Origin of the sequence: Pseudomonas fungipugnans, from assembly GCF_029955235.1 — a bacterium.
Classification (GTDB): Bacteria; Pseudomonadota; Gammaproteobacteria; order Pseudomonadales; family Pseudomonadaceae; genus Aquipseudomonas; species Aquipseudomonas fungipugnans.
In genome coordinates, this window is record NZ_JARBWL010000002.1 from 2620959 (window position 1) to 3082331 (window position 461373).

The window sequence follows — 461373 nt, forward strand, 5'->3', positions numbered from 1 at the left end:
AATGTGATCCCGGATCAGGCCACAGCCAGGGCCGATGTGCGGGCGGCGGTGCCGGAGGAGTTTGACCGGATCGAGAAAGACCTGGCGCGGGTGTCGCAAGACAAATTGATTGCCGACACCGAAGTGACCACCAGCCTCCAGCGCGGCTTGCCACCGATGCCGCAGACGGCGGAGTCGGACCGTTTGATGGCCATGGCTCAGGGGATTTACGGCGAGATTGGCCGCAAGCTGACTGAAGAAGGCAGCGGCGGGGCCGCGGATGCCAGCCTGTCGGCGGGGGTGGGGACACCGACCCTGGACGGGTTCGGGATTGTCGGTGGCAATATTCATACGCCAGAGGAATACGCCGAGGTCGCGAGCGTGACGCCGCGGATTTATCTGCTGTCGCGGATGATCATGGAATTGGCCAAACGCTGACACTGCTACAGATGATCGTCCCGCGCAGGCGCGTGGGAACGATCAATCATCTGACCCAGGGGAGCGAAGACTTCAAGTCAGTCGTGCGCAACGGTCACTCTTTGACGCTCATGAATTCCTTCGCCCAACGAATGTATTCCTCAGGCTGCGTATAAGTGTGCGTCAGCTCGGTGGCATTCAAATCCGAGGCCTGGGTGAAGATCTGGCGTTGTTCGCGCAGGCTGTCGTAGGTGGCCTTGATTGCCGCAAAGTAGGCGCCGTGACCATCGATGGTGACGCGCACGCCCAGTTCCGCCAGACGCTTGTCGTCGCGCAACGCCGGGTTGCCGTAGGTGACCAGCATCAGCGGCACGCTCAGGTGCTCGGCAATTTGCTCCAGTTGATCGAAGTCTTGCACGCCGACCATGCAGATCCCGTCTGCCCCGGCGGCTTGATAGTGCTTGGTGCGGCTGATGATTTCCTGGATTGGCAGGATGCCGGCATTGGTGCGGGCGATGATCGCCATGTCCTTGTCGACCCGGGCTTCCAGCGCCGCGCGGATCTTGCCGACGCCTTCGGCGACGGTGATCAGGTCAGTGGATTTGCGGCCGAACTGGGCCGGCAGCAGGGTGTCTTCGATGGTCAGCGCGGCGACGCCGGCGCGTTCGAGTTCGACGATGGTGCGCATCACGTTGAGTGCGTTGCCGTAGCCGTGGTCGGCATCGGCGATAACCGGCAACTGGGCGACACGGCCGATGCGGGTGGCTTGCTCGGCGAACTCGCTGAGGGTGATCAAGGCAAAGTCCGGGGCGCCCAGCACCTGCAAGGACGCCACCGAGCCACCGAGGATGCCCACTTCAAAACCCAGGTCAGCGGCGATACGCGCCGACATCGGGTCGAACACCGAGGCGGTGTGATAGCAGGTCCGGGAAGCCAGCAGCTGGCGAAAGTTACGGCGCAAATCTTGATGGGAAAGCCTGGACATATGAGTTCCACCACTGCAATGGGAATGGAAGGGCTTGAGCAAAAGTGTCAACGCCGAAGGAATAAAAGGCTATCACGGGGAAGGCTTATAGAGGGTGACGATTTTGTGAGGTGGCGGTTGCCGTGGCTCAGGCGCCTGTGGGAAGCGGATTGTCCATGGTTGAGCCGGCTTGAGTGGCGAGGGAGCTTGCTCCCGTTCGTGTGCGCAGCAGACGCTACTGGGTGTACGCGTTGTCCCTGGAGAAAACAGGGTGGCTGGTTTTGGGGCTGCTTTGCAACCCAGCGGGAGCAAGCTCCCTCGTCACAGGCTTGCTGGAGGGCTCAGGGCAAGATCAGGCAGCAACCGCCTGTTGCTGCTGATTCAGCATCGGCACCGCCCGTACCGAGTTGCCCGGCTGCAATTGCAGGCGTTTGGCGGTCATGCGGTCGACGATCAGACTGTTGCCCACCAGACGGCCCCTGGCGGTGGTGATACGGCAGTTTTCCAGGCGGCGGTTGTGGATCAGCCATATGGGCGCCTGATCGTCCGGCGTGCCGATGGCCAGCATCAGCGGCTGGCTGTCACGCACGGTACGGATTCTCGAGACCTGAGCCTCGATCACCGGTCCGCCGTCAAAGATATCGATATAGCCCTTGTGGGCAAAGCCTTCGGCGTTGAGGATTTTCAGCGCCGGCTCAGTGTTTGGGTGAGCCTTGCCGATGACGGCCTGTGCCTGTTCGGTGAGCAGGCAGGTGTACAGGGGTTGACGGGGCATCAGTTCGGCGATGAAGGATTTGTTGCCCAGGCCCGACAAGTGATCGGCGTGGCTGAAGTCCATCTGGAAAAAATGTCGGCCCAGACTGTCCCAGAACGGTGAACAGCCTTGCTCATCGGCGCTGCCGCGCAATTCGGCGATGAGTTTTTCGCCGAACAGGTGCGGGAACTCGGCGACAAACAACAGCCGCCCTAACGACAGCAGGCGACCGTTGTTGCCCTGGCGCTGATCGTGGCGCAGAAACAGCGAGCAGAGCTCGGATTGCCCGGTCATTTCGTTGTTCAGGAACAACGTCTGGATCTGTTTCTGGATCCCCAGGTCCGGCGACGAGCTGACAGTCAGCCCCACGCGATAGTTGTACCAGGGCTCGCGCACGCCGACGGCTCCCGTCAGGGCGCTGACGCCGACCACCCGCTGATCGTCGTCCTCCAGCACGAACAGATAGTCGGCGTCGGCTCGCTCGACCTGTTCGGCAAACGTGCGCTGTGCCCAGCGCACGCGGTGGCCCAGGCGCTCCTCGTTGGCCGGCAGCGAGGTAAACCCGGGGCCGGCCTGTTGCACCAGTGCCAGCAAGGCGGGCAGGTCGGTGACTTGAACCGGACGAACAATCATCATGCAACTCCTTTTGCGCGCCTGCTCGGGCGCTGTCGTTGGGCGTGGCTCACAGGGCGATCAGCCGCACGGGGCTGCCATCGGTCACATTCAGGGCCGCGCACATCCCTGCGCTCAGGCCCACCGGTTGCCCGGCGCTGTAATCCAGATCGGCGACGACGGCCCGGAAATCCGTGAGCGAATCATTGCTCACCAGGTAACTACCGCGGGCGTCGAGGGACGTGGTCTGTTTTACCGTACCTGTGTGGCTATGGGCGATGGAGCGAATCTGGGCGGTGCGGGCATACAAGGTCGGACCGCCGTCGAACAGGTCGATGTAACTGTTGGTTTCAAAACCTTCGCGCTCAAGGATGTCGAACGCTTCCTGCCCGTCGGGGTGGACCCGGCCGATGCACGCTTGTGCCGCCGGTGGCAGCATTGGCACGTAGATCGGGTATTGCGGCATCAGTTCGGCGAGAAAGCTGCGGCTTTCCAGCCCGCAGAGGCGTTCGGCCTCGGCGTAGGGCAGGTCGAAAAAGTGTTTGCCCAGCGCGTCCCAGAAAGGCGACTCACCCTGTTCGTCGCTGTAACCGACTATCTCGGTGATCACCGCTTCGGCAAAGCGTTCGCTGTGGGCGGCGATGAACAACAGCCGTGCCCGCGACAGCAGTTCGGCAAACGGCGTGCGCACCAGCGCGGCATCGATGTGAAAACCCCGCAACAGTGTGTGACCATTGAGGTCGTGGCACAACGACAGGGCCGGTACGCCATGCTCGATGTTCAGCTCCCGCGAGGCGCTGGTGAAGTGGCGGTTGCGCAGGCTGTAGAACGGCTCGCTGAAACCGGCGGTGGCGAGTACCTCCGAGCAGCCGGCCAGGCGCCCGGCGTCACAATCCTCCAGCACGAAAAAATAGTTTTCCGGGCCGTTGCCTTGCACGTCCTTGTCGAACGAGGCGCGGGAATCGAGGATTCTCTCGCGCAGGTGTTCGGTGTCGTCCGGCAGCGACGTGACGCCTATCAGGCTGTCGTGCGCCAGTTGCTGCAACTGGGGCAGGTCGGTTATCTCGACTGGGCGTAAGACCAGCATGGATGTACTCCTGTATCAAAGGGTTCGGCGTGATTGCCGTCGAACCTGACTATCACTGTCGGTTTCCACGCGCGAAAGCAGCGCCCGCCTGTTCTTTTGTCAGACGCCGCTCTTTTTCTTGTCAGCCGTTGCTCGGGTCGGGTAAAGCAGTGCTGGCACCCAGTTTGTTGAGGAAAAACAGGTAGATCAGGCCAAGGGCGATCCAGATCAGCCCCAGTTTTTGTGCAGCCACGCCCATGTTGTACATGATGGCTGCAACAATGATGAAGCCGATCACCGGGCAGATCAGGTGACGAATCACCTGGCCGGATTTCTGCCGGCGCCAGTAGTAATTGATGACGGTCAGGTGCAGCAGCATGAAGCCGCTCAAGGCGCCGAAGTTGACCAGCGAGGTCAGGGTGTCTACCGAATTGATGAACAGGTAGCAGATCACCAGCGACAGGACGGCCACCAGATAGATGCTCAGGTAGGGCGTGTTGTGTTTCGGGTGGACCCTGGCCAGCACTTTCGGCAGCTTGCCGTCACGGGCCATGCCGAACAGCAGACGCGAGACCGCCGCTTGCGAAGTGATTGCCACTGCGACACCCCAGGCCAACGCCGTGGCGACAGCGGTGAGGGTGGCGAGCCAGCTGCCAGCGGCGATTTCGGCGATTTCATAGAAGGCGGTGTCGGCAGATTTGAAGCCCATGCCGGCGGCCAGGTCGGTGGCGATCCAGGTCTGCACCACGAAAATAACGCCCATGACCACCAGGGTGATCAGTGCGGCCTTGCCAACGCTGCGGCCCGGATCGCCCTTGATCTCTTCGGCGAGGGTGGAAATCGCGTCGAAACCCAGGAACGACAGCACCGCAATCGACACCGCTTGCATGAGCAGGGCGAAGTTGAACGTAGCCGGGTTGTACAGCGGCGTCAGGGTCAGCTCGCCGTTACCGCCGCCACTGTGCAGGGCATTCCAGGCGTAGAACAGGAAGATCCCCAACACCACCAGTTGCGCCAACAGGAAAATGATATTCATGCGCGCGGTGAAGGTGATGCCGCGCAGGTTCACAAAGGTTGCACTGACCAGAAACGCCAGAATGAAACCGACTTTCGGGATATCCGGGTACAGGTGGTTGAGCGCCATGGCCGCATACACGTACAGCAGCGGCGGAATCAATAGGTAATCGAGCAACATCAACCAGCCGGCGATGAAGCCGACATGTGGGTTAAGGCCGCGTTGTGCGTAGGAATAAACCGAACCCGCGATAGGAAAAGCTCGTGCCATGCTGCCGTAGCTCAATGCCGTGAAGAGCATCGCCACCATGCCGATGATGTACGCCAGCGGCACGAGCCCTGGTGCCTCGGCGTTCACGTAGCCATAAACGCCGAAGGGCGCGATGGGGATCATGAAGATCATCCCGTACACCACCAGGTCCGTCAGGGACAGGCTACGTTTTAGCTCTTGCTTGTAGCCGAATTCTTCTATTTCCATGAAGCCGTTCTCCTTGTCAGCCAATCGGGCAGTTTTCTGGTTTTTATACCGCTACAACAGACAGCGTTTCCTGTAACTACGTGTTCCTACAGCAACGGGGCGAGGTAGCCTGCCCAGCGAGCGACGGCCTCGGGCGTACGCAGCAGATCGTTGCGTACCTCGATCAACACCGCCTCCAGGCCACGGGCATCACCGTGCACCGGCACGGTCATGTCGCCCAAGGGGTCGATCTTGTACGGCTGATTGCCGGCCACTTTCAGTGGGTGCCGCCCGAGTCCGTCGAGCAGACGTTGCGCGTAATCGTTCGCTTGGCCATACAGCACGCCGACATCCAGCAGCCGAGGCTGGCCGTAGTAAATCGGGGTGAAACTGTGAATGCCCACCACCCGCACTGGCCGCCCTTGGGCGATACGTTGGTCGATGAGCGTTTGCAGCCGGGTATGAAACGGCTTGAACAGGCACTGGCGACGGTACTCGCGTGTGGTCTCGTCCAGGTCACGGTTGCCCGGCACCTGGTAAATCTCGCTCTGCCCCGGAATGCTGTCCGGGGCATGGCGTGGGCGGTTGAGGTCGACCAGCAGTCGCGAATAATTGGCGGCCAACAGGGTGACGCCCAGGGTGTCGGACAAACGCTGGGCCAGCGCCAGGGCGCCAATGTCCCAGGCAATGTGTTCGCGAGCGGCTTCGGCGCTCAGGCCGAGGTCGTTCAGTTGCGCCGGGATAAAACGACTGGCGTGTTCGCACACCAGAATCAACGGGTGTTCGGAGTCTTCCCGGCTCAGGGTGTACGGCGGGCGAGTGTAGAGGCCCTGTTCAACGGTTTCAGTACAGGCGCGCATAGTGCTCACAGAGATGGGCGGGCGAGAGCTGTTCCGTCAGCGTCAGTTCCTCGGTCTTGAGGGCGAAATAAGTGTCCAGCAGCGCAGTCGGCAAGGCTTCGACCAGCGCTTCGTTCTGGCGCAGACATTCCAGTGCCTGCGTCAGTGAAGCGGGCAGGGCGACGATGCCGCGTGCCTGGCGTTGTTCTTCATTCAATGAGTCGGGGACTTCGTCGGTGATTGCGTTCAGCGCCAGACGCTGCTCGATGCCCAGGCGGCCCGCAATCAGTACGGCGGCCATTGCCAGGTGCGGCGAGGCGGTGGCGTCCATCGCGCGAAATTCCAGGTTGTATTGCTCCGCCACCGACTTGCCGCCCACGCTCACGGTCGGGCAGATGCGCAACGCCGCTTCGCGGTTGCGCTGGCCGAGGCAGGCATAGGAGGCGCTCCAGTGATGGGGCTGCAAACGCTCGTAGGACACTGGCGTCGGCGCGGTCAGGGCGCAGAGCGCGGGCAGATAATGCAGCACGCCGGCCGCCCAATGCTGACCGACGGTGGACAAGCCATTGGTGGTGCCGGCGTCGTAGAACATCGGTTGGCCTGCCATGTTTTGCAGGCTCACATGCAGATGCACACCGTTGCACACCGCGTGTTCAGCGGTCTTGGGCGCGAAGCTCAGGCCCAGCCCCATTTGCCGGGCGATCTCGCGGGTAATCTCGCGCACGTTCACCGCGCGGTCAGCCGCCGCCACACCGAGCGCCGGGCGGCAGGTGATTTCGTATTGGTGCTTGCCGTATTCGGGCAGAAACATTTCCGGCTCGACGCCACCAGCCCGCAGGGCGCTCAGTAGCCAGCCACCAAACTCGGCGCCCTGGCGCTGGGCTTCAAGGGAGAACGCCAAGTGTTCGGCGTCACCGCAGGCCAGGTTGAACTCATGTTCGAACGCCGCGTTGACCTGTAATCCCAGCTCGGTCTGATAGCGCTCCACTTCGTTGCGCAGCAGCGTGCGCGGGCAGGCGCCCCACGGTCGGCCATCGGTTTCGCAAATGTCGGCGTGAATGAAATCCAGGGCCGGTGCGCTGGCGTGCGGGCCGTTGCCGACCGTCACCCGGCTGCTCATGTCCGGAATCAGCCGCAGGTCGCCATAGGCGCCCCACGGGTTGCGGCTGGCGATGATGTCCTGTGGGGTGAGGGCGCTGTTGGCCGGCACCCAGCCACAGCCAGCAGTCTGGTAGTGCGCCAGTTCATCGGTGGGAAACGAGCGGCCACGCGTCACGCCAATCAGGTCGGTGGTGACCAGGGTGGTCATGGCCACGGGCAACAGGCGCTCGCTCATGGCTGCATCTCCTGCAATCGGTTGATCACCGTCTGGGTGTCGGTGATCCAGCAATAGCCCTTGATCGCGTTCAGGCAGGCCTGGTGCCGTTCCGGGGTGTAGGTGGCGCAGGCGTCTTCCACCAGCGTCACCAGATAACCACGGTCGGCGGCGTCGCGCACGGCCATGTCCACGCACTGGTCGGTGACGATGCCGGCGATGATCAGGTGACGGGTTTCGAGGTTGCGCAGCACGTAGTCGATGCTGGTGGAGTTGAAGACCCCGGAAGAGGTCTTGGGCAGCACGATTTCGTTTTCCGTCGGGGTCAGGTCGTCGATGATCCGTGCCTGGCGGCTACCCGGCGGCAGGTGCATGTCGGACAGCTTGTGGTCCAGCGAGCGGTCGCGACCATCGGCGGTGAGGCTTTGAATCAGTGTGTGCAAGACGTTTTGCCGGGCGCTGCGAAAGGCGCTGAGCAGTCGTCGCTGATTGGGCACTACCTGCATGTGAGTGCGGTTCAGGAAATACTCGGCGTCCGGCCCGTTGAGGTGCGGATCGAACTGTGGTTCGAGCCAGGCGCGCTGCATGTCGACCAGCAACAGGGCGGTGTGGTCCGTGACAAACGGCAGATCCCGGGGCGAACGATGGGGGAGCGTGAACATCCTTATTTTTCCTCCAGCAGGTGTGTGTCGAAGTCGCTGCGCAGGGCATCGATGCCTTCCAGGCGATCGGCCAGACCGGGACTGCGCAGGGTCAGGCAGGCGATCAGCGCTTCAATCTGGGCCAGCGCCGGGACCATGGTGTCGAAGGCCGACACGGATTCCACCGGCGCACTGATGATCAGATCGGCCATTTCCCTCAGCGGCGATGCGTAGATATCAGTGAAGAGCACCACCCGGGCATAGCGGTCTTTCGCGGCCTGGGCGACTCGCAACGCCTGGGACTGATAGCGGCGATAGTCGAACACCAGCACCACGTCCTGACGTTGTACGTCGAACAGGCGGTCCGGCAACTGGGCGTTGTCTTCCAGGACAAAACAGCCCGATCGCAGCAGGCGTAAATGATTGAGCAGATAATTGGCGAGGAAACAGCTGAAACGGCCGCCGAAGCAATGCACTTGATGGCGGGGGTCGAGCAACCACTCGACGAGGATGCGCACGTCTTCGGGTTGGGTCAGGGCCTGGGTGTCCAGCAGCGTGCGATGGCTGTTCGCCAGGTAGTGGCTCCAGGGATCGTCTTTTTGCAGGTGGGCGCGAGGCTGCAACAGGGTGCTGGGGGAGCGTAGACGGTGGTCCATGTCGCTGAGCAGCTTGTCCTGGAATTCGGCATAACCGCCAAAACCGAGTTTTTTCACCAGCCGGACAATGGTCGGATCGCTGACACCCGCATGTTCGGCCAGGCGTGACATCGGACCCAACCCGTTACGCGGATATTGGTCGAGCAAGGCACGAATGACTTTGCGTTCCGACGGCGTGAGGTCCAGGCCGGGATCGGTGATCAGGTCTCTTAAAGGGGGCATCCGGGCTCCTGCTGGATGGGTGTGTCGGTTTCATTTCACAATTCGCCAAAACAGTATTTATGTAACTCACACTACATGTCTAGTGAATTTTTTTGGGCCCCAAAATGGGGCGTAAGCCCCGAGGCGCTTGGCCTACACCGATGTTGATGGCTGTTGTAGGCAATTGCCCATAGCTGTGTCGGATATTGCCGTTTTATTTGTCGGCATGGTTACCGGGTGCCGTCCTGTCCATCAAAACGAAACGCCCCGGAGCCCGCCAGTTACGGCACAATTGGCCGATTATGTGCAGCTTGCTGCCGTTTTTCAGTGCCCATGAGTGAGTGAACATCCGTGAAGGCGACCCGATTGACCCTGATGTGCCACGGGCGAACCGTCGCACAAAAACTGGCGTGTTTTCCGACTGACGAGTCATTGGAAATGGATTGGCAGTCAGCCAAGGGATCGCTCAGCCGCTCATTCAAGGAGTCACCGCGCCTGCTTTGTGGGCCGGAAGCCCGAACCCGACAGACCGCCGAGCTGTTTGGCAGTGATATAGAGGTGGTCGAGGCATTGCGCGATTGCGACTTTGGTCGTTGGAAGGGCGTGCGGATCGGCGATCTGCAAAAAAAACCATCCCGAGGCCCTGGCGGCCTGGCTTGAAGACCCCCTGGCCGCCCCACACGGCGGCGAGTCGGTGAGGCAGCTTGGCGAGCGAGTAGCCGCCTGGCTGAAGACGTTGGAGGCGACGTCGGGCCATGTGGTCGCGATCACCCACCCCTTTGTTGTGCGAGCAGCGTTGACCCAGGTGCTGCAGGGCGCGGCGTTCAACCTGATCGATGTCGAACCCTTGTCCGCTGTCGAACTGCGCTATTTTGGACGTTGGCGGTTGCGTTTGACGGCCTTGGACGCTGAAGGAGTTTTTTGATGAAAACACTGCTGGTCATCGGCATCGGTGCCGGTAATCCGGACTACATCACGATGCAGGCGGTGAAGGCGCTGAACCGCGCTGACGTGTTTTTCCTCATGGACAAAGGCCAGAGCAAGGACAAGCTGATCGAGCTGCGGCGCGAGATCTGCGAGCGCTACATTACCGATCACGCCTACCGCTTCGTCGAGGCCCACAGCCCTGAGCGCGAGCGTGGCGACGTGGACTATGCCACCAGCGTCGAAGATCTCAACCTGGCCAAGCAGCAGGCCTTCGAACGCCTGATCAACGAGGAAATGACTGACGGCCAGTGCGGCGGTTTCCTGGTGTGGGGCGACCCGGCGTTGTACGACAGCACGATTCGTATCTTGCGGGCGATTCTGGCGTCAGGCCGTTGCGCGTTCGAATTCGAGGTAATTCCCGGCATTACCAGCGTCCAGGCGTTGGCAGCGCAGCACAAAGTGGCGCTGAACCAGATTGGCCGCTCGGTGGAAATCACCACCGGCCGGCGCCTGGCGGCGGGGCAGGTGAGCGATGCCGACAGTGTGGTGGTGATGCTCGATGCGCAAGATGCCTACCAGCAGGTGGCGGATAAGCAGACGCAGATTTACTGGGGCGCTTATCTGGGCACCCCCGACGAGATTCTGATCAGCGGCAAGCTTGAAGACGTGGCGGATGAGATTGAACGGGTGCGCCAGGCGGCGCGAGTGGCGAATGGGTGGATCATGGATACTTATCTGCTGCGTAGGCCTTGAAGTTGTGTTGTCAGGGCCGGCCCCTTCGCGAGCAGGCTCGCGCCCACATTGGATTTGTGAACGACACAGCCCCCCTGTGGGAGCGAGCCTGCTCGCGAAGAGGCCCTCAAACACACCTCAAAAATCAGCTTTGATCCCACCCCCAAACCGCTCCCGATACACCGACGGCGGCACTCCGACCATCCCACGAAACGCCACGCGGAAACTTTCCACCGACCTATAACCGCAGCGTTCGGCTATCTGCTCGGTATTGTGGCGGGTGCTCTCCAGCAGTTCCCGCGCCCGGGCCAGCCGTTGATGTTGCAGCCAGGTCTTGGGCGATTGCCCGCAGGCTTCGGTGAAACGGCGCAAAAACGTGCGTTCGCTCATCGCCGCTTCACTGGCCAGGTCACGCACCTCCAGCGGCTGGTGCAAGCGCTCCCGCGCCCATTGCATGACACGCGACAGATCGCTGCGCGGCGTCGGGCTGACGGGCGCGGGAATGAACTGTGCCTGGCCGCCGCTGCGCTGCGGTGCCATGACCAATCGCTGTGCCACCGAGTTAGCCACCTGAGTACCGAAATCCCGTGCCACCAGATGCAGGCAGGCATCGATGCCAGCAGCGCTGCCAGCCGAGGTGATCAACTGGCCCGCATCGACATAGAGCACGTCCGGGTCCACCGCGATGTTCGAGAAGCGCTCGGCCAGTTCAGTGCTGTAGCGCCAATGGGTGGTGGCGCGGTGGCCGTCCAGCAAGCCGCTGGCCGCCAGCACAAAGACCCCGGAACAGATCGACAGCAACCGTGCGCCTCGGGCGTGGGCCTGGCGCAGGGCGTGGAGTAACGCTTCAGGCACCGGTGCGCTGCGATCACGCCAGCCGGGGACGATGATGGTCCGGGCGCTGTCGAGCAGTTCCATGCCACCGTCGGCCAGCACCTGAATGCCACCCATGGCGCGCATCGGGCCCTGATCCACAGCGACAATCCGGTGCTCGTACCAGGGGAAGTCGAATTCCGGCCGTGCCAGGCCGAAAATCTCCACGGCGATGCCGAACTCGAACGTGCAAAGACCGTCGTAGGCCAGAATCGCGACCAGGCCAGGGGTAGGCTGCATTTGGCGGAAAACTCCCGATGAGTGTCTTGTGCGCCACTGTAGCGGCAAGTGATGGCTCGATAAAGTCTGTTCATACCCACCGACACTCTGGAGCAAGGCCCATGACCAGCCTGGTTTGCGAAATTCCTGCCGCCCCGTCCGCGATTGCCCTGGTGCACTTCAGCAATCGGCTGACATTCGAAACCGACTGTTCCGACGTCCACGGCAGTTATGAGGCCGGTGAAGTGGATTTTGTGTTGCTGGACGTGCGTGGCCCATTGGCCTTTGAGCGCGGCCATGTGCCCGGAGCACTCAATATGCCGGGGCGTTTGATCACGGCAGAGACGTTGGCGGCCTACCCGAAAACCACCTTGTTCGTGGTCTATTGCGCCGGGCCGCACTGCAATGGCGCGAACAAGGCGGCGGTGAAACTGGCGGTGCTGGGTTACCCGGTCAAGGAGATGATCGGCGGGGTGACCGGTTGGCTGGATGAGGGATTCGAGTTAAGTGTTGCAGTGGCCCGGACGGCCAATACCGCCATCGGTTGCGAATGCTGAAATCACCAAAAAAATCGCAGGCTGCCACCAGCCCCCTGTAGGAGCTGGCGCCGCCTGCGATCTTTTGATCCTGCTCTAGACCTGCGCCCACCACCCATCCAGCGTCCCCCGCAACCACTCGAACACCGCAGCATGACCGGCACCGTCGTCCTGATCCCTTGGCAGCGGCGACTCCTCGGCAAAATGCTGGTTAAGCGTCACCACCGATTGCGCATTCCACTCAGGATGAAACTGCAAGCCGATCCGCGCCCCCCCGACCCGATACATCTGTTGCTCACAGCCGTCACTGCTGGCCAATAACACCGCACCGGGCGGCAGGTCGATGGCGTCCTCATGCCACTCCAGCACTTTCAGAACTTGCCCATCAGTGAACGTCACCGTGGTCCAGCCGGTTTCAGGCACGGCCATGCGCCGCACATTCCCGCCCAGGCTCAATGCCAGAAGTTGTGCCCCCAGACAAATGGCAAATACTGCCGCACCCTGATTCAGACTGGCCGCCAGCCACTGGCGCTCCGCCTCCAGCCAGGCCGGCCCGGCGTTGGACTCATACGGCCCGCCCAGCATGATCACCGGCTCACCACTTGCCGCAGGCAAATGGCCGAGGTCGGCGCGATGGACGTTCAGCACAACGCCTCGGGAAGCGGCCCATTCGGCAATCGCGCCAGGCCCTTCGGCGGGGTGATGCTGGATCAGATTCAATGTGGGCATCAGAAGTCTCTTGCAGTTTTTGCCTGAAAAAAGGACTTGTCCTACAGCCTTTGCACCACCTTGGCGCACGCTTCAAGGGGGGCGAAACGGTTCGCTACTTTTTTATAAGTATTTGTCGCTTATACACAATTTGCCCGTTTGAAGCCGCTCTAGACTGCCGGCCACTTCGGTTTTCCCAAGCCAAAAGCTGCCGACCGAACGCTGACAATCGAAAGCTGCCAATAAAAGCCTCCGCACACAGGAGTAATAAATGAAGAAGCTAGTGATGTTTGGTGCCCTGGCACTGTCGATGTTGTCCCTGACCGCCGTGGCCGATGACGCCAAGCCGATCCGCATCGGTATCGAAGCCGGTTACCCGCCATTCTCGATGAAAACCCCCGACGGCAAACTCACCGGTTTCGACGTGGACATCGGCGACGCGCTGTGCGAGCAGATGAAAGTCAAGTGCACCTGGGTTGAACAAGAGTTCGACGGCCTGATTCCGGCGCTGAAAGTGAAGAAGATCGACGCCATCCTGTCGTCCATGACCATCACCGATGATCGCAAGAAAAACGTCGATTTCACCATCAAGTACTACCACACCCCGGCGCGCTTCGTGATGAAGGAAGGCTCCGACGTCAAAGACCCGCTGACCGACCTCAAGGGCAAGAAAGTCGGCGTGCTGCGTGCCAGTACCCACGACCGCTTCGCCACCGAAGTGCTGGTGCCGGCCGGTATCCAGCTGGTGCGTTACGGCTCCCAGCAGGAAGCCAACCTGGACATGGTCTCGGGCCGCATTGACGCGCTGCTGGCCGACTCGGTCAACCTGGACGACGGTTTCCTGAAAACCGACGCCGGTAAAGGCTTTGCTTTCGTAGGCCCTGAGTACAACGATCCGAAGTACTTCGGTGGCGGCGCCGGCATTGCCGTACGCAAGGGCGATACCGCCCTGGCCGACAAATTCAACACCGCGATCACCGAAATTCGCGCCAACGGCAAGTACAAGCAAGTGCAAGACAAGTACTTCAAGTTTGACGTATACGGCGAGTAATCCGCCGGCCAAAAAAAGTGGCTACCGTTGACGCGGTGGCCACTTTTTTTATGCTCTCATTCCACCCAGACGAAAAACCCACAGGTGATTTTGCCGTTCTGTCATGCAGGAGTTCCCCCATGCAACGCATTGACTACCCACTGCCCTGGAGCCACCTGGGCACCGAGCGCACCCTCAGTGTGTTTCGTTTTGGCGCCGGTGCGCGCAAGGTCTATATCCAGGCCAGCCTGCACGCTGATGAATTGCCGGGCATGCGCACGGCCTGGGAACTGAAGAAACGCCTGGCCGAACTCGAAGCCCAAGGCCAGTTGCAAGGCGTCATCGAGCTGGTGCCGGTGGCCAACCCGATTGGTCTGGACCAACATCTGCAAAGCGCCCACATGGGCCGTTTCGAGCTGGGCAGCGGCAAGAACTTCAACCGCTCGTTTGTCGAACTCAGCACCCCGGTGGCGCAGCTGATCGGTGCGCAGTTGGGAGCTGACGCCGAGGCCAACATTGCCTTGATCCGCAAAACCATGGGCCAGGTCCTTGACGCTCTGCCGGCCCCGGCTTCGCAACTGCAAGCCATGCACCGCCTGTTGCTGCGTCACGCCTGCGACGCTGACATTACCCTGGACTTGCACTGCGACTTCGACGCAGCGATTCACCTCTACGCCTTGCCGCAACACTGGCCCCGGTGGCAGTCGCTGGCTGCGCGTTTGAAGGCCGGTGTGGCCTTGCTGTGCGAAGATTCTGGCGGCAGTTCGTTTGACGAATCCTGCTCGTCGCCGTGGTTGCGTCTGGCTAGCGCGTTTCCCGAGGCCACCATCCCGCCGGCGAACCTGGCGACCACCCTGGAGCTGGGCAGCATGGGCGATACCCGTGTCGAGCAGGCTCAGGCCAATTGCGAAGCGATTCTGGGTTTCCTCGCTGAACAGGGTTTTATCAGCGGCACCTGGCCGGCCGCGCCGAGCGAGTGCTGTGAAGGCATGCCGTTCGAGGGCACGGAGTATCTGTTCGCGCCACACCATGGGGTGGTCAGTTTCCTGCGCGATTCCGGTGAGTGGGTAGAGAAGGGTGATGCGCTGTTTGAAGTGGTCGATCCGTTGAGCGACCGCATCAGCACCGTCTGCGCCGGCACCAGCGGTGTGCTGTTTGCGATTGATCGCGGCCGTTATACCGAGCCGGGGATATGGCAGGCGAAAGTGGCAGGACGTGATCCGATTCGGGTTGGGAAGCTGGTTAACGACTGATCGGAGATTTTGATGAGGCATCCGGCCTCTTCGCGAGCCTGCTTGCGAAGAGGGCATCAGCCACGGCAAAAATGCCGAGAAGTGCCTCACGATGTTAGGGTAACCCTCAATCCTGCCCCCAGTGAAGGAAGGCTTATGCTCAAGTATCTCGCCCTGTTCATGCTGCTGGCGTCTACCGCCGCCCACGCACAAACCTCGTTGCAAACCGACTTGCCGCTCAAGTACCTGGAACAGGCCAGCCCTGACACCAACGATCAGCCGCTGGTGATTTTCCTCCACGGCTACGGCAGCAACGAGCAGGATCTGTTTGGTATCAAGGACGAGTTGCCGGCCAATTACACCTACCTGTCGGTGCAGGCGCCGGTGACGCTGGAACCGGGCAGTTATCAGTGGTTTCGCAAGAAGGGTGAAGGCCCTTACAACGGTGAGACCGATGACCTGAAGTCCAGCGGCAAGCTGCTGTTGACGTTCATTGCCCAGGCGGCGAAGAAGTACCACACCGAGGCGAACAAGGTGTACCTGGTGGGTTTCAGCCAGGGCGCGATCATGTCCTATGAAGTGGGATTGCGTCATCCCGAGGCAGTGTGCGGGATTGCGGCGCTGAGCGGGCGGATTCTGCCGGTGCTCAAGTCCGAATTGAAGCCCGATGAAAAACGCCAGTCACTGGCAATCTTCATCGGTCACGGCACCGTCGACAAGCGCTTGCCACTCAAAGACGGCACCGATGCCGACAGCCTTCTGCAAAGCCTGTCACTCAAGCCCCAGTTCCACGCCTATGAAGGGCTGGGCCACAGCATCAGTGCCGATGAGATTCAGGATCTCAACGCCTGGTTGCAGCGCCTCAATCCCTGACGCTTATTTACCGGCCACGATCTGTTTGACCAGCGCGTCGTGGCCGGTCTTGTTGTCTGGGCGGGAGATCACTTGCACCACGGCCATGTGATCGCCGGAACCGGCCATCAGCGTGGTGTTGAGGGTCTGGCCGCCGCCCTGGGTGGCGGTACTGTCGACCTGGCGCAGGCCCAGGCCAGTGCCTTTCTGGGTCAGGCTTTTCTCACTCAGTTTATTGAAGTCCGGCAGCGCTTTGCGCTGTGCCGCATCGAAATCGCTGACCGTACCGTCGAGAAACGCTGCATCGTTGTCCTTGACGGTGGCGCCGTCGGGCAGGCGGTTTTCAGCGGTGATCAACACCGTTTTGGTGGTTTCGTTGGTGTACATGGTACCGACAGCGCCGGTCGGGCCGGGCGGCAGCGGGTTGGCGACGAAGCCCTTGGGCAGGGTGAAGCTGAACTTGCCGCCGAGCATCGACACCTTCTGTGCCGGCGCGTCGGTGGCCTTGGCCGCCTGGGCATTCAATACGCTCAGGCCGGCTACCGCCGCCAGCAGCAGGACAGCGGCTTTCTTACTCAACAATGACATGGGACTCTCCGGTGATGATCGCGCTATGGCCGCGATCATCCCACGACGGTCGGGGCGCCAGCCAGTCAAGAATAGGGTTGCCGAGGGAATGTAAGCCGGACACAAAATCTTTTGCTCCGGCTTGAGCGCGCAGCACTCACAGGGTTGGCAGTGACGGTGAACATCGCGAGGTGGCTTCGCAACCCGGCGCGAGCCAGCTCCCTTGCTACGGGTTGTGCTGCCATTAATCCTTGATGGTTGCGCCAGAGGGTGGCTGTATCTGAGTTGCCGCTGTCGCCAGCAGCTTTCGGGTCACCCCCAGCATCCCCACCGACACCGCAACGCTCCAGGCAAACGCGCTCATCCCCAACGTTGGCAACGTCAGCGTCAGCACCAGGCAAAACGCTGCAAACGCGTACATGCCCGTGGCGGTGGCCCGCAACAAGGCGGCCGTAAAGGCCGGGCCACGGGTTTGCTGGGAGAACACCGCCATCACGCTGCCCAATACCGGGAACACCGCCAGCAAGCCGCTCCAGCGTTCGCCCACGGTGCTGGCGAGCAAGGTCACGGTTAACGTCAAGAGAGCGCCGGCCAGCATGCGCAGGATCAGTCTGTCGGATTTCGGCACCGGGCCCGCGACAATCGGTTTCACCGCCGGAAACAGATAAGGCGCAGCGAGCAGGGCACTGGCGGCGGCGATCAGCGACACGGTCAGTGACGGCGGAATCAGCGACAGCACAAAGGCGATGCTGGCCCACACCAGCATCGACACCGCCAGCGCACAAGGCCATGCGGTCCTTTGTGCCATTTGGGCGTAGCTCACACAGAAGGCAATCATCGCGAACATGGCCGACAGCGCGGCGGTCGCCGCCTGTGCGGCAAACACCTGACCTTGTTCCAGCGCCAGGAAAAACAGAATCGGCCCCACCACCACCGGCAATCCCGACAGCCACCCGGCGACGCTCGGCCCCCAGCGCTTGCCTGCCAGGGAAATCAGCAACAGAAAACCGGGAATCACCAGCAGTTTGAGCACCAGCACGTATGCATCTCCGATCTGCAGAAGGCGACAAATTAGCACCGTGGATTGTGGATTGCTTCATGGATCTCTGAATGTTGTATACAAAATATCTGATTCTGCTGTTTGTTGTACAAAAAGCCGGTTTGCGTATAAGCCTGTAGAAAGCCCTCGGTGAAACATCTTCATGAACAGCCCTCGCTCACGACTGCGTCACGGTCTATGGCTGCTGGCATGGCTTGCGGCACAAGCCCTGGCCAGCTGGCAAGACGCCTTGCCCAATGCGCAAATCATCGGCGCCGGGGAGTTTCGCGTCTTCGGTTTTGATGTTTACAACGCCAGGCTCTGGAGTACGACGCGGCCGCTGTCGGTGGATCAGCCGTTTGCTCTGGAGCTGATCTACAAGCGCGAGATTTCCCGCGATGATCTGGTGAAAGCCAGCGTCGATGAAATCAGGCGATTGTCCGGTGCTTCGGTGAGCGCCGAGCAATTGGCCGGGTGGCGAGTACAGATGCAGCAGTCGTTCGTCGATGTGCAGGACGGCACGCGGATTACCGGTGTCTACCTGCCGGGACAGGGCGCACGGTTTTTTGTCGGCCAGCAGTTGCAACACGAAGTGAAAGACCCGCAGTTCGCCCGGGCGTTTTTCGATATCTGGCTGGATCCACGTACCCGAAACCCCGAGTTGCGCGAACAATTGCTGGGCACGACCCGATGACAGCCCAAACACGCCCTGTGCAGGAGCAGCCTCCGGCAGCTTCTACACAGGGCGGCGTATAGCCCGCAGGCCAGTGAAGCGTTTAAGCTGCCCCTTCCAACTTGTTACCGGATGTTTGCGTGAAATTCAGTTTTTTGCCGAAAGTCGCCACCGCACCGTTTTGTCCGCCCGAGGTGGCCGGCAGCGTGGTCGTCGACCCAACTGCCTCGTTCTTCAAGCGGATGCTGCGTTTCGCCGGCCCTGGCCTGCTGGTTTCCATCGGTTACATGGACCCCGGCAACTGGGCCACCGCCATCGAAGCCGGTTCGAAATTCGGTTACAGCCTGCTGTTCGTGGTGTTGCTGGCGAGTCTGGCGGGGATGGTGGTGCAGTGCCTGTGTTCGCGGCTGGGCATCGCCACCGGGCGGGACCTGGCGCAACTGTCCCGCGAGCGCTACAGCACTCGCGCCGCCCGAACCCAATGGGTGCTGGCAGAGATTTCGATCATTGCCACCGACCTTGCCGAAGTCCTCGGTTGCGCGCTGGCATTCCACCTGCTGCTGGGGTGTTCGCTGACGTTCGGCATCGCCCTGACGGCGTTTGACACGTTGCTGGTGCTGGCCTTGCAGAACCGTGGTTTTCGCCGACTCGAAGCGATCATGCTGGCCCTGGTCGCGACCATCGGCGTGTGTTTCTTCATCGAGCTGGTGCTGATCAAACCGTACTGGCCAGACGTCGCCCGAGGCTTCGTGCCGTCGCTGTCGGCGATCAGCGATACCGCGCCGCTGTACATCGCCATCGGTATTGTCGGGGCCACGGTGATGCCGCATAACCTGTACCTGCATACCTCGATCGTGCAGACCCGGATGATCGGCCAGGACCTGGCCGGCAAGCAGGATGCGGTGAAACTGGCGCGCATCGACACCATCGGTTCACTGGCGCTGGCGTTGCTGGTCAATGCGGCGATTCTGATTCTGGCGGCGGCCGCATTCCACACTACCGGTCACAGCGATGTGGTGGACATTCAGGACGCCTATCACCTGCTCGACCCGCTGGTGGGCGGCGCCCTGGCCAGCGTGTTGTTTGGCGTGGCGTTGCTGGCCTCGGGACAGAGCTCGACCTTCACCGGCACCATCGCTGGCCAGGTGATCATGGAGGGCTATCTGAACTTGCGCATTCCTTGCTGGCAACGGCGGTTGATCACCCGTGGGCTGGCGTTGATCCCGGCGTTCATCGGCGTGTGGCTGATGGGTGATAACGCGATTGGCAAGTTGTTGGTGCTGAGTCAGGTGGTGTTGAGTCTGCAACTGCCGTTTGCGTTGTATCCGCTGATTCGGATGACCAGCGATAAGACGCTGATGGGACCGTTTGCCAATCGGCTGCCGACGCGGGTGTTGGCGTGGGGGTTGTTTGCGGTGATCAGTGGGGCGAATGCGTGGTTGATAGCGCAGTGGGTGGTTTGATCCGAGAGGTGTGTTGTTCGGGCCGGCGCCTTCGCGGGCAAGCCCGCTCCCACAGTTGATCTTCAGTGAATGCACCATCTGTGCATTACTCCAATCCCCGGTGGGTGGGGTGTGTGGCTGGGCCGGCGCCTTCGCGGGCAAGCCCGCTCCCACAGTTGATCTTCAGTGAATGCAACATCTGTGCATTGGCCCAATCCCCGGTGGGGGTGGTGTGTGGCTGGGCCGGCGCCTTCGCGGGCAAGCCCGCTCCCACAGTTGATCTTCAGTGAATGCAACATCTGTGCATTGGCCCAATCCCCGGTGGGGGGTGGTGTGTGGCTGGGCCGGCCCCTTCGCGGGCAAGCCCGCTCCCACAGTTGATCTTCAGTGAATGCGCCATCTGTGCATTACTCCAATCCCCGGTGGGTGGGGTGTGTGGCTGGTCCGGCGCCTTCGCGGGCAAGCCCGCTCCCACAGTTGATCTTCAGTGAATGCACCATCTGTGCATTACTCCAATCCCCGGTGGGTGGGGTGTGTGGCTGGGCCGGCGCCTTCGCGGGCAAGCCCGCTCCCACAGTTGATCTTCAGTGAATGCACCATCTGTGCATTGGCCCAATCCCCGGTGGGGGGTGGTGTGTGGCTGGGCCGGCGCCTTCGCGGGCAAGCCCGCTCCCACAGTTGATCTTCAGTGAATGCACCATCTGTGCATTGGCCCAATCCCCGGTGGGGGTGGTGTGTGGCTGGGCCGGCGCCTTCGCGGGCAAGCCCACACACAGTTGATCTTCAGTGAATGCACCATCTGTGCATTACTCCAATCCCCGGTGGGAGCGGGCTTGCCCGCGAAGGGGCCGGTCCGGCCACCACACATTTCAGGGCATAAAAAACCCGGTGCAAGGTTAATCGCACCGGGTGTATTACCAGTCCGCGCCCGGATTTTCGTGGATCCGTGTGCGTGCTGTTAAACGCTTAAGCTCGTTCGATGGCCAATGCCACGCCCTGGCCACCGCCAATGCACAAGGTCGCCAGACCTTTCTTGGCATCGCGCTTGATCATTTCGTGCAGCAAGGTCACCAGCACCCGGCAACCTGACGCACCGATCGGGTGGCCCAGGGCAATTGCGCCGCCATTGACGTTGACCTTTTCCAGGTCCCATTCCAGGTCTTTGGCCACCGCCAGCGATTGCGCGGCGAAGGCTTCGTTGGCTTCGATCAGGTCCAGTTGCTCGATGGACCAGCCGGCCTTGTCCAGGCAGCGGCGGGTGGCCGACACCGGGCCGATGCCCATGATCGCCGGGTCCACGCCCGCGTTGGCATAAGCAGCGATTCTCGCCAGTACCGGCAGGCCCAGGGCCTTGGCTTTCTCGGCGCTCATCAGAATCACTGCCGCCGCGCCGTCGTTCAGCGACGAAGCGTTGCCGGCAGTGACGCTGCCGTCTTTCTTGAAGGCAGCGCGCAGTTTGCCCAGGGAAGCCGCCGTGGTGTCGCCGCGAGGCTGTTCATCGGTGGCGAAGGACAGCGGATCGCCCTTGCGCTGCGGGATCAGGATCGGCGTGATTTCATCGACAAAACGCCCGGCCTCGATGGCCGCCGAGGCTTTCTGTTGCGAGGCGGCGGCGAAGGCGTCCTGCTGTTCGCGGGTCAGGTTGTATTTTTCGGCCAGGTTCTCGGCGGTGATGCCCATGTGGTAGTCGTTGAACGCATCCCACAGGCCGTCGCTGATCATGGTGTCGACGATTTGCGCGTGCCCCATGCGCAAGCCGGTGCGGGCGCCGGGCATCACGTAATTGGACAGGCTCATGTTTTCCTGGCCCCCGGCAATGATCACCTCGGCGTCGCCGCAGCGAATCGCCTGGGTTGCCAGGTGCAGCGCCTTGAGGCCCGAGCCGCAGACCTTGTTCAAGGTCATGGCCGGCACGGTGAACGGCAGGCCGGCCTTGACTGCCGACTGCCGCGCCGGGTTCTGCCCGGCACCGGCGGTGAGCACCTGGCCCATGATCACTTCATCGACCTGGGCCGGGTCCAGCCCGGTTTGCGCCAGCAACTGGCGGATCACCGCTGCACCGAGGTCAACGGCAGAAACGTTCGCCAGCGAACCCTGGAAACTGCCAATGGCGGTACGGGTGGCGGCAACAATAACGACGTCTTGCATGGACTGATTCCTCACTGCGCATCGAACTGCATTTGCGGTACGTGGTCCGGCACGATCAGCTTGCCGGCGGTCTTGGCGACGATCTCTTCAACGCTGACACCCGGTGCCCGCTCCTTGAGAATGAACGCGCCATTTTCGATTTCCAGGTAGGCGAGGTCGGTCAGCACGCGCTTGATGCATCCGGCGCCGGTCAGCGGCAGGCTGCAACGCGACAGCAGTTTCGACTCGCCGTCCTTGGAGGCGTGGGTCATGGTGACGATGATGTTTTCCGCACCGGCCACCAGGTCCATCGCGCCACCCATGCCCTTGACCAGTTTGCCGGGGATCATCCAGGAGGCGATGTTGCCTTCGACGTCCACTTCAAACGCGCCGAGCACGGTCAGGTCGATATGGCCGCCGCGAATCATTGCAAAGGATTCGGCGGAGGAGAAGATCGAGGCGCCGATGCGCGCGGTCACGGTTTGCTTGCCGGCGTTGATCATGTCGGCGTCGACTTCGGCGTCGGTCGGGAACGCGCCCATGCCGAGCAAGCCGTTTTCCGATTGCAGCATGACTTCCATGCCTTCGGGTATGTAGTTGGCGACCAGGGTCGGGATGCCGATGCCGAGGTTCACGTAGAAGCCGTCCTGCATTTCGCGGGCGACGCGCTGAGCCATTTGTTCGCGGGAAAGTGCCATTGTTGTTATTCCTTCATTCGGTCCGGGGGCAGGGGATCACTTACGCACGGTGCGCTGTTCGATGCGCTTCTCGAACGTGCCGCAAATGACCCGGTCGACGTAGATGCCAGGGGTGTGGATCTGCGCCGGGTCCAGTTCGCCGGGTTCGACGATTTCTTCGACTTCGACCACGGTGATCTTGCCGGCGGTGGCGGCCAGCGGGTTGAAGTTCTGGGCGGTGTTGCGATAGATGACGTTGCCGAAGTGGTCGGCTTTCCAGCCTTTGACGATGGCGAAGTCACCGGTGATGGACTCTTCCATCAGGTACTTGCGGCCATGGAATTCACGCACTTCCTTGCCGTCGGCGACCGGGGTGCCGACGCCGGTCGCGGTGAAGAAAGCGGGGATGCCGGCACCGCCAGCGCGCATTTTTTCCGCGAGGGTACCTTGGGGAGTCAGGTCGACTTCGATTTCGCCGCTGAGCAGTTGCTTCTCGAACAGGGCGTTTTCGCCGACGTACGAGGCGACCACTTTGCGGATCTGCCGGTCTTCGAGCAACACGCCCAAGCCGAAGCCATCAACGCCGCAGTTGTTGGAGACCACGGTAAGTTCGCGGGTGCCTTTGCGCTTGATCTCCGCGATCAGGTTTTCCGGAATCCCGCACAGGCCGAAGCCACCGGAGATCACGGTCATGCCGTCTTCAAGGCCTGCCAGGGCTTCCTCGTAGGAACTCACGCGCTTGTCGAAACCTGCCATATGCACCTCTTTTATTCTTTGTGGGCGGCTGGCTAGCCGAATGGAGAGAAGTGTCTCGCTGAAGGATTGATTTGTTAAGTTGTTTTTTAGGTAAGATTGATTGATAAAACTCACCAATAGCCACCGAATATCCACCCATGTAGGAGCACAGCAAGCATGACCGTCAAGCAGATCCGTGCCTTTCTGGCCGTGGCCCAGAGTCTGAGCTTTGCCGTCGCCTGCGAGCGCTTGCACCTGTCGCAATCGGCGCTGAGCCTGACCATCAAGGCCCTCGAAGAAGGCTTGGGTGGGCGTTTGTTCAGTCGCAACACACGAAACGTGGCGCTTACCCCGGAAGGTGAATCGCTGCTGCCCCTGGCTCGGCGGCTGATTGCCGACTGGGACAACGCCGAGGATGAACTGCGCCAGCGCTTCACCCTGCAACGCGGGCGTGTGACGCTGGCGGCGATGCCATCGTTTGCCGGCAATTTGTTGCCGCCGATCCTCAAGACGTTTCGCGCGCGTTATCCCAAGGTCAATGTCACGGTGAACGACGTGATCAATGAACAGGTGCTGGAAATGGTGCGCGACCGGCAGGTGGAGCTGGGTGTATCGTTCGAGCCGTCCCACAGTTCGTCATTGGCCTTCACACCGTTGTACATCGACCGCTTTGTTGCGGTGGTGCCGCAGGATTCGCCATTGGCCAGGCTTGACGATATCGACTGGCAAACCCTGTTGCAGCAGCCGTTTATCACCTTGCAACGACCGTCCACGGTGCGGGTGATGCTTGAAGAACACTTGCAGTCGCGCGGTATGAAACTGCCGGTGGAGTTTGAAAGCCATCAGTTGGCGACAGTCGGGCGAATGGTTGCCAGTGGCCTGGGGGTGAGCGCTGTACCGGCCCTGTGCGCCGGGCAGATGCGCGAACTGGGCGCGCATTGCATCACCCTGCGTGACCCGGTGGTGGAGCGGGCGATTGGCGTGCTGACCAAACCGGGGCATGAGTTGTCGGCGGCGGCGCAGGCGTTGTTCGATATTCTCAAGGAAGAAAACCTTGGAGCGCGCATGACTGGGTCATGATCACCGTAACCTGTGGGAGCGAGCTTGCTCGCGATGGCGGTGTGTCAGTCAAAGACAATGTTGAATGTACTGCCCCCATCGCGAGCAAGCCCGCTCCCACAGGATTTGGTTCGTCAGATGGCCAGTTGTTGGGCCAACAGTGGCAGCAACAACTCGCAAGAACCCTCAATCTTCATCTCCAGCAGCTCATCCGCCCGCGTCTGGCCCAGATTGATCGCGATCACCGGTTTGCCCTGATCCTGCATCGCCTTGCACAACCGAAATGCCGAATACGCCATCAACGAAGACCCGACCACCAGCAGCCCGGCTGAATTCCCAACCAGCTCCATGGCTTTGGCAGCAGTAGGCTGCGCCACGTTCTCGCCAAAAAACACCACGTCCGGCTTCATCCGCTCACCCGCGCAATGCGGGCAATGCGGCACCTGAAATCGCGCCTCGAACGCCGGGTCGAGCAGAGTATCGCCATCCGGTGCCTGCACCGCATCGACGCCGGCGAGGTAGGGATTCTGTGCCTCCATCAACTGCTGCATCGCATCGCGCTCGCTGCGCTGGCAACAATCAAGGCACAGCACCCGGTGCAGGCTGCCATGCAGTTCGATCACATCCTGACTGCCTGCCTGATCATGCAGTGTGTCGACATTCTGGGTCATCAAACCGCTGATCTTCTGCGCGCCTTGCAGACTGGCCAACGCCTCATGCGCCACATTCGGCCGCGCCTGGCGCACCCGTGGCCAGCCGAGCATCGCCCGAGCCCAGTAACGGCGCCGGGCCTCGTGGGAGGCAAGGAACTCCTGATACATCATCGGTTGCCGACCCCGGCGCACACCTGCTTTATCGCGGTAATCCGGGATGCCTGACGGGGTGCTGATACCGGCGCCGGTCAGGACTGCGAACGGTTGTTCGGCCATCAATAGCTGGAGGTGGTCGAGTTGTTCGAGGAGAAGGCGATCAAGCATGCATCACGCTCCGCTGTGCCATGAATAAATGCTGGTCGGTCAAATGCGATCCCAGCGGGATCGAGCTTTCAGCCAAGAATATCTCGCCTGACACGCAGTCATCGCGAGCAGGCTCGCTCCCACAGGGAATGGAGAGCGACTGGATTATCTCGACGAACCCTCAAACCATTCCAGCCCAGTCCTCCAGATGCAGATCCCCAGAAAGTAGGCCGACATCAGCAACCACAACCCCATCACCAGCGGATTGATCACTGGGTGGTTGATCACCAGTGACAGGCTGCACAGCAGCCAGATGGCGGTGACGGCGATGTTGATCGGCATGAAGCGGCGGACGCGGAACGGGTGGAGGAATTTCATGCGGGTCACGGTCAGCAGCGCCAGGCCGATGACGGTGAGCAGGGTGATCCACGGCGAGGGCGCGATGATGTACAGGCATAACGCGACGACGTTCCAGGCAGCGGGGAAGCCCTGGAAGTAGTTGTCTTTGCTTTTCATGTTGACGTTGCAGAAGCAGAACAGCGACGACACCAGAATCAGCGACACGGTCAGCAGCAGGGTGTAGTCCGGCAGCGGGATATAGCGGTAGATGAACAGCGCGGGGATGAACACGTAGGTCAGGTAGTCGATGACCAGGTCGAGGATCGAGCCGTCGAAGCTCGGCAGCACCGATTGCACATTGACCTTGCGCGCCAGCGCGCCGTCGAGGCCATCGACGATCAGCGCCACGCCCAGCCACAACAGGCAATGAGTGGGCTGGTTTTCCAGCAGGGCCAGGGTGGCGAGGAAGGCGGTGACGACGCCGGTGGCGGTAAAACCATGGGCGCCCCAGGCTTTGAGTCTGGCAATGTGTAAGGTCGAAATCACGGGGGCGTTCTCCAGAAGATGAAGCAAGCCAGTCATCAGCCTTTCAAAGGCTGTCGGCAAACCGGGTCGGGGTGCAGGTATCGACCGGGAATCGGCAACTAAGGTTCACCATGCATGTGTATTGGTTCGGCAGCCCGTTACAACGCCTTGCTCATGAACACCCGGCTGGAGCCCTCAGGGATGCAGGGGATTTCGCCGAATCGCTGCCAGCCGTTTTTTTCATAGAACCCCGGGGCCTGAAAACTCAAGGTGTAAAGCACCGCCGACGTGCAACCCCGGCGACGGCCTTCGTCCTCATACGCTTTCAAAAGCCTGGAACCCAGCCCCGACCCGCGCAGGGAGTCGGGCAAATAAAACAGCTCCAGAAACAATAGCCCAAGAAAATTGCGTCCGGTAATGCCGCCGAGCACTTGTCCACTGGCAGGGTCCTGAACGGTCACCGCCAGGGCTTGGCGATCGTTGATCCCCGTGACCTGATCATTGAAGGCGCTGAGCCCGGCGCTGATGACCTGGCTGACTGAAGGTTCGATGACGTCGCTGATGACAATCTGTAGCGGGTCCATGGGTTCATTGATCCTGATTAGCGAGGGAAGAACACTCGCAGCCGATGGTCATCCGGGTCAAGGGCGACGAAGGTGCGACCGAAATCCAGCTCCGTTGGCGTTTGCACGAAGCTCAGGCCCAGGCTGGACCATTTGCGGTACAGCGCGTCCACTTCTTCGCCAGAGTCCACCGCAAACGCCAGTTCCATGCCGCCGCCGGTAACACTCACGGCAGGCTTGGCGGAGTGCCGTGACCAGAGCCCCAATTTGTAGCCGTCTTCGAGGACAAACAGGGCGAAAGTCGGCGATTGTTCGAGCGGGGCAAGGTCCAACAGGAATTCATAAAACCGGGCGCTGAGAGCCGGGTCTTCGACGAAAAGCAAAATGTAGCGAGGTGTGATCATGGGGCTGCTCCGCAAATGATCCAGGCAGCATAAAAGAAGGCGCTGTCAGTTTCTGTCAGCAGCGAGCCCCTATGCCCCAACCGCAGCAGCCGGACGGTGCTGGCGCAATGGCCGGTGAGAACTATTGTTGCCTGACGCAATGTCACGCCTGATAACGAGGACGACGTCATGAATACCAGCGATTTGCTCGAACAACTGCTGCGGGGCGGCCAGGGATCGACGGCACAACAGGGCGGCGCATCGGCGCCGGGTGGTCTTGGTGGATTGCTTGGCGGCCTGTTGGGTGGTGGCAGTGGCGCCGCCGCCAGTGCGGGCGGCGGCGGGCTGGGAGGGTTGCTCGGCGGTTTGCTGGGCGGCGGTTCAGCCTTGGGCGGCGCCCCTCAGACCCGTTCTACCGGTGGCACCAACTATGCGGCGCTGGCGTCTCTCGGGATGATGGCATTGCAGGCGTACCAGACCTGGCAGCGCAACCAGGCTCAAGCCCCGCAAGAAGCCCCGCGAACGGCAAACCTGTTGGCCGGCCCGGAAATCGAGGAACACAGCCGCGCCGTGTTATGCGCATTGATCGCCGCCGCCAAGGCCGACGGTCATATCGATGATAAAGAGCAGCAGATGATCAGCGCCGAGATCGGTCGCTACACCGACGATCCACAATTGCAACAGTGGATCAACGACGAAGTCGCCCGCCCGCTGGATGCCACTGAGGTAGCGAAGTTGGCCACCGACCCGGCGATCGCGGCGCAAATGTATCTGGCCAGTGTGATGGTGGTGGACGATCAGCAGGATGCCGAACGCAATTACCTGGATGAACTGGCGGCGGCGTTGAAGATTGATCCTGAGTTGCAGGTGCATCTGGAGCAGCAGGTGAAGGGTGGGGCGGCTTAGTTCACTCAAGGGTGGTGGCTGTATTGACAGACAGATTGCCTTCGCGAGCAGGCTCGCTCCCACAGTAGATCAGTGGTGGTTACTAAATCCGAGATAGACACCAATCACTGTGGGAGCGGGCTTGCCCGCGAAGAGGCCAGCACATCCAGCCTCCCTCTGCCAGGCAAACCCCCGTCCCCGGCAAACGCTCACATCCACAACTCAGGCATCCCTCAACAAATCATTGGCATTAAGCAGCGCATAAGCAATCTCCGGCCGCTTCTCCAGCCCCCGACGAATCGCTGCAGGAATCGACGCCCGAGTCTTGCGACACAACCCCGGCCGTTCTTCAATAGTGATGGCAATACCGCGCATGGTCCGCACTTCATTGAAGCTTGGGACCAGCTCCACCCGAATGCCCAACTGCTCATGCATGCGCTGCTGGAGGCGCTCAAGATCAGCCAGGCTTTGCAGGTTTTCCAGGCGATCCAGCAGGCGCTTTTCTTCCTGACGCGTAAGCAAAAGGATGCGCACATCCGCACCGGGTGTTTCCAGCAGCGGGTCGCGCCCGCAATTGCAGGCGCCGGGCGGGCAGGGTGAGCGCAGTGAGGCAATGGTCGTCATGGACCCCATCATAGTGGTCCCTGAGCGGATTTGCCCATAGCGTTCGAGCGCCAACCCGAGGCAGGCTTGAAACCGCGCCTGCCTCGGTCAACCTGCCACTTTAATGGCTGGCAGGCCCCTCGTACTGTACAAGGATGGCGTTGGCCAGGTCGGCATCGCTGGCGTTGAGCCCGGGATTGTCCTGGCGGATCTGTTGCAGTACCGCCTCCATGTACACGCCACGAATCGCGCCATCGCTGGCGACAAACGCGGACACATCGTCCCTGGCCGGAATCACCATTTTGTGATCCTTGAAGGTCGAATACAGGGATGCGGAAACACCCGCAGAGGTCGCGACGTGCTCACCACTGACGGCAAGGGCCGACCCGGCGGGCAGACACAGAAGCAAAGAAGAAATGACTAACATGCGGCGCATGACGGCGTCCTCCAACAGCGTAAAGCAAAAAGGAAGTACCTCTAAGTGTAGGAGGTGCGCAGATGCGCGGGAGTTCCGTTGTTTCGCAATTTGCTTTCAGACGTCTTTTCTGACTGTCCGAATTCCGACCTTGTGGCACGCAATCCCGCCACGTTGCGGATGACCAGGTCCAGGCTCAAACGTTATTTCCCTTGGCAATTTGGCAAGCATGTTCAATGCCCGGCAAATCCTTGAACCTGTCACGCCGGGCCGATGGATCAACGAACCTGCCGGGCGCTGGCAGTCGTAGCCTGGCGGTATTCAACGTCAGAGCGCCACTTGTCGGACGCTGTGAACGGCGGCTCATCTGAGCGCTTCCAAGCCAGATAACCTGCCGGAGCCCGACCATGAGTGACGATCAAAAGCAGCAAGCGTTGGCGGCCTGGTACAAGCTGCTGCGCGAGCCCGAAATCCGTATGGACAGCGAGGAACAGTACGATGAGCTGCTCAAAGCCGCCGATGAGATGGAGCGTGCCGGGTTGATCAACGGTGTTGAATGGCGCGGGCTGGTGCGCGAGGCGGGCGCTGCTTTTGCCAAGGCGATTGAAGGCACCGGCGGTGGAACCTAGGTGATGGGCCCGCTGTACATCGGCTGCGCCGGGTGGAGCCTGCCCCGTGAACACTGGCCGCTGTTTCCCGAGCACGGCACGCATTTGCAGCGCTATGCGACGCAGCTGTCGGCGGTTGAAATCAACAGCTCGTTCTACCGTCCCCATAAGCCGCAAACCTATGCACGCTGGGCGCAGTCGGTGCCGATGGGGTTTCGATTCTCGGTCAAGGCCCCCAGGCTGCTGACGCATGTTCAGCGGTTGAAGGATTGTGAGCGGTTGCTCGACGAGTTCCTCGGTCAATGCACGGCGCTGGGCGACACGCTGGGCTGCCTGTTGGTACAACTACCGCCCTCGCTGGTTTACGACGCGCTGATCGCCAGGGCTTTTTTCATCGGGTTGCGCGAGCGTTATGCCGGCGCTGTAGTGCTCGAACCCCGGCATGAAAGCTGGGGGGCGGCAGAGGCGTTGTTGGTCGAGCAGAAAATCGGGCGTGTGGCAGCTGACCCGTCGCCTATGACCGATGGCCAGGTGCCGCGTGGCTGGGCGGGTATACGCTATTGGCGATTGCACGGTTCACCGCGGATTTATCACAGTGATTATGATGCGCTGCGACTACAGGCCTTGGCCGGGCAGATACTCGGCGCGGTGCAGGCAGGCGCTGAGGCGTGGTGCATTTTTGACAACACCGCCAGCGGGTTTGCGCTGGGCAATGCGTTACAGCTGAGCGGGCTGTTGGGTCAGGAGATCCAGCGTTCGGGCTCACGCCCTGGCGAGCAGGTTCACTCTTTCAGTTAGCCCGAAAACACAAACCCCGGCACAGGGCCGGGGTTTGTGATGTTCCCTTACAACCTTAAACCAGCGCAGCAATCGCCGCGTTGAAGGTGTTGCTCGGGCGCATGGCCTTGCTGATCAGCTCGGCATTGGCGTGGTAGTAACCGCCGATGTCCACTGGCTTGCCTTGAACGGCGTTGAGTTCGGCGACGATGGTCGCTTCGTTCTCGGCCAGGGTCTTGGCCAGCTGGCCGAACTGCGCCTGCAATGCAGCGTCTTCGGTCTGGGCGGCCAGGGCCTGAGCCCAGTACAGCGCCAGGTAGAAGTGGCTGCCGCGGTTGTCGATGTTGCCGACTTTGCGCGATGGCGACTTGTTGTTGTCCAGGAACTGGCCGGTGGCCTGATCCAGGGTCTTGGCCAGCACCAGGGCTTTAGGGTTGTTGTACGTCACACCCAGGTGCTCAAGGGAAGCGGCCAGGGCCAGGAACTCGCCCAGCGAATCCCAGCGCAGGAAGTTTTCTTCCAGCAGCTGTTGGACGTGCTTGGGTGCCGAACCGCCTGCGCCGGTTTCGAACAGGCCGCCGCCGTTCATCAGTGGCACGATCGACAGCATCTTGGCGCTGGTGCCCAGTTCCATGATCGGGAACAGGTCGGTCAGGTAGTCGCGCAGTACGTTGCCGGTCACCGAGATGGTGTCCAGGCCTTCACGAGTGCGGCCCAGGGTGAACGCCATGGCGTCAACCGGGGACATGATGCGAATGTCCAGGCCGGACGTGTCGTGATCCTTCAGGTAAGCCTGAACTTTCTCGATCACCACGCCGTCATGGGCGCGCATCGGGTCCAGCCAGAAAATCGCTGGAGTCGCGCTGGCACGAGCGCGGTTGACGGCCAGTTTGACCCAGTCCTGGATCGGCGCGTCTTTGGTCTGGCACATGCGGAAGATGTCGCCGGCTTCAACCGACTGTTCCAGCAGCAGGGCGCCTTTGCTGTCGGTGACGCGAACGACACCGTTGGCCTTGATCTGGAACGTCTTGTCGTGCGAGCCGTACTCTTCGGCTTTTTTCGCCATCAGGCCAACGTTTGGCACGCTGCCCATGGTGGTCGGATCGAAAGCGCCGTTTACCTTGCAGTCTTCGATCACCGCCTGGTAGATGGTGGCGTAGCAGCGATCCGGGATCACCGCCTTGGTGTCGTGCAACTGACCGTCAGTGCCCCACATTTTGCCGGAGTCACGGATCATCGCCGGCATCGAGGCGTCGACGATCACGTCGCTCGGTACGTGCAGGTTGGTGATGCCTTTGTCGGAGTTGACCATCGCCAACGACGGACGAACGGCGTAGACCGCCTGGATGTCCGCTTCGATCTGGGCTTGCTGTTCGGCAGGCAAAGCCTTGATGCGAGCGTACAGGTCGCCGATGCCGTTGTTCAGGTTGAAGCCGATCTGCGCCAGCACGTCAGCGTGCTTGGCCAGTGCATCTTTATAGAACTCGGCAACAATCTGGCCGAACATGATCGGGTCGGAGACCTTCATCATGGTGGCTTTGAGGTGAACCGACAGCAGCACGCCCTTGGCCTTGGCGTCTTCGATCTCGGCAGCGATGAAGCTGCGCAGGGCGTTTTTGCTCAGTACGGCGCAATCGAGGATCTCACCGGCTTGCACGGTGGTCTTTTCTTTCAGGACGGTGGTGGTGCCGTCTTGAGCGATCAGTTCGATTTTGACAGCGTCAGCGGCGTCGATCAGGGCTGCTTTTTCGCTGCCGTAGAAATCGCCGGTGCTCATGTGTGCGACGTGGGACTTGGAGTCTGCAGCCCAGGCGCCCATTTTGTGCGGGTGCTTGCGCGCATAGTTCTTGACCGACAACGGTGCGCGACGATCGGAGTTGCCTTCGCGCAGAACCGGGTTCACGGCGCTGCCCTTGATTTTGTCGTAACGCGACTTGGCTTCTTTATCCGCTTCGGTGGTCACGGTTTCCGGGTAGTCCGGCAGCGCGAAGCCCTGGGCTTGCAGCTCTTTGATCGCAGCCTGCAGTTGTGGAACCGAAGCGCTGATGTTCGGCAGCTTGATGATGTTGGCTTCAGGCGTAACGGCCAGGTCGCCCAGTTCGGCGAGGTGGTCGGCTACGGCTTTGTCACCCAATTGCTCGGGGAAGCTGGCCAGAATGCGCCCTGCAAGAGAGATATCGCGGGTTTCCACGGCGATATCAGCGGAGGCGGTGAAGGCCTCTACGATAGGCAACAGTGAATAGGTGGCGAGGGCTGGGGCTTCGTCGGTGAAGGTATAGATGATCTTCGAGCGGGTGGGCATATTCGGATTAACTCTCTCTTCTTTGCTAAAGCGTGCGCAGAAACTCGAGGGGCGCCGGGTAAGCGCGTTCGTTCAAAGTCGTCCATGAACCGAATGTCGAGGTTTCTTCGCGGTGATGTTGGGTGCATCAGTAGAGCGTCAAGCGGTCGGGCTGCGATAACAGTCTGACCTGTCGGCTGGAAAGTCTCGTAATAGAGAGGTCGGCCTGTGTGACCCTGTGGTCAGCGGCGGCATTATACATAGGTAGCTGGCAATCTGCCGATGGTTCATATGCAACGATTCTCGTCCATTGGTCTAAAGGTCGCAGGGCCGTACCGGGCGTAGAGTCATTCGCCGTGCTTGAGTTTGGCGCTTTTCCCTTTGCTTTCAGGCTTGTAGAACACGAACTGCGCGGCTTTGCGGCAGATGGGCGGAACAGAGGGTTTGCGCGCCGATTTAACTGGGGTACGCTCGAACGAGGCCAGATGTTTAATCAAACAATGGAGTTCAGCATGGGATACAAGAAGATTCAGGTTCCAGCCGTCGGCGACAAAATCACCGTCAACGCGGACCATTCTCTCAATGTTCCTAACAACCCGATCATCCCCTTCATTGAAGGTGACGGCATCGGTGTTGATATCAGCCCGGTCATGATCAAGGTTGTCGATGCTGCTGTGAAGAAGGCTTACGGCGGCGAGCGCAAAATTTCCTGGATGGAAGTCTACGCCGGGGAGAAAGCGACTCAGGTTTACGATCAGGACACCTGGCTACCCCAGGAAACCCTGGACGCAGTCAAGGATTACGTGGTTTCCATCAAGGGCCCCCTGACCACCCCGGTCGGCGGCGGCATCCGTTCGCTGAACGTGGCCCTGCGTCAGCAACTCGACCTTTATGTGTGCCTGCGCCCGGTGCGCTGGTTCGAAGGCGTGCCCAGCCCGGTGAAAAAACCAGGCGACGTCGACATGACGATTTTCCGTGAGAACTCGGAAGACATCTACGCCGGTATCGAGTGGAAAGCCGGCTCGCCGGAAGCGACCAAGGTCATCAAGTTCCTTAAAGATGAAATGGGCGTCACCAAGATCCGTTTCGACGAAAACTGCGGTATCGGCATCAAGCCGGTGTCCTTGCAAGGTACCAAGCGCCTGGCGCGCAAGGCCCTGCAATATGTGGTCGACAACGATCGCGACTCGCTGACCATCGTGCACAAAGGCAACATCATGAAGTTCACCGAAGGTGCCTTCAAGGAATGGGCCTACGAAGTGGCGGCTGAAGAGTTCGGTGCGACCCTGCTCGACGGCGGTCCGTGGATGCAGTTCAAGAACCCGAAAACCGGCAAGAACGTCATCGTCAAGGATGCCATCGCCGACGCCATGCTCCAGCAGATCCTGCTGCGCCCGGCCGAATACGATGTGATCGCGACCCTGAACCTGAACGGCGACTACCTCTCCGACGCCCTGGCGGCGGAAGTGGGCGGTATTGGTATCGCGCCGGGGGCGAACCTGTCCGACACCATCGCGATGTTCGAGGCAACCCACGGTACCGCGCCCAAGTACGCCGGCAAGGACCAGGTCAATCCGGGTTCGCTGATCCTGTCCGCCGAGATGATGTTGCGTCACATGGGCTGGACCGAAGCGGCTGACCTGATCATCAAGGGCACCAACGGTGCGATTTCGGCCAAGACCGTGACCTATGACTTCGAGCGTCTGATGGACGGCGCGAAGCTGGTATCGTCTTCCGGCTTTGGTGATGCGCTGATTTCGCACATGTAAGCGAACTCAGGAAAGATAAAAACCGCCGACTCATCGAGTTCGGCGGTTTTTTTATGACTGGATGATAAGTGGTGTCAGCTCGATACCGTCTCTTGATGCGGCGTTGTGACGGTAGGGGTGGCACGGGCCAGCGCATCCTTGATTTCGACTGCGTGCAGCCCCTTGGGGCCCTGGATAATGTCGAAGCTCACGGCTTGCCCTGCCTTCAGGGTTTTATAGCCTTCCATTGTGATCGCCGAGTAGTGGGCAAACAGATCTTCCGTCTTGCCTTCCTCATTGATGAAGCCATACCCCTTGGCATTGTTGAACCACTTGACCTTGCCGACTGCCATGTTCATATCCCTCTGCAACAGACTCCATCACTGGAGTATCATCCAGTTCATCCGCAGTCAGTCCTGATAAATAAGATTGACTCCGCGGACCTTTTTTACCCACTGTGGGCTCTATTGGTTGTAACACCGATTTTCCGATAGTCAAGGTGACTGGGCAGTCGGAGTTGAAATCGTTGAGAGCCGCCCCCACCACTGTATTTGCACAACTGACGAACCTTTCTTTCCATGCATGCAATCAGCCAGATTCGACTAACATTCAATCAGGATCGCCCGACTCTCCAAAACGATCATCCGGAGGAACACGACGACGATTCCGCAGGCATTGCTGTTCAGGAGGCGAAGCCTGCTCTACAGGCGCCGCCGATGTACAAGGTGGTTTTGTTCAATGATGACTACACACCGATGGATTTCGTCGTCGAAGTGCTCGAGGTGTTTTTTAACCTGAATCGCGAGCTGGCGACCAAGGTCATGCTGGCCGTCCACACAGAAGGACGGGCAGTATGTGGAGTGTTTACCCGCGACATCGCCGAGACCAAGGCCATGCAGGTCAACCAATACGCCAGGGAAAGCCAGCATCCGCTACTCTGTGAAATCGAGAAGGACGGTTAATCGCCGACCACTTGGGTATGAGGTGAAGCTATGTTAAACCGCGAGCTCGAAGTCACCCTCAATCTTGCCTTCAAGGAGGCCCGTTCGAAGCGTCATGAATTCATGACCGTCGAGCACCTCCTGCTGGCCCTATTGGACAATGAGGCTGCCGCCACCGTTTTGCGTGCCTGCGGCGCAAACCTCGACAAACTCAAGCATGACCTGCAGGAGTTCATCGACTCCACCACGCCGTTGATCCCCGTGCATGACGAGGATCGCGAGACCCAACCCACCCTGGGCTTCCAGCGTGTCCTGCAACGTGCTGTGTTTCATGTACAGAGCTCGGGCAAGCGCGAAGTGACCGGCGCCAACGTGCTGGTTGCCATTTTCAGTGAGCAAGAGAGTCAGGCGGTATTCCTGCTGAAACAGCAGAGCGTTGCGCGCATTGATGTCGTCAACTACATCGCTCATGGCATTTCCAAAGTGCCGGGGCATGGCGATCACTCTGAAGGTGAGCAAGATATGCAGGACGACGAGGGCGGTGAGTCTTCTTCTTCAAGCAATCCTCTGGATGCCTATGCCAGCAACCTCAACGAGCTTGCACGCCAGGGTCGTATCGATCCGCTGGTTGGCCGTGAGCTGGAAGTTGAGCGTGTTGCGCAGATTCTGGCGCGTCGTCGCAAGAACAACCCGCTGCTGGTCGGCGAGGCAGGCGTGGGTAAAACCGCGATTGCCGAAGGCCTGGCCAAGCGCATCGTTGATAACCAGGTGCCAGACCTGCTGGCCAACAGCGTCGTCTACTCACTTGACCTGGGTGCTCTGCTGGCCGGGACCAAGTACCGTGGCGACTTCGAGAAGCGCTTCAAGGCGTTGCTCGGCGAGCTGAAAAAACGTCCGCAGGCGATCCTGTTCATCGACGAAATCCACACCATTATCGGTGCGGGCGCTGCGTCCGGTGGCGTCATGGATGCCTCGAACCTGCTCAAGCCACTGTTGTCGTCCGGCGACATTCGCTGCATCGGCTCGACCACGTTCCAGGAATTTCGCGGAATCTTCGAGAAGGACCGTGCCTTGGCCCGGCGCTTCCAGAAGGTCGATGTCTCGGAACCGTCGGTGGAAGACACCATTGGTATCCTGCGCGGGCTCAAAGGTCGTTTCGAAGCGCATCACGGCATCGAGTACAGCGATGAAGCCTTGCGTGCTGCTGCCGAGCTGGCGTCGCGCTATATCAATGACCGGCATATGCCGGACAAGGCCATCGACGTCATTGACGAAGCGGGCGCCTATCAGCGGCTGCAACCGGTCGAGAAACGTGTGAAGCGCATCGAAGTGCCGCAGGTCGAGGATATCGTGGCGAAAATCGCCCGGATTCCGCCTAAGCACGTCACCAGCTCCGACAAAGAGCTGCTGCGTAACCTTGAGCGCGACCTCAAGCTGACGGTGTTTGGTCAGGATGCCGCCATCGACTCGTTGTCGACGGCGATCAAACTGTCCCGTGCCGGCCTCAAGTCGCCTGACAAGCCTGTCGGTTCGTTCCTGTTCGCAGGGCCGACCGGTGTCGGTAAAACCGAAGCGGCGCGTCAGTTGGCCAAGGCGTTGGGGATCGAGCTGGTTCGCTTCGACATGTCCGAGTACATGGAGCGTCACACCGTATCGCGTCTGATCGGTGCACCTCCAGGTTATGTCGGGTTCGATCAGGGCGGTCTGCTGACCGAAGCCATCACCAAGCAGCCTCACTGCGTGCTGTTGCTCGATGAGATCGAGAAGGCGCATCCGGAAGTCTTCAACCTGCTGTTGCAGGTCATGGACCACGGTACGCTGACCGATAACAACGGGCGCAAGGCGGACTTCCGAAACGTGATCGTCATCATGACGACCAACGCCGGTGCCGAAACCGCAGCCCGTGCTTCGATCGGTTTCACCCATCAGGACCACTCGTCCGATGCGATGGAAGTGATCAAGAAGAGCTTCACGCCGGAGTTCCGCAACCGTCTGGACACCATTATCCAGTTTGGTCGCCTCAGCCATGAGGTCATCAAGAGCGTGGTGGACAAGTTCCTTACCGAGCTTCAGGCGCAGCTGGAAGACAAGCGCGTGCAGCTGGAAGTGACGGACGCTGCTCGCAGCTGGCTGGCAGCGGGTGGTTACGACGCGGCGATGGGTGCTCGACCAATGGCGCGCCTGATCCAGGACAAGATCAAGCGTCCACTGGCCGAAGAGATACTCTTTGGCGAACTGGCCGACCATGGCGGTGTGGTTCACATCGACCTCAAGGACGGCGAGCTGACCTTCGAGTTCGAAACCACGGCCGAAATGGCCTGACGTTAACCGTAACAAAGCAAAAAGGCGCCGAAAGGCGCCTTTTTGCTGTCCGGGAAGCACCGGAATCAAATGTGGGAGCTGGCTTGCCTGCTATGCCGTCGGCATGGTCAGTATTGAGGCTGCCTGATGTACCACCATCGCAGGCGAGCCAGCTCCCGCATTGCTCGGGGGTGCTGCCTGAATCGCAGACAAACAAAAACGCCCGGCATAGCCGGGCGTTCTGTATTGACTTGATTAGCGAGCGCGGTAAGTGATGCGCCCTTTGCTCAAGTCATAGGGCGTCAGCTCGACGCGCACTTTGTCACCGGTAAGAATACGAATGTAGTTCTTGCGCATCTTGCCGGAAATATGCGCGGTTACGACGTGCCCATTTTCCAACTCCACACGAAACATGGTGTTGGGCAGGGTGTCGACGACAGTGCCTTCCATTTCGAAGCTGTCTTCTTTCGACATGCAGTAAAGCCCTCGGTATCCAATGAATGGCCCGGTGCAACTGCGCCAGGCAAAAGCGGCGTGCATTGTGCCCGAAAAATGGGGTTTAAGCCAAGTGGTTTAAGGCTTGCACTAGTTCAGGACGACCCAGCGCTGATTAATCAGCAGTTCGATGGGGCGATATTGCGTCTTGTAGTTCATCTTTTTGCAGTTCTTGATCCAGTAGCCGAGGTAGACGGCCTCCAGTCCCAGGCGCCGGGCTTCGCCAATCTGCCAGAGAATAGCGTACCGGCCCAGGCTGCGACGCTCCTCGGCGGGCTCGTAGAAGGTGTAGACGGCCGACAGGCCGTTGGGCAGCAGGTCGGTCACTGCCACCGCCAACAACCGTCCGTCGAGACGAAATTCGTAGAAGCGCGAAAAGGGCAGGTCGCGGACCAGAAAGGTCGAAAACTGATCGCGGCTCGGCGGGTACATATCGCCATCGGCGTGGCGCTGTTCGATGTAGCGTTGATAGAGATCGAAATACTCTTCACTGAATTGCGGCTTGGCGGGCCGTACCTGCAAATCGGTGTTGCGCTTGAAAATACGTTTCTGCTGACGGTTCGCAAGAAACTGCGCCACAGGAATGCGCGCCGGGACGCACGCGTTGCAATTCTGGCAATGGGGCCGGTAAAGATGATCGCCGCTGCGACGAAAACCCATTTCCGACAGGTCTGCGTAGACGTGCACATCCATGGGCTGGCTGGGGTCGAGGAACAGCGTTGTCGCCTGCTCCTCGGGCAGATAGCTGCAAGAGTGGGGCTGAGTGGCATAGAACTTCAAACGCGCCAACTCGGTCATGATCAACCCTCGGGATAAGCTTTTGATAAGTGTAAGCCACGCGCACGAAAGTCGCTCAGCAAACCCATGTCGCGCGGTTGGGTTGGTCCAGATGTCCGGCCAGGTAGCCGGCAAACTCGCGACGGGGGATTGCCCGGGCGCCCAGGCTGTGCAGATGGTCGGTGGGCATCTGGCAGTCGATCAGCACAAAACCGGCGTCCTTGAGGTGTCGCACCAAGGTCGCGAAGCCGTATTTTGAGGCATTGTCGGCGCGACTGAACATGGATTCGCCGAAAAACAGCTGACCCATCGCCAGCCCATACAAACCACCGACCAGCTCACCCTGATCCCAGACTTCCACCGAATGGGCGTAGCCGCGCTTGTGCAGCTCCAGATAGGCGTCTTGCATCGCTTCGGTGATCCAGGTGCCGTCGGCGTAATCCCGTGGCGCGGCGCAGGCGCGGATGACGGCGGAAAAATCCTGATCGAAGGTCACCTGGTAGCGTTGCTGGCGCAGCAACTTGTTGAGGCTGCGAGACACGTGCAGTTCGTCGGGAAACAACACGGTGCGCGGGTCCGGCGACCACCACAGAATCGGCTGGCCTTCGGAGAACCACGGAAAACAGCCATGGCGATAAGCCTGAATCAGCCGGTCCGCAGACAGATCGCCGCCGGCCGCCAGCAGCCCGTTGGGGTCGCGCATGGCTTTTTCCAGCGGCGGAAATATCAGGGTATTGCGTTGTAACCAGGTCAGCATGGCAGTCGGGCTTGTAGAAGGGGAGGGCGGTGGCGGGCAGGTTCGCCCATCGTGAGGACAATCGTCAAACCGGTGCTGCTGCAACTTGGCGATGTAAATGTGGTCGTAAACGAACGCCGTGGCAAAGACCTCGCTTCGCTCATAAAAACACCTCATAAGCCTTTGTCACAAAAGAGAATGCATGCTCAAATTGAACGGCGACACAGGTGCCGTTGGCTATGCTACACCTTGGGCCCGCAAGCATGGCATCAGGCGAACAAATCCGTACAATGCCTGAGCGTTACATAATATTCAGTGCGTGCCGGTTTATAACTGTGTTTATAAAAGCAGGGGCGCAATGTTAAAAGTAGTCCCGGTTACACCTGTTCACTTTTTTACCTGCCTGGATCGGGCAGTTTTTATAGTCATTCAACAGATGGACGCGCCCAGGGCGCAGGAAAAGTAGCGTTTTGAAGAAATCCACCGCAGCACCTAAAACAGTCGTTCCGCTTTGGCGCCAGCACTTGCACTACCGACTCAAGGAAGGTGCATTGATCGCTATTGGCGCCTTGTGCCTGTTCCTGATGATGGCCTTGTTGACCTATGGCAAGGACGATCCGGGCTGGAGCCACAACAGCAAGATCGACGATGTACAAAACTTCGGCGGACCGGCCGGCTCCTACAGCGCCGATATCCTGTTCATGGTGCTGGGTTACTTCGCCTACATCTTTCCGTTGCTGCTGGCGATCAAGGCCTACCAGATCTTCCGCCAGCGCCACGAGCCGTGGCAGTGGAGCGGCTGGCTGTTTTCCTGGCGCCTGATCGGCCTGGTGTTCCTGGTGCTGTCGGGCGCTGCGTTGGCGCATATCCATTTCCACGCGGCTACCGGTCTGCCGGCTGGCGCCGGTGGTGCGCTGGGTGAAAGCCTGGGCGACCTGGCCCGCAACGCCCTGAACATTCAGGGCAGCACGCTGTTGTTCATCGCGCTGTTCCTGTTCGGCCTGACGGTGTTCACCGACCTGTCGTGGTTCAAGGTGATGGACGTCACCGGCAAGATCACCCTCGACCTGTTCGAACTGTTCCAGGGCGCGGCCAATCGCTGGTGGGCGGCCCGTACCGAACGCAAGCAACTGGTTGCGCAACTGCGTGAAGTCGACGACCGCGTCCACGACGTGGTCGCGCCGACCGTCACCGACAAGCGCGAGCAGGCCAAGGTCAAGGAGCGCCTGATCGAGCGCGAGCAGGCGCTGACCAAGCACATGTCCGAGCGCGAGAAGCAGGTGCCGCCGGTGATTGCCCCGGCGCCACCCAAGCCGGCCGCCCCGAGCAAGCGCGTGGAAAAAGAGAAACAGGCGCCGTTGTTCGTCGACAGCGCCGTGGAAGGCACCTTGCCGCCGATCTCGATTCTCGACCCGGCCGAAAAGAAACAACTCAACTATTCCCCGGAGTCGCTGGCAGCCGTCGGCCACTTGCTGGAAATCAAACTCAAGGAATTCGGCGTCGAAGTCTCGGTGGATTCGATTCACCCAGGCCCGGTCATTACCCGTTACGAAATCCAGCCGGCTGCTGGCGTCAAAGTCAGCCGCATCTCCAACCTGGCAAAAGACTTGGCGCGTTCCCTGGCCGTGACCAGCGTGCGCGTGGTCGAAGTGATTCCGGGCAAGACCACGGTCGGTATCGAAATCCCGAACGAAGACCGGCAGATTGTGCGTTTCTCCGAAGTGCTGTCGACCCCTGAGTACGACAACTTCAAATCGCCGGTCACTCTGGCCCTGGGGCATGACATCGGCGGCAAGCCGGTCATCACCGACCTCGCCAAGATGCCGCACCTGCTGGTGGCCGGTACGACCGGTTCCGGTAAGTCGGTGGGCGTGAACGCAATGATCCTGTCGATCCTGTTCAAGTCCGGCCCGGAAGACGCCAAGCTGATCATGATCGACCCGAAAATGCTTGAGCTGTCGATCTACGAAGGCATTCCGCACCTGCTGTGCCCGGTCGTCACCGACATGAAGGACGCGGCCAACGCCCTGCGCTGGAGCGTGGCGGAGATGGAGCGTCGCTACAAACTGATGGCGAAGATGGGCGTGCGTAACCTGTCCGGCTTCAATGCCAAGGTCAAGGAAGCCCAGGACGCCGGCGAGCCGTTGAGCGATCCGCTGTACAAGCGCGAAAGCATTCACGACGAAGCGCCATTGCTGACCAAGCTGCCGACCATCGTGGTGGTGGTGGACGAGTTTGCCGACATGATGATGATCGTCGGCAAGAAGGTTGAAGAGCTGATCGCCCGTATCGCCCAGAAAGCCCGTGCGGCCGGTATTCACTTGATCCTCGCGACCCAGCGGCCCTCGGTGGACGTGATCACCGGTCTGATCAAGGCCAACATTCCGACCCGTATGGCGTTCCAGGTGTCGAGCAAGATCGACTCGCGGACCATTATCGACCAAGGCGGCGCCGAACAATTGCTGGGTCACGGTGACATGCTCTACATGCCGCCGGGCACCAGTCTGCCAATTCGTGTGCACGGCGCGTTTGTTTCCGATGACGAGGTTCACCGGGTGGTCGAAGCCTGGAAACTGCGCGGCGCGCCGGAGTACAACGACGAGATTCTGGCCGGTGTCGAAGAGGCCGGCAGTGGCTTCGAAAATGGCGGTGGTGGCGGTGACGACGATGCTGAAACCGATGCGCTCTACGACGAAGCCGTGCAGTTCGTGCTGGAAAGCCGTCGCGCTTCCATCTCGGCGGTGCAGCGCAAGCTGAAGATCGGCTACAACCGCGCGGCGCGCATGATCGAAGCCATGGAAATGGCCGGGGTCGTGACGTCCATGAACACCAACGGTTCGCGAGAAGTCCTGGCCCCTGGCCCGGTGCGCGACTGATTTGATTTGAAGGGCGGTGCATGCCGCCCGTTTCCCCACGAATGTTAAAGAGGACTCCCATGCGTCTTATCCGCATGCTGTTGCTGCCGGTACTGGCTTTGACCACGCTCTCGGCCCACGCCGACGACAAGGACGTGGCGCGTCTGACTCAATTGCTGGAAAAATCCCAGACCCTGACCGCGCGTTTCTCGCAGTTGACCCTCGACGGCGGCGGCACCCAGTTGCAGGAAACTGCCGGTGAGATGTCGTTGCAGCGTCCGGGCCTGTTCTACTGGCACACCAATGCGCCGGCCGAGCAGACCATGGTCTCCGACGGCAAGAAAGTCACCTTGTGGGACCCGGACCTGGAACAGGTCACCATCAAGAACCTTGACCTGCGCCTGACCCAGACCCCGGCGCTGCTGCTGTCCGGTGACGTGTCCAAGATCAGCCAGAGCTTCGACATCAGCTCCAAGGAAGCCGGCGGCGTGATCGACTTCACCTTGAAGCCGAAAACCAAGGACACCCTGTTCGACAGCCTGCGCCTGTCGTTCCGCAACGGCCTGGTCAATGACATGCAGCTGATCGACAGCGTCGGTCAGCGCACCAACATCCTGTTCACCGGCGTGAAGGCCAACGAGCCGATCCCGGCGTCGAAGTTCAAGTTCGACATCCCGAAGGGTGCCGACGTGATCCAGGAATAACAACGCTGGAATAAGAGGCAATGCCTGCCAGTCAATCGAATAACTGATGAATCACTTGTGGCGAGGGAGCTTGCTCCCACTGGGCTGCGCAGCAGACCCTTTTTTGTGAGCGCTGCGCACTCAAGCGCGAGCAAGCTCGCTCGCCACAGGTTCAGTGTCACGCTTGACTGACTGGCATCTGGAATAAGAGGTTTTAGAAAAGTAGTGATGGACCTGTTTCGCAGCGCCCCGATAGCTCAACCCCTGGCCGCCCGTTTGCGCGCAGCCAATCTGGACGAGTACGTCGGTCAGGAACACCTGCTCGCTCGCGGCAAGCCATTGCGCGAAGCGCTGGAGCAGGGCGCCCTGCATTCGATGATTTTCTGGGGCCCGCCGGGTGTGGGTAAAACCACCCTGGCTCGACTGCTGGCCGAAGTCTCGGATGCGCACTTCGAAACGGTGTCGGCGGTGTTGGCCGGGGTCAAGGAAATCCGTCAGGCGGTAGAAATCGCCAAGCAGCAGGCCGGCCAGTACGGCAAGCGCACCATCCTGTTTGTCGATGAAGTGCACCGCTTCAACAAGTCCCAGCAGGATGCGTTCCTGCCTTACGTTGAAGACGGCACGCTGATCTTCATCGGCGCGACCACCGAAAACCCGTCTTTCGAACTCAACAACGCATTGCTCTCCCGGGCCCGCGTCTACGTGCTCAAAAGCCTCGACGAAGCGGCCCTGCGCAAGCTGGTACATCGCGCCCTGACCGAAGAGCGGGGCTTGGGTAAACGGCAGTTGACCCTCAGCGACGAGGGATTCCAGATGCTGCTGTCCGCCGCCGATGGCGATGGCCGGCGTTTGCTCAATCTGCTGGAAAACGCCTCGGACCTGGCCGAAGACAACAGCGAGATCGGCGTCGATCTGCTGCAAAGGCTGCTCGGCGACACCCGTCGGCGCTTCGACAAGGGCGGCGAGGCGTTCTACGACCAGATTTCCGCGCTGCACAAATCGGTTCGCGGCTCCAACCCGGACGGCGCGCTCTACTGGTTTGCACGGATGATCGACGGCGGCTGTGATCCGCTGTACCTGGCCCGGCGCGTGGTGCGCATGGCCAGCGAAGACATCGGCAACGCCGACCCGCGCGCCCTGAGCCTGTGCCTGGCGGCGTGGGAAGTGCAGGAGCGCCTAGGCAGTCCCGAAGGCGAACTGGCGGTGGCCCAGGCCATTACTTATCTGGCTTGTGCGCCGAAAAGCAATGCGGTGTACATGGGCTTCAAAGCGGCCATGCGCAGCGCCACCGAACACGGCTCGCTCGAAGTGCCGCTGCACCTGCGTAATGCGCCGACCAAATTGATGAAGCAACTGGGTTACGGCGATGAATACCGCTACGCCCACGACGAACCGGACGCCTACGCCGCAGGCGAAGATTATTTCCCTGAAGAACTCGCACCGCAGCCGTTCTACCAGCCGGTGCCTCGTGGCCTGGAGTTGAAGATCGGCGAGAAGCTCAACCACCTCGCACAACTTGACCGACTCAGCCCCCGGCAGCGGAGAAAATAGTGATTCGAACGATTCTTGCGGTGTCCGTAGCCGGTATCGCTGGTACATTACTGCGTTTCGCCACCAGCACGTGGGTCAGCGCCAACTGGCCGCGGCATTTCTACGTGGCGACACTGGCGGTCAATCTGGTGGGTTGCCTGATCATCGGTTTGCTGTACGGGCTGTTTCTGACGCGCCCGGAAGTACCCATCGAAATTCGCGCCGGCCTGATCGTCGGTTTTGTAGGCGGTCTGACGACCTTTTCATCCTTTTCACTGGATACGCTGCGTTTGCTGGAAAGCGGGCAGGCGCCAATAGCCTTCGGTTATCTGGCCATCAGCGTATTCGGCGGGCTGCTCGCCACTTGGGCTGGCCTGTCCCTGACCAAACTTTGATAAACGAGAGACCGACATGCTCGATTCCAAACTGTTACGTAGCAACCTTCAGGACGTAGCGGACCGCCTGGCATCCCGTGGCTTTGCCCTGGATGTTGCGCGCATCGAAGCGCTGGAAGAACAGCGCAAGACCGTCCAGACCCGCACCGAAGCACTGCAGGCTGAACGCAATGCGCGCTCCAAATCCATCGGCCAGGCCAAGCAGCGCGGTGAAGACATCGCGCCGCTGATGGCCGATGTCGAGCGCATGGCGGGCGAATTGAGTGCCGGTAAAGTCGAGCTGGACGCGATCCAGACCGAGCTGGATTCGATCCTGTTGGGCATCCCCAACCTGCCGCACGAATCCGTGCCGGTCGGCGCCGATGAAGACGGCAATGTCGAAGTGCGCCGCTGGGGCACCCCGACCGCTTTCGATTTCCCGGTTCAGGACCACGTGGCCCTGGGCGAAAAATTCGGCTGGTTGGATTTTGAAACCGCCGCCAAGCTGTCCGGCGCCCGTTTTGCCTTGCTGCGCGGCCCGATTGCCCGTCTGCATCGCGCCCTGGCGCAGTTCATGATCAACCTGCACACCAGCGAACACGGCTACGAAGAGGCCTACACCCCTTACCTGGTTCAGGCGCCTGCTCTGCAAGGTACCGGCCAGTTGCCGAAATTCGAAGAAGACCTGTTCAAGATCACCCGCGAAGGCGAAGCCGATCTGTACCTGATTCCGACGGCTGAAGTGTCGTTGACCAACATCGTGGCCGGCGAGATAGTCGATGCCAAGTTGCTGCCGATCAAGTTCGTCGCTCACACGCCTTGCTTCCGCAGTGAAGCCGGCGCGTCGGGTCGCGACACGCGCGGCATGATCCGCCAGCACCAGTTCGACAAGGTCGAAATGGTCCAGATCGTTGAGCCGTCGACCTCGATGGAAGCGCTGGAAGGCCTGACCGCCAACGCCGAGAAAGTCCTGCAACTGCTGGAACTGCCTTACCGCACCCTGGCGCTGTGCACCGGCGACATGGGCTTCAGCGCGGTCAAGACCTACGACCTGGAAGTGTGGATTCCGAGCCAGGACAAGTACCGCGAAATTTCGTCGTGCTCCAACTGCGGCGACTTCCAGGCTCGCCGCATGCAGGCGCGTTTCCGTAACCCGGAAACCGGCAAGCCTGAGCTGGTACACACCCTGAACGGTTCCGGCCTGGCGGTCGGTCGTACGCTGGTGGCGGTGCTGGAAAACTACCAGCAGGCCGACGGTTCGATCCGTGTGCCAGCCGTGCTGAAGCCGTACATGGGTGGCCTTGAGGTCATCGGCTAAATGAACTATCTGCCGCTGTTTCATAACCTGCGCGGCAGTCGTGTGTTGGTCGTCGGCGGCGGGGAGATTGCCTTGCGCAAGTCCCGCCTGCTGGCGGATGCCGGTGCGCTGCTGCGGGTGGTTGCGCCTGAAATCGAACCGCAACTGCGCGAGCTGGTCACCGGCAGCGGTGGTGAATGCCTGTTGCGCGGCTACGTCGAAGCGGATCTGGACGGTTGCGGGCTGATCATTGCCGCCACCGACGACGAACCGCTGAACGCGCAAGTTTCCGCCGACGCTCATCGGCGTTGCGTGCCGGTCAACGTGGTGGATGCGCCTGCGTTGTGCAGCGTGATCTTCCCGGCGATCGTCGATCGTTCTCCCTTGATTATTGCAGTGTCCAGCGGCGGCGATGCGCCGGTGCTGGCGCGCTTGATCCGCGCCAAGCTGGAAACCTGGATTCCCTCCACTTACGGGCAACTGGCTGGTCTGGCGGCGCGTTTTCGCAGTCAGGTCAAAAGTCTGTTCCCGGACGTGCAGCAGCGTCGGGCGTTCTGGGAAGAGGTGTTCCAGGGCCCGATTGCCGACCGGCAACTGGCCGGGCAGGGCGCCGAAGCCGAGCGTCTGCTCCAGGCGAAAATCGACGGTGAAGCGCCGGTTGCAACGGGCGAGGTTTATCTGGTGGGTGCAGGGCCGGGTGATCCCGACTTGCTGACCTTCCGTGCCTTGCGCCTGATGCAGCAAGCCGACGTGGTGCTGTATGACCGCTTGGTGGCGCCGGCGATTCTGGAACTGTGCCGTCGCGATGCCGAGCGCATCTATGTCGGCAAGCGCCGCGCCGATCACGCTGTGCCGCAAGATCAGATCAACCAGCAACTGGTCGATCTGGCCAAGGCCGGCAAGCGAGTGGTGCGTCTGAAGGGCGGCGATCCGTTTATCTTCGGTCGTGGCGGGGAAGAGATCGAGGAACTGGCGGCCCATGGCATACCGTTCCAGGTGGTGCCGGGTATCACAGCGGCCAGCGGTTGCGCGGCGTACGCGGGGATACCGCTGACGCACCGCGATTATGCGCAGTCGGTGCGGTTCGTCACCGGGCATCTCAAGGACGGCTCCACTGATTTGCCTTGGTCTGACCTTGTTGCACCGGCACAGACGCTGGTCTTCTACATGGGCCTGGTGGGTTTGCCGATCATCTGCGAACAATTGATCAAGCACGGCCGTGGCGCCGACACCCCGGCAGCGTTGATTCAGCAGGGCACTACGGTCAATCAGCGGGTGTTTACCGGCACCTTGGCCGATCTTCCACGGCTGGTGGCGGAGCATGAAGTGCATGCGCCGACCCTGGTCATCGTCGGGGAAGTGGTGCAACTGCGCGAGAAGCTGGCGTGGTTTGAAGGGGCTCAGGCGCAGGTCTAGAGACCGCGTCGTCGCCTTCGCGAGCAGGCTCGCTCCCACAGGGGATTTGTGAACGGCACAAATCAAATGTGGGCGCGAGCCTGCTCGCGAAGGGGCCCTCAAGACTTACATAAACCTCAAGCCCTGCGCCAAACCCCTTTCCCGCTCAGCCGCTCCCGATCATGCGGTGCCGTAAAATCCTGCGCCGGCCCTTTCGGCACAATCCCGGTCGGGTTGATGGTCTTGTGACTGCCGTAATAGTGATTCTTGATGTGCTGAAAATTAACCGTCTCGGCAATCCCCGGCCACTGGTAAATCTCGCGCAACCAGTTCGACAGGTTCGGATAATCGGCAATCCGCCGCAAATTGCATTTGAAGTGCCCGTGGTACACCGCATCAAAACGAATCATCGTGGTGAACAGCCGGATATCGGCCTCGGTCAGGTATTCGCCGGCCAGGTAACGCTTTTCGCCGAGCAGTGCTTCCAGCCGGTCCAGCTCGGTAAACAACTGATCAAACGCTTCTTCATACGCTTGCTGCGACGTGGCAAAGCCTGCGCGGTAAACGCCATTGTTCACGGCCGGGTAGATCCGCTCGTTCAGCGCATCGATTTCACCGCGCAACGGCTCCGGGTAAAAGTCCAGATCATTGCCGGTCAACTCATCGAACGCACTGTTGAACATGCGGATGATCTCCGCCGATTCATTGTTGACGATGCGATTCTGCTGTTTATCCCACAGCACCGGCACGGTGACGCGGCCCGTGTAGTTGGCGGTGTCGGCGGTGTAGCGCTGGTGCATGAAATCGAAGTGGTCGAGCTTGTCGCCGGTCGAGCCGTGGCTCTGGTCGAAGGTCCAGCCGTTTTCCAGCATCAGCCAACCGACGACCGAAACGTCGATCAGGCTTTCAAGGCCTTTGAGTTTGCGCAGGATCAGCGTGCGGTGTGCCCATGGGCAGGCGAGGGCGACGTAGAGGTGATAGCGCCCGGCTTCGGCCGCAAAGCCACCGACACCGGTCGGGCCGGGTTGGCCGTCAACAGTCAGCCAGTTGCGCCGTTGCGCCTGTTCGCGCTCGAATTCGCCACCCTTGCCGCTCTCATACCACTGGTCATGCCAGTGTCCTTGCACTAACAAACCCATGTTCAAGACTCCTCAACCAATAAGCGTTGGAGAGGAGTCTATTCGGATAGGTTCGAACAAATAGCGCAAAGGATTGGGGCTAATGATCGGTTAAATCGATCTGTCCCGAGCGTCCCAATACTGGTGGGCGGTTTCGAAGGCTTGTTCGCGGTTCTGACCGAGGCCACGCAAGGCCAGGGCCATGGTCGAAATCAACGCCATTTGCGGATAACTGTCGACCACGTCGCCGCGCCAGACGGCTTTCAGATGCTCAGGATCCAGCGACGCCGGTTTGACGTGGCGCTGGGCCGACAACTGCGGCCATTCCTCGTCCCAGCGCTCGCCGCCGGTGGTGCCGTACAGGTGACTGTCGGCGTCCGGATTGATCTCGATTTCGCCGCCGTCGCCCTTGACCACAATCGCGGTGTCGCCGAGCAAACCGCTGGCATCGCGATGTACCGCCTGATAGCCAGGATGGAAAATACTTTGCAGGCCGCAGCGAGCGCCCAGTGGATTGAGAATCCGCGTCAGCGAATGAATCGGCGAGCGCAGGCCCAAGGTGTTGCGCAGGTCGATCATGCGTTGCAGCTGCGGCGCCCAATCCACCAGCGGCATAAATGCCAGGCCGCCGTTATCCAACGCCGCGCCGACTTGCTGCCAGTTGCGGCACAGCGGGATTTTCAACGCTTCCAGTAACTGCTCGCTGTACAGCCGCCCGGCCGTATGCGCGCCGGCGCCGTGCATGAAAATGCGCACGCCGTTTTGCGCCAGGCACTTGGCGGCCAGCAGATACCACGGCAGATGGCGTTTCTTGCCAGCGTAGGTGGGCCAGTCCAGGTCGATCTTCAGCGCGGGCGCTTTCAGGCGCTCGCGCAGCGCTTCGGTGAATCCGGCCATTTCCTCGGCGCTTTCTTCCTTGTGCCGCAGCAGCATCAGGAACGCGCCGAGCTGGGTGTCCTCAACCTTGTTGTCGAGCACCATGCCCATCGCTTCACGGGCTTCCTCGCGCGTCAGGTCGCGGGCGCCGCGTTTGCCCTTGCCGAGAATGCGCACGAACTGGGCGAACGGATGTTCGGCAGGTGTTTCCAGGGTCAGGGCCGGGTAGTCGGTCATAAGCAATTCGTCGGTTTGGGCAGGCCCGCCAGCTTGGCGGCGAGTTTGGCAGGGGTGCCTTTGAACAGTCGGTTCAGGTGCAGGCTGTTGCCCTTGTCCGGGCCGAGCTTCAATGCGGTGTATTTGATCAGCGGGCGAGTGGCCGGTGACAGCTGGTATTGGGCGTAGAAGCTGCGCAGCAGTTCGAGGATTTCCCAGTGCTCGGGGCTCAACTCGATCGCTTCGGCGGCGGCCAATGCGGTGGCGACCTCGGCCGACCAGTCGCTCAGGTCAACCAGGAACCCGTCCTTGTCCAGTTCGATGGCGCGGGCGCCGACGGTCAGTGCGTTCATAGCCAACTGTTGACCTTGTCGTGGTTGATCGAGAGTTCGACGAAGGCCGGATAGTCGATGGTTTTGGCCCAGTCCGGGACAATGATCGCTCGGGCGCGGGCGTCTTCGTCCAGCACGAACAGGTTCAGGCGGCGAGCGTCCAGCGCATTGAACGGCGCGCTGCCTGGCTGCAACGCATACACCGCGTCGCCGCTGAGCAGCAACGCATCGTCAGTGCCGATCAGGCGCAGGCAACTGGTCAGGCGATCGTCGCCGAACGGTGAATGAGACAACACATGCAAAGTCGACATCAGAGCGTGATCACCTGGTCGTAGCGGTCAATAAGGGCGGTGATTTCAGTGGCCGTCAGCGCCCGGGCTTCTTCGAGCGCCAAACCGCTCGGGTCCAGGCCACGTTGGGCGGCGCTGTCAGCGCAGACAAACAGTTCTTCGACACCGAACATCGGCAGCGCTTGCAGGTTGGCGCTCAGGTCTTTCTGCTGCAAGGCCCTGGCATCCTGCTTCGCGGCCAACTGAAATACACCGTCATCGAGAAACAGCAGGCCAATCGGCAAATCGAAGGCGCCGCCGGCCAGCACGATGTCCAGCGCTTCCCGGGCACCCGGCCCGGACCATGGGGATTGGCGAGTGATGATCAACAGGGACTTGGCCATCTCAAGCGCCTCCGAAGCAGATCAGACGGTCGGCGTCCTGCACCGCGTCATGCAACTGACCGAGACCGGATAATTCCCAAGGCGCGCTGACCGCAACGGCTTGGCGCTGATAGCGCCCGGCTTCTTCCTCGTTCAACACCCCGCGACGCAGGGCGGCGGCGATGCACACCACGCCGTCCAGCTGATGCTCGCTGACGAAGGCGCGCCATTGCTTGGGCAGGTCCAGCTCATCCTGCGGCGTAACCACGCTGTCGGATGCGTTGTAGACGCCGTCCTGATAGAAAAACAGCCGGACAATCTCATGCCCGCCCGCCAATGCCGCTTGGGCAAACAGCAAGGCACGGCGCGAGGAGGGCGCATGGGCGGCGGAAAACAGCGCGATGGCGAACTTCATGGTGCACTCGATCAGCAAAACTGCGGCCATGATAAAGCTTTATCGGCGGGCGGCGAAGGGCGTTTGACGGGAACCGCGTCGCGGCCTTCGCGAGCAAGCTCGCTCCCACAGGGGGGCGTTGCATTGGGTCGAATGTGTCAGCGCGGCATGTACCCCAACTGCCAGCGCCTGGGGATCAGCAATGACGCCAACCCCAGCGCGCCGGCCAGCAAACCACTGGCATACAAGGCGCTGAGCCCCAGATGGTGCTCCAGCACGGCGCCGATGACCGCGCCGGCAAACATCCCGGTCCACGGGATCAACTGCACGCGCCAGCCATTGCGCCGTTCACCGAGCATCCAGCGTCCCAGCCCACGCCCAAAACGCGACAGCGCGCCGGTGACGTAGGTCAGGCCGACCGGCAGGCCGTTCACTTCTTCCACCGCTGCATTGAGCATGCCCATGCCAATGATCGCCGCCAGCAGGGCCGGCAACTGTTGCTCATAAGGCCAGGCGGCGGCGCCGCACAGCAGGGTGGCGATGCACATCAGCAAGGGCAGCGCCCGGCGCCCGCCCATGCGGCTGACGACGATGCCCAAGGCATTGCCGACGATGAACGTGGCCACGAGGATCAACAGGCGCACGGTCAGGCCGAGATCACCGTCACTGATGGCGACGGCGAGACGCGTGGTGTTGCCGCTCATGAACGAGACAAAGTCGCCGCTCGCCATGAAGCCAATGGCGTCGGTCATGCCGGCCAGCACCGACAGGCTGGCCACCAGGCTCAGGCCGATGCGCCCGCGCCATTTCTGGACATGCAGATGGCCCGGCGTTGCCCGGGTGCTTGAAGGTGAAGGCAACATCAGCGGCGGCTTCCTTGGGCGATGACGATTACTGGCTCAACCCATATAACTCGCAATACTCCAGCCAGTCCATGCCGGCCATTTGCGCCACTTCCCTGTGCACTTCCAGACGCTGGTTCTGATAGTCCTCAGCCGTGGCGGCGGTCAGTTGCAGCGTCAGCTCCCAGGCAAACAACCCCAGGCGTTCGGCCTCGGCTTCGAAGGCTTCGTGCAAGCGCTCTTCGCGAAACTGGGCGGGCGTCTCGCCCTTGGCCTGGGCCAGCAGCGGGTTGAGGTTGTCGAGTTCATGGCGCAATTCGGGCCGCTGATCGAGAAACAGCTTCAACGCCTGTTCGTGTTGCTGGTCGTTTGTTGCCATGGTCGCTCCTTGAAGATCAGGTTACGAAGATTGCTTCTTGCTGGCCTTGGCCGCAGCCGCCAGGCATTCGAGGGCGAACTGTTCGGGGTAGGTCATCTGGATCGGGGTGGTTTCGCCTTTGACGGTTCTTTCGCCTTCGAGGATGTAGCGAATCCGCTTGTCGGTGACGCCAATTCGCTTGGCAATCCAGGACGGCGTCTGACCAATCTGGCTGATCAACTTGTCGGCGTATTCGGCGGTCGGTTTGTAAAATTCGGCGTTGGGGGTCATGGGCGTTCCAGAAATAGGGGCGATGCGACGTTTATGGCGCGACAGGGTGCGCGAATCGTTGCCCGGTGTCGCGCTATAAATGAAGTAAAGCAGAACGATTGGCGGCGCCACGGTGATACAGTCCGCTTTTTCCTGATGAGCGAACGCAATGCGAATTCTGATGGTGACGCTGGCCGCGACCTTGCTGGCCGGCTGTGCAGGTTCGGCGATGAACGACGCCCGCACCCAAACCCCGTACAAGACCCTGACCTCGGACAAACCGGAAAAAGTCGTTGCCCAGTGCGTGCAATTCGCCTGGCAGGATGAAGCGGTGTTTGGCGTGGACGCCGGGGCTTATCTGCAACCGGGCAAGAAGGGCGGTTCGACGGTTTACACGCGTTCGGCGGAATCGTTTGTGGACGTGACCAGCAATGCTGGCGGTACAGCACTGAGCTACTACGCCAAGCACGATGACTTCGTGGCCAAGCGCCGGTTGGCGGCGTTGGCAACCTGTCTCTAAGGCAATGCCAAATTCCCCTTGTGGGAGCGGGCTGGCTCCCACCGTTGATCGGGGCGAACACAATGTTCGCCTGACAACGAAACCCCGTGGGAGCGAGCCTGCTCGCGAAGGCAATCTGTCAGTCGACATTGAGGTTGAACGTACAATCCCTTTCGTCGGAACGTCGCCCGGAGCAAGCCCGCGCCCACAAGGGGGATTTGTGTTTAAAGGGTTTGGATCAGGCGTTTCTGGAAGAAATAACGTTTATGCCCGGGGGGATAATCGGCGATTTGCCCGAACTCGCTGAACCCCAGCTTCTTGTAGAACGCCGGTGCCTGAAAGCTGAAGGTGTCGAGCCAGATGCCCACACATTCCTTCTCGTTGGCCAGTTCTTCGGCCATGTTCATCAGTGTCGAGCCTAGCCCCAGGCCACGGCCCTGTTCCGGCACCGACAGTAACTCGATGAACAACCAACGGTAAAACACCCGCCCATACAGCCCGCCGAGGATCGCACCCGCCTCGTCGCGCACCAGCAGCGCCACTTTCTCGGCCTCTGAATCGCCGGCCTGGGCCGCGTTGTAGGCAATCAACGGCGTCAGAATGGCCAGGCGTTCTTCATCCGTGGGGGTTGGTGAGCGCTCGATACGCAGTGTCATTGGCGACATCCTTATGGCTTCAAACCCCCGAGATTATCCCGCTCCTTGCCATTGTTCCAGCCGCAAACAACGTTGGAACCGTCGTTGATAGCCGGAGGTCTAGCCCATAGAGCGTCTTTTCAGAACGCAGCCATGAGGACCGTCCATGAACATTTTCGAAGCCCTGCGCGAAAGCCACGAACGTCAGCGCGGTTATGCCGATGCGTTGATCCGTACCAGCGGCGACACGCCGGAGCGGGTCGAGGCCTATCAGCGGCTCAAATCCGAACTCCAGGCCCATGAAACCGCCGAGGAGCGGCATTTCTACATTCCGCTGATGGAATTCGACAACGGCGTCGACCTGAGTCGCCATGCCATCTCTGAACACCATGAAATGGACGAGATGATGGAGGAACTGGACGAGACCGACATGTCCAGCCCGACTTGGCTGGTGACGGCGAAAAAGCTGGCGGAAAAGGTCCATCACCATCTCAAGGAAGAAGAGCAGAAGTTCTTCCAGATGGCCGGCAAATTGCTCGACGAAAAACAGAAGGAACAGCTCGCTGGCCAGTACGAGAAGGAATACAAGGCACAACTTTCCTGAGGTCGGCAATGCCGTCGATTGTTACCTTGGCGTGTAGGACTTTTACTACAGCCAAGGTAGGAATCGGCTCAAACAACTGTTTATCCATCCAGTGTTTATTGGCGAAACGTAACGCAGCCGCGTTGACGAGGGAAAATAGTGCCGTGGACAAAAAAACCAGCTCCGTTAGGTTGGAGGCCTCTCCTCAAGGCAGGAGAGTTCTTAAATCAATGGAGTGAAGAAAATGAACAAACCAGAAACTCAGGCACAACTTCGACACGGTCGTGTCACGTCCCCTTCCAGCCGTGGCGCAGTCGCCGTGGATCTTGGCCTGCTGGCTACCTGGCAGGTCAATGAAATGGAAGGCGGCAAGAACTTCCCGGCACTGATTGCCGGTCCGTTCCCGGCTCCGTATCAAACCGACAGTGACAGTGTCACGCCACCGGCCGACGGCTTCATCCTCAGCGGCGGCAAGACCGATGCGCGTGACTGCATCAACTTCACCAACGAGGAAATGGCCAAGAAACTCAACCGTGCCTTCACCTGGCCGCTGCTTAACGTCGACCCTGGCCAGACCTTCAAGGTCACCTGGGAATACACCGCGCCGCACACCACCCGAGGCTACCGCTGGTTGATCACCAAGGACGGCTGGGACCCGAAACAGCGCATCACCCGCGCACAACTGGAAGCCAAACCGTTTGCCGAGGACTTCTACACCCAGGTGCCGTACTACAGCCATGCAGGCGAGCTGAAGGCCAAGGTCAATCACGAAGTGAAACTGCCGGCCAATAAAAAAGGCCAGCACGTGATCGTACTGATGTGGATCGTCGCCAACACCGGCAACGCCTTCTATCAAGCCTTCGACGTGGACTTCAAATAAGCCTGCGCCGTTAACCCACACGTTCTGAAGGATTAGAACATGTCAAAGATTGACTTCACCTTACTGAAATCGCCGCTGAGCGATGCCGCTTCGCTGATGCCCAGCATTGCCGGCAAAAAGATCCTCATGGGCTTCTGGCACAACTGGCCGGCCGGCCCGAGCGACGGCTACCAGCGTGGCCAGTTCGCCAACATGAACCTGGCGGATGTGCCAAGGGATTACAACGTGGTGGCCGTGGCCTTCATGAAAGGCAACGGCATCCCGACCTTCAAGCCGTATAACCTGTCCGACGCCGAGTTCCGGCGCCAGGTGGGCGTGCTGAACAGCCAGGGCAGGGCGGTGCTGATTTCCCTGGGCGGCGCCGATGCGCACATCGAGCTGCACAAAGGCAACGAACAGCCACTGGCCAACGAGATCATTCGCCTGGTGGAAACCTATGGCTTTGATGGCCTGGACATTGATCTTGAACAGAGCGCGATTGATTTCGCCGACAACAAGACCGTCCTGCCCGCCGCGCTGAAACTGGTCAAGGACCATTACGCCGGTGAAGGTAAACACTTCATCATCAGCATGGCGCCAGAGTTTCCGTACCTGACCACCGCAGGCAAATACGTCGGTTACATCCAGGCCCTTGAAGGCTATTACGACTTCATCGCCCCGCAGTATTACAACCAGGGCGGCGACGGGATCTGGGTGCAGGAGGTCAACAACGGCAATGGTGCCTGGATTGCCCAGAACAACGACGCGATGAAAGAAGACTTCCTGTATTACCTGACCGAAAGTCTGGTGAGCGGTACGCGCGGGTTTACCAAAATCCCGGCGGACAAGTTCGTCATTGGCCTGCCTGCCAACGTCGACGCTGCCGCTACCGGTTACGTGATCAACCCGATTGCGGTGACCAATGCCTTCAAGCGTTTGTACGACAAAGGATTGTCGATCAAAGGCCTGATGACCTGGTCGGTGAATTGGGATAACGGGGTCAACAAGAACCACGTGCCCTACAATTGGGAATTCAGCCGTCGTTATGGGCCGATGATCAACGGCACCAAACTTTCTGCCCACGGGCAGGATGAGACGGATGTCGAAGTCGCCAGTCAGCAGTAAACCAGAGCAACAATGAAAAGCCCGGCAGACGTGCCGGGCTTTTTCATTTCTGCAAACACGGTAAAACCCTGTGGGAGCGAGCCTGCTCGCGAAGGCGATGCATCAGTCAGCATCACATTGACTGATATTCCCTCTTCGCGAGCAGGCTCGCTTCCACAGGCGGGTTGTGATCGCCTACTATCAGCCTCTTTTTGCGAAGTGAAGGAATGGATTCTCATGCTCAAAACAGTCGAGCGGGTCAAGATCGTCGCAACCAAAGTGCTATCGGAAAACTGGTACGTACTGAAGAAATACACCTTCGACTACCTGCGCAATAACGGCGAATGGCAGCGGCAGGACCGCGAAGTCTATGACCGGGGCAACGGCGCGGCGATTCTGTTGTTCAATCGTGAAAAACGCACCGTGGTGCTGACCCGCCAGTTCCGTTTACCGGTGTTTATCAATGGCCATGACGGCCTGTTGATTGAGGTGGCGGCCGGCTTGCTCGAAGGCGCTGACCCCGAAGAGCGCATCCGCGCCGAGGCTGAAGAGGAAACCGGCTACCGCGTGCACCATGTGCAGAAAATCTTCGAGTCCTACATGAGCCCCGGTTCGGTCACCGAGAAGCTGCACTTCTTCATTGCCGAATACGATGCGACGTCAAAAGTCAGCGACGGCGGCGGCCTGGAGGAAGAGACCGAAGAACTGGAAGTGCTGGAGTGGAAATTCGACGCTGCGCTTGAAGCGTTTTATCGAGGCGAGATCTGCGACGCGAAGACCATCATGCTGTTGCAGTATGCGGCAATGAAAAACCTCTTTACCCCTGTTTGAATGTTGCCTTGGTAGCGAGGGAGCTTGCTCCCGCTGGGCTGCGAAGCGGCCCCGGAACGCTTGTCTGACCAGAGCTGTTTGCCAGTGTTGCGCACTGGAGCGCGAGCAAGCTCCCTCGCCACAAAAGCGCGTGTTCAATCAAAACAAATCCCCCGTCCTGCCGACCCCGGCCCAACCGGCCCCCTCCAGCGTCAACAACAACTCCTTCGCCTCAAGCCCTCCGGCAAACCCGGTCAACTTCCCCGATGCGCCAATCACCCGGTGACACGGCGCAACAATCGAAATCGGGTTCTTGCCATTTGCCGCGCCCACCGCCCGCACCGCGCTCGGGTTGCCGATCTGTTGGGCTATCTGGCTGTAGCTGCGGGTCTCGCCAAACGGGATGGTCAGCAGCGCTTGCCAGACTTTTTTCTGAAAGTCCGTCCCGGCAAAATCCAGCTCCAGATCGAAGTGCTGACGCGTGCCGGCAAAATATTCCTGCAGCTGTTGCGCGGTGCGAATCAGGATCGGATTGTCGGGTGCTTCACTCATCGGACCGAGGCGTACCCGGTTCGGTTTGTCGTTTTCCCAGAGGATGGCTGCCAGTCGTGCGCCGTTCGCGACCAGCTTCAACTCGCCGACCGGCGAGGCCATGGTGATGCAGGTGTAGCGCATGCCGACAGGCTCCAAAAAGAGGGAGGAAGAGGCCCAGCATACTGCTTGAGCGGGGAGGCGCAATACGCAATCCCGACCATACTGGCTACTGTTCTTGAAGCGCTTTCCTGATTAATAACAAGAAGAGACCGACTCATGAAGTTCGAACCTTTTGCCAAATCGCTGATAGCGACCTCGCTGGCGCTCAGCTGTCTGATGGCCCATGCGGCCTCCGTGGCCCCGGTGGCGGCCGAAAACGGCATGGTGGTCACCGCCCAGCATCTGGCCAGCCATGTCGGCGTCGATGTACTCAAAAGTGGCGGTAATGCCGTGGATGCGGCAGTCGCCGTCGGTTATGCGCTGGCGGTGGTGTACCCCGCAGCGGGCAACCTGGGCGGCGGTGGCTTCATGACCATTCAACTCGCGGACGGGCGCAAGACCTTCCTCGACTTCCGCGAAAAAGCCCCGCTGGCGGCCACCGCCGACATGTACCTCGACAAGCAGGGCAACGTCATTCCCGACCTGAGCACCCGTGGCCACCTGGCGGTCGGCGTGCCGGGCACTGTCTCCGGCATGGAACTGGCGCTGACGAAATATGGCACCAAGCCCCGGGCCGAAGTGATCGCCCCGGCGATCAAGTTCGCCGAAGAAGGCTTTGTGCTGGAGCAGGGCGATATCGATCTGTTGCACACCGCCACTGACGTGTTCAAGAAGGACGCGCGCGATTCCGGTTCGATCTTCCTCAGCAACGGCGAGCCGATGCAGGTCGGGCAGACGCTGGTGCAAAAAGACCTGGGCAAGACCCTGCGGGAAATTTCCGCGAAGGGCGCCGATGGCTTCTATAAGGGCTGGGTGGCCGATGCCATCGTCACCTCCAGCCAGGCCAACAAGGGCATCATCACCCAGGCCGACCTCGACAAATACAAGACCCGCGAACTGGCTCCGGTGGAGTGCGATTACCGTGGCTACCATGTGGTTTCGGCGCCGCCGCCAAGCTCCGGCGGGGTGGTGATCTGCGAGATCATGAACATCCTCGACGGCTACCCGATGAAGGACCTGGGCTACCATTCGGCCCAGGGCATGCATTATCAGATCGAAGCGATGCGCCACGCCTACGTAGACCGCAACAGCTATCTGGGTGACCCGGATTTCGTCAAGAACCCGATCAGCCACCTGCTGGACAAAAACTACGCCACCAAACTGCGCGCCGCCATCGACCCGCAGAAGGCCGGTGTGTCGCGTGAGATCAAACCCGGCGTAGCGCCTCACGAAGGCAGCAACACCACGCATTACTCCATCGTCGACAAATGGGGCAACGCGGTGTCGGTGACCTACACCCTCAACGACTGGTTCGGCGCCGGGGTCATGGCCAGCAAGACCGGGGTCATTCTCAACGACGAAATGGACGACTTCACCTCCAAGATCGGCGTGCCGAACATGTACGGCCTGGTGCAGGGCGAAGCCAACGCCATTGCCCCCGGCAAGGCGCCGCTGTCGTCCATGAGCCCGACCATCGTCACCAAGGATGGCAAAGTGGTGATGGTGGTCGGCACCCCAGGCGGCAGCCGGATCATCACCGCCACCTTGCTGACAATCTTGAATGTGATCGACTACGGCATGAACATCCAGGAAGCGGTCGATGCACCGCGTTTCCACCAGCAATGGCTGCCGGAAGAAACCAACCTGGAGAACTTCGCCGTCAGCCCGGACACGAAGAAGATCCTCGAAAGCTGGGGCCATAAATTCACTGGCCCGCAGGACGCCAACCACATTGCGGCGATTCTGGTGGGTGCGCCGTCGCTGGAGGGCAAACCGGTGGGCAACAACCGCTTCTATGGGGCGAATGACCCACGCCGCAATACCGGGTTATCGCTGGGCTACTGACGGGTAATCGGAAAGTTAAATGCCCCCCTGTGGGAGCGAGCCTGCTCGCGAATGCAATCTGTCAGTCAACATCAGTGCTGACTGAGACACCGCGTTTTCGAGCAGGCTCACTCCCAAGGGTCGGGTGTTGATGGGTCATCGTCTTTCACGTCGCAAACAATAAAGTCCTGCCCGCGCTCACTCCCTGTGACGCCACGCCACCCAGTACCAACCGCGTAATCGTCGCCGCCGCCTGCTGATAATCCTCGTCCTGCGGCGTTTGCCGCCCGGTGATGTGCGCCATCTGCCAGCCGAGCGTGGTGTAGGTGCGTGTCGCCGACCAGATGAACAACATCAGATGCTCCGGGTCGACCGGTGCCAGCAGGCCGCGATTGATCCAGCTGCGCAGGCATTCGACATTTCGCTGGGCCTCGGCGTACAGCAGGTCGCGGCATTCGGCGGGCAATTGCCGGCCGCCCAGCAGCAGTTCACCGCTGAACACCTTGGCGATATGCGGGTGTTCGCGCGCGATGCGGATTCGCGCGGCAATGTAGGCCTGCAAGCCCTGCGTGGGGTCGTCGCTTTCGCGCAGCACTGCCGATGCCTCCAGCAAGGGTTCGACAAACCCCAGCAGTACGCGGGCGTAGAGGTTTTCCTTGGTCTGGAAGTAGTAATAGAGGTTGGCTTTGGGCACGCCGGCACGAGCGGCGATGTCACGGGTCTGGGTGGCGTCGAAGCCCCGGGCGGCAAACTCGGCGCTGGCCGCTTGCAGAATGAGCTGTTGATTGTGCTGGCGAATGCGGGTCATGGGGGTGTCTTGGGAAATACGAGCTCGCAATATACAAAACTACATAGCGGTAGGGCCAGAACTGTGGAAAGCAATCAGATAAGGGGAGAAGTGATCAATAACCTGTGGCGAGGACGCTTGCTCCCGCTGGGCCGCGCAGCGGCCCCGTGCTTTGCCCGACAAAAGGGGACTGCTGCGCACTCCAGCGGCAGCGAGCTCCCTCGCCACAGGGTCGATGCGCTCAACCAACTGGCCGCGGCGCTCTCAATTCCGTAACATCCGCCCCCCTAATTTTCGCCCGTCACCTCAGGTACCCCATGAAAGCCAACCGTCTGCGCGCCGATGTCCTGGCCGGGCTCACCACGTCGTTCGCCCTGTTGCCCGAATGCATTGCTTTCGCGCTGGTGGCGCACCTCAATCCGCTGATGGGGCTCTACGGCGCGTTCATCATTTGCACCTTGACCGCGCTGTTCGGCGGGCGGCCGGGCATGGTCTCCGGCGCCGCCGGGTCGATGGCGGTGGTGATTGTCGCGCTGGTGGTACAGCACGGCGTGCAATACCTGCTGGCGACGGTGCTGCTGGGCGGGCTGATCATGATGGCGTTCGGGCTGTTGCGCCTGGGCAAGCTGGTGCGCATGGTGCCGTACCCGGTGATGCTCGGTTTCGTGAACGGCCTGGCAATCATCATTGCCCTGGCGCAACTGGAGCATTTCAAAAGCGGCGACACCTGGCTCAGCGGTACGCCGCTGTACCTGATGACAGGCCTGGTGGTGTTGACCATGGCCATCGTCTACCTGCTGCCACGCCTGACCCGCGCTGTGCCCCCGGCGCTGGTGGCGATTCTCGGTGTCGGCCTGGCGGTGTACCTGCTCGGCTTGCCGACCCGCACCCTCGGGGACATGGCGCACATCGCCGGTGGCCTGCCCAATCTTGCCCTGCCGAACATCCCCTGGAACCTGGAAACCCTGCGCATCATCGCCCCCTACGCGATCCTGATGGCGCTGGTCGGCCTGCTGGAAACCCTGCTGACCCTGAACCTCACCGACGAAATCACCGAGACCCGTGGCGACCCGGATCGTGAATGCGTGGCCCTCGGCGCGGCGAACATGGTGTCGGGCGCATTTGGCGGCATGGGCGGCTGCGCGATGATCGGCCAGACGGTGATCAACCTCAGTTCCGGCGGCCGCGGACGAGTGTCCGGCGTCGTAGCCGGGTTGCTGATCTTGCTGTTCATACTGTTTCTGTCACCGCTGATCGAGCGCATTCCGCTGGCGGCGCTGGTGGGCGTGATGTTCGTTGTGTCCCAGCAAACGTTCGCCTGGGCCTCGCTGCGGGTGCTGAACAAGGTGCCGCTAAACGACGTGCTGGTGATCATCGCCGTGACCACCATCACCGTGTTCACCGACCTGGCCACCGCCGTGCTCTGCGGCATCATCATTGCCGCGCTCAATTTCGCCTGGCAGCAGGCCCGCGAGCTGTACGCCGACACTCACCTGGAACCGGACGGCAGCAAGCTCTATCGCCTGCACGGCATACTGTTCTTCGCCTCGACCACGCCGTTTCTCAATCAGTTCGACCCGGCCAACGACCCGGCGCAGGTGACTCTGGATTGCCGTCATTTGAGCTTTGTCGATTACTCGGCGATCGCCGCCTTGAAGACCTTGCGCGAACGCTATGAAAAAGCGGGCAAGCATCTGCGGGTGTTTCACTTGTCGCAGCGCTGCAAGCAACTGCTCAAGCGAGAGGGCGGCGATTACTGCTGATGAGGCCGGGCTTTTGGCTGGCGTATCGGCAATGGCATTGCTGAGCCCAACACACCAGCGCCTTAAGCGCTGGTTCCCGGCAACCGCCTGTCATCGACGGGCCTCATCCTGGAGAGATCGCCATTGCTGCCAGGCCTGGGGCACCTGTCGTTCACATCTTGTGGTCGGCCATGTTCAATGCCCGCACCTGGGCCTGGACCTCGATCGACTCTTTTTCGCCTTTGGCATTTTCTACCGTGAGCGTCAGCGGCACTGTGGTGCCTTCTTTGACCTGCGCGCTCAGGTCGATCAGCATCACATGATAGCCGTGAGGATCGAGGGTGACGGCCTTGCCGGCAGGCAGGGCAACGGAGTCGACCGGCTGCATGCTCATCACGTCGTTTTTCATGGACGATTGGTGAATCTGCACGGTTTTAGCCACCGGTGACTGAACACTGAGCAGCTTGCTGTCGCTGCTGGCGGTGAGGGTCATGAACGCCCCGGTCGCTTGTTGACCGGCGACGGTGGCGCGTACCCAGGCGTCGTCCACCTGCGTCTGGGCCGACACCTGGTACGCCAGGCCCAGCAGCGAGAGCCCGAGAAAGGCTTGTTTGATGCGTCGGGCGACGCCGGTTTGATTGAGTGTTGAGTTCATTAGCAGACCTCCATGACAGTGAGCAGATCTTCCGTACACTCTTGTGCCGAAAGCGATTGAGACAATCCAAGACGCAGCGTTCCCCTGGAATCAAACACATAGCTGGTCGCCGTGTGGGACAGGGTGTAGGTCGAGCCGCTGGGTATTTTTTCGTAGAACACATCGAACTCTTTAGCCGTGGCGGCTGTTTGTTCCAGTGTTCCGTACAGGGCGACAAAAGACGGGTCGAAGGTTTTGACGTAGGCGTCCAGCACCTGCGGCGTATCGCGCTCGGGGTCCAGGGTGATGAAAATGACCTGGAGACGGTCGCCGTCGCGCCCCATCAGCTTCTTGATTTTTACGGCGCGGGCCAGCGTCGTGGGGCAGATCGCCGGGCACTGGGTGAAACCGAAGAACACCATCGGCATCAACCCGCGATAGCTCGACAGCATTCTGACCTCGCCATCCGTGTCCATGAGCTTGAACGTGCGGCCCATGATCTTGTCGCTCAGATCCTTGCCGTATTTGTAAGACAGTTCGCCTCGGCTATCGCAACCGCTCAGGATGCCCAGACCGAACAGTCCCATACCTGCAATCACCTGGCGGCGGTTCAACAAAACGCTCATTCATTACTGCCCTTTGGGGAGCCTGCCAGTCGCAGGAAACGAAAGGCAGATCAGTCGTAAAGCGGCGCATGGTATCAAAATGCTGCCGATCGTTTGCGGCCAATGAGTGAACGGGCAGGGAGAGGGGACGCAACGCGCTCGGAATTTTCGCTGTTTTCGGCCCGATAGCCCCGATTGAGATAGCGCTTTCGGCGATGACACTCGTTACACTTTGAAACATGTTCACTCCCTGAAGATTGAAATCCATGTCTGAAGAGTTCGAAGTTCCCAGCCCCCACGAACAACATGTCGAACACGCCACGCACCACGCCCATGGCCAAGGCGATCGCTTCGCCAGCAAAATCGCCGTCATGACGGCGATCATGGCGACCCTCGGCGCGTTGCTCAGCTATCAGGCGGGCTCCACCGAGAGCGAGGCGGCGATGGACAAGAACAACGCCGCCATCCAGAAAACCGAAGCCTCGAACCAGTGGAATTATTACCAGGCCAAATCCAGCCGGCAGAACCTGTCGGAACTGGCCGCGCACATTCCCGGCCTTGATGCGGGGCATTACCTTGCAGAAGCCGAGCGCTACAAAAATCAGAAGGAAGTGGTGCGCGTGAAGGCCGAAGAGTTGGAAGCCAAGGCGCGGGAATGGGACGAGCAGTCGGAGCGGGTGTTGCATCAGCATCATCGCTGGGCGCAGGCAATGACGGCGATTCAGATTGCGATTTCACTGGCGGCGATCACCTTGTTGACGCGCCGGGAGTGGCTGAAGAAGCTGGCTTATACGGCAGCGGGGGGCAGCGTGGTATTGGGGACGTTGGCGTGGTTGCACATCTGACAACACTGCTCTAGTGGCGAGCGCACTCCTGTGGCGAGCGAGCTTGCTCGCGCTGGGTGGCGAAGCCGCCCCAAACCAGTGATTGCGGTTTATCAGATAAATTGCATTGGTCCTTTTTGGGAGTGCTTCGCCCTCCAGCGCGAGCAAGCTCGCTCGCCACAAAAGCGGTGCAGTTGCAGAGATACCCAATCCCCGTCCCCAGATGCCGGGGTTGGGACGGAGTGGCTGAAGAAGCTGGCTTATACGGCAGCGGGGGGCAGCGTGGTATTGGGGACGTTGGCGTGGTTGCACATCTGACAACACTGCTCTAGAGGCGAGCGCACTCCCGTGGCGAGCGAGCTACCGTCGAGAGTGCACTCCCGTGGCGAGCGAGCTTGCTCGCGCTGGGTGGCGAAGCCGCCCCAAATCGGTGATTGCGGTTTATCAGATAAATTGCATTAATCCTTTTTGGGAGTGCTTCGCCCTCCAGCGCGAGCAAGCTCGCTCGCCACACAAGCGGTGCAGTTGCAGAGATACCCAATCCCCGTCTCCGTCACCAGATGCCGGGGTTGGGGCGGAGTGGCTGAAGAAGCTGGCTTATACGGCAGCGGGGGGCAGCGTGGTATTAGGGACGTTGGCGTGGTTGCACATCTGACCACACTGCTCTAGGGGCGAGCGGACTCCCGTGGCGAGCAAGCTACAGTCGAGAGTGCACTCCCGTGGCGAGCAAGCTACAGTCGAGAGCGGACTCCTGTGGCGAGCGAGCTTGCTCGCGCTGGGTGGCGAAGCCGCCCCAAACCGGTGATTGCGGTTTATCAGATAAATTGCATTGGTCCTTTTTGGGAGTGCTTCGCCCTCCAGCGCGAGCAAGCTCGCTCGCCACACAAGCGGCGCAGCTGCAGAGATACCCAATCCCCGTCCCCGTCCCCAGATGCCGGGGGTTGGGACGGAGTGGCTGAAGAAGCTGGCTTATACGGCAGCGGGGGGGCAGCGTGGTATTGGGGACGTTGGCGTGGTTGCACATCTGACAACACTGCTCTAGTGGCGAGCGGACTCCCGTGGCGAGCAAGCTACCGTCGAGAGCGCACTCCCGTGGCGAGCGAGCTTGCTCGCGCTGGGTGGCGAAGCCGCCCCAAACCGGTGATTGCGGTTTATCAGATAAATTGCATTGGTCCTTTTTGGGAGTGCTTCGCCCTCCAGCGCGAGCAAGCTCGCTCGCCACAAAAGCGGTGCAGTTGCAGAGATACCCAATCCCCGTCCCCAGATGCCGGGGTTGGGGCGGAGTGGCTGAAGAAGCTGGCTTATACGGCAGCGGGGGGCAGCGTGGTATTGGGGACGTTGGCGTGGTTGCACATCTGACCACACTGCTCTAGGGGCGAGCGGACTCCCGTGGCGAGCGAGCTACAGTCGAGAGTGCACTCCTGTGGCGAGCGAGCTTGCTCGCGCTGGGTGGCGAAGCCGCCCCAAACCGGTGATTGCGGTTTATCAGATAAATTGCATTGGTCCTATTTGGGAGTGCTTCGCCCTCCAGCGCGAGCAAGCTCGCTCGCCACAAAAGCGGCGCAGTTGCAGAGATACCCAATCCCCGTCCCCAGATGCCGGGGTTGGGGCGGAGTGGCTGAAGAAGCTGGCTTATACGGCAGCGGGGGGCAGCGTGGTATTGGGGACGTTGGTGTGGTTGCACATCTGACCACACTGCTCTAGTGGCGAGCGGACTCCCGTGGCGAGCAAGCTACAGTCGAGAGCGGACTCCCGTGGCGAGCGAGCTTGCTCGCGCTGGGTGGCGAAGCCGCCCCAAACCGGTGATTGCGGTTTATCAGATAAATTGCATTGGTCCTTTTTGGGAGTGCTTCGCCCTCCAGCGCGAGCAAGCTCGCTCGCCACAAAAGCGGCGCAGTTGCAGAGACTCATGGAATAAACCGATACCCAATCCCCGTCTCCGTCACCAGATGCCGGGGTTGGGACGGGTCGGCCTCGACTTTTTTACGCAGCCCCCCCATGAACACGCGCAAGTAAGGCGTGTCGGTGGTGTGCGACGGTCCCCAGACCGCTTTGAGCAATTGCAGGTGCGTCAGCACCCGGTTCGGGTGCGAGCACAAGTGCACCAGCAAGCGGTATTCCAGTGGCGTCAGGTGCAAGGGCGCACCCGCGCGCTCCGCTACTCGTCGTTCGATATCGATGCGTACGTCACCAAAGCTCAACACCGCATTGTTGTCGGCGTCTTTGGTTTGCCGGCGTAGCAGGGCGCGGACCCGTGCCAGCAGTTCTCCAGTGCCGAACGGTTTCACCAGATAGTCATCGGCGCCGGTGTCCAGCGCCAGGATCTTGTCCGATTCCGCACCCCGGGCCGACAGCACGATAATCGGCACAGACGACCAGCTGCGCACATCGCGGATCAGGTCGATGCCGTCACCGTCGGGTAGTCCCAGATCCAGCACGATCAGGTCCGGACGGCGCGTGCCGGAGTCGATCAGGCCACGGTTGAACGTCTCGGCCTCGTGCACCTCGAGGCCTTCGGCTTGCAGGGCCATGCGCACGAAACGACGGATTTCTTTTTCATCTTCAATGATCAGCACGCGGGCCGCAGATTCGCTCATGGCGCGTCCTCCTCAGGCTGTTGCGTAAAGGGTTCCAGCGGCGGTTCTTCGCGGGGCAGACGCAAGGTGAAGCAGGCGCCGCCGTTCGGGTCGGTGCTGCCGACGATGGTGCCGCCGTGGGCCAGGGCAATTGCCCGACAGATCGCCAGACCCAGGCCGACGCCGGGAATCGCACTTTCTTTCTTGCCGCGCATGAATTTGCTGAAGATCGCTTCTTCCTGACCGGGCGGCAAGCCGGGGCCGTTATCGGCGACCCACAGTTCCAGGGTCTCTGGCGTGACCCTGGCGCCCAGGCGAATCGCCGTGTCTGGCGGGGTGTACTTGATCGCGTTTTCCAGCAGGTTGATCAGGATGCGTTCGATCAGCACCGCATCGATGCGCACCGGCGGCACATCGTTATCCAGTACGACGTCGACATGCCGTGCCCCAAGAATTGGCTGCACGGCGCGCAAGGCGCTGCCCACCACGTCTTCTACCGGTTGCCACTGGCAGTTCAGCACCACTTTGCCGGACTCCAGGCGCGCCATGTCCAGCAGGTTGTTGACCAGCGTGTTCATGCGCATCGCCGATTCACCCACCGCCGTGGCGATCTCGGCGGCGTCGCCGGTCAGCGGCGGCTGGGTCAGTTGCAGCGCTTCAGCAAGCCCGACCATCACCGACAGCGGCGTGCGCAGGTCATGAGAAATCGCCGACAGCAACGAGTTGCGCAGGCGTTCGGACTCCATTTGCAAGGTGGTGTCCTGCGCGACGTTGATGTAGTGGATCCGCTCCAGCGAAATGGCCAGCAGGGACGCGCAAGTGTCGAGCAGGCGCCGCTGCTCCGGCACCACTAGCCGGGTGGTATCGCGAGGCTGCACCGCCAGCACCCCGCGTACCCGCATCGGCGCCGACAGGGGCAGGTACAGCGTGGAACTGGAGGGCAGCGTATCGGTGCCGTATCCGGCCGGTTCGGTCTTGTCGTAGGACCACTGGGCAATGGCCGTATCGACGTGCGGGGCGTCGCCGGTGACCATCGGTGCCAGCAGTTTGTTGTGATCATCGGCCACCAGCAGCGCCGAGCGCGCACCAAATTCGGCGGACAGAAAGCGCGAGGCAATCTCGGCGATCTGTTCGGTCAGCAAGGCAGCGGACAACAGCCGCGACATCTCGTACAACGCGCGCATGCGGTCTTCACGCCGCTGCGCCACGCGGGCCTGATACGTCAGGCCGGCGGTCATCTGCCCGATCACCAGTGCGACCACCAGCATCACAATGAACGTCACCAGGTACTGGGCATCGGCGAAGGCGAAGGAAAAGCGCGGCGAGACGAAAAAGAAGTCGAACGCCGCCACCGACACAAATGCAGCCAGCACGGCCGGACCGCGCCCGAAACGCACGGCCACGGCCACCACCGCCAGCAGGAACAGCATGACGATGTTGGCTTGTTCAAGCAGGCCGGCCAGGGGCAGGGCGATCAGCGTGGTGGCGGCACACAGCGCGACGCTCCACAGATAGGCTGACCACGGGATCGGGCTTTCGTCGTGGCTGGACGCGGGCTCGGTGGCAGGACGGCCGGCCGGCAGCGACACCTGAATCACATCCAGATCGGCGCCCAGCACGCCGATGCGGTCGGCCAGGCGCTGGCGCCAGAACCGCCGCCGCGGTTGTTCGTCACGGCCCAGCACCACCTTGGATAAATTGTGCTGGCGGGCGTATTTGACCAGCGCATCGGCAACGTTCTGACCGGACAGGGTCGAGATCTGCGCGCCCATGTCCTGCGCCAGTTTCAGCGTTGCCAGCACCCGACGGCGCTTGGCCTCGGGCAAACGCTGCAACGCCGGGGTTTCGACAAATACCGCGTGCCACGGCACGTTGAGCTGAGCCGCCAGGCGGGCAGTGGAGCGCACGGTTTTTTGTGCCTGCTCATCGGGACCGATGCAGGCCAGCAGCGAATCGCGGGTACTCCATACCGGTTTTACCGCGCTGCTTTGACGGTACTGCAACATGTCGCTGTCGACCCGGTCGGCGGTGCGTCGCAGGGCCAGTTCGCGCAGGGCGATCAGGTTGCCCTTGCGAAAGAAATTCTGCACCGCCCGTTCGGCCTGTTGCGCCAGATAGACCTTGCCCTCCTTGAGCCGCTGCAACAGATCATCGGGGGGCAAGTCGACGATGACCACCTCGTCGGCGGTGTCGAACACATGGTCGGGTACGGTTTCCCAGACGCGGATGCCGGTGATGCCGCCGACAATGTCGTTGAGGCTTTCCAGGTGCTGTACGTTCATCGTTGACCAGACGTCGATGCCGGCGCTGAGCAATTCCTCCACGTCCTGCCAGCGTTTGGGGTGACGGCAGCCCACGGCGTTGGAGTGCGCCAGTTCGTCGATCAGGATCAGCCCCGGATGACGGGCGAGGGCGGCATCGAGGTCGAACTCGGTGAAGGTGCGCTGCTTGTCGACAACCTGTTTGAGGGGCAGAGATTCAAGGCCGGCAATCAGCGCCTGGGTTTCGGCACGGCCATGGGTTTCGATCACGCCGGTCAGCACGTCGATGTTTTGCAGTTTCGCGGCATGGGCGGCGGCCAGCATCGCGTACGTCTTGCCGACACCGGCGCTGGCGCCGAAGAAAATCTTCAGCCGACCGCGTTTGGCTTGCGCTTCCTGTTCTTGAATCCGGGCCAGTAGCTGGTCCGGGTCAGGACGTTGTTCGGCCATCGGGTCCACCTTGTTTCAGTACTGTCCACCCCTGGACAAAAAACTGTGGCGAGGGCGCTTGCTCCCTCGCCACAGATCAATCGCTCACCACAGTTTCAGTGTGGCCCATCCCCTCAATGTGCAGCATCAAGTGCCAGGTTCAGCGCCAGCACATTCACCCTCGGTTCACCGACAAACCCCAGCAGTGTGCCTTGCGACTGTGCATCTATCAGTTGCCGAACCTGCTCCACCGGCAAACCCCGTACTCGCGCCACGCGCCCGGCCTGGTACAACGCCGCCGCGATGCTGATGTGCGGATCAAGGCCACTGGCGGAACTGTAGACCAGGTCGGCGGGCACCGTGGCGCTGTTGCCGGGATCGGCGGCGTGCAGGGCCTCGACCCGGTCCTTGATGGCCTGCGCCAGCGCCGGGTTCATCGGGCCCAGGTTCGAGCCGCCCGACGCCAGCGGGTTGTAAGGCATGGGGCTGGTGGCGGAAGGGCGACTCCAGAAATACTTCGGTTCGCTGAAGCCCTGGCCGATCAACAACGAGCCGACCGCTTTGCCGTCGCGCTCGATCAGGCTGCCCGCCGCCTGCGACGGGAACACCAGCCGGGCGATGCCGGTGGTGATCAGCGGATAGGCCAGCCCGGTGATCAGTGAAAGGGCAATCAACAGGGTCAACGCCGGACGCAATAAAGAGATCATGACAGTGCTCCCTTAAACCAGACCGACGACGGTCAATGCCATGTCGATCAACTTGATGCCAATGAATGGAACGATCACCCCGCCCAACCCGTAGATCAGCAGGTTGCGCCGCAACAGCAGTGCCGCGCCGACCGGGCGATATTTCACGCCCCTGAGGGCCAGTGGAATCAGGAAAATGATAATCAGCGCATTGAAAATCACCGCCGACAGCACCGCCGAATTCGGGCTGGTCAGGCCCATGATGTTCAGCGCCGCAAGCGACGGATACGTGGTGACAAACGCCGCCGGCACGATGGCGAAATACTTGGCGATGTCGTTGGCAATCGAGAACGTGGTCAGCGAACCGCGGGTCATCAGCATCTGTTTGCCGGTTTCCACCACCTCGATCAGCTTGGTCGGGTTGCTGTCCAGGTCGACCATGTTGCCGGCTTCCTTGGCCGCTTGTGTCCCGGAGTTCATGGCCACCGCGACATCCGCCTGCGCCAGTGCCGGAGCATCGTTGGTGCCGTCGCCGGTCATTGCCACCAGGCGGCCTTGTGCCTGGTAGCTGCGGATCAGTTCGAGTTTCTGCTCCGGTGTGGCTTCGGCCAGAAAGTCATCGACACCGGCCTCGGCAGCGATGGCCGCCGCCGTGACGCGGTTGTCACCGGTCACCATGACGGTCTTGATGCCCATGCGCCGCAGTTCGACAAAACGCTCCTTGATCCCGCCCTTGACGATGTCTTTGAGTTCGATCACCCCCAGTACTTTGGTGCCATCGGCCACCACCAGCGGTGTGCTGCCCCGGCGTGCGACTTCTTCGACGAGGGTTTGCACCGCCTCGGGAAAGTGTCCGCCCAGACTTTGCACATGGCGCACGATCGCCTCGCCTGCGCCTTTGCGCAGCTGGCGAGTGCCCATGTCGACGCCACTCATGCGGGTCAGTGCGGAGAAGTGCACGAAGTGTGCATCGAGCGCGGCGATGTCGCGTTCGCGCAGGTTGAAGCGTTGTTTGGCCAGCACCACGATGCTGCGGCCTTCCGGCGTTTCGTCGGCCAGGGAGGCGAGTTGTGCCACGTCCACCAGCTCCGCTTCCTTGACCCCCGGCGCCGGCAGGAAAGCCGAGGCGTGGCGGTTGCCGAGGGTGATGGTGCCGGTCTTGTCCAGCAGCAACACATCGACATCGCCCGCCGCTTCCACGGCGCGGCCCGAGGTGGCGATGACATTGGCTTCCATCATGCGGCTCATGCCCGCTACACCGACGGCCGAGAGCAGGCCGGCAATGGTGGTGGGAATCAGGCACACCAGCAGTGAGATCAGCACGGTGATCGACACCGGCGTGCCGGCGCCGGCCACGGAAACGCCGAACAGCGAGAAGGGCAGCAGCGTCACGGTCACGCCGAGAAACACCACGGTCAGCGCCACCAGCAGGATCGACAGGGCGATCTCGTTCGGGGTTTTCTGCCGCTTGGCGTTCTCGACCATGGCGATCATGCGATCGACAAAGGTTTCGCCGGGGTTGGTGGTCACGCGGATGACGATCCAGTCCGACAGCACCCGAGTGCCACCGGTGACCGCCGAGAAGTCGCCGCCGGATTCGCGAATCACTGGCGCCGATTCGCCGGTAATTGCCGACTCGTCCACCGAGGCGGCGCCTTCGACGACTTCGCCGTCGGCGGGGATCACCGAGTCGGCGAGATCGCCGGCTTCAACCACCACGTAATCGCCTTTGCACAGGCCGCTCGATTGCGCCAGTTGCCACTGCGCACCGTAGTGCGGTTCGAGCAGTTTTTTCGCCCAGGTTTCTTTCTTCAGATTGCGCAGCGAGGCGGCCTGAGCCTTGCTGCGGCCTTCGGCCAGGGCCTCGGCGAAGTTGGCGAACAGCACGGTGAACCACAGCCACAAGGCAATCGCGAGGATGAAAGCCTGGCTGGCTTCGCCCTTGCCACTGAGTGCCTGGACCCAGAGGCCGGTGGTGATGATCGCGCCGATGTAGACGACGAACATCACCGGGTTGCGCCACTGGATACGTGGGTCGAGTTTGCGCACGGAGTCGGCCATGGCCGGTGTTATCAGTGCCGGGTCGAGCAAGGAGAACGCTTTACGAGTCATGTTCGTGGCCTCACTTGATCATATTGAGGTGTTCGACGACCGGCCCGAGGGCCAACGCCGGCACATAGTTGAGCAATCCCACCAGCAACACCGTGCCGATCAGCAGCACCACGAACAGCATGCCGTGGGTCGGCATGGTGCCGCCGGTGACCGCCAGGCGTTTCTTCGCCGCCAGGCTGCCGGCGATGGCCAGCACCGGGACGATGACGCCAAACCGGCCGAACCAGCAGGCAATCGCCAGCAACGTGTTGTAGAACGGCGTGTTGGCCGACAGCCCGGCGAAGGCGCTGCCGTTGTTGTTGGCCGCCGAGGTGAAGGCATAGAGAATTTCCGAGAAACCGTGAGCGCCAGGGTTGGCAATACCCAGCTTGCCGGCCTCGACCATGACCGCGATGGCGGTGCCGAACAGCACCAGCAACGGGGTCATCAGGATGGCGATAGCGACCATTTTCATCTCGAAGGCTTCGATCTTCTTGCCCAGGTATTCCGGCGTGCGGCCGATCATCAGCCCGGCGATGAACACCGCGAGCAGGGCAAAGACGAGCATGCCGTACAGCCCGGAGCCGGTGCCGCCGAACACCACTTCACCCAGCTGCATCAGGATCAGCGGCACCGCGCCACCCAGTGGGGTGAACGAGTCGTGCATCGCGTTGACCGCGCCGCAGGACGCCGCCGTGGTCACCGCTGCGAACAGGCTGGAGGCGCTGATGCCGAAGCGCAGTTCCTTGCCCTCCATGTTGCCCGCCGCCGTATCGATGCCCATGGCGGAAAACTGCGGGTTACCGAGTTGTTCGTAGTGGGTGACCGCGATCACCGCGATGACGAAGATGATCGTCATCGTTGCCAGCAGCGCCCAGCCCTGGCGGATGTCGCCGACGACGTGGCCGAAGACGAAGCACAGCGCGGTCGGGATCAGGAAAATCGCGATCAGCTGCATGAAGTTGGTGAACGCGGTCGGGTTCTCATAAGGGTGCGCCGAGTTGGCATTGAAGAAGCCGCCACCGTTGGTGCCGAGCATCTTGATCGCCTCTTGCGAGGCCACAGGGCCCATGGCGAGGGTCTGTTTGTCGGTGGTGGCGGCGACCGTGACCGGGTTGCCCTGGGCATCCAGGGTCGGCAGGCCGGCGGCATTGAGCACCGGTGCCTGGTAGTGCATGACTTCCAGGGTCGAGACGTCTTTATAGGGCTCCAGATTCTGGATCGCGCCCTGGCTGACAAAGCCCAGTGCAAAGATCAGCGACAGCGGCAGCAACACCCAGAGGGTGATGCGGGTCAGGTCGACCCAGGCGTTGCCGATGCTGTTGGCGCTGTGCCGGGCGAATCCGCGAATCAATGCCACCGCGACCACGATGCCGGTGGCAGCGGACAGGAAGTTCTGCACCGTCAGGGCGAGCATCTGCGTCAGGTAACTCATGGTCGATTCACCGCTGTAGCCTTGCCAGTCGGTGTTGGTGACGAAGCTGACGGCGGTGTTGAACGATGAGTCGGCAGTCACGGCGCCGAAGCCCTGCGGGTTGAACGGCAGTACACCCTGCAAGCGTTGCAGGGCGTAGACCGCGAGCATCCCGAGCGCGTTGAACAGGATCAGGGCCAGGGCATATTGCAGCCAGCCCATCGCCTGTTCCGGCTTGACCCCGGCCAGGCGATACAACGGCGATTCGATGCGCGCACCCAAGGCAAAACGGCCCTCCATCACGCGAGTCAGCCACCGTCCCAGCGGCCAGGCCAGCAAGCCGAGAACCAGCAGGAAAGTGCCAAGAAGCACCCAGGCTTGAGTGGTCATAGGAAGTCCTCCGGAAACAGCAGCGCGGCAACCAGATACACCAGCAAGCCGGCGGCGATAATGCCGCCGAACAGATAGAAGCCTGTCATGACCGTCTCCTGTTGAGCGCCGCGCAGCCGTGTGCCAGGCCGATCAGGCTGAGAAAGAACAGTGCACCGAGTACCAGAAATGTGATGTCCATGGCGTTTCCTCCCGTCAATGAGCAAAGCCTAGAGGGACGCCTGGTAAGTTGTTGACAGGATTGGGGGCCGGATCATAAAGATCGTATAAAGGCCCCCGGATTCAGCGGGCGGGCAGCTTCCAGCGGGTGCGCAACTGCTCGTATTGTGCGGCCGGCATTTGCACCAGCAGCGGCGACTGGCGCGGGTCCAGCCATCGCAACAGCCGGGCGATGCTGGCCGGCTCCATGGCGGTACAGCCCAATGTCGGCGAGACAGGACTGCGCCAGATGTGGAAGAAGATGCACGAGCCGGCACCGGCGGTGGCGGGGGTATTGTGGTCGATGAAAATGCCGCTTTTGTACATGTCGTCCTTGCGGCGCATCTGTTCGGAGCTGTTCCAGTCCTTGCTGATGGCCGCGCCGTCGACCAGCTGGTTGTAGTGAGCGGAGGCGCCGTCATCGACGCATTCGCTGCTGGCGGTCAGCGCCAGGTAGGGCAGGCGGGTGTCGGCGCTGGTGGCGTAACCAAAGGCCGTGCCCAGTTTGAAGATGCCGGCGGGGGCCTTGCCGTCGCCTTCGCGTTTGACCGGGCCTTCGACGGGTTCGACCGGGTCAAGGCCCTTGCCCCAGGCCAGGCCGCTTTTGCCGACCACCACGGCAAAGGGTTCGCCGAACTTTTGAAATGAATCACCGTGGCGTTCATAGCGCTGGGCGCTGCCGTGGATGTCGCTCCAGTTTTCTGTGGTGACGACGATGAGCTGGTTGCTGCTGGCGGGGATTTGCGCCAGGGCGGTCAGTGGGAAAAGCAGCGCCAGCAGGGTGAGCAGTTTTTTCATGAGTGAATCGGTCCTTGACAGGATGTTCATCCAGCCTGGGTTTTTTTGTTCAACACAGCCTCCTGCGGGAGCGAGCTTGCTCGCGATGGCGGCGTGTCAGGCAACATCAATGCTGGCTGTCATGGCCTCATCGCGAGCAAGCTCGCTCCCACAGGGGATCTTGGTCAGCCGGGCATTACGGTGCTGTGATGGGAAAATCCATCACTGCCTTCTGTGCACCATCCCCGGCATAAGTGAAATGCCACCACTCCTTTGAATACCCGACAAACCCCTCTTTCTTCAACGCCTCGGTCAACCGCTCGCGGTTCTGCTGAGCGGTGGCAGTGATCGCCTGGCTATCGGTATGCGCACGCTCATCAAAGCAATCAAACCCGGTGCCCATGTCCACCGCGCCATCGTGCCAGCGCTGCCCATACGGTGCCGCGCAATCGGCCTGGCTGGCGGCTGGGCTCCAGGTATCGGCAGGCAGGCCCTGGGGGCCGATCAGGGTCAGGTCCACGGTGTTGCCCCTTGAGTGATTCGACACTTTGGCCACATACCCCAAATGCCAGAAATCCTGTTTGTCTACCCGTGGATAGAACTCGGCCTTACGCGGGTCTCCCGGCTGCGTGGCAAAGCGCCCCATGTCGGCGACGGCGCGGGCAGGGCGGTAGCAATCGAACACCTTCAACCCATAGCCCTGCGCTTTCAACGACGCTTGCACCCGAGCCAGCGCCTGGGCGGCGTCCAGCGACAACAGGCACTGCGGCGCTTCATAGCCGTCCAGCGGGTGGCCGGTGAAGTTGTGTGCGGTGGCGTAGCGGATGTCCTGTTCGATGGTCGGGTCAACCGTGCGCAGATAAACCATGTTCGCCGGCCGTGGCTCGGCCTGGCTCAGGCTCGGTACGATGAGGCTCATGCACAGCAGGGTGGCGGTGGATAAAGGGCGCATGGGTCCTTCCAGAAAATGTGCGAATGAACCGACACAATATCAAGCCGTGCCGACAATATCTGCCGTGTCTTCTGGCAACAGCTAAGCTTGGTCGGATTGTATGGACGCTGGCTCTTGGCCGGCTGTCGGACGATGCAAGTCAACCAGCATGGAGCAGGGCGATGGTGATCAAGCATCTTGGCGCGACCAGTGGGGATGCGGCGCTCAAGCCGTTGGCGCGGGAAGACGTGGAGCAAATACTGACGCGGTTGTTGGCCAGTCCGTTGTTCGCCAAGTCCCGGCGGATGGGCAGTCTGTTGCGTTTTATGGCTGAGCACGACCTGCAATTTTCCGATATTCCCCTCACCGAGTACGCCATTGGCATTGCCGTGTTTGGCCGAGACCCGCTGATCTACAACACGGGGGACGATCCGGTGGTGCGCGTGCAGGTGGGACGTCTGAGACGCAAACTCCTCAGCCATTACGCCACGGTGGGCCAGCAGGATCCGGTGCAATTGAGTGTGCCTGCCGGCAGTTACCGGTTGGCTTATGAGCTGGACAAACCCAAGGCGCTCGCCACGCGTCATTCTGTTTTGCATATTCAGCCGTTTACCTGCATCACCCGCGACGGTGACGACTTCACACTGGGTTTGTGCGAAGAGTTGAGTTGTCGGCTGTTTGATTCGTTCGAGCGCAGCGACAGCTGTACCCGTCATGTTCAGATGAATGTGCCAGGCAAAAGCATCAATGCGCAAACACGCGGCGGCTATTCGCTGGAAGGCAGTGTGCGGGTGGAGGCAACCCGGGTGCGGGCTTCGGTGCGCCTGGTCGATGTCGCTCGTGGGCGGATTCGCTGGTCAGGGCAGTTTGATCGCCATCGACCCTACGGTATCGCCACCCAGCAGGATCTGGCCGAGTCGATCTGTCGGTCGTTGACGGGGTATTTCACGCGTGATGGCAGTGAGGAGCGGTAAACAGACGGGGCAACCGTGAGGCTGCCCCGGACGTGACAGTTAAATGGTTTTCCAGATACCACCAATGTAGAGGCGGCTTGCATCGTTACTGTTGGTCAGATCGATTTCGACGGCGTTGGAGCGCGAGGTGCTGAACATGGTGCTGGTCTGCACATTCTGCTCGAACCAGACGAGGATCTTCTCGACGGGCGTCAGCGTGGTCTGGCCGAGGACCACTTGATTGATGGCCACATAGATCGAGGTGCTGGACTGGACACCGTCGATACCGGTGGACAGCTGGTTGATGCCGGGATGGATCGGCCCGTAGTTGTTGATCAGGGTGATGGCGGTATCAGGGCCACCGGATACAGCTGGGCCCATCAGGCCAGCGTTGTTGAGGGTCGATTGTTGCCCCAGGCTGATGTCGACCGTGTTGGTGGAGGCTTTGACGGTCACGTCGGCCTTGAACGTGTTGGTACCGAATATCTGGTACTGGGGCGTCCAGCTGAAGTCGTTGAAGCTCAGATACTTGTCATAGGATTGCCAGACCACGTTATAGGCTTCGTTACCGACCTTTTTGGCAAAGCACAAGCGGTAGCCTGAGTTCTTGAGCTGGGTCAGGTCAGCGGCGTCGATCTGGATCGAGACGGTTTTCTGCGTGGCCGCCAGAGTGGCCGCCAGCACCTTGTTGTAGTCGGAAGGTTTGAGTGCCGTGGTGGCGTTCAGGATTGACTTGACCGCAGCCTGCACGTCGCTTTGCAGTTGTTGGCTGTTTTTTTTGACTACGTTTGACTGACTCATGGTATCCCTCTGTCTTGAGTTGTGTAGCAGGCAATCAATGGGCAGCGGGTATCGAATCGGACCAGCGATCGGGCGGCACCCGTAACGTTCTTCCATGCCTGCGCTTGAGCTCAAACGCAGGCGGGTGGCGCCGATGATGTGTCACAACCCTGTAAGCACATTGACGGGTCCAAGGTAGCCGTGGGGGGCCGCGCGGCGAAGTGTCTTGGCGTTACATTTGTGTGCCTTGAAGGGGCGATCAGGTAACAGCCGGGTATCAGCAGCGAAGACACGTCATTGAGGTGCGGCGCTGCACAATTCCCCGGTGGCGCGGATCAGCGCCAGGTCATGCAGACGGTCCCGGGCCAGGCCGGCGCGGGCCTGGGCCAGCCAGCTGCGGCAGTTGGGGTCATGGCGGAAGGGGGCGAAGTCAGCGTACTGCAGCAACAGCCGGTCTTGCAGTTCATCCAGGTGTGGCCGGATCTGTTTGGCGAGGTCCGGGCGTGCGGTGTCCGGCGCCTTGCCGACGGCTTGCCAGTGCGCCAGCAGGCCGTATTGCACCAGTTTGTTGGCTTCCATTTGTGCGGCGAGCAGTTGGGCGACGTCGTCTGGATTGAGCTTGCGCGCCTCGGCCAGTTTTCGGGCATTGGCGATGACTTGTGCTTCACGCGGGCTGTCCTGCACCGGTTTGCCGCTGTCCCATTTGGTCAGCGCCACCAGATCGCCGATGTTCAGGCGTTCATTCAAAGTTTCCAGCAGTGGCCGGACTGTGTCGGCACCCGAGACGGTCGTGGCGGCCTGTGCGTGACAGAGAAACAAGCCGAGGGCGATGCCGCTCAGCCGTTGAGTTAAACGTGGGGCGTTGAACATGATCAGCGTTCTTTTGTGAGGGTTGTTGCGGTCGAGTAAAGCATTGTTTATCCAGCACAGACAAAAGCTTGCGTCAGGTCATTCGACTTGAATCAACGTTTGTTCAACAATGTTGCTTCAACGCCTGACCCGGAACAGAACATGAAAAACACCGCACTGACCCTCGCGCTCCTGCTCACCACCGGCCTGTTCGGCCTCCAGGCCCAGGCAGACGGCGATGCGCAGGCCGGCGAGAAACTGTTCAAGCGTCTGTGCGGCGGCTGCCATCAGGTCGGGAGCGATGCGCGGGGCGGTTTTGGCCCGCAGCTCAACGGTGTGATCGGGCGCAAGGCCGGGACGACCACGGGTTATCAGTACTCCGATGCGATGAAGACGTCCGGCGTGGTCTGGAGTCGGGAAACGCTGGCCAAATACGTGGCTGATCCCAAGTCGGTGGTGGCGGGTACGCGGATGATTTTCTGGGGCATCAGTGATCAGGAGAAGATCGAGAATTTGCTGGCGTATCTTCAGACATTCCCCGCACAACCCTGAACAGGCCCGCTCCCACAGGGGTGTGATCATGAGAGATTCTCGTGATCATCAATATTAAAATGAGTTTGTTTCACTAATCCATGCTGCCGACAATGACTCCCATCAACCACATCGGAGTTTATTGCCATGGCTTTGGCCCATTCCCCAGGATTTCCGCGCATTGGCCGCGATCGCGAACTGAAGAAAGCTCAAGAGGCCTTCTGGAAGGGCGAACTGAACGAAGCAGGCCTGCGCGCCGTCGGCCGCGAGCTGCGCAAGACCCACTGGGACTTGCAGAAAAAGGCCGGTATCGAACTGCTGCCGGTGGGCGATTTCGCCTGGTACGACCAGGTCCTGACTCACTCGCTGATGTTCGGTGTGATCCCTGAGCGTTTCCGTCCGCAAGACGGCCAGGCGAGCCTGCAAACCCTGTTCGGCATGGCCCGCGGCGTCAGCGACAACTGTTGCGGTGGTGCCCACGCCCAGGAAATGACCAAGTGGTTCGACACCAACTATCACTACCTCGTCCCTGAATTCAGCGCCGATCAGCAATTCCAGCTCGGCTGGGATCAGTTGTTCGAAGAAGTCCAAGAGGCCCGCGAACTGGGCCACACCGTCAAGCCTGTGGTCATCGGGCCGCTGACTTATCTGTGGCTGGGCAAGGCCAAGGGCGCCGAGTTCGACAAGCTCGACCTGCTGGACCGGCTGCTGCCCTTGTACGGCCAGATCTTCCAGCGTCTGGCCGCGCAAGGCGTGGAGTGGGTGCAGATCGACGAGCCGATCCTGGTGCTCGACCTGCCACAGGACTGGAAAAACGCCTTCGAGCGTGCCTACAACCAGATTCAGCGCGAGCCACTGAAAAAGCTGGTTGCCACCTACTTTGGCGGTCTGGAAGAAAACCTCGGTCTGGCCGCCAACCTGCCAGTGGACGGGCTGCACATCGATCTGGTCCGTGCTCCCGACCAGTACCCGACCATTCTTGATCGCCTGCCGGCTTACAAAGTGCTGTCGCTGGGTGTGGTCAACGGCCGCAACGTCTGGCGCTGCGATCTGGAAAAAGCCCTGGAAACCTTGCAACACGCTCATGAGCGTCTGGGCGATCGGCTGTGGGTCGCGCCATCCTGTTCGCTGCTGCACAGCCCGGTCGACCTGAACCGTGAAGACAAGCTCGATCCCGAGCTGAAAAGCTGGCTGGCCTTTGCCGTGCAGAAGTGCGAAGAAGTGGCCGTGCTGGCTCAAGCCATCAACCAGCCTGAAGCCCCGGCGGTACTCCAGGCGCTGGCGCAAAGCCGTTCCGTTCAGGCCAGTCGTGCCGCTTCGCCACGCATCCACAAGCCCGCCGTCCAGGCTCGTGTTGCCGCCATCAGCGCCAGAGACAGCCAGCGTCAGTCGCTGTTTGCCCAGCGCATCGCCAAGCAACGGGCATGCCTGGGCTTGCCGTTGTTCCCGACCACCACCATTGGGTCGTTCCCGCAAACCTCGTCCATTCGCCTGGCGCGTCAATCGTTCAAGCAAGGCAAGCTGACCGAGGCCGACTACACCGACGCCATGCACAGCGAAATCCGCCATGCCGTGCAAGTGCAGGAGCGCCTGGGCCTGGACGTGCTGGTGCACGGTGAAGCCGAACGTAACGACATGGTCGAGTACTTCGCCGAGCAACTGGACGGCTACATGTTCACCCGTTTTGGCTGGGTCCAGAGCTACGGTTCGCGCTGCGTGAAACCGGCGGTGATTTTCGGCGACCTGAGCCGTCCGAAAGCCATGACCGTGGAATGGATCCGCTACGCCCAGGGCCTGACTGACAAGGTCATGAAAGGCATGCTGACCGGCCCGGTGACCATGTTGATGTGGTCGTTCCCGCGTGAAGACGTGTCACGCAAAGTCCAGGCCCAACAGCTGGCCCTGGCCCTGCGCGATGAAGTGGTCGACCTGGAAACTGCCGGCATCAAGATCGTACAGATTGACGAAGCGGCGTTCCGTGAAGGACTGCCTCTGCGCCGGGCACAATGGCAGGCGTACCTGGACTGGGCCGTGGAAGCGTTCCGTCTGACCGCCAGCGGTGTGCGCGACGAAACGCAGATCCATACCCATATGTGCTACAGCGAATTCAATGACGTCATCACATCCATCGCGGCCATGGACGCCGATGTCATTACCATCGAAACCTCGCGCTCGGACATGGAACTGCTCGACGCCTTTGAAGCGTTTGAATACCCGAACGACATCGGCCCGGGTGTCTATGACATCCACTCGCCACGGGTGCCGGACGCCTCGCAAATGGCCAACCTGTTGCGCAAGGCAGCCAAGCGTATTCCCGCCGAGCGCCTGTGGGTCAATCCGGACTGCGGCCTGAAAACCCGTGGCTGGCCGGAAACCGAAGCGGCGCTGGTGCACATGGTCAGCGCTGCCCGTCACCTGCGTAAAGAACTGGCCTGATTCGCGGCCTGCCGGACCGAACCGGAGCACTTCACGGTGCTCCGGTTTTTTTATGCACAGTGAGGCGCAATCCCTGTGGGAGCGAGCCTCTGCCAGCACCACAGTTTGCGTGGCAGCACCACAAATCCCACTGGCTTTGGCCGCCTGAACGCGTACACTTCGCGAAGTTGTATCATTTTGTAACTTCAAAATTCTACAACCCTTCAGAAACAGGCAGCCGGTGTAAATCCGGCGCGGTCGCGCCACTGTATTCGGTTTCTTGCCGTCAGCCAGACCCTGTTTCCCCATCCTGCAAATCCGTACCGGGACGCGTCATCCCTGGAGGTTCACATGGCCTATAACGCCGCAACGCAAACCGATGTTTCCCTGCCCACCATTCCCCTCGGTGAAATCCTGCCGTGGGCGATCTTTGTCGGCCTGTTGCTGATGCTGGCGATTTATTTCGTTGGCGCGGAGCAGGGCGCTACTGCGCTGATCAAGGGCATGTATGTCCATGAATTCGTGCACGACGGACGCCACTTGCTTGGCTTCCCTTGCCACTGACTTCAAGGAACATGACATGACAGGCCAATTACTGGTTCGCGGCATGCTGGTGGGTTTACTCGCCGGGATTCTTGCCTTCGGCTTCGCCAAGGTGTTTGGTGAACCACAAATCGACAGGGCAATCGCCTTCGAAGAACACATGGCGCAGATGCACGGTGATGCGCCGGAAGAAGAACTGGTGAGCCGAGAAGTGCAGAGCACCTTCGGGCTGTTCACTGGGGTGGTGGTGTACAGCGTGTCCCTGGGCGGCATTTTTGCCCTGGTGTTCGCCTACTCCCTGGGCCGCGTTGGCAAGGTTGGCCCACGCGGGCTGGCGGCGTTGCTGGCGTTGGCGGCGTTCGTCACGCTGATCCTGGTGCCTGGCCTGAAATACCCGGCCAATCCGCCCTCGATTGGCGACCCGCAAACCATCTCCCAGCGCACCAGACTGTTCTTCCTGATGCTGCTGGTGTCGGTGATTGCCGCGGTGCTGGCAATCAATGCCACGCGCAAGCTGATCCCGAAACTGGGCGTGTGGAGCGGTTCTCTGTTGGCGGTGGCGCTGTACGTCGTGGTCATGGCCGTGGCGGGCGCGTTGTTCCCGACCATCAATGAAGTGCCGACCGATTTCTCGGCGGTGTTGCTGTGGAAATTCCGCGTGGCCTCGCTGGGCATCCAGCTGGTGCTGTGGACCACGGTCGGCCTGACGTTCGGCTGGCTGGCCGAGCGCAAGCTGAACCTGCCCGGGTACTCCACCCACGCCTGAGTCACCTACAAAACCAAATGTGGGGGCGGGCTTGCTCGCGAAGGCGTCGTATCAGTCGATATCAATACTGACTGACACTGCGCCTTCGTGAGCAAGCCCGCTCCCACATGGGTGATACCAATCGGCCACCTCATCCGTTAGAGTGTGCGCCGCCCGAGAAACGGATCCCGGGCTTTCTCATGGAGTTTTAAATTGAAGTACCTCAGCAAAGTAGTCGCCGTCGCCACCCTCGGTCTGGTTCTGGCAGGTTGCACCGGCACCCCGATGAAGACCCAGCAGTACGACGCCAGCCAGTACACCGTTCTGGGCCACAGTGAAGCGACCGCCACCGGCCTGCTGGTGCTCGGCGTGATCCCGATCAAACAGAACAGCCGTTTCGTGCGTGCACAGGAAGCCGCGATCAAGGCCAAGGGCGGCGACGCGATGATCAACACCCAAGTGCAGGAAAACTGGTTCTGGGCCTGGGTCCTGACCGGCTACACCACCAAGGTTTCCGGTGACGTGGTCAAGCTGAAAAACGTTCAGTAAGCCCTACGCACTGTCCCGTGTGAACGGGATTTCTGTGGTGAGGGACCTTGGTCCCGCTGGGCTGCGTAGCGGCCCCAGAATGCTGGCAACGACTGCCATTTTTGTGAGTGTTGCGCACTCAAGCGCGAGCAAGCTCGCTCGCCACAGATGCCATTTTCCACCGTGGTTTTCGGGTGCAACGCCCGATTTGCTGAACGCAAGCTGTCACCCTTCGATGTTTCATTATGTTTCAGACAGCGTCCAGGCATAGGATGATGCCTTCGGTCGTGCGTCCCAAGGGAACTGAAAATAATGAAAACGAGCCTCGTTGTTAAAGTCGTGTTGATCGCCGCTACTCTGTTACTCGGCGCCTGTTCGGGCACAGGCTCAAGCCTGTCCAGCAGCAGCTGTTTCTCCGACGGTTGCCAGCAGTTCGACGGCCGTAGCGCCAACAAGGTGAATTTCGGCGGCAGTGCGATCGGTAGCAACTTCAACCAATACAGTTCGGGCTTGCTGCACGACGACTGATTCAAGTACCAGGTGTCGTTTCTGCAGTGGCCGGGATCGACCCTGCATCAGCACCCAACTCGCTATCTCTCCCTTTTTTACAAAAGGCAGGGCCTGCTGCGCGGTCCAGCGCGAGCCAGCTCCCCGCCGCAGGTCCAGTGTCGGGCTTGGCTGATGGGCATCAGGTGATTGGCGCGTTTGCGCCTCGAGCAAACTTGGATAAGCTTGGCGACATCTTTTCAGCCAAGAATCCGAGCACATGATCCAAGTCACCGAAGTGTCCATCGCCGAACTGCGTGCCGCGCTCGAATCCGGCCAGACCACGGCGGTCGAGCTGGTCCAGGCCTATCTCGCCCGGATCGCCGCCTACGACGGCGCCGACACGCCCACCGCCCTCAACGCGGTGGTGGTGCGTAACCCCGAGGCGCTCAACGAAGCGCAGGCATCCGATGAGCGTCGCGCCAAGGGTCAATTGCTGGGTCCGCTCGATGGCATTCCTTATACGGCCAAGGACAGTTATCTGGTCAAGGGGCTCACCGCTGCGTCGGGCAGCCCGGCCTTTGCCAACCTGATTGCCCATCGCGATGCGTTCACCATCGAACGGCTGCGCGCCGCCGGGGCGATCTGCCTGGGCAAGACCAACATGCCACCGATGGCCAATGGCGGCATGCAGCGCGGGGTCTATGGGCGTGCCGAGAGCCCGTACAACGCCGACTATCTCACCGCGCCTTTCGCTTCCGGCTCATCGAACGGCGCCGGCACCGCAACCGCTGCGAGCTTCGCGGCGTTCGGCCTGGCTGAAGAAACCTGGTCGAGCGGGCGCGGGCCGGCATCCAACAATGGCTTGTGTGCCTACACGCCGTCGCGTGGGGTGATTTCGGTGCGCGGCAACTGGCCGTTGACGCCGACCATGGACGTGGTGGTGCCCTATGCCAGAACCATGGCCGACCTGCTCGAAGTGCTCGATGTGGTGGTCGCCGACGACCCCGACACACGCGGCGACCTGTGGCGGATGCAGCCCTGGGTGCCGATTCCGAGCGCCGCGTCGGTGCGTCCCGACGCTTATCCGCAGCTTGCCGCGAAGGGCGATGCATTGGCGGGCAAGCGTTTCGGCGTTCCGCGCATGTTCATCAATGCCGACCCGGACGCGGGCACCAGCGAAAAACCGGGCATCGGTGGGCCGACTGGCCAGCGCATCAACACTCGCGCCTCGGTGATCGAGCTGTGGGACGCGGCGCGCAAGGCACTCGAGGCTGCGGGTGCCGACGTGATTGAAGTCGATTTCCCGCTGGTGTCCAACTGCGAAGGCGATCGCCCCGGCGCGCCGACGGTGTTCACCCGCGGCCTGGTGTCGAAAGCGTTCATGCATGACGAGTTGTGGGAGCTGTCGGCCTGGGCATTCGATGATTTCCTGCGGGCCAACGGCGATCCGGCGCTGAACCGCTTGGCGGACGTGAACGGCTCGTTGATTTTTCCTCACGACCCCGGCACGTTGCCCAATCGCGAAGACGATCTGGCAGCGGGCATGGACGAATATGTGCGGATGGCCGAGCGCGGCATCACGCCGTGGGACCAGATCGCGACCGTGCCTGATGGCTTGCGCGGTCTTGAGCAGACGCGCCGGATCGATCTTGAACTCTGGATGGACCGGTTGGGGCTGGACGCGGTGCTGTTTCCGACGGTGGCGGATGTGGGACCGGCGAATGCCGATGTTGATCTGGCGTCGGCGGACATTGCCTGGAGCAACGGCGTGTGGGTAGCCAACGGCAATCTGGCGATCCGGCATTTGGGTGTGCCGACGGTCACGGTGCCGATGGGAGTGATGTCGGACATTGGCATGCCGGTGGGGCTGACGTTCGCCGGGCGGGCCTATGATGATTCGAATCTGCTGCGATTTGCGTCGGCGTTTGAGTCGACCGGGAGCAAACGGATGATCCCGCCGCGTACGCCAGCGTTGCCAATCGGCAAAGAATAGAAGGGAAGCACAAAACCTGTGGGAGCGAGCAAGCTCGCTCCCACAATGGTTATTCGTATGAGCTGAAGCTCAATGCCATGTCGAACAGCGTTGCCTCACAGGTGTTCCCTGAAGAACGGAACCAGTTTGGCCAGCGCCTGGCCCACTGGCTCTGGCTTGTCATACAGGTCGTAGTGCGACCAGCCCGCAACGACCACGATTTCCTTTTTCTGCGAGGCTGCGCGACCGAAAACTTCGTGGCCGTCCCGGTAAGCGCCGAACGCCCCGACCCGATCGCCCACGATCACCATCAGCGGTTGCGTCAGCAAAATCTCGGCGTAGTGGAAGGCGTCCCAGCTGGCGGCGTTGCTCTGGTGAGACAGCAGCGAGCGATTGACGCCATGGGGCTGCTGGCCGCGTGAGGTTCGGTAGTATTCGGTCGCTTCGTACAGATCAGTCTCGGTCAGGCCGAGTTTTTCCGCCTCGGCAGGCGAGGAGGGCAGTACGTCGTCCACGCGCAACTCGGCGCCACGGACTTCGGCAGTTCGTTGCTTGGCCATGGCTTCCAGCAGGGCGAGGGGGTTGTATCCGCTAAAACCTTCGCGCATCAGCCGGCCATAGTTCACGCCGGTCACGCTGCCCACTGCCTTGATTCGGCGTTCGGTCATGGCCGCATTGATCGCGTAACCGCCGCCGCCACAGATGCCGAGTACACCGATACGCTCTTCGTCGACATAGGGCAGGCTCACCAGATAGTCGGCGACCACGCGAAAGTCTTCGACGCGATGGCTTGGGTCCTCGATGTAGCGTGGCTCACCGCCGCTCGCACCCTGGAAGCTCGCGTCGAAGGCGATAACCACAAAGCCTTCTTTGGCCAGGGCCGCACCGTAGACATTGCCGGAGGTCTGTTCCTTGCAACTGCCGATCGGGTGCGCGCTGATGATCGCGGGGTATTTTTTCCCGGCGTTGAAATCAGTTGGAAAATAAATATCGGCGGCGATATTCCAGTACAGGTTCTTGATGCTGACGGTTTCCATCGTATTCACCTCGTTTGATTGGGTCGATCAAGTCGTTCGCCGTTGCGCTGTGCTGCCACGCAATCGGGCTGACGAGATGAAGATTGAACCTGTTGCGGGGGGGCAAAAAGAGAGCGCTTATCCTGGGAAAAAGTTTCCCGGGATAAGCTGCAGCGGCCGGTCTCGACCCGGGAAATACAAGCCGTCATGTCCTCGGCGCGCTGCTGCCTTCGAGCGCGCGGGTGATGACCGCTCAACGGCTATTAATGAAAGCACAAGACTTCCGGCTGAAAGACCGGATAATAGCGGCCAAATTTTTAGCTTGTCATTTTGGTAATCCCGCATGGAAATCAAGGTCAATTTTCTCGACAACCTTCGGCTCGAAGCCAAGTTCGATGACTTCACGGTGGTGGCTGATCAACCCATCCGCTACAAGGGCGATGGTTCGGCCCCGGGTCCATTCGATTACTTTCTGGCTTCGTCGGCCCTGTGCGCGGCTTACTTTGTGAAGTTGTATTGCAGCACTCGCAATATCCCCACCGACAACATCCGCCTGTCGCAGAACAACATTGTCGACCCGGAAAACCGCTACAACCAGATTTTCAAGATTCAGGTCGAATTGCCGGCCGATATTTCCGACAAGGACCGCCAGGGCATCTTGCGCTCCATTGACCGTTGCACGGTCAAGAAGGTGGTGCAGGCCGGGCCTGAGTTCGTGATCGAGGAAGTGGAAAATCTGGATGCCGATGCCCAGGCATTGCTGATGCCTGTTTCTCATTCAGAAGGGGGCACCTACATTGCCGGCAAGGATCTGCCGCTGGAGCAGACCATCGCCAACATGTCGGCGATTCTGGCGGACCTGGGCATGAAGATTGAAATCGCTTCGTGGCGCAATATCGTTCCCCACGTGTGGTCGTTGCATACCCGTGACGCGCACTCGCCGATGTGTTTCACCAATGGCAAGGGCGCGACCAAGGAAGGCGCATTGGCGTCGGCGTTGGGCGAGTTTATCGAGCGGCTCAACTGCAACTTTTTCTACAACGATCAGTTCTGGGGCGAAGACATCGCCAACGCGGCGTTCGTGCATTACCCGAACGAACGCTGGTTCAAGCCTGGCCCCGAAGATGCGCTGCCGGCTGAAATCCTCGACGCGTACTGCCTGAAGATCTACAACCGCGATGGCGAGCTGCGGGGCTCGCACCTGACCGACACCAACTCCGGCAACGTACAGCGCGGCATCTGCTCGCTGCCGTACGTGCGTCAGTCGGACGGCGAGGTGGTGTATTTCCCGTCCAACCTGATCGAGAACCTGTTCCTCAGCAACGGCATGAGTGCCGGTAACACGCTGGCCGAGGCGCAGGTGCAATGCCTGTCGGAAATCTTCGAGCGCGCGGTAAAGCGCGAAATCATCGAAGGTGAAATGGCGCTGCCGGATGTGCCGCAGGACGTGCTGGCGAAATACCCCGCCATTCTGGCGGGTATTCAGGGGCTGGAAGAGCAGGGCTTTCCGGTGCTGGTGAAGGATGCTTCGCTGGGCGGCGAGTTCCCGGTGATGTGCGTGACCTTGATGAATCCGCGTACTGGCGGTGTGTTTGCCTCGTTCGGCGCGCACCCAAGCCTGGAGGTGGCGCTGGAGCGCAGCCTCACTGAATTGCTCCAGGGCCGCAGTTTCGAAGGCCTCAACGACTTGCCGCAGCCGACCTTTCAAGGTCACGCTGTGACTGAGCCGAACAACTTTGTTGAACACTTCATCGATTCCAGCGGTGTGGTGTCATGGCGCTTCTTCAGTGCACAGTCCGATTTCGAATTTGTCGAATGGGATTTCTCCGGCCAGGGTGAAAACTCCAATGCCGAGGAAGCCGCGACCTTGTTCGGCATTCTCGAAGACATGGGCAAAGAAGCGTACATGGCGGTGTATGACGACCTGGGCGCAACGGCCTGTCGCATTCTGGTGCCGGATTACTCGGAAATTTATCCGGTGGAGGACCTGATCTGGGATAACACCAACAAGGCGCTGTTGTTCCGTGCCGATATCCTCAACCTGCACAGCCTGAGCAAAGTCGGCCTGAGAACGCTGGCCCAGCGTCTGGAAGACAGTGATCTGGATGATTACACCGACATCACCACGTTGATCGGCATCGAGTTTGACGACAATACCGCCTGGGGTCAGCTGACGATCCTGGAGTTGAAGCTGCTGATCTATCTCGCCCTGAAGAAGTTTGACCAGGCCAAGGATCTGGTGGAAGCGTTCCTGCAATACAACGACAACACGGTCGAGCGCGGCTTGTTTTACCAGGCCGTGAACGTGGTGTTGGAGATGCAGCTGGACGAGGATCTGGAACTGGGCGACTACGAGGTGAATTTCCGCCGGATGTTTGGCAACGAGCGGATGGACGCAGCGATTGGCTCGGTGGACGGTAGCGTGCGTTTCTACGGCTTGACGCCTACCAGCATGAAGCTGGAAGGGCTCGACCGGCACCAGCGCTTGATCGACAGCTACAAAAAACTGCACACCGCGCGGGCCACTGCGGCGGCGGGTCGGCTGCCATAGAATCGGTCGCCGGGCCTCGTGTGCTCATGAGGCCCGGCTCCCGCTTTTTAGCGTTTGATCAGGGAAATCTTCGTGCCTTCGATGCTGACGCCAGCCATCAAGCCCTGCTGGTCGAAGATGAACGCATAGGCGTCGTCTTTCAGTGTCGAGCTGGACAGGTTCTTCGCAGCCCCTTCATCCACCACGACCACGGTCGGGCCTACGCCGATCTCCCAGCCTTTGGTTTTACTGACGTAGTTCACCGCTTTGTCGGTCATCAGGAACACCACATAGCCGTACGACTGGGCGCCTGCCTGCAACCCCCACGAACCCGTGACGGAGTTGTAATAGTTCTGTACTTGCTTGCCCTTCATTAACACGCCTTCACCATAGCCACCGCCGAACACCAGACCCGCCTTGATGATTTTCGGGAAGACCAGGATGGCTTTGGCTTTATGCGCGATGGTTTCGGAGAATGGGTTGGCCTTGTACAGACTTTGCAAGGCTTGCCGGGAATCGGCATTGAGATCCTCGGCGGTGGCCGCGCCTGCCGTGTTCAGAAGGCTCGTCGATGCCAATGATGCTGCCGCGAGGAAGATCGAGAGAAAGAACCGCATTGATTGAGTCATTTCCGTACTCCGATACGGGAGCGTGGGATGAGAGCAGCAGTCAACACCTGCGCTTATCCGATGCACCCTAAGTGTGTGAATCGCCAGCATCGCTCTTGAGTAAAACAGGCCACAGGCCACTGATCCGTCGTGATGCCATCACTGGTTGTGACCACTGTTTAACAGCCGGGTTCGTCGTCGGCGGCGGATTTTGGCCGTTTTCTCACGACGGTTTGGCAAACCCGTGCAGCAGGTGCTGTTTGCGCGTCATGAAGTAGATCGCGACGCCCGCGGCGGCGATGCCCGAGGCCGCGCCGACACCGAGTGCCCAGCGCGGGCCCAGGTGGTCGGCCACGTAACCCACGATCGGCGCACCAATCGGGGTGCAGCCGAGCGCAATGCCTACACGCAATGCCATCACTCGTCCGCGCATGACGGGCTCGGTCGTGAGCTGCATCAAGCTGTTGCTGGTGTTGCTGAAGGTGATGGCGCCCACGCCGATGATCACCAGTGCGGCGGCGAACAACCAGTAGTTCGGGGCGAAGGCGGCCAGCGTACAACCGAGCCCGAACACGGCGGCGCCGATCAGCAGCGACTGGAACCGTGGTCGCTCACGGCCGGCGGCAAGCAAGGCCCCTGCGAGGGTGCCGATGGCCAGGGTTGACGACAGCAGGCCGTAACCACGGGCGTCGGTGTGGAACACGCTGGCGGCCATGGTCGAGATGAAGATCGGGAAATTCATGCCGAAGGTGCCGATCAGGAACAGCATGACCAGGATTGCCATGAGGTCCGGTCGGGCCCAGACATAACGCAAACCCTCGGTGAGACTGCCCTTGGTGCGCAATGCGCGTGCCTTGGTGTGCAGCGTGGAAACACGCAGCAGAAACAGCGAGGCCAGCACTGCGAAAAAACTCGCACCGTTGAGCAGGAACGCCCAGCCGGTGCCCACCGAAGCAATGGTCAGGCCGGCCACCGCCGGGCCGATCATTCGCGCCGCGTTGAACGAGGTCGAGTTGAGCGCGACGGCGTTTGACAGATCCTTCTCGCCAACCAGGTCCGCGACGAATATCTGCCGCACCGGCGCGTCGAAGGACGACGCGCAGCCGGACAGAAAGGCAAACACATAGACCTGCCAGAGCTGGACGATGCCGGTGACCGTCAGCAGCCCCAGCGCCAACGCCAGCAGGCCCATCACGCCTTGGGTCGCCATCAGCATCTTGCGCTTGTTGTAGTGGTCGGCGGCGAAGCCGGTCCACGGCAGCAGCAGAAGCTGCGGCCCGAACTGCAACGCCATGACCGTGCCGACAGCGGCGGCATTGTGTGGCGTGAGTTGGGTCAGCACCAACCAGTCCTGGGCCGTGCGTTGCATCCACGTCCCGATATTGGAGACCAGTGCGCCAGCTGCCCAGATGCGATAGTTGGGGCTCTTCAGCGAGCGAAAGATGCCCCTCGCCACGCCACTCACGACGGCTCCGACGTATTGCCACCGTGGAAGCGGCCGAAATGTCGCGCCACATACAGGCTCAGTGCCAGGGCCCCGAGCCCGAAGGCGAGGGCATCACTCGTGCTTTTGAGGTCAAAGTCACCGACCCGACAGACCAGCCCATAGCCGATGAGCAGATTGAAAAACCCCCAAAGCACGTTCACGGTCGAGGAGGACAGCCCTTGCCCGGGCGGATTGGCGAACGGGGTCTGGAACGCTTCGCCACGTACGCCGCTGACGATGTGCGGCAGGGCGTTGGTGAGAAAGGCGCCGCCGAAGAAATAAGCCAGCAGATCCAGCCATTGCATGTTCAGGCGCCCCTTGTGTCGAGCCGGTTGATGATGTCTTGCGCGGTGCCCGTTTCGCCCAGCCTCGGGAAGACATGATTGACGCTGTAGGCATGCGCCTCGGGATTTGCATCCGTCATGGCATCGACAGACAGGGTGACGTTGAAGCCGTGCTCGTACGCCTGGCGGGCCGTCGATTCGACGCCGGTGCCGGTGGCGACGCCCGTGACGACCACCTGAGTAACGCCCAGTGCCTTCAGCCGCTGCTCAAGATCGGTGTTGGCGAACGCGCCCCAGCTGCGCTTCGTCACCAGGAGGTCGCCGGGTTGCTGATCGACTTCGGGGATCAGCTCAGCCCAGTCTTCAGGCAACGCTTCGCTGCGGCGCGGTCGCTCGGTGCGGCCGGGAGCAAAGCCTGTGACGTTGACCAGCACCACGGGCAAACCGCGTTGGCGGAACGCGTCGAGCAGCGCCCGCGAGCGTTCCACAATCGCCTCGATGGGATGGATGAAGGGGTAGCCGACGATGCCTTTTTGCAGGTCCACGACGATGAGGGCGGTGTTCGGGTCAAGCGCGGTAATGGCCATGTTACTTCCTCGAACGAGCCGGCAATGGCTCAGAAATCGGCAAGGCGTTGCAGCAGTTTCACCGCTGCGGCGAGTTCGCTTTGTTCCTGGGGGGACAGTTGCACTTGCAGGGCACGTAACAGCCAGTCGTCTTTGGCGGCGCGGCTTTCCTTGAGTTTCTTTCGAAAAGCAGCGGTCAGGTCGATCAGGGTTTGTCGACCGTCAGTGGGATGGGGTTTGCCGCTGACGGCTTTCATCGCCTCCAGCCCGGCCACGGTGATGCGCATGGACTGCGGGCGCACGCTTTCTGCTCGGGCAAGGGCGGACACGGTTGCCGGCCCGTCACGGTCAAGGCGCAGCAGCACCGACTTCTGGGCGGACGTGAGGTCATTCGGATGGGTTTGCTCGCGCAACCGCCGGATCAGTTTGCCCAGGGAAATGCGCAGTTCAGCGGCCAAGGGGGCCGCTGATTGAGGGTCGGATTGGGGAGATAAGTCAGTCATGGGCTGACCCTAACATAAGAACAGTTAAACTGTACAGTTTTGCTGTATTGAATGCTTTTGACCTCGGCACCGCACCCGGATCAGAAAAGGTTTTTCGCCATCTCCGAAGTCGCCTTCCACCCCAGCTGTTGATACACAGGCTTGCCAACCTCGGTGGCGTGCAGCACGGCAAAACTCACGCCGCGTCGGGCAAATTCGGCTTCGGCGAGTTGCATCAGGCTCGACGCCAGACCCCGGCGGCGGTAGGCGGGGTCGACGAAAACGTTGAGCACGTAGCCGCGTTGATCGAGGGTTGGATGGGCAGGGTGTGGCGGCCATTCAATGCTCATCAGGCCTATCGCGGCGGCAGGTCGGTCGGCGTCCATCAGCGCGAAACCGTAATAGCGGCCATCTTCCAGCCGCTGCTGCAGCCAGGGCCGGAAATGCTCGGTCATCACCCGCAGCGTCGCCGGGTCGCCACCGGCTTCAAGGAACATCGTTTCTCGTTGTTCGCAGATCATTTCAAGATCGCCTGGCGCAAGGTGGCGGGGCGTCAATCCGGAAAAATCGAGGTTGCCGGGTATCTCGTTCATGGCCTGTACCTGGGCGGAGCGAACGATAGTAGGGCAGTCAACGGCAGGTGCGTCAGGCACAGATTGATGGAGAAAACGCCATACAGCCTGACGGTGAGACGAGTAAACTGGCCGGCCCTGATTCCAGTCAGTGAAATCCCTTGGGGGAGCCGAGCTCAACTGGCTGGTATTCGCCCCTACCCACTCAACCAAGAGACCCTCATGGCAAACCACGACATCACCTTCACCCCCGATCCTGATGCGGACTCCATCTCTTCTGACGTCGCCGGTTTCGGCGGTCTGCTGGTGTCCACGCAGATCCCGACCCGTGCCGACGGCAGCCTGGAACTGGGCGACATCACCCTGCAAAGCGAATGCACCTTGCAGGCGCTGAAGGCGGCGCTGGAACGCGCCGGCAGTTCCATGGACCGCGTCTTGCACCTGACCATCTACCTCACCGACATGGCCGACCGCGCCGCCTTCAACGAGGTTTATAAACACTTCTTCGCCAAACCGTGGCCAGTGCGCGCCGCTGTTGGCGTGGCCGCCCTGGCGGTTGAAGGCATGCGTGTTGAAGTGACGGCGATGGCAGCCAAAGGCTGATAACGTTTACGGCTGGCGATCGGCAAGGTCTTCCAGCAGATCGGCTGACGGCACGAAAAACAGGCCCCCGGTGACCGCCGTGCTGAAATCCAGCAGGTGGTCATAGTTGCCCGCGGGCCTGCCGTCGAACATGTTCTCGAGCATCTGCTCCAGCGGCTGCGGCGAACGCGCATAGCCGATGAAGAACGTGCCGAACTCCTTCGCGCCTGGCCGACCGAACGGCATGTTGTCGCGCAGGATTTTCACTTCCTTGCCGTCCTGGGTGATGGTCGTCAGGGCGCTGTGGGAATTGGTCGGCTTGACCTCGTCACCCAGTTCGATATCGGATAATTTCTTGCGCCCGATCACCCGTTCCTGTGCCTCGACGGACAATGCGTTCCAGGCGTCCATTTTGTGCAGGTACTTTTGCACCAGCACGTAGCTGCCGCCGCTGAATGACGGGTCTTCATCACCGATGATGGTGAAGTCGACCGCATGGCGCCCGACCGGGTTTTCGGTGCCGTCGACAAAACCGATGATGCTGCGCATGTCGAAATAGCGAAAGCCCTGGACCTCATCGACAACCGCCACTGCATCGCCCAGCGCCGACAGTAATTGCGTCGCCAGTTCGAAACACAGGTCCATCTGGTCGGCACGAATGTGCAGCAAAATGTCCCCCGGCGTCGCAACGGCTCGACGACCCGCTGGACCGAACTCGCGAAACGGGTGCAGCGATGCCGGGCGCGGGCTGCCGAACAACGTGTCCCAGGCGCTGGAGCCAAAGCCACAGACACACGACAAATTGCCCAAGGGCACGCGCTTGCCGACTGATCGCACCAGGGCGGCGACGTCTGCGCACCAGCCCCGCACGGTGTTGGCGGCATCATCGCCGGGGGCCAGGGTGGCGACGATGAAAATCGCGCTGCTGGTGATCGGCTGGCAGACGGATTGCGGATCGAATACCGGGTTGGTCATGGGCGTTGTCATTGATCATCATTCCACAAGGGCAGAGCGGGGTTGCAAGACAGTAGCAGACAACGGCTGGGCGACTGAAGCCAGTCACCCCAGCTGCTTGAGCCGGACATGCGCCACCAGATAATCCAGAAACACCCGGACCCGCAACGGCATCGGCGCGCCCTGGCCGAGAAACACCGCAGCTTTCTGGCCACCAACCGCGAACTGTCCAGCGGTCCGTGACGGATCGCCACGTCCGTGCGTTCCTGCACCAGATTGACCACCTGATCGGTCAGCGCAATGTCGATTTCGATACCGCTGTAGCGGGCCAGAAATTCCGGGATCAGCGGCAACAGCTGCCGCTGACGCTGGCCCGGCACATGCCCGATAAAGCCGCGCTATGGCGTGAAATCGCCGAACGGCATCAACTGGTTCAGCCGGATCTGGCCAAACTGGTGGGTTGGGGCTTTGGCGACTTCATCTTCCATACCGAGTCGGACGTCATCTCGGACCTGAACAAAATCTACCGCTACGGCTTTACCGAGCGAGTCGGTTCGAAAGCGTCACTGTTTGCGGCACTCGACAGCCTCAAACAGCAACGGGTGATCCCTTGGGTCGCCGTCAGTCAGCGCCGCTCTGACGGCGCTTGCCCGCCAACTATCATCAAAGCCACTTTCATGAAGACGGCGGGCACTGCCATGAAGACTGAAGCAAAGGACGACCAGCAGAGCGCCTCTGCCACGGCGCTCATCGACGCAAAAATCACCGAACTGAACGACTGGCGCGGCGAGACCCTGGCCCGGGTCCGCGCACTGGTCAGAAAGGCGGACCCCGAGGTGATCGAGGAGGTGAAGTGGCGGGGCGTGCCGGTGTGGTCGCACGGCGGCATCATCTGTACCGGCGAAACTTACAAGCAGGTGGTGAAGATGACCTTCGCCAAGGGCGCTGCGCTGGACGACCCGACGGGTTTGTTCAACTCCAGCCTGGAAGGCAATACCCGGCGCGCCATTGATATTCATGAAGGCGAGGACATTGACGAGCAGGCGTTGCTGGCGCTGGTTCGCGCCGCCATCGCGCTCAACACGTCGCGGCGGCGCGGCTGAGTGCTCGCTGCTGGCTATTGGCGGACTTGACGTTTCACGGGGTTAAATGGGACAAGGTGTTCGGCCCGGATGGAAACATTGGGTAACAAATAGGACAAAGGACGACCTGCCGAACATGAAAACCCTACTGTGTCTGCTGATCGCCATCGGTGTCGGCTCTGCGCTGCAATATGTCGGCGTGCCCCATGGCCTGTTGCTGGGCTCGATACTCAGCACTGCGTTGATCGTCAGCAACCTGCCTGTGGCGCCCTCGGTGCGTTATGGGCTTGGCTACGTGCAAATCGTCCTGGGCATCGCCACCGGTCTGATGTTCGAGGCGTGGGACAGCCGTACCGTCGCCGCGCTGTTGCCCAGTCTGGGGTTTTTGCTGGTCTGCCTGACCGCGCAGATGGCCATGGCCGGTTTCTGGCTGTTCCGGGTCTCGGGCTGGAATGGCAAGGATGCGCTGCTGGCCGTCTACCCCGGTGCACTGGCAGCGGTATTCGATTTGCTGGAATCGGAGCAGGCGTCCAGCAAGGTGATTGTCGTGCACCTGGTGCGCTTGCTGTCGATCACCTTGCTGGTCAGCTTTTGCATTGCCGGGCCGGCCGATGTGGCGCTGGTCGAGAGCAGCCCGCTGGCGCTCGACATCGGGCTGACGGTGTTGGCGTTGATGGTCTTTTGCATTGTCGTCGGCCGCTTGCTGTTGCGGGTCGGCGTGCCGGCACCGTTCATGTTGACCGCCATCGTGGCCACGGGCATCTGCGTCAAGTCGGGTTATCTCCACGGTTTTCACATGCCGCCATGGAGCGTCGATTTTGCCTCGGTCATTCTCGGCGTGCTGATCGGCTCGAAATTCAAGGACATTTCCCTGGCCGAGCTGTGGCGCCATGGGCGAGCAGGGGTGATGGCCGTCGGCGTGATGTTGCTGATTGCCGCCGCGTTTGCCGCCGTCGCCAGCCGGGTGCTGGGCAGCGATGCCCTGACGTTGTGGATGGCGTACATGCCCGGCGCCATCGAGACCATTGCCATTGTTGCCTTCGGCGGCGGGCTGAACGTGGTGTTTATCCTGTCTCATCACCTGGTGCGGATGGTGGTGTTGCACTTTGCCCCGGCCTTTCTGGTTCAGGCGCGACGCTGGCGGGAAAGTGCCTGAGTTCATCGCCTCCTTCAATAACGCCTGGTAGTCGCTCGCACCATGACTCATCTGAACAGCGAAATCCCCTTTCAAGACGCGCCGCCCGCCGAAGCGTCTGTGCGCCGCCGCTCGCTGATAGCGGCCTGCAGTGCCCACGCCGTGCACGACGGTTTGACCGACTTGATCTACGTGTTGCTGCCGATCTGGCAGCTGCAGTTCGGCCTGAGCTACGCACAGATCGGGCTGCTGCGCGGCGCCTATTCCGGGACGATGGCCAGCTTCCAGCTGCTGGCCAGTCGCGCCGCCAAACGCTGGGGGCGCACGCGCATGCTGATCGGCGGCACGCTGCTGACGGGGGTGGCGTATCTGCTGGCGGGCCAGGCTGGCGGGTTAGTCATGCTGTTGCTGGCGCTGATGCTCGGTGGGTTGGGCGCCAGTACCCAGCATCCGCTGGCATCGTCGATGGTCAGCGATACGTTTGAGGCGGGCGGCGGGGCCAAGGAGGCGTTGTCGCAATACAACTTTGCCGGCGACATCGGCAAGACGCTTGTCCCGGCCATGGTCGGCTTGTTGCTGACCGTCGTCAGCTGGCGCGCCAGTGTGTCGCTGATGGGCTTGCTCGGTTTGGCAGCGGCGGGGTTGCTGTGGTGGCTGATGCCGGCGCGCAATGGGTCGGCGGTTCATCTGAAAAAGTCCGCCAACGTGAGCGCACATGATTCTGTTGGTGGCCTGCGTGCGTTGCTGCTGACCGGGGTGCTGGACAGCGCAGTGCGCATGGGCTTTCTCACGTTCCTGCCGTTTTTGTTGACCAACAAAGGCGCGGGCACGGCGGGTATCGGCCTGGCGTTGGCGCTGCTGTTTGTCGGCGGCGCATTCGGCAAGTTGCTGTGCGGCTATCTGGGCGCGCGCATCGGCATGATGAAGACGGTGTGGCTGACCGAGTCGATGACGGCGCTGCTGATCGTGTCGGCGGTGTACCTGCCGCTGACCGGGGTGATGGTGATGTTGCCGCTGTTGGGGCTGGCGTTGAATGGCACCTCGTCGGTGCTGTATGGCGTGGTGCCGGATTTATCCAGTGCTGAAAAACGCGAGCATGCTTTTGCACTGTTCTATACGGGCACGATCGGCGGTGGCGCGCTGGCGCCGGTGGTGTTTGGACGGCTGGGGGATGCGACCGGGATTGCGCTGGCGGTGATGACGCTGGCGGCGATTTTATTGCTGACGTTGCCGTTGTCGTGGTGGGTGCAGCGGGCGCTGGATCGTCCGGCCCATCTTGCTGGGTAAACACCAAACCTGTGGGAGCGAGCCTGCTCGCGAAGACGGTGTGTCAGCCGACATCGATGGTGTCTGATACTCCGCTTTCGCGAGCAAGCTCACTCCCACAGGGTTCTTCGGTGTATGCAAATGCTGTGTATGGCGCTGAACCATTGTGGGAGCGAGCTTGCTCGCGAAGACGGTGTGTCAGTCAACATTGATGGTGTCTGACACTCTGCTATCGCGAGCAGGCTCACTCCCACAGGTTTTTTTGGTGTATGCAAATGTTGTGTATGGCGCTGAACCATTGTGGGAGCGAGCTTGCTCGCGAAGACGGTGTGTCAGCCGACATTGATGGTGTCTGACACTCCGCTATCGCGAGCAAGCTCACTCCCACAGGGTTCTTCGGTGTATGCAAAGGTTGTGTATGGCGCTGAATCATTGTGGGAGCGAGCTTGCTCGCGAAGACGGTGTGTCAGCCGACATTGGTGGTGTCTGACACTCCGCTATCGCGAGCAAGCTCGCTCCCACAGGTTTTTTTGGTGTATGCAGATGCTGTGTATGGCGCTGAATCATTGTGGGAGCGAGCTTGCTCGCGAAGACGGAGTGTCAGCCGACATTGGTGGCGTCTGACACTCCGCTATCGCGAGCAGGCTCACTCCCACAGGGTTTATGGTGGGTTCACGTTACGCGTTCAGCATCAAATCTTCGCCAACGCCTGCGCCAGATCTGCGCGCAGATCCTCCACGTCCTCAACCCCCACCGACAACCGCACCAGTGCATCACCGATGCCCAGTTGTGCACGGGTGTCTGCCGGGATGGTGGCGTGGGTCATGATTGCCGGGTGCTCGATCAGGCTTTCCACGCCGCCCAGACTCTCGGCCAGGGCAAAGATCTGCACGTTTTCGAGGAAGCGCCGGGCGCCGGCCAGGTCGCTGTTTAGGTCCAGCGAAATCATCCCGCCGAAACCGCGCATCTGCCGTTTTGCCAGCTCATGCTGCGGGTGCGATTGCAGGCCCGGGTAGTAGACGCGTGCCACTTGCGGCTGCTGTTCCAGCCACTGCGCCAATTCCAGCGCGTTGCTGCAATGACGTTCCATGCGCAGCGCCAGGGTCTTCACGCCACGCAAGGTCAGGAAGGCGTCGAACGGCCCGGAAATCGCGCCGACGGCGTTTTGCAGGAAGCCCAGGCGTTCGGCCAGATCGGCGTTTTGCCCGACCACTGCGATACCGCCGATCACGTCAGAGTGACCGTTCAGGTACTTGGTGGTCGAGTGCAACACGATGTCGAAACCGAGCTCCAGCGGACGCTGGATCCACGGGCTGGCGAAGGTGTTGTCGGCCACGCAGATGATCCCGCGATCACGGCAGATACGGGCGATGGCGGCGAGGTCGGACAGGCTCAGCAGGGGATTGGTCGGTGTTTCGACCATGACCATGCGCGTGTCGTCCTGCAACGCGGCTTCGAACGCGTTCAGGTCCGTCAGGTCGACGAAGCTGAAACGGTGCCCGGCGCTGCGTCGGCGTACTTTGTCGAACAGGCGGAACGAGCCGCCATACAAATCGTTGCCGGAAACGATATGCGAGCCGGCATCGAGCAGTTCGAGCACGGTGGAGATCGTCGCCAGACCCGAGGCGAACGCAAACGCCTGGGTGCCGCCTTCAAGGTCGGCCACGCAGCGCTCCAGGGCGAAACGCGTCGGGTTATGCGAGCGTCCGTAGTCGAAGCCTTTATGCACGCCGGGGCTCTGCTGCAAATAGGTGGAGTTGGCGTAGATGGGTGGCATCAGCGCACCGGTCGTCGGGTCTGGCACCTGGCCTGCGTGGATCACCCGTGTGGCAAAGGCTTGTGGGGCGCCGGTTTTATTGTGCTGACTCATCCAAGGGATCTCCGTAAGTGATTGAGCAGGTCGAAGCGGGTAATCAAACCGTGGAAGCCTGAGGCGTCGGCGATGAACGCCACCAGTCCTCGGTCGAGTTCCGCTTGCAGTGTCGCCAGGCTGGCGCTCGGCGGCAGGGTTTGCAACTTGTCGGTCATGACGCTGGCCACGTTCGAGCGAAAATGCGAAGCGTCTTTATGCACGCCCAGCAGGATATCGGATTCGTCGATAACCCCGACCAGTGTCTGCCCGTCTACCAGCACTGGCAATTGTGATACGTCCGCCAGGCGCATGCGCTGGAAGGCGGTGAGCAGGGTATCCTCGGGGCCGACGCTGATCACCCGGCCGTCCTCGAAGCGGCGCGAGATCAGGTCGCGCAGGTCGCCGTAGCGCTTGTATTGCAGCAGGCCCTGATCGTTCATCCACTGGTCGTTATAGACCTTGGACAGGTAGCGGGTGCCGGTGTCGCAGACGAAGGTGACCACGCGTTTGGGCTCGGTCTGTTCGCGGCAATAACGCAGCGCCGCCGCCAGCAGGGTGCCGGTGGACGAGCCGCCGAGAATGCCTTCGGCGCGCAGCAGTTGGCGGGCGTGATCGAAGCTTTCTTGATCGCTGATCGAATAGGCGTGGCGCACGCTGGACAGGTCGGCAATGGAAGGAATGAAGTCCTCGCCGATGCCTTCCACTGCCCAGGAACCGGCGCTGCCGACGGTGCCGCTGCGGCTGTACTCGGCCATCACCGAACCGATCGGGTCGGCCAGCACCATTTCCAGTTCCGGCTGCACGCGTTTGAAAAAGCGGGTCAGGCCGGTGAGGGTGCCGGCCGAACCGACGCCGACGACAATGGCGTCCAGATCGTGATGGGTCTGGGCCCAGATTTCAGGCGCGGTGCTGGTTTCGTGGGCTAGCGGGTTGGCCGGGTTGTTGAACTGATCGGCGAAGAACGCGCCGGGAATTTCTGCGGCCAGGCGTGCGGCCACGTCCTGATAATAATCGGGATGGCCCTTGCCGACGTCGGAGCGGGTGATGTGCACCTCGGCGCCCATGGCCTTGAGGTGCAGGACTTTTTCGGTGGACATCTTGTCCGGTACGACCAGCACCACCCGATAGCCCTTGGCCCGGCCAACCAGCGCCAGACCCAGACCGGTGTTGCCGGCAGTGGCTTCAACAATGGTGCCACCGGGTTGCAGGCGGCCATCGCGTTCGGCGGCGTCGATCATCGCCAGACCGATGCGGTCCTTGATCGAGCCGCCGGGGTTCTGTGATTCGAGCTTGAGAAACAGCGTGCAGGGGCCGGTATCAAAGCGGCTGACGCGCACCAGTGGCGTATTGCCGATCAGTTCGAGCACCGCCGGGCGGGTAGCGTTATTCATGTCGTGTCCTTACTATGAAAAATCGTCGCTTCGACCATAGGCCTTGATTGCGTTGGCTGCAACTTGTGGAACCAGACGGTCAAGGATTGAACATCATAGAACCCTGTGGGAGCGAGCTTGTAGTGTTTGGTCCGCTGGGCTAGCGAAAAAACTCCCCCGGCGTATCACCAAACTGCTGCCGAAACGCTGCGATGAACGCCGACGTCGAATCATAACCACACGCCAGCGCCACATCGGTCACGCGCTCGCCCTGTTCCAGCGGCGTCAGCGCCCCCAGCAACCGCGAGCGTTGCCGCCACGCACGAAAAGTCAGGCCGGTGTCACGCAGGAACAAGCGGCTGAGGGTCTTCTCCGTCACGCCGAATTTGTCACTCCAGTGACCCAGTGTGGTCTGCTGTTCCGGGTGCTGTTGCAGGCTCTGATAAATCTGCAGCAACCGGCTGTCCTGAGGCAGCGGCAGCATCAGGTCAATCGGTGGCGCGTCGGCCAGTTGATCCAGCAGCACCTGGACCAGCCGCCCATGGGCGCTGTCGACGTCATACTCCACCGGAATTTCACTGAACGTGCGAATCAGTTCGCGCAGCAGGTCGCTGACACCCAGCACATGACAACGCGGCGCCGCCCAGGCCGTGACGCTGACATCCAGATACAGGCTGCGCATTTCGGTGCGCGGCGAGCTGAACACCTCGTGGGGCATGCCGGCCGGTATCCACACCGCCCGTTCCGGTGGCGCGACGAAGCGACCGACGGCGGTCTGCACTTCGAGCACGCCCTGGATGGCGTAGGACAGCTGTACCCACGGGTGGCTGTGGCGGCGGGTCAGGGCGCGGTTGGGCAATGATTCGGTGCGGCCGTACACCGGTCTTGGCAGGCTGGGCAGCCCGGGAATGCTGCGTCTGAAACCTTTCTCATGTCCTTTAGGCGGCATCGGCTGGCTCATTGGCGTTAGTCGGTAATCAGCCGTCACGTTAGAGTCTGCATAACGTTCTTGGCAACCCCCGGTGATCCCGATGACCCGCCCTCGCTTTTTGCCCGACAACTTCACCCTGACCCTGGTCTGTGTGGTGACGCTCGCCAGCCTGCTGCCCGCCACCGGCCAGGTCGCGGCGGGCTTCGGCTGGCTGACCAACATCGCCATCGCACTGTTGTTTTTCCTGCATGGCGCCAAGCTGTCGCGTGACTCGATCATTGCCGGAGCCGGCCACTGGCGTCTGCACCTGTTGGTGTTCGGCCTGACCTTCGTGCTGTTTCCGCTGATCGGCCTGGCGCTCAAGCCAGTGCTGTCGCCGCTGATCGGCAACGATCTGTACATGGGCATGCTCTATCTCTGCGCGCTGCCCGCGACGGTGCAATCGGCGATTGCCTTCACCTCGCTGGCGCGGGGCAACGTGCCGGCGGCGATTTGCAGCGCGGCGGCGTCCAGCCTGTTCGGCATCTTCCTCACGCCATTGCTGGTGGCGTTGCTGTTGAATGTGCACGGCGACGGCGGCTCGACCGTCGATGCCATCGTCAAGATCAGCATCCAGCTGTTGCTGCCGTTCATCCTCGGGCAGATCGCCAGTCGCTGGATCGGCGGCTGGGTAGGGCGCAACAAGACCTGGCTGAAATTCGTCGATCAAGGCTCGATTCTGCTGGTGGTCTACGGCGCATTCAGCGAAGCGGTGAATGAAGGTCTTTGGCATCAGATTCCGCTGTGGGAGCTGGGCGGTCTGGTGGTGGTCTGCTGCATCTTTCTGGCGCTGGTGTTGGTCGCATCCACGGTGCTGGGCAAAGCCTTTGGTTTCAGTCAGGAAGACCGGATCACCATCCTGTTCTGCGGCTCGAAGAAAAGCCTGGCCACCGGCGTGCCGATGGCCCAGGTGTTGTTTGCCGGCAGCACCATTGGCGTGTTGATCCTGCCGTTGATGCTGTTCCATCAGATTCAGTTGATGGTGTGTGCGGTGCTGGCGCAGAAGTATGCGCAGCGCAAGGAGTCGGTGCCGGAGTTGATGGGGCAGGTTGATCCTTGATTGCAGGATTTCAGCGGCTGACCCGGTGGGCCTGTGGTTCAGGCCCACCGGGTTGGTAGCGCTAGCGCAACGGGTAGATGGACCCGCCGCGTTTTTTCTTCTTGCGTTTAAACAGATTCAAGATTTTTCGAATGATGCTCATGGTGCTGCTCCCGATTGAGGCCGAGTTCGGCGATGATGAGTTGGGCAAGCTGTTCGTTGCCCAGGTCGTTGAAGTGGACGCGGTCGACAAACAGCGTTTCGTTGAATACCGGCGATTTCTTCAGCAGCACGTTCATGTCCAGGCAGGGAATACCCTGCGCCTTGGCCTGAATATGCTTGAAAAACGGTGCATGGACTTCCTGGCCCAGCACGCCGCTGAACAGCCGGTAGAAGTTGTTGGGGCAACTGTCGATGGCATGAAACACCGCCTCCTCGGCAGGCGTCAGTTGTTCACGGCACCAGTGCGAGAGCGGCTGCAGAACAAAGCTCAAGGTCGCGCCACTGCCCGACAACAGCAGTTGCCACTGCTTCAACGCGCCGGTAATGGATTCGGCGGCGCGTTCGAGTCGTTCATCGAGGGAGATTCCATCATCGGTGATCACCTCATCGGCGGGGTTCTGATAGAACAGCGCGTTCTTGCATCGTTGCAGCCAGGAGTCGCCGCCCTTCGATCCGAATGAGTTTTTCTTGCGCTGCATGTCCTCGTTGAACTTGTTCATGTAGTGCTGGAATTCAAAGGAGTAGTAGTAACGCCCGTGTTCGCTGGCGAACTCGTCCGGAATGCCTTCCAGTGCCAGGGTATTGATGCCGCTGAACACCACCACGTGACCGATATCCCCCAGGCGCCGTTGGTGCATCAGGAACATCAACAGCTCCTGGGTGGAGTTGTAGCCGCGACCGGAAAAATTCAGCCACACCTCGCCAGTCAACTCGCTGAGCCGGGAGGCGACGGTGAATTCATCCCGGGTGGCACCCACTCCGAGGGCGGTAGAGCCGCCTACGAGCAAATTGACCTTGCCGCCGTTCGGGCGCTCGGCGACCGAATAGCGCTTGCCGTGAAGCTCGCTGTAGCGAAAGCCGAAGGCGTCAGTGTTGATCGTTGGCGAGCGGAAATTCTTTTCATGGAAGTACATGGTGTAGGGCACCCAGCGCGCCCCAATGTGCATGAAACTGTCGTAATCACGAATTTGCGGGGTCCACTTATAGACCTCCTGTACCGCCTGGTGATGGTCCAGAACGGGTTTATCAGTCGAGTGCATAGTGTTTTCTCCAGTCAGTATCTTCGTGCCATTGAGGCTGCTCGGGCTTGGTCAGCAAGAACTGGCCAATGATCAGGCAATCCATTTCCGTGCGCATGAAGCAGCGGTACGCGTCTTCCGGGCTCTCGACGATGGGTTCGCCACGTACGTTGAACGACGTATTGATGAGCACCGGGCAACCCGTGCGCTGGGCGAATTCGCCGATCAACTGGCGAAACAGCGGGTTGTGGCGACCATCCACGGTTTGCACCCTGGCGGAGCAGTCCACATGGGTCACGGCGGGAATTTGCGAACGTTTGAGCTTGAGTTTTTCGATGCCGACAAAACCGTGTTCATCAGGTGCCGGCTCGCGTTTGTCCGCCTGCACCGGCGCCACGATCAACATGTAGGGAGACGGTTGCTCCAGATCGAACCACTTGTGCGCCTCTTCCAGCAAAACCACTGGAGCGAAGGGCCGAAACGATTCACGGTTCTTGATCTTGAGGTTCATCACACTTTGCATTGATTCGGATTGCGCATTCCCCAGGATCGAGCGCGCACCCAACGAGCGTGGGCCGAACTCCATGCGCCCCTGGAACCAGCCGACCACTTTGTTCTCGGTCAATTGAGTGGCAGTCGCCTGAATCAACGCCGGTAACTCGAGCTTTTGATAGTGGGCACCCAGACGCAGCAAATCCTGTTCGATTTGAGCGGTGCTGTATTCGTTGCCCAGGTAAGCGCCCTGCATGGCGTCCTGAATTCCGTCCGGCTCGCGCGGCGCGTCGGTGTTGTCGTAGTGGCACTGCAAGGCGGCGCCTAGAGAACCGCCGCAATCCCCGGAAGCCGGCTGGATAAACAGGCTTTTGAAAATCCCCGAACGCGCCAGCTTGCCGTTGGCGACACAATTGAGGGCCACACCGCCGGCCAAACACAGATGCTCCGCCTGAGTCATCTCCTTGACCTTGCGGGCCAGCCCGTCCATGACGCGCTCGGTCACCACCTGAATGGAGGCGGCCAGGTTCATTTCCCGCTGGGTGATAAGACTCTCGGGTTCGCGAGCCGGACCGCCGAACAAGGTCTCGAATGCCTCGCTGATCATGCGTTCACCCACTTCATAATCGAAGTACTGGCGATTCAGGGTAAAACTTCCGTCTTCCTTGATATCGATGAGGTGTTCAACGATGGTCTCGACAAACTCAGGCTCGCCATAAGGCGCCAGGCCCATGAGTTTGTATTCACCGGAATCGACCTTGAACCCGCAGTAATAGGTGAACGCCGAATACAGCAGACCCAGTGAATGGGGAAACCGAATCTCGAACAAAGGTTTGAGACGGTTACCAACACCATGCCAGGCGGTGGTGGTCGACCATTCGCCTACGCCGTCGACGCACAGCACGGCGGCATTCTGGAACGGCGATGGATAAAAAGCCGACGCTGCATGGCTCTTGTGGTGTTGGCAGACGTAGAGCGGCGGCAGGGTGACGCCCGGGTATATCGCCTCCAGCTCTCGGGCGATGATGCTCTTTACATCCTTGCGCGCCGCGAACTTTGTGTATTGCTGGGCAAACGCCAGGGCACCCCGCGGAAAGTTGTTCTTGTAGGTTTTGCAAATTCGTTCGAACTTGATTTCCGGGTCTTCGTAGTAGGCCAGCCAGGTGATGTCCGCCAGGCTGATTCCCGCTTGATCGAGGCAGGCGCGTAACGCCTTGGCGGGAAAACCCTTGTCCTGTTTGATGCGCGAGAAACGTTCTTCCTGCAGGGCACAGACGATATTTCCGTCCTTGATCAATGTCACTGCACTGTCATGGTAGAACGCCGAGATTCCAAGGATGTAGCTCATGCCAGCCCCCGGATGAAAGCGAATACGGCGATGGCCGCAAACAGGACAGGGGGCACATAGTCGAACCAGGTAGAGCGTTGAATGGCGTCTCTCAACGAATGAGCGGTGAGGCCCACGGTCATGTTCACCAGAATCCCGCTGATGTTGAAAATCAGCCCGTAAATCAGGAAATACAGCCAGGCCGGGCTCGCGTCTGAGGGGACGAACTGCGGCAACAGACTAATGAAGAACAGACCAATCTTGGGGTTCGATAAATTGATCAACATGCCTTTGCTGAATGCGTATCTGGCGGGTTCAGGCGAACGGTCACTGGTAGCGGATCCATCGCCGCCCTTTCGGCGAGGCCAGGAAAGATAAGCCAGGTACACCAGATAAAATGCACCGGCCACCTGCACGGTGCGATACAGCAGTGGCACCTCCTTGAAAATCAGCATCAGGCCAAATGCAGCCAACAGCACGTAGAAGAACACCCCGAACTCAACCCCCGCTGCCGCCTTCAGACCAGTACGCACGCCATGGCGTAGCGACTGATTCATGACGTAAAGCATGGCCGGCCCCGGGGAGAGGTTGATGACCAGCACCGCCAATAGAAAAGATAGAAATCCGTAGCTCATGATGCGTCCTGTCGTTGAATGATTGTATTGAGGGTCCGTCGGGTAAATGCGCGCAGGGCACTCAGGAAGGGCTCTGCGGGTGGACTCAGCGCTCGGTAGCCGACCCAGACCCGCTGCCAGTGGCGAGCAAGTTCGGTGGTTCCGCCGTTTTGCGCGATATCGTCCAGATGTTGCTTGATTGCTTCGATAGCCCAGGCCGTATGGCCGCTGACGACGTTGTCGATGGTGTTGTGCAGATCTGTGAACAGCGAGTTGAAGCCGTAATGGCGCAATACGTCCGCAGAGCGGCGGTACTCGCCCCCCACACCCGACAGCTCCATGGCGAGATTCAGGCCCAGGATCTCCGGCTGAAAGCTTTGCGGGAATAGAGAAACAGCCAGCCAGAACACCGGCACTTGCAGCGAGTCGTTATCGAACAGGGCAGAGGCGGCAAAGGGTTGCTCGGTAAAATCACCGACCGTGACGCCCATGCTGGCCAGCAGATCCTGATAGATATTGCCGTGATGCAACGCGGTGTCGCCCTGCCCGAGCTCATCGATGAGGGTGCGGTACAGCAATGCGCCGATGGGGCGGGTGACGCTGGCCGGCGCGACCACGCTTCTCAGCCAGGCGCCGTCGATCAGGGTCAGGGGCGCCAGCCGGGTGGCATCGGCAATGATGTCTTCGCGCGTTTCTTCCGGGGCCTCGGTTAACGGCCGATAGCTCTCAACCTGGCGCGCATGTTGGGTTGCCAGCCACTGATCAAGTTTTTGATGGCTGTAGGGGCTGAACGGCAACCCGTCTTGCTGCACTGCCCGCTGGTGCAGGGTCAGCCAGCGTTCGGCGAAGTGCCTGGCTACCGGCAAGGCGTCCGGTGCCTGGTCAATATGCAGAAACAGCGGATAGAGCTGTTGCAGCGACAGACCTGAATACGTGTTCAATGCCTGCTGCCTGGCCTTGCTCAGGGCTTTTTCGCACAGCGCGACGCAGGGCGATGGTTGATTGACCGGCATCCGCGGCGCAGCGGGCTTGTTGTCTTGGCCATCCAGCTCGGCGATCCAGGTCCTGACTACCTGGATGTCCGGCTCCGAGAATATGCCGAACATCTTGCCTTTGGGCTCGCTGATGAGCCTCATGAACGCGCTCTTGCCCGGCTGGCCAGCCCTGACGTAGCGCGAGTCAGCCAGCGCGCTGACTGTTGCCTGCGGGCAAAAAGTTTCAGGTTTGAGCCAGTGATCGATGGGTTGCTCTGCCAACTGCCCACGCTTGTGATAACCGCAGCCATGAGGGCCCAGTTTGTTGATCAGTGCTTGCATGGCGGCCAGGTTGCCAAAGCGCGTTTCATCCATGAGCTCGACGCGCAGCCGCTCTTCAGCGGCCTTGATCAGTTCCAGTGCGCAAGCGTGGCCTGCTGCAATGGACGCCCCGGCTTCGGGGTCAGTCTGAAGAAGGTAATGTTCGATAGCCGCCAGCGCCAGCGGTCGGTACTGCTCTGTACCGGGCTGTCCAAAAAGCGGACCGTCGGCCTCGTGCAGGCTGTTGAGTTGATCGATGTAACCGCACATGGCCAGGTTGATGCCCAGCGTCTCGCCGTACAAGGCTGACGGAAAGCAGGCAATACCCAGCAAAAACACCGGCAACTCGAAAGCCTCGTCCTGAATGCCAGGGTCGTGGCTGAAGTGGCTGGTAAAGACATCGCTGGTATGGACCCCGGCCCGCTGGGCCATTTGATCGAACAGACAGCTTTGACTACGCGCCGGATAACCGTGTCCGACCATTTTCGCGTGAGTCTGTAGCAGCAGCCCACCTACACGGCGCCAGGCGTACGCGATGGAGGTCACGCCCGTGAGCCAGCCCCCGAGCATCTTGAACAGCGGGGCATGTTGGTAATAGAAGTGTTGCCGCTGTGGCGCACCCTTCAGCAGGCCGACCAGGTCCAGACGGATTCGCGACCCAAGGGCTTCGATAGCCTGGTTGCCCGTTGTCAGCAGTGCGCCAACATCGTGCGTGTCCGTTGCATTTTTAAACGGGGCCAGGCGTTGGTTGATGTGCTTCCACACACCTTCCAGCAGGTCATGGCTCTCTTCCGGATTGATCAGTTTGAAGAACCAGTCGCGAGCGCTGAGTTGCAGCTTCGCAAGCTCCGCGGGAGCGATTGCGAGAAAACGTGGTTCGTCACTGTCAGACAGACTTGCGATGGGTTCGCCCATTATCGTTTCTCCCTGTTGCATGGTGTGGCCATTCCTGGTGCCACAGCGGCCGTGTCAGATCACGGCTTTGAAGCGTTCACGCACATTGCAGTGTTCAAGCAATACTCGCCTTGGCGGCCGTCGGGTTGAGGTTCATATGAAACGGGCATTGCGCATGACTCAGCGAACCGGGTTCTTCGAGTTGGTATTGCTTGATCTCCAGATTGCCGTGTTCACCGAAAGCGCCCAGCGTGCCGGATACCCGGCCTGCGTTATAAGCCTCTGACCGGGACCGGATACGCGCGCGAATACGTTGGCCTTTTTGAGAGCCGCCGCTGGCCACGTAATCAAAGTTCTCACGCGGGTTGATCACGAATACGATATGCGTTCCCAGGTTCCGGCTTTTCATCAGTTGATGTCCCGGGAAACTCATATTGATAAACAGTGGCATCCCCATGAAGGAGAATGACCAATACTCGTTATAGATATCGAGCGGAATTGATTCGGGCCAGGGGGCAGGGTCTTTATCGTGGAGTTGCTGTAAAAGACGCCAGGCATAGCGTTGCTCTTCGGCAAGTGAAGAGAAATTATTTCTTTCGAAAAGAATAATTAAAGGTTTTCTGATCCTGAGTTTCATGGACCATGATGTTGTCTGCTCTATATAATTGCCGAGGCCGGCTATAAAGTCCGTGACAGGCGCCTGTTCGCTGATGAACAGGAATTCAAAGCTGCCGGAGCGCACTGATCTTGTTCCAAAAAAACACGGAAAACATTCTTGCCTTACGGCGGCTTCAAATGCTTCAAGCGCTGCAGTTGCCCACAACTTTTTTAATTGATGGAAATCACAATGCTCTTTGAAGGCGACTTTGCCGAAACATCTTCCATGAATAGGCAGCATTGAATCTCCGTGCAACGCTTCAAAAAAGTCATATGCTTATAACTTTTTTATTCGGGCGTATTCTGAGAGCGGGGGCCGGCGTTGTAAAGCGCGTTAAGTTATGGCCTACTATTAGTTGTACTCATGGTAGAGGCATTTATGACTGAAAGGATTCCTGGGCTTTACTCACTGCGGGCCTTTGAAGTGGCTGCGCGTTTTTGCTCGTTCAGCAAGGCCGCCAACGAGCTATCGGTCACCCAAAGCGCGGTTAGCCACCATGTCAAGTCGCTCGAGGAGCTCTTTGGCTGCAGCCTGTTTGAGCGACGGGGGCCCAAGCTCAATCTCACCGATCAGGGGCGCCTGTTGTCGAGGGAGTTGAAAACCGGCTTCAAGATCATTGAAAGCGCGTGCGAGCTATTGAAGGTCGACCGCAATCGTATTCGCCTGAAGGCACCTTCAACGTTAACGATCCGTTGGTTGCTGAAAGCACTTGATAACTTCAAGAAAGCCAATACTCATTGTTCTGTTCAGGTATCAAGCGTCTGGATGGATATTGATGAGGTCGATTTCTATTCTGAACCTTATGATTGTGCCATTCTCCTGGGAACTGGCAACTTCGGTCCGGACATGGTGAGTTTCAAACTATTTGATGAGTGGTTGATTCCGGTCTGTAGTCCCGACTATATGAAGTGCAATAATCCGACGTTGGCATTTCTCAACGACTGCGAACTGTTGCATCCTTCCACGGATCGCCGAGACTGGCGGCGCTGGTTGAGGAAGGTGAATGGCCTGGACAATACCAGTCTTGAGGGCGGCCAATTATTTGATACGCTGGATCAAGGTATTGCGGCGGCATTGCAAGGGCTGGGTGTTTCCGTGGCGGATCTGGTGCTTGTCAGCCAAGAGGTCGAACACGGTCGGTTGCAACTTCCGTTCAATAGCGCGGTGGCCACAGGCGATGGTTATTATATGACGTGGTTGAAAGGCAATCCCAAAGCGAAACAGATGAATCAGTTGCGAGAATATCTGCTGACGCAGATTCCCTCGTTATCAATTCATGACGTTGATTATCTGGAATAGCGAGAAGTGGCTGAAAGCAGCCGGACATGAGGCTGGCTTTTGGCTCGACGCCGCTGGCGCTGCGTCCTGGATTTGCGAACCTCGGTCATCATCGGATAGTATATGATCCATATACATTCCATATCGGATCATGCCCATGGGTATCGTGAAAATTTCAGAACACATGCACGAGAATCTGCGCATCGCCAGCGATGCGTTGAGCCGTTCGATCAACGCCCAGGCCGAGCACTGGATGCGCATCGGTATGTTGGCGGAGTTGCATCCCGGCCTGAACCACAACGACATCAGCCGCTTGCTGATTCGCGCCGAACTGGCCGGTGGCCTGGATTTGAAACAGCTGTCTGAACTGGCGGATCTTTCCCAGGGCTTCAAGCCTCATGCAGTCGCGGGAGCCAAATCATGAAAGCGAACACCCCGATCAATACGCCGGCGCAAATAGCGCAATCTAGCGTTGCTGGCAAACTGGCTGCCGAGGTGCTGGCGATGATTACGCCGCACGTCAAGGCGGGGGTCACCACCGACGACCTCGACAAGCTCTGCCACGACTACATCGTCAATGTGCAGAAGGCCATTCCCGGTAACGTCGGTTATCACGGCTTCCCGAAAACCGTGTGTGCTTCGGTCAACGAAGTGGTCTGCCACGGCATCCCGTCTGGCCGGGTGCTTGAGGATGGCGACATCGTGAATATCGACATCGCCGTCGTCAAAGACGGCTGGTTTGGCGACACCAGCCGCATGTACTTTGTCGGCGAGCCGAGCGCGGAGGCGCGGCGGCTGGTCAAGACCACTTACGAGGCCATGTGCGCCGGCATCCGTACGGTGCGTCCCGGCGCCACGTTGGGCGACATTGGTCATGCGATTCAGACCGTTGCCGAACGCGACGGCTTCAGCGTGGTTCGCGAGTACTGCGGGCACGGCATCGGCAAGGTGTATCACGATGAGCCGCAGGTCCTGCACTACGGTTATCCGGGCCAGGGCCTGAAGTTGAAAACCGGCATGATCTTCACCATCGAGCCCATGCTGAACGCGGGCAAACGCCATGTGAAAACCCTGGCCGATGACTGGACAGTGGTCACCAAGGATCAATCACTCTCGGCTCAGTGGGAGCACATGGTGGCGGTCACCGACGATGGTTTCCAGGTGTTGAGCCCTTGGCCCGACACGTCTGAAGAGTTTCCAGCCATCGTTTGAACGCCTTACAGCCCTTTCAACGCCAACCCCGCCAGCACCAGTAGCAGCACCGCGCAAACGGCATGACTGACGCGGTGCCAAGCCGGTGAGCTGGCGCGTTTGAGCCAGTCACCAGTGCCGCCGTGATAAAGCAGCACAGCACGCAAGCGCTCATCACGCCGACAAAGAACACGCCGGTTTGCTGGGCGCTGGGGGTGGCGCCGACGATGCCCGACAAGGCGCTGCCCAAGGCGCCCCAGAACACGATGTTTTTCGGATTGGTCAGCGAGATGGCGGCGCCTGAGATCAGCGCATTGCGCGAGTCGCTGCTGTGCAGTGCCTCTGCTTGCGGCAACGTCCAGGCATCCTTGAAACTCTGCACGCTGAGCCAGACCAGGTACAGCGCGCACACCAGCGTCAGCGGCCCCTGGACCGATTCGTGGGCCAGCAGCAACGACAAACTGGTCAGCCCGATGACGGCCCACACCGCATCACCCAGCAGTGATCCCACCTGAACGAGGAGGGCGGGCTTGAACCCATGGGTGAGTCCGCGTCGCAGTGTTTCCGCTAGCACAGGGCCTGGCGAAAAACAGAATACAAAACCGAAGAGAAATGCCGAGAAAAAAACCGCGTACATGCTGCGTCCCCTGAACCAATAGTGACGCCAGTTTGCCTGGTCAACCGGTTGAGAAACTTGTATCAGATTGCAGGTTTCAGGATTTTGCAAGGCGCTGGAACGTGCCAGGCGTGACACCGTACGCCGCGCGAAAATGCCGATTGAGATGACTTTGATCGACAAAGCCGACGGCATGCGCCACCTCGGTTGCACACAGGCCCATGCGCAATAATCCTTGAGCGCGGCGGGTGCGAAGTTGCATGCTCCATTGCCGTGGGCTGAGCCCGGTGTCTTTTTGAAAGGCGCGCAGCAGGTGGAATTTTGACAGCTGCAACTCGCCGGCCAGTTCATCCAGGCTGACGGTCTGGTCCAGCCTTTGCGCGAGCAGTTCCTTGATGCGCCCGGTCAAACCCGAGCCGAGGGATGGGCTGCTGCTCAGTCGAGCACCACTCAACGCGACGATGTCGCCCAGCGCCAGGGTCAGTGCTTCTTCGGCGCGCTGTTGAATCAACACATCGTCGACCGCGGCGTGCTGGATGGCCCACGCCAGTTTTTGTGCAAGCTCAGGCTGATGACAGACGGCTCGATCAAACTGTGAGCTCCGAACCCTCCGCTTGCGTCATGGCCAACTCAATGGCGCCACCCACTCATGCATCGACTGATGACTTTTCACAATTTTTCAGAATGGCCCTACAGACACGCAAAACCAGCATGGAGTAGCGTCCTGCCGTATTCAAATGGACAAGTACGGACACACAATGAGTGACGGTTATTTCATTGGTCAAGGTGACAAAACCACCTGCGGCGGCATGGTTCTGGATGGTGATCCAAGAGTCGACATATTAGGCCTCCTTCATGCGTGTGAAGGTGATCGAGTCTCTTGTGGGGTAGACGGGAAAACCTATCAAATCTACGGCGGCATTTCGCATATGGAGAGCCATGGTCGGCTTATGGCGGGCACGCTGGACAGCTTTAGCGGTTGCCCTTGTAGAGCCCAACTGATCCCCTCGGTTTTTACAGCCAGCTATCAAAACCAAAACGAGGCACGCCCTGTACCACAAGCAGCAAGGGCATCGGCTCAACCGGCAAGCTATTCTGATAGATCAACGACGACAAGCTCCCAACAGACTACTCCAAAGCCAGCGGCGAACTATGCTGCTTCTCCAAGCATACCTAAAGCGAATTCCACCACGTGCAATCATCCCGACCAGATGGAAGCACTGGCCACATATATCGCTGGTGAGATGAACACCAACATCCATGATCCTGCTGTGTTGAAGATGAAGGAACTGATCAACTACGACACAAACAAGGCAGCAGCGGAGTTTTTGAAACTGCCATGGTACGCTCGACTGGCTGGACCACCGGATTTCAACACCATTGCATGGACGAATAAGCTTGAGGCAATGGTGATCTGGACCCAGAAAGTGGGTCAGGATATGGAGTGGGATCACAAGCCAAAACTTCGTAAGCTGTTCCCCGGTGTAAGGCACAAACAGGGGCAATACGATTACTACTACGACATCTGGTCGAACATCCACTACGGATACGTGGGAATCATAGGCGGGTTATCAGAGAGCGTTCTTCTGGACGGCGCCGGGGCGGAACAAATCGTCTCCGATTCTGGGAGGAAGGCCGAGGAGATGTGGAAGAAGCCCAAGGAGGAGTGGGAACTTCCCGGCCCACATCTGACTACGAGTTTATCTGACGGACTACGAGCATTTGACGATGCTCCAGATAGGGTTTCGGTCAGTATCGGTGTGAAGCTTGCCAATCATCATCCCCATGGTGGAATAACGGCGAAGATGGTGATGGATGAAGTGCTTGCCGTTGCACCGGAAAATTGGGGAGATGGAATACGTGTCCACGAATGTAATTAAAACCCGACTAAGACACTTGCCATGGCTATGGATTCCGCTTCTGCCACTGTTGGCGTTTGTCCTCTGGCGTAGTGCGCTACCAACTGCGACTGTTCACTACCCCAAAGATGGACGGGAAAAACTATGGTATGTCTGGAACGTCAACGATCAGATATACAGGGGACAATTTTCTCCCGGTGGCAGTGTTAGCGACAACGGACTCCTATCCCCCGATGGCGAGTTCTTCATGGAATTCTCATGGCATAGCGAGAAAGGCCGATGGCACTGCATCAGCATCACCCCGAAGTGGCCCAACACCGATATCTACCTCGACGCAGACGGCAACATCGATATGCGAAAAGGGAGCGGCACTGATGTAGATCGACTGAAAGAATGTCAGTGGGATTTAGCCAAGCCTTGAAAGTGGCCCGCCCACACCGAATGGCTGTCATCCTGCACGGCGGTAAACGGAGGTGTGAGCGAGCCATGGGATTCTACCGTAATCGTTCCAGCCAGTTCCTGGCCCCCGCCAAAATTTCTCAGTTCAGGGCAGTTGAGCTTGGTCCCACTGATGTTCTCGGCATACACACCAACGATGTTCAAACCCTTCTCGACAGCGAACAACTCCAGAGCCACTTTTGCACGGTTGGCGTCTTGATCTTTGGTCGTTTGCTTCAAAGCCGGGGACTGGAGCGACATGGTGGAGGCTTCAATCGATCAGGATCGGGACGCCGATACACGTTTGGTGGAGTCTGGAAAGTGTCGAACGATTTCAAGTCCTACCAAGGTGAGCGTCATCGAACCCAGCATCAATGACAAGTCTTCAATGATCCAGCTTCCAAGCGGAAAGACTGCCCACACACCTGCCCGGGGTTATAGAGGGTGAGGGCGCCGGGGGCCGCAGAGAAATTTCGCCCATCCAGCCAGATGTGTTCTTCGCCCACCAGATTGGCGCCGATGACGAACTCGTCGTGGCTGTGTTTGGCAAAACAATGGCCAGTGCCATCAACCGCGGTCACTTCCACTTGGCCCAGCCAGCATTGTTGTAGGGAGATCATGGGTGATGGTCGAGGGTCTGGTGGGGCGGCAACGGCTGGCCGCCAACGGGGAGAAAACTAGCAAATAGGCGCGCTGGTCGTCTATCCAGGCATGGCACTGCGCCAGCCAGTCGTCGATAACTGGTTGTTTTAAGAATAATTTTTTTGTTTTTGATCTTCCCCGATGAAATGAAAGCTGATAAATTTCCACACATTGTTACAGGGGCGTCGCCAAGCGGTAAGGCAGCAGGTTTTGATCCTGCCATGCGTTGGTTCAAATCCAGCCGCCCCTGCCATTCTTTCCATACATCCAGGCTCAGTTCAGGATGTGCATCTCACGGGAGCGCCCACTGCGCCCCGGTCCTCAGTTCCCGTCTGCAACCTTTCTTTCTATCTCCGCTTCTTTTCGCTCAAGCTCCTCGATGTCCTGTTCTTTGACGCGCGTTGAAGAGGGGGTAATGACTTCGTCGACCCCTTTGGTGTCACTGTCGCTGTCCTCAAGATCCCGTTCGACCACATTGACCGGATGGCCCGACGCATCGGTGGGTGGGGCGTTTGATTCACGGTTAACACTGTCATCGTTGTTCATGTCACTTACCTCTGTTGGCCTGTACGTTGGATACAGCGGCAAGGAGGGAGTTCGAGATATTTTTGGGTCGGCCCCTTTATTCACCTCGGGGCACAGGCGTCAGCACGGCGCCGTCCGCAAAATAGGCCTTCAGATTATCAATCACCAGACCCACCGTAGCGGCAACGGCTTCCGGTGATCGCCCGCCGATATGGGGCGTCAGGATCAGGTTGGTCAGATTGATCAACGCCTTTGGCACCTCAGGTTCGCCCTCAAGCACATCCAGCGCCGCCCCGGCGATGTAGTGATTGTTCAGCGCCTCGATCAGCGCTGCTGTGTCCACCACGCTGCCTCGGGCGATATTCACCAGATAGCCGTCTGGGCCCAGCGCCCTCAGTACATTGGTATCGACCAGATGAAACGTGCCGGCTCCGCCCGGAGTGGCCACGATCAAGAAGTCGGCCCACGCGGCTAATGCTGTCGGCGTATCAAAATAGGTGAATGAAGAGTTCTCTCGTGAATGACGGCTGTGATAACCCACCGTCATCTCGAATCCGCCAACGGCCCTTCGGGCAATCTGTTGTCCGATATTGCCCAGCCCCAGGATCCCCAGTTTCTTTTTCGACAGCGTTGGACGTGGTTGCCTGGACTGAGCCCATTGACCGCGGCGCGCGGCTGCATCCACTTGGGGTATCGCCCTGACAATCGACATCAACAGGGCAATCGCATGATCGGCTACCGAGCTGTCGTTGGTGCCCGGGCCATGTGTCACCACAATGCCTCGCGCATGCGCCGCGCCAAGATCGATTTTTTCGTAGCCGGCGCCGAGGGCGCAAATGAGCTTCAACTCGGGCAGCGCCGCGATCTGCGCCGCCGAGAGCCCGGTCGAGCCGTTTGTCAGCACCACCTCAAGATGAGCGCCGAGGCTTTTTATCGCAGCGGTCCGGTCTTGGGCTGACAATGCGACCTGCGCCTTGAAGCCCGCGGCTTCAATTCGGGAAAGGCTTTCGGGGGACACCTCGATGAGGATCAGAATATCTCGAACCATCGCCAGCTACTCCTGAAGTGGGCCGCGCCCGGAGGTGACAAGCCTGAATGCCTGTCTGTGGAGGGCAGCTAACAGCATAATCGCGTAGCGGAAATCGACCACTAACCATTCAGCTCTGCCACGTTGCATGGGGGGCTTATATCCCGTGCACGTCTGACGCCAATTCCATAGGTCGGCTTTCTGCCGGCCAACGCGCTTCCAGGCATTCGTTCAGATAATTCATGAACGCCCTGACCTTGGTCGTCATCGCATCGCGTTCCTGAATACAGACATAGATATCGAGTGGTTCCGCATAGGCATAGGCGGCGCCGTCGCGCGGTTCAAACAGCGGGACGAGTTGGCCGCTTTCGATGTAGGGCGCCACCACGAATTGCGCCACGCGGATAATTCCGGCGCCGTGGCTCGCCATTTGGGCGAGTGCGTCAATATCGTCGCTGATGGTGGTCGCATTGATCGGCGCGTCGTAACGCTGTCCGTCCCGAATAAAACCCCAGCGTAGAAACCGCCCATCCAGCGGGTAACGGAAGGCCAGGCAGGCATGCTGCTGGAGCTCTTCAGGCGAACGTGGCCAGCCTGCGCGCTGCAGATAGGCGGGTGAGGCGCAGATGACAAAAGGCACTGACGCAATCTTGCGCGCGACGATGCCGTCTTCCAGCTGGGGTTTGGTCCGCAGGCTCAGATCGATGCCGTCTTGAATGTGATTGATTTTGCGATCGGTGGTCGAGAGTTCCAGAATCAATTGCGGGTGTCGCGCCGCGAAATCTGCAATCAACGGCGCCAGCACATGGCGGCCAAAAGCAGAGGTAGAGGCGATGCACAGGCGTCCCTGAAGCGGGGTCTGGTCGGTGCTGATCGCACTCTGTGCCGATTCGAGATCCTGAGCGATGCGTTGCACTTTTTCGTAGTAGACCGCACCGCTTTCGGTCAACGCCATGCTGCGCGTGGTGCGCTGCAAAAGGCGTGTGCCCAGGTGGGCTTCCAGGCGATTGACCGCTTGGCTGACGGCTGCCGCACTGACGCCCAGGGTTTTGGCTGCGCCGACGATGGAGCCCGCTTCAACCACTTTTATAAAGCTGGCAATCGCGCCTAACAGGTTCATTTTCAGGTCCGCTGAAGAGATCTATTCATAAGTTTTTATTTATAAAGCACTCACCGATAGCCGTCTAGTTACTGATTTTTGATGTTGTTATGGTGCTCGTCACCCATCAAACGACGATAAAAAAGGTCTGAAATGAATCAAAAGGCATCCTCCAGAACACTGTTCTTCCATCAGCGCAAGCTATCTGCCCGCGCAACGCCTTATGTTTTCGCGCTGTACATGGCGAGCATCATGGCGTTCTTGATGTCTTTCGTGATCACGGCGGCAAACTCCGGCATTAATGCGAATTACCTAAGCAATTCGCTGCACGCCTACACGCTGGCGATGCCGGTGGCGTTCCTTTGCATACTGGTGGTTCGTCCCATCGTGCTCAAGCTGGTGTCTTTGACTGTGCACCCACATCATTGAAAAGGGGCCTCATGGTTAAGCTGAATGCTACGATTGTGGCGTCCTCACTTTTCAGCCAGGCACAATCCGCCCATGAAGCCCAGTTTCGAGCAGGTTCCACCTTCGACGAACGCTTCGTGGACACTGCTGAACAGACGGTTGGCGGATGCGATTCCCTTTGAATGGCATCACCATCCGGAATACGAACTGACCCTGACGTTGAACAGTCGCGGGCACCGCTACATCAGCAACGATGTCGTGCCATACGATGACGGCGACCTGGTGCTGGTGGGCCCGAACGTTCCCCACAGCTGGTCTTCCGTTGAACGTATTGACCCTGCCAAACCGCACATTGCCCTGGTCATCTGGTTCTCCGAGGCCTGGGCGGATTCGCTGGTCCGGCTGTTCCCCGAAATGGGGCCGATTGCTCCGCTGCTGGCTGCCGCGCAACACGCGCTGAGTTTCAGCGATGCGGTGTCGCAGGCGCTGCGCCCGATGATCGAATCAATGGTGGAGCAGGACGCGGCACAACGCCTGATCTCGCTGCTGGCGGTGCTCAACACGTTATCGCGGGACACCACTGCGCAGCGCATTGCCGTGCAAAAAGCCACTCATGCAGCGCCACAGATCATGGATGACGTGCGTCTGCGTCGGGTTCTGGATCACATGCACGGGCACTACGCAGGTCCTTTGAGCATTCCCGAGTTGGCGCAGATGGCCTGCGTCAGCGTTTCGGCATTCCATCGAATGTTTCGCCGGCACACCCGGTGCACGGCGCTGGACTACATCGTCCGTCTGCGCGTCGGCCACGCCTGCGCGCTGTTGATGCAAGGCAACCTGGCCGTTGCCGTTATCGCCGGGCAAGTGGGCTACTCGTCCCAGGCGCTGTTCAATCGCCAGTTCAAGGCGCAGAAGGGCATGACGCCGTCGCAGTTTCGTCGCCAGCATGGGCATCGTTTCCAGTCAGCCTGATGCTGTCTTGTCTGCCGGAACTATCGCCATAATCGTACTACTGAACGCGCCAAATGAGGCTGCCGCCCTGGCAGCCTCAAGTGTTTTCATACCTGCATGAACAACAAGAATCAGCAGGTCAACCGATGAGCAAATATCAAACCTTTGAAAGCGCCGTACTGCCGGAAAACCATCAAGACAGCATCGTCAAAATGAAGAAGGCGCTGCGTGCGCAGATCGGTGATGTGGCGTCACTGTTCGCCGAGGTCAGCGACTTCATCGCCACTGAAATCGAGTCGATCAAAGTGCAGCAAGCCCTGACCGGCTCGGGTTGGCCAGTACTCGAATACGACGTCATCGCCAACGGGCAGGTGACTGAAGCGCAGCGGGTTGCCATCAAGCGGCGAGGGTGTCTGGTGATCAAAAACCATTTCCCGAGGGATCAGGTACTGGCGTGGGACAAAGGCCTTCTGGACTATCTGGACAACAACGATTTCGATGCGGTTTATCGTGGTCCAGCGGATCAGTTTTTCGGCAATCTTGAGGCTTCGCGCCCGGAAATTTTCCCCATCTATTGGTCGCCATCCCAAATGCAATTGCGTCAGCACGAACGTATGGGCACCGCCCAATCGTTCCTGAACCGGTTGTGGAAAAACCGTTCCCACGGGCAGGAGTGGTTCAACCCCGACGTGAACGCGCTGTACCCGGACCGTGTTCGCCGTCGTCCTCCCGGAACGACCTCCAGAGGGCTTGGCGCGCATACCGATTCCGGCGCATTGGAGCGCTGGCTTCATCCTGCGTACTTGAAGGTTTTCGACAAGATCTACAACAACGATTTCAAATCCTATGATCCCTGGGATGCGGCCTTTCGCACCGAGGTCGACGAATACGCCTACAAGGACACGGTGAAATGTTCGGCCTTCAGGACTTTTCAGGGCTGGACGGCGCTGTCCGACATGCTGGCCGACCAAGGCGTGCTGCACACGTTGCCGATCCCCAAGGCCATGGCCTACCTGCTGCTGCGACCGCTGCTGGACGATGTGCCCGAAGATGAGTTGTGCGGCGTTGCGCCGGGCAAGGTGCTGCCCGTGTCTGAAAAGTGGCACCCACTGCTGCTTCAGGGCATGACGCCGATTCCGGAGGTACAGGCAGGTGATTCGGTGTGGTGGCACTGCGACGTGGTCCACAGCGTGGCACCGGTGGAAAATCAGCAGGGCTGGGGCAACGTCATGTACGTACCGGCGGCGCCCATGTGCGCGAAAAACCGGCGTTATGCCGGGGACGTACTGAGGGCGTTCGAGCAGGGTGTTTCGCCGGATGATTTCCCTCGTGAAGATTATGAACAGTGCTGGACGGGGCGATTTACGGCGCCGCAATTGAATGCGCTCGGTCGTCGTGGGTTGGGGCTGGAGTAAAGGCGGATTGCTCAAAGTCCGTAGGCCAAAGGGAGCGCAAGCACGTCGTCCATGACTTCCCCGCCATACAAACGTAATCTCGTCAGTTCGCATGCCAAAACAAGAAAAAGTCAGGAGTCATTGATGCAACCGATCCGTCTCGGTCTGGTGGGCTACGGCAAGATCGCCCAGGATCAACACGTCCCCGCTATCAACGCCAACCCCGCGTTCCGGTTGGTGTCTGTCGCAACCCAAGGGCAGCCCTGCGCCGGGGTGGAGAATTTCCGGTCCCTGGGCGAGCTGCTCGAAAATGGCCCGCAGGTCGATGCCATTGCGTTCTGCACCCCGCCCCAAGGACGATTCGCCCTGGTGCAACTAGCGCTTGCCGCCGGCAAACACGTACTGGTCGAAAAACCGCCGTGCGCCACGTTGGGCGAAGCGATGGCGTTGGTGGATCAGGCGGGGGAGCAAGGCGTCAGCGGTTTGTTCGCCTGGCATTCACGCTACGCGCCGGGCATCGAAGCGGCCCGTGCCTGGCTGGCCACGCGCACCCCGCAAAGCGTACAGATCGACTGGAAGGAGGACGTGCGCAAGTGGCACCCCGGCCAGGCCTGGATTTGGCAACCCGGAGGCCTGGGCGTGTTCGACCCCGGCATCAATGCCTTGTCGATTGCCACCCATCTGCTGGCGTTGCCGCTGTTTGTCGAATCTGCCGAATTGCGAGTCCCCAGTAACTGCCAGTCGCCGATTGCCGCTTCCATCAAGATGTCTGACGCGCGCGAGCTGGATGTGCGCGCGGAGTTCGATTTCGACCACGGTCATGACGAACTCTGGAGCATCGAGATTCGCTGCACCGAAGGCACCCTGCGCCTGGACAGCGGTGGCGCACTGTTGAGTATCGACGGCGTGCGCCAAGCCGTCTCGGAGGAGGGCGAGTACGCGGCGCTGTATCGACATTTTCAACAACTGATTGCCGACAAGACCCGCGACCTGGACCTCCAGCCGCTGCGACTGGTTGCCGACAGTTTTTTTGTCGGCAGCCGGACGTCGGTTGAACCGTTCTACGAGTAACCGCGATCAGCCAAGGCGGGCGGTAAAATCCGCAGGATTGAACCGCTCGCTGGTGTCCATCCGAATGCTTCGCAGGCTCACCGTTTCCAGGTGTGAGGCGTATAGAGATTCCGAAAAATAACTGATCAGGATGGAACGGCGGCGCGTGCCAATCGAGTTCAGGCTGCCTGCGTGCACCAGGTCGACATCAAACACCAGGATGTCACCCGCGCAGCCTGTAAGCTGCACCGACCGCGACTCGTCATTGCAGTCCAATGGCGGCGCTCCCGGCTCAGGGCGATGGCTGCCGGGGACGATTCGGGTCGCGCCATTGTCGGGGCCATAATCGTCGAAAAAAGCGATGGCGTTGACGATGTCGCCCGGCCGCTGTGCCGACAAGTCGCGGTGCAGCGGTTGATGACCGCCACCGGCAAGGGGCTCACGACCTTCCACCTGCGAGAGAAAGAACCGTTCTGCGATCAACTCGCCCACCACTGCCAGCAACTGTGGCAGACGACACACCGCCTGAACCGTCGAATCAGCATCCAGCAGCGAATGCCGCCAATCCATGCCACGCGGCACGGGCCATTGGTCCGACGGCTTCACCCCGGCATCGAACACGGCACGCAGGTCACTCAGCCACTGGGCCGGGATCGCCCGACGGAGCAGCGCATAGCCATCTTGATGGAGTTGTTGGCGTTCAGTCATGGTTGGCTCAATTCCCTTTGGTACTCAGCCAATGTAGACGAAAAAGCCTCTCTCCTCCCTGCAATGGGGCGGAGTCCGCAAGGCACCTGGGTAGCTTTTCAGGGCAAATCTGTACATTGAATCCTTTTGCGTTCAACCAATAATCGGGCACTCCAAACCTCTGGGTATTGAGTGCTGGATGGAAGAGCGTTCGACGATTTCGCCCATCCGTACCTTGAGGTGACCACCCCCAGGAAGACACCTATGAGCATCCATACCCGTACCAAACGATTGACCGTTCCGCAGTTGGTCGCAATGAAAGGCCAACAGAAAATCGTATCCCTGACGGCGTACTCCAGTTCAATAGCCAAGCTGATCGACCCCTTCGTCGATTTCATTCTGGTCGGTGACTCTACGGCCATGGTTGGTTATGGTCGGGCCTCGACACTGAGCATGCAGCTCGAAGAAATCATCGGCCACACCCGGGCCGTGGTCGACAGCTCGCGGCTGTCCTGCGTCATCGCCGACATGCCTTTCGGCAGTTATCAGGAGTCCAGTGAACAGGCCTTTCGCAATTGCGCCCAGGTCTTGGCGCGCACCGGTTGCGATGCGGTCAAGCTGGAAGCCAATAAGGCGCTGGCAGGTACTGTCGAATTTCTGGTGGCGCGCGGTATTCCGGTCATGGCTCACGTCGGGCTGATGCCGCAGTTCGTCAATGTCATGGGCGGGTTCAAGGCTCAGGGCCTGACCACCGAAACGGCTGCGCTGATTGCCGGGGACGCCCGGGCCAACCTCGAAGCAGGCGCCTTTAGCCTGTTACTCGAAGGTGTGGCCGAAGGCGTCGCCCGGCAGATCACCCTGGACGCCAAAATGCCCACCATCGGCATTGGCGCCTCACCGGCCTGCGACGGCCAGGTGCTGGTCACCGAAGACGTGCTGGGTCTGAGCGATGGGCAGATGCCGCGCTTCGTCCAACAATACGCCGAGGTCGGCGCGGTGATTCGCGACGCCTGCGAGCGTTTTGCCGAAGACGTGCGTCATGGCCGTTTCCCGGAAGCGCGGCACTGCTACGGTCTCTAGTTATGGCGAGCGCTCTTCGCCAATCGCCTGGGCCAGCGACTTCAGGGCCTGGGCAATATCCTTGCTCCAGTCGAGGGTGTAGCTCAGGCGCACGTGCTGACTCCACGCTCCTTGCAGGCTGAAGATTTCCCCAGGAGCGATGACGATGCGCCGGGCCAGCAAGCGTTCGAACACCCGGCGCATGTCTATCGGGCGCGTGGTCTTGAGCCAGAAGGCCGCGCCGCCTTGCGGGACCACCACCTGCCATTGGCCGTTGCCGTGTGCCTCCAGCAAGGCCTTCATGCGCTGCATTCGGTCCAGCAACAGGGCACGCAACGTGGTCAGATGCTGGTCGATGCGCCGGGAGTTGAAGAGTTTGGCGATGGCTTTTTGCCGGATCGGCGAAAGGCGAAACGCCCGTTCCAGGAACAGCCGATGCAACTGCGGCCCATGCTGGCGGCACAGTAGATAACCGTAGGGCGCTTCCGGGCCGATGATCTTGTCGAAGGTCGAGAACACCAGCAGTTTTTCCGGATCGGCAAAGTCGCGATAGCGGGTGGGCTTTACCGGAAAAGACAACTCGCCATAAGTGTCGTTTTCCAACAGCCAGATATCCCGCTCCGCCAGCCAGCGACAGATCTGCTGTTTATCCTGCGCCGGCATCAGCTGGCCCTGGGGTATGTTCACGGTCGACGACAACACCGCCAGCCGGATCGGTTCACGACTGAGCAGTCCACTGAGCGCGGGCAGGTTGAAGCGTCCGTCCTCGCCGAGAGGCACTTCGATCACGCGGATCTGCGCCGCCTGCAACTGACGCAGGATCGCCCATGAGCACGGCGATTCCACTAGCGCCACAGTGCCCCGCAGACTCAGGGCGTTGAGCGACAACTCCAGCACACTGTGCAGGTCCGAGCCGATATAGACGTGCTCGGCCTGCCAGTGGCGGTCAGTGGCATGGGTGTAGCGATCAGCCAACGCTGCGCGCAACTCGGGCTCGCCGAACGGCTGATAGAGCGGCGCGGGGGCACGCGGGTATTGGCGGGCCAGTTCGCGCTCGAGCATCAACAGCGGGTTTTCCAGCGACAACAACATCGCCGGTGCATCGCTGCTCAGGGCCAGCATCCCCGGCTGGCGTGCGTTGAAGAACACGGCGTCCAGCAGGTTGGACGAACGTTCACTCAAAGGAGGGGCGGGTATCGCCCTGGTGTAATAACCGAACCTGGGTCTGGCATGGATCCGCCCCTCGTCCTCGAGCAGCGCATAGGCGTACTTGGTCGTCGACACCGACACGCCGAGGCGCAGGGCCAGTTGCCGCAAGGACGGCAGTTTCTGCTCACGTCCCGAATGGGCGGCGGTTTCGATCAGCTCGACGAGATAGCGGTACACCGCCTGATAGGCGAAGCAAGCGTCTTTGTTGGTATCCATACGCACTGGCTGTCATTCCTGTGTGTCCGCCTCACGGCAACGTCGCCGGATGTTCAGGTGCGGCGATTAATCCTGGCCTCATGCCAATCACATCAAGCCTCTCACATCAGCAGCCGCAAGGTATCAAACAGTGCACGGTCTTCCTTTTTCGCCGAACGCGCATGGCGCCGAATCACCTGCAACAGGCACTCGGTGAAGCACACCGCGGGATTGCTCAGGGCTCCATTGCGGCGTGTGACGATGCTCAGCTGTCGCGGTTCGAACTGTTCAGCCAGCTTCAGGGAAACCAGTCGGCCGAGGAAAGGCGGGGCAATGCTGACGATGGACGGGCCCCAGGTGCACATGTCCGCGCGCTCGACCATCATCTGCAAAATCGCCAGTGAGTGGGCACGCACGATGCGGTTTTCGTCGATCTGCGCGCCGTGCTGCCAGAACAACTCCTGCATCAGCCCGTCGTGCCCGTCCGGTGCATAGTTCAACGTCCAGTTCTGCTCCAGCAGTTCATGGATTGATCGCGCATCCTGTCGGGCGTGGCCCTGGCGGACCAGCACCGAGGTCTGGTAATCGAGCAGGGTTTCGCAGGCAAATTCCTGGGTTGATTGCGCCGGGTGCAACTGGCCGATGGCAAAGTCCATGCTGCCGTCGCGCAACAGCGGCTGGGCCACGGCCATCAGGCTTTCGAACAACTCCAGGCGGATTTGCGGCATGCGCTCGCGAAAGGCCAGCACGACTTCGGGCAGGAAGGTCAGGGCGATCCACGGTGTGACCCCGACACAGAGCCGGCCCTGGGCTTTGCCACGCATGTGATCGAGTTCAGTCTGTGCGTGCTCCAGTTGCTTGATCACCAGCCGGGCGTGGGTCAGCAGCACTTTGCCGTACTCGGTGAAGCTCAGGCCGTTGGGGGTTCGGGTGAACAGCGGCAGCTGTTGGCTGGTTTCCAGTTCGCGCAGGGCCTTGGTCACGGCGGCCTGGGAAATCTCCAGCGAACGTGCGGCGGCCCGGATGCTACCGGTTTCGGCGCTGGCAATCAGCGCTTGTAATTGATGCAGTTTCATCTGCTCACCCTGGTGACAACTGATGGTTGTCATCATAACCAAACTGCGTCTCCCCAGCCCAGAGGCCATTGCCTAAGATCCACCCCATCAACGGCTCAACGCTTGTCGAAGGGGAACCACAATGAATGCCGGCCATGTCCTGCCTGGTATTGCCGCGATCCAGGATGAAATGATCGCAGTGCGTCACAGCATTCACGCGCACCCTGAATTGGGTTTTGCAGAGTTCGTCACCAGCGAGCGGGTTGCGCAATGTTTGACCCGGTGGGGTTATGAGGTCAGCACCGGCGTCGGCAAGACCGGCGTCGTCGGTACGCTGAAAAATGGCGAGGGCCGCTCCATCGGCTTACGCGCCGACATGGACGCACTGCCGATACAGGAAACCAGCGGTTTGCCTTATGCCAGCCAGATCGACGGGGTGATGCATGCCTGCGGTCACGACGGGCATACGGCAACGCTGTTGACGGCAGCCAGGCATCTGGCGCACACCCGGGCGTTCAACGGCACGCTGCAACTGATCTTCCAGCCGGCCGAAGAAGGGCTGGGCGGCGCGAGGAAAATGTTGGAGGACGGCCTGCTTGAGCGCTTTCCGTGTGATGCGATTTTCGCCATGCACAACGTGCCGGGCTACCCGGTCGGGCACCTGGGTTTCTACAGCGGGCCGTTCATGGCCTCTGCCGACACGGTGACGATCAACATCATTGGCAACGGTGGCCATGGCGCGGTGCCGCACAAAGCGGTCGACCCGGTGGTGGTGTGCTCCTCGATCGTGATCGCACTGCAAAGCATCGTCTCGCGCAACGTCAATCCGCAGGACGTGGCCATTATCACGGTGGGCTCCATCCATGCCGGAAGCGCCTCGAATGTGATTCCGTCCAGCGCACAGATGAGCCTGAGCGTGCGCGCCCTGACCCCCGAGATTCGCCAGTTGCTCGAAGTCAGAATTACCGAGCTGGTAACCGCTCAGGCGGCGAGTTTTGGCGCCAGGGCCGAGATCGATTATCAGCATTGCCACCCGGTATTGATCAACCACCCCGAGTCCACCGCGTTTGCCCGAAAGGTTGCCCTGGACTGGCTGGGTGAAGCACAGCTGATCGACGACCTGCGGCCCTTTACCGCGAGTGAAGACTTTGCCTTCATCCTGGAAAAATGCCCCGGCAGTTACCTGGTGATCGGCAATGGCGACGGCGAGAGCGGTTGCCTGCTGCACAACCCCGGCTATGACTTCAATGATGCCTGCCTGCCCATCGGGGCGAGTTACTGGGTCAAGTTGGTCGAGCATTTCCTGAGTTAAGGCGCCGTTTTTTTTCGAGCGTCAGTCTGTACACCTATCGTCTGCGGTCTGGAGAGGAAAATAACAATGAACAAGATGATTGCGGCTGTTTCACTGCTTTGCCTGACGGCATCCAGCCTGGCTGGGGCGGCGGACTGGTCTGGCAAAGAGTTGAGGCTGGGCGTCGATCCCACGTACCCGCCGCTGGAATACAAGAATCAGGACGGCACGCTGACCGGTTTTGGGGTCGACATCGCCGAAGCGCTCTGCGCCGAACTGAAAGCGCGTTGCGTCTGGGTTGAAAGCAGCTGGGACGGGATGATCCCGGCGTTGTTGGCGCGCAAGTTCGACGCGGTGGCGTCATCGATGACCGTGACGCCCAAGCGTCAGGAGCAGATTGCCTTCACTGACAAAGTCTCCAATGCGCCGGCGCGGCTGGTGGTCAAGCGTGGATCGGGCCTGTTGCCGACCCTCGAATCGCTCAAGGGCAAACGCATTGGCGTGGAACAGGGCTCGACCCAGGAAGCGTATGCCAAGGCGGTCTGGGGCTCGAAAGGCGTGGACGTCTTGTCGTATCAGAATCAGGACCAGGTGTACGCGGACCTGGTGGTGGGGCGACTCGATGCCTCGCTGCAGGGCGCGATTCAAGCCAGCTACGGCTTCCTGGGCACGGCAGCGGGCAAGGACTTCGAGTTTGCCGGCGCGACCCTGGATGACCCGGTCTTTTTCGGCGTCGGCGATGGCATTGGCCTGCGCAAGAGCGATGTCGCGTTGCGCGAAGACCTGAACAAGGCGCTGGCGACCATCCTCGCCAATGGCACGTATGCGCGGATCAACAAAAAGTACTTCGATTTCGACGTCTACGGCGCGAAATAACCCCCTCGCAACCTTCAGCAGGGCAGTCGACCGACCGCCCTGTTTCAGCATCCCATCACCTCAACCTACAAGAACAAGGAGAGTGAAATGCTTCTGGAAGGCTTTGGCCCGCAAATCCTGCTGGGCACCCTGGCCACCCTCAAACTGGCGTTATGGTCATTGTTGATCGCCGTGCTGGCAGGACTGCTCGGCGCCAGTTCCAAGTTGTCCTCCAACCGTTTATTGCGGGCGCTGGCCACCGGATACACCACGCTGATCCGCAGCATGCCGGACCTGGTGATCATGTTGCTGTTGTTCTTCAGCCTGCAGATGCTGCTCAACCGGATCACCGATTGGCTCGGCGTCAGGCAGGTCGACATCGACCCGTTGCTGGCCGGTGTCTTGACCCTGGCCTTCATTTACGGCGCCTACTTTACCGAGACGTTTCGCGGTGCCTTCCAGGCCGTTCCGGCGGGTCAGCTCGAAGCGGCGCGGGCGTATGGCATGAGCCGCAGCAAAGTCTTTCGCAAGGTTCTGTTCCCGCAAATGCTGCGTCATGCCTTGCCGGGTATCGGCAATAACTGGCAAGTGTTGATCAAGTCCACGGCGCTGGTGTCGATCATCGGCCTGACCGATGTGGTCAAGGCCACGCAGGACGCGGGCAAGGGTTCAATGCAGTTCTTTTATTTCACGCTGGTGGGCGGCCTCATTTATCTGGCCATCACCACGCTGTCCAACGGGGTGTTGCTGTGGCTTGAGCGCCGTTACTCGGTGGGCGTCAGGAAGGCCGAGCTATGACCGGTATTCTCGAAGACTACTGGCAGGCTTACCTGTGGCGTGACGGGCTACATTTTTCCGGCTTGGCGGTGACCCTGTGGCTGCTGATTCTGGCGGTGGTGATCGGCTTCTTGCTCGCGGTGCCGCTGTCGATTGCCCGCGTCAGCCGCAATCCGCTGCTGCGTCTGCCGGTCTGGGGCTACACCTATGTGTTTCGCGGCACCCCGTTGTACATCCAACTGCTGTTTTTCTACACCGGGGTGTACAGCCTGCACGTGGTTCAGTCCCAGGATTTTCTCAACGCGTTTTTCCGTGACGGCTTCAACTGCACGGTACTGGCGTTCGGGCTCAATACCTGTGCCTACATGACCGAGATCTTTGCCGGCTCGATCCGCGCGACGCCCTACGGCGAAATCGAGGCCGCTCGCGCTTACGGGATGAGTCCGTTCACCCTCTATCGCCGGATCATCCTGCCGTCGGCGTTGCGCCGGGCCCTGCCGTTTTTCAGCAATGAAGTGATTCTGATGCTGCATTCCACCTCGGTGGCCTTTACCGCCACGGTGCCCGACCTGCTGAAAATCGCCCGGGACGTCAATTCGGCCACCTACGCCTCGTTCAGCGCCTTTGGCATTGCCGGGGTGTTGTATGCCGCCAGCGCGTTTTTCCTGATCTGGCTGTTCCGGCGCGGCGAGCTGCATTGGCTGGCCTACCTCAACCCCCGGACGCACTGAACCCCATGGGACTTGCCCGAATGTATAAATTGATCGTTGAAGATGTGCATAAAAACTACGGCAGCCATGAAGTCTTGAAGGGTGTTTCGCTCAGGGCCAAAGCGGGCGATGTGATCAGCATCATCGGCTCCTCGGGTTCCGGGAAAAGCACCTTCTTGCGCTGCATCAACCATCTGGAACAACCGTCGGCGGGGCGGATCGTCGTCAATTCCCAAGAGCTGCTGACCCGCAAGAATTCACGGGGCGAGTTGTGCGCCGTCGATCCCCGGCAGCTTCAAACGGTGCGCAGCCAACTGTCGATGGTGTTCCAGCATTTCAACTTGTGGAGCCACATGACGGTGCTGGAAAACCTTGTCGAGTGCCCGATGAGCGTGCTGGGCATTGGCCGACGGGAGGCGCTGGAACGGGCGCGGCATTACCTCGCCAAGGTCGGCCTGCCGTCGAAGGTCGAGGGCCAGTATCCGGTCCAGCTGTCCGGCGGCCAGCAGCAGCGAGTCGCCATTGCTCGTGCGCTGGCCATGGAGCCCCAGGTGATGCTGTTCGATGAGCCCACCTCCGCCCTGGACCCGGAACTGGTGGGCGAGGTGCTCAAGGTCATGCAGCAACTGGCAGAGGAAGGCCGGACGATGGTGGTGGTCACCCATGAAATGGCCTTCGCCAGGCAGGTGTCCAGCCACGTCATGTTTTTGCATCAGGGACGGGTGGAAGAGCAGGGCGCGCCGAGCGCGATCCTGGCGCAGCCCCGAAGCGAGCGGTTGCAGCAGTTCCTGGCCGGGAGCCTCAAGTAATCACATCCGATGCGCGGCGCCGGCCGGTTTTGCTGGCGCGACGCCCAGCCACCGGGCTCATCCCCAGCAACGGCAACCCCAGCAGGGTCAATCCGACGCCGACTGTCGCACTGACGGTCAGCGGGTCGTCGAACTGCAGCCAGGCCCAGATCATCGTTACCGGTGGCGTCAGGAAAAGCGCAGCGCTGATGCGTTGAATGCTGAAGCGTTGCAGGCACAGCCAATAAAATCCATAGCCGCCGAAGGTCGAGAAGACCACCAGCCACAGAACGCCCGTTGCAAATCCTGTGCGGGTCGGTGGCTGTATTTCCCCTTCGCACCAGGCCAGCAGCGCAAACACCGGGACCACGGCACACACCTGAATGAACAGTGCGGTCGAGGCCGGCATCGACTTTCCGGGCGCCGCTTTCTGGTACAGCGTGGCCGCCGCCAGCGAGAGCACCGCCAACACCGGCAAGCTGTAGACCCAGAGGCTGGCCGCCCCCCAATCGACGCTGGCGCCGCTGGCCACCAGCATGCCGGTCAGGCACAGCGCCAGCCCCAACCATTGCCAGCCGCGTGTGCGCTGACCGGGCACGCTAGCAGCCAGCAGCACGATCGTCAGCGGCAGCAGATTGGCGATGACCGAAGCCGTGCCCGGCGCGACGCCCAGCTGAATGGAGGCGGCAATCGGCCCGATGTAACCGCCAATCGCGAACAACCCCAGCAGCCCTTGATGCACGACATCGCGCCTGCGCACTTCACGCAAACCCGCCCAGGCGAAGGGCAACAACACCGCCGCCGCCAGGATGAAGCGCCATAAAGAGGCCAGGTAGACGCTGCCCTGATCGGCCACATAGCGATAGCCGATGAAGCCGGAACTCCAGCTGACGACCATCGCCAGCAGCAATGCGCCGCTGGTCAACAGTGATAAGCGAGTCTGTTTGACGTTCATCGAATGGCACCTGACGCGGGATGAGTTCGATGGTATGAATGAAGTGCTGATGCAATCAAACGATACGATCAGCACCATTGATGCAGGATTTATCAATCATGGCCGAGACGCTGGATATCGAACTGCTGCGAACGTTTCACGCGATTGTGCGCTTTGGGCAATTCCTCGCGGCTGCGAGCTTTTTGAACAAAAGCCCGTCGGCGGTCAGTCTGCATGTTCGCCGCCTGGAAGCCGTGGCGGGTGGGCGCTTGCTGGAGCGCGACAATCAGACCGTCAGCCTGACGCCACTGGGCCGCCGCTTTGCGCTGCAAAGTGCCGAACTGCTGCGCCTCCACGACCGACTGCTGGACAGCTTCACCACGCCGGTGGCCAGTGGCCGAATCAGACTAGGCATTTCCGAGGAGTATGCGGGCGGGGTACTGGGTTGTACGCTGCCGCACCTGGCGGCGGATTTTCCTCACATCGAGCTGGAAGTTGAAACCGGTGCCAGCGGCCGCTTGAACAACCGCCTGCAGCGCGGGCAACTGGACATGGCGCTGATCGTGGCGCCGGTTGATGCAGCTTCGCCGATGCGCTGCCTCAAGACCTTCGGCCTCACCCAACCGGTGTGGGTCGCCGCCCACGACTACCGGCCAGACCTCGACAAACCGGTGCCCCTTGCCTTGCACGGCAAGGATTGTCCGTACCGCAGCGTGGCGGTGGACGCGCTGAGCCAGCAAGGCCGGCGCTGGCGGGCGGTGATCATGAGCGCCGGGGTCACCGCACTGGAAACCGCCATCGAAGCCGGGCTGGCCATCGGCATCGTCGACCGTGCCCAGGTGCGCCAAGGCATGCGCGTACTGAACGCTGCCGACGGCTTCCCGGAACTGCCGGTGCATGAATTAAGACTGATGCTGGCGCCAGGGGAGCTGAGTGCGGCGGGGGAGGTGTTGGCGGGATTGATCAGCCATGGGTTCGAGCGTTAAGGCATCCAGGCACTTGCCGGTCTCGCTGCGCAACAAGACAAAGATGATTTATCAGGGCCGATGCGATTCGCCGGGCACTATGGCCGGCCTCGCGGGTCTTTGGCTTATGAAACAACAGGAAAAATCCAAGGGAGACGCCTGTGAGCATCAGAGACAACCCGCAGGACTATCAGGACCTGAAGCGGGCCGTGGGTTTACTGGAATCACCCTCGCTGACGGCAAGGCTGTCCGGCCTGATTGGCTCACCCATCGAAAGCGCGGTAAAGGCATTGCCGGGTGTGGTGTCGAAGCGGATCAACGGCGCCGTGGCGGCGGCGCTGCATTCGTCCGCTGACGCGGCGCTCTGGAGCCTGGAGAACAACCCGAAAAAACCAGCTTCGACCCGGCTGCACAAGATCTACGCCGCCACCTCGGGCGCCATCGGCGGGGCCTTCGGCATTGCGGCGCTGTTTATCGAACTGCCGATCTCCACCACTATCATGATGCGCTCGGTCGCCGACGTGGCCCGCAGCGAAGGCTTTGACCTGGGTGACTTTGCCACCAAGCAGGCGTGCATCGAGGTGTTCGCCATGGGCGGCAACAGCCAGGCCGACGATGCGACCGAGACGGGCTACTACATGACCCGCAGTTTCACCACTCAGGCGATGCAACAGCTGTCCAAGGAACTGACGGGCATAGCCGCCAAGCAGGGCTCCAAGGCCATCAGCAGCCTTTCCCCGGGGCAGGCCGGGAAATGGCTGGCGATACTGATCGATAAAGTCGCGACACGATTTGGCTTTACCATCTCCAGCAAATTCGCGGCACAGGCCGTTCCCGTGATGGGCGCCTTTACCGGCGCGACGATCAACGCACTGTTTACCCATTTCTATCAGGACATGGCCCGAGGGCACTTCATCGTTAAAAGGCTTGAGGACAAATATGGCTTCGAGCAGATCAAGAGTGAGTACACGGCTATCAAGGACGCGCATGGGGTGAGTTGAGCCCCCTGTTCCGCGACCGTCTTGCACACCCTCCGGGTTGCTCCCTCGACACGCTTGTGAGACGTTGAGGTATTGCTTGTTTTTCAGGAAGATCATGGACATTCGACCGACGGAAACAAAAGACTGGATGCTTTTGAAGCAAATCCGACTCGCCGCACTTTTGGACACACCCACGGCGTTTGGTGTGAGTTACCAAACAGCCGCCCAGTACACCGACGAACAGTGGAAAGAGCGAGCCTCATCAACCGGAACAGAATTCTGGCTGGCCTTCGACGCAGACACACCGGTCGCCATGATCGGTGCCGCCGTCAGCAGCGCGAATCGCTATAACTTGATCGGCATGTGGGTTGAACCTGCCGCACGGGGCTCCGGCGCGGCAGCCCGGCTGGTGGAGGCAGTAAAAGCTCGCGCGGTGGGTAAAGGCGTTGATCGCGTTTTTCTCGACGTTTCTCCGGAGAATGCGAGAGCTTCGAACTTTTATCTGAAGCAGGGGTTTGTGTTCCTGGATGAATGGGAAGCGTTGGAAAGTCATCCGTATATTGAGGTTCAGACGATGCTTTGGGTTGCAGGTTGATTTGCTGGGCGCACTGCCAGCCGGATATTCGCGATGGGTCGATAACGGCCTTTTGTGAGAGGCAGCAATCCGCCAGAAGCGGACAGTTACGTAGGGCGTAGCAGGCCTTAGTTGTGGTTTGGAGGATTTACAAAGCTGGGGTAGATTCATCCATGGGTATTCATCGATATCGGCGATGAGGTGAATTCAAGTCTAATCCGATATTTCATATTTTGTGTGTGAGCGCATTACAGATAATTAACCGTGAAAGTGGCTGAGGCATTAGCAGTGCCTGCTTCTAATTTGTCCGCCAGACGGTAATAAGCAGCAGATAACGGTATCTTGAAGTTCGTCCCGTTGGCATTGAACCCGTTTAAAGAGTAGGTTGTTCCTAAGTCGATAGGTTGTCCAGCATCATTCATCAATTTCAAGCCGATTCCCTTTGCTGTTGAGGTGGTGTTTAGGGCCATAACTCCATTCTTCTGATCTATGACTTGAGAAGTAGCTCTGAGCGAATAGGTAACCTTTTGAATGCCTGTCTGACATTCATTGAGCTCGATGTTGAACTTGATTGTACGGGGCGCATCACCAACTTTACTGAAATCCTGTAATTGGTAGTCTTCCCCCATTTGAACTGTCACATCGGGGGTTTGGCAGGAAGCGGAATTTAAAATAATTGGATTTGTTAGATTGATACTTACAAGGTCTAGATCTCCAAACATATGTGTTCCCAAGTGACCAGCAGGAACGATGTTTTTCATCGGCTGTTCAGTTGATTTGATTATTTCGATAGTGTAGCTCCTGGCGGGGTCACGATAGGAAGTTCCTGGTAGAGTGCCGTTCGCAAAAAGGTAACCGAAGTATTGGTAATTTATTTTGAGAGATAGTCCTGTTTTCCCTAACGGGAAAACATTTCCAGTGGTAACGCTACCTAGTGCAGGGTTCAAAGCGAAAATAAAGGGTGTGTTTGTACCGCATGTGAACCCCTTCGCAGGCGCTGTGATTGATTCTTGGTACACGATCGTTCCGATAGGAGCATCCCTAGGTACCGTCAAGTTAATTGGCGCACTCCCAAAATTTGCAGTGAATTTACTCCCGCTACTGAAAACACATTTTGCAGCTAATGTGCCTGGTGAATAAACGAATGCTATTGCGGCCGCTATAGCAAACAGTGAGCGCCGTTGTTTTGAATTTTCTGAATCGTTGATGTCGATCATAGTAGTTTTACAAAAAAATTGGGGGGCGATGATGACGTAAAAGTTCGCTGCAAAACATAAGACGTTTCTTAAATTGTGTACTGCTGGGGTTCTATTCATCTTGTGTTCGATTGGCAGAACGCTGGGAGGGTGCCAAAAGGCTCAGTGACTTCTCGAGCGACTTTGTAAAACACGGTTCACCACTGATATCGATTCAGCGAGCAGCCGGCGCGAGGAGAGGGGCCTGCGCACGGGAGATGTCGCGATTGAAGCAATACCGGCTAGATTCTAGAACAGCTTGAATGTCTGTCTTTGGCCGAAAGCTGCCAATTGCATAGGGCAGCAATTATTTCACTGCAGTCTCTCAAGCATCGCACCATCTTTGCGGATAAGCGGTCCTTGAGCTGGTTGCGTATGTTCTGAAAGGGCGTGATGACGGCAATGCTGTCGAGCGCACGCCATCGGCATCTAGCAAGGCCAACAGACGCTAGAGGGCCTTCCCTTCACTCTCTCCCCAGTTGCCAGAGTGAGTGTGTAATTCTCTTTCAGATCGCTGTCTTCGTCGCGGCTTGCGCTCAGAAATGGCCACTGGCAAACCTGTCCATGTATTTTTAATGATCTTTCCAGTACCCGCTCCACCCCCTAAGGACAGGCAGGTACTGGACAAGTAAATGACCAACCCAACTACGCCAACTGCACCCGCCCTCGACGGCCCAAGCCTGCCTGCAAGGCAAACGCTGCAATCACCGTAGACGGCGCGGACAGGCTGCCAAGGCCGCCGCCGGAAAACATCAGCGCCAACCCCAGCGCGGTGGCGCCGAACCAGGCGGTCAAGCCTACGGAATTGAACGCTGGCGCCTGATCGATGAGCGCCACCTCGCTGCGCCCATAGATGATCTGGGCCAACGCCACGCCGACCCAGGCCACCACGAAAATCCCTTGATAGGCCAACGCCTTGAGGATGTAGCTGAACACGTCCGCGAGCATCAGGCTGTAGACGATCACCCCGACCGCCAATGCCCACATCACGTACGAACCACGGAGGCCAAATCGGCCAAAGAACGCCTGCATGTTCAGCGTGGCCAGGTAGTAGTTGGCGGTGTTGATCCGGGTTTGCGTGGCCCAGACAAACAGCAATCCCCACAAGCCCATCAACTGCAAGATCGCCATCACCACCGAGACTTCGTTCAGCGCGCCTTGGTGGGGAATGCTGCTGACCAGGTAGATGCCGGCCGCACCGTTGAGCAAAAAGGTGACTGCGTAGAACGGCATGCCGAAGTTTCAGCGACCGTGGTACTCGGCGTCTTCAGGTTTGCCGAAGCGCGCATAGTCGAAGGTGAACAGCATCAATACCCAGACGCCCATGTAGGCGACGAAGCAGTCCCAGCAGCCGAACGCGCTGGGTGTTGCCGGGCCGAAATCCAGCCATTGCGGCTGATAGCCATAACGACTGATCGACAGGCCCACGGCTACCAGCAAACCGACCAGGTACACCGGCAGCAACACGCCGTTGAGCTTGTCCAGCCAGTGCTGAACGCTGCCCAGAATCATCGGCACGCTGTAGAGCACCACCGCCAATGCGGCCAGCGGATAGAGCAGTTCCGGGTACAGGTGATGGAGCGCCACGGCGATCACCGAACCTTCGAACACGGCGTAATAGATCGCCGTGGAAAAGAAGATCAACGTCGCCAGACAGGCCCCGGTGCTGCCAAACAGCAGCCGTGAAAACAGCGCCACCGACAAGCCGCTGCGGATTGCGAAGCGGCTGAGCACGCTGTTGACCAGCCCATAACTGATCACTGACAGCACCATGCCGATCAGGGCATTGCGCGCGCCATAGGACAACGCCAGTGAAGCGCCGACCACGATATAAAACATCGCACTGCACACCGCCCACCAGGCCATGGTCAGGGACAATCGGCCCATGCGCGCTTCGGTTGGAACGGGGTGATGAGCCGGGTCTTGCCCGGTTTGACTCGATTGCGATAAAGCAGCCATATGCGTGAACTCCAGAACCAGTCAAAGGTTGAAGCGCGGGCAGCCGTCACCGCACCGAAGTGCGGCGTTGGCTTGCCGTTTGGCATGGCCCGCGCTAGACGGCGGGCAGAATCAGGAAGGGAACAGCTTGCTCAGGCAGCTGAGCTTTTTCTTGTAGGAACGTCGCGCTTGCAGCGCCTCTTCGAGGGTCACCGCGACAAAGCGGGCCTTCTGGTTGGGTTGCATCTGGCCGATCAAATCGAGGTCGGCGCTGATCACCGTGCCGATCATCGCGTAGCCGCCACCGGACACTGCGTCGCGGTGCAGCACGATGGGTTCGAGCCCGGCCGGCACCTGGATCGAGCCAATCGGATAGCAACTGTCGACGATATTCGACGGATCGGAACCGGCGCCGAACGGTTGCTCGCGGGGCTGGAAGCTCAGTGCGCTGCCGCCCTTGAAGCGATAGCCAATGCGGTCGGCCTCAGAACCGACGGTCCACGGCTCGGCGAAAAAGCTCTTCGCCGCCGATTCGGTCAAGCGGTGGTAGTACAAGCCGGGCACGACCCGCAGGCTGATTTCGCCACCCAGGGATTGCCGCAGCGCCATGGGCAAACTGGCCCCGGCGCGGCTCTTGCCGCTGGCGATGCCGACCGGCAGTTGATCACCGGCCACCAGCCTGCGCCCCTGAAAACCACCAAGCGCGCCCAACGCGTATGTCGAGCGACTGCCGAGTACCACCGGCACATCAATGCCACCGGCCACCGCGACATAGGCGCGAGCACCGGCCTTGGGAAAGTCAAACCGCAGCACTTGCCCGGCTTTCACCGTGAACGCCGTGTCGTGGTGCATTTCCACGCCATCGACCCGTGGCGTCATGTGCGCGCCGCAGACCGCCACCAGTGCGTCCTGCTGAAACTCCAGCTCCGGCCCGAGCAACGTGCATTCCAGCGCCGCCGAACCCGCGGGGTTGCCGACCAGTTGATTGGCGGCACTCAAGGCGTATTGATCGAGCGCGCCGGAAGGGGGAATGCCCAAGTGGTAATAACCTTCGCGGCCCAGGTCCTGTACCGAAGTGGCGAGACCGGGTTTGAGGACCTTGATCATGCCAGCACCTCCTGCAACGACTTGGGATAGCCAACGGGGTCGGCCAGAAACGCGTCCAGCGAGAACTCCACCGGGCGAATCCGCAGATCAAAGCGCCCGGACTTCACTTCGGCCACCGCATGGTCGTAGGCGTCGCGGTCCATCGGTTTGAATTGCACGATGTCGCCCGGACGGAAAAACACCATGTGCTCCTTGAGGTACGCAAGGCTCTGTTGCGGGTCGTAGATCGGCGCTGGCGTGACGCCAAACATCTGATAACCACCGGCACCGCGCACCGAGTAAATGCAGCCAAAGCAACCGCCGTGACCCAGCGTCAATTTCGGCGTGTCGGTGCGCGGTCGCAGGTACTTGGGCACCTGCAACTGACGCTCGCGCTCGACCATCTGGAACATGAACGGCAGCCCCGCAACGAAGCCGACCATCGAGACAAACCACGGCGCGCCGCTGTGGGCAGCGATGAACGCCTCGACGTCGGCCAGACCGTTGATGCGTGCGGCGTATTCCAGGTCCGTGGCGCTCGGGTCTTGATGCCGATCGCGAAAGCGCATCAGGGTTTCGTGGGTCCAGGGGTCGTTGTAGAGCACCGGAATCTCGATGATCCGCGTCTGCAACGTGCGTTCGGCGACAGCCCCGGCCTCGGCGATTTTTACCGCTTCGAGCAAGGTATGAGGGGCGATGCGATCCGGGTCGAAACGGATCTGGAACGAGGCGTTGGCCAGGCAAATATCGAGCACGCCATCCAGCGCCAGTCGTTCCACCGCACGGGTGACGGCCAGGCCCTTGAAGAACGCGTCCAGGGACATGCTGTCGCTGACTTCGGCAAACAAATGCTCGTCGGCGCCAAAGCTGTAGCGGATCGCAGTGCTCATGCTTCACCTCCGCTACGGCGCTCGGCCAGCCAGGTTTCCAGGGTGCCGGTGTGGAAGTCGGCGCTGTGCAGCCACGGTTGTTCGAGCAATTCGCCGTGCAAGGGCAGGGTGCTGGCCATGCCGGTGAGCGTGGTGTGCGCGACGGCGACCCGTGCACGGGCCAAGGCCTCGGCGCGATTGGCTCCGTGAACAATCAGCTTGGCCAGCAGCGAATCATAGTACGGCGGCACGCGGTAGCCCTGATACAGGTGCGTATCGACGCGGATGCCCTCGCCGTGAGGCCAGATCAGTTCCTCGACCAGGCCTGGGCTGGGGAAGAAATCCCGCGCCGGGTCTTCGGCGTTAAGGCGCATCTGCAGGGCGGCACCGTTGAGTTGAATGTCACTTTGCCTGAAGCCAAGCGGCTCGCCGCCCGCGATGCGCAACATGGCCTGGACCAGGTCGATGCCGGTGATCAATTCACTGACCGGGTGTTCCACCTGAATCCGCGTGTTCATCTCGATAAAGAAGAATTCGCCGGTCGTGTCGTCATACAGGTATTCCAGGGTGCCGGCGCCCTTGTAGCCCAGGGATTCGGTCAGCCGCACGGCGCTGGCGCAAAGAGTTTCGCGTTGCTGTTGGCTGAGGACGGGTGACGGCGCTTCTTCGAAGATTTTCTGCCGGCGACGTTGCAACGAACACTCGCGCTCAAACAAATGCACTGCGCGCTGACCGTCCCCCAATACCTGCACTTCAATGTGCCGGGCCTTGCTGATAAACCGCTCCAGGTACACCGCGCCATTACCAAACGCCGCCTGGGCTTCGCGCTGGGAGCGGGGAAACTCTTCACTCAATTGCCGGGCGTTTTCCGCCAGCCGAATACCGCGCCCGCCACCGCCGGCAGAGGCTTTGATCAACAATGGGTAGCCAACGGATTCGGCGGCCTTGAGCGCCGACTCGACGTCGAACAATTCCCTCGGTGAGCCCGGCACCACCGGCACACCCGCCGCTTGTGCAGTGCGCCGCGCCTCGGCTTTATCGCCCATGCGCCGGATCGTCTGCGCGCTTGGGCCAACAAAAATCGCGCCGGCAGCAACAACCGCTTCGGCAAAATCGGCGTTTTCCGAGAGAAAGCCATAACCGGGGTGGACCGCGTTGGCACCGGTGGCCTTCAAGGCGCCAAGCAAGGCCTCGACGTTCAGGTAACTTTTATCGGCGCGGGCCGGGCCGAGGAGATGCACCTCATCGGCCATGCGCGCCGCCTGGGAATCGACGTCCGCCTCACTGCACGCGGCAATGGTGGGAATCCCCAGCGCTTTGGCGGCGTGGATAATCCGCACGGCGATCTCGCCCCGGTTGGCGATGAGTAATTTATCAATGGCTTGCGTCATGATCGCGCCCTCACTCGTCGTCGAGTGTTGCGACGACTTGACCCGGCTCCACCGGATCACCGTCTTCTACCAGAAAAGCACTGAGGCGACCGGCCGTCCCGGCGGTCAGTTCGGAAAACTGCTTCATGACCTCGATCAGGCCAATCACCGTGTAGGCGTTGACGTGCGCGCCGACCTCGACGAAGTTCGCCGAGTCCGGGGTGGCTTTGCGGTAGAAGGTCCCCGGCAACGGGGTGATGACAGTGTGTTCGGCCATGTCTGTTCCTCTTGGAATAGTTGTAGAAAGGCAGGCAAAAAGTGAATCGGTGGGCAAACCCGGGCGTCTGTGTGCCCGGTGTTTTCGTGTGGCCTCAGCGCGGTGCGCGCACCGTGATACCGGCGCCATCAAGCGCCTGACGCGTGGCGTGGACCAAGGCCAGGGCGCCCGGTGTGTCGCTGTGCAAACAGATGGAATCGAATTCAATCGCCAGGTCTTCGCCCTCGACGGTGCGCACCACGCCTTGCTGACAGGCGCGCAGCACTCGCGCGGCGACTCGGGCCGGGTCGTAGGCACGCACGTTGCGGGTGAAGACGATGGAGCCGGTGAGGTCATATTCGCGGTCGGCATAGAACTCGCGGATCACCGGTTGGCCGAGTTCCGTGGCGACACGCCAGATCACCGAATCGGGCATGCAATACAGCAGCAACTCCGGTTCCAGACGCTGCAGGTTTTCCACCAGCAAACGGGCGGCTTCCTCGTCTCGGGCCAGGTGCATGTAGAGCGCGCCATGGGGTTTGATGTGTTGCAGGGCCACGCCTTGAACCCGGGCGAGTTCACGCAGGGCGCCCAACTGATAGAGCATGTCGTCGACCAGTTCCTGGGCCGGCGCGTTGATGTGCCGGCGGCCGAAACCGACCAGGTCGCGAAACCCCGGATGTGCGCCGATGGCCACGCCCAGGCGTTTGGCCTGCTCGACGGTGCGGCGCATGGTGCCGGGGTCGCCGGCATGAAAACCGGTGGCGATGTTGGCCGAACTGATGAAGCCCATCAGCTCATTGTCGACCCCGTCGCCGATGGTCCATGGGCCAAAACCTTCGCCCATGTCCGAGTTGAAATCTACTGCCTGCATAACGCTTGCTCCCGACGCTTGTGACTTCATGCAGGCCACGTTAGATTTCTGCCAACCCCTTGGGAAGATCTATTAACAGATAGAGTATCTTCTGAAAAACAGATACCTCGTCGACCGGAGTGCCCATGTCCCTGACCCTGCGCCAAGTCCGTTATTTCGTCGCCACCGCCGAGATCGGGCAAATATCCCAGGCGGCGATTCACTTGAATATTTCCCAGTCGGCGGTGACCACAGCGATCAAGGAACTGGAAAGCATCCTCGGCACGCTGTTGTTCCAGCGCTCGGCGCAGGGCATGAGCCTGACCGACGCCGGGCGGCATTTTCTGAATCGGGCCTATGTGATTTTGCGCAGCGTCGATGACGCATTGAACAGCCCGTTGCCGGACATCCGCGCCAGTGGCGTGTTGCGGTTGGCGGCGAGCTACACGGTGATCGGTTACTTCCTGCCGCACCATTTGCAGCGCCTGGAACACTGGCATCCGGACGTGGCCATCGAGGTCCACGAACAGGAGCGGCAAGCCATCGAACAAGGCCTGCTGGAAGGTCGTTTTGACATGGCCGTGGTGCTCACCGCGAACCTCACGCACCCGGACATCGTTTCGGAGATTCTCTTCAACTCCGAACGCCGGTTATGGCTGCCCAGCCACCATCCATTGTGCGAACGCTCGGCGGTCAGCCTCGCCGACGTTGCGAAAGAACCCTACATCCTGCTGACCGTCGACGAAGCCGAACAAAGCGCCATGCGTTACTGGGAACGTGCTCACCAACAACCCAACGTGCGAGTGCGCACCAGTTCCGTGGAAGCGGTGCGCAGCATGGTCGCCAACGGCAGTGGCGTGGCGATTCTCTCGGACCTGGTGCACCGTCCCTGGTCACTGGAAGGCAAGCGTATCGAGACCGTGACGATCACCGATAAAGTGACGCCAATGAGCGTCGGCCTGGCCTGGCATCGCGAACGGGAATTCAGCCCGGCGATGCAGGCCTTTCGAAATTATTTCCACGATGCATTTTTGGCGCCGCAACAACATTCTGCACGGCGTTGAAAGCAGCCAATGCGGTGTGAAAACCGGGCCGCCGGAACGTAAACGTTGTGCCACTGGGGCGGATCGCGAAAGCGTGCGCCCCGGGTCTGCGCGTTATTGCGCCGCCTTGAGCGTGTTGACCTGGACCATGAGCATGGACGTATCAGCGATTTCCACGAACAGGTCATAAGCCTCCAGGTAGAGGTAGACGTTGCTGGTATTCATCCCGTTGTTTGCTGAGCAAGTTACAGAGCGCGCCGTCCCTTGCAGCGAGGCGACTTTTTGTGTGGCCGCAAAGGATTCACCCACCGAGCACGCAAATTTTTGCACGAACGGTTTGCCAGTGCTGTCGGTAAAATTTTTGCTGTAGGCGATAGCACTGCCAGGCTTGAGGGCTTGCCAATCGCCATCCAGATTGATGCTGGTGAGAACACTTTGCTTGTCGGTTTTGCCAGCGAGCGGATTGCTGCTCGTCGCGGCCAGTTCGATCAGCCCGCGCCAACGGATGGTCACACGCTCGCTGCCCAAGGCACCGGTGGCCTGCTGACGCCAGAGGCCGGGGGCCGGGCCCGGTTGCAGATACAGGTCCATGGGGCTGTTGCGAATCACGGCCAGCGGCACCATTGGCGAGGAGGCGTTGTACGTGAACTGCAAATGGCTCAGCGTGTGGGTCGATTGTCCCTGAGGCAGTGCGTTTACCTGTGCGAGCAAGGGTGCCGGAATCTCTGGCGTCGGCATGTTCGGCGGCAATTTTTCCCGCAGGACGGGCGCGGCGAGTTGCGCCAGGTTGGCAGGGGAGGCGCACACAGCCGTCGTCAGCCGGGCGCGTTGTTCGGTGTCCAATGCACTGTCAAGCGGCTGAGTGGGCGGCGGCAGCAGGGTCTGGCCGTTTAAACGATAAGCCAGGCGGATGCTGGTCTGGTGGGTAGCGCAGTCGAACTCGACACGCTCCAACTGACGGTCGTAGGGCGTCCCTGCGGTTTCGTCCAGGCGGGTGCGGCCGTAGTCGATGCCCACCCATATCGCACGCCGAGCGTTCGCCGTGCCCAGGGTGCCCGGATCGAGTAATAAAGTGTCCTCACTGTCGCCCGCAAGCTGCTTCCAACTGCTGTCCCGGACCGCTTGGCACAACTGCTGGGCCGTGTTCCGCGCTGGGTCTGCGGGCAGGGCATAAGGGCTGGTCCAGTCCTTGGCGCGACGATATTCCATGGCCAATTTCATCGAATTGCAACCAGCGAATAGACGAGCCAGGGTGGCTGGCGCGGCGCCTTCTGCCGGTAGATTCACCGTCACCACGGCCGTCTGGCCGAGCTTGATCGTGGTATCCAACGGTAACGGCTGGGCTTGTAGTCGGGCCGTCATGGCCTGATTCTGTACCTGGCGCTCGGCGGCGACGCGCTTATGGTATTCGGCCATTCCGTTACCTTGCAGGGCACAACCCGTCAGGCTCACAGCGAGGACGGCGCCCGCCAGGCGAAAAAGTAGACTCACAGCAAACAGCTCCTTGGCGCACCCGTAATTCATCGCGAACAGCGGGCGCGTAATTTGTTGGGTTATCGACGTTTTGACGTTAATGCGGGGTGACCGAGAGCGTGTTCCGTTGTGCTCGGACGCCAGGGAAAATCGAGGGAACTGCGTGGGGGAGTGCAGGAGGGGAATGCATGGACAGTCCTTCGTCGATTTGAGTATCAAGCCCGTTTGAATCGGCTTGATGGCTGAAATCTTTAGGGGAGGGCGTGTCAGTAGTGGGGGAGGAGGGCTAGCCTTACTTCCACCTCAAGTCCTGAGCGTCGGTTTTGATGGCTGGTTTTGTGTCATGGCTGGAGGGTATTCCAATGGTCGCTGTCGGCCGGAAGTGGCCGTTCACGAAGCGACCGCTTTCGACCCACAGCAGCCTGTCAGTTGTGTAAGGATTCAGAGAGGATTTTATTGAGAGTGCTTTTTAAAAAATGATTTTAATTAAACTAATAATTCATCCTGTCGACATAGTTTTTTATGTCATGAACGCGACATTTAACTATTTCATTTCTTGAGCTGGTGAAATTATGGTTTCTGAAAAATGTATACTAATAATTCAAGTTTTCGCTTCGTTTTTCATGGGGCTTGACTATTTCTTAACAGAAACACAAAGAGATAGATTTAATCGGTTTTTAAAATCTCACCTCCATCCTTTGCTAGACAGTGAGGAGCTATATTTAGCGGCTAAACTTGAGCAAGCAAAAAGGAGCTGGGCTAGTATTATCTTGGTTTTATTGCTCTTCTTTGGGAGTCTTCTGGTAATACGCTATATTACCCCTGCTATGGAACAGTGGGTAAATCTATGGTTTTTATTGGCAGTAATTACCCTGGTATTCCTAACGTTGTTAGCAAATTCAATAAAAATATTTGACGTTGCTTTTAAGGAAGGGGTGCCTATCGTTTTTTCACTTTTAAAGTCATTGGTTGCACGGTTTCTAATTAACTGTCCTAAAGGTACTGGTTTTGGAGTTGGATTCGTGCTCTTGGTAATCTCATTTATTTGCCGTGGAACCAATATATCTTGGTAACTCAACACCTACTTTACTGTGACGTGTCAATGTGCAGGCACTATAGCCGACTCATCTATACGCAATAGTGATCGGTCAGAAACAGCCTTTGGCGTGAAGCAAAACAACCCTGTTCCCTTTTCCCTAAAGGGCAGTCACCAGGGTTCTCCCTGACCGACCAGTTGCGCCGCTCAGACCAGCCTGGCGCCGCCGTCGATATTCAATGTGGCGCCGTTCATGAACCCGTTGCTCATCAGGAAAACAATCGCAGCGCCTGCCTCTGTTGGGGTGCCTAGACGGTGCAGCGGCAGCGACTGTTCCAGTGCCGCCACGAACGCATCACGCCCATCGCCCAGCGCTTTAGTGAAAATCGGGGTATCGATCGGACCGGGTGACAGTGTGTTGACCCGAATCGGCGCCAATTCCAGGACCAGGCCTCGCGCCAGCGCTTCCATGGCAGCTGACGCCGCAGCCAACACCGCGGAGCCATGGGCGTTGGGGCGGTCGGACAACATCCCGGAGATAAAAGTGATGGAGCCGTCTTTCGCCAGGCGTTCGCCAAGGGCGCGTATGGCATGCACCGAAGCCCACATACGCTCCTCAAATGCCTGGCGCAGGTAGGCGATCTCGGCCTCCAGGACTTTGCCTGCCACGTACGTGCCGGCAAGGAGCACCAAGTGGTCCACTGTCGGGATGTCCGCCAAGGCGGCGTAGATGGCCTGGCTATCGGTGACATCGGCTGCGCGCCAGGCGTCCAGGCCGTTGTTGCGGGCGGCCTGCTCGGCACGAGTGGCATCGGAACCAATGACGGTCACGTGTGCGCCGCCGGCCTTGGCTTGAATGGCTGCGGCCAGGCCGATGCCGGACGTTCCGCCGAAAATCACCACGGTACGGCCATGCAAATTCGCGGACAAAGCTTGATTGAGAGCAGGTGTAGCGGTCATGGTCCATCTCCTTGAACGCCAGGATGGCGTCGATGGGAGAAAGGCTAAAGCCTTGGGTCGAGATTGATAATCAGGGCATAAGTCGCTTTACTAATGCCATGAAGGAACAAATAGGGTTGGACCGCCTTACCGGTCTCATTGCCTTTGCCCGCGCCGCTTCCCTGGGCAGCTATACCGCCGCGGCCCGCGACTTGTCGGTCTCACCGTCAGCCATCAGCAAAAGCGTGCAACGCCTTGAACAGCACTTCGAACTGAAGCTGTTTAGCCGGACCACCCGCTCGCTCACCCTGACCCCTGAAGGGCGGGATTTGTACGAGCGGGCATTGCGCATTTTGCGCGAGGTGGAAGAGATCGATCAGGCCGCCGTTGCCTCTCGGGCCGAGCCTTCGGGCATATTGAAGATCACCGCGCCGCCGCCTATCGGCCTGAACATCCTGGCGCCAGCCATTCCCGCATTTCGCGAGCGTTACCCCAAACTCACCATCGACCTGCGCCTGGGCGACCAGTATTCGGACATCATCGAGCAAGGCATCGACGTAGCGGTACGCGTAGGCAACCTGGCGGACTCGCGGCTGATCTCGAAAACCCTGGGGCCTCATCGGCTAGCCGCTTTTGCGTCACCGGCCTACCTGGCCAGACATGGCACGCCGCTGGAACTCAGCGACCTGGCGCACCACGACTGCGTGAACTTTCGTTATCAGCGCTCCGGCCAGGCATTGCGCTGGCCGTTCAATGCGGACGGGAAAGTGGTCGAGTGGGCGCCGGATTCGGCCATCGTCATAGATTCGAGCGATGCCGTTGCAGCCGTGGTTGCAGCGGGTGGCGGAATCAGTATGTCGCCTACTTATGTAGCGGCTCCCTACGTGGCGCGTGGGGAATTGAAGCCTCTGTTTCCCGAGTTCGCGGTGAGCAGGGCCTCCATCACCGCGCTATGGCCGGAAAGTCGACGAGGCAGCCCCAACGTCAAAGCGTTTGTGGGGTTGCTCGGGGAGCTTTTCTCGAGCCCCACAGTGTGGGATGAGATCGTTCGAAAGGGTTGAGTGTTTGCTGACTGGCCGGTAGACATGGACGTGGCGGCTACTTTTTGGCTGAAAGCAGCCGTTCACGTCCGTCTAAAGCGGCCAAAAGCGACCTTCGTCCAGAGAAATTAATGTACTTAGGTAAGAGGCAAATCATAGCCCTCATCCACGTCAAGTCGGATGTAATAAGGGCGTAGGTAGTAGCTGTAGAGTGAGATTCGTGGCAGGTGTCGCAGTGCGTCGCCCGATCAGTAAAAAAGACCGGGCGTCTTTCAGGGAAACTCGATCGCCACTTCGCTGTGGCGGGCTATGTTACCGATGTTGTGGGCTTGTTCATTTCGGATTCGCAAGCATGTGTTCTTTGGTGTCTTGGTCGATGATATTGCGAAGTGCCTCAAATAGAGGGGCGGCATCTGTGTATTTTTTGCCATAGGCAAGATTGAATTCGTAATCGAAGTCCGGTGGGTTCTTGCCTTGGTTGTGCTGAAGCATTGTTTCCAGCTTATCTAACGCCTTGACGGCTACTGCCTCTGGCGACAAAGCATTTTCGTAGTCATCCCAAAGTGCCAATATCTCGGTTTTCAACGGTTCATCCAGGGCTTTGGTCAAGAGCACGAGATCGCTTCTCTCTCGCTCGCTCTTGTTAGGAAACAAATCTTTATTGACGGCGGGAATGTCTCCGCTGATGGCTTCTCCCAAGTCGTGGATGACACACATCTTGAGCATTTTCAGCCTATCGAGACCCGTCAGATAGTCCCCGAAGACAATCGCCATCAGGCAAAGGCGCCAACTATGCTCTGCCGTGCTTTCGGTGCGTCCGGAAGATGTGTGCGCGCTTCTAAGTACATCCTTGAGCTTTTCCGCCTCGCGTAGAAATTCGAGACGCCCTTTGATTTTTTCGATGTCCATAAACCCCTCTGACTCAGTCGGCGCCCAGTATGCCGCTCACCTTGTTGAAGTCAGACTAGATCTCAAAATGTTCAGCGTCCACGCATAAAATATGCGCGCCGACGCAAGTGCGGTCAGTCAGAGCGTCTCTACCAGGCGTGCTGCAGTTCCGTCCGAGAGGGGGATACGTGTCCACCGACACAGGCTCTGGCTGATCGGAACGAGGAGAGAGTCATTGTTACCAGTTCTAAATTCCAGCGCGGGCGGTGCGAAAACTTCCCGCCATCCCGATTCATTCAGCGCGAACTCCTTGCCAATGATCTCTGGCGTTGCGAATCTCCATAGCGAACGCCCCAACAGCTCACTGATCGGACTTGCGAACTGAGCCGCGCGTGAGGGGGAGCTGGCTAATAAACGGTGTGTCAGATCGCAAATGAGATGAACAGGGCGCGAGCTTTCCCTGACCAGTCGAGCCAACGCTTGATCGGCGGCGGCATCGAGGCGAGCGTTCAGCAATTTCTCAAGCTTTTTGTATGCGAGGGTATCCAACTCCAGCAAGCCACTTTCCCAGCGTGAGATAGTCGATTGAGTGACGCTAAACAACTCCGCTGCATGGGATTGTTTGACCCGGTGTAGCTGACGCCATCGCCTGAGCATAACACCGGGCAATTCAGGGTTTAGCAACATTTCAGACATTTCGTATTACGGGAAAGTGGAAGGGCATAGCAAGTCTGAACTACGCGAGACCTGCCTGCAAATTAGCTAGATAGCTTCAGCTGGATCGACGTGTCAGCAGTGCAATGATTTTGCGGGAGCTGCTTGTAAATTCCATTTGAATGACTGCTCCTGGCCGGAAGCGGCCTTTTGTGGGCGACCGCTTTCGGCCAGAAGCAGTCAGTAGGATATGTCCACGAGACCATAGGCGATTCAGTGATTTCCAACTTGGTGTGACCGAGAGGGATTTGTACTGCTCTGGTGTTTTTCGTTCTCCGATAGATCAATGAAGCCTTGGTCCGACGCATCGTATGAACTCCAATGCCTTAGCAATTACTTAGACATTCAGGTGAAGAAGGCTTAGTGGCTTTGCTCTCAAGCTTTGAGTGCTCAAAATCGTCGCAATTCGCTCCTGATGCGTATCCGGAAAGTAGATTTTACCAGACGATCTTGTGATCGCGGTGTACAGCAATGCCAGCTTTTTTGAAAGCTCGGTTTTACTTCGCAGGTCAGCAAAATAGTACAGGTCCTCAGAAACTGCCATTCTCGAAAACTCGTAGTTTTTCACTGTAAATACTGTGGCCAACAACGGACGTGACGGTTTTCCATCAGCGAGCTCAGCCAATTTTGCGCATTGGTAAAGCCCGGAAACACCAAATTTGGTACCCACAACTTCAAGCCATTGCTCAACCCTGAGAAAGGCGTCGTTCCACCTCATTTCCGCATGCAATTGTTCCCAGCTTCGGAAACGAGCAATCGCCCCGTGGCTCGGACGCTTGTCATGCATATAAAAATCAAGACACCCCTCTAGGAATGGTTCGAACTGATTGGTCCAGTCAATGACCGCAGCACCTTGGCTCAAATCGCGATTGCGAATTAACCAGTCGAAAATACCCCATTCATCTGCCACCAGAATTACTGAGGGTTCAGGAGGGAATGAGTCCGCTCGGTATTCAGCCACAACCGTGTCTTTCGCCTTATCAGCTACAAACGGTAACGCGCTTACGTCTGGGAACTCAGCTAAAAGTGGGTTGATGTAATCGACCAATGCTGGGCCTGCTCGTAACGAAATAGCCATTTCGCGATGGCGAATCCTCGCGGTATGGGGCATGTATCGTCCTTGCAGATTTTGGAACTGGTCCCCCAAAGTAATTACAGTTTGAGGTGACCTGTCGAGGATATCGACCATTGGCCCGCTCAAGTCATGGCCTTCGTCGACGATTACCGTATCAATAGATTCAGGTAAATGAAGCCTCGACAACGCCAGTTGTTTCACGCGGTGGTAGCCACGGACCGGAAGGGGATCCGCCTCTTCCTCAAAGCTTGTCATCTTGAACCAAAGCTTTCCGGCCGCGGCCGCTACTATTTCTTGTTCCGAAGTCGAGAGCCAGCGGACCTGGTCGGAAGGTATATGACTGATGGTGATCCGGGCATCGTTTGAAAAGCAAAATTTGGCGATTACCGACCAGCAAAGAGCCGCCACACGGGCAGCATTACGATTACCGATGGGATTGATCCCTGCCTTTTCTGCGATCGCTGAATACGAGAGTGGCAATCTCGAAATCGCGTCCAACCTTGTCTCAAGAGCCCTGTTCCCACCCGCCAGAAGTCTCGTAGCCATCCACCTGAATGTTACCGCCCAAACCTGATCCTCGGAAAATCGAGCCCGTATGGGTTTGAGCTTCGGTTCCACATCGGCGAGAAACAGGATTCTACGCTCTGGCATAAGAGCCAATATCTCATTCAGCACAAAGGATTTCCCAGTGCCCGCGTGAGCTTGGGCATCGATGGAATCCTCCATGTTTGCCCTAATGTTCTGAACCAACCGAAGCTGGTGATCGCTTAGCTTTACTACCAAACCACTGAGGCGAACATGCTCATGTTTGATGGCACTTAATGAAGCCGTGTGCTGCTTCGCATAATCGAAATTCCAGGTGCCCTCGGGATGAATGTACTGACGGCGAGCAACCGATTCTTTGTCCATCAGACCAATCTCGACTGCTGATGCTTGGAGAAGTCCCGCTTCAAAATCAACTTGGCTGTAGGCCCCGGCCAAAGCCGATCTCAGCTTATCGGAGTGATGAGTCAGCAGATTTGCAAACACCCGCTCCATCTCCAAAGGCGAGCGCACGGGCAGCTTGGGCAGTTGGAGCACGTAGAGAATCGCCGCTACCTCATAGCGAGACAGACGAACCACATCTGGAGCAGTCCCGATTGAAAGCGCAGCGCTGAGGTTTTCACTGAGAGGCAGGTACCAGCGAGGTTTCTTCATGAAAATCATATATCCCTAAAATTTAGCGCCGAACTTACCAGAGCTTTAGGCTACCCAAGACGCGTGCGATATAGCAATAATCAACTCGAACAAATGCTTTCGGAGCTGGATGAACGCTCATGGTCCGCTCAAGCGTACCTATTATCTCCGGGTCACCTGACTGTTTCGATGCGATTGCTCCAGAAGAGTCGCTGCAAAGTATTGCGGAAAATTCTACGGCGTTCGTATCGCTGATAGGGCCGCATGGCTGAGCATGGGCGGCCCAAACTGGAGCCTCCCTTTCACGCCCGATTACTGCCTTCCCTGAAGGGCTGCAACCGGCCAATAGTAGCCGGTCACAACCGACGGAGAACAGCCAAAAGCGCATACTCATGACCGTCCGCCATTCTCTCTAAGCAGACGCGTAAGTGAACGGCTCCAGCAAAATTTGAGGTTCGACCCACAACCTTAAACCGTAGGGAATTACCGAATACCCGTCGTATCGCCCAGTGAAAGTATTCGAAGCTGCAAACTCCAAGAATTTACCGCGCTTGTCATCAACAACGCGGATACCGGGACATCCAAGCATTGTGTATTTGATAATGGGGTTTGGTAGTGAAGCCTCACTCACCTGAATTTCCACATCAGAATCATATTGCCAAATTGTCAATTTCAGTCTGACAGTACCTTGCTCGATAACGTAACAGTGTGATGTTTCGAACTCATCCAGGGAGGGGAAGACGCCGAGTACGGCGATTAAATCAAAAGGATCCCACGTTAAAAGGGGCATAAAGCATCCTTTGCTGACATCACGGTGAATTTGATCCCATTCTAATCATCAGCCAATCTGTAACGCAGTTTTTCTCCAAGACTTCTTGGCCATAGGCAGGGCGATTTTTCGCAATCCATCACCAAACGAACATTCACGATCTGGAGGACTCTACGGTTTTTTCCCTCCGTCAGCTTTGGGTCGCAAGCAGTCCTCAGTGAGCGGCTGCTATTGGCCGTTTTTTGCCTGTCGCGAAGGACGGCAACCGACCCAAAGCTACCAATCATTTGTATCTACAGAGTCCGCCGCAATTCACTGTCAATGAAGCGCCTCCTCGTCCAAGCAGTGGCTGAGGCACTCGATGAAAGCCTGGTGCTTGCGTGTAGGCGCTGTGGACTGGATAGATTACATGGACTTTCGATCCGAATTGGTCCGGCTCCGGGATTAGGTCGGGTAGCACCTGCACCAGTTCACCTCGCCTGAAGTAGGGAGCTACGCTCCACTGCGGACAGAACTGCAGACCCTTGCCGGCCAAAAGCGCGAAGAGCAGGACGTGGTAATTGACGCTCGCCAACCGAGGTGTTGCCTGCGATATGCGCTGGCGCTCTGCCTGACATCCGGTAAGGGTATAGTTCAACTTGACGCCGCCCAAGGGAAGATAAGCCCGGGCCCATAAAACCTCCATAATGATTGGACACTACATGCTGACCGCTTTTTTGCAGTATCCCGTTTCATTTGGCGACCCAGCAGCAAATTTCAATAAAATTCGCGATGCCGTTGACTTGGCACAATTTGATCTCTTGGTAATGCCCGAACTTTGCACCATCGGTTATTTTCACGACTCGCGTGAGGCATTGTTTCTTCATGCTGAATCGGCGCTCGATGGGCCAACGGCGCAGTTCTTACTGCAACTGTCGGCAGACAAGAATGCAACGCTAATTGCGGGCATCGCCGAGCGTGACGGCGATCAAATCTACAACACGGCGATTGTCGTATCGCGAGGGCGCTGGCTGGGAAAACAACGCAAGTGTCACCTGTCACGTATAGAAAAGCTCCTCTTCACCCCTGGCGATTCATTAGCGTGTTTCGATGACGGAATCTGTCGTTTTGGCGTTCTTACCTGTTTCGACCTCTGGATGCCTGAAGCCGCGCGGTTGCTGGTGCGCCAAGGTGCGCAGTTACTGTGTTGTCCAGCCAACTATGGTGGGCCTTGGACAACCCAGCTTGCGCGCATTCGCGCAATGGAAAACGCCACTCCGCTTATCTGTGCCAATCGTACCGGAGTGGAAATGTATGCAGGCGCGGAGGCGACATTCAGAGGTGAAAGCCAAATTGTCGGGCCTATGGGAGAAGTTTGGACATCCGCCACAGAAGAGACCTCGCTTGGCTTGTCGATAATCGACCCAGCAGCGCACGTTCTCAAGGCGAATCCTATGTGCGATGACTTGATGGAAGAGGCAAGTCGCTATGCTTTATCAGGCCCACACCTAAAATGAACAAGCCACGTCTGGCGGCAAAGCCAGCAACCTGAAAAAGGCGACTTAAACAGCGGATCGGAAGAGGCCGTTGAAGCGGATGAGGGTATGAAGCTGCACCTGAGCGCGAGACAAGGCGACCCATCGACCCAACAGTACAGTCGTCGGAGTCGTAAGTCAGTTGCGGTGTTGAAAGCCGTTCGTGAACGGCCCCGGATGGGTGCGACGCACTTCCTGACGCGGAAACTGGCCGGGGTGAGTGCGGAGATGAGCTTGAATGTGCTCGCCTACAACTTGAAACGGGTTATGACATCATCGGTGTCAACGGTTTGATGAAGGCGCTGACGGCCTGAAAAGGCTGATTTTGGCCCATCCAAGAGGCTGTAGAAACAGCATTGACGTGCTCCAGAACGCTACCGATGCAATCCATGGCATCGACCGTGCGATAGCCCCGTCAACGAACGTCGATGCTTGAGGAATCCCAAGCCCATGAGCGTTTTTACACACTCTGGGCCGTAAGCAGACATTTTCATCAAAGGCCGATTTTGTCGGTTTTCGTTGATTCAACCCGGCCGCATGAGAAAGAAAATCTCCGTCGTTTTATTCAGGCTCACAACTTTTATATGAGCGCGCTTTAGAACTTTACGATTCCCTCGATTTCTATCAGTTCAATGCTACATCAACGTACTAGGTGCTCCGTCGCCGGCAGTGATTGCATATAAGGTTTGAGTATAAGCATAAAATTTTTTGCTCCTTGAGGGTTTTTACCATTCTGTGGAATAGTTCGCTGCGCCTCACCACGAAAACTGGAAGGCTCGATAACACGTTCACGGCGTTTCGATATGAACATAACGGATGAGTAGTTTCTAAAAAAACCAACTGGTTCGTGAGCGCTTTAGACCCCATCAAAGGATAAGTTTTTCCCGAACAGCGTGGTTCCTGCCCGTTGCCAAGTCGTGAGCATATCAGGATATAAAACACCAACGATATTTTGGAGAGACAGAATGGAATCTCAACGATGCGAAGTGGTAATTAGTGGCGAGCGCGAAATTGTTAAACCCGTAGTTGCATTAACTAACTGCGAGGTTGTCTTTTCAAGCAGGGATGAGCTAGATAGGTGTATTGTTGCAGTCAAGGAATCTGACGAAAGGCTGGCCGCTCGCCCGCTGGAGTCGGTTTTCTATGATTGGCAAATGATGACGGTTGTAAGAGGCCTGACCATGTTTTTTGGAGTCAGATGGTACGATCGAGAATATTTTGAGAAAAATCGCGACATCTATAAAAACAAAATGCATGGACACCTATTTTCAAAGTTTGGCGTTAATGCGGACAGCTTTAATGTCAATCACTTCATAGCGGGATAGTTGAGGGCATGAGGTCTGTAACGGAAAATAGCCGTTGCCGATCTCATCCGGCAAAAGGATATATGGCTTGAGTATTTTTCAAAAGCATCTTTGCCTTGAAGTCTTGATATGGATATATCTCGGCTGCTGGAATGCGACTGTGCCCCTTATTATAGTGCAGCGAGGAAGCCTGCTTGAACTAGCGACCTACGAAACAGGGCTCGCACTCGCCGCCGTCATCTCCATGCTATTTTTAGCTCCGCGCGTCGAAGCCATGCGGCGCGGCACCGCGCTTAAAGCAGGTTGCATTATAATTTTATTGACGGGCATCCTTCGTTACGTTTCTGTTTCTGTTTCATATTCGATCGACGCTCTAATTATAATTGACGTCCTTGCAGTATCGGCCTTTGGTGTTATCCACTCTCTTTTCGGTGTATATCCGGCTGAAACAGTAGAGAAACATCGCATAGAACATGCATTTCGCATCCGTCGCATAATCATAACCATAAGTCGCGTAATGGGCCCCTTGCTGGCTGGGGCTGTTATTGGCGTGTTTTCGCCGCAAGCTGCCCTTCTTTTTGCTGCAATGGTGAGTATGGCGGCGCTGGTTTTCGCATTCGCATTACCGCTTGGCGTGAAACCGAATAAGACACAAGTGAAATCACCTGTTGAACGCGTTCAGGATATGTTTTTGGGGATCAAACTAAAACTCATTCTTCCACCAGAGCGGTTCCTGACCGTGTCTGGATTTTTACTCTGCCTAGCTATGACCGCTACGGTGCCTATGCTGGTTCCGAACCAGGTTCATGCACATAATCTTGCTGATAGCAGCGTAGGTCTGTTCAACGCTATATTTGCGGGAGGAGCTGTCGCGGGGTTGTTTTTTCTCAGTCCTTATGTTGCTAAAAGAGAAAACCAGCGCAATAAATACCTTGCACTCTGGGCGCTACTAACTGCTTCCCTCAGTGCTTCAGCTCTCTCGGTAGACATTTGGCAACTGGCTTCGTGCCTCTTTGTTGCAGGGGCTAGCAGCGCCTCTCTTTCGCTTGTCGGGATAGATAGAAGGACTGTTTCAGTGCCTTCTGGAGTTCGGATTCGATTAATGGCCGCTACTCTCGTTGTCAGTCAGCTTGCAAACTCGGCTTCCTACATGCTGATGGGGGCTACGATAACGCAGTTTGGCATTGGAGGTTTGCTATGGGTATATTTGGCGATTTTCATAATTGTCTTGTTATATTCAGCACTTTCAACGTCTGTGTGGGACTTTTTAGAAGATGCAGCAGATGCGGAGCAATACTATAAAGAGAACTATCCAAAGTTAGAGTCTGTTATACGTGCCTGAAAAACACTCGCAAGTAAAGTCAGCGCTTGTTGTTAGTTCGTATAACTTGCACTGCGCGTGGGGCCATGCAGCCGATTTCGGTAGTAACACGGTTAATCACCAACGGCCCCTTCTGGCCGAAAGCCACCAATCATAAAAGGCACCAGCCCCCCACGCAGCCATCCACTTTCCCTGCAAAGCCCCAATACCAACCGACCCCAACGCGCAGACGCTTTACCCAACCGCCCTCACCAAGCATCATGTTCGGCCCGCACGCATGCCAACGGTGCCGGGCATTCGTGGTGAAAAGGAACTGCAGTTGAACGAACAGACATTGTCCATGCGCCTGGAGTGTGTGGCCGCGCATATGCCAGCGGGTGCTCGCCTGGCTGATATCGGCTCGGATCACGGCTACCTGCCGGTGGCGTTGATGCGCCGTGGTGCTATCGCGGCGGCGGTGGCGGGCGAGGTGGCGTTGACGCCGTTCCACTCGGCTGTTCGCACGGTGCGCGAGAACGGTCTGGAGCAACGGATCACTGTGCGCCTGGCCAATGGCCTGGCGGCGATCGAGCCGGGAGACGGGATCACGGTGATCAGCATCTGCGGCATGGGCGGCGAGACGATCCGCGACATCCTCGACAGTGGCAAGGCGCACTTGAGCGGCCAGGAACGGTTGATCCTGCAGCCCAACGGCGGCGAGCAACCACTGCGCCAATGGCTGATGGAAAATGGCTACTGCATCCTCTGCGAGGAATTGCTGCGGGAAAACCGTTTCTACTACGAAATCATCGTCGCCGAACGCGCCGGGCCGGTGATGTACACCGCCGAAGAGTTGTACTTCGGCCCGCTGCAGATGCGGACACGCAGCCCGGCATTCCTCGACAAGTGGCAGCGCATTCTGCGTGAGAAGCACAAGACCCTGGCCAACTTCGCCCGGGCGCGGCAGGCCGTGCCGGAGGAGAAGCTGCAAGAGATCGCGTGTCAGGCCCGGTGGATCAGCGAACTGCTGGCTTGAACGGTGTACGAAAAGCCGCCGGGCAACGAGCCCCCCGGAGCGCACATCAACCAGAGCCCTTGAGGCATCAGCGATAAATGCGGTCTGCCAATCCCCGGGCCTGCTGATTCGCAGCCTCTCGCGCACGGGTATCGACGTCTTCCTCCAGGATGGTTTTCTCCACGATCACCGAATGCACATCCGTCACGCCGACAAACCCCAGCCAGGCTTCAACATAGGGTTTCTGAAAGTCGAAGCGCGCTGCCGGCGTGACTGACTGCGCCGAATAATCCAGGCCACGGGCGTAGATCACCACCGCAGTTTTGTTGAACAACATGCCTTGCAGGCCGTGTTCCGGGTCGAAGCTGAACAGGATGTCTTTCTGCGACACCAGGTCGATGAAGTGCTTGAGTTTGTACGGGATGCTGAAATTCCACAGCGGCACGGACATCACCAGCACATCCGCGCGGTGCAGGTGAGCTGCCAGATCTTTCAACGTGTTCCAGGCGTCCTGCTGGGCGGGGGTCAAGGGCGTGCCATTGAGCCCCGCGTATTTGGCTTCCATTGCCAGGTCATCGAATTCCGGCAACGCCATGTTCCATAAATCGAGCGTGATGATTTCGGTGTCCGGGGTGTTTTCCTGATAACGCGCAATAAAGCTGCGGGCGACTTCAAGGGAGGCCGAACGCTGTTTGCGTGGCGAACATTCAATATGCACAAGAGTAGTCATGGCGCGCCTTGAGTGGTTGAGGGACGGGGCAGGTGAGGGCATTGCAACATAGTTATAATTGAAATATAAATCGTAAATTAATACGCCATTGATCACGAAAATAACTATGTTCGATTCCCTGTTGCTGAAAACATTTGTCACGGTCGTCGATGAAGAAGGCTTCAGCCGGGCAGCCCAGAAGCTGCACCTCACGCAGTCGGCGGTCAGTGGCCATGTGCGGCGTCTGGAAGAACAGATTGGTAAACCGCTGTTGACGCGCACCACCCGTTCCCAGCAACTGACCCTCGACGGCGCACGCCTGGTTTCTTATGCGCGCACGATCCTTGGGTTGAACCGTGATGCCTGGGCAGAGCTGACGCGCACGCCGTTTCACGGACGGCTGCGGATCGGGGTTTCCGAGGATTTTGTCGAGCCGCGGCTGCTGCGCACTTTTCAGGATTTCGCGGCGCAGTACCCGGGCATGGAGATCGATGTGCAGGTGGGCATACCCGGCACGTTGCTGAACCTGATGAAGCAAGGCCATCTGGAACTGGTCATCGGTTCTGTGTGCGAAACCGGCGAAGCGGGGTTGCTGCTGTGGCAAGAACCGCTGGTGTGGGCCTGGTCGGCGCAAGCCGTCGCCCGATTACCGACGCCGTTGCCGCTGGCCCTGTTTCCCGAGCCGTGCCCCTATCGCGAGGTCGCGCTGACGAAGCTGGCTCAGGCCGGGATCGCCCAGCGCACGGCAATGTCATGCAGCAGCACGGCCGGGTTGCGGGCGGCGGCGCTGGCAGGCTTTGCGCTAGCGCCGATGCCATTCAGTCAGCTGGGGCAGGGGCTGGTGGTGCTTGGGGCAGAACAAGGGCTGCCGGATTTGCCGGATGCGCAATGTCGCTTGTTCACCTCGCCTGAAGCGGACCCGGCGATGGCGGCGGCGGTCACTCAACTGATCGTGGAATATTGCTCCACGCGCAGGGTTTGATCGTCATCAACCGGGCTTTCACCGCTGCTTCGGCGCGGTGGAACGCCTGACCGGCGCCTTGGCGCTCAAGCTGCGTCGAGCCGCATGCACGGCGCGCTCGGACAACGCTTCCATGCGCGGCGATTGCAAAGCCCAGGCGTGCCAATAGAGTGCTACATCGGTAAATTCGCCGGGAGCCACATCCACCAGATCCCGGCTTTTCAGCAGATCGCTCACTTGCATGTGCGGCACCATGCCGTAGCCGAGGCCGCGGCGAATGGCTTTCAGGCGTGCCTCCGGAAGTGACAGGTAGTGAATCGGATAGGCGTCCGCGTGCAGGCCAAAGCGCGACTGCATGAAATCAGACTGCAAGGTGTCCTTGCGCGAATAGGCAAACACAGGCGCCTTGCGCGCAGCGTCTCGCGTCAGCCCCTTTGGAAACCAGCGCGCCTGAAAGGCCGGCGATGCCACCAATTGGTAGCGAACCGAGCCCAATGGTTCTGCAAAGCAACCCCGCATCGGCTGTGATCGCGTGCCGATGCAACCGATGACCTGCCCACTTTCCAGCAACGTATAGGTGTGATCCTGATCGTCGACCATAAGGTCGAGCAGGATATTTTCGCTGACGAACATCTCGGCCAGTGCAGGAAAAAACCAAGTGGCCAGGGTGTCACCATTGACCGCAATGACCACGCGCAGGTGAGCCTTTTCGTCGGCGGACAGTTCGTTGAGGAGTTCTTCCTCGAGCACGGTTGCGCGGCGAAGGTAGAGCATCAATTTTCTGCCCGCCTGGGTCGGCTCGCAGGGTCGCCCGCGCACCACCATCGAGTTGCCCAGACGCGCTTCCAGAGCGTGAATCCGTTGCGAGACCGCAGACGGCGTAATGCTCAGGCGCTCCGCGGCCTTTTCAAAACTGCCGCTTTCGACAATAGCCAGGAACGCCTGCATCTGCTTTGCGTCGAGTTGCATGGTTGCGGTCCTCATTAAGTATTTCTAATCAAGACTGAAACATACTTCGTTTTTCTTCACTTGAAAACGGATCTGCCTAATCATTCCCCCACGGCGATACCCAGCGGCTTTGACCGACGCGACGCGCTGCCCAAGGCGTCATCCGGATTCACCGGGTGACGGAGTCAACCGTGTTATTTGCCATGCAGGGGAGAGTGTTATGAGCGATATCCAGGGTTTGTCCCTGATGGCCATCGGCCCGGGCCTGGCTGCCCGGACGACTGGCGCGGGTGACTTGTCATGAAGCTCAACATGCTGGTTGCCGTCAGTGCGTTCGCATTGATCGGCGATTACGCCTGGCAGTCTCACGCAGTGAGACTTGGCCCCTACGAAGCCCAGGCCTCGGCGAATACATTGCTTGCACAAGATCATCACACCCGTGCCCGTCAATTGGCCCTGGACAACGCCAACAGGAAATGCGCATCGCTCGGTAAGCAGATCGGCGTCTTCGATGTGCAATCGCACTGGCCGTTTCCGACCAACGAGGTGGCCAACGTGACGTTCGTTTGCAAGTGATCTCGTCCACATCCTCCATTCAAATCACGCGGTGAACGTTATGAAATTCATTCTTGTCATGTTGCTCGCCATCACCCTGTGCGCCTGTGCGACACCGGTTCGTAACTGGTCCAGGCCCGGCACGAACGCATCTGATCTGGCGCAAGATAAAGCGCTATGCCAGTACCAGGCCAAAGCAGCGACCGCGAGCTATCACTCCACGCCCGAGGCCCACGATAAGACCCACGGCATGGGCAGTGCAGTCGGCGACGGCATCGTTATCGCGCAAAAGCAGATTGACCTGACGAATGACTGCATGCGCGTCAAAGGCTATGTCGGTCAATGAGCCATTGAACAATTTTTGTATAGACATAAAGTGCGCCCTGTAGACGTTAAATTGCTCCGGGATATTCAGTCATACCAACCAACGTGAATATTTTGATGAGTCGTGAGAGACGATTCTTCGAATGACTCAATCATTCAGTCTGTTGTTTTGCATTAAAAGGCATCATTAAATATTTAACTAGAGTCGCGCGCGTGGTTTGGATCAGACTTATTGTCAACGTCTGATCTTCATACATTAGGTGCTATTTTAGGCATGCACATACGAAGATGTTTTTTGTAACTTAATGTTATGAGGGTTTTAAGATGAACGATGACAAAGTTTTGGTCTTGCGCACCTGTGCCAATAATATGTCCGATCACTGTGGCCAGATATGGCCTGTTTCCGGTGTTGTCGAATGTAAATATTGGGAACCCACCCGAAAGCTCGAGAATGGGCTGGCCGGGCTGCTATGGGGCAAAGGGGCGAGCACGCATTTGAATATGCAGGCTGACGCCCGGTGGGTTATTTGTGAAGTTGCGGTGAGCGATATCATCTTTCTGGATGCGCAGGGCGGGGTCAAGTTTCCGCGTGCTGAAGTTGTTCACGTCGGCACAAGAAACAGCGCGGCGGGCTATATTTCGGCGAATATTGCCAGTTATGCGTCTTCCACAGTTGCGTTGAATGAAACATTTGTTTTTCCTGAAGTTCGCACAGAAACGAAGGGGGATTTCCCCGCTTCGCCCGCGACCGCTGATAGCACTTTTGATATTGATCGACACGCAACTATTCAAGGCCCACAAACGCTGGAGACAGCGGTGTATGGCAGTACGCTCACGGGTGCAAATCAGAGTCAGCTCATCGCCGGCTATGGCAGTACCGAAACCGCTGGCGATCGCAGCACGCTGATTGCGGGATACGGCAGCACCGGAACGTCAGGCTCTGATAGTTCGATCATTGCCGGCTATGGCAGCACGCAAACCGCCGGCGAAGAAAGCTCGCTGACGGCGGGTTATGGCAGTACGCAAACGGCGCAGGAAGGCAGCGATCTCACCGCCGGCTATGGCAGCACGGGCACCGCTGGATCCGACAGCTCGCTGATCGCCGGCTATGGCAGCACCCAAACCGCCGGCGAAGAAAGCTCGCTGACGGCGGGTTATGGCAGTACGCAAACGGCGCAGGAGGGCAGTGATCTCACTGCGGGCTACGGCAGCACGGGCACCGCTGGATCCGACAGCTCGCTGATCGCCGGCTACGGCAGCACCCAAACCGCCGGCGAAGAAAGCTCGCTGACGGCGGGTTATGGCAGTACGCAAACGGCGCAGGAGGGCAGTGACCTCACTGCCGGCTACGGCAGCACCGGCACCGCTGGATCCGACAGCTCGCTGATCGCCGGCTATGGCAGCACCCAAACCGCCGGCGAAGAAAGCTCGCTGACGGCGGGTTATGGCAGTACGCAAACGGCGCAGGAAGGCAGTGACCTCACTGCCGGCTACGGCAGCACGGGCACCGCTGGATCCGACAGCTCACTGATCGCCGGCTATGGCAGCACGCAAACCGCCGGCGAAGAAAGCTCGCTGACAGCGGGTTATGGCAGTACGCAAACGGCACAGGAAGGCAGTGACCTCACTGCCGGCTACGGCAGCACCGGCACCGCTGGATCCGACAGCTCACTGATCGCCGGTTATGGCAGCACCCAGACCGCCGGAGGAGAAAGCTCGCTGACGGCGGGTTATGGCAGCACGCAAACGGCGCAGGAGGGCAGTGATCTCACCGCCGGCTATGGCAGCACGGGCACCGCTGGACCGGAAAGCTCGCTGACCTCCGGTTACGGCAGTACGCAAACCGCCGGGCACGAAAGCGCGTTGATTGCAGGCTACGGCAGCACCCAGACCGCCGGCTATCAAAGCATTCTGACCTCGGGTTATGGCAGTTCCCAAACCGCTCAGGAAAGCAGCACGCTCATTGCCGGTTACGGCAGTACCGGAACGAGTGGCTACGACAGCTCGCTGATCGCAGGGTACGGCAGCACCCAGACCGCCGGTCATGGCAGCATCCTGACAGCGGGGTATGGCAGCACCCAGACTGCCCAGGAAGGCAGCTCACTCACCGCCGGTTATGGCAGTACCGGGACTGCCGGCCCTGACAGTTCGCTCATCGCCGGCTACGGCAGCACGCAAACTGCCGGTCACGAAAGCACCCTGACAGCTGGTTATGGCAGCACCCAAACCGCTCAGGAGGACAGCTCACTCACGGCGGGCTATGGCAGCACCTCGACAGCGGGCTACGACAGTTCGTTGATTGCCGGTTACGGCAGTACGCAAACCGCCGGCTACCGAAGTGCCCTCACCGCAGGCTATGGCAGCACCCAGACCGCTCAGGAAAGCAGTTCGCTCACTGCCGGCTATGGCAGCACCTCAACCGCCGGCCACAGCAGTTCGTTGATCGCGGGCTACGGCAGTACGCAGACAACGGGTTATGAAAGCACTCTGACCGCCGGCTATGGCAGTACGCAAACCGCCCAGGACAACAGCTCCCTGACCACCGGCTACGGCAGCACGTCCACGGCTGGCTTCCAAAGCTCGCTGATCGCAGGCTACGGCAGTACTCAAACCACGGGTTATGAAAGCACCCTGACCGCTGGCTACGGCAGTACGCAAACCGCTCAGGACAACAGCTCGCTGACCACGGGTTACGGCAGTACGTCCACGGCAGGCTTCCAAAGCACATTGATTGCCGGTTATGGCAGTACCCAGACAGCGGGTCACGAAAGTACGCTGACGGCGGGCTATGGCAGCACCCAAACGGCGCAGGAAATCAGCTCGCTCACGACCGGCTACGGCAGCACATCAACCGCCGGCTTTGAAAGCTCACTGATTGCCGGATACGGAAGCACTCAAACGGCAGGCTACAAAAGCACCCTGACCGCAGGCTACGGCAGCACCCAGACTGCCCAGGAAGAAAGCTCACTCACCACCGGTTATGGCAGTACCTCAACCGCTGGCTACAGCAGTACCTTGATCGCCGGATACGGCAGTACTCAAACCGCTGGCTACAAAAGCAGCCTGACCACCGGTTATGGCAGCACGTCGACCGCCGGCTACGAAAGCTCACTGGTCGCAGGTTATGGAAGTACGCAGACCGCTGGCTACGAAAGCACGCTCACGGCGGGCTATGGCAGTACGCTGACCGCTCAAGACAGCAGCACGCTCACCGCGGGCTACGGCAGTACTGAAACGGCTGGCTTTGCCAGCTCATTGATCGCCGGTTACGGCAGCACCCAGACCGCCGGCTACGAGAGTACGTTGACGGCCGGCTATGGCAGTACGCAGACGGCCGAGCGCGACAGCACGCTCACCGCCGGTTACGGCAGCACCGGAACGGCAGGGCAGGACAGCTCGCTGATTGCCGGTTATGGCAGCACCTTGACCAGTGGCATTCGCAGCTTCCTGACGGCGGGTTACGGCAGCACCCTGATCAGCGGACTTCGCAGCGTGCTGACGGCAGGCTATGGCAGCAGCCTGACGTCCGGCATGCACAGCAGCCTGACCGCCGGATACGGCAGCAATCAGATTGCGAGTCATCGAAGTTCACTGATTGCGGGCCATGACAGCACCCAGATTGCCGGGCATAAAAGCATGTTGATCGCCGGCAAGGGCAGCTCGCAAACCGCCGGTTACCGCAGCACGCTGATATCCGGCGCCGACAGCATCCAGATGGCCGGCGAACGCAGCAAGCTGATTGCCGGTAAAGACAGCACCCAGACAGCGGGCGACCGAAGCAAACTATTGGCTGGCAGCAACAGCTACCTCACCGCAGGCGATCGCAGCAAACTGACTGCCGGCAACGATTGTGTGCTCATGGCCGGCGACCGAAGCACGCTCACTGCCGGCAAGAACAGCGTGCTGACAGCGGGTGCCCGCAGCAGGCTCATCGGCAGCCTTGGCTCAACGCTGACGGGCGGCGAGAACTCGACGCTGATTTTCAGGTGCTGGGACGGCAAGCGCTACACCAACGTGGTCGCCAGGACCGGCAAAAACGGCGTAGAGGCGGATACGCCGTATCAGGTCGATGAAGATCAAAATATCGTGAATAAATCCGAGGAATAACCGCGATATTGCGTACCGTCTGGCATTCGCCCGGCCAGATTCTGGTCGCGCTGTCAGGGATGGGCTGGACGGTATTTTCAACGCCAGGCAAATAAAGAAATACACACTCCAAAGCAAACTATAGTTCTGTCTCCTTCTCCATGGACAGGACAAAAACATGACCCTCATCAGTGATCAGCAATCCCCCGTTCAAGCTCTGATTCCGTTTACAGGCTTCTACATGCTGGACGTGAAGATCGGCTCTTTCATCATGGTTGACACGGAGCAACTTACCGTTCTCGGTTCAGGCGGCAAGCCGGTGAGCACCTACTCTGCCACGGTCACACTGTGTGCCGATGGGGTAACGTCGAAGCAGTTTTCCCTGGGGAGCCATTGCACCTTCAACGACAATAATCTCGTCATTACCAACACGGTCATAGGCGGCACAACCGCGAACCTGCGCTTTAGCAACGCATCGGGTAACAGTTCGGTATCAGGTACGTTCAACGATAAGCACGTGGCAGGTTCGTCGCCATTTGCACCCATCAACCTGTCGCTGTGGAGCGGCACGTATTACACCCAGGGTCCGGTGGACAACAAGGTGTACCCGTACGCACCGACGTTGAAGATCGATCCAGATGGCACCGTGTTTTTCGCGGCGGATGGCGCAGCCCTGAAGCCGGTTCAGCAGTATTCGTATGACTACGCAATGTTCGTTATCGGCCTGGTGCTCGGCCCCGATCCGACCAAGGCCACCCTGTTCGAAATGGGGACCGCCTCGGGCTGGGGACGCGTCGCGGGCAATGCTGAACACGGCCAGATGTTGGTCAGCATCCAGCTTCAGCAGCCAGTGCCCAATCTCTGATTTTCGGCGGTGATACAGAGTCTGCAGGCGGTCACGTTGGTCTAGCCATCGGACCGCTTTCTCCCCGCCGACTCAGGCGGACATTGCAAAGTACCCACCCGGCAGACAGACTTGCGGACAAACCAAGGAGTATGTCGGTGTCGAACATCAAAGCGGATTTTACCGAGCGTCTGTTCATCGAGGCAGGCCTCTGTAAAGGCATGCGCGTCCTTGACGTTGGTTGCGGCACGGGAGACGTGACGTTCCTGCTGGCCGCTCTGGTTGGAAACACGGGAGCTGTCGTGGGCGCCGATCGTGATGCCAATGCGCTTGCCATCGCACGCCAGCGGATCAACCCTGAAGACCAGGCCGCGCCGGATTTCATCGAAAGCGACCTGCTTGATATTTCCGAGTCGCTGGGCGAATTTGACGCGATCGTTGGCCGTCGAGTGCTGATGTATCAGGCCGATACCGTGGCGACTGTACGCGCACTGACACAGCGTTTGCGCCCCGGCGGCCTCTTTGTATTCCAGGAGCATGACACCACCATGGTCCCCGCCAGCCGTGGTGCATTTCCCCTGCACACGCAGGCTCAGGGTTGGATAAAACGCATGATTGAACATGAAGGGGCAGACCTGCATATCGGTTTCAACCTTTATCGAATCTTCACGCAAGCCGGCTTGAGCGTCGAAAATGTCCGGGCAGAATGTCTGGTGCAAACGCCCGACAGCCCAAGCAGCCTGGGCTATATCGTGCGAGCCTGCTTGCCGCGAATCCTCGCCCATGGCGTCGCAACGGCAGGTGAAATCGAGATTGAAACCCTGCAGCAACGGTTGGACGAAGAGCGTACGCACACGCAGAACATCTTTATTGGCGACATGATTTTTGGTGCTTGGGCGCGCAAGCCGAAGTAAAAAACCTTGTCACGCCGCTCAGCACTAATCCGACTTTGGCTGGTCAATAAGCCCCGCACGATCTCCAGCGTTCGTGCTGCTCGGACCCGATCGGGTCCGCATCGGTATTTTTGATCAAGGACAGTGAAAGCATGCTCGCCGCACATTAATCAGCAACCGCCGCCATCTGGTTCCGTGAATCGGCACTCGCCGTACGTTTATCCCCCCTCCAATTCGAAGATTTAACGCATGCACCTACGCAAAATTGCAGTTGGGCTGTCAGCCCTTGTTTTGCTCTCGACCGGGGCACAAGCCCGCAGTCTGCTGGATCTCCTCAAGCCGCCCACTCAGCATCAGGAACAAACCTCCCGCTCGGGCTCGATCAGCCAGAGCGCGGCCCTGGACCTTTATTCAAACCAACAGAAACAGGCCTCGTTTGACGGCTGCGCAGAGCTGTTCCCCGCCGCGAAACCGATCAACGTGGCCACCGTGCCGGCAACCATGAACCCGATGGCCCTGTGTTCCGATAACTTCGCGGTGCTGTACTCGCAAACCAGCAAGACGCCGCTGATCGTGGTCGAACGCCTTAACGCCTCCCAGCTGCAGGACGCCAAAGGGGAGGAGCGCACCAACCAGTTCTACCCCGACCCACGCATTCCCAAGAGTGGGCGGGCAGAGTTGAGCGACTACCGTGGCCAACATCCAGCGGTCGACCGTGGGCATCAATCCCCGGCAGCCGATGCGCCGAACCCCAATGCCATGGCGCAATCCTTTGCGCTGTCGAACATGGTGCCGCAAGACCCGACCAACAACCGCAAGATCTGGAGCAAGGTCGAGTCTGATGTCAGGAAATTTGCCAAGCGCGCCGATGGCAATGTGTTTGTCTTTACCGGCCCGCTGTTTGACTCGGGCCACAGCACCATTGGCGAGAACAAGGTCTGGGTGCCGACCCGCCTGTTCAAGCTGGTTTACGACGCATCGTCCAAGCGGGCCTGGGCCTACGTACTGCCCAATGCTGAAACCCGTATCGAGAAACCGATGGACTATGACGCTTTCGTCAAAAGCACCGGCCTGAAGCTGCTGGGCAATCTGCCCATCTCCGGTTCGGTAGGGCGTACTTGATCGCCTGACGAGTCGCACCCCAACGGTTGGAGGCAAGCGATGGGGTGCTTCATTCATGGATCAAGCGAGCATTCAGATCGACCGCTGATTCACCCGTTCAGTCAGTTCCTGCGCCGATTCCTTGCGCTCTGAATAACGGTCAACCAGTTCCGGGTGACCGCGTAGCAACAGGGTGAATTTCACCAGTTCCTCCATCACATCCACCACCCGGTCATACAGCGCCGACGGCTTCATGCGGTTCTCTTGGTCAAACTCCAGATAGGCCTTCGGCACCGACGATTGATTGGGGATGGTGAACATGCGCATCCAGCGTCCCAGCACACGAAGCTGATTCACCGCGTTGAACGACTGCGAGCCGCCGCTGACTTGCATGACCGCAAGGGTTTTGCCCTGAGTCGGGCGCACGGCACCCAGCGCCAGCGGCACCCAGTCAATCTGGGCCTTGAACACCGCCGACATGGCACCGTGGCGCTCGGGCGAGCACCAGACCTGGCCTTCGGACCATTGCATCAGTTCCAGCAATTCCTGAACTTTCGGGTGATCGTTGGGGGCGTCATCCGGCAGTGGAAGACCTGAAGGATTGAAGATCCGCGTCTCGGCACCGAAGTGCTGCAGCAGTCGTGCGGCTTCTTCGACCAGCAGCCGACTGAACGAACGTTCGCGCGTCGATCCGTACAGCAGCAGGATTCGCGGCGGGTGCTGGCCGTCGCGATCACTGGCATTGGGTTGAATCAGTGAGACGTCGAGATTGGGCATCGAGTCGGTCATGGGGGCTCCGGTTACAGGTCGCTGATGCGGTCGAGTTCGCGCTTGAGTGCGGCGCGATCAAGTTGCGCGAAGGGCAGGGCGAAGAACGCCCGGCAGCGGGTTTCGATGCGCGCCAGGGTGGCGTGGAAGGCGGCGCCAACCACGGCTTCGTCGCCCTTCACATCCGAGGGGTCTTCCAGCCCCCAATGGGCCTTCAACGCGGGCCCGAAGTAGACGGGGCAGGCTTCACCGGCGGCCTTGTCGCAGACGGTGATGACAATGTCCGGTGGATTGCTTTCGAAGGTGTCATTGCCTTTGCTGCTCAGACCGTCCGTGGCAATGGCGGCCTCGTGCAACGTGGTCAGGGTGCGCGGCAGAACCTGTCCTTTGGGAAAACTGCCGGCACTGACGGCCTCGAAACCCTGCGGTGCAAGATGATTGAACATGGCTTCGGACAGAATGCTGCGACAGCTATTGGCAGTGCACATGAACAAAACGCGCATGGTGGCTCCTGGTATCGGACGAACAATGAGCAATCTCGACAGGCAACGATCAGCAGCAGGCAGTCGCGTTGACAGGGCGGTCGCCCATCGCTGTAAGCCGGGCGCTGTTGTGCTCAAGCCAGTCGGCGTTGGCGGTCAGCGTGGTCTTAAGAACGGTGCGTACCCACGTCGGCAAGTCAGGATTGAGCCGGTAGTACACCCATTGCCCCTGGCGGCGATCCAGAAGCAGCCCGCAAGTACGAAGCTGGGCGAGATGGCGGGAGATTTTTGGCTGACTGTCGTCCAGCGCGCAGACCAGTTCGCACACGCACAACTCACCCTCACGCGTGATGAGCAGGGTGGCCCGTGCGCGGGTTTCATCGGACAGGCATTTGAATACTTCGGCAGGATTCAGCATGGGCGCGGCTCAATACATATGGTTTTCCGAATATACGGTTTCCCATATGTATTGCGCAAGCTCGAATCAGAGCCACTTGACCGGCTCAAGCCTTGAGAAAGACCGGCAGGTCTGTCACGGGAGGGGCAATGTCGAGGTGATACAGCATGTCGGCGATGTGGCCCCGGTGATAAGTGGTGTGATTGACCACATGCAGCAGAATGTTTTCGCGGGACATGGCGCCAGCGCCACCGCCGATGAACTGAAACTCGATCACCTCAGCCAGCTGATCCTCGCTCAGCGAATCGGCGTAGTCGACGTACCAGGTGTCGATTTCCCGTTGCGCGGCGACCAGCTCCTGGATCGACGGATGATCGGCTGGATTGCGCGTGGCCAGGCCATGCGGTTTGCCAAGCAAGTGACACTGCCACACGAAGTCCATGGAGTAGGAGTGATTTTGCGTGCGGATGAGGCTACCGAAAAAAATCGGACGGGGCGCAATCAGTTGGGATTCAGGCAGCTTTTCCAGCACCGATAAAAAAGTGTCGTCTGCCCAGGCCTTGTAGCGTGTAAGCGTTTGTACCGAGTTCACAATGTCGTCCTTTTGATATCGAACCAAGGGGTATCCGCAACGTCACGTCGATCAATTCCTTGAGTGCGTGGGGGCGTTCACAGCGCATTCGATCGACGCGAAGGCTCAGCGCGGTGCAGGTACACGGCAAATGTATCCCATGGCAACTCAATCGACAGCTGCTTCATGATCTGGCCCACCTCACCACGGTGATAACCGGCGTGCGTGACGACGTGGGTCAGCATTTCTTCACGGGACATGCAGCCATGGTCCCCATCGGTAAAAACGAAGGCCACGGATTCGCACAGTTGTTGCGGCGTCACGCTCTCCACGTATTCGATATACCACCGGTCAGTGGCCGCTACGGTGACACTCAGCTCCGCCAGCGACGGGGTTTGTGTCGGGTTGTCCACGGCAAATCCGTGCGCCTTGCCAGTCAGGTGCGCCACAAATATCCGACTGACCAGGTGGGCGTGATTGACCAGTCGTAATGCGCTGTGGAGTTCGTCCTTGTGGCGCACTGGATCAAAGCCTTCCATCTTCTTCAACAGTTCGCGATTGGCCCAGGCGTGATAGCCAAACAGTGTGCCGAGCAAGGGTGAAGCGCTCATGATCAGTTCCTTCTGCCATTGGGGAATGTGAGTAAGATATTTATATATTGATTTGCAGGAGCGACCTACGCCACTCGACGGGGAACGTTGAAATCCCGGGAGCTGAGAGACGAACTTGTGCACCTGGTCTGTGCGTATCTGGAGCCAAACGGTTAGAACGTAAAAAGCCCGGCTGATAAGGTTAATGCCGGTCAGTTATGGCGTTGAACACTGCAAACCTTGTGGGAGCGAGCTTGCTCGCGATAGCGGTCCGTCATTGAACATTGATGTCGGCTGACCCACCGCCATCGCGAGCAAGCTCGCTCCCACAGGTTTTGTGTCTTAGCTGATCGGCACCAGGCTGGTAAGGCCGGGCTTCGGGGGTATGTGTTGGGTATGGAGCGGTGCCTCAGGAAATACGCCGCCCGCAGGCCCGGTCCCAACAGAGCGGCGATTGATTGTTCAGTTGGAAATAACCGTCCGGTTCCTCCCACTCGACTTGGCGATATACAGCGCCTTGTCTGCAACATCGATCAGGTTCTCGGGCGTCTCAGTCTTCGATCCCGACAACGAGCTGATGCCAACACTGATCGTCACTACCCCCATAGGCGACTCACTGTGCGGTATCGCACTTTTCTCCAGTTCGGTGCGAATTCTTTCGGCTATCAGAAAAGCCCCAACGTAATCTGTGTCTGGAAGGATAATGGCAAACTCTTCGCCTCCATACCTTGCAGCAAGATCCCCGGTGCGGGTGACATTGTTTCTGATAATGGCGCTTACAGATTTCAGGCATTCATCGCCTTGTACATGACCGTAGTGATCGTTGTACTTCTTGAACAAATCCACATCAATCATGATCAGCGCAACATTGTCTGATCTGCGTTTTATTCTGCTGGTTTCAGTCTCAAGGAAAAAATCAAATTGACGGCGATTTGAAAGCCCCGTCAGTCCATCTTCGAGCGCAAGCAGGCCGAGCGCCTTGTTCGCTTCAATGTAGGTTTTCTGAGCAAGTTGCAGTTCTTTTTGAACTTGTATTTGCTGGCTCATCAGCGTGATGAGTCGATAACCGAGGAAGCTCAGAACCATTAACAGGACCGATGAGATGACCAGGCTGGCGAGGGACTCACTGCGCCAGTCCGCCAGTACCTCGTCTTTTTCAAACGCGGCGATGACCACCAGCGGATAGCCATCGATACGGTGAAAGCTGGTGACCCGCTCTACACTGTCGATAAACGATTTTATGATGGCTGTTCCCGAATTTACCCCGGGCGTTAACAGGGCAAACGCTTGCCCGCTGGATATGTCAGTGCCGACGTCGGATTCGTTGAAGGGTTTGCGTACTACAATCCGCCCTGATGACGATGCAAGGGTGATAGCGCCGTTTTCACCAATGTCTATATCATCGTAAAGCCCGAGGAAATATTTCAGGTAAATGGTGGCAATCGTTACCCCGGCAAAACTGCCATCTGGATGATTGATGCGCCTTGACACTGTAATGATCCAGTCGTTTGTCGAGCGACTGTGTATCGCCGGGCCAATAAAGGAAGCCGCATCGGTGTGATCACGGTGATAAATGAAATAGTCGCGGTCCGAATTGTTTGCGCCTGCCGGAATGGGGCCATTCGAATTAAGCAGCCAGCGCCCGTTTTCATCATAAATAAAGAAACCATGTATTTGCGGCAGGTGTTTTTGCTGGACTTTCAGCATCTCGCCTAGATTCTTTATGTTCTCCGGATCAGGTCCTTCAGCCTCAAGCCGTTGTTTAACCCCCAGGATCACCGTGTCCGCTTGAGTGAGCGTGGCCGAGATACTGGAAGACAAGGTCTTGGAGAGGTTCGACATCTCCGTTTCCTTGTCGTGCAAGTGGTACTCCAGAGAGTTGAACACCCCCCAGATACTGATCGCGATCAACGAAACACACACTGCCGCGACAAACAGAACGACATGACCGACCTTGAGCTTGGCATCCACCCACTCAACGTCAAAAATTGAGGCCATTTTTGTAAGCATAAAACCCGTCCATGTGGCTCGCATAATGGCATTAAGCGTATGCCATATTTTCCAATGAGGATTTTTTTCTGAGAGGGGCAGGAGGGCTGATGAAACGATCGCCTGATTTGTGGATGAGTCCGGGCCGTCGCTGTTGGCCTCCAATGGCTTTGCGGCAAACGTAACGGGCCTTCACGGCGCCCGTTTTCATTGACTCCGTGAGCGTGCGAATGCGGTATTCAGCGAGGGTGCTCACGCCATCGATCAGCCCTCAGAGGAGATGATTGCGCCTTCAGCGGATTCAGCCGCCAGCTTCAATCGGTCAGCTTTACTAATGTATTTAGACTTGCTTGGCGGTGCCAGTTTGGCACTGGCCTTTTTCGCGTGAGCCTTTAATAGCTGCTTTATTTTTTTACGACGATTCATTTTTTCTACTCGGTTTGCAATTTCTTGAATGATACCAGCCAAAATTGGGCCGGCGCGCACGAACGCAGGTGCTGCGCGGCCGAATGTCTGTTCACGGGGACTGGGCCGATAGCGGCCAGGATCAATCTTGCCCGCTTCGCCAATCACCACCTCCCGATCCCACTTCCCCTGGCGTAGAATCCCCAAACCCCGCCCCACCCCGAGACGCACGCTCAATGCAAACCGCGACCAGCCCGAACCCCCTCTGGAAAACCTACCTCCTGTTCCTCGCGCCCATGGTCCTGTCGAACTTCCTGCAGTCCATGTCCGGCACGGTCAACAGTATCTACATCGGCCAGATGCTCGGCACTCAGGCGCTGGCGGCCGTGTCCGGGATGTTCCCCATCGTTTTCTTCTTCATCGCCCTGGTCATCGGCCTCGGTGCCGGCGCTGGCGTGTTGATCGGGCAAGCCTGGGGCGCTCGCGAGCCGCATATGGTCAAGGCCATTGCCGCGACCACGTTGCTGCTGGGGGCAATGATCGGGTTGGTGGCGGCGGTGTTGGGCAGTGTGTTTGCGCGGCCGGCGTTGCAGGGGTTGGGGACGCCGGCGGATGTGCTGGATGACGCGGTGGCGTATGCCCATGTGATGATGTGGATCATGCCGTCGTTGCTGGTGTATGTGCTGTTCACCCAGTTGTTGCGTGGGGTGAGTGATACGGTTTCGCCGTTGATTGCCTTGCTGGTCTCGACCGCCGTGGGTCTGGCGCTGACGCCGGCATTGATTCGCGGCTGGCTGGGGTTGCCGCCGATGGGGATTCAGAGTGCGGCGTATGCCGGGTTGGCGGGCAACCTGACGGCGATGGGTTGGCTGGCGTGGCGGTTGATTCGCAAGGGGCATCCGTTGGCGCCAGATCGCGAGATGTTTGCGGCGATGCGTCTGGACAGGGACATTCTCGGCAAGGTGTTGCGCATCGGCTTGCCGACCGGGTTGCAGATGGTGGTGTTGTCGGCCTCGGAGCTGGTGATTCTGGCGCTGGTGAATCAGCACGGTTCCCAGGCGACGGCGGCCTATGGCGCAGTGACGCAGATCGTCAATTATGTGCAGTTTCCGGCGTTGTCGATTGCGATCACCGCGTCGATTCTTGGCGCGCAGGCGATCGGGGCCGGGCGGCTGGAGCGCATGGCGCCGATTCTGCGTACCGGGCTGTTGATCAACGTGTGCCTGACCGGTGGGTTGGTGCTGTTGGGTTATCTGTTGTCGCACTGGTTGCTGGGGTTGTTCCTGACCGATCCTTCGACGCGGGCCATGGCTGAGCATCTGTTGCATATCATGCTCTGGAGTCTGTTGGTGTTCGGCTTCCAGGCGATCATCGGCGGCATCATGCGTGCCAGCGGCACGGTGCTGGTGCCGATGGCGGTATCGATCTTCTGTGTGCTGTGCGTGCAGTTGCCGGTGGCGTACTGGCTGGACGGGCAGTTCGGTTTGCAGGGTGTGTGGATGGCGTTTCCGGTGGCCTATCTGGGGATGCTGGTGTTGCAGACGCTGTATTACAAGCTGGTGTGGCAGCATCAGAAGATCGAACGATTGGTGTAGGCGAGGGTGGATGGATGGCCGATCCCCGTCATCCACCGCTCCCACAGGGGGGGGTGTTTGGGTTCAGGGCGTGGCAATCGCGCCGACATAGGGGTAGGGCAGGTCCAACTCAATCACCGGTGCCGCCATCGTCGGCGCCAAGGCCCATTCAACCAGTCGGTGTCCGTGGCATTTCAGCCGCGCTTCCTGCTTACACCAGGCCAGGGCAAACGCCCATGGCCGCTGGTACTCAGGCGTCGCCAGCAACCGCGCAGTGACCTCGGGTCCCAGATAATCCCGGGCCACCGGCTGCCAGTCCGTCCCGGCCTGCATCCGCATCAGATCAACCCCGACCGGCCCGTGCAAATTGATCGCCGCCAGGGAAAATCCGAGCTCATGGCTGATCGACAACCCCGGCTGCGACAATCCTCGAATCAGCAACAGAGGCGCCTGTCCGGGCTGGCTGACAACGCTGATTGCCTCCACCGACAGCCCAAGTTCATCCGCCAAGACTGCCCGCACGCGGTCACGAATCCGCAACCGGGCCTCCTCGCGGCGCGTCCCCGGTGGATGCTCGGTGCTGACCAGCCACACGCCATCGGACAGCCGCTTCAGCATCTCGTGTTTCACGCCCGCCCCGGTGCCGCCGGGCAACCTGCCCAGCGGCTGGCCGGCGGAATGTGTTCGCCTTTCATCACCAGCGTCAGCGGCCCGAGGTGCGCGTCGTTGCCGACTACGGCGCTGTACAGCACCGAGCTGCGTGGCCCCATGTACACCCGTTCGCCGATCATGACCTGGTCGATTTTCATCACCCGGTCTTCGAACAGGTGGGTTTGCGGGCAGGCGCCGGCGTTCAGCTCGCTGTCGGCGCCGATGGTCACGCAGTCGAATTCGGTGATGTCGGTGGTGTCCATGTACACGCCTCGACCGATCTTGCAGCCCAGCAGATTGAACGCCAGTGGCAGCCACGGTGTGCCTCGCAGGTAGCGCAGGAAGTTCGGCGCGGCCATGCCTTCATAGAGGCTGGTAATGCCTTCGGACAGCCAGACAAAGGGCGTCCACATCGGGTCGGCGCGTTTGTGATAGCGGCCCATGACCAGCCACTTCAACGCCACCACGAACAGGAAATTGCCCAGGCTGTAGGCGAGGCCGATCAGCGCCAGATAACCGAGTACCGCGCCCCAGCGATCTTCAGTGGCCATCGGCATCAGGTCGAGCATCACCGTGTAACCCACGGCAATCACCGTCGCATGCGGGGTGACGATGCGCACGCCTTCGATCAGGCCTCGGGCCAGACGGCGCAGCGGAGAAGGGCGGAAGGTCAGGGATTCGGGGTAGCCGCTGACTTGCTCGCGGGCCGGCAGGTTGATCGGTGGCGAGCCAAGCCAGGTGTCGCCGTCGGCCATTTCGCTGTTGAGCGGAACGCTGGAGTGGACGCCGATCAGGACGTTTTCCGGCAGCACGGTGCCGTCCGGAATGTAGCTGCCGTTGCCGACAAAACTGCGGTGCGACACCACGGTCGGTTGCAGGCTCATCCAGCCGCCATCGATGCGTTCGTCGCCCAGCATGACGGCGTCGGCGATAAAGGTTTCATCGCCCAGGGTCAGCATGTCCGGAATCACCCCTTGGGCGGTGGAGATCTCCGCATCTCGCCCGACCCTGGCGCCCAGCAGGCGATACCAGAACGGTGCATAGACCGTGGCATAAATGCCGGACAGCACGTTCAGGCTGGCTTCCTGGATGTGGCTGACCAGCCATTTGGCGCAATAGGTGTTGCTGTGCACCGGGTAATGCCCGGGTTTGAGCCGTGGCAGGGCGATCCAGCGCAGGGCGGCGCAGGCCAGTGCAGTGACGACGATCAGCACGGCGCTGGCCGGGAACGCGAGGACAAAATAACGCGCCAGTTGCAGCGCCACGCTATCGCCTTGCAGCCCCGACAGGATCTGCTGGCTGTCGAACCAGTCGAGCAGGAAAAAGGTCGGGAACACCGGGATGAAAAACAGCGTGGCGATCAGCAGGATGCCGAACACGAAGTACAGTTTTTCCGCGAGCAAACGGCGTGCGCTGACCACCGGGCGGGCCGGCTGGTTCTGGATGTCGAAGGTACCGGTGTCGCGGGCCGGCGAGCCTTGCCAGATGTGTCCGGCCGGCACGCTGTGACCGTCGGCCAACGCTGACTGGCCTTCCAGATGAGCGAAGTGGCCGACGCTGGTATTGCCTTCCATGATCACGTAGGAGCCGACGCAGGCGTTGCCTTGCAGGGTGATTTGCCCCAGGTGCAACTGGCCGCGTTCGACGCGGGCGTTTTCGAAGCTGACACCGTTGCCGACGCTGACTCCGTGGCCGATCTCCAGCAGGTCGGGTGCACGCACCACGGCGGCGCCGATGATCACCTCCTGGCCGATTTTAGCCCCGAGCGCACGCAACCAGAGCGGGTACAGCGACGAGCCGCTCAACAGGTAGACCGGCGCCGATTCGACCATGCGATCAGCCGCCCACCAACGGAAGTAGGTCAGGCCCCACAGTGGGTAGACGCCGGGTTTCAGGCGTCCGGCGATCAGCCATTTGCCCGCCAGCGCGATGGCGAACTGCAGCACTGTGGCCAGCAGGAATACCGCGATGGAGGCGACGGTCGCCACTGGGACCGAGTCGCCGGGTGCGCCGGTGAGGTAGTGATAGGTGAAGAATGGCGCCAGCCATTGGGTCATGCGCAGGCCGACCATCACCGGCAAGGCAACAGCCTGTGCCAGACCGCAGCGCCAGCGACGCCAGGCCGATGGCGGGGTCCATTGCACCGGGGCCTCAGCCGCTTCTGGCGTTTGTGCAAGCACGACGGCGATGGCGCCAATGCGCCGTTGTTGATAGATGTCACGCACAGTGATGTGGGTGAACCGCGGGTCGGCGCGCAACGCCGACGCCAGGCGCGCGGCGAAGAACGAGTGGCCGCCCAGGTCGGTAAAGAAATCGGCGTCGCGGCGAATCGGCTGTCCCGGGAACAGACTCGCCAACGCGGCGAATAACACCGTTTCGGCGGCATTTTGCGCGGCATCGGATTCCGAGCTTGCGCCATGGGTATCGACGCTCAATGGCCTGGCCTTGAGGGCTTTGCGATCGATTTTGCCGGAGGTCAGGCGTGGCATGCTTTCGAGCCATTCAAAACGCCCCGGCACCATGTAGGACGGCAGTTGCGTTTGCAGGGCCTTGCGCAGCCCTGCGGTGAGGTTCGCAGGCGGTGCGTCGTCGCACACCAGATAGGCGATCAACTGGTCGATGCCATCTTCATTGCGCAACAGCACGGCCACGGTGCCGACGCCCGGTTGTTGCGCGAGCAGGGCTTCGATTTCCCCCAGCTCGACACGGAAGCCGCGAATTTTCACCTGATCGTCGGCACGGCCCAGGCACTGCACCTGACCGTCAACGTCAATGCGCGCCAGGTCACCGGTGCGGTACAGGCGAGCATCGTGCAAACCAGTGGCCCAAGGGTTGCCCAGGAATTTTTCCGCTGTCAGGTCCGGGCGCCCCAGATAACCGTCAGCCAAACCGGGGCCGATGATGCACAGCTCACCGGTTTCGCCCCGGGGCAACAGGGTCGGCGCCCGACCGTTGCCGACCTCGGCTTCATTGGCAATCACCAGCAAGCCGTAGTTGGGCAGCGGCGTACCGATGGTGACCGGCCGCCCCGGCGACAATCGCGCCAGACTCGCCGAGACGGTGGCTTCGGTGGGGCCATAGGTGTTGAAGATTTGTCGGCCGGGTTTGCTCCAGCGCTCGACCAGTGATTCGGGGCACATCTCGCCGCCGAGGTTGATCAGGCGCAGCCCCGGCACGTCTTCGCTGAACAGCGCCAGCAGGGTCGGCACGGCGTGCAGCACGCTGATGCGCTGTTGGTTGAGCAGGCGCGGCAAGACTTCCGGGTCGCCACTGGCTTCCTTGGGGCCGATCCACAGCGTGGCGCCCACCAGGTAAGCGATCCAGATTTCCTCGAACGACATGTCGAAGGCCACGGAAAAACCCTGGTAGATCCGGTCGCTGGCGCGGATGCCGAGGATCGCGTTTTCGCTGCGCAAAAAGTGGCAGATGCTGCGCTGCGAAATCAGGATGCCCTTGGGTTTGCCGGTCGAGCCGGAGGTGTAGATCACGTAGGCCGCGTGGTCGGGCAGGGCGCCGCAACGGCGCACCAGCGGCGCGTCGGTCGGCGCCAGCAGCGCTTCGGCGGTCCACAGTGTCAGGCCTGTTTCGCCAAGGGCCGGCGCCAGTGCATCACAGCTCACGATGCCCACGGCGCTGGCGTCTTCCATGCAAATCTGCAGGCGCTCCACGGGCGTGTCCTGATCCAGCGGCAACCACGCCGCGCCGGCCTTGGCGATACCGGCTTGCATCACCAGCAAGTCGAGCCCCCGTGGCAACCACAGGCCGACAATCTGCCCCGGCTGCACCCCGGCCTGAATCAGCTTCGAGGCCACCTCGCCGGCTTGCCGGTCGAGTTCGCCATAGCTGAGCTGGCGCTCGCCGCAGATCAGCGCGATCTGCTCCGGATGGCGACGGGCACTGGCTTCGAGCAAGTCGGCGAGTACTTCCTCGCGCAGCAGTTCAGGTTGAATCGGACCGTACAGCACGTCCGACAACTGTTCGGTCTGACTAGGCTCCAGCAGGGTCACGTTATTCATGGGGGCAGGATTCGCTGTGTTTAAAAAGGGGGAGTGCAGTGCCTGGTCAATCAAGGCGTGAACCCTGTGGGGGCGGGCTTGCTCGCGATAGCGGTGGGTCAGTCAACGTCGATGTTGAAGGTGCTGGCCTCATCGCGAGCAAGCTCGCTTCCACGGGGTTTTGCGGTGTTTTGGCCTTAACTGATCGGAACTTTGTGTCTCTAATATTTCAATCTGTTTCTATTTCGATACATTCGCCACGGTCCGACGCCGTAAATGCCAAGGCACAAGATCGCGCACAGCTCGCTCAAGGCGAGTGTGTGAGGAAATATGTCAGAGGTGAGCTGTACGGCAGTTGAACGACCGGACAAAGCAGGTAGGAGGTCGACGAACAACCCTGTGGGAGCGAGCTTGCTCCGGGCGGCGTTCCGACGAAAGCGCAGTGTCAGCCAGCCTGGATATCGACTGACACGGCCTCTTCGCGAGCAGGCTTGCTCCCACAGGGAATTGCAGTGTTTGCAGGTTAGTGGTTCGCGCCAGGTCGCCCACTCTGCTCGGCAAACCACTGCATCACCGGCTCACACGCCGGATGAAACGCCGCCCCCGGTTGCAGGAAAACCGCATACACCCCCCCGGTGTTCAGCGGCCGCCCCAACGGCGCAACGAGCACCCCGCGTTCAATGGATTCTTCGGCCAGCACCCTGTCCGTCATGGCCACACCCAGGCCGCGAGCCGCCGCGTCCAGCGCCAGCTCGTCGAGGTTGAAGGGGATGTGCCGGTACTCGCTCAGCGCTTTGCCGCCATTGGCCGCCAGCCATCGACGCCAGCCTTGCTGGTCCGCCGAGCCATGCAACAGCGCAAAGTGTTGCAGGTCATCGACCGAATCCAGCGTGCCCAACCCCGGCGCGCAGACCGCCACCAGCGCTTCCTCGAACAAGGTCAGGCTCGCCGGATCGCTGGACGGCTCGGGCAGATAAATGATGTACGCATCGCTGTCGCTGGCCGGTTCGACGATTTCGGTGGCGACCGTCTCGATGGACAGGGAAATCTGCGGATGCCGGCGATAGAAGTCGCTCAGCCTGGGCAGCAACCAGCGCACCGCCAGCGACACATGCATGCGGATGCGAAACGGGCGATTTTGAGGCGACAGTCGCTCTTCCAGGGTTTTCAGCTGTTCGAGGATGCTGCGGGCGCTGGCCAACACCTGCTCGCCTTCCGGGGTCAGGTGCACGCTGCGGCTGCTGCGCACAAACAGCGGCACACCGAAATGACTTTCCAGCTGCTGAACCTGTCGACTCACCGCGCTTTGGGTCAGGCACAGCCGTTGCGCCGCCTGGGTGAAGCTGCCCGACTCGGCGACTTCCATCAGTGCCTGCATGGCTTGCAGCGAAGGAACGTGACGAATCTTGTCCATGCGTTTTCCGAATGGCTCGATGAATTTATAACGTTGGTTATATCACCACAGACCCAATAAATTCTAGCGACAGCAAGCCGCCAACAAAGAACCTGCATGCGAAAAGCGCATGTCATTGGGCCGGGCGGAACAGTCGATGAGGTAAGCATGGAAAATGTATGTGGCTGGATTGCGCAAACGGCACAGTCGCCGGCGCGAGATCGCCTGCGCGGCACTCAGCAGGCGGACTGGCTGATCATCGGCGCCGGTATAACCGGCTTATCTGCCGCCCACTCGCTCGCCGCGATGCACCCGCAATCGCGCATCGTGGTCGTTGATCGGCAACGGGCGGCGCAGGGCGCTTCGGCGCGCAATTCCGGTTTTGTGGTGGCCCATGAAAACCCGGTCGGTGACGAGTTGATCGATCGTTCGGGGTTTGCCGACTATCAGGTCGACACGTCGATTTCCCGTGCCGCGAGTGAAGAAGTGCGCACGCTGATTGCCCGTCACCGCATTGACTGCGACTTTCGCGACAGCGGCTACTTTTTCGCCGTCAACGATCCCGACAAGCTCGACCATGTCGAAGCCAAGCTGCAAACACTCAACGCCGTCGGCGCTTCGGCGCAGTTTCTGGAAGGTGAACAACTGAGCCGGAAACTCGGCACCCGTCATTACCAGGCCGGCATCTGGTGCGGCAACGGCAATGGCCTGCTGCAACCGGCCAAGTACGTCAAAGGCCTGCTGGAGGCGCTGCCGGCCAACGTCAAGCTGTATGAAAACACCGACATCACCGGTCTGGAGCGCACGAGCAAAGGGCGCCTGCGTGCCAATGGCTTCGGCGGCAGCATCGAGGCCAAACGCGTGCTGGTGTGCCTCAACGCGTTCGTTGCCCGCAGCGGCATCCCGGACAGCGGCACATTCGCGATGGAACTCAGCGCCAGCCTCACCCGGCCTTTGACCGACGCCGAGTTTCGCGCCATCGGCAGCGTCGAGCCGTGGGGCGTGTTGTCCACCCGGCCGCTTGGCGCCACGGTGCGATTGACCCCGGACCGTCGGGTGATGATTCGCAACACCGCCGAATACCGCACCAAAGACTTGTCCCTCGGCGATCTGGCCGTGCGCCGACAACACCATGCGCTGGGCTTGCAGCGGCGCTTTCCCGGCTTGACCGAAGCCGACATCCGCTACACCTGGACCGGCCACCTGAGCGCCTCGCGCAGCGGGCAACCGTATTTTTCCCAGGTTGAACAGGGTCTGTTTGCCGTGGCCGGGTGCAACGGTTCGGGCGTGGCGCGGGGCAGCCTCTGGGGCCGCTTGCTCGCCGAGCTGGCCTCGGGTTCGAGCTCGCCATTACTCGATGCGGTCATGGAACGGGCCCAACCCGGTTGGCTGCCGCCCCGGCCGTTCTTCGACATCGGCGCACGGATTCGCATGCAACTGGAGGCGGTCAGGGCCAGGACAGAAATCTAGAACAGCAACAACCGACAACCGCACGACAATAACAACAGCGCTTCATTAAGAAGGTGATGAACATGCACGCCAGACAGCACTTGCTCGTGGCCGTACTCACAGCGTTTTCGGCGGCGACTTACGCGGATGAAGTCGTCAACATTTCCAACTGGAACGGCTACATCGCCGATGACACCCTGCCTGCGTTCACCAAGGAAACCGGGATCAAGGCCACTTACGACATTCACGACAGCAACGAAGTGCTCGAATCGAAACTGATGACGGGCAACACCGGTTATGACGTGGTCAGTCCGTCCAACCATTTCCTGTCGCGGCTGATCAAGGCCGGCGCGATCCAGAAACTCGACAAGAGCCAACTGCCGAACTGGAAGAACCTCGACCCGGCGCTGATGAAAAAGCTCGAGGTCAACGACCCGGGCAACCAGTATGGCTATCCCTACATGTGGGGCACGGTGGGCATCGGCTATAACGTCGAGAAGATCAAGGCGATCTTCGGCAACGTCGATGTCACCCATTCCTGGAGCCTGTTTTTCGATGAGAACAACATCAAGAAGTTGAGCCAGTGCGGCGTGGCGATCATCGACAATCCGACCCAGATCCTGCCGATCACCCTCAACTATCTGGGCTTGCCACACCACAGCCACGAGCCGGCGGACTATCAGAAAGCCGAGCAGGCGCTGATGAAAATCCGCCCGTACATTCAGTATTTCCATGCCTCCAAGTACGTCAGCGACCTGGCCAACGGCAATATCTGCGCGGTGATCGGTTTCAACGGCGACGTGGTGCAGGCCGCGACCAGCGCCAAGGAAGCGAAAAACGGCATCCAGATCGGCTACTCGATTCCCGACGAAGGTTCGACCCTGTGGCTGGACATGGTGGTCATGCCCAAGAGCGCACCGCACGAGAAGAACGGCTACACCTACATGAATTACCTGCTACGGCCCGAGGTGATTGCCAATATCACCAACAGCATCCACTACGCCAACCCCAACCTGGCGGCGGACGCACTGGTGGTGCCCGAGGTGAAGCAGGACCTGGCGATCTATCCGCCGAAAAGCGTGATGGACAAGCTGTTCACAGTCGAGGACCTGCCGGCCAACATCGCCCGGTTGACGACACGGTTGTGGACGAAGCTGAAGACCAATACGTAGTTCCCGCGATCCCTGGTATGACGCAAAACCCCTGTGGGAGCGAGCTTGCTCGCGATGGCGGGATTACATTCAGCATCATTGTTGATTGATCCACCGCTATCGCGAGCAAGCTCGCTCCCACAGGGGGGCATGTGTCTGCCTTTGAATCATCGGCATTGGCATAAGCAGCAATTCTTTGCTTTATTCCCTACAGTGATTGCTGGTGGAGCTCCTACAACGCGCCATCCGCCATCAGGTCTGGCTGCTCACGTCCCCGGAGTCCCCCCATGAAGCGTCGCCTGCCGTATTTCGCTCCATGGATGGCCGCTTTCATCTTCTGCACCGCCCCCTGCGCCCACGCCGTCGACTACACCCGCGTAAACCCCGCCGCCAGCCAGATCAGTTTCACCTTCAACCAGATGGGCTCGCGCACCTACGGCACGTTCGGTTCATTTCGCGGCACGCTCGATTTCGACACCGACAAACCCGCCGCCGCCCACGCCAGTTTGAGTATCGACATGGCCAGCATCGACGCCGGCAGCAGCGATGCCGACACCGAACTGCAAAAAGCCGCCTGGTTCGACCCGGTCACGTATCCGGTCGGCACGTTCGTGTCCACCCGCGTTCAGGATCTGGGCCACAACAGCTACCTGTTTACCGGCAATCTCACCCTCAAGACCATCACCCGCGAAGTGCAGGTGCAAGTACTGCTGAAACCGGAAAACGGCATTGGCGTGTTCGACGGGCAGTTCGTGCTCAACCGCGACGCCTTCGGTATCGGTGCGGGGGAGTGGGCGGACACGGTGGTCTCCAAAGACATCAACATCCGTTTTCGGATCGTGGCGCCGGAGCATTAGGTTTTGCGGGTTAGCACGCTACAATGCGCCAGCCCGCCAAAACAGCATCAACGCCCAACCCCGGAGTCCGTCCCGCAATGCCCCAGATTCACCACTTCAACAGCCCGTGTCCCGAATCGGTCAACAGCCAGATCCTGCAATTGGTGGTCGACAACCTGACCGACATCAGCGCCGTGGGATTGCCGCCGAGCAACCTGCTGTACAACGTCTATCAGTACGCCATCGGCTATGAAGTTCACCTGTATCTGGAGGCGTTGAACGCCAGCACAGGCGTTGCCGTGGAGTTGATCGTGGCGATGGACGATGACGACCCGCAGAAGGTCATCGGCTTCCTGCTGTACCTGCCGGTCAAGGGCGATGCCCAGGCGTGCGGCGTGGCCTATATGGCGGTGGAGGCCGGTCATCGACGTCAGGGCGTGGCGCGCTTGATGGTGCAGCAAATGCTGGCGCGCTATCCCCATGCCGAGCTGACGTGCGCGGTGGCCAAGGTGGCGTATTTCGAAGCAATGGACTTTCAAGTGGTGGGCGCACGCGCGACCCAGGTGCTGATGAGCACCCGCGACCATCGCAGCGGCGGCTTGATGGGGTTGCTGGATACGGCGCCCATCTACAGCTCGCTGGAAGTGCGGCAGATTCACACTTACCTCCTGCAAAAACACGGCAAACGAGCGATGATCGATGCTGAAAAACAGCGGGATCGGCATCTGGATCAGCTGACGCGCAAGGCCGGGGAGTTTGTGCGGGGGCGTTTGAGTCTGGACTGAGCACTATTCGGTGATTCCCACAGGGGTTTTTAGTGTCTGTGAGATTTTTGTTAGTGTCATTGCACCCACAAAACTGTGATCCGCCGCGCTCCCGTGGCGTCTAGCGTGAGTGTCCCCGCAATCCCATGGGGCGAGACTTCGGAACCCGGCATGCAAGCGCTGTTGAACGAGATCCTTGACGCAGTCCGGCCGTTGATCGGCCAGGGCAAGGTGGCTGACTACATTCCGGCCCTGGGCACGGTGCCGGCCAATCAATTGGGCATTGCCGTGTATGGCAACGACGGCGAACTGTATTGCGCCGGCGATGCGCACACGCTGTTCTCGGTGCAGAGTATTTCCAAGGTGTTCAGCCTGGTGCAGGCCATCGAACATTCCGGCGAAGCGATCTGGGAACGCCTGGGTCACGAGCCGTCCGGCCAGCCGTTCAACTCCCTGGTGCAGCTGGAATTCGAGCGCGGTCGTCCGCGCAATCCCTTCATCAATGCCGGCGCGCTGGTGATCTGCGACATCAACCAGTCGCGCTTTGCCGCACCGGCCTTGTCGATGCGCGATTTCGTGCGGCGCCTGTCGGGCAATCCGCAGGTGATGGTGGACGGCAAGGTCGCCGACTCCGAATACCAGCACCGTGCGCGCAACGCCGCCATGGCCTACCTGATGCAATCCTTCGGCAATTTTCACAACGACGTGGAAGCGGTTCTGCGCAGCTATTTCAGCCACTGCGCGTTACGCATGAGTTGCGTGGACCTGGCTCGGGCCTTCTGTTTCCTGGCCAACGATGGTTTCTGCAAGCACAGCGGCGAACAGATCCTGACCGCGCGTCAGACCCAGCAAGTCAATTCGATCATGGCCACCAGCGGTCTCTATGACGAGGCGGGCAACTTTGCCTACCGCGTCGGCCTGCCCGGCAAGAGCGGCGTGGGCGGCGGGATTGTCGCGGTGGTGCCGGGGCAGTTCACGGTGTGCGTCTGGTCGCCGGAACTGAACGCAGCCGGTAACTCGCTGGCGGGCATGGCGGCGCTGGAGTTGCTCAGTCAGCGGATCGGCTGGTCGGTCTTCTAAAGCCACTGTGGGAGCGGGGTGCCTGTACTTGATGTGTCCGGCAGTCATTACGCCAAGACGCCGCATGACGCTTCGGGAAATTTGCTATACATTTTCCGGCCGCCCTCTGCATGGTGAATCCGTTTCATGTCTCTTGCGCTCGAACGTCTTGTCGCTGGCACGCCAATCCCTTTCGCCGGTAATCGTGTCTCTGTGGTCAGCCCCGAATTGGCGGCACGTTTTGCGCCCGGCGACCATTTGCTGGTGGAACAGGTCAGTGGCGAGTTGCTGCTGATCCCGGTGGCTGACCAGCAAGCGGCAGCCGTGGCGATCGAGCGCGCACAAGCGGCTTTCAAGGCGATGTCGGCGGTGTCGGACGAGGCGATCAGTGCATTCTTCGACCTGTTTGCCGGGCGCCTGGAAACTCCGGATTGCTGGGCCTTGATCGAGGCCGCCAACCTGGCTGACATCGAACGGGCCAAGGCTCGCGGACGCTCCACCACCCGCCTGCTGGCCGACGAGCATATGCGCCGCGACATGATTGCCGGCCTGCGCGCCTGGCGCGACGCTGCGGCCACGCGCGGCAAAGTCATCAGTTGCGTCGAACATGACGGCTGGAAAGTCGAGCAAGTGGTGTCGCCGCTGGGCATCGTCGCCTTCGTCTTTGAAGGTCGGCCGAATGTGTTCGCCGACGCGGCCGGTGTCTTGCGCACTGGTAACACCGCTGTGCTGCGTATTGGCAGCGATGCGTTGGGCACCGCCCAAGCCATCGTCACGCATGCGTTGAATCCAGCGCTGGCCGCGGCCGGGTTGCCGGCGGGATCGGTTTCCCTCGTTGAAAGTGTCAATCACGCCGCCGGTTGGGCGATGTTTGCCGACCGCCGTCTGTCGTTGGCGGTGGCCCGTGGTTCGGGGCGAGCGGTCAGCCAGTTGGGTAGCATCGCGCAACAGGCCGGCACCGCCGTCAGCCTGCATGGCACCGGCGGTGCCTGGCTGATTGCCGATACCGGTGCGGATGCCCAGCGCTTTGCGGCGGTGGTGCGCAACTCGCTGGACCGCAAAGTTTGCAACACCTTGAACGTCTGCCTGATCCAGCGCGAACGTGCCGCTGAACTGGTGCCGCTGTTTCTGGATGCGCTGCAACAGGCCGGCAAGGCGCGGGGTCAGGGCTGCAAATTGCACATCGTCGAAGGCAGTGAATCGTATCTGCCAAACGATTGGCAGGGCGCCAGCGTCGAGGTTTATCGTGCTGAAGGCTATGTCACCGAAGTTCAGGCCGAGCCGCTGCCGGAAGACCAGTTGGGCCGTGAGTGGGAGTGGGAAGAAACCCCGGAAGTCAGCCTGAAGATCGTTGACGACCTGGACCAGGCGATTGCCTTGTTCAACCAGTACAGCCCGCAATTTACCGTGTCCTTGATCAGCGAAGAGGCCGAGGTTCAGGAGCGTTTCTACAACGCGGTCAACGCGCCGTTCGTGGGCAACGGGATTACCCGTTGGGTCGACGGCCAGTACGCGCTGAACAAGCCGGAGCTGGGGCTTTCGAACTGGGAGAGTGGCCGCCTGTTTGCCCGCAGCGCGATTCTGTCGGGGGATGGGGTGTTTACCGTTCGTAGCCGGATGACCCAGATTGATCTCGGCATAAAACGCTGATTTTTCATCCGCTGGAGCCCCCTGTGGGAGCGAGCTTGCTCGCGATGACGGTTGCACATTCAACACTTATGTTGCCTGTCAGACCGCTATCGCGAGCAAGCTCGCTCCCACAGGAATGTGTGCAATCACATTCCATATTTCTGCTCATGAATCAGGCCGCAGCATCCACCGCACGCCCCTGAACTGCACACGTCTCTGGGTGTTCGATCAAGGACACAAAACTACGGCTATCGGCATCCAGCGCATCGATCGAGCCGGTCTCGATGTCGTACACCCAGCCATGCAGGTTCAACAGGCCTTTTTCCTGGGCCAGGCGCACGCTTGGGTGGGTCTGGATATTGGCCAGTTGCGCGATCACGTTCTCGCGCACCATCGAACTGACCTTGGCCGCTTCATTGGCGTGCTGACGCGATTCGTTGATGACTTTGGCCGATTCGGCATGCTGCAACCAGCCGCTGACGGCGGGCAGGTGATCCATGCATTTGCACTTGGCAACAGCAGTCATGGCGCCGCAGTCCGAGTGCCCGCAAATCACGATGTCGGTGACGCCCAGTACCGCGACCGCATATTCCACCGTGGCCGACACACCGCCGGGATGCGGGCTGTAGGAGGGCACGATATTGCCCGCGTTGCGGATCACGAACAGTTCACCGGGCTCTTGCTGGGTCAACAGTTCCGGCACGACGCGGCTGTCGGAGCAGGTGATGAACAGCGTGCCGGGGTGCTGGGTGGTGGCCAGGTGTTTGAACAGGTCGGTGCGTTGTGGAAATGCTTCGTTCTGGAACTTCAAAAAACCGTCGATGAGCGCTTTCATGGTTGCTTCCTCATAAGTGATAAACAGTCGCGGCTCAGTTCGAGCAGCCGTTGCCGAACTCGCTGTATTGCAGAATGTGCGTGACGCCTTTGGAGTCCAGGTAAGTCATTTCCACCGGAGTCGGCCCGCACACGTCAGCGGCCGGTGTGATGTTCACGACGTGGGCTATGTCCAGTTCCATGCCGTAGCGGTAGGCGACGGCGTCGTCTGCGGCTTGAGCCTGGGTCGACAGGCCGGCGATCAGTGCCAGGGCCAATAGAATTTTGTTCATGGGGCATCCTCCAGATGAAAGTGGTGAATGAAAGAGGTTGGGTGGTTGGCCCGCACTGTGCGTGCGGGCCGGTACTGATTTAGAAAGGACGCAGTGGCAGGAACTTGCCGTCCAGGGTGATCACGGCGCGAGAGCCGCCTTCCGGATCTTCGACTTTCTTGATGTCCAGCTTGAAGTTGATCGCGCTGATGATGCCGTCGCCGAATTGCTCGTGAACCAGGGCTTTGAGGGTGGTGCCGTAGATCTGGATCATTTCGTAGAAGCGGTAGATGGTCGGGTCGGTCGGTACACCCGAGAGGCTGCCGCGCAGCGGGATGATTTGCAGTTGAGCGACGCTTGCGGCATCCAGCTCCAGTTTGTCGCCGACCACTTGGGCGGCGTCTGCCGGCAGCGGGTGCTGGCCGAGCAGGGCGGCGGTGACGTAGGCCAGGCTCAGGCCGGTGCCTTCGGTCAGGTCCTGCCACGACAGGTTTTTACGGGCCTTGGCATCAAGGATCGAGGTGGTCAGGGCCAGACTGGTGTCGTTGTAAGCGTGGGACTGTTGCATGGTGTGACTCCTTTCGGGTTTGGCTGTGGGTTGTTGCTGTGTGTGGAGCAATCTTCGGCCAATTTATCCATAGCGTCCAAGACTCATATACAATGCGGAGCATAAGTACAGCCTATAGATGGTGATCCCATGCTGCTCCGACATTTGCGCTACTTGCTGGCGGTCGCCGATCACGGCGGCTTCACCCGCGCCGCCGAGGCGTTGCACGTTTCCCAGCCGACCCTGTCCCAGCAGATCCGGCAACTGGAAGAAGCCCTGGGCGTGAACCTGTTCGACCGCACCTCGCGTACGGTCAAGCCCACGGACGCGGGCGAGGCTTATATCGAGTGCGCCCGGCGGGTACTGGTGGAGTTGGAGGCGGGCAAACGCGCCTTGCACGACGTGAAGGACTTGTCTCGCGGCAGCTTGCGCCTGGCCATGACGCCGACATTCATGGCGTATCTGGTGGGGCCGTTGGTACGCGACTACACGGCGCGGTTCCCCGGTATTCACCTGGAGATTTTCGAGTTGTCGATGGACGACATCGAGGCCGGGCTGGCGGATGACTCACTGGATATCGCGATTGCCTTTACGCCGGTACGCAACCCGGAGATCGAATGCATTCCAGCGTTTGTCGAGACATTGGGGCTGATGGTCGGACGCGATCATCCGCTATACCACAGCTCGCAAGTGCTGACGTCGGCAGAAGTGGCGCAGCTGGACTTCGCGTTGCTCAAGCCGGGGTTTATTACCCGGTCTTCTATTGATGAGTACTTTCGACAGCAAGGCATCACGCCCAAGGTCGCGATCGAGGTGAACTCGGTGAGCACCTTGCTGGAGGTGATTCGCCATGCGCCGATGGCGACGATCCTGCCCGAAGCGATTGCTACCGAAGATCGGGCACTGCGCAAGGTAGTCGTGCAGGGCGAGATCCCCCAGCGCGGTGCGGCGTTGTTGCGCAGGAAAAACAATTATCACAGTGCGGCGGCGCTGGCGTTTGTGGGGTTGGTGATGAGCGCTAAGCTGCCCTGAACATCATTGAGCCCTGCAAGCGAATTTTGTGGCGAGCGAGCCTGCTCGCGCTTGAGTGCGCAGCACTCACAAAAGGGCGCCGCTACGCAGCCCAGCGGGAGCAAGCTCCCTCGCCACAAAAGTCCTGTCCTGCAGGGATAAAGGGTGAATGGCGGGCATAAAAAAGGGCCTGCTCCCTGATAGGAGCAGGCCCTTTTTTGTGGATGTTTGTTAAACCAGCAACTCAGTAGAACCGATCAATCACCCGAACTTCATTCTGGTTCTGCAACGACGCCCACGCCTGTTTCAGCGTTTGCAGCACATTGGCGATGAAGTCCTTGTCGGCGGCGGCTTTCTTGCCGACATAACCCTGGCCGCGACGGTACATCTTCAGGCGGGCCAGCAGGTTCTGGTTGTTCTGGTCGAACTCGGCTTCGTGGGCATTGGGCGACAGGCAGTCGATATGCACCTGGCCCGATTTGCTGATCCACAGAATATGGCTGTCGAGGCTGTCTTTCTGTGCCGCGAACAGTTGAGCCAGTTCGTCGATAGTCGGTTGATTGTTCAGATTCATGGTAAGCCCCTTGACCATTTGGTGATCTTTCAAAGTTGATTCGCTAATACAGGTAGCCCATCGGTTAGTTGATCCCTGGCACCGAAACCAGGACGTCAGCGGTCAGCCGTCAATTGGACGGGGTCTCGCGTCTGCTGCATGTAGTCGTGTTGAATAACTGCTACGCAATAGCGTCACAACGAAGAGAAGCGGCGAAAACCTGGAGGCCACTGCCGACGTTTTCAGGGTCGGCCACAAGCATCATGAGATCGTTTCGCCAGCGCTTCTCGTCTTTGTACTGGACGTTCGGGCCAGGTCAGCTTCTTCAATCTGCCTTGTGGGCAGCGTGTATCCGGGAAAAACAGCTCGGCGGTCAGACGAGCTTGCTCAAACATGTTGCCGGTACTCCCGATCGGGGAGACGTCTGCATCATGCAAGGGCAAATCGGCGGCGTCAACGATTATGTAGTGATTATTTTTAGTCACTACATATTGTCGGACAAAGTGGTTTTGGTATTAGGAACGGGAGGGAAATCCCGTAGGCGCTGGCGCAGGCTGCGCTCTTTCAAAGCGGTAGAACGTGCACGGATAGCCGTCCACGTCCAGCTGGTGCGTGGTGAACAGCCCTTCGGTCAACACCGGGACAACACGGGCCCAGAACAGGCGTGCAGGCTGATTCGCATCGATATGGAAAATTTGCCATTGGCCGGGGATTCGGCTCAAGAGGGTGGACACGACAAACTTTGCGACGCCTTGGCCACGAAAGCGCCGACTGACAAAAAAGTAGCCGATGTTGTGTTCTGCGCCCGGGATATGGGTTTCATCATCCACGGTCACGAAGCCAGCCAGCTCGCCATCCACCTTGATCAGAAACGGGCGGGTGGCGGGCTGGCGCCAATAGTCCAGTTTGGGCTGGATGTTGAAAAAGCCATGCTCGCCCAGCTTCAGCGGCAGCCATTCGCTGAAGTCGTACAGGTAGAATTGCATCAGGTTTTCAATGCACTCCAGCTCGTCGCGTTGCGCGGCGTGCAGCTCGATTGAAGGCATCGCGAACTCCTGATGTTTCGGGCCGTCCCTGACCCGATGTATTGACTCAGTGCGGGGCGAAGTCGTATTTGCCGCCTTTTTTCAGGGCCGCGATGTAAGCGGGGCGTGCCTGAAACCGCTGGACCCAGGCGCCGATATGCGGATAGTCCACCAGCTTGCCCTGGGCCCTGGCAATCTCGCCGATAAAACTCATCTGGATATCCGCGCCACTGAGTTCATCGCCCAACAAGTAATCGGACTGACTCAGCGCGGTGTCGATGTAGCCCAGGTAGTTGGCCACTTCCGAGTTGATGCGTGGGTGCAGCGGCGCACCGGCTTCTCCCAGGCGACCGACATACAGGTTCAGCATCAACGGCAGCATCGCCGAGCCTTCGGCGAAGTGCAGCCATTGCACGTATTGATCGTAGGCTTCGGTGGCCGGATCCGGTTGCAGGCGGCCCTGGCCATAACGGCGGATCAGATAGTCGATGATGGCGCCCGACTCGATCAGTTTTTGCGAGCCGTCTTCGATAACCGGCGATTTACCCAAGGCGTTGATCGCCTTGAGTTCAGGCGGAGCCAGGTTGGTTTTCGGGTCGCGCTGATAGAGCTTCAGTTCGTAGGGGATGGCCAGCTCCTCCAGCAACCACAGGATGCGCTGGGAGCGGGAGTTGTTCAGGTGGTGGACGATGATCATGATCGATGCCTTTTTCAGAAGGTGGACGGTCGCTTGAGCAACACTAGACTATCGCTGACCGCTCGAAGTGCCGTCATGTTTTGGCCGCCGTTTTGGCGCCACGTCTGGGAGCCGTCGATGGCTTGCGTGGGCTGCTCTTGCGTTTGTTCTTCCACGGCGCGGCGCCTTTACCTGCGGGGCTGGCCGGGCCGCTGATGGTCAGGTTGAGGCCGGAGCAGCGAGCGACTTGCTTGCTCATCCAGGCGGCCTGTTTGGTGACAAATTCTTCCAGGCTCATTTCACCACTTTGCACCATGTCCAGCGCCTGTTCCCAGATCGCCGTGGTGCCCGGATCGGCGATGGCCCGAGGCACCGCGTCGATCAGGCTGAACGCCGCTGGCGTCGCCGCCAGGGCCTTGCCGTTTTTCACCAGATAACCCCGATCGAGCAAGCCCTGGATGATCGAGGCGCGGGTCGCTTCGGTGCCGATGCCGGTGGTGTCCTTGAGTTTCTGCTTGAGCAGCGGATCTTCCACCAGTTTGGCGACATTCTTCATCGCCTTGATCAGATCGCCCTCGGTGAATGGCTTGGGCGGTTGGGTCCAGAGGTCCTTGAGCCGCACGTCGTCGACTGCGCAGTCTCGTCCTTCGGCCAGCGCCGGCAAGGTTTGCGGCGCCGGGGCCTCGCGACCCTTGGCGGGGGCGAGGGCTTCGGGCAGGGCGCGTTTCCAGCCGGGTTCGACAATCTGCTTGCCCACCGCGCGCAAGGCTTCGCCGGCACAGTCGAAATCAGCCTGGGTGCGGTCGTATTCGTGGTTGGGCAGGAACTGCGCCAGATAACGGGCGCGAATCAGGGTGTAGACCGCGCGCTGCTTGCCCGCAAGGCGCTCAAGGTTTTTCGCCGCCGCCGTCGGGATGATGCCGTGGTGCGCGCTGACCTTGGCGTCGTTCCATGCCCGGGACTTGCGCTGTGGCTGCAGATAATCGTGCAGGGCGTTCAGGCCCGGATCGGCCTGACGCAGCGCCGCGAGAATGCTTGGGGCTTCGCTGTGCTGGCTGACAGGCAGGTAGCCGCAGTCGCTGCGCGGGTAGGTGATGACTTTGTGGGTCTCGTAGAGCGCCTGGGCGATGTCGAGGGTTTCCTGGGCGCCGAGGCCGAGTTTCTTCGAGCAGACTTCCTGCAAGGTGCCCAGGTCGAACGGCAGCGGGGCGATTTCGCGCATGCGCTCGGTGCGCAGCCTGATCACCCGAGCGCTGGACGCAGCCCCCATCGCGTCAGCCGCGTGTTGCGCCAGCGCCTGATTCAGGCAGCGGTCCTGATCGTCGCAGGCGTCGGCCGTCGCACGCCACTGGGCCATGAACGCGGTGCCATCGTGGAGCAGTTGCACATCGATGGCCCAATAAGCCACCGGCACGAAGTCGGCGATGCTGCGATCGCGGTCCACCACCAGCCGCAAGGTCGGCGTTTGCACCCGTCCCACCGGCAGCACGCCTTGATAACCGGATTGACGCCCCAGTAGCGTGAACAAACGGCTCATGTTCATGCCGATCAACCAGTCGGCCCGGGAACGGCCCAGCGCCGAATGATAAAGGCTGAAGGTTTCGGCCCCCGGCTTGAGGGCCGCCAGCGCCTTGCGAATGGAGGCATCGTCCAGTGCCGACAGCCACAGCCGGCGAATCGGCCCGCGATAGCGGCAATGCTCCACCAGCTCCCGGGCAATCATCTCGCCTTCACGGTCTGCGTCGGTGGCGATGATCAGTTCGCTGGCTTCGCCCAGCAGGCGTTTGACTGCCTTGTACTGGCTGGCCGTACGCGGTTTGACGGTCATTTTCCATTTGTCGGGAATGATTGGCAGGTCTGCCAGTACCCAGCGCTTGTAGCGCGCGTCATAGGCGTCAGGCGGCGCGGTTTCCAGCAGATGGCCGATGCACCAGGTCACCGTGACGTTCGTTCCCAGCCAGCAGCCGTCGCCCCGACGCTTGGCGCCAAGGACGGCCGCAATATCTTTGGCCTGGGAAGGTTTTTCACAGAGGTACAGCTGCATGAGCACCATCGTTCAAGTCGGTTTGAAGAAGGTGAACAGCATGCGCAGGGATTGCGACGGGAGCAACCTTTATCTGTATGGATATACAGATAAAGGATTGCCGGTGATGACGTCGACTCAGGTCGATGCTTCTGAACCGGCGACGGCTTTCCAGCCGGCCAGCGCTGCCTTGGCGATGCCCGCTCCGAGTCCGCTGGCGCCGGTCACGGCTGGAGGCCAGATTCGGTGTGCGGCTGTTTCACCGCAGTACCCGCAGCATTACGTTGACGGCGCAAGGCACCCAATGTGTCGAGCGCTGTCGCCGGGTACTGACGGAACTGGAGGTGGCTGGCGAAGAACTGTCGCAAAATGTGTCTCTGCCACAAGGGCCGTTGCGCATCAGTTTGCCGATGATTGCCAGGCTCTTTGTGGCGATCTTTGGCGAGTTTCAGTCGCGCTATCAGGACATCCAGCTGGACCTTGAATTTACCGACCGCCTGACCGATGTCATCACCGAGGGTTTTGATGCGGTCATTCGCAGTGGCGCGCCCAAGGACTCGGGGCTGTCGGCGCGGTCGCTGGGCACTTACCGGATGCTCACGGTTGCCTCGCCCGCGTATCTGGCGCGCCGTGGCGTCCCGCAATGCCCCGAAGATTTGCACCAGCAGGCGTGCATTCATTTCCGCTTCCCACAGTCCGGCAAGTTGCAGACGTGGTTGTTCAAACGCGACGATCAGCCCATGGGACTGGAATTGCCGCGGGCGATGATCTGCAACTCGGTGGAAGGGCGCATGGACCTTGCGGTGCAAGGCCTGGGGATCACTTACGCTGCCGATTTCGTCGTTCGTGAGGCGCTGGCCGATGGCCGTCTGGTGGAAGTGCTGGAGGCGTTCACCTGGGAGCGGGGGCAGTTCAACCTGCTCTGGCCTTCAGGTCGGCAGGTGCCGCCGAAACGGCGGGTGTTTATCGAGTTCTTTGTGACGCATATGCCGTTGACGCGATGACCTGCACGGGGGATCGCAGTCAGGTCTATCGAGAAAATCAATAGCACCACGTTTCCAGTTATGTCAGGTTCACCACGCCTTTTAAAAAGGCGAGTGACAGGACGATCTCGCCAAGGGATCGCCGCGGTCTGTCGTAAACCGACTACTTTGGAACAAGGACGTGAGCATGTCTCAAGCACTCTCCCAGACCAGTGACGCCTACACGAAAGTCGACACCTTCAGCCATTTGTACGACCGTGGCGGCAGCGCGCTGGTGAATGGCAAGCCATCGTTTACCGCCGATCAGGCGGCGGACCAGATCCTGCGCAAAGGCATGTCATGGCATGACAAGAATGGCGACAGCAAGATCGATCTCACTTACACCTTCCTGACCTCGAAGCCGTCGAACTACGACGCCAAGCTCGGCACCTTCAGCGAGTTCAGCGCCCAGCAGAAAGCCCAGGCGGTGCTGGCGATGCAGTCGTGGTCGGACGTGGCCAAGGTCACCTTCAGCGAAGGCAGCGGCGGCGACGGTCACATGACCTTCGGCAACTACAGCAACAACACCGGCGGTGCGGCGTTCGCCTATCTGCCACAAGGCAGCCAGTATGATGGCCAGTCCTGGTACATGATCAACGACCAATACCAGGTCAACAAAACCCCGGACATCAACAACTACGGTCGCCAGACCCTGACCCACGAAATCGGTCACACCCTGGGCCTGTCCCATCCGGGCGTGTACAACGCCGGCAATGGCAACCCGACCTACAACGACGTTACTTACGCCCAGGACACTCGTGGCTACAGCCTCATGAGCTACTGGAGCGAGAGCAATACCCAGCAGAACTTCAGCAAGGACGGCAGCGGCGCCTATGCCTCGGCACCGTTGCTGGATGACATCGCCGCCGTGCAGAAACTCTACGGTGCCAACCTTGAAACCCGTGCCAGCGACACCGTGTACGGCTTCAACTCCAACGCCGAACGCGACTTCTACAGCGCCACCTCCGCCGCGTCGAAAGTGGTGTTTTCGGTGTGGGACGGCGGCGGTAACGACACCCTGGATTTCTCCGGCTTCAACCAGAACCAGAAGATCAACCTCAACGAAGGTTCGTTCTCCGATGTCGGTGGCCTGGTCGGCAACGTGTCCATCGCCCACGGTGTGACCCTGGAAAACGCCATTGGCGGTTCGGGCAATGATTTGCTGATTGGCAACGCAGTCGCCAATGACCTGCAAGGCGGTGCCGGCAACGACATCATCTACGGTGCCGGCGGCGGTGATTCATTGTGGGGCGGTGCCGGAGCGGACACCTTTGTCTACGGCGCAGCCAGCGATTCGACCATGACCGCACCTGACTGGATCATGGATTTCACCACCGGCCAGGACAAGATCGACCTGTCGGGTATCGCTGGTTTTGCCACGGGCGCGGCCACGCTGAACTTCGTCAGCGGCTTCACCGGCCATGCCGGCGACGCGATCCTGACTTACTTTGCAGAAACCGATCAGACCAGCCTGATGGTCGACCTGACCGGTCACGGCGCGGTGGATTTTGCCGTCGGCATGGTGGGCCAGGCAGTGGCGAGCGATATCGTCGCGTGATGTGATTTGAGGTAAAGACCAAGAGATCGCGGCCAGCGACAGTTCCAGGCGGGTCGTATAACCGTAGGCGCTGCCGCCCGGCTGCGATCTTTTGTTTTTTAGAGGCGGGGCATCGCTTCCGTTCGGCTGCAAAGCCGACGCCCACACGAAACATGAGTTATACCTCAAAGTCTGCGGTCTCAGGTTTTGCGGCCGCTGTGCAGTGCATCGCGGGCAAGCCTTATGAGGAGAGCGCATTCCATGAACATCCCCGAACCCGGCCACCCCATCACCATCGCCCAGGAACCCGACTGTCTGCTGGTGAAGTTCCACGGCATTCAGGTGGCGGCGTCCTCACGCGCGCTGGTGCTGCTGGAAGCCAATTACCCGCCGGTGTATTACGTGCCGCGCGAGGACATCGACGAGCAGTACTACGCCCGCACCGATCACACCAGTTATTGCCCCTACAAGGGCGATGCGAGCTACTTCAGCTTGCAGATTCCGGGGCACGAAGGGGCCAATGCGGTATGGAGTTATGAGGAACCCAAGACGTCAGTGGAGCAAATACGCGGGCATGTGGCGTTTTATCCGAATCAGGTGACCTTTGAGGTCATCAAGGACGTTTGACCGAACTGTGGCGAGGGAGCTTGCCCCGGCGGGGCTGCGAAGCGGCCCTGGAAACGGGATTGCTGCTCAATCCCGCGGGAGCAAGCTCCCTCGCCACAAGTGGATATACCGTCAGTTTTTATCCAGGTCCACGTTCCGCGTCTCACGCAAACAGATCATCCCCACCACCAGGCTCACCCCGGTAATCACCACCGGATACCACAGCCCGTAGAAAATATCCCCGGTGTACACCACCAGCGCAAACGACACCGTCGGCAGGAACCCGCCGAACCAGCCGTTGCCGATGTGATAGGGCAGGGACATCGAGGTGTAGCGGATGCGTGTCGGGAACAGTTCGACCATCAGTGCCGCCAGCGGGCCGTAGCACATGGCTGAGATGATGATCAGCGCGACAATCAGCGCCACGATCATCGGCTTGTTGATCTGTTGCACATCCGCTTGCGACGGGTACCCGCCCAGCGTCACCGCGCCGCGCAGGGCCGATTCGTCATAGCCATCGATCTTCACGTCGCCGACACTCACCTGCACACCGCTGCCAGCCGGGGCTGCCGTACTGCTGTAGGGCAGGCCCTGCTTGACCAGGAACGTCTTGACCTTGTCACACGGGCTGTCGAAGCGTGCCTTGCCCACCGGGTCGAACTGGAAGGTGCAGGTGGCCGGGTCGGCCAACACGGTGATCGGCGCCTGACGGCTGGCCTGGTCGATGGCCGGGTTGGCGTAATGGGCCAGGGATTTGAAGATCGGGAAGTACAGGGCCGTGGCCAGCAGCAGGCCGATCATCAGTACCGGTTTGCGTCCGACCTTGTCCGACAGCCAGCCGAAGAAGATGAAGAATGGTGCGCCGATGATCACGCTGACAATCAGCAGGCTGTTGGCCAGCGCCGGGTCCATTTTCAGGAACTGGGTCAGGAAGAACAGCACGTAAAACTGCGCGGCATAGAAGGTCACTGCTTGTCCGGCGTTGATGCTGAACAGGGCGATCAGCACCACTTTGAGGTTTTCCCACTTACCGAAGGAGTCGCGGATCGGTTGCTTGCAGAGCTTGCCTTCCTCTTTCATTTTCACGAACGCGGGAGACTCGTGCAGGCTCAGGCGAATCCAGGTCGAGATGCCCAGCAACACGATGGAAAACAGGAACGGAATGCGCCAGCCCCAGACTTCGAACTGGTCACCGGTAAAATAGCGGCAGCCGAGCACCACCAGCAGCGACAGCAGCAGGCCGAGGGTCGCGGTGGATTGAATCCAGCTGGTGTGGAAGCCACGTTTGCCGATCGGTGCGTGTTCGGCCACGTAAGTCGCCGCGCCGCCGTATTCACCGCCCAACGCCAGGCCTTGCAGCATGCGCAACAGCACGAGAATGATCGGGGCGGCGATGCCGATGCTGGCGTAGGTCGGCAGCAAACCGACACAGAACGTCGCCAGGCCCATGAGAATGATGGTCGCCAGAAAGGTGTATTTGCGCCCGATCATGTCCCCCAACCGACCGAACACCAGCGCCCCGAACGGGCGCACGATAAACCCGGCGGCAAACGCCATGAGCGCGAAGATGAACGCCGTGGTGTCATTGACCCCGGCGAAGAACTGCTTGCTGATGACCGCCGCGAGGGCGCCGTAGAGAAAAAAGTCATACCACTCGAACACCGTCCCCAGGGACGAGGCGAAGATGACTTTTTGCGTGTCATGACGGATGCCGGCGCTGCGCGTCGTTTCCAGGGGCTGAACATGTTCCGACATAGCGATATCCCTTACAGTGATTGTTTTTGTTGTTCCACTGTCGGTGCCGGCCTGTCAGCTCAAGCGCTATCCTGTGGATCGAGCCTGCTCGCGAAAGTGGCGGCACATTCAACATCAATGCGCCTGATACACCGCTTTCGCGAGCAGGCTCGCCCCCACAGGGATTGCGTTGAACCGACGGGCCAGCGCCGCTGTTCCTTTGCTCAAGAGACGACGGTCAGTGCTTCTTCTTTCGCTGCAAAACGCCTCGTGGGTGCATCCAGGATCAACTGCGCCGCCTTCTCCGCAATCATCAGCGTAGGCGAACAGGTATTGCCCGAGGTAATACGCGGCATGATCGACGCATCAGCAACGCGCAAGCCGGGAACGCCATGCACCTTGAGCTGCGCATCGACCACCGCATCCGCATCGTTGCCCATCCGGCAGGTGCCCACCGGGTGGAAAATCGTCGTGCCGATGCGCGCGGCGGCTTCGTGCAATTGTTCTTCGCTTTGCAGGCTGTCGCCGGGCAGGTACTCCACCGGTTTGAACGCTTGCAGGGCCGGTGCGGCGACGATGCGCCGGGTCAGGCGAATGGCGTCTGCCGCGACGCGCAGGTCTTGCGGGTGGCTCAGATAGTTGGGCTGGATCAGCGGCGAGTCCTGTGGATCGGCGCTGCGAATGTCGATGCGGCCACGGCTTTGCGGACGCAGGTCGCAGACCGAGGCGGTGAAGGCGGGGAACGCGTGCAGCGGCTCGCCGAAACGCTCCAGCGACAGCGGCTGTACGTGGTATTCCAGATTGGCCGACGTCTGCTCCGGCCCCGAACGGGCAAAGGCGCCCAGCTGACTCGGCGCCATCGACAGCGGGCCGCTGCGGTCATACAGGTAACGCAGGCCCATGCCCATCTTGCCCCATAGACTGCCGGCGATCTGGTTCAGGGTGCGGGCGTTTTCCAGCGTGTAGATCAGCCGCAGTTGCAGGTGATCCTGCAAATTGCCGCCCACGCCGGGCAGTTCATGAGCGACGCCGATGCCAAGTTTTTCCAGCAGCGGGCGTGGGCCGATGCCGGAGCGTTGCAGGATGCCCGGCGAGCCGACGGAGCCGGCGCAGAGGACGATCTCCTTACGCGCCTTGAACGTCCTGACCTGGCCCTTCAAACGGGCATGCACGGCGCAGGCGCGGCCGTTTTCCAGCAGCACGCGGTCCACTTCAACGTCGGTCAATACGGTGAGATTGGCGCGCTGGCGGATCGGTTTGAGAAAGGCTTTGGCCGCATTCCAGCGCACCCCGGCCTTCTGGTTGACCTGGAAATAACCGCAGCCTTCGTTGTCGCCCTGATTGAAGTCGTCGATGCTGGCAATGCCGCTTTGTTCGGCGGCGTCGCGGAAGGCGTCGAGAATTGGCCACGACAGGCGCTGGCGTTCGATCCGCCATTCCCCGGAAGCGCCATGAAATTCGGAGTCGCCGGCAAAGTGGTTTTCGCTTTTTCGGAACAGCGGCAGCACGTCGTTCCAGGCCCAGCCGGGATTGCCCTCGGCCGCCCAGCCGTCGTAATCGCTGGCCTGACCGCGCATGTAGATCATGCCGTTGATCGAGGAACAGCCGCCCAGCACCTTGCCACGCGGGTAACTCAGGGCGCGGCCTTGCAGACCCGCTTGCGCTTCGGTCTTGAAGCACCAGTCGGTGCGCGGGTTGCCGATGCAGAACAGGTAGCCGACGGGGATGTGAATCCACGGGTAATTGTCGCGGCCACCGGCTTCGAGCAGCAGCACCCGGTGTTGCGGGTTGGCCGACAACCGATTGGCCAGCAAACATCCGGCCGGCCCGGCGCCGACCACGATGTAGTCGAACTCATCAAGGGCAGTGTCCATCCCTTACCTCATCATCTTGTTGTTCTTGTTGTCGGTCATCCTAGTTGTTAGCTTTCGTATAAAGAATGTTAGTTTTTGCGCAGCCGCTGTGCGTTTTTAAACAGCTTAGTCAACAAGGACGCGACATGTTCGACTGGAATGACCTGCGGTTTTTTCTCGAGTTGCAGCGCAGTGGCCGTCTGCTCACCGCCGCCCGCCGTTTGAACACCACTCACGCGACTGTCGCACGGCATATCGAGGCGATTGAAAAGAGCCTGGGCACCGCGTTGTTCGTCCAGCATGCCCAAGGCTACGAGCTGACGCCGGCCGGCGAAGCGTTGCTTAAACACGCCGAAGCCATGGAAAACGTCGCGCTGCTGGCCCAGGAGGAAATCACCCAGTCCACTGCGCCGCTGGGCAAAATCCGCGTCGGTGTGACCGAGGGCCTGGGCATCATGTTTCTCGCCAGTCGCATGAACGGCCTGTTCGAACGCTATCCGGGGCTGGAGGTGGAACTGGTCGCGGTGCCGCGCTTTGTCAGCATCCTCAACCGCGAGGCCGAGATCAGCATCCATCTGGAACGCCCGGCTGCCGACATGCTGGTCACCCGCAAACTCACCGACTATCGCCTGGCGCTGTACGCCAGCCAGGCCTACCTGGACCGCGCGCCACCGCTCGACAGCCGCGAAGACCTCGCTCGCCATGCCTGGATCGGTTACGTCGACGACTTGCTGTTCAGCCAGGAACTGATGTTCCTCAACAGCTTCTGCCGCAATCCGCGCGTGGTGTTTCACAGCACCAGCGTGATCGCCCAGCAACAGGCGGCGCGTTCGGGGCTGGGGATCGCGGTGTTGCCGTGCTACATGGCCGATGCGGACAAGGACCTGGTGCCATTGCTGCCGGATGAGAGCATTCAGCGCAGCTACTGGATCAGTACCCGGCGTGAGCTGCACAAGTCGGTACGGCTGCGGGTGTTGTGGGATTACGTGGTGGGGTTGTGTGAGGCGGAGCAGGGGTTGCTGCTAGGCCCTCATCCGTTGTAATAGAAAATCACCTGTGGCGAGGGGGCTTGCCCCTCGCCCCAGGGTTCTGCGATCAGACTTGATTTTCAGCGAGTATTTCGAATGAGCTACTGGCCAACCGTTCGCCATTGACCATGATGTGCACCGCATGCGCGCCCGCGTAATGCCGGCGTGTGGTCAGCTCCTTGATCTGCTGGCCTCGGCTGACAAATTCACTGGCGTGCCCCGGCAACGTCAACGCCTTGAGCTTGAACACCTTCGCCGACGTCCCGCCATTGGCCTTCACATAATCAATTGCATAATCGATCACTAGCCGCTGACTCGCCGCCACCGTGGATTTCACCGTGAACGACAGCGTGATCTTCTCCCCAAGCCGAATCACCGCCGGTTCCACCTTCACCCCGACAATCTCGACCTCGGCCTTGCCGCTGGCGCCGATGATCGCCAGCGCCCGCTGATTCCCCTGTTTGATCAAGCTGCGCAGCGCATGTTTGGCGATCCACGCCGTGTGTTTGTTGTCCAGTGACCAACCCTCGATCAGATCCAACACCCACTCGGGATGGTCCTTGGTGATGTCGTTGAGGTGGTTGGCCACGGACTTGCGCACATAAAGGCTTTCGTCGGCCTTGAGGTTGTCGAGGATCGCAGCCGCCAGTGTTGGATCCGCCTGAATCGCTTCCAGGCGAAACGACCACGGCAAACGCGGACGGCTGCCTTCGCTGGCCAGGCGGCGGACGTGCTCGTTGTCGTCCAGCGACCATTTACGCATCAGCTTCAATGAGCGCTGAAGATCGCTGCGCAGGAAATGCCGGATCGCAAACTCTGACGAGCCGAACGCGGTGAAATACTTGAGCGCGTCCATGGAACGCTCGAAGTCATGCGCGCCATACAGCGCCACGTACTGCGGCAGCGAAATGCTGACAAACGCGCTGTTCAGACGTGGGGCGAGGGCGCGCAGCACCTCAAGGGATTCTTCGTAGCCGAGCGGCAACACCGCCTGCAGGCTCTCGCTGACCCTGGCCATGCGCTGCATGATCGACAGGTCGGCGAGGCCGTTATTGGCCAGCTTCAGGAACGCCTTGGCATCGAACGCCGGGTAAACCGCCGTCATCTCGGTCGCAATGTGCTTGAGGCGTTCGGCGTTGAAGATCTCCTTCAACGCCGGGGCAGGAGTGTCAGCGGCGGTCATGGGGCGGGTCCGTGGGTGAGGGCGCTCAGGTTATCGGGGTAGCGATGAACGCCTCAAGCTTTTCCGCCTGTTCGGTGAACTCAGCGATTCGTGGGCAGCGTTTGGCATCGACTTGATCCGGCACCACCAGATTGGTGAAGCTCCAGGCCACCGCCACGGTAATGCCGTCCTGCGCTATCGAAGCGCCGCCCACGAGCGGCTGCTGTTCCAGCGCCTGTTCCAACGCCGAATACGCCGCCGCCAGTTGCCCCTCGACCCGCTCGATCCACGGCTGATATTGAATCTCCGCCGGCCGCAGGTTGCGCTCGTAGTAAAGCTGTACCGATTTTTCGCAGGCTGCCAAGGCCAGGCCGATCACCCGCAATGCACGCGCACGCTGCTTGAGGTCGTCGGGCATCAGGCTTTTGGCGGGGCCGGCCAGCGCTTCGAGGTAGTCGATGATCAGCGTTGAATCCATCAACACTTCACCGTCATCCAGCACCAGCGTCGGCGCCTTGACCACCGGGTTGATCTGCTGGAATTGCTCGAAGTGGCGAAACACCGAAACCGCGTCGTGTTGCAGGTCGATGCCCAGCTGTCTGGCGGAAATCGCCACACGCCGCACGTAAGGGGAGTCCAGCATGCCGATCAGTTTCATGACGCGTTCCTTCAAGTCGAATCGGGGAAGGGCATAACCTATCCGAGCCTGAAGAAATTGTCAGTCGTCGAAACCGACCTGTTCATGAATTTCATCCACTTTCAATTCCAGCCGATAGGCCACGGCAATGAACAGCGCCTGACACAAACACAACGTCGCACTCAACGAGCGAAACGCAAACGAGCTGCCTTCATTGACCAGCAACACCGTGCTGGCGCGCTTGGCCAGCGGCGAGAGGTTGCTGTCGGTGATGATCAGCGTCTTGGCCTGGTGGTGCTGGGCGATGCGCAGGCAGTGCTGGGTTTCCTTGCCATAGGGCGTGAAGCTGATGGCGATCACCAGGTCGTTGGCGCGCACGCTGCGCATCTGCTCGCGATAGCTACCACCCAGGCCAGAGACCAGGTGAATGCGTTTGTTGGTGTGTTGCAGGTTGTAAACCAGATAGTCCGCCACCGCGAACGAGCGGCGCACACCGACCACGTAGATGTTGTCGGCGTTGACCACCAGGTCCACGGCCTTGTCGAAAGCCGCATCGTCCAGTTCCAGCCCCAATCGTTCAATGCCCGACAGCGTGGCGTTGATGCATTCACGCGCCAGATCGCCGCCACTGGCCTTCTGCGACTTGTTGGCGATCATGCTGCGGATGCGTTGCTGGTAGTTCTGCACCGGCGTGGTCTTGTGCGTGTACGCCTCGCGAAACAGCGCCTGCATTTCGCTGAAACCGCTGAAACCGAAACGCTGGGAGAAACGCACGATGGCCGACGGATGCACTTCGCACTCGCGGGCGATGTCGCTGATGCGGTCGACCATGATCCGGTCGCTCTGCTGGCTCATGTAGCTGGCGATGCGTTTGAGCTGGCGCGGCAGGCTTTCGTATTCGTCGGTGATCAGCTGCAGTAAACGCTCGGCATTGATCGGTGGGCTCGGCAGGTCGCTCTCGGGCGTGCTCTCGGTCGTGGCCGGCTGATCGGTGCGGGACATAGAAAATCCTTCTGGCTTGTTCTTATAGGGACGACGGATGGGGCCGTCCCCTGACAATAAGTGGGCTGTGCGCAGTCTACAGGGTAGGCCGGAATAAAATCTTGAGCTTGCGCCCGGCATGGGCGTTGCTGAAACGATGCACTGCTTCTGGAGCGCTTGCACTGAAGTTTATTGGAAAAAATATTCCACGTAAAAAATTTATAGAATAAATATTGATTGTTCGGTCCTGCTCGTTTTAGTCTGCATTCACCAACAGTGTTCGGCGCCGTCATGGCCCCGGATGCAGGCTGATAAAAATAACAGGAGCCAGCATGGGCCAGACTCGTTTTGCCAGTGGGCGTCAATTGGATCTGATTTGCCTGGGGCGCCTTGGCGTCGATCTCTATGCGCAGCAAGTCGGGGCGCGATTGGAGGATGTGTCCAGTTTCGCCAAATACCTCGGTGGCTCGTCCGCCAACATCGCCTTTGGCACTGCGCGGCTGGGTCTGAAGTCGGCGATGCTGAGCCGGGTAGGCGATGACCACATGGGCCGTTTCCTGCTTGAGTCCCTGGCCCGTGAGGGCTGCGACGTCAGCGGCATCAAGGTCGATCCGGAGCGCCTGACCGCCATGGTCCTGCTGGGCCTCAAGGACCGCGAGACGTTCCCGCTGGTGTTCTACCGTGAAAATTGCGCCGACATGGCGCTGCGGGCCGAAGACATCAGCGAAGCCTTTATTGCCTCCAGCAAGGCACTGCTGATTACCGGCACCCATTTCTCCACCGACGGCGTGTACAAGGCGAGCATCCAGGCGCTGGACTACGCCGAAAAACACAACGTCAAACGCATTCTCGACATCGACTATCGCCCGGTACTGTGGGGGCTGGCGGGCAAGGCGGACGGCGAAACCCGTTTTGTCGCCGACCAGAACGTCAGCCAGCATGTGCAGAAAATCCTCCCGCGTTTTGACCTGATCGTCGGCACCGAAGAAGAGTTTCTGATTGCCGGCGGCGCCGAAGATCTGCTGACCGCACTGCGCAATGTGCGGCGCCTGAGCGCGGCGACGTTGGTGGTCAAGCTCGGCCCGCAAGGCTGCACGGTGATTCACGGGGTGATCCCGGTGCGTCTTGAAGACGGCGCGATCTACCCCGGCGTGCAAGTCGAGGTACTCAACGTGCTGGGCGCCGGCGATGCCTTCATGTCGGGCTTCCTCGCCGGGTGGCTGGAGGACGCCAGCGACGAACGCTGCTGCCAATTGGCCAATGCTTGCGGCGGCCTGGTGGTATCGCGCCATGCCTGTGCCCCGGCGATGCCGACCCGCGCCGAACTCGATTACCTGTTCAACAGCCCGGTGCCGATCACCCGTCCGGATCAGGACGCGACCCTGCAACGCCTGCATCAGGTCAGCGTGCCGCGCAAACAGTGGCGGCAGCTGTTCATCTTTGCCTTCGACCATCGCGGGCAATTGGTGGAACTGGCACAAAAGGGCGGTCGCGACCTGAGCGCCATCGGCGAACTCAAGCAACTGTTTATCAAGGCCGTGGAACGGGTCGAGGCCGATTTGCGCGAGCAGGGCGTCGACGCCGATGTCGGCCTGCTGGCCGATCAGCGCTTCGGCCAGGACTCGCTGAACGCCGCCACCGGTCGTGGCTGGTGGGTCGCGCGGCCGGTGGAAGTGCAAGGTTCGCGGCCCTTGGCGTTCGAACACGGGCGCTCCATCGGCAGCAACCTGATTGCCTGGCCGCAGGAGCAGATCATCAAGTGCCTGGTGCAATTTCACCCGGATGACGAGCCGATGCTGCGTCTGGAGCAGGAAGCCCAGATCAAGGGTTTGTATCAGGCTTCGCAAGTCAGCGGCCATGAACTGCTGCTGGAAATCATTCCACCCAAGGATCATCCCTCGACGCACCCGGACGTGCTCTATCGCGCACTGAAACGCCTCTACAACCTCGGTATTTACCCGGCGTGGTGGAAGATCGAAGCGCAGAGTAGCGAGGAATGGAAACGCCTGGATGAGCTGATTCAGGAACGCGATCCGTACTGCCGGGGCGTGGTGCTGCTGGGCCTGAATGCCCCGGCGGCAGCGTTGGCCGAGGGCTTTCAGCAAGCCAGTCAGAGCCGCACTTGCCGTGGTTTTGCCGTGGGCCGGACGATTTTCCAGGAACCGAGCCGGGCGTGGATGGCCGGGGAAATTGATGACAAGGCGTTGATTGCTCAGGTGCAGGGCACGTTTGTCGAGTTGATTGATGCCTGGCGCAGTGCTCGCGCCTGACAGCTATTGGTAGTTGCAATGGGATCAAGTGTGGGAGCTGGCTTGCCTGCGATGCAGGCAACTCGGTTTTTTCAGTTAGCCCGCGGTGATGCCATCGCAGGCAAGCCAGCTCCCACAGGAAAACCGACCACAGCGGTCTCAGGTTTATTTGAAAACAATAAAAGGTGCAGCCATGCCCGCTATCCGAATTGGCATCAACCCGATCTCCTGGAGCAACGACGACCTGCCGTCCCTTGGTGGCGAGACGCCGCTGAGTACCGCTTTGAGCGAAGGCAAGGACATCGGCTACGAAGGCTTCGAACTCAACGGAAAATTCCCCAAGGACGCCAAAGGCGTCGGTGATGTGCTGCGCCCCTATGACCTGGCGCTGGTCTCCGGCTGGTATTCCAGCCGTCTGGCCCGCCGCTCGGTCGCCGAGGAAATCGACGCCATCGGCAGCCATGTCGAACTGTTGGCGAAAAACGGCGCCACGGTGCTGGTGTACGGCGAAGTCGCCGATTCGATCCAGGGCCAGCGCATTCCATTGGTCGAACGTCCGCGATTCCACACTGAACAGGCCTGGCAGGCATACGCCGACAAACTCACCGAGCTTGCGCGCTTCACCCTGTCCCAGGGCGTACGACTGGCCTATCACCACCACATGGGCGCCTACGTCGAATCGCCCGCCGACATCGACAAGCTGATGGCGCTGACCGGCAGCGAAGTCGGCCTGCTGTTCGATTCGGGCCATTGCTACATGGGTGGCGGCGAACCGTTGCAGGTGCTGCGCAAACACATCGACCGCATCTGCCACGTGCACTTCAAGGACGTGCGCAAACCGGTGGTGCAACTGGCGCGCAACAACCTGTGGAGCTTCCCGGACTGCATCATCAACGGCACCTTCACCGTGCCCGGCGATGGCGACATCGATTTCGCCGCGCTGCTCGACGTCTTGCTGGCCAACGATTATCACGGCTGGCTGGTGGTCGAGGCCGAGCAGGATCCGGCGGTGGCGCCGAGCTATGTCTATGCGAAAAAGGGCTACGACACCCTGCGCGCCTTGCTCGACGAGAGGACCGCCCGATGAGCCTGCTAGTCAAAAGCCACGCCCGTGGCCGGACCATGGTCGAACTGGCCGAAGGTGAACTGCAATACGTCGGTTTTGCCGCTTACCGCTTGAGCCTCGGCGAAGTGCTGCCGGTCAGCGCCGGCGACAAGGAATTGTGCCTGGTGCTGCTCAGCGGCCGCATCAGCCTCAAGGGCGAAGCGCCGGGGCAGGGCGCGTTCGACTGGGACAACCTGGGTGACCGGCAGTCGGTGTTCGAAGACAAATCACCCTTCGCCGTCTACCTGCCACCCGGCAGCCAGGCGCAGGTCGTGGCCTTGAGCGATGTGCAGATTGCCGTCTGCGCCGCCCCCGGCGCGACCGCCGCCAACCTCGGCCCGCGCCTGATCAGGCCCGAAACCATGAAGCGCAGCGTACGCGGCAAGGGCGCCAACACCCGTTACGTCTGCGACATTCTGCCGGACACCGAACCCGCTCATTCGCTGCTGGTGGTGGAAGTGCGCACGCCGTCCGGGCACTCGTCGAGTTACCCGCCACACAAGCACGACACCGACGACCTGCCGCATCAGAGCTTTCTCGAAGAAACCTATTACCACCAGATCAATCCGCCCCAGGGCTTCATTTTCCAGCGGGTCTACACCGACGACCGCAGCATCGATCAGGCCATGGCCGTGGAAAACAGCGACCTGGTGGTGGTACCCAAGGGCTATCACCCGGTCAGCGTGCCGTACGGCTACGAGTCGTATTACCTGAACGTGATGGCCGGGCCCAAGCGCGTCTGGCAGTTCCACAACGATCCGCAGCACAGTTGGCTGCTCGATCTCTGAATTCGACCCTATGCATGGAGAACAAGAACAATGAGCGACGCCCCGATCATCGGCCATTACCTCGACGGCCGCGTGCGTGACACTGGCAGCGAACGGTTCAGCAATGTCTTCAACCCGGCCACCGGCAGCGTGCAGGCGCGGGTCGGGCTGGCCAGCCAGGCGACAGTGGACGAGGCGGTGGCCTCGGCGTTGAAGGCGTTCCCGGCCTGGTCCGAGCAATCGTCGCTGCGCCGCTCGCGGGTGATGTTCAAGTTCAAGGAATTGCTCGACCAGCATCACAACGAGCTGGCCGAGATCATCAGCCGTGAACACGGCAAGGTGTTCTCTGACGCCAAGGGCGAAGTCACCCGCGGCATCGAGATCGTCGAGTACGCCTGTGGCGCGCCCAACCTGCTGAAAACCGAATTCAGCGACAACATCGGCGGCGGCATCGACAACTGGAACCTGCGTCAGCCGCTGGGCGTCTGCGCCGGGGTCACGCCGTTCAACTTCCCGGTGATGGTGCCGCTGTGGATGATCCCGCTGGCGCTGGTCACCGGTAACTGCTTCATCCTCAAACCGTCCGAGCGTGATCCGTCGGCCAGTTTGCTCATGGCCCGTCTGCTGAGCGAAGCCGGGTTGCCAGACGGGGTGTTCAACGTGGTGCAGGGCGACAAGGCGGCAGTGGACGCATTGCTGCAGCACCCGGACATCGAAGCGATTTCCTTCGTGGGCTCGACGCCGATTGCCGAGTACATCCACCAGCAGGCTACTGCTCGCGGCAAGCGCGTGCAGGCGCTGGGCGGGGCGAAGAACCACATGATCGTCATGCCCGACGCAGACCTGGATCAAGCGGCCGACGCGCTGATCGGTGCGGCCTACGGCTCGGCCGGCGAGCGCTGCATGGCGATCTCGATTGCCGTGGCAGTGGGTGATGTGGGCGACAAGCTGATTGCCAAACTGCTGCCGCGTATCGATCAGCTCAAGGTTGGCAATGGCATGCAGAGCGACAGTGACATGGGCCCGCTGGTGACCGCCGAGCACAAGGCCAAGGTGCAAGGCTTTATCGATCAGGGCGTGGCGCAAGGTGCGCAGCTGATTGTCGATGGCCGTCATTTCACCGTGCCGGGCGCCGAGCAGGGCTTCTTTGTCGGCGCCACGCTGTTCGACAACGTCACTGCCGAGATGAGCATCTATCAGCAAGAGATTTTCGGCCCGGTGCTGGGCATCGTTCGCGTCGCCGATTTCGCCAGCGCCGTGGCGTTGATCAATGCCCACGAATTCGGCAACGGCGTGTCGTGTTTTACCAGCGACGGCGGCATTGCCCGTGCGTTTGCCCGCAGCATCAAGGTCGGCATGGTCGGCATTAACGTGCCGATCCCGGTGCCCATGGCCTGGCACTCGTTTGGCGGCTGGAAGCGCTCGTTGTTCGGCGACCACCACGCCTACGGTGAAGAAGGCATTCGCTTCTACAGCCGCTACAAAAGCGTGATGCAACGCTGGCCCGACAGCATTGCCAAGGGCCCTGAATTCAGCATGCCGACGGCCAAATAACTCACCTGTACGGAGAACAAAAACAATGAGCAAGCCCCTGCGTTTCGCCCTGAACCGTATGGTCGCCCCCCGTTTGTCGCTGCCAGCGTTCATCGACCTGGCCGTGGCGCTCAAGGCCGACGCCATCGAGATCCGCAATGACCTCAAAGGCGTCGAGATCGAAGACGGCACCGCGCCGCAGCGCGTGCGCGAATTGTGCGCGGCCAAAGGCATCGCCGTGCTGTCGATCAACGCCCTGTACCCCTTTGATGTGTGGAATGACGAGCGCCGGGCGCAAGCGCTGAAACTGGCGGCCTATGCCCGTGATTGCGGCGCGCAGGGGTTGGTGATGTGCCCGTTGAACGAACGCGGCGACCCGCGCAACGAAGCCGAACGTGCGTCGGGTTTGCGCACGGCATTGACTGAACTGGCGCCGATCCTGCGCGATCACGGCATCCTCGGTTTCATTGAGCCGCTGGGGTTTGAAGAGTGCTCGTTGCGCCGCAAACGTCCGGCGGTGGACGCGATCAAGGCGATTGGCGGGCTGGATGTATTCCGTCTGGTTCACGACACGTTTCACCATCACCTGGCCAGTGAGCATGAGTTCTTCCCCGAGCTGACCGGGCTGGTGCACATCTCCGGCGTCGAAGATGCCGAGGCGCCGCTGGCGAGCATCCGCGATGGCCACCGGGTGCTGGTGGGCGAGGGCGACATTCTTGGCAATGCGGCGCAGATCGAGACGTTGCTCAGCACCGGTTACAGCGGCTACCTGTCGTTCGAACCGTTTGCCGACAGCGTGCATGGGTTGGCGGACATCGAACAGGCGATCGGGGCGAGTATGGATCACCTGAAGAACGCTTTGGCCTGACACCGTTATCGAATTGATGGAGATCAACTGTGGGAGCGGGCTTGCCCGCGATGACGACGGCACATTCAATATCAATGTGTCAGGAGGATCGCAATCGCGGGCAAGCCCGCTCCCACGGTGATTGATGTTCACAGCCAACACCTGATTTGGCTTCAAAGGAAGGTGCAAGCATGACCACAACAAGACTGACCATGGCCCAGGCCCTGGTGAAATTCCTCGATAACCAGTACATCGAGGTCGATGGGGTTCAAAGCAAATTCGTCGCCGGGCTCTTCACTATTTTTGGCCACGGCAACGTGCTGGGTCTGGGCCAGGCGCTGGAACAGGACAGCGGCGACCTGATCGTCCACCAGGGCCGCAACGAGCAAGGCATGGCGCACGCGGCCATCGGTTTTGCCAAGCAACACCTGCGGCGCAAGATCTACGCCTGCTCTTCCTCGGTCGGACCCGGCGCGGCGAACATGCTCACGGCTGCCGCCACTGCCACGGCCAACCGCATTCCGCTGTTGCTGTTGCCTGGCGACGTCTACGCCTGCCGCCAACCCGACCCGGTATTGCAACAGATCGAACAGTTCCACGACCTGAGCATCAGCACCAACGATGCCTTCAAGGCCGTGAGCAAATACTGGGACCGCATCAACCGTCCCGAGCAGTTGATGACCGCCGCGATCCACGCCATGCGCGTGCTGACCGACCCCGCCGAGACCGGCGCCGTGACCCTGGCCTTGCCGCAAGACGTGCAGGCCGAGGCCTATGACTACCCCGATTATTTCCTGCAAAAACGCGTGCACCGCATCGAGCGGCGGCCGGCCACTGACGCCATGCTCGGCGATGCGCTGGCGCTGTTCAAAGGCAAGCGCAAGCCGCTGATCATTTGTGGTGGCGGGGTCAAATACTCTGGCGCCAACGCAGCGTTGCAGGCATTTGCCGAGCGCTTCGACATTCCTTTCGCCGAAACCCAGGCCGGCAAGAGCGCGGTGGTGTCCAGCCATCCGCTGAACGTCGGCGGCATTGGCGAAACCGGTTGTCTGGCGGCCAATCTGCTGGCCAGAGACGCGGACCTGATCATTGGAATCGGCACCCGCTACAGCGATTTCACTACGGCTTCGAAGTCCTTGTTCCAGCACCCCGAGGTGCAGTTTCTCAACCTGAATATCAGCCCCTGCGATGCCCTGAAACTCGACGGCGTGCAATTGCTGGCCGACGCGAAAACCGGTTTGCAGGCGCTCGCCGAAGCACTGGGCGATTACCGCGCCGCGTGGGGCGATCAACCCCGCCTGGCCAGGGCGCAGTTGGATGCCGAAGTCGACCGCATCTATCAGGCCGAATACCAGAGCGAGGACTTCGTTCCGGAAATCAACGACCACATGGACCCGGCCGTCCTGCGTGAATTCATCGAGCTGACCGGTTCCTGCCTGACCCAGAGCCGCGTGCTCGGCGTGCTCAATGAGACCCTGGCCGATGATGCGGTGATCGTTGCCGCCGCCGGCAGCCTGCCGGGTGATTTGCAACGCAGCTGGCGCAGCAAGGGCGTGAACACCTATCACGTCGAATACGGCTATTCGTGCATGGGCTACGAGGTGAATGCCGCACTCGGCGTGAAACTCGCCGAGCCTGAGCGCGAGGTCTATGCGCTGGTCGGCGATGGCTCGTACATGATGCTGCACTCGGAGCTGGCGACCTCGATTCAGGAGCGGCGCAAGATCAACGTGGTGCTGCTGGACAACATGACCTTCGGTTGCATCAACAACCTGCAAATGGAACACGGCATGGACAGCTTCGGCACCGAGTTCCGTTTCCGTAATCCGGAAACCGGCAAGCTCGATGGCGGTTTTGTGCCGGTGGACTTCGCGATGAGCGCGGCGGCCTATGGTTGCAAGACCTACAAAGTGAACACCGTTGAAGAGTTGCAGGCGGCGTTGGCCGATGCGCGCTTGCAGACGGTGTCGACGCTGATCGACATCAAGGTGCTGCCGAAAACCATGATTCACAAATACCTGTCGTGGTGGCGGGTCGGCGTGGCGCAAGTCTCCACCAGCGCCCGAACCGATGCGGTGGCCAAGACCCTGAACGAACGACTGGCCAAGGCCCGTCAGTACTGATTGCCCTGAAAACCAACAATCAATCTGGAGTCTCTCTTTATGTCATTGAAGCTAGGCGTCATCGGCACTGGGGCCATCGGCCAGGACCACATTCGTCGCTGCAGCCAGACCTTGCTCAACAGCCAGGTGGTGGCGGTCACCGACATCAATTTGCAGCAGGCCGCGAAAGTGGTTGCTGACCTGAAGCTGACCGCCGAGGTCTATCCGGACGGCCACGCGCTGATCAAGGCGGCGGATGTCGAGGCGATTCTGGTAACGTCCTGGGGCCCGAGCCATGAAGAGTTCGTGCTGGCCGCGATTGCCGCCGGCAAGCCGGTGTTCTGCGAAAAACCGCTGGCGGTCACTGCCGAAGGTTGCCGCCGGATCGTCGAGGCTGAAGTGGCCCATGGCAAGCGTCTGGTGCAGGTCGGTTTCATGCGCCCGTACGACCAAGGCTATCGCGCATTGAAAGCGGTGATCGACAGCGGCCAGATCGGCGAACCGCTGATGCTGCATTGCGCCCACCGTAACCCGACCGTGGGCGAAAACTACAAGACCGACATGGCCATCACCGACACCCTGATCCACGAACTGGATGTGCTGCGCTGGCTGCTGGCCGATGACTACGTCTCGGTGCAAGTGGTGTTCCCGCGCAAGTCCGGCAAGGCGCTGGCGCACCTGAAAGACCCGCAGATCGTGTTGCTGGAAACCGCCAAGGGCACACGCATCGACGTCGAGGTGTTCGTCAACTGCCAGTACGGCTATGACATCCAGTGCGAAGTGGTAGGGGAGACCGGCATCGCCAAACTTCCGGAACCGCAGCAAGTGCAAATGCGCAGCGGCGCCAAGCTGTCAAATGCGATCCTGATGGACTGGAAGGACCGGTTCATTGCCGCTTATGACGTCGAGTTGCAGGCGTTCATTGATGGCGTACGCGCAGGGCAGGTGGGTGGGCCGTCGGCGTGGGACGGGTTTGCGGCGGCGGTGGCGGCGGATGCGTGCATCGAGGCGCAGAACAACGGGCAGATCGTCAAAATCGCGTTGCCTGACCGCCCACACTTCTACGGCTAACGATGATTCCCTGTGGGAGCGAGCCCGCTCCCACAGTGGACGTGCGAAGGCTGAGAAATTGGTGAAGGAGTATCGAAAATGCGCATCGCACTAGACCCCTACATGTACCGCACCCTGTCGCTTGGCAAGATGGTCGACAAGGTGGCCGAGCTGGGCTACGAACACATCGAACTGTCCCCCCGCGAAGATTTCCTGCCGTTCTACAAGGCGCCGCGAGTCGACAAGGCGCGGATCAGGGAGTTTCGCAAAGCCCTGAGCGACACCGGGGTCAAGCTCTCCTCTTTATTACCCATGTACCACTGGGCCGCCGCCGACGAGAGCCTGCGGGTAGCGGCCGTGCGCAACTGGAAGCGAGCCATCCAGATTGCCGTGGAGATGGATTGCGAACTGGTGAACACCGAGTTCACCGGTCAGTCGGACAACCCGCTGGTCTGTGAGAACCAGTTCATGCGCTCCATGGACGAGCTGATGCCCGAGTTCGAGCGCGAGGGCATCAAGCTCGACATCCAGGCCCATCCTTATGATTTCTGCGAGCGCAACAACGAGTCGGTGGACATCATTCGCGGTCTGGATCGCGAATGGATCAACTATCTTTATGCCGCGCCGCACACGTTTTTCTATGACGACGGCGTGGGTGATATCGCCTCGATGCTCAAGTACGCCGGCTCGAAACTGACGCACCTGATCATCGCCGACACCTATAACCACAAGGCGTCCTCGGGGTTGCGCTACATCATCAACCCACCGGGTGTGGTCGCCACCGTGCATCAGCACCTGGACATCGGTCAGGGTGAGGTGGATTGGACGGCGTTTTTCGGCACGTTGCGCGAGATCGGGTTCGACGGCATCGCCACGGTGTCGGTGTTCGCGTGGGAAGACCGGCCGGACGCGTCCAACCGGATGATGCTTGAGCGAGTGACCCGCGAACTCTGCGGTTGAATCCTTGCACATGACCTGTGGGAGCGAGCCCGCTGCCACAGGGATCGCGTTCCATAAGGAGAATTTCATGCGTATCGGACTTGTCGGTTACGGCCATGGCGGCCGGTTTTTTCATGCACCGCTGCTCAGCAGTTTGCCCGGCGCAACTTTTGTCGGCGTGGTCACCCGTGACCCCGAGCGGCGCAAACTGCTGGCCGCCGAACACCCCGGCGTGCCGGCTTTCGACAGCATCGGCCAGCTGACGGAAGCGGGTGTCGATGTGCTGGTGATCTCCACGCCGCTCAAGGGCCGTCCGGCGCTGGTACTCGACGGCATCGAGCACGGGGTGGCGGTGGTCAGCGACAAGCCGTTCGCCGCCGATGAGCAACAGGCACAGACCCTGATCACCATGGCCGAACGCCAGGGCGTGCGGTTGAGCGTCTATCAGAACCGGCGCTGGGATTCGGATTTTCTCACGGTGCGCAAACTCATCGACTCCGGCGCACTGGGGCAGGTGACCCGCTTCGAATCCCGAGTTGAACGCTACTCGCCAAAGTCAGTGAACAACGGCAGTGGTGGCGGCTTTCTACGCGATTTGGGCAGTCATCTGGTGGACCAGGCGCTTCTATTATTCGGCCCGGTGACGCACGTCTATGCCGAGCTTGAGTACCAGGAAAAAGGCCAGGTCTTCGACAACGGCTTCTTCGTGTCCCTGACCCATGCCAACGGCGTGATTTCGCATTTGGGCGGCAGTTGCCTGCAAAGCGCCCCGGGTCCGCGGTTTCGGGTGACCGGTACCCAGGGCTGCTACAGCGTTGATGGCCTGGACGGTCAGGAGGCGCAGGCACTGGCCGGACTCTCGCCGAAAACCGAAGGCGAACGCTGGGGCGTGGAAGAGCATCGGCGCTGGGGCTGGTTCGAGCAGGGCGAGGTGCGCGAGCGAGTGCCCGCCGAGCGTGGGTGCTGGAATCAGTTCTATTCGCAGCTGCAAACCGCGTTACAGAGCGGTGGCCCACTGCCGGTGGAGGCCCGTGATGCACTGGCAACCACCCGTGTGCTGGACGCTGCGCGTCGCAGTTCGGAATGCCATCAGGTGGTGGAACTGGCACTGTTCGCGAGTCATGGAACAAAATCATAATAAAATTCTAAAATGAGTTGATATAGAAATTATTTTCCAATAAAGTCATTTTCAGGTTGCCGACTATCAAACGTCCGCTCTTGCTCAAGCCCGTCTTGAACACGCGCAGGACGAACCAAAAACAAGAAACAAAGTCAGGTGTCGTCGATGAAAACCATTCACTCAGCTCTGCCTGTTCCACGTCTTGTGCACCGCTTCATTCGCGATCTGCCTCGCGCCTCATTCCTTTTGCTTACCCGCTTGCTCTGTGTTGAACGCAACGGTGCCCTGGTCTGCTGTATTCCCGGTGCGCCGATTGTGCGCTTGCCTGTTCACTGAAATCGTCCCGCCTTATCCATAAAACCAACAAGAATGTGGAGAAAGACTTTTCATGAAGACCAAGATCCGTTTTGCCTCACTTGCCTTGTCCCTGATGTTCGCCAGCGGCGCGGCACTCGCCGACATGAAGATCGGCGTCAGCATGTCGCAGTTCGACGACACCTGGCTGACCTACCTGCGTGAATCCATGGACCAGAAAGCCAAGTCCTATCCCGATGGCGTCAAGCTGCAGTTCGAAGACGCCCGCAGCGATGTGGTCAAGCAGCTGAGCCAGGTTGAGAATTTCATCAGCCAGAAGGTCGATGCCATCGTGGTCAATCCGGTGGACACGGCCGCTACCCAGAAAATCACTCAGGCGGCGGTCAAGGCCGGCATTCCGCTGGTCTACGTCAACCGCCGTCCCGATGACCTGAACCTGCCCAAGGGTGTGGTCACCGTGGCCTCCAATGACGAGGAGGCCGGCAAAATGCAGATGCAGTACCTGGCCGACAAGATGGGCGGCAAGGGCGATATCGTGATTCTGCTCGGCGACCTGGCCAACAACTCCACCACCAACCGCACCAAGGGCGTCAAAGAGGTGCTGAGCCAGTACCCGAACATCAAGATCGAGCAAGAGCAGACCGGCATCTGGTTGCGGGATAAAGGCATGACGCTGGTCAACGACTGGCTGACCCAGGGTCGCAAGTTCGATGCGGTCGTGGCCAACAATGACGAAATGGCGATTGGTGCCGCGATGGCCCTGCAACAGGCCGGTGTGGACAAGGGCAGTGTGTTGATCGCCGGTGTCGACGGCACGCCTGACGGCTTGAACGCGATCAAGAAAGGCAACATGACGGTCTCGGTGTTCCAGGACGCCAAGGGCCAGGCTGATGGCTCTATCGACACGGCGGTGAAAATGGCGAAGAACCAACCGGTGGAACAGAACGTCTGGGTGCCGTACCGCCTGATCACGCCGCAAAACGTCGACACGTTCAAATAGCCCGTCCGTTCAATAACAACAATAAGCACGCAAGGTTGCACCTGCGACCTTGCTGATGGAGTACCTGATCATGTTCGCTTCAGCGACTGCTTCTAGCACCCCGTTGGTGGGTATCCAGCCAACCGCTACACCTGGCGATGAGCCGTACTTGCTGGAGATCGTCAACGTCAGCAAGGGCTTTCCCGGTGTGGTGGCCTTGTCCGATGTACAGCTGCGCGTGCGCCCCGGTTCCGTACTGGCCCTGATGGGCGAGAACGGCGCGGGCAAATCCACCCTGATGAAAATCATCGCCGGCATCTACCAGCCGGACGCCGGCGAACTGCGCCTGCGAGGCAAGAAAGTCACCTTCGACACGCCGCTGGCGGCCTTGCAGGCCGGTATCGCGATGATTCACCAGGAACTCAACCTGATGCCGCACATGAGCATCGCCGAGAACATCTGGATCGGCCGCGAACAGCTCAACGGCCTGCACATGATCGACCACCGGCAAATGCACCGCTGCACCGCCCAACTGCTGGAGCGTCTGCGGATCAACCTTGATCCGGAGGAGCTGGTGGGCAACCTGAGCATCGCCGAACGGCAGATGGTCGAGATCGCCAAGGCGGTGTCCTACGACTCCGACATCCTGATCATGGACGAACCGACCTCAGCGATTACCGACAAAGAAGTCGCCCACCTGTTTTCGATCATTGCCGACCTCAAGAGTCAGGGCAAAGGCATCATCTACATCACCCACAAAATGAACGAAGTGTTTGCCATCGCCGATGAAGTGGCGGTGTTCCGCGACGGCGCCTACATCGGCTTGCAACGGGCCGACAGCATGGACGGCGACAGTCTGATTTCGATGATGGTGGGGCGTGAACTGAGCCAGTTGTTCCCGGTGCGCGAAAAGCCGATCGGTGATTTGTTGCTGTCGGTGCGCGACCTGAAACTGGACGGTATTTTCAAAGGCGTGTCGTTCGACCTGCATGCCGGTGAGATTCTCGGGATTGCCGGGCTGATGGGCTCGGGGCGGACCAACGTCGCCGAAGCGATTTTCGGCATCACCCCCAGCGACGGCGGCGAGATTCGTCTCGACGGCCAGGTGGTGCGCATCAGCGATCCGCACATGGCCATTGAAAAGGGCTTCGCCCTGCTGACCGAGGATCGCAAGCTCAGCGGCCTGTTCCCGTGCCTGTCGGTGCTGGAGAACATGGAGATGGCCGTGCTGCCGCATTACGCCGGTCACGGTTTCATCCAGCAGAAAGCCCTGCGGGTGCTGTGTGAAGACATGTGCAAGAAGCTGCGGGTGAAAACCCCGTCGCTGGAGCAGTGCATCGACACCCTGTCCGGCGGCAATCAACAGAAAGCCCTGCTGGCGCGCTGGCTGATGACCAATCCGCGCATCCTGATCCTCGACGAACCGACCCGTGGCATCGACGTCGGCGCCAAGGCCGAGATCTACCGGCTCATTTCCTACCTGGCCAGCGAAGGCATGGCGGTGATCATGATTTCCTCGGAACTGCCGGAAGTGCTGGGCATGAGCGACCGGGTGATGGTCATGCACGAGGGCGACCTGATGGGCACCCTCGACCGCAGTGAAGCGACCCAGGAACGGGTGATGCAACTGGCCTCGGGCATGTCCGCGGTTCACTAATTGATGTCGGCGGTGGCTGCGGCCCTCGCCAGTGACGCAACAGAAGGGTGAGTGGTTATGAACGCGATACTGGAAAACAAGCCGGCAACGGCACCGGTCAAGCATCGTCGGCGCTTTCCGACCGAGTTGAGTATTTTCCTGGTGCTGATCGGCATCGGTCTGGTCTTTGAAGTGTTTGGCTGGATCGTCCGCGACCAGAGCTTCCTGATGAACTCCCAGCGTCTGGTGCTGATGATTTTGCAGGTGTCGATCATCGGCCTGCTGGCCATCGGCGTGACCCAGGTGATCATCACCACCGGCATCGACCTGTCGTCCGGTTCGGTGCTGGCGTTGTCGGCGATGATTGCCGCCAGCCTGGCGCAGACCTCGGACTTCGCTCGGGCGGTGTTTCCGTCGCTGACCGATTTGCCGGTGTGGATTCCGGTGATTGCCGGGCTTGGGATCGGGCTGCTGGCGGGGGCGATCAACGGCAGCATTATCGCGGTCACCGGCATCCCGCCGTTCATTGCCACCCTCGGCATGATGGTCTCGGCCCGTGGCCTGGCGCGCTATTACACCGAAGGCCAGCCAGTGAGCATGCTTTCCGATTCCTACACCGCCATCGGCCATGGCGCGATGCCGGTGGTGATTTTCCTGGTGGTGGCGGTGATTTTCCACATCGCCCTGCGCTACACCAAATACGGCAAGTACACCTATGCCATTGGCGGCAACATGCAGGCGGCGCGTACTTCGGGGATCAACGTCAAACGCCATCTGGTGATCGTCTACAGCATCGCCGGGTTGCTCGCAGGGCTGGCTGGGGTGGTGGCTTCGGCCCGTGCCGCGACCGGGCAGGCGGGGATGGGCATGTCCTATGAGCTGGACGCGATTGCCGCAGCGGTCATCGGCGGCACCAGCCTGGCAGGCGGAGTGGGGCGGATTACCGGAACAGTGATTGGCGCACTGATTCTCGGGGTGATGGCCAGCGGTTTCACCTTTGTCGGGGTCGATGCCTACATTCAGGACATCATCAAAGGGCTGATCATTGTAGTGGCGGTGGTCATCGACCAGTACCGCAACAAGCGCAAACTCAAGCGCTGAACCCGCTCGAAACCGTCGAATGCGCCACGCCTGATCTGCGTGGCGCAGCCGTTTGTCTTCTATATAAAGCCGCTGGATGGAATTCTTTGCTATAAACGCACTCCGATGACCGCCCCAAAGGCTGCCATGAAGCACTTTGCAGGCGTTGTCGGACAAATTCGCTGTCTTTTCAGTTGCTGAGGCCTCAAGTCGGCCTTAGACTGCCGCCCCTCGTAAATTGAGTGCCGGGTGGCGCTTGGAATAAATGGCGCCTTGCGACGGACGACCGAGGTCCGCCGGAACGCTCCCTAATTCGCCTTAATGCACGTTTTTTTATAGAGATATCAATGACAAAGGACAAGTTGCTGGCCATGCCGGCGGATGACTACATGAATGCCGAGCAACATGCTTTTTTCTCCGAGCTGTTGCAGAACATGAAAGTCGAAACCCACGAGCGCATCGAGCAGAACCGCATCGCCATCGAAAGCCTGGACACCCCGGCCGATCCGGCGGACGCGGCTTCTGTTGAAGAAGAGCGCACCTGGCTGGTCAACGCGATCGATCGCGACCAGCGCATGCTGCCTCAGCTGGAACAGGCTCTGGAACGCATCAAGGAAGACAGCTTTGGCTGGTGCGACGACAGTGGCGAGGCCATTGGCCTCAAGCGCCTGCTGATCAGCCCGACCACCAAGTACTGCATCGAAGCTCAAGAGCGTCACGAGCAGATCGACAAGCACCAGCGTCAGGCCTGATTCCGCGAGGCGCCCCACTGGATGTGGGTGCCTTGAAAAGATCGCAGCCTGCGCCAGCTCCTACACCGATCCCGTAGGAGCTGGCGCAGGCTGCGATCTTTGTTTTCTGCCGTCCGCGATTCCCCGGCACTTCCATTGACCTGCTTCATTGACCTGCTTCAACGTTCACGACCAACGGACCATGGATAATGGCGTTGTAGTGGCGTTTAATGCAGCCACAACAATGAGAAGTTGCATGGGATGACGAAGATGACAAGAGACGGATCTCTGGTCGGGCCAGTGCCTGCACCAGTGCTTATGCCGAAGAACATGTGGCTGACGCCGACCCTGCAAAGCATCGCCCTGATGCTCCTGCTCTGCGCCATGGCCGTGTGGGGCTGGTCGCTTTACCTTGGCCTGCCGCTGGCGGTACTGATTGTCTGGCTGCCGCGCCTGCGCTCCAGAGCACTTCCCGACACAACACCTGAGATTAACGGCAACGCCATTGCCGAGCTGACCCGCGATCTTTCCTACACCACCAGTCATAACGCACTGTCCGCCGCAGGCGTGGCGTTTGCCGTCAAGCAACTGGCCGAGAAGCTGCAATCGCAACTCGATGCTGCCAATCGCATTGTCAGTAATGCCGAAGTGATGATCACCACCGAGCGCGTCACGTCGAACCTCAGTCGCGAGGCCCTGAGTGCTGCCAGCGAAGCGCATCAAAGCAGCGCGGCGGGGCGTACCGAACTGGTCGAATCCATTACACGCATGCACCAGCTCAGCCAGCGCGCCAGTGCCAGTCGCCAATTGATCGAAGCCCTGAGCCTGCGCAGTGATGATATCCAGCGCGTGACGCTGGTGATCCAGTCCATCGCCAGCCAGACCAATCTGCTCGCGCTCAACGCCGCCATCGAAGCGGCCAGGGCAGGGGAATATGGGCGCGGTTTCGCGGTGGTGGCGGATGAAGTGCGGGGTCTGGCGGCCCGCACGGCGTCGGCCACCGGTGAGGTCGGCGAGATGGTCACCGATATCCAGCAACATACGGCGCAAGTGGTCGAGCAGATCCGCCAACTGTCCAGTGACCTGGACATCGGTGTGCGGCAGGTGGAACACACCGGCCAGCATCTGGACAACATCGCCCGGTTGGCGGCGGGCGTGGAAAACCAGGTCGGCGAAATCGCCCGGGGCGCGGACACCAATCGCGAGCAACTTGACGGCCTGTTCCACGCCATCGAACAGATGCGCAGCGATCTGGCGATCAGCGATCAACAGACCCAGCGCCTGGCCCAGACCGCCGTGCAGATGGAAGGCCAGGCCGAAACCATCAGCGAACGTCTGGCGCAAGTTGGCCTGGATGAGTATCACCAGCGGATTTACGACCTGGCCCGCGAAGGCGCGAGTCAGATAACGGCGCGCTTTGAAGCGGATATCGATCAGGGCCGAGTCAGCCTCGACGATCTGTTTGACCGTCATTACCAGGCGATACCCAATACCAGCCCGGCCAAATTCCAGACCCGCTTCGACCGCTACACCGATCAGGTCCTGCCGGCGATTCAGGAACCATTGCTGCAGCGTCATGAGGGGCTGGTATTCGCCATCGCCTGCACCCAGCAGGGTTATGTGCCAACGCATAACAACGCATTCAGCCAGCCGCTGACCGGCGATGTGCAGGTCGATACCGTGCACAGCCGCACCAAGCGCAAATTCGCCGACCGCACCGGCATCCGCTGTGGCAGCCACCAGCAACCGGTACTGTTGCAAACCTACACCCGCGATACCGGCGAATTGATGCACGACTTGTCGGTGCCGATCATGCTCAAGGGCCGGCATTGGGGTGGTTTACGCCTGGGTTACAAGCCGCAGGGGCCGCGTTGAGCCTCTGATTGTTACGTGTTGTGCAACAAAGCTGTGCACAGCGCTCGCTGTTTCCTCTCGAATCAACTCATTACTATGCCTAGATAGTTAGGCAGCTAATGAAGTTGGAGAGGTGAGCATGCAAGGCAAAGTCGATGTTGCGGTGATGATTGGCAGCGGCGTGCCCGCCAGTTTGCGGGTGATGGGGCGCAGTGTCTGCTGGGTAGTGCTGCTCAATGGCGAACGCCGGGGGACGGCGTTCGCCAGTCGTGATGAAGCCGAAGAATGCAGGGCTGCCTGGCTGGCGCAACTGAGTGTGCAAGAAACAGCGCAACCTTTGTGGGAGCGAGCTTGCTGGCGATAGCGCTCGGTCTGACAAGCGTTGATGTGAATGTCATGGCGCCTTCGCCAGCAGGCTCGCTCCCACAGTGGTCAATGAGCCTGGTGCATGCGCAGGTTCAACTCATCGACCACTCGCGCCCAGTCGGCATCTTCGCGCAGTTGTTCTTTCAGGAACGCAGACTGTTGCGGGGTCCAGAAATCGGCGTCGATCAGTTTCTTGTCGTCAGCCAGCGGGGAATGGCTGGCGATGAAATCGTCGATGGCTTTGTCGCTGGAGTCCAGGCCGAGCTGGTCGAACAGGCCTTTCAAATCGTGGGTGGGCGAATCCATCTTCATCTCCTTGCTGGTTGAGTCGCGGCAACTGCGCACGCGTCAGTGCAGTGTCATTGCATCTGAGAGGGCCGCGCGCCAAGAGTTCGATATGGGTTGGAGTGCGTTGCGGAATCGCGATAAATGATGGCAAAGGGCTATTGCCTATCGGCGCTCTGCGGATTACGATGCCGCCGCGTTTCTGGCGTCATCAAGCCGCCGCTCAAAGAGTCACTACACGGATGTCATCGATGTTCACTGCGCAGGTGCCCGGCCTGATGCTGATCCTCCCGTCCCTTGTGCGATTTCTTCGAGCCGACGCTCCCCCGATCCCGCATCAAAAGGATGTAAGCAGTGAAGCGTCTTGTTTATCTGGCTGTCATCGCCCTCGGCCTGTCGCTGACCGGTTGTGTATCGTTTACGCCGATCGGCCCCATCGGCGACCCTCTGAGTAGCGCTCCCACTACACTCCAGCGCAGTGCCGAGATCAGTGACGTGGTGATTTCCGCGCCGAATCTGGACAGCAATGTGCGCAGCAATGGCAGCAAGCAGTTGACCGAACAGATCAGCCGCTATGTCGATAAAAGCGACTATTTCAAGCGCACCGTGGTGTTCCCGGCGAAGGCCGGCGATGACGACGTGGTGCTCAAGTTCAACCTGACCTCGCTGGCCGGCAAACGCACCATGCACCCGGCTTACCTGCCAGGCGCCTTGCTGACGCTGACCATTTGGATCTGGGTTGACGGACCGATCTACATCGACAAGTACGATCTGGCCGGTGAGCTGATCATCGAAGACCGCCAGGGCAAACAACTGGCCCGTTCGGTCGAACAGGTCAAGCTCGACAAGAATGTCGGCATGTGGAACTCCGATTACCTCAACACCCGTCTTGGCTCGACCCAATTGCGCGACCTGGTTGCGCAACTGCTGGCCAGCGCCACCCCACAATTGCGTACTCCGTCAAAGGAACTGGCTGCTCATGAATAAATACCTTGTTGTGTTGCTGATGCTGTTCAGCAGCACCCTGACCGGCTGCATTTCCTACTCCCGGCACGATTTGCCACCGGTGGATCAGTGGCCACCGGCCCAGGCCCGTCAGGACAAGCCCAGCGCCTATCTGCACGTGAGCACCCTGTATCAGTTCAACGGTGAGTTGTCGGGCGGGCCTGGCAATACCGATGCGATACAAAAAAGCATGCTGGAAACGTTCAAGGAGTCCGGGCAGTTCAAAAATGTGACCACCGACAAGGTGGACTCCAGCCTTTACGTCACCAGCACCCTGACCAACAACGAACAGGGCAGCGTGGTCAGTGCGTGGCTGACCGGCTTTACCTTGTTTGTGATTCCGACCACGTTCAGCAACACTTTCACCCTGGAAACCGTGTTCAAGGACCATGATGGCAATGTGTTGGGCAAGATCGTCAAGAAAGAGAACACCCGCACCTGGATGCAGATCCTGCTGGTGGTTGGCGCGCCGTTCAGTGAGCGCGGCGACGGGCTGCTCAAGCACCTGACCCAGAGCACGCTGGATGAAGCGGTGAAGCGTAAGTTGATCTGACAGAATTTACCGTGCCATTGACGCGGTCCTTGTAGGCGCAGGTGCAGATTCGGTGACAGGTTCTGGCCGGATATTGCATCACGCCGACGTATCAACCATCCCCATCACACTGTTCTCGGCCAGAAACAGCGCGCTGCTGGCCATCGTCAATGCACTGCTGGCGGCCAGCACTTGCGCCCTGGCCGAGGCGATGGCGATGGCGCGCCCGGCTTCAGAGCGGGCGCGAGCATTCTTGACCTGCCCCAGGCGGGCATTGGCTCGCCGCAACTTCTGCTGAAGTTGCTGGATCTGCTGTTTCAATTGTTTGATGCGTTTCGCGCGGCTTTTCGCGACGCTGTCGGGTGGCTGCGCGCTCGCCAATCCGAAACCGGTATTCAGAGTGGTCGAGTCGTCATCGGTTGGTTGCGGGCTGTAACGTACGCTTTGCGGAGCCGGTGCCAGGGAGGCAGGTGGGTTCAAGTCGATCATCATGATGCTCTTAAACGGATTCTCACCTTTGTATCGGTCGCACTGGCTGTTCCTTGAAGGGGGCGAGTTTTGCTCAGGCTTTCAAGGCCCCGTCGTCCACGGCCAGCTTCAGGGCTTTGGCGGCTTCCTGGGCGGCGACTGTTGCCACGTCCGCGGTTTTGAACCAGCGGTCCTTTTCCACCTGGTGATAGGTTACGGTGGTCAGGGGCGGCTTGGCGCGCATCACGATGACAGCCTGGAATTCGCCTTCGACTTCTCTGGCTTCGCCGCGGATAAAAAATTCGCCAATATCAAATTCCGTCACGTAGCAGCCTTCCCTTGGTAATGGTTGGTTGTGGTGAAACCCGTCCCCCAGGGGACGGGTTTCATGGGGGCGGGCAGTATGGCAGTAGTTGCAGGCCGGCGGCTGAGATAAGTCGTCGGTGTGACGAAACGCACCTGTGGACGCGTGAGGTACAACGTGTCAGGCGCGTACCTCCAGTGAGCGAGCCAGCGCGCAGGCTTCGTTGTGGCTGCTGCGGAAACCTCTTACACGACCAGTAGACGTTTCCTTGACATGAAAGAAGGCAATGCCCGCCAGCACGACCCGGTAACGCGGCACGCAGAGTGCCTCACGGCTCATCACGTGGCGTTGAAACAGCGGCAAGGGGCGGTGGGCGCAAGGGTTGGGGTGGGACGCAAAGTGGGTCAGTGTGCACATAAGAAGTCCTTTTCATGGGTTTACCGACGTGCGTACGTCGTTTTGAGTAGTCTCTATGAGCATCGCTGCTCTAGAATCACCAACACGGGTTGGCGATTGCTCCCATCTAAAGCAATTTTTTGCGGGCAATATGTCGGAAAAGTGCTTTTCTTACGGCGGTTTTTCCCTAAAGTTAGTAGTCCGTCTTTTCTGGCCACCAGAAGGGCGTTTTCCTTCAACGTCTGACGACGTTCAGGAGGGACGGCGCGAGTGACAATCCAGTAATCTCACTCACCTCGCGCTTTGCTCAGTTCAGGTTTTCGACCCGGCTTATTCGGCAACGCCTTCGCCATGGCCGTTTTTTTGCTGTGCGTTTTTAGTGCGTGCAGCGTCATTTTCAGATGTGGGGATGTTTCCTTGGCAGTCAGTAATCTTGATATGCATGCGTTGTTTGTATTGGGTGATTTGCGTGCAAAGTTGGTTAAACAGTTTCAATCCCGTTTTGTCTATGTCACTGAACAGAACGCGGAAGGCATCTACATTGCCGAAATCGATACCGAAACGGCGTTGGTGGTGGATGACAAACCCGGCCTGAAACTCAAGGTCGGCGATCATTTCAGCGCCTCCGTACTGCCTAGCCGCGAAGGCGGCAAACTGGACATCAAGTTTCGTGACATCAAACTGACGGTTTATGGCCTGGGTGATTACGCCTTTGTCACAACCGCCGACGGTCACGCGATTGTGTTCAAGGAAGGCCATAGCGTGGTGACGGTGTTCGCTGCCCACCAGCAGTTGCAGGAAGGCCTGACCAAGACCCTCAAAGCCGTGACCGCCAAGGCGGCCAAGTGGCGCAAGGGCGAACTGGTGACGTTCAAGGCCAGCGAGTAATGACCCTGAGCCGCGCCGACTTTCATGAACAGCACCTTGCCAGCGCCCAAGCCGAGGCCCGGCGGTTGTTTGCGCAAAAGGCTGTTTTGCAGGGCGCCTGGCTGACCTGGGTGGCTTCGCAGCTCTACACGTTACAACCGGCGGAATACGCCAGCATGGTGCGAAGGGCGTTGCAGTGCTTGCAGCAACTTCCTGAAAAGTAATCCCTGCCCCTCGAAACTCCTCGAAAACAGGAACCTCTACTACAGTCAGTTGACTGAGTATTCAGAGGCTTGCGGTCTGTTCTGTCAGGCCATCCTGCTATTGCTGTGAACAGCACGAGGTGCAAAGGCATGAAAGGATTTCGACGGTTGCTGGCCGCTACCCTGGCCACGTTCGGTGTGTTGGCAACACCGGTGGCGGTTTTTGCGGCCCAGGTGCCAGCCCAGGCGCCGATACATTTCGCCGACCTGAACTGGGAAAGCGGCAGTCTGATCACCGATATCCTGCGGATCATCGTCGAGAAGGGGTACGGGTTGCCGACCGACACCTTGCCCGGCACCACCATCACCCTGGAGACCGCGCTGGCCAACAATGACATTCAGGTTATTGGCGAGGAATGGGCAGGGCGCAGTCCGGTATGGGTCAAGGCGGAAGCCGAAGGCAAGGTCGTCAGTCTGGGCGATACAGTCAAAGGTGCCACCGAGGGCTGGTGGGTGCCCGAATACGTGATCAAGGGCGATCCGGCCAAGGGCATCAAGCCACTGGCGCCGGACCTGCACAGTGTCAGCGACCTGCCGCGTTACAAGGACGTGTTCAGTGATCCGGAAAGCCCGGGCAAGGGGCGTTTCCTCAACAGCCCCATAGGCTGGACGTCTGAAGTGGTCAACAAGCAGAAACTGACGGCCTATGGCTTGAACGACAGTTTTGTGAATTTTCGCAGCGGCTCGGGTGCGGCGCTGGATGCGGAGATCAGTTCATCGATCCGTCGCGGCAAGCCGATCCTGTTCTATTACTGGTCACCCACACCATTGCTCGGTCGCTTCAAGCTGGTTCAACTGCAAGAGCCGCCATTTGATGCCGAGGCCTGGAAAACCCTGACCGATGCCGACAACCCCAATCCGAAACCGACCCGCTCGCTGGCGTCCAAGCTGTCGATTGGCGTGTCTGCGCCGTTTCAGAAGCAGTATCCGCAAATCGCCGATTTCTTCAGCAAGGTTGAGTTGCCGATCGGGCCGCTGAACAAGGCCCTGGCTGACATGAGCGAAAAACACACGGCACCACGCGAGGCCGCCGAGGCCTTCATGAAAGCGCATCCGGATGTGTGGCAGGCGTGGGTGGCGAAGGACGTGGCGGATAAGGTGTCTGCCAGTCTTCGGTAAACGTGGGGAGCCTGGTATTCCCTGTGGCGAGCAAGCTTGCTCGGCACAGGGCAGGTGTCAGCCAGTCGATGTTTTAAAACTTCGTCTGCACCGCCAGCTCAAACGTACGCGGCGTACCCAGGTAGTAAGCCGGCGATACATGGGCAAACTCGGCATACACCTCGTTGGTCAGGTTGCGCACCCGGCCAGTGACCGTGGTGTGCTGATCCACCTTATAGCTGAGAAACGAACCGAAGAGGGTGTATGACGGCACGGTCATGGTGTTGGCGCTGTCGGCATACACCGACGCCACGTAGCGCGCATCAACCCCGCCTTGCCACTGCGGTGCGAAATCATAGGTGAGCCACAGATTACCGACCCGGTCCGGCACGTTGGTGGGCGTGTTGCCCTTGCGCGATACCACTGCGCCTGCGGCATTTTTCTCGGTGAAATCGTCGTACTGCGCATCGACCCAGGCAACGTTGCCTTCGGCCAACAGTTTCTCGGTGATGCGCAACGACGTCGCCAGTTCGATGCCTTTTGACGTTTGCTGACCCACGGGAATGCTTTGGGTGGGGTCCAGTGGATCGGTCACCGCAAAATCCTTGCGCTCGATCCGGTACGCCGCCACCGTCGCTGAACCACGGCCATCAAGGTAGTTGAACTTGCTGCCGACCTCCCATTGCTTGCCGGTGGACACGTCGAAGTCTTGAGTACCGTTGGGCTGTTCGGCGGCCGTGCTGTACTGCACGTAGACGTTGGCATCAGGAATGATCTGGTAGGTCAGGCCCACCCGGCCGGTCACTGGCTCCCAGCTGCGTTTGAGGTGGCGCGGATTATCCGCGGTGATGGTGCGATGGTTGGTCACGTCCAGGTCGATGTCGTCATAGCGCAAGCCAGTGAGCAGCGCCAGTTTGTCGGTCAGGGCCAGACGGTTTTCTGCGAACAGTGCCTTGGTGGTCACTGAGTTGGTCTTGTCGCTGATGTAGCCTGGTTTTGTGCCGGGGATGTCGTAGAAGTCGCCCGGCTGATAGTGGTTCGGGTCGACGCTGCTGGTGCCTTTGACGTTCAGCGGTGAGTTGGTGGTCTGGTTGACCTTGTACTCGAAACCGCCCGACCAGGTGGTGTCGAGACCGAACAGGGTGTTGTCGTGACGCAGTTCGAACTGGTTGCCGTCCTGCTCGCCCTGGTGCCGTACCTGATACGCGGTGGAGCGGTTCACTGCGCTGTTGTCGGCGTTGTACTGATAGGTTTCGAGGTTGCGGTAATCGCGCTGACTGTCGAGGTGATACAGCGTATTGCGCAACGTGGTGCTGTCGTTGATTCGGTAATCGATGATCGAGCGCAGCCAGATCGTGCGCTGCTCATAGCGCCCGTCGGCGACGTTGTAATTGTTGAAGCGATTGTGCCGGTCGATCTTCAGTTCACCGGCCTTGGGGTTGAGCACGGGCGTGCCCCAGTACGGACTGTCCTCGTGTTCATCCTGATATTCGAGGGCCAGGGTGTGGGAAAGATTGGGCGTCAAATCGCTGAGCAATGAGAACGCCACGCTCCAGGCATCGCGTTCCTGGCGGTCAATGTAGCCGTTGCTGGTGTTGTGGCTCACGTCCAGTCGCGCATAGTGCTGCACATCGGCGCCGGCTTCGCTCAGGGCGTGGTTGAGGCCGAACGCGGTTTCGGTGGTGTCGTAGCTGCCATAGCTGACGCGACCCTCGGCAGCCTGCTCTTCGCGGGTGGCCAGTTTTGTTACGTAGTTCAATGAGCCGCCCACCGAGCCTGCACCGTTGATCAGCGATGACGGGCCGCCCACCAGTTCCACCCGGTCATAAATCCACGCATCTACCGGCCTCGCGAGGCCGCCGGAGACATTGATACCGTTAAACATCTGGGTGATCTGGCTGCTGGTGAAGCCGCGATAGGAGATGAATCCACCGAAGCCCGGTGGGGCGCTGGCATTCACCCCTGGCAAGGTATTGGCGGCATCCTGGAAGTTTTGCGCACCATGACGTTCGATATCGCTGCGGTTGGCCACGGCCACCGAGGCTGGCGTTTCCCGCATGCTCAAGCCCAGGCGCGAGGCCATGCCGCTGGATTGGTCCAGGCTCAGGCCGGGCTCGCTGACAGATTCGCCGTCGATGGTGATTGGCGCGAGCTCGACGCCGGATTGCGCCCAGGCGTTAAAAGACAGGCAGCCGCAAAGGCTCGCCAGCAAAGGAATACGTTTCATCGTTGTTGAATCCTGAATACTTGACTAGGAAACAGCGCACAGGCGAACGCCGCGCGTTGGCGCAGTGAGCTGGTCGATAGCGGCACAAATTCAGGCGAACGGCGGGGCGCGAGGGTTGGCGGTCGGCCAGGTATAACGGGCAGGGAGGTCGATATCGGCAACGACGGCCACGGGCGGGCTGTGTTGCTCGGGAAGAATGACCAGGGTCAGGCTGGAATTGAACGCCGGCCCCATGCCGCCTGTGGAGCACAGCGGGCAGCCGAAGGCCTTGGACAGGGTCGGCAGCTTTTCTTCGGAGGTGTTGGCGGCGGCGGGCGCCTGGGTGGTCGGGTCTAGCGTACAGAACTGGCCGCCGATACCGTTAAGTTGCTGGCCGACCATTTGCCCGTGACCGATGCTGCAGGCGAACACATTGAACAGGACGCAGCAGTAGAGCATCCAGGCAATGAGCGTGCGATCGGTTCGGGCGAATTTCATGGAGCGGCACTTTATCACCGTCGATACAATTTGCCCTTACAAAATTGTTCAAGGAAGTTCATCCTGCCGCAACATTTCACACTGGATGCTTGACGATGAATGTACTGGTCGCGCAATGGATTGCTGCAATCTTCCTGTTGATTAGCCTGGTGCACCTGTACTGGGCGGCGGGAGGCAAGTGGGGCAGCGAAGCGGCGGTGCCGCGGGTGCCCGCAGAAGAGGGTGGGGAATCCAGGCCGGCGTTCAAGCCGTCGGGGTTTGCCACGCTGCTGGTGGCGGTGGGGTTGTTGCTGATAGCGATGCTGGTGTGCCTGCGTGTCGGGCTGTATCTGCCGACGGTGCAGCACTGGTCACTGCAATGGGTCATCAGCGCCATCGCGATGCTGATGTTCGCCCGCGCCATCGGTGATTCGAATCTGGTGGGGTTTTTCAAGCAGGTCAAGAATTCGCGGTTTGCCCGGCTCGACACTTGGGCTTATTCGCCGTTGTGTGTGGTGTTGGGAGCGGGGCTGTTGGCAGTGGCCTGGATCTGAGGTGACTTGGCTATCGCCTTCGCGAGCAGGCTCGCTCCCACAGAAGTCGTGAGATCAATGAAGATCCAATGTGGGAGCGAGCCTGCTCGCGAAGAGGCCGGTACATTCAACATAAATGCTTGAAGTCAGCTTCCGTTCTCAGTCCGCCGGCTACTCACCTCAGCCGGCACATCATCCCCGGCCATGCGCTTGCGAAACAGTGCCGCCCGCGCCAGCAGCAACGTGGTTACCGGTACCGTGATCGCCAGCAGAATCGGAATCAGCCAGGCATGCAGCACCGGCGCGGATTTAAGCGCCGAAAAGTAAATGATCGACGCCAATGCCACACACCACGCACCCAGCGTTGAAGCCAATGCTGGCGGGTGCATGCGCTGAAAATAATCCTTCATCCGCAGCAACCCGACCGCGCCGATCAATGCAAACAGGCTGCTGAGCACCAGCAGGATCGCCACTGGTATTTCAACCCACAAAGACAGTCCGCCATTCATTCGATCACCTCGCCACGCAGCAGGAATTTGGCCAGGGCAAACGACCCGACGAAGCCGAACAACGCAATCAGCAGCGCCGCCTCGAAATAGGTGTCACTGGCATAACGGATGCCCAGTGTCAGCATCATCAGCATGGCGATGATGTACAAGTAATCCAGCGCCAGAACCCGGTCCTGTGCCGATGGCCCCCGGAACAGGCGAACCAGGGTCAGTACCATCGCCAATGAAAAGATGAAAAGGCTCAACAGGATCGCGTTCGACAGCAAGTCGCTCATTCGAAGATCTCCATCAGGGGACGCTCGTAGGTCGTCTTGAAGTGCTGGATAAACGTCAACTCGTCATCCAGATCGAAAACGTGCAGCAGCAGGATGCTGCGATCCAGCGCCAGTTCCGACCAGACGGTGCCGGGTACCACCGTGCAAATCATCGACAGCGCAGCCAGACCGTTGGCGTCGCGCAAGTCCAGCGGCACCTTGACGAAGTGCGAGCGAGGCGCCCGGCGCCCGGCATTGAGTACGCCCCAGGCCACGCTCAGGTTGGACACCACAACGTCGCGCCCGACCAGAAAGAACAACCGCAGAATCGTCCCCGGTCGGCGAATACGGATCGGCAGCGGTCGCAGCTTGCGCATCATCAGCGGTGCGCAGAAACCCAGCGCGGCGCCCAGCAGCAGGTTGCCGGGGCTGATCGACAGGTTCAGCACCAGCCACAGCAGCCACAACGCCAGCGACAACCAAGGTGCCGGAAACAGTCGCTTCATGGTTGCACCTCCAGCATCGCCGCACGGGCCTCGGGGCTCGGTACGGCGCGGGTGCCGAGTACCGCCATTACATAGCGTTCAGGGTTGTTCAGGGACTCGGCGGCAGCCTGGGTATAGCGTAACAGCGGCTCGGCCTTGAAGGTCAGCAGGATACTCAGGGCCAGCAGTGCGAAAATCGGCACACATTCCAGACGCCGCAGTGCAGGTGATGGCCGTTCCTGCGGGGTCCAGAAGCGCTGGATGCCCATGCGCGAGAAGGCAATCAACGACGCCAGCCCCGACAGGATCAGCAACGCCAGCAGCGCCCACGCCGCATTCGAGACGGGAATGTCGCCGCTGTTGCCCAGCCCCAGCGGGTTGAGCAAGGCGTGAAGCAAGCCGAGTTTGCCAATGAACCCCGACAGCGGCGGCATGCCGATGATCAACAACGCGCAGGCAATGAAACTCAAGCCGAGGAACGCCATGGTCCAGGGAATCACCTGACCGACCACGGCTTTCTGCTCGTCATCGAGGTTGATGCCCTTGGGCGGTTGCAGCGACTCCATCGGGCGTGGCATCAATTCTTCATCGTACAGCGGCATTTCGTTGGCCGAGCGCGAGCGCTCGATCAGTTCGGCCAGCAGGAACAGTGCGCTCAGGGCCAGGGTCGAGCTGACTAGATAGAACAGCGCCGCGCCGATCAGGTTCGGCTGGGCGAAACCGATGGCTGACAGCAGAATCCCCGCCGACACCAGGATGCTCAGGCTGGCCATGCGCTCCAGGCGTTGTGCGGCCAGGATCGCCACGGCTGCGCAGATGATGGTCGCCATGCCGCCGTAGATCAGCCAGTCACCCCCAAAGTAAGCCGACGCTCCGGCCTGGCCCGAGAACAGCAGTGTCCACAGGCGCAGCAAGGTGTAGATGCCAACCTTGGTCATGATCGCGAACATTGCCGCCACCGGCGCGCTGGCCGAAGAGTAGGCCGGCACCAACCAGAAGTTCAGCGGCCACATCCCGGCCTTGGCCAGGAACGCCACCGCCAGAATCGCCGCGCCGGCGTGCAACAAACCTCGGTCGGCCTCCGGCACCAGCGGGATCTTCAGCGCCAGGTCCGCCATGTTCAGCGTGCCCGTCACGCCATAGATCAGCGCCGCGCCGATCAGAAACAGCGACGAGGCCAGCAGGTTGATCGAGATGTAATGCAGCCCCGATGACACCCGCGCCCGCCCCGAACCGTGGAGCATCAAGCCATAGGAAGCGGCCAGCAACACTTCAAAGAACACGAACAGGTTGAACAGGTCGGCGGTCAGGAAGGCGCCGTACAGGCCCATCAGCTGAATCTGGAACAACGCGTGGAAGCTCGAACCGGCGCCGTCCCAGCGGGCCATGGCGAACAGCAGGGCGCTGACGCCAATGATCCCGGTCAGCACCAGCATCAGCGCCGACAGGCGATCGACCACCAGCACAATGCCGAATGGCACTTGCCAGTTGCCCGGCAGGTACACGCCGATGGAGCCGGGAACGCCGGTGGATTGCGTCCATTGCAACAACAGCACGGAAATGCCCAGCCCCAGCAGGCTGGAGAACAGGTTGATGCGGGCTTTCAGCGGGCGGTGTTTTTCGCCCAGCATCAACATGATCGCGGCGGTCAGCAGCGGCAGCAGGATCGGGGCGGCAATCAGGTGAGTCATGGCCATCATTCTTTAGGCTCCCGGCCGTCCACATGGTCAGTGCCGGTCAGGCCCCGGGACGCCAGCAGCACCACCAGAAACAGCGCGGTCATGGCAAAGCTGATCACGATGGCTGTCAGCACCAGTGCTTGCGGCAGTGGATCGGTGTAGTGCAGCAAATCCTGGGGCACGCTGTCCTTGATGATCGGTTCCTTGCCGATGAACAGGCTGCCCATGCTGAAGATGAACAGATTGACGCCGTAGGACAGCAGGCACAGGCCCATGACCACCTGGAACGTCCGTGGCCGCAGCACCAGCCACACGCCGGATGCGGCGAGGACGCCGATGGCGATTGCGATGACTTCTTCCATCAGACGGCTCCCTTGGCGGCAACGGATTTGGGCAGGGCCGCAGTTTTGTGACCACGAACCGATTGGTGGGCGAGGGCGGTGAGGATCAACAGCGTCGAACCGACCACCACAGCGTACACGCCGATGTCGAAGAACAGCGCGCTGGCAATGTGTATGTCGCCCAGTACCGGCATTGCAAAGTGCCAGGTATGGGTGGTCAGGAACGGATAACCGACCGCCATGGCGCCGAGCCCGGTGACGGTGGCAAACAGCAGGCCGGTACCCATCCAGCGCAGTGGCCGCAGGCTCATTTGCGCCTCGACCCACTGGGTGCCGGCGACCATGTATTGCAGGATGAACGCCACCGACATCACCAGCCCGGCGACGAAACCGCCACCCGGTTGGTTATGGCCGCGCATGAACAGGTAGAACGACACCACCAGCGCAATCGGCAGCAGCAAGCGCACCAGCACTGCCGGCACCATCATGAAGCCCAGCGCGGTGTCGCTGGCGTGACGCGGGTTGACCAGGTCGGTCACCACGTCCGGCGCGAGCAAGCGCTGCTGGGCTGGCAATTGCAGGCTTTCTTTCGGTGGGCGGAAGCGGCGCAACAGGGCGAATACGGTCAGGGCCACGGCCACCAGAACGGTGATTTCACCGAGGGTGTCGAAGCCACGAAAGTCCACCAGCATCACGTTGACCACGTTGCTGCCGCCGCCTTCGGGCAGGGCACGACTGAGGTAGAACGAGGAAATGTCGTTCGGCGTCTGACGCGTCAGCATCGCGTAGGACAGCAGCGCCATGCCGCCACCTACCGCACTCGACAGCAGCAAGTCGCGAAGACGACGAACCCGAGCCTTGCGTCGGCTGCTGGGCAGTGGCGAGACTTCTTCGATCCGCCGTGGCAACCAGCGCAGGCCCAGCAGGATCAGCACGGTGGTCACCACTTCGACCACCAACTGCGTCAATGCCAGGTCCGGCGCCGAGAACCAGACGAAGGTCACGCAGGTCATCAGGCCACAAACGCTGACCATGGTCAGGGCCGCGAGCCGGTGATACTTGGCCTGCCACGCCGCGCCGAGGGCACAGGCAATCGCCAGCAGCCACAGGGTGACGAATACGATGGAGCCCGGAATTTTCGGTCGGTCGCCCCAGCTCAGGCTGCTGTGCAGCATCGGGATCAAGCCGGCCAGAACGGCGGCAAGCACCATCAGGAACAATTGGGTTTGCAGGCGCCTGGTGCTGATTCGTCGCTCCAGACGTCGTGCCAGACGCATCATGATCACCAGGCTGCGCTCGAACAGGCGTTTGCCGTTGAACAGGCCAATGATCGGCGGGTACTTGAAGCGCCCGCGCTTGAGCTGCTTGCGCAACAGCAGGTAGAGCACAATGCCGCCGGACATGGCGATCAGGCTCATGATCATCGGCGCGTTCAGGCCGTGCCAGATTGCCAGGCTGTACTCGGGCAACGTGCCGCCCACCACCGGCAGGGCCGCCGCCGCGAGCAGCGGACCGACCACCTGGGCGGGGAAGATCCCGACAATCAGGCAGGTGAACACCAGCAACTCCACCGGTGCGCGCATCCAGCGTGGTGGTTCGTGCGGGGTGTGGGGAAGGTCGGTGGCGGTCGGGCCAAAAAACACATCAACCGTAAATCGCAGGGAGTAGGCCACGCTGAAGGTGCCAGCGATGGTGGCGATGATTGGCAGGCTCATCTCGACCCAGGCCGTGGCATTGATGAACACGGTTTCGGCGAAGAACATCTCTTTCGACAGGAAGCCGTTGAGCAACGGCACGCCCGCCATCGAGGCGCTGGCAACCATGGCCAGCGTCGCGGTGAATGGAATCAGCCGGATCAGGCCGCTGAGCTTGCGGATGTCCCGGGTGCCGCTTTCGTGGTCGATGATCCCGGCGGCCATGAACAGCGAGGCCTTGAAGGTGGCGTGGTTGAGAATGTGGAACACCGCGGCCACCGCGGCCAGGGGGCTGTTCAGGCCCAGCAGCAGTGTGATCAGGCCCAGGTGGCTGATGGTCGAATAGGCCAGCAGGCCCTTGAGGTCGTTCTGGAACATCGCGCAATACGCGCCGAGCAACAGCGTGCAAGCGCCGGCGCCGCTGACGATATAGAACCATTCTTCACTGCCGGACAGCGACGGCCATAGCCGCGCCAGCAGAAAGACCCCGGCCTTGACCATGGTCGCCGAGTGCAGATAAGCCGAAACCGGGGTCGGCGCCGCCATCGCGTGCGGCAGCCAGAAGTGAAAGGGGAACTGTGCGCTTTTGCTCAAGGCGCCGATCAGGATCACGGGTAACAGGATGGGGTAGAGGGCATGTGCACGAATCAGATCGCCGGCGGCCAGGACCTTGTCCAGGTCATAGCTGCCGACGACATGGCCGAGCAGCATGACCCCCGCCAGCAGGCACAGTCCGCCGGCCCCCGTGACCATCAGCGCCATATAGGCGCCCCGGCGTGCATCGGAGCGGTGGTGCCAGTAGCCGATCAACAGGAAGGAAAAGAGGCTGGTCAGCTCCCAGAAGAACACGATCTGGATCAGGTTGCCGGAAATCACCAGCCCGAGCATGGCGCCCATGAACGCCAGGAAAAATGCGAAGAAACGTGGCACCGGGTCATCCGGTGACATGTAGTAACGGGCGTACAGCGACACCAGCGTGCCGATACCCAGCACCAGCATCGAGAACAGCCAGGCGAAACCGTCCATGCGCAGGACAAAGTTCAGGCCCAGGCTGGGCAGCCAGAAAAATTCTTCGCGGATCACGCCGCCATGGGCGATTTGCGGGTACAGGAGGGCGACCTGGACAGTGCCGATCAAGGCGACCAGACCCGCCAGCAGCGATTCGGTGTTACGCGCGTTGTGAGGCAGCAAAGCCGCCAGACAGCTGCCGATAAAAGGCAGAAGCAGTAGAACTATCAGGGACATAGGCTTCTAATCTGCGGAAGTTTGTGATGCATCATACGTGCCGGAATCAGGATCACCAAACGGCAACCTGTGGCAGGATCCTACAAGGTAAGCAGGATTTGTTTGTTTATCATTGTTTCAGCGCGAATGATTTCAGCAGGGTCGGCCCCTTCGCGAGCAGGCTCGCTCCCACAAGGGATCATCGTGGTACACAACATTCGCGTACTCAGCCAATCCCCTGTGGGTGCGAGCCTGCTCGCTAATACGATTGTCCAGGCGCCGCAAAACTCGGGTTTCACTGCTGGATTTCGCGCTCCAGTTCTTCTTCAGTTGTCACCACTTTCCCCTTGGTCTTCAACTCACTGACAATCACCGCCGCCACAATCAACCCGGCCCCGAGCAATGCAATCGCTGGCAGCCGTTCCCCGGCCAGCCGCCCGGCGATCCCGGCCCAGACCGGTTCACCGGCATAAATCAACGTGGCCCGGGTCGGTGAAACACTTTTCTGCGCCCAGTTCATCGCCACCTGAATCGCTGCACTCGCTGCGCCCAGCCCCAAAGCGCTGCACAACAGCAACCATGAAAAGTCTGGAATCACTTCCTGTGTCGGCACCACCAGCAGGAACGACAACACGGAAGTGACGGCCAGTTGCACCACCGTCACCCGGCGCACATCGACCTGACCGGCATAGGTGCTGATCAAAATGATTTCCGCCGCAATCGCGATGGCGCTGATCAACGTGGCGATTTCTCCCGGACTGAAATCCAGCGAAGCCCCGGCAGGCCCGGACAGCAACATCAGTCCGGTAAACGCCAGCATGATGCCGATGCTCGGCATCAACCCCGGCCGGCGCCCTAATACCAGCCATTGCAGCAACGGCACAAAGGGCACGTACAGTGCGGTGATGAACGCCGACTGGCTGCTGGGAATGCTCTGCAAGCCCACGGTCTGCAAGCCGTAACCGAGCATGATTGCCACGCCGATGAAAGACCCGGCCTTGAGTTCGAACAGGGTCAGCTCCCGCAGATGCCGCCAGGAGAATAGCGCGACGATGCTGGCGGCAGCGGCAAAGCGCAGGCCGACGAAAAACATCGGGCCGCTGACGGTCATTGCATGCTGAACCAGCAGGAACGTCCCGCCCCAGACCATGGTGATAACCACCAGCACGCACTCGGCCTTGCTGAATCGCGAAAAACGGGAGGGGGAGTTCACCGACGTCATGACCTTGCGCACTACTTGAGGGGGCCGCACAATGCGCCCAATGTTGCGCAGTATACTGCCCAATCCCACCAAGTGAGCAATATAGTGCACAAAGATTCCAACCCGCGGGCTTCGGTTCTCCAGCACGTCAGCCAGAACGTTCGGCGCTTGCGCCATGCGGCGGACATGAGCCAGGCCGCCCTGGCGGAAAAGTCCGGGGTCAGCCGCCGCATGCTGGTGGCCATCGAGGCCGGCGAAAAGAACGTCAGCCTGACCACCCTCGACCGCGTCGCCGAAGCGCTGGATGTGGCGTTCAGTGACTTGATCCAGGCCCCGGACGCGCGTGATCCGAGCCGCATCAACGAATTGGCGTGGGCCGGGACGATCCCCGGCAGTAAAGCCGTGCTGCTCTCCAAAGCCACCGCCACCCGGGAAGTGGAGCAGTGGGAGTGGTGCCTGCAACCGGGGGAGATTTACCCCTCGCAAGCGGATGCCGACGGCTGGAGTGAGCAGTTGTATGTGTTCGAAGGCTGCCTGACGCTGATGCTGGGCGACACACCGCAGCTGATCGCTGCCGGCGAGTTCTTCATGTTCGCCAGCAACCAGCCCCACACTTATCGCAACGATGGGCCGGTGGCGACGCGGTTCGTGCGTAACGTGGTGATCTAACTGTTTGCCGGCCAACAGCAGATCGACATTTTGCTGCAATCAAGTGATCAGTAATTCTTTAAATATCTTTCAACTTGTTGAAATTAAAGAGATTTAATTTTAGGCACGACTCCTGCAAAAGTTCTGGGCATTCACCCGGAACCACGGAGTCGGCCCATGACAACCTCACCTGTTACCGCCCATGTAATCCGCTCGGACGCGGAAGCCATCGCCGTGGCACACAGACTCGCCGCGCGCTTTGCCGTCGAGGCCAGTGCCCGTGATCGCGAGCGGCGCTTGCCGGTCGTTGAGCTTGACGAGTTCTCCGCCAGCGGCCTGTGGGGCATCACCATACCCAAGGAATACGGCGGCGCCGGCGTGTCTTATGTGACGGTCGCCGAAGTGATCAAGATCATTTCCGCCGCCGATTCGTCCCTCGGCCAGATCCCGCAAAACCACCTCGGCGTGCTCGACATCCTGCTGCAAACCGCCACTGAAGCGCAGAAGCGCTACTACTTCGGCAAAGTCCTGCAAGGCCATCGTTTCGGCAACGCCTTCTCCGAATCGAAAAGCAAAAACGCCGGCGCCTTCGAAACCCGTATCCGCTTCGACAAAGACAGCGCGCAAATCGACGGCGAGAAGTTCTACTGCACCGGGGCGCTGTTCGCGCACATCGTGCCGGCGGTGGCGGTTGATGAAGACAACAAGGCCTTCATCGCTTTCATCGAACGCGACAATCCCGGCCTGACGGTGATCGACAGTTGGGACGGCTTCGGCCAGCGCACCACGGCCAGCGGCGGCGTGACACTCAAGGCCGTCAAGGTGCCGCTCAGCGCAGTGATCCCGGCGCATAGAGCGTTCGACGTACCCACCGCCGACGGCCCGATCTCGCAAATCATCCAGGCCGCCGTGGACACCGGCATCGCCCTCGGCGCCCTCGAAGAAACCAAGCGCTATGCCCGAGAGGCTCGACCGTGGATCGACAGCGGCCAGGATCACGGCTGGCAAGATCCGTTCAGCATTGCCGCGATTGGCGACCTTGAATGGCGCGTCCACGGCACCGAAGCGATCCTGAGGAAGGCCGGCCAGGCCATCGATGCCGCATTGCTCAATCCCGGCGAAGACACCGTGGCCCGCGCATCGGTGGTGGTCGCCCAGGCCAAGGTGCTGTCTGCCGAAATCGCCTTGCTCGCCAGCAGCAAACTGTTCGAACTGGCCGGCACGCGCTCGGTGCTCGGCAAATACAACCTCGACCGCCACTGGCGCAACGCTCGCACCCACACCCTGCACGACCCGGCGCGCTGGAAATATCACCTGATCGGCAACTACCTGCTCAACGGCGTCAAGCCCGCGCGCCACGCCTGGAACTGAGGAGCCCACCATGAACGCATTGACCCAACCGCCTGGCCAGCCATTGACCCAGGCGCAGCTCGACCTGCACAACGCCCGCAGCCTGTTCGACACGACCTTGCGTTTCGTTCGTCAGGCCAAGACTGCGAATGATCCCTTTGTCATCAGCCGTTTCGGCGACCTGCACATTCGCATCGAAGTTGCCGCCGCGTTGCTAGAACGCGCCGACGATTTTTTGAACAGCAGTGAAGACGCCACCGAGATCAGCATCGCAGTCGCCGAATCGCAGCTGGCCAGCGCCGATGCGTTGAACGCCGTGAGCAACGCTGAATTCGAACTCTCCGGCCAGCGCACCGTGTTGCCCGGCTCACTCCACGCCCCATTGCGCTGGAAACTCCATCTGATTGGCAATTTTCGCCTCAACGGCATTCACCCGTCAGCTATAGAGAGTGCCGTTTGATGGCCCGTGAAATTCGTCTCAACGCTTTTGACATGAACTGCGTCGGGCACCAGTCGCCGGGGCTCTGGGCCCATCCGCGTGATCGCTCGTGGCAATACAAGGACCTGGAATACTGGACCGATCTGGCGAAAATTCTTGAGCGCGGCAAGTTCGACGGTCTGTTCATTGCCGACGTGCTGGGCATCTACGACGTCTACAACGGCAATGGTGACGCGGCGATTCGTCAGGCGGCGCAGGTGCCGGTCAACGACCCGCTGCAACTGATCCCGCCGATGGCGCTGGTCACCGAGCACCTGGGTTTCGGCCTGACTGCGTCGCTGTCGTTCGAGCATCCGTATCCGTTCGCCCGTCGCCTGTCGACCCTCGATCACCTGACCAGGGGCCGCGCCGGCTGGAACATCGTCACTTCGTATCTGGAGAGCGGCGCGAAGAACCTCGGGCAGAAAAACCAGACGGAACACGACGCCCGTTATGACTTCGCCGAAGAGTATCTGGAGGTCTGCTACAAGCTCTGGGAAGGCAGCTGGGAAGAGGGCGCGGTCCTGCGCGATCGCGAGCGGCGAATCTTCAGCGACCCGAGCAAGATCCATGAGATTCGACACGTCGGAAAACATTTCCAGGTGCCGGGCATTCATCTCTGCGAACCGTCGCCGCAACGCACGCCCGTGCTGTATCAGGCCGGGGCATCGAGTCGCGGCAAGCAGTTCGCCGCCGAGCATGCCGAGTGCGTGTTCGTCGCTGCGCCCTCCAAAGTGCTGCTGAAGAAGACCGTGGCCGACATCCGCCGTCGTGCCGCCGAGGCCGGGCGCGATCCGTCGAAGATACTTGTCTTCAACCTGCAAACGGTGATCCTCGGCGAGACCGACGCCAAGGCCAAAGCCAAGTTCGAGGAATACAAGACCTGGGTCAGCTACGAAGGCGCGATGGCGCTGATCTCGGGCTGGACCGGTATCGACTTCAGCCAGTTCAAGCCTGATGAGCCGCTCAAGCATGTGCACACCAACGCCATTCAATCAGCGGTGGAAGCGTTCTCCACGGCTGACCCGAACAAGGTCTGGACGCCCAACGAACTGGCGGACTGGGTGGGGATTGGCGGCTTCGGCCCGTTGTTTGTCGGCAGTCCGGAAACGGTTGCGGATTTGTTGCAGGAGTGGGTCGAGGACACCGATGTTGACGGTTTCAACCTGGCCTATGCGCTGACCCATGAAACCTTTATCGACGCCGTGGAGCTGCTGGTGCCGGAGTTGCAGAAGCGCGGGGCGTACAAGACCGAATATGCGCCGGGGACCTTGCGCGAGAAGCTGTTTGGCGCGGGGGCACGGTTGCCGGACATTCATCCGGGGGCGGGGTATCGGGATCTGGCGGGGTTGCGGCAGCAGGAGAGGAAAGTGGTGTCTGCGTAGGCTGCTCGCGAAGAGGCCGGCACATTCAGCATCGATGTCGCCTGACAGACCGAATCGCGAGCAAGCTCGCTCCCACAGTTGATTGGGGCGTACACACATTTTGGTCTGACAACCATCCCCATGTGGGAACGGGCTTGCCCGCGAAGAGGCCGGCACATTCAGCATCGATGTCGCCTGTTACACCGCTTTCGCGAGCAAGCCCGCTCCCACAGTTGATTTGTGTCGAACACAAATCTGCGACCCGACAGCCATCCCCATGTGGCAGCGAGGCGAACAGTAGTCAACGGTATTAACCCTTCAGCCCGGCGGACCACCGCATGCTTTTGCCCATGACACCGAGGTAAAGCCCATGAGTGTGCACGAACTCAAACGTTCGCCAGTCGCGGACTCCAGCGAGTGGCAGGTCACCGCGGCCAGGGCGCTGGAGCAATTACGGCACTGGGCGCAGGTCAGCCCGTTGCAGGCGGCGCTGCGGCACAAGCGGCATGGCCAGTGGTTTGTCTGGCGTTGGATCGATGTGCTACGCGATGTCGAGCGTCTGGCTGACGGTCTGCGCCAACAGGGATTTACCGGGGATTCGCGGCTGGCCCTGAGCGGTGCCTTCGAACCGAACCTGTTGCTGCTGGCACTCGCGGCCCAGCAGATTGGCGGCACGTTGCTGACACTGCCAGACAACCTCGCGCCCGAAGCGCTGCACCAAGCCTTGTGGCGCAGCCGTCCAACTCACGCCTTCGTAGCCGGAAGGCAGACCCGGCAATTGTGGATCAATCAGCACCAGTCGCTGCTCGATTTCAGCGCCTTGCTCGGCCCCTCCGAATCCCCGGAACGCCTCAAACGCTGGAGCCAAAGCGCGCAACTGTGGTGCGAAGAAAGCACCCAATGGCAACATGGCCTGACGGTGTTACTGGAGCAGTGGCTGAACAGCGGCCACGCGCTGGCGTTCCCGGAAAGCCCCGGCAGTGCCAGTCGTGATCGCCGGGAAGTGGCGCCGTCCGGGCTATTGCTTTCCGCTGAGCGTCTGAAGCTGCTGGACGATGAAATCGAAAGCCGTCTCGCGCCATCAGGCACCTGGCGCCGACGGCTCTGCGACTGGGCCATCGCCCACCCGCAAAAGGGCCTGCAACGGCTGATCAAGCACCGCGTTCGCCGACTGCTGGGTTTTCACAACCTGCATTTCATCTGGCAAGCCACTCGCGCCGTCGATGCTCAACCCACGCCGACCTGGCTGACCGAATTCAAACGGGACATGGCATGAGCTCGACCGATTCCATCCTGCAAGTCAGTGGCATTTCCCTGTCGTTCAAAGGCGTCAAGGCGATCAACGAACTGTCGTTCGACGTTCGCCGGGGCGAGATCTGCGCGCTGATCGGGCCTAACGGTGTGGGCAATAGCGCCACGCTCAAGGCGATTTCCGGGTTGGTACGGGCCGGGCGGGCGCAGGTCAGTCGCGGCGTGATCGAGTTTCTGGGGCACGATACGGCGTGCGGGTGCGTCAGGGCATGGTCCATGTGCTGGAAGGGAGACATGTGTTCGCGCAATTGACGGTCGAGGACAACCTGCGCAGCGGCGGGTTTGTCCGGGGCTTGAGTCGTCAGGAGCTAGCATGGGACCTCGAGCAGGTCTACGCTTGGCTTGCGCGCCTGAAAACCAAACGCAAGACTCAGGCCGGGCTGACGTCGGGGGGCGAGCAGCAGATGGTCGCCATTGGCCGGGCGCTGATGACCCGGCCGACCCTGGTCTTGCTCGATGAGCCTTCGATGGGATTGGCGCCGATCATCGCGCAGGAGATTTTCGAAATCATTGCGCAACTCAATCGCGAAGAGCAGGTGAGTTTTCTGATTGCCGAGCAAAACATCAACGTAGCGCTGAAGTACGCCTCAACCGCCTATGTGCTCGACACCGGCCGTGTGGTGTTGTCCGGTAGCGCCGACGAGTTGCTGGCGCGGGGCGATCGTCATGATTTCTACCTGGGTAAAACTGATCAATGAGAACGGCATGAGCGAAACCTCAAGCGGACAGGCGACCGACGCCATCCGTCACGCAGATATTCTGATCGTCGGCGGCGGCCTCAGCGGCACGATGCTGGCGGCGCAGTTGTTACGCCTGCCAGGCAAACGCTCGATGCTGGTGATCGAGCCGCGCGCCGAACTGGGTCGTGGCGAAGCGTACAGCGCGGTGGAACTGGGCCATACGCTGAACGGCAATGCGGCGCGGATGAGCGTCGACCCGGACAACGCTGATGATCTGACCCAATGGCTCACCGACCACATCACGGCAGGCGGCTGGCCGGAATCGGATCAGCAGCATGTGCCAGTCAGTCAGCTGTTCCCGCCGCGTGGGCTGTTCGGCGTGTACGTGCAGCAACGTTTGGCCGAAGCGCAGGTGGCTGGCACCTTGCAAGGTTCGACGGTTGAACACGTTCGGGCCGAAGTGGTTGATCTGCAAACCCGAGACGATTCGGTGTTGCTGACGCTGAGCGACGGCCAGCGTTTGCAGGGGGCGTACGCGGTACTGGCCACGGGGCTGTTCCCGGCTGCGCGAACGCCGCAAACCGAGTCCAGCGGCTTGAACGCCGCAGCCCTCGACCCGTGGGATGTCGCTGCCATGCGCCAGCTCGACCCGCAATCGACGGTACTGATCATCGGCTCGGGGTTGACCATGGTCGATGCCGTAGTGTCGCTGGAACAGGCTGGGCATCGTGGGCCGATCGAAGTGTTTTCCCGTCACGGACTTTTGCCGCAGCGGCGTCGACAGCCGCCCGCCTGGGCGGACTTTCTCGATGCCGATCACAGCCTGCGCACACCGCGCCAGTTGGTCCGCGAGTTGCGCCGGCATTGCCGGGACGCCATCGCCCAGGGCGTCGATTGGCAGGCACCGCTGGACACCGTACGCGCGCATGTCGGCCGGTTGTGGAGCCAGGCAACCGATGCGCAGCGCCGCCAGTTCGTGCGCCACGTCCGACCTTGGTGGGAAAGTCATCACCACCGCTCGCCGCCGCTCAGTGCCGAGCTGATAGAGCTGTTGCACGGGGAGGGGCGATTGCGGATTCAGGCGGCCTCGTTCAAAGGGCTGGAGCCTGCTTCGAACGGCGCCGTACGCATTCGCATCCGTCGTCGTGGCGAGGTTGAAACGGTGGTGGTCAGCGGTGCGGCATTGATCAACTCCAGCGGCATCGAATACGACTGGCGCCGGGTCGCCCGGCCACTGCCGCAACAGCTGCTGGCCCGCGGCCTGATCAAACCGGGGCCGCTGGCGCTGGGCATTGCGGCGCAGGCGGATGGTGCCGTCTTGGCGGCGGATGGCCAGGCGGCTCAGCGCCTGTTCGCCATGGGCCCGCCGTTGCGCGGGATATGGTGGGAGAGTACGGCGGTGACTGAGGTTTGTAGTCAGGCGAAGGCGTTGGCGGCGAGGTTGGTGAGCTAGACGGGCTTGCGGTGATTCATGAAAATCATGCGTAATCCCTGTGGGAGCGGGCTTGCTCGCGAAGACGTCGTGTCAGGTGACATCTATGTTGACTGATCCACCGCTTTCGCGAGCAAGCCGGTTCCCACCCGGAAGGTGTTTCTCTCGAAATATCCTCAATTCGGCTTGCTATCCGCCAACCAGCGCTCCCGAATCTTCTCTAGCCGCCCGTCCTTGCTCATCTCCTCCAGCGCCTGCTGCCAACGTGCTACCTGGGCGACATCGGTGCGGGGTGAAAAGGCAATGTAGGTACCCTGTTTCATCAACGGCATCTGATAATGCAATTGGCTGGGCGACAGGCCTTCTTCCCGTGCCAGGGCGGCGTAGGACAAGGTGTCGGACACCACGAAGTCGGCGCGGCCCAGGCTTAACAGGCGCATCATTTGCTCCGGGGTTTCGACGCCGTACAGATTGTTGAAACCCTGCTTTTGCAGGTAGTCATAAGCCAGCCACTTGCGCGGTACCACGATGCGGCCCTGGCTTTCAGCCTGCTGCAAGTTGCTCACTGGCGGCTGTTTGTTGTCGGCGGCATACAGCGCGGTTTCCACTTCCAGCAGCGGGCCGACCCACTGATAGCGCTCATCGCGCTCGCGGTTGCGCAGTACGGTAAATACGGCGGTATCGGCTTCGGTGCTGGCCATGTGCAAGGCGCGCAGCAGGGGGACCTGTTGCAGTTGCACCGTGTCGCCGGTCTGTTGCGCCAACGCTCGCACCACGTCCACGCCAAATCCCACCAGCTCATTGCCTTGCTGAAAATGCAGGGGCGGATGATTGTCGGTGAGCATGCGCAGCTCACTGGCGAACGAATTGAAAGCCAGTAATGACAGCAGGCAAGCGGCGATGCGCTTCATGGATCGTCCTTGAACAATTGAGGCGCAGAGCTTAGTACGAGTGTGCTGCAAATGTCGTGGGAAATGTCGCGGCTTTTTCCGTCAGATTTCAGGACGCCCGGTCATGGTGGTGACGGCCATCAGCAACAAGCCATCGACCATGCGCTGCAGCTCTTCAAGGTTGTCGGTGGCGGCTTTGATTCCGCCGGAGGCCAGGCGCAGGATTCGCGCGATGTTCGCGGCTGGCAGCAACGATTGCTCGCTCACATGCGGTTGCAGTACTGCGATCAGTTGCTGCTCCAGCGCCTGATACAAATCGGCCAGCGCTTGCGGTGCGAATTCGGCGCAGTTAGCCAGCAGTTCGGTGGCGTTTTTTGAGTCGATGACCGTAGCCACCGGTTCGATCAGCCAGATGTCGAACACGCAACTCAACTGCGCCTGCAAGCCGCTGACATGGTGCAGTCGGGCGCTGGTTTCAGACAGGTTGCGTTCCTTTTGGCGACGCACCAGTTCGGCGAGGATCGCTTCCTTGTTGGCGAACGAGGCGTACAGCGACGGGCGCGACATCTGCGCCGCTTCGCTGATATCGCTCATGCTGACCTTGCGGTAACCGTGGCGCAGGAACAGCTCGAAGGCGGCTGCGACGATGCGGTCTTCCTTGGTGTCCATGATGGGCAGCATTCCTGATTGATATTTTACAGTTGACGATAAGTGTAAAGGTGTTAATGTCTTTACAGAATTACCAAATTGTAAAGCCGCAGATGAGGGTCAGGCAATGAGCAATATTCCAGCGGGTAACGGCGCACGCATCATCAAGGCTTACGCAGCACTGCAAAAGGGCGGCCCGATGGTGCCGTGGAGCTTCGAGCGGCGGGCGCCGCGACCCAAGGATGTGGCGGTGAAGATCCTGTTTTGCGGGGTTTGCCATTCCGATGTTCACTACATGAAGGCGTGGGGGCAGCAATACCCGCTGGTGCCGGGTCATGAGATCGTCGGTGAAGTGATCGAGACCGGTGCCGAGGTGAGCCGCTTCAAGGTCGGCGATAAGGTGATGATCGGCACCATTGTCGATTCGTGTCGGCATTGCGAACCGTGCCTGTCCGAGAACGAAATCTACTGCCGCGAATTTCCGACCGTGACCTTCGATGGTACTGACCGCGTGGACGGATCGAGGACTCGCGGCGGCTACTGCGAGCTGTACGTGGCAGACGAGCACTTCGTTCATCTGTTGCCCGAAGGGCTCGATCCTGCAGCGGCCGCACCGTTGTTGTGTGCCGGTGTCACCACTTATGCGCCGTTGCGTCACTGGAACATCGGTCCCGGAAAAACCGTAGGCATTGTCGGGATTGGCGGCCTTGGGCATCTGGCGGTCAAATTCGCACGGGCCATGGGCGCGCATGTGGTGGCGTTCACCACGTCACCGAAAAAGGCCGAGCAAGCCTTGAACCTCGGTGCCCATGAAGGGGTGCTGTCCACTGACGCCGAGCTGATGGCGGCGCAGGCTTATCGCTTTGATTTCATCCTCGACACCGTGTCTGTTCGTTATCCGATGGACCCGTTCCTGATCGCGCTCAAGCTCGACGCGACCCTGTGCTCCCTGGGCATTCCCGATCAGTTCGATTTCAGCCCGATGCTGCTGGCGATGGGTCGGCGCAGCATCGCCAGTTCCGGCGCCGCCGGTACACTGGATACCCGCGAGATGCTGGCGTTTTGTGCCGAGCACAACATCGTCGCCGACGTGGAAGTGATCGCCATGAGCCAGATCAACGAGGCGTTCGAGCGGGTGGAGAAGGGCGATGTGCATTACCGGTTTGTGGTGGATCTGCAAAAAGGGCTGTAGGCGAGTCGTTCTCTGAACCTCCTTCTATATTTCAATCAAGACGAGTCAGGAATCGAAACCCATGAGAGCACTGATCTTCGGCGCCACCGGCATGGTTGGCCAGGGCGTGTTGCGCGAGAGTCTGCTCGCGGCGGACGTCGAGCAGGTGACCGTTGTCGGCCGAACGCCAGTCGAGGCCACCGATCGCAAGCTGCAATCGCTGGTGGTGCCCGACTTGGCCCGACTGGGCGGGCTCGAAGCGCAGTTGCAGGGCTTCGACGCCTGCTTTTTCTGCCTGGGCGTTTCATCGTCCGGCCTGGATGAGGCGCACTATTCGCGGCTCACCTATGACCTGACCCTGGCGGTGGCCGAAGTGCTGGCGCGACTCAATCCGCAGATGACCTTCGTGTATGTCTCGGGCGCCGGAACCGACAGCACTGAAAAGGGCAAAAGCATGTGGGCGCGGGTCAAGGGGCGTACCGAGAATGCGCTGCTGCGATTACCGTTCAAGGCGGTCTACCTGTTTCGGCCGGGGGTGATCCAGCCGTTGAATGGGGCACGGTCGAAGACCACGGCGTATCGCTGGACGTATTGGGTGATGGGGCCGTTGTTGCCGGTTCTGCGCAAGTTGTTTCCGAAGTACGTGCTGAGTACCGTTTCGGTTGGGCAGGCGATGTTGAATGTCGTCCGCCATGGCGCCGCGAGTACCGTGCTGGAGACGCCTGATATTCAGGCGGCGGCGCTCAGGGGACAGTGAACCCATAGGGGGAGTTGTGGTGTTTTTGGGGGGGAAATCAGGCTTTGGTCAGCATTTCGATCAGGCGCTCTGGCCACACCGTTTCGCCGGTGTCCTGCAACTCGGCCACTGACCACCACTTGTGTTGCGTCATCACTCGGGCTTCCTCCGCTGTCCAGCCATCGCGCGATAGCGATTCAGTGTCGGTGCGAACCACGAAATAGCGCTCCACCGACAATACCGATTCACCGCTGGGCAGCATCATCTGAAAACTGCGCTCTGCCACGTGTTCGCCGACCTGCTCGACGTACAGGCCGGTTTCTTCAAGCAGTTCGCGAATCGCCGCAGCTTGGAAACTTTCACCGTCTTCCAGACCACCGCCAGGCGTTGCCCAATAGTCGCGACCGTCCAGGGCATCGCCCTTGTGCTGGAAGCGAAACAGCAGCACCTCGTTGGCGGGGTTGATGACGAGGAGCCTTGCTGCGTTGCGTTGGCGCATGACGGTTTTTCCATCCATAGAAGATACCAGACGGGCATTTGTGGCAAGGGACAGCCCCTCGCCACAGGGTTGAGCAGCCCGCTGCTATGCGACCACCTGATAACACGGCACATACGCTGCGCCACCCGGCAGTTTCATCCGGTGCTGGGCAACGAAGGCCTTGAGCAGTTGATCCAGCGGCTGCATCACCGCCGCATCGCCACGGATCTGGTACGGCCCGTGTTCTTCGATCAGGCGAATGCCCTTGTCCTTGACGTTGCCGGCGACGATGCCGGAGAACGCCCGGCGCAGGTTGGCGGCCAGTTCGTGGGGCGGCAGCTCACGGCTCAGCTTGAGGCCGGCCATGTTCTCGTGGGTGGGGTCGAACGGGCGCTGGAAGCCTTCGTCGATCTTCAGCAGCCAGTTGAAGTGGAAGGCGTCGTTGCGTTCGCGGCGGAACTGTTTGACCTCTTTGAGGCCCTCGGTCATCTGCCGCGCCACTTCGGCCGGGTCGTCGATGATAATGCTGTAGTGCTTTTTCGCCCCGTCACCCAATGTGGCCCCGACGAAGGCGTCCAGTTGCTCAAGGTACGGTGCGGCATGCTTGGGCCCGGTGAGAATGACCGGGAAGGGCAGGCCTTCGTTGTCCGGGTGCATCAGAATGCCCAGCAGGTAGAGGAATTCTTCGGCGGTGCCGGCACCACCCGGGAAAATGATGATGCCGTGGCCGACGCGAACGAAGGCTTCGAGGCGTTTTTCGATGTCCGGCAGGATCACCAGTTCGTTGACGATCGGGTTCGGCGCTTCAGCGGCGATGATGCCCGGCTCGGTCAGGCCCAGGTAGCGGCCGCCATGGATGCGTTGCTTGGCGTGGGCGATGGTGGCGCCTTTCATCGGGCCTTTCATCACGCCAGGGCCGCAACCGGTGCAGATGTCGAGGCTGCGCAGTCCGAGTTCGTGGCCGACTTTCTTGGTGTATTTGTATTCTTCGGTGTTGATCGAGTGGCCGCCCCAGCACACGACGATCTTCGGCTCGACACCGGGGCGCAGGGTGCGGGCGTTGCGCAGCAGGTGGAAAACGTAGTCGCTGATGCCTTGCGAGTTACTGAGGTCGATGCGCTGGCTGTCGAGTTCGTTTTCGGTGTAGACGATGTCGCGCAAGGCGCTGAAAAGCATTTCCCGGGTGCTGGCGATCATTTCGCCATCGACGAAGGCGTCGGCAGGGGCATTGAGCAATTCCAGGCGTACGCCACGGTCCTGCTGGTGAATACGGATTTCGAAGTCCTTGTAGGCTTCGAGGATGGTCTTGGCGTTATCAACGTGGGCGCCGGTGTTGAGAATGGCCAGGGCGCATTGGCGAAAGAGGGTATAGGTGCTGCCGGAACCGGCTTCGCTCAGTTGCTGGACTTCGCGTTGGGAGAGGGTTTCAAGGCTGCCTTTTGGACTGACCGAGGCGTTGATTACTTGTCGTTGGGTCATGCAATGATCCTTAAAACGATGTCGTTGACCCGATAAGGATGAACGGCATCCGAAGAGTGTGAATCCATGGATGAAGATGGCACGATCTGCGCGGTACTGCCATGGTCCTCGTTTGACGATGAAAAGATGAAAAGGAGCCCCAGCATAGCTAAATCCCTCGCAGAGGCGATAATGCCCCGCACTCTTTTTGCACACTGATCCTTTACCCGATGCAAGGAACCCCGTCGCGATGTTCGAAATCCAGCCGATGAATGTGCAAACCTATCGACGCCAGACCCGGCGCAGCACGGTGATCATCGCCCTGATGTTCCTGGCGCTGGCCATGGTGCTGTCCACGGCGGCGGTGGCGTTGTTCGGTGAACCGGGCGGCGACAACCTGCGTTTCAATATCGGCGGTGTGTTTGCCGCGTTGTTGCTGATGGCAGCGTTGATGCGTGGCAAGTTCTGGACCCAGGAATGGATGGCGCCGGCGGTCTATGGCTGGCAGCTCAAGCGCAGCCTGATGAGCGTCACCAATGTCATGCATCAGGTGACAGCGGCAGTGGAGGCGGGTGATCCGACGGCGATGAAGGTGCTGCGTTTTTATCATCTGGGCCTGGACCAGATGCATCAACTGGATGGCAATTCGAGTGATCACAGTCAGTTGATTCGTGAGGCCGATCAGCATAAGGCGCGGATGGAGGCGTTGGGTATCGAGACCGAGCAGACGCGTCTGGATCCTGCGTGGTTGGCGGCCCTCAAATCAACCCGTTAATACTCGTCAGTTAAATGCAGAACCTGTGGGAGCGAGCCTGCTCGCGAAAGTAGCGTGTCAGTCAACATTAATGTGGGGACTGATGGCCTCTTCGCGAGCAGGCTCGCTCCCACAGGTTAAGTGCACAAATGACGCAGCCGGATCAGTCGCCCATAAACCAGCACGTTGACCGCCAGTACCACGCTGCCCAGCACCCATTGAATCTCCGGCGTCAGCCCGGCCGGGTAAATCACCGGCCACACATAATGCTCGATGAACCCGCCGCCATAGCCAATCTGTCCGGCCGCTTCGCGCATCAGGTTCTCCCAATAGGTGAGCGGGCATGTCAGGTGAAAGACCTCGACGATGACGCCCCATGCAGCAGCGGGCAGGTGCAGCCAGGCCAGCGAGGGCCATCTGAGCACCAACAGGCCGCCAAACAGCACAAATAGAATGAACAACAGGTGAAACAGCACCAGCCCGTCGGCGGCGATTCGGTAAAGCATGTCGGCTCCCTGACGCTGTCAAGGTGGCGAGGGCGCGTGCTCCATCGCCACAGGTGTGTATCAATCGCGCAAATCAGCAAACTCGGCGCGCATTCGGCCATTGTGTTTGGCCTGGTACAACAATCTATCGACCTGTTCGACAAACGCCAGAGCGTTGACGTCTTGGCGAGCGATTGTAGTGCCGACACCCAGGCTCAAGCTGACCAGCGCTGACACCGCCGAAAATGCATGGGGAATATGCTGCTGGCGAATCAGATGCAGGCATTTGCGCGCCACCAGCCTGGCCGATTCGGCATCGGTTTCGGGTAGCAGCCAGACGAACTCTTCGCCGCCGATGCGGGCGATGAAATCCCGGGGCCGATTGGCTGCCAGCGACAGAGTCTGTGCCACTTGACGCAGGCATTCGTCGCCCTTGATGTGGCCGTAGTGATCGTTGTACTGCTTGAAGTAATCGATATCCAGCACCAGTAATGACAGCGGTAAGCCGCTGCGCTGGGCCTGGCCCCATTCACGTTCCAACACCGTGTCGAACATGCGGCGGTTGGCGATGCCGGTGAGGCCGTCCTGGAACGAATATTCTTCGAGCTGCTTTTGCAGGCGGGTCAGGTGTTCTTCGGTTTTCTTGCGTTCGCTGATGTCGAACATGAAGCCCACCAGCGCCTCCACTTCACCGTCCTTGCGCACGACGTGCACCACATCGCGAATCCACACATAGTCACCGTTGTGCGTCAGTGCCCGGTAGTCGGCTTCGTGGTCTACGCCGGCCCTGGATTGCGACACGCAAAACTCCACCACGTAGTCGCGATCATCCGGGTGCATGCGCTCGACCCAGTCATTGACCGAACCCCAACTGTCCTGTTTCCAGCCCAACAGACTTTCGATCTGCGGGCCGATGTAACTGAATGTCATGGTTTTCCAGTCGATCCGCCAAGGAATCGCCTGGGTCGATTCGAGCAAGGTTTTATAGACATCGCTGTCAGTATCGACGGAGCTCATGGGGCTGGGACCTCAAGGAGTGGAATGCCGCGCTAGCATGTTGCCAGCCTCTCGCCGAATCAAGCGTCTGGCAGATGAATGGCAAAACAGCCGGACTGTGGTCTGCAAGTGCGCAAGATTGTTCAAGCCAGGCGTCGTCGAGACTGGCACAGTCGGTGGTCTTTATCTGGTTGTAGAGCGTTATGTCCAACTCACTCATGCCACGCAGCGCGTTTCTTCGCGGTGCGGTCGCAATCATGCCGCTGTCCCTGGCCACCGCACCCTGGGGACTTTTGGCCGGTTCCATGGCCATCGAGGCCAATCTGACGCCTCTGCAAGGCCAGGGCTTGTCGAGCATCGTGTTTGCCGGCGCGGCGCAACTGGTGGCGATCGGCATGCTCAAGGGCGGGGCCGGGATCTTCTCGATCTTGTTGACCACGCTGCTGCTGACGTCTCAGCATCTGCTGTACGGGATGAGCATGCGCTCGGTGATATCACCGTTGCCGGGTCGCTGGCGCGTGGGCCTGGGTTTTCTGCTCACCGACGAATTGTTTGCCCTGACCAGTCAGCATGACAAGCAACAGTTCAATCGCTGGTACGCCCTGGGTGTGGGCCTGACGTTCTACATCGCCTGGAACCTGTTCACGCTGGCCGGCATCGTGTTGGGCAGCAGCATTCCGGGTCTGGAACATCTGGGACTGGATTTCTCCATCGCCGCAACGTTCATAGCCTTGATCACGCCGGTGGTGCGCAGCGTTCCGACGGTGGTGTGTGTGGCGGTTTCACTATTCTGCTCGGTGCTGTTCAGTTATTGGCAGTGGGGCTCGGCGCTGGTGCTGTCGGGCTTGGCAGGCATGACTGCCGGGTTTGTCTGCAACAAGTTTTATCGGGGGCGCACATGATGGTTTGGGCAGTGATTATCGGCATGGGGGTGTTGGTGTTTCTGAATCGTTACGTGTTTCTCGAACCTCGATTGCCGGTGCGGTTAAGCAGTAATGCCCGGCAGTTTCTCGGCTTTGCGGTGCCGGGCATGCTGACGGCGATCTGTGGGCCGATTGTGTTCATGCCCGACAAACAACTGAACCTGCAGTGGGACAATCCCTATCTGCTCAGCTCGCTGGTGGCGGTGGGGCTGGTGCTGTACACCCGCAATACGTTGCTCAGCATGTTGTTGAGCATGGCGTTCTTCTTTTTGCTGCGCTGGTGGCTCTGAGTTCGATTGAAGAAACTGTTCTACGCTTGATGCAGAGAACGAATCGCTTCAGGAGGAGAGACAGGCATGAGTACTGAACAAGAACACCCTGAGCCGGATGATGAGCTGGATGAACCGACCGAAGACGAAATCGAGCGCCAGAAGCGTTCGACACCGGACTGGAAGCACCCCGATGATGGCAAGACCTTGTCGGAGCGTGACCAAGAGTGGCCGCTTAAGCCGTGAATAATGTGGGGCGGGAGGGCGGGAAACAAAAGAGGCTCAAATGAGCCTCTTGAGCTGAGCATGTGTTTTGTGTGAGTCGTTCAGATCTTAGGCCGAATCGCCCACGAGTGTCGTATCAAACGTCTTCCAGCTGCGGGAAATCAGGATGGGAAGCCCGATATCCCAGGGTTTTGTCGATCCAGGCGTTCAACTCGTTGACCATGATCGGCGGTTTGCCTGGATAGCCTTCGAGGGCTGAACGCAGGACATCGCTGATGTCGGGGATTGAGCGCAAGTTTCGAGTCTTGACGTATTGTCGGATAAAACAGTCGAGTTGGTAGTGTTCTGTCTTCGATAGATAGACGCACTCCAGGCCGCTGACTTGATTCATGGAAAAATCGTCGCGCAACTTAGTTCTCTGCAAGGCTTGTGAAAGTTGTAGGGATTTCCTTGTTTTGCTGACTCTTCGGTCAACTGCCTCAGGCGTGAGGAAATGCGGCGCGCATGCTAGCTGGAGTGTTACAAAATGTATGTATGATGATTGAAATGTCAGACAGGCGGTTGATACAACACATACGTTGCGACTACAAGTGTTTCTGAATTGATACAGTTGCTGCGAAGTTCAACTTGCCAAATTGTATAGACACGTTATGCCTGAATGCCACTAATACGACGTCGTATAAATCAATGCATCTCAATCAATCAATGAGTCGGCGTGATTGAGTGCGCTGCCACCTAACACTGTGTACCCTTATAAAATCCCGCAGAGCAGCAGTCGGGTGGAATGGAGGAACAACGGGCGAGGGTTTTGCCATTAAACAGGATGACCACAACGGTCTGGCCCAAGGCAAACATGAAGCAGTTGTTCAAAGTACTCCTTACGCTGATTGTCGCCGTCGGACTGGTCGGCTGTATCGCCGCTCCCATCGAGCTGACGGCGCAGACCCGGCAGCGGTTACAGGCGCAAGCACCGGTTCGATTTCTCCTGACGTTTGACGATGGCCCCAGCGCTTCGAGTTTTTACAATCCGTCGCTGACCGTACTCGACAGCCTGGCCCGCAACCCGATACAGCCGGGCATCAAGGCGGTGTTCTTTGTGCAGACGGGCGCCCCACGAGCCGGTGACAGCGATATTGGTCGCCAGGTCATGCATCGCGAACAGGCTGAAGGCCATATCCTCGGTTTTCACACGGCCACCCACTGGCACACCAATCACCGCTCGCTAAGCCCGCAAGATCTGGAAGCTTCGCTGAGCAAGGGCAGCGCCGATATCGCCGCGATTACCGGAGCGCCGCCAGTGCTGGTGCGCCCGCCGTTCTGGAATTACGACAAGCGCACGTTCGCGGTCTATCAACGCCACGGCATGCACGTGTTGTTGACCGACCTGAGCGCCAATGACGGCAAGATATGGGGCTTCAACGCCAGCCCCAGGCGCCGGGCGAACCTGTTGCGGGAAGTCTCTGAAGTGCGCGAACGTATCGCCCGAGGTGAACTGCCAACCGTGGACGGGGTGATTCCGGTGGTGGTGACGTTTCACGATCTCAATCGCTACACGGCCCGGCACACACGCGAATACCTGCAAATCCTGCTCGACAGCGCCAGCGCCACGGGCGTGAGAATGGCGCCCAAACCTTTTTACGACAATCACGCCGAGTTGCTGACGGCGGCGATGGCGCGCACGGTCAGTGTCAGTTCCGAGCCGGTTCAGCTTCCAGGCATTTGGAACTGGTTTTGGGACGGTGACTCCCATTGAACCGATTCAGTGATTAAACAACTGTTGAAAGTGAGAGGCATGTAACATTTTAGACATAGTCAGGATGGGCAAAACGGCAAAGCTCAATCTATTCTCAGCAGGTCAATATTCTAAAACCGCCCCGCCGAGGCGCTTGCCATGGTTTCAGTTTCAGAACTCTGCTGCATTGTGGAATCCGGTTTTTTTCCGCTTTCCTGCGATTGCACGGTGAACGAAGACGGCTCATTGCGGATCAAGGTCTATGATTCTGCCAGTGGGCGTATTGAACTGTTAATCAACGGTGTCTCGCCGGAGCAACTCACCAGCGTTCGCGATATCTCAAATCTTATCGGCGAACTGCGTACCGAAATGCGCGCCGGGCGCCGGGCATTTGCCAGCGGCCTATAAACGTCGCTGGAAGGCTTTGACGATCCGCAGCGTCGCATCACTGGTTTTCAGGTTGTGGATGGCGTCCAGCGGATGCCACATGCAATCGACAATCTCGTTTTGCGGCCGGACCTCATCCAGGTTCACCACCGAGGCTTCATAGACATGATGTCGGGTGCTGCCGGACAGCAACTCCATCAGGTACAACACCTCGTCGGCCGCCAACCCGGTTTCTTCCTCAAGCTCGCGTATCGCCGCGCCGGCGTGGGTTTCGCCAGCTTCGACCTTGCCGCCGGGCAACGTCCAGCGACACCTGGGCTTGCGTACCAGGAGTACATGGCGGTCTTGCTCGCAAATTACAGTGGCGCGTATTTTCATGTGTTACCCATATCGCTGACTGTCACAAATGTGTAATTCAACTGCAATATCTGGACCGGCGCATACACGGGTTGACTGGCTCGTTTGAGTCCCTGCATGGGTCAAAAGTGCCGCCGATGGTGCCGCGCTGTTGCGACGTCTGGTCGGCACAGCGACAAAAGTCCGGTGTAAGGTAGGCAGGTGAGTCCTTGATCAGCTCTGCCGAAATGGAGGTGACTATGAGCATTGCGATGCTGACCAAAATGCATATGAACGGTTATGACGTCTTCAGTGTGAACCATGGCCCCTGGCGGGTGTGCACCAAAGGTGATCGGCTTGCGGCCTTCGCCAGCCGGGAAGAGGCGCTGGCATACGCGGCGTCGCTGCCCGCATGTCGAGCTCGGACACGCCAGCCGTCCCCCAACCAATAATTCACAAATATCGCTTTTCCAGCCTCGGATTGCCGGGGCTTTTTTGTAAGGTGAAATTGACACGTTTCCACTGGTCGGGAAGTCTGGGCGAATGTCCGGAGTTGATGTCGTATTGAAGGCGTAAGTTTTTCATCCGGGTGAGGCCATTGCACATGACTACGACCGATGACTTCAGGGTTCATGCCCATGAACTGATACGGGATCTGGACGCCGCCACCACGCAGATGATGTCGCTTGTTTCGGCTCATCAACTGAGCGGGCCGGAGTGGGAGCGCACGACTCGGTGGCAGCACGAGGCCTATGAGCGATGGATGAACTACCTCAATGAGCGCTCGTATGGCGACCCCGGTAATAACGATCAATCCCGATGAGTTGTGTTCTACAGATGGATGTCTGTGCAACGACGCGTTACATTCGCTTTTTTTCAGGATAGGGACGCATCATGCGGATGTTGATCGGGGGGATGGCATTGGCCGTTTTGGCAGGTTGTTCGTTGCCTGCCTCGCTGGTGCCGGGTGAACCCAATGTCAGTAAATACAGCAGCAAGTTACCGAAAGACTACGCGTCTTGCGTATTACCCGCCTGGCAGCAAGAAATCCCCAAAACCACGCAGACTGCGATTTCCAATGGTTACCGGATCAATGCACCGAGCATCATCACCGCCGACGAAATTCTGGACGTGGTGAAATGGAAGGATGGCAGCCGGATTTCGTTGTATCAGGGACCGCCTTGGGCGAAGTCAGGGGCATTGAGAAAGGCCGTCAAGGATTGCTTGTAGCAAGCGCTTGATAGGCGTGTGGATCCACAAGCCCTCATAAAAAGTGTTGTTATATAAGGGCTTAGGTGATTATTTAACTGATTGGTGAGCGGAAATATCTTGTTGCAAGTTATCGTCTTGGGGTAAGATCGCCCCGCGTTCACCACCACGGTTTATGCATTTTTAAATCCCAGGCGTCCATCAGCTGCCTGGGATTTTTTTTGCCTGAAATTCGGTGCCTGTGACAGGGTGCTACTGGGGCTTGGCTGCAGAGCGTCGTTCCGGGCCAGCCGGGTTACCGGTATTGACCAGTCTTCTTTCTACCAGAACGTTCTCCAGCGCCTGACGCGCTGCCGGTTCCAGTTGATGCTCGCGTGCTTTGAGTTCCAGCAGGATGGGGCTCGACCAGTTGCGATAGGTTTTCTCGGCGATACGTACGGGGGTCATCGATCTCTCCTTGATTAGGCGCCCGCCAGCAAACAGGGCGCGGCCCGATGAGGTAGAAACACTAGACGAGGAATCGGGTTGGTGCCAGCTTTCGGACGCTCACTTCAACATTCTGAAAGCTACTTTGCTTTCCATTCTCCGCCTCCCGTCACGCAATCAATCCTGGATTGGTTCAGGTTCTGCGCATCGTAATAATAAGTGATGCTGCGGGCATTATCGGGAATAGTGAGCGACTTGCTGCTCTTGTCCTTGCTCATGGCCTGAGGGTTGGCCAGCGATTCCGCGGTCAAGGTGCCAATACAGGTTGCCTGATAATGATTGGCACAGTGTTCGACTTTATTTTTGGTACTGGTCAGCATTTCCTTGCTCTGGTTGCTGCATGACCAATTGATAGCGTCGACCGGCATGCCGCTGTATTCATAGCAGGTATGAGATTCGATGACCGGGACGGATGCGCTTTGAGATCGGGTCTGCACATCACAGCCTTGAGCCATCGCCAGAGTGGGGCTCAAGGTTGCGATCAGAAGCAGCAGTCTACTGTTCATCAGAGAATCCTCTGGTATGGCACATACCCCGTCAAAAGACAGGGTCTATTCACAGGAGAGGGCAGGCGCCGGAAAAAATTCAGACTTTCGATGGTTGTTCACCTGCCTGAGCAAGCGTTGGGACGACTTCGCAGGGCCAGCGATTAAACGTGAGTCACCGACAACAGACTGATCACGCAGATAGAACCGTCGCTGGGTGAAGTGGTGTCCGTGTAGTCGATCTGGTTGTAGATACCGCCATGGAAATCGAAGGTCTGCGTACTCCAGGTGCTGCCAAGTTGCAACGACGGGGAAGAAGCCGACTTGCCATTGCAACTGGCGCTCACAACGACCACACCCGCAGACGTGCTATGAATATTTATCTGATATTTGGCACCCAGCGGTACATTGCCGAGTAGAAGCACAGGCGTAGGATCTGCACCGTTGTACTCCTTGCGAAAGGCGTAAGTGAGCGCGCCCTTTTCCCAAAATACCTTCATGGCAGGGTTGGTATCGTCCTGCACGTGCATCTGTGAAATCACCACTCGCTGCGCCGAGTTGACCTTCAACAGTGTCATCTCTTGCTTGTTCCAGTGGTTGGCGGCGCTGGTCAGTGGCCAGTAAATCGACTCTTTCCATTCACAGCGCGTTCGATGCGTGCTCTTGCTTGAAGCGCCTTTGGTCGGGGCTGTGAGCTGAATGGAGCCGTCGGCCAGTCGACTGATGACGGTGGGGCATTGCGCCAGTGCTTCAGTACCGTTCAGCTCCAGGGCTACCGGGTTTGTTGCTGAAGTGGGCAGTGGGGTGGCTATGTCGAATGTGCTGATATCTACGGTCATGCTTGGCATCCTTGTCGTAAAAGTTGTTGCTCCAGGATTGGGCAGTTTTCGTCAGGCTGACGTGGTGCTGTTTGTGCGTTTGTGCATGTCTAGTTCTCCAGAGCATAGCGGCGACAATGGTTCAGGTAGCCCTCTTCATGTTTTCCAACCAATTGAACGACGCTGGTCCAAAGCCAGGAGGGCGCGTCCAGCTGTTTTGAACGGCTCACTTGCAAATCGGCTATCCATTTTTTTCGGCTCGCACGATCCATCTGCCGGGCATGGGCAATGCCGACGACCCGCGCCAGATAACCCGCCGCGTGAACGGCATCGATTTCGCTGAGTTCATCCAGCTCCAGCTTCATGTCCTGAGGCAGTAACTCACGAATGAAAAAGCCGTGATCGAGCATGCGCGTCGCTATCATTCGCTCACCCAGCGCGGGTGACAGTTGAAGAGCGCCTTCCAGTACACGTTTCCCGTTATCACGCGGCATGCGCGCACGAGCGGATCGAGGCGCCGCCGCACCGGCAGCCTCTTTGATATCGATCAGGCAATATTCCTGGTCTGCTTTGTCACCCACCCCCAGCAGCACTGCATAACGCAGCAGCCCGAGCGAACTGCAACCCTTGACCCAGTAAGCCGAGTCCAGAAGCTCGACCTCGGCATCGTTCGACCGGCCCTTGAGTGATGTAACCAGTTGGTGAATTTCCGGGGATGCGCACAAGGTTTTAATCGCGGCGTTTTCTTTTCGCGACAACGGCCAGAAATGTTTCCCGAGCGGAATCGTGGGGCGAGCGTTTTCGATACGTTCGCGCGCCAGATTTTTCCAGGTCCGTTGCACGGCACTGCGCATGCTTGCTTTTACCTGGGCAGGGCGCGGCGGTGCTTCATCTGGCTTGTCTTCGAACGCTTGCTCATAACCACGCATCATTTCCTCAAGCATGCGGGCAGTGGTTACACCGGGCAAATCCGAACCCCTGGCAGCCGTCGCCAGGGACAGGGCCAGCCGCACCAGATCGTGCGCCGGATTACCAATGACCGCCTGATCCAGGTCGCGAATATGTATGTCGATGTGGCCCTTGGTGTTCGCGGTAGGCCCCAGATTGCCGGCATGACAGTCACCGCATATCCAGATGGAGGGGCCTTGAGGCAGCCGACGCCCCGGCTGACTGTGCAACCACTCGTAAAACTGCACCGTGCTGCCTCGAACATAAGCGTGGGCCGAGCGAGCCATTTTCACATTACGCAGGTGGGTCAAATGCGGGAGACGTGCCGAGGGATGGGGAGGTGTCATCGTAAAAGCTCTGGATGGGGCAACGGTTGACGCTTGGCCGGGGTGAATGTTTCAAAATGATTCGGTGTTTTCGTAGCGTACTCTGCCCTCGCACAAGCGATGACGGTCTGGTCAGCGATCGAAAGTTGCAATGCCTTGATGCAATAGCAGTCGGAGTTGTAGGCGTCGGCTCGGTTGGCGAGCTTTTTCACGTCTGGCAGGCAACAAAAAGCCCGGGCTTTGCCGGGCCTCTTTGGACGTTCGCTCAACGCGAATAAAGCTTCCTCACGTGCTCCGTGCGTTTGAGAGTGGCTCTACTCTTTCGCCTTTGAACCCAGCTCCAGAAGGCGTGTACAGGGTGAAGAAAAGCCGCGAGCACGCTAAGCAGCATGATGATGAAGAGTGAAATCAGCGGGATGCTTTCGTGCGAGAACATGGTGGATTACTCCTGTAGTCACTATGTCGGAACCTTGAGGGTAGTCAGCCAAGCCCATGTTTGCATGAACTTTTTTTAAAAGTATGTTCATTTGTTAAAGCTTGAAAATGACAGTTTTAGCTGTTATTCGCGCGCCCGTTTTTCAAACGCTTGCGACGTAAAACCGGAGATGATTGGGCAAATTGACTCGCTCCGCCGACAAGCCATTTGTAACCGTGCGGGCAAGGCACCTTCCTTTCATTGATGCAATCCTCCCTAACCTGGCGCACGAAGAGGATGGGAAGCCCGGTCGTTCAACATGGCTTGAGTCACCACAAACACGTTCCTGTCAGGAGCCTGCTGGCACTCATCCCCCATCGGCCATGACCTGAGCATCCTGGACGTCGCCCTTGATGTTGGAGGGTGGACGGGCCGGTGGACTTTGAGCTAACGCGGCGCGGGTAATTGTGCAATAACCTGGGCAAGCCAATCTCTGGATGCATTACCCGAAGTTCTTCTATGCCATCCCACAACCACATTGAAATTTAGGGAGGACATGTCTATATCGATCACTTGGAAACCCCCGGCGGCGGCAATGGCCGAGGGCACGAAGGCCACCGTGTCATTGACGTGCATAAACGCTTGCAGAGACGTGTAGCAGGGCAAAGTGGCAATCACGGTGCGGCTGACCCCCCGGGCGCTAAGAAAATCATCCACTCGGCTCCCCAGATTGCCTACGCCGCTGGCGAAATCCACATGAGGATGGGAAGACACGTCGCCCAGCGCCTGTATCTGCCCAGGCAGTGGCGAACCTTGCCGAGCGACGCAGCAGTAGTGGTCGCGTCTCAGTGTATTGCGTACCAGTCCCGGATCGACGTAGTCAGAAAAACCAATCACCAGGTCAGCCTCTCCTTGCGCCAGCGTCTTGGCATGCTGAGCGGGATTGAAGTCAATGACTTCAAGTTTCACCCCGGGCGCGCGTTCGCGCATGAGCAACGAAAGCGACGGGATGATAGACAGTTGCGCATATTCATTTGCGATGACCCTGAACACGTACTTACTGGTTGCCGGATCGAATGGGAATGAATTGAAGATGCCATCGACCTCTTCAACTATTTTCTCGAATTTAGCCGCCAGGTCGTACGCATAGTCGGTCGGCTGTAGGCCTGCACTCTGGCGCAGGAACAGCTCATTGGGAAACACTTCACGCATGCGCTTGAGGTAGTTGCTAACCGCCTGTTGTGATATTTCAAGCCGCTCGGCAACGCGAGAAACGTTTTTTTCGCGCACGAGATGCAGCAAAACCCGCATGTGCCTGATATCGATTTTCTCAATCATTTGAGTTGTATCTCATACAAGCCAGTCGTGATTTTCATTGTATCACTGGGCGCCTAGAGTACCGCCTCCCCAAGATTTAACGAGGCATTGCTATGAAAACCGTAATTTTGATTGGCGCCCAAGGGCACATGGGCCAAGCCGCTATGACCGGCCTCAAGAACCATAATGTCATCACCGCCAGCCGCTCCGGCACAGGCTGCGACCACACGGTCGATATCACCAGCAAGGCGTCGATCAAGGCGCTGTTCGTAAAGGTCGGGCCATTCGATGCCGTCGTTAATACAGTTGGCTACTGCGAATACGCCAATTTCAGCGAAATGACCGATGAGCAGTGGGATACGACTATCCAAAGCAAGATGGTCGGCCAGATCAATCTGGTAAATGTGGGCCTGAACTACATCAACGATGGCGGTTCGTTTACGCTTATTTCGGGAATTCTGAATGTCAAACCCATTCCCATGGCAATCGCGGACGCCACCACCAGCGGCGCCATCGACACCTTCGTGCAGTGCGTAGCGCACGAGCTTCCACGCCAGGTTCGCATCAACGTGGTCAACCCTACCGTTCTGGAGGAGGCATGGGACGTATATGGGGAAATGATGCCGGGCTTCCAGCCTGTCCCTGGCGCGCTGGTAGGCAAAGCCTTCGAGCGCTCGGTTGATGGCTTCATTACCGGAAAGGTTATATTCGTCGACGCCTGACGAAGAGTTCTTTCTCTACTGAAAACAGTCTGTGACAGGTTAAGAGGGCACCGACTTGAACATTAATCAGGTCGGATGAGCCCCCAGCGCTATCTCGATTCGCAGCTTGTTAATAGAGCTGGCTGGTGGCGCAGGCCCAGACAACGGCCCAGGCAGCCACCAGGCGGGCTAATGACGTGTCCGACGCATACCGTTAACGAAAAATCCGTTGGAACCGATAATCGCCTTCTACCACTGAAAGATTTTGATTCAGTGGAGATTAAGCGATGCAAGCAATTTCTAGACTTACCTGCGGGTGCATACCGAGCCAATATCAGGACAGCAACAACGTTTCCTCGGGTGTCGTTTCGGCCAGTAAATTGAAATCCAACATGGTCAAACGATTCAATCAGCTTGAAGAAACGGGCCAACAACCGCACATCTGCTACCAGATAGCGGTCCATGCAGGCAGGGCCGGGAATGCAATCAGTCAGCAAGCTGAGGAGCGACTGGCCCCCGAGTTGAATTATTCGCAGGGTTACAAGGACCTGATGGGCATTACCCCAACCAGTGGCCGCTCTGATTTTGATTCAAGGCAAATTCCAGAGTCCGGTATCTTGAATTTTCAGAGCCGGGAGACCGGGCGAATGGTTCATACAGCCTACCTGCACAAGGAGGGCAATAGTTTGCATTTGGTACACGCCAATGGGCTGGCACTGGATGTAGAGTTTCCGAAAAATCCGGAACTTCAGGGTGGTGCGGGTTTTCACGACATCAGCACCGGCAGCGATATGAATCTCCAGAGATACCTGAACAAAAACGGGCTGCAGTTTCACTACACGAAAGCCTCGGATTTGAATACCAACGCCGCTCGTTGAATTCAGCGTCGTCCGGCTTGGCCATCGGTGGTGTGGTCTTGGACCAAGTCGGGCTGCGCGCGAATGGCTGGCCGAAGGTCCGCTCGAATAGTCAGAACCCGTCCAATACCGCTTATCTCTAAAAAAGACGGGGTGAGGGTTTCGGTAGGGGCGACGCACTGGACGACGACAATGACTGGCCCCCCCCCCAAACTGATGCATACGCTGATTGGCATTTTCGAAAGGCGGGCATCTGCTTTTGGCTCAAAGGCCGGTAGCGAATGACGCTACCGGTCAAGATCATTCACCCCATTCCATAGAATCTACGGCCACTCAAGGCCGCCTCTACGCTCATCAAATGCCGCGGGGTCAGGCCCGAGTATTGTTCTGTACTGCCTGGGCTTCTTTTTCCTTCCTGTGATTCTTCATGTCTTGAATGGCACCCCAGGCGATGACGACAACTCCAAAAACGGCCAATAGAATCAACTGAGTAACAGGCATGACTGACTCCCTATTAAAAGACCTATTGGACCTGCCAGGGCTGCTCATGCCAAATTGAGGCTGTAACACGATATGTCTGAGACCTGCGGAGATGGCTCCCAGCAGACCCATAGTGGTTCTGATATTTCAGGCCGGAAAGCTCCAGAATCGCAGCCGTCACGGCGAGCCGGGTTTCGTATCTTGGAGAGCAGGGAAGAGCGGGGGGGAATACTGAAGTTTAACGGTGTAACCGGCTTGCGATAAGATTCTTGAAAGGTCGCCCTTCGCCGTCGGATGCAACCGTTAGCAAGAGCCACAGGCCTCTTGCCTTGCCTTACAGTGCCGCCGTTTGTACGGCAATGCTCATAACACCCCCGACAGCCGGAGTTACCACCAGATATTCAATCGTAATATTCGTGGCGTCCACCATAGAACAGCGCATGAAGCCAAGAACCAATGTTTTTATCGTCAATCCTGTCAGGGAGGGTTTGATATCCTGGCGCCTAGGCGTGTAAAGCAGGCCGTGGGGAATGACCATCGTCTTGATCCCGACAGTGTCCAGGTCGCCGGCGATGGATGACTGTTCTTTAGAAATACTGGTTGACTGGTTGCCACCACTCAAGCCGGTCCCTTCGATATTGAAGCGGTCCGAATTAACTATTGGCGAACTACCTGTCGTATAGGCACCGGAGGATGGGGATATGTCCAGGCTGATCCGGTTTCTACCTCCGTGCGAGTCAACGGGCGTGGTGTATTCAAAACCTGCCACCACGGTGTTCGCAATCCAGCCGCGGACTCTATTACGGCTTGAAGTAACTTTTAGGCCTGTCCTGGTCCCACGAATAAATAGATCAGCAATTGCGGTGCCCACGCCACTGATAAATACGCCATTGGAAAATGCAGCGGCGGCAGAGTTATCGTAAATCTGCATGACACCAATGCTGTTAAAGTCCCCTGCGATCCTGGCAATCCACGCGTCTGGTGTGGCTGTAGACGATGCCGCCCGAGCGAGTCCTCGCCATACGCCAATCATGTTGCGAGAACCCGAAATCGTGACCATATCGCCACCTTGGCCACCGAAGTACTGGTTCAAATTTGAAATCAAACACGATCCTGCATTAATTTCCAATGAGCCGCCATCCACGGTGATCTGGCCGAACGACCCATTGGTGCCGATATAGATGTTCTTGCGCTTGCGACCGCTTGCACTGGTCCAGCTCATGTCGCCCTGGAAACAGTGTAAAACTGTGCAGTAAGTGGGTGCCCCGTTGTACGTCCCGTCGAGAGCCTCACTGAAGTAGTTCCAGCCTTCATTTCGCATGCCCGTGATGTTGTCCATATGGACATTGTGCGGCCCACGGTTTATCCAGCCGTCGCCGTTGTTGTCTCGGACAATTAAATCGCGAACAAAGCCTTCCTCTTGATCGGCAACCGAAGCATTGCTGGATACATTCGTTGCGTACTCAGTGTATAGGCCGCCGCTGGCGCCCCACCCGATAACAACGTGGTCTATTATCGTGTAGGCGCCATAGAAGCAGCATGCCCGGCCGATACGGTTATGTTCTCTGTTGCCATGGACCTGCACATTTCTTAGCCCGAACCAGGAGGGCACTCGATTATCGGTTGCGACTGGCAAACCCGTGCCGGTCAACACCGGAAAATTTTCTGAGGTTACAAAGTCTACGTTTGATCCTGCCTGTTGCAGCAGGATAGATACCAAGGGGCTTTCGCCCTGAATAATAACCCCTCTTGGAATTACCATCGTGCTGGCTACGTATGTTCGAGCCCCAAGAAGTACCGTTCCGCCAAGAGAGCCGAGAGCAGCCACTGCTTTTGCCAAGCCATCGGTGTTGTCTACCAGTCCTGGCAGGCAGTAGTCATCAGCGTGGACGCTGCGACGCGGTGCCGAATCCAGCGTAGAAAGTACTGTGCTTTCGCTCCGAGGTGCGAAAGGAATTTGGGAGGCACTTTGGTTTGGATCAATCAGGACTTTCTCATGTGGTGTGGTTTCAGCTCGTTGAGTGGAATTGTCGGTCATATTTACCTCAAGTTATGTTGACCCCATATGCACGGGTTTTTTATCAGGGCTTCATTCGCCTGAATGAAATCACGTTGGAGCAGACGCTTTTCAGGAGACTGCTTTGCGGTAGTTGTTGAGTGATCCGCCGTTGAGGGCTCTACGGCTATTTGGCCATGGTCAGTCTCTGCAATGCCGCTGGCCGGCAACGCCAGCCAGGTTTGTCGTTTGCGTTGTTGGGGGCGGCGCTTCATCGGAACGCCGGCTCCATCTTCGGGTAATCGATGTCGTAATCTTCAATCAGGCGGTAAAGCAGCGTCGAGCTGATGCGCAGGTCTTCACAGCACCGCGTGCGGTTGACGCCTTTCGCGATGCAGTCCTTCACCTGGCTGACCAGCATTGCATCAGCCTCTGGCGCAGTTTTGTCCGGCGCGCAGTACTTCTTCGGAGGGGCTGTAAAATCGATTGCGTAGCGTTTGGCGAGCCCCCGAAGCACGCCGAGTGTTATGCCTTCCTTCTCGCAGATATCGCTGCGATTCAGGGTTTTAGCCAGCTCACGAATTCTCGCGATTTGCTGTGACGTTTCTGACCTCGCCGCCGAGCCTTGGAAGTTTGGCGTCTGCTGGCGCTGGGAGATGGATTTAAGCGGGGCGCCTGATTCAGGTTTGTCGATCATGCCGCCCATTGCCAGGTACTGCGCGACCTGGGTGGCAAGTTCGTTGGCAAATGTCTGGCGTTGATCGATCTGGTTGAGGTGGTTGCTGATCATGCGGACTCCTTCGCTCTGCTCAGTCCGGGTTGCTGGTTGTCATTCCAAAGCCCGCTCATTGAACGGGCTTAGGTGATGCGATGCGCCGTGACCCGCTACTGGCGTCGGTCACTGGCCTATCTCAAATTGTGCTTCCAGCCACGGGCCTTTCGGCGTGTTCTCCCGCTGGATAACTGCTTTCGACGTTTTACGCTGCACGCCCGGGTCAGTTGCCAACCCTCTGAACCGTTGAGGCCGGTTCATCGCTGCCTTGAATCCGGGCCGGTGGTGATCCGGCAAGGTGAAACAGGTATTGCTAAAGAGCGGCGCGGCTTGGGCTGCTGGGCCAGTGTTGCGTTGGCTTGTGGTAAATTTACCATCTGAAGGTCGCCTGTCAATGCATATTGGTAAATATTCAGGTAAGCAAATTACCGGTTTAGGTAATGCTTGAGACAAGTGGTTTTTCTTCGGGCACAAAAAAGCCCGCACTTGGCGGGCCATTTCTCAATCGCAGTATTTTCGCCAGCCAATCCTGACGGTCCCGTCGCTCAGGCGCTCAATACTCACGCCGCTCGTTTCTTCAATATCTCGAATGACCTGATGCCATGCTTCGGGGTTCTCGTCTTTGCGCCTGGATACGACAAGGGCCATTTTATTTTTGACGCCAGGCGCTGCAATCAGCTCTTTGATTCGCCGACCCACGAGCTCATAGGAGTTCTTTGGCTGCGATGCGGATGTAGGGTGAAACATAGGGCGCTCCTTGCGCATGCTGTATGCATGTACAGTAGTGCCCCTGACATATTTTGACAAGGGGGTAGGGGCAATATGCCATCTATGCTCGTTGAGCGCCCTCTGGCGCATACCGCTAGCCGCGCGTCTCGATAATCAGCGGGGACGTGGTGACACCGGCGAGCTTGACCAGCGCCCCATATCCCGCGCGTCCATCTCTGCCTGAGTGCAGCCCATGCGCTTGGCTCTTTCCAGGGTCGCCCAGACTTCTCCTCCCGAATCTTCTGGTCTGCCCTGCAGTGTGAGAACGTACTTTTGGCCTCCGATGACGTCGCTCGTTCCCGCGCATTCCCAAACACGCTGGCTTTCAGATGTCGGCATGGGGGCATCCAGGCTGGCCTGAGCAAACTCGGATAGCCGGGGAGGCGTGCTGGCACAACCTGACAGGGCAAACGCTAATAGGATTGGGGTGTATCGCATTTAAATTCCCTGTATCGGTCCCGAAAGAAGAAAGCCCAACGTCAACGTAACCAGCCTACAGCTCAATTGCCGGCTGGCTCGTAGATCGCTCAGTGGAGTGTTGCAGCTCTGCGACTTTCGCCAATTCTGATCCGGTCCAGCGCCCGGTTTAATGCATCCAAGGCATCGAGGAGGGCTTTGGCCTCGGATTCCCGGCCATCCCCCCAAAGGCGCTCTGCCATTTTGTTCAGGGCTTGGATAGAGCGCTCAATGTCAGCAGTGGACTTGCCCCTTCAAAACCGGACACCAACTCCCCGTTAAATTGATGCCACTGCCAAGCGCCTGAACTCCCTCGGTGAACGGTAGTTCAAGGCGCTGTGCGGATGCTGCTCGTTGTAATGTTCGAAGGCAATTACCAAGTTACGCAGCGCCGTTTCTCGATCCGGCTTGGGCATGTGCGCCACGTAATCACGCTTGATCGTCTTCACGAAGCTCTCTGCCATGCCATTACTCTGTGGGCTACGCACCGGTGTGGTCACCGGCTGCAAGCCGATCTGTCGAGCAAACAGGCGCGTCTGTTCGGCGGTGTAGGCCGAACCGTTATCGCTGAGCCACTGCACCGGCGTTGCAGGCAGCTGATCACCGAAGCGCTTCTCCACGCTTTCCAGCATCAAGTCGCGGATGTCATCGCCGCTGTACCCGGTTGGGCTGGCGACCCAGCCGATGGCTTCGCGATCACAGCAGTCCAGGGCGAAGGTCACGCTCAGTTTAGCGCCGTCCTCGCAACGGAATTCAAAGCCGTCCGAGCACCAACGCGTATCGCTGGTTTGCACCGCAATACGGCCTTCGTGCCGACGCGGCACGCCGGGTTGTTTGATCCGGCGTTCAAGCAGCAGGTTGTGATCACGCATCACCCGGTAAACCCGCTTCACGTTGATCGCGGGTAGCAACTGGGTTTCACGGACGCGACGCAGCAATCCCCAGACTCGACGGTAGCCATAGCTGGGCAGTTCGCTGACCTGTTGCTGGATTTCGGCCACCAACTCAGCGTCGTTCACAGGCCTGCTTCGCCGTGTCTTGGGCGATACCGATTGCTTGATTCGAACCGTTAATTGCGAGCGCGCCACACCGAGACATTCGCTGACCAGCTTCACTGGTCGTCCCCCGGCAACAAGGGTGAGTGCGCAATCCATTTTCGCGACCGGGCGATCTCCACGGCTTCTTTGAGGATTTCCGCTTCCATCGTTTTTTTGCCCAGCATCCGTTGCAGCTCACGGATCTGCTTGAGCGCATCGCTCAGCTCGGAGGCCGGCACCACGGCTTCGCCCGCGCTGACCGCCGACAGGCTGCCGTCCTGATACAGCTTGCGCCACAGGAATAACTGGTTGGCATTGATGCCGTTGCGCCGAGCGACGACCGACACACTTTGCCCTGGCTCAAGGCTCTCGCGAACCATGGCCAGCTTTTGCTCTGGGCTCCAGCGGCGCCGCCGCTCCTGGCCCAAAAACTCCCCATTCTTATCGTTGCTGTTAGTCATAAACATAACCGTTTGCCTATCCCTTATCGTAAGGGGGAAACGGTGTCCTGTCTTTCATGGGGCTCGTTCAAGCAGCAGTCACTGCTGCCTTACTTTCCGGCTGTTTCTTCGGCATTGGGTAACCCTTCTGCAGGGCATTGCTTGACTCGTGTTTTAGCGGGCAAACATTCCCCACCAGAACACATGCCCCAGGATCGAGATCTGTTGGTCCTGGATATCGGCAAAGGTGTAGTCCTCGTCCGGGTGCTCATCCCGGTTGAAGCTTCGCAGGCGAATACCGGACGGGAGGCGATAGAGTTGCTTCACACGGAGCTGACCGTGGTGAGCGATGGCATACATGTCGCCGTCGACGATGTCGCTCAAGGAGTTCTTGCCGACGTTGATGCCTACGGTCGCGCCATCGCGCAGCACCGGCAACATGCTGTTCCCACTGACGAGCACGCACTTTGCATTGACGAACTGCACATTGTTGCGTCGCAGGTCTGTTTTGAAGAAGCGCAGCTTGGCGCCTTCGTTTTCTTCGATTGCGAACCGTCCAGAGCCGGCGGCGAGCTCCACTTCGCGCAGGAACGGGACGTAAACCTCGTCATCGTCGAGAGGGGTGTCTTCGTCCCAGGGCTGAATGTCCGACATTGCGACGCTTGGTTGAATCCGTGGCGTTGCGGCCCCGGAGATCGCTGCTGACTTCAGATCGCCTTCGCTGAGTGGCCGGTCCAGTGAACCAGGTTCAAGTCCGCACCTCTTTTCGAAGTCGCGGGCCATCTTCTCCCCAATGTTGCGAAGGTGTTCGGCCTTATCGGTGAACAGCCGTGAGATGTAGGACGGCTGCTTGTCCACCCGCGCGGCGAAGTCAGCGTCTTTGCCGCCGAAATCACGATCAATGATTTGGCGGACCCGGGCTCTGCGTATGTCTTTGATTTCCATCGCCCAATTAAAACCTTTATTTCCCTTTGGGGAAATTACCTTTACTCGGTAAACCTTTGTGGTAAATTTGCGCATAAATTAACCATTAGGTAAATAAATATGGGGTGCCCACGTACACAAAGCAGCTTGCGCGGCCTTGAATCTGTTGAGTGGCTGCAAGGCCCTCACGAAGCCAAGCGTTACACCGCCCAGGATATGAAGCAAAAGAAGGCCTGTTATCGGGCAACGATCAGATATTTGAAGGGAGCAGCATGAAGATAAATTCCGCACGCCAAGCGTGGCACGACTGTAATTACAACCCGGCGCCGGGCCAGACTTCTGATGTAGCCGAGCTGGGGGTGGTGGTGCAGAAGACTGAGCGCGGCCCAACTGCCAACCTGGCGATCCATGGGGCACTGGCCGGTCATATTCAGTCAGCAATAGCGCGACTTCACTCGCAACTACGCGCCTTCGGCAATGCAATGTATGCAGCCGAGCCGACTGATGATGATCGCGAGGAAGCTGAAGAGGCTGTGTTCAATCTGGCTTGCTCATGGGTAGAGCGTATGACTGCCAGTAAGCGACACAGGGCCAGCTACGTCGCCAAGGGTGTATTTCGCCGCTACCGTTACATGCACCAGGGCGGACAGTCAGCCAGCGTTGATCCGCTGATCAAGCCCGAAGTTTTCCGGGCCTGGCTGGACGGTGAGTACAACATCAAGCTTGCGTCCGTGGCTTGGGGAAGGGATTGGGAGCCCTTTGTCCAGCTCTGCTTCAATGCATGCCACGACATTGATGCCCGCGCGTTGAGCCCAATTGGCAATGTGATTTACAAGATGAAAGAAGCTGCTTGACTTCCCGCACGGCTGAGGGCATTATTTCCCCATAGTTAGTATTTTGCCTACGGCAACTTACTAAAAAAAAGCCGGCCATCATGCCGGTTTTTTTATGCCCGCCGTTTGTCCAGTGTTCGGCACTCGACATAGGTTGCCGCCTCTGACGCTTAAGCCCGGAGTCACGCACGTTACGGACGACGCTGACGATAATCCCGAGCGGGAGCAAGTTCCGCTGCCTGCGGACGACGAAGGGCCCCTGGAGGAAGATATGTCGGATGTGGATGCCGCCGATTCAGTGGCGAGTGAGCATCCCGACAGTTGATAGCTACTTCAAAACGAACCCGGCCAGTGTGTCGGGTTTTTTATTGCCCGCGATAGGGCGCGACTTTGCAAAAGGAAGTTGCAGGTGTTGAAAGAATGCAGATGCGGTAAGTGCAATCGACTGCTTGCCCGGGTGGGTGAGTTTACCGAGCTCCAGATCAAATGTTCCCGATGCGGGACGTTGAATCATGTGAAGGCCACGAGCCTCGAGCCATCGCCTTTGAGCGACATGAAAGCTGAGTCCTGCGCGAACAATCATTCGATTTGACTGGTGAGAAATATGGACGCAGTACCGTTCGGCAAACACTACTACTTCACGAATGTCGGCACGGCTTACGAACAGGTTGTGAGTTCGCCTGCCAATACGGCCGGCGTGGTGATCAGAACCGCGTGTGCGGTTCGATCAAGGGTCTACACCGGTACCGTTAAACCGACGACGGCTGGCGAAATTCGCTTGCCACTTGTCCTTGCTGGCAACGAAAGCTTTACCAGCAATAGCTTTCCGATTTTACCTGCGCCAGGTAATGGTCTGTGGGCTTACACCGTTAATGGTCAAGTCCGCTTTTCGTACGACATCCTCTCGTAACCGTATAGGTGCGAGCCTTTGATATGGCCTCAGCATTCGCTGGGGCCTGTTTGTTTCAGTCATGCCCACGGAGCCGAGCATGGATATATTTCACCGCCTGTTCGACAGGATCGACTGGGTCATCGCGGGCCTCATTGGGGCTATCGTCGCCAGCTGGTGGCACAAGGATGACCTGACCGACTGGCGAGCTTGGACAATTTTTCTTCTGACTGGCGTTGCCTGCGCCTTGTACCTGACTGGAATGGTCAGTAACTACCTGGGCGTGACAGAGCCGAACATCGTCGCCGGTGTCGGCTTTTTGCTGGGCACCTTCGGAGGTTCACTCCTGGCAGCGATCAACCGCGCCATCAAGGCTGCTGACCTCTGGGCTCTCATTCGCCAGCGGTTCGGGGGAGGCAATCCGCCATGAACTACGAACTGATCAATTCCATCGCCTGCGGCCTGATATCGCTCTGGGCCACCTGGTGCGTTCTGAGCGGGAAGGTGAGGGACGGCATCCTCGGCAAACTGATGTATTCGACGATTGCCATCAGCGGGTTTGTGGTCATGGCCCGAAGCCAAAACATCTTCTTCGGCCCGACCACTGCAGGGCTCACGCTGCATGTGTCACTGGCACTCACCGGCGTGCGCCACATCTTCATGGTCGCGTTCTGGAAACCGGTGAAGGCATGGCTCTGCCGGACGCTGAACTGCGAGCACTGCCTGTCGTGTGACAAGCCCGGTCCGGGCGAGAACGATCGCCGCAAAGAGTAATCCGCGACACGTTTCGCGAATCATCAAAACATGTCGCGATATCGCAGAAGAGTTGGCCCGCACGCCGAGGGCATAGTCACCGGCCTATTTCGCTGGGGTAAGCAGCAGAAACTGGTTGATGTGATTCTGTGGGGTGGAGAGTAGATGTGTCGTGGATGAGTGCGCTACGGAGTGAGCATTGAGCGCAGCCTGGAGCCTGTCTTCGTAAAGTGCCAGCTGCGAGTAGTCCAGTTGATGAGTGATATCAAAACCCGTCGCGGACCTTGCAATCAGCGCTTCAAGAGCATTGGTCACAACATCCGCCGTGACTTGTAAAACGCTCAGGCCGAAGCCGCCGTCTGCAATGATGAGATTGGGTAAGTCGAGCATGCAGCATTCCAGTATCAGCCTTTTATCTAGTCTGATGTCAAATGGCCATCTCTGCAATGGCCATTTATCAAGCTGTCTATGAAACCAAGCAACTGAGCTGGAGTTTTTTCTTCTTTTCCTGGAGGAAGAACAAGGCCTATTGGCTTGCCCCGACAGGTGTGCTCATCCCGCAGCGCGTGACCCCGGCAGCGGGCAGGTTCGAACGTCCGCTGAAAGCAAAAAGCTTCGACAAGTTCGGGACTTTTTTTGGAAATGCAAACGACTTCTCGCCCGCATGGGTGAGTTTACCGAGCTCCAGATCAAATGTTCCCGGTGCGGGACGTTGAATCATGAGAAGGCCGCGATCCTCGAGCAATCGCCTGTGAGCGACATGAAACGCGGAACTTTCCGCACCCAGTGTTCAACTTAATAGGTGAATAACATGTCTTTTTCTTTGATCCCTTTTACAGCGAATGGCGGAACTGTTTTACCTCCGCGCAATGTCATGAGCGTTGGTCAGTTTCTGCAATCGCCCAATCAGCGATTCAGGCTGATTTTCCAGGAGGACAATAGTTGTGTCTTGTACGATGGCGGCTCGCCTGTTTGGGTCGCAGATGCAAGCAGCGCTTACGCAGGACAGATCTTCTACAAATGGAAGGCTGTCGATCAACCGTCGGTGTCGATGAACTATCAGTTCGTTGTTCAAGATTTTAAAAATCAGCGCATTTGGCAAACGCAAAATACGGATGTGCTGGGGGGTGACAAGTACCAGGCCAACGCCGCGGTACGCACACATCTGCAACTGCAAGATGATGGCAACCTGGTTGTCATCCAGGCGAATCCGATTTTCACCAGTAACGCGGCCATCCTAAGCGCTCCGGAACAGGCGGCGATCCTCATTCCCGCAGGCACCGACCTGGTAGTGGATAAACGCTATGTGGTCGGTGGCACAACAATGGTTTTCCAGTCGGATGGCAATTTCGTTGTGTCAAATGGCCCGCTGGGTGTGCTTTGGGCTACCTGGACCCAGAACAAAGGTGCAACACGCGCCGTCATGCAGGGTGATGGCAACTTCGTTATTTACGATGCCAGCATGAAGCCACTTTGGAACTCAGGTACTGCTGGTCACCCAGAGGCGTACCTGCGCCTCCAGGCAAATGGTAGTTTCTCTGTAATCTCTGACAGGGTTTGTTGGGCTCGATTTGGTTTCACGCCAACGATTCGTGGACGCAAAATCTATTACCCCGACAACTCGAGCCCGGAGCATAACGGTACTGCGCCATATCCAACCTATGGCCATATCGGTTGGGAATTCTGATTGCTACCTTCGCAACAGTAGCGTGGGCTCTTTGTCTTCGTGAAGAGCCTTTATCTGTATAGAGCCAAGGAGCTCCAACTTATCGCCTTTGAGCGACATGGAACCGGCAATTACTGCTTGTTCAAATCCATTTCGTTTAAGGGAAATAAAGCGTGAAGCTAATCACCAAACCAATCAACAGTGCAGATGAAAATATCTGTGGAGCGACCTTTTCCTATTCCGGTGTTCCGACGGGGGTAGAGGTCGCAATCGGAAGTCAGAATCTTACTTTCAGTGCCTTTCAGGACAGGAACTACGCCAGCAATATAAGTGGTGTATTTGCCTTGGGTAACAAAGTAGGCAATACCACGGTTCAGCTTGATGCTCGGACGGCCATCAACTTTTCGGTCTATGAGGTATCAGGCTCAAAGGGGCTGGAAAGCGATAACACAACCGTCTCTGTTGTTCTGCTCCAAGACGCGACACCTCTCTTCACCAAGTCGTATAGCCTGAGAGAGCAGGACTCATCAGGCGCCTATGTCGATACTCAGGAGACGGGTACGTACTCTGGCGGTGGGTTCTTTATCACGATGCCGACACGGCGCCAGGGTTCATACGTAGCCACGTTCAAGAGCCCGGCGACTCACAACCTTGAATGCCGAATCGAAATTGCAGTGCCGGCTTCAGGGGCGGGCTCTATCGTGGCAATGCTAAAAGTGGATTTTCCGCTGGAAGACAAGTCGGCAGGATTCACCACCGCTGAGCTTGAAAGCCTGTTACCTGCGCTGAAAAATCATGAAGGTGATAAAGACTTCATGTATGTGGACTCGGAAGGAAACGTCACCACTGGCGTGGGGTTTTTACTGCGTAACGAAGATGCCGCCGCCGAATACCCTTTCGTGGATTTAGACGACAATCCGGCTACCGAAGAGCAGAAGCGTGCCGAATGGCGCCTGATTGCCTCGAAATACGACAAGAACATCAAACACACAGCCGACTGGTACGAAGATTTCACCGAGCTCTATCTTCAGGGCGACTTCATCGACACCAAGCTCAAGGCGCTGGTTGTGGGTGACTTCGCCGGACTGAGCCGAAACTTTCCTGGCTTTGGCGGCTTCCCATCAGCAGCTCGGGTTGCTATCCACGACATGTATTACAACCTGGGCGCAAGCAAACTTCAGCAGAAGTTTCCTTCGCTGATGGCGGCGATCGCTCGGCGCGATTGGTCTGCTGCAGCTGTAGAGTCACATCGAACCAAGATCGGTGAAGATCGCAACGACTATGTTCGCGATCTCTTTTTGATCGCGGCAAGTATTCAATGAGCTGTTCAGGTTCTGATTAATTCATCAAAGAAGGTCTCTACTTTGTCGCCGCGTTAATGCTGTTCCGGGCGAAGGGCGAGGTTGCTCGGATCTTGAGAGTGAATTGAACCCGCGACACGTTTCTCGCATCAGCAAATCGTGTCGCGACATTGGAGAGCGACATGAGTTTCGTTCTACCGATGAGCCCGGATATCAACAAGGCCGACGTCACCGGCCTGGCCTTTGGAACCACCTATTCCCGACGACAAAGCGTCACCCATGGCGCGTGAAGAGATCTGACTCGATCACTACCCGATTTCCTGAAGTATCGGATTGGGCTATGTCATCTGCGTGATTTTTATCCGACGCATTTGATGTTTTTTTATCAGGAGGCTTGCTGGCATTTCTACAAGCGAAAAACTCGCGTAGGACATTGCCAGAATCAAAGTGCAAACGCCGACTATAAGGACAAAGTCGTTTACTTGATATCGTGCAGAGACCTGAAGTGCCAGGCAAAGAACAAGCACATGGCACAGGTAAGTTGAGTAGGACCAGTCGCCGAGGCGGGCAAAGAAATTGTGTTTAGGGAAGAAACGTTCCTGTGAAACGGCAGCGCATAAGATAATCGCGCAAGGGATTCCGCTTTTATAGGGGCTATGGGACACGGGTCCGGCGTAGACGACTGCGAGCAAAGCGGTCGCTGTCGCTAGAGCTGCGAGCGCGGGTGAGATTCTCGATAGCCACTCTCGCTGATAAGCAATTTGCAGTGCAACGCCAAGTAAAAACTCCCACACTATAGCGTTTCTGTAGAAGGAGAATGAACCACCAAATTTGCTTGAAATAAACTGGAGTAGTGCTATGCCAGCGAATAGGCTAGCTACTCTGTATTTGGCTGGCAGGAATAGCGAAACAAAAAATACGGCGTAGAAAGATGCTTCGTAATTCAGTGTCCATCCGACTGTCATCAACGGATAAAAACCGATACCAGATGGGTTTTGCGCCGGAATAAAAAACAGTCTCTTAAAAAAGAAGAGTGGTTCAAATGCTGTCAGCGGTATTGAGCCTGGAGCATAGAGCAGCACTGTCGCAGTGATCGATGTGAACAGCCAATAGGCCGGAACAATTCGCGCTAAACGATTTTGAATAAATGCTCCGGGAGTGCTCGGCTTTTTTGATGTCGAGGCGTATATAACGAATCCGCTTATGATGAAAAATAAATCGACACCGATTGCTCCATAGGCGTGGAGAGTTTCGGCGATGACACCTGAAACATTGTTGCTATAAAAAAGTTGGATGTAGTGGTGGCCTACTACTAACCATGCAGCCAGTGCTCTGAGAATTTGAACTGAGTTAAGCATCGCGGATGAATTCGAAAAAGAACGGAGTCTACATTTGTTTCGTTGGAACCACCACGATGACGAATACCCGCCATCGATCGGGATTTTTTTGCCTGGAGACATGTATGCCCGTTACGTACCAGCAGTCCTTGCAGATCCTCCCGAACGCCGGCGCCAAAGCCGGCGTTTTTGTACCTGTATTGAACACGGCGATGCAGCGTTACCAAATCGTCGGTATCCAGCGGATTGCCGCCTTCATTGCGCAGGTCGGCCATAAGTCTGGCCATCTGCGATATGGCCGTGAAATCTAGTGGCCGACCGCGCAGCAGCCGGGTACGAAGGGCGCAAGGACTTGGGCAACACCCTGGCCGATGCCGGGCGCTTCGACAAGATCACTGCGCGGATCAATGGCGGCAGAACGGCGCTTACGAGTCAAACGGTCCAAAAAACGCCTCGACTCATGGGGCGTTGATCGAGAAGCCATCAAAGAAATTACCCGCTAACCACTTAAAAAACATATAGCCGCGCCAAGTGCGGAGCTTTTTCCACAGAAAAGGAGTCATGTAAATGACAGTCAATACGACAAATAGTGTTCCCGAGTTTGATATCGCCGGGGTCAACACCCTTGCCGATCTGCGTGCTGTTGACTCGGCCAGGAACAAGAAGGCTGCAACGCTTGGATATGCCGCTCGAGGGGATGGGGGGCATGGTGAGTACGCCGTAGACGAAGCAGACACGACGAGCGCCGAGTCTATTCCGATGATCATCGTCGCGAACGATGGCGCCCGCTGGAAGCTGATCCACGACGGCAACGTCAGTGCAGCGCAGTGTGGATTCAAGCGAGATGGCACCGTAAATACCCAAGACACCTTGAATTCGGCAATCGTCGCAGTGACTGCCGCGGGGGCAAGAATCTCGTGGGGCTACGGTACCTACGTGTGCGAACACATCCAGCTCATTCCAAACATGTCCTGGAGGGGTAAGGGGCAGTTTTTCACTATTCTCAAGGCAAAAAACGGCCTAAACCTGGATTTCATTTCCTCGAACTTCACGATCAATACGAACAACGTTTCGATTGTCGGTATGCAGTTCGACGGCAACCGCGCCAATAACACCAGCGGGCACACGTTTGCACTCAAGGGGGCCAAGCAGAATCTCCGGCAAATCACCCTAACGCAGTCCGCGTACCACGGCCTGATCACTGACTTCGACATCGTCGACGGTGAGCGTCCGCTTGGCTTTGAAAGTACGTACGAAGACATCCTGATCGATACCACTGGCCGCCACGGCTGGAAGTATGACGGCCCGACAGACTCCTCAATGACCAACATCACGTTACTGGACTGCGGCGTATCTGCAGATAACTCCTGGTTCGGATTAGTTGCGAGCAGGAACTTCAGAGCGAATAACCTGCATCCCTGGAACCGTTCATCAACCAGCAACACCCCAGCTGCTTCTGTTTATATTTTGGCAAGCGCACCAGGGTGCACGGCCGTCAACTCGCACTTTGAGGGCGGCCACTGCCCGCTCAAGATACTCAGCAACCAAAACGCTTTCACCGACTGCGACTATTACGCACCCCGTGGTGCGTACTGCCTCGAAAACTACGGTACGGCGAACAAGATCAGTGGCGTGCTTGGCGCGACAGCCGCTTCAATCAACCCGAACTACAGAGGGATACTGATGGGAGGGACGGGCAATATGGTCGACTTGACGGATGGAGGGTGTGTGAATGGCGCTATTGACTTCACGACCAGCCAGGGTGGCAACCTTGTCCGAGTCTCCGGCTACAGGAGTTCTGGAGTTCCGTTTGTCGGGACTCCTCATCCAACAGATGACGTGCTTCTGGTTATTCGTGGGGCAGGTGGAGGGGAAATCTCCCAGGCATACTCGGCCCAGTTCTCCGTGTTCCCTACGACGGTCTCTGCTCAAGACGGTACCTTCACCAATGCAACGGTAACCCTGCGATTGCGCAAAGTTGGAACAATTGTGTTCGTCCAGTTGATGGTGACCATCGGGGCGAGCGGCGCTGGCACAGCAACCGGAAACATAAGCGTTGTATTGCCGTATCCCTGCGCTGCGTTCCCTTACCAATTGTCTGGCAGCGACAGCGTCTCCGGCCAGTCGATTCAGGGACGAATTATTGCCGGTGGCTCAAGCGTTCGAATTTTCAAGAACGACAACAGCAGTGCCATTGCAAACGCTACGACGCTTTCCCTGAACGGGTGGTACGAGGCTGCCTGACTCTGCAGCGCAGCGAGTTGTCAGTTCGGCGCCAACAGGTGCAGGCCGGGACACTGCGGGAGCGAGAGTCGGCTTTGGCACAGGCAAAAGCAAAAGCAAAAGCAAAAGCAAAAGCAAAAGCAAAAGCAAAAGCAAAAGCAAAAGCAAAAGCAAAAGCCAAGGAGCACTCCCGGCCAGACTACTCAGCAGCCAATCAACGGCTGCAGATGCCTTGCAGGGCTCCAGGTGTGGTAGCTGAAGAGAGTCGATAGTCTTGAGGTGAAGGTGCGGCGATGCTGGCTGAGCGCCCAGCAGCGGATGCGGTTTGAGCGGGAGCTGGCTGCCACTGTTGTGCCTGTCGTTGAGTGGAGATGCCAATTTTTGGAGGGTGCATTTCAATTCGAAAAAATTAGCATGACCTCAATTCATGTGATCGCTGCGTGCAGGGCAGGTTTGTGCGCGAGAAGTCTCGGCATTTGGTGACTTTTTCAATAACTTAGCTGTCATCAGTTCGCCTGAAAGCACGTCTTGTCGTGGCGGATTTTTATATGGTCGAGAATTTTTGCAAGTTTTTGAATGTGAGCTAAATTAAATACGGATATCACTTGATCTTACGTACGGTCACGGGTAGTGACAGAGTTTGGTGTGATGTCTGATACGGATTTAATTTATTGACTATATGCACGGAGGCAAAATGTTAAAGTACTTTTCACCTACCTCTACCTCGATTGAATCTGTCGTACCATCTGTAAATTTCAATGGGCTTTGGCGTAATGAGCTAAGTTCTGAGATGGAACTGACAGTAGACAAGGCAACCGGAAATGTTGCCGGGGTATATCGGACAGGAGTCGGCACCCCACAACCCACCGAAGATTTCGAGTTAGTCGGCTTTGCTGCTGGGGATTTGCTGTCATTTACAGTCAACTTTGGGAAGTACGGATCGCTTACAAGTTGGTCAGGGCAAAGCACTGCCGTCGGAGGTGTTACCGTTATAAAAACTATGTGGTTGATGGCCGAGAACGTCCCAGACGCTGACGAGCCAAGCAAATTGTGGAGTGCGATGCTAACGGGTGCCGACAACTTTCGGCGTTAAGGAATCGCTGATTTACTCGGTTTCTCGAACTCAAGGCATCCTGCGACTTTGATTTACCAAGGGGGGCAAAGCTGGATTCGAATGAATCAGCCCCCCAGCAGGTATCACTTGCGATATTCAAAACCAGCCGAGGCGTTCGCCAGCGCCGTCTTTGCGTGCCCGGGTCAAGCCATTTCCGGGCCAGTCCGGGCGAAAGCGTCACCGGCCGCCGGTCATGGATGTTCACCATGCCGCTGGCGCTGCCAGTGAGGTCGGCGTTCAGGTCATTCCTTCCTGATGGAAGAGGGTCCGCTGCGTCGTTGGCGCGTGGCGAAACGATCGCCGCCCCCTCTGCAGAGCTTCTTAATGTGCGGCAGACAACAAAAAAACCGGGCTTTCCCGGGCCTCTTTGGACATTCACTCAGCGCGAATAAGGCTTTTTCACTTGCTCCGTGCGTTCGAGAAATGCTCACATTTTCATCTGTGGTTTTCTCAGGCTAGAAATGTAATGTAGCCATTAAGTCATGTGCATGTGAAAAAGATGTCGACGAAAAAGCTTTTATAAATAAGCGATACTTTCAAATCTTTCAAATCTTTCAAATCTTTCAAATCTTTCACATCTTTTTCACCGGGTGGCTACCTGTCCAATGTTAGTTTGGGGTCGTGGAATGGGGTGATTGTTCACATTCATAGTGTCTTTGATGCCTCGGAATATACTTGTAACAGAATGGTTGCGTGCTGCAAGCCAGGCTTGATTATGTTTGGTTTAAATAAACTCTCAGGGGTTTTGCGTTGTACGGCGCGAGAATATCGTCTTGGGTGTGAGAAATACGTTTCCGTATTCAAAGGCTTTTTTCTGGCGGTCAGATAAAAACTCCGTCGATGGAACGAAGGGTCAATGCGTTCTATTGTCGAGGTTTGATTGTGAGCTCTTCTTTTTTTTCTGCGACTAACTTTAGTATTGTCCTTGTTAACTATAAGTCCCTCCAGCTGACCCAGACCTGCCTGAATTTGTTGCACGAAGGATTACAGGGGAGTGACGTTCCAGTTTATGTGGTGGACAACGATTCAAATGATGCGAGCAGCGAATACCTGCGCACCTTGAACTGGATCAGCTTGATCGAGCGAAAATCATGGGGGCCAGAAGCAGGGAGCGTGGCGCATGGTCGAGCGTTGGATATGGCGTTAGCCAAGATTGAAACCGAATATGTATTTCTACTGCATACCGATACATTTATTTATGATCAGGCTGTTTTTGCCATGATGATTGACTCTTGCGCCAGCGCACACGAAGTTGCGGCGGTTGGATGCATTGAACAGTTGAATCGAGGCAGGGCCAGGTCTGCCTGGCGCCTGGCTTCGCGATTTATCAAGCACTACACTCGGCGAGGCTTACGGGTGTTAGGGGTGCAAGCAAAAGCCCCTAAACCCTACAGAGAGACGTATTTAAAGAGCTTTTGCGCTCTGTGGAACGTACGATTAATTAAAAAACACGGGCTTCAATTTTTAATGGATGAACGAAATCCTGGTTATGAACTGCAAGACAAAATGGCTGCTTTGGGTTACGCGATAAATTTTATCTCTCCTCGTAAGATGTTTAGTTATCTTGATCACCTTCAAAGCGGAACGGTCGCTGCCATGGGTGGTTATGCGGCCACTCATCGAAGGGCCAAGATATACAATAGAGTGGTTGGAAGCTCCACGGGTGGAAACGGTGGAAAAAATTGATTGCGGCATCGTGAATTCATCACTGGAACCTCCCAGGCTGTACTGTTACCGCTCGTTGATCTTGCCGTGGCGGTTGAGTATTGCCGGTTTTGGAAGCGTGCGCATACAGCCGAGAATCCACACGTTGGACGTGTTCGGTTTTTGAAGAAGGTTGCAGTGGCGTCCACAGAAGGCGCGCCAGCTCACTAATTAATGGAGTGGATACGCAGGGTGCGATTGCTCGCGATTTCCGGAAGTATACGTGCGGCCTCTTCAAGCTCCGGGCTATTACGTGCAGCTGAGCTGCTCAGTCCTGAAGGCGTATCGATCAAGCACTATCTGGACATAGGTCAATTGCTCACTTCGCTCCAGACCTGACTGATGATCCGCCTCAGATCGTCGCACAGTTACGCGCTTTGGCAGGTGAGGCAGACGGCATCCTTATTTCACGAGCCAGGTGATGGCGAGTACCGGGATCATGGCGTCACCTCTTCCAGATCAAGGTCCTTGGCGGTGATCATGAACGTCTCGACGTTTTTGACGCGGTAGAACGTGCGGGTGCAGTTCTTGCGGGCCAGGCATCGAGAATTTCTTCAAGCTCGTGCTTGGCCTCGGAGCTGACGGTTGGAAAGTCATCGGCCCACTCGCCGAGATCGCTCGATGCCGCGTCGTCTGCCATGGCATCAATTACTGCGTCCGAATCGACGAACTCTGCAGGATCTGCGTAGCGGATTTCGCCACGCAGGCATTCATCCTCCGGCGCTAGCTCATCGTTGTGCGTGATGAACGAGCGCCAGTCGGCGGTCCAGTCCTCGGCGTTGGTGGAGTATGCCTATTCGATATTGGTCGGAGTTACTGGCAAAACAGTTTCTTCAGGTATGACTTCGTCCTTGCCGCTATAACGGCTGACTTAAAAGGGGCTATTAAGTATCGATGCGCGAGTAATGCGCGCGGTGATTGGCTGTGTTTATATACAGCTTTGTTGCTCGCAAGAGGTTCGCATCAATGTTCCACCACCTTTCAATTGGCGTGAAAGACCTGGACAAGTCCGGGCGCTTTTACGATGCAGCCATGGGGGCGCTTGGGCTTCGTAGGGTCTTCGAGGATGAGACCGCTATTGGGTATGGTGTCGAGGACGGGAAAGATAAGCTTTGCTTAAAGCTGCGCCCGGATGCGGTAGCTCCAGGTCCCGGTTTCCATTTGGCGTTCTCTGCTCAATCAAGAGGCGCCGTCGACTCGTTCCATCTAAGGGCTCTAAGCGCTGGCGGTACTGATAACGGAGCACCGGGGTTGCGCTCGCATTATGGTCCCCATTATTACGCTGCATTCTTGATCGATCCCGACGGTTATCGGGTTGAGGCTGTAATTAATAGAGCCGATACCGAAGCGTAATACAGCCTGGCGCTACGCTTCCTACTAGTCTTGGCGCGGGCCGCTGTAGCGGCTGACTTTGAAGGGGAGGGTGTTACAGTTCTTTGGCAGCTTCTGCTTCTTTCAACGCTTGCGTGCTCAGGCCGAACATGAGCGTCTGTGCAGCGTCCGCCTGCTGCCTTGGTCTCGCCTGAGGTTTTGACGATACCTGTGGCGAGGAAGCGTGCTCCCTTGCCACAGGCCTCACAACGGGTCTCGCATTCCCTCTCGAACGGGAACGCACGAGCGAGAAACTGGAGAAGAACAACCTGTTGTGATAACCACCAATGAGTGGAGTACTACCCGACGATGAACTCGATCATGGCGCTTGGATCAGAAGTCACACCGTTCACGACTTCCGTCGCCTTGACATGCTTGTCACCGGCCTCCCAAGCACGGTCGTAAGTCCAGCGAGTACCGTCTACCTTGGCCTTGCCTAAAAGACTACTGTCATGATTCAGCACATTAACGGCAGTCGTTCCCGACGCGCAGGTGCCCTCGATCTTCACGTTACCTACGGGGTGACGGCTTCCGTCTTTTGGTGAAGTAATGGTTGGTGCGGTGCGTGGCGCAGAGACGTAGAAAAGACGTTGTGCTGTGGGGTCGGACGCCACACCGTTTACAATCTGCCGGGCCTTGACATGCTTTGTGCCTGCATCCCAGTTGCGACTGTAGGACCAGATTTGACCCTTTACCTTGGCATCGCCCAACTTGCTGTTGTCATGGTTTAGTATCTCAACAGCCGCGCCATGGGAACAGCTCCCCTCAATCAACACACGACCCAGAGTATGTGTGCTGCCTTCTTTCGGATCCACAATCGTTGGCAGGGGAGGCTTGGTCTCAGCGGTATTTTTTGAACTTACTCGGGATTTCGTTTGGTCCGTCATGATTAATTCTCCTGAGCGCGGCACGATTGCCTGCGTCTTCAAGGTCTAGCACACCGAAAAAAAACTGCCTGTAAGAACTGACAGCTACGACGAACGGTATTTGTTATCAGAGCCACTTTTTGGGCTCCGCTCCAGCAACACCAGGCAAAATGCTTTGTGCTCCCAGCTTATAAATCGTGTCGAAATCCGATAACCGGTCCCACGCGATCCTGCAGTTGCCAGCATTGAGTCTAAGCTATCGGAGGAGTAAAAAAGCCTCACTGAGATTGTGAGCCTTACACAATCAGAGATGAGTCACGACATCGGTATATGGAGATCCGGTTCAATGACAACACTTATCCAAAGCACGGATGCAGCTTCCTTGGCAACTGCCAAAAGTCTCAATAACGACAATGACAACGTTCGCTTTCCTTGGACCCATTTGAGTCCGGCGGTCCTGCACGCCGAACCTTATGCCGGGTTTGTCTACGTCATCAGCGCAAGCACGCGTATCCTAATCGGCGATGAGAGCCTGAGACCTCTGGCTATTCGGTTGGCATTCGGCTTCACCGGTGCCGCAGGACTCGCAAAGCCGCCCGCCATTTTGCTCGTGTCAGGTGGTCACCCCCCGCGGGGTAGCGGCGATGTAGAGCTGATACTGTCCGCCCCGGATACCGCTGAGGTTTCGATCCCCGCCAAGGGTGAGCGCGAGACCTACCGAATAGATATCAGCAGTGCCATCCGCGTTACCGCGAAAACCCTTGAGGCCATGGCCCGGGCACTGACGACCTTGCATAAAGCGGCATTGGTTTCTACCTCGCTTGATCCAGGGGTTGTGATCGATGCGCCCGTCTATTCCGAACGCTCGCTGATGATCGATGTGGGGCGTAAGTATTACAGCCCTGAGTGGATGAAAAACCTGCTGCGTGAAATGGCCTGGAACCAGCTCAACACCCTGCATTTGCACCTCACCGACAATGAGGGGGTACGGGTTATCTTCCCCTCTGCTCCGGAAACTGCGAGCGACGATGCCTGGAGCGCAGCGCAACTCAAGGACATCCTCGACACCGCCGCGTCCTATCACATTGAGGTCATCCCGGAAATTGAAACACCTGGGCATATGAAATGGATCCTGAGCAAAAGGCCGGAGTTTCAACTTAAGCTCGCTGATAGCAATGGCACGGTGGTGGAGAAAGCACTCGACTTCAGCAAGTCTGCCGCTCGCGACTTTCTCAAGACGCTCTTCAGCGACCTCTGCGATATGTTCCCAGACAGCCACCATATCCACTTGGCGGCTGATGAGTATTTTCTTACTCCAATCACCCAGAGCAACACGCCACAACTGGCCCAGTACGTGCGCGAAGGCTCCGCAAAGCCCAACGCCACTTCCGAGGATGCCGTGAGGTACTTTATCAATGACCTGGCGAGGCTCGTTCAGGAGAGAGGCAAGATTGCGCGGGTCTGGAACGATGGTGCGGTTAACCGAAATGCAGTCATTAATCTGGACAAAAAAACAGAAATAGAGTGCTGGAGTATCTGGGGGAGCAAACGCAATGAGATGAATGTGCAAGAGTTGGTCGACGCTGGCTACACCGTGAAAAATGCTAACGGTGACTTTTACTTCGTCATTGATAGGGGGTGGGATCACCTGTTCCATCCCAAACACTCGCCTCGCGGTATCTACGATGTCTGGCGAGCCAACCATTTTATGGACAAAGCAGGAGATGCTGTGACGGATATTCCTGCGCACAGCCCCTATATGGTGGGGGCTGGCCTGCAGGTCTGGGCCGACCAACCGCACTACCGCACGCCTGAAGAGGTCTGGTCACAGCTGATTGTGTGGATGTTGCCATTGGGGCAACGCACCTGGGATTCGCCGAACGCAGAGCCCGATTATAAATCCCTCTCACTGATCGCCCGTGCTGTAGCCCATCCACCGCCTGTACCGTGGAAGGAATGAGGCGCCTATACGGCATGAGCACGCTCGATTGCTATGGCCGAAAGCGGTCATTCGGGAGCTACGCTCGAAACACTGAAGGTACCGATAGAGCCCTGATTAGTCAGGGCTAAAGCGAGTACAGGACCTGCCTTGTCTCGGATCGTTGGGGGGCGCGATTGGGAGCCGTTTGTTCAACGTTGCTTCAATGCTTGCCACGATATTGACGCCAAGGCGCTGAGCCCAATTGGCGGGGCGATTTACAAGATGAAAGCGGCCGCGTGACTTCCCGCGCGGCTGAGGGCATGATTTGCTCATGGTTAGTATTTTGCCTACGGCAACGTTCACTGATTATTCATCAAAACCCGGCCACAGCGTCGGGTTTTTTATTGCCCACGGAAAGGGCGATTCTGCAAAAGGAATTTGCAGATATTGAAAGAATTCAGATGCGGTAACTGCAAAAGATTTCTCGCCCGTACGGGTGGGCACACAGAGCTCCAGATCAAATGTTCCCCATGTGGGGCGTTGAATCATGAGAAGGCCATGAGCCTCGAGCAATCGCCTTTGAGCGACATGAAAGCGGAATTTTCCGTTATAAATCATTCGACTTAAAGGTGAAATACATGGCTCTCAAATTTCAGATTTTCCCGTTTACCCAAAATGGTAGCTCTGTCCTGCCTCCTCGTAACTTCATGCTCGCGGGTCAGTACCTCGAGTCTCCAAATAAGCAGTACAAGCTGGTTTTTGAAGCTGATGCCAACCTTGTGCTCTACAACAATGGAGTGAGGGAGTGGGTTTCGGATAACTCTGTACCTTATACGTACGTGGATTCCAATCCGAATAAGAACCTGGTCAGCTGTTTCTACATGCACAGTTCCGGGATCCTCATGGATCATGTGCATAACAGAATGTGGATCGCTACTACCAGCTGGATTCCGGTACCGGACCAGGCGGGGGCGCCGCTGCGTGCGTTCCTGCAGCTGCAAGACGATGGCAATATCGTCATCGTAGATGGCGTGCCTACCTGGGCTCGATTTGGTTTCACGCCAACGGCTGCTCCTCGGCCGCGCGTGATTTACCCGGATCATGGCACCGGTCCTCTGCCTACATTCAAGGAATGGACGTGGAATAACGTCTTCTAAGGCTGTAGGAGGCCCTGTGAATATACGGAGCTTCCTTGTTGTTCTTCACCTGTACAGGGCCCCGTCATAGTGCGGGGCTTTTTTATGTCCGCCGTTCGTCAAACACTTGGCACTTGTTATGTGATGCCCGTCTCTCATGTTTAAGCCCGGATATTCCGCGCCTCTGACTGGAGAGCCAGCATGAAAATCGACGAGAACGCTCCTGGCAACATATCTCAGCAGGAGGTAACGCGCGGCACGGACAATGAAACAGGCCACGATCCTCGGCGGGATGAGGCGGATGTTCCGCTGCCGCCTGATGACGAAGCGCCTCTGGAAGAGGACATGTCGGATGTAGACGCTGCCGATTCAGTGGCGAGCGAGCATCCCGACAACTGACAATCACGTCAAATCAAACCCGACCACCGTGTCGGGTTTTTTATTGCCCGCAGAAGGGCGCGGCTTTGCAAAAAGGAATTTGCAGATGTTGAAAGAATGCAGATGTGGGCATGGCAAACGACTTCTCGCCCGCGTGGGTGAGTTCACAGAGCTCCAGATCAAATGTTCCCGATGCGGGACGTTGAATCATGAGAAGGCCATGAGCCTCGAGCGATCGCCTTTGAGCGACATGAAAGCGGAATCCTCCGCGATAAAACATTCGACTCAATAGGTATACTTGTGGATCTTCCAGCAATTAATGTTACAGCTCCTGAGCCATTTTATCCGGGACTTAATCAAAGCGGCGGCGGCACGATGCAAAGCCCAGCTATAGTATTTAACCAAATGCAGCTAATTAGGAATAACTACTACGTTAAAGGAATGTGGCGGCAGGTTGTAGTTAAGCTCTGCTCAGAAGCAGAGTTTTACATGAATAAAAGTGGTGGGAAATTCGCGGCATGGATGGTCGGAGACGCATTCCAGCGTGATTTTAAGATTTTGCCTTTTGCTGACAATTATATGTGCGTTACGGGAGTATCTCCTGAGGCGGCGCTATGGTATGCGTATCAGAACCCTCTTCTTGTCACCCAAGCAAATGCTGTACAGCAATCCAAGCAACTGTCCGCTACAGATTTGGGGCCCGTATCTGCTTTGGGCCATTTCATCAATGGTAATGGTAGTAGTGTTGAGATGGATATTACGAAGCTGGGGTTGACGCCCTCGGTTACGAAAATCCCACTCTTGGAACAGCATCTCGCCTCTATGCCAGTCGGTACGTCCAGCGTTTTTATTGACAAAGTACCTTATGACACTTTTGCGGACTCGTTTAACACTGGCGTAGTTCTTGGGCATATTACTTTGAAAATTGAAGGTACTGCTACGAAGTCTGAGGCCGGAGCGGTCACATTCAACGGAGTGGCGCGCGCCTATAATGACAAATATGACGCTAACCAAGGCTCATTCAGAAACGCTCTTCCCGAGGCAGCCACGACCATCCTGCGAAAAATTCAAGAGGTGACGAACGCCAAGGAGTATGAAATTGAAATCAAAGGCTCTCTGCCGATCAATATTCAGCGGTAGTTGAGCGATAGATCGGGACAGTCTGTCACTGGCTTCCCTCTAGATATCGTCGTGCCGGTCGCAATCCGGCATGACTGATGTTGTCTGTGGATTTTTTGTGTTTTTTTTGTGTTTTTTTTTGATTTTGGAATGGATGGTTTGACGGAGGTGTTGTAGCGACTCTACTATCGTTGATCTCTTTTGGCTTGAATGATGTGGTAGTTATCTATATGCATACCTGGAAGCGGTTTCTAATACTCTTTGTGGTCTCCTTGTTAGCGTTGGTGTTATTTGTATGCTCGATTGCGGGGACGCCTGAAAATCCTAATGATTTAAGCGATACAAGCGGCGTGCCCGCAGCCTATATGTTTGCGACCTTTATTATGGCTTTTGGCGTTTTTTCTTGGGGTGTTTCATTGGTTGGATTATTGGTTCGTAGGCTCGTGAGCGATGAGCGCGCCAATTTCAAAAAATTTATTATCTTTATCTCAAGCCTTCCTTTATTCCTAACGTCGGCATTCGGGGCTTTCTCGGTTGCAGTATTTTCATACGACTCGATCATTGGCCTCTTGGGTGGTATTTTGTTTTTTTCAGTTATGGCCTGTCTCTGCCTGACGTCGCTGCCAGTTTCGAAGATTAAACGGGCGCAGGTATAGCAGCCACACCTCTGATTGTCGTTTCGATGTTGCACTGAGTGCGATATGGCGGTTAGCACGCAGCATTGGAAATGAATATTTTATTCAGAGTGTCGGAATTTAATGAGACCACATCGATTCCAAAGGGCTAAAGATGTTTTTGGCAGACAGAGTGGAAAGACACGTACACCAATTCAGAGCCCCAGCATTCGCTGGGGCTTTTTCGTTTTCAGCCCCGCCACCCGTCAATTGAGCGATCAATGCCGCTGACCTCTGGGCTCTCATTCGCCAGCGGTTTGGGGGAGGCGATCCACCATGAACTACGAACTGATAAATTCCGGCGCAGTTGGCCTGATCTCGCTATGGGCCACCTGGTGCGTACTGAGCGGGAAGGTGAGAGACGGCATACTCGGCAAGCTGATTGACTCGATCATCGCCATCAGCGGGTTTGTGGTCATGGCCCGAAGCCAGAACATCTTCTTCGGCCCGACTACTGCGGGTATGACGCTGCATGTTTCCTTGGCGCTGACCGGCGCCCGCCACAATTTCAGATATCGCGATTTCGTGGCGTGAAGTGAGGCGTGAGCAGTTCTGTCTTTCACGCCATGGCACCTCAACGCCCTGATCAGAGCTTTCGCGAGACTATTCAGATCATTATGCGAGCCACACCCTCCATCTTTATTTAGTTGGCGAATTACCGCGCCTAGAGGGGGGGGAGGGGAGCAGATCTGAGTTCAGCGTCGAGATTCCTCCGGGAAAGGGGATCATCGTGACAGCGGAAATGTTGTGACACACATAGGGAAATAGAGCGGTCGGCAGGACGCCGGAGGAGGGGCAAAAACAAAAAGTTTTGTTACGGTTGCCAAATAGTTTTGTAACGTAGCAAAAAAAGGGTCGAATTCTCAAACCCCAGAAACGAAAAAGCCCTGAATAATCAGGGCTCTATCGGTACAAATATGGCGGAGGCGATGGGATTCGAACTCATGGACCTGTTACAGTCGACGGTTTTCAAGACCGTTGCCTTAAACCACTCGGCCACACCTCCGTTTGTGTTGCGGGCGCCATAATACCTGAATGAAACACACTGTCAAACTCTCTGCATGGCTTGTTACAGAGCGTCTGTTATGATCTTTGCGACTGAACGTTTCAAACCAACAGGAGTGTCGCCATGCGCGAACAGGATTACGCAGTTAATAACAGCGTGCAGGCTGAGCAGCTAGAGGTTAGCCGCGTCCTGCGCAACACTTACGGCTTGCTCGCACTCACGCTCGCATTCAGCGGTGTGATGGCGTTTGTCGCTCAGCAGATGCGTGTCGGCTACCCGAACGTTTTCGTGGTGCTGATCGGCTTCTACGGCCTTTTCTTCCTTACCAACAAACTCCGTGATTCGGCCTGGGGCCTGGTGTCGGCCTTTGCGTTGACCGGTTTCATGGGCTTTTTGCTCGGCCCGATCCTCAACCGTTACCTGGGCATGCAGGGCGGTGCTGAAGTCGTCAGCTCGGCGTTCGCGATGACTGCACTGGTATTCGGTGGTCTGTCGGCTTACGTGCTGATCACCCGCAAGGACATGAGCTTCCTCGGTGGTTTCATCACCGCCGGTTTCTTCGTGCTGCTGGGTGCAACGCTGGCCAGCATCTTCTTCAAGATCAGCGGCCTGCAACTGGCGATCAGCGCAGGTTTCGTGCTGTTCTCCTCGGTCTGCATCTTGTTCCAGACCAGCGCCATCATTCAGGGCGGCGAGCGTAACTACATCATGGCGACCATCAGCCTGTATGTATCGATCTACAACCTGTTCATCAGCTTGTTGCAGATCTTCGGCATCATGAGTCGCGATGATTGATCGCAGGCCTTGAGTAAAAAACCCGCTTCGGCGGGTTTTTTTTTGCCTGAAAATTGGCATCACTCGGTCACGATAATGCTGCCATCCACCTGCTGACGGTAGATGGTATAGGGCAATAACAAGGTATCCAGTGCGCCGGAAATGACCGCGTCGATCAACACGATGGGGTTGGCATTGCTCATCGTCTGTTCATCGATTCCCGGCCCCGGCGCCGCATGCAGCGTGCAGAAGTCATAGGTCACGCCGCTGTAGATGCGCGGCACCGAGCCGCAATAACTGTTCTGCTTCTTGACGCTGTTCGCGGCTGCCTCGTCACTGCGCACAACTGTCTGGATGGTGCCACAACCCGCCAGCGTCAACGCTGCCAACACCATTGCCTGAACTCTCATTCTGCCAATCCCTAGCCGCAAAAAAACTCAATCTACGCTGATCTGGTGTGAACAGTACTCAGGCCATCGGCGGCAGCCGGCGCTTGACCGGGGTCTTCTTGACGATGGCGGTATTGGTTTCGGCATGGGTGTTGAGGCGGTCGAGCAGGGTGTCCAGTTGTTCCATTGAGCGCACATGCAGGCGTGCAATGAAGCAATCGTCGCCGGTGACTTTGTCGCACTCGGTAAATTCGGGAATCGCCTGGATCTGCCGCTCCACCTCCTGCAACTGTCCCGGCAGCGGGCGGATACGCACGATGGCCTGGAGTTGGTAGCCAAAGTGTTTCGGGTCGATTTCAACGGTGTAGCCCTTGAGCACACCACGCTCTTCAAGGCGACGCAGGCGCTCGGCGACGCTGGGCGCCGACAACCCGCTGATCTGCGCCAGGGCTTTGAGCGAGCGGCGCGAATCGTCCATCAACGCGCTGATCAGCATTTGGTCGATGTCGTCGGTCATGGCGCAGCCCCTGTAAGGCGAAGTGATGAGAGCGCCTTGATAAAAAAGGCAGATGCCGAGTTTAGCCTGCTTTTTGCGCTGGAGAAGCCCCCAGGCGGATTGGCATACTTTGTCCCTCTCAACAGGAGTCTGATGATGGACAAAACACTTCGTCGCGGGTCATTCGAAATGACCGCCGCCATGCTGATTTCCGGAACCATCGGCTGGTTCGTGCTGATCTGCGGCCAACCGGTGCTGGACGTGGTGTTCTGGCGCTGCGTGTTCGGCGCCGGCACGCTGCTGCTGATTTGCGCGGCGTTCGGCTTCCTGCGTCCCGGCATTCTGACCCGCACCACGTTCCTGCTGGCGGTCGTCAGCGGCATGGCGATTGTCGGCAACTGGGTGTTGTTGTTTGGCTCGTATTCGCGGGCGTCGATTGCCATCGGCACGGCGGTCTATAACGTGCAGCCGTTCATGCTGGTGGGGCTCGCCGCGCTGTTTCTTGGCGAGAAAATCACCCTGCAAAAACTGTTCTGGCTGGGCATTTCGTTCCTCGGCATGCTGGCAATTGTCAGTGCCCACGGCGGGCCAGGCGAGGGCGGTAGCGACTACCTGACGGGCATTGGCCTGGCGTTGGGGGCGGCGTTTCTGTATGCGATTGCGGCGTTGATCATCAAGCGTCTGACCGGCACGCCACCGCACTTGATCGCCTTGATCCAGGTCTGCACCGGGGTGCTGCTGCTCGCGCCTTTTGCGCACTTTTCGGCATTGCCGCAAGCGCCGGGCGAGTGGGCCAGCCTGCTGACCCTGGGCATCGTGCACACCGGTCTGATGTACGTGCTGCTGTACGGCGCCATCCAGAAATTGCCGACGGCTATCACCGGTGCACTGTCGTTCATTTACCCGATTGCGGCGATCTTCGTTGACTGGTTTGCCTTCGGCCATCGCCTCGTGCCCCTGCAATGGCTGGGCGTGGCGGCGATTTTGCTGGCCGCCGCCGGCATGCAACAGGGCTGGGGCCTGAAACTGCGCCGGGTGGCGGCGCAGTAAATCGTCAGATGTTCCAGCGCGGCGCGGTCTTGGCCAACCGCTGACGCATCTCGCCAATGTTGGCGGCCAGTTGCCGGGTCAACAACCGGTAACCGTCCAATGGGCTGTAGACCGGTGCATCGAGGCTGGCATCCAGCAGCTCCACTGGCCGGTTGAGCCGCTGCGTCGCGCCGGATTTCAAGGCGCGGGCCATGCCGACCAGTTGCACCCGAATCTGCCGATGTTCGGCTTTCAGCGCCGATTGCAAATGCGCCATGGCTTGCGGGTCATTGGCGTCCGGCCGGGTGTTGCCAAGGATCTCCAGGGTGCTGATGCACATCCGCAGGTTGCGTTGAATGGCATCCAGCTCGGTCATGGAAATTTTCACTTCCTTGGACACCGACGGCATCAGCGAGCGCAACTGCACCAACACCGCGTTCACCCGCCCCATGAGTTTCAGGTGCTCGTCAGCCGTGACCGGCTGGCCGCTGATGATGCGCCCGTAAAGGGTCGCGCAATCGCGCAAGGCATCGGCCAGGTTGTAGCGCCAGGAATAAACCGCGTACAGCGGCAGGGCGAAGGAAAACGCCAGCGCCAGGGCAATGCCGATCAGGATGTCCACCCCGCGCCACAAACCGTCCGTGACCGGGTTGTCGCCATGACCGGCGACAATAAACACCGTGATCGCCGACAGCAGCGCGGTGTAGCCGCCCTTGCCGATGGCGTGATACGAGAAGAACCCGCACACCACCGACATTGCAAAATAGGTCAGCCATGGCATGCCGAGCCAGGCCTGTTGTGCCACCAGCAGCAAACCGACACCGGCACCAATCAAGGTGCCGGTGGCGCGTTCGGCGGCTTTCTTGCCAATGTTGCCGTGATGCTGCAAACCGCCGATCACCACCAGCATGGTCACCGACGCCCACTCACCGTGGGGCAGGTTGATGCCGGTGGTCAGCAGGATGGTCGCCAGCAATCCCAGGGACACCCGCACCGCATGGATGACCCTGGCATGACGGTAGCGCCGATACGGGTCCAGCAACGGACGCAGCAGGCGTCGCGCCCAGTTTGGCAGTTGTAACGCGCTCAGATTCGCTCTCCTCAGAAAATGTAATCAGTGGTCAGGAAGCTCGAATCCCGGCCGCGAATGATTTCACTGATCAGCGCCTTGTTGCTGTCCTGGAACTTGGTCGCCACCAGCGTGCGGATCGAAAACACCCGCAGTGCATCATGCACCGACAGCGTGCCTTCGGCGGAGTTCTTGCGCCCGTTGAACGGGTACGTGTCCGGGCCGCGCTGGCACTGGGCGTTGAGGTTGATGCGCCCGACCTGATTGGCAAAGGTGTCGACCAGGCGGCCCACGGCCACCGGATTGGTGCCGAAAATACTCAGCTGCTGGCCGAAGTCCGACTCCAGCACGTAGTCGATCACGGTATCGAGATGGCGATACGGCACGATCGGCACCACAGGGCCGAACTGTTCCTCCTGGTAGACACGCATCTGCGGGGTGACCGGGTACAGCACCGCCGGGTAGAAGAACGACGCACGCGCCTCGCCGCCATGGGGGTTGACCACCTTCGCGCCTTTGCCGACCGCGTCCGCCACCAGCGAATGCAGGTAATCGACCTTGCTCGCTTCCGGCAGCGGCGTCAGCGCCACGCCGCTGTCCCACGGCATGCCGGGCTTGAGCGTTGCCAGCTTGGCGTTGAATTTCTCGATGAACGAATCGACCACGTCTTCATGCACGAAGAGGATTTTCAGTGCCGTACAACGCTGGCCATTGAACGACAGCGAGCCGGTGACCGCCTCGCTGACAGCGTTGTCCAGGTCCACTTCCGGCAGCACGATACCGGGGTTCTTCGCGTCCAGGCCCAGCGCGGCGCGCAAACGGTGTGGTTTCGGGTGCAGCTTTTTCAGGTCGCTGGCGGCCTTGTTGGTGCCGATGAAGGCGAAGATATCGATCTTGCCGCTGGCCATCAGCGCGCTGACCGTCTCGCGGCCACTGCCGTAGATCACGTTGATCACGCCGACAGGGAAGCTGTCGCGGAACGCTTCCAGCAGCGGGCGAATCAGCAGTACGCCGAGCTTGGCCGGTTTGAACACCACGGTGTTGCCCATGATCAGCGCCGGGATCAGCGTGGTGAACGTCTCGTTCAGCGGGTAGTTGTAAGGCCCCATGCACAAGGCGACGCCCAGTGGCACGCGGCGAATCTGGCCGAGCGTGTCCTGTTCCAGTTCGAAACGGCTGGAGCGGCGGTCGAGCTCCTTGAGCGCGTTGATGGTGTCGACGATGTAGTCGCAGGTGCGGTCGAACTCTTTTTCCGAGTCCTTGAGGTTCTTGCCGATTTCCCACATCAACAACTTGACCACGGCGTCGCGCTGCTGACGCATGCGCCCCAGAAAGGCCTCGACATGCTGGATGCGCTCGGCCACGCGCATGGTCGGCCACAGGCCCTGGCCACGGTCATAGGCACGCACGGCGGCGTCGAGGGCGGTCAGCGCGGTGTCGGCGTCCAGCAGCGGCGTGCTGCCCAGGATCACCTGTTCATCGCCATGCTCACCCTTCAGATACACCGGGCTGCGCACGGTGGCGAGCGGGCCGGACCAGGTACGCAGTTCGCCATCCACCAGGTACTCGCGCTGCTCGGTCTGGCCGTCGAGGCGGTATTTCTCGGGGATGTCGGCTGCAGAAGGGAACAGGTTGCCAAGGATGTGTGCTGTGGTCATGTCGCTACCCCGTCTGGATTGGTGGCTGATACCGGACAAGCCGGATCAAACTGGCTGAATCGTTTTATCAGACATCGTCATGGCTTGTCATGACCCATCTCAGTGAGGGTTTACGATAGTCGCTGTTCTTCCATCCGACACAACCCCCCTGGTGGGATTGGTGTGTTGATTGAAAGGACACATCACTGGCCCCAGATGCCCCCCTTGCTGTCCCGCATTGCCCTCAACTGCGCCATGCGCCTGCCTTAGTGTTGATCACTCCTGCCAACAACAAGAAGCACCGCCATGCGCTCAAGTCGCTTCATGCAAATGCTGCTGGCCGTCACGATGCTGCTCAGCGCCTGTGGTGAATCACACAGGCCGCCCGCCACCCGTAGCGAGGCCGCCACTGCCATGCCTGCCGACGCCGAGCTGGCGCAGATCTACGACAGCAGTTGCAAGCTCTGTCACGCCAACCCGGCCGCCGGCGCACCGCTGACCGGCGACCAGGGCGCCTGGGCGCCGCGCGTGCAGCAAGGCGCCGACACCCTGCTGGACCACGCCATCAACGGCTACAACGGCATGCCGCCGATGGGCTTGTGTGTGCAGTGCTCGCAAGAGCAGTTCCTGGCGCTGATTGCCTTCATGTCCGCTCAGTCGATCCCACAATAAAAACAAGGTGCACTTCATGACGATGGAGCTATCGCGACGCCAGTTGCTGCAACGGGCGAGTGTCATCGGCGCGCTGACCGCCCTCGGCTCAAACTCCGCGCTGGCTGAACTGCTGCGTGCCCCGCGCTTGATTCCGTGGCGCAACTGGTCGGGCGGCCAGAATTGCCTGCCGGCGGCGCGGCTGGCGCCGAAAAACCTTGATGAACTGATGCAGGTGGTGCGCCAGGCCCCCGGCAAAATCCGTGCGGTGGGCTCGGGGCATTCCTTCAGCGCACTGGTGCCGACCGATGGCACGCTGTTGTCCTTGAGTTTTTTCAGCGGGCTGCTGGATCACGACGCACAAACCCTGCAAGCGGAATTCGGCGCCGGCACGCCGATGTCCCGCATGGGCACGCCGCTCAAGGACATCGGCCAGGCCCTGCACAACATGGCCGACATCGATTACCAGACCCTCGCCGGGGCGATTTCCACCTCGACCCACGGCACCGGCAAGACCTTCCAGTCCTATTCGGCCCACGTCTGCGGCTTGCAACTGGTGACCGCCAGCGGCGAGGTGCTGGACTGCGACAGCACGCGTCACCCTGAGGTGTTCAGTGCCGCGCGGGTGTCCCTCGGCGCCTTGGGTGTCGCCAGCACCGTGCGCCTGCAAAATCGCCCGGCCTATCGATTGCGCGAACGCCAGTGGATCGCCCGGACCGAAGAGCTGCTGGAAGACATCGACAAGAACACCCGGGAAAACCAGCACTGGGAAATGCTCGTGGTCACTCATTCCGACTATGCCTTGTCGATTGCCCTGAATGAAACCAGCGACCCGGCCACGCCACCGATCCCGGCGGATGAGGAGGGCGGCAACGAGTTCGTGACCCTGATCGAGAAGATCGACAAATACGCCAGCGACTTCCCCGACCTGCGCCGCACGATGCTCAACAACCTGCGTCACCTGGCGAGTTTCGACGACCGGGTGGGCGACTCGTTCGACATCTACGCCAACGTGCGCACCGTGCGTTTCAACGAGATGGAGTACTCGGTGCCGGCCGAACACGGCCCGGCGTGCCTGCGCGAAATTCTCAAGCTGATCCAGGACAAGGACCTGCGCACCTGGTTTCCCATCGAGTACCGCTACGTCAAGGCCGACGACATTCCCCTGAGCATGTTCGAAGGCCGCGACAGCTGCTCGATTTCCGTGCATCAGCATTACCAGATGGACCACCACAACTTTTTCGCGGCGGTCGAGCCGATTTTCTGGAAGTACAACGGCCGCCCGCACTGGGGCAAGTTGCACACCCTCAACGCCCGGACCTTGCAGCCGCTGTACCCGCGCTGGCAGGAATTCATCGAGGTGCGGCAGGCCCTCGACCCCAGCGGCAAATTCCTCAATGCGCACCTGTCGTCGATTCTGGGGGTGAGTGGATGAGCGTCAATCGTCGAAACTTTCTGGTCGGCACCGCGGGTGTCGCGGCCTTGCTGGTGGGCGCTGGCGCCTGGTTGCGACCGGATGACCGGGGCGGGCCATACAGCGAATATTTCCGCGCCCTGAACCGCGAACTCAAGGACCACGGGCCAATGCGGCCGGTGATGCTGATCGACCTGGATCGCCTCGATCACAACATCGATGTGGTCGTGCAGTCGGTCAATCGTGCCGGCAAGCACCTGCGGCTGGTGGAGAAATCCCTGCCGTCGCCGGGGCTGCTGAACTACATCGCCCAGCGCGCCGGGACACAGCGCCTGATGTCGTTTCATCAACCGTTTCTCAATCATGACGCCGTGCAGTTTCCAGGCGTCGATATCCTGCTCGGCAAGCCGCTGCCGGTGCGGTCGGCGCAGCTGTTCTATGAGAATCACAAAGGCCCGTTCGACCCGGCGAAGCAGCTGCAGTGGCTGCTCGATACGCCGCAGCGCCTGCAACAGTATCTGGCGCTGGCCCAAGGCCTGGGCACGCGTTTGCAGGTCAATATCGAGCTGGACGTTGGCCTGCATCGCGGCGGCGTCAGCGAGCTGGCCGTGCTGGGGCAGATGCTCAGCCTGATCAGCGCAAACCCGCAACATCTGGCCTTCGCCGGGTTCATGGGCTACGACCCGTTCGTGGGCATGGGCGTGCCGGAAATACTCGGCTCGCCCGAGGCGCTGTTCGCCAAGGTGATGCTGATTTACCAGCGCTGCGTCGACTTCACCCGCCAGCAGTTTCCGGGGCTTTGGCACGATGGGCTGACACTCAATACCGCTGGCAGCCCCAGCTATCGTCTGCATGAAAATGAACGCTTGAGCACTGAGGTTTCGGTAGGTACGGCGATGCTCAAACCGACCCACTATGACTTGCCGTCCCTGACCGAGCACGTGCCTGCCGCGTACATCGCCACGCCGGTGTTGAAAAGCACCGGGGCGGTGAACATCCCGGCGCTGGACGGCAAGTCGGCGCTGTTTTCCTGGTGGGACACCAATCAGCGGCAGACCTTTTTCATCTATGGCGGCTACTGGATGGCCGAATTCGAATCGCCCCGGGGTTTGCAAAGTAACGGTGTGTATGGCCGCAGCTCCAATCAGGAGATGGTCAACGGCTCCGGGGCGGTGGGGTTGCAGGTGGAAGACCAGGTGTTCTTGCGCCCGACCCAGACGGAATCGGTGTTGCTGCAGTTTGGAGATCTGCTGGCGGTGCGGGGCGGGAAGATTGTCGAGCGTTGGGCGGTGTATAGCTGATTCCGACCCACAACAATGAACCCCTGTGGGAGCGAGGTCGGGCTCAAATTCCGTATCCACCTCAAGCCTCCTGTGGGAGCGAGCCTGCTCGCGAAGACGGTGTGTCAGGCAACATCCATGTTGAATGTGATGCCGCTATCGCGAGCAAGCTCGCTCCCACGGGGGGTGTGTTGTGACCAGGATCCATGTCCATCCCGTCAGTCCAACGGCCCCAACACCTGTCGATATTTCTCCACCCCCTGCGGCGTCTGCCGGGTCAGGCTGATCTCGATGCCTGCCGGGTTCTCCTTGCGATTGCCACTCAACTTGCGCCAGCCTTTATCCGGCTCCCATACCCGCAAGCTGGCGTCGCTGACCTCGCTCAATACCACAACCCCGGCCGTGGGCGCCGGCAGCGGATAACGACTGCGCGCCGGGGCAACCGCCCGGTACAACGAATCACCCTTGAGCCACCAACGCACCCGCTGCAACTCGCCATTGCCGTCAGCCGCGACCCGAATCAGCTCCAGGCGAAAACCCTTGCCTTCAGTACTGCGCACAGTCAACGACGGCAACGCCTCGGTCGGCTCGTCCTCGGTGCCGGGCTTCACCGGTTCCGCCAGCTCGACGCTGGCGCGCAACGCCACGTCCCGCTCCAGTTGATTGAGCGCCCGCAGCAGTGCTTCGGTCTGTTCGGTACTGGCTTGCAGGTGCTTATCGGCCCGGGTGACGCTGTTCAGACCGCGCCAGGCGATCAGGCTGACCACCGCCATCAGCATGATCGCCACCATCACTTCGATCAGAGTAAATCCCTGCTGGCGGCTCATTGCACGCTGACCTGGCCAGCGGCGCTGCGTTGCACGCTGATGCTGTTGAGGCCGTCCGACAATTTCAACAAGAGCGGCGGGTTGATCCATTCTGCGTTCAGCACGACTTTCTGTCTGGGCTGCACACGCACTTCGATGCCCGGTGTTTCCCACCGCCGGGGGCGCAGTTGCGGGTCGTTGCTGAAATGCTCGAAACCCTGACCGCTGTCACTGCGGCGGCTGAAGCGAAAACCCTTGGCGTCCGCCAGCCAGGTGATGGGCCGGCCATCGGCGCGGGCTTCGGCCTGGGCCACCTGCAGCAATTGGGCGACGCGGTCGGCGTCCTTGCGCAGCAGGTGCAGCGGGTCCGGCTTGATGCTCAGGCTGATCGCCGCACTGGCAATGCCGATGATCACCAGCACCACCATCAACTCGATCAGCGTGAAACCCTGTTGTCTGAAGCCATTCATCCGCTGCGCGCTCCTTTGCGTCGATTTTCATCCTGCACGGCGAAGATGATGACTGTGTGAAATAAAAACGTGAACTTTGCGCTGTACGCTCGGGGCAGGGACTAAAAAGGAGATTCAGCCCATGTCATTCACTGATCGGTTTGCCGCGCCACAACGGGTTCAGGCCTGCGCCTTGCTGGCGGCGCTGGCCGGCATCGTCATCTGGTCATCGTTGCTGCTGACCTCCGCTGAATCGCGCACCCCGGAGGTGGCGCCGCCCCTGAGCGCGGTGCGCAGCGATAATCCGGCGTTGCAATGGTTTTCCAATCAAACAGCACCCGTCGAGATCAAGGTCAGCGGCGTGGTGGCCGGCGGTCGCGGCGCGGTGGCGATCCTCAGCATTAATGGCGGTACGCCGCAGAGTTTTCTGCTCGGGGAGAACGTCAGTCACGGCGTGAAGTTGTTGGCGATCGAGGGCGATGCGGTGGTAATAGGGCAGGGCGGGGAGCGGACTCGTTTAGCCATCAGCAAACTGCCGGACTCGCCATTTCTGCCCGTATTGACACCACAATAAATCAGTAGACCACCACAACTCCTGTGGGAGCGAGCTTGCTCGCGATGGCGGTGGCTCAGTCAACATTGATGTTGAAAGGGATGACCTCATCGCGAGCAAGCTCGCTCCCACAGGGATTGCATCTTCGAAATTGTTATTTCATGGCCGCCCGGTTCAACAACGTCTCAACCCGCGCCAACGCCGGCGCTTCATGACTGCGGTCAAACACCTGCACCCCCACTGTCAACAACGGCCCGTTCCCGGCGCCGGCAATCACCTGTTCACAGCGCAACAACAACCGGCCCTGATCACATTCGACCGCCTTCATTCCCGACGGCAATCGCCCCTCAAGCCGCAGTTCCGCCAACCGGCTTTGCGCCGCCAGCAACGCGATCGAACGGTCGCGCAGCAGGCCGTTGCTCTGGGTCATCAACCCGGCCACGCGCACGGCAGCGGACATCGCCACGGCGATGATCGCCAGCGCCACCAACACTTCGATCAGGGTAAAACCGGCTTCTCGGGAACGGCGTGGCATCAGGCGCTCAGGCAGTCTGGACAGCGTCTGACCGTAACGTCCGGTGGTGACAGGCCGGCGACAAAAGCTCCCGAGGATTTTCAACATCACTGACATATCTTCTTGCAACACTGCGCGTCGAATCGAATCTAGCCAGGGAATGTCGAGATGGATATCGCACACTTCAAACCGCTCAACCACACGCCTCGCGCGCCACGCGGCCAGCAGGGCTTCACCCTGATCGAGATCATGGTCGTGGTGGTGATCCTCGGGATTCTGGCGGCGATGGTGGTGCCCAAGGTGCTGGACCGGCCGGATCAGGCCCGCGCCACTGCCGCCAAACAGGACATTGCCGGGTTGATGCAGGCCTTGAAGCTGTATCGCCTGGACCACGGCACGTACCCCAACATGACCCAGGGCCTGAAAGTACTGGTGGAACGCCCGGCGGATGCGAAGAACAGCAACTGGCGCTCTTATCTGGACCGCTTGCCCAACGATCCCTGGGGCCGTCCCTACAACTACCTGAACCCGGGTGCCAACGGTGAGGTGGATATTTTCTCCCTCGGTGCCGACGGCCAGCCTGACGGCGATGGCGTGAATGCCGATATTGGCTCCTGGCAGTTGTAAGCGCGGCCATGAAAGCCTGTTCGCACAAAGCGAAGGAACGCGGCATGGCGATCATCAGCGCCTTGCTGATTGCAGCGGTGGTGGCGGTGATTGCCGGTGGCATGCTGACCCGCCAGACCGTGTTCACCCGTGGCCTGGAAGCCGAGCAACAGCGGGTGCAGGGGGCCTGGGCGCTGCACGGCGGCCTGGAAATCAGCCGCCAGTTATTGTGGGACGCACGCCAGCGCGACCCGTTGACCCGTCTCGATCAACCATGGGCGCAGCCACTTGCCGGCATTGCAGTCAGTGGGTTTTCGGGACGGCTGGAAGACGAGCAGGGCAAGTTCAACCTGCGCAACCTGATCGCCAACGAAAGCATTGATGAGGAGCAGTTGCGCACGTTTCAGCGTCTGTGCGAGCTGATCGGCGTCAACAGCACCCTGAGCCAGCGCATCAGTGCGCGGGTGATCGCCTCCTACCCACGGGTGTTGGCGCACAAGGTTGCGAGCAAAACCAGCTTTGACAGTGGACGCGTCACGTCGCCCGATGCCGCCCGCAAACCACAACTGCCGACCCAGCCGATGCTGCGCAACCTTGATGATCTGCGCAGCGTCGAGGGCGTCAACGCGGCGTTGCTGGCGAAAATCGCGCCGTACATGACCATCATTCCGGCCAACACCTGGCTCAACGGCAATACCGCGACTGCCGCCGTACTGGCAGCCTATGTGCCGGGCTTGTCGCTGGAGCGTGCCCAGGCCTTGATTGCCGAGCGCGATGGTGGCCAGTGGTTCATCAATCGCGGGGATTTCGTCAACCGCCTGCGCATGCCGCAGTTGGAACTGACGACGATCAAGGTCGGCATCACCAGTGACTGGTTTCGCCTGCGCGGCCAGGCGCGCAACGATCAACGTCGGGTCAGCCTCGATGCCTTGTTGCACCGCAGTCAGGACCAATTGCCTCAGGTGATCTGGTCGCGGGTGGGCGTATGAGTCAAGTGCGCGTAGCGTTGCCTCCGTTGGCCGATCTGACCCTCGACACGCCCGTGACCGTGGCCTGGCTGGATCGGCAGGGCAAGGTGATCGGCGAAGAACAGAGCACGTTGTTGCAGTTGGGGCAGGGCGGCAAAAACGCGGCCGTGTGCTTTTTTCTGCACCCCCGGGACAGCCTGCTGGCAAGTCTGGAATTGCCCCTGCTGCCAGCGGCCAAAACAGCGGCGGCCGTGCAGTGCGCGGCGCAGGCACTGATTCTGGGCCGCAGCGATGACATGCACATCGCCCACAGCCCACGGGACGAACAGGGTCGTGTGCACATCGCCTGGCTGTCCCGCGAGTGGCTGAGCGAGTTCGGCAGACTGTTGCACCTGGCTCGGCTGACCCAGCGTGGCCTTTATCCGGCCGCTTATGGCTTGCCTGTCGGTGACGCGCCGGTGGCCTGCATGCAGGACGGCCATTTGCTGGTGCGCTACAGCCTGCAACACGCGGTGGTCCATCCGTATTTCGACGACGCCGTTGGCGATTTATTGCGGGAGGCCGGCCCCGGTGTGCAATGGGTCGGTGATTTAGCGCCGGACACGCCGCTCAACCGCTTGCCCGTTGAACAACGCTGGAGCGGCGCGTTGCCCGGTTGGGGGTTGCACGGTGGCGTCCAGCAAAACCCCTCCCAGACCGGCTGGGGCCGCGCCGCTGCCTGTTGCACGCTGGCCGTGGCGGTCTGGACCCTGGGCCTGAATCTTTACGCCAGCCGTGAAGCCGCCCAAGGGCAGCAGCTCAAGGCGCAGATGGTGCAGAGAGTGAAGCAGGCGTTCCCGCAACTGCCGGTGATCCTCAACCCACTGCAACAGGCTCGCCAGCAACTGGCCGCCCGCGAAACAGGCACCGCCGAAGACCCTGATCAAGCATTCACTCGCCTGATGCAGCAGGCGGGCAACGGCATACCGTTCATGGCCGGCAGTGTGCAGAGTCTGGTTTTCGATAACGGTGAGTTGCAGCTGAACCTGTTGAGCGATGCGCGCCGCAATGGCAGCGACAAACAATGGCAGGGCGCCTTGACCCAGGCGGGCATCGCCATCAGCGCCACCGATGACGGCTGGTTGTTGCGAACGGCCACCGAGTCTGCGGTCAACGAAACCGAAAACAGCAGTGGAGGCGAGGATGAATAAGCGTCTTCTGACGGCTTACCGCGTCCGCTGGCAAGGGTTCAACGCGCACGGGCAGCAGCTCTGGCAAGGCCTGGCCCTGCGCGAAAAACGCATGGTCGCAGCCACCGCACTGGGCCTTGGCGGATTGTTGATGTGGATGCTGTTGATCCAGCCACCACTGAAAAAAATCGATGCCTGGCAGGCCGAAATGCCGAAATTGCGCACCCAGCTCGAGACGCTCGAAGGCGTGTTGCGCGAGGTATCGCCGCCGTTTGCCGGGCAAGATCTCGCCCAGGCATTGCAGCAGACCCTCGATGCCGGCGGCCTGGCAGGGCATTACCGATTACAGGCGCCACAGGCCACCCCCGGCGCCTGGCAGTTGAGTTTTGAAGAGGCGCCAGCCGATGCCGTGATTGGCTGGTTGCTGGGCAATCCACGGCAATTTTCCCTGCGCGTCACCGAGGCTCGCCTGCAACGCGCAGGCGAGGCCAAGGCAGATGACGGCGCCGGAACGTTGTCAGGAACCGTTCGCATGGATCAGGCGCAGGGCGCTAAGGAAGCTTCATGAAGTGGTCAGGTTCCCGTTACGCACGTAACGCCGCACCGTTTTTGCTGCTGGCATTGGGCGCGTGCAGCAACACCGTTTCAAACCCGCCGCCATTGCTGGTGGACAGTGAGCTGGGTCGCCCGTTGGCCGACACCCAGCGCAACGGCGATGCACTGCTTGATCGGCAGCGGGCCCAGGTGCCAACGCCGCCCCGGCCGCAGCATAAAGTCACCAGCAGTGCCCGTAGCGCTCGCGCAGAACAGGGCAGTGCAGTGGCGAGCAATCCGCTGGGCAATCAACCGGTGACGCTGAACTTCGTCGACGCCGATATTCAGGCTGTGGTGCGCGCATTGTCCCGTTCCACCGGGCAGCAGTTTCTGGTCGACCCCCGGGTCAAGGGCAACCTGACGCTGGTCTCCGAAGGGCAAGTGCCGGCGCATCAGGCCTACGACATGCTGCTGGCGGCGTTACGCATGCAGGGCTTCAGCGTGGTCGACGTCGGCGGCGTGGCGCAGGTGGTGCCGGAGGCCGACGCCAAGCTGCTCGGCGGGCCGATCTACAGCGCCGACAAACCGGCGGGCAACGGCATGCTCACCCGCACGTTTAGACTGCAATACGAAAACGCGGTGAACCTGATCCCGGTACTGCGCCCGATCGTCTCGCCGAACAACCCGATCAACGCCTATCCCGGCAACAACACCATCGTCGTCACCGACTACGCCGAAAACCTGTCACGGGTGGCCAGGCTCATCGCCGGCATCGACACCCCGAGCGCCATCGACACCGACGTGGTGCAGATCCAGAACGGCATCGCCGTGGACATTGCCGGCATGGTCTCGGACTTGCTGGAGGCACCGGGCAACGACCCGACCCAGAAAATCGCGGTGATCGGCGACCCGCGCTCCAACTCGATCATCATCCGCGCCGGCAGCCCCGAGCGTACCGAGCTGGCGCGCAACCTGATCTACAAACTCGACAATGCGCAAAGCAATCCCAGCAACCTGCACGTGGTGTATTTGCGCAACGCCCAGGCCGGCAAACTGGCCCAGGCGCTGCGCGGTTTGCTCACCGGCGAAAGCGACAGCGGCAGCACCGACAAGGCTCGCTCGGTACTCAGCGCCATGGGCAGTAACAGCAATGGCGGGCAGAGTGCCCAAAGCGGCAGCTCGACCACCAGTGGCACGCAAACGTCCACCCCAGGCGGCGGGCAGGGCACGAGCCCTTCGGCCAGTCAGACGGGCGCTCAGCAGACTGACCAGAGCGTCGCCTTCAGCGCCGGTGGCGTGACCATCCAGGCCGACGCCACCACCAACACCTTGCTGATTTCCGCGCCGGACCCGCTGTACCGCAACCTGCGCGAAGTCATCGACATGCTCGACCAGCGCCGTGCGCAAGTGGTGATCGAAAGCCTGATCGTTGAAGTCAGTGAAGACGATGCCAATGAATTCGGTGTGCAATGGCAGACCGGCAACCTGGCCGGCAACGGCGTGATCGGCGGGGCGAATCTGGGTGGCAGCGGCTTCAAGGCGGGCGGCAAGACCAGCGTCGATGTCTTGCCCGGCGGTTTGAGCGTGGGTTTTCTCAACGGCACCGTGGACATTCCCGGCATCGGTAAAGTCATGGACCTGAAAGTGCTGGCCCATGCGCTCAAGAGCAAGGGCGGCACCAACGTCTTGTCGACGCCGAACCTGCTGACGCTGGACAACGAAGCGGCGAGCATTTTCGTCGGCCAGACCATCCCGTTTGTCAGCGGCAGTTATGTGACGGGCGGTGGCGGCACCAGCAACAACCCATTCCAGACCGTGACCCGTGAAGAGGTGGGATTGAAGCTCAACGTACGGCCACAGATTTCCGAGGGTGGCACGGTCAAGCTCGACATCTATCAGGAAGTCAGCAGCATCGATGAGCGCGCGTCCAACAGCGTGACCTCGGCGGGGATCGTCACCAACAAGCGTGCCATTGACACCAGCATTCTGCTCGACGACGGGCAGATCATGGTCCTCGGCGGGCTGTTGCAGGACGGCTATAGCCAGAGCAATGACGCGGTGCCGTGGCTGTCGAACATTCCCGGTGTCGGTGCGCTGTTTCGCAACGAGCGGCGGGCGGTCACCAAGACCAACCTGATGGTGTTCCTGCGTCCCTACATCATTCGAGACAGCGGCGCCGGACGCGCCATCACCCTTAACCGCTACGACTTCATGCGCCGCGCCCAGGGCGGGCTGCAACCGGAACACAGCTGGGCCATGCCGGACATGCAGGCACCGCAATTGCCGACGGCGGCGCAGGGGGTGCCGGTGTCGAATGTGCAGCCTCGGGCGACGATCCGGGCGGTGCCGATTGAAGGGAGTACACGCCAGTGATCACCTCACCATTGCCCTGTGGGAGCGAGCTTGCTCGCGATGGCATTGTGTCAGTCACCACCGTGCTGAATGGGCTACCGCCATCGCGAGCAAGCTCGCTCCCACAGGGGGTCTTTGGTGTATTGCAGATGAGGGGATTGCCATGAGCACCTTGCCCTACGCCTGGGCCAAGGCCCAACGCATCCTGCTGCGCAGTACCGACGACGGCGCGGTGCTGACGGTCTGCCCCTCAACCCCCGGCTGGTCGATCAGCGAAGCCCGCCGTCAGTTCGGCCCGGCACGCCTGGAACGGGTGCGCGATGAAGAACTCGACGGCCTGCTCGCCAGCGCCTACGCCGACACCGGCAGCGCGGCAGCAGTGGTCGGCGCGGCGGAAAACGAGGTCGACCTGGACCGGCTGATGCAGGACATCCCGCCAGTCACCGACCTGCTGGACACCCAGGACGGCGCCCCGGTCATCCGCATGATCAACGCCTTGCTCACCCAGGCAGCACGGGACGAGGCCAGCGACATTCACATAGAGCCCTATGAAAGCCACTCGGTGGTGCGCTACCGCGTCGACGGCACGCTGCGTGATGTGGTGTCGCCACGCAAGGCGCTGCACGGTGCATTGGTGTCGCGGATCAAGATCATGGCGCAGCTCGACATCGCCGAAAAACGTCTGCCTCAGGATGGGCGTATTGCCTTGCGCGTCGCGGGTCGGCCCATCGACATTCGGGTATCGACCGTGCCCACCGGCCATGGCGAACGGGTGGTCATGCGTCTGCTGGACAAACAGGCCGGGCGCCTGCAACTGGAAACCCTGGGCATGGACCCCCACGTACTGGCCAAACTCGACCAACTGATCCGCCAGCCCCATGGCATCGTCCTGGTCACCGGCCCCACCGGCAGCGGCAAGACCACCAGCCTCTACGCCGCGCTGGCGCGCCTGGACGCCAGCACCAGCAACATCCTCACCGTCGAAGACCCGGTGGAATACGATTTGCCAGGCATCAGCCAGATTCAGGTCAACGCCAAGATCGACATGACCTTTGCCCTGGCGCTTCGAGCGATTCTGCGTCAGGACCCGGACATCATCATGATCGGCGAAATCCGCGACCTGGAAACCGCGCAGATCGCCGTGCAGGCCTCGCTGACCGGGCACCTGGTACTGGCGACGCTGCACACCAATGATGCGGTGTCGGCGGTCAACCGCTTGATCGACATGGGCGTCGAACCGTTTCTGCTGGCGTCGTCGATGCTCGGTGTCTTGGCGCAAAGGTTGGTCCGAAGGCTCTGTAACCACTGCAAAGCGCAAGACCCAACGCTCCCCGGTACCTGGCGACCTGTCGGTTGCGCCGCCTGCAACCACACCGGCTACAGCGGCCGCACCGGCATTCATGAATTATTCTGCATCGACGACGACATTCGCACGTTGATCCACCAGGGCGCAGGCGAGCAAGCCTTGAGAGCCGCCGCTCGCAAGGCCGGGATGTTCAGTTTGCGTGAGGATGGCGAACGCTGGGTGCGCAGCGGCGCTACTGCGCCGGAAGAAATTCACCGCGTGACACGGGACGCCTGATGAATCGCTACCGTTTTGAAGCCGCCGATGCCCACGGCAAGATCGAGGCTGGGCACCTGGAGGCCGACAGCCAGAGCGCCGCGTTTGGCGTATTGCGCAGTCGTGGCCTGACCGCATTGCTGGTGCAGATAGAAAGCACTACGCCGTCCGGCAGCCGTGGTGGCTTGTTCAGCGCCAAACTCTCGGACAACGACCTGGCCTGGGCCACCCGGCAACTGGCGAGCCTGCTCGGCGCCAGTTTGCCGCTGGAAGCGGCGCTGAGCGCCACGGTGGAACAAGCCGAAAAAAAGCACATCGCCCAGACCCTGAGCGCGGTACGCGCCGATGTCCGCAGCGGCATGCGCCTGGCCGAAGCGCTGGCGGCGCGGCCACGGGATTTCCCCGACATTTATCGGGCGTTGATCGCGGCGGGCGAGGAGTCCGGCGACCTGGCGCAAGTCATGGAGCGGCTGGCCGACTACATCGAGGAACGCAACAATCTGCGCGGCAAGATTCTCACCGCGTTTATCTATCCCGGCGTGGTCGGGCTGGTGTCGATCGGCATCGTGATTTTCCTGCTCAGCTACGTGGTGCCACAGGTGGTCAGCGCGTTTTCCCAGGCGCGCCAGGATTTGCCGGGACTGACCCTGGCGATGCTCAATGCCAGTGATTTCATCCGTGGCTGGGGCTGGTTGTGTTTCAGCATCATGGCTGCCGGTTTCTGGGGCTGGCGGCTGTACCTGCGCAACCCGGTGGCGCGCTTGAGCTGGCACAGCCGCATCCTGCGCCTGCCCATGATCGGGCGCTTTGTGCTGGGGCTGAACACCGCACGTTTCGCCTCGACCCTGGCGATTCTTGGCGGTGCCGGGGTGCCGCTGTTGCGCGCGCTGGAGGCGGCGCGCCAGACCCTGTCCAACGACCGCTTGAGCCTGAGCGTCAGCGACGCCACGGCCAAGGTCCGTGAAGGCGTCAACCTCGCCGCCGCGCTGCGGGTGGAGAAAGTCTTCCCGCCGGTACTGATCCACCTGATCGCCAGTGGCGAGAAAACCGGATCGTTGCCGCCGATGCTTGATCGCGCCGCGCAGACGCTGTCTCGCGATATCGAACGTCGTGCGATGGGCATGACCGCGTTGCTGGAGCCGCTGATGATCGTGGTCATGGGCGGCGTGGTGCTGGTGATTGTCATGGCGGTGTTGTTGCCGATTATCGAGATCAATCAGTTGGTGAAATGAAGCTTGAAAGCATCGCGAGCAGGCTCTCTCCCACAGTTGATCGAGGTCGTGCACCCATTTCTGGCCTGACAACAAAACCCTGTGGGAGTGGGCTTTCTCGCGAAGACGGCCGCACAAACACCACTCATCTCAACTATTTTTCTCCCCCGTCTCAACCACCACCCGAGCGATCCTCGGGTTCTCCTTTCTGTCATCTGCAACGGCAAACCAACCCCTCCAGCCAAGCTTCATGAAAACCCGCAAAAGCCCCGCAGCAGAAGCCCGAAAAGCCCGCGCAAACACCCGAGAAATTTTCGTAGGAACCGTCTCTCGCTCCCGAGGTTTTTTCCTTTATCTGTCACCGGAAGCTGCGAACTTCTCAGTGCGACTTCACCCCCGGCCCCGGTTCGCAACGGTCAGTGGTGAGTCCTTGACCGAACCCAAATCCTGACGTTGATACAAGGAGATTCTTCATGTTCAAGCGCACTCTGATCGCAGCCTCACTGACTGTCGCCGCCCTGGCCTCTGCCCAGGCCATGGCCGTAACCGGTGGTGGCGCTTCACTGCCTGCCGCTCTGTACAAAGGCTCTGCCAACAGCATTCTGCCGGCCAACTTCAGCTACGCCGTGACCGGTAGCGGCATCGGCAAAAGCGCGTTCCTGACCAACACCGCTTCGCAGTTCGGCACCACCGGCACCGTGCACTTCGCGGGTAGCGACTCAATCCTCAGTGCCACCGAAATCAGCACCTACAACGCCAACTTCGGTGCATCGTTCGGTCCCCTGATCCAGCTGCCATCGGTGGCTACTTCGGTGGCCATCCCGTACAAGAAAGCCGGCAACACCACCCTGAACCTGACCAGTGCGCAACTGTGTGACGCCTTCTCGGGCACCGCCACCACCTGGGGCGCGCTGCTGGGCACCGCCGATGCCACACCGATCCGCATCGTCTATCGCAACGTTTCCAGCGGCACCTCGGAAATTCTCAGCCGCCACCTGAACTCGATCTGCCCGACCAAATTCGCAGTCAACTCCACCTTCACCAACGCACGTCTGCCCGCCGGTTCGACCCTGCCTTCGAACTGGGTTGGCGTTGCCGAAACGGCTGACGTGGCGCCGACCGTGAACCTGGTTGACGGCTCCATCGGTTACGTCGGTCCAGACGGTGTGAATGCCACCAGCAACGCGGTGGTTGCTCGCGTCAACGGCGTTCAACCAACCCCGGCCAACGTGACCGCGGCCTTGTCGTCGGCACCGCTGCCAACCGTGCCTTCCAACCCGACTCAGTGGGTTCCGGTCGTTGCCAACCCGGCGAGCGGCTACCCGATTGCGGCCTACACCAACTTCATCTTCGGTCAGTGCTACAAGGATGCAGCCGTGGCCAATGATGTTCGTGCGTTCCTGACCACTCACTACAGCGTTCCTGGCAACACCGTTGCCACCGTGGCCCACGGTTTCAGCGTGGTTCCAACCAACTGGAAAAACGCGGTCACCGCCAACTTCATCACCAACACCACCGGCAACAACCTGAACATCAACAACGCCAGCGTCTGCAACGCTATCGGTCGTCCGTTGTAAGACTGCCGATTCAAACTGCGATACGGATGGCAGCCCCTTTTGGGGGGCTGCCATTTTTTTTGTGGTGCGCCAGTACAACCCGTTTGGTTGTGGTGGCGGGGGGCGGCCTATGAAGTTTTTCCGTTATCCCGAGTCGGATGTGATCAGGCGGCGGTTGCGGGCAAGGGAATGATGTTGTCTGGGCGCACGCTTTCGCGGGCAAGCCCGCTCCCGCAGGGTTTGATGGCGTCCCCAATTTTTGCAGTCTGTTCGATCCAATGGGGGAGCGGGCTTGCCCGCGAAGGCGTCCGTTCAATCACCGCTGCCCTCAAGATTAAAAGATCGCAACCTTCGGCAGCATCGTGCGATGGGACGTCCAGCTACTCCCCAATCATGAAGTTTGTGTGACATCCGTTCGGTCGCGCCGCTCGCCAACTGCCTATGACGTAACAGCAGGTGTTGCAGACCTGCGGCCTGTTGCGCCTATCGAAAAGGACCTAGTAGTGATGCTCGTTCGCCAAGCCCGACGCCATACCCAAGCCCCTTGTGTGCCGCGTGCCGCCGCTCGTTCGGCGGATCAATCGCTGTGGTTGCTCAAACCCTTGGCGCAGGCGGTGGCGCTGTGTCTGGTGGCGGGCAGTGCACAGGCACAGACGGCGTTCAGTTCGGGCTGGTTTGCCGCCAAGGGCGCAGCGCAGCAAGCGGCGGCGGCGCGTCCTGGCGCGGCGGGTGGTTTGCCGGGGATGACGCCGCCCCTGGCGCAGCAGCAAAAGGCCAGTCAGCAATTGCAGCGTTCGTTGCAGACCCTGAACAACACCGTGGCCGCGATTGCCGCACAGCAAGCGGCGCAGGCTGCCGGGCGGGCGGCGGCATTGAACACCGTGCAGTTTGTGCCGGACGGTCTGGGCGAGGGCGGCCTGAAGGTCGATACCGGCCTGACCCAGGGCTGGCAGAACGCCAAGGGGCCGCAACAGACCCAGGCCGAAGGCAAGACCACGGTCAGGATCGAGCAGACCGCCGACAAGGCGATCCTCAACTGGGAAACCTTTAACGTCGGGCGCAGTACCCGCGTGGAATTCGCCCAGCAATCGAACTGGGCGGTGCTCAACCGGGTCAACGATCCGGGCGCGCGGCCAAGCCAGATCCAGGGCCAGCTCCACGGCGACGGCACGGTGATGCTGATCAACCGCAACGGCATCGTGTTCAGCGGCACCAGTCAGGTCAATGTGCGTAACCTGGTGGCCGCGGCGGCAAACATCACCGACATCCAGTTCCGGGATCGCGGGCTGTATTTCGACAGCAGCGCCAGCCAGCCGACCTTCACCGAGGCTGCTGGCAAAGTGCTGGTGGAACGCGGTGCGCAAATTGAAACCCGTAAACCGGCAGTCTCCACCGATGCCGGCGGCTATGCCTTGCTGCTGGGCAGCGAAGTGGAAAATGCCGGGGCCATCAGCACTGCCAAGGGCCAGACCGTGCTTGGCGCGGGCGACAGTTTCTACATTCGCAAAGGCTCGGGCACCGAGGGCAACGGCTTTTCCACCACCTTCGGCAGCGAAGTCACGCCGGGCTTCAAGGCCGGCAGTGGCGCGGGCAAGGTCAGCAACAGCGGCTTGATCCAGGCCGCCACCGGCGACATCACCCTGACCGGCCACGAGGTTGTGCAAAACGGTGTGCTGCTGGCCAGTACTTCGGTGGCCACGCGTGGCACGGTGCATTTGCTCAACCCGACCAGCGACAACACCGGCAGCGTCACGCTTGCGCAGGGCAGCGTCACAGCGGTCATGCTCGACAACAGCGAGCTCACGGCCCTGGACAGTCAGCACAATGCCGCGCTGATCGGTGTAACGGCGAACAACCGCATTCGCAGCGATCAGTCGCGCATCGATGTCGCCAGTGGCGGCACCGTGGAGTTCCAGAACGGCTCGATCACCCTCGCCACCGGCGGGCAAGTCGCGGTGGCAGCAGGGCGGCGCAGCCTGGTGCGTGATGGCGCGCTGATTGACGTGTCAGGCGCCATCGGCGTCAAGGTGGCGATGGAATCCAACAGCATCAAGATCAACGTACAGGGCAACGAACAGCGTGATGCGTCGATCAACCGCGAGGGCGGCGCGCTCAACAGCCATGACGTGTGGGTCGATGTGCGCGAGCTGGTTTTCGTCCCCGCCGGCACCAATGGCTATGCCAATGATCGCTGGTACACCGCGGGTGGTTTGCTGGAAGTGGGCGGCTACCTCGGCACTCAGGGCCACCGTATCGGCGAGTGGATGGCCCAGGGTGGCACGGTGAGTTTCAGCGGTCACGATGTGGTCAGCGAAAAGGGCTCGTTGATCAACCTGTCCGGCGGCACCCTCGATGTGCAGAGCGGCACCGTGCGCCAGAGCTGGTTGCGCGGGGCGGACGGGCGCCTGTACGAAGTGTCAAAGGCGCCGGGAGACATGCTCTACAGCGGTTTCTACAGAGGCTATGAAGACAGCAGCAAGCGCTGGGGGCAGACCCGCTATTTCGATAACCCGTTGATCGGGCCGACCAGCCGCCAGGAGTCAGGCTACACCGTGGGCCGTGATGCCGGGCAACTGGTGATTGCCACCGGCAACGCGCTGCTCGACGGCCAACTGCTCGGCGAAGTGTTCCAGGGTGAACGGCAGAACCAGGCGCCGCGTGCCGGGCTCGACGGCTATGCGCAGGCGCAAACCGCTTTGGCGCGCCGGGCGCAGTTGATTGTCGGCCGCTACGACCCGGCGTATGTCGCCGCCAGTGGCGGCCTGTTGTACGGCCTGAATCCGTTGCTCGATCACGTGCAGATTGGCGGCGAGCGTCCGGTCGAGCGCGCCGATCAAGGCCTGAGCGTCGCGGTGTCCGATTCGCGCCAAGGCAAGCTGTTCCTCGATACCGAGCAGCTCAACGGCTTTCGTCTCGGTGCGCTGAAGGTCGCGGCCAAAGACCGGATTGAAGTCAATCAGGTGCTGACCGTCGACACCGGCGGCGACATCACCCTGTACGGCCCGGATGTGCAGGTCAACGCCAACCTGATCGCCCGTGGCGGCAGCCTGCAGTTGGGCAACGTGCTCAACCAACTGAGTTTCGACAAACGTGACGACACGCAGATCAAGGCGCCACCCGGCAATGCAACTCAGGTGAACGTGGCGCAAGGCGTGCAACTGGACAGCCGTGGCCTGTGGAGCAACCTGCGCACCAACCCCGATGACGGTGCGGGCCTGGCTTATGTGAACGGTGGTCGGGTGTCGATCCGCAGCAGCGGCGACATTCTCCTTGCCAGCGGCAGCGCAGTGGACGTGTCGTCTGGCGGCGCGCTGCTGGCCAATGGCAAGACCCAAGGCGGCAAGGGGGGCGATGTGACACTGGAATCCAGCGCGCTGAGTGCGCCGGGTCAGTCGCACATGATGCTCGACGGCGAGGTCCGTGGTTACGGCGTGACCGGCGGCGGCAGCCTGGTGATTCAGGCCAACAACGTGTTGATCGGTCAGGCCGCTGACACCGTCGCCGACCACACCCTGCAACTGGCGCCGAGCCTGTTCGGCAAGGGCTTCTCGGCCTACAACGTCATTGGTCTGAACGGGCTGGACGTGGCGCCGGACACGGTGGTCGATGTGACGATGCCGGTTTACCGTTTCGGCGACGCGGCCGCCAGCCAGCCCAGTGGCGTGGCGCCGAACACTGCGCTGCAGCTGTGGACGCCGATACTGTTCCAGCAAGACCCGCTCAAGGGCCTGCTGACCCAACGCGGTGGCGCCAGCCTGTCGCTGCAAGGCGGCGCCACGCTGGTCGGTCTGATCGACCCGGCCGGCAGCCCGCTGACCCTCGGACAGGGCTCGCGCATCAGCGTCGATCCCGGCCAGCGCATCAACCTGCGCGGCGCCGGGCAAATCACTGTCGACGGTGAACTCAATGCCTGGGGCGGCACGATTGATATCCGTCAGCAACAGTTTGGCTCGATCGACGTCGCCACCTCGCCGCAACAGGCGGATCCGACGGCCCATGAGCGCTCGATCTGGATCGGTGAACACGCGGTGCTGGATGTCGGCGCACGCGCCAACACCGCCGTGGATGCGCTGGGCCGGGTGTACGGCAAGGTGGGCAAGGGCGGCAGCATCATCATTGGCGGCGAGATCGACGCGAAGAAAGCCACGGCCACCTCCGCCGATGCCTATGTGATCGTGCGTGACGGCGCGCGGCTGGAAGCGTCCGGAGCCGAGGCGCTGCTGGACATTGCCGGTCAAGGACCGACCCGCGTCGCCACCGACGGCGGGCGCATCGCCTTGAGTTCCTACAATGGCCTGTTCATCGATGGCGTCTTGCACGCGTCGGCGGGCGGTGTCGGTGCCGCAGGGGGGCGCCTGGACATTGCCCTGGACACGCCCACCTACCCAAGTGAGCGCGCTGGCAGCGATGTGCGGGTGCCGAGGGAAATGATCATTGGCCAGGGATCGGAGGAGTCCCCGTTACCGACGGACTTGCAGCCGGGGCAGGCCGCGCCGCTGTTGCGTTATGGCCGTGCCCGTCTGAGTGCCGACCGGTTGATGTCGGGTGGCTTCGACAATCTGAGCCTGCTGAGCAACGGCTTGCTGTCGTTCGACGGTGATGTCGATTTGCGCATGAACCAGAGCCTGAGCCTGTTCGCCGGCGCGCTGTCGTTGGCCGATGCGTCCAAAGGCACGGCCCGCATCAGTCTGGCGGCACCTTACATGCGCCTGTCCGGGATCGGCCTCTACAACGGCATGGTCAACAACATCCGCCCACGGGTACTGAACAACCCGACACCGAATCTGTCGGCTGCGCAGTTCAGTGCCACGGCCAACGTGCTGGACCTGGGCAACAGCCTGTCGTTCGGCACTCAGGGTACGATTGCGCAACTCAATGCGCCGGCGCTGGAGGTCAGTCGTCGCGGCTTCGATCAGGTGTCGCTCGACAGCAGGGGTGATCTGCGCTTTCTCGTACCCACCAGCGGCAACGTCAAATCCGAACTGTGGACGCCGGGAGACTTGAACCTCGGCGCCGCCCAGATTTACCCCGCCAGCGGTGTGCAGGCCGAGGTGCGGGTCGGCTATCAGGGCGCCCAGCCGGGGCCTGAACATACGTTGCGTATCAGCAGCCATGGACCGGCACCCAGGGCGTTGCCGTACTCGGTATTCGGCAGCCTGTCGCTGGCCGCCAGCCGGATCGAGCAGGGCGGTGTCATCCGGGCACCGCTGGGGCTGATTACCCTTGGAGACAACCTCATCACCAAAACCGCAGAACTGCATGTGCTGCCGGGCAGCGTGACATCGGTCAGCGGCGCCGGGTTGGTCATGCCCTATGGCGGCACCACTGACGGGATCGACTATCGCTATAACGGCAGCTCCGTGGTGTTGCAGGGCATCAGCGGCGACAGCGCCGGCGTGACGATGACCTCGCAGTACATCGATGTGCAGAACGGTGCGTTGATCGATCTGTCCGGTGGCGGTGATTTGCGCGGTGCCGGTTTCATCTCCGGGCGCGGCGGTTCCACCGATGCGCGCTTCAATCCGCTGGTGCGCAATGCCAGCGATGGCACCTTCAGCCTGCCGGGTCTGGCGAGTAATCCGGTGTATGCCATCGTGCCGGGCAATCAAAGCAGCTACGCACCCATGCTCGCCGAAGCCGGCGCGGTCGATCCGCGTATCGGTCAGCAGATCACGATTGGCGCCGGCGTGCCGGGGCTGGCGGCGGGCACTTACACCTTGCTGCCCTCGACCTTTGCCCTGTTGCCCGGTGCGTTCCGGGTCGAGGTCAACGGTCAGGCTGCGCCAGCGGCCATGAGCGGTGCGCTGGCGATGCGTAACGGCTCATGGAGCAGTTCCGGTCAGCTGTCGATTGCCAATACCGGCGTACGTGACAGTCTGGCCAGTCAACTCGTCTTGACGTCCGCCGACGTCCTGCGCCGCTATTCCCAGTACAACGAAACCAGCTTCAGCCAGTTCGTGCAGAGCGATGCGGCGCGTCGCGGCTTGCCACGGGCGTTGGCGCCGATGGACGCCAAGAGCCTTAATCTGTTTCTCACCGACGGTGGTCGCCACGACATCGCCCTGGACTTCAACGGCCAGGCGTTGTTCGGCGCTGCCACGGGCGGTGTGGCCGGGACCGCGGTGGTGCGAGGCAGTGTCGGGGCGGACGTTGAAATTCTCGGCGCAGGGCATTCGCGAACCGAAGGCTTCAAGGGGCCTGCACTGTATGCCGACAGCCTCAACAATCTGGGCGCCGGACGCCTGGCCATTGGCGCGACCCCGAGTGTGATATACGGGACAGCGGGCAATATCGTCGACTTCAAGGGCAACACGTCCAGCATCACCCTGCGTGAAGGCGCGATGCTCGCCGCGCCCGAAGTCCTGCTGCGTACCGACTCGGCGGCTGGCGCTATCACGATTGAAGCCGGCGCCGGCATCAACACCCTGGGTCGCGGCGATGTGCCTTACGACTCCACGGCCGGCTTCGTCTACCAGCCAGGGGCGGCCAGTTTGCTGGTGGTGTCCAATGGCTGGAGCAATGTCCTGGCGCCTGCGCCGGGCAACGGCTTGCAGGGCGCTGGCAGCATCCGCATCGGCAGTTGCTCAACTGCCGAGTGCAGCAACTCGGCGCTGCTCTATTCCAGTGGCAGCATCACTGCCGCCACCGACAACCAGTTCGAGCTGGGCGAATCCGTGGGGTTCGGCACGCGTCATCTGGCCCTGGCAGTGGGCTCGGTGAACGCCGGCAGTGGCGAGGCCCTTGCCGCCGCGGGTAATCGTGTACCGGCCGGTTTGACGCTCAACCAAAACGTGCTTGATCGCCTGTTGCAGGGTGACACTCGGTTCGGCGCCCCGGCGCTGGAAACCCTTGCCCTGACGACCCGCGACTCGTTCAACTTCTTGGGCAGCGTCATTCTTGACACCCTCGATCCGCAAACCGGGCGCAGCAAATTGCAGAACCTGGTGCTCGCCACTCCGGCCATTTACGGTCTGGGCGATGCCAACGATGTGGCGACTATTCGCACCGGCAATCTGATCTGGAATGGCGCCACTCAGGATCCGGGAGCTGTCATCTCCGGTGGCGCCGGCACGGGCCACGGCACGCTGGAGATTCAGGCGCAACGCATCGAATTGGGCTATGGCCCGAATCCGCAACCCAGTGGCCTGGACCAGAACAACCGGCTGGCGCTGGGCTTTGCCAACGTCAACCTGACGGCCGGCGAACGCATCACCGCCAACCACAAGGGCAGTCTGTCGGTATACGAACGGCAGGGCGCTTACGACCCGCTCAACGGCTATGCCTACAGTGGCGGCAATCTGAACCTGCGCACGCCGTTGCTCAGCGGTGAAGCGGCGTCGGTCAACCGGCTCAAGGCGGGCAACGACCTGACGCTGAGTTCACTCAATGGCGCCGCTGTACCCGCCGTGGCCGATGCCTTGGGCGCGGAACTGACCCTCGAAGCGCGCAACGTGTTGCTCGACAGCCGCATTGCACTGGGCAGCGGCAAACTGGTGGTCAAGTCCGAGGGCGACCTGACCCTGGCCAAAGGCGCCTGGCTGGACATGGCAGGGCGGACATTGCCGTTCAACGATGTGCAGAAATACAGCTGGGGCGGCGACGTGACGCTCTACAGCCACAACGGCAATATCCGTCAGGCTGTCGGCTCGCGGATCGATCTGTCAGCAAGGAACAATCAGGCCGGCAACCTCAGCGCCGTGGCGTTGGCGGCGGACGCGGGTGGGGTCGACTTGCAGGGCGAAATACTCGGTGCCAGCAGCGGCGACTACGATGCCGGCGGTACGTGGGTGCCGTACAAGGCCGGGGGCATCGACATTCGTGCCCGGCAGTTGGGCGCCAGTGGCGCCTTGAGTGAGGCATTCGCCGCGCTCAACCAGCGCTTGAACGCCGGCCAGGTGTTCGGCAGTCGCAGCTTCCAGCTCAAGCAAGGCAATCTGCTGATCGGCGAGGGGCTCAAGGCCGGCGAGGTCAATGTCTCGGTGGACAATGGCAGCTTGACGGTGGCGGGGCTGATCGATGCCAGTGGCGAGCGCGTCGGCAGCATTCGTTTGTCCGCCAAAGACGGCCTGACCCTGGCCGGCCATTCGGTGCTCGACGCCCATAGCCGCGTGCTGCGGGTCGACAGTTACGGCAAGATCATCGATGCACCGAACCGCGCCGTGGTCGAACTCAATTCCGGCGACGGCGTGCTGACCATGGCTTCAGGCGCGCGGATCGACCTGCGCCACGGCACCGACGCACTAACCGGCGCCTTGCCTGGCCAGCACGACGGGCGCCCGCGCGGCACCCTGGAATTGAACGCCCCGCGTCTGGGTGTCGGCGATATCGCCATCGACGCCAGCGGTGCACTGAATATCCAGGGCGCACGCTCCATCGGCCTCAACGCCACGCGCCGCTATATCGACGCCGAGGACGGCACCGACCCGGCGGCCAGCGGCCGACCGTATCAGGTGATCGATCAGGCGTATCTGGATCGTATTCATGGCGACAGCACCACGTTCATCAACGCGGCACTGGCAAACAGTGACTTGCTGCAACGCAAACTGGCCGGCCTGAACAACGCCACGTATGCCGACGCTTTCCACCTGCGCCCCGGCGTGGAAATCGCCAGCAAAAGCACCGACGGCGACCTGGTGGTGCAGGGTGATCTGGACTTGTCCGGTTATCGCTACGCCAGCCTCAATCCGCACACGCAACAAACTGCGGTCTATGGCTCCGGCGAAGCCGGCAATCTGGTGATTCGCGCCGGGGGCAATCTCGACATTCATGGCAGCCTCAACGACGGCTTTGCACCGCCACCGGAAACCGTGGACGACGCCGGCTGGAAACTGTTGCCGGGTGTGCAGCCGTTCGGCGGTGACCTGATCGTGCCGGGCGCCGGGGTCACGCTGGCCGAGGGCACGCAGTTCCCGGCGGGGACTACCTTGAATTACGACGTGCCGATTCAGGGCTCGACCCTGGCGAGCGGTACGTTGTTGCCGGCCGAGGGTATTCTGGCCGGGCCTTACACCTTCAACGCCGGCACCGTATTGGCCGCTGCCGTGCATGACGCCGCCGGTAATCTGTTGTACGCCGCCGGCACCTTGCTCAGCGACAGCCTGACCTTGCCCGCCGGCAGCCGGCTGGGTGCCGGTACTCGGTTGAACACGGCCACCGCGCTGCAAGCCATGCTCTGGCCCAAGGGCGTGCCGTTGCCGGGTACGGTCGAAGCGGATGTGCCAGGCGTCAAAGGCGTGCGGCTGAACGGTGCGCTGGCGTTGCTGCGCGGCTCGCTGATTCCGTCCATGACTGACGTGGTGTTGGCCGATGGCACGGCGTTTATCGAGTTGCGTCCCTTGGGTGGGACGCAACAGGGTCGCAACTGGGCAGTGGCGAGCATGTTGCCGTCGGGCAGTGCGTCCTGGTCGATGCGCGTGGTCGCCGGGTCGGACCTGGAAGCCGCCGACAGCCGCGCCGTGAAACCAGTAACCCGCGAAGGCAATCTGCGGCTGGCGGACAGCCATTACGGCTTGAAAGTGACCGAGAAAAAGCTCCAGACCGTCTGGGCGGATGGCAACCCGCTGGGCTACCCGGCCGGCGAAGCGGTAAGCGATGATGATCTGTTCTACTGCGATATTTTTCCGGGCGCCTGTATCGCACCGGCGAGGTTCCTGTGGGCGGAAGGCAACATCATCGGCATGCCACCGGGGACGCCGATCATTGATGATGATCTGTTCTGGTGTGATATCGACCCCGGTTCCTGTACCCCGAACAAAGGGGGTATCAGTGTTGCCGTTCATTCGCAGATGTTCAGCGTACTGCGCACCGGCACCGGCGATCTGGACCTGATGGCCGCCGGCAACCTGAGCATGGATTCGCCCTTTGGCGTGTACACCGCCGGCACCCAGTCGGGCGATGTCGATCCGCGCTACAACCAGCCTCGCGGTCGGCTGTCGGACGATGGTTCGGTGTTGGGCCGTGCGGGCGTCGACTACGAAAAATGGGTCAACGGCGGCACCGAGAGTCTCTATCAGGCCTGGTATCCGCAGAGGGGTGGCAACCTGGCTATCCATGCCGGCGGGTCGGTGTCGGGGGATGTGCTCGGGCGTCGTGCGTTGGTCAATGGCGCCGAGATCCGTGAACAGGTGCCGAGCGTCGCCGTGGGGAACTGGCTGTGGCGCCAAGGCACTGGCAACGACGATATACCCACCGCCTGGTGGATCAATTTCGGCAGCTATGCGGCCCAGCCACTGCCCGACCAGAACGCCGACAGCGGGCCGTATCTGGTGGGGTTCACCGGGTTCGGCACCTTGGGCGGCGGTAACATCAGCCTGCGTGCCGGCGGTGACGGCGGCATGCTCAAGGCCCTTGGCGGCGGTGTGAATAATCTTTACCCGCGCAGTCAGGGGCTGATCGTGGCGGTTGGCAGTACCGGTCGAGTGGGCAGCGACGCCAACCTGCAACTGACCGGTGGCGGCGACATGGACATTCGCATCGGCGGTACGCTCAATCCTTCGTTGCAGGCACGGGCAGGGCAGTCCGCAACCGGCACGCCGCAGCATGATCTGCAAGGCGCGTTGATCAACCTGCGAGGCGCGGCTCAACTGACCAGTAGCGCCGTGGGCGGGATCAACCTGCAATACGGCGCGTTTTCCATCTTTCAGGACCCTCGTGAAACCCGCGCCTATGACCCGTTCAACTCCACCATGGGCAGCGCCAGCGGCGGCCTGGTGTTGATCCCCGGTGACTCGGGCATGCGCCTGAACAGCCGTGGCGACCTGGTGTTGGGGGGCGCATCGGACCCCGGCCGGGTGCGGTTGCAGAACTCCACGCCCTTTACCACCGCTGACGGGGTTGAGCACCCGGGAGGTGGTTTGAGCGGCTTCACGTTGTGGACTGATCACACCGCCATTGATCTGTTCTCGGCCGGTGGCAACCTCACGCCGAGCACTCAGATGGCAGAGATCGATGTGGGTCAGAGTCCCGTTTCGGGCCGCAATACGTCACCCACTGATGGTCGTTTCGTGTTCCCCTCGATTCTGCGTGCGGTTGCCGCCCAGGGCTCTATTTATGCGGGGCCGTCGGCGGCTTATGGCGCAGTGGGCGGGTTGTTCCCGGCGCAGGGTTATTCGCTGTTGCTGGCGCCCTCGAACGCCGGGCAACTTGAACTGCTGGCGGGTGATTCGATCTACGCCGGCGGCTACGCGATCAATCAATCCGGCGCCAGTGCGCTGGCCATCGCCACGCCGTTTGCGCCAGCGTTCAATGGCTATGGCAATGCGCTTTCCAGTACGCCGATTCTGACCAATCGCGGTAGCGAGGGTGTGGCTGCGGATAAAAACCTGCGTTATCCGCTGTTTGCCTTTGGCGCCGACAGCTATTCGGGCCTGGGCGGGGTGCAGGCACCCGCACGCTTCTATGCGTTGACCGGTGATCTGATCGGCATCCGCAGTGGCGAGACCCTGCACTTCAGCGATTCCGGGCGCACCTGGTACGAAGGGGCCGGGCCGGTGTGGATGCTGGCCGGACGCGACATCGTGGCCGCTGGTACAGACCTGGGCAAACCGACAGCCGTGCCCCTGGAAATGGGCAACGGCCGGGACAGCATCACTTCGACCGGCAACCTGTTTATCCATGACGACCCACGGGCGGTGTCGCGGATTTCGGCCGGGCGCGACATTCTCTACAGCAGCTTCGATATCGCCGGCCCCGGTACGTTGGAGATCGATGCCGGTCGCAACATCCTCATGGAAGACCGCGCCAGCATCACCAGCATCGGGCCGGTACTGGCCGGGGATCATCGACCGGGGGCAAGCCTGGTGCTACAGGCCGGCGCGGGCACGCAAGGCCCCGATTACGGGACGTTCATCGCCCGTTATCTCGACCCGCAACACCTTGCCAGCCCCGGCATGACCCTCGGCGAACAACCGGGCAAAGTGGTCAAGACCTACGGAGAAGATCTGCAGGCCTGGCTGACGTTGGGCTACGGTTTCAGCGGCAACGAAGAGCAGGCGCGGGCGTTCTTCACCACGCTGTCGACTGCCGAGCAGGCCGTGTTTGCGCGACAGGTGTACTTCGCCGAGCTACGTGCCGGTGGCCTGGAGTACAACGACGCGAGCGGCCCGCGTCAGGGCAGCTACCTGCGGGGGCGCAACGCGATTGCCGCGTTGTTCCCCACCCATGACGTGGCAGGTCATGCGCTGCGTTACGATGGCGATATCACCTTGTATGGCGGTGCCGGAATCAAGACGCTGTTTGGCGGCGACATCCAGATGCTCACCCCCGGTGGTGGCCAGGTGTTCGGCATCGAAGGCGCGGCCCCACCGTCCACGGCGGGGATCATCACCCAGGGCGCCGGCAATATTGCGCTGTACTCCCAGGGCAGCATCCTGCTGGGTCAGAGCCGAATCATGACCACCTTCGGCGGGTCGATTCTGGGCTGGTCGTCGCAGGGCGACATCAACGCCGGCCGAGGCTCGAAAACCACCGTGGTCTACACGCCGCCCAAGCGTGTGTATGACACCTGGGGCAACGTCACGCTGTCGCCATCGGTGCCGAGTACCGGGGCGGGGATTGCCACGCTCAATCCGATTGCCGAAGTGGCGCCGGGCAACATCGACCTGATCGCGCCATTGGGCACCATCGATGCCGGCGAGGCAGGTATTCGCGTGTCGGGCAACGTCAACATCGCGGCCCTGACCGTAGTGAACGCGGCGAACATCCAGACCCAGGGCAAATCGTCCGGCGTGCCGATGACGGCGTCGGTCAACACCGGTGCGATCACCTCCGCCAGCTCGGCGGCCACCTCGGCGACCCAGGCCGCCGAAGACGTATCGCGCCAGCAACAAGCGGCAGCGCGGCAGAACCAGGCATCGGTGTTTACCGTGCAGGTGTTGAGCTTTGGTTCGGAGCAGTTGGCGCCTTCGCGTGATGGCGCCAGCCGCGCGCCTGCACCGGGGTACAACCCCAACAGCCCTGTCCAGGTGCTGGGCGCGGGCACGCTGGATGAACAGACCCGCCAACAACTCACCGAAGAGGAGCGCGGTCAGCTGACGCTATAGAACTCTCGTTGTACCACCTCGGGGCAGCCATTTTGGTTGCCCCTTTTTTTGCGCGAAATAACGCGTGCGTCAGCCACCATCAAAGTTGAATATGCAATCGCCTTCGCGAGCAGGCTCGCTCCCACATTGGATTGGCGTCGTACACAGAATTTTGCATGCCCAGCCGATCCCTGTGTGTGGTGTGCAGCCTGCCCTTTAAAACGCATACGGAATACTCACCTTCGCCCACAGCATGTCGCCCTGCGGCCGGTTTTCCACGTCGAACTCCCTGGCCCAGCGGATTTCGGCGCTGGCGTATTCAAGGAAAGTCAGGTGCAGTGCCGGGCCGATGGCGAACACCTGGCCGCGTACGCCGTCGTTCACGTCCTGGCCATTGAACTGCACGGTCTTGCCGTATTGTTTGTCGTCGGTGGTTTGCTTGAGGTAGTAACCGTTGAGACCCAGCATCAGGTTCTCGGTCACCTTGTAGCTGGCGGAATAATCGAAGTGGAAAATCTGCCCCGAGGTGTAGTCGGTGTCCTTGTTTTTCTCGTTGAAGCTGTAGGTGGTCTTCATCGACAGTTCGGTGTTTTCCGTCGGCAGCCAGGTGAAGGAGAACAACGGTTTGTAGGTGTAGAAGTTGTTGCTGGTGTTGGCCAGGCGATCGACGCTGTATTCACCGGTGGGCACGGTGACTTCCAGGGCTGCGCCGAGGGTCAGGTTTTTGCCCATGTCCCAGAGAATGATCGGCGCGAGGGTGGTGTCACCCATGCCTTCGCGGGTGTCGCTCTGGCCGAATACCGACACTTGCTGCTTGAGCCAAGGCTGCGCGATGTAACCGGCCAGGCGTCCGCCGAAGACATGCAGCGGGCTCAGGTAATCCAGGCGCGGAATTACCGCCGTGGATTCTATATCGACGTTCGGCACCTTGCCGCCAAACGAGCTGATAGTGAGCTTCGTGGCTTTGTAATGGTTGTAGTAGACGTTGAACGCAACCATGTTGTCCGGAAGGCTGTTGATGTCCAGCGGCAACATGAAAAAGCCGTCGGTGCCGGGGCCTATGTTGTCCACGCCTGCCTCGGTGGCCAGCGCAGGCACGGCCATGACCGCGCTGCCGGCGAGCCCCAGCGCCCATCGCAAGAAGAAAGTGGTGCGTGTCGAATGCATGTCTGTACCCGTTTTTATTGTTGTTGGCGGATGTCATAGAAATAAGCGCTCCGGGCCTTGCAGGGCAGGGTATTGGCGGCCAGGCAAGGGGACTTCTGCGGACAGCATTTACGCCCTGTGCTACTTTTCCTCGAAACAAGCAGTAACAAAAATAAGAATTCAGCTTGATCCGGGATGCCTTGCCCCATGCAGATGAAAGTCCTCGACCCCACCTATGAACTGGCGCTGGTGTCGCCATTCCTGTTGCAAACCCTGGCCGAAGTTGCCGCACACAAAGGCGTCGATGCCCAGAGCCTGTGCCGTGGCCTGGGCTTTACCCTCGACGATCTGCAAGACCCGGCGCAGCGGATTTCCTATCGCCAGGCCGTGGCCATGATCCAGCGCGCACTCAAGCTGCTGCCCAATCAGGGGCTGGGCCTGTGGGTCGGTGCTGCCAATGTGCTGGGCACCCTCGGTTTGCTCGGGCATGTGCTGTCGCTGTGCAAGACGCTGCGCGATGCGTTCGCGTTGGGCATCCGTCATCAGCACACCTCGGGCGGCATCGTTGTGTCGAGCGTGGAGGAGGCGGCGGACCGGGTATTCGTCGAGGTCGAATGCCGACTGCCGTTCGCCGATGTGCAGCGGTTTGCCGTGGAGGAGTTTTTCGCCAGTCTGCTGGTGTATGGCCGGGCGCTGGTGGGCGCCGACTTCAAGCCGCTGGCCGTGGAGTTCATGCATGCCGCACCGGACTATGTCGCCGAGTACGAGCGCCTGCTGGGGCCGGATGTGCGTTTCGGCTGCCTGCAAAACCGCATGCTGATCGCCGCGCACTGGCTGGATGTGCGCCTGCCCAATCATCATGCTCTGGCCTTGCGTCAGGCGGTCGAACTGCTGGAGCTGGAAGCGGCGCAGGTGCATCAGAAAATGGACCTGATTCAGGCGGTAGAGCGGGCGATTGCCCGGGACCTGACCCAGGGCAGCCATATCGAAAAAATCGCCGGCGATCTGAACATGAGCAGCCGTACCTTGCGCAGGCGCCTGAACGAACATGCCCTGACCTTTGAAACCCTGCTGGAACAGGTGCGCCAGACTCGCACCCTGAGTTTGCTGGCCAACCCCGAGATGTCGATTGAACGCATTACTGAAGAAGTCGGCTACAGCGATGTGCGCAGCTTTCGTCGGGCGTTCAAGCGGTGGACGGGGATGAGCCCGACGGCGTTTCGCCATGAAGCTTGAAAAGCGGCAGCCGAAGGCGGTGATCCGTTGATCCTGACCCATAAAAAAACCCGCCTGAATCGGCGGGTTTTTTACGGCTTACCCAAAGATCACTCTTCGAGGTTCCCCATGGCGGTGGTGTTGAAGCCGCCGTCTACGTACATGATTTCGCCGCTGATGCCGGACGCCAGGTCCGAGCACAGGAAGGCGCCGGCGTTGCCGACTTCGTCGATGGTGACGTTGCGACGCAGCGGGGTTTGCGCTTCGTTGGCGGCCAGCATCTTGCGGAAGTTCTTAATGCCGGAAGCCGCCAGGGTGCGGATCGGGCCAGCCGATACGCAGTTGACGCGGGTGCCGTCCGGGCCCAGGGAACCGGCCAGGTAACGCACGCCAGCTTCCAGCGAAGCCTTGGCCATGCCCATCACGTTGTAATTCGGCATGGTGCGCTCGGCACCCAGGTACGACAGGGTCAGCAGGCTGCCATTGCGGCCTTTCATCATTTCGCGGCCAGCCTTGGCCAGGGCCACGAAGCTGTAGGCGCTGATGTCGTGAGCGATGCGGAAGCCTTCACGGGTGGTGGCTTCGGTGAAGTCGCCGTCCAGTTGGTCGCCCGGTGCGAAGCCCACGGAGTGCACGATGCAGTCCAGGCCGTCCCACTTCTTGCTCAGTTCTTCGAAGACCTTGGCGATTTCGGCATCGCTGGCCACGTCGCACGGGAAGCACAGCTCAGGGCTCGAGCCCCAGCCTTGTGCGAATTCTTCGACACGACCCTTGAGTTTGTCGTTCTGATAAGTGAAGGCAAGCTCAGCGCCCTCGCGATGCATGGCGGCAGCGATGCCGGATGCGATGGACAGCTTGCTGGCGACACCGACGATCAGTACGCGCTTACCGGCGAGAAAACCCATGTGTTGCTCCTCTTTCAGGTTATTGCGCAGTGGCTGGTGCCAGGAAAGCGGCTTCCAGCAACTGCTGTGTATACGGATGTTGGGGGGCGGCAAAGATGCTTTGCGCGTCACCCTGTTCGACCACTTGGCCATGCTTGACCACCATCAACTGGTGGCTCAGCGCTTTGACGACAGCCAGGTCATGGCTGATAAACAGATACGTCAGGTTGTACTTGGTTTGTAGCGAACGCAAAAGCTCCACCACTTGGCGCTGAACGGTGCGGTCGAGGGCCGAAGTCGGCTCGTCCAGCAAGATCAACGCCGGTTTTAGCACTAACGCCCGGGCAATGGCGATTCTCTGCCGCTGCCCACCGGAAAATTCGTGGGGGTAGCGGTTCCGGGTTTCCGGGTCCAGGCCTACCTCCCTGAGTGCTGCAATTATCGCTTGTTCCTGCTCGGCCTCGGTACCCATCTTGTGGATCCGCAGGCCTTCGCCGACGATCTGGCCCACGCACATCCTGGGGCTCAGGCTGCCGAACGGGTCCTGAAACACCACCTGCATCTCCCGCCGTAACGGGCGAACCTGTTTCTGCGTCAGGCAGTCTAGCTGGTTGCCTTCAAAACGTATGGCGCCTTTGCTGCCGATCAGCCGCAAAATCGCCAGGCCCAGGGTGGATTTGCCGGAACCGCTTTCTCCCACGATCCCCAGGGTCTGGCCCTGGGGCAGGCTGAAATTGATGCCGTCCACCGCCTTGACGTAATCCACCGTGCTTTTGAGAAAGCCTTTCTTGATCGGAAACCAGACTTTCAGGTCCTCGACCTGCAGCAACGGCGGGCCGATCACGTTGGTCGCCGGCTTGCCGCTGGGCTCCGCTGCCAGCAGTTCCCGAGTGTACGGATGCTGCGGCGCGCGGAACAACTCCTCGCACGATGCCTGTTCGACGATGCAACCGCGCTGCATGACACATACTCGGTGCGCAATTCTTCGCACCAGGTTCAAATCGTGACTGATCAGTAACAGCGCCATGCCCAGACGGGCCTGTAATTCCTTGAGCAATTCGAGGATTTTCAGCTGCACGGTCACGTCCAGCGCGGTGGTCGGCTCGTCGGCGATCAGCAGTTCCGGCTCGTTGGCCAGGGCCATGGCGATCATCACCCGCTGGCGCTGGCCGCCGGACAACTCGTGGGGCAGGGCCTTGAGGCGCTTGTGCGGCTCGGGGATGCCGACCATCTCCAGCAGCTCCAGCGTGCGTTTGGTCGCGACCTTGCCTGTCAAACCCTTGTGGATGCCCAGCACTTCGTTGATCTGCTTCTCGATCGAGTGCAGCGGGTTGAGCGAGGTCATCGGCTCCTGAAAGATCATCGCGATCCGGTTGCCACGAATGTGGCGGATGGTTTTCTCTTTCAGGTCCAGCAGATTTTGCCCGGAATAAGTGATGGTCCCGGACGGATGGCGGGCCAGCGGGTAGGGCAGCAGGCGCAGGATCGAGTGTGCGGTCACCGATTTGCCAGAGCCGCTTTCGCCCACCAGCGCCAGGGTCTCGCCGCGCCTGATGTCGAAACTCACGCCCTCGACCACCCGTTGCACCCGCTCGCCGACGACAAATTCGACGGCCAGGTCGCGTACTTCGATCAGATTTTCCTGACTCATTTCACTTCCTCGGGTCGAAGGCATCGCGAGCGGACTCGCCGATGAACACCAGCAGACTCAACATCAGGGCCAGTACCGCAAACGCGCTGATCCCCAGCCACGGCGCCTGCAGGTTGGATTTGCCCTGGGCCACCAGTTCACCGAGCGACGGGCTACCGGCCGGCAAACCGAAACCGAGGAAATCCAGGGCGGTCAGCGTGCCGATGGCACCGGTGAGGATGAACGGCATGAAGGTCATGGTCGAGACCATGGCGTTGGGCAGGATGTGGCGGAACATGATCCCGCCGTTCTCCATGCCCAGCGCCCGTGCCGCACGCACATATTCCAGGTTACGCCCGCGCAGGAACTCGGCGCGCACCACGTCCACCAGGCTCATCCACGAGAAAAGCAGCATGATCCCCAGCAGCCACCAGAAGTTCGGTTGCACAAAACTGGCGAGAATGATCAGCAGGTACAGCACCGGCAGCCCGGACCAGATTTCCAGGAAACGCTGCCCGGCCAGATCGACCCAGCCGCCGTAGAAACCCTGCAACGCCCCGGCGATCACGCCGATGATCGAGCTGAGAATGGTCAAAGTCAGGGCAAACAGTACCGAAATGCGGAAGCCGTAAATCACCCGGGCCAGCACGTCACGGCCCTGGTCGTCGGTGCCCAGCAGGTTGTCCGCCGAGGGCGGCGCCGGAGCCGGGACTTTCAGGTCGTAGTTGATGCTCTGATAGCTGTAGGGGATTGGCGCCCACAAAATCCACGCGTCCTTGGCCTTGAGCAGTTCGCGGATGTACGGGCTCTTGTAGTTGGCTTCCAGTGGGAATTCGCCGCCGAAGGCGGTTTCCGGGTAACGCTTGAGCGCCGGGAAATACCAGCCGTTGTCGTAATGCACCGCCAGCGGTTTGTCGTTGGCGATCAGCTCGGCGCCCAGGCTGGCGCCAAACAGGATCAGGAACAGCCACAGCGACCACCAGCCACGCTTGTTGGCCTTGAACAGTTCGAAACGGCGGCGATTGAGAGGGGACAGGTTCATCTCAATGCTCCCGGTGTTCGAAGTCGATGCGCGGATCGACCAGGGTGTAGGTCAGGTCGCCAATCAGTTTCACCACCAGCCCCAGCAGGGTGAAGATGAACAGCGTGCCGAACACCACCGGGTAATCACGGTTGATCGCCGCTTCAAAACTCATCAGGCCGAGGCCGTCCAGGGAGAAAATCACTTCCACCAGCAACGAACCGGTGAAGAAGATGCCGATGAATGCCGATGGGAACCCGGCAATCACCAGCAGCATGGCGTTGCGAAATACATGGCCGTACAGCACGCGATGGTTGGTCAGGCCCTTGGCCTTGGCGGTAACCACGTACTGTTTATTGATCTCGTCGAGGAAGCTGTTCTTGGTCAGCAGGGTCATGGTCGCGAAGTTGCCGATCACCAGCGCGGTGACCGGCAATGCGAGGTGCCAGAAGTAGTCGAGGACCTTGCCGCCCATGCTCAGCTCGGCGAAGTTGTTCGAGGTCAGGCCCCGTAACGGGAACCAGTCGAAATAACTGCCACCGGCAAACACCACGATCAGCAGAATTGCAAACAGGAATGCCGGGATCGCGTAGCCGACGATGATTGCCGAGCTGGTCCAGACGTCGAAGTGGCTACCGTGCCGCGTGGCCTTGGCGATCCCCAGCGGGATCGACACCAGGTACATGATCAGCGTGCTCCACAGCCCGAGGGAAATCGACACCGGCATCTTTTCCTTGATCAGGTCGATGACCTTGGCGTCGCGGAAAAAGCTGTCGCCAAAATCCAGCGTGGCGTAGTTCTTGATCATGATCCACAGACGTTCCGGCGCCGATTTGTCGAAGCCGTACATGTGCTCGATTTCCTTGACCAGCGCCGGGTCCAGGCCCTGCGCACCGCGATAGGCGGAGCCGGCCACCGACACCTCGGCACCGCCGCCGGCAATACGGCTGGTGGCGCCTTCGAAGCCTTCGAGCTTGGCGATCATCTGTTCCACCGGGCCACCGGGGGCGGCCTGGATGATCACGAAGTTGATCAGCAAAATGCCGAACAAGGTCGGGATGATCAGCAGCAGTCGCCGAAAAATATACGCCAGCATCTGATTACTCCGTGCCCGCAGGGTCGGCTTGCAGTTTGGTTTCGACTTCTACCGCCGGTTTGGCGTCGGGCTTGACCCACCAGGTGGCAATGCCGACGTCGTACTTGGGTGAAACCTGTGGATGGCCAATGTGATTCCAGTACGCCACGCGCCAGGTGTTGATGTGCCAGTTGGGGATCACGTAATAGCCCCATTGCAGTACGCGGTCCAGTGCACGGGCGTGGGCAACCAGGCTTTTGCGCGAATCGGCGTTGATCAGTTGCTCGACCAGATGATCCACCACCGGGTCTTTGAGGCCCATCGAGTTACGGCTGCCGGGTTTGTCGGCAGCGGCGGACATCCAGAATTCACGCTGTTCGTTGCCCGGTGAACTGGACTGCGGGAAGCTGCCGACAATCATGTCGAAGTCCCGTGAACGCACGCGGTTGATGTATTGCGAGACGTCGACTCGGCGAATCACCAGATCGATGCCCAGATCACTGAGGTTACGCTTGAACGGCAGCAGCACCCGCTCGAATTCGGTCTGGGCCAGCAGGAATTCGATGGTCACCGGTTTGCCGGTGGCGTCGACCATTTTGTCGTCGACGATGCGCCAGCCGGCTTCCTGCAACAGTTGATAGGCCTCGCGCTGCTGGGCGCGGATCATGCCGCTGCCGTCGGTGGTCGGGTTGGCAAAGGCCTCGCTGAACACCTGCACGGGAATCTGGCTGCGGAACGGGTCGAGGATCGCCAACTGATCGGCGTCGGGCAGGCCGGTGGCGGCCATTTCCGAGTTTTCGAAGTAGCTGCGGGTGCGCGCATAGGCACCGTTGAACAGCTGCTTGTTGGTCCACTCGAAATCCAGCAACAGGCTCAGGGCCCGACGCACCCGCACATCCTGGAACACCGGGCGGCGCAGGTTGAACACGAAGCCCTGCATGCCGGTGGGGTTGCCGTTGGGAATCTGTTCCTTGATCAGCCGGCCCTCGGTCACCGCCGGGATGTTGTAGGCGTTGGCCCAGTTCTTCGCGGTCATCTCCAGCCAGTAGTCGAATTGCCCGGCCTTGAGTGCTTCGAGCGCCACGGTGTTGTCGCGGTAGTAGTCGTAGGTCATCAGGTCGAAGTTGTTGAAACCGCGATTGACCGGCAAGTCCTTGCCCCAGTAATCCTTGACCCGCTCGTAACGCACCGAGCGCCCGGCCTTCACTTCAACGACCTTGTACGGGCCGCTGCCGAGCGGGATCTCCAGGTTGCCCTTGTTGAAATCGCGGGTGGCCCACCAGTGTTTGGGCAAGACCGGCAACTGGCCGAGGATCAGCGGCAGTTCGCGGTTGTTGTTGTGCTTGAACTTGAACAGCACGGTGAGCGGGTCTTCGGCGACCACCTCGTCAACGTCGTTGTAGTAACCGCGGTAGAGCGGGGCGCCGTCCTTGATCAGGGTCTGGAAACTGAACACCACGTCTTCGGCGCGTACCGGGTGACCATCGTTGAAGCGTGCTTCGGGGCGCAGGTAGAAACGCACCCAGGTGTTGTCCGGGGCTTTCTCGATCTTGCCGGCGATCAGGCCGTATTCGGTGAACGGTTCGTCCAGGCCCTGTTTGGCCAGGGTGTCGTAGATTATGCCGACATCGTCCGCCGGCACGCCTTTGCTGATAAACGGGTTGAGGCTGTCGAAACCGCCGAAGCCGGCCTGCCGGAAAATCCCGCCCTTGGGTGCGTCGGGGTTCACGTAGTCGAAGTGTTTGAAGTCGGCCGGGTATTTCGGCGGCTCGTTGTACAGGGTCAGGGCATGTTGCGGGGCAGCGCAGGCCAGCCCGGCGAACAACAGACCGCTGGCCTGCAACAGCAGTGCGCGTACGGGGTTCATTGATCTTTCTCCGAAGATTTCAGCCACCACGCACTCAGGCCCAGGGTGTAGGGCGGCGTGGTGACGAAGGCGAACCGGTTGCGGTAGGCCAGTCGATGATAATTAAGATACCAGTTGGGAATGCTGTAGTGCTGCCACAGCAGCACGCGGTCCAGCGCCTTGCCGGCGGCCACCTGTTCGTCGCGGGTCTGGGCGCCGAGCAATTGCTCAAGTAACTGGTCGACCACCGGGTTGGCGATGCCCGCGTAATTCTTGCTGCCCTTGACCCCGACCTGGCTGGAGTGGAAGTACTGCCATTGTTCCAGGCCCGGGCTGAGGGTCTGGTTGAGGGTCATCAGGATCATGTCGAAATCGAATTGATCCAGGCGTTGTTTGTACTGGGCACGGTCCACCGTGCGCAGCCGGGCGTCGATGCCGATGCTGGCGAGGTTTTCGACGTACGGCTGAAGAATGCGCTCCAGATTCGGATTGACCAGCAGAATCTCGAACCGCAGCGGCTGGCCTTTGTTGTTCTCGATGCGTTGACCATTGAGCTTCCAGCCGGCCTCGCCGAGCAGGCCCAGGGCCTTGCGCAGGGTGTCCCGCGGGATGCCGCGACCGTCGGTCTGCGCCAGGCTGAAGGGCTCGGTAAAGAGCTTGGCCGGCAGTTGTTCGCGATACGGCTTGAGCATCAGCCATTCATGACCAATCGGCAGGCCGGTGGCGGCGAACTCGCTGTTGGGGTAGTAACTCAGGGCGCGCTGGTAGGCACCGTTGAACAGGGTGCGGTTGGTCCACTCGAAGTCGAACATCAGCCCCAGCGCTTCACGCACCTTGACCTCGGAGAAGGTCGGGCGGCGGGTGTTCATGAACAGGCCCTGGCTTTGTGTCGGGATCTGGTGCGGGATCTGCGCCTTGATCACGTCGCCGCGCCGTACCGCCGGGAAGTTGTAGCCGTTGTCCCAGTTCTTCGCCTGATGCTCGATGTAGATGTCGAACTCGCCGGCCTTGAACGCTTCGAACGCGACGTCACTGTCGCGGTAGAACTCGACTTCCATGCGGTCAACGTTGTACTTGCCGCGATTGACCGCCAGGTCCTTGCCCCAGTAGTCCTTGACCCGTTCGAAAATGATCTGCCGCCCCGGCTTTACCGAGGTGATGCGATACGGGCCGCTGCCCAACGGCGGTTCGAACGTGGTGGCCTTGAAGTCGCGACCTTCCCAGTAATGCCTTGGCAGCACTGGCAACTCGCCGAGGCGCAGGATCAGCAACGGATTGCCGGCACGCTTGAACACGAAGCGAATCCGCCGGGGACCGAGAATGTCGACCCGCTGCACTTCCTGCAGGTTGGTGCGGTACTGCGGATGGCCTTCCTTGAGCAGCAGACGATAGGAAAACGCCACGTCGTCGGCGGTGATCGGCGTGCCGTCGTGGAAGCGTGCTTCGGGGCGCAGGTTGAACACCACCCAACTGCGGTCCTCGCTGTACTCCACCGACTGGGCGATCAGGCCATAACTGGATGTCGGCTCATCACCGGACGGCGCGTACTGGCCGGTGCCGACCATCAACGGTTCGTTGAGCTCGTTGATCACGTATTGCAGGAAGTTCGGTGTGGTAACCGGGCTGGAGCCCTTGAACGTATAGGGATTGAGCGTATCGAAGGTGCCAAACGCCATCACCCGCAACGTACCGCCCTTGGGCGCTTGCGGGTTGACCCAGTCGAAATGGGTAAAACTGGCCGGGTACTTGAGCGTGCCGAACTGCGCATAACCGTGGCTTTCGGTGATCGCTGCACTGGCGGGGGAACTCAAGGCCAGGCTGATCAGGAGCAGGAGGAGGGGACGCTTCAAGTCAGAGATCCGATCCAGGCGGCTTGGGCTTTGTGGGCCGTACAGTAACAGCTTGTATCGACAGGAAAAAGACAGGGGGTTAATGGGCGTAAGTAATGGCAGTGTGTGCAGCGAAATCCCACAGGGTTAACATTCGGCAAACCATTCGCAGCAGTCAAAAAAAGCCCCTGAATGTCAGGGGCGCATTTTAATGCGGCGAATACACGGTCAGCATCTGCCCAGGCTTGAGGGCCTGGCCGACACGCGGGTTCCAGCGCTTGAGGTGCTGCATTTCAACGTTGAAGCGCTTGGCGACCATGTACAGCGAGTCGCCTTGCTTGACCTTGTACTGGGTCTGCTTCTTGGTGTTGGCGGCGACCAGGGTGCTGGTGCGCCCCTTGCCACGTTTGCTGGTGTCTTGCATGACCAGGGTCTGGCCGACCTTGAGGTCCTTGCCGGTGAGCCTGTTCCAGCGTTGCAGGTCCTTGACGTCGACTTTGTGGGCCTTGGCGATGGTGCCCAGGTTGTCGCCGCGTTTGACCCGGTAGGCGCGCTTGAGGCTGGCGATTTCGCGACTGTCGGAGCCTTCGAATACCGGCTTGAGCGGACGCTTGCTGATCAGGTCCTCGGGGCGCATGGTCGACAGGCTGCTGGTCAGCAGTTGGGCCTTGGAGGTCGGCACCAGCAAGTGCTGAGGACCGTCGAGGGTAGTGCGTTCCTTGAAGGCCGGGTTGAGCTGGAACAGTTCGTCTTCGTCGATGTTCCCCACTTCGGCGAGCTTGGACAGGTCCATGCGCTGATTGATTTCGACAACCTGGAAATACGGCTCGTTGGCGATGGTTTTCAGGTTCACGCCATAGGCTTCGGGTGACAGCACCACTTGCGACAGGGCCAGCAACTTCGGCACATAGGCCTGGGTTTCGGCAGGCAGCGGCAGGTTCCAGTAATCGGTGGGCAGCCCCAGCTTCTCGTTGCGCTCGATGGCCCGGCTGACCGTGCCTTCGCCGGCGTTGTAGGCGGCCAGGGCCAGCAGCCAGTCACCGTTGAACATGTCGTGCAGGCGGGTCAGGTAGTCCATCGCGGCGGTGGTCGAGGCGGTGATGTCGCGACGGCCATCGTAGACGCGAGTCTGGCGCAGGTTGTAGTAGCGCCCGGTGGACGGGATGAACTGCCACAGGCCCACCGCGTCGGAGCGCGAATAGGCCATCGGGTTGTAGGCGCTTTCAATCACCGGCAACAGCGCCAGTTCCAGCGGCATGTTGCGCTCTTCGAGGCGTTCGATGATGTAGTGGATGTACAGGCTGCCGCGTTCGCCGGCGTTTTCGAGGAAAGACGGGTTACTGGCGAACCACAGGCGCTGTTGCTCGATGCGCGGGTTGACGCCCAGGCCGTCCTGCAGCTGGAAACCCTGGCGCATGCGCTCCCAGACGTCTTGCGGTACTTGCGGGCTGGGTTTCTCGCTGAGCCAGATAGGCTTCTGTTTGGCGCGCGCTGCGATATTCGGGGTGTGTGCCGCGTCGGTCTGCGGCACATGGCTTGAACAGCCCGCCAGTGTGGCGGACACAGCCACCGCTATGGCTTGAGCCAGGCGGGTCAATGCGTCTGAATTAATGGACTTACGAATAGATGACGACATTGGCTGGAAGTAAGTTCCGGGCAAAAATGTCGGGCGATTCTAGAAAGCGCACCCCCTGCGGTCAACCATTCAGAATTTTTGTACCAATGCATAGCGTGCTTAGAACGTATCTTTCCAAGCTCGCAGGGCAGCAAAAACCGCACTTGGCGCCCGGTTATCGGGGCCATTCCGTTCGTCCACTTTTTCTTTAACGGATGTTTCTTCAACCCGTAAAAAAGGGTTGGTGAGCTTTTCCAGCGCCAGGGTCGATGGCAAGGTCATGATCCCGGCGGCCCGTTGTTGCGTGACTTTGGCCAGGCGCTCGGCGGTATCGTGGTTGCCAGGCTCGACGGCGGCGGCAAATTTCAGGTTGCTCAGGGTGTATTCGTGGGTGCAGTAGACCAGCGTATCGGCGGGCAATGACGCCAGGCGGCTGAGCGACGAGTGCATCTGTTCGGGCGTCCCTTCGAACAGGCGGCCACAGCCGGCGGCGAACAGGGTATCGCCGCAGAACAGCAGGCCGTGGTGATAAAAGGCAATGTGCCCCAGGGTGTGGCCCGGCACGGCGAATACGTCAAAGTCACAGCCCAGCACGTTGATGCGGTCGTTGTCATCGAGGGCCACGTCGCGGGCCGGGATGTTTTCGCTGGCCGGGCCGTAGACCGTCGCCTGCGTTGCTTTTTTCAGCGGCTCGACGCCGCCGACATGATCATGATGGTGATGGGTGATCAGGATATCGCTGAGCACCCATCCCGGATGCGCCGCCAGCCAGGCCTGCACGGGCGCGGCATCGCCCGGATCGACCACGGCGCAGCGTTGGGTTCGGTGGTCCTGTAACAACCAGATGTAGTTGTCGGTGAAGGCGGGCAGGGCACTGATCTGTATCATCGTCGGATTCGCCAAGCGGAAAACAATGGCGCATCTTAGAACTTCCTGGCGCGTTGGAGAATGCAATGACCGATAAAGCGTTCGCTCAGGCTGATCCTGACTGGCTGGCGTTGATCAGCTCTGCCCGTGAATGGCTGTCCGGGCCGCTCGGGCAATTTCTGCTGGATGAAGAGCGGCGTATGCTTGAAGACGAGTTGGGCCGGTTCTTTGGCGGCTATCTGGTGCATTACGGTCCGTCCGCCGAAACCCCGCCGGCGGCGCCGCAAGTGCAGCGCAATGTGCGACTCGGTGCACCATTGCCGGGCGTGGAGATCGTCTGCGAAGAACAGGCCTGGCCGTTGAGTGAGCATGCCGCTGATGTGGTGGTGTTGCAGCATGGGCTGGACTTCTGCCTGTCGCCCCACGGTTTGCTGCGTGAGGCCGCGAGCAGTGTACGGCCGGGCGGGCATCTGCTGATCATTGGCATCAACCCTTGGAGCAGTTGGGGGTTGCGCCATGTCTTCGCCCACGACGCATTACGCCAGGCCCGCTGTATTTCCCCGTCCCGGGTGTCCGACTGGCTCAATCTGCTGGGCTTCGCGCTGGAGAAACGCCGCTTCGGGTGCTATCGTCCGCCGCTTGCATCCCCCACCTGGCAGGCTCGTCTGGCCGGTTGGGAGCGCAAGGCCGGTGACTGGCAATTGTCCGGTGGCGGCTTCTATCTATTGGTAGCCCGCAAGATCGTGGTCGGCCTGCGGCCCGTGCGTCAGGAGCGACGCGAGCCGATGGGCAAGCTGATCCCGCTGCCGATGGCCAAGGTCAATCGTCGTCATAGCGAGCCGTAAACCTTCTTCATTTTTTCGGCCGGGCTTGCCCCGGCCTCGGGCATCGTCGATCCGTGATCGGCGAGCCAGCGCATTTTCTGGATAGATTGGCATGAGCGATAGCGTAGAACTGTTCACCGATGGCGCCTGCAAAGGCAATCCTGGCCCGGGCGGCTGGGGCGCACTGCTGGTGTGCAAGGGTGTCGAAAAAGAGCTTTGGGGTGGCGAAGCCAACACCACCAACAATCGCATGGAGTTGATGGGCGCGATTCGTGGCCTGGAAGAACTCAAGCGTTCCTGTGACGTGCTGTTGGTGACCGACTCGCAGTACGTGATGAAGGGCATCAACGAGTGGATGGTCAACTGGAAAAAGCGCGGCTGGAAAACGGCGGCGAAAGAACCGGTTAAAAATGCTGATCTGTGGAAGCTGCTGGACGAACAGGTCAACCGCCACAACGTCACCTGGAAATGGGTGCGCGGGCACATCGGCCATCACGGCAACGAACGGGCCGACCAGTTGGCCAACCGTGGGGTGGATGAAGTCCGCGGCTACAAGCAGGATTGATCGGTGGTGCGGCCTTCGCGAACAGGCTCGCTCCCACATTGGAGTGTGATCACCTGTGGGAGCGAGCCTGCTCGCGAAAGGCGCAACACGGTCTCTGAAACACACGGACGAGCGTGTTAACATCGCCGTTTTTTGCACGATTGACCCGTTGAGAGCTGAGCACTGATGGCCACCAGATCCGTTGTACTCGATACCGAAACCACCGGCATGCCGGTGACCGACGGCCACCGGATTATCGAAATCGGTTGTGTCGAGTTGATCGGTCGGCGCCTCACGGGCCGGCATTTTCACGTTTACCTGCAACCGGATCGCGAGAGTGACGAAGGCGCCATCGGCGTCCACGGCATCACCAACGAATTCCTGGTAGGCAAGCCGCGCTTCAACGAAGTGGCCGATGAGTTCTTCGAATTCATCAAGGGCGCGCAGCTGATCATCCATAACGCGGCGTTCGACGTTGGCTTCATCAACAACGAATTCGCCCTGATGGGCCAGCACGAACGTGCGGACATCACGCAACACTGCTCCATCCTCGACACCCTGATGATGGCTCGTGAGCGTCACCCCGGGCAGCGCAACAGCCTCGATGCATTGTGCAAGCGGTATGGCGTCGACAACTCCGGCCGTGAATTGCACGGCGCCTTGCTCGACTCCGAGATTCTCGCCGACGTCTACCTGACGATGACCGGTGGCCAGACCAGCCTGTCGCTGGCCGGCAACGCGTCGGACGGCAATGGCTCGGGCGAGGGCGCGGACAACTCCGCGACTGAAATTCGCCGTCTGCCGGCCGACCGTCCGCGTACACGGATCATCCGTGCCAGCGAAGACGATCTGGCGCAGCATATGGCCCGATTGCAGGCGGTGGCCAAATCTGCCGGTGCGCCAGCGTTGTGGCAGCAGTTAATTGAGGCTGAAGTTCAGGCTTGACCACTCCCACAGGTTCAGTGTGTTGAGGCAAGTCTCTCGCCACAACCGCCTCAACCCTCTACCCTGAGTGTATTGGCAGGCCACAAGCCGCCGCCTCAGGACTCTGCGTCCCATGTATAAAGATTTGAAATTCCCGGTCCTGATCGTCCATCGCGACATCAAGGCCGACACGGTTGCCGGTGATCGCGTACGGGGCATTGCCCGTGAGCTGGAGCAGGAAGGCTTCAGCATCGTCTGTGCGGTGGATTACACCGAAGGGCGGCTGGTCGCCTCGACCCATCATGGCCTGTCGTGCATGTTGATCGCCGCCGAAGACGCCAGCTCCAATTCCCATCTATTACAAAACATGGCCCAGTTGATCGGTCTGGCGCGAGTGCGTGCGCCGGATTTGCCGATTTTCGCCTTGGGCGAACAGGTGACACTGGAGAACGCCCCGGCCGACGCCATGGCCGAACTCAATCAGCTGCGCGGCATTCTTTATCTGTTCGAAGACACGGTGCCGTTTCTCGCCCGGCAGGTCGCCCGTGCGGCACGCAAGTACCTTGATGGCTTGCTGCCACCGTTTTTCAAGGCCCTGGTGCAACACACCGCCGATTCCAACTATTCCTGGCACACCCCCGGTCATGGCGGCGGCGTGGCCTATCACAAGAGCCCGGTGGGGCAGGCGTTCCACCAGTTCTTCGGCGAGAACACCCTGCGATCGGACTTGTCGGTGTCCGTGCCGGAACTCGGTTCGCTGCTGGATCACACTGGCCCGCTGGCCGAGGCCGAGGCGCGAGCCGCGCGCAACTTTGGCGCCGATCACACCTTTTTCGTGATCAACGGCACGTCCACCGCGAACAAGATCGTCTGGCACTCCATGGTCGCCCGAGATGACCTGGTGCTGGTGGACCGCAACTGCCACAAATCGGTGTTGCACTCGATCATCATGACCGGCGCTATCCCGCTGTACCTGTGCCCGGAGCGCAATGAGCTGGGGATCATCGGCCCGATTCCATTGAGTGAATTCAGTCGCGAATCGATTCAGGCCAAGATCGACGCCAGCCCGTTGACCAAAGGCCGCTCGCCCAAGGTCAAGCTGGCGGTGGTCACCAACTCCACCTACGACGGCCTGTGCTACAACGCCGAGCTGATCAAGCAGAGCCTGGGCAACAGCGTTGAAGTGCTGCACTTCGACGAGGCCTGGTACGCCTATGCGGCGTTCCACGAGTTCTTTGCCGGACGCTACGGCATGGGCACCTCGCGCAGCGAGGACAGCCCGCTGGTGTTCACCACCCATTCCACCCACAAACTGCTGGCGGCGTTCAGTCAGGCGTCGATGATTCACGTACAGGATGGCGGGGCACGGCAACTGGATCGCGACCGCTTCAACGAAGCATTCATGATGCACATTTCCACATCGCCGCAGTACAGCATCATTGCGTCGCTGGACGTGGCTTCGGCGATGATGGAAGGCCCGGCCGGCCGTTCGCTGTTGCAGGAAATGTTCGACGAGGCGCTGAGTTTTCGTCGCGCCCTGGCCAACTTGCGACAGCACATTGCCGCGGATGACTGGTGGTTCTCGATCTGGCAGCCACCTTCGGTGGAAGGCATCGATCGGGTCGCGACCGAAGACTGGCTGCTGCAACCAGACGCGGACTGGCACGGCTTTGGCGGCGTGACAGATGATTATGTGTTGCTCGACCCGATCAAGGTCACACTGGTGATGCCTGGCCTTAACGCCGGTGGCGCCCTGAGCGAACGGGGGATTCCGGCGGCAGTGGTCAGCAAGTTTCTCTGGGAGCGTGGGCTGGTAGTGGAAAAAACCGGCCTGTACTCGTTTCTGGTGCTGTTCTCCATGGGCATCACCAAAGGCAAGTGGAGCACGCTGCTCACCGAGTTGCTGGAGTTCAAGCGCAGCTATGACGCCAACCTCAGCCTGAACACTTGCCTGCCGTGCGTAGCGCAACAGGACGCCAGCCGCTATCGAGGCATGGGGCTGCGGGACCTGTGTGATCAATTGCATGCCTGCTACCGCAGCAACGCCACCGCCAAACACCTTAAACGCATGTACACCGTGCTACCGGAAATCGCCATGAAACCCGCCGACGCCTATGATCACCTGGTGCGTGGCGAGGTCGAGGCGGTGTCTATCGATGCACTGCAGGGGCGTATTGCTGCGGTAATGCTGGTGCCGTATCCGCCCGGGATTCCGTTGATCATGCCGGGTGAGCGGTTCACCGAAACGACCCGCTCGATCAATGATTATCTGGCGTTCGCCCGCACTTTCGACAGCAGCTTTCCCGGATTTGTCGCCGATGTGCACGGCTTGCAACATGAAGACGAGGGCAATGGGCGGCTGTACACCGTCGATTGCATCAAGGCATGAGGACTTTTCCCAGTATGCAACCGGTGATGAATCCGAAGTATCCCGGCCTGTCGGTACGGGTGGCCGATGATGGTTTTGCGGCCTACATCTGGGGCAGCGATTTCAGCTTCGAAGTCGCGGCTTATGGCACCGCCGAAATCGGTGTGCCGGTGGCGCAGTGGCAGGTCGAACCGATCACGCCGTATCGCAAGTGTTATGGCATCGATCCGGAAGAGTTCAGCAGTTTCCGTGACGCCGCCGATAGCGCAATTTTCATGGCGTATCTGGATGATGAGCCCGTCGGTCACCTGGTGGTCAGCACCAACTGGAACGGTTTTGCCCATATCGACGAGTTGGCGGTGCATGCGCCGGCTCGCCGTCACGGGGTGGCCAAGGCGTTGCTGGATGTGGCGCAGTTCTGGAGTCGCAAGAAAAAGTTGCCGGGCATCATGCTTGAAACCCAGAACAACAACCTGGGAGCTTGCCGGCTCTACGAACGCAGCGGTTATCTGATTGGCGGGATCGATCATCTGCGCTATCGCGGGATCGACCCGAACACCGCCGAAGTCGCGTTGTTCTGGTATCGGTTGTTCGATAACCCGCTGGAAAACCCGATCAGCTCGCCAGCATCGCCACGGCTTGTTCCGTGATGATCGCCAGCAACGCCTGAATGGCCGGTGACGGTTCGGCGTTGTTCAAGGTCAGGGCGTAAAGGCTGACCGGCACTGCCGGAGACAGCGGGCTGACATCCAACCCGCTGGCTTTGGCGCCTAGGGCGGTGAACGGGTCGACGATGGCCAGGCCTTCGCCGGCCTCGACCATGCTGCGCATCATCTGATGCGTCTGGACCCGGGTGCGGATCACCGGGGACGGACGCAGCGCCTGCAATTTGCTTTCCAGGGCCGGGCTCAACGGGTCATGCCCGTCCAGCCCCACCAGCGCCTGACCGGCAAGGTCCTGCAGCGACACGTATTTCTGTTTGGGTTGCAGCCAGCCGTGGGGCGCCAGCAGCTGCAATTTGCCCTGTGCAATTACCTGGCAATGGATGTCGGCGTGGTCGGGATCATGCAGGCTCAGGCCCAGATCGCTTTCGCGCAGCAACAAGCTTTTGACGATCTCGCGTGTGGGTTGGCTGAGCAGCGTGCAGGGTGCATCGGGCATACGCCGACGCAGCGCAGCAATGCTGTGCGGCAACAGATGATGGGTGAGCGGCGGGGTGGCAATCAGGCGCAGCGGCGGCGCCAGGTAATGCTTGAGGCTGTTGGCCAGACGTTGGACCGGCTCGAAGGCTTCGTAGACATGGGCGATTTCGGTTTGCAGTTCCCGCGCTTCGCGGGTGGCTTGCAAGCGCCCGCGCACGCTGGAAAACAGCATGAAGCCCAACTGATCCTCGGCGTCACGCAAAACCTCTTCGACCTCGGCCACCGGCAGCTGCAACCATTCGGCGGCGGTGCCCAGGTGACCGGTCTGCAAGAGCGCCTGAATCACTTCGATATGACGTAAACGCATGCGTGAAGTCCATGTTCAGCAGGTGAGGGAGTCAGTGACTGAATCCTAACTCAAGTGCGCGCATATGACTTCTGCTCATAACAGCGGGTTATGAGGCAACGGTGGTTTCCGGCAGGCTGCCGACATAGGTGTCGGGCTCGCGGACGATGGTGATGTCCGACTGGATCAGCAAAAACTGGTTGTCATCGAGTTTTCTGACGCGATCGCCAATGGCCAGTTTATAGGTGGTGACAGGCTCCGTGCCGCCAAGACCGTCTACCGACGGAGTGGATTCCTGGAACTCATGCACGGAATACACGCGACCTTCCGCGTCTCTTGCATGGAACTGACTGACGAGTACTGCTGCCATCTGCTTAGAACCTCTGGAGATAAATCACTCAATTTGCGGTTCTGTAGACCGTGGTTGGGCGAGGTAAGTTTTCCTACGGGAAAAAAATAGTCAGGGGCAGCGTTTTTCGCTCGCCCACTGAATGAATCGTCATCTATAACTACAGGTTCTTTCCATCGAACAGTCGAGAATCTTCCATGAGCAACGTCTATACGATCGCCGTGCTGGTCGGCAGCTTGAGAAAGGAATCGCTCAATCGCAAGGTCGCACTGGCCCTGGCGGCTCTGGCGCCTGCCAATCTCAAGCTCAACATCGTCGAAATCGGCGACTTGCCGCTCTACAACGAAGACATCGATGGTGCATCACCGCCGGCAGCCTACAGCACTTTCCGACAACAAGTGAGTTCATCCGACGCAGTGTTGTTCGTGACCCCGGAATATAACCGTTCGGTGCCGGCACCGATGAAGAATGCAATTGATGTGGGCTCGCGCCCTTATGGCAAGAGCGCCTGGGCTGGAAAGCCTGGGGCGGTGATCAGTGTGTCGCCCGGTGCCATTGGCGGTTTTGGTGCCAACCATCACCTGCGCCAGTCGCTGGTGTTCCTCAATGTGCCCTGCATGCAGCAGCCGGAAGCGTATCTGAGCGGTGCCGGCTCGGCGTTCGATGAAGCGGGCAAATTGTCGGAATCGGTGAAGCCGTTCCTGCAGAGTTTCATCAACGCTTACGGTCAGTGGGTAGAGCAGTTCATAAAGGCCTGACATCACAAAGGGAGCACACCCGCACCCACATTATTGACCGAGTCGGCTACAGATCATTGTTTCGAACTCCGACAACCAGGCGGCGGTTTGTGGCGCCGCCAGTTGTACGGTCACACAATAACGCCGGCCACCCCAGGCCATGATCACCCAGGCATCGATGGTCGTTTGCGACGGCCGTGCAGGCAGGTCGCGACAGGCAGCAAAGGCTTCCTGCCATTTTTTTGATAACTCCTCGAACGCCCTGCGGTGATGTTCGGGCTCGACGAATTGGTGCTCTATCAGCATAACCTCATGGTTGAACAGCGGTTGCCGGACATCGCCCGGGCCTGAGTCGGTCTTTTCAGCGGCTTGGCGCGCGGGTTGAGGGGCGATGTACTGCCTCGGGTATTTCCGAACCGGTTCTTCATCGATAGCCATTACTCTGGTGCTACGCGCCAATCACTCGCAGCAGGAATTTTGAAATGCCAAGCATGGGCACCGTAACACGGCTGATCACCCGCAAAAACGCCCTTGATCAGAGCCGCATCGAGCGCCAGCGACGCTCGCTGGTACCGGCCGCTGGCGAGGTGGTCCTGAAGATTGATCGCTGTGCACTGACCACCAATAACATTACCTATGCCGCTTATGGCGACTCGATGAACTATTGGGGCTTTTTTCCTACAGGGTTAGCAGATTGGGGCCACATTCCGGCCTGGGGCTTTGCCGATGTCGTGGCCTCGGACGTTGTTGGCGTTGCCGTCGGTGAGCGGTTTTACGGTTATTTCCCGCTTGCCAGTCATCTGTGGATGCGTCCGGAGCGCATTACTGAAAGGGGTTTCTATGACGCTGCCGACCACCGGCAGGGACTGACCTCGGCCTACAACCAATACAGCCGTTGCAGCTCCGATTCGTACTACAGCCCTGCCACCGAAAATATGCAGATTTTGCTCAAACCACTGTTCCTGACCTCTGCAATGCTGGCGGATTTTCTTCAGGACAAGCAATTTTTTGGCGCGACCCGAGTGGTGTTTTCCAGTGCGTCGAGCAAGACGGCGTATGGCACGGCAATCTGCCTGGACAATTACCCGGACATAGAGCGAGTGGCGCTGACCTCGGCGACCAACACCGCTTTTGTCGAATCGCTGGGCTGTTACGAGCGGACGGTGTCCTACGCCGAACTGACCCGTCTGGCGAAGGATCGTCCGACCCTCTATGTGGATTTTTCCGGTGATCTGGAGTTACGCGACCGCGTGCATCAGCATTTTGCCGGTCAATTGATCTACAGCTGTTTCGCCGGCTCTGCTCAAAGCACCGCAAAAGCCAGACTGAGCGCCATCGAAGGCCCGCAGCCGGTGTTCTTTTTTGCGCCGATCCAGATTCGCAAACGTAATGCCGAGTGGGGGCCGGAACAGGTCAGCCAGCATATCGGCGACGGCTTGCAGCGGTTCTACCAACTGCTGACCGCGACGGCCAATCCACTGCTGGAAGTGGTTGAGAGCGAAGGTTATGAGGCCGCGCAGGACGTCATCTCCCGGTTGTTCCATGGGCAGATTGCGCCGGTCGAGGGGCATGTGATCAAGCTCTAATCCCAGCTTCAACACAAATCCCCCTTCTGTGGGAGCGAGCCTGCTCGCTCCCACATTGGATGTTCATCAAGCACAGAATTTTTATCTGTCCCGCAGGAATTATCGCCCCGGCCCGTTACTCTGTTGCTGGGGGCCTAGCGCCGATCGTTCATCGTGAAATATTCCAGGGCTGCCAGGCATGCTGACTGCGTCGTTGATTTTTTTGCTGACCATCACCTTGGTGATCTGGCAACCCAAGGGCCTGGGCGTCGGCTGGAGTGCGCTGTTCGGCGCGGCGCTGGCGTTGTTGTTCGGCGTGGTGCACCTGGGCGATATCCCGGTGGTGTGGCAGATCATCTGGAACGCGACCGGCACTTTCGTGGCGCTGATTATTATCAGCCTGTTGCTGGACGAGGCCGGCTTGTTCGCCTGGGCGGCGCTGCATGTGGCGCGATGGGGGCAGGGCAGTGGGCGCAAGCTGTTTGCCTTTATGGTGCTGCTGGGTGCGCTGGTGTCGGCGCTGTTTGCCAATGACGGCGCAGCATTGATTCTCACCCCCATCGTTATTTCCATGTTGCTGGCGCTACGATTCTCGCCGGCGGCGACGCTGGCCTTCGTCATGGGTGCCGGTTTTATTGCCGACACCGCGAGCCTGCCGCTGGTGGTGTCGAATCTGGTGAACATCGTGTCCGCCGACTTCTTTCACATTGGTTTCAACCGTTATGCGGCGGTGATGATTCCGGTCAATCTGGTGAGCGTGGCGGCGACCCTGGCGGTGCTGATGTGGTTTTTTCGCCGGGACATTCCGGCCACCTACGACCCCGGACAGCTGGACGAGCCGGCCAGCGCCATCCACGACAAGGCTACGTTTTACGCCGGCTGGGCGGTGTTGGTGATTCTTTTGCTCGGGTGTTTTGCGCTCGAGCCGCTGGGCATTCCGATCAGTGCCATTTGCGCCGTCTGCGCGGTATTGCTGCTGGCCATCGCCGGCCACGGGCACAGGATTTCCACGCGCAAGGTGATGAAGGGCGCGCCGTGGCACATCGTGATTTTCTCGTTGGGCATGTACCTGGTGGTCTACGGCCTGCGTAACGCCGGGCTCACCGGTTATCTGGCAGGGTGGCTGGACGGCTTCGCCGGGTATGGCGTGTGGGGCGCGGCCATGGGCACGGGGCTGCTGATGGCGTTGCTGTCGTCGATCATGAACAACTTGCCGACGGTGTTGATCGGGTTGCTGTCGATCGATGCGAGCCAGGCCACGGGTGTGATCAAGGAGGCAATGGTGTATGCCAACGTGATCGGCAGCGACCTGGGCCCGAAGATCACCCCGATTGGCAGCCTGGCCACCTTGCTGTGGCTGCACGTGCTGGAGCGCAAGAATATCCGGATTGGTTGGGGGTATTACTTCAAGGTGGGGATTGTGTTGACGGTGCCGGTGTTGCTGGTGACGTTGGCGGCCCTGGCATTGCGGTTGAGTGTTTAGACCGAGTCGCCCCTTCGCGAGCAAGCTCGCTCCCACATTGGTTTTGTGCCGGGCACATGATTTTTGCCCGACATAGATCCCCTGTGGGAGCGAGCTTGCTCGCGAAAGGGCCAGTTCAGTCACTACAAAGGTATCAACCAGAACCCGGCACATTCGGCCAAAGATCCGCCACCAGGAACAAGCGCTCCGCCTCTTCCCAATCCCCCTCGGCATTCTCGATCAGGCGCACCATCAACTGCGCCGGTGCTTGCGGTTCCAGTTCATTCAGCCAGGTTTGCAGCTGTCCGGCATTCCAGGTCTGTTCCTGGGGATAATGCGCCGGTGCCAGCCACGCGTGGCGGGGCAGGGGCTGCCAGCGACCGGGCGGGCGCTGCACGACAAACTTCGCCCAATCCTTTTGATGCAACCAACTGCCACGCAAATGCTGCGGATGGGCGCCATGGGGGGATTCGGACTGCCCCGGCCACGGGTACAGCAGATAACCGCCCAGCCACAACTGTGCGCTGAACTGCTGGATATCCAGCGCCGCCAGCGCTTCGCGGCTTTCCGGGCGGGCGGAAATCGGCAATTGATGCTGGCTCAAGTGCGCCAGTTTGCGGTCCAGCCGGTCATGGCAACCGGGGCCCAGCCATAGCGCCGAGTCGTGCCCGTCGCCGTTTTGCGGGCCGAGATAGAGCTTGATCGCCAGCTCCAGATGGTGCACGCCGTCGCGGTCGCGCAGCAGCATGTCCAGCTCGCCCAGGGTGTGGCCCTCACGGCGGATCGGCAGGTTGGCGGCAATCAGCTCGATGCCCGGCGCATGGCGCACCGCGTACTGCCACAGCCGTTCGTAATACAGCCCCAGGCGCCGGGTACGGGCCTGCGCCAGCCAGTGCAACAAGTCGTAACTGTCGCGGTCCAGTTGCCGCAGCCAGTGTTCCAGCCGTTCCGGGGCCTGCACCCAGTCGCTGCCGGTCAGCGGATGGCGCTGCGGCCACGGGGTTTCACTGAGCATTGGCGGGGCGAGGATGACCCAGGCCAGGTCGCGCACTTCAGGGTGGCGCAACTGGTGGGGTAGCTGGAGCAGCTCGGGAAATAGGATCATTGTGCGAGCATAGCCCGAAACGCGGCTGCATCCTTGTGGCTGAAAGGATTTTGTCTATCCCGCGCTTTCGCCCATAATCGTGCTTTTCGCCGTCGCAGACCCGCACACTGATAGGAAAACCATGGAGCAATTTCGTAATATCGGCATCATCGGTCGCCTGGGCAGTTCGCAGGTGCTGGATACCGTCCGCCGACTGAAACGGTTTCTGCTCGATCGTCACCTGCACGTGATCCTCGAAGACACCATCGCCGAAGTGCTGCCGGGCCACGGCCTGCAAACCTCGTCGCGCAAGATGCTCGGCGAAGTCTGCGACATGGTGATCGTGGTCGGCGGTGACGGCAGCCTGCTCGGCGCCGCCCGCGCCCTGGCCCGACACAATATCCCGGTGCTGGGGATCAACCGTGGCAGCCTGGGTTTCCTGACCGACATTCGTCCCGACGAGCTGGAAGTCAAAGTCGCCGAAGTGCTGGACGGCCACTATCTGGTGGAGAACCGCTTCCTGTTGCAAGCCGAAGTCCGCCGCCACGCCGAGGCCATCGGCCAGGGAGACGCGCTGAACGATGTGGTGCTGCACCCTGGCAAGTCGACGCGGATGATCGAATTCGAGCTGTACATCGACGGCCAGTTCGTCTGCAGCCAGAAGGCCGACGGCCTGATCGTCGCCACACCCACCGGTTCGACCGCTTATGCGCTGTCGGCGGGCGGCCCGATCATGCATCCCAAGCTCGACGCTATTGTGATTGTGCCGATGTACCCCCATACCTTGTCAGGTAGGCCAATTGTGGTCGACGGTAATAGTGAGCTGAAAATCGTCGTGTCCAAGGATATGCAGATCTACCCGCAAGTCTCCTGTGACGGCCAGAACCACTTCACCTGCGCGCCGGGCGATACCATCACGGTCAGCAAAAAAGCCCAGAAACTGCGGCTGATCCACCCGCTCGATCACAACTACTACGAAGTCTGCCGGACCAAGCTCGGCTGGGGCAGCCGGCTGGGCGGTGGAGGCGACTGATGCTCGATCCCGCGCGTAGCTACGACCTGATCGGTGACGTGCACGGTTGCGCTCTGACCCTTGAGCATTTGCTCGACCGACTCGGTTATCACAAACAAGCTGGCGTATGGCGGCATCCGTCGCGTATGGCGGTGTTCGTCGGTGACATCATCGACCGTGGCCCGCGAATTCGCGAAGCGCTGCACATCGTCCACGACATGGTCGAGGCCGGCCAGGCGCTGTGCATCATGGGCAACCATGAATTCAATGCCCTGGGTTGGAGCACGCCGGCACCGCCCGGCAGCGGCCAGCAGTTCGTGCGCGAACACACGCCGCGCCACGCCCGATTGCTCAACGAAACCCTGACCCAATTCGAGGACCATCCGGCGGACTGGCACGACTTTCTGCACTGGTTCTACGAGTTGCCGCTGTTCGTCGATGCCGGGCGCTTCCGGGTGGTGCATGCCTGTTGGGATGCCGGCCTGATCGAACCGTTGCGCGGGCTGTTCGCCAACGGCTGCATCGACGAACATTTCCTCCAGGCCTCCGCCGTGCCGGGCAGCTTTGCCTGCACCGTGTTCGACCGCTTGCTGCGCGGCACCGACATGCGACTGCCCCATGGCCTGACCATGACCAGCGGCGATGGCCTGACGCGTTCGTTCTTCCGCACCAAATTCTGGGAAGACGACCCGCAAACCTACGGAGACATTGTGTTCCAGCCCGACGCCTTGCCTGAGCCGGTGGCCCGCACGCCGCTGTCATCCACCGAGAAAAACACCTTGCTGCGCTACGGCGCCGAAGAGCCGTTGCTGTTCGTCGGCCATTACTGGCGCAGCGGCAAACCGGTGCCGATCCGCCCGAACCTGGCCTGTCTGGATTACAGCGCGGTGCTCTACGGCAAGCTGGTGGCCTATCGCCTGGATCAGGAAACCCGTCTCGATCCGCATAAATTCGTCTGGGTCGATGTTGAACGGCCGGAGGTGCTGCAATGAGTACCGTGGCCGTGTTGCGCTTGCCATTGACCGTAGACCTGAGTGGGTTCGTCAAACTGCTGCAACGCATGCAGGTGCCCCATCGCATCAGCGAAGAGGCGGGCGAGCAGGTGCTGTGGGTGCCGGACAACATCAGCGAGGATGTTCGTACGTTGTACGAGCGTTTCCCGGCCGGTGACCCCGATCAGCAACTGGACATCCCGGTGGCGCAAACCCTGCGTCGCCCCGGCTTTGTCGAACAACTGCGCTATGCGCGGGCGACGGCGCTGGTGTTGCTGCTGAGCATCATCGTCGGCGCGGTGACGCTGCTGGGTGACAACCTCGACACCATGCGCTGGCTGACTTTCCTCGATTTCCGCGTCGTCGGCGAGTACATCCATTTCACACCACTGGCCGACAGCCTGGCGGCGGGGCAGTGGTGGCGTCTGGTGACGCCGATGCTGATCCACTTCGGCATCCTGCACCTGGCCATGAACGGCATGTGGTACTGGGAGCTGGGGCGGCGTATCGAGTCGCGCCAGGGCAGTATCAACCTGATCGGCCTGACGTTGCTGTTCAGCCTGGTGTCCAACTACGCCCAGTATTATTTCAGTGGTCCGACACTGTTCGGTGGCTTGTCCGGCGTGCTGTACGGCTTGCTCGGGCACTGCTGGATCTTCCAGCTGCTGTCGCCAAACCCTGCTTATCGCCTGCCGCGCGGCGTGCTGGTGATGATGCTGGTCTGGCTGCTGCTGTGCCTGTCCGGGCTGGTGTCGATGATCGGCTTCGGCCAGATCGCCAACGCCGCCCACGTCAGCGGGTTGCTCATCGGCTGCTTCACCGGTTTGTTGGGTGGTTTGTACAATCGCCGTAAACTGCCGCCTAAAACCGTCATGTAATAAAGAGCACGGAGACCCTGATGTCCTCTTTTAGCGAAATGATCAAAAACATCACCCCCGATATCTACGAGAGCCTGAAACTGGCAGTGGAAATCGGCAAATGGTCCGACGGTGGCAAACTCACCGCCGAGCAGCGTGAATTGTCGCTGCAAGCGATGATCGCCTGGGAAATCCAGAACCTGCCCGAGGAAGAACGCACCGGCTACATGGGCCCGCAGGAGTGCAGCTCCAAGTCGGCGCCTGTGCCCAATATCCTGTTCAAGTCGGATGCCATCCATTGATCGAGATTGGCCGCGGTGCAATCAGCAAAATGTCGGCGCGCCTGGACGGGCCGAACGTGCAGTACGCGTTTCGTCTGGACGACGTCGAGGTACCGGTCAATCCGTTGATCGGCACGACGATTCGTCTGGAATACCTGGGGGCGATCCATTGCACCCATTGCGGGCGCAAGACCAAGACCAGTTTCAGCCAGGGTTATTGCTACCCGTGCATGACCAAGCTGGCGCAGTGCGACCTGTGCATCATGAGCCCGGAACGCTGCCACTACGACGCTGGCACCTGCCGTGATCCAGCGTGGGGCGAGCAGTTCTGCATGACCGACCACGTGGTGTACCTGGCCAACTCGTCAGGGATCAAGGTCGGCATCACGCGCGCCACCCAATTGCCGACCCGCTGGCTCGACCAGGGTGCGAGCCAGGCGCTGCCAATCATGCGCGTTGCCACCCGTCAGCAGTCGGGGTTCGTCGAAGACCTGTTTCGCAGTCAAGTGGCGGACAAAACCAACTGGCGTGCTTTACTCAAGGGCGACGCGGTGTCGGTGAATCTGGCCGAGGTTCGCGATCAACTGTTCGACAGCTGCGCCGAAGGCCTGCAAGGGTTGCAGGAACGATTCGGCCTACAGGCCATCCAGACGATTGCCGATGTCGAACCGCTCGAAATCCGCTATCCGGTCGAGCAATACCCGGCCAAGATCGTCAGCTTCAACCTGGACAAGAACCCGATTGCCGAAGGCACGCTACTGGGGATCAAAGGCCAATACCTGATCTTCGACACCGGCGTGATCAATATTCGTAAATACACGGCTTACCAGCTCGCCGTGCATCAGTAAGGACTCCAGCATGCGCACCGAACAACCGAAGATGATTTACCTGAAGGACTATCAGGCGCCCGAGTACCTGATCGACGAGACGCACCTGACCTTCGAGTTGTTCGAGGACCACAGCCTGGTCCATGCGCAACTGGTGATGCGCCGCAACCCCGAGCGTGGCCCCGGTTTGCCACCGCTGGTACTGGACGGCCAGCAACTGGAGTTGCTGTCGGTCACGCTGGCCGATAACGAGTTGAGCGCCGCTGACTATCAGTTGACCGAGAACCACCTGACCCTGCACCCGACCAGCACCAGCTTCACGGTCGACACCAGCGTCAGGATCCACCCGCAAACAAATACCGCGCTGGAAGGCCTGTACAAATCCGGCACGATGTTCTGCACCCAGTGCGAGGCCGAGGGCTTTCGCAAGATCACCTATTACCTCGACCGCCCGGACGTGATGAGCACGTTCACCACCACCGTGGTCGCCGAGCAGCACAGCTACCCGATCCTGCTTTCCAACGGTAACCCGATTGCTTCGGGCCCCGGTGAAGACGGCCGGCACTGGGCGACCTGGGAAGACCCGTTCAAGAAACCGGCGTACCTGTTTGCGCTGGTGGCCGGTGACCTGTGGTGCGTCGAAGACACGTTCACCACCATGACCGAGCGCTGCGTGGCGCTGCGCATCTACGTCGAGCCGGAAAACATCGACAAGTGCCAGCACGCGATGAACAGCCTGAAGAAGTCGATGCGCTGGGACGAAGAAGTCTATGGCCGTGAATACGACCTGGACATCTTCATGATCGTGGCTGTCAACGACTTCAACATGGGCGCCATGGAGAACAAGGGCCTCAACATCTTCAACTCCAGCGCCGTGCTGGCCCGCGCCGAAACCGCCACCGACGCTGCGCACCAGCGGGTCGAGGCCATCGTCGCCCACGAGTACTTCCACAACTGGTCGGGCAACCGTGTGACCTGCCGCGACTGGTTCCAGTTGTCGCTCAAGGAAGGCTTCACCGTGTTCCGTGACTCCGGCTTCTCCGCCGACATGAACTCGGCGACGGTCAAACGTATCCAGGACGTGGCGTACCTGCGCACCCACCAGTTTGCCGAAGACGCAGGTCCCATGGCCCACGCCGTGCGCCCGGACAGCTTCATCGAGATTTCCAACTTCTACACCCTGACCGTGTACGAAAAGGGCTCGGAAGTGGTCGGCATGATCCACACTTTGCTCGGTGCTGAGGGCTTTCGCAAAGGCAGCGACCTGTACTTCGACCGCCACGACGGCCAGGCCGTGACCTGCGACGACTTCATCAAGGCCATGGAAGACGCCAACGGTGTCGACCTGACGCAGTTCAAGCGCTGGTACAGCCAGGCCGGCACGCCACGGCTGGCGGTGAGCGAGTCCTATGACGCAACCGCAAAAACCTACAGCCTGACCTTCCGTCAGAGCTGTCCGGAAACGCCGGACAAGGTTGAAAAACGGCCGTTCTTGATTCCGGTGGAGCTTGGCCTGCTCGATTCCAAGGGCGCGGCGATTGCCTTGCGCCTGTCCGGTGAAACCGTTGCGCAGGGCACTTCGCGAGTGATATCGGTAACTGAAGCCGAGCAGACTTTTGTATTCGCCGACATCACTGAACAGCCACTGCCGTCCTTGCTGCGTGGTTTCTCGGCGCCGGTGAAACTGAGCTTCCCGTACAGCCGCGATCAATTGATGTTCCTGATGCAGCATGACAGCGACGGCTTCAACCGCTGGGATGCCGGCCAGCAACTGTCGGTGCTGGTGCTGCAAGAACTGATTGCCCAGCAGCAGAAAGGCGAGAAGCTGGTGCTGGATCAGCGGCTGATTTCGGCTCTGCGCACAGTGCTGTCCGACGACACGCTGGATCAGGCCATGGTCGCGGAAATGCTCTCGCTGCCGGGTGAGGCGTATCTGACCGAAATCAGCGAAGTGGCTGACGTTGACGCGATTCACATTGCTCGCGAGTTTGCCCGCAAACAACTGGCTGAAGGTTTGTTCGAGGCGCTGTGGCTGCGTTATCAGGCCAATCGCGATCTGTCGAAGAAAACCCCGTATGTGGCCGAAGCCGAGCATTTCGCGCGTCGCGCGTTGCAGAACATTGCGCTGTCGTACCTGATGCTCAGTGGCAAGGCTGAAGTGTTGGCGGCGACGCTGGAGCAGTTCGAGACCAGCGACAACATGACCGAGCGCCTGACGGCCCTGGCGGTGCTGGTGAATTCACCGTTCGAAGAGGACAAGGCCAAGGCTCTGGGCAGTTTCGCCGAGCACTTCAAGGATAATCCGCTGGTCATGGATCAGTGGTTCAGTGTGCAGGCGGGCAGCACCTTGCCGGGTGGTTTGGCGCGGGTTCGTCAGTTGATGGAGCATCCGGCGTTCAACATCAAGAATCCGAACAAGGTGCGGGCGCTGGTCGGTGCGTTTGCCGGGCAGAACCTGATCAACTTCCATGCGGCCGACGGTTCCGGGTATCGCTTCCTGGCGGATCTGGTGATTGAGCTGAACGGGTTCAATCCGCAGATTGCTTCTCGGCAGTTGGCGCCGCTGACGCGCTGGCGCAAATACGACAGCGCTCGTCAGGCGTTGATGAAGGGTGAGCTGGAGCGGATTCGTGCTTCGGGTCAGTTGTCGAGTGATGTGTTTGAGGTGGTCAGCAAGAGCCTGGCCTGAGGTTGGCCTTGCTCCTTCAGGTTAATCCTGTGGGAGCTGGCTTGCTCGCGAAGGCGGCCTGATAGCCGGCCTGTCTCTTGCTGGTGTACACCGGTGGGAGCTGGCTTGCCTGCGATGGCGGCCTTCGGGCCGACCATGTTCTTGGGTTTTTTTGTGTATATCCGTTGCTGCGGTAACGGCGGCTTGGGGTTTCGCCCTTACGGCGAGTCCCTTTTGTCAAACGCCACAAAAGGAACCAAAAAGTCTCGCCCCGAGCGTACGGCACCTCGCCTGGGCTCGGTGTTCCCTCGCTCCGGTATTCATCTGGGGGCATCGCCTACGGTCTGCTTCGCGACGACCTCCTCTCGATGTGTGCGGCTGCGCCGCACGGCGCTACGCGCCCACCCCCAGATAAACACCTCCACTCGGCCTCCCGAAGGGGCGGGTAGATCAAGAGCTGCAGGCGAGCTAACGCTCGGCCTGTTGAGTGGTGAAGGGCAGGGTGTACGCCGATCTGTTTTTGTTTTTGTTTTTCTGTGGGAGCGAGCCTGCTCGCGAAGGCGGCCTGACAGCCGACCAATATCTCCCTGATGCACCCAGTCCAAACTGTGGGAGCTGGCTCGCCTGCGAAGACGGCCTGACAGCCGACCAATATCTCCCTGATGCACCCAGTCCAAACTGCGGGAGCTGGCTTGCCTGCGATGGCGGCCCGACAGCCACCCAACCCCTTCCCGATGCACCCGGTCCAAACTGTGGGAGCTGGCTTGCCTGCGAAGGCGGCCTGCCAGCCGACCAATCTCTCCCTGATGCACCCAGTCCAACTGTGGGAGCTGGCTCGCCTGCGAAGACGGCCTGACAGCCGACCAATCTCTCCCTGATGCACTCAGTCCAACTGTGGGAGCTGGCTTGCCTGCGAAGGCGGCCTGACAGCCGACCAATCTCCCCCGGATGCACCCGATCCAAACTGTGGGAGCTGGCTTGCCTGCGAAGGCGGCCCGACAGCCACCCAACCCCTCCCTAATGTACCCGGTCCAAACTGCGGGAGCTGGCTTGCCTGCGATGGCGGCCCGACAGCCACCCAACCCCTTCCCGATGCACCCGGTCCAAACTGTGGGAGCTGGCTTGCCTGCGATGACGGCCTGCCAGCCATCCAACCCCTCCCGAATGTACTCGATCCAATTGTGGGAGCGAGCCCGCTCGCGAAGATGGCAGCACATCCAGCATCAATGTGCCTGACCCATCGCAATCGCGAGCAGGCTCGCTCCCACAGGAGGCCAGCCGACCAATCCCTTGCGAATGTACTCGCCCCGGAGCTGCCGAAGGCTGCGATCTTTTGATCTGGCTGTGGCTGTGGCTGTGGCTGTGGCTGTGGTTGTGGCTTTTGCTGTTGGCTTGTGATCTTGATCCTGCTTTTGATCTCTCGCCCCTTCGGCAGGCCGAGCGTAGGTGTTCATCAGGGGGTTAGGCGCGAAGCGCCGTGCGGCGAAGCCGCACACATCGAGAGGAGGTCGTCGCGAAGCAGACCGTAGGCGATGCCCCCTGATGGACACCGTAGCGAGGGAACACCGAGCCCAGGCGAGGTGCCGTACGCCGGGGCGAAGCCTTTTGCTTACTTTTCGGCGTCTGGAAAAGTGAGTCGCTGTAAGAGCGAAACCATATGAAGCCGTTACCGCAGCAATGGATACACACCCAAACCCTTTTGCTTACTTCCCGCTGGGCCGGCATTCCGGCGTCTGGAAAGCGAGTCGCTGTAAGAGCGAAACCATATGAAGCCGTTACCGCAGCAATGGATGCACACCCCAACCCTTTTGCTTACTTCCCGCTGGGCCGGCATTCCGGCGTCTGGAAAAGTGAGTCGCTGTAAGAGCGAAACCATATGAAGCCGTTACCGCAGCAATGGACACACACCCAAACCCTTTTGCTTACTTCCCGCTGGGCCGGCATTCCGGCGTCTGGAAAAGCGAGTCGCTGTAAGAGCGAAACCATATGAAGCCGTTACCGCAGCAATGGACACACACCCAAACCCTTTTGCTTACTTCCCGCTGGGCCGGCATTCCGGCGTTTGGAAAAGCGAGTCGCTGTAAGAGCGAAACCATATGAAGCCGTTACCGCAGCAATGGATACAGACCCAAACCCTTTTGGCTTACTTCCCGCTGGGCCGGCATTCCGGCGTCTGGAAAAGTGAGTCGCTGTAAGAGCGAAACCATAAGCGGCCGTTACCGCAAAAATGGATATGTACACAAATCCCAACCCCACCCCCCATGGTTAACAAAAGATAACGCTCCATCGATTGTCAGACGATTCGAAACCCCGATAGGATAAGTCAGCTACCGAAGGGGCTCTGGATTGCGGGTTTCAGGACTATGCTCCTGACCCGTCAGTTACCACGAGTACCCGAACGGCGCCCTGAAAGGTTGAACGACCTAACAATAATAATGGGGGAAGGTCTATGAGTGAGCCTGTCATGGGTATGGGCCGTTGCCGCCCGCCGGCACTGCGCACATTTGCGTTGCTGGCTACAGCGCTCTCGCTGTTGGGCTGTGCCGTATTGTCGGCGCCGGTACTGGCCGCTGATGCGCCAGCGACCGAGGGGGTGTATGCCGTCGCATCCGCCATGGCGGTCAAAAGCCTGATGCTCGATGTTGTCCACGCCGGTCCCCGGTTAGTGGCGGTCGGGGATCGCGGGCATATCCTGTACTCCGATGATCAGGGCACGACCTGGACCCAGGCGAAAGTGCCGACCCGCCAGCTGCTGACAGCCGTGTATTTCGCCGACGACAAACACGGCTGGGCCGTCGGCCATGACGCGCAAATCCTCGCCAGCGAGGACGGCGGCGCCACCTGGACCAAACAATTTGAAGATTTGAAACGTGAATCGCCGCTGCTCGATGTCTGGTTCAAGGACGTCAACAGCGGCTTTGCCGTGGGCGCTTACGGGTCGCTGATGGCAACCACCGACGGTGGCAAGCACTGGGATGATGTCAGTGCTCGCCTCGACAACGCGGATCAGTTCCACCTCAACGCCATCGGGGCGGTCAAGGATGCCGGGCTGTTTATCGTTGGCGAGCAGGGCAGCATGTTCCGCTCGGCCGACTGGGGACAGACCTGGGAAAAACTTCAGGGCCCCTATGAAGGCTCGCTGTTTGGCGTGATCGGCACCGGTCAGCCCAACACGCTGCTGGCCTATGGGCTGCGCGCCAATCTCTACCGTTCCACGGATTTCGGCAGCACCTGGCAGCAGGTGGCACTCAAGGCTGCGCGCGGTGCGCTGGAGTTTGGCCTGTCTGGCGCGACGTTGCTCGACGACGGCACCATCGTGATTGTCGGCAACGGCGGTTCGGTGATCCGCAGTAACGATCACGGTGAAACGTTCAGCATATTCAACCGCCCGGACCGGATTTCCGTGTCGGGGGTCACTGCTGCCGGCAACGGCAATCTGATTCTGGCAGGACAGGGCGGCGTTCGCGCCACTTCGCCAACCGGCGCCGATCTCGGCAAATAAGCCCGGCTACATAATAAGAAGGGCGGAGAAATGACATCCATGAGCAGCCACCACCAAGACAAGGCGACGTTCCTTGAGCGCCTGATTTTCAACAACCGCCCGGCAGTGATCTTCATCTGTCTGGTGGTCAGCATTTTCCTGTTCTGGCAGGCGACGCTGATTCGGCCGTCCACCAGTTTTGAAAAAATGATCCCGCTCAAGCATCCATTCATTGAAAAAATGATGGAACACCGTAATGACCTGGCGAACCTGGGCAATACGGTGCGGATCTCGGTGGAGGCCACCGACGGCGATATCTTCTCCAAGGAATACATGGAGACCCTGCGAGAGATCAACGACGAGGTGTTCTACATTTCCGGCGTCGACCGTTCCGGCCTCAAGTCGCTATGGAGCCCGAGCGTGCGCTGGACCGAAGTGACGGAGGAGGGCTTTGCTGGCGGTGAAGTCATCCCGCAGAGCTATGACGGCTCGCCTGAAAGCCTTGATCAACTGCGTAACAACGTGCTCAAGTCCGGCCAGGTCGGGCGGCTGGTATCCAACGACTTCAAGTCGAGCATCGTCGATATTCCACTGCTGGAGTCCTACCCGGATCCGCAGGACCAGGGCAAGTTGCTGGCCCTGGACTATCGCAAGTTCTCCCACGATCTTGAAGACAAGATCCGCGACAAGTTCGAAAAACAAAACCCCAACGTGAAGATCCACATCGTCGGTTTCGCCAAGAAAGTCGGCGACCTGATTGACGGTCTGGTGATGGTGGTGATGTTCTTCGGCATCGCCTTCGTCATCACCCTGATTCTGCTGTACTGGTTTACCAACTGCATGCGCAGCACCGTGGCGGTGTTGAGTACAACGCTGGTGGCGGTGGTCTGGCAACTGGGGTTGATGCATGCCTTCGGCTTCGGGCTTGATCCCTACTCGATGCTGGTGCCGTTCCTGATCTTTGCCATCGGTATTTCCCACGGTGTGCAGAAAATCAACGGTATCGCCTTGCAGTCCAGCGAGGCGGATAACGCCTTGACCGCTGCGCGGCGTACTTTCCGGCAACTGTTCCTGCCGGGGATGATCGCGATTCTGGCGGACGCGGTGGGCTTCATCACGCTGCTGATCATCGACATCGGCGTGATTCGCGAACTGGCCATCGGCGCGTCCATTGGCGTGGCGGTGATTGTGTTCACCAACCTGATCCTGTTGCCGGTGGCGATTTCCTATGTCGGTATCAGCAAGCGCGCGGTCGAGCGCAGCAAAAAAGATGCGCACCGCGAACACCCGTTCTGGCGTCTGCTGTCGAACTTTGCCAGCCCGAAAGTCGCACCGGTTTCCATCGTGCTGGCATTGTTGGCCTTCGGCGGCGGCCTCTGGTACAGCCAGAACCTGAAAATCGGCGACCTCGACCAGGGCGCGCCGGAACTGCGTCCGGACTCGCGTTACAACAAAGACAACAACTTCATCATCAACAATTACTCCACCAGTTCCGACGTGCTGGTGGTGATGGTCAAGACCAAGGACGAAGGCTGTTCGCATTACGAAGCCATGGCGCCTATCGACGAGCTGATGTGGAAGATGCAGAACACCGAGGGCGTGCAGTCGGCGATCTCGCTGGTGACGGTGTCCAAGCAGATGATCAAGGGCATGAACGAGGGCAACCTGAAATGGGAAACCCTGTCGCGCAACCCGGACGTGCTGAACAACTCTATTGCCCGTGCCGATGGTCTGTACAACAACAGCTGCTCCCTGGCGCCGGTGCTGGTGTTCCTCAACGACCACAAGGCCGCCACCCTGGACCGCGCGGTGCATGCGGTGCAGGAATTCGCCAAGGAAAACAACAAGGACGGCCTGGAGTTCATCCTCGCTGCCGGTAACGCCGGGATCGAAGCGGCCACCAACGAGGTGATCAAGGAGTCGGAGCTGACCATCCTGATCCTGGTGTACATCTGCGTGGCGACCATGTGCCTGATCACCTTCCGCTCCTGGGCGGCGACTCTGTGCATCGTGCTGCCGCTGGTGCTGACCTCGGTGCTGGGCAACGCCCTGATGGCGTTCATGGGGATCGGTGTGAAAGTTGCGACCTTGCCGGTGGTGGCGCTGGGCGTGGGGATTGGCGTGGACTACGGTATCTACATCTACAGCCGTCTGGAGAGTTTCCTCAGGGCCGGCCTGCCGTTGCAGGAGGCGTACTATCAGACGCTGAAGTCCACCGGTAAAGCGGTGCTGTTCACGGGGCTGTGCCTGGCCATCGGTGTGTGCACCTGGATCTTCTCGGCGATCAAGTTCCAGGCCGACATGGGCCTGATGCTGACCTTCATGCTGCTCTGGAACATGTTCGGCGCGCTGTGGCTGCTGCCGGCGCTGGCGCGGTTCCTGATCAAACCGGAAAAACTGGCGGGGCAGAAGGGCAACTCACTGTTCGCTCACTGATCGATTGCACAAACAACAAAGCCGCAACCCAAGGGTTGCGGCTTTTTACATCTGCGGATCCACACAAAACACCCTGTGGGAGCGAGCCCGCACCCACAGGGTTCAGTGTTGGTTTGTAGGATCGCTGCCCAGTACCACATTCAACGCACTGCGCGCGTCATCTAGCTGCACCAGCGTCGCATGCCGCGCACCCAGTGCATCGCGATTCTCGATCGCCGTGAGAATCGCCTTGTGCCGTGGCAACGCCAGTTCATGCAGGTTCGGTCGCTGATTGGAGTGTTTCAGGGCTTCGGCAATCGCCACCGAGAGCATGTTGCACAGGTTGGCCAGCAAGTCGTTATGGGTCGCATCGGCAATCCGGCTGTGGAAATCCAGGTCCGGTTGCAGCAAGGCCTCCGGCGTCGGAGCCGCTTCCATGCGCTGATAGGCTTCGCCGATGGAGGCGATGTCCGCGTCGGTGGCGTATTGCGCGGCGAGGGCGGCGGCAGCGGGTTCGATGATGCTGCGCACGCTGGTCAGCAGGTCGAAAAACTCATTTTGCGGGCTGCTTTGCATCAGCCAGTGCAGCACATCCGGGTCGAGCATGTGCCAGTCCTTGCGTGGCTTGACCACCGTGCCGACCCGTGGCCGCGAATACACCAGCCCCTTGGCCACCAGCACGCGGGTGGCTTCGCGCAATACCGGACGGCTGACCGCGTACTCCTCGCATAACAGGGTTTCGGGTGGCAGTTTGTCGTCCGGCTTGAAGCGCCCGGAAACAATCTGCATGCCCAACTCCTGGACGATGCGCGAGTGCATGCTTTTGCGGTCGGAGGGTTTGCGGTAATCCATGGCGAACGGCGCGATCCTGTGCGGTGGGAGGTGATGCGCATGATAGCAGGCACGGTGCATGCTTGAGGCTGGCGTAGATCAAATGTGGGGGCGGGCTTGCTCGCGAAGACGGCGGCCCATTCACCGTTGATGTGTCAGACAGATCGCCTTCGCGAGCAGGCTCGCTCCCGCAAGGGAATATTATGGTGTCAGTGGGAGTGGCGCGGTACTTCAGCCCCTCGGCAACCCACCAAAAAGTCAAAGTCACACCCCTGATCCGCCTGCAGCACATGTTCGATGTACAACTGGCGATAGCCGCCCACCAACAGTTGTTGCGGCGGTTGCAGCTCGGCCATCCGCGCCGCCAGTTCCGCGTCCGGAATGTCCAGGTGCAGACGCCCGTTGGCGCAGTCCAGCTCGATCCAGTCGCCTTCCTTCACCACCGCCAACGGCCCGCCGGCTGCGGCTTCCGGTGCGACGTGCAGCACCACGGTGCCATACGCCGTGCCGCTCATGCGCGCATCGGAAATACGCACCATGTCGGTCACGCCCTCGGCCAGCAGTTTGGCCGGCAAGCCCATGTTGCCGACTTCGGCCATGCCCGGATAACCCTTGGGGCCGCAGTTTTTCATGACCAGAATCGAGTTGGCATCCACGTCCAGTTCCGGGTCGTTGATCCGCGCCTTGTACAGATCGAAGTTCTCGAACACCACCGCTCGCCCGCGATGCTGCATCAGCTCGGCGCTGGCGGCGGACGGCTTGAGCACGGCGCCCAGCGGCGCGAGGTTGCCGCGCAGTACGCAAATGCCACCGTCTGCACGGATCGGGTTATCGAGGGTGCGGATCACTTCGTCCTGGCCATAGATCGGCGCGTCTTTGGTGTTCTCGCCGAGGGTCTTGCCATTGACGGTCAGGGCGTTTGGATGGGGAATCAGATTGGCTTCGCCGAGGCGACGCAGCACCGCTGGCAAACCACCGGCGTAGTAGAACTCTTCCATCAGAAAACGCCCGGACGGTTGCAGGTCGACGATGGTCGGCATACCGCGCCCGATGCGGGTCCAGTCATCCAGGTCCAGCTCGACGCCAATGCGCCCGGCGATGGCTTTGAGGTGAATCACCGCGTTGGTCGAGCCACCGATGGCGGCGTTGACGCGGATCGCGTTTTCAAAGGCTTGTTTGGTGAGGATCTTCGACAGCTTCAGATCCTCGCGGACCATCTCCACCGCGCGCATGCCGGACATGTGCGCCAACACATAACGCCGCGAATCCACCGCCGGAATCGCCGCGTTGTGGGGCAGGGAAGTGCCCAGCGCTTCGGCCATGCAGGCCATCGTCGAGGCGGTGCCCATGGTGTTGCAGGTGCCGGCCGAGCGCGACATGCCGCCCTCGGCGGCGAGGAAATCATCGAGGGTGATCGTCCCTGCCTTCACTTGCTCGCTGAGTTGCCAGACCACCGTGCCCGAGCCGATGTCCTGTCCCTTATGCTTGCCATTGAGCATCGGCCCGCCTGTGACGACGATGGCCGGCACGTCGCAACTGGCCGCGCCCATCAGCAACGCCGGAGTGGTCTTGTCGCAGCCGGTCAGCAGCACCACGCCGTCAATCGGGTTGCCACGAATGGCCTCTTCAACGTCCATGCTCGCCAGGTTGCGGGTGAGCATGGCGGTAGGGCGCAGGTTCGATTCGCCATTGGAGAACACCGGGAACTCCACCGGGAAGCCCCCAGCCTCGATCACCCCGCGTTTGACGTGCTCGGCAATCTGGCGGAAATGCGCGTTGCACGGGGTCAGTTCCGACCAGGTGTTGCAGATGCCGATGATCGGTTTGCCATGGAACTGATGGTCGGCGATGCCCTGATTTTTCATCCAGCTGCGGTACATGAAGCCGTTCTTGTCGGCGGTGCCAAACCATTGGGCGGAGCGCAGCGTGGGCTTTTTATCAGACATGATCGATTCTCTTATTGTATGACTATATTGTGCCATCTGATGGCTAACATAAGCGCAAGCTGGCTTATTTGGAAGCCGTTGTCGCTTAATTAGTAATACTATATAGTCGATTTCAGCGGAGGGAAGGTCCTGGCGGTTTTCTGTGAGAGGCGTCCCCCGAGGTTCCATAAAAACAACAATCGGAGACCGAACCCATGAGCCAGGAACTGCGGCTGATTCGCCGCATCACGCTGAAACTGATTCCTTTCCTGATCCTGCTGTACCTGATTGCCTATGTGGATCGCTCCGCCGTTGGCTTCGCCAAGCTGCACATGGGAGCGGACATCGGTATCGGTGATGCGGCCTATGGCCTCGGTGCCGGGCTGTTTTTCATCGGCTATTTCCTGCTGGAAGTCCCCAGTAACCTGATGCTCGAACGCTTCGGTGCCCGGCGCTGGTTTGCGCGGATCATGATCACCTGGGGCGCGATCACCATCGGCATGGCGTTCGTCCAGGGGCCGCACAGTTTCTATGTGATGCGCTTGTTGCTCGGCGCCGCCGAAGCGGGCTTCTTCCCCGGCGTTCTGTACTACATCACCCAGTGGTTCCCGGTGCGCCATCGCGGCAAGATCCTCGGCCTGTTCATTCTGTCGCAACCCATCGCGATGATGATCACCGGTCCGGTTTCAGGCGGTTTGCTGGGCATGGACGGCACGTTGGGGCTGCATGGCTGGCAGTGGCTGTTCATCGTCATCGGCACACCGGCAATCCTGCTGACCTGGCCGGTACTGCGCTACCTGCCCGACGGCCCGCAACAGGTGAAATGGCTGGACCAGGCCGAGAAGGACTGGCTGGCCGGCGAGCTGCAAAAAGACCTCGCCGAATACGGCCAGACCCGCCACGGCAACCCGTTGCATGCACTCAAGGACACGCGCGTGTTGCTGCTGGCGCTGTTCTATCTGCCGGTAACCTTGAGCATCTATGGCCTTGGTCTGTGGTTGCCGACGCTGATTAAACAGTTTGGCGGCAGCGACCTGGCGACCGGGTTCGTGTCGGCGGTGCCCTACCTGTTCGGGATCATCGGCCTGTTGATCGTGCCGCGCAGCTCCGACCGCCTGAATGACCGCTATGGTCATCTGGCAGGGCTTTACGTGCTGGGTGCCATCGGCCTGTTTCTCAGCGCCTGGCTGTCGGTGCCGCTGCTGCAACTGGCGGCGTTGTGTCTGGTGGCGTTCGCGCTGTTTTCCTGCACGGCGGTGTTCTGGACCTTGCCGGGGCGTTTTTTTGCCGGTGCCAGCGCGGCGGCGGGGATCGCCTTGATCAACTCGGTGGGCAACCTCGGCGGGTATATCGGACCGTTCGTGATCGGCGCGCTCAAGGAATACACCGGCAACCTGGCTTCGGGGTTGTACTTTCTGTCGGGGGTGATGGTGTTCGGGCTGCTGCTGACCGGTGTGGTGTATCGGCTGCTGGAGCGTCGGCATGTGTTGCCGGTGGAGCAGTTTGCGGCGAGTGCCCGAGGTGCGACCCGGACTTGAATGACACACCGAACCCCTGTGGGAGCGGGCTTGCCCGCGAAGACGGCGCCGAATGGCGGTGACGGATGGTAGGGGCAAGACAGTTGCTCCCACAGGGTCTTGCGGTGCTTTGAAGATCTGTTTACAGGAGAAAACCCATGCGTCTGGTTCAATTCGAATTGAGTAACGGTGAGCGCCGTGTCGGCGTGGTGCAAGCAGGGCGGGTGCGTGAAGTTCAGGAGGTGCGCAGCGTCCGCGATCTGGCGCTGGCGGCCATCGCGGCGCGGATCGATCTTGGGCAGCAGGTGCAGACCCTCGGCCTGGGCATCAGCCACGACTACGCCGAACTGCTGGCGACACTGCGCATCCTGCCGCCATTGGACCACCCGGACCCTGCGCACCTGCTGGTCAGCGGCACCGGCCTGACCCACCTGGGCAGCGCTTCGGCCCGGGACAAGATGCACCAGCACGGCAATGACGAAGCGGCCATGACCGACACCCTGCGCATCTTCAAATGGGGCGTGGAGGGCGGTAAACCGGCAGCGGGGCAGGCCGGTGTGCAACCGGAGTGGTTCTATAAAGGCGACGGCAGCATCGTCGTGCGGCCGGGCCGGCCGTTCCCGCTGCCGCCCTTTGCCGAAGACGCCGGGGAAGAGCCTGAGCTCAGCGGCCTCTACGTCATCGGCCACGACGGCAAGCCGTACCGCCTCGGTTTTGCGGTGGGCAACGAGTTCTCCGATCACGTCATGGAGCGCAAGAATTACCTGTACCTGGCGCACTCGAAACTGCGCAGTTGCAGCTATGGCCCGGAACTTCGGGTCGGTGAATTGCCTCAACATCTGGCAGGCACCAGCCGCATTCTGCGCGACGGCGAAGTGCTGTGGCAGAACGAATTTCTCAGCGGCGAAGCCAACATGTGCCACAGCCTGCAAAACCTTGAATACCACCATTTCAAATACAGCCAGTTCCTGCGACCGGGGGACGTGCACATTCACTTCTTCGGCACCGCGACCCTGTCCTTCGCCGATGGCATCCGCACCCAGCCGGGTGATGTGTTCGAAATCAGCCAGGCTGAATTCGGCGCGCCATTGATCAACGGCATTGAACCCGTTGAAGCAACGTTCGAGCCCGGCACCGTCGGCACCCTTTAAGGAGATTTCCATGACGCTTGGTCACAATTATATCGGCGGCCAGCGCAGCGCCGCCGGCAGCATCAAACTCCAGAGCGTTGACGCCAGCACGGGCGAAGCGCTGGCCGACGATTTTTATCAGGCAACTGAGCAGGAAGTGGATGCGGCTGCCAAGGCTGCCGCCGCTGCTTACCCGACTTATCGCAGCCTGAGCGCCGAACGCCGGGCGCAATTTCTCGATGCAATTGCCGATGAGCTCGATGCCCTGGGTGACGACTTCGTCGCCGTGGTCTGCCGTGAAACCGCGCTGCCTGCCGGACGGATTCACGGTGAACGCGGTCGCACCAGTGGCCAGATGCGCCTGTTTGCCAAGGTGCTGCGACGGGGCGATTTTTACGGCGCGCGGATCGACCAGGCGTTGCCCGAACGCACACCGCTGCCGCGTCCTGACTTGCGCCAATACCGCATCGGCCTCGGCCCGGTGGCGGTGTTCGGCGCGAGCAATTTCCCTCTGGCGTTTTCCACCGCCGGTGGTGACACCGCCTCCGCGCTGGCCGCTGGCTGCCCGGTGGTCTTCAAGGCCCACAGCGGCCATATGGCGACGGCCGAACGGGTTGCCGACGCGATCATCCGTGCCGCTGAAAAAACCGGCATGCCCGCTGGCGTGTTCAACATGATTTACGGCGCCGGGGTGGGTGAGGCGCTGGTCAAGCATCCGGCGATTCAGGCGGTCGGTTTTACCGGTTCGCTCAAGGGCGGTCGTGCGTTGTGCGACATGGCCGCCGCTCGCCCACAGCCGATTCCGGTGTTCGCCGAAATGTCGAGCATCAACCCGGTGATCGTATTGCCTGCGGCGCTGGCCGCTCGCAGCGAAACGGTGGCGCGCGACCTGACCGCTTCGGTGGTGCAGGGCTGTGGCCAGTTCTGTACCAACCCCGGTCTGGTGATCGGCATTCGCTCGCCGCAGTTCAGTGCGTTTGTGCAGCAAGTGGCGCGGCTGATCGACGATCAGCCGGCGCAAACCATGCTCAACGCTGGCACGCTGAGCAGCTACGGCAAAGGCTTGCAGAAACTGCTCGCGCATCCACGCATCGAGCACCTGGCCGGGCAGCCGCAGCAGGGCAATCAGGCGCAGCCGCAACTGTTCAAGGCCGATGCGGGCTTGCTGATCGATGGCGATGAAGTGCTGCAAGAAGAAGTGTTCGGCCCGACCACGGTGTTCGTCGAAGTGGCGGATCAGGCGCAACTGGGCGCCGCCCTGAACGGCCTGCACGGCCAACTGACGGCGACGATCATTGGCGAGCCGGCGGACTTTGAGCAGTTTGGCGAGTTGACGGCGCTGCTGGAACAGAAGGTCGGGCGCATCCTGCTTAACGGTTATCCAACCGGTGTCGAGGTCTGCGATTCGATGGTGCATGGCGGCCCGTACCCGGCGACCTCCGATGCCCGCGGCACCTCGGTCGGCACCCTGGCCATCGACCGCTTTCTGCGCCCGGTGTGTTTCCAGAACTACCCCGACAGCCTGCTGCCGGACGCCTTGAAAAATGCCAATCCGCTGCGTATTCAGCGGCTGGTGGATGGACAGCCTTCCCGCGAGGCGATCTAACGGTTAACCACCGTTCCCTGTGGGAGCGAGCCTGCTCGCGATGACGATTGAACATTCAGCATTGATGTCGACTGTTCTGCCGCTATCGCGAGCAAGCTCGCTCCCACATTTGTGCCGTGTTGTGAGCAAGTTTTGTGAGCCCCGTTAAGCGGTCCTCACATTGAGCTATCATTGCCCCTTTCCCCTTCAAAGATTGCCTGCCATGACTGCCGTAACCGACACCTTGCTCAACGCCCTTGAACACGCCGACATGCTGGAAATCGACGGCCTGCATGCCTTCGAGTTTTCCCTCGATGAAGACGACAACCTGCACATCGAATGCATGGACGGCCGAGCGGCGAAGCACTGGGCGTTCACCATTGCGCAGATTCAGGCGGCGACCTTCGATCCAACCCTGCAAAGCTGGCTGATTACCGGTGACTCCGGTGAGCACCGTCTGGTGCTGATGGAAGCGTTCGGTGGCGATAACGACGAGGAAGCAGAGCATGAAGATGCGTAATTTCTGGCCATTGTTGATGGCCGGCAGTGTGGGCGCCATGGGTGTCCAGGCGGCGCCGGCCGACGATTATCAATTATTGGTCGGCTCCTACACCGCGGGTCAGAGCCAGGGTATTTATCGCCTGAACTTCGACAGCGCCACCGGGCAGATCGACGCCAAGCCGCTGCAAGTGGTCAAGAGCGAAAACCCGTCCTGGCTGACCCTGTCCAAGGATCAGCACGTGCTGTTCGTGGTCAATGAAAACGGTCCGGGCCAGAAAGACCCGGTCGGGCGCGTCAGCAGCTATGCGATCAACCCCAAGACCCATGAGTTGACGTTGATCAACCAGGTGCAGAGCCTGGGCAACGAGCCGACTCATTCGAGCCTCAGTGGCGACGGCACTCACCTGTTCGTCAGCAACTACTCGGTGGTCGAAGATCCGGGCGGCACCCTGGCGGTGTTGCCAGTGGGCACCGATGGCAAGCTCAAGACCGTGGTGCAGCTGAGTGCTCACCCCTCGAGCCGGGTCAACCCGGAGCGGCAGGCATCGAATCACGTGCACTCGACCATCTCCTCGCCAGACGGCAAGTATGTGTTCTCCAATGACCTGGGTGCAGACAAGATCTTTGTCTATCGCTTCGATCCCAAGGCCAATCCGGATTTGCCGTTGACGCCTGCGACGCCGGCCTCGGTGTCGTTGCCGCCGGGCAGCGGTCCACGTCATCTGCTGTTCAGCGCTGATGGCAAACATGCCTGGTTGACCACGGAAATGAGCGCTCAGGTCACCGTGTTCGACTATCAGGACGGCACACTCAAGCCGACCCAGACCGTCGATCTGGCGGCAGGACAGCCGACCTCCGACAAGGCCGGTGCCGCGCTGCACGCCTCCAAGGATGGCAAATTCCTCTATGTCAGCAACCGGGGCACCGCCAATCAGTTGCTGGTGTTTTCCATCGATCCGGCCACCGCCCAGCTCAAGGAGTTGCAGCGACGCTCGGTCGAAGGCGATCACCCGCGCGAATTCAGCCTCGATCCCAGCGGCAAGTTCCTGCTGATCGCCAACCAGAAGAGCAACCAGATTGTCGTCGTCGAGCGCGATGCCAAGACCGGTCTGCTGGGTAAAACCGTGCAAAAACTGCCGATGGACGCGCCCAGCGACCTCAAGTTTCTGGTGCGGCAATAGGCCGCAGGCCCCGATTGAAGGGGCCTGCATCCTTCTATCAATGAGAGTGATAACAGCTAATGCTACAAAGCATTTCAAGGCGCTGACCCTCGGGGAGTAAGTTTGCTTCACGGCCCAACCGGGCAAGCAAGCCAACTGACTCCGAGGAACACCGCCATGAACTTCAATCTCTTCTCTGTAATCGCCGCTTCCGCTATCTCCGCCACCGTGGCTCTGCCAGCCAGCGCCAACGTCGAAATCAACAGCAAAAAATCCCACACCCAGAGCTACACCCAGAAATACCTGCAACAGAGCGCCAACTTCTACGCCGCGCTGGATCACAAAACCCAAGCCTGAACGCTTAACCCCACCTATCCAAATGTGGGAGCGAGCCTGCTCGCGAAGGCGCAGTGTCAGCTGACATCCATGTTGCTGACCCACGGCCTTCGCGAGCAGGCTCGCTCCCACATGTCATTTACACAGCCCCATTTTTCATGAGCTAAAGATCAATAAAGCTGATCTCCACTATGCATAAAGCCCGTTGGATATCACGAGTTGTTTGATGGATTCTGTGGTCACTGAAACATGCCCACGGAGAACACCATGGCCAGCGCAATTCTGACTTCCGCCAAACACGGCGCCTACCTGGCCATCGGTCTTTACGTGGCACTGGTGCTGGTGGTCAGCCTTTCGGCTCAATCGCAACAGCCTCTGCAAGCACCGATTCAAGTCGCCTACCCCGGCGTCCAGTTCGAACATCGCACGCAAAGCGCCGTCGTTGATCAGCACGGCATCGCCCCAGTGGTGGGCGCATGAAAGGGCGCAGACTCTGGGTTATCGCCGTTTTGGCCTTCATGACCAACGGCGCATCGCTGCTGGGCATCGGCCAGGGTTCGGCGGGGTCGGTGGCGCGAGCCATCGAGTGCAGCCACAACATCGCGCATAACATCCAGACGGCCAAGGCTCTGGGGATGCTGGTGGGCAATCCGCCACTCAAGCCGCGGGCGGAATACTTTGGGCCGTTTGTGGTGGATTGCTCGGCGTTGAACATGTGCTCGGTGTTGGCATGAGTTCACTTGAAACCGCCTTCGGGGGCAACCCGGTCTATCTGGCCATCACCGCAGTAAACAACGCCGACTCCAGAAACCGCTGCAACCAACCCTGCAACCGTGCATAAGGCGCCTGCCCAAACCACTCCCGATCCACATGCGCAAACTGCCGCACAAACGGCATCAGCGCCACATCCGCCAGGCTCGGCTGGTCGCCCAGCAAGTAAGCGCCGCCCTCCAGCCGGTCATCGAGCTTGCGCAGGAACACCTCGCCATCGGCGCGATAGTCGGCCATCGAGCGCTCGGGATAGCGCTCGGCATATTTGTAGTGATTGAGGTGCACCTTGAACACCTGATCGTTCTCCTCGATCAGGGCCGCGATCAGTGACTGAGCGGCCGGGTCATCCTTGCGCAACCAGTCCTGCGGGTCATTTTGTGCCAGTGCCCAGCGCATGATGTCCAGGCTCTCGTCGATCACCCGACCGTCCGCGTTCAGCACCGGCACCGTGCCTTTGCCCGACAGTGCGAGCATTTCGGCAGGCTTGGCCTTGAGGCTGACTTCGACGATGTTCACTGCAACCGCGCAATAACGTACCGCCATGCGTGCTCGCATGGCGTAGGGGCAGCGGCGGAAGGAGTAGAGCGTATTCATTTCACCTCCAGGGTACTCAGGCCGTTGCCCTGACGGCGCACCTGGATCTGCACCGGAATCCGTTCATGCATTTCCTGTACGTGGGAAATCACCGCGACCTTGCGGCCCTGCGCCTGCAAGCCGTCGAGGGCGTCCATGGCCAGTTGCAGGGATTCCGGGTCGAGGCTGCCGAAGCCCTCATCGATGAACAGCGATTCGATCTTCAGCGTACTCGAGGCCATCGACGCCAACCCCAGCGCCAGTGCCAGCGACACCAGGAACGTCTCGCCCCCGGACAAGGAATGCACCGAACGCAGTTCGTCACCCATTTCGGTGTCCATCACCAGCAACCCGAGCATGCTGCCGCCGCGTTTCAGGCGATAGCGCCGCACCAGTTGGCGCAACTGCACGTTGGCGTGATGCACCAGCAGGTCGAGGTTGTAGGCCTGGGCGATCTTGCGGAACGTGTCGCCGGTGGCTGAACCGATCAAGGCGTTCAAGCGCGCCCAACGCTGGTACTCGGTGTAGGCGTCGGCAATTTGCTGCGCCAGCGCCTGATTGGCGTTCTGTCGGCGCTGATCCTCGGCCTGTTCGGCACGCAGTTCGGCGCAACGGTGTTCACTGGTGGCGAACTGCGTTTGCAGGTCAGCCAGTGCCGCAACCAGTTGCTCGGCATCGAGGTTGCCGTTGTGCTGCGCCTGATGCTCGAGCAGGCGTTTATCCCGCTCTTGCAAGAGCACTTTCGCCTGTTCGATGGCTTTTTCGCTGTGCTGCAATTGCTGGCGCAGCTCGCTGACCTGCTGATCGTCGATGCCGAGCAACACTTCCAGCTCGGCATCGTCCAGCTCCGGATGCTGAGCGCGCCAGTCGGCAATCTTGCTGCTCAGTTCACGGCTGTCGCCTTCAAGGGCCTGCAAGCGTTCCTGTTGCGCCTTGAGCTCGGCAGCCAGTTGCACCCGCTGTGTGCGCACGCTTTGCAGTTCCTGATTGGCCGCTGTTTCGGCAGCGCGAGCCTGCTCCACCGTCTGATCCAGTTGTTGCTGCCACTGCTCGGCGCTGGCATGTTCGCCAAGCAATTGCGTGAGCTGCTGCTGACAAGCCTGTTGTTGCTCGGCCAGTGCGGTGAACTGCTGTTGTGCACTTTGCAGTTGCTGGACACGGGTCAGTTGACGGTCCTGTTCTTTCTCCAGCGTCTGCTGGCGCTGCTGCTGTTCGCCGAGTTCATCGCGCTGCTGGTCGAGCTGTTCCAGGCGCTGGGCGATCTGCTGGTCAAGCTGCATGAAAGTCGCCGCCGGTTCGTTGCGCAACGCCTCCAGAGTCTCGGCTGGCAGCAGACTGCTGAACGCCGCGAGTTCCTCGTCCATGCGCTGACGATCACTGCTCAGCGCCTGTTGCTGGGCACTCAAGTGCTGGGCCGCTTGCTGACTCGCCGTTTCGGCGCTGCGCAGTTGCTGGGCCAGACGCGCCGCGTCCTGTTGCAGGGTGAGCAGGGCGCTTTGGCGTTGTTCGTCCTGGCTGATGCTTTGATTCAGCTGGCTGTTTTGCTGTGTCAGCCAGGCATCACGCTTGAGCGCGTCCTGAGCCAGCAACTGCGCCGACAGGGGATGCGCCTCAATGCTTGGCGTCAGGCCCTGTTGAGCGATGGCGAGTTGTTCCTGCTGTTGCAGCAATTCTTTTTGCTGCGCAATCAAACCACCGACTTCCGCCCGCAACTCGGTGAGTTTTTCCTTTAGTTCATCGACTGCTTTCTGGGCGTTGGCCTGTTCGCTTTCATCGTGGCGACCGAGGCTTTGCAGCAAGGCTTCGGGCTGGTGATACGGATGATCAGGGCTGCCGCACACCGGGCATGGCTGATCGTCCTGCAATTGTTCGCGCAGTTCTTCGACGCTGGCACTGCGGGCCAGCCGCTGACGCTCCAACAGTTCGCGGGTGACGGTCAGGGTCTGTTCGGCAACGGTCAGTTCGTTCTTGGCCTTGACCCCGTCCTGCGTCAGGCGATCCCGTTCCTGCTGCGCCAGCGACTGGCGTTGCTGAAGCTCAGTGCCGCGCTTGTCCAGCTCCTGCTGACTGACCCACAGCCGTGTCAGCTCTTCAAAGGCGCGCAACTGTTTGCGGTTGTCCTGCAACAGATTGCCCAGCAGCTGGATTTGCTCGGTAACGGCTTCCGGCTCGGCGCCGGCTTCCTTGTACAGCACTTCCAGCTGCTGCTTTTGCGCGCTCAGTGCTTCGGTAGCGCGAGTGGCGGCGCTCTCAAGGTCAGCCAGTTCGGCCTGGCCCTTGTTCAGGCGATTGCCGACCAGCATCAGTTGTTGCAGGCGATCGCGCCACGCGTTCCAGGCGTCGCCCAATGGCGCCAGGTGGCTGCTGTGTTCAAGCTCGGTGGCGATGCGTTGCAAACGCTCGGCGACCTGCTTTTGCTGATCGAGCAGCGTCTGAATCGCCGTTTGCCCCTGGGTGCAGGTCAGCTCCGCTTGTTGCTTGATGTCGGCGCTCAGGCTGGCATCTTTGCCGAGGCGGGCGAGGGTGTTTTGCTCTTCAAAGGCCTGACGCAGCAATGGTGCGCTGATGCTGTGCTGGTGCTGCGCGGTGCTCAGCGCCGTGTTGGCGTCACTGAGGCTCTGTTCCAGTTGCGTCTGACGCTCGTTCAGCGCGATTTGCTGTGCGATGTGCTGCTGAATCTGCACCGCCAGCGGTGTGAGCTGGGCGCTGAGTTCCGTCTGGCGGGCGAACTGGTGCCGTTGCGGCGCGAGTTGTTCCAGGCGCGTCAGTTTCAGGCGTTCGCCGGCCTGGTTGTTCCAGTGCAGTTGGGCGCCGCTCAATTGTACGCTGGCGCTCTGCTGTTCGTCCTGCAATTGGCCCAGGACTTTGAGCCAGGTGCTTTGCTGGTCGAGTTGCTTGAGCTGCGCCTGCTGTGTCTTGAGTTGCAGTTGCGCTTCGTTGAAGCGCTCGTCCAGCTCGGCGCGGGCTTCGGGCGCCAACGGGGTGACGCCAGTGGCCTGATCCTGCAGCAGCTTGTGTGCTTCGCGAGCCTCTTTGGTCTTGTCGAAGGCGCGACGACCGAGACGGGTGTAGAGCGCCGTGTCGGTGAGTTTTTCCAGCAGTTCGCTGCGGTCGTTGTCGTCGGCCTTGAGGAAGGCGCTGAACTCACTCTGCGCCAGCAGCACGGCGCGGGTGAACTGTTCGAAGTTCAGGCCCAGTGCCGCCTCCAGTTGCGTCTTGTATTCGCTTTTCTGACTGGCCAGCAGTTGATCCTGATCGATATCGCGCAGGCTCTGGCGACTGGCCTGCAGCTTGCCACCGGCCTTTTCCCGGGCGCGATTGGCTTCCCAGCGTGCACGGTAGCGGCGGCCATCGACGCCGACGAAATCCACTTCGGCATAGCCTTCGCCGGTGCCACGACGCAGCAAGGTGCGCGGATCGCCGGTGCCGATTTCTCCGTCAGCGTCCGGTACCTTGGCGTCGCGTCCAGTGTTGTTCAGGCGTGGCACGGCGCCGAACAGCGCCAGGCACAAGGCATCGAGCAGCGTGCTTTTGCCGGCCCCGGTCGGCCCGGTGATGGCGAACAACCCGGCACTGGCCAAGGGCTCGGCGGTGAAATCGATTTCAAATGGCCCGGCCAGCGAGGCAAGGTTTTTCAGGCGGATCGCGAGGATCTTCATGGCTGTTCGCTCTCCATTTGCACGTCTTGCAACAGCTCGGCAAAGTCCTTGAGGGTTTGCTCGTCGACCTCGCTGGCGTATTGATCCCGCCAGGCGCGGCTGAACAATTCCTGTGGTGTGAGCTGGTCGAGCTCGATCAGTGGGGTGCCGTCGTCGCTGCCGTCACGGCCACCGTTGCCGGCGTACTCGGCGGCAATTCGCACCAGCCGTACGGCTTTGCCTTGCAGCGCGCTTTCCACTTGATGGCGCAAGTCCGGTTGCGGCTCGTCCAGACGCACCCGCACTTCCAGCCACGGCTGGCGCTGGGTTTCAGCCAGCAGATCGACGTTCGGCAGCTCCGCCAGTTGCAGCAGGATGTCCCCCAGCGGTGCCGGGCCCATGCGTTGCAGATTGACGGCGCGGGGAATCAGTTTCGGTTCGACGCTGACCAGGGTTTCGCCGTCCAGGACGACGTCGAGAATCTGGTGCTGATAACCGATTTCCGAGAACGACAATGGAATCGGCGAGCCGCTGTAGCGGATGCGCGTTTCACCGTTGACCTTCTGCGGTTTGTGCAAGTGGCCGAGGGCGACATAGCTGATGCTCGCGCCGAACAGGCTGGCGGGCAGTGCTTCGGCGTTGCCGATGATCAGGCTGCGCTCTGAGTCTTCGGACACCGAACCGCCGGCCATGTGCGCGTGGCTGATGGCGATCAGCGCCTGTCCCGGCTGGCGTTTGGCGTTGGCCGCCGCGATCAGCCATTCGTGAACCTGGCCGATGCCGCGCAAATAATTGTCGCCCAGCTGCGCGCCGGTCACTTCGGCGGGCCGCAGGAACGGCAGCGCCAGGCACCAGCCGGCAATCGCGCCGCTGGCATCCGGTAACGGTAGCAACAACCGTTCGGCGTCCAGTTGCCCGTCATCGAGCCACAGCACGCGGCCCAACGCATGGGTCCGCAAGCGGCGCATCAACGGCGCCGGCAGTTCAATCCGCGAACCGGAATCGTGGTTGCCGGCGATCATCACGATGGTCAGCAACGGCTGCTGCTCGTGGGCGCTGACGATGAAATCGTAGAGGCGTTCCTGGGCTTTGACCGGCGGGTTGACCGTGTCGAAGATATCGCCGGCGATCAGCAGGACGTCGGGCTGGTCCAGTTTCAACTGGCGCAGCAGCCACTCAAGAAAACAGCCATGCTCGAAATCGCGGTCCTGGCCATGCAGGTTCTGCCCAAGGTGCCAGTCGGAGGTATGAAACAGACGCAAGGCGAACTCCGTAGGAAATAAGATGATGGCCGCGTGGTAACGAAAGCGGCTAAAGGGGAGGGAGTTTACTGGCAAAGCGCGAAGCTGTGGTGTTGCACGGCGCCTGTGGGAGCAAACCCGCTCCCACAGGGGATTCATGTCGGGCAAAAAATCTGTGCCTGGCACAAAAACCAGTGTAGGAGCGAGCTTGCCCGCGATGGGGCCGTGTCAGTCACCATCACTGCTAATGACCCACCGCAATCGCGGGCAAGCCCGGCTCCCACAGTTGATCTTCAGTGAACACAAAATGGGTGTTCGGCAGCGATCCAGTGTGGGAGCGGGCTTGCCCGCGATGGGGGCGTGTCAGGCACCATCACTGCTAATGACCCAACGCTATCGCGGGCAAGCCCGGCTCCCACAGTTGATCTTCAGTGAGCACAAAATTGGCGATCCACACAGATCCAGTGTGGGAGCGGGCTTGCCCGCGATGGGGCCGTGTCAGCCACCATCACTGCTAATGACCCACCGCTATCGCGGGCAAGCCCGGCTCCCACAGTTGATCTTCAGTGAACACAAAGTTGGCGATCCACACAGATCCAGTGTGGGAGCGGGCTTGCCCGCGATGGAGCAGTGTCAGTCACCATCCTTGCTGAATGACCCACCGCTATCGCGGGCAAGCCCGGCTCCCACAGGTGATCTTCAGTGAACACAAAATGGGTGTTCGGCAGCGATCCAATGTGGGAGCGGGCTTGCTCGCGATGGGGCCGTGTCAGGCACCATCACTGCTAATGACCCACCGCCATCGCGGGCAAGCCCGGCTCCCACAGTTGATCTTCAGTGAACACAAAATTGGCGATCCACACAGATCCAATGTGGGAGCGAGCTTGCTCGCGATGGGGCCGTGTCAGCCACCATCACTGCTAATGACCCACCGCCATCGCGGGCAAGCCCGGCTCCCACAGGTGATCTTCAGTGAACACAAAATGGGTGTTCGGCAGCGATCCAATGTGGGAGCGGGCTTGCTCGCGAAGGGGCCGTGTCAGCCACCATCACTGCTAATGACCCACCGCAATCGCGGGCAAGCCCGGCTCCCACAGTTGATCTTCAGTGAACACAAAATGGGTGTTCGGCAGCGATCCAGTGTGGGAGCGGGCTTGCCCGCGATGGGGGCGTGTCAGGCACCATCACTGCTAATGACCCAACGCTATCGCGGGCAAGCCCGGCTCCCACAGTTGATCTTCAGTGAACACAAAATTGGCGATCCACACAGATCCAATGTGGGAGCGAGCTTGCTCGCGATGGGGCCGTGTCAGCCACCATCACTGCTAATGACCCACCGCCATCGCGGGCAAGCCCGGCTCCCACAGTTGATCTTCAGTGAACACAAAGTTGGCGATCCACACAGATCCAATGTGGGAGCGAGCTTGCCCGCGATGGGGCCGTGTCAGCCACCATCACTGCTAATGACCCACCGCTATCGCGGGCAAGCCCGGCTCCCACAGTTGATTTTCAGCGAGCACAACATTGGCGATCCACACAGATCCAGTGTGGGAGCGGGCTTGCTCGCGATGGGGCCGTGTCAGCCACCATCACTGCTAATGACCCACCGCCATCGCGGGCAAGCCCGGCTCCCACAGTTGATCTTCAGTGAACGCAAAATGGGTGTTCGACAGCGATCCAGTGTGGGAGCGAGCCTGCTCGCGATGGGGCCGTGTCAGGCACCATCACTGCTAATGACCCACCGCCATCGCGGGCAAGCCCGGCTCCCACAGTTGATCTTCAGTGAACACAAAATTGGCGATCCACACAGATCCAATGTGGGAGCGAGCTTGCTCGCGATGGGGCCGTGTCAGCCACCATCACTGCTAATGACCCACCGCCATCGCGGGCAAGCCCGGCTCCCACAGTTGATCTTCAGTGAACACAAAGTTGGCGATCCACACAGATCCAATGTGGGAGCGAGCTTGCCCGCGATGGGGCCGTGTCAGCCACCATCATTGCTAATGACCCACCGCTATCGCGGGCAAGCCCGGCTCCCACAGGTGATCTTCAGTGAACACAAAATGGGTGTTCGGCAGCGATCCAATGTGGGAGCGGGCTTGCTCGCGAAGGGGCCGTGTCAGCCACCATCACTGCTAATGACCCACCGCAATCGCGGGCAAGCCCGGCTCCCACAGTTGATCTTCAGTGAACACAAAATGGGTGTTCGGCAGCGATCCAGTGTGGGAGCGGGCTTGCCCGCGATGGGGGCGTGTCAGGCACCATCACTGCTAATGACCCAACGCTATCGCGGGCAAGCCCGGCTCCCACAGTTGATCTTCAGTGAGCACAAAATGGGTGTTCGGCAGCGATCCAGTGTGGGAGCGGGCTTGCCCGCGATGGGGCCGTGTCAGCCGACATCCCGGTTGAATGACCCACCGCTATCGCGGGCAAGCCCGGCTCCCACAGGGGATTTTCAGTGAACACAAAATTGGCATTCGGCAGTGATCCAGTGTGGGAGCAGGCTTGCCCGCGATGGGGCCGTGTCAGGCACCATCACTGCTAATGACCCACCGCCATCGCGGGCAAGCCCGGCTCCCACAGGGGATTCACTACTTGGGATAAAGCGGCGGCAACCCGCTATCGCCCACAGGATCCTGCACCCGCTCCGCCGTCGGGATCGACTTGATCGCCCGCCACAGTTCCTCGCCCTGCCAGTGCTGGCCGGTTTCGCTGTAGAGCGCGCCGTTCAGGCCGTCGAGGGCGTCGGACAGGGGCACGAAGCGGGCTGCCATGTCGGCCAGGGTTTCCGGTTGTTGTCGGGCCCAGGCGTCGAGGGCCTGGCGGGTGGCTTGCGGGTCGTTGGCCTGGCAGGCGCGCTTGAGGTCGTCGAGCACCGTGCGCGGGCTCGGGCCGGTTTGCGCGGCCCGCAGGATCGCCGGTTGCCAGCGGGCGCGCCACCACAGGCCGAAGCCCAGCAGGGTGGTGCAGGCGAAGATCACCGTGCTGAGTTTCCACCACCACAGGGCTTCACTGTCGGCGCCGAACGCGGCTTGCGGACCGGTGGCCGGCGTGTCGACCACCAGGCTCGGGTTGTTTGCCACTTGCAGGGTCCGGGCCGGCAGGCTGGTGTGTTCCAGGTGATCTTCGAAGGTGTTCCACCAGACGATGTTGACCATTGGCAAGTCGATGGCGCCGCTGCGGGTCGGCACCAGCGCTTCGCGGTCTTCGCGGCTGCCGATCAGCCCGCGTTCGCTGTTGTGGTTGCTCAGTACCGGTTGATCCGGGTAGCGCCGCAAGCCATTGCCATCGGTGGCGGGCAGTGGCGGCAGTTGCGAACCGGCCAAGCCTTCGGCTTTTACCGTCAGGCTGCGGGTCAGGGAGTCACCGACCTGCGCGTGATCCGGCTCCGGGTTCCAGCTTTCTTCCAGGCTCAGGCTGCGGGCCGGTAGCCAGGGCGCGTCCGCGGGATAGGCAACCGGCTTGGGTTTGACCGTCAGTGGGATCTCAGAGGAACTCACGCGCATCAGTTTGCCCGCCTTGGGCCCGGACGCGGCGGTGTCCAGGGATGGCTGCGCGTCAACCAGGGTGGCGCTGAACGTCTGTGTCGGGATGGTCAGCAGCCCGCTGTGCTGGGGGAAAATCGCGTAGCGCATTTCGATCACGCCATGGCGCAGGCCATTGATGACTTTTTCATAGGTGCGCGATTCGCCGAGTGTCTCGATGCGCGCATCGGGAATTTGCAGCGGGGTCAGGCTGCTGTCGTCGTACAGCGACACCGAGTGGTAAATGCGCAACGTCAGGATCGCCTGGGCCTGCACGTACACGCTGCTCTGATCGAGGCTGGCTTCGATGAACACCGGCGCCAGGGTGGTCTTGGTGTCCTGGTTTTCGCTCGCCATCACTTGCACGGTCAGCGGTTGACTGCGGGCTTCACCCAATTGCAGCGACGGGATTTCCACGCTGCCGTTTTCTTTGGGCAGCAGGGTGATGATCCAGCGGGTAGTCGCACGGTTGTCGCCGTTGAGGGTGTTCAACTGGTTGACCTGCCGGGTGCCGCGTACTTCGAACAGCGGCTCCAGCGGCGTCAAGTCGGGCTTGCCGAACAGCGTGACATCGGTGGACTCCAGGGTCAGATCGACGGTTTCCCCTGAATTCAGGCGACTGCGGTCGACACTGGCGGCCAGCTCCGCAGCCTGGGCCTGACCGGTCCACAGCAGTACAGCGAGCAAGAGGGCGGTGAAGCGGGTCATCGATTTTTTCCCTGATCCTGATGTTGTTGCTGTTCGTACCAGAATTTGCGCCTGAGCAATTCGCCGGGGTCGTCCGGGATTTTTCTGAGCCATTGCTCCAGCGCCTGCTGCTGTTCGCCTTCGATGCGGTCACTGGTCGGGCGCGGCGGTGGCTGGGTGCTTTGCTCGTCGGCCAGTTCGCTGCCGGGTACTTCATTGGGCCCCGGTTGCGGTGGTGAGGCAGACGACTGTTCGGTGTTCGCCGGGGGTGCCTGGCCATCGGCTGTCGCTTCGGCGCTGGTCGACGGCTGTGTGGCGGCCCCCGGCGGCGGGCTTTGGCTGGCATTGTCGATTTCGGCTTTTTCCGGCTCGGCTGCCGCTGCGGCTTTCTGTTTGAGCAGGCTTTCCACCAGTGCCTTGTTGGTCAGCGCCGGGCGCAGGTCCGGCTGGCGTTCCAGTGCCTGATCATAAGCGTCCAGCGCGGCTTCCAGCTCACCACTTCTGGCCAGGGCGTTACCCCGATTGTAGTGCGCCCGGGCGTCGTTGCCTTCGGCGAAGCGCTGGGCGGCGCCACTGTAGTCGCCAGCCTCGTACAGCGCCACGCCTTGCCACTGTGGGTCTTCAAAATGTTGTGCGGCCTCGGCCGGGCGTTCCTGTTTGAGCAAGTGCAGCCCACGCTGATCGGGGCGTAGCCACAGGTCTTGAAAGTCGAAGGCGTAGCTCGGTTGCGGCATCAGGAACAGCAGCGGCAGGCAGAACAACCAGCCGCGACGACCGGCGCAGGCGGCCAGCAGCAACAGTGGCAGCAGCAGCCAGTAACCCTGATCGGCCCACGTGTCCAGGCGCAGGGTCTGACCATCGTTGCGCAATGCGCGCGGGCCGTCGAGCAGGCCCAGCGCGCGCAAATCACTGTCATCGAGCCGCGCCTGATGATAGCTGCCGCCCAGGTTGTCAGCGAAAGCGCTCAGGCTCTGGCTGTCGAGGCGGGGCACCAGGATCGCGCCTTGGGCGTCCTTGAGAAAACTGCCGTCATTTTGCGCCACGGGCGCGCCTTCAGCCGTACCGACGCCGAGCATCAGGAATCCGGTTGACGTAGCGCTGAGCGCCTGGCGAATACCCTGGCGTTCCTGCTCCGTGAGCGAGGATCCGACCAGCAGGATCCGGCCCTGACCGAGCGCGCCCTGTTCCAGCAGCGTCAGCGCCTTGCTTACCGCCAGATCGGCGCGATGACCGGGCTCTGGCATCAGCGACGGCTTGAGCGCGTCCAGCAGGTTGCGGCTGGTGGACAGGTCGTCCGACAGCGGCACCAGCGTGTGCGCGCTGCCGGCATAGACGACGATGGCGGTCTGCGCGTCGCTGCGGCTTTGCAGCAGGTCGAACACCTTGCGCCGCGCCTGCTCCAGTCGAGTGGGCGGGGTGTCCGTGGCGAGCATTTCCGGGGTCAGTTCCAGCAGCACCACCAACGGGTCGGCGGGTTTCTGACTGGTCTGTTCGACGCGCTCCCAGCTCGGCCCGAGCAGCGCGCCAAGCGCCAGCACCCAGGCCAGGCCCAGCACCACCCACGGCAGCTTGCTGTCGCGACCGTTGCCACCACTGAGCAGCGCGGCGTGGAAGGCCGGCGGCAGGATCATCTGCCAGCGCCCGGCGCGTTTCTGCCGGTGCCACAATTGCCAGAGCAACCAGCCCAGCAACGGCAACAGCAGCAGCCACCAGGGGCGGAACCAGTAAGGCCAGAGCGCGCTCATCGACGCCTCCGCAGACGCAGGCGTTTAAGCCGTTGACGCCAATCCGGCAATTGCTTGTGCAAAAACAGTTGTTTGGTAAACAGTCGTTGCAGCGGGTTGTGCGGCCAGCGCTCGCGCACCACCAGCAGCAGGCTCATCAGCAGTGCCAGCGCCAGCGGCCAGTGATACAGCGCTTGCGCCGGGCGGGCCTGGGTCGGTTGCTGGGCGACCGGTTCCAGCTTGTCGAGGGTGTCCTTGATCGCCTGCAACTCCTTACCGTCACGGGCGCGGAAATACTGGCCACCGGTAGCGTCGGCGATGGCCTTGAGGGCCGGTTCGTCGAGGTCCAGGCTCGGGTTTACGCCAAGAAAGCCCAGGGTGCCGCTTTGCTCGGGGTCGGCGCCGATGCCGATGGGGTAGATCTTCACGCCTTCACGGGCGGCCAGTCGTGCGGCGGTCAATGGGTCGATTTCGCCGGCATTATTGGCGCCGTCGGTGACCAGAATCAGCACGCGGCTCTGGGCCGGACGCATGCGCAAGCGCTTGAGACCCAGGCCGATGGCGTCACCGATGGCGGTGTTCTTGCCAGCAATGCCGATGCGCGCTTCGTCCAGCCACACCCGCACGGTGTGGCGGTCGAAGGTCAGCGGCGCCTGCAAATACGCCTGGCTGCCAAAGAGGATCAGGCCGACCCGGTCACCTTCGCGGCTTTCCAGAAAATCGCCGAGCAGGTACTGCACCAGTGACAAGCGGCTGACGTCTTCGCCTTGCCACTGCATGTCGGGGAAATCCATCGAGCCTGAAACGTCCACCGCCACCAGCAGATCGCGCCCACTGGCGGCAATCGGCAGCGGTTCGCCGAGCCATTGCGGACGCGCCGCCGCCATCAGCAGCAACAGCCACAGCAGTATGAACGGCGCTTGCTGGCGCCAGGCCGGCAGGTTGGCGCGGGCACGGCGGCGGGTCAGGCCTTCGAGGTCGTGCAAAAAGCTGACCTTGAGCGCCGGTTCACCGCTGTCGGCCACCGGCAGCAGGACACGCATCAGCCACGGCAGGGGCAGCAGGGCGAACAGCCACGGCCAGGCGAACTCAAACATGTTTGCGAATCCAGGTGTCGACGGCCTGGGTCAGGCCGGCGATGGCCTTGTCGTCGAGTTTGCATTCGGGTTTGTAGGCGCCTTCCACCAGCACCATCCAGCGTGTAAGGCCGGCGGCAGGGCAGCGGTTATCGAGGAACGCCAGCCATTTGCGGCCATTGAGCGTGTGGCTCTGGCTGTAGGGATAGTGGTTGCGGCACAGGCGCTTGAGCAAACCATTGAGTTGCTGCAACCAGGCGCCGGCCGGGGCGCCGTCATAGGGCTTGGGCATTTGTGCCAGCTCGGCCAGTGCGGCGATGCGCACCGGGTCCAGCGGCTGTTCGGCGCGAACGATCGGGCGTTTGTCGGGGATCAGCCGGCGCAGTCGCCACAGGCCGAAACCAATCAGTGGCAAGAGCAGCAACAGCAGCCACCAGCCCGGTGCTGGCGGCCAGAAGCTGATCGGCGGCGGCGACATCAGCGGTTGCAGTTGATCGATACTGTTCATCGACCTTTTCCCGGTTTCTGTGGGTTCAGGTACTCGCGCAGTTGTTCGACCATCTCGCTCTGGGTGCTCAGCGGCATCAACAGCACCCGCAGTTTCTGCGCGAGCAATTCCCAGCGGGCAATGCGCGCTTCGGCTTGGGCGCGATAGGTCTGGCGCAGGTCGAAATTCAGGGTGTCGATTTCCAGCTGCGCCCCGCGTTCGGCGAAACGCAGCAGCCCGGCGGCGGGCAGGGCATGGTCCAGCGGGTCGGACAATGGCAACAGCAACAGGTCGCAATGGCGCGACAGCAGGCTCAACTGTTGCTCGGCACCGTCGTTCAGGGCGCGTTCGTCACAGATCACGATCACCAGGCTGCCGGGACGCAGCACTTCGCGGGCACGGCGCAGGGCGATGTTCAAGCCATCCTCGTCCGGTGCGCGTTCGGTGTGCAGCGACTGATTGACCCGCACCAGGCGGTTGAGCAATTGCAGCAGGCTTTGTTTGCTGCGCCGCGGCTTGATTTCATAGTGTTCGTTGTCGCCGAACACCAGCCCGCCAACCCGGTCGTTATGCCCCAGCGCGGCCCAGCCAATGAGGCTCGCGGCTTGCGCGGCGAGTACCGATTTGAACATCAGCCCCGAGCCGAAAAACAGCCGGCGACTTTGCTCGACCATGATGAAGATCGGCCGTTCGCGCTCTTCGTGGAACAGCTTGGTGTGCGGTTCCTGAGTGCGGGCGGTGACGCGCCAGTCAATGGTGCGCACATCGTCGCCGGCCTGATAGACCCGCACCTGATCGAAATCCACGCCACGACCGCGCAGCTTGGAGTGGTGCAGGCCGATCAGCGGGCTGCGCTGGCTCGGCGTGGAAAACAATTGCACTTCGCGCACGCGATGGCGCATCTCGATCAGCTCGGCGAGGCTGACGCGGATGCCCGGTTCAAGTGGCGGGAGGGCGTTCATCGGGGTCAAGCGACGGCTACGACGTCGAGAATCCGCTGGACCACGCGGTCCTGGTCAATGCCAGCGGCTTCGGCTTCGAAGGACAGAATGATGCGGTGACGCAACACGTCGAACAGCACTGCCTGAATGTCTTCCGGGCTGACGAAGTCGCGACCGGCCAGCCAGGCGTGGGCCCGGGCGCAGCGGTCCAGGGCAATCGAGCCGCGAGGGCTGGCGCCGTAGGCGATCCACTCGGCCATTTCCGGGTCGAACTTGGCCGGCGTGCGAGTGGCCATGACCAGTTGCACCAGATATTCCTCCACCGCGTCGGCCATGTACAAGCCGAGGATTTCCTTGCGTGCAGCGAAGATCGCCTGCTGGCTGACCCGGCGTTCGGGCTTGGTTTCACCGTTGAGAGCTTCGCCACGCGCCTGTTGCAGGATGCGGCGCTCGACGGCGGCGTCCGGGAAACCGATTTTCACGTGCATCAGGAACCGGTCGAGCTGGGCTTCGGGCAGCGGATAGGTGCCTTCCTGCTCGATGGGGTTTTGCGTGGCCATCACCAGGAACAGTGGCGACAGCTCATAGGTGCTGCGCCCGACACTGACCTGGCGTTCGGCCATGGCTTCGAGCAATGCCGATTGCACCTTGGCCGGGGCGCGGTTGATTTCGTCCGCCAGCACCAGGTTGTGGAAGATCGGGCCTTGCTGGAACACGAAGCTGCCGGTTTCCGGGCGATAGATTTCCGTGCCGGTGATGTCGGCGGGGAGCAGGTCGGGGGTGAACTGGATGCGATGGAACTGCGCTTCGATGCCTTCGGCGAGTTCTTTGATGGCCTTGGTCTTGGCCAGGCCAGGAGCGCCCTCGACCAACATGTGGCCGTCGGCGAGCAGGGCGATGAGCAAGCGCTCGATGAGTTTTTCCTGGCCGAGAATCTGCGTTGAAAGAAAGGTTCGCAGCGCAAGCAGCGCTTCACGATGTTCCATCGATGACTGTTCCTGGAAAGGGTGAGCGAAGGCGTTCGAATAACACCAGGGCCGGGGGCACTACTTTAATGCATCGGGGGGTGTGGCGACTAACGGCATTTTGCGTGGAGGGTGGGAAATGGTTGGCGAAATTGTTTGTAAATTGTATGGCCGGAGGTTGGGTGGTGATCTCATGGACCTCATCGCGAGCAAGCTCGCTCCCACAGGTAACCGCGTTCTTTCAGTAAAGACGCGATCCACTGTGGGAGCGAGCTTGCTCGCGATGAGGCCGGATCAGGCGCCCGATATTCTGGAAATCAGAGCTGGCGGATATAGGTGCCAGTGCCCTTGAGAATGTTCTGCAAGGTTTCTTCCAGTTCCGCCAGGTCCGTCATGTCAGCGTCAAAGGTGATCTCCAGCGAATCATCACCATTGAGCGCATCAGCATCCCCAGCGGCGATTTCGATCAGCAGTGTGCCCGCGCCGAGGGTGACTTTCACCCCGTCGAGCGTCGAAGGCTCATCCCCCAGCGTGATGTCCAGTGCGTCCTCGTCCGGGTAGCGGGTCATCAGGAACATATCGCCCTGGTCGCTGTGACAGCACAGCATGGCCATGTTGTCTTCTTCGTCATCGCACGGGTTGACGATCAACAGGGCGGTGGTCATTTGCATAAGGAATTCCTGGCGCTGGGCGCGGTGTTGGCAGGCAAAGGGTGATTTTGCCAGCGTCCGGATATTTTTGCTGGGGTGTGTTGAACCTAGCAGTTCTGCTAGTTGTTGTTTTTGGCAAAAGGATAGACAGTCATGGACGTTTCCTGATCCTGGTCTGTCGGAGTTTCCTATGCCCAGCCAACCGAAAGCCCCACTTGTGCGCTATCAATACGATGCTCTGGATCGGCTGGTCAGTCATGGCCGGCTGGATGATGCCGGGCGTCAGCGCTTCTACTGTGATAACCGCCTGGTCACCGAGCTTGAAGGGGATGAGCGATTGTCGATTGTCCAGCACGCTGATCAATTGCTCGCACAGCAACAATGCCATGGCGACGGTGTCATCAGCACGTTACTGGCCACTGATCAGCAGCGTTCTGTTCTCAATGAACTTCAGGCGAATTCGCAACGATCCATCGCCTATTCGTCTTACGGCCATCACCCCCGCGAAAGCGGGTTGAGCAGTTTGTTGGGGTTCAACGGGCAGCGAGCGGAACCGGTGACCGGGCATTATTTGTTGGGTAATGGTTATCGGGCGTTTAATCCGGTGCTGATGCGATTTAACAGTCCGGATAGCTTGAGTCCGTTTGGGAAGGGCGGGGTGAATGCTTATGGGTATTGTCAGGGGAATCCGATTAATCGGAGTGATCCTACGGGGCATTTTTTTTACTGCGGCAAGTGATTTTTTTTCTGTCATCAAAGCCAAGTATCTATCGGTTAAGACGGGTGCCAGTTATAAACCCGTACAACGCTTTACAAGGGTTTCCGAGGCGGGAGCTGTGTTTGTAGATAAATACAAGGGCGGTACCAGGCTAAATATTTATGGGCATGGAAATTCGACGGGGTTTAAGTGGCAGGATGAAGTGCTATCAAGCTCTGGTGAGGTGTTGGCTCCTAAGTTGATGCTAAGCCCTGATGAGCTTGTTCAACGTATTGAAGGTGTAGGTTTTGATTTTAAATCATTTGATAGTGTGCGCTTGCTTTATTGTTACTCAGGTTCCGAATTCGCAAGCGTCGGAAATTCATCAAGACTGGCCTCCGCCAAGTTGTTTTCCATAGCTACTGGTCTCCCTGTAAAAGGCTATAAAGGAGGGGTCAAGGCGAGAAATCTATTGTCCCGTATTGAACAGCTCGACATCGGTGAAACCTCTAAATCTACTGAGTATTTGAGGATTAACAAAAAAGACAGGCTGTCGACATTGCCTGAAGTCATAGATTATCGTCCCATCACCTTTCAACCCGAGATTGCTCGCGATATCCGAAGTGGCTGAGTTTAACTAGTAACTTGAGTAGGTATGCATCAGACGTGCAACACAAATGTGTGGCAGATGTCAAAGCGTGCGCCTTGAACAGGTACTGAGCGTGGTTTTGCCCGCTCAGGAAGGATCTTGCCGGACCGAGTTGAGACTAGCAGTTCTGCTAGTTGTTGTTTTTGGCACGTGTGCGCTATCAATACGATGCTCTGGATCGGCTGGTCAGTCATGGCCGGCTGGATGATGCCGGGCGTCAGCGCTTCTACTGTGATAACCGCCTGGTCACCGAGCTTGAAGGGGATGAGCGATTGTCGATTGTCCAGCACGCTGATCAATTGCTCGCACAGCAACAATGCCATGGCGACGGTGTCATCAGCACGTTACTGGCCACTGATCAGCAGCGTTCTGTTCTCAACGAACTTCAGGCGAATTCGCAACGATCCATCGCCTATTCGTCTTACGGCCATCACCCCCGCGAAAGCGGGTTGAGCAGTTTGTTGGGGTTCAACGGGCAGCGAGCGGAACCGGTGACCGGGCATTATTTGTTGGGTAATGGTTATCGGGCGTTTAATCCGGTGCTGATGCGGTTTAACAGTCCTGACAATTTGAGTCCGTTTGATAAAGGCGGGTTGAATGCGTATGGGTATTGTCAGGGGGATCCCGTTAATCGGATCGATCCTACTGGGCATATGGTTTCTGCAATAGCTAATTTTTTTTCTAAAGTTAAAGCAAGGTATCTGGCGGTTAAATACGGCACCGAATATAAACCAGTAAAATACTTTACAAAGATCTCTGAGGAGTCGGCAGTGTTTGTGGACCAATACAAGGATGGCTCCAGACTTAACGTCTATGCGCACGGGCCCTCATCTGGTGGGCTTCTTTGGGATAGCAAGACGCTGTTGGGTCCTGGTGAGCTTGCTCAGCGTCTAAAAAACACAGGCCTTCATTTTGAATCATTCGACAGTGCTCGATTGATAATGTGTCATTCAGCTAGCGAGCCTGTACATCCACTGAATACCTCAGGAGGATCATTTGCCGAATTGTTTTCTGATTTTTCAGGCCTTTCTGTAAAGGCTTATGAAGGGAGGGTTATCGCGGAAAACCTAATGCCTCGAATTAAGCAGCTAAAAGTCGGTGAAACCTCCAGTCGCACTGAATATTTCGGGATTTCAAAAAAAGGTAAATCGCTGAGGCAGTTTGAATCGATAGGCGCTCAGTACAAGCCGGTCACCTTTCAACCCCCAAAAGTGCGCAACGTTTGAAGTAAGCAATTGCATGTCAGGTTGTGCAGACAACGGCTGGACGGTCTCCAGAGGAATCGTATCCCAAGGACGGGATCACTCGATTGACCATCGCAGGTACGCATGTCTTGAATCCTCGCACAAAACACCCATTTTCCTGCACAGATACTCACGTTATGCAATCCTGCGCCCTCGCGTTGCGTGCGAATGACCGAATATGTCGCAGCACCGCAAGCAGGCAGGTTGTCGCACCCGATAAGCTGCGCAGCCAATGGACACCCGTAAAAACCTTGCGCAGGCAATTGCCAGGCGTTTTTGCAGATGCCCATTCATGGAAGGTGAATGTGACCTGAGTGTCTTGTCCAGCTTCACCCACCTGTCATCCTGCTTCCTCTGCCCGAGATTCAGGAGCAGGCTGACGGACCGCCCCGCGAGGGGTTTTGCACGCGACGCTTCCATCAATAACAAGCCCAAGCGGAGTACCACAGATGGCGTTCTTCACCGCAGCCAGCAAAGCCGACTTCCAGCACCAACTGCAAGCGGCACTGGCGCAGCACATCAGCGAACAGGCACTGCCACAAGTGGCGCTGTTTGCTGAACAATTTTTCGGCATCATTTCTCTCGACGAGCTGACCCAGCGTCGGTTGTCCGACCTCGCTGGCTGCACCCTTTCTGCGTGGCGCCTGCTTGAGCGCTTCGATCACGCGCAACCGCAAGTGCGCGTCTACAACCCTGATTACGAACGCCACGGCTGGCAGTCGACGCACACGGCGGTCGAAGTGCTGCACCACGACCTGCCGTTCCTCGTGGACTCGGTACGTACCGAACTGAACCGTCGCGGTTACAGCATCCACACCCTGCAAACCACTGTGTTGAGCGTGCGTCGCGGCAGCAAGGGCGAGCTGCTGGAAATCCTGCCCAAGGGCACCCACGGCGAAGGCATTCTGCAAGAATCGCTGATGTACCTGGAAATCGACCGTTGCGCCAACGCGGCCGAACTGAATGTACTGAGCAAGGAACTGGAACAGGTTCTCGGTGAAGTCCGCGTGGCGGTCGCCGATTTCGAACCGATGAAAGCCAAGGTCCAGGAAATGCTGTCCGGCCTGGACAACAGCCAGTACAGCATCGACGGCGACGAAAAAGCCGAGATCAAGAGTTTCCTGGAATGGCTGGTGGGCAACCACTTCACGTTCCTGGGCTATGAAGAGTTCGTGGTGCGCGATGAAGCCGATGGCGGCCACATCGAATACGACCAGAACTCCTTCCTGGGCCTGACCAAACTGCTGCGCGCCGGCCTCACCGCCGATGACCTGCGCATCGAAGACTATGCCGTGAACTACCTGCGCGAACCGACGCCACTGTCGTTCGCCAAGGCCGCGCACCCGAGCCGCGTACACCGTCCGGCGTACCCGGACTACGTGTCGATCCGTGAAATCGACGCCGACGGCAACGTGATCAAGGAATGCCGTTTCATGGGCCTGTACACCTCGTCGGTGTATGGCGAGAGCGTGCGGGTCATCCCGTACATCCGTCGCAAGGTCGAGGAAATCGAACGCCGTTCCGGCTTCCAGGCCAAGGCTCACCTGGGCAAGGAACTGGCGCAGGTGGTTGAAGTGCTGCCGCGCGACGATCTGTTCCAGACCCCGGTGGACGAGCTGTTCAGCACCGTGATGTCGATCGTGCAGATCCAGGAACGCAACAAGATCCGCGTGTTCCTGCGCAAAGACCCGTACGGCCGCTTCTGCTACTGCCTGGCCTACGTGCCACGTGACATCTATTCCACCGAAGTGCGTCAGAAGATCCAGCAAGTGCTGATGGATCGCCTGAAAGCCTCGGACTGCGAGTTCTGGACCTTCTTCTCCGAATCCGTGCTGGCCCGTGTGCAACTGATTCTGCGGGTTGACCCGAAGAACCGCCTGGACATCGACCCGGTGCTGCTGGAAAAAGAAGTGGTGCAGGCCTGCCGCAGCTGGCAGGACGACTACGCCAACCTGGTAGTGGAAAGCTTCGGCGAAGCCCACGGCACCAATGTGCTGGCCGACTTCCCGAAAGGCTTCCCGGCCGGTTACCGCGAGCGTTTCGCGGCGCATTCGGCCGTGGTCGACATGCAGCACCTGCTGAGCCTGACCGAAAAAAATCCGCTGGTCATGAGCTTCTATCAGCCGCTGGGCCAGGTGTCCGGTCAGCGCGAGCTGCACTGCAAGCTGTACCACGCCGATACCCCGCTGGCACTGTCCGACGTCTTGCCGATCCTGGAAAACCTCGGCCTGCGCGTACTGGGTGAGTTCCCGTATCGCCTGCGTCACAACAATGGCCGCGAGTTCTGGATTCACGATTTCGCGTTCACCGCCGCCGAAGGCCTGGAACTCGACATCCAGCAGCTCAACGACACGCTGCAGGACGCCTTCGTCCACATCGTGCGTGGCGAAGCCGAGAACGACGCGTTCAACCGCCTGGTGCTGACGGCCGGCCTGCCATGGCGTGACGTCGCGCTGCTGCGTGCCTATGCCCGTTACATGAAGCAGATCCGTCTGGGCTTCGACCTGGGCTACATCGCCAGCACCCTGAACAACCACACCGACATCGCTCGTGAGCTGACCCGGTTGTTCAAGACCCGCTTCTACCTGGCGCGCAAACTGTCCAGCGACGACCTGGAAGACAAGCAGCACCGTCTGGAACAGGCCATCGTCACCGCACTGGACGACGTCCAGGTGTTGAACGAAGACCGCATCCTGCGTCGCTACCTGGACCTGATCAAGGCCACCCTGCGGACCAACTTCTACCAGACCGATGCCAACGGTCAGAACAAGTCCTACTTCAGCTTCAAGTTCAACCCGCACGCCATTCCAGAGCTGCCCAAGCCTGTACCGAAGTTCGAAATCTTCGTTTACTCGCCACGCGTCGAAGGCGTGCACCTGCGCTTCGGCAACGTCGCTCGCGGCGGCCTGCGCTGGTCCGACCGTGAAGAAGACTACCGCACCGAAGTGCTGGGCCTGGTAAAAGCCCAGCAAGTGAAGAACTCGGTCATCGTGCCGGTGGGCGCGAAGGGCGGCTTCCTGCCGCGTCGCCTGCCACTGGGTGGCGGCCGTGACGAGATCGCGGCAGAGGGCATCGCCTGCTACCGCATCTTCATCTCGGGCCTGTTGGACATCACCGACAACCTGAAAGACGGCGCGCTGGTGCCACCGGTCAACGTCGTGCGTCATGACGACGATGACCCGTACCTGGTGGTGGCTGCGGACAAGGGCACGGCGACCTTCTCCGACATCGCCAACGGCATTGCCATCGACTACGGTTTCTGGCTCGGCGACGCCTTTGCCTCCGGCGGCTCGGCTGGCTACGACCACAAGAAAATGGGCATCACCGCCAAGGGCGCGTGGGTCGGCGTACAACGCCACTTCCGCGAGCGCGGTATCAATGTCCAGGAAGACAGCATCACTGTTGTGGGCGTCGGCGACATGGCCGGTGACGTGTTCGGTAACGGCCTGTTGATGTCAGACAAGCTGCAACTGGTCGCGGCCTTCAACCACCTGCACATCTTCATCGATCCGAACCCGCAGCCGGCCAACAGCTTCGTTGAACGTCAGCGCCTGTTCGACCTGCCGCGTTCGGCCTGGTCGGATTACGACACCAGCATCATGTCCGAAGGTGGCGGCATCTTCTCGCGCAGCGCGAAGAGCATCGCGATCTCGCCGCAGATGAAAGAACGCTTCGACATCGAGGCCGACAAGCTGACCCCGACCGAACTGCTGAACGCCTTGCTCAAGGCGCCAGTGGACCTGTTGTGGAACGGCGGTATCGGCACCTACGTCAAGGCCAGCACCGAAAGCCACGCCGATGTCGGCGACAAGGCCAACGATGCACTGCGCGTGAACGGCAACGAACTGCGCTGCAAAGTCGTGGGCGAGGGCGGCAACCTCGGCATGACCCAACTGGGTCGTGTGGAATTCGGCCTCAATGGCGGCGGCTCCAACACCGACTTCATCGACAACGCCGGTGGTGTGGACTGCTCCGACCACGAAGTGAACATCAAGATCCTGCTGAACGAAGTGGTTCAGGCCGGCGACATGACCGAGAAGCAACGTAACCAGTTGCTCGGCAGCATGACCGACGAAGTCGGTGGTCTGGTTCTGGGCAACAACTACAAGCAGACTCAGGCGCTGTCTCTGGCGGCCCGTCGTGCCCTGCCGCGGATCGCTGAATACAAGCGTCTGATGAACGATCTGGAAGGCCGTGGCAAGCTGGATCGCGCCATTGAATTCCTGCCGTCCGAAGAGCAGATCAACGAGCGCGTCGCGGCAGGCCATGGCCTGACCCGTGCCGAGCTGTCGGTGCTGATCTCCTACAGCAAGATCGACCTCAAGGAAGCGCTGCTCAACTCCCAGGTGCCGGACGACGACTACCTGACCCGCGACATGGAAACCGCTTTCCCGCCGATGCTGGTCAGCAAGTTCTCCGAAGCCATGCGTCGTCACCGTCTGAAGCGTGAAATCGTCAGCACCCAGATCGCCAACGATCTGGTGAACCACATGGGCATCACCTTCGTTCAACGACTCAAAGAGTCGACCGGCATGAGCCCGGCGAACGTGGCGGGCGCTTATGTGATCGTGCGTGACATTTTCCACCTCCCGCACTGGTTCCGTCAGATTGAAGCCCTGGACTATCAGGTCTCCGCTGACGTGCAACTGGAGCTGATGGACGAGCTGATGCGTCTGGGCCGTCGCGCTACGCGCTGGTTCCTGCGCAGCCGCCGCAACGAGCAGAACGCTGCCCGTGACGTCGCGCATTTCGGTCCACATCTGGCAGCGCTGGGCCTCAAGCTCGACGAACTGCTGGAAGGCCCGACCCGCGAAGGCTGGCAGACCCGCTATCAGGCCTACGTCGCGGCTGGCGTACCTGAGCTGCTGGCGCGCATGGTTGCAGGCACTACGCACCTGTACACCTTGCTGCCGATCATCGAAGCGTCGGATGTCACTGGCCAGAACGCAGCGGACGTGGCCAAGGCCTATTTCGCCGTGGGCAGCGCCCTGGACATCACCTGGTACCTGCAACAGATCAGCGCATTGCCGGTTGAAAACAACTGGCAGGCCCTGGCCCGTGAGGCGTTCCGTGACGACGTCGACTGGCAGCAACGTGCGATCACCATCTCCGTCCTGCAACAGGGCGACGGCAGTCAGGACGTGGAAACACGCTTGGCGCTGTGGATGGAAGCGCACGAAGGCATGATCGAACGCTGGCGCGCAATGCTGGTGGAAATCCGTGCCGCCAGCGGTACGGACTACGCCATGTACGCGGTGGCCAACCGTGAGTTGCTGGACCTGGCGTTGAGTGGTCAGACGGTTGTGACAGCCTGACTCATCGCTGAATGAAAAAGCCCCCGTGTCGTGAGAGGCGGGGGCTTTTTTTGCCTGAGGTTTTTTGGGTGTCTGGTCGGGCCCCTTCGCGAGCAAGCCCGCTCCCACAGTGGATTTGTGTTGTACACATAATCTGGATACACCAACGATCTACTGTGGGAGCGGGCTTGCCCGCGAAGAGGCCATCAGCCTCACTACAACTTCTGACCGGTATGACTATCAATCATCGACACGTTACTTGTCGGCCTGGTCAATAAATTACTGAGCGACTGGTCAAAATTTTTCAGCGCCCTAACTTGCACATTCTGCTGCTCGTTAATATCGGAAACAATCTCTTCGCTGCGTTTGAAGTCTGCCCACAGCGGACTCAATGATTCAGCGTCATGCCCTTGTGCAGTGGCGATGTAACGCAACTGCGAGTCATAAAAGGACACACTGACATCGGCCTTGATATCGGAGCTTCGTGACGTCATCAGCTGGCTGTGAGTATCGACAACTGCCACCACGTCCGGCTTCGCTGCCCGCAAACTTTGCATGTCCGGGTAGACCGTCACCAAGCCGAACTGGCGTTGCAACGCCGCCTTGACCCCGTCCACGGCGAAGTTCGGGTTGGACGTCGCCACATAGGCATCGTGGATCGGTTGCACCAGCAGGCTCTGGCCGAAACCGGTGCCGGCGTTGGCCTGGTAGTCGGCAAGGTAGGCGCGGTTGGTCTGGGTGCTCGGGCTGTAGACGATGCCCAATGACACGTTTCGGCCGTTGGCAACTTTCATGGAACCGGTACGGCCGACGGGAAAGTCCATCGAAGAAACGGCGGTGGGGGCGGTTGGAATTGAGCAACCGACTAACAGCGTGGCAAGACTGAAAGTACTGACAAGCGCAAGTTTCATGGTGTTTCTCCAGTGAAACAAACTGAGTTGCAGTGTGGGATATGGCCGGTAATTAACGGCGGTAGTTTCAGACTAACCCTGAATGGCGCGATGAAACGGCCGACGCGTGCAGTTATTGGTCCATTGATAGTTTTGTTTGATGTAACGGCTGCCGGTTAATTGCCAGCAGATATAAAAAGGCCCGAGTTGTCGATTCGGGCCTGTTTATTTATGGCTGTACGTTCAGCCATCAGTTTTTCAGGGGGATCAATACCGCGTCCGTCGGGTCCATGACCATGAACACCAGCAACTTTGCCGGTTGGGTGGCGCTGGCATTTTTCGACACCATATGCTCGGAGCCGGCAGGCTCATACCAGGACTCGCCGGCCTTGTAGGTCACCGCTTGCTGGCCTTTGATCTGAGACGTGATCTGACCGGAGACCACATAGGCCATTGCCGTGCCCTGGTGTTTGTGAGCGATGGAGGACTGGCCAGGCAGGTAATCGACCGTCAACATCATGGCTTTTTTGCCGGGGGCGTTGAGCAGGTTCTGCTCCTGCAATACGGTGATTTTTTCATGCGGGCCGGCAGTGTCGTGGGCGAAGGCGGCGGTGGTGCTGAACAGACAGAGGGCGGCGAGCAGAGGCAGGGTTTTCATGGTGGGGCACCTGGGGTGGTTAATCGTCAGGGACCACAGTAAGCGGCGGGTCGGGGTAAGAAAACGGCCAATTTACGCGAAGGTGAGGTGACCAATCGGGGGTGAAGTGGATTGTCTGAGGACGCCTTCGCGAGCAGGCTCGTTTCCCACATTTGACCGCGTTCCATTGTGGGAGCAAGCCTGCTCGCGAAGGCGTCAGCAAGGTTTACACAATCGGAAAACTGTTGAAATCCACCGCATTGGCCAGACGGCTGTCGATCAACCCGATAAACCCCTGCACCTCAGGGCAGTTGAAATGCGATTGCATGGCCGCCTCCGACTGCCAGTGCGCACTCACCGTCCAGCGGTTCTGGTCCTCGGGGCAGCGGTCGACCATATAGGAATCACAGCCCGGAAGTTCGCGCAGGGTTTCGACGATCTTCTGCAATTGCCTGCCCAGTTCTTCCGTGCGGCCGGCAGCGGCCTGCACCTGTACGGTGTTGATCACTTCGTTGGACATTGCTCACACTCCTGAATCAGGCCGCACGAACGGCTCATTGAGGGATAGCGCTCTAGCAGAATAGGCCTGTGGCGGCGGACCACCAATAGCCAATCGCCGGATAAATCCCGGACCAATCCGTCAGGCGAGCTGCTGCACAATGTCCCGCAGACGGTCCAGGGCGATGTCGATGTCCAGCGTCTCGATGGCGCCAAAACCGAGGAAAAGCCCGGCCCGTGGCGGCTGCTGATAGAAAAAACTGTCGATCGCATACAGCCCGACTTCGACCTTTTTCGCCAGCTCGATCACCAGCGCCAGGTCCATGGGCATCTTGCACAGCACCGCCATGTGGAACCCGGCACTGGTCGGCACGGCTTCAAACCAGGGCGACAGATCACCGGCCATGCGCGACAGAATGCGCTCACGGCGCCCGGCGTAAATGGCGTGGCAGCGGCGGATGTGCTTGAGCAGGCAGCCTTCGGCGATGAACTTGGCCAGTGCCCATTGCGGCAGGGTCGAGGTGTGCAGGTCAGTGAGCTGCTTGGCGCGGATCACCGCCTCAAGAATCGCCGGTGGCAGAATCGCGTAGCCCAGTCGCAGCTCCGGCAGCAGGGTTTTCGAGAAGGTGCCAACGTAGGCGACAATACCGCGTTCGTCCAGGCTTTGCAGGGAGTCGGCGGGCCGGCCCTCGTAGCGGAATTCGCTGTCATAGTCGTCCTCTATGATGATTGCGCCCAGCTCGTATGCCCGTTCGAGCAGCGCTTCGCGCCGTGCCTGGCTCATGGGCATGCCCAGCGGGAATTGGTGTGACGGTGTCACGTAGATCATCCGCGTACCGTCAGGAATCTTGTCCACCTGAAGGCCTTCGGCGTCCACCGGGACCCCGACTACCGTGGCGCCGTGGCTGGCGAATAACAGCCGGGCCGGCGGGTAGCCGGGGTCTTCCATGGCCACCAGGCTGCCGGGCCGGGTCAGCACCCGGGAGATCAGGTCCAGCGCCTGTTGAGCGCCGTTGCACACCACCACGTCTTCGTCCTGACAATTGACCCCACGGGAAAACGCGATGTGCCGGGCAATTGCGTTGCGCAGTGCCGGCAAGCCCTCGGGCTGGCTGTAAAACCCCTTGGTGCCGGACATTTGCCGCAACGCGTGAGCCGTGCAGCGCCGCCAGTCGTCCTGTGGAAACTGGCCCTTGCTGGTGGCGCCACCGATAAAGTCGTAGCGCAACGAGCCCTCAAGGGTTGGGTGGCGCAGAAACACCGGCAGGTTGCGCCAGGACTCGATGACCTCGCTGCTGGCCAGCTCCGAATGGCTCTGCTTGCGCACGATTTTCGACGGCCGTGCGTTGACATAGGTGCCCTTGCCGATCACCCCGGTCAGAAAGTTTTCGTAGGTCAGTTGCGAGTACGTATCGGAAATGGTCTTGCGCGAAATGCCCAGTTGCTCGGCCAGCAAACGGCTGGGCGGCAGCTGCGTGCCGGCTGCCAGACGACCGGTTTCAATGGCGCTGCGCAGTTGTTGGTACAACTGGCCCGCCAGGTCCTTGCGGCCGTTGATGACAACGTGAAGTTCCATACCGGCGGGGCTCCTGGTGACGGTGGGGTCGCGCCAGATTAACCCCATTGCGATGCCTTGCAGAAGTTGCGCGCAGGAAAAACCGCAGATTGGTCTGCTGCCGGGTGGTCCACGGGTTTTTCGCCGAATTGGATCTGTAACGCCCCTTTGTCAGCGTTTACCGTGCAGGCACCTATTCGTGTAACGAGACCTCCAATGAACCCGCGCCTTGACTACTACAGCGCCTCGCCCAAGGCGATGAAAGCGATGATCGCCATGGAGGCCCTGACCAGCAGCCTGAGCATCGAACCGGGCCTGTTGCACCTGATCAAGGTCCGCGCTTCGCAACTCAACGGCTGTGCTTTTTGCACCGACATGCATTCGGTGGATGCGCGGCGGCTGGGGGAAGCCGAACGCCGTCTGTTCGCAATTGTGGTCTGGCGGGACAGCGAGTTCTTCAGTCCCCGTGAGCGGGCTGCGCTGGCCTGGACCGAGGCGGTGACGCTGCTGGCACAAAGTCATGTGCCGGACGATGTGTATGCCCAGGCGCGGGAACAGTTTGATGAGGCGCAGTTGGTGGACCTGACCATGGCCGTGACCACCATCAACAGCTGGAACCGGCTGGCGGTGAGTTTTCGGCAGGTTCCCAGTGATTGAGATTCTTGAGAGCGACTACATCCCTGTGGGAGCCGGGCTTGCCCGCGAAAGCTGTGGGTCATCAGCAAGGATGGTGACTGAAACGGCCCCATCGCGGGCAAGCCCGCTCCCACACTGGATCTCTGCCGAGTGCCAATTTTTGTATTCACTAAAGATCAACTGTGGGAGCCGGGCTTGCCCGCGATAGCGGTGGGTCATCAGCAAGGATGGTGACTGACACGGCCCCATCGCGGGCAAGCCCGCTCCCACAGTGGATCGCGGTAGAACGCCGATTTTGTGTTCACTGAAGACCAACTGTGGGAGCCGGGCTTGCCCGCGATAGCGGTGGGTCATTCAGCAGGGATGGTGACTGACACGGCCCCATCGCGGGCAAGCCCGCTCCCACAGTGGATCGCTGCCGAGTGCCAATTTTTGTATTCACTGAAGAACCCTGTGGGAGCCGGGCTTGCCCGCGATAGCGGTGGGTCATTCAGCAGGGATGGTGACTGACACGGCCCCATCGCGGGCAAGCCCGCTCCCACAGTGGATCGCTGCCGAGTGCCAATTTTTGTATTCACTGAAGAACCCTGTGGGAGCCGGGCTTGCCCGCGATAGCGGTGGGTCATCAGCAAGGATGGCGACTGACACTGCCCCATCGCGGGCAAGCTCGCGCCCACAGGGGATTGTGTTCGTTACGGTAGACTCAAACGATCACCTGCCCAACAACGGCAACGTCGCGCTGTCCGGCGCCGGCCGCTGCGGCTTTACCGACGTCCCGAATGTACTGCCCATCCGTGTACTGGTCGCCGCCGGCGTGGCCAGCCCGAGCTGATTCGGTGGTCGTTTATCCACGGGCACATCCTGCGCCTCCTGATTGCTTTTCGCCGCCGCCGTGCCCTCGGGGTTGTTGCCCATCTGCCGGCTCAGGCAGTTGTAATCGGGGGCCTTGTAGCCCGCGACACTGACCTCCACGCAGCCCAACGGCTCTGCCGCCTGCGCCATGCCCACGGCTGTCATCAACAACGCGCCGCCCGCTACGTTCAACAGGTATTTCATCAAAGGCCTCCTGGCCGGCCCGACGGGGCCATGCTCAGGTTCGAGTCTAGTGCAAAGCCCTTGACCGTCCCGTGATGGTTTTTTTGCACCGGCCGTCACACCACATTCATAAACAAGCCTCAGCATGGCGGTTTTCAGGGGTACGTCAGCCGTGCAGCGAGGCAGCGCCAGATCCACTCAGGTTCGTCGGTTTTGCCTGGTGTTGTTGTGCTGGACGCTCTCGTCCTGGGTCTGGGCGACGCCTGCTGATTCGCGCACGCCGAGGGCTCTGGATATCCCGGCCCAGGAGTTGGCGACGGCACTCGATCGATTCAGTCGCGCCACCGGCATGGCGGTGCTGGTGGACCGGCAGTTGACTCGCGGCAGGCGTTCGGTGGCGATCAAGGGCACGCTGAGTGCCGGTGACGCTCTGGATCGATTGTTGGCCGGCAGCGGCTTGATGGCCCGTTACGCCCGAGAGGATGCGTTCACCTTGCAAGTCGCGCAGGTCCGCGAGGTGCCCGTTGGTAAAGAGCTGGCGGACAATAGCTCCTCGCTGCACGGCAGCAGTTATGCGACAGCGATTCAGGCCGCCATCGAGCGCGAACTGTGTCGCTGGCCAATGACCCGCCCCGGCAGTTTTCGGGCGTTGCTGCAACTGTGGATCGGGCGTGACGGGGTGGTGCAACACAGCCGGCTGGTCGGTTCCACAGGCGATTTTCAGCGCGATGCGGTGCTGGTGGACAGTTTACGAAACCTCGACATCGACCGGCCGGCGCCCAGTTCGCTACGCCAGCCGGTGACTTTGCTCTTGCTACCGGAGTCGTCAGGAAAACGCATGGAATGCACACAACGGGAAGGAGTTTCCGGGGGATGAAAGACACCGGACAAAGTTCGATGGTCAGGCTGTTCCTGACGTCCTACGACGATTTCAAGGTGCGCCTGCGCCGCCGTCTCGGTTCGGAGGATCTGGCCAACGACGTGCTGCACGAGACGTACTTGCGTGTCGACCGCATGGACGCGCCGCCGGACATCGCCCAGCCCAACGCCTATCTCTATCGCATGGCCCTGAACATCGCCGCCGACCGGCGTCAGGCCGATGCACGTTTGCTCACTGGCAGTGAAATCGAAGAACTGCTGCAAGTGTCCGACGACGCCCTGGACCCGGCGCGGGTGGTGGGCGGCCAGAAGGAAATCCAGACGCTGCTCAAGGCGCTTTACGAGCTGCCGGCGCGGCGGCGCAAGATCTTTGTCGCGGCGCGTCTGGAAGAGGCGCCACACCTGGAAATCTCGCAGCGTTTTGGCATCTCGACACGCATGGTCGAGAAGGAAATCAAGGCCGCCCTGGGTCACTGCGCCGCCCGCCTTGAAAGAAAAGTCATTCAGCGGTTCGGTCCCGGGGCGGGAAAACCGTCTTGAAAGTAGAGAATGAACCAATCCGTGAGTATCCCCGCGCTTGAACATCTTTCGTTTGTCACCCCCTGAGGCGAAGCCCCAAGACCGGCTGCACACTGAAGCCCGGGACTGGTTGCTGCTGTTGACCTCGGGCCGCGCCACCGTTGCCGACGCCCGGGCGTTGCGTCAATGGTGCGAGCAGAGCGCCGAGCACGCGCAAGCGTTCGAACAGACCAAGGCCTTGTGGCAGAGCCTGAAACCGGCCGCCGAAACATTGCAGGCGCCACGGCACTTTGGGCGGCGGGCGTTTCTCGGTGGCGCGGTGGCGGCATCGGCGGCGTTCTTGCTGGTTCGTTACACGGTGCCGGGTGGTTTTTCCGGTATCGGCGCTGACTACATCACCGAGGTGGGGGAACAGCGTCGGTTTGAGCTGGGCGATGGTGTGAGTCTGGAGCTCAACACACAGACTCGTATCAGTCGTCGTGACGAGGGCAATGGGCGCGAGGATTTGCAGTTGCTCAGTGGTGAAGTGGAGGTCCAGGCCCATGCCCAGACGCCGCTCAGGGTCCAGGCCGGGGCAGGGTGGTTGAGTGCCAGCCAGGCGCGCTTCAACCTGCGCAATATTGATCAGAGTGTCTGCGTCACCTGCCTGGCCGGTGCGGTGCAGGTAGACGTTCAGGGGCGCAGCATTCGTCTGGGGCAAGGTCAGCAATTGACCTGGGACGCGAGGCAGGTCGGCATCCCGCAAACGGTGGACACCGCCAACGTGATCGCCTGGCGCCAGCAGGTACTGGTATTCAACGACGCGCCCCTGAGCCAGGTAATCGACGAAATCAACCGCTACCGCCCCGGCATGTTGTTGCTGCTCAACACCGAGGTGGGCAAACGCAAGGTCCAGGCACGGTTCAGCCTGGATCAGCTGGCGGGTGTGGCATTGCTGATTCGGGATGCGTACGGGGTCAAGTGCACCGAGTTGCCGGGCGGGGTGGTGGTGCTCAGTTGATGCTGTGCTGACTGTGCCGACCCCATCGCGGGCAAGCCCGCTCCCACACTGGATCTGTGCCGAGCACCAATTTTATGTTCACTGAAGATCACCTGTGGGAGCCGGGCTTGCCCACGATTGCGGTGGGTCATTAGCAGTGATGGTGGCTGACACGGCCCCATCGCGGGCAAGCCCGACTCCCACACGGGATCTGTGTGGATCGCCAATTTTGTGTTCACTGAAGATCAACTGTGGGAGCCGGGCTTGCCCGCGATAGCGGTGGGTCATTTGGCAAGGATGGTGACTGACACTGCTCCATCGCGGGCAAGCCCGACTCCCACACAGGATCTGTGTGGATCGCTAATTTTATGTTCACTGAAGATCAACTGTGGGAGCCGGGCTTGCCCGCGATAGCGGTGGGTCATTCAGCAGGGATGGTGACTGACACTGCGCCATCGCGGGCAAGCCCGCTCCCACACTGGATCTGTGCCGAACACCAATTTTATGTTCACTGAAGACCAGCTGTGGGAGCCGGGCTTGCCCGCGATAGCGGTGGGTCATTGGGCAATGATGGTGACTGACACTGCCCCATCGCGAGCAAGCTCGCTCCCACATTGGATCTCTGTCTAGCTCCAACTTTGTATTCTCCCAGACCCATCCGGGTGCCTACCTCCCACTCCCCACATGAAGCTTTCATGACAAAAGTTCGGTAGCCGATCGCCTTTCCCGTCATGCCTATGTGAAGCGCTTGAGGGGGCCGCAAGGCCACTTTTTTAAGCCGAGGCGGGAAGCTGGGAGTGAGGCGATGGGAACTATGGAACGCTATTCGAAAGTGGGCATGCAGGAACTCGATCAACGCTTGTCGAAGATCGTCGAGGCCGCGCGCAAGAAGCCGGTGTCGGTGTATCGCTATGGCGCGCCGTGGGTCTGGATCGTGTCGCAGGATGACTGGCAGGGCGCCTTGAAAGAAGTGTCCAGCTACATCCCGCCGGGGCATTCGCTGGTGCTGCTGCGCCCACAGATCGACGACCTGCTGGACGAACACCGCGACGTCCTGCACGGCCTCAATGCTGAACCCGGCATGCTCATCGCCCCGCAAACCGTGATGCACATCCTGCTGTTGCAACTGCTCTATTCGGTGCCCAGCGAGCAGCAGCTCTACGAGCAGCTCAATTACAACCTGCTGTTCCGCTGGTTCGTCGGCCTGGACCTCAATCAGAAGGTCTGGAGCTTCAATGTCCTCAGTCGCGACATCGCCACCCTGCTCAATGACCCGCGGGCGGTGCAACTGATCCAGAAAATCATTGGCGAAGTGTTCTGCGGTGCCTTGCTGCAAATGCCCGAGTTCTCCTTGAACTTCGCGCTGTTGCACACCTGGCTGGGCAAACACGTGGCGACTTCGACAGCCAGCAATTGAGTGGGCCAAACGCCGTGCAGACGGCGACGGTCATTGCGAATTCAGGGGGTGGTGTGGAGCATCTTTTCAAGTCACGGCTGGCGCTGTGGGGCTGGCTGCTGGTGACGGCGGGCGCGCAACCGGCGCTGGCCGACGAAGCCGTTCCGGCCAGGCTGGTCGATGTGAACGAGTACTTCGTGCGTGGCAACACCGTGCTCGATGCCCGGGCCATTGAAGAAGCGGTGTACCCGTTTCTCGGCCCGCAAAAAGCCCTGACCGATATCGAAGGCGCCCGTGAAGCGTTGCAAAAAGCCTATCAGGCGCACGGTTATCAATCGGTGTTCGTCGAGCTGCCGGAGCAGAAAGTCGAGGACGGCATCGTCTATCTGCACGTCAGCGAAACCAAAGTCGGCCGGGTGCGGGTGGTCGGCGCTAAACACTATTCGCCCGTGGATATTCGCGAAGACGTGCCGGCGCTGAAAGAAGGCGAGGTGCCGGATTTCAGCAAGGTCCAGGGCGAACTCGCACAACTGAACAAGACCCCGGGCCGGCAGGTCATGCCGCTGGTCCGCGAAGGCCAGCGCCCCGGCACCATGGACGTGGATTTGCAGGTTGAAGACCAAAGCCCGTGGCAGGCCAGCGTCGGCCTGAACAACGACTACAGCGCCGACACCGAAAAACTGCGCGCCGTCACCAGCCTCGGCTACAACAACCTCTGGCAGCTCGGCCACAGCATCTCGCTGACCTTCTTCACCGCCCCGCAAGACACCGACAATGCCAAGGTCTGGTCCGGCGCCTATACCGCGCCCCTGAGCGAGCGCTGGAGCCTGCAATTCTCCGGTTACCAGTCCGACAGCAACGTCGCCACCATTGGCGGCAGCAACGTGTTGGGCAAGGGCCATTCCTACGGGGTGTCGGCGATCTACACGCTGCCGTCCGCTGGCAACTGGTCCAACTCGTTGTCTGCCGGTATCGATTTCAAGGACTTCGACGAGCAACTGACCCTGGGCGGCGAAAGCGACAAGGTGCCGCTCAAATACGCGCCGTTCACCTTCGCCTACAACGGCTTCCACTACACCGAGAACACCCAGCTGGGCCTCGGCCTGAGCCTGGTTGCAGGCACCCGCAGCCTGTTCGGCTACGGCAGTTCCGACCAGGATTTCGACTACAAACGCTACCGCGCCAGTCCCAGCTTCGCCGTGCTCAAGGGTGACAGCAGTTTCACTTACACCTTCACCAACGACTGGCAGACCGCAAGCAAAGCCGCATTCCAGCTGGCATCCGGGCCGCTGGTTTCCAACGAGCAATTCTCCGCCGGCGGCGCGACGTCGGTACGCGGCTACCTGGCCGCCGAACGCACGGGCGACGACGGCGTGCTGCTCAGTCAGGAGCTGCGCACGCCATCACTGGCCAAGTACCTGGGCACCTACGTTCAGGAGTGGCGTTTCTACGCCTTCGCCGAAGGCGCCCAGTTGTACCTGCGAGACGAACTGCCCGATCAGGACGCCGATTACGCCCTGGCCAGTATTGGCCTGGGCACCCGCGCGAGCCTGAGCAAATGGCTGTCCGGCAGCCTGGACTGGGGCTATCCGCTGCTCGATGGGCCGAACACGCAGAAACACGATTCGCGCCTGCATTTCAACCTTCAGGCCACATTCTAAAAAGGAGCATGTTCATGCAGCGCCTCTTCATCGCATTCCTGATTTGCCTGGGCTTCGTGCTCCCGGCCACCGCCCAGGCCTGGTGGCAGGACGACTGGCATTACCGCAAGCAGATAGCCGTGGATACCACGCCCCAGGGCGCCGGCATCAACCAGGCACTGGGGCGCACGGCGCTGCTGATACGCCTGCACACCGGCAACTTCACCTTCGACGGGGTCAAGGAAGACGGCTCGGACCTGCGCTTCGTCGCCGCCGATGACAAGACGGTGCTCAACCACCAGATTGAAAGTTTCGACCCGCTGATGGGCATGGCGCTGATCTGGGTCGATGTGCCGAAAGTCGAGGGCGGTCAGCGTCAGGACCTCTGGATGTACTACGGCAACCAGAAGGCCCCGGCCACTGGCAATGGGCAGCTGACGTTCGACCCGAACTACACCGCGATTTATCACCTGGACGGCGCCAACGGCACCCCGGCCAAAGACACCACCGCTTACGGCAACACCGCGCAAAGTGCCACCGGCGCGAGCATCGATGGCGTGATCGGCCGCGCCTTGCAGTTCAGCGGCCAGCCGCTGTTGTTGCCCGCCAGCCCGTCGCTGCAACACAACGCCGGCAGTGCCTTCACATTCAGCGCCTGGCTGCGTGTGGATCAGGCCAATGGCGAGCAGCTAGTGCTGGCCCGTCGTGAAGGCGAACACAGCCTGTTGCTGGGCCTGAATCAGGGCATGCCGTTCGTGGACATCGACGGCCAGCGGGCGGTGTCGACGCAGCCGCTGAACCCCGGCCAATGGCAGCACCTGGCACTGAGCGCCGAAGGCAGCAAGGTGTCGCTGTACGTCAACGGTCGCGAAACCGCGAGCCTGGCCGTGGCGATGCCGGCATTCAACTCGGTCATGGCCATCGGTGCCGATCTGTCCGCCAGCGCCTACTTGCCGTTTACCGGCGCGATGGACGAACTGCGCCTGTCCAAGGTCGCGCGCCCGGCGCCATTGCTGCTGGCCGACGCCAACTCGCAAGGCGCCGAATCGAAACTGGTGGCCTACGGCGTCGATGAACAACAGTCCGGCTACGGTTTCGGCAGCCTCGGTTTTCTGCTCAACGCGGTGCCGATGGACGCCTGGGTGATCATCGCCGTGCTGGTGCTGATGATGTTCCAGTCGTGGGTCATCATGATTCGCAAGAATCGCATGGTCAGCCGCGTCAGTGCTGCCAACGAGGGCTTTCGCGAGCAGTTCGCCAAGGTCGGCACGCGTCTGGAAATGTTCGCCGACGACCAGGACCTCGCCCAGCGCTTGCAGCACTCGAACCTGTGGCGCCTGTACCTGGTGGCGGTCAAGGAAATCCGCACCCGCCGCGAGCAGGGCGCCGACACTTCATCGGTGTCGGCGGCAACCATCGAAGCCATCCGCTGCTCCATGGACGGGGTGCGCACCCGCGAAAATCAGGCGCTCAGTTCGAAACTCTCGACCCTGTCCAACGCGATTGCCGGTGGCCCCTACATCGGGCTGCTCGGCACCGTGCTGGGGATCATGGTGGTGTTCCTCGGCACCGCCATGGCCGGCGACGTGAACATCAACGCCATCGCGCCCGGCATGGCCGCCGCGTTGCTCGCCACGGCCATGGGCCTGTTCGTCGCGATCCCGGCACTGTTCGGCTACAACCGCCTGATCACCCGCAACAAGGAAGTCAGCGCCGACATGCGTGTGTTCGTCGACGAGTTCATCACCCGGCTGGCGGAGATGCATGGCGAAAGCCAGTTCAGCGAAGCGGCGCACCGCCGTGGCAATCACACCAACACATCCTTACCGGCCTGAGGAGCACGCACATGGCTTCCGTAAACGCCTCCCACGACGATGACGATGATGCCGCGGTGGACAGCATCAACATCACGCCCCTGGTCGATGTGCTGATGGTGGTGCTGGTGATGTTCATCCTCACCGCCACCGCGCAGGTGTCGGGCATCCAGATCAACCTGCCCAAGGCCAGCGCGTCGGTGTCGTTGTCCGAAGCCAAGACCAAGGCGATTTCGGTCAACGACGGCGGTCAGGTGTTCCTCGATGCCTACCCGGTGACCCTGGCCGAGCTGGAAGACCGCCTGCGCATCGAGAAAGCCCAGAGCCCGGACTTTCCGGTGATCGTGCGCGGCGACGCCACGGTGCAGTACCAGAAAGTCATCGAGGTGCTGGACCTGCTGCGCCGTCTGGAACTGTCCCAGGTCGGTCTCGTCACCGGCAAACCGAGCCAGGGCTGACCATGACCGCACACCTCCCGATCAACCCGTTACCGGTGCGCAAGAGCGCTGCCGTGCGCGTCGCCAAGTGGGGCGCCGGTTTGCTGATTGGCGCCGTCGCGGCGTGGTTTCTCTGGCAATGGGCCAACGACATGAGCGGCATCCGCCGTGAAGCGCCGAAGGTGCCGACCATCATTCCGTTGCCGCCACCCCCCCCTCCACCGCCGGAGAAACCACCGGAGCCGGAAAAAGTCGTCGAAGAAAAAATCGCCGAGCCTGAACCGACCCCCGAACCGCAAGAGGTCAAGCCGGAGGAACAGGCACCGCCATCGCCTGCCGACGATCTGGCCAACCCGATGCAAATGGACGGCGATGCACAGTCCGGCAACGACGCCTTCAACATCGGCGCCGGCAAGGGCGGCGGCATGGCCGGAGCGGGTGGCGGGCGCCTCGGCAACGGCACCTACAGCCAGTTCCTGGCCTTCACCTTTCAGCGGGTGCTGCGCGAGAACCCCGACCTGCGCAACCTGGCGTTCGCGCTACAGACCGACGTGTGGCTGAGCAGCGTCGGCGAGATCACCCGGGTCGAACTGGTCAAGTCCAGCGGCAATCCGCAAGTCGATGAACAGGTGCTGACCGCCTTGCGCGCCGCGCCGCATTTGAGTGAACGGCCACCGGCCTCCATGACTTTGCCCGTGCGCCTGTCCCTGCAAGGGCGGCGTCCGGGTTAACTGAATTTAAAAGCGTTGCCATAAGGAGTTGTGTGCAGATGATTTCCAACGTGAATCGATTGTCCCTGGCGGTCGGCATGGTCATGGCGACCCTGACCGGGCACGCAGCGGCGGCAGCCCCTGCGCCCTCGGAAAACGCCACGATCAATCTGATCCGCTTGCTGGTCGAGCAGGGCATCTTGAAGCAGGACAAGGCCGACGCGCTGATCGCCCAGGCCCAGAATGAAGCGGCGCAGGCGCGTCAGGCGGCCAGTGCACCCACGGCTGTGGCGGCAGGGCCGGTAGCGGCACCCGGCGATGTGCGCGTGCAATACGTTCCGGCAGCCGTTCGTGATCAGATCCGCGATCAGGTCAAGGCCGAAGTCATGGCCACCGCCAAGCAGGAAAACTGGGCACAGCCCAACACGTTTCCGGACTGGGTCTCGCGCATCAGCTTCGACGGCGACATCCGTCTGCGCGACGAATCGCGCTACTACTCGGGCAGCAACAGCAACGAAATCGTCGACTTCGCCAAGCTCAACCAGAGCGGCCCGTACGACGTCAACCCCAACAGCAGCACCAGCCTGCCGCCGTTGCTCAACACCCGCGAAGACCGTTCGAACCTGTTCCGCCTGCGCGCGCGGCTCGGCATGAAAGCCGAGATTGCGCCGCAATGGACCGCTGGCATCCGCATCGGCACCGGCTCGGACAACAATCCGGTGTCCACCACCCAGACCCTCGGTGGCGGGTTTGCCAAAAAAGAAATCTGGCTCGATCAGGGCTACCTGAACTGGAAGCCGTCGGATGAGCTGACCTTGACCGGCGGGCGCTTCGCCAATCCATTCATGTCCACCGACATGCTGTATTCCCCAGACCTCAATTTCGACGGCGTGGCGGCGATTTTCGACCACAGGATCACCCGCGACTGGGGTGTGTTCGGCACCGTCGGCGCCTTCCCGGTGGAGTACACCAACGACACCACCAGCAGTAACGGCTTCGACAAGGAAAGCAGCGACAACAAGTGGCTGTACGGCGCACAACTCGGCGCCAAATGGGCGATCAACAGCAACAACCGCTTGAAAGGCGCCTTGGCGTATTACCGCTTCGACGATATCGAAGGCCAGCGTTCCAGCCCTTGCGAGCCCTGGGCCGGTGCGCCGGGCTGCGACACCGATGGCACCCGTGCGGCGTTCATGCAGAAGGGCAACAGCGTGTTCCTGCTGCGCGACATCACCCCGAATCCGCTCAACCCGGCGACCACGCCGCAACCGCAATTCGTCGGTCTTGCGTCTGAGTTCAACCTGCTGGACCTGAACCTGGTGTGGGACGCCGACCTGCCTGAAGACTTCAAATTGCGCAGTCAGGGCAACTACATCCACAACCTCGGTTACGACGAAGGCGACATGCGCAAGCGTGCGGCGGGCCAGTTGGTCAACAACCTCGACAGCAGCGGCAACATCGAAAGCGGCGCCAATGCGTGGATGGTGCAGTTCACCCTCGGCAGCGCGCTGGAGCTGAAGAAGCAAGGCGACTGGAATTTCTTCGCCGGCTACAAATACATCCAGCCGGACGCCTTGCCCGACGGCTTCAACGACTCCTCGTTCCACCTCGGCGGTACCAACGCCAAGGGCTATTTCCTCGGCGGCAATTACGGCCTGGCGAAGAACGTCTACGCCACCGGCCGCTGGCTGAGTTCCGAAGCAGTGTACGGCGCGCCGTTCGACATCGATGTCTTGCAGCTTGAAATCAACACGCGCTTCTAGCGCCGGGAGAGCCTGATGAAATCAACCATTGCGCTGCTGACGCTGGGGCTGCTGCTCGCTCAGGGTGCCAGCGCCGAAGGCATGGAAGAGCGCTTGCGCACGCAACTGCGCAGCACCACCCAACAGCTGCAAGCCTTGCAAAGCCAGCAGGCCCAGGCCAGCGCCGCGCAACTGGCGGCGCAAAACGAGGCCAAGACCGCCCAGGCGCAGATCAGGCAACTGACCGCGGAGCTGGCCAAGGCCCGTGGCGTTGCCGAGCAACTGGCCGTCCGGCACGACAGCCTGCGCAGTCAGGCCCAGGCGCAGGCGACGGCCAGCAACGAGCAGATCGGCAAGTTCAAAAAGGCCTATGACGAGCTGCTGGTAATGGCCCGTGCCAAAGAAGCAGAACGGTCTAAGCTTCAGGCGCAATTGGCTGAACGTGACACACAAATGCAGCAATGTTCGGTCAAGAATCAGCAGATGTATGGCGTGGCCAAGGAGATTCTCACGGCCTATGAAAAAATCGACGTCAGTGACGTGATGAAGATTCGCCAACCGTTTGCCGGGTCGGCGCGGGTCAGGTTCGAAGAACTGGCCCAGGGCCTTGGCGACGACCTCTACAAGACGCAATTCGACGCGCCGCAGGCGGCGCTCGCTCACTGATTACCAAGGAAGAACTCATGACTCAATTGATCAACCACGTATCGCCACAATCCCTGACCGACGTGCTGCAGGCGGCGGGTTATCGGGTCAACCAGACCGAACAGAACGGCATCGTGCAATTGCTCAGCGCCAGCCAGGGCATCGGCTACGCGGTGCGTTTCGGCAATCCGGCGGTGGAGCAGGGCAGCTACGTCGACTTCACGTTCAGTTGCGCGCTGCGCGTGCAGGGTGAATTGCCCGCCGGCCTCGCCGAACTGTGGAATGCCTCGCGCCGTTTTGCCCGGTTGTCGGTGCAGGGCGAGTTTCTGGTGATGGAAATGGACGTGGTGGTGGCGGCCGGCGTCAGTGCCGATCACCTCAAGGGCAATCTGGAACTGTGGGATCGCCTGCTTCAGGAGTTCATCGTCTACCTGCGTGAGTACAGTCAGAACGCGGCGCAGTTGCAGGCCCAGGCCGACATCACGCAAGAGGTTCCCGCCCTGTGAAAAAAAGCACGGCAGTGGTCAGCGCCGGTGCGCTGGCCCTGCTGGTGGTTGCTGTTGCATTGGGGCTGCGACCGGGTAACGACCCGGTTGCGGCTCAGCAGCCAACACCATCGGCAGTGGATGTGAGCGGGGCGGCGGTGGCGCGCCTCGGCAATCAGCGGGTTTCGCCTGAGGAGTTGAAAAACCTGCTCGCCAGCATGGCGCCCGAATCCCGTGAACAATTACGCGACAATCGCGGTGCACTGGAGGGCTGGATTCGCTCGCGGCTGGCGGAAAAAGCGGTGCTGGAGCAGGCCGATGCCCAGGGCTGGCGTCAGCGCCCCGAGGTGCAACAGCAAACGCGCCTGGCGGCCGAGCAAATCGTTTTTCGCGACTACTTGCAGTCGGTCAGCCAGGTGCCGGCTGATTACCCGAGCGAAACCGAGTTGCAGCAGGCGTATGAAGCGGGCAAGGCGGGCTGGGTGACGCCGGTGATGTACCGGGTCAGCCAGATCTTTCTGGCGGTGAATGATCCGCAGAATCTTGAAAGCGTGCGCAAGCAGGCATCGGAACTGAGCAAGAAAGCGCAGGCCGCACCGGCCGAGTTTGCCGCGCTGGCCACGCAGTATTCCCAGGACCGCGCCAGTGCCGAGCGCGGCGGCGATAACGGCCTGCAACCGTTGCAGCAACTGGTGCCGGAGGTGCGCGGCGCGGTGTCGCGGCTCAAGGTGGGCGCGATCTCGGACCCGGTGCAAAGCGCGGCGGGGTTTCATGTGATCAAGCTGACCGAGCAACAACCGACACGCGTGGCCACCCTCGATGAACTGCGTGACCACCTGCGACAGGCCCTGCGTGCCCAGCGTCAGGAGCAGATTGCCAAGGCTTATCTGGAGGGCATGCTCAATACCGCGACCTTGAGCATCGACGGGGCTGAGCTCAATAAAGTGCTGGAGGAAAAACTGTAACCACGGATTCACCGCCGACCCCCTGTGGGAGCGGGCTTGCTCCCACAGGGCTTGTCGCTGCTTGGTCAAGAATTTCAGGTTCATCACCGAACCAATGTGGGAGCGAGCTTGCTCGCGATAGCGGTGGATCAGTCAATAGATTTGTTGAATGCGACATTGTCATCGCGAGCAAGCTCGCTCCCACAGGGGATGTGTGGACTGACACAGATTGTGGGTATATCCCCCAAAACCAATGTGGGAGCGAGCAAGCCTGCTTCCACAGGGATTGATCGTACGTTCAATAAACAAAGATCGACAGGGAGTCATCGATGTCATTCATAGAACCCACGGGGCGTCAGGGCGTTACCGATTATCGTGCCCCTCAGGTCAAGGGCGATACCTGGCTGGCGGTGGTGGCCGGGATCGAGGACGAGGTGGTGCAGTACTTCATGGTCAGCGCCCGGTGTGGCTGTTTCATGCAGGCGGCGCGCAGTCTCAATGTGCGGGCCACTCAACTGCGCAAACAACTGGCATTGCTGGAAGAGCGTCTGCAACGTTCGTTGTTCAACTTTCAGGGCAGTGCGCTGACCCTCAGCCGCGACGGTCAGCAACTGCATGCGCAACTGACCAGCCTGGCCCGTGAACGGCAGTTGCCGGTGGTCGAACAGCCCATCATTCGTCTGGCGGTGGCCGAGTCGATCCTGCATGACATTCTTGGCCGCGATCTGGTGTCGCTGCTGCGGCGCAATGCCAGCCTGCGCCTGGACATCATCAGCCTCGACAGCGACCTGGCGCTGCAAACCATCACCGCCGATGTGGTGCTGTGGCTGACCGCTGACGACCTGCCCAAACCCGCGCCGAGTTTTGCTACCAGCAAACCCCTGCGTCTGGCCCGGCTGGATTATCTGCCGCACATCGCCAAGCGCTATTCGCGGGTCACGGCCCGGCCCGACAGTGTCGATGACCTCGCCGATTTCCTGCTGGTGCAATGGCAACAGGACCGTCAGGTCGACAGTTTCAGACCGTGGAATACGCTGGTGGACGAACGTCTGGCCGGCGTGGTGCAGCTGCATTCCTATGAGCTGATGCTGGAGATGATCCGTTGCAGCGCCTGCATCGGCCTGCTGCCCGCCTACATGAGCCGCTACGACCGGGGTCTGATTGCCTTGCCAGGGTTGTTCGCCGAGCCGATGCAGCGCCAGGTGTGGCTGGCGGTCAACGCCGACTCCCGGGAGCAAAGCGAGGTGCAGATGCTGGTGGAGCTGATCCACAACACCTTCCGGGAGCGGCGCGACTGGTTCGAGTCATGACGGTGCGAGGCGGTCAGCCGGACAAAGAGGACGAGTCGATCAGGTTCACACCAGCGACTTGCATCCGGTCGATGGCCGCCGCCAACGAACCGTCCAGGTCAATGGCTCGGCACGCGTCCATGACCACAAACGTATTGAAGCCTGCCGTGCGGGCATCCAGTGCGGAAAACATCACACAGAAATCCAGCGCCAGCCCGACCAGGTAAACCGTGTCGATACCGCGTTCCTTCAAGTACCCGGCCAAGCCGGTGGTCGTGGTGCGATCCGCTTCCTTGAACGCCGAATAACTGTCGATGTCCGGGTTGCAGCCCTTGCGAATGATCAACTGCGCATGGGGCAAGTGCAGGTCCGCATGCAATTGCGCGCCGGGGGTGTCGCGCACGCAATGAATCGGCCACAGGGTTTGTTCGCCGTAGGGCAGTTGAATCACTTCATAAGGCTTGCGACCCGGGTGGCTGGGGGCGAACGAGGCGTGCCCCGGCGGGTGCCAGTCCTGGGCGATGATCACTTGCTTGAAGCGCTCGCCGAGGCGATTGATCAGCGGCACGATCACGTCACCTCCGGGCACCGCCAGTTCGCCGCCGGGAATGAAGTCGTTCTGCACGTCGATAACCAGCAACGCGATGCGTGAAGACTGGAGTGAAGGCTGATGTGGCATGGGTGGATTCCTCCCTGGAAAAACAGGTATCTGGATGGCTGTGCAATGCCGGTCAGTCAAGGATGAAAACCGTGTGGCGAGGGAGCTTGCTTGCGCTTGAGTTCGCAGCGCTCACAAAAAATTTTTGGGGCCGCTACGCAACCCAGCGCGAGCAAGCTCCCTCGCCACCGGTGTATTGTTCGGCATTGGGCGCACGGCTTAGCATAGTGGCAACTCAGGCTATGCGCTAAGGCGAGTTCTCAGGACGTTGGCCATGTCTTGCAGATCCGCCACTGGATTGCGCCCGATCAACATCCAGGCATGTTCCATGTCCGCCCAGTACACGACATTCATGCCGTGTCGATGCTCGACCGCAACAGCCCGGCTGCCGCTGTTGGAGCGGGTGACACACAGCGCCATCGGCCCGTGGGCAGCGTCCAGATACGTGATCTGGGCAATCGGCACGCCATCGTATTCAAGAATTTGCGCACGCTTGAACTCAGCGCCCTTCAGCACCAGCTGCGCGGGCAACAGGTTCAGCCCCAGACGGGCGTCGATCAGGCGCAGTTGTGCCCGTTGTGCGCTTTCATCGCCGGGCAGATGGGCCAGGGTTTGCGGCACGTAGAGCGACATGTAGTCCGCCACCAGAGCGCGCCAGTTGGTTTTTTGCTGGCTCAGTTGCCAGCCAAGGAACAACCGGTCCGCCAGCACGCCGCTGACCACCAGGCCAGCCGCTGCTGCCAGAAACCAGCGGCGCCCGAATGCCGGGCGGGCCGGGTCGGGCAGGGTGTCGAGCATCCCTTGCAGGCGATCCAGCGGCGCCTGTTGGCCAAGCTCATCGTACGCGTCCTTGAACGGCAGACTGCTGCGGGCCAGCCATTGCAGGCGCAGGTTGAGGTTCGGGTCTTCGCTGACGGCGGCGTCAATGCCGCTGCGCTGCGCGGTGTCGAGTTGATCGTCGAGGTACGCCACCCATTGTTCATCGGTCGGGGGCGTCGGGCGCGGACGGTCGATCATCGACGTTCTCCTGTGGTGTTGCTCGGCACGGCTTGCAGAGGCGGGTACTCGGCCAGTTTCAGACGCGCCGTGGCCAGGCGGCTCATCACGGTGCCGATCGGTACTTGCAGCACTTGGGCCACTTCGCGGTAGGACATGCCTTCGACATAGGCCAGGTACACGGTTTCGCGCTGGGCTTCGGGCAGGGCATCGACGCGGCGGATGACCTGCGCGGCCAGCACATGGGTTTGCGCCGCGTGTTCGCCGTCGAACGACAACGCATCGCCGGCATTCACCAGCCCCTGACCCTGACGCACGCGGCGGGCGCGCACTTCATTGAGCCAGATCGAGTGCAAAATGCTCAGCAACCAATGGTCCATACGAGTGCCGGGCACGAACTGCCCGGCGCGTTCCAGCGCGCGCACGCAAGTGGCCTGCACCAGGTCTTCGGCCACATGCCGTTGCCGGGACAGCAGCAGGCCATAGCGCCACAAACGCGCCAGGTGCTGGCCCAACTCTGCTCTAAATGCCTGATCGCTGGCGATGGCGACCTCCGTCCGTTCGGTGTGTCAGGTTTTCGATGAATCGTTGATGGCTTCGGCCAGGTCCTGATATTCCTCGCAGGTGCTGCCGCAGATCGACTTGATGTACTGCAACTGTTCCTGCGCCAGGTCGATCCGGCCCTTGATCACATAGGCTTCGCCCAGGTATTCGCGGACTTGTGCGTACTGCGGGTCGAGCTTGACCGATTGCAGGTAATAGCCGATGCCCTCGTCGGTGCGTCCCAGTTTACGCGTGGCGTAACCACGATAGTTGAGGGCTTTGGCGGTGTCGGGTTGCTTGAGGGTGTCGAGCAGCGCCAGGGCCTCTTCGTATCGGCCGTCCTTGGCCAATCTGTAGGCGTAATCGGTGCGATCGGCGTCCGGCACCAGGCTACTGGTTTGCAGCACGCATTTTTTCGAGTGGGTGTCCCAGACCTGGCCTTTGGGGCAATTGGGCTTGGCCGGTTCGTCATCGTCGCCATGGGCGAAGACGTGGGTACTGGATAACGCAGCGATCAGCAGCAGCGGGGCGGTCAGCACAGCGAGACGAGTGTTCATGGGCGATGCTCCGACGGTGGGTGGTGTGTCAGTTCGAATCACGGCTGGGCAGCATGCGGCGCAAGGTGTTGTCGCGCAGGCCGTAGTGATGGACCAGGGCCATGATCGCGTGCACGCAGGCCAGAATGATGATGACCCAGGCCACCTGTTCATGCAGGCCGCCGAACACCGATTTCATGCTCTTGTCGAAGGTCATCAGCGTCGGCACGTCAAACAGGCCGAAGAAGCTGAACGATTCGGCCTGGGCCCAGCGAAACAGAAAACCCAGCACGATCTGGCTCAGCAACAAGGCGTACAGCGCCAGATGGGCAGTTTTCGCCAGTATGTTCATGACGCCCTGATTGACCGGTGGCAGATGCCGGCCACGGGTCAGGCGCCAGAGCAGCCGGCCCATGACGATTACCGCCAGCAGGATGCCGCAGGAAATGTGTAGCGATTGCAAATCCTTGCGCAACGGCGTGCCCTTGGCCAATTGGTCCCAGGTCAGTGCACTGGCGAACAGGAAAATCACCAGCGCGGCGGTCAGCCAGTGCAGAATCATGGTGAGGCGGTCATAACGGCTTGGCGAATCAGGGTTCAGTGTGTTCATGGGCAATCCTCAAAAGGTGACTCTGATGGTCGATGTCGGGATAACACCTGAGCGTGAAAAAATATTCATTTTTTTGTGAAACCCTGTTCAGGGAAAGAACAGCCTGGTTCGCTATGCTCGACAGCAATCGTCGTCGATCTGGAGCACGGTCATGAATAATCACGTCCATCATTCTGCGGCAGCGGGTTACAAGACCAGCGCTGACACCTATGTGCGCGGGCGTCCGGACTACCCGCCGCAAGTGGCCGACTGGCTGACTGGCACCCTGGGGCTGGACGACGACAAGACCGTGCTCGACCTCGGCGCCGGCACCGGCAAGTTCACTGGGCGGCTGGTGGCCACCGGGGCACAGGTGATTGCCGTGGAACCGGTGCCGCAAATGCTGGACAAACTGTCCGCCGCGTTCCCGGACGTATTGGCGGTGAACGGCACGGCCACCGACTTGCCGTTGCCCGATGCATCGGTGGACGTGGTGGTCTGCGCCCAGGCGTTCCACTGGTTCTCCAGCAAAGAGGCATTGACCGAAATCGCCAGGGTGCTCAAGCCGGGCGGCAAGCTGGGGCTGGTGTGGAATTTGCGCGATACCCGCGTTGGCTGGGTGCCGAAGCTGGACGCCATCGTCAATGCGCTGGAGGGTGATACCCCGCGATTTTACACCGGGGCCTGGCGTCTGGCATTTCCGCACAAGGCTTTCGGGCCACTTGAGGCACAGCATTTCGGCCATGGCCATACCGGCTCGCCGGAGGATGTGATTTTCAATCGTGTGCGGTCAACCAGCTTCATCGCCGCATTGCCCCAGGCGCAGCGCGACAAGGTCGATGAACAGATGAAAGCGCTGGTGGCTGCCGAGCCTGATTTACGCGACAAAGAGCTGATTACCGTGCCTTATGTGACGTCGGCGTTTGTAGTGGTGAAGGGCGGGTAGACCGGCGGTGCGGCCTTCGCGAGCAGGCTCGCTCCCACAGGGAGATTTGGGGATTGAGACAGAATGTGGGCATATCCCAAAACCAATGTGGGAGTGAGCCTGCTCGCGAAGGCGTCATGACAGACACCGACAGACCAACCGTCAGTCCCGCATTTGGCCGAACCACTGCCTTACTCCCCATCGTGATGCCTTGTTATAGTTCGGGCCACATTTTCTGTCCCGGTCAAGGATCACTGCCATGTCTGAGTACACCGCGTTCACCGTCGAACTCGCCGACAACATCGCCCATGTACAGATCAACCGCCCGGAGAAGATCAACGCGATGAACGCTGCGTTCTGGCGCGAGATCATCGAGATTTTCCAGTGGATCGACAACACTGACGCCGTGCGGGTGGTGGTGCTGAGCGGCGCCGGCAAGCACTTCTCCTCCGGAATCGACCTGATGATGCTGGCCGGCGTGGCCAATGAACTGGGCAAGGACGTCGGCCGCAACGCACGGCTGCTGCGGCGCAAGATCCTCGCCCTGCAAGCCTCGTTCAACGCTGTGGACAACTGCCGCAAACCGGTGCTGGCGGCGATTCAGGGTTATTGCCTGGGCGGTGCCATCGACCTGATTTCTGCCTGCGACATGCGCTACGCCGCCGAAGACGCACAATTCTCGATCAAGGAAATCGACATTGGCATGGCCGCCGACGTTGGCACCCTGCAACGCTTGCCGCGAATCATCGGGGACGGCATGCTGCGTGAACTGGCTTACACCGGTCGCAACTTTGGTGCCGATGAAGCGCGCAGCATGGGCCTGGTCAATCGCGTCTACAGCAACCGCGACAGCCTGCTCGAAGGTGTGATGAGCATTGCCCGCGAGATCGCCGGCAAATCGCCGATCGCGATCACAGGCACCAAAGAGATGATCAGCTACATGCGCGACCATCGCATTGACGATGGCCTCGAATACGTCGCCACCTGGAACGCCGCCATGCTGCAATCCACCGATTTGCGCGTGGCCATGGCCGCCCATATGAGCAAACAGAAACCCGAATTTCTGGATTGATTGATCATGACCTCACGCTGGACCACTGCAGTACTGGACACCGAGCAACCGGGCGGCTGGGCCGTGGCACGCAGCCCCGAAGGTTTTCTGTTCGATGACAACGGCGCGCTGTTTCCCCGGGAATGGCTCAAGCGACAGGACTTGTCGATTCTCGCCGAACACGGCATCGGCCACCTCGATGGCGAGCCGGTCTATCTGCTGGAGTTACGCAGCCACAGCGAAGTGCCGGGCTGCAACTGGAAAGGCCTGCGGGCGTTCATGCTCGAAGGCGATCACACCGTTTACCGGATTCTCGGTTACGCCGCGCAGATCGGCACCTGGTACCGGGAACACCGTTTTTGCGGTAATTGCGGGCAGCCGACGGCCCAGGTGCCACGGGAGCGGGCGATGTATTGCCAGCCGTGCGATATCCGTTATTACCCGCGTATTTCGCCGAGCATGATCGTGCTGGTGACCCGTGGCGACGAGGTGCTGCTAGCCCGTTCGCCACGCTTTGTCACCGGGGTCTACAGCACGCTGGCGGGGTTTGCCGAGCCGGGCGAATCGGCCGAGGACTGCCTGATTCGCGAAGTGCGTGAAGAGGTGCGGATCGAAGTGAAGAACATCCAGTACCTGGGCAGCCAGTGCTGGCCGTTCCCGCACTCGATGATGCTCGGGTTTCATGCCGAATATGCCGGTGGCGACATCGTCTGTCAGGAAGACGAGATCGAAGACGCCCAATGGTTCAACGTGCATGCACTGCCGCCGTTGCCGGCGTCGCGCTCGATTGCCCGTTACCTGATCGACGTCTACGTGGCGCGGCGCTTAGGTCACGCTGAACCAGTGTTGCCAGGCTAGCCGCACGGTCAGGCCCAGCACCACGGTGATGAACACCGGACGAATGAATTTGGCGCCGCCGCTGATTGCGCTGCGTGCGCCGAAGAACGCGCCGACCATTACTGACAGGCCCATGCTCAGGCCGATGATCCAGTCCACTTGCCCGGAAAACACGAACACCGACAGCGCCGCGATGTTGCTGACGAAGTTCATGCTGCGGGCCACGCCGCTGGCCTTCACCAGGTCGATGGGGTACATCAGCATGCTGCTGACGGTCCAGAACGCGCCCGTGCCGGGGCCGGCGACACCGTCGTAGAAACCCAGGCCGAAGCCCTGGGTCGATTGCCATTTCTTCTTGATCGGCGCCTCGCTGTCCAGCGGCGCTTTCGGCGTGCCGCCAAACAACAGGTAGACGCCGCAGCCGAAGACGATCACCGGCAGCATCTTGTTCAGCCACTCTGCCGGCAGGTAATGCGCGACCACCGCGCCGGTCAGCGCACCGATCAGGGTGCCGACGATGGCGTGGACCCATTGCCTCGGGTGGAACAGTTTGCGGCGGTAGAAGGTAAAACTGGCGGTGGCCGAACCGAAGGTCGAACTCAACTTGTTGGTGCCCAGCACCAGATGCGGCGGCAGGCCGGCAGTCAACAGCGCCGGGGTGGTCAACAGGCCACCACCACCGGCAATGGCGTCAATGAAACCGGCAACGAAAGCGACGAAGGCCAAAATGGCCAGGGTGGTGAGGTCAACGCTGAGTTCGAAAGGCATGGTGTCGGCTTATTCGGCGGGGGCTGCGGGGAGGCCGACATCTTACCCATATCCCGCTTCTGCGGCGACCCGTCTGGCCTCATCGCGGGCAAGCCCGGCTCCCACAGGGGATTAGTGTCGTGATCAGATTTTGTGTACGACGCAAGTCCAGTGTGGGAGCGGGCTTGCCCGCGATGGGGTCAGTCCAGATGTTTGCGACGCCCCGTCTGGCCTCATCGCGGGCAAGCCCGGCTCCCACAGGGGATTAGTGTCGTGCTCAGACTTTGTGTACGACGCAAGTCCAGTGTGGGAGCGAGCTTGCTCGCGATGGGGTCAGTCCAGATGTTTGCGACGCCCCGTCTGGCCTCATCGCGGGCAAGCCCGGCTCCCACAGGGGATTAGTGTCGTGCTCAGATTTTGTGTACGACGCAAGTCCAGTGTGGGAGCGGGCTTGCCCGCGATGGGGTCAGTCCAGATGTTTGCGACGCCCCGTCTGGCCTCATCGCGGGCAAGCCCGGCTCCCACAGGGGATTAGTGTCGTGCTCAGATTTTGTGTACGACGCAAGTCCAGTGTGGTAGCGGGCTTGCCCGCGATGGCGTCAGCTCAGAGGTTTGCGACGCCCCGTCTGGCCTCATCGCGGGCAAGCCCGGCTCCCACAGGGGATTGCGGTGGTTCACCGATTTTGTGTACGACGCAAGTCCAGTGTGGGAGCGGGCTTGCTCGCGATGGGGTCAGCCCAGAGGTTTGCGGCGCCCCGTCTGGCCTCTTCGCGGGCAAGCCCGGCTCCCACAGGGGACTAGTGTCGTGCTCAGACTTTGTGTACGACGCAAGTCCAGTGTGGGAGCGGGCTTGCCCGCGATGGGGTCAGTCCAGATGTTTGCGGCGCCCGGTCTGGCCTCATCGCGGGCAAGCCCGGCTCCCACAGGAGATTAGTGTCGTGATCAGATTTTGTGTACGACGCAAGTCCAGTGTGGGAGCGGGCTTGCCCGCGATGGCGTCAGTCCAGAGGTTTGCGGCGCCCCGTCTGGCCTCATCGCGGGCAAGCCCGGCTCCCACAGGGGATTAGTGTCGTGCTCAGACTTTGTGTACGACGCAAGTCCAGTGTGGGAGCGGGCTTGCTCGCGATGGGGTCAGTCCAGATGTTTGCGGCGACCCGTCTGGCCTCATCGCGGGCAAGCCCGGCTCCCACAGGGGATTAGTGTCGTGCTCAGATTTTGTGTACGACGCAAGTCCAGTGTGGGAGCGGGCTTGCTCGCGATGGGGTCAGTCCAGATGTTTGCGGCGACCCGTCTGGCCTCATCGCGGGCAAGCCCGGCTCCCACAGGGATTAGTGTCGTGCTCAGACTTTGTGTACGGCGCAAGTCCAGTGTGGGAGCGGGCTTGCCCGCGATGGGGTCAGTCCAGAGGTTTGCGGTGCCCCGTCTGGCCTCATCGCGGGCAAGCCCGGCTCCCACAGGAGATTAGTGTCGTGATCAGATTTTGTGTACGACGCAAGTCCAGTGTGGGAGCGGGCTTGCCCGCGATGGGGTCAGCGCTGACGACACATCACTTGCGCTCAGGTCCATTGCCGATCTGCCACACAAACGGCGGCTCGGTCCCGTTGATCGCCCAATCCCCGACAATCCGCGCCTTGTAGATCACCGGATTATGCGAAGACACGGTCCGCGCATTGCGCCAATGCCGGTCCAGCGCCTTGCCTTGGCGAATGTCGGACGCCCCCAGCGCATTGAACAATTCACTGGTCGCCTGCTGAATCAATGCCGACACCACCACCTGCGCCTTGGCCGATTCGATTTCCGCCGCCACGTTCGCGGCCCGTTCCAGCGTCTCATCCCCCGAGAACCGCGCCAGATACGCCCGTTGCGCTGGTTGCGCAGCCTTCAACGCGCTGGCCTCGGCGGCATACACCAGGGCGGCGATTTCACCGACCACCTGCTGCACTTGCGAATCCTGGCTGACATGTGGGGCATTGCCGTGGCTGTAGATGCGCTTGCGCTCGCGCACCTGCTGCGCCACGTCGCGCAATGCGGCGCGGCCAATGCCTGCCAGGGTTGCCAGCAGCACCAGTTGGTAAAACGCGGTCTGGTATTTGAAACGACTGGCGAAATCGATGATGTTCTCCGCGTCCACTTCGGCGTCGATAAACCGCGAAGTGCCGCTGCCGGTGGTGCGTTGGCCAAAGCCGTCCCAGTCGTCGCTTTGCACAATCCCCGGTTGCCGGGTGCGCACGGCGGCAATCACGTCGCCGCCGGTGTCGCTGCGCTGGGCATAGACGTCGATCCAGTCGGAGAACAGGCTGCCGGTGCTGTAGAACTTTTCACCGTTGAGCCGCCATTGATCACCGTGGGGCGAGACTTTGGTGACGACGTCGCCGATCACCACACTGCCGATTTCGGTCCAGGCGCAGCCGACGATGTCGCCCGCCACGAAGCGCTTGAACCAGACATCCCGGGCCGGGCCGGGTGCGGTATTGAGGCGGTCTTCGGCAAAGGCGAAATGCCCGCGCAGGGCTTGCGGCACGTTGGAATCGGCTTCGGCCAACTCGATCAACAGCTCGAACAATTGCGGCAGGGAGGCGCCACCACCGCCGTATTCCACCGGGATGCGCACGGCGCCGAAGCCGGCGTCCTTGAGCCACTGGATCGGCTCACGGGGCAGGCTGCGGCTGTGTTCGCGTTCTACGGCACCAGCGGCGATGCGGGTGAAAATCGGCCGGAAGCGGGCGGCGAGTGTTTCGTAGTCGGTGCCGGTGGACAGCGGGTTGATGATCTGGTGTTCGGTCATGGGGTGGCTCCGTGGCGGGTTGTTGCGTGTGCCAGGGGGGATTGCAGGGTCCATGCCGACAGCGGAACGCCGGGTTTGCAGGGTTTTTCAGGGCGGGCAGGGCTTGAACTGTTGGTGTGCCAACAGAGCATCAACAAATTGCCCCAGGCACACCCAGATCCAATGTGGGAGCGAGCATGCCCGCGATGGCGCCCTGTCAGCCGCCTGAGATGTTGAATCTACAGGCCTCATCGCGGGCAAGCCCGCTCCCACAGGGATCTCTGTCGCCTCAATATTCAGCACTGGCACGCTTGCTGCTCTGACTCACTCACTTTCCCACGTCCCGAGGACACACCAAATGAGTCAGCAAGCCGTCAAATTTGCCTACTGGGTGCCGAACGTCAGCGGTGGGCTGGTGGTCAGCAAGATCGAGCAACGCACCCACTGGGGCATCGACTACAACCGCAAACTGGCGCAACTGGCCGAGGAGGCGGGATTCGAATATGCCTTGACCCAGATCCGCTTCACCGCCGGCTACGGTGCCGAGTTCCAGCACGAGTCGGTTGCCTTCAGCCATGCATTGCTGGCCGCTACCACCAAACTCAAGGTGATCGCCGCGATCCTGCCGGGCCCATGGCAACCGGCGTTGGCGGCCAAGCAACTGGCGACCATCGATCAACTCACCAACGGTCGGGTGGCGGTGAATATCGTCAGCGGCTGGTTCAAGGGTGAGTTCCAGGCCATTGGTGAGCACTGGCTGGAACACGATGAACGTTATCGTCGTTCCGAAGAATTCATCCGCTCGCTCAAAGGTATCTGGAGTCAGGACAACTTCACCTTTCGCGGTGATTTCTATCGCTTCGACAACTACAGCCTGAAACCCAAGCCGTTGGGCCAGCCAGAAATCTTTCAGGGCGGTAGCTCGCGCGCGGCGCGGGACATGGCGGCGCGGGTGTCGGACTGGTATTTCACCAACGGCAACACGCCCGAAGGCATCAAGGCCCAGGTCGATGACATCCGGACCAAGGCGGCGGCGAACAACCACTCAGTGAAAGTCGGGGTGAACGCCTTCGTCATCGCCCGCGACACCGAAGAAGAAGCCCGGGCGGTGCTGGCGCAGATCATCGACCAGGCCGACCCGGAGGCGGTGAATGCCTTTGGCGACGCGGCGAAACAGGCGGGCAGGGCGTCACCGGAAGGCGAGGGCAACTGGGCGAAATCGACGTTCGAGGACCTGGTGCAGTACAACGACGGCTTCAAGACCAACCTGATCGGCACACCACAGCAGATAGCCGAACGCATCGTCGCGCTGAAGGCCGTGGGCGTGGACCTGGTGCTGGCGGGGTTCCTGCATTTCCAGGAAGAGGTGGAGTATTTCGGCAAGCGGGTATTGCCGTTGGTGCGCGAGCTTGAGGCTGAGGTGTTGACCGAAGTCGCCTGAACACCACAAAACGACTGTGGGAGCGGACTTTTGTGGCGAGGGAGCTTGCTCGCGCTGGGCTGCGAAGCGGCCCCAAAATCTTGTGAGCGCTGCGCACTCAAGCGCGAGCAAGCTCCCTCGCCACAAAAGCGCCCTTGCCACAGAAGCCTGCTCCCCTATTTGTTTGGGGTATGGCTTAAGGCCGGCGATGCCGCATCAGGTGTTTGAATCCCTCGAACACCAGCACCACCACGGCCATCCAGATCGGAATGTAGGTCAGCCATTCACCCGACTTGATGCTTTCCCCCAGCAACAACGCAACGCCGAGCAACAGCACCGGTTCGACGTAGCTCAGCAGCCCGAACAAGCTGAACGGCAGCAGGCGGCTGGCGATGATGTAGACCACCAGTGCCGAGGCGCTGATGATGCCGAGCAACGGGATCAGCAGCGACAGCCACGGGTGTTGATCAAACACACCAAAGCCCTGCGCGCCGCTCTGCACGAACCAGAACGCGACGGGCAGGGTCAGGGTCATGTCGAGCCACAGGCCGCCGAGGTTGTCGGTCTTCAGGTGGCGGCGCAGCACGAAATAGGTCGGGTAACCGATGGCAACCAGCAGGGTCGCCCAGGAAAAGCTGCCCACGCGGTACAACTCGTTCAGCACACCGAGGGCGGCGAAGAACACGGCGACTTTTTGCAGGTAGGACAGGCGCTCGCCATAGACCAGCCGCCCGGTCAGGACCATGGTCAGCGGCAGCAGGAAATACCCCAGTGACACGTCCAGGCTGTGGCCGTTGAGCGGCGCCCACATGAACAGCCACAACTGCACACCCAGCAACGCCGACGAGGCAATCAGCGTCAGCAGCAGTTTCGGCTGGCCGCCGAAGCGGCGCAGGATCTCGACCACGCGCCGCCATTCGCCGGACACCGCCATGAACACGGTCATGCACGGTACGGTCAGTAGCATGCGCCAGCCAAAGATTTCCACGCCGCTCAACGGGGCGAGCAGGGAGGTGTAGTAATACATGACGGCAAACAGCACCGAGGCCGTGACCGATAAAGCGATACCTTTAGACAAACTGTCCTCGCGGGGTTGAACGTGAAACGGGGGGCGGAGGATACGTGGTTTTGCTGGGGAATATTGTCTGATTGATCAATATCAGACTTCTGCCAGACACATCATCCCTTGTGGGAGCGAGCCTGCTCGCGAAAGCGGTGTATCAGCCAACATTGATGTTGAATGTAATACCGCTTTCGCGAGCAGGCTCGCTCCCACATTGGGGATTTTGGGTGTCAGGTGGTGCGGGGAGTGCGGCCCGACACGAAGTGGCTCACGTCATTGAAGCCCGGTGTCGAGGCGTGGCCCGGTGTCACCAGCGAATCGATGAATGCCTCATCTTCAGCGGTGATCCGCACTGCCTGCGCCTTGGTGTACGCGTCCCACTGTTCTTCGGTGCGTGGTCCGACGATGGCCGAGGTCACGGCGCTGTTGTTCAGCACCCAGGCGATGGCGAATTCGACGATGCCGACGCCACGCCCCTGAGTGTACTGTTGGATCTGCTGGGCAATGCGCAGCGACTCGATCCGCCATTCGGTTTCCAGGATGCGTTTGTCGTGGCGACCAGCGCGGCTGTTGGCGTCCGGTTTGACGTCTGGCGCGTACTTGCCACTGAGCACGCCACGGGCCAGCGGGCTGTACGGCACCACGCCGAGGCCATAGGCCTGGGCGGCGGCGATCTGTTCGGCCTCGGCCTGACGGTTGACGATGTTGTAGAGCTGCTGGCTGATCACCGGCCGGTCCACGCCCAGTTTGTCCGCCACACGAATCACTTCGGCGATGCGCCAGCCCCGGTAGTTGGACAGGCCCCAGTAACGGATCTTGCCCTGATGAATCAGGTCGCCGATGGCCGACACAGTGACTTCCAACGGTGTGTTGTGGTCTTCGCGGTGCAGGTAATAGAGGTCGATGTAGTCGGTGCCCAGGCGGGTCAGGCTGGCGTCGATGCCATTGAAGATGTGCTTGCGGCTCAGGCCGCTGCGATTCGGCACGCCGTCTGCCGGACCGAAGCCGACTTTGGTGGCCAGCACCCATTCGTCGCGGTTACCGGCAATCGCTTCGCCGACAATTTCTTCGGAGCGCCCGCCGGTGTAGACGTCGGCGGTGTCGATGAAATTGATGCCCTGGTCCCAGGCCTTGTCGATGATCCGCAAGGCATCTTCGGTGCTGGTCTGTTCGCCGAACATCATGGTGCCCAGGGTCAGGGTGGACACTTGCAGGCCCGAATGACCCAGCGTGCGGTAGCTCATGACGAATTCCTTTTGCCGGTGGGAAAGCGTCAATCAGATACCAGAAGGGTGACTTTGGGCAACCGGAATATCAGTCCATGCACACACCTATTTGTGGGAGCGAGCCTGCTCGCGAAGACGGCGTGCCAGACAGATCAAGGCTGGCTGACACACTGCATTCGCGAGCAGGCTCGCTCCCACATGAGAGCAGATCAGGCGCGCAAAGTACGGGTCATACGCAGCGCCAGCAAGCTACCGCACACAATCACCCCCGCCAGCAGATACAGCGCCGCATCGGTCGAGCCGGTGCTGTCCTTGACCCAGCCCACCAGGTACGGGCTGAGGAAACCCGCCATCTGCCCCATGGAGTTGATCAACGCCAGCCCGCCCGCCGCCGCGCCGGCACTGAGCAGCGCCGTCGGCACCGGCCAGAACATCGGCAGGCCGGTGAGGGCGCCCATGGTGGCAATGGTCAGGCCGAGAATGGCGATGGCCGGGGTGGTGGCGAAGTTCACCGCGATCAGCAAACCGACGGCGCCCATCAGCATCGGCACCACCAAGTGCCAGCGACGCTCCTTGCGCAAGTCCGCCGAACGACCCACCAGCAACATGAACACCGCCGCCAGCAGATACGGAATCGCACTGAGCCAGCCGATCACCAGGTTGTCGCTGAAACCGAGGTTCTTGATGATCGACGGCAGCCAGAAGTTGATCGCGTACACACCGCTCTGGATGCAGAAGTAGATCAGGCCAAACGCCCAGATCGCCGGGTTCTTGAACACCGCCAGCAGCGAATCGGTGGTGGTTTTCGGCTTGTTGGCCAGGTCCTCGGCGTGGTCGGCTTGCAGTACCGAACGCTCGTGGGCGGTCAGCCACTTGGCGTTGGCGAAGCTGTCGCTGAGCAGAAAATACGCCAGTGCACCGAGAATCACGGTCGGGATGCCTTGCAGCAGGAACATCCACTGCCAGCCTGCCAAACCACCATGGCCGGCGGCGAAGTGGTTGAGAATCCAGCCGGAGAACGGGCTGCCGAGCAAACCGGACACCGGGATCGCCGACATGAACAGCGCCATGATGCGGCCACGACGGAAGGTCGGGAACCACTGCGAAAGATAGAGCACCACGCCAGGGAAGAACCCGGCTTCGGCGGCGCCGGTGAACAGGCGCAAGGTGTAGAACTCGGTGGGTGTGGTGACGAACAGCAGGCAGGTGGACAACGTGCCCCAGACGATCATCATCAGCGCGATCCAGCGTCGCGGGCCGAATTTGGTCAGGGCCAGGTTGCTCGGTACGCCGCACAGCACGTAGCCAATGAAGAAGATCCCGGCCCCGAGGCCGTACACGGTTTCGCTGAACTTCAGCGCGTCGAGCATCTGCAGCTTGGCAAATCCGACGTTCACCCGGTCGAGGTAGTTGAACAGGTAGCAGATGAAGATGAAGGGGATCAAACGCAGGGTGATGCGTTTATAGACGGCGTTTTTATCGTCAGCGATGGCCTGGGACTCTACGGCGCTCTGTGACATGGCGGCTCTCTCTTTATTATGATTTTTTGCGATGCAAGGGTAACGTTGATCGCCCTGTGAGTCTCGGCCAGCCCTTGGGTGCTTGTCTTTGTGCCTGAGCACAGGGTTTGCCGCCAAGGCCTGTGCGGGTGAACAACCCGTCCCACCTCGTTATCAAGGATAACCCCTATGTTCGAACTCGATCACGACCTGGCTCAGGACATCGTCGACCGGGCCATGGCCATCCTGCCCTATAACGTCAACGTCATGGACAGCCAGGGCCTGATTCTGGGCAGCGGTGAGCCGGAGCGGATCAACACCCGCCACGAAGGCGCGCAACTGGTGCTGGCCAACGGGCGGGTGGTGGAGATCGACGCGCAGACGGCAATCCATCTCAAGGGCGTGCAACCGGGGATCAACCTGCCGCTGCTGCTTGATGAACGGCTGATCGGCGTATTGGGAATTACCGGCGAGCCGGAACAGCTGCGCACCTACGCGCAACTGGTGCGCATGACCGCCGAGATGCTGGTGGGCCAGCGCAATCAACAGGCCGAGCAGCAATGGCGACGCCAGCGCTGTGATGACCTGCTGGCGTTGCTGTTGGGCGAAGACGGCGATTCACCGCGACTGGTAGACGAAGCGCAGCAACTGGGGCTCAAGCCGCAACTGACCCGGGTGCCGTATCTGTTCGAGCTGAGCCCTGAACAGGGACCGGGGCAGACGGTCGAGGCGCTCAGTGCCTGGCTGACGTCGCGTTACCCGGACAGTTGGTGTGTCAGCTGCGCCACGTCCTCGTTGCTGTGGTGTCGCCCGGCGTCCCAGGCGATCGAGCATGACCGCCTGCTGGAAAAACTCGACGGCCTGGGCTGGAGCATTTTGCGCATCGCCGTGGGCGGGCAGGCCGATGGGCTGGCGGGGCTGCGCCGCTGTTATCGGCGGGTCGGCGATTTGCTGGCGTATGGGCGCGAAGTGCTGCCGCGTTCGCGCCTGCTGATCCTCAATCGCTATCGCTTGCCGGTGATGCTCTGGCGCCACCGCAACGATGATGCGCTGGACGAGTTGCTGAAGCCGCTGCGCAAAGTCATCGCCAAGGACGGCAACGGCCAACTGCTGGCGACCTTGCGCAGTTGGTGCGAACACGACGGCCAGAGCCAGGCCTGTGCCGAGGCGTTGGGGATTCACCGCAACAGCCTGCGTTATCGAATGGAGCGCATTGCTGAACTCAGCGGTGTTGACCCGCTGAGGTTGGACGGGATGCTGGCGTTGTATCTGGGGGTGCAGTTGCTGCCCCAGACCGAGCCTTGAGTTTGTGAAACCTGACTCCTGAATCCCCTCGCCACAGGTCGTGTGTGCACAGGCAGATATGTATCCACATCCAGACATGTGTTTCATGGCTGAAACAGTTGTAACGTCTTGAAATATATTTCTACTTTGCCCGCAAAAAAACTAAAGCCCGGCCGATAACGTGATCAGGCGCGCACGAATCTGTTTGATTTGTGGCGCGAAGCTGATTCGGCCGGCGCCATGCCCGCTATCCAGCGTTCACTGCAAGGATGCTCGAAGCCTCAATCACCGAGATCATCCTATGTCCCTGCGTAATCTGAATATCGCGCCTCGAGCTTTCCTGGGTTTCGCCTTCATCGCCTTGCTGGTCGTGGTGCTGGGCGTGTTTGCGGTGAATCGCATGTCGATCATCCGCCAGGCGTCCATCGACATGGAGAGCAATCAACTGCCCAGCGTCGGTTTTCTGGGCAACATCACCGAAAACGTCCTGCGCCTGCGCATTCTCTCGTTTCGCATCCTGATCAATCGCGATACCGCCAGTTTGCAGGACGCTGATTCGCGCATCGCCGTGCTGGTGGACAAGGCCAGACAGGCTCAGGCCAGCTACGCGGCGTTGCCGGCAGGTGACGAAGAGGCGGCGCTGTACAAGACCTTTGCCGCCACCCTGGAAACTTACCTGCAAGCCCAGCGCGACATGATGGACCTGTCGCACCAGAACAAGGTCGAGGAGATGCATACCCTGATCAATACGCGGATCAAGGACGGCACCGACCTGATGGGCGACCAGCTCAACCAGTTGATCGCCATCAACAAGGCAGGCGCCAAGGCCGCCGACGAGGACGCCAGGGACCAGTACGCGTTTGCCACCAACGGCATTATCGCGGTCTCGATCTTCGCGGCGCTGGCCACCGTGTTGCTGGCCTGGCTGCTGACCCGCAGCATCGTCACCCCGCTGAACCGTGCCGTGTTGGCGGCGCAAACCATTGCCGGCGGCAACCTGACCAAAGCCATTGAAGTCGACGGCACCGACGAACCGGCTCGCCTGCTCGGCGCCTTGTCGGTGATGCAGGGCAACCTGCGTAAAACCGTTGAGCAGATCGCCGGTTCCGCCACGCAACTGGGCGCTGCCGCTGAAGAATTGAGCGCGGTCACCGAAGAAGCGTCCCGTGGCTTGCAGCAGCAGAACAACGAAATCGAACAGGCTGCCACCGCCGTCAACGAAATGACCGCCGCGGTGGAAGAAGTGGCGCGCAACGCGGTGTCCACCTCCGAAGCGTCGAACCAGTCGACCCAGGCCGCGCGCGAAGGTCGCGACCGTGTGGTGGAAACCGTGGGCGCGATCCAGACCATGACCCACGACGTGCAAAACACCTCGCTGATGATCGAAGGCCTGGCCGCGCAGGGCCGTGATATCGGCAAGGTGCTGGACGTGATTCGCGCCATCGCCGAACAGACCAACCTGCTGGCCTTGAACGCCGCCATCGAAGCGGCCCGTGCCGGTGAAGCCGGGCGCGGATTTGCTGTGGTGGCGGACGAGGTGCGGGCGCTGGCCCATCGCACCGCGCAATCGACTCAGGAAATCGAGAAGATGGTTGCCGGGATTCAGAACGGCACAGGCGAAGCCGTGTCGTCGATGCAGCAAAGCAACCAGCGCACTCAGAACACCCTGGAAATGGCCCGCGCTGCCGGTGTGGCGCTGGAGCAGATCACCCAGTCGATCCATATGATCAACGAACGCAACCTGGTGATCGCCAGCGCCTCCGAAGAACAGGCCCAGGTGTCGCGCGAAGTGGACCGCAACCTGGTCAACATTCGTGACCTGGCCACCCAGTCGGCGGCGGGCGCCAACCAGACCAGCGCCGCGACCCACGAACTGTCGCGCCTGGCGGTGGATCTGAATGCGATGGTGGCGCGGTTTGTGATCTGAAAATCCAGTCCCCCCCTATCTCCCACAAGGTTGAGGGTTTTGTGGGAATGAACAATAAACGCCGGTGCCACTTGTGCAGCGGACCGGCGTTATTATTCAGGCAGGCTGGCAGCATGGCGGCATTGGACCTGGAGAATACCCATGAAAATCGTCATCGCCCCCGATTCGTTCAAGGACAGCCTCAGCGCCCAGGGCGTGGCGGATGCCATTGCCCTCGGGCTGGCCGAGGTGTGGCCCGACGCGCAACTGATCAAATGCCCGATGGCCGACGGCGGGGAAGGGACCGTCGAGTCGATTCTGGCCGCGTGTGACGGCGAACTGCGTCGCACCAGCGTTCGCGGCCCTCTGGGCGCGCCGGTCGATGCCGCCTGGGGCTGGCTGCCACAGAGCCACACCGCGATCATCGAAATGGCCGAAGCCAGTGGCTTGCAACTCGTGCCGTTGGCCCAGCGCGATGCGTGCGTCAGCAGCACCTTCGGCACCGGCGAACTGATTGGCGCCGCCCTTGATGCCGGGGCTCAACGCATCATTCTGGCGATTGGCGGCAGCGCGACCAATGACGGCGGTGCCGGGGCGGTGCAGGCGCTGGGCGTGGGATTGTTCGATGAACAGGATCAAGTCCTGAGCCCGGGCGGCTTGGCGCTCGGCGCACTGGCGCGTGTCGATGCGCAAGGGCTGGACCCGCGTCTGGCGCAGGTGCGTTTCGACATCGCCGCCGACGTCAACAATCCACTGTGCGGTCCTCACGGCGCCTCGGCCATCTTCGGCCCGCAAAAAGGCGCAACCCCGGATCAGGTGCAACAACTCGATCAGGCCCTTGGGCACTTTGCCGATCACTGCGCGCAAGCGTTGGGCAGAGATGTGCGTGATGAACCCGGCAGTGGTGCCGCGGGCGGTCTGGGTTTTGCTGCCAAAGCCTTTTTGAAGGCACAGTTTCGCCCTGGCGTCGAAGTGGTGGCGGAGCTGGTCGGGCTGTCGGAAATCGTACAGGGTGCCGATCTGGTGATCACCGGCGAAGGCCGTTTCGATGCGCAGACCTTGCGCGGTAAAACGCCGTTTGGTGTGGCGAAGATTGCCAGGCAGCAGGGTGTGCCGGTGATTGTCATTGCCGGCACCTTGGGTGAGGGCTACGAACAGATGTATGAACAGGGTGTCGACGCGGCATTTGCGCTGCCGTCGGGGCCGATGAGTCTGGAACATGCATGTGTCGACGCAGCACGTTTGCTGAAGTCGCGGGCAGGGGACATTGCGCGGTTGTGGCGATTGGCCGGGTCCTGAACATCATTCCAGCTTTTTCTTCGCCGAGCGGCATTGGACATCTGTCCCTTGCCGCTGAGGCATTTCGATAAAAGTCCGCGTTCAACTCTTTGATAAATCGACAGATCCAGGCGGCCCTGCGGGTGAGCCAGGGGTGTCCGTGCCCATCGCAGTCCTTGGGGTACCTGTCAACTCTGACAGTATCGGAGGCCGGAATTCTGATGCCTAATCGCCTCAGGGCTCGGTCGTTCAGAGTGTCGGGGATGGAAAGCGCAGTTTTCCTCGTATTGTTTTGAACCGCCGCAGAGCCTGTCCAGCCCGTTCATGGCGGATGACAATTATCGAATTCTGCGGAGAGTGACAGACATGGCTATCATTGATTCCCAACGCCGTTCAGCAGAGGCCCGCGGAGCGTATCGCAAGCTCCGTAACAAGGCGCATGCGGCAGCGATTGCAGACCCCATTCCTACCGCAACGATAGACGCCATCATAGGGCCAGGCGGGTTATTGAATGGCCCTGTCATCAAGGTTGGCGGTATGAAGGTCAATATCCCGATCTGGGCGGATACGGGTGAATATGATGGCGACTACCAGGTGCTTACGCTGTTTATTGCGCCTGGGCATGTCGATGATCCGCTGGATCCGGCTTTCGTCAGGGTCGGCACCCCTTACAGGCTGGATTATCCCTTTGATGTTGGCTGGGTCGGCGACTATACCGTGCCCTTGAGCAACATCTTCCCCGATGGCAGCTATACGTTCAGGCATGAGGTTGAGCTTCACACCGGTCAGACGGTTTACAGCGCAACGGTCAAGGTCATCAGCGATATCACGGCCCCGTATGAGCTGACCACTCCGCCTGAACCCAAGGCCATGGTATTCGTCACCGCGGAAGTGGACAGCACCAATATCGATAGAGTAACGGGACTCATTCCCGCCTACACCGACCAGGCGCCCGGTGATCAATATCTTTACTGGTACGCCAGCGACCCTCTGCCAGAAGATCCTTCCACGCTCGACCCGGTTGCACCACTGACGGACGTTCCCACCGCTCGCAATGTCATCATTCCCAGTGCCTATATCGCCGCCAGGGGGGATGGCGTGTTCTATGTGTTGTATGCACTGATCGACGCGGCGCGCAATCGCAGTAATCTCTCCGGGTGGGCAAGGTTTGTCGTCACACTCGGTGCACTGCCCAATAACCTGAAGAAACCCGAAGTACCGGTGGGTGCCGGCGGGGTGGTGATTGATCGTGATACGGCGGTTGAAGGTGTCGTCGTTCATATCAAGCCTTACACCGGGTGGAAGTCCGGCGACAAGATTAACGCTAACTGGGGTGGGTTCCCTTTGCCTGATGGCTTCCCCTCGCAGTCAGCCGACACCGAAATTGTCGTACCTGCACAAACGTTGCTTGGGTCTTATCGGGGTGCCACGGGGGAAAAAACCATCACGGTCAGCTATGTCGTTGATCGCCTTGGCAGGCAGTGGGGGCCGGAGGAGGACGATTTCACAATTGACTTCTCCGTTGTTGGCCCGGACCGCCCGGATCCCGATCCTGACTTCCCGGACCCAACCAATCCGCTGCTGTTGGCAGGGACCGTCAAAGGTTCTAATTCTGTGAACGATAATGTTCTGGTCGAGGCAGATGCCGGTGATCCGGTTACGTTCACCTTCAAGATTTATGACCCGGTCAACGCCGGCGAAACCATCGAGTTTTTCTGGGAGGGGACACATGTCACGGAGGCGGACTTCACGATCACAGACGAGGATGCTGGTGACATCGAGACAGTCGAGTTCCCCTGGAGCTATATAGCCGCCACCGATAACGGACCGGGTAAGAAAGTCTATTACACCATCGGTGATCCAAGCGTTACGCCCAACCGGCAAAGGTCCCTGGTAACCGACGTCAACGTAGACGACGCCATTGTGCTCAAACCTGACGCGCCGACATTCGTCGGGCTTTCCGATAGGGGCTGGCTTATTTGTGACTCGCTTCAGCCGCCGGACAGCGCGGTCGTGGTGAAAGTCCCTGACCTGTCGCAATGGTTGAATCCCAATGACACGGTGAAAATGTCTTGGGAACTTTTCCAGCCACGTGTCGGCAATACACCGGTACCGGGTACGCTATTTGCTCCAGAACTGACACTGGGCGGGCCGTCAGATCCGTATCCGGTGACCGGTTTTGAATGGCGGGTTGAGCCTTATGCCGACTACATCCTGCCTTCCTATAACCCGCCTCTTCATACGGAAGGGAACGCCAAGGTGACGTACTCGTTCACGTTGAACGGCAAGCGGGTCACGTCCGAGCAGTTGGCGGCACCGGTCAGCATGAGCCTGAGCGACATCTCCTGCATCATCCCGCCGATCCCATAGAACAGCGCGCCTGATAACGCTCGGAGTGCAACCTCCGAGTGTTATTGCTACTACCGCCATCAGGGCTTCATGGAGCAGATTCAGGACGCCGGCCTATCAGCCTATTCCGTGCATTAACAGGATTAGTCCTACATCAAACATCGAAAGCTCAATGTAGCCTCGCCGTTTTTGTCAGATCCGGCCTGTTTGCGTGTAGGAGAGGAGGATCTACCGATTTTGAATTATTAGAGGTGTAACTGGATATGTTGGTAGTCAATGCATTCAAGCTCAATCCATTAAATCGGGCAGTGAAGCTTGTCGTTCTGGCGCCGTTGTTGCTGCTAGCTCAGCAGGTGGTAGCAGGGCCGATCAATGGCGGCAGTCAGACCATCGATCAAAACACGCCAGCTGACAGCTACACACTCACCAACAAAGCTACCCTGACCGCCAACGGTGCCACCACCCAGCAGATTACGGCTGGCAGTGGTTCCACGGTCATTCTCAATGGCGGGACGGTCAATGCCGCCGGAACGCAGACCGGGCTGTCACTGGTCGACGCCAACGCACAGATCAACGACAGTAGTCGCATCAGCAGTTCCACGACAGGCCTGTCGCTTGGTTTTACGGCAGCGGGCACCGGTTCCCAGGCGACAGTCAATAACAGCGTAATCAGTGGTGGCAACCTGGGTGCCCGCGTCAGTGCGCGCAGTACCTTGACACTGAGCAACAGCGAACTGCTGGGCACCGGCGCCACGGGCATCGGCCTGCAAATGTTCGGTGGTACGGTTTCGGCGACAGGCAGCACCATTGCCGGCGGCCAGTCCGGCGTCGTGGTGCGCGCCGATACCAGCCAGCCGGGCGGCAGCACCCTTGATCTGGACAGCACCCGGGTTCAAGGATCGAACGGCGCGGCTATCCTGATCCAGGGTGGCAGCGCGGACATTTCGGTACGAAATGGTTCGAGCCTGACGGGCAGCAACGGCACGATACTCAACGTCACCAATGGCGGTTCTAGCGATTTCAGCGTCAGTGATGCCAGCACCCATCTGGTGGGTGATGTCGTGGTCGAGAATGGCAGCACGGCCAACGTCACGCTGGCCAACTCCGCCACGCTGACCGGCAATCTGCAGAACGTCCAGGCACTGACCGTCAATAACCAGGCCCGTTGGGTGATGGTCGGTGATGGCAGTGTGCAGAGCCTCACGCTCAATGGCGGCGGCGTGCAATTCGGTAACCCGGGCGAGTTCTTCAAGTTGAACGTTGCCGAGTTGTCGGGCAGTGGCGGTACCTTCTATATGCACAACAATTTTGGCACCGGCCAGATCGATACCCTGACGGTCACCGGCACCGCCAGCGGCAATCATCTGGTGGCCCTCGACAGCAGTGGTTCCGAGCCAGGGGCTGCCAGCTCGACACCGGTGGTTCACATCGGCGCGGGCGACGCGACGTTCGCCCTGGCGGGTGGCGCGGTGAGCCTGGGCGCATTCGATTACGACCTGGTCAAGGCGGGCAACAACGACTGGTACCTCGATACCGCGACCCGCACCATCAGCCCAGGCACTCAATCGGTCATGGCGCTGTTCAACGCCGCGCCGACCGTCTGGTATGGCGAGCTGAGTACCTTGCGCACCCGCATGGGCGAAATACGCCTGGACCAGGATAAGGCCGGTGGCTGGATTCGTGCGTATGGCAATAAATACGATGTCAGTGCCAGTTCCGGCGTTGCGTACCAGCAGACCCAGCAAGGGATATCGTTTGGTGCCGATGCGCCACTGCCTGTCGGTGACGGCCAATGGCTGGTCGGTCTGCTGGGGGGTTACAGTAAATCCGATCTGAACATGAGTCGCGGCACCACGGGCGAGGTCGACAGCTACTACCTCGGTGCCTACACCACCTGGATGGATGAAAAAAGCGGTTACTACGTTGACGGTGTATTGAAATTCAACCGTTTCCAGAACTCATCCGACGTGTCCCTCAGCGACGGGGCAAAGACCAAGGGTGACTACGATAACAACGGTGTGGGTGCATCCGTGGAGTTCGGTCGGCACATCAAGCTGGACGACGGCTACTTTGTCGAACCCTACACGCAACTGTCCGGCCTGGTCATTCAGGGCGCCAACTACGACTTGGACAACGGCCTGACCGCCGAAGGCGATCGCACCCGTTCATTGCTCGCAAAAGCCGGTGCCACGGTCGGGCGCAACATCAGCCTGGGTGAGGGCAAAGTGGTGCAGCCTTATGTTCGCGCAGCGTATGTGCACGAGTTCGCCAGCAGCAGCGATGTAAAGGTCAACGACAACCCGTTCAACACCGACCTGTCGGGGTCCCGTGGTGAACTGGGCGCAGGCTTCACCATGACGCTGACCGACAAGGTGTCGATGCACGTCGATCTCGACTACAGCAACGGCGAAAAAATCGAACAGCCGTGGGGGGCCAACGTCGGCATGCGTTACAGCTGGTAACCCGGCGGCCGGGTTCAAAATGGTCGGAAAAAAAATGCGGGTCATCTTTGATGAGCCGCATTTTTTTTGTCCGTAAATCACGTTGATAAGGGCCTTACCTGTCAGGTTTGACAGTATACGGGCCACTGTATTTGCGCATTAATGATCACTGTGGATTGGGGCGAACCCGTTGATTGCCTTGCCACTATTCATTTCTGATGGGAGGTCATGATGTCCAGACAAAAGCGCTCCATCGGCCAGGACACCCTCCTGACGCCCAAACCGTTCACGCAGATGATGCTCGATGATGTAGACGGCGGACAGGAGGGCCTTCTGCCGCTCAGCACTCAAGGCAAACCGCTGAAGATTGAATTCGAACCCTGGAACAATACCGATCCGTCGCCCCAAGAGCCTGAGTCGGTGGAGCTGTTCTGGGATGGGCAGCCTGTCGATACCAAGACGTGGACCGCGCCGATTGCGCCAGACGATTACTACATCGAAGTGCCGCCTTCGTTTCTGACCAATGGCCGGCATGAGGTGCACTATCTGTTGACCATGTACACGGGGCAGACAGAACCGTCGGATGTCCGAGTATTGACTGTCGACATCGACCCGCCCCGGCTCAATGCCAACAGCAAACTCCAGTTTGATACCAGTGTCATCAGTATTGACTACCTGATCGGCACCGGTGATGTGGCAGTCGCCACAGTGCCTGCCTACACCACTGCCGCGCCCGGGGACGTGGTCATCGCCACCTGGAAAAACCTCGCCGGTGGCACCTCGGACGAACTTCGGACCGCGCCCCTTACTCACCTCGACTACATGAACCCGATCAAGCTGACGTTCACCGGCGAGTTCATTCGCAACATGGGCGATGGGGAGCGCGAGGTCACCTATCGGGTGCAAGACCGTGCTTTCAATCTCAGTGCCGAATCCACTGCGGCCCAGTTGCTGGTGGCCGCCATCAGGCCGGAACGGGTCACACCGTACCCGTGGGTGGTTGAAATAGGAGGCACGCCGCAAAACTGGGGAGCACTCGATCCGCTGCGCGCGCAGGGGGGGGCCACGGTGCGCATACCGGCAGCGGCGGTTTACTATCAGGAAGATGGTGTCGAGGTGCAATTTGGCGAGCCAGGTACAGCCTTTGCCGTTACCGTGCCTGTCCCATGGCAGACCAGGGATGTACTCATCACCAGGGAACAGCTGCCGCCTTACTTCAACAAAACCCTTCCGGTGTACTACGTCGTTCATTTGCCAGATGGTACGAGCAAGGCGTCCGATCGCTTGACGCTGGAGATCAATGGCATTGCCAGTAGCAGGTTTTCCCCGCCCCAGCTGGGGGAGCCTCACACCAGCCCGGTGTTCAAGAAAAACATACCCTCGACGGGGCTGCCTATTATCCAGCGGCCTTGGGCATTTATCAGTACGCAGTGCCTGATCAGCATCACGGTTAACGGTACCGGCACCGATAACCAGCCCAAAACCGAAAAGGTATTGGATAAACGTCCTGTCACTTCGGGGCAAGTCACCGCCGGCGTACCTGCGGCGATAACCAAGGCGTTCATGGAGAGTCTGCGAAACGGCGGGCAGTTCACCGTGTTGACGCAATGCAGTTATGACAGAGGCGAAAGCTGGTTTTCTTTTACCGTGCTGAGGCCGGTGTTGCAGGCTTGAACCTGACGTTGCCCGACCAGGCCCCTTCTTCAAGGGGCTTTTCAACTATTGAAAGGTCACGGTAAAGCCCAATGCGCCCTCGGCCTTGCCGGGGCGGATCTGGCTGCTGTCGAGGATCTGATAATACTGGGCCTTGAAATCGAGTGTCTTGTCCACACCATCCTTGATGGCGCCAAAGGAAACATCGGTGCCCAATGGCACGGGCGTGCCATCGGCACGTAATATCTGAATGCCTATGCCCGTGGCCGTCGACCCCGAGCTCAAGCTGAATACGCCATTGCTGCCATCGCCCTCCGGCAGTGAGCCATTGGCCCCGTCGAGGCTGATAAAGGCTGTGGCTATGTTGCGGTCAGTGGGGTCCGATTCGCAACGGGTCAGGGTAATCCTGAAACTGGTTGGCGTGGTGGTGAAACCCGGATGAGTAAAATCCGAAGTGTTCCAGTCGCCCAGCGGCACAGGGTCGAGGCTCACAGGATCGGCGCCTACTGCGCATTGTGACTGGATCACCGTGCCGCTTAATCCGTAACCGAAGCCTTTGCCGATACCGCTGAAGTAGCCATCGAACATCTGTCGATTCAGCCACTGCCGCCCAGGTGCAATCACGCCGGTTTTCACCAGTGTCACTCTGGTAGACATGCTGTTCAAGAGCTGGAAAGCCAGGACCAGGTTACGGTCGATGATCGCGTCGTACGGCACGACTGACGAGCCAGCCACCGGTACAAAGACATTGCCGCCAGTGCCCGTAAGCGGAGTCTCCAGAGTAATGATGGCGCCAACCCCGGGAATATTGGTCGTCAGAATCTGGTCGGTGGAGCCACCCCTGCCGACATGGGCGTTCACTTTATGCTCAAAAGGGGTGAGCACTCGGGCATTGAAGTCCAGGACAACGCTGCCGTCGTTACTGCACGTGATGCCCGCATGGCCGGGCGCGGAGGCGCGAACACGCTGGTCGATGACGCCGATGATGGTGCCGACTGCAGCGTCACGCGGTACATAGACGGTGCCCACGTCCGCCTGGAAATCCATTGCCCCCCCAGCTCCGGTCCATGTGCAGGTATTGGCGTGTGCGGACAGGCTCAGGTGACAACCAGCCACCAGCCCCAGCAGGCTCATCCACGGTCGTGAAGATGATTTCATGAATGCTTTCCTTCAATGAAAAAGCGCTGGAGCATTGCTCCGGCGCCATTGATGTAAGTGCGGTTCAGCGACAGGTCAGGGTCTGTAATCGATAGCCCTGTGCCTGTTCCATGCTGTGTGGGTCGATGTTCAGGGCACATTGCTGCGCAGCCTGATCGCCCCAGCGAACACTGAGTGTCTGAGGTTGATCATGGGTGCTGAGCATGACCTGACCGGCCTGTCCGACGACGCCGATCACCGCATTTTCAGCGTCATGGACCTGCGCCCCGAAAGGCAGCGGCTTGTCGTTGAACGTGGCGCTGATCACCAACCGGTTGACGGTGCGCGCGGCAAACGTGCTCTTGACCACCGCGCCTCTGCGCGGCACCACCTGGGCGGTGCCGTTGTCGATCTCGACTTCAGGGCCTAGCTGATCGGTTTCCAGTTCAATCTGGTTGACCCGATACGGCCGCAAGTACGGCACCAGTGCATAACCGCGGTCATTGGTGCGCGCAGCCGATGAGTTGGCGACCCCGACATCCTTGATCCCCGGCACATGCACCAGGCCCGCGGTTTCTCCCAGATAGGGACCCAGTTCAATGCCGTCGGCATGCGCCAGTACGGCACCGCTGGCATTGACGGAGAGGCTTCGATAGTCGTTGCCTTGATTCAAACCGGCGCCGAGGCTGCCATAAGCGGTCTGGTAGCCCAGCGACAGGTCGGCTGATTGGCGACGACCGTCATCATTGGCCAGGCCGGCGCGATAACTGAGACGATTCTGATCGAGGTTGCCACTCAGGCTTGCCCGTTGGTTGAAACTGTCGCCACTTTTCTGCATGTCGAAGGTCAAGGAGCTGGTGTGTCCGAAATCCAGCGGCATGGAAACGCTCAGCCCGACCTGGCGGTCGTTGCCCGGTCGGCTGTCACCCAGCGACTGGCTGGCGTACAGCGCATAGGTGACATCTTTGTGGCGGGTATTGAAGCTGAACTGAAATTGCCGGCGTTGATAGTCGGTGCGCCAGAAGTCTTCTTGTGACAGGGTCAGGTTCAGCGAGCTGCTGGTAGCGATATTCTGGTAGACCGCAGCCTCCACGCGGCTGCGGCGGCTGCCACGAAAGCTTGAGTCCTGGCTGCGCTGGCGAACGGCTTCATCGAAGTCGCGATAACCTTCAGTGGAGTAGCGATAACCGGCGAATCGCAGGCTGGTGCGAGTGGGGAAGGTCTTGCCGTATTTGACGGCGTAACTCGTCCCCTGGGCTGAGTTCAGGTCGGGGGTATTGAGCTCTGCCGTGGAGCGGGTGACATCCAGTGCAACCGCACCCATCGCGCCAAGGTCCTTGGCGATTCCAAGGTTCGCTGCCTGGTAGTACTCGCCGGCCAGCAAGCCGCCATAGACCGTCGAGCCCCAGCCGCTGCCCCACGCCAGCGTGCCTTGCCACAGCAGGGGATCGTCGAGGTTGCCGTTGGTGTTGTAACGACCGGCGGCAGCGCTGTAGCGCCAGGTGCCTTCGCGCAACAGGTTGCCCAGCGTGGCGTAAGGCTGTGTGAAGCGTCTGACCTGACCATCGGCTTCGGTCAGTACGATCTCCAGTTCGCCGCTGCCACCACCGGTGCTCAAATCGTCGATTTCATAAGGACCGGCACTGACGTAGGTGGAATAGATCGGATAGCCGTTCTGCCGAACCTCAAGCCTGGCGCGGCTCAGGGCCACACCGCGAATGACGGGGGCATACGCTTGCTGCGTATCAGGCAGCATGCCGGTGTCCGAACTGACCAGCACGCCTTTGATCGGCAGGCTTTTGAACACATCGCCACCGGTGAACGCTTCGCCCAGGGTCAGGTTGGCGTTCATGCCGGGCAGGTCGCGCTGTGCATACGTATAGGCACGGCTCCACTGACGCTCGCCCTGACCGTCCTGACTGCCGCTCAGGTTGGAACGAAAGCGCCAGGCACCCAGGTTAATGCCGGTGTTCAGGTACACGTCCTGGCTGTTGTTGTTTGCGCCATAGCGACTGGAGCCTTGCTGCGCCGACAGCTGATAGTTGACGAAGGCGGCGTTGATGCCTTCGTCCCAGCGTGCGGGGTCGACATGGCCTGCCACATCACGGCGCATGGAGATCTGCGGAATGGAAATCGACAGCTGCAAGCGGCCACCGTCGAACTCGGTGCGCGCATTGGGGATCAGTGTCGCCAGATGGATACAACCGGCCTCGAGCCGTTGCGGATCCTCCACGGCGTCAAGCCGGACGCCGAATCGCTCAAGCAGGTCGACGTTCAGACAGGGCGACAGTGCTTCGGCGCCCACCTGGGCAAATTCGATGTCGTAGGGCCCCAGATATTCCTGGTTGACTCGAACCTCGACGCGATAGCGCCCCGGCCCCAGGTCCTGGAAATTGTCCAGCGACTGCAATGCCAGTTGTCCGGCGTCGGCAGGGTTCCCGGCACCCTGGCGCATGAATCCGGACTGGAACGTCAAAGGCGAGTTCGCCGATGCGTAACCAACTTCCAGCAGCGCGGCGCCACTGCTGCCGATAAAAATAACGTGGGCAAGGCGCAGGCGAGCAGGCATGCGCCATCGACCTGAAGAGGGGGTCATGATCATAGTCCTGGCAATAATTCTATGGGCGGATCAGGGGCCGGTCTGGAGCGGCTGTTCGATCAGCGGGGTGATGCCGCCGTAGTCATTGATGGTGGTAAACGAGACGCGCATGTCGGCGCCCGGCTTGATATCGCCCAGGGCATAGGTCTGGCGATTGAGCGGCTCGCTCATGCCGGGTTGTTCCAGGCGATGAGACTGGCCGTTGACCGACACATGCAGGTGATAGAAGGTGTAATGAAAGGGGGTCGGGTTGTTCAGCACCAGGCTGGGTTTGCCACCGAGTGTCTGCAACGACCATTGCAGGTCCTTGAGGCGCGAAGCCGGCGTGTCTTTCAGCTCGCTCGGGCGGTAGAACAATTTGATCCGCGTGCGAATGGCGATGTTCAGCACGTTGGTTTGTTCGCCGTCGACTTGCGGGATTTCCTGGGCGTTGAAATAGAACAACGACTCGCGGTCTTTCGGCAGTGTATTTGGCAGGCCGTTGATCTGGACCTGCTGCTCTTTGCCTGGATTGACCCGAAACAGCGGTGGCGACACCATGAATGGCACGGCCGTGGTGGTGTCGTCGGCGCTGGTGTTGACCCAGCTTTGTACGGCATAGGTTTTATCGCTGGGATTGGCGACGACCAGCGACACGCTACGTTTATCGCTGTCGAACACCACCCGGGTGCTACTGAGGGTCAGTGCGCCGTGGCTTGCGGGCGCATGAACAGCCAGTAACAACGCGGTCAGGGCGCAGGGGAGCGCTGCGCGGTCATGGCAGAATGCTTTGATCGATCCGAACATGAAAATACCTCAGGGCGACACGGGCGCTTGTGCGACGTCGCTCGCGCCCCTGGGTACGGCGCGCCGTACCCAGGGGCCGGGGGGGGTTACGGGAAGGTGACGAGGAAGTCGATGTTGGCGATGACCGGGCCAGGGGTGACGGCTGCCAGCGTGGAGATGAACTTGGCGTTGAAGATCATGCGGGTTTCGCCAGTGGCGTTGAGCGGGTAGGCCTTGGATTGCGTACCGTGGTCGATGTTGGTGCCCAGGTTGTCTTTGATCGCCAGTCCAACGCCGCCAGCGCCACCGGTCTGGATGCCGTAGTACTTGCCGCCGGTGCCTGCGTTGCCGTGGGTACTGGTGAATTGAACGGTGGCGGTATCGCCTGCGGTGAAACCACAAACCGCGCCGTCCTTGATACGCAATGCAAACTCGCGTCCGCCCACTTCTCTGTCGACAGCACCGCCGAAATCGAAGGCGGCAACGTTGCCCAGACGGATCGGGCCGGAGACGCCGGTACCCGGATCAATGGGCTCGACCGGGCAAGTGTTGGCATTGATGGTACCGGTGAAGTTGATTTGCCCGACGCTGTTGGCGAACGCGCTGGTGCCTACCAGGCTGGTGGCCAGACCCAGGGTCAGTGCGAGGAGAGACTTCTTCATGTTTCTAATCCTTTTATTGCCGGCCGGCGCAATGAAATCGAGACAACGCCGGCCTCGCACGCTTTTTGAGTGCGCGCGAAAGTGAATGAGAGTTGTGCAGTGTCTCGGGGCGCTGATTTTAGGCGCGGGGTGGGGAGGGGGATATGAGAGAACTCTCAGTTGCATCGAAGAACAGCGTTGAAATGTTAGAAGTTGTTTAGGAGAGTTAACGCCAGACGATCCGTGGGGGAGATGTCTGGCGCTTTGAGTTGCAGCTACCTGATTGTATTCAGTTATATGACTCTGCTGGCTTTATCACAATTTTTCTTGTATTCAATAACTGGCCCCTTGTATTTGATCGGGCTCCCCGTAAAGCGGAAAAATCTTGGCCGCCTAGTGTGCTTGATAATATTTCTCCAATGCCTAACCCTTGTACTTCTCTTGGGGTGTAGCCTGAGCCAGTTAACTGAGAGCTTCCACCTACCCCTGTACTTCCAATTTCGGAATCAAGGGAGTTGAAGGTATTTAACATATTGTTATGTATCGTAATCGGCAATACTTGCTGTGGTTGTGTAGCAAGGGTAGCACGGGTAGCACGTGCAGCAGGTTCAGCATAGGTTACCGGTGGCCTGTCAGGAGCGCTTGCAATGTTGTACCTGCTGGACACACTTTCTAACCTAGGCCTGCTGATAGGTGGCCCCTCTATCGACAACATTGAACTTGGTGGCACGGGTCTGGTTCTAACCTGTGGCGTAATGACTGTGAAAGATACACCATAAGGCACATGAAACTTTACGAATGACGCCTGTGCCAGGACACCCCCAAAATAACCCAGTACTTCTGACGCATTCTCATCTTTTACAAAAGTTGTTAGTTGATCGACTCCGATTCCAAACAGGGTCATGCCAAGATTAAGCAGCCCGTTGTAAGTGGTTGATAGGCTCGCTGCCGCCAGTACAACATGGGATGCTACCGCACCTGCCGTTGCAGCAGTAGCTGCGCTTGCTCCTGCGGCGCCGGCAGTGGATGCGACGAGCGTATTGACGACGGCTGCAAGCGGCGCCGGATTCAGCGTCACAACCGAGGCGATAATGCCCAGCACTATAGCCGGCCCGCCTACCACTGCCGCAAACCAGGGGTTATTCACGAACTGACCACCGCGACGGCGGCGATGACCGGTCGGATCGCTGAAGGCGATCGGGTTTCCCGCGCAATACATGTAGCAGTTGGGGCCGCCGGCACCGAACGGGCTCAGCGAATCCGGGCTATGAAAGCGCATCAACCCCGGGTTGTAGGCCCGGTAACCATGGCCGAGCAGGTACCAGCCACTTTCGGGATCGCGTACCTCGCCATTGAAGGCCAGCAGGCTTTGCAGTGTGTCCTCGCTGCTGCGTTCGCCGTAGGCGCTGTACACGGCCGTACGCAGTTCACTGTCCTGGCTTTCGCCGATAACCGACTGTTTGGCGTCGGTGAGCAGCAGCAGGGTTCGCGAGTCGTCACCCGGCGTCTGCTGCCCCAGCGGGTGGTTCCCCCGGTAGAGCAACTGGGTATGTTGGCCGTCTTGCAGCGTATCGCTCAATCGATCGCCCTGATAGAAACGCAGGGTTTCGGACTTGCCTTGCGGTTTGACCGCCAGCAGGTGGTCATGGCCGTCATAGCGATAGTTGCTGACAGGTTCGCCCGTCGCATCTGAAACACCCAACAGCCGACCCTGGCTGTCGTAGTGCAATTGCTGGCCCATTTCGTCGTGCGTCAGGTTACCGTCCGCGTCATAGGTGTAGTCGGTCTTGAGTCCCTGATAGTCCGGGTGGGTGTGGGTGACGCGGATCATCTGGCAAGGGTCGGACTCTGCAAAAAAGTACTCGGCCTCGTCCTTGCTGCCGTCGGCGAAGGAGGTGAGGCAATAGTTGATGTTGTTCAGCGCATCGAAATCAAAAAACTGCCTGGCAATGGCATTACCGAAGCGGTCCTTGGGCAGGTCGTCGCCTTCATGCCTGCAAAATACCAGTCGCCCGCGAGCGTCATATTCAAAGGTTTCCAGCAGTGTGGTTGCATCGCCGACCCTCAAATGCCGGGTACCCGGATTGCCATCCGGCAGGTACTCCAGCTCGATGCTTCGTTGCGCCTGTATCGGCTGGCCTTGAGCATTGCGCAGGGCCAGCGTGCGTGTTTTTTCCCGGCCGATATCATCGAAGGTCAGCGTGGTGGTCAGTGTATTGCCCGTACCCAGGTCCGTGCTGGTTGTACGATGCAGGCGACCCAAGGCGTCATACGCGAAAGCCCCCTGCAATTGGCACTGAGTCACTTTAAGCAGTCGCCCGGTGCCTTTGCCGGTCTGCGGGTTGACATCGTATTCGGCGCGGGCGGTCTGCCCGCCGACATCGGTACGGGTCAGTTGCCGTCCTTTCAACGAGCTGGTGAAGCGGGTGACCCGGTCGGGTTTGCCCGGCTCGCTCCAGCGCTCGGTGCTCAGGTGGCCGGTGGTGGTATAGGTGAAGTCATAGGTGCCCTGATCATTGCTTGATTGTTTGAGGTTGCCATCGAGCAGGTCATAATCGAAGGTCGCGCTGTCGTCGATGGCCTTGATGGCAGTCGGTTGCGTGGTCAGGCCCCATTGGTATTCGTAGTTGATCGCCTTGCCGCTGGGGGTCACGCGCTGGCAGGGCGACAGTCGGCCGCCTTCATAACGCAGCTGTTCGACGCGGTTACCCACGATGCGCTGTATGGGCCGCTCCAGCCCGTCGAAGGACTGCTCGCCCACGGTCATGGCGGGCAGCGTGTTACTGGACGGCTTGATGACCAGCGCGACGGGCAGCTCAGCGCTGCTGTGATCGGCGTAACGGCGACTGACGATGGTCCTGTCGGGCAAGGTGCTGCTGATCATTCGGCCGGTGGCATCGTAGCGGTAGTGAGTAATGCCTCCGATGGCGTCGGTTTCCTGGGTGCTGCGCCCGAGTCCGTCGTACTTGAATTGCTGCCGGCTGATGCGCCTGCCTTGCAGGTCCAGTGTCTCGGTGCTGACCGGTTTGTCGAAGCGGTTGGTCACGGTTCTGGTCTTGCCCACGCCATCGACCCACTGCTCGGTGGTGTAGGTGATGGGGTTGCTGCGGCTGTGGTGTTTCACGCCGTCCGGGCCGGTGCTGCTGTCCTGCATGCCCCAGTCGTCATAGGTGTAAGTGCTGGTGAGGCGCAGATCGGTCTTGTCCAGCCAGTCGATCTCGGTCTCACTGATCAACTGACCCGCCGCGTCGTAGCCAGCCTCATAGAGGCTTCGGTAAACCGGTGGTTTGCCATCGGCATTTTCAGTGTCCTCAAGCTCCTCCCTGATGGTACGGGCCAGCCCGTCGAACCAGCTGCGGGTCTTGACCTTTCTGATGTCGGTCAGCTCCTGACTGGCCAGCTCTGTCACAGGCTCTTCACCCGGGCCTGCGGGGCGGATCAGCCTGTAGCTGAAGGTCCGGGTGGCCGGGTAATCGCTCTCTGGCGCTTCGGTTTCGCTTACGACGCGTCCCAACGCGTCGTAGGTAAAGCGCATCTGCTCGTCGCTGTCGCTGAACAGCAGTGATTCACCCGTAAACAGCGAGCGCTCCGCGTTCATGCTTTTGCTGACAGTATCGAAATCGGTGGTGGTCGTCTCTTGCGTGTACAGCACGGTTTCGCCGGCAAACGTGGCGTAGGTGGCCTTCTCGGTGCTGTACGTGTAGTCGGTGAAGGTGGTCGGGCCGCCGGCACCGCCGATGGTCAGGGCCTGCCGCGAGCGTCGCCCATGTTTCAGGTGATCGGCCGGTTCATCGAAGAAGCTGTAGACACAGCCCTTGAGCATGATCTCCGTCTCTTGTTCAACCTGCAGCATGCGATCCTCGACCAGCGCGATCCAGGGCTTGCTGCCCGTGCTGATGGGGTTTTGCTGCGCATAACGATGACGGGAGCGCAAGGTCGGCGCGCCCGCTTGCACATCAGGCAGCAGTGTTGAGTTCGAGGTGGGTATCACGGTTTTGTCCCGCACACTGCGCACGAAACCCCAAGGGTCTTTCAGGCCTTCGATCTGTTTATCGTCGTCCTTCTCGTCATTGATGTCGTCCGCCGGGTACCAGGTGGTGATTTCGGTGATGCCGTTGGCTTGCACGCGCAGGGTCGGGTTGCCGTGCACGTCGTACTCGCTCAGTTCCGTGTCTTCACGGGCGTCCCTGACATCATCAGTCAAATCCCAGGTCGTCACGACCTTCCTGGGTAACTGGCATTGCGGGACCTGCTTGTCGAACGTATCGGTGTCGTTGGCGTAATAGGTGGTTTTCACCGCTTTGCGATGAGTGCCCTGGGTAGTGATTTCCGCCGTCTGCAAGTGGAATCGATTGAAGTTGCGCTCAACCTTGCGTACCGCAACGTTATCTACCATCAGGCTTTCGGTGGTTTCGTACTCATAGGCACCGATGACCTTGTACAGATTGTCCAGCCCCCATCATCCCAATCGACCGCAGAGTTGGCACCCAGGAAATTCCTGCCGTTGTTGCTGTATTGATATTTCACCACGACCGGCGGCTGACCGCCGCCGGGGGTGGTAATGTGGTCCGTGACCCGGGGCAGCTTCGGGAGCCCTGTATTAGCCGGAAACCCGTGACCTTCGTCGTTGTACTGGATCTTTTCGTGAGCACCCAGCGGCGTCCAGACTTCCTTCATGCACAGTTGCTCGCGCTCCAGCCCGTAGACAAAACGCCAGCCGGCCCTGTTGCTGGTGGGTAACTCGACCCGGGACATCCGGTCACCTTCCAGGTGCAGGGTGAACACGGCCAGCGGCACATTGTTGATCGGCCTGACGCGAATTTCGACGGTCTTGGCGGTGAGGTTGCGGATCACGTCCAGCATCGTGCCCTGGCTGTCGCGGATGTTGCTGAGCATGCGTAAAACCGGACCCTGACCATAGGTCAGGCTCACCTCGTGGCCCTGGGGTGAGTACATGATCACCGGCAGGGCCACTTGCGGGGTGGGGCCCATGAGCTTGAGGATTTCCACCAGGCCGGATTTATGCACCACCTGGAACTCGCCGCGCGAGTCATTGGTGAGGGTGTAGAACTTGAAACTTTGAATTTTCTGCTCTTTCATCTTCTGGCGGGTGGGATCGCCTTCGTCCTGGTAGTTGCCGGTCACCTTGAACGTCTCACCGGTATGCACGGAGAGAATCTGCTTGCTGGGCAGGTATTCGGTCAGCCCCATGCTCCAGCCTTTGCCGTAACCGATGTCGGTGGTGTTCATCGGGTTATAGCCGAGCGTCAAGGGGACTTCCGGACCACTCAGGTTGTTGGCCTTGACCGGCGGCAACGATACAGAAGCGGTATATAAACCGGTTCGCGGGTCAACACCGGACTCAACGAAACTGGCAAAGTTGAACGCGTTGGAGTGGACAGCGGTAGACGCAGTCATGATTCAGAATCTCCTTGGCCAGGATGGGTTATTTGCGTTCTATATAAATGCACGAAAGCTTTCCATCAATGTTGCCATCCGCCCTGGAGCGCACTTTTAGGAGGCCTGGATATATGATACTTCCATTAGGAACGCCGGCCATTGCCGCGATGCTTATGTAATGATCTGCTGGAAAAGAGGTGGGCTGTTTAACGGTCTTTACTTCAATTTCCCAGCTTTGACCTTCGGTGCAGTCCCCATTATTAAAATAGGTAATGGTTAACGCGGAATCCACATTGGCGAATCGGGTCATATACGCTTGATCGTTAGTGCAGCTGGTGTCTTGTCTGATTCTGTATCTGCCTTCTACCGCCGGAATAGAACACTCCTTTGATACGTCGGCCTCGCGAATGTAAATAGCCCCTGCCGCTTGGGAATACCCGGCTTGTATGAAGCCCAAGCCAAAAATCAGGCTTGCACCCACCGCTTTAAAGTTAGTCATCACCAATAACTCCTATTCTTTTCATATGCTGAGACGGCTGCCTGGCAGCCATTGAAACCAGACACTAGCAGTATTTTAAAAGCAGCGAACCTATCAGTTCTGATAGTACCCAAGCTCGAAATTCAGGCGTAAAAACTGTTCTCAATGAACACGGCGTCCACTGGTTGGCCGACGATAAACGTCTGAATGGAAGGAGCTTGAATCATGATTGACCCGAACCCCGCGCCCACGATTCCGGACCTGGATGCCAATAACACAATCGATGTCGAGAAGTTGGGCACCGATAGGTTGCTGACCTATATCAACTATCCCGACATCAAGAAAGATGATGGTGAATGGATCGTTGTCAATTGGCGCGGCTGTGCACAAGACGGCACGGCAGTGGATGAATTTGAGGATCGCGCCCAAATCGTTGAAGCCGAGGTGACAGACTCGGGCCTGCCGGTGCGCATTGAAAACCCCACGGTGAGACTGCTGGACCAGGGCTGGGCGTTTTACTCCTATCGGGTGGACAGGGGAGGCGTCCAAAGCGAAGAGTCCAAACGCATCTTTTTTTATGTCGGCAAACGCCCTCGTGCCAAACCGGATTTGCCGGTGTTGCAAATCAAGGAGTCGCAAGACCTGCGGCTGGACGTGGAAAGCCTTCCGGGCGATCCCGGTGTGTGGGCCGGTCCCTACGAGGCAATGGCCACGGGCGATACCGTGACGCTGCACTGCAGTCGCTTCAGGTCTGATGGCGTGGAAGTGTCGCCACCCCTCGAATACTCGGTGGTTGTAAAGGCAGAGCAGGTCGGCAAACCGCTGCAATTGTATCTGTCCAAATCGGATGTGCGGCGCGTTATCGACGGCCACATTGAACTCAATTACAGCATTCAGTACGCAGGCAGCCCTGCAGCAGCACAAACCCGCTCAGCACAGCAGACCATAAAACTGCTGGAGCCAACAGCGCCATTGTTGCCGGCGCTGAGCATCCCCGGTCACACCCCTGGGCAGGGGTTGAATCCGAGCGCGTTTCCCACCGGCGTACCCGTGCGCATCAATGCCTATCCCGGCATGAGCGTCGGCGACCAGGTGTTTTGTTACGCCAGCGCGGTGCCAGTGGACAACGAGCCGTCAGTGCAGCAGGTGCAGGTCGATGCCTCGACCATCGACAAGGGCTCTATCGAGTTTTCGATTGATCCGCAGTGGTTCGCCAAACGTAATGGCGAAGATATCGAACTGCTGTATCAGTATTCCTGGATTGGTACAGCGATGTCCTCACACAGCTACGCTACGCAGGTTCGTGCTCCACTGATCTTGCCGATGCCGATTGTTGTAGGGGCCGTTCCCGAGTCGCCTGTGATTCCGGGGCAGGGACAACTTGATGTCACCCAACTCAGCGTCTCCGGCGTCACCCTGCGAATTGACGACAACGCCAACTTTGGTCCTGACGATAAAGTCGAGATGTTCTGGGACGGCAATGGTGGCACCGGCTTTTATTCAACCTCTGTTCCTGTTACACCGGGTGGCCGAGACTTCAATATCCCGCCCCGGTACATACCGGCAAACTTCGACCGGTTAGTACCTGTGTATTACTGCGTGACGCTCAAGGGTGAGAATGACTCGCAGAAGTCAGATGTGTTCAACGTGCGTGTTCTGAAGTTGGACGACGCTCGCTATATCGGCATTCAGTCGAAACAGGCCCAGCAGCAAGCCGGGAGGATAATTGTCAGTAATGTGCCGCCCGAGGGTGAGCTGTTTTCTTTTCCGCAAGGCTGGCCTTATATCCATGAGGGCCAAATACTGAATGCCGTGATGTCTGGCCGCAACATCGCCGGTCAAGCCCATTCGTTCTCGATATTTGACAATCACAAGATTACGCCAGAACAAGCGCAAGACAAAAACGTGTTCACCTATGTCAGCAGGGCCGAGTTGCAAAAGTTCCAGCCGAGTGAGGTGGCCGTGCAAGTGATAGTGACCTACGAAACTGATGTTGAGACCAAGTATAGAATTGCGAACTTCAGATTGGCCGCTTGATGCCGCCCAGGAAGACGCCGGTCTATTGAATTAATTAACTTATCAGGAATCATGTCATGGGCAGTGAAAATAGCAATCTCGAAGACAAGGGAAAAAGAGTCGTTACTCAACGCGAGTATCTCGAGTGGATGGCGCTCAGGCCGCGGCTTAACGACTGGAGCGCGTTCGTTGCGTATAAGCGAGACAAATGCAATCAGCTATTGATGCAAGAGTATATTGAGAGTTTTGATAAAGATTCATATCTGCCGTTGATCAATGAACCTTATCTCAGCGGCGACAACGAGTGGCGCTGGAAACTCAACTATGAAATGGACGCCCCACGGCTGAGCTTTGAAAACAAATCCACCGATAATAATGATAACGATGCCGAAGTTAATATGAGCATGGCTGTCTTGGGTGGGATCGACATTCACGTGAATGATACGTACGGCACGGAGGTGACGCTGATTGCTTCGTACGACCCCCTTGATCATGAAGCGCTCGAGGCAGAAAGAGTGCCGTTGATGGATGTAACAGGTGCGGTCGGTGAGGACGGTGCTGTTGGACTGAACTTGGCCAGTGCACAGTCACAACGCTATATATGGGAACTGAAAGGGCCTCGGATTGAACATCAACGGCGTGTGGCCGGGGCTTTTTTCAAGCGCAAGTTTCGTGAGGCCGGGCAAGCTCGCAGCTCCTTCAAATTAGGACAAGTTGCACCCACCGATCAGGCGTTTTTGAACCCTTCTAAATTCAGGCTCCGTACCGTGATGCCAACGGGCGCCGGAACAGTGGGGTCCCCCAACTACGGCGACGGTGCACTTGAAATACGTATCGCCATGAAGGATGAGCTGGTGGGCGGAACGCCAGGGGAGGACTGGTTATATCCGATTCCGAGTGATTTGCCTGGCGTTGACGCTAGCTTGATGCTCAGCAACAAGATGTTGATGGAGAAGATTATAAGAAAAGGTGTTGTGCAGGCGTTCAATGCCGAAAATATGTACATGACTTCCTCCACCGATGGCAGAGGATTTATCACTGGGTTGAAGGCAAGTCCACCCATGGGCGGGGCTCCCCAGACTTTCTATATGAACATTCCGACAACCGTACATGGAACGGAGTCCGAAGGTTTTCTTGTGCTTACTGACGTGCTTTTTGCAATCAATTTTGATATGGATTCGGCTTTAACTATCAGTACTACGGCTGATCGGCGTATTTCACTGAAATTGGGTTCGAGACAGAGCACTCAAGCTATTTCGGGCCTGATAAGGCCTCCGAATGAACGAGAGTTTTATCAAATTCGTGGTGGTAGAATGGCACTGGAGGTTATTGGGGAGTATGTGTTTGGCATTGACCCGGAACAGGGCAAAATTACAGTCGAAATGGACTTGCCCAGTATCAGCGTCAGTCTGTACTCCTCAGATTCGGTGTCACAGGATTTCATTCGGAAATTTGAGGGCGATCTAACTTTCATTGCGTCGTTAAGAAAGTCCGTTCATGAGGCGCTGGTAAAGATTTTTAGCACGTTGGATGACATCGATGCATTTGTATTGCACAGTCTTCTGTTCAACAGCACCGATGCCGTGCAACTAAAGACCGTTGATGCTCCTGGCGACCTGGTGAGTTTTGGTGCGATCAGCCCTCGCCTGACCACCTTCAGCATCAATAACAAAAATCCGATGGTGGGTCACGGTGGCGCCATAACCTTTACGACTACGCCTGCCAATTTTGAGGGCCTGACGTGGAGTGTGCACAACCTTGACGGCACGACTCAGGGCGCCGGCACCATCGATGCCAATGGACGCTATACGGCGCCGGCACTTGATCAAATCGGCGGTACTTACAAACGAGTCAAGGTCACCGCACAAGGCCCGGCGGGCAGTGATGGAAAACGGCCTGTCAGCAAAGCGTTGGTGACCGTGGCGGCCAAGGCAATCACCCTCAATCCGTTGGTTCAGACTTGCAAGGCGACCAAAGCAGGTGAGGGGGATGAGAGCCGGCAGTTTTCCGCCGGCTCACTGCAGGGCAGCCTGACCTGGACGGTCATTGGTGATGGCACTATTGCGCCGACAACTACAGGCCGCACCAACACCTATATCGCACCCAAGGAGCAAGACGTAGCGGTAACCCGAAAGACGTTTACCATTGATGAAGTCAAAGTCACGAATGGGCAACAGCAGCAATCTTCTTTCGTTGTCGTAACGCATGACAGGCAGACGTTGGCCCTGAGCGTTCAGGTAAACGTGCAAGCGGGTCAGGCGCAGTTTGAGTGTAAGTCCAATGGCCAAGTCGTGCCTGAGCCAAATTGGCGCTGTTTTCCTGAAACAGGTGCAGGATCGATTGATAGTAACGGACTTTATAAGGCAGACCCCAACAGCCATCATCAATTCGTGATCATTACGGCCAGGTTTGAAATGATGGGCTTTTTCCTGGGTGATGCTTTCTTCATCCAACCACTGCCCGTCATGGCGATCCCGCCGAAACCAGCCCCCGAGGCTCCGCAAACTCTGGCGGACGATGACCGTGGTACCCGCCCTATTGAATAGCTGATCCGGCTTGTTAAACAGTAATGCCTCAAGCGTTCACGGGTAACTACGCGAACATTTGAGGCGCACCACACTATTGCGAGGAAATGATCATGGGCAGCAATTCACTTGACAGCATTGTTGAAAGAATGAAACAGGGCTCCATCACCGAAAGATGGGGTGCGGTGTGTGCATTTGACGATGCACGACTGAATCGGGTACTGCGACAACAATGGCTTGAAAAGTACGACGGTTCCAACTACACGCCGGTTTTTTCCGGGAAGATGAACTTGAGTGAGTCCGGAACTGAACAGGGTGAGCTCACGAACATTCTATTGGGCAAACCCCTGCTGTCATTCAAACCGGCCAGAATGGATAACTCACGGGCGTTATTGACCCTGAGTATTCTCGGCGGGACGTTCACAGCCTCCATAGCGGGAGGTGGCGTACTTTACAGTTACTCCATTACCGAGGCACAAGGCTACACACTTGAAGTCGAGCTGGACCTGTCAGTGGTAGTGGGCGCTGTCGATCGCCTGGGACGGGTTGTGCTGGACCTGACAAAAGGCACCACCTTCAGTTGTAATCTGGCGGCGCCAGCGGTGAGTCAGAAGATGATCGGCGCGTTCTTTCAGGAGCGTTTCAAGGCGCTACCAGCTACCCGGCAGGTCTATGAGCTGGGGATGCTCAACCTTAAAGGGGGTGGCGATCTGACCCCCGAGCATTTCATCATCCTGACCCAGCGGGCGCCTGCTGCCTTGACCCGCGATACCTTGAATGAGGGCGAGGGCGCGGTGGTGGTGATGATCAAGCTTCGAGGTAATGCCATGGGCGGGGATATCCCCTCGCCGGAGCGTTTTCCGTACCTGATCCCCGACGACGAAAAAGACGGTGTCCGGCTGTATTCGGCAACCATGGTACTGAACAAGGATTTCGTTTCGCGCACCAGCGTCGAACAAGAGTCACTGATCACCAGCCTGCTGTTCCCGGGCCAGAAAAACGTGTTTGAGCCGCTCGTGCGGAAAATCCCACATGACATGGTGGTGTTCGGCAGCCTGGATCCGTCCACAACATCCATGACCATCGAGCCTGGGCTGCATAGCCTGAAGGCGGGCGGCAAGCCACTGCAATACAAGGCCTATCTCAACAACGCCGTGCAGAATGGTGTGGCCTGGAGCGTTAGGAGCCTCAATACCAACAACTCGGCGGGCGTCATTGACGAACGAACCGGTATTTATACGCCGGTTTCAGCCGCGCAGATTGGCAGCGAGTCGGTGCGCAACATCGTGACGGCCACCTGGTTCGACCCCTTCAGCCAGCAGCAGCTGCGAGCATCCGCCTTACTGTTGGTGACGCCCGAAGCGATGTCGATTTCACCTTCGTTTGTGCCCCGTCGTGTGGCAGGCGCTCCAGTGACCTTTGTGGCAACGGCGCTCAGTGGCAGCATCCTGACATGGACTGCACCGAGATACGGCACATTGGTGCCCAATGGCAACACGGCGGTCTACACCCCACCGGCAGACCTTGATCAGTTGCAAGAACAGTTCGTGGTCCAGCCTATCGAAGTCAAGGACCAGGCCGGAGAAACAGTGCGTGCCAGCGTGCTGTTGACCAAGTTCGCACCCACCCTGGACATCGATCCTCCGTTTGTCAGTAATCTCGCCCGCTCGGGCACCGTGCAGTTGAGCACAACGGAGTCCGGAATCCCGCCGGACGCCGAGTACCAATGGAAAGTGGTGGATGGCGGGGGCAGCGTGACAGATGGAGCTTACACAGCGCCGGCCGCGCCCTTGAGTCCTTTCAGCGTAGTCAAGTGCGACATCTATTACATGGACTTTCTCATCAGGAGCGGTTACAGCGTTATCAAGCTCAGCGAGATCGATCCAGAGCCCGCGTGGTCGGCGATATCCAAGTTTTCACTGAGCTCTTTGCGTACAAAAACCACTTACAATAATGGTTATCAACAGATTCCCGTTCAGGCGGAAATCGAGACGGTCGGCGGGCGCTTGAACGAGGACGAGAAAAACTCCCTGCTGATTTTATTACGTGGGAATTAATCAGCAAATTCCAGTCGTTCCGGACGGGCAGCAGGGCATTGTTTTTGACCCCGAGTTTCCAGTGTATTGGGCCCAATCGCGCGACAAGAACATTTACAACCCTTATACCGGTTCTTCTGCCGTAGCGTCCACTGTCGAGCCGGCTGCCGACCCGCTCGCGGAGGACCCTCAAACAATCCTTGTGTACGTAGTTTCCAGGGCTGTGGAGGTCCAACAATTTTACGCCGTCCTGTGGGACAGATTTGGCGTTCCCTCGAGTTCTCTAGTCTACCCTGGCCATGAGGATGGAAAGATCTCGCTCGTGCCCCAGGTATCGCCGACAAACACCGATACCAACTACACACTGACCCGTCGGCGTGTGGATGGCAACGGCGGCAGCGATGATAGCAATGACAATGACTTTGATTTGTACCTCAACACGACTGATTACTGGACCCTGACGTATCAACAGTCGGGGAATAAATCGCTGACGTTTAAAACGCTGGATACGCCGAGACATAAATCCATCGTGAAGTGGGAGAGTATTTTTCCTAACGAGCGCATGTTCAGTTACACCGGCGTGGCATTTAATGATCCGACCAAAAAAAACAACCCTGTTGTCATGCAATACGACGATCGTGTTTCTGCAACTATCAAGACGGAATCCAAGCTGATTTCGACCCCGGCGGAGGGCCATATTTTTATTGGTTTATTTCGTACAGACAATGTTCGTCAAGACGAACACGGCAGTTTAGTACCGTTGCAAGCTCCCGAGGCAGTTCATCTGAAGATGACCGATGAGGAAGGTCATGCGCACTCCATTAAAATCAGCTTCAAGGCCGGTGATCGCAATCGACTTGACGTCGAGCGTGTATAAGCAGCGTTAAATAAGCAACGTTAACGAATGGCAAGCGGCGCAATAAGCGCCGCTTGCCACGTTGAGATACGTCCAGATTTTCGGAGTTTAAAATAATGACTACCGTGAAAGCAGAAAAAACGGCTATCCATTCCAACGCCTTCAACTTTCAAAGTTTCGTTCAGTCGGGTGTCGATCCTCGCACGGGTTTGTACACGGTCTCACTCTCGCTGCACGAAGTAGAAGCCAATGACCTGCGTGGCCCGGCAGTGCCACTGAAGCTCAACTACAACCCGATCAATACCACTGACAAGGGCTACGGCGTCGGTTGGGGCTTGGCACTGACACAGTACACGCCAGCTACGCAAATCGTTTCCGTGTATTCGGGGGAAACGTTCAAGGTGACCGGCGACTATCGGGATGAGAATGATCCCACTCGCCTGAAGATGAAAGAGCAGAAAATTCAAAGTTTCAAGCTCTACACACTGACCAATGACCCGCGTGGCGAGTATCAGGTGGTTCACAAGTCCGGTCTGGTGGAAATCCTCAAGCTGATGGGCGCCAGCCCGCAATCGGCCATGCCGGTCAAGATGTATTCGCCCCAGGGCCACGAAGTCACGCTGACCTACGACAATGGCGGCCAGGGACTGATGGTCAGCTCCATCCGGGACAGCCAGGGCACGTTGCTGGACGTGATCCGCAACCTGGTCGCCAAAACGGTCGAAATTCGCCTGAAACCGGTTAACAACGTGCCGCTGGCCGTGTTCACCCTGCACCTGGAAGGCGACCGGATGGTCCGCGTCGAGTTGCCCACCGGCAACAGGGCCGGCTGGCGCTTTGTGTATGGGCTGGAACGCGAGCAACTGTGTAT

The 461373-nt window shown here is 59.8% G+C and carries 422 protein-coding genes, 2 tRNA genes and 10 pseudogenes (2 of these 434 running past the window's edge); 226 read left to right on the forward strand and 208 right to left on the reverse strand.

What is annotated here, in order from left to right:
* On the forward strand, positions 1-417 hold the 3' portion of the coding sequence (locus POF45_RS27280; protein WP_282317183.1) for a M20/M25/M40 family metallo-hydrolase. It extends 819 nt beyond the left edge of the window; only the last 417 of its 1236 coding nucleotides appear in the window; its start codon lies beyond the left edge, outside the window; the stop codon is at positions 415-417.
* 94 nt (positions 418-511) lie between these two features.
* Here the strand turns inward: POF45_RS27280 and POF45_RS27285 are convergent, their stop codons facing one another.
* From POF45_RS27285 to POF45_RS27320, 8 genes are all read right to left on the reverse strand, one after another.
* Entirely contained in the window at positions 512-1381 is an 870-nt protein-coding gene (locus POF45_RS27285; RefSeq protein ID WP_259501991.1) for an isocitrate lyase/PEP mutase family protein, read from the reverse strand.
* A gap of 331 nt (positions 1382-1712) precedes the next feature.
* The gene (gene astA, locus POF45_RS27290; RefSeq protein WP_259503134.1) at positions 1713-2747 is read right to left on the reverse strand and encodes an arginine N-succinyltransferase; all 1035 of its coding nucleotides are present in this window, start codon (positions 2745-2747) and stop codon (positions 1713-1715) included.
* Between the two features lie 49 nt (positions 2748-2796).
* Positions 2797-3813 carry an arginine N-succinyltransferase gene (locus POF45_RS27295; RefSeq protein WP_259501993.1) on the reverse strand — a complete coding sequence of 339 codons (1017 nt, stop codon included), beginning with the start codon at positions 3811-3813 and terminating at the stop codon, positions 2797-2799.
* Positions 3814-3934: 121 nt separating this feature from the next.
* Positions 3935-5284: an APC family permease gene (locus POF45_RS27300; protein ID WP_282317184.1), complete on the reverse strand. Its 1350-nt coding sequence runs from the start codon at positions 5282-5284 to the stop codon at positions 3935-3937.
* An 86-nt stretch (positions 5285-5370) separates the two neighbouring features.
* A complete protein-coding gene (locus POF45_RS27305; protein WP_282317185.1) occupies positions 5371-6123 on the reverse strand; it encodes an N-formylglutamate amidohydrolase in 753 nt (250 codons plus the stop codon).
* The gene (locus POF45_RS27310; protein WP_259501999.1) at positions 6107-7438 is read right to left on the reverse strand and encodes a type I glutamate--ammonia ligase; all 1332 of its coding nucleotides are present in this window, start codon (positions 7436-7438) and stop codon (positions 6107-6109) included. The genes POF45_RS27305 and POF45_RS27310 overlap by 17 nt, the downstream gene beginning before the upstream one ends.
* Positions 7435-8079, reverse strand: a complete 645-nt coding sequence (locus POF45_RS27315; RefSeq protein ID WP_259502001.1) for a cysteine hydrolase family protein — start codon at positions 8077-8079, stop codon at positions 7435-7437. The genes POF45_RS27310 and POF45_RS27315 overlap by 4 nt, the downstream gene beginning before the upstream one ends.
* Before the next feature lie 2 nt (positions 8080-8081).
* A complete protein-coding gene (locus POF45_RS27320) occupies positions 8082-8936 on the reverse strand; it encodes a MurR/RpiR family transcriptional regulator (protein WP_259502008.1) in 855 nt (284 codons plus the stop codon).
* 330 nt (positions 8937-9266) lie between these two features.
* Here POF45_RS27320 and POF45_RS27325 point away from each other — a divergent pair.
* Positions 9267-9840: pseudogene (locus POF45_RS27325) on the forward strand (histidine phosphatase family protein).
* Positions 9840-10595, forward strand: a complete 756-nt coding sequence (gene cobF / locus POF45_RS27330) for a precorrin-6A synthase (deacetylating) (RefSeq protein WP_282317186.1) — start codon at positions 9840-9842, stop codon at positions 10593-10595. Before POF45_RS27325 ends, cobF begins: the two are co-directional and overlap by 1 nt.
* 117 nt (positions 10596-10712) lie before the next feature.
* On the opposite strand, the gene ftrA is transcribed toward cobF, so the two are convergent.
* Complete coding sequence (gene ftrA, locus POF45_RS27335) at positions 10713-11687, reverse strand: transcriptional regulator FtrA (protein WP_282317187.1); 975 nt, start codon at positions 11685-11687, stop codon at positions 10713-10715.
* A 101-nt stretch (positions 11688-11788) separates the two neighbouring features.
* Between ftrA and POF45_RS27340 the strand changes: the two genes are divergently transcribed.
* Complete coding sequence (locus tag POF45_RS27340; protein ID WP_259502013.1) at positions 11789-12223, forward strand: rhodanese-like domain-containing protein; 435 nt, start codon at positions 11789-11791, stop codon at positions 12221-12223.
* A 75-nt stretch (positions 12224-12298) separates the two neighbouring features.
* Here POF45_RS27340 and POF45_RS27345 read toward each other — a convergent pair whose 3' ends face one another.
* Positions 12299-12931, reverse strand: a complete 633-nt coding sequence (locus tag POF45_RS27345) for a type 1 glutamine amidotransferase (RefSeq protein ID WP_259502018.1) — start codon at positions 12929-12931, stop codon at positions 12299-12301.
* A 250-nt stretch (positions 12932-13181) separates the two neighbouring features.
* On the opposite strand from POF45_RS27345, the gene POF45_RS27350 reads away from it, so the two are divergent.
* From POF45_RS27350 to POF45_RS27360, 3 genes are all read left to right on the forward strand, one after another.
* Entirely contained in the window at positions 13182-13961 is a 780-nt protein-coding gene (locus POF45_RS27350) for an ABC transporter substrate-binding protein (RefSeq protein ID WP_282317188.1), read from the forward strand.
* Positions 13962-14080: 119 nt separating this feature from the next.
* The gene (locus POF45_RS27355; protein ID WP_282317189.1) at positions 14081-15193 is read left to right on the forward strand and encodes a succinylglutamate desuccinylase/aspartoacylase family protein; all 1113 of its coding nucleotides are present in this window, start codon (positions 14081-14083) and stop codon (positions 15191-15193) included.
* A 135-nt stretch (positions 15194-15328) separates the two neighbouring features.
* Complete coding sequence (locus POF45_RS27360; RefSeq protein ID WP_282317190.1) at positions 15329-16045, forward strand: alpha/beta hydrolase; 717 nt, start codon at positions 15329-15331, stop codon at positions 16043-16045.
* Between the two features lie 3 nt (positions 16046-16048).
* Here the strand turns inward: POF45_RS27360 and POF45_RS27365 are convergent, their stop codons facing one another.
* Both POF45_RS27365 and POF45_RS27370 read right to left on the reverse strand, forming a co-directional pair.
* Positions 16049-16612, reverse strand: a complete 564-nt coding sequence (locus POF45_RS27365) for a DcrB/PsbP domain-containing protein (RefSeq protein ID WP_282317191.1) — start codon at positions 16610-16612, stop codon at positions 16049-16051.
* A 223-nt stretch (positions 16613-16835) separates the two neighbouring features.
* The gene (locus POF45_RS27370) at positions 16836-17630 is read right to left on the reverse strand and encodes a hypothetical protein (protein ID WP_282317192.1); all 795 of its coding nucleotides are present in this window, start codon (positions 17628-17630) and stop codon (positions 16836-16838) included.
* Positions 17631-17793: 163 nt separating this feature from the next.
* On the opposite strand from POF45_RS27370, the gene POF45_RS27375 reads away from it, so the two are divergent.
* Together POF45_RS27375 and POF45_RS27380 are read left to right on the forward strand one after the other, a co-directional pair.
* Complete coding sequence (locus tag POF45_RS27375) at positions 17794-18324, forward strand: chalcone isomerase family protein (protein WP_282317193.1); 531 nt, start codon at positions 17794-17796, stop codon at positions 18322-18324.
* 119 nt (positions 18325-18443) lie between these two features.
* The gene (locus POF45_RS27380) at positions 18444-19766 is read left to right on the forward strand and encodes an Nramp family divalent metal transporter (RefSeq protein ID WP_282317194.1); all 1323 of its coding nucleotides are present in this window, start codon (positions 18444-18446) and stop codon (positions 19764-19766) included.
* Between the two features lie 945 nt (positions 19767-20711).
* Here the strand turns inward: POF45_RS27380 and POF45_RS27385 are convergent.
* Genes POF45_RS27385 through POF45_RS27395 form a run of 3 tightly spaced genes read right to left on the reverse strand, consistent with a single transcriptional unit; the run spans position 20712 to position 23305 of the window.
* Positions 20712-21893, reverse strand: coding sequence for an acetyl-CoA C-acetyltransferase (locus POF45_RS27385; RefSeq protein WP_282317195.1), 1182 nt, complete (start codon positions 21891-21893; stop codon positions 20712-20714).
* An 11-nt stretch (positions 21894-21904) separates the two neighbouring features.
* Positions 21905-22570: a CoA transferase subunit B gene (locus POF45_RS27390; RefSeq protein ID WP_259502033.1), complete on the reverse strand. Its 666-nt coding sequence runs from the start codon at positions 22568-22570 to the stop codon at positions 21905-21907.
* Positions 22571-22606: 36 nt separating this feature from the next.
* Positions 22607-23305, reverse strand: coding sequence for a CoA transferase subunit A (locus POF45_RS27395; RefSeq protein ID WP_282317196.1), 699 nt, complete (start codon positions 23303-23305; stop codon positions 22607-22609).
* A 156-nt stretch (positions 23306-23461) separates the two neighbouring features.
* Here POF45_RS27395 and POF45_RS27400 point away from each other — a divergent pair, with 156 nt between their 5' ends.
* Complete coding sequence (locus POF45_RS27400) at positions 23462-24364, forward strand: LysR family transcriptional regulator (RefSeq protein ID WP_282317197.1); 903 nt, start codon at positions 23462-23464, stop codon at positions 24362-24364.
* Between the two features lie 113 nt (positions 24365-24477).
* Here POF45_RS27400 and POF45_RS27405 read toward each other — a convergent pair whose 3' ends face one another.
* The 4 genes from POF45_RS27405 to POF45_RS27420 form a co-directional block, all read right to left on the reverse strand.
* Positions 24478-25320 (reverse strand): NAD-dependent protein deacetylase, encoded by an 843-nt coding sequence (locus tag POF45_RS27405; protein ID WP_282317198.1) that lies wholly within the window; start codon positions 25318-25320, stop codon positions 24478-24480.
* A 144-nt stretch (positions 25321-25464) separates the two neighbouring features.
* On the reverse strand, positions 25465-26184 hold the full coding sequence (gene pcsA / locus POF45_RS27410; protein ID WP_259502039.1) for a phosphatidylcholine synthase: 720 nt from the start codon (positions 26182-26184) through the stop codon (positions 25465-25467).
* A gap of 137 nt (positions 26185-26321) precedes the next feature.
* A complete protein-coding gene (locus POF45_RS27415; RefSeq protein WP_282317199.1) occupies positions 26322-26747 on the reverse strand; it encodes a GNAT family N-acetyltransferase in 426 nt (141 codons plus the stop codon).
* 17 nt (positions 26748-26764) lie between these two features.
* Entirely contained in the window at positions 26765-27130 is a 366-nt protein-coding gene (locus POF45_RS27420; RefSeq protein WP_259502048.1) for a VOC family protein, read from the reverse strand.
* Positions 27131-27298: 168 nt separating this feature from the next.
* On the opposite strand from POF45_RS27420, the gene POF45_RS27425 reads away from it, so the two are divergent.
* Positions 27299-28015 carry a tellurite resistance TerB family protein gene (locus POF45_RS27425; RefSeq protein ID WP_259502050.1) on the forward strand — a complete coding sequence of 239 codons (717 nt, stop codon included), beginning with the start codon at positions 27299-27301 and terminating at the stop codon, positions 28013-28015.
* Between the two features lie 201 nt (positions 28016-28216).
* Here POF45_RS27425 and POF45_RS27430 read toward each other — a convergent pair whose 3' ends face one another.
* Together POF45_RS27430 and POF45_RS27435 are read right to left on the reverse strand one after the other, a co-directional pair.
* Positions 28217-28618 (reverse strand): hypothetical protein, encoded by a 402-nt coding sequence (locus tag POF45_RS27430; protein ID WP_259502052.1) that lies wholly within the window; start codon positions 28616-28618, stop codon positions 28217-28219.
* Positions 28619-28718: 100 nt separating this feature from the next.
* Positions 28719-29033 carry a DUF2388 domain-containing protein gene (locus POF45_RS27435; RefSeq protein WP_259502055.1) on the reverse strand — a complete coding sequence of 105 codons (315 nt, stop codon included), beginning with the start codon at positions 29031-29033 and terminating at the stop codon, positions 28719-28721.
* 386 nt (positions 29034-29419) lie between these two features.
* Between POF45_RS27435 and POF45_RS27440 the strand changes: the two genes are divergently transcribed.
* Together POF45_RS27440 and POF45_RS27445 are read left to right on the forward strand one after the other, a co-directional pair.
* A complete protein-coding gene (locus tag POF45_RS27440) occupies positions 29420-29641 on the forward strand; it encodes a hypothetical protein (RefSeq protein ID WP_282317200.1) in 222 nt (73 codons plus the stop codon).
* A gap of 3 nt (positions 29642-29644) precedes the next feature.
* Complete coding sequence (locus POF45_RS27445; protein WP_282317201.1) at positions 29645-30418, forward strand: DUF72 domain-containing protein; 774 nt, start codon at positions 29645-29647, stop codon at positions 30416-30418.
* Between the two features lie 55 nt (positions 30419-30473).
* On the opposite strand, the gene POF45_RS27450 is transcribed toward POF45_RS27445, so the two are convergent.
* Positions 30474-32699: an NADP-dependent isocitrate dehydrogenase gene (locus tag POF45_RS27450; protein WP_259502061.1), complete on the reverse strand. Its 2226-nt coding sequence runs from the start codon at positions 32697-32699 to the stop codon at positions 30474-30476.
* A 491-nt stretch (positions 32700-33190) separates the two neighbouring features.
* Here POF45_RS27450 and icd point away from each other — a divergent pair, with 491 nt between their 5' ends.
* Positions 33191-34447 carry an NADP-dependent isocitrate dehydrogenase gene (gene icd, locus POF45_RS27455; protein ID WP_027925122.1) on the forward strand — a complete coding sequence of 419 codons (1257 nt, stop codon included), beginning with the start codon at positions 33191-33193 and terminating at the stop codon, positions 34445-34447.
* A 74-nt stretch (positions 34448-34521) separates the two neighbouring features.
* Here icd and cspD read toward each other — a convergent pair whose 3' ends face one another.
* A complete protein-coding gene (cspD, locus tag POF45_RS27460; RefSeq protein ID WP_282317202.1) occupies positions 34522-34779 on the reverse strand; it encodes a cold shock domain-containing protein CspD in 258 nt (85 codons plus the stop codon).
* A gap of 225 nt (positions 34780-35004) precedes the next feature.
* Between cspD and clpS the strand changes: the two genes are divergently transcribed.
* Both clpS and clpA read left to right on the forward strand, forming a co-directional pair.
* On the forward strand, positions 35005-35388 hold the full coding sequence (gene clpS / locus POF45_RS27465) for an ATP-dependent Clp protease adapter ClpS (protein ID WP_259502064.1): 384 nt from the start codon (positions 35005-35007) through the stop codon (positions 35386-35388).
* 30 nt (positions 35389-35418) lie between these two features.
* Positions 35419-37689: an ATP-dependent Clp protease ATP-binding subunit ClpA gene (gene clpA, locus POF45_RS27470; RefSeq protein ID WP_259502065.1), complete on the forward strand. Its 2271-nt coding sequence runs from the start codon at positions 35419-35421 to the stop codon at positions 37687-37689.
* A gap of 234 nt (positions 37690-37923) precedes the next feature.
* On the opposite strand, the gene infA is transcribed toward clpA, so the two are convergent.
* The 3 genes from infA to aat all read right to left on the reverse strand — a co-directional run bounded on the left by infA (position 37924) and on the right by aat (position 39697).
* Entirely contained in the window at positions 37924-38142 is a 219-nt protein-coding gene (gene infA, locus POF45_RS27475) for a translation initiation factor IF-1 (protein WP_002553999.1), read from the reverse strand.
* A 111-nt stretch (positions 38143-38253) separates the two neighbouring features.
* Positions 38254-38961, reverse strand: coding sequence for an arginyltransferase (locus POF45_RS27480; RefSeq protein WP_259502069.1), 708 nt, complete (start codon positions 38959-38961; stop codon positions 38254-38256).
* Between the two features lie 55 nt (positions 38962-39016).
* Entirely contained in the window at positions 39017-39697 is a 681-nt protein-coding gene (gene aat, locus POF45_RS27485; protein ID WP_259502077.1) for a leucyl/phenylalanyl-tRNA--protein transferase, read from the reverse strand.
* Between the two features lie 449 nt (positions 39698-40146).
* On the opposite strand from aat, the gene POF45_RS27490 reads away from it, so the two are divergent.
* From POF45_RS27490 to cysG, 6 genes are all read left to right on the forward strand, one after another.
* Complete coding sequence (locus tag POF45_RS27490) at positions 40147-42552, forward strand: DNA translocase FtsK (RefSeq protein WP_259502082.1); 2406 nt, start codon at positions 40147-40149, stop codon at positions 42550-42552.
* 59 nt (positions 42553-42611) lie between these two features.
* Complete coding sequence (gene lolA, locus POF45_RS27495; protein WP_259502086.1) at positions 42612-43235, forward strand: outer membrane lipoprotein periplasmic chaperone LolA; 624 nt, start codon at positions 42612-42614, stop codon at positions 43233-43235.
* A 207-nt stretch (positions 43236-43442) separates the two neighbouring features.
* Positions 43443-44765, forward strand: a complete 1323-nt coding sequence (locus tag POF45_RS27500; protein WP_282317203.1) for a replication-associated recombination protein A — start codon at positions 43443-43445, stop codon at positions 44763-44765.
* Positions 44765-45139 (forward strand): fluoride efflux transporter CrcB, encoded by a 375-nt coding sequence (crcB, locus tag POF45_RS27505; RefSeq protein ID WP_259502090.1) that lies wholly within the window; start codon positions 44765-44767, stop codon positions 45137-45139. Before POF45_RS27500 ends, crcB begins: the two co-directional genes overlap by 1 nt.
* A gap of 16 nt (positions 45140-45155) precedes the next feature.
* Positions 45156-46436 (forward strand): serine--tRNA ligase, encoded by a 1281-nt coding sequence (gene serS, locus POF45_RS27510; RefSeq protein ID WP_259502092.1) that lies wholly within the window; start codon positions 45156-45158, stop codon positions 46434-46436.
* Complete coding sequence (gene cysG / locus POF45_RS27515; protein ID WP_259502096.1) at positions 46437-47831, forward strand: siroheme synthase CysG; 1395 nt, start codon at positions 46437-46439, stop codon at positions 47829-47831.
* A gap of 116 nt (positions 47832-47947) precedes the next feature.
* Here cysG and POF45_RS27520 read toward each other — a convergent pair whose 3' ends face one another.
* The 9 genes from POF45_RS27520 to POF45_RS27560 all read right to left on the reverse strand — a co-directional run bounded on the left by POF45_RS27520 (position 47948) and on the right by POF45_RS27560 (position 52889).
* A complete protein-coding gene (locus POF45_RS27520; RefSeq protein ID WP_282317204.1) occupies positions 47948-48949 on the reverse strand; it encodes a glutathione S-transferase family protein in 1002 nt (333 codons plus the stop codon).
* A 90-nt stretch (positions 48950-49039) separates the two neighbouring features.
* Positions 49040-50041 (reverse strand): glycosyl transferase family protein, encoded by a 1002-nt coding sequence (locus POF45_RS27525; protein ID WP_259502099.1) that lies wholly within the window; start codon positions 50039-50041, stop codon positions 49040-49042.
* Entirely contained in the window at positions 50038-50373 is a 336-nt protein-coding gene (locus POF45_RS27530; protein WP_259502100.1) for a TusE/DsrC/DsvC family sulfur relay protein, read from the reverse strand. Before POF45_RS27530 ends, POF45_RS27525 begins: the two co-directional genes overlap by 4 nt.
* A complete protein-coding gene (tusB, locus tag POF45_RS27535; RefSeq protein ID WP_282317205.1) occupies positions 50370-50663 on the reverse strand; it encodes a sulfurtransferase complex subunit TusB in 294 nt (97 codons plus the stop codon). Before tusB ends, POF45_RS27530 begins: the two co-directional genes overlap by 4 nt.
* Positions 50663-51025 carry a sulfurtransferase complex subunit TusC gene (tusC, locus tag POF45_RS27540; protein ID WP_282317206.1) on the reverse strand — a complete coding sequence of 121 codons (363 nt, stop codon included), beginning with the start codon at positions 51023-51025 and terminating at the stop codon, positions 50663-50665. The genes tusB and tusC overlap by 1 nt, the downstream gene beginning before the upstream one ends.
* Position 51026: 1 nt before the next feature.
* The gene (gene tusD, locus POF45_RS27545) at positions 51027-51419 is read right to left on the reverse strand and encodes a sulfurtransferase complex subunit TusD (protein ID WP_259502104.1); all 393 of its coding nucleotides are present in this window, start codon (positions 51417-51419) and stop codon (positions 51027-51029) included.
* Positions 51420-51556: 137 nt separating this feature from the next.
* Positions 51557-52261, reverse strand: a complete 705-nt coding sequence (locus POF45_RS27550; RefSeq protein ID WP_282317207.1) for a YoaK family protein — start codon at positions 52259-52261, stop codon at positions 51557-51559.
* Between the two features lie 28 nt (positions 52262-52289).
* Positions 52290-52619 (reverse strand): DUF6388 family protein, encoded by a 330-nt coding sequence (locus POF45_RS27555; RefSeq protein WP_259502106.1) that lies wholly within the window; start codon positions 52617-52619, stop codon positions 52290-52292.
* 21 nt (positions 52620-52640) lie between these two features.
* Complete coding sequence (locus tag POF45_RS27560; RefSeq protein WP_259502107.1) at positions 52641-52889, reverse strand: hypothetical protein; 249 nt, start codon at positions 52887-52889, stop codon at positions 52641-52643.
* Positions 52890-53037: 148 nt separating this feature from the next.
* On the opposite strand from POF45_RS27560, the gene POF45_RS27565 reads away from it, so the two are divergent.
* Positions 53038-53388 carry a hypothetical protein gene (locus POF45_RS27565; RefSeq protein WP_259502109.1) on the forward strand — a complete coding sequence of 117 codons (351 nt, stop codon included), beginning with the start codon at positions 53038-53040 and terminating at the stop codon, positions 53386-53388.
* 203 nt (positions 53389-53591) lie between these two features.
* Here the strand turns inward: POF45_RS27565 and POF45_RS27570 are convergent, their stop codons facing one another.
* A complete protein-coding gene (locus tag POF45_RS27570; RefSeq protein ID WP_259502112.1) occupies positions 53592-54023 on the reverse strand; it encodes a GNAT family N-acetyltransferase in 432 nt (143 codons plus the stop codon).
* 145 nt (positions 54024-54168) lie between these two features.
* Between POF45_RS27570 and POF45_RS27575 the strand changes: the two genes are divergently transcribed.
* From POF45_RS27575 to POF45_RS27590, 4 genes and pseudogenes are all read left to right on the forward strand, one after another.
* A complete protein-coding gene (locus POF45_RS27575) occupies positions 54169-54606 on the forward strand; it encodes a hemerythrin domain-containing protein (RefSeq protein WP_259502121.1) in 438 nt (145 codons plus the stop codon).
* A 223-nt stretch (positions 54607-54829) separates the two neighbouring features.
* Positions 54830-55465, forward strand: a complete 636-nt coding sequence (locus POF45_RS27580; RefSeq protein WP_259502124.1) for a lytic polysaccharide monooxygenase auxiliary activity family 9 protein — start codon at positions 54830-54832, stop codon at positions 55463-55465.
* Positions 55466-55504: 39 nt separating this feature from the next.
* Positions 55505-56506, forward strand: a pseudogene (locus POF45_RS27585) (chitinase); the annotation flags it as partial.
* 279 nt (positions 56507-56785) lie between these two features.
* The gene (locus tag POF45_RS27590) at positions 56786-57379 is read left to right on the forward strand and encodes an NUDIX domain-containing protein (RefSeq protein ID WP_282317208.1); all 594 of its coding nucleotides are present in this window, start codon (positions 56786-56788) and stop codon (positions 57377-57379) included.
* Positions 57380-57517: 138 nt separating this feature from the next.
* Here POF45_RS27590 and POF45_RS27595 read toward each other — a convergent pair whose 3' ends face one another.
* Positions 57518-58033, reverse strand: coding sequence for a methylated-DNA--[protein]-cysteine S-methyltransferase (locus POF45_RS27595; RefSeq protein ID WP_282317209.1), 516 nt, complete (start codon positions 58031-58033; stop codon positions 57518-57520).
* A 135-nt stretch (positions 58034-58168) separates the two neighbouring features.
* Here POF45_RS27595 and ggt point away from each other — a divergent pair, with 135 nt between their 5' ends.
* On the forward strand, positions 58169-59896 hold the full coding sequence (ggt, locus tag POF45_RS27600) for a gamma-glutamyltransferase (protein WP_259502128.1): 1728 nt from the start codon (positions 58169-58171) through the stop codon (positions 59894-59896).
* 145 nt (positions 59897-60041) lie between these two features.
* Here ggt and POF45_RS27605 read toward each other — a convergent pair whose 3' ends face one another.
* Positions 60042-60683, reverse strand: a complete 642-nt coding sequence (locus POF45_RS27605) for a TetR/AcrR family transcriptional regulator (protein WP_259502133.1) — start codon at positions 60681-60683, stop codon at positions 60042-60044.
* Positions 60684-60979: 296 nt separating this feature from the next.
* Here POF45_RS27605 and POF45_RS27610 point away from each other — a divergent pair, with 296 nt between their 5' ends.
* Positions 60980-62425, forward strand: coding sequence for a SulP family inorganic anion transporter (locus POF45_RS27610; RefSeq protein ID WP_259502134.1), 1446 nt, complete (start codon positions 60980-60982; stop codon positions 62423-62425).
* Between the two features lie 151 nt (positions 62426-62576).
* Here the strand turns inward: POF45_RS27610 and POF45_RS27615 are convergent, their stop codons facing one another.
* Together POF45_RS27615 and POF45_RS27620 are read right to left on the reverse strand one after the other, a co-directional pair.
* A complete protein-coding gene (locus POF45_RS27615) occupies positions 62577-63059 on the reverse strand; it encodes a copper chaperone PCu(A)C (protein ID WP_259502135.1) in 483 nt (160 codons plus the stop codon).
* Complete coding sequence (locus tag POF45_RS27620) at positions 63059-63664, reverse strand: SCO family protein (RefSeq protein WP_259502136.1); 606 nt, start codon at positions 63662-63664, stop codon at positions 63059-63061. The genes POF45_RS27615 and POF45_RS27620 overlap by 1 nt, the downstream gene beginning before the upstream one ends.
* Positions 63665-63909: 245 nt before the next feature.
* Here POF45_RS27620 and POF45_RS27625 point away from each other — a divergent pair, with 245 nt between their 5' ends.
* The gene (locus tag POF45_RS27625; RefSeq protein WP_259502142.1) at positions 63910-64488 is read left to right on the forward strand and encodes a DUF4337 domain-containing protein; all 579 of its coding nucleotides are present in this window, start codon (positions 63910-63912) and stop codon (positions 64486-64488) included.
* Between the two features lie 1886 nt (positions 64489-66374).
* Here POF45_RS27625 and POF45_RS27630 read toward each other — a convergent pair.
* From POF45_RS27630 to POF45_RS27665, 8 genes are all read right to left on the reverse strand, one after another.
* Complete coding sequence (locus POF45_RS27630; RefSeq protein ID WP_259502143.1) at positions 66375-67064, reverse strand: response regulator; 690 nt, start codon at positions 67062-67064, stop codon at positions 66375-66377.
* The gene (gene kdpD / locus POF45_RS27635; RefSeq protein ID WP_259502145.1) at positions 67061-69754 is read right to left on the reverse strand and encodes a two-component system sensor histidine kinase KdpD; all 2694 of its coding nucleotides are present in this window, start codon (positions 69752-69754) and stop codon (positions 67061-67063) included. Before kdpD ends, POF45_RS27630 begins: the two co-directional genes overlap by 4 nt.
* Positions 69755-69867: 113 nt before the next feature.
* A complete protein-coding gene (kdpC, locus tag POF45_RS27640; protein WP_259502151.1) occupies positions 69868-70440 on the reverse strand; it encodes a potassium-transporting ATPase subunit KdpC in 573 nt (190 codons plus the stop codon).
* 12 nt (positions 70441-70452) lie between these two features.
* Complete coding sequence (gene kdpB, locus POF45_RS27645) at positions 70453-72531, reverse strand: potassium-transporting ATPase subunit KdpB (RefSeq protein WP_259502156.1); 2079 nt, start codon at positions 72529-72531, stop codon at positions 70453-70455.
* 10 nt (positions 72532-72541) lie between these two features.
* Positions 72542-74314, reverse strand: a complete 1773-nt coding sequence (gene kdpA / locus POF45_RS27650) for a potassium-transporting ATPase subunit KdpA (protein WP_282317210.1) — start codon at positions 74312-74314, stop codon at positions 72542-72544.
* On the reverse strand, positions 74311-74403 hold the full coding sequence (kdpF, locus tag POF45_RS27655) for a K(+)-transporting ATPase subunit F (RefSeq protein WP_103316005.1): 93 nt from the start codon (positions 74401-74403) through the stop codon (positions 74311-74313). The genes kdpA and kdpF overlap by 4 nt, the downstream gene beginning before the upstream one ends.
* A gap of 193 nt (positions 74404-74596) precedes the next feature.
* The gene (locus POF45_RS27660) at positions 74597-75310 is read right to left on the reverse strand and encodes a L,D-transpeptidase family protein (protein ID WP_282317211.1); all 714 of its coding nucleotides are present in this window, start codon (positions 75308-75310) and stop codon (positions 74597-74599) included.
* Positions 75311-75485: 175 nt separating this feature from the next.
* On the reverse strand, positions 75486-76241 hold the full coding sequence (locus POF45_RS27665; RefSeq protein ID WP_259502171.1) for a M15 family metallopeptidase: 756 nt from the start codon (positions 76239-76241) through the stop codon (positions 75486-75488).
* 161 nt (positions 76242-76402) lie between these two features.
* On the opposite strand from POF45_RS27665, the gene POF45_RS27670 reads away from it, so the two are divergent.
* Positions 76403-77194, forward strand: coding sequence for a hypothetical protein (locus POF45_RS27670; protein ID WP_282317212.1), 792 nt, complete (start codon positions 76403-76405; stop codon positions 77192-77194).
* A 39-nt stretch (positions 77195-77233) separates the two neighbouring features.
* Here POF45_RS27670 and POF45_RS27675 read toward each other — a convergent pair whose 3' ends face one another.
* Both POF45_RS27675 and POF45_RS27680 read right to left on the reverse strand, forming a co-directional pair.
* Positions 77234-77974, reverse strand: a complete 741-nt coding sequence (locus POF45_RS27675) for a hypothetical protein (RefSeq protein WP_259502175.1) — start codon at positions 77972-77974, stop codon at positions 77234-77236.
* 273 nt (positions 77975-78247) lie between these two features.
* Complete coding sequence (locus POF45_RS27680) at positions 78248-78823, reverse strand: chorismate mutase (protein WP_282317213.1); 576 nt, start codon at positions 78821-78823, stop codon at positions 78248-78250.
* 141 nt (positions 78824-78964) lie between these two features.
* Between POF45_RS27680 and POF45_RS27685 the strand changes: the two genes are divergently transcribed.
* The 7 genes from POF45_RS27685 (at position 78965) to POF45_RS27715 (ending at position 86046) form a co-directional block, all read left to right on the forward strand.
* Positions 78965-79354: a c-type cytochrome gene (locus POF45_RS27685; protein WP_282317214.1), complete on the forward strand. Its 390-nt coding sequence runs from the start codon at positions 78965-78967 to the stop codon at positions 79352-79354.
* 126 nt (positions 79355-79480) lie between these two features.
* Positions 79481-81769 carry a 5-methyltetrahydropteroyltriglutamate--homocysteine S-methyltransferase gene (gene metE, locus POF45_RS27690; RefSeq protein ID WP_259502189.1) on the forward strand — a complete coding sequence of 763 codons (2289 nt, stop codon included), beginning with the start codon at positions 79481-79483 and terminating at the stop codon, positions 81767-81769.
* A 330-nt stretch (positions 81770-82099) separates the two neighbouring features.
* Positions 82100-82312 carry a CbtB domain-containing protein gene (locus POF45_RS27695; protein ID WP_259502190.1) on the forward strand — a complete coding sequence of 71 codons (213 nt, stop codon included), beginning with the start codon at positions 82100-82102 and terminating at the stop codon, positions 82310-82312.
* 16 nt (positions 82313-82328) lie between these two features.
* Positions 82329-83057, forward strand: a complete 729-nt coding sequence (locus POF45_RS27700) for a CbtA family protein (RefSeq protein WP_282317215.1) — start codon at positions 82329-82331, stop codon at positions 83055-83057.
* A 192-nt stretch (positions 83058-83249) separates the two neighbouring features.
* On the forward strand, positions 83250-83585 hold the full coding sequence (locus POF45_RS27705; RefSeq protein WP_259502191.1) for a hypothetical protein: 336 nt from the start codon (positions 83250-83252) through the stop codon (positions 83583-83585).
* 291 nt (positions 83586-83876) lie between these two features.
* The gene (locus tag POF45_RS27710) at positions 83877-84092 is read left to right on the forward strand and encodes a hypothetical protein (protein ID WP_259502192.1); all 216 of its coding nucleotides are present in this window, start codon (positions 83877-83879) and stop codon (positions 84090-84092) included.
* 238 nt (positions 84093-84330) lie between these two features.
* Positions 84331-86046, forward strand: a complete 1716-nt coding sequence (locus POF45_RS27715) for an amidase (protein ID WP_282317217.1) — start codon at positions 84331-84333, stop codon at positions 86044-86046.
* Positions 86047-86141: 95 nt separating this feature from the next.
* Here POF45_RS27715 and POF45_RS27720 read toward each other — a convergent pair whose 3' ends face one another.
* On the reverse strand, positions 86142-87062 hold the full coding sequence (locus tag POF45_RS27720; protein ID WP_282317218.1) for an alpha/beta hydrolase: 921 nt from the start codon (positions 87060-87062) through the stop codon (positions 86142-86144).
* A 322-nt stretch (positions 87063-87384) separates the two neighbouring features.
* On the opposite strand from POF45_RS27720, the gene POF45_RS27725 reads away from it, so the two are divergent.
* On the forward strand, positions 87385-89592 hold the full coding sequence (locus POF45_RS27725) for an OsmC domain/YcaO domain-containing protein (RefSeq protein WP_282317219.1): 2208 nt from the start codon (positions 87385-87387) through the stop codon (positions 89590-89592).
* Between the two features lie 47 nt (positions 89593-89639).
* Here the strand turns inward: POF45_RS27725 and POF45_RS27730 are convergent, their stop codons facing one another.
* The 6 genes from POF45_RS27730 to POF45_RS27755 form a co-directional block, all read right to left on the reverse strand.
* Positions 89640-90200 carry a lipid-binding SYLF domain-containing protein gene (locus tag POF45_RS27730; protein ID WP_259502199.1) on the reverse strand — a complete coding sequence of 187 codons (561 nt, stop codon included), beginning with the start codon at positions 90198-90200 and terminating at the stop codon, positions 89640-89642.
* A gap of 202 nt (positions 90201-90402) precedes the next feature.
* The gene (locus tag POF45_RS27735; protein ID WP_282317465.1) at positions 90403-91635 is read right to left on the reverse strand and encodes an MFS transporter; all 1233 of its coding nucleotides are present in this window, start codon (positions 91633-91635) and stop codon (positions 90403-90405) included.
* Between the two features lie 5 nt (positions 91636-91640).
* Positions 91641-91970, reverse strand: coding sequence for a hypothetical protein (locus POF45_RS27740; protein WP_259502202.1), 330 nt, complete (start codon positions 91968-91970; stop codon positions 91641-91643).
* A gap of 2 nt (positions 91971-91972) precedes the next feature.
* Positions 91973-92536, reverse strand: coding sequence for an isochorismatase family protein (locus POF45_RS27745; protein WP_282317220.1), 564 nt, complete (start codon positions 92534-92536; stop codon positions 91973-91975).
* Between the two features lie 29 nt (positions 92537-92565).
* The gene (locus POF45_RS27750; protein ID WP_259502210.1) at positions 92566-93018 is read right to left on the reverse strand and encodes a MarR family winged helix-turn-helix transcriptional regulator; all 453 of its coding nucleotides are present in this window, start codon (positions 93016-93018) and stop codon (positions 92566-92568) included.
* A gap of 80 nt (positions 93019-93098) precedes the next feature.
* Complete coding sequence (locus POF45_RS27755; protein ID WP_282317221.1) at positions 93099-93590, reverse strand: GNAT family N-acetyltransferase; 492 nt, start codon at positions 93588-93590, stop codon at positions 93099-93101.
* 201 nt (positions 93591-93791) lie between these two features.
* Between POF45_RS27755 and POF45_RS27760 the strand changes: the two genes are divergently transcribed.
* Positions 93792-94172 (forward strand): RidA family protein, encoded by a 381-nt coding sequence (locus POF45_RS27760; RefSeq protein ID WP_282317222.1) that lies wholly within the window; start codon positions 93792-93794, stop codon positions 94170-94172.
* A 6-nt stretch (positions 94173-94178) separates the two neighbouring features.
* Here POF45_RS27760 and POF45_RS27765 read toward each other — a convergent pair whose 3' ends face one another.
* Positions 94179-95138: a Dyp-type peroxidase gene (locus tag POF45_RS27765; protein ID WP_282317223.1), complete on the reverse strand. Its 960-nt coding sequence runs from the start codon at positions 95136-95138 to the stop codon at positions 94179-94181.
* A 227-nt stretch (positions 95139-95365) separates the two neighbouring features.
* Positions 95366-95485: pseudogene (locus POF45_RS27770) on the reverse strand (LysR family transcriptional regulator); the annotation flags it as partial.
* Positions 95486-95803: 318 nt separating this feature from the next.
* Between POF45_RS27770 and POF45_RS27775 the strand changes: the two are divergent.
* The 3 genes from POF45_RS27775 (at position 95804) to POF45_RS27785 (ending at position 98609) form a co-directional block, all read left to right on the forward strand.
* Positions 95804-96208: a DUF1801 domain-containing protein gene (locus POF45_RS27775; RefSeq protein WP_282317466.1), complete on the forward strand. Its 405-nt coding sequence runs from the start codon at positions 95804-95806 to the stop codon at positions 96206-96208.
* A 115-nt stretch (positions 96209-96323) separates the two neighbouring features.
* Complete coding sequence (locus tag POF45_RS27780) at positions 96324-97343, forward strand: AbrB family transcriptional regulator (RefSeq protein WP_282317224.1); 1020 nt, start codon at positions 96324-96326, stop codon at positions 97341-97343.
* Positions 97344-97385: 42 nt separating this feature from the next.
* Positions 97386-98609, forward strand: coding sequence for an MFS transporter (locus POF45_RS27785; protein ID WP_282317225.1), 1224 nt, complete (start codon positions 97386-97388; stop codon positions 98607-98609).
* 670 nt (positions 98610-99279) lie between these two features.
* On the opposite strand, the gene POF45_RS27790 is transcribed toward POF45_RS27785, so the two are convergent.
* The 3 genes from POF45_RS27790 to POF45_RS27800 all read right to left on the reverse strand — a co-directional run bounded on the left by POF45_RS27790 (position 99280) and on the right by POF45_RS27800 (position 102759).
* Positions 99280-100458, reverse strand: coding sequence for a trans-sulfuration enzyme family protein (locus POF45_RS27790; RefSeq protein WP_282317226.1), 1179 nt, complete (start codon positions 100456-100458; stop codon positions 99280-99282).
* Positions 100455-101831 (reverse strand): pyridoxal-phosphate dependent enzyme, encoded by a 1377-nt coding sequence (locus tag POF45_RS27795; protein ID WP_259502235.1) that lies wholly within the window; start codon positions 101829-101831, stop codon positions 100455-100457. Before POF45_RS27795 ends, POF45_RS27790 begins: the two co-directional genes overlap by 4 nt.
* Before the next feature lie 139 nt (positions 101832-101970).
* Positions 101971-102759: an AraC family transcriptional regulator gene (locus tag POF45_RS27800; RefSeq protein ID WP_259502237.1), complete on the reverse strand. Its 789-nt coding sequence runs from the start codon at positions 102757-102759 to the stop codon at positions 101971-101973.
* An 82-nt stretch (positions 102760-102841) separates the two neighbouring features.
* On the opposite strand from POF45_RS27800, the gene POF45_RS27805 reads away from it, so the two are divergent.
* Positions 102842-103840, forward strand: a complete 999-nt coding sequence (locus tag POF45_RS27805; protein ID WP_259502239.1) for a bile acid:sodium symporter family protein — start codon at positions 102842-102844, stop codon at positions 103838-103840.
* Between the two features lie 107 nt (positions 103841-103947).
* On the opposite strand, the gene POF45_RS27810 is transcribed toward POF45_RS27805, so the two are convergent.
* From POF45_RS27810 to POF45_RS27830, 5 genes are all read right to left on the reverse strand, one after another.
* A complete protein-coding gene (locus POF45_RS27810) occupies positions 103948-105081 on the reverse strand; it encodes an SGNH/GDSL hydrolase family protein (protein ID WP_259502241.1) in 1134 nt (377 codons plus the stop codon).
* Positions 105068-106900: a carbamoyltransferase family protein gene (locus tag POF45_RS27815; protein WP_259502243.1), complete on the reverse strand. Its 1833-nt coding sequence runs from the start codon at positions 106898-106900 to the stop codon at positions 105068-105070. The genes POF45_RS27810 and POF45_RS27815 overlap by 14 nt, the downstream gene beginning before the upstream one ends.
* A complete protein-coding gene (locus POF45_RS27820; protein ID WP_259502244.1) occupies positions 106897-107514 on the reverse strand; it encodes a LysE family translocator in 618 nt (205 codons plus the stop codon). Before POF45_RS27820 ends, POF45_RS27815 begins: the two co-directional genes overlap by 4 nt.
* Positions 107511-109703, reverse strand: coding sequence for an iron-containing redox enzyme family protein (locus POF45_RS27825; protein WP_282317228.1), 2193 nt, complete (start codon positions 109701-109703; stop codon positions 107511-107513). The genes POF45_RS27820 and POF45_RS27825 overlap by 4 nt, the downstream gene beginning before the upstream one ends.
* Before the next feature lie 94 nt (positions 109704-109797).
* Positions 109798-110580, reverse strand: a complete 783-nt coding sequence (locus tag POF45_RS27830) for a YqcI/YcgG family protein (RefSeq protein ID WP_282317229.1) — start codon at positions 110578-110580, stop codon at positions 109798-109800.
* Positions 110581-110718: 138 nt separating this feature from the next.
* Here POF45_RS27830 and POF45_RS27835 point away from each other — a divergent pair, with 138 nt between their 5' ends.
* From POF45_RS27835 to map, 3 genes are all read left to right on the forward strand, one after another.
* Complete coding sequence (locus POF45_RS27835; protein WP_282317230.1) at positions 110719-111639, forward strand: LysR substrate-binding domain-containing protein; 921 nt, start codon at positions 110719-110721, stop codon at positions 111637-111639.
* 136 nt (positions 111640-111775) lie between these two features.
* Positions 111776-112042 (forward strand): ParD-like family protein, encoded by a 267-nt coding sequence (locus POF45_RS27840; RefSeq protein ID WP_259502256.1) that lies wholly within the window; start codon positions 111776-111778, stop codon positions 112040-112042.
* Positions 112039-112830 carry a type I methionyl aminopeptidase gene (map, locus tag POF45_RS27845; RefSeq protein ID WP_259502260.1) on the forward strand — a complete coding sequence of 264 codons (792 nt, stop codon included), beginning with the start codon at positions 112039-112041 and terminating at the stop codon, positions 112828-112830. Before POF45_RS27840 ends, map begins: the two co-directional genes overlap by 4 nt.
* Before the next feature lie 5 nt (positions 112831-112835).
* Here map and POF45_RS27850 read toward each other — a convergent pair.
* Together POF45_RS27850 and POF45_RS27855 are read right to left on the reverse strand one after the other, a co-directional pair.
* Positions 112836-113446: pseudogene (locus POF45_RS27850) on the reverse strand (LysE family translocator).
* Between the two features lie 76 nt (positions 113447-113522).
* Positions 113523-113939, reverse strand: a complete 417-nt coding sequence (locus tag POF45_RS27855) for a helix-turn-helix transcriptional regulator (RefSeq protein WP_282317231.1) — start codon at positions 113937-113939, stop codon at positions 113523-113525.
* A 244-nt stretch (positions 113940-114183) separates the two neighbouring features.
* On the opposite strand from POF45_RS27855, the gene POF45_RS27860 reads away from it, so the two are divergent.
* Positions 114184-115305 carry a polymorphic toxin type 44 domain-containing protein gene (locus tag POF45_RS27860; protein ID WP_282317232.1) on the forward strand — a complete coding sequence of 374 codons (1122 nt, stop codon included), beginning with the start codon at positions 114184-114186 and terminating at the stop codon, positions 115303-115305.
* 468 nt (positions 115306-115773) lie between these two features.
* Here the strand turns inward: POF45_RS27860 and POF45_RS27865 are convergent.
* A pseudogene (locus tag POF45_RS27865) lies at positions 115774-115983 on the reverse strand (recombinase family protein); the annotation flags it as partial.
* A gap of 110 nt (positions 115984-116093) precedes the next feature.
* The gene (locus tag POF45_RS27870) at positions 116094-116342 is read right to left on the reverse strand and encodes an AraC family ligand binding domain-containing protein (protein ID WP_259502267.1); all 249 of its coding nucleotides are present in this window, start codon (positions 116340-116342) and stop codon (positions 116094-116096) included.
* A gap of 200 nt (positions 116343-116542) precedes the next feature.
* Here POF45_RS27870 and POF45_RS27875 point away from each other — a divergent pair.
* Positions 116543-116617 (forward strand) — tRNA-Gln (locus POF45_RS27875).
* A 68-nt stretch (positions 116618-116685) separates the two neighbouring features.
* Here POF45_RS27875 and POF45_RS27880 read toward each other — a convergent pair.
* The 3 genes from POF45_RS27880 to POF45_RS27890 all read right to left on the reverse strand — a co-directional run bounded on the left by POF45_RS27880 (position 116686) and on the right by POF45_RS27890 (position 119036).
* Complete coding sequence (locus POF45_RS27880) at positions 116686-116910, reverse strand: hypothetical protein (protein ID WP_282317233.1); 225 nt, start codon at positions 116908-116910, stop codon at positions 116686-116688.
* 76 nt (positions 116911-116986) lie between these two features.
* Entirely contained in the window at positions 116987-117937 is a 951-nt protein-coding gene (locus POF45_RS27885) for a 2-hydroxyacid dehydrogenase (RefSeq protein ID WP_282317234.1), read from the reverse strand.
* Between the two features lie 136 nt (positions 117938-118073).
* Entirely contained in the window at positions 118074-119036 is a 963-nt protein-coding gene (locus POF45_RS27890; protein ID WP_282317235.1) for a LysR family transcriptional regulator, read from the reverse strand.
* 132 nt (positions 119037-119168) lie between these two features.
* Between POF45_RS27890 and POF45_RS27895 the strand changes: the two genes are divergently transcribed.
* The 4 genes from POF45_RS27895 to POF45_RS27910 all read left to right on the forward strand — a co-directional run bounded on the left by POF45_RS27895 (position 119169) and on the right by POF45_RS27910 (position 122839).
* A complete protein-coding gene (locus POF45_RS27895; protein WP_259502276.1) occupies positions 119169-119444 on the forward strand; it encodes a DUF2798 domain-containing protein in 276 nt (91 codons plus the stop codon).
* A gap of 72 nt (positions 119445-119516) precedes the next feature.
* Positions 119517-120395, forward strand: coding sequence for a helix-turn-helix domain-containing protein (locus tag POF45_RS27900; RefSeq protein WP_282317236.1), 879 nt, complete (start codon positions 119517-119519; stop codon positions 120393-120395).
* Positions 120396-120520: 125 nt separating this feature from the next.
* Positions 120521-121789 carry a DUF1479 domain-containing protein gene (locus POF45_RS27905; protein ID WP_282317237.1) on the forward strand — a complete coding sequence of 423 codons (1269 nt, stop codon included), beginning with the start codon at positions 120521-120523 and terminating at the stop codon, positions 121787-121789.
* Between the two features lie 123 nt (positions 121790-121912).
* Positions 121913-122839 (forward strand): Gfo/Idh/MocA family protein, encoded by a 927-nt coding sequence (locus POF45_RS27910; protein WP_282317238.1) that lies wholly within the window; start codon positions 121913-121915, stop codon positions 122837-122839.
* Positions 122840-122845: 6 nt separating this feature from the next.
* Here POF45_RS27910 and POF45_RS27915 read toward each other — a convergent pair whose 3' ends face one another.
* Positions 122846-123526: a phytanoyl-CoA dioxygenase family protein gene (locus POF45_RS27915; RefSeq protein WP_282317239.1), complete on the reverse strand. Its 681-nt coding sequence runs from the start codon at positions 123524-123526 to the stop codon at positions 122846-122848.
* Between the two features lie 243 nt (positions 123527-123769).
* On the opposite strand from POF45_RS27915, the gene panB reads away from it, so the two are divergent.
* Positions 123770-124585, forward strand: a complete 816-nt coding sequence (panB, locus tag POF45_RS27920) for a 3-methyl-2-oxobutanoate hydroxymethyltransferase (protein WP_282317240.1) — start codon at positions 123770-123772, stop codon at positions 124583-124585.
* On the opposite strand, the gene POF45_RS27925 is transcribed toward panB, so the two are convergent.
* Both POF45_RS27925 and POF45_RS27930 read right to left on the reverse strand, forming a co-directional pair.
* A complete protein-coding gene (locus tag POF45_RS27925; RefSeq protein ID WP_282317241.1) occupies positions 124586-125989 on the reverse strand; it encodes an aminotransferase-like domain-containing protein in 1404 nt (467 codons plus the stop codon). It abuts the gene before it with no gap.
* A gap of 101 nt (positions 125990-126090) precedes the next feature.
* Complete coding sequence (locus POF45_RS27930) at positions 126091-127080, reverse strand: LysR family transcriptional regulator (protein ID WP_259502292.1); 990 nt, start codon at positions 127078-127080, stop codon at positions 126091-126093.
* Positions 127081-127165: 85 nt separating this feature from the next.
* On the opposite strand from POF45_RS27930, the gene POF45_RS27935 reads away from it, so the two are divergent.
* The 5 genes from POF45_RS27935 to POF45_RS27955 all read left to right on the forward strand — a co-directional run bounded on the left by POF45_RS27935 (position 127166) and on the right by POF45_RS27955 (position 131465).
* Positions 127166-128335: a M20 aminoacylase family protein gene (locus tag POF45_RS27935; RefSeq protein ID WP_259502294.1), complete on the forward strand. Its 1170-nt coding sequence runs from the start codon at positions 127166-127168 to the stop codon at positions 128333-128335.
* A 66-nt stretch (positions 128336-128401) separates the two neighbouring features.
* Positions 128402-129190 carry an ABC transporter substrate-binding protein gene (locus POF45_RS27940; protein ID WP_259502295.1) on the forward strand — a complete coding sequence of 263 codons (789 nt, stop codon included), beginning with the start codon at positions 128402-128404 and terminating at the stop codon, positions 129188-129190.
* An 87-nt stretch (positions 129191-129277) separates the two neighbouring features.
* Complete coding sequence (locus tag POF45_RS27945; RefSeq protein WP_259502296.1) at positions 129278-129967, forward strand: ABC transporter permease; 690 nt, start codon at positions 129278-129280, stop codon at positions 129965-129967.
* The gene (locus POF45_RS27950; protein ID WP_282317242.1) at positions 129964-130677 is read left to right on the forward strand and encodes an ABC transporter permease; all 714 of its coding nucleotides are present in this window, start codon (positions 129964-129966) and stop codon (positions 130675-130677) included. The genes POF45_RS27945 and POF45_RS27950 overlap by 4 nt, the downstream gene beginning before the upstream one ends.
* Positions 130678-130697: 20 nt before the next feature.
* On the forward strand, positions 130698-131465 hold the full coding sequence (locus POF45_RS27955; protein ID WP_282317243.1) for an ABC transporter ATP-binding protein: 768 nt from the start codon (positions 130698-130700) through the stop codon (positions 131463-131465).
* Here POF45_RS27955 and POF45_RS27960 read toward each other — a convergent pair.
* Complete coding sequence (locus POF45_RS27960) at positions 131458-132399, reverse strand: DMT family transporter (RefSeq protein WP_282317244.1); 942 nt, start codon at positions 132397-132399, stop codon at positions 131458-131460. The genes POF45_RS27955 and POF45_RS27960 overlap by 8 nt on opposite strands.
* A gap of 98 nt (positions 132400-132497) precedes the next feature.
* Between POF45_RS27960 and POF45_RS27965 the strand changes: the two genes are divergently transcribed.
* From POF45_RS27965 to POF45_RS27975, 3 genes are all read left to right on the forward strand, one after another.
* Positions 132498-133364 carry a LysR family transcriptional regulator gene (locus tag POF45_RS27965; RefSeq protein WP_282317245.1) on the forward strand — a complete coding sequence of 289 codons (867 nt, stop codon included), beginning with the start codon at positions 132498-132500 and terminating at the stop codon, positions 133362-133364.
* Between the two features lie 140 nt (positions 133365-133504).
* Entirely contained in the window at positions 133505-134344 is an 840-nt protein-coding gene (locus tag POF45_RS27970; RefSeq protein WP_282317246.1) for an EcsC family protein, read from the forward strand.
* A 94-nt stretch (positions 134345-134438) separates the two neighbouring features.
* Positions 134439-134918, forward strand: a complete 480-nt coding sequence (locus POF45_RS27975; RefSeq protein ID WP_282317247.1) for a GNAT family N-acetyltransferase — start codon at positions 134439-134441, stop codon at positions 134916-134918.
* A gap of 227 nt (positions 134919-135145) precedes the next feature.
* Here POF45_RS27975 and POF45_RS27980 read toward each other — a convergent pair whose 3' ends face one another.
* From POF45_RS27980 to POF45_RS28010, 7 genes and pseudogenes are all read right to left on the reverse strand, one after another.
* A complete protein-coding gene (locus POF45_RS27980; RefSeq protein WP_282317248.1) occupies positions 135146-136213 on the reverse strand; it encodes a fimbrial protein in 1068 nt (355 codons plus the stop codon).
* 564 nt (positions 136214-136777) lie between these two features.
* Positions 136778-138091: pseudogene (locus POF45_RS27985) on the reverse strand (purine-cytosine permease family protein).
* 111 nt (positions 138092-138202) lie between these two features.
* On the reverse strand, positions 138203-139177 hold the full coding sequence (locus POF45_RS27990) for a 5-oxoprolinase subunit C family protein (protein ID WP_259502314.1): 975 nt from the start codon (positions 139175-139177) through the stop codon (positions 138203-138205).
* Complete coding sequence (locus POF45_RS27995; RefSeq protein WP_282317249.1) at positions 139174-140046, reverse strand: 5-oxoprolinase subunit B family protein; 873 nt, start codon at positions 140044-140046, stop codon at positions 139174-139176. The genes POF45_RS27990 and POF45_RS27995 overlap by 4 nt, the downstream gene beginning before the upstream one ends.
* On the reverse strand, positions 140043-141416 hold the full coding sequence (locus POF45_RS28000; protein ID WP_282317250.1) for an acetyl-CoA carboxylase biotin carboxylase subunit: 1374 nt from the start codon (positions 141414-141416) through the stop codon (positions 140043-140045). Before POF45_RS28000 ends, POF45_RS27995 begins: the two co-directional genes overlap by 4 nt.
* A gap of 10 nt (positions 141417-141426) precedes the next feature.
* Positions 141427-141672, reverse strand: coding sequence for an acetyl-CoA carboxylase (locus tag POF45_RS28005; protein ID WP_282317251.1), 246 nt, complete (start codon positions 141670-141672; stop codon positions 141427-141429).
* A gap of 94 nt (positions 141673-141766) precedes the next feature.
* Positions 141767-142525, reverse strand: coding sequence for a 5-oxoprolinase subunit PxpA (locus tag POF45_RS28010; RefSeq protein WP_282317252.1), 759 nt, complete (start codon positions 142523-142525; stop codon positions 141767-141769).
* Between the two features lie 125 nt (positions 142526-142650).
* On the opposite strand from POF45_RS28010, the gene POF45_RS28015 reads away from it, so the two are divergent.
* Entirely contained in the window at positions 142651-143568 is a 918-nt protein-coding gene (locus POF45_RS28015; RefSeq protein WP_259502325.1) for a LysR family transcriptional regulator, read from the forward strand.
* 93 nt (positions 143569-143661) lie between these two features.
* On the opposite strand, the gene POF45_RS28020 is transcribed toward POF45_RS28015, so the two are convergent.
* Positions 143662-145038 (reverse strand): hypothetical protein, encoded by a 1377-nt coding sequence (locus POF45_RS28020; protein WP_282317253.1) that lies wholly within the window; start codon positions 145036-145038, stop codon positions 143662-143664.
* 554 nt (positions 145039-145592) lie between these two features.
* Here POF45_RS28020 and POF45_RS28025 point away from each other — a divergent pair.
* On the forward strand, positions 145593-146093 hold the full coding sequence (locus POF45_RS28025; RefSeq protein ID WP_282317254.1) for a hypothetical protein: 501 nt from the start codon (positions 145593-145595) through the stop codon (positions 146091-146093).
* Positions 146094-146263: 170 nt separating this feature from the next.
* On the opposite strand, the gene POF45_RS28030 is transcribed toward POF45_RS28025, so the two are convergent.
* A complete protein-coding gene (locus tag POF45_RS28030; RefSeq protein WP_282317255.1) occupies positions 146264-147016 on the reverse strand; it encodes an SDR family oxidoreductase in 753 nt (250 codons plus the stop codon).
* Between the two features lie 98 nt (positions 147017-147114).
* Here POF45_RS28030 and POF45_RS28035 point away from each other — a divergent pair, with 98 nt between their 5' ends.
* Complete coding sequence (locus tag POF45_RS28035) at positions 147115-148056, forward strand: LysR family transcriptional regulator (RefSeq protein WP_310810908.1); 942 nt, start codon at positions 147115-147117, stop codon at positions 148054-148056.
* Between the two features lie 312 nt (positions 148057-148368).
* Here POF45_RS28035 and POF45_RS28040 read toward each other — a convergent pair whose 3' ends face one another.
* The 4 genes from POF45_RS28040 to POF45_RS28060 all read right to left on the reverse strand — a co-directional run bounded on the left by POF45_RS28040 (position 148369) and on the right by POF45_RS28060 (position 152678).
* Complete coding sequence (locus tag POF45_RS28040; RefSeq protein ID WP_259502337.1) at positions 148369-148944, reverse strand: HD domain-containing protein; 576 nt, start codon at positions 148942-148944, stop codon at positions 148369-148371.
* Between the two features lie 117 nt (positions 148945-149061).
* Positions 149062-149619: a helix-turn-helix domain-containing protein gene (locus POF45_RS28045; protein WP_282317256.1), complete on the reverse strand. Its 558-nt coding sequence runs from the start codon at positions 149617-149619 to the stop codon at positions 149062-149064.
* 355 nt (positions 149620-149974) lie between these two features.
* Positions 149975-151909, reverse strand: a complete 1935-nt coding sequence (locus POF45_RS28055) for a hypothetical protein (protein ID WP_282317257.1) — start codon at positions 151907-151909, stop codon at positions 149975-149977.
* Positions 151910-152300: 391 nt separating this feature from the next.
* Complete coding sequence (locus tag POF45_RS28060) at positions 152301-152678, reverse strand: hypothetical protein (RefSeq protein WP_027922974.1); 378 nt, start codon at positions 152676-152678, stop codon at positions 152301-152303.
* A gap of 680 nt (positions 152679-153358) precedes the next feature.
* Here POF45_RS28060 and POF45_RS28065 point away from each other — a divergent pair.
* From POF45_RS28065 to POF45_RS28080, 4 genes are all read left to right on the forward strand, one after another.
* Positions 153359-154153, forward strand: coding sequence for a nitrilase-related carbon-nitrogen hydrolase (locus POF45_RS28065; RefSeq protein WP_282317259.1), 795 nt, complete (start codon positions 153359-153361; stop codon positions 154151-154153).
* 983 nt (positions 154154-155136) lie between these two features.
* Positions 155137-155496 carry a hypothetical protein gene (locus POF45_RS28070; protein WP_282317260.1) on the forward strand — a complete coding sequence of 120 codons (360 nt, stop codon included), beginning with the start codon at positions 155137-155139 and terminating at the stop codon, positions 155494-155496.
* 67 nt (positions 155497-155563) lie between these two features.
* Positions 155564-156817 carry an MFS transporter gene (locus POF45_RS28075; RefSeq protein ID WP_282317261.1) on the forward strand — a complete coding sequence of 418 codons (1254 nt, stop codon included), beginning with the start codon at positions 155564-155566 and terminating at the stop codon, positions 156815-156817.
* A gap of 298 nt (positions 156818-157115) precedes the next feature.
* The gene (locus POF45_RS28080) at positions 157116-157811 is read left to right on the forward strand and encodes a tRNA (adenine(22)-N(1))-methyltransferase (RefSeq protein WP_282317262.1); all 696 of its coding nucleotides are present in this window, start codon (positions 157116-157118) and stop codon (positions 157809-157811) included.
* A gap of 67 nt (positions 157812-157878) precedes the next feature.
* On the opposite strand, the gene POF45_RS28085 is transcribed toward POF45_RS28080, so the two are convergent.
* Positions 157879-158520 carry an FMN-dependent NADH-azoreductase gene (locus tag POF45_RS28085; protein ID WP_282317263.1) on the reverse strand — a complete coding sequence of 214 codons (642 nt, stop codon included), beginning with the start codon at positions 158518-158520 and terminating at the stop codon, positions 157879-157881.
* Positions 158521-158626: 106 nt separating this feature from the next.
* On the opposite strand from POF45_RS28085, the gene POF45_RS28090 reads away from it, so the two are divergent.
* Complete coding sequence (locus POF45_RS28090; RefSeq protein ID WP_282317264.1) at positions 158627-159481, forward strand: LysR substrate-binding domain-containing protein; 855 nt, start codon at positions 158627-158629, stop codon at positions 159479-159481.
* Positions 159482-159499: 18 nt separating this feature from the next.
* On the opposite strand, the gene argP is transcribed toward POF45_RS28090, so the two are convergent.
* Positions 159500-160444, reverse strand: a complete 945-nt coding sequence (argP, locus tag POF45_RS28095; RefSeq protein WP_282317265.1) for an HTH-type transcriptional regulator ArgP — start codon at positions 160442-160444, stop codon at positions 159500-159502.
* A gap of 264 nt (positions 160445-160708) precedes the next feature.
* On the opposite strand from argP, the gene POF45_RS28100 reads away from it, so the two are divergent.
* From POF45_RS28100 to POF45_RS28125, 6 genes are all read left to right on the forward strand, one after another.
* Positions 160709-160984 (forward strand): hypothetical protein, encoded by a 276-nt coding sequence (locus tag POF45_RS28100; protein ID WP_259502370.1) that lies wholly within the window; start codon positions 160709-160711, stop codon positions 160982-160984.
* A 40-nt stretch (positions 160985-161024) separates the two neighbouring features.
* A complete protein-coding gene (locus POF45_RS28105) occupies positions 161025-161309 on the forward strand; it encodes a hypothetical protein (RefSeq protein WP_259502371.1) in 285 nt (94 codons plus the stop codon).
* A gap of 302 nt (positions 161310-161611) precedes the next feature.
* Entirely contained in the window at positions 161612-165394 is a 3783-nt protein-coding gene (locus POF45_RS28110; protein WP_282317266.1) for a beta strand repeat-containing protein, read from the forward strand.
* 157 nt (positions 165395-165551) lie between these two features.
* On the forward strand, positions 165552-166238 hold the full coding sequence (locus tag POF45_RS28115) for a hypothetical protein (protein ID WP_282317267.1): 687 nt from the start codon (positions 165552-165554) through the stop codon (positions 166236-166238).
* Positions 166239-166375: 137 nt separating this feature from the next.
* Positions 166376-167131: a methyltransferase domain-containing protein gene (locus tag POF45_RS28120; RefSeq protein WP_431978622.1), complete on the forward strand. Its 756-nt coding sequence runs from the start codon at positions 166376-166378 to the stop codon at positions 167129-167131.
* Positions 167132-167359: 228 nt separating this feature from the next.
* Positions 167360-168232: a DNA/RNA non-specific endonuclease gene (locus tag POF45_RS28125; RefSeq protein ID WP_259502393.1), complete on the forward strand. Its 873-nt coding sequence runs from the start codon at positions 167360-167362 to the stop codon at positions 168230-168232.
* 72 nt (positions 168233-168304) lie between these two features.
* Here POF45_RS28125 and arsH read toward each other — a convergent pair whose 3' ends face one another.
* From arsH to POF45_RS28160, 7 genes are all read right to left on the reverse strand, one after another.
* On the reverse strand, positions 168305-169000 hold the full coding sequence (arsH, locus tag POF45_RS28130; RefSeq protein ID WP_259502397.1) for an arsenical resistance protein ArsH: 696 nt from the start codon (positions 168998-169000) through the stop codon (positions 168305-168307).
* A gap of 11 nt (positions 169001-169011) precedes the next feature.
* Positions 169012-169482, reverse strand: a complete 471-nt coding sequence (locus tag POF45_RS28135) for an arsenate reductase ArsC (protein WP_282317269.1) — start codon at positions 169480-169482, stop codon at positions 169012-169014.
* Between the two features lie 49 nt (positions 169483-169531).
* Positions 169532-169879 carry a metalloregulator ArsR/SmtB family transcription factor gene (locus POF45_RS28140; protein ID WP_282317270.1) on the reverse strand — a complete coding sequence of 116 codons (348 nt, stop codon included), beginning with the start codon at positions 169877-169879 and terminating at the stop codon, positions 169532-169534.
* Between the two features lie 85 nt (positions 169880-169964).
* Positions 169965-170450, reverse strand: a complete 486-nt coding sequence (locus tag POF45_RS28145; RefSeq protein WP_259502402.1) for a DinB family protein — start codon at positions 170448-170450, stop codon at positions 169965-169967.
* 77 nt (positions 170451-170527) lie between these two features.
* Positions 170528-171040, reverse strand: a complete 513-nt coding sequence (locus tag POF45_RS28150; RefSeq protein ID WP_282317271.1) for a DinB family protein — start codon at positions 171038-171040, stop codon at positions 170528-170530.
* 441 nt (positions 171041-171481) lie between these two features.
* A complete protein-coding gene (locus tag POF45_RS28155) occupies positions 171482-173029 on the reverse strand; it encodes a sensor domain-containing diguanylate cyclase (RefSeq protein WP_259502406.1) in 1548 nt (515 codons plus the stop codon).
* A gap of 243 nt (positions 173030-173272) precedes the next feature.
* Entirely contained in the window at positions 173273-173434 is a 162-nt protein-coding gene (locus POF45_RS28160; RefSeq protein ID WP_259503137.1) for a DUF2986 domain-containing protein, read from the reverse strand.
* A 215-nt stretch (positions 173435-173649) separates the two neighbouring features.
* On the opposite strand from POF45_RS28160, the gene POF45_RS28165 reads away from it, so the two are divergent.
* Complete coding sequence (locus POF45_RS28165; protein ID WP_259502407.1) at positions 173650-175008, forward strand: MATE family efflux transporter; 1359 nt, start codon at positions 173650-173652, stop codon at positions 175006-175008.
* 63 nt (positions 175009-175071) lie between these two features.
* Here POF45_RS28165 and POF45_RS28170 read toward each other — a convergent pair whose 3' ends face one another.
* From POF45_RS28170 to POF45_RS28180, 3 genes are all read right to left on the reverse strand, one after another.
* Complete coding sequence (locus tag POF45_RS28170) at positions 175072-175605, reverse strand: 4'-phosphopantetheinyl transferase family protein (RefSeq protein WP_259502416.1); 534 nt, start codon at positions 175603-175605, stop codon at positions 175072-175074.
* An 8-nt stretch (positions 175606-175613) separates the two neighbouring features.
* On the reverse strand, positions 175614-179654 hold the full coding sequence (locus POF45_RS28175) for a Pls/PosA family non-ribosomal peptide synthetase (RefSeq protein ID WP_282317272.1): 4041 nt from the start codon (positions 179652-179654) through the stop codon (positions 175614-175616).
* A gap of 502 nt (positions 179655-180156) precedes the next feature.
* Complete coding sequence (locus POF45_RS28180) at positions 180157-181047, reverse strand: LysR substrate-binding domain-containing protein (protein ID WP_259502420.1); 891 nt, start codon at positions 181045-181047, stop codon at positions 180157-180159.
* 147 nt (positions 181048-181194) lie between these two features.
* On the opposite strand from POF45_RS28180, the gene POF45_RS28185 reads away from it, so the two are divergent.
* The 6 genes from POF45_RS28185 to POF45_RS28210 all read left to right on the forward strand — a co-directional run bounded on the left by POF45_RS28185 (position 181195) and on the right by POF45_RS28210 (position 187935).
* Positions 181195-182496 carry an NAD(P)/FAD-dependent oxidoreductase gene (locus tag POF45_RS28185; protein ID WP_282317273.1) on the forward strand — a complete coding sequence of 434 codons (1302 nt, stop codon included), beginning with the start codon at positions 181195-181197 and terminating at the stop codon, positions 182494-182496.
* Positions 182497-182558: 62 nt separating this feature from the next.
* Positions 182559-183647, forward strand: a complete 1089-nt coding sequence (locus POF45_RS28190) for a polyamine ABC transporter substrate-binding protein (protein WP_409077928.1) — start codon at positions 182559-182561, stop codon at positions 183645-183647.
* A 266-nt stretch (positions 183648-183913) separates the two neighbouring features.
* Positions 183914-184483: a YceI family protein gene (locus POF45_RS28195; RefSeq protein ID WP_282317274.1), complete on the forward strand. Its 570-nt coding sequence runs from the start codon at positions 183914-183916 to the stop codon at positions 184481-184483.
* Positions 184484-184560: 77 nt separating this feature from the next.
* Positions 184561-185247 carry a GNAT family N-acetyltransferase gene (locus POF45_RS28200; RefSeq protein WP_282317275.1) on the forward strand — a complete coding sequence of 229 codons (687 nt, stop codon included), beginning with the start codon at positions 184561-184563 and terminating at the stop codon, positions 185245-185247.
* Positions 185248-185397: 150 nt separating this feature from the next.
* Positions 185398-186306: a glutaminase B gene (glsB, locus tag POF45_RS28205; RefSeq protein ID WP_282317276.1), complete on the forward strand. Its 909-nt coding sequence runs from the start codon at positions 185398-185400 to the stop codon at positions 186304-186306.
* Positions 186307-186432: 126 nt separating this feature from the next.
* On the forward strand, positions 186433-187935 hold the full coding sequence (locus POF45_RS28210) for an aldehyde dehydrogenase family protein (RefSeq protein WP_282317277.1): 1503 nt from the start codon (positions 186433-186435) through the stop codon (positions 187933-187935).
* 151 nt (positions 187936-188086) lie between these two features.
* Here the strand turns inward: POF45_RS28210 and POF45_RS28215 are convergent, their stop codons facing one another.
* The 3 genes from POF45_RS28215 to cynS all read right to left on the reverse strand — a co-directional run bounded on the left by POF45_RS28215 (position 188087) and on the right by cynS (position 189567).
* A complete protein-coding gene (locus POF45_RS28215; protein WP_282317278.1) occupies positions 188087-188749 on the reverse strand; it encodes a carbonic anhydrase in 663 nt (220 codons plus the stop codon).
* Between the two features lie 34 nt (positions 188750-188783).
* Positions 188784-189020, reverse strand: a complete 237-nt coding sequence (locus POF45_RS28220; protein ID WP_259502431.1) for a DUF2790 domain-containing protein — start codon at positions 189018-189020, stop codon at positions 188784-188786.
* A 79-nt stretch (positions 189021-189099) separates the two neighbouring features.
* A complete protein-coding gene (gene cynS / locus POF45_RS28225) occupies positions 189100-189567 on the reverse strand; it encodes a cyanase (protein ID WP_259502432.1) in 468 nt (155 codons plus the stop codon).
* A gap of 129 nt (positions 189568-189696) precedes the next feature.
* Between cynS and cynR the strand changes: the two genes are divergently transcribed.
* Positions 189697-190578 carry a transcriptional regulator CynR gene (gene cynR, locus POF45_RS28230; protein WP_282317279.1) on the forward strand — a complete coding sequence of 294 codons (882 nt, stop codon included), beginning with the start codon at positions 189697-189699 and terminating at the stop codon, positions 190576-190578.
* Between the two features lie 223 nt (positions 190579-190801).
* Here the strand turns inward: cynR and POF45_RS28235 are convergent, their stop codons facing one another.
* From POF45_RS28235 to POF45_RS28250, 4 genes are all read right to left on the reverse strand, one after another.
* Complete coding sequence (locus tag POF45_RS28235; protein ID WP_282317280.1) at positions 190802-191131, reverse strand: hypothetical protein; 330 nt, start codon at positions 191129-191131, stop codon at positions 190802-190804.
* Between the two features lie 494 nt (positions 191132-191625).
* A complete protein-coding gene (locus POF45_RS28240) occupies positions 191626-192156 on the reverse strand; it encodes a GNAT family N-acetyltransferase (RefSeq protein WP_282317281.1) in 531 nt (176 codons plus the stop codon).
* A 46-nt stretch (positions 192157-192202) separates the two neighbouring features.
* Positions 192203-192832 (reverse strand): glutathione S-transferase family protein, encoded by a 630-nt coding sequence (locus tag POF45_RS28245; protein WP_282317282.1) that lies wholly within the window; start codon positions 192830-192832, stop codon positions 192203-192205.
* A gap of 73 nt (positions 192833-192905) precedes the next feature.
* On the reverse strand, positions 192906-194855 hold the full coding sequence (locus tag POF45_RS28250; RefSeq protein WP_282317283.1) for a DNA topoisomerase III: 1950 nt from the start codon (positions 194853-194855) through the stop codon (positions 192906-192908).
* A 125-nt stretch (positions 194856-194980) separates the two neighbouring features.
* Here POF45_RS28250 and POF45_RS28255 point away from each other — a divergent pair, with 125 nt between their 5' ends.
* From POF45_RS28255 to POF45_RS28265, 3 genes are all read left to right on the forward strand, one after another.
* A complete protein-coding gene (locus POF45_RS28255; RefSeq protein WP_349016872.1) occupies positions 194981-195838 on the forward strand; it encodes a LysR substrate-binding domain-containing protein in 858 nt (285 codons plus the stop codon).
* Positions 195839-196004: 166 nt separating this feature from the next.
* The gene (locus tag POF45_RS28260; protein WP_259502439.1) at positions 196005-197414 is read left to right on the forward strand and encodes a serralysin family metalloprotease; all 1410 of its coding nucleotides are present in this window, start codon (positions 196005-196007) and stop codon (positions 197412-197414) included.
* 240 nt (positions 197415-197654) lie between these two features.
* Entirely contained in the window at positions 197655-198020 is a 366-nt protein-coding gene (locus POF45_RS28265; protein WP_259502440.1) for a DUF427 domain-containing protein, read from the forward strand.
* A gap of 111 nt (positions 198021-198131) precedes the next feature.
* Here the strand turns inward: POF45_RS28265 and POF45_RS28270 are convergent, their stop codons facing one another.
* On the reverse strand, positions 198132-199754 hold the full coding sequence (locus POF45_RS28270) for an MFS transporter (RefSeq protein WP_282317285.1): 1623 nt from the start codon (positions 199752-199754) through the stop codon (positions 198132-198134).
* Positions 199755-199957: 203 nt separating this feature from the next.
* Positions 199958-201607, reverse strand: coding sequence for a GMC family oxidoreductase (locus POF45_RS28275; RefSeq protein WP_282317286.1), 1650 nt, complete (start codon positions 201605-201607; stop codon positions 199958-199960).
* A gap of 125 nt (positions 201608-201732) precedes the next feature.
* On the opposite strand from POF45_RS28275, the gene POF45_RS28280 reads away from it, so the two are divergent.
* Positions 201733-202629, forward strand: a complete 897-nt coding sequence (locus POF45_RS28280) for a LysR family transcriptional regulator (RefSeq protein WP_259502443.1) — start codon at positions 201733-201735, stop codon at positions 202627-202629.
* A 52-nt stretch (positions 202630-202681) separates the two neighbouring features.
* Here POF45_RS28280 and POF45_RS28285 read toward each other — a convergent pair whose 3' ends face one another.
* From POF45_RS28285 to POF45_RS28295, 3 genes are read right to left on the reverse strand one after another with little or no spacing between them, the layout of a single operon-like run.
* Positions 202682-203797: a DNA alkylation repair protein gene (locus tag POF45_RS28285; protein ID WP_259502444.1), complete on the reverse strand. Its 1116-nt coding sequence runs from the start codon at positions 203795-203797 to the stop codon at positions 202682-202684.
* A gap of 25 nt (positions 203798-203822) precedes the next feature.
* On the reverse strand, positions 203823-204434 hold the full coding sequence (locus tag POF45_RS28290) for a glutathione S-transferase (protein WP_282317287.1): 612 nt from the start codon (positions 204432-204434) through the stop codon (positions 203823-203825).
* A gap of 60 nt (positions 204435-204494) precedes the next feature.
* Positions 204495-205415, reverse strand: coding sequence for a MurR/RpiR family transcriptional regulator (locus tag POF45_RS28295; protein WP_259502446.1), 921 nt, complete (start codon positions 205413-205415; stop codon positions 204495-204497).
* A 311-nt stretch (positions 205416-205726) separates the two neighbouring features.
* Between POF45_RS28295 and POF45_RS28300 the strand changes: the two genes are divergently transcribed.
* From POF45_RS28300 to POF45_RS28370, 15 genes are all read left to right on the forward strand, one after another.
* The gene (locus POF45_RS28300; RefSeq protein WP_282317288.1) at positions 205727-207664 is read left to right on the forward strand and encodes a bifunctional 5-dehydro-2-deoxygluconokinase/5-dehydro-2-deoxyphosphogluconate aldolase; all 1938 of its coding nucleotides are present in this window, start codon (positions 205727-205729) and stop codon (positions 207662-207664) included.
* Between the two features lie 172 nt (positions 207665-207836).
* The gene (iolE, locus tag POF45_RS28305; protein ID WP_259502448.1) at positions 207837-208730 is read left to right on the forward strand and encodes a myo-inosose-2 dehydratase; all 894 of its coding nucleotides are present in this window, start codon (positions 207837-207839) and stop codon (positions 208728-208730) included.
* Positions 208727-209536 (forward strand): 5-deoxy-glucuronate isomerase, encoded by an 810-nt coding sequence (gene iolB, locus POF45_RS28310; RefSeq protein ID WP_259502449.1) that lies wholly within the window; start codon positions 208727-208729, stop codon positions 209534-209536. Before iolE ends, iolB begins: the two co-directional genes overlap by 4 nt.
* 30 nt (positions 209537-209566) lie before the next feature.
* Complete coding sequence (locus POF45_RS28315) at positions 209567-211069, forward strand: CoA-acylating methylmalonate-semialdehyde dehydrogenase (RefSeq protein WP_259502450.1); 1503 nt, start codon at positions 209567-209569, stop codon at positions 211067-211069.
* 25 nt (positions 211070-211094) lie between these two features.
* A complete protein-coding gene (locus POF45_RS28320) occupies positions 211095-211916 on the forward strand; it encodes a TIM barrel protein (RefSeq protein WP_282317289.1) in 822 nt (273 codons plus the stop codon).
* Between the two features lie 170 nt (positions 211917-212086).
* A complete protein-coding gene (gene iolD / locus POF45_RS28325; protein WP_282317290.1) occupies positions 212087-214018 on the forward strand; it encodes a 3D-(3,5/4)-trihydroxycyclohexane-1,2-dione acylhydrolase (decyclizing) in 1932 nt (643 codons plus the stop codon).
* Positions 214019-214057: 39 nt separating this feature from the next.
* Positions 214058-215068, forward strand: coding sequence for a bifunctional inositol 2-dehydrogenase/D-chiro-inositol 1-dehydrogenase (gene iolG / locus POF45_RS28330; RefSeq protein ID WP_259502453.1), 1011 nt, complete (start codon positions 214058-214060; stop codon positions 215066-215068).
* A gap of 78 nt (positions 215069-215146) precedes the next feature.
* The gene (locus POF45_RS28335) at positions 215147-216007 is read left to right on the forward strand and encodes a sugar phosphate isomerase/epimerase family protein (protein ID WP_282317291.1); all 861 of its coding nucleotides are present in this window, start codon (positions 215147-215149) and stop codon (positions 216005-216007) included.
* A 67-nt stretch (positions 216008-216074) separates the two neighbouring features.
* Entirely contained in the window at positions 216075-217124 is a 1050-nt protein-coding gene (locus tag POF45_RS28340; RefSeq protein ID WP_259502455.1) for a Gfo/Idh/MocA family protein, read from the forward strand.
* 370 nt (positions 217125-217494) lie between these two features.
* Positions 217495-218421 carry a sugar ABC transporter substrate-binding protein gene (locus POF45_RS28345; RefSeq protein ID WP_259502456.1) on the forward strand — a complete coding sequence of 309 codons (927 nt, stop codon included), beginning with the start codon at positions 217495-217497 and terminating at the stop codon, positions 218419-218421.
* 70 nt (positions 218422-218491) lie between these two features.
* Positions 218492-220057 carry a sugar ABC transporter ATP-binding protein gene (locus POF45_RS28350; RefSeq protein WP_259502457.1) on the forward strand — a complete coding sequence of 522 codons (1566 nt, stop codon included), beginning with the start codon at positions 218492-218494 and terminating at the stop codon, positions 220055-220057.
* A gap of 57 nt (positions 220058-220114) precedes the next feature.
* A complete protein-coding gene (locus POF45_RS28355) occupies positions 220115-221137 on the forward strand; it encodes an ABC transporter permease (RefSeq protein WP_282317292.1) in 1023 nt (340 codons plus the stop codon).
* Between the two features lie 326 nt (positions 221138-221463).
* Complete coding sequence (locus POF45_RS28360) at positions 221464-221868, forward strand: TraR/DksA family transcriptional regulator (protein ID WP_007907888.1); 405 nt, start codon at positions 221464-221466, stop codon at positions 221866-221868.
* A gap of 630 nt (positions 221869-222498) precedes the next feature.
* Positions 222499-223722 (forward strand): methyl-accepting chemotaxis protein, encoded by a 1224-nt coding sequence (locus POF45_RS28365; RefSeq protein WP_431978634.1) that lies wholly within the window; start codon positions 222499-222501, stop codon positions 223720-223722.
* A gap of 118 nt (positions 223723-223840) precedes the next feature.
* On the forward strand, positions 223841-224065 hold the full coding sequence (locus POF45_RS28370) for a hypothetical protein (protein WP_259502460.1): 225 nt from the start codon (positions 223841-223843) through the stop codon (positions 224063-224065).
* Positions 224066-224133: 68 nt separating this feature from the next.
* Here the strand turns inward: POF45_RS28370 and POF45_RS28375 are convergent, their stop codons facing one another.
* A complete protein-coding gene (locus POF45_RS28375; protein WP_259502461.1) occupies positions 224134-224373 on the reverse strand; it encodes a DUF2789 domain-containing protein in 240 nt (79 codons plus the stop codon).
* Between the two features lie 333 nt (positions 224374-224706).
* On the opposite strand from POF45_RS28375, the gene POF45_RS28380 reads away from it, so the two are divergent.
* Positions 224707-225339 (forward strand): hypothetical protein, encoded by a 633-nt coding sequence (locus POF45_RS28380; RefSeq protein WP_282317295.1) that lies wholly within the window; start codon positions 224707-224709, stop codon positions 225337-225339.
* Positions 225332-225910 (forward strand): hypothetical protein, encoded by a 579-nt coding sequence (locus POF45_RS28385; RefSeq protein WP_282317296.1) that lies wholly within the window; start codon positions 225332-225334, stop codon positions 225908-225910. The genes POF45_RS28380 and POF45_RS28385 overlap by 8 nt, the downstream gene beginning before the upstream one ends.
* A gap of 78 nt (positions 225911-225988) precedes the next feature.
* Here POF45_RS28385 and POF45_RS28390 read toward each other — a convergent pair whose 3' ends face one another.
* From POF45_RS28390 to POF45_RS28400, 3 genes are all read right to left on the reverse strand, one after another.
* A complete protein-coding gene (locus tag POF45_RS28390; RefSeq protein ID WP_282317297.1) occupies positions 225989-226378 on the reverse strand; it encodes a hypothetical protein in 390 nt (129 codons plus the stop codon).
* A 73-nt stretch (positions 226379-226451) separates the two neighbouring features.
* Positions 226452-226682: a hypothetical protein gene (locus tag POF45_RS28395; protein WP_259502465.1), complete on the reverse strand. Its 231-nt coding sequence runs from the start codon at positions 226680-226682 to the stop codon at positions 226452-226454.
* Between the two features lie 159 nt (positions 226683-226841).
* Positions 226842-227078 (reverse strand): hypothetical protein, encoded by a 237-nt coding sequence (locus POF45_RS28400; RefSeq protein WP_259502466.1) that lies wholly within the window; start codon positions 227076-227078, stop codon positions 226842-226844.
* 417 nt (positions 227079-227495) lie between these two features.
* Here POF45_RS28400 and POF45_RS28405 point away from each other — a divergent pair, with 417 nt between their 5' ends.
* From POF45_RS28405 to POF45_RS28415, 3 genes are all read left to right on the forward strand, one after another.
* Positions 227496-227945, forward strand: a complete 450-nt coding sequence (locus POF45_RS28405) for a hypothetical protein (protein WP_259503139.1) — start codon at positions 227496-227498, stop codon at positions 227943-227945.
* Positions 227945-228148: a hypothetical protein gene (locus POF45_RS28410; protein WP_282317298.1), complete on the forward strand. Its 204-nt coding sequence runs from the start codon at positions 227945-227947 to the stop codon at positions 228146-228148. Before POF45_RS28405 ends, POF45_RS28410 begins: the two co-directional genes overlap by 1 nt.
* Positions 228149-228277: 129 nt before the next feature.
* The gene (locus POF45_RS28415) at positions 228278-229306 is read left to right on the forward strand and encodes an ABC transporter substrate-binding protein (RefSeq protein WP_282317299.1); all 1029 of its coding nucleotides are present in this window, start codon (positions 228278-228280) and stop codon (positions 229304-229306) included.
* Positions 229307-229379: 73 nt separating this feature from the next.
* Here the strand turns inward: POF45_RS28415 and POF45_RS28420 are convergent, their stop codons facing one another.
* Together POF45_RS28420 and POF45_RS28425 are read right to left on the reverse strand one after the other, a co-directional pair.
* Positions 229380-231512, reverse strand: coding sequence for a TonB-dependent receptor (locus tag POF45_RS28420; RefSeq protein WP_282317300.1), 2133 nt, complete (start codon positions 231510-231512; stop codon positions 229380-229382).
* Positions 231513-231602: 90 nt separating this feature from the next.
* Positions 231603-231989 carry a DUF2946 domain-containing protein gene (locus POF45_RS28425; RefSeq protein ID WP_282317301.1) on the reverse strand — a complete coding sequence of 129 codons (387 nt, stop codon included), beginning with the start codon at positions 231987-231989 and terminating at the stop codon, positions 231603-231605.
* Between the two features lie 95 nt (positions 231990-232084).
* On the opposite strand from POF45_RS28425, the gene POF45_RS28430 reads away from it, so the two are divergent.
* Positions 232085-232522, forward strand: a complete 438-nt coding sequence (locus POF45_RS28430) for a DUF3995 domain-containing protein (protein WP_282317302.1) — start codon at positions 232085-232087, stop codon at positions 232520-232522.
* A gap of 125 nt (positions 232523-232647) precedes the next feature.
* Here the strand turns inward: POF45_RS28430 and POF45_RS28435 are convergent, their stop codons facing one another.
* From POF45_RS28435 to POF45_RS28465, 7 genes are all read right to left on the reverse strand, one after another.
* Positions 232648-233010: a Na+/H+ antiporter subunit G gene (locus POF45_RS28435; protein ID WP_259502472.1), complete on the reverse strand. Its 363-nt coding sequence runs from the start codon at positions 233008-233010 to the stop codon at positions 232648-232650.
* Positions 233007-233285, reverse strand: a complete 279-nt coding sequence (locus tag POF45_RS28440; protein ID WP_259502473.1) for a K+/H+ antiporter subunit F — start codon at positions 233283-233285, stop codon at positions 233007-233009. Before POF45_RS28440 ends, POF45_RS28435 begins: the two co-directional genes overlap by 4 nt.
* Positions 233282-233770, reverse strand: a complete 489-nt coding sequence (locus POF45_RS28445) for a Na+/H+ antiporter subunit E (protein WP_259502475.1) — start codon at positions 233768-233770, stop codon at positions 233282-233284. Before POF45_RS28445 ends, POF45_RS28440 begins: the two co-directional genes overlap by 4 nt.
* The gene (locus POF45_RS28450) at positions 233767-235449 is read right to left on the reverse strand and encodes a monovalent cation/H+ antiporter subunit D (RefSeq protein WP_259502476.1); all 1683 of its coding nucleotides are present in this window, start codon (positions 235447-235449) and stop codon (positions 233767-233769) included. The genes POF45_RS28445 and POF45_RS28450 overlap by 4 nt, the downstream gene beginning before the upstream one ends.
* Positions 235446-235790, reverse strand: coding sequence for a Na+/H+ antiporter subunit C (locus POF45_RS28455; protein ID WP_259502477.1), 345 nt, complete (start codon positions 235788-235790; stop codon positions 235446-235448). The genes POF45_RS28450 and POF45_RS28455 overlap by 4 nt, the downstream gene beginning before the upstream one ends.
* Positions 235790-238708: a monovalent cation/H+ antiporter subunit A gene (locus POF45_RS28460; RefSeq protein WP_282317304.1), complete on the reverse strand. Its 2919-nt coding sequence runs from the start codon at positions 238706-238708 to the stop codon at positions 235790-235792. Before POF45_RS28460 ends, POF45_RS28455 begins: the two co-directional genes overlap by 1 nt.
* A gap of 274 nt (positions 238709-238982) precedes the next feature.
* The gene (locus POF45_RS28465; protein ID WP_259502480.1) at positions 238983-239999 is read right to left on the reverse strand and encodes a DMT family transporter; all 1017 of its coding nucleotides are present in this window, start codon (positions 239997-239999) and stop codon (positions 238983-238985) included.
* On the opposite strand from POF45_RS28465, the gene POF45_RS28470 reads away from it, so the two are divergent.
* The 7 genes and pseudogenes from POF45_RS28470 (at position 239994) to POF45_RS28500 (ending at position 247172) form a co-directional block, all read left to right on the forward strand.
* On the forward strand, positions 239994-240557 hold the full coding sequence (locus POF45_RS28470; protein WP_259502481.1) for a helix-turn-helix domain-containing protein: 564 nt from the start codon (positions 239994-239996) through the stop codon (positions 240555-240557). The two genes, POF45_RS28465 and POF45_RS28470, sit on opposite strands and share 6 nt — an antisense overlap.
* 156 nt (positions 240558-240713) lie before the next feature.
* Complete coding sequence (locus POF45_RS28475; RefSeq protein ID WP_282317305.1) at positions 240714-241907, forward strand: SfnB family sulfur acquisition oxidoreductase; 1194 nt, start codon at positions 240714-240716, stop codon at positions 241905-241907.
* A 10-nt stretch (positions 241908-241917) separates the two neighbouring features.
* The gene (locus POF45_RS28480) at positions 241918-242346 is read left to right on the forward strand and encodes an acyl-CoA dehydrogenase (protein WP_259502483.1); all 429 of its coding nucleotides are present in this window, start codon (positions 241918-241920) and stop codon (positions 242344-242346) included.
* Positions 242346-243749, forward strand: coding sequence for an LLM class flavin-dependent oxidoreductase (locus POF45_RS28485; RefSeq protein WP_282317307.1), 1404 nt, complete (start codon positions 242346-242348; stop codon positions 243747-243749). Before POF45_RS28480 ends, POF45_RS28485 begins: the two co-directional genes overlap by 1 nt.
* Before the next feature lie 349 nt (positions 243750-244098).
* Entirely contained in the window at positions 244099-245004 is a 906-nt protein-coding gene (locus POF45_RS28490) for an AMP-binding protein (RefSeq protein ID WP_259502485.1), read from the forward strand.
* Positions 245001-245737: pseudogene (locus POF45_RS28495) on the forward strand (ABC transporter ATP-binding protein). The gene POF45_RS28490 and the pseudogene POF45_RS28495 overlap by 4 nt, the downstream one beginning before the upstream one ends.
* A 7-nt stretch (positions 245738-245744) precedes the next feature.
* Entirely contained in the window at positions 245745-247172 is a 1428-nt protein-coding gene (locus POF45_RS28500) for an FAD/NAD(P)-binding protein (RefSeq protein WP_282317468.1), read from the forward strand.
* Positions 247173-247327: 155 nt separating this feature from the next.
* Here the strand turns inward: POF45_RS28500 and POF45_RS28505 are convergent, their stop codons facing one another.
* Positions 247328-248062, reverse strand: a complete 735-nt coding sequence (locus POF45_RS28505) for a substrate-binding periplasmic protein (RefSeq protein WP_259502488.1) — start codon at positions 248060-248062, stop codon at positions 247328-247330.
* 81 nt (positions 248063-248143) lie between these two features.
* Complete coding sequence (locus POF45_RS28510) at positions 248144-248710, reverse strand: TetR/AcrR family transcriptional regulator (RefSeq protein ID WP_282317308.1); 567 nt, start codon at positions 248708-248710, stop codon at positions 248144-248146.
* Between the two features lie 106 nt (positions 248711-248816).
* Between POF45_RS28510 and POF45_RS28515 the strand changes: the two genes are divergently transcribed.
* Positions 248817-249881, forward strand: coding sequence for an NAD(P)-dependent alcohol dehydrogenase (locus tag POF45_RS28515; RefSeq protein ID WP_431978623.1), 1065 nt, complete (start codon positions 248817-248819; stop codon positions 249879-249881).
* 61 nt (positions 249882-249942) lie between these two features.
* On the forward strand, positions 249943-250617 hold the full coding sequence (locus POF45_RS28520; protein ID WP_282317309.1) for an NAD(P)H-binding protein: 675 nt from the start codon (positions 249943-249945) through the stop codon (positions 250615-250617).
* Positions 250618-250654: 37 nt separating this feature from the next.
* Here the strand turns inward: POF45_RS28520 and POF45_RS28525 are convergent, their stop codons facing one another.
* Both POF45_RS28525 and ppnN read right to left on the reverse strand, forming a co-directional pair.
* Positions 250655-251095, reverse strand: coding sequence for an NUDIX hydrolase (locus POF45_RS28525; RefSeq protein ID WP_259502491.1), 441 nt, complete (start codon positions 251093-251095; stop codon positions 250655-250657).
* 84 nt (positions 251096-251179) lie between these two features.
* Positions 251180-252553: a nucleotide 5'-monophosphate nucleosidase PpnN gene (gene ppnN, locus POF45_RS28530; protein WP_259502492.1), complete on the reverse strand. Its 1374-nt coding sequence runs from the start codon at positions 252551-252553 to the stop codon at positions 251180-251182.
* A 229-nt stretch (positions 252554-252782) separates the two neighbouring features.
* Between ppnN and POF45_RS28535 the strand changes: the two genes are divergently transcribed.
* Positions 252783-253307 carry a DUF3087 domain-containing protein gene (locus POF45_RS28535; protein ID WP_282317310.1) on the forward strand — a complete coding sequence of 175 codons (525 nt, stop codon included), beginning with the start codon at positions 252783-252785 and terminating at the stop codon, positions 253305-253307.
* A gap of 116 nt (positions 253308-253423) precedes the next feature.
* Here POF45_RS28535 and POF45_RS28540 read toward each other — a convergent pair whose 3' ends face one another.
* Positions 253424-253792, reverse strand: coding sequence for a DUF2784 domain-containing protein (locus POF45_RS28540; RefSeq protein ID WP_282317311.1), 369 nt, complete (start codon positions 253790-253792; stop codon positions 253424-253426).
* A gap of 60 nt (positions 253793-253852) precedes the next feature.
* Complete coding sequence (locus tag POF45_RS28545) at positions 253853-254788, reverse strand: sensor domain-containing diguanylate cyclase (RefSeq protein WP_282317313.1); 936 nt, start codon at positions 254786-254788, stop codon at positions 253853-253855.
* A 182-nt stretch (positions 254789-254970) separates the two neighbouring features.
* Here POF45_RS28545 and POF45_RS28550 point away from each other — a divergent pair, with 182 nt between their 5' ends.
* The 3 genes from POF45_RS28550 to POF45_RS28560 all read left to right on the forward strand — a co-directional run bounded on the left by POF45_RS28550 (position 254971) and on the right by POF45_RS28560 (position 256205).
* A complete protein-coding gene (locus POF45_RS28550) occupies positions 254971-255669 on the forward strand; it encodes an AzlC family ABC transporter permease (RefSeq protein WP_259502496.1) in 699 nt (232 codons plus the stop codon).
* The gene (locus tag POF45_RS28555) at positions 255669-255980 is read left to right on the forward strand and encodes an AzlD domain-containing protein (RefSeq protein WP_259503145.1); all 312 of its coding nucleotides are present in this window, start codon (positions 255669-255671) and stop codon (positions 255978-255980) included. The genes POF45_RS28550 and POF45_RS28555 overlap by 1 nt, the downstream gene beginning before the upstream one ends.
* A 66-nt stretch (positions 255981-256046) precedes the next feature.
* Positions 256047-256205 carry a hypothetical protein gene (locus POF45_RS28560; protein WP_259502498.1) on the forward strand — a complete coding sequence of 53 codons (159 nt, stop codon included), beginning with the start codon at positions 256047-256049 and terminating at the stop codon, positions 256203-256205.
* A 115-nt stretch (positions 256206-256320) separates the two neighbouring features.
* Here the strand turns inward: POF45_RS28560 and POF45_RS28565 are convergent, their stop codons facing one another.
* Positions 256321-256593: a hypothetical protein gene (locus tag POF45_RS28565; RefSeq protein WP_282317314.1), complete on the reverse strand. Its 273-nt coding sequence runs from the start codon at positions 256591-256593 to the stop codon at positions 256321-256323.
* Positions 256594-257037: 444 nt separating this feature from the next.
* On the opposite strand from POF45_RS28565, the gene POF45_RS28570 reads away from it, so the two are divergent.
* Both POF45_RS28570 and POF45_RS28575 read left to right on the forward strand, forming a co-directional pair.
* Positions 257038-257937: a polysaccharide deacetylase family protein gene (locus POF45_RS28570; RefSeq protein WP_282317315.1), complete on the forward strand. Its 900-nt coding sequence runs from the start codon at positions 257038-257040 to the stop codon at positions 257935-257937.
* A 138-nt stretch (positions 257938-258075) separates the two neighbouring features.
* Positions 258076-258324, forward strand: coding sequence for a DUF1652 domain-containing protein (locus POF45_RS28575; protein ID WP_259502506.1), 249 nt, complete (start codon positions 258076-258078; stop codon positions 258322-258324).
* On the opposite strand, the gene POF45_RS28580 is transcribed toward POF45_RS28575, so the two are convergent.
* Positions 258319-258681 (reverse strand): NUDIX hydrolase, encoded by a 363-nt coding sequence (locus POF45_RS28580; protein WP_259502507.1) that lies wholly within the window; start codon positions 258679-258681, stop codon positions 258319-258321. The genes POF45_RS28575 and POF45_RS28580 overlap by 6 nt on opposite strands.
* A gap of 218 nt (positions 258682-258899) precedes the next feature.
* On the opposite strand from POF45_RS28580, the gene POF45_RS28585 reads away from it, so the two are divergent.
* The 3 genes from POF45_RS28585 to POF45_RS28595 all read left to right on the forward strand — a co-directional run bounded on the left by POF45_RS28585 (position 258900) and on the right by POF45_RS28595 (position 259869).
* Complete coding sequence (locus POF45_RS28585) at positions 258900-259091, forward strand: DUF2188 domain-containing protein (RefSeq protein ID WP_259502508.1); 192 nt, start codon at positions 258900-258902, stop codon at positions 259089-259091.
* A gap of 152 nt (positions 259092-259243) precedes the next feature.
* A complete protein-coding gene (locus tag POF45_RS28590) occupies positions 259244-259462 on the forward strand; it encodes a hypothetical protein (protein WP_259502509.1) in 219 nt (72 codons plus the stop codon).
* A gap of 71 nt (positions 259463-259533) precedes the next feature.
* Positions 259534-259869, forward strand: coding sequence for a hypothetical protein (locus tag POF45_RS28595; RefSeq protein WP_282317316.1), 336 nt, complete (start codon positions 259534-259536; stop codon positions 259867-259869).
* Positions 259870-260100: 231 nt separating this feature from the next.
* Here the strand turns inward: POF45_RS28595 and POF45_RS28600 are convergent, their stop codons facing one another.
* The 5 genes from POF45_RS28600 to POF45_RS28620 form a co-directional block, all read right to left on the reverse strand.
* Entirely contained in the window at positions 260101-260295 is a 195-nt protein-coding gene (locus tag POF45_RS28600; protein ID WP_259502512.1) for a hypothetical protein, read from the reverse strand.
* 119 nt (positions 260296-260414) lie between these two features.
* Entirely contained in the window at positions 260415-260840 is a 426-nt protein-coding gene (locus POF45_RS28605) for a hypothetical protein (protein ID WP_259502513.1), read from the reverse strand.
* A 143-nt stretch (positions 260841-260983) separates the two neighbouring features.
* Complete coding sequence (locus tag POF45_RS28610; protein WP_282317317.1) at positions 260984-261658, reverse strand: polysaccharide lyase family 7 protein; 675 nt, start codon at positions 261656-261658, stop codon at positions 260984-260986.
* Between the two features lie 89 nt (positions 261659-261747).
* The gene (locus tag POF45_RS28615; protein WP_282317318.1) at positions 261748-262932 is read right to left on the reverse strand and encodes a DUF2252 family protein; all 1185 of its coding nucleotides are present in this window, start codon (positions 262930-262932) and stop codon (positions 261748-261750) included.
* Positions 262933-263773: 841 nt separating this feature from the next.
* Positions 263774-264664 (reverse strand): LysR family transcriptional regulator, encoded by an 891-nt coding sequence (locus POF45_RS28620; RefSeq protein ID WP_259502517.1) that lies wholly within the window; start codon positions 264662-264664, stop codon positions 263774-263776.
* 92 nt (positions 264665-264756) lie between these two features.
* On the opposite strand from POF45_RS28620, the gene POF45_RS28625 reads away from it, so the two are divergent.
* Both POF45_RS28625 and POF45_RS28630 read left to right on the forward strand, forming a co-directional pair.
* Entirely contained in the window at positions 264757-265365 is a 609-nt protein-coding gene (locus POF45_RS28625) for a short chain dehydrogenase (RefSeq protein WP_282317319.1), read from the forward strand.
* A gap of 266 nt (positions 265366-265631) precedes the next feature.
* Positions 265632-266222 carry a DUF8038 domain-containing protein gene (locus POF45_RS28630; RefSeq protein WP_259502519.1) on the forward strand — a complete coding sequence of 197 codons (591 nt, stop codon included), beginning with the start codon at positions 265632-265634 and terminating at the stop codon, positions 266220-266222.
* A 348-nt stretch (positions 266223-266570) separates the two neighbouring features.
* Here POF45_RS28630 and POF45_RS28635 read toward each other — a convergent pair whose 3' ends face one another.
* The 7 genes from POF45_RS28635 to POF45_RS28665 all read right to left on the reverse strand — a co-directional run bounded on the left by POF45_RS28635 (position 266571) and on the right by POF45_RS28665 (position 273095).
* Positions 266571-266702, reverse strand: a complete 132-nt coding sequence (locus tag POF45_RS28635; RefSeq protein WP_259502520.1) for a hypothetical protein — start codon at positions 266700-266702, stop codon at positions 266571-266573.
* A gap of 313 nt (positions 266703-267015) precedes the next feature.
* Complete coding sequence (locus tag POF45_RS28640) at positions 267016-268719, reverse strand: hypothetical protein (protein ID WP_282317320.1); 1704 nt, start codon at positions 268717-268719, stop codon at positions 267016-267018.
* A gap of 229 nt (positions 268720-268948) precedes the next feature.
* Positions 268949-269467: a hypothetical protein gene (locus tag POF45_RS28645; RefSeq protein WP_282317321.1), complete on the reverse strand. Its 519-nt coding sequence runs from the start codon at positions 269465-269467 to the stop codon at positions 268949-268951.
* A gap of 108 nt (positions 269468-269575) precedes the next feature.
* Positions 269576-269947 carry a hypothetical protein gene (locus POF45_RS28650; protein ID WP_259502526.1) on the reverse strand — a complete coding sequence of 124 codons (372 nt, stop codon included), beginning with the start codon at positions 269945-269947 and terminating at the stop codon, positions 269576-269578.
* A gap of 3 nt (positions 269948-269950) precedes the next feature.
* The gene (locus POF45_RS28655) at positions 269951-270196 is read right to left on the reverse strand and encodes a DUF1654 domain-containing protein (RefSeq protein WP_259502527.1); all 246 of its coding nucleotides are present in this window, start codon (positions 270194-270196) and stop codon (positions 269951-269953) included.
* Positions 270197-270951: 755 nt separating this feature from the next.
* A protein-coding gene (locus POF45_RS28660) for an IS3 family transposase (protein WP_431978581.1) occupies positions 270952-272171 on the reverse strand; the annotation gives its coding sequence in 2 pieces (ribosomal slippage) (positions 270952-271826 and positions 271826-272171; 1221 coding nt in all).
* 153 nt (positions 272172-272324) lie between these two features.
* Complete coding sequence (locus tag POF45_RS28665) at positions 272325-273095, reverse strand: S24 family peptidase (protein ID WP_259502529.1); 771 nt, start codon at positions 273093-273095, stop codon at positions 272325-272327.
* A 251-nt stretch (positions 273096-273346) separates the two neighbouring features.
* Here POF45_RS28665 and POF45_RS28670 point away from each other — a divergent pair, with 251 nt between their 5' ends.
* Positions 273347-273928, forward strand: a complete 582-nt coding sequence (locus tag POF45_RS28670; RefSeq protein ID WP_259502531.1) for a hypothetical protein — start codon at positions 273347-273349, stop codon at positions 273926-273928.
* Positions 273929-274235: 307 nt separating this feature from the next.
* Here POF45_RS28670 and POF45_RS28675 read toward each other — a convergent pair whose 3' ends face one another.
* Entirely contained in the window at positions 274236-274421 is a 186-nt protein-coding gene (locus tag POF45_RS28675; protein ID WP_282317476.1) for a hypothetical protein, read from the reverse strand.
* Here POF45_RS28675 and POF45_RS28680 point away from each other — a divergent pair.
* The 4 genes from POF45_RS28680 (at position 274353) to POF45_RS28695 (ending at position 275570) form a co-directional block, all read left to right on the forward strand.
* Positions 274353-274499, forward strand: coding sequence for a Com family DNA-binding transcriptional regulator (locus POF45_RS28680; protein WP_259503150.1), 147 nt, complete (start codon positions 274353-274355; stop codon positions 274497-274499). The genes POF45_RS28675 and POF45_RS28680 overlap by 69 nt on opposite strands.
* A 12-nt stretch (positions 274500-274511) precedes the next feature.
* Positions 274512-274817, forward strand: a complete 306-nt coding sequence (locus POF45_RS28685) for a hypothetical protein (RefSeq protein WP_282317322.1) — start codon at positions 274512-274514, stop codon at positions 274815-274817.
* A gap of 79 nt (positions 274818-274896) precedes the next feature.
* Positions 274897-275226 carry an MFS transporter gene (locus tag POF45_RS28690; RefSeq protein WP_259502533.1) on the forward strand — a complete coding sequence of 110 codons (330 nt, stop codon included), beginning with the start codon at positions 274897-274899 and terminating at the stop codon, positions 275224-275226.
* Positions 275223-275570 carry a hypothetical protein gene (locus POF45_RS28695; RefSeq protein ID WP_282317323.1) on the forward strand — a complete coding sequence of 116 codons (348 nt, stop codon included), beginning with the start codon at positions 275223-275225 and terminating at the stop codon, positions 275568-275570. The genes POF45_RS28690 and POF45_RS28695 overlap by 4 nt, the downstream gene beginning before the upstream one ends.
* 84 nt (positions 275571-275654) lie before the next feature.
* On the opposite strand, the gene POF45_RS28700 is transcribed toward POF45_RS28695, so the two are convergent.
* The gene (locus tag POF45_RS28700; RefSeq protein WP_259502535.1) at positions 275655-275939 is read right to left on the reverse strand and encodes a hypothetical protein; all 285 of its coding nucleotides are present in this window, start codon (positions 275937-275939) and stop codon (positions 275655-275657) included.
* Between the two features lie 41 nt (positions 275940-275980).
* Here POF45_RS28700 and POF45_RS28705 point away from each other — a divergent pair, with 41 nt between their 5' ends.
* The 4 genes from POF45_RS28705 (at position 275981) to POF45_RS28720 (ending at position 278537) form a co-directional block, all read left to right on the forward strand.
* Entirely contained in the window at positions 275981-276265 is a 285-nt protein-coding gene (locus POF45_RS28705; protein ID WP_282317477.1) for a hypothetical protein, read from the forward strand.
* On the forward strand, positions 276214-276348 hold the full coding sequence (locus POF45_RS28710; protein ID WP_282317324.1) for a Com family DNA-binding transcriptional regulator: 135 nt from the start codon (positions 276214-276216) through the stop codon (positions 276346-276348). The genes POF45_RS28705 and POF45_RS28710 overlap by 52 nt, the downstream gene beginning before the upstream one ends.
* 12 nt (positions 276349-276360) lie before the next feature.
* Positions 276361-277236, forward strand: a complete 876-nt coding sequence (locus tag POF45_RS28715) for a putidacin L1 family lectin-like bacteriocin (RefSeq protein ID WP_259502536.1) — start codon at positions 276361-276363, stop codon at positions 277234-277236.
* 152 nt (positions 277237-277388) lie between these two features.
* Positions 277389-278537 (forward strand): lysozyme family protein, encoded by a 1149-nt coding sequence (locus tag POF45_RS28720; protein ID WP_282317326.1) that lies wholly within the window; start codon positions 277389-277391, stop codon positions 278535-278537.
* Positions 278538-278854: 317 nt separating this feature from the next.
* Here the strand turns inward: POF45_RS28720 and POF45_RS28725 are convergent, their stop codons facing one another.
* Positions 278855-279976: an acyltransferase family protein gene (locus POF45_RS28725; protein ID WP_282317327.1), complete on the reverse strand. Its 1122-nt coding sequence runs from the start codon at positions 279974-279976 to the stop codon at positions 278855-278857.
* Between the two features lie 2 nt (positions 279977-279978).
* Here POF45_RS28725 and POF45_RS28730 point away from each other — a divergent pair.
* From POF45_RS28730 to POF45_RS29965, 6 genes and pseudogenes are all read left to right on the forward strand, one after another.
* Positions 279979-280161, forward strand: a pseudogene (locus tag POF45_RS28730) (glycoside hydrolase family 19 protein); the annotation flags it as partial.
* A gap of 259 nt (positions 280162-280420) precedes the next feature.
* On the forward strand, positions 280421-282097 hold the full coding sequence (locus POF45_RS28735) for a putative phage tail protein (protein WP_282317328.1): 1677 nt from the start codon (positions 280421-280423) through the stop codon (positions 282095-282097).
* A gap of 74 nt (positions 282098-282171) precedes the next feature.
* On the forward strand, positions 282172-282348 hold the full coding sequence (locus tag POF45_RS28740) for a hypothetical protein (protein WP_282317329.1): 177 nt from the start codon (positions 282172-282174) through the stop codon (positions 282346-282348).
* 422 nt (positions 282349-282770) lie between these two features.
* Entirely contained in the window at positions 282771-283169 is a 399-nt protein-coding gene (locus POF45_RS28745) for an avidin/streptavidin family protein (RefSeq protein ID WP_282317330.1), read from the forward strand.
* A gap of 903 nt (positions 283170-284072) precedes the next feature.
* On the forward strand, positions 284073-284876 hold the full coding sequence (locus POF45_RS28755) for a glycosyltransferase family 2 protein (RefSeq protein WP_282317331.1): 804 nt from the start codon (positions 284073-284075) through the stop codon (positions 284874-284876).
* 984 nt (positions 284877-285860) lie between these two features.
* Positions 285861-286247, forward strand: a complete 387-nt coding sequence (locus POF45_RS29965) for a VOC family protein (protein ID WP_431978624.1) — start codon at positions 285861-285863, stop codon at positions 286245-286247.
* A gap of 317 nt (positions 286248-286564) precedes the next feature.
* On the opposite strand, the gene POF45_RS28760 is transcribed toward POF45_RS29965, so the two are convergent.
* Positions 286565-287152, reverse strand: coding sequence for a hypothetical protein (locus POF45_RS28760; protein WP_259502541.1), 588 nt, complete (start codon positions 287150-287152; stop codon positions 286565-286567).
* A gap of 325 nt (positions 287153-287477) precedes the next feature.
* On the opposite strand from POF45_RS28760, the gene POF45_RS28765 reads away from it, so the two are divergent.
* Positions 287478-289091, forward strand: a complete 1614-nt coding sequence (locus POF45_RS28765) for a family 20 glycosylhydrolase (protein WP_282317332.1) — start codon at positions 287478-287480, stop codon at positions 289089-289091.
* A gap of 327 nt (positions 289092-289418) precedes the next feature.
* On the opposite strand, the gene POF45_RS28770 is transcribed toward POF45_RS28765, so the two are convergent.
* Positions 289419-289556, reverse strand: a complete 138-nt coding sequence (locus POF45_RS28770; RefSeq protein ID WP_282317478.1) for a hypothetical protein — start codon at positions 289554-289556, stop codon at positions 289419-289421.
* Here POF45_RS28770 and POF45_RS28775 point away from each other — a divergent pair.
* The 7 genes and pseudogenes from POF45_RS28775 to POF45_RS28805 all read left to right on the forward strand — a co-directional run.
* On the forward strand, positions 289500-289679 hold the full coding sequence (locus POF45_RS28775; protein ID WP_431978625.1) for a Com family DNA-binding transcriptional regulator: 180 nt from the start codon (positions 289500-289502) through the stop codon (positions 289677-289679). The two genes, POF45_RS28770 and POF45_RS28775, sit on opposite strands and share 57 nt — an antisense overlap.
* A gap of 11 nt (positions 289680-289690) precedes the next feature.
* On the forward strand, positions 289691-290209 hold the full coding sequence (locus POF45_RS28780; protein ID WP_259502544.1) for a hypothetical protein: 519 nt from the start codon (positions 289691-289693) through the stop codon (positions 290207-290209).
* A 180-nt stretch (positions 290210-290389) separates the two neighbouring features.
* Positions 290390-290587, forward strand: a complete 198-nt coding sequence (locus POF45_RS28785) for a hypothetical protein (RefSeq protein WP_282317334.1) — start codon at positions 290390-290392, stop codon at positions 290585-290587.
* Positions 290588-290672: 85 nt separating this feature from the next.
* Positions 290673-290858: a Com family DNA-binding transcriptional regulator gene (locus tag POF45_RS28790; RefSeq protein ID WP_431978626.1), complete on the forward strand. Its 186-nt coding sequence runs from the start codon at positions 290673-290675 to the stop codon at positions 290856-290858.
* Positions 290859-290866: 8 nt separating this feature from the next.
* On the forward strand, positions 290867-291706 hold the full coding sequence (locus POF45_RS28795) for a lipid II-degrading bacteriocin (protein ID WP_282317335.1): 840 nt from the start codon (positions 290867-290869) through the stop codon (positions 291704-291706).
* Between the two features lie 209 nt (positions 291707-291915).
* Entirely contained in the window at positions 291916-292341 is a 426-nt protein-coding gene (locus POF45_RS28800) for a hypothetical protein (protein ID WP_282317336.1), read from the forward strand.
* 294 nt (positions 292342-292635) lie between these two features.
* A pseudogene (locus tag POF45_RS28805) lies at positions 292636-292869 on the forward strand (hypothetical protein); the annotation flags it as partial.
* Between the two features lie 408 nt (positions 292870-293277).
* On the opposite strand, the gene POF45_RS28810 reads toward POF45_RS28805, so the two are convergent.
* Positions 293278-293365 (reverse strand) — tRNA-Ser (locus POF45_RS28810).
* Between the two features lie 123 nt (positions 293366-293488).
* On the opposite strand from POF45_RS28810, the gene POF45_RS28815 reads away from it, so the two are divergent.
* Positions 293489-294160, forward strand: coding sequence for a Bax inhibitor-1/YccA family protein (locus POF45_RS28815; RefSeq protein WP_259502550.1), 672 nt, complete (start codon positions 293489-293491; stop codon positions 294158-294160).
* Between the two features lie 59 nt (positions 294161-294219).
* Here POF45_RS28815 and POF45_RS28820 read toward each other — a convergent pair whose 3' ends face one another.
* Positions 294220-294549: a YceK/YidQ family lipoprotein gene (locus POF45_RS28820; RefSeq protein WP_282317337.1), complete on the reverse strand. Its 330-nt coding sequence runs from the start codon at positions 294547-294549 to the stop codon at positions 294220-294222.
* A 58-nt stretch (positions 294550-294607) separates the two neighbouring features.
* A complete protein-coding gene (locus POF45_RS28825) occupies positions 294608-295045 on the reverse strand; it encodes an Lrp/AsnC family transcriptional regulator (RefSeq protein ID WP_259502552.1) in 438 nt (145 codons plus the stop codon).
* A 135-nt stretch (positions 295046-295180) separates the two neighbouring features.
* On the opposite strand from POF45_RS28825, the gene POF45_RS28830 reads away from it, so the two are divergent.
* Positions 295181-296074, forward strand: a complete 894-nt coding sequence (locus POF45_RS28830) for a DMT family transporter (protein ID WP_259502553.1) — start codon at positions 295181-295183, stop codon at positions 296072-296074.
* Between the two features lie 4 nt (positions 296075-296078).
* Here the strand turns inward: POF45_RS28830 and POF45_RS28835 are convergent, their stop codons facing one another.
* Positions 296079-297095 (reverse strand): FUSC family protein, encoded by a 1017-nt coding sequence (locus POF45_RS28835; protein ID WP_282317338.1) that lies wholly within the window; start codon positions 297093-297095, stop codon positions 296079-296081.
* 59 nt (positions 297096-297154) lie between these two features.
* Positions 297155-298780: an NADP-dependent glyceraldehyde-3-phosphate dehydrogenase gene (locus POF45_RS28840; protein ID WP_259502555.1), complete on the reverse strand. Its 1626-nt coding sequence runs from the start codon at positions 298778-298780 to the stop codon at positions 297155-297157.
* A gap of 285 nt (positions 298781-299065) precedes the next feature.
* On the opposite strand from POF45_RS28840, the gene POF45_RS28845 reads away from it, so the two are divergent.
* The 3 genes from POF45_RS28845 (at position 299066) to POF45_RS28855 (ending at position 302125) form a co-directional block, all read left to right on the forward strand.
* Complete coding sequence (locus POF45_RS28845; protein ID WP_282317339.1) at positions 299066-299431, forward strand: c-type cytochrome; 366 nt, start codon at positions 299066-299068, stop codon at positions 299429-299431.
* A gap of 16 nt (positions 299432-299447) precedes the next feature.
* Positions 299448-300845, forward strand: a complete 1398-nt coding sequence (locus POF45_RS28850) for a D-arabinono-1,4-lactone oxidase (RefSeq protein ID WP_431978627.1) — start codon at positions 299448-299450, stop codon at positions 300843-300845.
* A gap of 71 nt (positions 300846-300916) precedes the next feature.
* A complete protein-coding gene (locus POF45_RS28855; protein WP_282317472.1) occupies positions 300917-302125 on the forward strand; it encodes a DSD1 family PLP-dependent enzyme in 1209 nt (402 codons plus the stop codon).
* Positions 302126-302322: 197 nt separating this feature from the next.
* On the opposite strand, the gene POF45_RS28860 is transcribed toward POF45_RS28855, so the two are convergent.
* A complete protein-coding gene (locus POF45_RS28860) occupies positions 302323-302931 on the reverse strand; it encodes a type II secretion system protein GspJ (RefSeq protein ID WP_282317340.1) in 609 nt (202 codons plus the stop codon).
* Positions 302928-303380 (reverse strand): prepilin-type N-terminal cleavage/methylation domain-containing protein, encoded by a 453-nt coding sequence (locus POF45_RS28865; RefSeq protein WP_259502558.1) that lies wholly within the window; start codon positions 303378-303380, stop codon positions 302928-302930. The genes POF45_RS28860 and POF45_RS28865 overlap by 4 nt, the downstream gene beginning before the upstream one ends.
* Before the next feature lie 121 nt (positions 303381-303501).
* Between POF45_RS28865 and POF45_RS28870 the strand changes: the two genes are divergently transcribed.
* Positions 303502-303933 (forward strand): type II secretion system protein N, encoded by a 432-nt coding sequence (locus POF45_RS28870; RefSeq protein ID WP_282317341.1) that lies wholly within the window; start codon positions 303502-303504, stop codon positions 303931-303933.
* 133 nt (positions 303934-304066) lie between these two features.
* Here POF45_RS28870 and gspI read toward each other — a convergent pair whose 3' ends face one another.
* Entirely contained in the window at positions 304067-304447 is a 381-nt protein-coding gene (gene gspI, locus POF45_RS28875) for a type II secretion system minor pseudopilin GspI (RefSeq protein WP_259502560.1), read from the reverse strand.
* A gap of 147 nt (positions 304448-304594) precedes the next feature.
* On the opposite strand from gspI, the gene gspG reads away from it, so the two are divergent.
* The 9 genes from gspG to POF45_RS28920 all read left to right on the forward strand — a co-directional run bounded on the left by gspG (position 304595) and on the right by POF45_RS28920 (position 327423).
* The gene (gene gspG, locus POF45_RS28880) at positions 304595-305053 is read left to right on the forward strand and encodes a type II secretion system major pseudopilin GspG (RefSeq protein WP_259502561.1); all 459 of its coding nucleotides are present in this window, start codon (positions 304595-304597) and stop codon (positions 305051-305053) included.
* A gap of 8 nt (positions 305054-305061) precedes the next feature.
* The gene (gene gspK, locus POF45_RS28885; protein WP_282317342.1) at positions 305062-306021 is read left to right on the forward strand and encodes a type II secretion system minor pseudopilin GspK; all 960 of its coding nucleotides are present in this window, start codon (positions 305062-305064) and stop codon (positions 306019-306021) included.
* A complete protein-coding gene (gene gspL / locus POF45_RS28890; protein WP_282317343.1) occupies positions 306018-307190 on the forward strand; it encodes a type II secretion system protein GspL in 1173 nt (390 codons plus the stop codon). The genes gspK and gspL overlap by 4 nt, the downstream gene beginning before the upstream one ends.
* Positions 307183-307737 carry a type II secretion system protein M gene (locus POF45_RS28895; protein ID WP_259502564.1) on the forward strand — a complete coding sequence of 185 codons (555 nt, stop codon included), beginning with the start codon at positions 307183-307185 and terminating at the stop codon, positions 307735-307737. Before gspL ends, POF45_RS28895 begins: the two co-directional genes overlap by 8 nt.
* On the forward strand, positions 307734-310076 hold the full coding sequence (gene gspD / locus POF45_RS28900) for a type II secretion system secretin GspD (RefSeq protein WP_259502565.1): 2343 nt from the start codon (positions 307734-307736) through the stop codon (positions 310074-310076). The genes POF45_RS28895 and gspD overlap by 4 nt, the downstream gene beginning before the upstream one ends.
* Positions 310077-310218: 142 nt before the next feature.
* The gene (gspE, locus tag POF45_RS28905) at positions 310219-311637 is read left to right on the forward strand and encodes a type II secretion system ATPase GspE (RefSeq protein WP_259502566.1); all 1419 of its coding nucleotides are present in this window, start codon (positions 310219-310221) and stop codon (positions 311635-311637) included.
* Entirely contained in the window at positions 311637-312848 is a 1212-nt protein-coding gene (gspF, locus tag POF45_RS28910; protein ID WP_282317344.1) for a type II secretion system inner membrane protein GspF, read from the forward strand. Before gspE ends, gspF begins: the two co-directional genes overlap by 1 nt.
* A 452-nt stretch (positions 312849-313300) precedes the next feature.
* Positions 313301-314404 carry a substrate-binding domain-containing protein gene (locus POF45_RS28915; protein WP_282317345.1) on the forward strand — a complete coding sequence of 368 codons (1104 nt, stop codon included), beginning with the start codon at positions 313301-313303 and terminating at the stop codon, positions 314402-314404.
* 485 nt (positions 314405-314889) lie between these two features.
* Positions 314890-327423, forward strand: coding sequence for a filamentous hemagglutinin family protein (locus POF45_RS28920; RefSeq protein WP_282317346.1), 12534 nt, complete (start codon positions 314890-314892; stop codon positions 327421-327423).
* 195 nt (positions 327424-327618) lie between these two features.
* Here the strand turns inward: POF45_RS28920 and POF45_RS28925 are convergent, their stop codons facing one another.
* Positions 327619-328506 (reverse strand): SphA family protein, encoded by an 888-nt coding sequence (locus POF45_RS28925; protein WP_259503159.1) that lies wholly within the window; start codon positions 328504-328506, stop codon positions 327619-327621.
* Between the two features lie 249 nt (positions 328507-328755).
* On the opposite strand from POF45_RS28925, the gene POF45_RS28930 reads away from it, so the two are divergent.
* The gene (locus POF45_RS28930; protein WP_282317347.1) at positions 328756-329784 is read left to right on the forward strand and encodes an AraC family transcriptional regulator; all 1029 of its coding nucleotides are present in this window, start codon (positions 328756-328758) and stop codon (positions 329782-329784) included.
* An 89-nt stretch (positions 329785-329873) separates the two neighbouring features.
* On the opposite strand, the gene fabI is transcribed toward POF45_RS28930, so the two are convergent.
* From fabI to gloB, 8 genes are all read right to left on the reverse strand, one after another.
* Entirely contained in the window at positions 329874-330668 is a 795-nt protein-coding gene (gene fabI / locus POF45_RS28935) for an enoyl-ACP reductase FabI (RefSeq protein WP_259502573.1), read from the reverse strand.
* A gap of 19 nt (positions 330669-330687) precedes the next feature.
* Positions 330688-332298 (reverse strand): ABC transporter ATP-binding protein, encoded by a 1611-nt coding sequence (locus POF45_RS28940; RefSeq protein ID WP_259502574.1) that lies wholly within the window; start codon positions 332296-332298, stop codon positions 330688-330690.
* Between the two features lies 1 nt (position 332299).
* Positions 332300-333319 carry an ABC transporter permease gene (locus POF45_RS28945; protein WP_259502575.1) on the reverse strand — a complete coding sequence of 340 codons (1020 nt, stop codon included), beginning with the start codon at positions 333317-333319 and terminating at the stop codon, positions 332300-332302.
* 1 nt (position 333320) lies between these two features.
* Positions 333321-334394: a microcin C ABC transporter permease YejB gene (locus POF45_RS28950; protein WP_259502576.1), complete on the reverse strand. Its 1074-nt coding sequence runs from the start codon at positions 334392-334394 to the stop codon at positions 333321-333323.
* Between the two features lie 4 nt (positions 334395-334398).
* Positions 334399-336240 carry an extracellular solute-binding protein gene (locus tag POF45_RS28955; protein WP_259502577.1) on the reverse strand — a complete coding sequence of 614 codons (1842 nt, stop codon included), beginning with the start codon at positions 336238-336240 and terminating at the stop codon, positions 334399-334401.
* The gene (locus tag POF45_RS28960; RefSeq protein ID WP_282317348.1) at positions 336237-338069 is read right to left on the reverse strand and encodes an extracellular solute-binding protein; all 1833 of its coding nucleotides are present in this window, start codon (positions 338067-338069) and stop codon (positions 336237-336239) included. The genes POF45_RS28955 and POF45_RS28960 overlap by 4 nt, the downstream gene beginning before the upstream one ends.
* 187 nt (positions 338070-338256) lie before the next feature.
* Positions 338257-339684, reverse strand: a complete 1428-nt coding sequence (locus tag POF45_RS28965) for a transglycosylase SLT domain-containing protein (protein WP_282317349.1) — start codon at positions 339682-339684, stop codon at positions 338257-338259.
* Between the two features lie 99 nt (positions 339685-339783).
* Positions 339784-340551 (reverse strand): hydroxyacylglutathione hydrolase, encoded by a 768-nt coding sequence (gene gloB / locus POF45_RS28970; protein WP_282317350.1) that lies wholly within the window; start codon positions 340549-340551, stop codon positions 339784-339786.
* 65 nt (positions 340552-340616) lie between these two features.
* Here gloB and POF45_RS28975 point away from each other — a divergent pair, with 65 nt between their 5' ends.
* The 5 genes from POF45_RS28975 (at position 340617) to POF45_RS28995 (ending at position 345840) form a co-directional block, all read left to right on the forward strand.
* Positions 340617-341375, forward strand: a complete 759-nt coding sequence (locus tag POF45_RS28975; protein ID WP_259502581.1) for a class I SAM-dependent methyltransferase — start codon at positions 340617-340619, stop codon at positions 341373-341375.
* Between the two features lie 91 nt (positions 341376-341466).
* Positions 341467-341919 carry a ribonuclease HI gene (gene rnhA / locus POF45_RS28980; protein ID WP_259502583.1) on the forward strand — a complete coding sequence of 151 codons (453 nt, stop codon included), beginning with the start codon at positions 341467-341469 and terminating at the stop codon, positions 341917-341919.
* A 165-nt stretch (positions 341920-342084) separates the two neighbouring features.
* Positions 342085-342843 (forward strand): DNA polymerase III subunit epsilon, encoded by a 759-nt coding sequence (gene dnaQ / locus POF45_RS28985; RefSeq protein ID WP_259502585.1) that lies wholly within the window; start codon positions 342085-342087, stop codon positions 342841-342843.
* A 112-nt stretch (positions 342844-342955) separates the two neighbouring features.
* A complete protein-coding gene (locus POF45_RS28990; RefSeq protein ID WP_259502586.1) occupies positions 342956-345211 on the forward strand; it encodes an Orn/Lys/Arg family decarboxylase in 2256 nt (751 codons plus the stop codon).
* Positions 345212-345225: 14 nt separating this feature from the next.
* Positions 345226-345840, forward strand: coding sequence for a GNAT family N-acetyltransferase (locus POF45_RS28995; protein ID WP_259502587.1), 615 nt, complete (start codon positions 345226-345228; stop codon positions 345838-345840).
* Here the strand turns inward: POF45_RS28995 and POF45_RS29000 are convergent.
* Both POF45_RS29000 and POF45_RS29005 read right to left on the reverse strand, forming a co-directional pair.
* The gene (locus POF45_RS29000; protein ID WP_282317352.1) at positions 345806-346699 is read right to left on the reverse strand and encodes a LysR family transcriptional regulator; all 894 of its coding nucleotides are present in this window, start codon (positions 346697-346699) and stop codon (positions 345806-345808) included. The two genes, POF45_RS28995 and POF45_RS29000, sit on opposite strands and share 35 nt — an antisense overlap.
* 88 nt (positions 346700-346787) lie before the next feature.
* Positions 346788-347048, reverse strand: coding sequence for a hypothetical protein (locus tag POF45_RS29005; RefSeq protein WP_259502589.1), 261 nt, complete (start codon positions 347046-347048; stop codon positions 346788-346790).
* 176 nt (positions 347049-347224) lie between these two features.
* Here POF45_RS29005 and POF45_RS29010 point away from each other — a divergent pair, with 176 nt between their 5' ends.
* On the forward strand, positions 347225-347785 hold the full coding sequence (locus POF45_RS29010; RefSeq protein ID WP_282317353.1) for an NADPH-dependent FMN reductase: 561 nt from the start codon (positions 347225-347227) through the stop codon (positions 347783-347785).
* Positions 347786-347815: 30 nt separating this feature from the next.
* Here the strand turns inward: POF45_RS29010 and POF45_RS29015 are convergent, their stop codons facing one another.
* Positions 347816-348070, reverse strand: a complete 255-nt coding sequence (locus POF45_RS29015; RefSeq protein ID WP_282317354.1) for a hypothetical protein — start codon at positions 348068-348070, stop codon at positions 347816-347818.
* A 176-nt stretch (positions 348071-348246) separates the two neighbouring features.
* On the opposite strand from POF45_RS29015, the gene POF45_RS29020 reads away from it, so the two are divergent.
* Both POF45_RS29020 and POF45_RS29025 read left to right on the forward strand, forming a co-directional pair.
* Entirely contained in the window at positions 348247-349350 is a 1104-nt protein-coding gene (locus POF45_RS29020; RefSeq protein ID WP_282317355.1) for a DUF2855 family protein, read from the forward strand.
* 178 nt (positions 349351-349528) lie between these two features.
* The gene (locus tag POF45_RS29025; protein ID WP_259502595.1) at positions 349529-350812 is read left to right on the forward strand and encodes an arsenic transporter; all 1284 of its coding nucleotides are present in this window, start codon (positions 349529-349531) and stop codon (positions 350810-350812) included.
* A 133-nt stretch (positions 350813-350945) separates the two neighbouring features.
* Here POF45_RS29025 and POF45_RS29030 read toward each other — a convergent pair whose 3' ends face one another.
* Positions 350946-351896, reverse strand: coding sequence for a DUF1853 family protein (locus tag POF45_RS29030; RefSeq protein ID WP_259502596.1), 951 nt, complete (start codon positions 351894-351896; stop codon positions 350946-350948).
* A gap of 121 nt (positions 351897-352017) precedes the next feature.
* On the opposite strand from POF45_RS29030, the gene POF45_RS29035 reads away from it, so the two are divergent.
* The 8 genes from POF45_RS29035 to POF45_RS29070 all read left to right on the forward strand — a co-directional run bounded on the left by POF45_RS29035 (position 352018) and on the right by POF45_RS29070 (position 364429).
* Positions 352018-352908, forward strand: coding sequence for an NAD(+) kinase (locus POF45_RS29035; RefSeq protein WP_162436772.1), 891 nt, complete (start codon positions 352018-352020; stop codon positions 352906-352908).
* The gene (locus POF45_RS29040) at positions 352905-353879 is read left to right on the forward strand and encodes a metallophosphoesterase (protein ID WP_409077956.1); all 975 of its coding nucleotides are present in this window, start codon (positions 352905-352907) and stop codon (positions 353877-353879) included. Before POF45_RS29035 ends, POF45_RS29040 begins: the two co-directional genes overlap by 4 nt.
* Positions 353876-354757 carry a rhomboid family intramembrane serine protease gene (locus tag POF45_RS29045; protein ID WP_259502599.1) on the forward strand — a complete coding sequence of 294 codons (882 nt, stop codon included), beginning with the start codon at positions 353876-353878 and terminating at the stop codon, positions 354755-354757. Before POF45_RS29040 ends, POF45_RS29045 begins: the two co-directional genes overlap by 4 nt.
* A 20-nt stretch (positions 354758-354777) precedes the next feature.
* Positions 354778-355038: a YeaC family protein gene (locus POF45_RS29050; RefSeq protein ID WP_259502600.1), complete on the forward strand. Its 261-nt coding sequence runs from the start codon at positions 354778-354780 to the stop codon at positions 355036-355038.
* On the forward strand, positions 355035-355865 hold the full coding sequence (locus tag POF45_RS29055) for a DUF2797 domain-containing protein (protein WP_259502601.1): 831 nt from the start codon (positions 355035-355037) through the stop codon (positions 355863-355865). Before POF45_RS29050 ends, POF45_RS29055 begins: the two co-directional genes overlap by 4 nt.
* A gap of 10 nt (positions 355866-355875) precedes the next feature.
* Complete coding sequence (gene pepN / locus POF45_RS29060; protein ID WP_259502602.1) at positions 355876-358533, forward strand: aminopeptidase N; 2658 nt, start codon at positions 355876-355878, stop codon at positions 358531-358533.
* 2428 nt (positions 358534-360961) lie between these two features.
* On the forward strand, positions 360962-362014 hold the full coding sequence (locus tag POF45_RS29065; protein WP_282317357.1) for a WD40/YVTN/BNR-like repeat-containing protein: 1053 nt from the start codon (positions 360962-360964) through the stop codon (positions 362012-362014).
* 39 nt (positions 362015-362053) lie between these two features.
* Entirely contained in the window at positions 362054-364429 is a 2376-nt protein-coding gene (locus POF45_RS29070; RefSeq protein WP_409077933.1) for an efflux RND transporter permease subunit, read from the forward strand.
* A gap of 102 nt (positions 364430-364531) precedes the next feature.
* Here the strand turns inward: POF45_RS29070 and POF45_RS29075 are convergent, their stop codons facing one another.
* Entirely contained in the window at positions 364532-365260 is a 729-nt protein-coding gene (locus tag POF45_RS29075) for a FadR/GntR family transcriptional regulator (protein ID WP_259502606.1), read from the reverse strand.
* Between the two features lie 188 nt (positions 365261-365448).
* Positions 365449-367185, reverse strand: coding sequence for an IlvD/Edd family dehydratase (locus POF45_RS29080; protein ID WP_259502607.1), 1737 nt, complete (start codon positions 367183-367185; stop codon positions 365449-365451).
* A gap of 194 nt (positions 367186-367379) precedes the next feature.
* On the opposite strand from POF45_RS29080, the gene POF45_RS29085 reads away from it, so the two are divergent.
* The 8 genes from POF45_RS29085 to POF45_RS29120 all read left to right on the forward strand — a co-directional run bounded on the left by POF45_RS29085 (position 367380) and on the right by POF45_RS29120 (position 374127).
* Positions 367380-368702 carry an MFS transporter gene (locus tag POF45_RS29085; RefSeq protein WP_282317358.1) on the forward strand — a complete coding sequence of 441 codons (1323 nt, stop codon included), beginning with the start codon at positions 367380-367382 and terminating at the stop codon, positions 368700-368702.
* Positions 368703-368839: 137 nt separating this feature from the next.
* The gene (gene araD1, locus POF45_RS29090; protein WP_282317359.1) at positions 368840-369832 is read left to right on the forward strand and encodes an AraD1 family protein; all 993 of its coding nucleotides are present in this window, start codon (positions 368840-368842) and stop codon (positions 369830-369832) included.
* A 4-nt stretch (positions 369833-369836) separates the two neighbouring features.
* Positions 369837-371417 (forward strand): aldehyde dehydrogenase (NADP(+)), encoded by a 1581-nt coding sequence (locus tag POF45_RS29095; RefSeq protein ID WP_282317473.1) that lies wholly within the window; start codon positions 369837-369839, stop codon positions 371415-371417.
* A gap of 202 nt (positions 371418-371619) precedes the next feature.
* The gene (locus POF45_RS29100) at positions 371620-371916 is read left to right on the forward strand and encodes a DUF5629 family protein (protein ID WP_259502610.1); all 297 of its coding nucleotides are present in this window, start codon (positions 371620-371622) and stop codon (positions 371914-371916) included.
* A complete protein-coding gene (locus POF45_RS29105) occupies positions 371903-373078 on the forward strand; it encodes a lactonase family protein (protein ID WP_259502611.1) in 1176 nt (391 codons plus the stop codon). Before POF45_RS29100 ends, POF45_RS29105 begins: the two co-directional genes overlap by 14 nt.
* A gap of 156 nt (positions 373079-373234) precedes the next feature.
* The gene (locus tag POF45_RS29110) at positions 373235-373414 is read left to right on the forward strand and encodes a hypothetical protein (protein WP_259502612.1); all 180 of its coding nucleotides are present in this window, start codon (positions 373235-373237) and stop codon (positions 373412-373414) included.
* A 246-nt stretch (positions 373415-373660) separates the two neighbouring features.
* On the forward strand, positions 373661-373873 hold the full coding sequence (locus tag POF45_RS29115; RefSeq protein ID WP_259502614.1) for a hypothetical protein: 213 nt from the start codon (positions 373661-373663) through the stop codon (positions 373871-373873).
* Entirely contained in the window at positions 373870-374127 is a 258-nt protein-coding gene (locus tag POF45_RS29120) for a hypothetical protein (RefSeq protein WP_282317360.1), read from the forward strand. The genes POF45_RS29115 and POF45_RS29120 overlap by 4 nt, the downstream gene beginning before the upstream one ends.
* Positions 374128-374161: 34 nt before the next feature.
* Here the strand turns inward: POF45_RS29120 and POF45_RS29125 are convergent, their stop codons facing one another.
* The 10 genes from POF45_RS29125 to POF45_RS29170 all read right to left on the reverse strand — a co-directional run bounded on the left by POF45_RS29125 (position 374162) and on the right by POF45_RS29170 (position 389691).
* Complete coding sequence (locus POF45_RS29125) at positions 374162-374758, reverse strand: glutathione S-transferase (RefSeq protein WP_282317361.1); 597 nt, start codon at positions 374756-374758, stop codon at positions 374162-374164.
* On the reverse strand, positions 374755-378396 hold the full coding sequence (locus POF45_RS29130; protein WP_282317362.1) for an AAA family ATPase: 3642 nt from the start codon (positions 378394-378396) through the stop codon (positions 374755-374757). Before POF45_RS29130 ends, POF45_RS29125 begins: the two co-directional genes overlap by 4 nt.
* A complete protein-coding gene (locus tag POF45_RS29135; RefSeq protein ID WP_282317363.1) occupies positions 378393-379637 on the reverse strand; it encodes an exonuclease SbcCD subunit D C-terminal domain-containing protein in 1245 nt (414 codons plus the stop codon). Before POF45_RS29135 ends, POF45_RS29130 begins: the two co-directional genes overlap by 4 nt.
* Positions 379638-382207: 2570 nt before the next feature.
* Positions 382208-383848: a BatD family protein gene (locus tag POF45_RS29140; RefSeq protein WP_282317364.1), complete on the reverse strand. Its 1641-nt coding sequence runs from the start codon at positions 383846-383848 to the stop codon at positions 382208-382210.
* Positions 383845-385572 carry a tetratricopeptide repeat protein gene (locus POF45_RS29145; protein ID WP_282317365.1) on the reverse strand — a complete coding sequence of 576 codons (1728 nt, stop codon included), beginning with the start codon at positions 385570-385572 and terminating at the stop codon, positions 383845-383847. Before POF45_RS29145 ends, POF45_RS29140 begins: the two co-directional genes overlap by 4 nt.
* Entirely contained in the window at positions 385569-386648 is a 1080-nt protein-coding gene (locus POF45_RS29150; RefSeq protein WP_259502621.1) for a vWA domain-containing protein, read from the reverse strand. The genes POF45_RS29145 and POF45_RS29150 overlap by 4 nt, the downstream gene beginning before the upstream one ends.
* Entirely contained in the window at positions 386641-387135 is a 495-nt protein-coding gene (locus tag POF45_RS29155) for a DUF4381 domain-containing protein (RefSeq protein WP_259502622.1), read from the reverse strand. The genes POF45_RS29150 and POF45_RS29155 overlap by 8 nt, the downstream gene beginning before the upstream one ends.
* Positions 387132-388076, reverse strand: coding sequence for a DUF58 domain-containing protein (locus POF45_RS29160; protein WP_259502623.1), 945 nt, complete (start codon positions 388074-388076; stop codon positions 387132-387134). The genes POF45_RS29155 and POF45_RS29160 overlap by 4 nt, the downstream gene beginning before the upstream one ends.
* 5 nt (positions 388077-388081) lie before the next feature.
* On the reverse strand, positions 388082-389041 hold the full coding sequence (locus tag POF45_RS29165; protein WP_003218556.1) for an AAA family ATPase: 960 nt from the start codon (positions 389039-389041) through the stop codon (positions 388082-388084).
* A gap of 296 nt (positions 389042-389337) precedes the next feature.
* On the reverse strand, positions 389338-389691 hold the full coding sequence (locus POF45_RS29170; protein WP_282317366.1) for a hypothetical protein: 354 nt from the start codon (positions 389689-389691) through the stop codon (positions 389338-389340).
* A 169-nt stretch (positions 389692-389860) separates the two neighbouring features.
* Here POF45_RS29170 and POF45_RS29175 point away from each other — a divergent pair, with 169 nt between their 5' ends.
* The 4 genes from POF45_RS29175 (at position 389861) to POF45_RS29190 (ending at position 397575) form a co-directional block, all read left to right on the forward strand.
* Complete coding sequence (locus tag POF45_RS29175) at positions 389861-390409, forward strand: RHS repeat-associated core domain-containing protein (RefSeq protein WP_349016873.1); 549 nt, start codon at positions 389861-389863, stop codon at positions 390407-390409.
* Positions 390333-390998, forward strand: coding sequence for a hypothetical protein (locus POF45_RS29180; RefSeq protein ID WP_282317367.1), 666 nt, complete (start codon positions 390333-390335; stop codon positions 390996-390998). Before POF45_RS29175 ends, POF45_RS29180 begins: the two co-directional genes overlap by 77 nt.
* Positions 390999-391150: 152 nt before the next feature.
* Positions 391151-392242, forward strand: coding sequence for an RHS repeat-associated core domain-containing protein (locus tag POF45_RS29185; protein WP_282317368.1), 1092 nt, complete (start codon positions 391151-391153; stop codon positions 392240-392242).
* A gap of 467 nt (positions 392243-392709) precedes the next feature.
* Entirely contained in the window at positions 392710-397575 is a 4866-nt protein-coding gene (locus POF45_RS29190) for an NAD-glutamate dehydrogenase (protein ID WP_259502626.1), read from the forward strand.
* A gap of 194 nt (positions 397576-397769) precedes the next feature.
* Here the strand turns inward: POF45_RS29190 and POF45_RS29195 are convergent, their stop codons facing one another.
* From POF45_RS29195 to pdxR, 4 genes are all read right to left on the reverse strand, one after another.
* Complete coding sequence (locus POF45_RS29195; protein WP_259502627.1) at positions 397770-398465, reverse strand: ATPase; 696 nt, start codon at positions 398463-398465, stop codon at positions 397770-397772.
* 229 nt (positions 398466-398694) lie between these two features.
* A complete protein-coding gene (locus POF45_RS29200; protein ID WP_259502628.1) occupies positions 398695-399102 on the reverse strand; it encodes a cupin domain-containing protein in 408 nt (135 codons plus the stop codon).
* 205 nt (positions 399103-399307) lie between these two features.
* Complete coding sequence (locus tag POF45_RS29205; protein WP_259502629.1) at positions 399308-399601, reverse strand: antibiotic biosynthesis monooxygenase family protein; 294 nt, start codon at positions 399599-399601, stop codon at positions 399308-399310.
* A 120-nt stretch (positions 399602-399721) separates the two neighbouring features.
* Positions 399722-401155: a MocR-like pyridoxine biosynthesis transcription factor PdxR gene (gene pdxR, locus POF45_RS29210; RefSeq protein ID WP_282317369.1), complete on the reverse strand. Its 1434-nt coding sequence runs from the start codon at positions 401153-401155 to the stop codon at positions 399722-399724.
* Between the two features lie 195 nt (positions 401156-401350).
* Between pdxR and POF45_RS29215 the strand changes: the two genes are divergently transcribed.
* Positions 401351-401791, forward strand: a complete 441-nt coding sequence (locus POF45_RS29215) for a carboxymuconolactone decarboxylase family protein (protein WP_282317370.1) — start codon at positions 401351-401353, stop codon at positions 401789-401791.
* Positions 401792-402481: 690 nt separating this feature from the next.
* Here the strand turns inward: POF45_RS29215 and POF45_RS29220 are convergent.
* Complete coding sequence (locus tag POF45_RS29220) at positions 402482-402787, reverse strand: hypothetical protein (RefSeq protein WP_259503163.1); 306 nt, start codon at positions 402785-402787, stop codon at positions 402482-402484.
* A gap of 163 nt (positions 402788-402950) precedes the next feature.
* On the opposite strand from POF45_RS29220, the gene POF45_RS29225 reads away from it, so the two are divergent.
* The 13 genes from POF45_RS29225 to POF45_RS29285 all read left to right on the forward strand — a co-directional run bounded on the left by POF45_RS29225 (position 402951) and on the right by POF45_RS29285 (position 416305).
* Positions 402951-403682, forward strand: a complete 732-nt coding sequence (locus POF45_RS29225) for an STN domain-containing protein (RefSeq protein ID WP_282317371.1) — start codon at positions 402951-402953, stop codon at positions 403680-403682.
* Positions 403679-404224 carry an RNA polymerase sigma factor gene (locus POF45_RS29230; protein ID WP_259502636.1) on the forward strand — a complete coding sequence of 182 codons (546 nt, stop codon included), beginning with the start codon at positions 403679-403681 and terminating at the stop codon, positions 404222-404224. The genes POF45_RS29225 and POF45_RS29230 overlap by 4 nt, the downstream gene beginning before the upstream one ends.
* 37 nt (positions 404225-404261) lie before the next feature.
* Complete coding sequence (locus POF45_RS29235) at positions 404262-405203, forward strand: FecR family protein (protein WP_282317372.1); 942 nt, start codon at positions 404262-404264, stop codon at positions 405201-405203.
* Between the two features lie 784 nt (positions 405204-405987).
* Entirely contained in the window at positions 405988-406599 is a 612-nt protein-coding gene (locus tag POF45_RS29240) for a transposase (protein ID WP_259502638.1), read from the forward strand.
* 53 nt (positions 406600-406652) lie between these two features.
* Positions 406653-408239: a ShlB/FhaC/HecB family hemolysin secretion/activation protein gene (locus POF45_RS29245; RefSeq protein ID WP_282317373.1), complete on the forward strand. Its 1587-nt coding sequence runs from the start codon at positions 406653-406655 to the stop codon at positions 408237-408239.
* A 14-nt stretch (positions 408240-408253) separates the two neighbouring features.
* Positions 408254-410053 carry a DUF2341 domain-containing protein gene (locus POF45_RS29250; protein WP_259502640.1) on the forward strand — a complete coding sequence of 600 codons (1800 nt, stop codon included), beginning with the start codon at positions 408254-408256 and terminating at the stop codon, positions 410051-410053.
* Between the two features lie 11 nt (positions 410054-410064).
* A complete protein-coding gene (locus POF45_RS29255) occupies positions 410065-410490 on the forward strand; it encodes an ExbD/TolR family protein (RefSeq protein WP_282317374.1) in 426 nt (141 codons plus the stop codon).
* Between the two features lie 2 nt (positions 410491-410492).
* On the forward strand, positions 410493-411200 hold the full coding sequence (locus POF45_RS29260) for an energy transducer TonB family protein (RefSeq protein WP_282317375.1): 708 nt from the start codon (positions 410493-410495) through the stop codon (positions 411198-411200).
* Between the two features lie 38 nt (positions 411201-411238).
* Positions 411239-412942, forward strand: coding sequence for a putative porin (locus POF45_RS29265; protein WP_282317376.1), 1704 nt, complete (start codon positions 411239-411241; stop codon positions 412940-412942).
* A gap of 15 nt (positions 412943-412957) precedes the next feature.
* Positions 412958-413587 (forward strand): DNA repair protein, encoded by a 630-nt coding sequence (locus tag POF45_RS29270; RefSeq protein ID WP_282317377.1) that lies wholly within the window; start codon positions 412958-412960, stop codon positions 413585-413587.
* Positions 413588-413604: 17 nt separating this feature from the next.
* The gene (locus tag POF45_RS29275; RefSeq protein ID WP_259502646.1) at positions 413605-414072 is read left to right on the forward strand and encodes a YbjN domain-containing protein; all 468 of its coding nucleotides are present in this window, start codon (positions 413605-413607) and stop codon (positions 414070-414072) included.
* Positions 414069-415016, forward strand: a complete 948-nt coding sequence (locus tag POF45_RS29280) for a peptidylprolyl isomerase (protein WP_282317378.1) — start codon at positions 414069-414071, stop codon at positions 415014-415016. Before POF45_RS29275 ends, POF45_RS29280 begins: the two co-directional genes overlap by 4 nt.
* Before the next feature lie 308 nt (positions 415017-415324).
* Complete coding sequence (locus tag POF45_RS29285; RefSeq protein WP_259502648.1) at positions 415325-416305, forward strand: LysR family transcriptional regulator; 981 nt, start codon at positions 415325-415327, stop codon at positions 416303-416305.
* 13 nt (positions 416306-416318) lie between these two features.
* Here POF45_RS29285 and pncA read toward each other — a convergent pair whose 3' ends face one another.
* From pncA to POF45_RS29310, 5 genes are all read right to left on the reverse strand, one after another.
* Positions 416319-416963, reverse strand: a complete 645-nt coding sequence (gene pncA / locus POF45_RS29290; protein ID WP_282317379.1) for a bifunctional nicotinamidase/pyrazinamidase — start codon at positions 416961-416963, stop codon at positions 416319-416321.
* Positions 416964-417182: 219 nt separating this feature from the next.
* Entirely contained in the window at positions 417183-417959 is a 777-nt protein-coding gene (locus POF45_RS29295; protein ID WP_282317380.1) for an anti-sigma factor family protein, read from the reverse strand.
* Positions 417956-418453: an RNA polymerase sigma factor gene (locus POF45_RS29300; protein WP_259502651.1), complete on the reverse strand. Its 498-nt coding sequence runs from the start codon at positions 418451-418453 to the stop codon at positions 417956-417958. Before POF45_RS29300 ends, POF45_RS29295 begins: the two co-directional genes overlap by 4 nt.
* A gap of 54 nt (positions 418454-418507) precedes the next feature.
* Positions 418508-419038 (reverse strand): tetratricopeptide repeat protein, encoded by a 531-nt coding sequence (locus POF45_RS29305; RefSeq protein ID WP_259502652.1) that lies wholly within the window; start codon positions 419036-419038, stop codon positions 418508-418510.
* 28 nt (positions 419039-419066) lie between these two features.
* The gene (locus POF45_RS29310) at positions 419067-419627 is read right to left on the reverse strand and encodes a cytochrome b (protein ID WP_259502653.1); all 561 of its coding nucleotides are present in this window, start codon (positions 419625-419627) and stop codon (positions 419067-419069) included.
* Positions 419628-419778: 151 nt separating this feature from the next.
* On the opposite strand from POF45_RS29310, the gene POF45_RS29315 reads away from it, so the two are divergent.
* The 3 genes from POF45_RS29315 (at position 419779) to nudC (ending at position 422440) form a co-directional block, all read left to right on the forward strand.
* On the forward strand, positions 419779-420552 hold the full coding sequence (locus POF45_RS29315; RefSeq protein ID WP_282317381.1) for a methyltransferase domain-containing protein: 774 nt from the start codon (positions 419779-419781) through the stop codon (positions 420550-420552).
* Positions 420553-420790: 238 nt separating this feature from the next.
* Positions 420791-421603 (forward strand): crotonase/enoyl-CoA hydratase family protein, encoded by an 813-nt coding sequence (locus POF45_RS29320; protein ID WP_282317383.1) that lies wholly within the window; start codon positions 420791-420793, stop codon positions 421601-421603.
* Between the two features lie 6 nt (positions 421604-421609).
* Positions 421610-422440 (forward strand): NAD(+) diphosphatase, encoded by an 831-nt coding sequence (gene nudC, locus POF45_RS29325; protein WP_259502656.1) that lies wholly within the window; start codon positions 421610-421612, stop codon positions 422438-422440.
* On the opposite strand, the gene POF45_RS29330 is transcribed toward nudC, so the two are convergent.
* The gene (locus tag POF45_RS29330) at positions 422408-423187 is read right to left on the reverse strand and encodes a TSUP family transporter (RefSeq protein WP_282317384.1); all 780 of its coding nucleotides are present in this window, start codon (positions 423185-423187) and stop codon (positions 422408-422410) included. The two genes, nudC and POF45_RS29330, sit on opposite strands and share 33 nt — an antisense overlap.
* A 1525-nt stretch (positions 423188-424712) precedes the next feature.
* Positions 424713-425951: an acyl-CoA dehydrogenase family protein gene (locus POF45_RS29335; protein WP_282317385.1), complete on the reverse strand. Its 1239-nt coding sequence runs from the start codon at positions 425949-425951 to the stop codon at positions 424713-424715.
* Between the two features lie 337 nt (positions 425952-426288).
* Between POF45_RS29335 and sfnG the strand changes: the two genes are divergently transcribed.
* A complete protein-coding gene (gene sfnG / locus POF45_RS29340) occupies positions 426289-427371 on the forward strand; it encodes a dimethylsulfone monooxygenase SfnG (RefSeq protein WP_259494557.1) in 1083 nt (360 codons plus the stop codon).
* 175 nt (positions 427372-427546) lie between these two features.
* On the opposite strand, the gene rarD is transcribed toward sfnG, so the two are convergent.
* The 3 genes from rarD to POF45_RS29355 all read right to left on the reverse strand — a co-directional run bounded on the left by rarD (position 427547) and on the right by POF45_RS29355 (position 431159).
* Positions 427547-428428 carry an EamA family transporter RarD gene (rarD, locus tag POF45_RS29345; RefSeq protein WP_282317386.1) on the reverse strand — a complete coding sequence of 294 codons (882 nt, stop codon included), beginning with the start codon at positions 428426-428428 and terminating at the stop codon, positions 427547-427549.
* Positions 428429-428643: 215 nt separating this feature from the next.
* Positions 428644-429657 (reverse strand): aldo/keto reductase, encoded by a 1014-nt coding sequence (locus POF45_RS29350; protein WP_282317387.1) that lies wholly within the window; start codon positions 429655-429657, stop codon positions 428644-428646.
* A 191-nt stretch (positions 429658-429848) separates the two neighbouring features.
* On the reverse strand, positions 429849-431159 hold the full coding sequence (locus tag POF45_RS29355) for an MFS transporter (protein WP_259494554.1): 1311 nt from the start codon (positions 431157-431159) through the stop codon (positions 429849-429851).
* Between the two features lie 168 nt (positions 431160-431327).
* Here POF45_RS29355 and POF45_RS29360 point away from each other — a divergent pair, with 168 nt between their 5' ends.
* From POF45_RS29360 to POF45_RS29385, 7 genes and pseudogenes are all read left to right on the forward strand, one after another.
* Positions 431328-432443 (forward strand): sugar diacid recognition domain-containing protein, encoded by a 1116-nt coding sequence (locus POF45_RS29360; RefSeq protein WP_282317388.1) that lies wholly within the window; start codon positions 431328-431330, stop codon positions 432441-432443.
* 280 nt (positions 432444-432723) lie between these two features.
* A pseudogene (locus POF45_RS29970) lies at positions 432724-433491 on the forward strand (MCP four helix bundle domain-containing protein); the annotation flags it as partial.
* Positions 433486-434349: a methyl-accepting chemotaxis protein gene (locus tag POF45_RS29975; RefSeq protein ID WP_409077961.1), complete on the forward strand. Its 864-nt coding sequence runs from the start codon at positions 433486-433488 to the stop codon at positions 434347-434349. The pseudogene POF45_RS29970 and the gene POF45_RS29975, both read left to right, overlap by 6 nt.
* A gap of 141 nt (positions 434350-434490) precedes the next feature.
* Positions 434491-435627 carry a glycerate kinase gene (locus POF45_RS29370; protein ID WP_259494550.1) on the forward strand — a complete coding sequence of 379 codons (1137 nt, stop codon included), beginning with the start codon at positions 434491-434493 and terminating at the stop codon, positions 435625-435627.
* 345 nt (positions 435628-435972) lie between these two features.
* Positions 435973-437976, forward strand: a complete 2004-nt coding sequence (locus POF45_RS29375; protein ID WP_282317389.1) for a KH domain-containing protein — start codon at positions 435973-435975, stop codon at positions 437974-437976.
* Positions 437977-438218: 242 nt separating this feature from the next.
* On the forward strand, positions 438219-440417 hold the full coding sequence (locus tag POF45_RS29380) for an autotransporter outer membrane beta-barrel domain-containing protein (RefSeq protein ID WP_282317390.1): 2199 nt from the start codon (positions 438219-438221) through the stop codon (positions 440415-440417).
* Positions 440418-440627: 210 nt separating this feature from the next.
* The gene (locus POF45_RS29385; protein ID WP_282317391.1) at positions 440628-442070 is read left to right on the forward strand and encodes a hypothetical protein; all 1443 of its coding nucleotides are present in this window, start codon (positions 440628-440630) and stop codon (positions 442068-442070) included.
* Positions 442071-442115: 45 nt separating this feature from the next.
* Here the strand turns inward: POF45_RS29385 and POF45_RS29390 are convergent, their stop codons facing one another.
* From POF45_RS29390 to POF45_RS29420, 7 genes are all read right to left on the reverse strand, one after another.
* The gene (locus POF45_RS29390) at positions 442116-443207 is read right to left on the reverse strand and encodes a fimbrial protein (RefSeq protein ID WP_282317392.1); all 1092 of its coding nucleotides are present in this window, start codon (positions 443205-443207) and stop codon (positions 442116-442118) included.
* A gap of 64 nt (positions 443208-443271) precedes the next feature.
* Positions 443272-445782 carry a fimbria/pilus outer membrane usher protein gene (locus POF45_RS29395; protein ID WP_409077886.1) on the reverse strand — a complete coding sequence of 837 codons (2511 nt, stop codon included), beginning with the start codon at positions 445780-445782 and terminating at the stop codon, positions 443272-443274.
* A 33-nt stretch (positions 445783-445815) separates the two neighbouring features.
* A complete protein-coding gene (locus POF45_RS29400; protein WP_282317393.1) occupies positions 445816-446571 on the reverse strand; it encodes a fimbrial biogenesis chaperone in 756 nt (251 codons plus the stop codon).
* 86 nt (positions 446572-446657) lie between these two features.
* The gene (locus POF45_RS29405; RefSeq protein WP_259494540.1) at positions 446658-447212 is read right to left on the reverse strand and encodes a fimbrial protein; all 555 of its coding nucleotides are present in this window, start codon (positions 447210-447212) and stop codon (positions 446658-446660) included.
* A gap of 268 nt (positions 447213-447480) precedes the next feature.
* On the reverse strand, positions 447481-451488 hold the full coding sequence (locus POF45_RS29410) for an RHS repeat-associated core domain-containing protein (protein ID WP_282317394.1): 4008 nt from the start codon (positions 451486-451488) through the stop codon (positions 447481-447483).
* 98 nt (positions 451489-451586) lie between these two features.
* Complete coding sequence (locus POF45_RS29415; protein ID WP_282317396.1) at positions 451587-452609, reverse strand: hypothetical protein; 1023 nt, start codon at positions 452607-452609, stop codon at positions 451587-451589.
* 28 nt (positions 452610-452637) lie between these two features.
* Positions 452638-453090, reverse strand: coding sequence for a hypothetical protein (locus POF45_RS29420; protein WP_259494537.1), 453 nt, complete (start codon positions 453088-453090; stop codon positions 452638-452640).
* Positions 453091-453294: 204 nt separating this feature from the next.
* Between POF45_RS29420 and POF45_RS29425 the strand changes: the two genes are divergently transcribed.
* From POF45_RS29425 to POF45_RS29445, 5 genes are all read left to right on the forward strand, one after another.
* Complete coding sequence (locus POF45_RS29425; RefSeq protein WP_259494536.1) at positions 453295-455106, forward strand: hypothetical protein; 1812 nt, start codon at positions 453295-453297, stop codon at positions 455104-455106.
* Between the two features lie 56 nt (positions 455107-455162).
* Complete coding sequence (locus POF45_RS29430) at positions 455163-457631, forward strand: hypothetical protein (RefSeq protein WP_282317397.1); 2469 nt, start codon at positions 455163-455165, stop codon at positions 457629-457631.
* A gap of 92 nt (positions 457632-457723) precedes the next feature.
* A complete protein-coding gene (locus POF45_RS29435) occupies positions 457724-459667 on the forward strand; it encodes a hypothetical protein (protein ID WP_282317398.1) in 1944 nt (647 codons plus the stop codon).
* Entirely contained in the window at positions 459657-460523 is an 867-nt protein-coding gene (locus POF45_RS29440; protein ID WP_282317399.1) for a hypothetical protein, read from the forward strand. The genes POF45_RS29435 and POF45_RS29440 overlap by 11 nt, the downstream gene beginning before the upstream one ends.
* Before the next feature lie 95 nt (positions 460524-460618).
* Positions 460619-461373 carry the 5' end (the start) of an RHS repeat domain-containing protein gene (locus POF45_RS29445; RefSeq protein WP_282317400.1) on the forward strand. The gene runs 4069 nt beyond the window's last position, so 755 of the gene's 4824 nt are visible here — the first part of the coding sequence; it begins with the start codon at positions 460619-460621; its stop codon lies beyond the right edge, outside the window.

Coding starts and splice junctions, on each gene's coding strand:
- POF45_RS27285 (WP_259501991.1), bottom strand. CDS start 1,381: ATGTCCAGGCTTTCCCATCAAGATTTGCGCCGTAACTTTCGCCAGCTG.
- astA (WP_259503134.1), bottom strand. CDS start 2,747: ATGATTGTTCGTCCGGTTCAAGTCACCGACCTGCCCGCCTTGCTGGCA.
- POF45_RS27295 (WP_259501993.1), bottom strand. CDS start 3,813: ATGCTGGTCTTACGCCCAGTCGAGATAACCGACCTGCCCCAGTTGCAG.
- POF45_RS27300 (WP_282317184.1), bottom strand. CDS start 5,284: ATGGAAATAGAAGAATTCGGCTACAAGCAAGAGCTAAAACGTAGCCTG.
- POF45_RS27305 (WP_282317185.1), bottom strand. CDS start 6,123: ATGCGCGCCTGTACTGAAACCGTTGAACAGGGCCTCTACACTCGCCCG.
- POF45_RS27310 (WP_259501999.1), bottom strand. CDS start 7,438: ATGAGCGAGCGCCTGTTGCCCGTGGCCATGACCACCCTGGTCACCACC.
- POF45_RS27315 (WP_259502001.1), bottom strand. CDS start 8,079: ATGTTCACGCTCCCCCATCGTTCGCCCCGGGATCTGCCGTTTGTCACG.
- POF45_RS27320 (WP_259502008.1), bottom strand. CDS start 8,936: ATGCCCCCTTTAAGAGACCTGATCACCGATCCCGGCCTGGACCTCACG.
- cobF (WP_282317186.1), top strand. CDS start 9,840: ATGAAAACACTGCTGGTCATCGGCATCGGTGCCGGTAATCCGGACTAC.
- ftrA (WP_282317187.1), bottom strand. CDS start 11,687: ATGCAGCCTACCCCTGGCCTGGTCGCGATTCTGGCCTACGACGGTCTT.
- POF45_RS27340 (WP_259502013.1), top strand. CDS start 11,789: ATGACCAGCCTGGTTTGCGAAATTCCTGCCGCCCCGTCCGCGATTGCC.
- POF45_RS27345 (WP_259502018.1), bottom strand. CDS start 12,931: ATGCCCACATTGAATCTGATCCAGCATCACCCCGCCGAAGGGCCTGGC.
- POF45_RS27350 (WP_282317188.1), top strand. CDS start 13,182: ATGAAGAAGCTAGTGATGTTTGGTGCCCTGGCACTGTCGATGTTGTCC.
- POF45_RS27355 (WP_282317189.1), top strand. CDS start 14,081: ATGCAACGCATTGACTACCCACTGCCCTGGAGCCACCTGGGCACCGAG.
- POF45_RS27360 (WP_282317190.1), top strand. CDS start 15,329: ATGCTCAAGTATCTCGCCCTGTTCATGCTGCTGGCGTCTACCGCCGCC.
- POF45_RS27365 (WP_282317191.1), bottom strand. CDS start 16,612: ATGTCATTGTTGAGTAAGAAAGCCGCTGTCCTGCTGCTGGCGGCGGTA.
- POF45_RS27375 (WP_282317193.1), top strand. CDS start 17,794: ATGAACAGCCCTCGCTCACGACTGCGTCACGGTCTATGGCTGCTGGCA.
- POF45_RS27385 (WP_282317195.1), bottom strand. CDS start 21,893: ATGCAAGACGTCGTTATTGTTGCCGCCACCCGTACCGCCATTGGCAGT.
- POF45_RS27390 (WP_259502033.1), bottom strand. CDS start 22,570: ATGGCACTTTCCCGCGAACAAATGGCTCAGCGCGTCGCCCGCGAAATG.
- POF45_RS27395 (WP_282317196.1), bottom strand. CDS start 23,305: ATGGCAGGTTTCGACAAGCGCGTGAGTTCCTACGAGGAAGCCCTGGCA.
- POF45_RS27400 (WP_282317197.1), top strand. CDS start 23,462: ATGACCGTCAAGCAGATCCGTGCCTTTCTGGCCGTGGCCCAGAGTCTG.
- POF45_RS27405 (WP_282317198.1), bottom strand. CDS start 25,320: ATGCTTGATCGCCTTCTCCTCGAACAACTCGACCACCTCCAGCTATTG.
- POF45_RS27415 (WP_282317199.1), bottom strand. CDS start 26,747: ATGGACCCGCTACAGATTGTCATCAGCGACGTCATCGAACCTTCAGTC.
- POF45_RS27420 (WP_259502048.1), bottom strand. CDS start 27,130: ATGATCACACCTCGCTACATTTTGCTTTTCGTCGAAGACCCGGCTCTC.
- POF45_RS27425 (WP_259502050.1), top strand. CDS start 27,299: ATGAATACCAGCGATTTGCTCGAACAACTGCTGCGGGGCGGCCAGGGA.
- POF45_RS27430 (WP_259502052.1), bottom strand. CDS start 28,618: ATGACGACCATTGCCTCACTGCGCTCACCCTGCCCGCCCGGCGCCTGC.
- POF45_RS27435 (WP_259502055.1), bottom strand. CDS start 29,033: ATGCGCCGCATGTTAGTCATTTCTTCTTTGCTTCTGTGTCTGCCCGCC.
- POF45_RS27440 (WP_282317200.1), top strand. CDS start 29,420: ATGAGTGACGATCAAAAGCAGCAAGCGTTGGCGGCCTGGTACAAGCTG.
- POF45_RS27445 (WP_282317201.1), top strand. CDS start 29,645: ATGGGCCCGCTGTACATCGGCTGCGCCGGGTGGAGCCTGCCCCGTGAA.
- POF45_RS27450 (WP_259502061.1), bottom strand. CDS start 32,699: ATGCCCACCCGCTCGAAGATCATCTATACCTTCACCGACGAAGCCCCA.
- icd (WP_027925122.1), top strand. CDS start 33,191: ATGGGATACAAGAAGATTCAGGTTCCAGCCGTCGGCGACAAAATCACC.
- cspD (WP_282317202.1), bottom strand. CDS start 34,779: ATGGCAGTCGGCAAGGTCAAGTGGTTCAACAATGCCAAGGGGTATGGC.
- clpS (WP_259502064.1), top strand. CDS start 35,005: ATGCATGCAATCAGCCAGATTCGACTAACATTCAATCAGGATCGCCCG.
- clpA (WP_259502065.1), top strand. CDS start 35,419: ATGTTAAACCGCGAGCTCGAAGTCACCCTCAATCTTGCCTTCAAGGAG.
- infA (WP_002553999.1), bottom strand. CDS start 38,142: ATGTCGAAAGAAGACAGCTTCGAAATGGAAGGCACTGTCGTCGACACC.
- POF45_RS27480 (WP_259502069.1), bottom strand. CDS start 38,961: ATGACCGAGTTGGCGCGTTTGAAGTTCTATGCCACTCAGCCCCACTCT.
- aat (WP_259502077.1), bottom strand. CDS start 39,697: ATGCTGACCTGGTTACAACGCAATACCCTGATATTTCCGCCGCTGGAA.
- lolA (WP_259502086.1), top strand. CDS start 42,612: ATGCGTCTTATCCGCATGCTGTTGCTGCCGGTACTGGCTTTGACCACG.
- POF45_RS27500 (WP_282317203.1), top strand. CDS start 43,443: ATGGACCTGTTTCGCAGCGCCCCGATAGCTCAACCCCTGGCCGCCCGT.
- serS (WP_259502092.1), top strand. CDS start 45,156: ATGCTCGATTCCAAACTGTTACGTAGCAACCTTCAGGACGTAGCGGAC.
- cysG (WP_259502096.1), top strand. CDS start 46,437: ATGAACTATCTGCCGCTGTTTCATAACCTGCGCGGCAGTCGTGTGTTG.
- POF45_RS27520 (WP_282317204.1), bottom strand. CDS start 48,949: ATGGGTTTGTTAGTGCAAGGACACTGGCATGACCAGTGGTATGAGAGC.
- POF45_RS27525 (WP_259502099.1), bottom strand. CDS start 50,041: ATGACCGACTACCCGGCCCTGACCCTGGAAACACCTGCCGAACATCCG.
- POF45_RS27530 (WP_259502100.1), bottom strand. CDS start 50,373: ATGAACGCACTGACCGTCGGCGCCCGCGCCATCGAACTGGACAAGGAC.
- tusB (WP_282317205.1), bottom strand. CDS start 50,663: ATGTCGACTTTGCATGTGTTGTCTCATTCACCGTTCGGCGACGATCGC.
- tusC (WP_282317206.1), bottom strand. CDS start 51,025: ATGGCCAAGTCCCTGTTGATCATCACTCGCCAATCCCCATGGTCCGGG.
- tusD (WP_259502104.1), bottom strand. CDS start 51,419: ATGAAGTTCGCCATCGCGCTGTTTTCCGCCGCCCATGCGCCCTCCTCG.
- POF45_RS27550 (WP_282317207.1), bottom strand. CDS start 52,261: ATGTTGCCTTCACCTTCAAGCACCCGGGCAACGCCGGGCCATCTGCAT.
- POF45_RS27555 (WP_259502106.1), bottom strand. CDS start 52,619: ATGGCAACAAACGACCAGCAACACGAACAGGCGTTGAAGCTGTTTCTC.
- POF45_RS27560 (WP_259502107.1), bottom strand. CDS start 52,889: ATGACCCCCAACGCCGAATTTTACAAACCGACCGCCGAATACGCCGAC.
- POF45_RS27565 (WP_259502109.1), top strand. CDS start 53,038: ATGCGAATTCTGATGGTGACGCTGGCCGCGACCTTGCTGGCCGGCTGT.
- POF45_RS27570 (WP_259502112.1), bottom strand. CDS start 54,023: ATGACACTGCGTATCGAGCGCTCACCAACCCCCACGGATGAAGAACGC.
- POF45_RS27575 (WP_259502121.1), top strand. CDS start 54,169: ATGAACATTTTCGAAGCCCTGCGCGAAAGCCACGAACGTCAGCGCGGT.
- POF45_RS27580 (WP_259502124.1), top strand. CDS start 54,830: ATGAACAAACCAGAAACTCAGGCACAACTTCGACACGGTCGTGTCACG.
- POF45_RS27590 (WP_282317208.1), top strand. CDS start 56,786: ATGCTCAAAACAGTCGAGCGGGTCAAGATCGTCGCAACCAAAGTGCTA.
- POF45_RS27595 (WP_282317209.1), bottom strand. CDS start 58,033: ATGCGCTACACCTGCATCACCATGGCCTCGCCGGTCGGCGAGTTGAAG.
- ggt (WP_259502128.1), top strand. CDS start 58,169: ATGAAGTTCGAACCTTTTGCCAAATCGCTGATAGCGACCTCGCTGGCG.
- POF45_RS27605 (WP_259502133.1), bottom strand. CDS start 60,683: ATGACCCGCATTCGCCAGCACAATCAACAGCTCATTCTGCAAGCGGCC.
- POF45_RS27610 (WP_259502134.1), top strand. CDS start 60,980: ATGAAAGCCAACCGTCTGCGCGCCGATGTCCTGGCCGGGCTCACCACG.
- POF45_RS27615 (WP_259502135.1), bottom strand. CDS start 63,059: ATGAACTCAACACTCAATCAAACCGGCGTCGCCCGACGCATCAAACAA.
- POF45_RS27620 (WP_259502136.1), bottom strand. CDS start 63,664: ATGAGCGTTTTGTTGAACCGCCGCCAGGTGATTGCAGGTATGGGACTG.
- POF45_RS27625 (WP_259502142.1), top strand. CDS start 63,910: ATGTCTGAAGAGTTCGAAGTTCCCAGCCCCCACGAACAACATGTCGAA.
- POF45_RS27630 (WP_259502143.1), bottom strand. CDS start 67,064: ATGAGCGAATCTGCGGCCCGCGTGCTGATCATTGAAGATGAAAAAGAA.
- kdpD (WP_259502145.1), bottom strand. CDS start 69,754: ATGGCCGAACAACGTCCTGACCCGGACCAGCTACTGGCCCGGATTCAA.
- kdpC (WP_259502151.1), bottom strand. CDS start 70,440: ATGATCTCTTTATTGCGTCCGGCGTTGACCCTGTTGATTGCCCTTTCA.
- kdpB (WP_259502156.1), bottom strand. CDS start 72,531: ATGACTCGTAAAGCGTTCTCCTTGCTCGACCCGGCACTGATAACACCG.
- kdpA (WP_282317210.1), bottom strand. CDS start 74,314: ATGACCACTCAAGCCTGGGTGCTTCTTGGCACTTTCCTGCTGGTTCTC.
- kdpF (WP_103316005.1), bottom strand. CDS start 74,403: ATGACAGGCTTCTATCTGTTCGGCGGCATTATCGCCGCCGGCTTGCTG.
- POF45_RS27660 (WP_282317211.1), bottom strand. CDS start 75,310: ATGAAAAAACTGCTCACCCTGCTGGCGCTGCTTTTCCCACTGACCGCC.
- POF45_RS27665 (WP_259502171.1), bottom strand. CDS start 76,241: ATGCGCCCTTTATCCACCGCCACCCTGCTGTGCATGAGCCTCATCGTA.
- POF45_RS27670 (WP_282317212.1), top strand. CDS start 76,403: ATGGTGATCAAGCATCTTGGCGCGACCAGTGGGGATGCGGCGCTCAAG.
- POF45_RS27675 (WP_259502175.1), bottom strand. CDS start 77,974: ATGAGTCAGTCAAACGTAGTCAAAAAAAACAGCCAACAACTGCAAAGC.
- POF45_RS27680 (WP_282317213.1), bottom strand. CDS start 78,823: ATGTTCAACGCCCCACGTTTAACTCAACGGCTGAGCGGCATCGCCCTC.
- POF45_RS27685 (WP_282317214.1), top strand. CDS start 78,965: ATGAAAAACACCGCACTGACCCTCGCGCTCCTGCTCACCACCGGCCTG.
- metE (WP_259502189.1), top strand. CDS start 79,481: ATGGCTTTGGCCCATTCCCCAGGATTTCCGCGCATTGGCCGCGATCGC.
- POF45_RS27695 (WP_259502190.1), top strand. CDS start 82,100: ATGGCCTATAACGCCGCAACGCAAACCGATGTTTCCCTGCCCACCATT.
- POF45_RS27700 (WP_282317215.1), top strand. CDS start 82,329: ATGACAGGCCAATTACTGGTTCGCGGCATGCTGGTGGGTTTACTCGCC.
- POF45_RS27710 (WP_259502192.1), top strand. CDS start 83,877: ATGAAAACGAGCCTCGTTGTTAAAGTCGTGTTGATCGCCGCTACTCTG.
- POF45_RS27715 (WP_282317217.1), top strand. CDS start 84,331: ATGATCCAAGTCACCGAAGTGTCCATCGCCGAACTGCGTGCCGCGCTC.
- POF45_RS27720 (WP_282317218.1), bottom strand. CDS start 87,062: ATGGAAACCGTCAGCATCAAGAACCTGTACTGGAATATCGCCGCCGAT.
- POF45_RS27725 (WP_282317219.1), top strand. CDS start 87,385: ATGGAAATCAAGGTCAATTTTCTCGACAACCTTCGGCTCGAAGCCAAG.
- POF45_RS27730 (WP_259502199.1), bottom strand. CDS start 90,200: ATGACTCAATCAATGCGGTTCTTTCTCTCGATCTTCCTCGCGGCAGCA.
- POF45_RS27740 (WP_259502202.1), bottom strand. CDS start 91,970: ATGCAATGGCTGGATCTGCTGGCTTATTTCTTCGGCGGCGCCTTTCTC.
- POF45_RS27745 (WP_282317220.1), bottom strand. CDS start 92,536: ATGGCCATTACCGCGCTTGACCCGAACACCGCCCTCATCGTCGTGGAC.
- POF45_RS27750 (WP_259502210.1), bottom strand. CDS start 93,018: ATGACTGACTTATCTCCCCAATCCGACCCTCAATCAGCGGCCCCCTTG.
- POF45_RS27755 (WP_282317221.1), bottom strand. CDS start 93,590: ATGAACGAGATACCCGGCAACCTCGATTTTTCCGGATTGACGCCCCGC.
- POF45_RS27760 (WP_282317222.1), top strand. CDS start 93,792: ATGGCAAACCACGACATCACCTTCACCCCCGATCCTGATGCGGACTCC.
- POF45_RS27765 (WP_282317223.1), bottom strand. CDS start 95,138: ATGACAACGCCCATGACCAACCCGGTATTCGATCCGCAATCCGTCTGC.
- POF45_RS27775 (WP_282317466.1), top strand. CDS start 95,804: ATGAAGACTGAAGCAAAGGACGACCAGCAGAGCGCCTCTGCCACGGCG.
- POF45_RS27780 (WP_282317224.1), top strand. CDS start 96,324: ATGAAAACCCTACTGTGTCTGCTGATCGCCATCGGTGTCGGCTCTGCG.
- POF45_RS27785 (WP_282317225.1), top strand. CDS start 97,386: ATGACTCATCTGAACAGCGAAATCCCCTTTCAAGACGCGCCGCCCGCC.
- POF45_RS27790 (WP_282317226.1), bottom strand. CDS start 100,458: ATGAGTCAGCACAATAAAACCGGCGCCCCACAAGCCTTTGCCACACGG.
- POF45_RS27795 (WP_259502235.1), bottom strand. CDS start 101,831: ATGAATAACGCTACCCGCCCGGCGGTGCTCGAACTGATCGGCAATACG.
- POF45_RS27800 (WP_259502237.1), bottom strand. CDS start 102,759: ATGCCGCCTAAAGGACATGAGAAAGGTTTCAGACGCAGCATTCCCGGG.
- POF45_RS27805 (WP_259502239.1), top strand. CDS start 102,842: ATGACCCGCCCTCGCTTTTTGCCCGACAACTTCACCCTGACCCTGGTC.
- POF45_RS27810 (WP_259502241.1), bottom strand. CDS start 105,081: ATGCACTCGACTGATAAACCCGTTCTGGACCATCACCAGGCGGTACAG.
- POF45_RS27815 (WP_259502243.1), bottom strand. CDS start 106,900: ATGAGCTACATCCTTGGAATCTCGGCGTTCTACCATGACAGTGCAGTG.
- POF45_RS27820 (WP_259502244.1), bottom strand. CDS start 107,514: ATGAGCTACGGATTTCTATCTTTTCTATTGGCGGTGCTGGTCATCAAC.
- POF45_RS27825 (WP_282317228.1), bottom strand. CDS start 109,703: ATGGGCGAACCCATCGCAAGTCTGTCTGACAGTGACGAACCACGTTTT.
- POF45_RS27830 (WP_282317229.1), bottom strand. CDS start 110,580: ATGCTGCCTATTCATGGAAGATGTTTCGGCAAAGTCGCCTTCAAAGAG.
- POF45_RS27835 (WP_282317230.1), top strand. CDS start 110,719: ATGACTGAAAGGATTCCTGGGCTTTACTCACTGCGGGCCTTTGAAGTG.
- POF45_RS27840 (WP_259502256.1), top strand. CDS start 111,776: ATGGGTATCGTGAAAATTTCAGAACACATGCACGAGAATCTGCGCATC.
- map (WP_259502260.1), top strand. CDS start 112,039: ATGAAAGCGAACACCCCGATCAATACGCCGGCGCAAATAGCGCAATCT.
- POF45_RS27860 (WP_282317232.1), top strand. CDS start 114,184: ATGAGTGACGGTTATTTCATTGGTCAAGGTGACAAAACCACCTGCGGC.
- POF45_RS27870 (WP_259502267.1), bottom strand. CDS start 116,342: ATGATCTCCCTACAACAATGCTGGCTGGGCCAAGTGGAAGTGACCGCG.
- POF45_RS27880 (WP_282317233.1), bottom strand. CDS start 116,910: ATGAACAACGATGACAGTGTTAACCGTGAATCAAACGCCCCACCCACC.
- POF45_RS27885 (WP_282317234.1), bottom strand. CDS start 117,937: ATGGTTCGAGATATTCTGATCCTCATCGAGGTGTCCCCCGAAAGCCTT.
- POF45_RS27890 (WP_282317235.1), bottom strand. CDS start 119,036: ATGAACCTGTTAGGCGCGATTGCCAGCTTTATAAAAGTGGTTGAAGCG.
- POF45_RS27895 (WP_259502276.1), top strand. CDS start 119,169: ATGAATCAAAAGGCATCCTCCAGAACACTGTTCTTCCATCAGCGCAAG.
- POF45_RS27900 (WP_282317236.1), top strand. CDS start 119,517: ATGAAGCCCAGTTTCGAGCAGGTTCCACCTTCGACGAACGCTTCGTGG.
- POF45_RS27905 (WP_282317237.1), top strand. CDS start 120,521: ATGAGCAAATATCAAACCTTTGAAAGCGCCGTACTGCCGGAAAACCAT.
- POF45_RS27910 (WP_282317238.1), top strand. CDS start 121,913: ATGCAACCGATCCGTCTCGGTCTGGTGGGCTACGGCAAGATCGCCCAG.
- POF45_RS27915 (WP_282317239.1), bottom strand. CDS start 123,526: ATGACTGAACGCCAACAACTCCATCAAGATGGCTATGCGCTGCTCCGT.
- panB (WP_282317240.1), top strand. CDS start 123,770: ATGAGCATCCATACCCGTACCAAACGATTGACCGTTCCGCAGTTGGTC.
- POF45_RS27925 (WP_282317241.1), bottom strand. CDS start 125,989: ATGGATACCAACAAAGACGCTTGCTTCGCCTATCAGGCGGTGTACCGC.
- POF45_RS27930 (WP_259502292.1), bottom strand. CDS start 127,080: ATGATGACAACCATCAGTTGTCACCAGGGTGAGCAGATGAAACTGCAT.
- POF45_RS27935 (WP_259502294.1), top strand. CDS start 127,166: ATGAATGCCGGCCATGTCCTGCCTGGTATTGCCGCGATCCAGGATGAA.
- POF45_RS27940 (WP_259502295.1), top strand. CDS start 128,402: ATGAACAAGATGATTGCGGCTGTTTCACTGCTTTGCCTGACGGCATCC.
- POF45_RS27945 (WP_259502296.1), top strand. CDS start 129,278: ATGCTTCTGGAAGGCTTTGGCCCGCAAATCCTGCTGGGCACCCTGGCC.
- POF45_RS27950 (WP_282317242.1), top strand. CDS start 129,964: ATGACCGGTATTCTCGAAGACTACTGGCAGGCTTACCTGTGGCGTGAC.
- POF45_RS27955 (WP_282317243.1), top strand. CDS start 130,698: ATGTATAAATTGATCGTTGAAGATGTGCATAAAAACTACGGCAGCCAT.
- POF45_RS27960 (WP_282317244.1), bottom strand. CDS start 132,399: ATGAACGTCAAACAGACTCGCTTATCACTGTTGACCAGCGGCGCATTG.
- POF45_RS27965 (WP_282317245.1), top strand. CDS start 132,498: ATGGCCGAGACGCTGGATATCGAACTGCTGCGAACGTTTCACGCGATT.
- POF45_RS27975 (WP_282317247.1), top strand. CDS start 134,439: ATGGACATTCGACCGACGGAAACAAAAGACTGGATGCTTTTGAAGCAA.
- POF45_RS27980 (WP_282317248.1), bottom strand. CDS start 136,213: ATGAATAGAACCCCAGCAGTACACAATTTAAGAAACGTCTTATGTTTT.
- POF45_RS27990 (WP_259502314.1), bottom strand. CDS start 139,177: ATGATCAAGGTCCTCAAACCCGGTCTCGCCACTTCGGTACAGGACCTG.
- POF45_RS27995 (WP_282317249.1), bottom strand. CDS start 140,046: ATGAGCACTGCGATCCGCTACAGCTTTGGCGCCGACGAGCATTTGTTT.
- POF45_RS28000 (WP_282317250.1), bottom strand. CDS start 141,416: ATGACGCAAGCCATTGATAAATTACTCATCGCCAACCGGGGCGAGATC.
- POF45_RS28005 (WP_282317251.1), bottom strand. CDS start 141,672: ATGGCCGAACACACTGTCATCACCCCGTTGCCGGGGACCTTCTACCGC.
- POF45_RS28010 (WP_282317252.1), bottom strand. CDS start 142,525: ATGCAGGCAGTAGATTTCAACTCGGACATGGGCGAAGGTTTTGGCCCA.
- POF45_RS28015 (WP_259502325.1), top strand. CDS start 142,651: ATGTCCCTGACCCTGCGCCAAGTCCGTTATTTCGTCGCCACCGCCGAG.
- POF45_RS28025 (WP_282317254.1), top strand. CDS start 145,593: ATGGTTTCTGAAAAATGTATACTAATAATTCAAGTTTTCGCTTCGTTT.
- POF45_RS28030 (WP_282317255.1), bottom strand. CDS start 147,016: ATGACCGCTACACCTGCTCTCAATCAAGCTTTGTCCGCGAATTTGCAT.
- POF45_RS28035 (WP_310810908.1), top strand. CDS start 147,115: ATGAAGGAACAAATAGGGTTGGACCGCCTTACCGGTCTCATTGCCTTT.
- POF45_RS28040 (WP_259502337.1), bottom strand. CDS start 148,944: ATGGACATCGAAAAAATCAAAGGGCGTCTCGAATTTCTACGCGAGGCG.
- POF45_RS28045 (WP_282317256.1), bottom strand. CDS start 149,619: ATGTCTGAAATGTTGCTAAACCCTGAATTGCCCGGTGTTATGCTCAGG.
- POF45_RS28055 (WP_282317257.1), bottom strand. CDS start 151,909: ATGAAGAAACCTCGCTGGTACCTGCCTCTCAGTGAAAACCTCAGCGCT.
- POF45_RS28060 (WP_027922974.1), bottom strand. CDS start 152,678: ATGCCCCTTTTAACGTGGGATCCTTTTGATTTAATCGCCGTACTCGGC.
- POF45_RS28065 (WP_282317259.1), top strand. CDS start 153,359: ATGCTGACCGCTTTTTTGCAGTATCCCGTTTCATTTGGCGACCCAGCA.
- POF45_RS28070 (WP_282317260.1), top strand. CDS start 155,137: ATGGAATCTCAACGATGCGAAGTGGTAATTAGTGGCGAGCGCGAAATT.
- POF45_RS28085 (WP_282317263.1), bottom strand. CDS start 158,520: ATGACTACTCTTGTGCATATTGAATGTTCGCCACGCAAACAGCGTTCG.
- POF45_RS28090 (WP_282317264.1), top strand. CDS start 158,627: ATGTTCGATTCCCTGTTGCTGAAAACATTTGTCACGGTCGTCGATGAA.
- argP (WP_282317265.1), bottom strand. CDS start 160,444: ATGAGGACCGCAACCATGCAACTCGACGCAAAGCAGATGCAGGCGTTC.
- POF45_RS28100 (WP_259502370.1), top strand. CDS start 160,709: ATGAAGCTCAACATGCTGGTTGCCGTCAGTGCGTTCGCATTGATCGGC.
- POF45_RS28105 (WP_259502371.1), top strand. CDS start 161,025: ATGAAATTCATTCTTGTCATGTTGCTCGCCATCACCCTGTGCGCCTGT.
- POF45_RS28110 (WP_282317266.1), top strand. CDS start 161,612: ATGAACGATGACAAAGTTTTGGTCTTGCGCACCTGTGCCAATAATATG.
- POF45_RS28115 (WP_282317267.1), top strand. CDS start 165,552: ATGACCCTCATCAGTGATCAGCAATCCCCCGTTCAAGCTCTGATTCCG.
- POF45_RS28125 (WP_259502393.1), top strand. CDS start 167,360: ATGCACCTACGCAAAATTGCAGTTGGGCTGTCAGCCCTTGTTTTGCTC.
- arsH (WP_259502397.1), bottom strand. CDS start 169,000: ATGACCGACTCGATGCCCAATCTCGACGTCTCACTGATTCAACCCAAT.
- POF45_RS28135 (WP_282317269.1), bottom strand. CDS start 169,482: ATGCGCGTTTTGTTCATGTGCACTGCCAATAGCTGTCGCAGCATTCTG.
- POF45_RS28140 (WP_282317270.1), bottom strand. CDS start 169,879: ATGCTGAATCCTGCCGAAGTATTCAAATGCCTGTCCGATGAAACCCGC.
- POF45_RS28150 (WP_282317271.1), bottom strand. CDS start 171,040: ATGAGCGCTTCACCCTTGCTCGGCACACTGTTTGGCTATCACGCCTGG.
- POF45_RS28155 (WP_259502406.1), bottom strand. CDS start 173,029: ATGCTTACAAAAATGGCCTCAATTTTTGACGTTGAGTGGGTGGATGCC.
- POF45_RS28160 (WP_259503137.1), bottom strand. CDS start 173,434: ATGAATCGTCGTAAAAAAATAAAGCAGCTATTAAAGGCTCACGCGAAA.
- POF45_RS28165 (WP_259502407.1), top strand. CDS start 173,650: ATGCAAACCGCGACCAGCCCGAACCCCCTCTGGAAAACCTACCTCCTG.
- POF45_RS28170 (WP_259502416.1), bottom strand. CDS start 175,605: ATGCTGAAGCGGCTGTCCGATGGCGTGTGGCTGGTCAGCACCGAGCAT.
- POF45_RS28175 (WP_282317272.1), bottom strand. CDS start 179,654: ATGAATAACGTGACCCTGCTGGAGCCTAGTCAGACCGAACAGTTGTCG.
- POF45_RS28180 (WP_259502420.1), bottom strand. CDS start 181,047: ATGGACAAGATTCGTCACGTTCCTTCGCTGCAAGCCATGCAGGCACTG.
- POF45_RS28185 (WP_282317273.1), top strand. CDS start 181,195: ATGGAAAATGTATGTGGCTGGATTGCGCAAACGGCACAGTCGCCGGCG.
- POF45_RS28190 (WP_409077928.1), top strand. CDS start 182,559: ATGCACGCCAGACAGCACTTGCTCGTGGCCGTACTCACAGCGTTTTCG.
- POF45_RS28195 (WP_282317274.1), top strand. CDS start 183,914: ATGAAGCGTCGCCTGCCGTATTTCGCTCCATGGATGGCCGCTTTCATC.
- POF45_RS28200 (WP_282317275.1), top strand. CDS start 184,561: ATGCCCCAGATTCACCACTTCAACAGCCCGTGTCCCGAATCGGTCAAC.
- glsB (WP_282317276.1), top strand. CDS start 185,398: ATGCAAGCGCTGTTGAACGAGATCCTTGACGCAGTCCGGCCGTTGATC.
- POF45_RS28210 (WP_282317277.1), top strand. CDS start 186,433: ATGTCTCTTGCGCTCGAACGTCTTGTCGCTGGCACGCCAATCCCTTTC.
- POF45_RS28215 (WP_282317278.1), bottom strand. CDS start 188,749: ATGAAAGCGCTCATCGACGGTTTTTTGAAGTTCCAGAACGAAGCATTT.
- POF45_RS28220 (WP_259502431.1), bottom strand. CDS start 189,020: ATGAACAAAATTCTATTGGCCCTGGCACTGATCGCCGGCCTGTCGACC.
- cynS (WP_259502432.1), bottom strand. CDS start 189,567: ATGCAACAGTCCCACGCTTACAACGACACCAGTCTGGCCCTGACCACC.
- cynR (WP_282317279.1), top strand. CDS start 189,697: ATGCTGCTCCGACATTTGCGCTACTTGCTGGCGGTCGCCGATCACGGC.
- POF45_RS28235 (WP_282317280.1), bottom strand. CDS start 191,131: ATGAATCTGAACAATCAACCGACTATCGACGAACTGGCTCAACTGTTC.
- POF45_RS28240 (WP_282317281.1), bottom strand. CDS start 192,156: ATGCCTTCAATCGAGCTGCACGCCGCGCAACGCGACGAGCTGGAGTGC.
- POF45_RS28245 (WP_282317282.1), bottom strand. CDS start 192,832: ATGATCATCGTCCACCACCTGAACAACTCCCGCTCCCAGCGCATCCTG.
- POF45_RS28250 (WP_282317283.1), bottom strand. CDS start 194,855: ATGCAGCTGTACCTCTGTGAAAAACCTTCCCAGGCCAAAGATATTGCG.
- POF45_RS28255 (WP_349016872.1), top strand. CDS start 194,981: ATGCTTCTGAACCGGCGACGGCTTTCCAGCCGGCCAGCGCTGCCTTGG.
- POF45_RS28260 (WP_259502439.1), top strand. CDS start 196,005: ATGTCTCAAGCACTCTCCCAGACCAGTGACGCCTACACGAAAGTCGAC.
- POF45_RS28265 (WP_259502440.1), top strand. CDS start 197,655: ATGAACATCCCCGAACCCGGCCACCCCATCACCATCGCCCAGGAACCC.
- POF45_RS28270 (WP_282317285.1), bottom strand. CDS start 199,754: ATGTCGGAACATGTTCAGCCCCTGGAAACGACGCGCAGCGCCGGCATC.
- POF45_RS28275 (WP_282317286.1), bottom strand. CDS start 201,607: ATGGACACTGCCCTTGATGAGTTCGACTACATCGTGGTCGGCGCCGGG.
- POF45_RS28280 (WP_259502443.1), top strand. CDS start 201,733: ATGTTCGACTGGAATGACCTGCGGTTTTTTCTCGAGTTGCAGCGCAGT.
- POF45_RS28285 (WP_259502444.1), bottom strand. CDS start 203,797: ATGACCGCCGCTGACACTCCTGCCCCGGCGTTGAAGGAGATCTTCAAC.
- POF45_RS28290 (WP_282317287.1), bottom strand. CDS start 204,434: ATGAAACTGATCGGCATGCTGGACTCCCCTTACGTGCGGCGTGTGGCG.
- POF45_RS28295 (WP_259502446.1), bottom strand. CDS start 205,415: ATGTCCCGCACCGATCAGCCGGCCACGACCGAGAGCACGCCCGAGAGC.
- POF45_RS28300 (WP_282317288.1), top strand. CDS start 205,727: ATGGGCCAGACTCGTTTTGCCAGTGGGCGTCAATTGGATCTGATTTGC.
- iolE (WP_259502448.1), top strand. CDS start 207,837: ATGCCCGCTATCCGAATTGGCATCAACCCGATCTCCTGGAGCAACGAC.
- iolB (WP_259502449.1), top strand. CDS start 208,727: ATGAGCCTGCTAGTCAAAAGCCACGCCCGTGGCCGGACCATGGTCGAA.
- POF45_RS28315 (WP_259502450.1), top strand. CDS start 209,567: ATGAGCGACGCCCCGATCATCGGCCATTACCTCGACGGCCGCGTGCGT.
- POF45_RS28320 (WP_282317289.1), top strand. CDS start 211,095: ATGAGCAAGCCCCTGCGTTTCGCCCTGAACCGTATGGTCGCCCCCCGT.
- iolD (WP_282317290.1), top strand. CDS start 212,087: ATGACCACAACAAGACTGACCATGGCCCAGGCCCTGGTGAAATTCCTC.
- iolG (WP_259502453.1), top strand. CDS start 214,058: ATGTCATTGAAGCTAGGCGTCATCGGCACTGGGGCCATCGGCCAGGAC.
- POF45_RS28335 (WP_282317291.1), top strand. CDS start 215,147: ATGCGCATCGCACTAGACCCCTACATGTACCGCACCCTGTCGCTTGGC.
- POF45_RS28340 (WP_259502455.1), top strand. CDS start 216,075: ATGCGTATCGGACTTGTCGGTTACGGCCATGGCGGCCGGTTTTTTCAT.
- POF45_RS28345 (WP_259502456.1), top strand. CDS start 217,495: ATGAAGACCAAGATCCGTTTTGCCTCACTTGCCTTGTCCCTGATGTTC.
- POF45_RS28350 (WP_259502457.1), top strand. CDS start 218,492: ATGTTCGCTTCAGCGACTGCTTCTAGCACCCCGTTGGTGGGTATCCAG.
- POF45_RS28355 (WP_282317292.1), top strand. CDS start 220,115: ATGAACGCGATACTGGAAAACAAGCCGGCAACGGCACCGGTCAAGCAT.
- POF45_RS28360 (WP_007907888.1), top strand. CDS start 221,464: ATGACAAAGGACAAGTTGCTGGCCATGCCGGCGGATGACTACATGAAT.
- POF45_RS28365 (WP_431978634.1), top strand. CDS start 222,499: ATGATCACCACCGAGCGCGTCACGTCGAACCTCAGTCGCGAGGCCCTG.
- POF45_RS28370 (WP_259502460.1), top strand. CDS start 223,841: ATGCAAGGCAAAGTCGATGTTGCGGTGATGATTGGCAGCGGCGTGCCC.
- POF45_RS28375 (WP_259502461.1), bottom strand. CDS start 224,373: ATGGATTCGCCCACCCACGATTTGAAAGGCCTGTTCGACCAGCTCGGC.
- POF45_RS28385 (WP_282317296.1), top strand. CDS start 225,332: ATGAATAAATACCTTGTTGTGTTGCTGATGCTGTTCAGCAGCACCCTG.
- POF45_RS28390 (WP_282317297.1), bottom strand. CDS start 226,378: ATGATCGACTTGAACCCACCTGCCTCCCTGGCACCGGCTCCGCAAAGC.
- POF45_RS28400 (WP_259502466.1), bottom strand. CDS start 227,078: ATGTGCACACTGACCCACTTTGCGTCCCACCCCAACCCTTGCGCCCAC.
- POF45_RS28405 (WP_259503139.1), top strand. CDS start 227,496: ATGCATGCGTTGTTTGTATTGGGTGATTTGCGTGCAAAGTTGGTTAAA.
- POF45_RS28410 (WP_282317298.1), top strand. CDS start 227,945: ATGACCCTGAGCCGCGCCGACTTTCATGAACAGCACCTTGCCAGCGCC.
- POF45_RS28415 (WP_282317299.1), top strand. CDS start 228,278: ATGAAAGGATTTCGACGGTTGCTGGCCGCTACCCTGGCCACGTTCGGT.
- POF45_RS28420 (WP_282317300.1), bottom strand. CDS start 231,512: ATGAAACGTATTCCTTTGCTGGCGAGCCTTTGCGGCTGCCTGTCTTTT.
- POF45_RS28425 (WP_282317301.1), bottom strand. CDS start 231,989: ATGAAATTCGCCCGAACCGATCGCACGCTCATTGCCTGGATGCTCTAC.
- POF45_RS28430 (WP_282317302.1), top strand. CDS start 232,085: ATGAATGTACTGGTCGCGCAATGGATTGCTGCAATCTTCCTGTTGATT.
- POF45_RS28435 (WP_259502472.1), bottom strand. CDS start 233,010: ATGAATGGCGGACTGTCTTTGTGGGTTGAAATACCAGTGGCGATCCTG.
- POF45_RS28440 (WP_259502473.1), bottom strand. CDS start 233,285: ATGAGCGACTTGCTGTCGAACGCGATCCTGTTGAGCCTTTTCATCTTT.
- POF45_RS28445 (WP_259502475.1), bottom strand. CDS start 233,770: ATGAAGCGACTGTTTCCGGCACCTTGGTTGTCGCTGGCGTTGTGGCTG.
- POF45_RS28450 (WP_259502476.1), bottom strand. CDS start 235,449: ATGATGGCCATGACTCACCTGATTGCCGCCCCGATCCTGCTGCCGCTG.
- POF45_RS28455 (WP_259502477.1), bottom strand. CDS start 235,790: ATGGAAGAAGTCATCGCAATCGCCATCGGCGTCCTCGCCGCATCCGGC.
- POF45_RS28460 (WP_282317304.1), bottom strand. CDS start 238,708: ATGTCCCTGATAGTTCTACTGCTTCTGCCTTTTATCGGCAGCTGTCTG.
- POF45_RS28475 (WP_282317305.1), top strand. CDS start 240,714: ATGACAACCTCACCTGTTACCGCCCATGTAATCCGCTCGGACGCGGAA.
- POF45_RS28480 (WP_259502483.1), top strand. CDS start 241,918: ATGAACGCATTGACCCAACCGCCTGGCCAGCCATTGACCCAGGCGCAG.
- POF45_RS28485 (WP_282317307.1), top strand. CDS start 242,346: ATGGCCCGTGAAATTCGTCTCAACGCTTTTGACATGAACTGCGTCGGG.
- POF45_RS28490 (WP_259502485.1), top strand. CDS start 244,099: ATGAGTGTGCACGAACTCAAACGTTCGCCAGTCGCGGACTCCAGCGAG.
- POF45_RS28500 (WP_282317468.1), top strand. CDS start 245,745: ATGAGCGAAACCTCAAGCGGACAGGCGACCGACGCCATCCGTCACGCA.
- POF45_RS28505 (WP_259502488.1), bottom strand. CDS start 248,062: ATGAAGCGCATCGCCGCTTGCCTGCTGTCATTACTGGCTTTCAATTCG.
- POF45_RS28510 (WP_282317308.1), bottom strand. CDS start 248,710: ATGGACACCAAGGAAGACCGCATCGTCGCAGCCGCCTTCGAGCTGTTC.
- POF45_RS28515 (WP_431978623.1), top strand. CDS start 248,817: ATGAGCAATATTCCAGCGGGTAACGGCGCACGCATCATCAAGGCTTAC.
- POF45_RS28520 (WP_282317309.1), top strand. CDS start 249,943: ATGAGAGCACTGATCTTCGGCGCCACCGGCATGGTTGGCCAGGGCGTG.
- POF45_RS28525 (WP_259502491.1), bottom strand. CDS start 251,095: ATGCGCCAACGCAACGCAGCAAGGCTCCTCGTCATCAACCCCGCCAAC.
- ppnN (WP_259502492.1), bottom strand. CDS start 252,553: ATGACCCAACGACAAGTAATCAACGCCTCGGTCAGTCCAAAAGGCAGC.
- POF45_RS28535 (WP_282317310.1), top strand. CDS start 252,783: ATGTTCGAAATCCAGCCGATGAATGTGCAAACCTATCGACGCCAGACC.
- POF45_RS28540 (WP_282317311.1), bottom strand. CDS start 253,792: ATGCTTTACCGAATCGCCGCCGACGGGCTGGTGCTGTTTCACCTGTTG.
- POF45_RS28545 (WP_282317313.1), bottom strand. CDS start 254,788: ATGAGCTCCGTCGATACTGACAGCGATGTCTATAAAACCTTGCTCGAA.
- POF45_RS28550 (WP_259502496.1), top strand. CDS start 254,971: ATGTCCAACTCACTCATGCCACGCAGCGCGTTTCTTCGCGGTGCGGTC.
- POF45_RS28555 (WP_259503145.1), top strand. CDS start 255,669: ATGGTTTGGGCAGTGATTATCGGCATGGGGGTGTTGGTGTTTCTGAAT.
- POF45_RS28560 (WP_259502498.1), top strand. CDS start 256,047: ATGAGTACTGAACAAGAACACCCTGAGCCGGATGATGAGCTGGATGAA.
- POF45_RS28570 (WP_282317315.1), top strand. CDS start 257,038: ATGAAGCAGTTGTTCAAAGTACTCCTTACGCTGATTGTCGCCGTCGGA.
- POF45_RS28575 (WP_259502506.1), top strand. CDS start 258,076: ATGGTTTCAGTTTCAGAACTCTGCTGCATTGTGGAATCCGGTTTTTTT.
- POF45_RS28580 (WP_259502507.1), bottom strand. CDS start 258,681: ATGAAAATACGCGCCACTGTAATTTGCGAGCAAGACCGCCATGTACTC.
- POF45_RS28585 (WP_259502508.1), top strand. CDS start 258,900: ATGAGCATTGCGATGCTGACCAAAATGCATATGAACGGTTATGACGTC.
- POF45_RS28590 (WP_259502509.1), top strand. CDS start 259,244: ATGACTACGACCGATGACTTCAGGGTTCATGCCCATGAACTGATACGG.
- POF45_RS28595 (WP_282317316.1), top strand. CDS start 259,534: ATGCGGATGTTGATCGGGGGGATGGCATTGGCCGTTTTGGCAGGTTGT.
- POF45_RS28600 (WP_259502512.1), bottom strand. CDS start 260,295: ATGACCCCCGTACGTATCGCCGAGAAAACCTATCGCAACTGGTCGAGC.
- POF45_RS28605 (WP_259502513.1), bottom strand. CDS start 260,840: ATGAACAGTAGACTGCTGCTTCTGATCGCAACCTTGAGCCCCACTCTG.
- POF45_RS28610 (WP_282317317.1), bottom strand. CDS start 261,658: ATGACCGTAGATATCAGCACATTCGACATAGCCACCCCACTGCCCACT.
- POF45_RS28615 (WP_282317318.1), bottom strand. CDS start 262,932: ATGACACCTCCCCATCCCTCGGCACGTCTCCCGCATTTGACCCACCTG.
- POF45_RS28620 (WP_259502517.1), bottom strand. CDS start 264,664: ATGATTGAGAAAATCGATATCAGGCACATGCGGGTTTTGCTGCATCTC.
- POF45_RS28625 (WP_282317319.1), top strand. CDS start 264,757: ATGAAAACCGTAATTTTGATTGGCGCCCAAGGGCACATGGGCCAAGCC.
- POF45_RS28630 (WP_259502519.1), top strand. CDS start 265,632: ATGCAAGCAATTTCTAGACTTACCTGCGGGTGCATACCGAGCCAATAT.
- POF45_RS28635 (WP_259502520.1), bottom strand. CDS start 266,702: ATGCCTGTTACTCAGTTGATTCTATTGGCCGTTTTTGGAGTTGTCGTC.
- POF45_RS28640 (WP_282317320.1), bottom strand. CDS start 268,719: ATGACCGACAATTCCACTCAACGAGCTGAAACCACACCACATGAGAAA.
- POF45_RS28645 (WP_282317321.1), bottom strand. CDS start 269,467: ATGATCAGCAACCACCTCAACCAGATCGATCAACGCCAGACATTTGCC.
- POF45_RS28650 (WP_259502526.1), bottom strand. CDS start 269,947: ATGGCCCGCCAAGTGCGGGCTTTTTTGTGCCCGAAGAAAAACCACTTG.
- POF45_RS28655 (WP_259502527.1), bottom strand. CDS start 270,196: ATGTTTCACCCTACATCCGCATCGCAGCCAAAGAACTCCTATGAGCTC.
- POF45_RS28665 (WP_259502529.1), bottom strand. CDS start 273,095: ATGGAAATCAAAGACATACGCAGAGCCCGGGTCCGCCAAATCATTGAT.
- POF45_RS28670 (WP_259502531.1), top strand. CDS start 273,347: ATGAAGATAAATTCCGCACGCCAAGCGTGGCACGACTGTAATTACAAC.
- POF45_RS28675 (WP_282317476.1), bottom strand. CDS start 274,421: ATGATTCAACGTCCCGCATCGGGAACATTTGATCTGGAGCTCGGTAAA.
- POF45_RS28685 (WP_282317322.1), top strand. CDS start 274,512: ATGGACGCAGTACCGTTCGGCAAACACTACTACTTCACGAATGTCGGC.
- POF45_RS28690 (WP_259502533.1), top strand. CDS start 274,897: ATGGATATATTTCACCGCCTGTTCGACAGGATCGACTGGGTCATCGCG.
- POF45_RS28695 (WP_282317323.1), top strand. CDS start 275,223: ATGAACTACGAACTGATCAATTCCATCGCCTGCGGCCTGATATCGCTC.
- POF45_RS28700 (WP_259502535.1), bottom strand. CDS start 275,939: ATGCTCGACTTACCCAATCTCATCATTGCAGACGGCGGCTTCGGCCTG.
- POF45_RS28705 (WP_282317477.1), top strand. CDS start 275,981: ATGGCCATCTCTGCAATGGCCATTTATCAAGCTGTCTATGAAACCAAG.
- POF45_RS28710 (WP_282317324.1), top strand. CDS start 276,214: ATGGGTGAGTTTACCGAGCTCCAGATCAAATGTTCCCGGTGCGGGACG.
- POF45_RS28715 (WP_259502536.1), top strand. CDS start 276,361: ATGTCTTTTTCTTTGATCCCTTTTACAGCGAATGGCGGAACTGTTTTA.
- POF45_RS28725 (WP_282317327.1), bottom strand. CDS start 279,976: ATGTCTCCAGGCAAAAAAATCCCGATCGATGGCGGGTATTCGTCATCG.
- POF45_RS28735 (WP_282317328.1), top strand. CDS start 280,421: ATGACAGTCAATACGACAAATAGTGTTCCCGAGTTTGATATCGCCGGG.
- POF45_RS28745 (WP_282317330.1), top strand. CDS start 282,771: ATGTTAAAGTACTTTTCACCTACCTCTACCTCGATTGAATCTGTCGTA.
- POF45_RS29965 (WP_431978624.1), top strand. CDS start 285,861: ATGTTCCACCACCTTTCAATTGGCGTGAAAGACCTGGACAAGTCCGGG.
- POF45_RS28760 (WP_259502541.1), bottom strand. CDS start 287,152: ATGACGGACCAAACGAAATCCCGAGTAAGTTCAAAAAATACCGCTGAG.
- POF45_RS28765 (WP_282317332.1), top strand. CDS start 287,478: ATGACAACACTTATCCAAAGCACGGATGCAGCTTCCTTGGCAACTGCC.
- POF45_RS28780 (WP_259502544.1), top strand. CDS start 289,691: ATGGCTCTCAAATTTCAGATTTTCCCGTTTACCCAAAATGGTAGCTCT.
- POF45_RS28785 (WP_282317334.1), top strand. CDS start 290,390: ATGAAAATCGACGAGAACGCTCCTGGCAACATATCTCAGCAGGAGGTA.
- POF45_RS28790 (WP_431978626.1), top strand. CDS start 290,673: ATGTTGAAAGAATGCAGATGTGGGCATGGCAAACGACTTCTCGCCCGC.
- POF45_RS28800 (WP_282317336.1), top strand. CDS start 291,916: ATGCATACCTGGAAGCGGTTTCTAATACTCTTTGTGGTCTCCTTGTTA.
- POF45_RS28815 (WP_259502550.1), top strand. CDS start 293,489: ATGCGCGAACAGGATTACGCAGTTAATAACAGCGTGCAGGCTGAGCAG.
- POF45_RS28820 (WP_282317337.1), bottom strand. CDS start 294,549: ATGAGAGTTCAGGCAATGGTGTTGGCAGCGTTGACGCTGGCGGGTTGT.
- POF45_RS28825 (WP_259502552.1), bottom strand. CDS start 295,045: ATGACCGACGACATCGACCAAATGCTGATCAGCGCGTTGATGGACGAT.
- POF45_RS28830 (WP_259502553.1), top strand. CDS start 295,181: ATGGACAAAACACTTCGTCGCGGGTCATTCGAAATGACCGCCGCCATG.
- POF45_RS28840 (WP_259502555.1), bottom strand. CDS start 298,780: ATGACCACAGCACACATCCTTGGCAACCTGTTCCCTTCTGCAGCCGAC.
- POF45_RS28845 (WP_282317339.1), top strand. CDS start 299,066: ATGCGCTCAAGTCGCTTCATGCAAATGCTGCTGGCCGTCACGATGCTG.
- POF45_RS28850 (WP_431978627.1), top strand. CDS start 299,448: ATGACGATGGAGCTATCGCGACGCCAGTTGCTGCAACGGGCGAGTGTC.
- POF45_RS28860 (WP_282317340.1), bottom strand. CDS start 302,931: ATGAGCCGCCAGCAGGGATTTACTCTGATCGAAGTGATGGTGGCGATC.
- POF45_RS28865 (WP_259502558.1), bottom strand. CDS start 303,380: ATGAATGGCTTCAGACAACAGGGTTTCACGCTGATCGAGTTGATGGTG.
- POF45_RS28870 (WP_282317341.1), top strand. CDS start 303,502: ATGTCATTCACTGATCGGTTTGCCGCGCCACAACGGGTTCAGGCCTGC.
- gspI (WP_259502560.1), bottom strand. CDS start 304,447: ATGCCACGCCGTTCCCGAGAAGCCGGTTTTACCCTGATCGAAGTGTTG.
- gspG (WP_259502561.1), top strand. CDS start 304,595: ATGGATATCGCACACTTCAAACCGCTCAACCACACGCCTCGCGCGCCA.
- gspK (WP_282317342.1), top strand. CDS start 305,062: ATGAAAGCCTGTTCGCACAAAGCGAAGGAACGCGGCATGGCGATCATC.
- gspL (WP_282317343.1), top strand. CDS start 306,018: ATGAGTCAAGTGCGCGTAGCGTTGCCTCCGTTGGCCGATCTGACCCTC.
- POF45_RS28895 (WP_259502564.1), top strand. CDS start 307,183: ATGAATAAGCGTCTTCTGACGGCTTACCGCGTCCGCTGGCAAGGGTTC.
- gspD (WP_259502565.1), top strand. CDS start 307,734: ATGAAGTGGTCAGGTTCCCGTTACGCACGTAACGCCGCACCGTTTTTG.
- gspE (WP_259502566.1), top strand. CDS start 310,219: ATGAGCACCTTGCCCTACGCCTGGGCCAAGGCCCAACGCATCCTGCTG.
- gspF (WP_282317344.1), top strand. CDS start 311,637: ATGAATCGCTACCGTTTTGAAGCCGCCGATGCCCACGGCAAGATCGAG.
- POF45_RS28915 (WP_282317345.1), top strand. CDS start 313,301: ATGTTCAAGCGCACTCTGATCGCAGCCTCACTGACTGTCGCCGCCCTG.
- POF45_RS28920 (WP_282317346.1), top strand. CDS start 314,890: ATGCTCGTTCGCCAAGCCCGACGCCATACCCAAGCCCCTTGTGTGCCG.
- POF45_RS28925 (WP_259503159.1), bottom strand. CDS start 328,506: ATGGCCGTGCCTGCGCTGGCCACCGAGGCAGGCGTGGACAACATAGGC.
- POF45_RS28930 (WP_282317347.1), top strand. CDS start 328,756: ATGCAGATGAAAGTCCTCGACCCCACCTATGAACTGGCGCTGGTGTCG.
- fabI (WP_259502573.1), bottom strand. CDS start 330,668: ATGGGTTTTCTCGCCGGTAAGCGCGTACTGATCGTCGGTGTCGCCAGC.
- POF45_RS28940 (WP_259502574.1), bottom strand. CDS start 332,298: ATGAGTCAGGAAAATCTGATCGAAGTACGCGACCTGGCCGTCGAATTT.
- POF45_RS28945 (WP_259502575.1), bottom strand. CDS start 333,319: ATGAACCTGTCCCCTCTCAATCGCCGCCGTTTCGAACTGTTCAAGGCC.
- POF45_RS28950 (WP_259502576.1), bottom strand. CDS start 334,394: ATGCTGGCGTATATTTTTCGGCGACTGCTGCTGATCATCCCGACCTTG.
- POF45_RS28955 (WP_259502577.1), bottom strand. CDS start 336,240: ATGAACCCCGTACGCGCACTGCTGTTGCAGGCCAGCGGTCTGTTGTTC.
- POF45_RS28965 (WP_282317349.1), bottom strand. CDS start 339,684: ATGTCGTCATCTATTCGTAAGTCCATTAATTCAGACGCATTGACCCGC.
- gloB (WP_282317350.1), bottom strand. CDS start 340,551: ATGATACAGATCAGTGCCCTGCCCGCCTTCACCGACAACTACATCTGG.
- POF45_RS28975 (WP_259502581.1), top strand. CDS start 340,617: ATGACCGATAAAGCGTTCGCTCAGGCTGATCCTGACTGGCTGGCGTTG.
- rnhA (WP_259502583.1), top strand. CDS start 341,467: ATGAGCGATAGCGTAGAACTGTTCACCGATGGCGCCTGCAAAGGCAAT.
- dnaQ (WP_259502585.1), top strand. CDS start 342,085: ATGGCCACCAGATCCGTTGTACTCGATACCGAAACCACCGGCATGCCG.
- POF45_RS28990 (WP_259502586.1), top strand. CDS start 342,956: ATGTATAAAGATTTGAAATTCCCGGTCCTGATCGTCCATCGCGACATC.
- POF45_RS28995 (WP_259502587.1), top strand. CDS start 345,226: ATGCAACCGGTGATGAATCCGAAGTATCCCGGCCTGTCGGTACGGGTG.
- POF45_RS29000 (WP_282317352.1), bottom strand. CDS start 346,699: ATGCGTTTACGTCATATCGAAGTGATTCAGGCGCTCTTGCAGACCGGT.
- POF45_RS29005 (WP_259502589.1), bottom strand. CDS start 347,048: ATGGCAGCAGTACTCGTCAGTCAGTTCCATGCAAGAGACGCGGAAGGT.
- POF45_RS29010 (WP_282317353.1), top strand. CDS start 347,225: ATGAGCAACGTCTATACGATCGCCGTGCTGGTCGGCAGCTTGAGAAAG.
- POF45_RS29015 (WP_282317354.1), bottom strand. CDS start 348,070: ATGCTGATAGAGCACCAATTCGTCGAGCCCGAACATCACCGCAGGGCG.
- POF45_RS29020 (WP_282317355.1), top strand. CDS start 348,247: ATGCCAAGCATGGGCACCGTAACACGGCTGATCACCCGCAAAAACGCC.
- POF45_RS29025 (WP_259502595.1), top strand. CDS start 349,529: ATGCTGACTGCGTCGTTGATTTTTTTGCTGACCATCACCTTGGTGATC.
- POF45_RS29030 (WP_259502596.1), bottom strand. CDS start 351,896: ATGATCCTATTTCCCGAGCTGCTCCAGCTACCCCACCAGTTGCGCCAC.
- POF45_RS29035 (WP_162436772.1), top strand. CDS start 352,018: ATGGAGCAATTTCGTAATATCGGCATCATCGGTCGCCTGGGCAGTTCG.
- POF45_RS29045 (WP_259502599.1), top strand. CDS start 353,876: ATGAGTACCGTGGCCGTGTTGCGCTTGCCATTGACCGTAGACCTGAGT.
- POF45_RS29050 (WP_259502600.1), top strand. CDS start 354,778: ATGTCCTCTTTTAGCGAAATGATCAAAAACATCACCCCCGATATCTAC.
- pepN (WP_259502602.1), top strand. CDS start 355,876: ATGCGCACCGAACAACCGAAGATGATTTACCTGAAGGACTATCAGGCG.
- POF45_RS29065 (WP_282317357.1), top strand. CDS start 360,962: ATGAGTGAGCCTGTCATGGGTATGGGCCGTTGCCGCCCGCCGGCACTG.
- POF45_RS29070 (WP_409077933.1), top strand. CDS start 362,054: ATGAGCAGCCACCACCAAGACAAGGCGACGTTCCTTGAGCGCCTGATT.
- POF45_RS29075 (WP_259502606.1), bottom strand. CDS start 365,260: ATGGATTACCGCAAACCCTCCGACCGCAAAAGCATGCACTCGCGCATC.
- POF45_RS29080 (WP_259502607.1), bottom strand. CDS start 367,185: ATGTCTGATAAAAAGCCCACGCTGCGCTCCGCCCAATGGTTTGGCACC.
- POF45_RS29085 (WP_282317358.1), top strand. CDS start 367,380: ATGAGCCAGGAACTGCGGCTGATTCGCCGCATCACGCTGAAACTGATT.
- araD1 (WP_282317359.1), top strand. CDS start 368,840: ATGCGTCTGGTTCAATTCGAATTGAGTAACGGTGAGCGCCGTGTCGGC.
- POF45_RS29100 (WP_259502610.1), top strand. CDS start 371,620: ATGACTGCCGTAACCGACACCTTGCTCAACGCCCTTGAACACGCCGAC.
- POF45_RS29105 (WP_259502611.1), top strand. CDS start 371,903: ATGAAGATGCGTAATTTCTGGCCATTGTTGATGGCCGGCAGTGTGGGC.
- POF45_RS29110 (WP_259502612.1), top strand. CDS start 373,235: ATGAACTTCAATCTCTTCTCTGTAATCGCCGCTTCCGCTATCTCCGCC.
- POF45_RS29115 (WP_259502614.1), top strand. CDS start 373,661: ATGGCCAGCGCAATTCTGACTTCCGCCAAACACGGCGCCTACCTGGCC.
- POF45_RS29120 (WP_282317360.1), top strand. CDS start 373,870: ATGAAAGGGCGCAGACTCTGGGTTATCGCCGTTTTGGCCTTCATGACC.
- POF45_RS29125 (WP_282317361.1), bottom strand. CDS start 374,758: ATGAATACGCTCTACTCCTTCCGCCGCTGCCCCTACGCCATGCGAGCA.
- POF45_RS29130 (WP_282317362.1), bottom strand. CDS start 378,396: ATGAAGATCCTCGCGATCCGCCTGAAAAACCTTGCCTCGCTGGCCGGG.
- POF45_RS29140 (WP_282317364.1), bottom strand. CDS start 383,848: ATGACCCGCTTCACCGCCCTCTTGCTCGCTGTACTGCTGTGGACCGGT.
- POF45_RS29145 (WP_282317365.1), bottom strand. CDS start 385,572: ATGAGCGCGCTCTGGCCTTACTGGTTCCGCCCCTGGTGGCTGCTGCTG.
- POF45_RS29150 (WP_259502621.1), bottom strand. CDS start 386,648: ATGTTTGAGTTCGCCTGGCCGTGGCTGTTCGCCCTGCTGCCCCTGCCG.
- POF45_RS29155 (WP_259502622.1), bottom strand. CDS start 387,135: ATGAACAGTATCGATCAACTGCAACCGCTGATGTCGCCGCCGCCGATC.
- POF45_RS29160 (WP_259502623.1), bottom strand. CDS start 388,076: ATGAACGCCCTCCCGCCACTTGAACCGGGCATCCGCGTCAGCCTCGCC.
- POF45_RS29165 (WP_003218556.1), bottom strand. CDS start 389,041: ATGGAACATCGTGAAGCGCTGCTTGCGCTGCGAACCTTTCTTTCAACG.
- POF45_RS29170 (WP_282317366.1), bottom strand. CDS start 389,691: ATGCAAATGACCACCGCCCTGTTGATCGTCAACCCGTGCGATGACGAA.
- POF45_RS29175 (WP_349016873.1), top strand. CDS start 389,861: ATGCCCAGCCAACCGAAAGCCCCACTTGTGCGCTATCAATACGATGCT.
- POF45_RS29180 (WP_282317367.1), top strand. CDS start 390,333: ATGCTTATGGGTATTGTCAGGGGAATCCGATTAATCGGAGTGATCCTA.
- POF45_RS29190 (WP_259502626.1), top strand. CDS start 392,710: ATGGCGTTCTTCACCGCAGCCAGCAAAGCCGACTTCCAGCACCAACTG.
- POF45_RS29195 (WP_259502627.1), bottom strand. CDS start 398,465: ATGAAACTTGCGCTTGTCAGTACTTTCAGTCTTGCCACGCTGTTAGTC.
- POF45_RS29200 (WP_259502628.1), bottom strand. CDS start 399,102: ATGAAAACCCTGCCTCTGCTCGCCGCCCTCTGTCTGTTCAGCACCACC.
- POF45_RS29205 (WP_259502629.1), bottom strand. CDS start 399,601: ATGTCCAACGAAGTGATCAACACCGTACAGGTGCAGGCCGCTGCCGGC.
- pdxR (WP_282317369.1), bottom strand. CDS start 401,155: ATGGAACTTCACGTTGTCATCAACGGCCGCAAGGACCTGGCGGGCCAG.
- POF45_RS29215 (WP_282317370.1), top strand. CDS start 401,351: ATGAACCCGCGCCTTGACTACTACAGCGCCTCGCCCAAGGCGATGAAA.
- POF45_RS29220 (WP_259503163.1), bottom strand. CDS start 402,787: ATGACAGCCGTGGGCATGGCGCAGGCGGCAGAGCCGTTGGGCTGCGTG.
- POF45_RS29225 (WP_282317371.1), top strand. CDS start 402,951: ATGGCGGTTTTCAGGGGTACGTCAGCCGTGCAGCGAGGCAGCGCCAGA.
- POF45_RS29230 (WP_259502636.1), top strand. CDS start 403,679: ATGAAAGACACCGGACAAAGTTCGATGGTCAGGCTGTTCCTGACGTCC.
- POF45_RS29240 (WP_259502638.1), top strand. CDS start 405,988: ATGGGAACTATGGAACGCTATTCGAAAGTGGGCATGCAGGAACTCGAT.
- POF45_RS29250 (WP_259502640.1), top strand. CDS start 408,254: ATGCAGCGCCTCTTCATCGCATTCCTGATTTGCCTGGGCTTCGTGCTC.
- POF45_RS29255 (WP_282317374.1), top strand. CDS start 410,065: ATGGCTTCCGTAAACGCCTCCCACGACGATGACGATGATGCCGCGGTG.
- POF45_RS29260 (WP_282317375.1), top strand. CDS start 410,493: ATGACCGCACACCTCCCGATCAACCCGTTACCGGTGCGCAAGAGCGCT.
- POF45_RS29265 (WP_282317376.1), top strand. CDS start 411,239: ATGATTTCCAACGTGAATCGATTGTCCCTGGCGGTCGGCATGGTCATG.
- POF45_RS29270 (WP_282317377.1), top strand. CDS start 412,958: ATGAAATCAACCATTGCGCTGCTGACGCTGGGGCTGCTGCTCGCTCAG.
- POF45_RS29275 (WP_259502646.1), top strand. CDS start 413,605: ATGACTCAATTGATCAACCACGTATCGCCACAATCCCTGACCGACGTG.
- POF45_RS29285 (WP_259502648.1), top strand. CDS start 415,325: ATGTCATTCATAGAACCCACGGGGCGTCAGGGCGTTACCGATTATCGT.
- pncA (WP_282317379.1), bottom strand. CDS start 416,963: ATGCCACATCAGCCTTCACTCCAGTCTTCACGCATCGCGTTGCTGGTT.
- POF45_RS29295 (WP_282317380.1), bottom strand. CDS start 417,959: ATGATCGACCGTCCGCGCCCGACGCCCCCGACCGATGAACAATGGGTG.
- POF45_RS29305 (WP_259502652.1), bottom strand. CDS start 419,038: ATGAACACTCGTCTCGCTGTGCTGACCGCCCCGCTGCTGCTGATCGCT.
- POF45_RS29310 (WP_259502653.1), bottom strand. CDS start 419,627: ATGAACACACTGAACCCTGATTCGCCAAGCCGTTATGACCGCCTCACC.
- POF45_RS29315 (WP_282317381.1), top strand. CDS start 419,779: ATGAATAATCACGTCCATCATTCTGCGGCAGCGGGTTACAAGACCAGC.
- POF45_RS29320 (WP_282317383.1), top strand. CDS start 420,791: ATGTCTGAGTACACCGCGTTCACCGTCGAACTCGCCGACAACATCGCC.
- nudC (WP_259502656.1), top strand. CDS start 421,610: ATGACCTCACGCTGGACCACTGCAGTACTGGACACCGAGCAACCGGGC.
- POF45_RS29330 (WP_282317384.1), bottom strand. CDS start 423,187: ATGCCTTTCGAACTCAGCGTTGACCTCACCACCCTGGCCATTTTGGCC.
- POF45_RS29335 (WP_282317385.1), bottom strand. CDS start 425,951: ATGACCGAACACCAGATCATCAACCCGCTGTCCACCGGCACCGACTAC.
- sfnG (WP_259494557.1), top strand. CDS start 426,289: ATGAGTCAGCAAGCCGTCAAATTTGCCTACTGGGTGCCGAACGTCAGC.
- POF45_RS29350 (WP_282317387.1), bottom strand. CDS start 429,657: ATGAGCTACCGCACGCTGGGTCATTCGGGCCTGCAAGTGTCCACCCTG.
- POF45_RS29355 (WP_259494554.1), bottom strand. CDS start 431,159: ATGTCACAGAGCGCCGTAGAGTCCCAGGCCATCGCTGACGATAAAAAC.
- POF45_RS29360 (WP_282317388.1), top strand. CDS start 431,328: ATGTTCGAACTCGATCACGACCTGGCTCAGGACATCGTCGACCGGGCC.
- POF45_RS29975 (WP_409077961.1), top strand. CDS start 433,486: ATGCAGGGCAACCTGCGTAAAACCGTTGAGCAGATCGCCGGTTCCGCC.
- POF45_RS29370 (WP_259494550.1), top strand. CDS start 434,491: ATGAAAATCGTCATCGCCCCCGATTCGTTCAAGGACAGCCTCAGCGCC.
- POF45_RS29375 (WP_282317389.1), top strand. CDS start 435,973: ATGGCTATCATTGATTCCCAACGCCGTTCAGCAGAGGCCCGCGGAGCG.
- POF45_RS29380 (WP_282317390.1), top strand. CDS start 438,219: ATGTTGGTAGTCAATGCATTCAAGCTCAATCCATTAAATCGGGCAGTG.
- POF45_RS29385 (WP_282317391.1), top strand. CDS start 440,628: ATGTCCAGACAAAAGCGCTCCATCGGCCAGGACACCCTCCTGACGCCC.
- POF45_RS29390 (WP_282317392.1), bottom strand. CDS start 443,207: ATGAAATCATCTTCACGACCGTGGATGAGCCTGCTGGGGCTGGTGGCT.
- POF45_RS29395 (WP_409077886.1), bottom strand. CDS start 445,782: ATGACCCCCTCTTCAGGTCGATGGCGCATGCCTGCTCGCCTGCGCCTT.
- POF45_RS29400 (WP_282317393.1), bottom strand. CDS start 446,571: ATGTTCGGATCGATCAAAGCATTCTGCCATGACCGCGCAGCGCTCCCC.
- POF45_RS29405 (WP_259494540.1), bottom strand. CDS start 447,212: ATGAAGAAGTCTCTCCTCGCACTGACCCTGGGTCTGGCCACCAGCCTG.
- POF45_RS29415 (WP_282317396.1), bottom strand. CDS start 452,609: ATGACTGCGTCTACCGCTGTCCACTCCAACGCGTTCAACTTTGCCAGT.
- POF45_RS29420 (WP_259494537.1), bottom strand. CDS start 453,090: ATGACTAACTTTAAAGCGGTGGGTGCAAGCCTGATTTTTGGCTTGGGC.
- POF45_RS29425 (WP_259494536.1), top strand. CDS start 453,295: ATGATTGACCCGAACCCCGCGCCCACGATTCCGGACCTGGATGCCAAT.
- POF45_RS29430 (WP_282317397.1), top strand. CDS start 455,163: ATGGGCAGTGAAAATAGCAATCTCGAAGACAAGGGAAAAAGAGTCGTT.
- POF45_RS29435 (WP_282317398.1), top strand. CDS start 457,724: ATGGGCAGCAATTCACTTGACAGCATTGTTGAAAGAATGAAACAGGGC.